The organism is Martelella sp. HB161492 (genome assembly GCF_013184775.1).
Taxonomy (GTDB): domain Bacteria; phylum Pseudomonadota; class Alphaproteobacteria; order Rhizobiales; family Rhizobiaceae; genus Martelella.
Genome location: NZ_JAATVV010000001.1, coordinates 1 through 461,373, shown reverse-complemented (window position 1 = coordinate 461,373; position 461,373 = coordinate 1). Strand labels below are relative to the sequence as shown.

At 60.2% G+C, this 461,373-nt stretch carries 415 protein-coding genes, 1 tRNA gene, 1 other RNA gene, 3 riboswitches and 1 other annotated feature (1 of these 421 only partly in view); of the genes, 226 read left to right on the top strand and 191 right to left on the bottom strand.

Going from position 1 to position 461,373, the window contains the following annotated elements:
• Together HCK86_RS02095 and HCK86_RS02090 are read left to right on the top strand one after the other, a co-directional pair.
• Positions 1–562 carry the 3' portion of an aldehyde dehydrogenase family protein gene (locus tag HCK86_RS02095; protein WP_176082798.1) on the top strand. The gene continues 914 nt to the left of window position 1, outside the view, so 562 of the gene's 1,476 nt are visible here — the last part of the coding sequence; the start codon falls outside the window, past its left edge; it ends in the stop codon at positions 560–562.
• Positions 563–929: 367 nt separating this feature from the next.
• Complete coding sequence (locus tag HCK86_RS02090; RefSeq protein WP_176082797.1) at positions 930–1,811, top strand: alpha/beta hydrolase; 882 nt, start codon at positions 930–932, stop codon at positions 1,809–1,811.
• Between the two features lie 92 nt (positions 1,812–1,903).
• Here HCK86_RS02090 and HCK86_RS02085 read toward each other — a convergent pair whose 3' ends face one another.
• Positions 1,904–2,845: a helix-turn-helix domain-containing protein gene (locus tag HCK86_RS02085; RefSeq protein ID WP_176082796.1), complete on the bottom strand. Its 942-nt coding sequence runs from the start codon at positions 2,843–2,845 to the stop codon at positions 1,904–1,906.
• A gap of 413 nt (positions 2,846–3,258) precedes the next feature.
• Between HCK86_RS02085 and HCK86_RS02080 the strand changes: the two genes are divergently transcribed.
• The 8 genes from HCK86_RS02080 to HCK86_RS02045 all read left to right on the top strand — a co-directional run bounded on the left by HCK86_RS02080 (position 3,259) and on the right by HCK86_RS02045 (position 12,596).
• Entirely contained in the window at positions 3,259–4,182 is a 924-nt protein-coding gene (locus HCK86_RS02080; protein WP_176082795.1) for a 3-keto-5-aminohexanoate cleavage protein, read from the top strand.
• On the top strand, positions 4,179–5,624 hold the full coding sequence (locus HCK86_RS02075) for a carnitine 3-dehydrogenase (RefSeq protein WP_176082794.1): 1,446 nt from the start codon (positions 4,179–4,181) through the stop codon (positions 5,622–5,624). Before HCK86_RS02080 ends, HCK86_RS02075 begins: the two co-directional genes overlap by 4 nt.
• Before the next feature lie 115 nt (positions 5,625–5,739).
• A complete protein-coding gene (locus HCK86_RS02070; protein WP_176082793.1) occupies positions 5,740–7,326 on the top strand; it encodes an ABC transporter substrate-binding protein in 1,587 nt (528 codons plus the stop codon).
• A gap of 9 nt (positions 7,327–7,335) precedes the next feature.
• Entirely contained in the window at positions 7,336–8,295 is a 960-nt protein-coding gene (locus HCK86_RS02065; protein WP_176082792.1) for an ABC transporter permease, read from the top strand.
• Positions 8,296–8,308: 13 nt separating this feature from the next.
• Complete coding sequence (locus HCK86_RS02060; RefSeq protein ID WP_176082791.1) at positions 8,309–9,127, top strand: ABC transporter permease; 819 nt, start codon at positions 8,309–8,311, stop codon at positions 9,125–9,127.
• On the top strand, positions 9,120–10,754 hold the full coding sequence (locus HCK86_RS02055) for an ABC transporter ATP-binding protein (protein ID WP_176082790.1): 1,635 nt from the start codon (positions 9,120–9,122) through the stop codon (positions 10,752–10,754). Before HCK86_RS02060 ends, HCK86_RS02055 begins: the two co-directional genes overlap by 8 nt.
• A gap of 28 nt (positions 10,755–10,782) precedes the next feature.
• On the top strand, positions 10,783–11,580 hold the full coding sequence (locus tag HCK86_RS02050; protein WP_348641032.1) for an SDR family oxidoreductase: 798 nt from the start codon (positions 10,783–10,785) through the stop codon (positions 11,578–11,580).
• A 23-nt stretch (positions 11,581–11,603) separates the two neighbouring features.
• Positions 11,604–12,596, top strand: a complete 993-nt coding sequence (locus HCK86_RS02045) for an NADPH:quinone reductase (protein ID WP_176082789.1) — start codon at positions 11,604–11,606, stop codon at positions 12,594–12,596.
• Positions 12,597–12,641: 45 nt separating this feature from the next.
• Here HCK86_RS02045 and ugpC (HCK86_RS02040) read toward each other — a convergent pair whose 3' ends face one another.
• The 7 genes from ugpC (HCK86_RS02040) to HCK86_RS02010 form a co-directional block, all read right to left on the bottom strand.
• Positions 12,642–13,739, bottom strand: coding sequence for a sn-glycerol-3-phosphate ABC transporter ATP-binding protein UgpC (gene ugpC, locus HCK86_RS02040; RefSeq protein ID WP_176082788.1), 1,098 nt, complete (start codon positions 13,737–13,739; stop codon positions 12,642–12,644).
• 2 nt (positions 13,740–13,741) lie between these two features.
• Positions 13,742–15,676 carry a beta-L-arabinofuranosidase domain-containing protein gene (locus HCK86_RS02035; RefSeq protein ID WP_176082787.1) on the bottom strand — a complete coding sequence of 645 codons (1,935 nt, stop codon included), beginning with the start codon at positions 15,674–15,676 and terminating at the stop codon, positions 13,742–13,744.
• A gap of 26 nt (positions 15,677–15,702) precedes the next feature.
• Positions 15,703–16,533 (bottom strand): carbohydrate ABC transporter permease, encoded by an 831-nt coding sequence (locus HCK86_RS02030; RefSeq protein WP_210259800.1) that lies wholly within the window; start codon positions 16,531–16,533, stop codon positions 15,703–15,705.
• A 62-nt stretch (positions 16,534–16,595) separates the two neighbouring features.
• Positions 16,596–17,516, bottom strand: coding sequence for a sugar ABC transporter permease (locus HCK86_RS02025; RefSeq protein ID WP_176082786.1), 921 nt, complete (start codon positions 17,514–17,516; stop codon positions 16,596–16,598).
• 180 nt (positions 17,517–17,696) lie between these two features.
• Positions 17,697–18,950: a sugar ABC transporter substrate-binding protein gene (locus HCK86_RS02020; protein WP_176082785.1), complete on the bottom strand. Its 1,254-nt coding sequence runs from the start codon at positions 18,948–18,950 to the stop codon at positions 17,697–17,699.
• Between the two features lie 125 nt (positions 18,951–19,075).
• Positions 19,076–20,122, bottom strand: coding sequence for a LacI family DNA-binding transcriptional regulator (locus tag HCK86_RS02015; RefSeq protein WP_176082784.1), 1,047 nt, complete (start codon positions 20,120–20,122; stop codon positions 19,076–19,078).
• A 194-nt stretch (positions 20,123–20,316) separates the two neighbouring features.
• Positions 20,317–21,225 carry a LysR family transcriptional regulator gene (locus HCK86_RS02010; RefSeq protein WP_176082783.1) on the bottom strand — a complete coding sequence of 303 codons (909 nt, stop codon included), beginning with the start codon at positions 21,223–21,225 and terminating at the stop codon, positions 20,317–20,319.
• 185 nt (positions 21,226–21,410) lie between these two features.
• Between HCK86_RS02010 and HCK86_RS02005 the strand changes: the two genes are divergently transcribed.
• From HCK86_RS02005 to HCK86_RS01955, 11 genes are all read left to right on the top strand, one after another.
• Entirely contained in the window at positions 21,411–22,535 is a 1,125-nt protein-coding gene (locus HCK86_RS02005) for a BMP family ABC transporter substrate-binding protein (protein WP_176082782.1), read from the top strand.
• Between the two features lie 44 nt (positions 22,536–22,579).
• A complete protein-coding gene (locus HCK86_RS02000; RefSeq protein WP_176082959.1) occupies positions 22,580–23,674 on the top strand; it encodes an ABC transporter permease in 1,095 nt (364 codons plus the stop codon).
• Entirely contained in the window at positions 23,671–24,591 is a 921-nt protein-coding gene (locus HCK86_RS01995; RefSeq protein WP_176082781.1) for an ABC transporter permease, read from the top strand. The genes HCK86_RS02000 and HCK86_RS01995 overlap by 4 nt, the downstream gene beginning before the upstream one ends.
• Before the next feature lie 16 nt (positions 24,592–24,607).
• Positions 24,608–25,285: an isochorismatase family cysteine hydrolase gene (locus HCK86_RS01990; protein WP_176082780.1), complete on the top strand. Its 678-nt coding sequence runs from the start codon at positions 24,608–24,610 to the stop codon at positions 25,283–25,285.
• Entirely contained in the window at positions 25,282–26,820 is a 1,539-nt protein-coding gene (locus HCK86_RS01985; RefSeq protein ID WP_176082779.1) for an ABC transporter ATP-binding protein, read from the top strand. Before HCK86_RS01990 ends, HCK86_RS01985 begins: the two co-directional genes overlap by 4 nt.
• Positions 26,820–27,482 (top strand): cysteine hydrolase, encoded by a 663-nt coding sequence (locus HCK86_RS01980; protein ID WP_176082778.1) that lies wholly within the window; start codon positions 26,820–26,822, stop codon positions 27,480–27,482. Before HCK86_RS01985 ends, HCK86_RS01980 begins: the two co-directional genes overlap by 1 nt.
• On the top strand, positions 27,479–27,811 hold the full coding sequence (locus HCK86_RS01975; RefSeq protein WP_176082777.1) for a cupin domain-containing protein: 333 nt from the start codon (positions 27,479–27,481) through the stop codon (positions 27,809–27,811). Before HCK86_RS01980 ends, HCK86_RS01975 begins: the two co-directional genes overlap by 4 nt.
• Positions 27,812–28,073: 262 nt before the next feature.
• Positions 28,074–29,015, top strand: a complete 942-nt coding sequence (locus HCK86_RS01970; RefSeq protein WP_176082776.1) for an MYG1 family protein — start codon at positions 28,074–28,076, stop codon at positions 29,013–29,015.
• A 346-nt stretch (positions 29,016–29,361) separates the two neighbouring features.
• Complete coding sequence (locus HCK86_RS01965) at positions 29,362–30,195, top strand: ABC transporter substrate-binding protein (RefSeq protein ID WP_176082775.1); 834 nt, start codon at positions 29,362–29,364, stop codon at positions 30,193–30,195.
• Positions 30,196–30,306: 111 nt separating this feature from the next.
• Positions 30,307–30,999 carry an amino acid ABC transporter permease gene (locus HCK86_RS01960; protein WP_176082774.1) on the top strand — a complete coding sequence of 231 codons (693 nt, stop codon included), beginning with the start codon at positions 30,307–30,309 and terminating at the stop codon, positions 30,997–30,999.
• A 48-nt stretch (positions 31,000–31,047) separates the two neighbouring features.
• Complete coding sequence (locus tag HCK86_RS01955) at positions 31,048–31,776, top strand: amino acid ABC transporter ATP-binding protein (RefSeq protein ID WP_176082773.1); 729 nt, start codon at positions 31,048–31,050, stop codon at positions 31,774–31,776.
• Between the two features lie 22 nt (positions 31,777–31,798).
• Here HCK86_RS01955 and HCK86_RS01950 read toward each other — a convergent pair whose 3' ends face one another.
• The gene (locus HCK86_RS01950; protein ID WP_176082772.1) at positions 31,799–32,470 is read right to left on the bottom strand and encodes a GntR family transcriptional regulator; all 672 of its coding nucleotides are present in this window, start codon (positions 32,468–32,470) and stop codon (positions 31,799–31,801) included.
• Between the two features lie 215 nt (positions 32,471–32,685).
• Here HCK86_RS01950 and HCK86_RS01945 point away from each other — a divergent pair, with 215 nt between their 5' ends.
• The 6 genes from HCK86_RS01945 (at position 32,686) to HCK86_RS01920 (ending at position 40,678) form a co-directional block, all read left to right on the top strand.
• The gene (locus HCK86_RS01945) at positions 32,686–33,327 is read left to right on the top strand and encodes a GntR family transcriptional regulator (protein ID WP_176082771.1); all 642 of its coding nucleotides are present in this window, start codon (positions 32,686–32,688) and stop codon (positions 33,325–33,327) included.
• Positions 33,328–33,598: 271 nt separating this feature from the next.
• Positions 33,599–34,489 (top strand): 4-hydroxy-tetrahydrodipicolinate synthase, encoded by an 891-nt coding sequence (gene dapA / locus HCK86_RS01940; protein ID WP_176082770.1) that lies wholly within the window; start codon positions 33,599–33,601, stop codon positions 34,487–34,489.
• Between the two features lie 27 nt (positions 34,490–34,516).
• Positions 34,517–37,411: an FAD-dependent oxidoreductase gene (locus HCK86_RS01935; protein WP_176082769.1), complete on the top strand. Its 2,895-nt coding sequence runs from the start codon at positions 34,517–34,519 to the stop codon at positions 37,409–37,411.
• A 42-nt stretch (positions 37,412–37,453) separates the two neighbouring features.
• Positions 37,454–38,854, top strand: a complete 1,401-nt coding sequence (gene hydA, locus HCK86_RS01930; protein ID WP_176082768.1) for a dihydropyrimidinase — start codon at positions 37,454–37,456, stop codon at positions 38,852–38,854.
• A 26-nt stretch (positions 38,855–38,880) separates the two neighbouring features.
• Positions 38,881–39,294 (top strand): DUF3830 family protein, encoded by a 414-nt coding sequence (locus HCK86_RS01925; protein WP_176082767.1) that lies wholly within the window; start codon positions 38,881–38,883, stop codon positions 39,292–39,294.
• Positions 39,295–39,844: 550 nt separating this feature from the next.
• The gene (locus HCK86_RS01920) at positions 39,845–40,678 is read left to right on the top strand and encodes an aldo/keto reductase (protein ID WP_176082766.1); all 834 of its coding nucleotides are present in this window, start codon (positions 39,845–39,847) and stop codon (positions 40,676–40,678) included.
• Between the two features lie 13 nt (positions 40,679–40,691).
• On the opposite strand, the gene HCK86_RS01915 is transcribed toward HCK86_RS01920, so the two are convergent.
• The 8 genes from HCK86_RS01915 to HCK86_RS01880 all read right to left on the bottom strand — a co-directional run bounded on the left by HCK86_RS01915 (position 40,692) and on the right by HCK86_RS01880 (position 47,702).
• Positions 40,692–41,189, bottom strand: a complete 498-nt coding sequence (locus HCK86_RS01915; protein WP_176082765.1) for an Lrp/AsnC family transcriptional regulator — start codon at positions 41,187–41,189, stop codon at positions 40,692–40,694.
• A gap of 30 nt (positions 41,190–41,219) precedes the next feature.
• On the bottom strand, positions 41,220–42,341 hold the full coding sequence (locus tag HCK86_RS01910) for a P1 family peptidase (protein WP_176082764.1): 1,122 nt from the start codon (positions 42,339–42,341) through the stop codon (positions 41,220–41,222).
• Entirely contained in the window at positions 42,338–43,246 is a 909-nt protein-coding gene (locus tag HCK86_RS01905; protein ID WP_176082763.1) for a polysaccharide deacetylase, read from the bottom strand. Before HCK86_RS01905 ends, HCK86_RS01910 begins: the two co-directional genes overlap by 4 nt.
• Before the next feature lie 12 nt (positions 43,247–43,258).
• The gene (locus tag HCK86_RS01900; RefSeq protein ID WP_176082762.1) at positions 43,259–43,981 is read right to left on the bottom strand and encodes an ABC transporter ATP-binding protein; all 723 of its coding nucleotides are present in this window, start codon (positions 43,979–43,981) and stop codon (positions 43,259–43,261) included.
• 6 nt (positions 43,982–43,987) lie between these two features.
• The gene (locus HCK86_RS01895; RefSeq protein WP_176082958.1) at positions 43,988–44,752 is read right to left on the bottom strand and encodes an ABC transporter ATP-binding protein; all 765 of its coding nucleotides are present in this window, start codon (positions 44,750–44,752) and stop codon (positions 43,988–43,990) included.
• The gene (locus HCK86_RS01890) at positions 44,736–45,611 is read right to left on the bottom strand and encodes a branched-chain amino acid ABC transporter permease (protein WP_176082761.1); all 876 of its coding nucleotides are present in this window, start codon (positions 45,609–45,611) and stop codon (positions 44,736–44,738) included. Before HCK86_RS01890 ends, HCK86_RS01895 begins: the two co-directional genes overlap by 17 nt.
• Positions 45,612–45,614: 3 nt before the next feature.
• Entirely contained in the window at positions 45,615–46,499 is an 885-nt protein-coding gene (locus HCK86_RS01885) for a branched-chain amino acid ABC transporter permease (RefSeq protein WP_176082760.1), read from the bottom strand.
• An 84-nt stretch (positions 46,500–46,583) separates the two neighbouring features.
• Positions 46,584–47,702, bottom strand: a complete 1,119-nt coding sequence (locus HCK86_RS01880) for an ABC transporter substrate-binding protein (protein WP_176082759.1) — start codon at positions 47,700–47,702, stop codon at positions 46,584–46,586.
• Between the two features lie 348 nt (positions 47,703–48,050).
• On the opposite strand from HCK86_RS01880, the gene HCK86_RS01875 reads away from it, so the two are divergent.
• Positions 48,051–48,995 carry a nucleoside hydrolase gene (locus tag HCK86_RS01875; protein ID WP_176082758.1) on the top strand — a complete coding sequence of 315 codons (945 nt, stop codon included), beginning with the start codon at positions 48,051–48,053 and terminating at the stop codon, positions 48,993–48,995.
• Positions 48,996–49,002: 7 nt separating this feature from the next.
• On the opposite strand, the gene cofD is transcribed toward HCK86_RS01875, so the two are convergent.
• The 8 genes from cofD to HCK86_RS01835 form a co-directional block, all read right to left on the bottom strand.
• Complete coding sequence (cofD, locus tag HCK86_RS01870) at positions 49,003–50,013, bottom strand: 2-phospho-L-lactate transferase (protein ID WP_176082757.1); 1,011 nt, start codon at positions 50,011–50,013, stop codon at positions 49,003–49,005.
• Positions 50,010–51,185 carry a M24 family metallopeptidase gene (locus HCK86_RS01865; RefSeq protein WP_176082756.1) on the bottom strand — a complete coding sequence of 392 codons (1,176 nt, stop codon included), beginning with the start codon at positions 51,183–51,185 and terminating at the stop codon, positions 50,010–50,012. The genes cofD and HCK86_RS01865 overlap by 4 nt, the downstream gene beginning before the upstream one ends.
• Before the next feature lie 4 nt (positions 51,186–51,189).
• The gene (locus HCK86_RS01860) at positions 51,190–52,107 is read right to left on the bottom strand and encodes an LLM class F420-dependent oxidoreductase (protein WP_176082755.1); all 918 of its coding nucleotides are present in this window, start codon (positions 52,105–52,107) and stop codon (positions 51,190–51,192) included.
• A gap of 131 nt (positions 52,108–52,238) precedes the next feature.
• On the bottom strand, positions 52,239–53,003 hold the full coding sequence (gene cofE / locus HCK86_RS01855) for a coenzyme F420-0:L-glutamate ligase (RefSeq protein WP_176082754.1): 765 nt from the start codon (positions 53,001–53,003) through the stop codon (positions 52,239–52,241).
• 30 nt (positions 53,004–53,033) lie between these two features.
• On the bottom strand, positions 53,034–56,156 hold the full coding sequence (gene cofH, locus HCK86_RS01850; RefSeq protein ID WP_176082753.1) for a 5-amino-6-(D-ribitylamino)uracil--L-tyrosine 4-hydroxyphenyl transferase CofH: 3,123 nt from the start codon (positions 56,154–56,156) through the stop codon (positions 53,034–53,036).
• 41 nt (positions 56,157–56,197) lie between these two features.
• A complete protein-coding gene (gene fgd / locus HCK86_RS01845; RefSeq protein ID WP_176082752.1) occupies positions 56,198–57,202 on the bottom strand; it encodes a glucose-6-phosphate dehydrogenase (coenzyme-F420) in 1,005 nt (334 codons plus the stop codon).
• A gap of 129 nt (positions 57,203–57,331) precedes the next feature.
• On the bottom strand, positions 57,332–58,510 hold the full coding sequence (locus HCK86_RS01840; RefSeq protein WP_176082751.1) for a cystathionine gamma-synthase family protein: 1,179 nt from the start codon (positions 58,508–58,510) through the stop codon (positions 57,332–57,334).
• Between the two features lie 230 nt (positions 58,511–58,740).
• A complete protein-coding gene (locus HCK86_RS01835; protein ID WP_176082750.1) occupies positions 58,741–59,823 on the bottom strand; it encodes an ABC transporter substrate-binding protein in 1,083 nt (360 codons plus the stop codon).
• 410 nt (positions 59,824–60,233) lie between these two features.
• Between HCK86_RS01835 and HCK86_RS01830 the strand changes: the two genes are divergently transcribed.
• From HCK86_RS01830 to HCK86_RS01785, 10 genes are read left to right on the top strand one after another with little or no spacing between them, the layout of a single operon-like run.
• Complete coding sequence (locus HCK86_RS01830; protein ID WP_176082749.1) at positions 60,234–61,115, top strand: branched-chain amino acid ABC transporter permease; 882 nt, start codon at positions 60,234–60,236, stop codon at positions 61,113–61,115.
• The gene (locus HCK86_RS01825) at positions 61,112–62,059 is read left to right on the top strand and encodes a branched-chain amino acid ABC transporter permease (RefSeq protein ID WP_176082748.1); all 948 of its coding nucleotides are present in this window, start codon (positions 61,112–61,114) and stop codon (positions 62,057–62,059) included. Before HCK86_RS01830 ends, HCK86_RS01825 begins: the two co-directional genes overlap by 4 nt.
• Positions 62,056–62,838: an ABC transporter ATP-binding protein gene (locus HCK86_RS01820; RefSeq protein ID WP_176082747.1), complete on the top strand. Its 783-nt coding sequence runs from the start codon at positions 62,056–62,058 to the stop codon at positions 62,836–62,838. Before HCK86_RS01825 ends, HCK86_RS01820 begins: the two co-directional genes overlap by 4 nt.
• Complete coding sequence (locus HCK86_RS01815) at positions 62,822–63,556, top strand: ABC transporter ATP-binding protein (RefSeq protein ID WP_210259784.1); 735 nt, start codon at positions 62,822–62,824, stop codon at positions 63,554–63,556. The genes HCK86_RS01820 and HCK86_RS01815 overlap by 17 nt, the downstream gene beginning before the upstream one ends.
• Positions 63,553–65,634 carry a hydantoinase/oxoprolinase family protein gene (locus HCK86_RS01810; RefSeq protein WP_176082746.1) on the top strand — a complete coding sequence of 694 codons (2,082 nt, stop codon included), beginning with the start codon at positions 63,553–63,555 and terminating at the stop codon, positions 65,632–65,634. The genes HCK86_RS01815 and HCK86_RS01810 overlap by 4 nt, the downstream gene beginning before the upstream one ends.
• Positions 65,634–67,421 carry a hydantoinase B/oxoprolinase family protein gene (locus HCK86_RS01805; RefSeq protein ID WP_176082745.1) on the top strand — a complete coding sequence of 596 codons (1,788 nt, stop codon included), beginning with the start codon at positions 65,634–65,636 and terminating at the stop codon, positions 67,419–67,421. Before HCK86_RS01810 ends, HCK86_RS01805 begins: the two co-directional genes overlap by 1 nt.
• A 2-nt stretch (positions 67,422–67,423) precedes the next feature.
• A complete protein-coding gene (locus tag HCK86_RS01800; RefSeq protein WP_210259783.1) occupies positions 67,424–68,431 on the top strand; it encodes an LLM class F420-dependent oxidoreductase in 1,008 nt (335 codons plus the stop codon).
• Complete coding sequence (locus HCK86_RS01795; protein WP_210259782.1) at positions 68,421–69,713, top strand: pyridoxal-phosphate dependent enzyme; 1,293 nt, start codon at positions 68,421–68,423, stop codon at positions 69,711–69,713. The genes HCK86_RS01800 and HCK86_RS01795 overlap by 11 nt, the downstream gene beginning before the upstream one ends.
• A complete protein-coding gene (locus tag HCK86_RS01790) occupies positions 69,703–70,677 on the top strand; it encodes an LLM class flavin-dependent oxidoreductase (protein ID WP_176082744.1) in 975 nt (324 codons plus the stop codon). The genes HCK86_RS01795 and HCK86_RS01790 overlap by 11 nt, the downstream gene beginning before the upstream one ends.
• Positions 70,678–70,735: 58 nt before the next feature.
• Positions 70,736–71,557, top strand: a complete 822-nt coding sequence (locus HCK86_RS01785; protein WP_176082743.1) for an IclR family transcriptional regulator — start codon at positions 70,736–70,738, stop codon at positions 71,555–71,557.
• Positions 71,558–71,617: 60 nt separating this feature from the next.
• On the opposite strand, the gene HCK86_RS01780 is transcribed toward HCK86_RS01785, so the two are convergent.
• A complete protein-coding gene (locus HCK86_RS01780; protein WP_176082742.1) occupies positions 71,618–73,273 on the bottom strand; it encodes a U32 family peptidase in 1,656 nt (551 codons plus the stop codon).
• A gap of 308 nt (positions 73,274–73,581) precedes the next feature.
• On the opposite strand from HCK86_RS01780, the gene HCK86_RS01775 reads away from it, so the two are divergent.
• The 10 genes from HCK86_RS01775 to HCK86_RS01730 all read left to right on the top strand — a co-directional run bounded on the left by HCK86_RS01775 (position 73,582) and on the right by HCK86_RS01730 (position 86,883).
• Positions 73,582–74,568: a GAF domain-containing protein gene (locus HCK86_RS01775; RefSeq protein ID WP_176082741.1), complete on the top strand. Its 987-nt coding sequence runs from the start codon at positions 73,582–73,584 to the stop codon at positions 74,566–74,568.
• A 170-nt stretch (positions 74,569–74,738) separates the two neighbouring features.
• Positions 74,739–76,247: an aldehyde dehydrogenase gene (adh, locus tag HCK86_RS01770; RefSeq protein WP_281409578.1), complete on the top strand. Its 1,509-nt coding sequence runs from the start codon at positions 74,739–74,741 to the stop codon at positions 76,245–76,247.
• Between the two features lie 134 nt (positions 76,248–76,381).
• Positions 76,382–76,759 (top strand): DUF779 domain-containing protein, encoded by a 378-nt coding sequence (locus tag HCK86_RS01765; RefSeq protein ID WP_176082954.1) that lies wholly within the window; start codon positions 76,382–76,384, stop codon positions 76,757–76,759.
• Between the two features lie 475 nt (positions 76,760–77,234).
• Positions 77,235–78,383: a lactaldehyde reductase gene (gene fucO / locus HCK86_RS01760; protein ID WP_176082739.1), complete on the top strand. Its 1,149-nt coding sequence runs from the start codon at positions 77,235–77,237 to the stop codon at positions 78,381–78,383.
• 249 nt (positions 78,384–78,632) lie between these two features.
• Positions 78,633–79,745: an ABC transporter ATP-binding protein gene (locus tag HCK86_RS01755; protein WP_176082738.1), complete on the top strand. Its 1,113-nt coding sequence runs from the start codon at positions 78,633–78,635 to the stop codon at positions 79,743–79,745.
• Between the two features lie 43 nt (positions 79,746–79,788).
• Positions 79,789–80,745, top strand: a complete 957-nt coding sequence (locus HCK86_RS01750; RefSeq protein ID WP_176082737.1) for an ABC transporter substrate-binding protein — start codon at positions 79,789–79,791, stop codon at positions 80,743–80,745.
• Positions 80,746–80,778: 33 nt separating this feature from the next.
• Positions 80,779–82,452 carry an iron ABC transporter permease gene (locus tag HCK86_RS01745; RefSeq protein ID WP_176082736.1) on the top strand — a complete coding sequence of 558 codons (1,674 nt, stop codon included), beginning with the start codon at positions 80,779–80,781 and terminating at the stop codon, positions 82,450–82,452.
• Positions 82,453–82,679: 227 nt separating this feature from the next.
• Complete coding sequence (locus HCK86_RS01740) at positions 82,680–84,503, top strand: SLC13 family permease (protein ID WP_176082735.1); 1,824 nt, start codon at positions 82,680–82,682, stop codon at positions 84,501–84,503.
• A gap of 135 nt (positions 84,504–84,638) precedes the next feature.
• Complete coding sequence (locus tag HCK86_RS01735; RefSeq protein ID WP_176082734.1) at positions 84,639–85,142, top strand: GAF domain-containing protein; 504 nt, start codon at positions 84,639–84,641, stop codon at positions 85,140–85,142.
• A 328-nt stretch (positions 85,143–85,470) separates the two neighbouring features.
• The gene (locus HCK86_RS01730) at positions 85,471–86,883 is read left to right on the top strand and encodes a DUF1254 domain-containing protein (protein ID WP_246739411.1); all 1,413 of its coding nucleotides are present in this window, start codon (positions 85,471–85,473) and stop codon (positions 86,881–86,883) included.
• Between the two features lie 80 nt (positions 86,884–86,963).
• Here HCK86_RS01730 and HCK86_RS01725 read toward each other — a convergent pair whose 3' ends face one another.
• From HCK86_RS01725 to HCK86_RS01710, 4 genes are all read right to left on the bottom strand, one after another.
• Entirely contained in the window at positions 86,964–88,250 is a 1,287-nt protein-coding gene (locus tag HCK86_RS01725) for a TRAP transporter large permease (RefSeq protein ID WP_141147736.1), read from the bottom strand.
• A 3-nt stretch (positions 88,251–88,253) separates the two neighbouring features.
• Complete coding sequence (locus tag HCK86_RS01720; protein ID WP_176082733.1) at positions 88,254–88,781, bottom strand: TRAP transporter small permease; 528 nt, start codon at positions 88,779–88,781, stop codon at positions 88,254–88,256.
• A gap of 90 nt (positions 88,782–88,871) precedes the next feature.
• Positions 88,872–89,858 carry a C4-dicarboxylate TRAP transporter substrate-binding protein gene (locus HCK86_RS01715; protein ID WP_176082732.1) on the bottom strand — a complete coding sequence of 329 codons (987 nt, stop codon included), beginning with the start codon at positions 89,856–89,858 and terminating at the stop codon, positions 88,872–88,874.
• A 36-nt stretch (positions 89,859–89,894) separates the two neighbouring features.
• Entirely contained in the window at positions 89,895–90,596 is a 702-nt protein-coding gene (locus tag HCK86_RS01710; protein ID WP_176082731.1) for a GntR family transcriptional regulator, read from the bottom strand.
• A 154-nt stretch (positions 90,597–90,750) separates the two neighbouring features.
• On the opposite strand from HCK86_RS01710, the gene uxuA reads away from it, so the two are divergent.
• The 11 genes from uxuA to ribH all read left to right on the top strand — a co-directional run bounded on the left by uxuA (position 90,751) and on the right by ribH (position 103,369).
• The gene (uxuA, locus tag HCK86_RS01705; RefSeq protein WP_176082730.1) at positions 90,751–91,947 is read left to right on the top strand and encodes a mannonate dehydratase; all 1,197 of its coding nucleotides are present in this window, start codon (positions 90,751–90,753) and stop codon (positions 91,945–91,947) included.
• A gap of 360 nt (positions 91,948–92,307) precedes the next feature.
• Positions 92,308–93,660, top strand: a complete 1,353-nt coding sequence (locus tag HCK86_RS01700) for an extracellular solute-binding protein (RefSeq protein WP_176082729.1) — start codon at positions 92,308–92,310, stop codon at positions 93,658–93,660.
• Between the two features lie 85 nt (positions 93,661–93,745).
• Positions 93,746–95,038, top strand: coding sequence for a sugar ABC transporter permease (locus HCK86_RS01695; protein WP_246739410.1), 1,293 nt, complete (start codon positions 93,746–93,748; stop codon positions 95,036–95,038).
• Positions 95,039–95,048: 10 nt separating this feature from the next.
• A complete protein-coding gene (locus HCK86_RS01690; protein WP_176082727.1) occupies positions 95,049–95,873 on the top strand; it encodes a carbohydrate ABC transporter permease in 825 nt (274 codons plus the stop codon).
• Positions 95,873–96,931, top strand: coding sequence for an ABC transporter ATP-binding protein (locus HCK86_RS01685; protein WP_176082726.1), 1,059 nt, complete (start codon positions 95,873–95,875; stop codon positions 96,929–96,931). The genes HCK86_RS01690 and HCK86_RS01685 overlap by 1 nt, the downstream gene beginning before the upstream one ends.
• Positions 96,932–98,383 (top strand): glycerophosphodiester phosphodiesterase family protein, encoded by a 1,452-nt coding sequence (locus HCK86_RS01680; protein ID WP_176082725.1) that lies wholly within the window; start codon positions 96,932–96,934, stop codon positions 98,381–98,383.
• A complete protein-coding gene (locus HCK86_RS01675; RefSeq protein WP_176082724.1) occupies positions 98,383–99,402 on the top strand; it encodes a LacI family DNA-binding transcriptional regulator in 1,020 nt (339 codons plus the stop codon). The genes HCK86_RS01680 and HCK86_RS01675 overlap by 1 nt, the downstream gene beginning before the upstream one ends.
• 41 nt (positions 99,403–99,443) lie before the next feature.
• On the top strand, positions 99,444–100,250 hold the full coding sequence (locus HCK86_RS01670) for an inositol monophosphatase (RefSeq protein ID WP_176082723.1): 807 nt from the start codon (positions 99,444–99,446) through the stop codon (positions 100,248–100,250).
• A 106-nt stretch (positions 100,251–100,356) separates the two neighbouring features.
• Positions 100,357–100,502, top strand: a riboswitch (FMN riboswitch).
• A 114-nt stretch (positions 100,503–100,616) separates the two neighbouring features.
• The gene (ribD, locus tag HCK86_RS01665; protein WP_246739409.1) at positions 100,617–101,657 is read left to right on the top strand and encodes a bifunctional diaminohydroxyphosphoribosylaminopyrimidine deaminase/5-amino-6-(5-phosphoribosylamino)uracil reductase RibD; all 1,041 of its coding nucleotides are present in this window, start codon (positions 100,617–100,619) and stop codon (positions 101,655–101,657) included.
• 30 nt (positions 101,658–101,687) lie between these two features.
• Positions 101,688–102,887 carry a 3,4-dihydroxy-2-butanone-4-phosphate synthase gene (gene ribB, locus HCK86_RS01660; RefSeq protein WP_176082722.1) on the top strand — a complete coding sequence of 400 codons (1,200 nt, stop codon included), beginning with the start codon at positions 101,688–101,690 and terminating at the stop codon, positions 102,885–102,887.
• Between the two features lie 41 nt (positions 102,888–102,928).
• The gene (ribH, locus tag HCK86_RS01655; RefSeq protein ID WP_176082721.1) at positions 102,929–103,369 is read left to right on the top strand and encodes a 6,7-dimethyl-8-ribityllumazine synthase; all 441 of its coding nucleotides are present in this window, start codon (positions 102,929–102,931) and stop codon (positions 103,367–103,369) included.
• Positions 103,370–103,376: 7 nt separating this feature from the next.
• Here ribH and HCK86_RS01650 read toward each other — a convergent pair whose 3' ends face one another.
• From HCK86_RS01650 to HCK86_RS01605, 10 genes are all read right to left on the bottom strand, one after another.
• Positions 103,377–104,495 (bottom strand): trifunctional transcriptional activator/DNA repair protein Ada/methylated-DNA--[protein]-cysteine S-methyltransferase, encoded by a 1,119-nt coding sequence (locus HCK86_RS01650; RefSeq protein WP_176082720.1) that lies wholly within the window; start codon positions 104,493–104,495, stop codon positions 103,377–103,379.
• Between the two features lie 73 nt (positions 104,496–104,568).
• Positions 104,569–107,889, bottom strand: coding sequence for an error-prone DNA polymerase (locus HCK86_RS01645; protein WP_176082719.1), 3,321 nt, complete (start codon positions 107,887–107,889; stop codon positions 104,569–104,571).
• A gap of 9 nt (positions 107,890–107,898) precedes the next feature.
• Positions 107,899–109,377: a DNA polymerase Y family protein gene (locus HCK86_RS01640; RefSeq protein ID WP_176082718.1), complete on the bottom strand. Its 1,479-nt coding sequence runs from the start codon at positions 109,375–109,377 to the stop codon at positions 107,899–107,901.
• Positions 109,277–109,882 carry a hypothetical protein gene (locus HCK86_RS01635; RefSeq protein WP_176082717.1) on the bottom strand — a complete coding sequence of 202 codons (606 nt, stop codon included), beginning with the start codon at positions 109,880–109,882 and terminating at the stop codon, positions 109,277–109,279. Before HCK86_RS01635 ends, HCK86_RS01640 begins: the two co-directional genes overlap by 101 nt.
• Positions 109,883–109,966: 84 nt before the next feature.
• Entirely contained in the window at positions 109,967–110,962 is a 996-nt protein-coding gene (locus HCK86_RS01630; protein WP_246739408.1) for a helix-turn-helix domain-containing protein, read from the bottom strand.
• A gap of 135 nt (positions 110,963–111,097) precedes the next feature.
• Positions 111,098–112,963, bottom strand: coding sequence for a hypothetical protein (locus HCK86_RS01625; protein WP_176082716.1), 1,866 nt, complete (start codon positions 112,961–112,963; stop codon positions 111,098–111,100).
• A 302-nt stretch (positions 112,964–113,265) separates the two neighbouring features.
• Complete coding sequence (locus HCK86_RS01620) at positions 113,266–114,021, bottom strand: ABC transporter permease subunit (RefSeq protein WP_246739434.1); 756 nt, start codon at positions 114,019–114,021, stop codon at positions 113,266–113,268.
• Positions 114,022–114,098: 77 nt separating this feature from the next.
• A complete protein-coding gene (locus HCK86_RS01615) occupies positions 114,099–114,812 on the bottom strand; it encodes an ABC transporter permease (protein WP_176082714.1) in 714 nt (237 codons plus the stop codon).
• 188 nt (positions 114,813–115,000) lie between these two features.
• Positions 115,001–115,780: a transporter substrate-binding domain-containing protein gene (locus HCK86_RS01610; RefSeq protein WP_176082713.1), complete on the bottom strand. Its 780-nt coding sequence runs from the start codon at positions 115,778–115,780 to the stop codon at positions 115,001–115,003.
• 42 nt (positions 115,781–115,822) lie between these two features.
• Positions 115,823–116,620 (bottom strand): ATP-binding cassette domain-containing protein, encoded by a 798-nt coding sequence (locus HCK86_RS01605; protein ID WP_210259781.1) that lies wholly within the window; start codon positions 116,618–116,620, stop codon positions 115,823–115,825.
• A 175-nt stretch (positions 116,621–116,795) separates the two neighbouring features.
• On the opposite strand from HCK86_RS01605, the gene HCK86_RS01600 reads away from it, so the two are divergent.
• From HCK86_RS01600 to HCK86_RS01585, 4 genes are read left to right on the top strand one after another with little or no spacing between them, the layout of a single operon-like run.
• Positions 116,796–117,665, top strand: a complete 870-nt coding sequence (locus HCK86_RS01600; RefSeq protein ID WP_246739407.1) for an arginine deiminase family protein — start codon at positions 116,796–116,798, stop codon at positions 117,663–117,665.
• A 3-nt stretch (positions 117,666–117,668) separates the two neighbouring features.
• Positions 117,669–118,307: a TetR family transcriptional regulator C-terminal domain-containing protein gene (locus HCK86_RS01595; protein WP_176082712.1), complete on the top strand. Its 639-nt coding sequence runs from the start codon at positions 117,669–117,671 to the stop codon at positions 118,305–118,307.
• Between the two features lie 3 nt (positions 118,308–118,310).
• The gene (locus HCK86_RS01590; protein WP_176082711.1) at positions 118,311–119,504 is read left to right on the top strand and encodes a pyridoxal phosphate-dependent aminotransferase; all 1,194 of its coding nucleotides are present in this window, start codon (positions 118,311–118,313) and stop codon (positions 119,502–119,504) included.
• A 2-nt stretch (positions 119,505–119,506) separates the two neighbouring features.
• Positions 119,507–121,087, top strand: a complete 1,581-nt coding sequence (locus HCK86_RS01585; RefSeq protein ID WP_176082710.1) for a 5-guanidino-2-oxopentanoate decarboxylase — start codon at positions 119,507–119,509, stop codon at positions 121,085–121,087.
• Here the strand turns inward: HCK86_RS01585 and HCK86_RS01580 are convergent.
• The 7 genes from HCK86_RS01580 to fabA form a co-directional block, all read right to left on the bottom strand.
• A complete protein-coding gene (locus HCK86_RS01580; RefSeq protein ID WP_176082709.1) occupies positions 121,075–121,482 on the bottom strand; it encodes a carboxymuconolactone decarboxylase family protein in 408 nt (135 codons plus the stop codon). The genes HCK86_RS01585 and HCK86_RS01580 overlap by 13 nt on opposite strands.
• The gene (locus HCK86_RS01575) at positions 121,479–121,844 is read right to left on the bottom strand and encodes a MerR family transcriptional regulator (protein ID WP_176082708.1); all 366 of its coding nucleotides are present in this window, start codon (positions 121,842–121,844) and stop codon (positions 121,479–121,481) included. The genes HCK86_RS01580 and HCK86_RS01575 overlap by 4 nt, the downstream gene beginning before the upstream one ends.
• Before the next feature lie 352 nt (positions 121,845–122,196).
• On the bottom strand, positions 122,197–123,261 hold the full coding sequence (locus HCK86_RS01570; protein WP_176082707.1) for a porin: 1,065 nt from the start codon (positions 123,259–123,261) through the stop codon (positions 122,197–122,199).
• Positions 123,262–123,800: 539 nt separating this feature from the next.
• The gene (gene kdgT, locus HCK86_RS01565; RefSeq protein ID WP_176082706.1) at positions 123,801–124,811 is read right to left on the bottom strand and encodes a 2-keto-3-deoxygluconate transporter; all 1,011 of its coding nucleotides are present in this window, start codon (positions 124,809–124,811) and stop codon (positions 123,801–123,803) included.
• 257 nt (positions 124,812–125,068) lie between these two features.
• Positions 125,069–125,878 carry an enoyl-ACP reductase FabI gene (gene fabI / locus HCK86_RS01560; protein ID WP_176082705.1) on the bottom strand — a complete coding sequence of 270 codons (810 nt, stop codon included), beginning with the start codon at positions 125,876–125,878 and terminating at the stop codon, positions 125,069–125,071.
• Positions 125,879–125,882: 4 nt separating this feature from the next.
• Positions 125,883–127,106 carry a beta-ketoacyl-ACP synthase I gene (gene fabB / locus HCK86_RS01555; protein WP_176082704.1) on the bottom strand — a complete coding sequence of 408 codons (1,224 nt, stop codon included), beginning with the start codon at positions 127,104–127,106 and terminating at the stop codon, positions 125,883–125,885.
• Between the two features lie 42 nt (positions 127,107–127,148).
• Positions 127,149–127,664: a 3-hydroxyacyl-[acyl-carrier-protein] dehydratase FabA gene (gene fabA, locus HCK86_RS01550; protein ID WP_141147707.1), complete on the bottom strand. Its 516-nt coding sequence runs from the start codon at positions 127,662–127,664 to the stop codon at positions 127,149–127,151.
• A 307-nt stretch (positions 127,665–127,971) separates the two neighbouring features.
• On the opposite strand from fabA, the gene irrA reads away from it, so the two are divergent.
• Positions 127,972–128,394: an iron response transcriptional regulator IrrA gene (gene irrA, locus HCK86_RS01545; RefSeq protein ID WP_176082948.1), complete on the top strand. Its 423-nt coding sequence runs from the start codon at positions 127,972–127,974 to the stop codon at positions 128,392–128,394.
• A gap of 9 nt (positions 128,395–128,403) precedes the next feature.
• Here irrA and HCK86_RS01540 read toward each other — a convergent pair whose 3' ends face one another.
• The 5 genes from HCK86_RS01540 to HCK86_RS01520 form a co-directional block, all read right to left on the bottom strand.
• A complete protein-coding gene (locus HCK86_RS01540; protein ID WP_176082703.1) occupies positions 128,404–129,201 on the bottom strand; it encodes a YdcF family protein in 798 nt (265 codons plus the stop codon).
• Positions 129,202–129,246: 45 nt separating this feature from the next.
• Complete coding sequence (locus HCK86_RS01535; RefSeq protein ID WP_176082702.1) at positions 129,247–130,269, bottom strand: aldose epimerase family protein; 1,023 nt, start codon at positions 130,267–130,269, stop codon at positions 129,247–129,249.
• A 65-nt stretch (positions 130,270–130,334) separates the two neighbouring features.
• On the bottom strand, positions 130,335–131,276 hold the full coding sequence (gene metA, locus HCK86_RS01530; protein ID WP_176082701.1) for a homoserine O-succinyltransferase: 942 nt from the start codon (positions 131,274–131,276) through the stop codon (positions 130,335–130,337).
• A 66-nt stretch (positions 131,277–131,342) separates the two neighbouring features.
• A riboswitch (SAM riboswitch) is annotated at positions 131,343–131,420 on the bottom strand.
• Positions 131,421–131,497: 77 nt separating this feature from the next.
• A complete protein-coding gene (locus HCK86_RS01525; protein ID WP_176082700.1) occupies positions 131,498–131,935 on the bottom strand; it encodes an NUDIX domain-containing protein in 438 nt (145 codons plus the stop codon).
• Complete coding sequence (locus tag HCK86_RS01520) at positions 131,935–132,564, bottom strand: LysE family translocator (RefSeq protein ID WP_176082699.1); 630 nt, start codon at positions 132,562–132,564, stop codon at positions 131,935–131,937. Before HCK86_RS01520 ends, HCK86_RS01525 begins: the two co-directional genes overlap by 1 nt.
• Positions 132,565–132,727: 163 nt before the next feature.
• Between HCK86_RS01520 and HCK86_RS01515 the strand changes: the two genes are divergently transcribed.
• From HCK86_RS01515 to adhE, 3 genes are all read left to right on the top strand, one after another.
• A complete protein-coding gene (locus HCK86_RS01515) occupies positions 132,728–132,937 on the top strand; it encodes a heavy metal-associated domain-containing protein (RefSeq protein ID WP_176082698.1) in 210 nt (69 codons plus the stop codon).
• Between the two features lie 43 nt (positions 132,938–132,980).
• Positions 132,981–135,458, top strand: coding sequence for a heavy metal translocating P-type ATPase (locus HCK86_RS01510; RefSeq protein ID WP_176082697.1), 2,478 nt, complete (start codon positions 132,981–132,983; stop codon positions 135,456–135,458).
• 444 nt (positions 135,459–135,902) lie between these two features.
• Positions 135,903–138,572, top strand: coding sequence for a bifunctional acetaldehyde-CoA/alcohol dehydrogenase (adhE, locus tag HCK86_RS01505; protein ID WP_176082696.1), 2,670 nt, complete (start codon positions 135,903–135,905; stop codon positions 138,570–138,572).
• A gap of 107 nt (positions 138,573–138,679) precedes the next feature.
• On the opposite strand, the gene HCK86_RS01500 is transcribed toward adhE, so the two are convergent.
• Complete coding sequence (locus tag HCK86_RS01500) at positions 138,680–139,540, bottom strand: C40 family peptidase (RefSeq protein WP_176082695.1); 861 nt, start codon at positions 139,538–139,540, stop codon at positions 138,680–138,682.
• A gap of 258 nt (positions 139,541–139,798) precedes the next feature.
• On the opposite strand from HCK86_RS01500, the gene HCK86_RS01495 reads away from it, so the two are divergent.
• A complete protein-coding gene (locus HCK86_RS01495; protein ID WP_176082694.1) occupies positions 139,799–140,596 on the top strand; it encodes a tetratricopeptide repeat protein in 798 nt (265 codons plus the stop codon).
• Between the two features lie 190 nt (positions 140,597–140,786).
• Here HCK86_RS01495 and HCK86_RS01490 read toward each other — a convergent pair whose 3' ends face one another.
• The 9 genes from HCK86_RS01490 to HCK86_RS01450 all read right to left on the bottom strand — a co-directional run bounded on the left by HCK86_RS01490 (position 140,787) and on the right by HCK86_RS01450 (position 147,180).
• A complete protein-coding gene (locus HCK86_RS01490) occupies positions 140,787–141,365 on the bottom strand; it encodes a hypothetical protein (protein ID WP_176082693.1) in 579 nt (192 codons plus the stop codon).
• Positions 141,366–141,763: 398 nt separating this feature from the next.
• Entirely contained in the window at positions 141,764–141,961 is a 198-nt protein-coding gene (gene yacG, locus HCK86_RS01485) for a DNA gyrase inhibitor YacG (protein ID WP_176082692.1), read from the bottom strand.
• On the bottom strand, positions 141,958–142,584 hold the full coding sequence (locus tag HCK86_RS01480) for a Maf family nucleotide pyrophosphatase (protein WP_176082691.1): 627 nt from the start codon (positions 142,582–142,584) through the stop codon (positions 141,958–141,960). Before HCK86_RS01480 ends, yacG begins: the two co-directional genes overlap by 4 nt.
• A 59-nt stretch (positions 142,585–142,643) precedes the next feature.
• Positions 142,644–142,862, bottom strand: a complete 219-nt coding sequence (gene infA / locus HCK86_RS01475) for a translation initiation factor IF-1 (RefSeq protein ID WP_018067566.1) — start codon at positions 142,860–142,862, stop codon at positions 142,644–142,646.
• A 234-nt stretch (positions 142,863–143,096) separates the two neighbouring features.
• Positions 143,097–143,567: a UPF0262 family protein gene (locus tag HCK86_RS01470; protein WP_141147693.1), complete on the bottom strand. Its 471-nt coding sequence runs from the start codon at positions 143,565–143,567 to the stop codon at positions 143,097–143,099.
• A 4-nt stretch (positions 143,568–143,571) separates the two neighbouring features.
• Positions 143,572–144,870, bottom strand: a complete 1,299-nt coding sequence (gene hisD, locus HCK86_RS01465) for a histidinol dehydrogenase (protein WP_176082690.1) — start codon at positions 144,868–144,870, stop codon at positions 143,572–143,574.
• Positions 144,871–144,912: 42 nt separating this feature from the next.
• Positions 144,913–145,353 carry a DUF2948 family protein gene (locus HCK86_RS01460; protein WP_176082689.1) on the bottom strand — a complete coding sequence of 147 codons (441 nt, stop codon included), beginning with the start codon at positions 145,351–145,353 and terminating at the stop codon, positions 144,913–144,915.
• A gap of 108 nt (positions 145,354–145,461) precedes the next feature.
• Positions 145,462–146,754 carry a UDP-N-acetylglucosamine 1-carboxyvinyltransferase gene (gene murA, locus HCK86_RS01455; protein ID WP_176082688.1) on the bottom strand — a complete coding sequence of 431 codons (1,293 nt, stop codon included), beginning with the start codon at positions 146,752–146,754 and terminating at the stop codon, positions 145,462–145,464.
• A 243-nt stretch (positions 146,755–146,997) separates the two neighbouring features.
• On the bottom strand, positions 146,998–147,180 hold the full coding sequence (locus HCK86_RS01450; RefSeq protein WP_176082687.1) for a hypothetical protein: 183 nt from the start codon (positions 147,178–147,180) through the stop codon (positions 146,998–147,000).
• Between the two features lie 161 nt (positions 147,181–147,341).
• On the opposite strand from HCK86_RS01450, the gene HCK86_RS01445 reads away from it, so the two are divergent.
• A tRNA-Thr gene (locus tag HCK86_RS01445) sits at positions 147,342–147,416 on the top strand.
• A gap of 368 nt (positions 147,417–147,784) precedes the next feature.
• Here HCK86_RS01445 and HCK86_RS01440 read toward each other — a convergent pair.
• Complete coding sequence (locus HCK86_RS01440) at positions 147,785–149,074, bottom strand: MFS transporter (RefSeq protein WP_176082686.1); 1,290 nt, start codon at positions 149,072–149,074, stop codon at positions 147,785–147,787.
• A 98-nt stretch (positions 149,075–149,172) separates the two neighbouring features.
• Between HCK86_RS01440 and HCK86_RS01435 the strand changes: the two genes are divergently transcribed.
• Positions 149,173–150,078, top strand: a complete 906-nt coding sequence (locus tag HCK86_RS01435; protein ID WP_176082685.1) for a LysR family transcriptional regulator — start codon at positions 149,173–149,175, stop codon at positions 150,076–150,078.
• Between the two features lie 16 nt (positions 150,079–150,094).
• Here HCK86_RS01435 and HCK86_RS01430 read toward each other — a convergent pair whose 3' ends face one another.
• Together HCK86_RS01430 and HCK86_RS01425 are read right to left on the bottom strand one after the other, a co-directional pair.
• A complete protein-coding gene (locus HCK86_RS01430; protein WP_176082684.1) occupies positions 150,095–150,949 on the bottom strand; it encodes a universal stress protein in 855 nt (284 codons plus the stop codon).
• A 96-nt stretch (positions 150,950–151,045) separates the two neighbouring features.
• Entirely contained in the window at positions 151,046–152,548 is a 1,503-nt protein-coding gene (locus HCK86_RS01425) for a SulP family inorganic anion transporter (RefSeq protein WP_176082683.1), read from the bottom strand.
• 72 nt (positions 152,549–152,620) lie between these two features.
• Positions 152,621–152,676: a sequence feature (sul1 is cis-regulatory element that is thought to sense ions involved in sulfur or methionine metabolism; They are found in Alphaproteobacteria), on the bottom strand.
• A 201-nt stretch (positions 152,677–152,877) separates the two neighbouring features.
• Here HCK86_RS01425 and HCK86_RS01420 point away from each other — a divergent pair.
• The 3 genes from HCK86_RS01420 (at position 152,878) to HCK86_RS01410 (ending at position 157,229) form a co-directional block, all read left to right on the top strand.
• Entirely contained in the window at positions 152,878–155,067 is a 2,190-nt protein-coding gene (locus HCK86_RS01420; RefSeq protein ID WP_176082682.1) for an EAL domain-containing protein, read from the top strand.
• A 158-nt stretch (positions 155,068–155,225) separates the two neighbouring features.
• A complete protein-coding gene (locus tag HCK86_RS01415) occupies positions 155,226–155,699 on the top strand; it encodes an NUDIX hydrolase (RefSeq protein WP_176082681.1) in 474 nt (157 codons plus the stop codon).
• A gap of 54 nt (positions 155,700–155,753) precedes the next feature.
• Positions 155,754–157,229: an inorganic phosphate transporter gene (locus tag HCK86_RS01410; RefSeq protein WP_176082680.1), complete on the top strand. Its 1,476-nt coding sequence runs from the start codon at positions 155,754–155,756 to the stop codon at positions 157,227–157,229.
• A 41-nt stretch (positions 157,230–157,270) separates the two neighbouring features.
• Here HCK86_RS01410 and HCK86_RS01405 read toward each other — a convergent pair whose 3' ends face one another.
• The gene (locus HCK86_RS01405; protein WP_176082679.1) at positions 157,271–157,930 is read right to left on the bottom strand and encodes a TlpA disulfide reductase family protein; all 660 of its coding nucleotides are present in this window, start codon (positions 157,928–157,930) and stop codon (positions 157,271–157,273) included.
• A gap of 23 nt (positions 157,931–157,953) precedes the next feature.
• Between HCK86_RS01405 and argH the strand changes: the two genes are divergently transcribed.
• The 4 genes from argH (at position 157,954) to HCK86_RS01385 (ending at position 163,802) form a co-directional block, all read left to right on the top strand.
• A complete protein-coding gene (gene argH / locus HCK86_RS01400; protein ID WP_176082678.1) occupies positions 157,954–159,360 on the top strand; it encodes an argininosuccinate lyase in 1,407 nt (468 codons plus the stop codon).
• A gap of 97 nt (positions 159,361–159,457) precedes the next feature.
• Positions 159,458–159,733, top strand: coding sequence for a lipoprotein (locus HCK86_RS01395; RefSeq protein WP_176082677.1), 276 nt, complete (start codon positions 159,458–159,460; stop codon positions 159,731–159,733).
• Between the two features lie 114 nt (positions 159,734–159,847).
• Positions 159,848–161,110 (top strand): diaminopimelate decarboxylase, encoded by a 1,263-nt coding sequence (lysA, locus tag HCK86_RS01390; RefSeq protein WP_176082676.1) that lies wholly within the window; start codon positions 159,848–159,850, stop codon positions 161,108–161,110.
• Between the two features lie 133 nt (positions 161,111–161,243).
• On the top strand, positions 161,244–163,802 hold the full coding sequence (locus HCK86_RS01385) for a TIGR02302 family protein (RefSeq protein WP_176082675.1): 2,559 nt from the start codon (positions 161,244–161,246) through the stop codon (positions 163,800–163,802).
• A 67-nt stretch (positions 163,803–163,869) separates the two neighbouring features.
• Here the strand turns inward: HCK86_RS01385 and HCK86_RS01380 are convergent, their stop codons facing one another.
• Together HCK86_RS01380 and hpt are read right to left on the bottom strand one after the other, a co-directional pair.
• Positions 163,870–164,229 (bottom strand): response regulator, encoded by a 360-nt coding sequence (locus HCK86_RS01380; protein WP_141147669.1) that lies wholly within the window; start codon positions 164,227–164,229, stop codon positions 163,870–163,872.
• Between the two features lie 165 nt (positions 164,230–164,394).
• A complete protein-coding gene (hpt, locus tag HCK86_RS01375; protein ID WP_141147668.1) occupies positions 164,395–164,937 on the bottom strand; it encodes a hypoxanthine phosphoribosyltransferase in 543 nt (180 codons plus the stop codon).
• 241 nt (positions 164,938–165,178) lie between these two features.
• Here hpt and ftsE point away from each other — a divergent pair, with 241 nt between their 5' ends.
• The 4 genes from ftsE to HCK86_RS01355 all read left to right on the top strand — a co-directional run bounded on the left by ftsE (position 165,179) and on the right by HCK86_RS01355 (position 168,775).
• Positions 165,179–165,838: a cell division ATP-binding protein FtsE gene (ftsE, locus tag HCK86_RS01370; protein WP_176082947.1), complete on the top strand. Its 660-nt coding sequence runs from the start codon at positions 165,179–165,181 to the stop codon at positions 165,836–165,838.
• Positions 165,831–166,868 (top strand): ABC transporter permease, encoded by a 1,038-nt coding sequence (locus tag HCK86_RS01365; RefSeq protein WP_176082674.1) that lies wholly within the window; start codon positions 165,831–165,833, stop codon positions 166,866–166,868. The genes ftsE and HCK86_RS01365 overlap by 8 nt, the downstream gene beginning before the upstream one ends.
• 304 nt (positions 166,869–167,172) lie before the next feature.
• Complete coding sequence (locus tag HCK86_RS01360; protein ID WP_176082673.1) at positions 167,173–167,850, top strand: YdcF family protein; 678 nt, start codon at positions 167,173–167,175, stop codon at positions 167,848–167,850.
• Positions 167,851–167,980: 130 nt separating this feature from the next.
• Complete coding sequence (locus HCK86_RS01355; protein ID WP_176082672.1) at positions 167,981–168,775, top strand: lysophospholipid acyltransferase family protein; 795 nt, start codon at positions 167,981–167,983, stop codon at positions 168,773–168,775.
• Positions 168,776–168,922: 147 nt separating this feature from the next.
• Here HCK86_RS01355 and HCK86_RS01350 read toward each other — a convergent pair whose 3' ends face one another.
• From HCK86_RS01350 to HCK86_RS01340, 3 genes are all read right to left on the bottom strand, one after another.
• Positions 168,923–169,348, bottom strand: coding sequence for a tellurite resistance TerB family protein (locus HCK86_RS01350; protein WP_176082671.1), 426 nt, complete (start codon positions 169,346–169,348; stop codon positions 168,923–168,925).
• A gap of 20 nt (positions 169,349–169,368) precedes the next feature.
• Positions 169,369–170,025 carry a helix-turn-helix transcriptional regulator gene (locus tag HCK86_RS01345; protein ID WP_176082670.1) on the bottom strand — a complete coding sequence of 219 codons (657 nt, stop codon included), beginning with the start codon at positions 170,023–170,025 and terminating at the stop codon, positions 169,369–169,371.
• A gap of 118 nt (positions 170,026–170,143) precedes the next feature.
• Entirely contained in the window at positions 170,144–170,791 is a 648-nt protein-coding gene (locus HCK86_RS01340; RefSeq protein WP_176082669.1) for a response regulator transcription factor, read from the bottom strand.
• A gap of 252 nt (positions 170,792–171,043) precedes the next feature.
• Between HCK86_RS01340 and HCK86_RS01335 the strand changes: the two genes are divergently transcribed.
• Both HCK86_RS01335 and HCK86_RS01330 read left to right on the top strand, forming a co-directional pair.
• Positions 171,044–171,391, top strand: a complete 348-nt coding sequence (locus tag HCK86_RS01335) for a DUF952 domain-containing protein (protein ID WP_176082668.1) — start codon at positions 171,044–171,046, stop codon at positions 171,389–171,391.
• The gene (locus tag HCK86_RS01330; protein ID WP_176082667.1) at positions 171,388–172,464 is read left to right on the top strand and encodes a quinone-dependent dihydroorotate dehydrogenase; all 1,077 of its coding nucleotides are present in this window, start codon (positions 171,388–171,390) and stop codon (positions 172,462–172,464) included. The genes HCK86_RS01335 and HCK86_RS01330 overlap by 4 nt, the downstream gene beginning before the upstream one ends.
• A gap of 24 nt (positions 172,465–172,488) precedes the next feature.
• On the opposite strand, the gene HCK86_RS01325 is transcribed toward HCK86_RS01330, so the two are convergent.
• Positions 172,489–172,998, bottom strand: coding sequence for a CAP domain-containing protein (locus HCK86_RS01325; RefSeq protein ID WP_176082666.1), 510 nt, complete (start codon positions 172,996–172,998; stop codon positions 172,489–172,491).
• A complete protein-coding gene (locus HCK86_RS01320) occupies positions 172,995–173,261 on the bottom strand; it encodes a DUF6460 domain-containing protein (protein ID WP_176082946.1) in 267 nt (88 codons plus the stop codon). The genes HCK86_RS01325 and HCK86_RS01320 overlap by 4 nt, the downstream gene beginning before the upstream one ends.
• 135 nt (positions 173,262–173,396) lie before the next feature.
• Here HCK86_RS01320 and HCK86_RS01315 point away from each other — a divergent pair, with 135 nt between their 5' ends.
• From HCK86_RS01315 to pdeM, 5 genes are all read left to right on the top strand, one after another.
• The gene (locus HCK86_RS01315) at positions 173,397–174,350 is read left to right on the top strand and encodes a methyltransferase domain-containing protein (RefSeq protein WP_176082665.1); all 954 of its coding nucleotides are present in this window, start codon (positions 173,397–173,399) and stop codon (positions 174,348–174,350) included.
• A 219-nt stretch (positions 174,351–174,569) separates the two neighbouring features.
• Positions 174,570–175,202, top strand: a complete 633-nt coding sequence (locus HCK86_RS01310) for a YitT family protein (RefSeq protein WP_176082664.1) — start codon at positions 174,570–174,572, stop codon at positions 175,200–175,202.
• Between the two features lie 109 nt (positions 175,203–175,311).
• Positions 175,312–175,947: a YitT family protein gene (locus HCK86_RS01305; protein WP_176082663.1), complete on the top strand. Its 636-nt coding sequence runs from the start codon at positions 175,312–175,314 to the stop codon at positions 175,945–175,947.
• Positions 175,948–175,994: 47 nt separating this feature from the next.
• Positions 175,995–178,529, top strand: coding sequence for a ligase-associated DNA damage response DEXH box helicase (locus HCK86_RS01300; RefSeq protein WP_176082662.1), 2,535 nt, complete (start codon positions 175,995–175,997; stop codon positions 178,527–178,529).
• Between the two features lie 2 nt (positions 178,530–178,531).
• Positions 178,532–179,239, top strand: a complete 708-nt coding sequence (gene pdeM, locus HCK86_RS01295; RefSeq protein WP_246739432.1) for a ligase-associated DNA damage response endonuclease PdeM — start codon at positions 178,532–178,534, stop codon at positions 179,237–179,239.
• Positions 179,240–179,246: 7 nt separating this feature from the next.
• On the opposite strand, the gene HCK86_RS01290 is transcribed toward pdeM, so the two are convergent.
• From HCK86_RS01290 to HCK86_RS01275, 4 genes are all read right to left on the bottom strand, one after another.
• Positions 179,247–180,056, bottom strand: a complete 810-nt coding sequence (locus HCK86_RS01290; RefSeq protein ID WP_176082660.1) for a TIGR02186 family protein — start codon at positions 180,054–180,056, stop codon at positions 179,247–179,249.
• Positions 180,053–180,979 carry a sulfite exporter TauE/SafE family protein gene (locus HCK86_RS01285; RefSeq protein WP_176082659.1) on the bottom strand — a complete coding sequence of 309 codons (927 nt, stop codon included), beginning with the start codon at positions 180,977–180,979 and terminating at the stop codon, positions 180,053–180,055. The genes HCK86_RS01290 and HCK86_RS01285 overlap by 4 nt, the downstream gene beginning before the upstream one ends.
• Positions 180,980–181,133: 154 nt before the next feature.
• The gene (locus HCK86_RS01280; protein WP_176082658.1) at positions 181,134–184,883 is read right to left on the bottom strand and encodes a peptidoglycan-binding protein; all 3,750 of its coding nucleotides are present in this window, start codon (positions 184,881–184,883) and stop codon (positions 181,134–181,136) included.
• 217 nt (positions 184,884–185,100) lie between these two features.
• Positions 185,101–185,838, bottom strand: coding sequence for a DUF1223 domain-containing protein (locus HCK86_RS01275; protein WP_176082657.1), 738 nt, complete (start codon positions 185,836–185,838; stop codon positions 185,101–185,103).
• Between the two features lie 150 nt (positions 185,839–185,988).
• On the opposite strand from HCK86_RS01275, the gene HCK86_RS01270 reads away from it, so the two are divergent.
• Positions 185,989–186,396: a metalloregulator ArsR/SmtB family transcription factor gene (locus HCK86_RS01270; RefSeq protein WP_176082656.1), complete on the top strand. Its 408-nt coding sequence runs from the start codon at positions 185,989–185,991 to the stop codon at positions 186,394–186,396.
• A complete protein-coding gene (locus HCK86_RS01265; protein WP_176082655.1) occupies positions 186,393–186,926 on the top strand; it encodes an SRPBCC family protein in 534 nt (177 codons plus the stop codon). Before HCK86_RS01270 ends, HCK86_RS01265 begins: the two co-directional genes overlap by 4 nt.
• 48 nt (positions 186,927–186,974) lie before the next feature.
• On the opposite strand, the gene HCK86_RS01260 is transcribed toward HCK86_RS01265, so the two are convergent.
• On the bottom strand, positions 186,975–188,051 hold the full coding sequence (locus HCK86_RS01260; protein WP_176082654.1) for a Gfo/Idh/MocA family oxidoreductase: 1,077 nt from the start codon (positions 188,049–188,051) through the stop codon (positions 186,975–186,977).
• 130 nt (positions 188,052–188,181) lie between these two features.
• Positions 188,182–190,878, bottom strand: a complete 2,697-nt coding sequence (acnA, locus tag HCK86_RS01255; RefSeq protein ID WP_176082653.1) for an aconitate hydratase AcnA — start codon at positions 190,876–190,878, stop codon at positions 188,182–188,184.
• Between the two features lie 270 nt (positions 190,879–191,148).
• Between acnA and ccmA the strand changes: the two genes are divergently transcribed.
• From ccmA to HCK86_RS01230, 5 genes are read left to right on the top strand one after another with little or no spacing between them, the layout of a single operon-like run.
• Complete coding sequence (gene ccmA / locus HCK86_RS01250; protein WP_176082652.1) at positions 191,149–191,832, top strand: heme ABC exporter ATP-binding protein CcmA; 684 nt, start codon at positions 191,149–191,151, stop codon at positions 191,830–191,832.
• Positions 191,833–191,836: 4 nt separating this feature from the next.
• Complete coding sequence (gene ccmB / locus HCK86_RS01245) at positions 191,837–192,496, top strand: heme exporter protein CcmB (RefSeq protein ID WP_176082651.1); 660 nt, start codon at positions 191,837–191,839, stop codon at positions 192,494–192,496.
• Positions 192,497–192,534: 38 nt separating this feature from the next.
• A complete protein-coding gene (locus HCK86_RS01240) occupies positions 192,535–193,290 on the top strand; it encodes a heme ABC transporter permease (protein WP_176082650.1) in 756 nt (251 codons plus the stop codon).
• 4 nt (positions 193,291–193,294) lie between these two features.
• On the top strand, positions 193,295–193,459 hold the full coding sequence (ccmD, locus tag HCK86_RS01235; protein WP_176082649.1) for a heme exporter protein CcmD: 165 nt from the start codon (positions 193,295–193,297) through the stop codon (positions 193,457–193,459).
• Positions 193,452–194,051: a DsbE family thiol:disulfide interchange protein gene (locus HCK86_RS01230; RefSeq protein ID WP_176082648.1), complete on the top strand. Its 600-nt coding sequence runs from the start codon at positions 193,452–193,454 to the stop codon at positions 194,049–194,051. Before ccmD ends, HCK86_RS01230 begins: the two co-directional genes overlap by 8 nt.
• 5 nt (positions 194,052–194,056) lie before the next feature.
• On the opposite strand, the gene HCK86_RS01225 is transcribed toward HCK86_RS01230, so the two are convergent.
• The 6 genes from HCK86_RS01225 to dapF all read right to left on the bottom strand — a co-directional run bounded on the left by HCK86_RS01225 (position 194,057) and on the right by dapF (position 200,010).
• Entirely contained in the window at positions 194,057–194,722 is a 666-nt protein-coding gene (locus HCK86_RS01225; protein WP_176082647.1) for a septation protein A, read from the bottom strand.
• Between the two features lie 188 nt (positions 194,723–194,910).
• Positions 194,911–196,323 carry a signal recognition particle-docking protein FtsY gene (ftsY, locus tag HCK86_RS01220; RefSeq protein WP_176082646.1) on the bottom strand — a complete coding sequence of 471 codons (1,413 nt, stop codon included), beginning with the start codon at positions 196,321–196,323 and terminating at the stop codon, positions 194,911–194,913.
• A 252-nt stretch (positions 196,324–196,575) separates the two neighbouring features.
• On the bottom strand, positions 196,576–197,835 hold the full coding sequence (gene mtaB / locus HCK86_RS01215) for a tRNA (N(6)-L-threonylcarbamoyladenosine(37)-C(2))-methylthiotransferase MtaB (RefSeq protein ID WP_176082645.1): 1,260 nt from the start codon (positions 197,833–197,835) through the stop codon (positions 196,576–196,578).
• Positions 197,836–197,990: 155 nt separating this feature from the next.
• The gene (locus tag HCK86_RS01210; RefSeq protein ID WP_176082644.1) at positions 197,991–198,398 is read right to left on the bottom strand and encodes a hypothetical protein; all 408 of its coding nucleotides are present in this window, start codon (positions 198,396–198,398) and stop codon (positions 197,991–197,993) included.
• 117 nt (positions 198,399–198,515) lie between these two features.
• The gene (locus HCK86_RS01205) at positions 198,516–199,037 is read right to left on the bottom strand and encodes a hypothetical protein (RefSeq protein WP_176082643.1); all 522 of its coding nucleotides are present in this window, start codon (positions 199,035–199,037) and stop codon (positions 198,516–198,518) included.
• Between the two features lie 94 nt (positions 199,038–199,131).
• Entirely contained in the window at positions 199,132–200,010 is an 879-nt protein-coding gene (dapF, locus tag HCK86_RS01200) for a diaminopimelate epimerase (protein ID WP_176082642.1), read from the bottom strand.
• A gap of 400 nt (positions 200,011–200,410) precedes the next feature.
• Here dapF and HCK86_RS01195 point away from each other — a divergent pair, with 400 nt between their 5' ends.
• Positions 200,411–201,289: a DMT family transporter gene (locus tag HCK86_RS01195; protein ID WP_176082641.1), complete on the top strand. Its 879-nt coding sequence runs from the start codon at positions 200,411–200,413 to the stop codon at positions 201,287–201,289.
• Positions 201,290–201,324: 35 nt separating this feature from the next.
• Positions 201,325–202,026: a DNA alkylation repair protein gene (locus HCK86_RS01190; protein ID WP_176082640.1), complete on the top strand. Its 702-nt coding sequence runs from the start codon at positions 201,325–201,327 to the stop codon at positions 202,024–202,026.
• Positions 202,027–202,127: 101 nt separating this feature from the next.
• Here the strand turns inward: HCK86_RS01190 and HCK86_RS01185 are convergent, their stop codons facing one another.
• The gene (locus tag HCK86_RS01185) at positions 202,128–203,147 is read right to left on the bottom strand and encodes an MBL fold metallo-hydrolase (protein WP_176082639.1); all 1,020 of its coding nucleotides are present in this window, start codon (positions 203,145–203,147) and stop codon (positions 202,128–202,130) included.
• 396 nt (positions 203,148–203,543) lie between these two features.
• Here HCK86_RS01185 and ffh point away from each other — a divergent pair, with 396 nt between their 5' ends.
• The 11 genes from ffh (at position 203,544) to HCK86_RS01130 (ending at position 211,662) form a co-directional block, all read left to right on the top strand.
• The gene (ffh, locus tag HCK86_RS01180; RefSeq protein ID WP_176082638.1) at positions 203,544–205,112 is read left to right on the top strand and encodes a signal recognition particle protein; all 1,569 of its coding nucleotides are present in this window, start codon (positions 203,544–203,546) and stop codon (positions 205,110–205,112) included.
• A complete protein-coding gene (locus HCK86_RS01175; RefSeq protein WP_176082637.1) occupies positions 205,109–205,411 on the top strand; it encodes a chorismate mutase in 303 nt (100 codons plus the stop codon). The genes ffh and HCK86_RS01175 overlap by 4 nt, the downstream gene beginning before the upstream one ends.
• Positions 205,412–205,517: 106 nt before the next feature.
• A complete protein-coding gene (gene rpsP, locus HCK86_RS01170) occupies positions 205,518–205,901 on the top strand; it encodes a 30S ribosomal protein S16 (protein ID WP_176082636.1) in 384 nt (127 codons plus the stop codon).
• A gap of 170 nt (positions 205,902–206,071) precedes the next feature.
• A complete protein-coding gene (rimM, locus tag HCK86_RS01165; RefSeq protein WP_176082635.1) occupies positions 206,072–206,638 on the top strand; it encodes a ribosome maturation factor RimM in 567 nt (188 codons plus the stop codon).
• A 3-nt stretch (positions 206,639–206,641) separates the two neighbouring features.
• Entirely contained in the window at positions 206,642–207,337 is a 696-nt protein-coding gene (trmD, locus tag HCK86_RS01160) for a tRNA (guanosine(37)-N1)-methyltransferase TrmD (RefSeq protein ID WP_176082634.1), read from the top strand.
• Positions 207,330–207,860, top strand: coding sequence for a GNAT family protein (locus HCK86_RS01155; RefSeq protein WP_176082633.1), 531 nt, complete (start codon positions 207,330–207,332; stop codon positions 207,858–207,860). The genes trmD and HCK86_RS01155 overlap by 8 nt, the downstream gene beginning before the upstream one ends.
• 70 nt (positions 207,861–207,930) lie before the next feature.
• Complete coding sequence (locus HCK86_RS01150) at positions 207,931–208,209, top strand: metal/formaldehyde-sensitive transcriptional repressor (protein WP_176082632.1); 279 nt, start codon at positions 207,931–207,933, stop codon at positions 208,207–208,209.
• Positions 208,206–209,255 carry a CDF family Co(II)/Ni(II) efflux transporter DmeF gene (dmeF, locus tag HCK86_RS01145; RefSeq protein WP_176082631.1) on the top strand — a complete coding sequence of 350 codons (1,050 nt, stop codon included), beginning with the start codon at positions 208,206–208,208 and terminating at the stop codon, positions 209,253–209,255. The genes HCK86_RS01150 and dmeF overlap by 4 nt, the downstream gene beginning before the upstream one ends.
• Positions 209,256–209,458: 203 nt before the next feature.
• A complete protein-coding gene (gene rplS, locus HCK86_RS01140; protein ID WP_210259780.1) occupies positions 209,459–209,920 on the top strand; it encodes a 50S ribosomal protein L19 in 462 nt (153 codons plus the stop codon).
• Between the two features lie 138 nt (positions 209,921–210,058).
• Positions 210,059–210,865, top strand: coding sequence for a transporter substrate-binding domain-containing protein (locus HCK86_RS01135; protein ID WP_176082630.1), 807 nt, complete (start codon positions 210,059–210,061; stop codon positions 210,863–210,865).
• On the top strand, positions 210,865–211,662 hold the full coding sequence (locus HCK86_RS01130) for an amino acid ABC transporter permease (RefSeq protein ID WP_176082629.1): 798 nt from the start codon (positions 210,865–210,867) through the stop codon (positions 211,660–211,662). The genes HCK86_RS01135 and HCK86_RS01130 overlap by 1 nt, the downstream gene beginning before the upstream one ends.
• Positions 211,663–211,668: 6 nt before the next feature.
• Here the strand turns inward: HCK86_RS01130 and HCK86_RS01125 are convergent, their stop codons facing one another.
• Together HCK86_RS01125 and HCK86_RS01120 are read right to left on the bottom strand one after the other, a co-directional pair.
• Positions 211,669–213,036, bottom strand: a complete 1,368-nt coding sequence (locus HCK86_RS01125; RefSeq protein WP_176082628.1) for a cytochrome c peroxidase — start codon at positions 213,034–213,036, stop codon at positions 211,669–211,671.
• A gap of 17 nt (positions 213,037–213,053) precedes the next feature.
• Entirely contained in the window at positions 213,054–214,685 is a 1,632-nt protein-coding gene (locus HCK86_RS01120) for an alkaline phosphatase family protein (RefSeq protein ID WP_176082627.1), read from the bottom strand.
• Positions 214,686–215,341: 656 nt separating this feature from the next.
• Between HCK86_RS01120 and leuC the strand changes: the two genes are divergently transcribed.
• The 5 genes from leuC to fdhD all read left to right on the top strand — a co-directional run bounded on the left by leuC (position 215,342) and on the right by fdhD (position 221,246).
• On the top strand, positions 215,342–216,751 hold the full coding sequence (leuC, locus tag HCK86_RS01115) for a 3-isopropylmalate dehydratase large subunit (protein ID WP_176082626.1): 1,410 nt from the start codon (positions 215,342–215,344) through the stop codon (positions 216,749–216,751).
• A 124-nt stretch (positions 216,752–216,875) separates the two neighbouring features.
• The gene (pcaD, locus tag HCK86_RS01110) at positions 216,876–217,676 is read left to right on the top strand and encodes a 3-oxoadipate enol-lactonase (protein ID WP_176082625.1); all 801 of its coding nucleotides are present in this window, start codon (positions 216,876–216,878) and stop codon (positions 217,674–217,676) included.
• A 200-nt stretch (positions 217,677–217,876) separates the two neighbouring features.
• Entirely contained in the window at positions 217,877–218,935 is a 1,059-nt protein-coding gene (locus HCK86_RS01105) for a 3-carboxy-cis,cis-muconate cycloisomerase (protein ID WP_176082624.1), read from the top strand.
• A gap of 107 nt (positions 218,936–219,042) precedes the next feature.
• Positions 219,043–220,431, top strand: coding sequence for a PLP-dependent aminotransferase family protein (locus HCK86_RS01100; RefSeq protein ID WP_176082623.1), 1,389 nt, complete (start codon positions 219,043–219,045; stop codon positions 220,429–220,431).
• Positions 220,428–221,246 carry a formate dehydrogenase accessory sulfurtransferase FdhD gene (gene fdhD, locus HCK86_RS01095; protein ID WP_246739404.1) on the top strand — a complete coding sequence of 273 codons (819 nt, stop codon included), beginning with the start codon at positions 220,428–220,430 and terminating at the stop codon, positions 221,244–221,246. Before HCK86_RS01100 ends, fdhD begins: the two co-directional genes overlap by 4 nt.
• Positions 221,247–221,291: 45 nt before the next feature.
• Here the strand turns inward: fdhD and HCK86_RS01090 are convergent, their stop codons facing one another.
• Positions 221,292–222,392: a glycerol dehydrogenase gene (locus HCK86_RS01090; RefSeq protein WP_176082622.1), complete on the bottom strand. Its 1,101-nt coding sequence runs from the start codon at positions 222,390–222,392 to the stop codon at positions 221,292–221,294.
• A gap of 357 nt (positions 222,393–222,749) precedes the next feature.
• On the opposite strand from HCK86_RS01090, the gene HCK86_RS01085 reads away from it, so the two are divergent.
• On the top strand, positions 222,750–223,328 hold the full coding sequence (locus HCK86_RS01085; protein WP_176082621.1) for a nucleotidyltransferase family protein: 579 nt from the start codon (positions 222,750–222,752) through the stop codon (positions 223,326–223,328).
• Here HCK86_RS01085 and HCK86_RS01080 read toward each other — a convergent pair.
• Positions 223,309–223,689, bottom strand: a complete 381-nt coding sequence (locus tag HCK86_RS01080; protein ID WP_176082620.1) for a helix-turn-helix domain-containing protein — start codon at positions 223,687–223,689, stop codon at positions 223,309–223,311. The genes HCK86_RS01085 and HCK86_RS01080 overlap by 20 nt on opposite strands.
• Positions 223,690–223,794: 105 nt before the next feature.
• On the opposite strand from HCK86_RS01080, the gene HCK86_RS01075 reads away from it, so the two are divergent.
• Complete coding sequence (locus HCK86_RS01075) at positions 223,795–224,541, top strand: SDR family oxidoreductase (RefSeq protein WP_176082619.1); 747 nt, start codon at positions 223,795–223,797, stop codon at positions 224,539–224,541.
• Positions 224,542–224,600: 59 nt separating this feature from the next.
• Here the strand turns inward: HCK86_RS01075 and typA are convergent, their stop codons facing one another.
• The 10 genes from typA to uxaC all read right to left on the bottom strand — a co-directional run bounded on the left by typA (position 224,601) and on the right by uxaC (position 237,776).
• Positions 224,601–226,427, bottom strand: a complete 1,827-nt coding sequence (gene typA, locus HCK86_RS01070) for a translational GTPase TypA (RefSeq protein ID WP_176082618.1) — start codon at positions 226,425–226,427, stop codon at positions 224,601–224,603.
• Positions 226,428–226,584: 157 nt separating this feature from the next.
• On the bottom strand, positions 226,585–228,423 hold the full coding sequence (feoB, locus tag HCK86_RS01065) for a ferrous iron transport protein B (protein ID WP_176082617.1): 1,839 nt from the start codon (positions 228,421–228,423) through the stop codon (positions 226,585–226,587).
• A 142-nt stretch (positions 228,424–228,565) separates the two neighbouring features.
• Positions 228,566–228,853, bottom strand: coding sequence for a FeoA family protein (locus tag HCK86_RS01060; protein WP_210259779.1), 288 nt, complete (start codon positions 228,851–228,853; stop codon positions 228,566–228,568).
• Positions 228,854–229,177: 324 nt separating this feature from the next.
• Positions 229,178–230,710, bottom strand: a complete 1,533-nt coding sequence (locus HCK86_RS01055) for an altronate dehydratase family protein (RefSeq protein ID WP_176082616.1) — start codon at positions 230,708–230,710, stop codon at positions 229,178–229,180.
• Between the two features lie 172 nt (positions 230,711–230,882).
• Positions 230,883–232,340, bottom strand: a complete 1,458-nt coding sequence (locus HCK86_RS01050) for a mannitol dehydrogenase family protein (RefSeq protein ID WP_246739403.1) — start codon at positions 232,338–232,340, stop codon at positions 230,883–230,885.
• A gap of 207 nt (positions 232,341–232,547) precedes the next feature.
• Positions 232,548–233,369 (bottom strand): 5-dehydro-4-deoxy-D-glucuronate isomerase, encoded by an 822-nt coding sequence (gene kduI, locus HCK86_RS01045; protein ID WP_176082614.1) that lies wholly within the window; start codon positions 233,367–233,369, stop codon positions 232,548–232,550.
• A gap of 110 nt (positions 233,370–233,479) precedes the next feature.
• Entirely contained in the window at positions 233,480–234,760 is a 1,281-nt protein-coding gene (locus HCK86_RS01040) for a TRAP transporter large permease (RefSeq protein ID WP_176082613.1), read from the bottom strand.
• A 4-nt stretch (positions 234,761–234,764) separates the two neighbouring features.
• Positions 234,765–235,289 (bottom strand): TRAP transporter small permease, encoded by a 525-nt coding sequence (locus tag HCK86_RS01035; RefSeq protein ID WP_348641031.1) that lies wholly within the window; start codon positions 235,287–235,289, stop codon positions 234,765–234,767.
• A 61-nt stretch (positions 235,290–235,350) separates the two neighbouring features.
• The gene (locus HCK86_RS01030) at positions 235,351–236,343 is read right to left on the bottom strand and encodes a TRAP transporter substrate-binding protein (RefSeq protein WP_176082612.1); all 993 of its coding nucleotides are present in this window, start codon (positions 236,341–236,343) and stop codon (positions 235,351–235,353) included.
• A gap of 29 nt (positions 236,344–236,372) precedes the next feature.
• Positions 236,373–237,776, bottom strand: a complete 1,404-nt coding sequence (uxaC, locus tag HCK86_RS01025; RefSeq protein WP_176082611.1) for a glucuronate isomerase — start codon at positions 237,774–237,776, stop codon at positions 236,373–236,375.
• 105 nt (positions 237,777–237,881) lie between these two features.
• On the opposite strand from uxaC, the gene HCK86_RS01020 reads away from it, so the two are divergent.
• Positions 237,882–238,583: a GntR family transcriptional regulator gene (locus tag HCK86_RS01020; protein WP_176082610.1), complete on the top strand. Its 702-nt coding sequence runs from the start codon at positions 237,882–237,884 to the stop codon at positions 238,581–238,583.
• The gene (locus HCK86_RS01015) at positions 238,580–239,497 is read left to right on the top strand and encodes a sugar kinase (protein ID WP_176082609.1); all 918 of its coding nucleotides are present in this window, start codon (positions 238,580–238,582) and stop codon (positions 239,495–239,497) included. Before HCK86_RS01020 ends, HCK86_RS01015 begins: the two co-directional genes overlap by 4 nt.
• Positions 239,498–239,558: 61 nt before the next feature.
• On the opposite strand, the gene HCK86_RS01010 is transcribed toward HCK86_RS01015, so the two are convergent.
• Entirely contained in the window at positions 239,559–240,476 is a 918-nt protein-coding gene (locus HCK86_RS01010; RefSeq protein WP_176082608.1) for an AraC family transcriptional regulator, read from the bottom strand.
• Between the two features lie 168 nt (positions 240,477–240,644).
• Here HCK86_RS01010 and HCK86_RS01005 point away from each other — a divergent pair, with 168 nt between their 5' ends.
• The 6 genes from HCK86_RS01005 to HCK86_RS24270 all read left to right on the top strand — a co-directional run bounded on the left by HCK86_RS01005 (position 240,645) and on the right by HCK86_RS24270 (position 248,292).
• Positions 240,645–241,391 (top strand): hypothetical protein, encoded by a 747-nt coding sequence (locus HCK86_RS01005; RefSeq protein WP_176082607.1) that lies wholly within the window; start codon positions 240,645–240,647, stop codon positions 241,389–241,391.
• Positions 241,388–242,284, top strand: coding sequence for a sugar ABC transporter permease (locus tag HCK86_RS01000; RefSeq protein WP_176082606.1), 897 nt, complete (start codon positions 241,388–241,390; stop codon positions 242,282–242,284). The genes HCK86_RS01005 and HCK86_RS01000 overlap by 4 nt, the downstream gene beginning before the upstream one ends.
• Positions 242,285–242,313: 29 nt before the next feature.
• Positions 242,314–243,198, top strand: coding sequence for a carbohydrate ABC transporter permease (locus tag HCK86_RS00995; protein WP_246739429.1), 885 nt, complete (start codon positions 242,314–242,316; stop codon positions 243,196–243,198).
• A 5-nt stretch (positions 243,199–243,203) separates the two neighbouring features.
• Positions 243,204–244,316: an ABC transporter ATP-binding protein gene (locus tag HCK86_RS00990; RefSeq protein ID WP_176082604.1), complete on the top strand. Its 1,113-nt coding sequence runs from the start codon at positions 243,204–243,206 to the stop codon at positions 244,314–244,316.
• Positions 244,317–244,350: 34 nt separating this feature from the next.
• Positions 244,351–245,625 (top strand): ABC transporter substrate-binding protein, encoded by a 1,275-nt coding sequence (locus HCK86_RS00985; RefSeq protein WP_176082603.1) that lies wholly within the window; start codon positions 244,351–244,353, stop codon positions 245,623–245,625.
• A 66-nt stretch (positions 245,626–245,691) separates the two neighbouring features.
• Positions 245,692–248,292, top strand: coding sequence for a glycoside hydrolase family 88 protein (locus HCK86_RS24270; RefSeq protein ID WP_348641030.1), 2,601 nt, complete (start codon positions 245,692–245,694; stop codon positions 248,290–248,292).
• A 371-nt stretch (positions 248,293–248,663) separates the two neighbouring features.
• On the opposite strand, the gene HCK86_RS00970 is transcribed toward HCK86_RS24270, so the two are convergent.
• Genes HCK86_RS00970 through HCK86_RS00960 form a run of 3 tightly spaced genes read right to left on the bottom strand, consistent with a single transcriptional unit; the run spans position 248,664 to position 251,375 of the window.
• Positions 248,664–249,461 carry an ABC transporter ATP-binding protein gene (locus HCK86_RS00970; protein ID WP_176082602.1) on the bottom strand — a complete coding sequence of 266 codons (798 nt, stop codon included), beginning with the start codon at positions 249,459–249,461 and terminating at the stop codon, positions 248,664–248,666.
• The gene (locus HCK86_RS00965) at positions 249,461–250,402 is read right to left on the bottom strand and encodes an ABC transporter permease (protein ID WP_176082601.1); all 942 of its coding nucleotides are present in this window, start codon (positions 250,400–250,402) and stop codon (positions 249,461–249,463) included. Before HCK86_RS00965 ends, HCK86_RS00970 begins: the two co-directional genes overlap by 1 nt.
• A gap of 1 nt (position 250,403) precedes the next feature.
• Complete coding sequence (locus HCK86_RS00960) at positions 250,404–251,375, bottom strand: ABC transporter substrate-binding protein (RefSeq protein ID WP_176082940.1); 972 nt, start codon at positions 251,373–251,375, stop codon at positions 250,404–250,406.
• A 271-nt stretch (positions 251,376–251,646) separates the two neighbouring features.
• Here HCK86_RS00960 and HCK86_RS00955 point away from each other — a divergent pair, with 271 nt between their 5' ends.
• The 4 genes from HCK86_RS00955 to HCK86_RS00940 all read left to right on the top strand — a co-directional run bounded on the left by HCK86_RS00955 (position 251,647) and on the right by HCK86_RS00940 (position 254,961).
• Complete coding sequence (locus tag HCK86_RS00955) at positions 251,647–251,931, top strand: hypothetical protein (RefSeq protein ID WP_176082600.1); 285 nt, start codon at positions 251,647–251,649, stop codon at positions 251,929–251,931.
• Positions 251,932–252,196: 265 nt separating this feature from the next.
• Positions 252,197–252,892, top strand: coding sequence for a uracil-DNA glycosylase (ung, locus tag HCK86_RS00950; protein ID WP_176082599.1), 696 nt, complete (start codon positions 252,197–252,199; stop codon positions 252,890–252,892).
• Between the two features lie 64 nt (positions 252,893–252,956).
• Positions 252,957–254,384 (top strand): aldehyde dehydrogenase family protein, encoded by a 1,428-nt coding sequence (locus HCK86_RS00945; RefSeq protein WP_176082598.1) that lies wholly within the window; start codon positions 252,957–252,959, stop codon positions 254,382–254,384.
• 187 nt (positions 254,385–254,571) lie between these two features.
• Positions 254,572–254,961: a RidA family protein gene (locus tag HCK86_RS00940; protein WP_176082597.1), complete on the top strand. Its 390-nt coding sequence runs from the start codon at positions 254,572–254,574 to the stop codon at positions 254,959–254,961.
• A gap of 263 nt (positions 254,962–255,224) precedes the next feature.
• Here HCK86_RS00940 and HCK86_RS00935 read toward each other — a convergent pair whose 3' ends face one another.
• Positions 255,225–256,928, bottom strand: a complete 1,704-nt coding sequence (locus HCK86_RS00935; protein ID WP_176082596.1) for a glycoside hydrolase family 32 protein — start codon at positions 256,926–256,928, stop codon at positions 255,225–255,227.
• A gap of 559 nt (positions 256,929–257,487) precedes the next feature.
• Here HCK86_RS00935 and HCK86_RS00930 point away from each other — a divergent pair.
• A complete protein-coding gene (locus HCK86_RS00930; protein ID WP_176082595.1) occupies positions 257,488–259,227 on the top strand; it encodes a PhoPQ-activated protein PqaA family protein in 1,740 nt (579 codons plus the stop codon).
• Between the two features lie 326 nt (positions 259,228–259,553).
• On the opposite strand, the gene HCK86_RS00925 is transcribed toward HCK86_RS00930, so the two are convergent.
• The 7 genes from HCK86_RS00925 to HCK86_RS00895 form a co-directional block, all read right to left on the bottom strand.
• Positions 259,554–260,135, bottom strand: coding sequence for an NAD(P)H-dependent oxidoreductase (locus tag HCK86_RS00925; RefSeq protein WP_176082594.1), 582 nt, complete (start codon positions 260,133–260,135; stop codon positions 259,554–259,556).
• Position 260,136: 1 nt separating this feature from the next.
• Positions 260,137–261,546: an FAD-binding oxidoreductase gene (locus HCK86_RS00920; RefSeq protein WP_176082593.1), complete on the bottom strand. Its 1,410-nt coding sequence runs from the start codon at positions 261,544–261,546 to the stop codon at positions 260,137–260,139.
• A 2-nt stretch (positions 261,547–261,548) separates the two neighbouring features.
• A complete protein-coding gene (locus HCK86_RS00915; protein ID WP_176082592.1) occupies positions 261,549–262,862 on the bottom strand; it encodes a cytosine deaminase in 1,314 nt (437 codons plus the stop codon).
• A complete protein-coding gene (locus tag HCK86_RS00910; protein ID WP_176082591.1) occupies positions 262,862–263,707 on the bottom strand; it encodes an ABC transporter permease in 846 nt (281 codons plus the stop codon). Before HCK86_RS00910 ends, HCK86_RS00915 begins: the two co-directional genes overlap by 1 nt.
• A complete protein-coding gene (locus tag HCK86_RS00905) occupies positions 263,707–264,537 on the bottom strand; it encodes an ABC transporter ATP-binding protein (RefSeq protein WP_176082590.1) in 831 nt (276 codons plus the stop codon). Before HCK86_RS00905 ends, HCK86_RS00910 begins: the two co-directional genes overlap by 1 nt.
• Positions 264,538–264,617: 80 nt before the next feature.
• A complete protein-coding gene (locus tag HCK86_RS00900; RefSeq protein ID WP_246739427.1) occupies positions 264,618–265,580 on the bottom strand; it encodes an ABC transporter substrate-binding protein in 963 nt (320 codons plus the stop codon).
• Between the two features lie 521 nt (positions 265,581–266,101).
• Positions 266,102–267,040, bottom strand: a complete 939-nt coding sequence (locus HCK86_RS00895; RefSeq protein WP_246739426.1) for an ABC transporter substrate-binding protein — start codon at positions 267,038–267,040, stop codon at positions 266,102–266,104.
• Between the two features lie 247 nt (positions 267,041–267,287).
• Here HCK86_RS00895 and HCK86_RS00890 point away from each other — a divergent pair, with 247 nt between their 5' ends.
• Entirely contained in the window at positions 267,288–268,229 is a 942-nt protein-coding gene (locus tag HCK86_RS00890; RefSeq protein WP_176082587.1) for a LysR family transcriptional regulator, read from the top strand.
• A 16-nt stretch (positions 268,230–268,245) separates the two neighbouring features.
• On the opposite strand, the gene HCK86_RS00885 is transcribed toward HCK86_RS00890, so the two are convergent.
• The 3 genes from HCK86_RS00885 to HCK86_RS00875 all read right to left on the bottom strand — a co-directional run bounded on the left by HCK86_RS00885 (position 268,246) and on the right by HCK86_RS00875 (position 272,593).
• Positions 268,246–269,046, bottom strand: coding sequence for a creatininase family protein (locus HCK86_RS00885; RefSeq protein WP_176082586.1), 801 nt, complete (start codon positions 269,044–269,046; stop codon positions 268,246–268,248).
• Positions 269,047–269,311: 265 nt separating this feature from the next.
• The gene (locus HCK86_RS00880; protein WP_176082585.1) at positions 269,312–271,096 is read right to left on the bottom strand and encodes a hypothetical protein; all 1,785 of its coding nucleotides are present in this window, start codon (positions 271,094–271,096) and stop codon (positions 269,312–269,314) included.
• Positions 271,097–271,294: 198 nt separating this feature from the next.
• On the bottom strand, positions 271,295–272,593 hold the full coding sequence (locus tag HCK86_RS00875) for an adenylosuccinate synthase (protein ID WP_176082584.1): 1,299 nt from the start codon (positions 272,591–272,593) through the stop codon (positions 271,295–271,297).
• Positions 272,594–272,806: 213 nt separating this feature from the next.
• On the opposite strand from HCK86_RS00875, the gene HCK86_RS00870 reads away from it, so the two are divergent.
• The 5 genes from HCK86_RS00870 to HCK86_RS00850 all read left to right on the top strand — a co-directional run bounded on the left by HCK86_RS00870 (position 272,807) and on the right by HCK86_RS00850 (position 279,180).
• Positions 272,807–273,697, top strand: coding sequence for a DMT family transporter (locus HCK86_RS00870; RefSeq protein WP_176082583.1), 891 nt, complete (start codon positions 272,807–272,809; stop codon positions 273,695–273,697).
• Positions 273,698–273,942: 245 nt separating this feature from the next.
• Entirely contained in the window at positions 273,943–274,626 is a 684-nt protein-coding gene (locus tag HCK86_RS00865; RefSeq protein ID WP_176082582.1) for a hypothetical protein, read from the top strand.
• A 51-nt stretch (positions 274,627–274,677) separates the two neighbouring features.
• Complete coding sequence (locus HCK86_RS00860) at positions 274,678–276,102, top strand: O-antigen ligase family protein (protein WP_176082581.1); 1,425 nt, start codon at positions 274,678–274,680, stop codon at positions 276,100–276,102.
• Positions 276,103–276,104: 2 nt separating this feature from the next.
• Complete coding sequence (locus tag HCK86_RS00855) at positions 276,105–276,893, top strand: metallophosphoesterase (protein ID WP_176082580.1); 789 nt, start codon at positions 276,105–276,107, stop codon at positions 276,891–276,893.
• A 439-nt stretch (positions 276,894–277,332) separates the two neighbouring features.
• Positions 277,333–279,180, top strand: coding sequence for a GNVR domain-containing protein (locus HCK86_RS00850; RefSeq protein ID WP_246739402.1), 1,848 nt, complete (start codon positions 277,333–277,335; stop codon positions 279,178–279,180).
• 85 nt (positions 279,181–279,265) lie between these two features.
• Here the strand turns inward: HCK86_RS00850 and rpoH are convergent, their stop codons facing one another.
• Complete coding sequence (gene rpoH, locus HCK86_RS00845; RefSeq protein WP_176082578.1) at positions 279,266–280,177, bottom strand: RNA polymerase sigma factor RpoH; 912 nt, start codon at positions 280,175–280,177, stop codon at positions 279,266–279,268.
• A 152-nt stretch (positions 280,178–280,329) separates the two neighbouring features.
• Positions 280,330–281,364, bottom strand: a complete 1,035-nt coding sequence (locus HCK86_RS00840; protein ID WP_176082577.1) for an RluA family pseudouridine synthase — start codon at positions 281,362–281,364, stop codon at positions 280,330–280,332.
• A 68-nt stretch (positions 281,365–281,432) separates the two neighbouring features.
• On the opposite strand from HCK86_RS00840, the gene HCK86_RS00835 reads away from it, so the two are divergent.
• Positions 281,433–281,810 carry a hypothetical protein gene (locus HCK86_RS00835; RefSeq protein WP_176082576.1) on the top strand — a complete coding sequence of 126 codons (378 nt, stop codon included), beginning with the start codon at positions 281,433–281,435 and terminating at the stop codon, positions 281,808–281,810.
• A gap of 7 nt (positions 281,811–281,817) precedes the next feature.
• Positions 281,818–282,642 (top strand): RNA methyltransferase, encoded by an 825-nt coding sequence (locus HCK86_RS00830; protein WP_176082575.1) that lies wholly within the window; start codon positions 281,818–281,820, stop codon positions 282,640–282,642.
• A gap of 18 nt (positions 282,643–282,660) precedes the next feature.
• On the opposite strand, the gene HCK86_RS00825 is transcribed toward HCK86_RS00830, so the two are convergent.
• Together HCK86_RS00825 and HCK86_RS00820 are read right to left on the bottom strand one after the other, a co-directional pair.
• Positions 282,661–282,939 carry a hypothetical protein gene (locus HCK86_RS00825; RefSeq protein ID WP_176082574.1) on the bottom strand — a complete coding sequence of 93 codons (279 nt, stop codon included), beginning with the start codon at positions 282,937–282,939 and terminating at the stop codon, positions 282,661–282,663.
• 12 nt (positions 282,940–282,951) lie between these two features.
• A complete protein-coding gene (locus tag HCK86_RS00820) occupies positions 282,952–283,551 on the bottom strand; it encodes a DUF1134 domain-containing protein (protein ID WP_246739401.1) in 600 nt (199 codons plus the stop codon).
• A gap of 205 nt (positions 283,552–283,756) precedes the next feature.
• Here HCK86_RS00820 and HCK86_RS00815 point away from each other — a divergent pair, with 205 nt between their 5' ends.
• The 3 genes from HCK86_RS00815 (at position 283,757) to HCK86_RS00805 (ending at position 287,404) form a co-directional block, all read left to right on the top strand.
• Positions 283,757–284,401 (top strand): histidine phosphotransferase family protein, encoded by a 645-nt coding sequence (locus HCK86_RS00815; RefSeq protein ID WP_176082572.1) that lies wholly within the window; start codon positions 283,757–283,759, stop codon positions 284,399–284,401.
• Between the two features lie 263 nt (positions 284,402–284,664).
• Entirely contained in the window at positions 284,665–285,969 is a 1,305-nt protein-coding gene (locus HCK86_RS00810) for an HlyD family efflux transporter periplasmic adaptor subunit (RefSeq protein WP_176082571.1), read from the top strand.
• Positions 285,970–286,048: 79 nt separating this feature from the next.
• Entirely contained in the window at positions 286,049–287,404 is a 1,356-nt protein-coding gene (locus HCK86_RS00805) for a hypothetical protein (protein ID WP_176082570.1), read from the top strand.
• A gap of 107 nt (positions 287,405–287,511) precedes the next feature.
• Here the strand turns inward: HCK86_RS00805 and HCK86_RS00800 are convergent, their stop codons facing one another.
• Positions 287,512–288,213 (bottom strand): response regulator transcription factor CtrA, encoded by a 702-nt coding sequence (locus HCK86_RS00800; RefSeq protein WP_176082569.1) that lies wholly within the window; start codon positions 288,211–288,213, stop codon positions 287,512–287,514.
• A 428-nt stretch (positions 288,214–288,641) separates the two neighbouring features.
• Here HCK86_RS00800 and HCK86_RS00795 point away from each other — a divergent pair, with 428 nt between their 5' ends.
• Positions 288,642–288,992, top strand: coding sequence for a flagellar export protein FliJ (locus HCK86_RS00795; RefSeq protein ID WP_176082939.1), 351 nt, complete (start codon positions 288,642–288,644; stop codon positions 288,990–288,992).
• A 320-nt stretch (positions 288,993–289,312) separates the two neighbouring features.
• On the opposite strand, the gene HCK86_RS00790 is transcribed toward HCK86_RS00795, so the two are convergent.
• The 11 genes from HCK86_RS00790 to rsmI all read right to left on the bottom strand — a co-directional run bounded on the left by HCK86_RS00790 (position 289,313) and on the right by rsmI (position 301,046).
• Positions 289,313–289,588, bottom strand: coding sequence for a DUF1153 domain-containing protein (locus tag HCK86_RS00790; RefSeq protein WP_141148765.1), 276 nt, complete (start codon positions 289,586–289,588; stop codon positions 289,313–289,315).
• A gap of 259 nt (positions 289,589–289,847) precedes the next feature.
• On the bottom strand, positions 289,848–290,441 hold the full coding sequence (locus tag HCK86_RS00785) for a sugar transferase (RefSeq protein ID WP_176082568.1): 594 nt from the start codon (positions 290,439–290,441) through the stop codon (positions 289,848–289,850).
• Positions 290,442–291,197: 756 nt separating this feature from the next.
• Positions 291,198–292,235 (bottom strand): DUF2793 domain-containing protein, encoded by a 1,038-nt coding sequence (locus HCK86_RS00780; protein ID WP_176082567.1) that lies wholly within the window; start codon positions 292,233–292,235, stop codon positions 291,198–291,200.
• Positions 292,236–292,529: 294 nt separating this feature from the next.
• Positions 292,530–294,071 (bottom strand): YifB family Mg chelatase-like AAA ATPase, encoded by a 1,542-nt coding sequence (locus HCK86_RS00775; protein WP_176082566.1) that lies wholly within the window; start codon positions 294,069–294,071, stop codon positions 292,530–292,532.
• A 332-nt stretch (positions 294,072–294,403) separates the two neighbouring features.
• Entirely contained in the window at positions 294,404–295,351 is a 948-nt protein-coding gene (gene gshB, locus HCK86_RS00770; protein ID WP_176082565.1) for a glutathione synthase, read from the bottom strand.
• Positions 295,352–295,465: 114 nt separating this feature from the next.
• Positions 295,466–296,545, bottom strand: a complete 1,080-nt coding sequence (gene ugpC / locus HCK86_RS00765; protein WP_176082564.1) for a sn-glycerol-3-phosphate ABC transporter ATP-binding protein UgpC — start codon at positions 296,543–296,545, stop codon at positions 295,466–295,468.
• Between the two features lie 10 nt (positions 296,546–296,555).
• A complete protein-coding gene (gene ugpE, locus HCK86_RS00760) occupies positions 296,556–297,398 on the bottom strand; it encodes a sn-glycerol-3-phosphate ABC transporter permease UgpE (protein WP_176082563.1) in 843 nt (280 codons plus the stop codon).
• A gap of 11 nt (positions 297,399–297,409) precedes the next feature.
• Positions 297,410–298,291, bottom strand: coding sequence for an ABC transporter permease subunit (locus tag HCK86_RS00755; protein ID WP_176082562.1), 882 nt, complete (start codon positions 298,289–298,291; stop codon positions 297,410–297,412).
• A 69-nt stretch (positions 298,292–298,360) separates the two neighbouring features.
• Entirely contained in the window at positions 298,361–299,662 is a 1,302-nt protein-coding gene (locus HCK86_RS00750) for an extracellular solute-binding protein (protein ID WP_176082561.1), read from the bottom strand.
• Between the two features lie 126 nt (positions 299,663–299,788).
• Positions 299,789–300,154 carry a YraN family protein gene (locus HCK86_RS00745; RefSeq protein ID WP_176082560.1) on the bottom strand — a complete coding sequence of 122 codons (366 nt, stop codon included), beginning with the start codon at positions 300,152–300,154 and terminating at the stop codon, positions 299,789–299,791.
• Positions 300,144–301,046, bottom strand: coding sequence for a 16S rRNA (cytidine(1402)-2'-O)-methyltransferase (gene rsmI / locus HCK86_RS00740; protein WP_176082559.1), 903 nt, complete (start codon positions 301,044–301,046; stop codon positions 300,144–300,146). The genes HCK86_RS00745 and rsmI overlap by 11 nt, the downstream gene beginning before the upstream one ends.
• A gap of 221 nt (positions 301,047–301,267) precedes the next feature.
• Between rsmI and dnaN the strand changes: the two genes are divergently transcribed.
• From dnaN to bfr, 7 genes are all read left to right on the top strand, one after another.
• Positions 301,268–302,386 (top strand): DNA polymerase III subunit beta, encoded by a 1,119-nt coding sequence (gene dnaN, locus HCK86_RS00735; RefSeq protein WP_141148755.1) that lies wholly within the window; start codon positions 301,268–301,270, stop codon positions 302,384–302,386.
• A gap of 22 nt (positions 302,387–302,408) precedes the next feature.
• Entirely contained in the window at positions 302,409–302,999 is a 591-nt protein-coding gene (locus tag HCK86_RS00730; protein ID WP_176082938.1) for a histidine phosphatase family protein, read from the top strand.
• On the top strand, positions 302,996–303,703 hold the full coding sequence (pyrF, locus tag HCK86_RS00725) for an orotidine-5'-phosphate decarboxylase (protein WP_176082558.1): 708 nt from the start codon (positions 302,996–302,998) through the stop codon (positions 303,701–303,703). Before HCK86_RS00730 ends, pyrF begins: the two co-directional genes overlap by 4 nt.
• 152 nt (positions 303,704–303,855) lie before the next feature.
• Complete coding sequence (locus HCK86_RS00720) at positions 303,856–304,827, top strand: complex I NDUFA9 subunit family protein (RefSeq protein WP_176082557.1); 972 nt, start codon at positions 303,856–303,858, stop codon at positions 304,825–304,827.
• Positions 304,828–304,987: 160 nt separating this feature from the next.
• Positions 304,988–305,137 carry a hypothetical protein gene (locus HCK86_RS00715; RefSeq protein WP_176082556.1) on the top strand — a complete coding sequence of 50 codons (150 nt, stop codon included), beginning with the start codon at positions 304,988–304,990 and terminating at the stop codon, positions 305,135–305,137.
• A gap of 300 nt (positions 305,138–305,437) precedes the next feature.
• Positions 305,438–305,767, top strand: a complete 330-nt coding sequence (locus tag HCK86_RS00710) for a (2Fe-2S)-binding protein (RefSeq protein WP_141148752.1) — start codon at positions 305,438–305,440, stop codon at positions 305,765–305,767.
• A complete protein-coding gene (bfr, locus tag HCK86_RS00705) occupies positions 305,715–306,203 on the top strand; it encodes a bacterioferritin (RefSeq protein ID WP_176082555.1) in 489 nt (162 codons plus the stop codon). Before HCK86_RS00710 ends, bfr begins: the two co-directional genes overlap by 53 nt.
• A gap of 72 nt (positions 306,204–306,275) precedes the next feature.
• On the opposite strand, the gene HCK86_RS00700 is transcribed toward bfr, so the two are convergent.
• Together HCK86_RS00700 and HCK86_RS00695 are read right to left on the bottom strand one after the other, a co-directional pair.
• A complete protein-coding gene (locus HCK86_RS00700; RefSeq protein WP_348641034.1) occupies positions 306,276–306,788 on the bottom strand; it encodes an RNA pyrophosphohydrolase in 513 nt (170 codons plus the stop codon).
• Between the two features lie 121 nt (positions 306,789–306,909).
• The gene (locus tag HCK86_RS00695) at positions 306,910–308,256 is read right to left on the bottom strand and encodes a formimidoylglutamate deiminase (RefSeq protein WP_176082553.1); all 1,347 of its coding nucleotides are present in this window, start codon (positions 308,254–308,256) and stop codon (positions 306,910–306,912) included.
• Positions 308,257–308,462: 206 nt separating this feature from the next.
• Here HCK86_RS00695 and HCK86_RS00690 point away from each other — a divergent pair, with 206 nt between their 5' ends.
• The 4 genes from HCK86_RS00690 (at position 308,463) to hutC (ending at position 311,808) form a co-directional block, all read left to right on the top strand.
• Complete coding sequence (locus tag HCK86_RS00690; protein WP_176082937.1) at positions 308,463–309,407, top strand: ABC transporter substrate-binding protein; 945 nt, start codon at positions 308,463–308,465, stop codon at positions 309,405–309,407.
• 68 nt (positions 309,408–309,475) lie between these two features.
• Positions 309,476–310,249 carry an ABC transporter permease gene (locus HCK86_RS00685; protein WP_176082552.1) on the top strand — a complete coding sequence of 258 codons (774 nt, stop codon included), beginning with the start codon at positions 309,476–309,478 and terminating at the stop codon, positions 310,247–310,249.
• Positions 310,246–311,037: an ABC transporter ATP-binding protein gene (locus HCK86_RS00680; protein WP_176082551.1), complete on the top strand. Its 792-nt coding sequence runs from the start codon at positions 310,246–310,248 to the stop codon at positions 311,035–311,037. Before HCK86_RS00685 ends, HCK86_RS00680 begins: the two co-directional genes overlap by 4 nt.
• 21 nt (positions 311,038–311,058) lie before the next feature.
• Positions 311,059–311,808, top strand: a complete 750-nt coding sequence (gene hutC, locus HCK86_RS00675) for a histidine utilization repressor (protein WP_176082550.1) — start codon at positions 311,059–311,061, stop codon at positions 311,806–311,808.
• A gap of 74 nt (positions 311,809–311,882) precedes the next feature.
• On the opposite strand, the gene HCK86_RS00670 is transcribed toward hutC, so the two are convergent.
• The 3 genes from HCK86_RS00670 to HCK86_RS00660 all read right to left on the bottom strand — a co-directional run bounded on the left by HCK86_RS00670 (position 311,883) and on the right by HCK86_RS00660 (position 317,429).
• Positions 311,883–314,561, bottom strand: coding sequence for an EAL domain-containing protein (locus tag HCK86_RS00670; protein WP_176082549.1), 2,679 nt, complete (start codon positions 314,559–314,561; stop codon positions 311,883–311,885).
• Positions 314,562–314,742: 181 nt separating this feature from the next.
• Positions 314,743–316,056 carry an NAD-dependent dihydropyrimidine dehydrogenase subunit PreA gene (gene preA / locus HCK86_RS00665; RefSeq protein ID WP_176082548.1) on the bottom strand — a complete coding sequence of 438 codons (1,314 nt, stop codon included), beginning with the start codon at positions 316,054–316,056 and terminating at the stop codon, positions 314,743–314,745.
• Between the two features lie 14 nt (positions 316,057–316,070).
• Positions 316,071–317,429 carry an NAD(P)-dependent oxidoreductase gene (locus tag HCK86_RS00660; protein ID WP_176082547.1) on the bottom strand — a complete coding sequence of 453 codons (1,359 nt, stop codon included), beginning with the start codon at positions 317,427–317,429 and terminating at the stop codon, positions 316,071–316,073.
• A gap of 232 nt (positions 317,430–317,661) precedes the next feature.
• On the opposite strand from HCK86_RS00660, the gene HCK86_RS24170 reads away from it, so the two are divergent.
• Positions 317,662–318,804, top strand: a complete 1,143-nt coding sequence (locus HCK86_RS24170; RefSeq protein WP_281409572.1) for a diguanylate cyclase — start codon at positions 317,662–317,664, stop codon at positions 318,802–318,804.
• A gap of 91 nt (positions 318,805–318,895) precedes the next feature.
• Positions 318,896–320,170 carry an APC family permease gene (locus tag HCK86_RS00645; RefSeq protein WP_176082546.1) on the top strand — a complete coding sequence of 425 codons (1,275 nt, stop codon included), beginning with the start codon at positions 318,896–318,898 and terminating at the stop codon, positions 320,168–320,170.
• A 119-nt stretch (positions 320,171–320,289) separates the two neighbouring features.
• Here HCK86_RS00645 and HCK86_RS00640 read toward each other — a convergent pair whose 3' ends face one another.
• Positions 320,290–322,098 carry a monovalent cation:proton antiporter-2 (CPA2) family protein gene (locus HCK86_RS00640; RefSeq protein ID WP_176082545.1) on the bottom strand — a complete coding sequence of 603 codons (1,809 nt, stop codon included), beginning with the start codon at positions 322,096–322,098 and terminating at the stop codon, positions 320,290–320,292.
• Between the two features lie 106 nt (positions 322,099–322,204).
• On the opposite strand from HCK86_RS00640, the gene HCK86_RS00635 reads away from it, so the two are divergent.
• The 7 genes from HCK86_RS00635 (at position 322,205) to ppa (ending at position 328,657) form a co-directional block, all read left to right on the top strand.
• Entirely contained in the window at positions 322,205–323,551 is a 1,347-nt protein-coding gene (locus HCK86_RS00635) for a metallopeptidase TldD-related protein (protein WP_176082544.1), read from the top strand.
• Position 323,552: 1 nt separating this feature from the next.
• Positions 323,553–324,380 carry a 3'(2'),5'-bisphosphate nucleotidase CysQ gene (locus HCK86_RS00630; RefSeq protein ID WP_246739400.1) on the top strand — a complete coding sequence of 276 codons (828 nt, stop codon included), beginning with the start codon at positions 323,553–323,555 and terminating at the stop codon, positions 324,378–324,380.
• Positions 324,381–324,446: 66 nt separating this feature from the next.
• On the top strand, positions 324,447–324,680 hold the full coding sequence (locus HCK86_RS00625; RefSeq protein WP_176082543.1) for a DUF4170 domain-containing protein: 234 nt from the start codon (positions 324,447–324,449) through the stop codon (positions 324,678–324,680).
• A 234-nt stretch (positions 324,681–324,914) separates the two neighbouring features.
• Complete coding sequence (gene waaA / locus HCK86_RS00620; RefSeq protein ID WP_176082934.1) at positions 324,915–326,306, top strand: lipid IV(A) 3-deoxy-D-manno-octulosonic acid transferase; 1,392 nt, start codon at positions 324,915–324,917, stop codon at positions 326,304–326,306.
• Positions 326,307–326,342: 36 nt separating this feature from the next.
• The gene (lpxK, locus tag HCK86_RS00615; RefSeq protein WP_176082542.1) at positions 326,343–327,401 is read left to right on the top strand and encodes a tetraacyldisaccharide 4'-kinase; all 1,059 of its coding nucleotides are present in this window, start codon (positions 326,343–326,345) and stop codon (positions 327,399–327,401) included.
• 66 nt (positions 327,402–327,467) lie between these two features.
• Positions 327,468–327,974: a GNAT family N-acetyltransferase gene (locus tag HCK86_RS00610; protein WP_176082541.1), complete on the top strand. Its 507-nt coding sequence runs from the start codon at positions 327,468–327,470 to the stop codon at positions 327,972–327,974.
• A gap of 149 nt (positions 327,975–328,123) precedes the next feature.
• Positions 328,124–328,657, top strand: coding sequence for an inorganic diphosphatase (gene ppa, locus HCK86_RS00605; protein ID WP_176082540.1), 534 nt, complete (start codon positions 328,124–328,126; stop codon positions 328,655–328,657).
• A 13-nt stretch (positions 328,658–328,670) separates the two neighbouring features.
• Here the strand turns inward: ppa and HCK86_RS00600 are convergent, their stop codons facing one another.
• Both HCK86_RS00600 and HCK86_RS00595 read right to left on the bottom strand, forming a co-directional pair.
• Positions 328,671–329,015 carry a DUF167 family protein gene (locus tag HCK86_RS00600; protein WP_348641029.1) on the bottom strand — a complete coding sequence of 115 codons (345 nt, stop codon included), beginning with the start codon at positions 329,013–329,015 and terminating at the stop codon, positions 328,671–328,673.
• Complete coding sequence (locus tag HCK86_RS00595; RefSeq protein ID WP_141148734.1) at positions 328,976–329,275, bottom strand: YggT family protein; 300 nt, start codon at positions 329,273–329,275, stop codon at positions 328,976–328,978. Before HCK86_RS00595 ends, HCK86_RS00600 begins: the two co-directional genes overlap by 40 nt.
• Positions 329,276–329,433: 158 nt before the next feature.
• Between HCK86_RS00595 and HCK86_RS00590 the strand changes: the two genes are divergently transcribed.
• Entirely contained in the window at positions 329,434–330,681 is a 1,248-nt protein-coding gene (locus HCK86_RS00590) for an MFS transporter (protein ID WP_176082539.1), read from the top strand.
• Positions 330,682–330,691: 10 nt separating this feature from the next.
• Here the strand turns inward: HCK86_RS00590 and HCK86_RS00585 are convergent, their stop codons facing one another.
• From HCK86_RS00585 to hemC, 6 genes are all read right to left on the bottom strand, one after another.
• Positions 330,692–331,450, bottom strand: coding sequence for a glutamine amidotransferase (locus HCK86_RS00585; RefSeq protein ID WP_176082538.1), 759 nt, complete (start codon positions 331,448–331,450; stop codon positions 330,692–330,694).
• Positions 331,425–331,892, bottom strand: coding sequence for a TerB family tellurite resistance protein (locus tag HCK86_RS00580; RefSeq protein ID WP_246739421.1), 468 nt, complete (start codon positions 331,890–331,892; stop codon positions 331,425–331,427). Before HCK86_RS00580 ends, HCK86_RS00585 begins: the two co-directional genes overlap by 26 nt.
• A gap of 134 nt (positions 331,893–332,026) precedes the next feature.
• Entirely contained in the window at positions 332,027–333,760 is a 1,734-nt protein-coding gene (locus HCK86_RS00575; protein ID WP_176082536.1) for a heme biosynthesis protein HemY, read from the bottom strand.
• Positions 333,757–335,097 (bottom strand): mitofilin family membrane protein, encoded by a 1,341-nt coding sequence (locus HCK86_RS00570; protein WP_176082535.1) that lies wholly within the window; start codon positions 335,095–335,097, stop codon positions 333,757–333,759. Before HCK86_RS00570 ends, HCK86_RS00575 begins: the two co-directional genes overlap by 4 nt.
• A 103-nt stretch (positions 335,098–335,200) precedes the next feature.
• On the bottom strand, positions 335,201–335,932 hold the full coding sequence (locus tag HCK86_RS00565; RefSeq protein ID WP_176082534.1) for a uroporphyrinogen-III synthase: 732 nt from the start codon (positions 335,930–335,932) through the stop codon (positions 335,201–335,203).
• A gap of 5 nt (positions 335,933–335,937) precedes the next feature.
• A complete protein-coding gene (gene hemC / locus HCK86_RS00560) occupies positions 335,938–336,867 on the bottom strand; it encodes a hydroxymethylbilane synthase (RefSeq protein WP_176082533.1) in 930 nt (309 codons plus the stop codon).
• Positions 336,868–336,939: 72 nt separating this feature from the next.
• Between hemC and tsaD the strand changes: the two genes are divergently transcribed.
• The 25 genes from tsaD to HCK86_RS00435 all read left to right on the top strand — a co-directional run bounded on the left by tsaD (position 336,940) and on the right by HCK86_RS00435 (position 361,807).
• Positions 336,940–338,037, top strand: coding sequence for a tRNA (adenosine(37)-N6)-threonylcarbamoyltransferase complex transferase subunit TsaD (tsaD, locus tag HCK86_RS00555; RefSeq protein WP_176082532.1), 1,098 nt, complete (start codon positions 336,940–336,942; stop codon positions 338,035–338,037).
• Entirely contained in the window at positions 338,034–339,017 is a 984-nt protein-coding gene (locus tag HCK86_RS00550) for an NAD(P)H-dependent glycerol-3-phosphate dehydrogenase (protein ID WP_176082531.1), read from the top strand. The genes tsaD and HCK86_RS00550 overlap by 4 nt, the downstream gene beginning before the upstream one ends.
• 18 nt (positions 339,018–339,035) lie before the next feature.
• Positions 339,036–339,332: a YciI family protein gene (locus tag HCK86_RS00545; protein WP_176082530.1), complete on the top strand. Its 297-nt coding sequence runs from the start codon at positions 339,036–339,038 to the stop codon at positions 339,330–339,332.
• Positions 339,333–339,336: 4 nt separating this feature from the next.
• Positions 339,337–339,771 (top strand): EVE domain-containing protein, encoded by a 435-nt coding sequence (locus tag HCK86_RS00540; RefSeq protein WP_176082529.1) that lies wholly within the window; start codon positions 339,337–339,339, stop codon positions 339,769–339,771.
• A 209-nt stretch (positions 339,772–339,980) separates the two neighbouring features.
• Positions 339,981–340,214 carry a hypothetical protein gene (locus HCK86_RS00535; protein ID WP_210259803.1) on the top strand — a complete coding sequence of 78 codons (234 nt, stop codon included), beginning with the start codon at positions 339,981–339,983 and terminating at the stop codon, positions 340,212–340,214.
• Positions 340,215–340,228: 14 nt separating this feature from the next.
• Positions 340,229–340,879, top strand: a complete 651-nt coding sequence (locus HCK86_RS00530; protein WP_176082528.1) for a methyltransferase — start codon at positions 340,229–340,231, stop codon at positions 340,877–340,879.
• Between the two features lie 103 nt (positions 340,880–340,982).
• Positions 340,983–341,372, top strand: coding sequence for a DUF1761 domain-containing protein (locus tag HCK86_RS00525; protein WP_176082527.1), 390 nt, complete (start codon positions 340,983–340,985; stop codon positions 341,370–341,372).
• Between the two features lie 476 nt (positions 341,373–341,848).
• Complete coding sequence (sdhC, locus tag HCK86_RS00520) at positions 341,849–342,238, top strand: succinate dehydrogenase, cytochrome b556 subunit (protein ID WP_141148721.1); 390 nt, start codon at positions 341,849–341,851, stop codon at positions 342,236–342,238.
• 16 nt (positions 342,239–342,254) lie between these two features.
• Positions 342,255–342,635, top strand: a complete 381-nt coding sequence (gene sdhD, locus HCK86_RS00515; RefSeq protein ID WP_141148720.1) for a succinate dehydrogenase, hydrophobic membrane anchor protein — start codon at positions 342,255–342,257, stop codon at positions 342,633–342,635.
• Positions 342,636–342,641: 6 nt separating this feature from the next.
• Positions 342,642–344,483, top strand: coding sequence for a succinate dehydrogenase flavoprotein subunit (gene sdhA / locus HCK86_RS00510; RefSeq protein WP_176082526.1), 1,842 nt, complete (start codon positions 342,642–342,644; stop codon positions 344,481–344,483).
• Positions 344,484–344,499: 16 nt separating this feature from the next.
• Positions 344,500–345,279 carry a succinate dehydrogenase iron-sulfur subunit gene (locus HCK86_RS00505; protein ID WP_176082525.1) on the top strand — a complete coding sequence of 260 codons (780 nt, stop codon included), beginning with the start codon at positions 344,500–344,502 and terminating at the stop codon, positions 345,277–345,279.
• Positions 345,280–345,317: 38 nt separating this feature from the next.
• Entirely contained in the window at positions 345,318–347,405 is a 2,088-nt protein-coding gene (locus tag HCK86_RS00500) for a hypothetical protein (protein WP_176082524.1), read from the top strand.
• A gap of 344 nt (positions 347,406–347,749) precedes the next feature.
• Positions 347,750–348,346 carry a protease inhibitor Inh/omp19 family protein gene (locus tag HCK86_RS00495; protein WP_176082523.1) on the top strand — a complete coding sequence of 199 codons (597 nt, stop codon included), beginning with the start codon at positions 347,750–347,752 and terminating at the stop codon, positions 348,344–348,346.
• Positions 348,347–348,519: 173 nt separating this feature from the next.
• The gene (gene zapE, locus HCK86_RS00490) at positions 348,520–349,683 is read left to right on the top strand and encodes a cell division protein ZapE (RefSeq protein WP_176082522.1); all 1,164 of its coding nucleotides are present in this window, start codon (positions 348,520–348,522) and stop codon (positions 349,681–349,683) included.
• Between the two features lie 169 nt (positions 349,684–349,852).
• Positions 349,853–350,815, top strand: coding sequence for a malate dehydrogenase (gene mdh, locus HCK86_RS00485; RefSeq protein ID WP_176082521.1), 963 nt, complete (start codon positions 349,853–349,855; stop codon positions 350,813–350,815).
• A 58-nt stretch (positions 350,816–350,873) separates the two neighbouring features.
• On the top strand, positions 350,874–352,067 hold the full coding sequence (gene sucC, locus HCK86_RS00480) for an ADP-forming succinate--CoA ligase subunit beta (RefSeq protein ID WP_176082520.1): 1,194 nt from the start codon (positions 350,874–350,876) through the stop codon (positions 352,065–352,067).
• Positions 352,068–352,085: 18 nt separating this feature from the next.
• Positions 352,086–352,991 (top strand): succinate--CoA ligase subunit alpha, encoded by a 906-nt coding sequence (gene sucD / locus HCK86_RS00475; RefSeq protein ID WP_176082519.1) that lies wholly within the window; start codon positions 352,086–352,088, stop codon positions 352,989–352,991.
• A gap of 179 nt (positions 352,992–353,170) precedes the next feature.
• Complete coding sequence (locus tag HCK86_RS00470) at positions 353,171–356,155, top strand: 2-oxoglutarate dehydrogenase E1 component (protein ID WP_176082518.1); 2,985 nt, start codon at positions 353,171–353,173, stop codon at positions 356,153–356,155.
• Positions 356,156–356,267: 112 nt separating this feature from the next.
• Positions 356,268–357,479 (top strand): 2-oxoglutarate dehydrogenase complex dihydrolipoyllysine-residue succinyltransferase, encoded by a 1,212-nt coding sequence (gene odhB, locus HCK86_RS00465; RefSeq protein ID WP_176082517.1) that lies wholly within the window; start codon positions 356,268–356,270, stop codon positions 357,477–357,479.
• A gap of 26 nt (positions 357,480–357,505) precedes the next feature.
• The gene (locus HCK86_RS00460) at positions 357,506–358,120 is read left to right on the top strand and encodes a LysE family translocator (RefSeq protein ID WP_176082516.1); all 615 of its coding nucleotides are present in this window, start codon (positions 357,506–357,508) and stop codon (positions 358,118–358,120) included.
• Positions 358,121–358,148: 28 nt separating this feature from the next.
• The gene (locus HCK86_RS00455; RefSeq protein WP_176082931.1) at positions 358,149–358,784 is read left to right on the top strand and encodes a LysE family transporter; all 636 of its coding nucleotides are present in this window, start codon (positions 358,149–358,151) and stop codon (positions 358,782–358,784) included.
• Between the two features lie 111 nt (positions 358,785–358,895).
• Positions 358,896–360,302, top strand: coding sequence for a dihydrolipoyl dehydrogenase (gene lpdA / locus HCK86_RS00450; RefSeq protein ID WP_176082515.1), 1,407 nt, complete (start codon positions 358,896–358,898; stop codon positions 360,300–360,302).
• 100 nt (positions 360,303–360,402) lie between these two features.
• Entirely contained in the window at positions 360,403–360,903 is a 501-nt protein-coding gene (locus HCK86_RS00445) for a cytochrome b/b6 domain-containing protein (RefSeq protein WP_176082930.1), read from the top strand.
• 199 nt (positions 360,904–361,102) lie between these two features.
• A complete protein-coding gene (locus tag HCK86_RS00440; RefSeq protein ID WP_176082514.1) occupies positions 361,103–361,351 on the top strand; it encodes a hypothetical protein in 249 nt (82 codons plus the stop codon).
• Between the two features lie 216 nt (positions 361,352–361,567).
• The gene (locus HCK86_RS00435) at positions 361,568–361,807 is read left to right on the top strand and encodes a hypothetical protein (protein WP_176082513.1); all 240 of its coding nucleotides are present in this window, start codon (positions 361,568–361,570) and stop codon (positions 361,805–361,807) included.
• A 93-nt stretch (positions 361,808–361,900) separates the two neighbouring features.
• Here the strand turns inward: HCK86_RS00435 and HCK86_RS00430 are convergent, their stop codons facing one another.
• On the bottom strand, positions 361,901–362,836 hold the full coding sequence (locus HCK86_RS00430; protein ID WP_176082512.1) for a tyrosine recombinase XerC: 936 nt from the start codon (positions 362,834–362,836) through the stop codon (positions 361,901–361,903).
• Positions 362,837–362,980: 144 nt separating this feature from the next.
• On the opposite strand from HCK86_RS00430, the gene HCK86_RS00425 reads away from it, so the two are divergent.
• From HCK86_RS00425 to HCK86_RS00385, 9 genes are all read left to right on the top strand, one after another.
• Positions 362,981–363,892: a 1-acyl-sn-glycerol-3-phosphate acyltransferase gene (locus tag HCK86_RS00425; RefSeq protein WP_176082511.1), complete on the top strand. Its 912-nt coding sequence runs from the start codon at positions 362,981–362,983 to the stop codon at positions 363,890–363,892.
• A 70-nt stretch (positions 363,893–363,962) separates the two neighbouring features.
• Positions 363,963–366,173, top strand: a complete 2,211-nt coding sequence (locus HCK86_RS00420; protein WP_176082510.1) for a primosomal protein N' — start codon at positions 363,963–363,965, stop codon at positions 366,171–366,173.
• A gap of 65 nt (positions 366,174–366,238) precedes the next feature.
• Positions 366,239–366,628 carry a hypothetical protein gene (locus HCK86_RS00415; protein ID WP_176082509.1) on the top strand — a complete coding sequence of 130 codons (390 nt, stop codon included), beginning with the start codon at positions 366,239–366,241 and terminating at the stop codon, positions 366,626–366,628.
• Between the two features lie 241 nt (positions 366,629–366,869).
• The gene (locus HCK86_RS00410; protein ID WP_176082508.1) at positions 366,870–367,436 is read left to right on the top strand and encodes a F0F1 ATP synthase subunit delta; all 567 of its coding nucleotides are present in this window, start codon (positions 366,870–366,872) and stop codon (positions 367,434–367,436) included.
• The gene (gene atpA, locus HCK86_RS00405; protein ID WP_176082507.1) at positions 367,436–368,965 is read left to right on the top strand and encodes a F0F1 ATP synthase subunit alpha; all 1,530 of its coding nucleotides are present in this window, start codon (positions 367,436–367,438) and stop codon (positions 368,963–368,965) included. The genes HCK86_RS00410 and atpA overlap by 1 nt, the downstream gene beginning before the upstream one ends.
• 31 nt (positions 368,966–368,996) lie before the next feature.
• The gene (locus HCK86_RS00400) at positions 368,997–369,881 is read left to right on the top strand and encodes a F0F1 ATP synthase subunit gamma (RefSeq protein ID WP_176082506.1); all 885 of its coding nucleotides are present in this window, start codon (positions 368,997–368,999) and stop codon (positions 369,879–369,881) included.
• A 21-nt stretch (positions 369,882–369,902) separates the two neighbouring features.
• Entirely contained in the window at positions 369,903–371,339 is a 1,437-nt protein-coding gene (gene atpD / locus HCK86_RS00395) for a F0F1 ATP synthase subunit beta (protein WP_176082505.1), read from the top strand.
• A 138-nt stretch (positions 371,340–371,477) separates the two neighbouring features.
• Positions 371,478–371,879 carry a F0F1 ATP synthase subunit epsilon gene (locus HCK86_RS00390; RefSeq protein ID WP_176082504.1) on the top strand — a complete coding sequence of 134 codons (402 nt, stop codon included), beginning with the start codon at positions 371,478–371,480 and terminating at the stop codon, positions 371,877–371,879.
• 314 nt (positions 371,880–372,193) lie between these two features.
• Entirely contained in the window at positions 372,194–373,672 is a 1,479-nt protein-coding gene (locus HCK86_RS00385; RefSeq protein WP_176082503.1) for an EAL domain-containing protein, read from the top strand.
• A gap of 4 nt (positions 373,673–373,676) precedes the next feature.
• On the opposite strand, the gene HCK86_RS00380 is transcribed toward HCK86_RS00385, so the two are convergent.
• Complete coding sequence (locus HCK86_RS00380) at positions 373,677–374,663, bottom strand: WD40 repeat domain-containing protein (protein ID WP_176082502.1); 987 nt, start codon at positions 374,661–374,663, stop codon at positions 373,677–373,679.
• On the bottom strand, positions 374,663–375,763 hold the full coding sequence (locus HCK86_RS00375; protein WP_176082501.1) for a GTP-binding protein: 1,101 nt from the start codon (positions 375,761–375,763) through the stop codon (positions 374,663–374,665). The genes HCK86_RS00380 and HCK86_RS00375 overlap by 1 nt, the downstream gene beginning before the upstream one ends.
• Positions 375,764–376,102: 339 nt before the next feature.
• On the opposite strand from HCK86_RS00375, the gene HCK86_RS00370 reads away from it, so the two are divergent.
• Together HCK86_RS00370 and HCK86_RS00365 are read left to right on the top strand one after the other, a co-directional pair.
• Positions 376,103–377,143, top strand: coding sequence for a LacI family DNA-binding transcriptional regulator (locus HCK86_RS00370; RefSeq protein WP_176082500.1), 1,041 nt, complete (start codon positions 376,103–376,105; stop codon positions 377,141–377,143).
• A gap of 123 nt (positions 377,144–377,266) precedes the next feature.
• Positions 377,267–378,229: a 2-hydroxyacid dehydrogenase gene (locus HCK86_RS00365; protein WP_176082499.1), complete on the top strand. Its 963-nt coding sequence runs from the start codon at positions 377,267–377,269 to the stop codon at positions 378,227–378,229.
• Positions 378,230–378,297: 68 nt separating this feature from the next.
• Here HCK86_RS00365 and HCK86_RS00360 read toward each other — a convergent pair whose 3' ends face one another.
• On the bottom strand, positions 378,298–379,395 hold the full coding sequence (locus HCK86_RS00360; protein WP_176082498.1) for a 2'-deoxycytidine 5'-triphosphate deaminase: 1,098 nt from the start codon (positions 379,393–379,395) through the stop codon (positions 378,298–378,300).
• 70 nt (positions 379,396–379,465) lie between these two features.
• Positions 379,466–379,543: riboswitch (SAM riboswitch) on the top strand.
• A gap of 34 nt (positions 379,544–379,577) precedes the next feature.
• Between HCK86_RS00360 and HCK86_RS00355 the strand changes: the two genes are divergently transcribed.
• Entirely contained in the window at positions 379,578–380,762 is a 1,185-nt protein-coding gene (locus HCK86_RS00355) for an O-succinylhomoserine sulfhydrylase (RefSeq protein WP_176082497.1), read from the top strand.
• A 149-nt stretch (positions 380,763–380,911) separates the two neighbouring features.
• Positions 380,912–381,307 (top strand): ApaG domain, encoded by a 396-nt coding sequence (locus HCK86_RS00350; protein ID WP_176082496.1) that lies wholly within the window; start codon positions 380,912–380,914, stop codon positions 381,305–381,307.
• A gap of 122 nt (positions 381,308–381,429) precedes the next feature.
• Here HCK86_RS00350 and HCK86_RS00345 read toward each other — a convergent pair whose 3' ends face one another.
• The 4 genes from HCK86_RS00345 to HCK86_RS00330 form a co-directional block, all read right to left on the bottom strand.
• A complete protein-coding gene (locus tag HCK86_RS00345; protein WP_176082495.1) occupies positions 381,430–382,827 on the bottom strand; it encodes an NAD(P)(+) transhydrogenase (Re/Si-specific) subunit beta in 1,398 nt (465 codons plus the stop codon).
• A 12-nt stretch (positions 382,828–382,839) separates the two neighbouring features.
• A complete protein-coding gene (locus HCK86_RS00340; RefSeq protein ID WP_176082494.1) occupies positions 382,840–383,253 on the bottom strand; it encodes a proton-translocating transhydrogenase family protein in 414 nt (137 codons plus the stop codon).
• The gene (locus HCK86_RS00335; RefSeq protein WP_176082493.1) at positions 383,253–384,404 is read right to left on the bottom strand and encodes a Re/Si-specific NAD(P)(+) transhydrogenase subunit alpha; all 1,152 of its coding nucleotides are present in this window, start codon (positions 384,402–384,404) and stop codon (positions 383,253–383,255) included. The genes HCK86_RS00340 and HCK86_RS00335 overlap by 1 nt, the downstream gene beginning before the upstream one ends.
• Positions 384,405–384,507: 103 nt before the next feature.
• On the bottom strand, positions 384,508–384,732 hold the full coding sequence (locus HCK86_RS00330; RefSeq protein ID WP_176082492.1) for an aa3-type cytochrome c oxidase subunit IV: 225 nt from the start codon (positions 384,730–384,732) through the stop codon (positions 384,508–384,510).
• A 415-nt stretch (positions 384,733–385,147) separates the two neighbouring features.
• Between HCK86_RS00330 and HCK86_RS00325 the strand changes: the two genes are divergently transcribed.
• The 3 genes from HCK86_RS00325 (at position 385,148) to HCK86_RS00315 (ending at position 388,099) form a co-directional block, all read left to right on the top strand.
• Positions 385,148–385,723: a TRAP transporter small permease subunit gene (locus tag HCK86_RS00325; protein ID WP_141148687.1), complete on the top strand. Its 576-nt coding sequence runs from the start codon at positions 385,148–385,150 to the stop codon at positions 385,721–385,723.
• Positions 385,720–387,498, top strand: coding sequence for a TRAP transporter large permease subunit (locus tag HCK86_RS00320; protein ID WP_176082491.1), 1,779 nt, complete (start codon positions 385,720–385,722; stop codon positions 387,496–387,498). The genes HCK86_RS00325 and HCK86_RS00320 overlap by 4 nt, the downstream gene beginning before the upstream one ends.
• 235 nt (positions 387,499–387,733) lie before the next feature.
• Positions 387,734–388,099 carry a hypothetical protein gene (locus tag HCK86_RS00315; protein ID WP_176082490.1) on the top strand — a complete coding sequence of 122 codons (366 nt, stop codon included), beginning with the start codon at positions 387,734–387,736 and terminating at the stop codon, positions 388,097–388,099.
• Positions 388,100–388,175: 76 nt separating this feature from the next.
• Here HCK86_RS00315 and HCK86_RS00310 read toward each other — a convergent pair whose 3' ends face one another.
• Positions 388,176–389,294: a TRAP transporter substrate-binding protein gene (locus HCK86_RS00310; RefSeq protein ID WP_176082489.1), complete on the bottom strand. Its 1,119-nt coding sequence runs from the start codon at positions 389,292–389,294 to the stop codon at positions 388,176–388,178.
• A 286-nt stretch (positions 389,295–389,580) separates the two neighbouring features.
• On the opposite strand from HCK86_RS00310, the gene HCK86_RS00305 reads away from it, so the two are divergent.
• Positions 389,581–390,339: a gamma-glutamyl-gamma-aminobutyrate hydrolase family protein gene (locus HCK86_RS00305; protein ID WP_176082488.1), complete on the top strand. Its 759-nt coding sequence runs from the start codon at positions 389,581–389,583 to the stop codon at positions 390,337–390,339.
• 145 nt (positions 390,340–390,484) lie between these two features.
• Here HCK86_RS00305 and HCK86_RS00300 read toward each other — a convergent pair whose 3' ends face one another.
• Positions 390,485–391,930: a homospermidine synthase gene (locus tag HCK86_RS00300; RefSeq protein WP_176082487.1), complete on the bottom strand. Its 1,446-nt coding sequence runs from the start codon at positions 391,928–391,930 to the stop codon at positions 390,485–390,487.
• A gap of 309 nt (positions 391,931–392,239) precedes the next feature.
• Between HCK86_RS00300 and HCK86_RS00295 the strand changes: the two genes are divergently transcribed.
• Positions 392,240–393,220: a hypothetical protein gene (locus HCK86_RS00295; protein WP_176082486.1), complete on the top strand. Its 981-nt coding sequence runs from the start codon at positions 392,240–392,242 to the stop codon at positions 393,218–393,220.
• A 74-nt stretch (positions 393,221–393,294) separates the two neighbouring features.
• On the opposite strand, the gene HCK86_RS00290 is transcribed toward HCK86_RS00295, so the two are convergent.
• Positions 393,295–394,203 (bottom strand): DUF3445 domain-containing protein, encoded by a 909-nt coding sequence (locus HCK86_RS00290; RefSeq protein ID WP_176082485.1) that lies wholly within the window; start codon positions 394,201–394,203, stop codon positions 393,295–393,297.
• A gap of 148 nt (positions 394,204–394,351) precedes the next feature.
• Positions 394,352–396,196, bottom strand: coding sequence for a M3 family oligoendopeptidase (locus tag HCK86_RS00285; protein WP_176082929.1), 1,845 nt, complete (start codon positions 396,194–396,196; stop codon positions 394,352–394,354).
• A gap of 338 nt (positions 396,197–396,534) precedes the next feature.
• Here HCK86_RS00285 and HCK86_RS00280 point away from each other — a divergent pair, with 338 nt between their 5' ends.
• On the top strand, positions 396,535–398,127 hold the full coding sequence (locus tag HCK86_RS00280) for a DUF882 domain-containing protein (RefSeq protein ID WP_246739399.1): 1,593 nt from the start codon (positions 396,535–396,537) through the stop codon (positions 398,125–398,127).
• Between the two features lie 60 nt (positions 398,128–398,187).
• Entirely contained in the window at positions 398,188–398,442 is a 255-nt protein-coding gene (locus HCK86_RS00275; RefSeq protein ID WP_141148674.1) for a metalloregulator ArsR/SmtB family transcription factor, read from the top strand.
• 144 nt (positions 398,443–398,586) lie between these two features.
• Here HCK86_RS00275 and HCK86_RS00270 read toward each other — a convergent pair whose 3' ends face one another.
• Complete coding sequence (locus HCK86_RS00270) at positions 398,587–399,609, bottom strand: substrate-binding domain-containing protein (RefSeq protein ID WP_176082484.1); 1,023 nt, start codon at positions 399,607–399,609, stop codon at positions 398,587–398,589.
• Between the two features lie 292 nt (positions 399,610–399,901).
• Here HCK86_RS00270 and HCK86_RS00265 point away from each other — a divergent pair, with 292 nt between their 5' ends.
• From HCK86_RS00265 to ugpC (HCK86_RS00245), 5 genes are all read left to right on the top strand, one after another.
• Positions 399,902–401,263 carry an ABC transporter substrate-binding protein gene (locus tag HCK86_RS00265; protein ID WP_176082483.1) on the top strand — a complete coding sequence of 454 codons (1,362 nt, stop codon included), beginning with the start codon at positions 399,902–399,904 and terminating at the stop codon, positions 401,261–401,263.
• A 138-nt stretch (positions 401,264–401,401) separates the two neighbouring features.
• Complete coding sequence (locus tag HCK86_RS00260) at positions 401,402–402,412, top strand: sugar ABC transporter permease (RefSeq protein ID WP_176082482.1); 1,011 nt, start codon at positions 401,402–401,404, stop codon at positions 402,410–402,412.
• Between the two features lies 1 nt (position 402,413).
• Positions 402,414–403,562 carry a carbohydrate ABC transporter permease gene (locus HCK86_RS00255; protein WP_176082481.1) on the top strand — a complete coding sequence of 383 codons (1,149 nt, stop codon included), beginning with the start codon at positions 402,414–402,416 and terminating at the stop codon, positions 403,560–403,562.
• 43 nt (positions 403,563–403,605) lie between these two features.
• A complete protein-coding gene (locus HCK86_RS00250) occupies positions 403,606–405,276 on the top strand; it encodes an alpha-glucosidase family protein (protein ID WP_176082480.1) in 1,671 nt (556 codons plus the stop codon).
• Positions 405,277–405,292: 16 nt separating this feature from the next.
• Complete coding sequence (gene ugpC / locus HCK86_RS00245) at positions 405,293–406,396, top strand: sn-glycerol-3-phosphate ABC transporter ATP-binding protein UgpC (RefSeq protein WP_176082479.1); 1,104 nt, start codon at positions 405,293–405,295, stop codon at positions 406,394–406,396.
• A gap of 252 nt (positions 406,397–406,648) precedes the next feature.
• Here the strand turns inward: ugpC (HCK86_RS00245) and HCK86_RS00240 are convergent, their stop codons facing one another.
• The 6 genes from HCK86_RS00240 to HCK86_RS00215 all read right to left on the bottom strand — a co-directional run bounded on the left by HCK86_RS00240 (position 406,649) and on the right by HCK86_RS00215 (position 414,746).
• A complete protein-coding gene (locus HCK86_RS00240; RefSeq protein WP_176082478.1) occupies positions 406,649–407,368 on the bottom strand; it encodes an outer membrane protein in 720 nt (239 codons plus the stop codon).
• Between the two features lie 363 nt (positions 407,369–407,731).
• The gene (gene edd / locus HCK86_RS00235) at positions 407,732–409,552 is read right to left on the bottom strand and encodes a phosphogluconate dehydratase (protein ID WP_176082477.1); all 1,821 of its coding nucleotides are present in this window, start codon (positions 409,550–409,552) and stop codon (positions 407,732–407,734) included.
• 55 nt (positions 409,553–409,607) lie between these two features.
• Positions 409,608–410,303: a 6-phosphogluconolactonase gene (pgl, locus tag HCK86_RS00230; RefSeq protein ID WP_176082476.1), complete on the bottom strand. Its 696-nt coding sequence runs from the start codon at positions 410,301–410,303 to the stop codon at positions 409,608–409,610.
• Positions 410,304–410,333: 30 nt separating this feature from the next.
• Positions 410,334–411,812 carry a glucose-6-phosphate dehydrogenase gene (zwf, locus tag HCK86_RS00225; RefSeq protein ID WP_176082475.1) on the bottom strand — a complete coding sequence of 493 codons (1,479 nt, stop codon included), beginning with the start codon at positions 411,810–411,812 and terminating at the stop codon, positions 410,334–410,336.
• A gap of 80 nt (positions 411,813–411,892) precedes the next feature.
• Positions 411,893–413,182, bottom strand: coding sequence for an FAD-binding oxidoreductase (locus HCK86_RS00220; protein ID WP_176082474.1), 1,290 nt, complete (start codon positions 413,180–413,182; stop codon positions 411,893–411,895).
• Positions 413,183–413,309: 127 nt separating this feature from the next.
• Complete coding sequence (locus HCK86_RS00215) at positions 413,310–414,746, bottom strand: glutamine synthetase family protein (protein ID WP_176082473.1); 1,437 nt, start codon at positions 414,744–414,746, stop codon at positions 413,310–413,312.
• Between the two features lie 130 nt (positions 414,747–414,876).
• Here HCK86_RS00215 and HCK86_RS00210 point away from each other — a divergent pair, with 130 nt between their 5' ends.
• On the top strand, positions 414,877–416,079 hold the full coding sequence (locus tag HCK86_RS00210) for an NAD(P)/FAD-dependent oxidoreductase (protein ID WP_176082472.1): 1,203 nt from the start codon (positions 414,877–414,879) through the stop codon (positions 416,077–416,079).
• A gap of 6 nt (positions 416,080–416,085) precedes the next feature.
• Here HCK86_RS00210 and HCK86_RS00205 read toward each other — a convergent pair whose 3' ends face one another.
• The 3 genes from HCK86_RS00205 to aceA form a co-directional block, all read right to left on the bottom strand.
• Positions 416,086–416,496: a DUF805 domain-containing protein gene (locus HCK86_RS00205; RefSeq protein WP_176082471.1), complete on the bottom strand. Its 411-nt coding sequence runs from the start codon at positions 416,494–416,496 to the stop codon at positions 416,086–416,088.
• Between the two features lie 139 nt (positions 416,497–416,635).
• Positions 416,636–416,899, bottom strand: coding sequence for a hypothetical protein (locus HCK86_RS00200; RefSeq protein WP_176082470.1), 264 nt, complete (start codon positions 416,897–416,899; stop codon positions 416,636–416,638).
• Between the two features lie 59 nt (positions 416,900–416,958).
• Positions 416,959–418,248, bottom strand: a complete 1,290-nt coding sequence (gene aceA / locus HCK86_RS00195; protein ID WP_176082469.1) for an isocitrate lyase — start codon at positions 418,246–418,248, stop codon at positions 416,959–416,961.
• Positions 418,249–418,497: 249 nt separating this feature from the next.
• Between aceA and HCK86_RS00190 the strand changes: the two genes are divergently transcribed.
• A complete protein-coding gene (locus HCK86_RS00190) occupies positions 418,498–419,913 on the top strand; it encodes an XRE family transcriptional regulator (RefSeq protein WP_176082468.1) in 1,416 nt (471 codons plus the stop codon).
• Between the two features lie 46 nt (positions 419,914–419,959).
• Here HCK86_RS00190 and HCK86_RS00185 read toward each other — a convergent pair whose 3' ends face one another.
• Complete coding sequence (locus HCK86_RS00185; protein WP_176082467.1) at positions 419,960–421,777, bottom strand: AsmA-like C-terminal region-containing protein; 1,818 nt, start codon at positions 421,775–421,777, stop codon at positions 419,960–419,962.
• 427 nt (positions 421,778–422,204) lie between these two features.
• On the opposite strand from HCK86_RS00185, the gene HCK86_RS00180 reads away from it, so the two are divergent.
• From HCK86_RS00180 to HCK86_RS00165, 4 genes are all read left to right on the top strand, one after another.
• On the top strand, positions 422,205–423,224 hold the full coding sequence (locus HCK86_RS00180; protein ID WP_176082466.1) for an LLM class flavin-dependent oxidoreductase: 1,020 nt from the start codon (positions 422,205–422,207) through the stop codon (positions 423,222–423,224).
• Positions 423,225–423,393: 169 nt separating this feature from the next.
• Positions 423,394–424,314: a patatin-like phospholipase family protein gene (locus tag HCK86_RS00175; protein WP_176082465.1), complete on the top strand. Its 921-nt coding sequence runs from the start codon at positions 423,394–423,396 to the stop codon at positions 424,312–424,314.
• Between the two features lie 39 nt (positions 424,315–424,353).
• Positions 424,354–426,057, top strand: coding sequence for an alpha/beta-hydrolase family protein (locus tag HCK86_RS00170; RefSeq protein WP_348641028.1), 1,704 nt, complete (start codon positions 424,354–424,356; stop codon positions 426,055–426,057).
• Positions 426,058–426,221: 164 nt separating this feature from the next.
• Positions 426,222–427,643: an alanine/glycine:cation symporter family protein gene (locus HCK86_RS00165; protein ID WP_176082463.1), complete on the top strand. Its 1,422-nt coding sequence runs from the start codon at positions 426,222–426,224 to the stop codon at positions 427,641–427,643.
• A 54-nt stretch (positions 427,644–427,697) separates the two neighbouring features.
• On the opposite strand, the gene HCK86_RS00160 is transcribed toward HCK86_RS00165, so the two are convergent.
• From HCK86_RS00160 to HCK86_RS00150, 3 genes are all read right to left on the bottom strand, one after another.
• A complete protein-coding gene (locus HCK86_RS00160) occupies positions 427,698–429,620 on the bottom strand; it encodes a mechanosensitive ion channel family protein (RefSeq protein ID WP_176082462.1) in 1,923 nt (640 codons plus the stop codon).
• Between the two features lie 177 nt (positions 429,621–429,797).
• Positions 429,798–430,403, bottom strand: coding sequence for a recombination mediator RecR (recR, locus tag HCK86_RS00155; RefSeq protein ID WP_176082461.1), 606 nt, complete (start codon positions 430,401–430,403; stop codon positions 429,798–429,800).
• A gap of 48 nt (positions 430,404–430,451) precedes the next feature.
• Positions 430,452–431,399 carry a zinc-binding alcohol dehydrogenase family protein gene (locus HCK86_RS00150; RefSeq protein WP_176082460.1) on the bottom strand — a complete coding sequence of 316 codons (948 nt, stop codon included), beginning with the start codon at positions 431,397–431,399 and terminating at the stop codon, positions 430,452–430,454.
• A 103-nt stretch (positions 431,400–431,502) separates the two neighbouring features.
• Between HCK86_RS00150 and HCK86_RS00145 the strand changes: the two genes are divergently transcribed.
• Entirely contained in the window at positions 431,503–431,973 is a 471-nt protein-coding gene (locus HCK86_RS00145) for a MarR family transcriptional regulator (RefSeq protein ID WP_348641027.1), read from the top strand.
• A gap of 6 nt (positions 431,974–431,979) precedes the next feature.
• On the opposite strand, the gene HCK86_RS00140 is transcribed toward HCK86_RS00145, so the two are convergent.
• From HCK86_RS00140 to ffs, 4 genes are all read right to left on the bottom strand, one after another.
• Positions 431,980–432,591 carry a LysE family translocator gene (locus HCK86_RS00140; RefSeq protein ID WP_176082459.1) on the bottom strand — a complete coding sequence of 204 codons (612 nt, stop codon included), beginning with the start codon at positions 432,589–432,591 and terminating at the stop codon, positions 431,980–431,982.
• 10 nt (positions 432,592–432,601) lie between these two features.
• A complete protein-coding gene (locus HCK86_RS00135) occupies positions 432,602–432,925 on the bottom strand; it encodes a YbaB/EbfC family nucleoid-associated protein (protein ID WP_176082458.1) in 324 nt (107 codons plus the stop codon).
• A gap of 30 nt (positions 432,926–432,955) precedes the next feature.
• Positions 432,956–434,845, bottom strand: coding sequence for a DNA polymerase III subunit gamma/tau (locus tag HCK86_RS00130; protein WP_176082457.1), 1,890 nt, complete (start codon positions 434,843–434,845; stop codon positions 432,956–432,958).
• 167 nt (positions 434,846–435,012) lie between these two features.
• Positions 435,013–435,109, bottom strand: an RNA gene (gene ffs, locus HCK86_RS00125) — signal recognition particle sRNA small type.
• 259 nt (positions 435,110–435,368) lie between these two features.
• Between ffs and HCK86_RS00120 the strand changes: the two genes are divergently transcribed.
• Genes HCK86_RS00120 through HCK86_RS00105 form a run of 4 tightly spaced genes read left to right on the top strand, consistent with a single transcriptional unit; the run spans position 435,369 to position 437,874 of the window.
• Entirely contained in the window at positions 435,369–435,782 is a 414-nt protein-coding gene (locus tag HCK86_RS00120) for an HIT family protein (protein ID WP_176082456.1), read from the top strand.
• The gene (nudC, locus tag HCK86_RS00115) at positions 435,779–436,735 is read left to right on the top strand and encodes an NAD(+) diphosphatase (RefSeq protein ID WP_176082455.1); all 957 of its coding nucleotides are present in this window, start codon (positions 435,779–435,781) and stop codon (positions 436,733–436,735) included. The genes HCK86_RS00120 and nudC overlap by 4 nt, the downstream gene beginning before the upstream one ends.
• 3 nt (positions 436,736–436,738) lie before the next feature.
• On the top strand, positions 436,739–437,455 hold the full coding sequence (locus HCK86_RS00110) for a YafY family protein (protein WP_176082454.1): 717 nt from the start codon (positions 436,739–436,741) through the stop codon (positions 437,453–437,455).
• 47 nt (positions 437,456–437,502) lie between these two features.
• Complete coding sequence (locus tag HCK86_RS00105) at positions 437,503–437,874, top strand: VOC family protein (RefSeq protein ID WP_176082453.1); 372 nt, start codon at positions 437,503–437,505, stop codon at positions 437,872–437,874.
• A 209-nt stretch (positions 437,875–438,083) separates the two neighbouring features.
• Here HCK86_RS00105 and HCK86_RS00100 read toward each other — a convergent pair whose 3' ends face one another.
• Together HCK86_RS00100 and HCK86_RS00095 are read right to left on the bottom strand one after the other, a co-directional pair.
• A complete protein-coding gene (locus HCK86_RS00100; protein WP_176082452.1) occupies positions 438,084–438,953 on the bottom strand; it encodes a prephenate dehydratase in 870 nt (289 codons plus the stop codon).
• Positions 438,950–439,711 carry a 3-deoxy-manno-octulosonate cytidylyltransferase gene (locus HCK86_RS00095; protein ID WP_348641026.1) on the bottom strand — a complete coding sequence of 254 codons (762 nt, stop codon included), beginning with the start codon at positions 439,709–439,711 and terminating at the stop codon, positions 438,950–438,952. The genes HCK86_RS00100 and HCK86_RS00095 overlap by 4 nt, the downstream gene beginning before the upstream one ends.
• A gap of 148 nt (positions 439,712–439,859) precedes the next feature.
• Between HCK86_RS00095 and HCK86_RS00090 the strand changes: the two genes are divergently transcribed.
• On the top strand, positions 439,860–440,471 hold the full coding sequence (locus HCK86_RS00090; RefSeq protein WP_176082450.1) for a cytochrome c family protein: 612 nt from the start codon (positions 439,860–439,862) through the stop codon (positions 440,469–440,471).
• 6 nt (positions 440,472–440,477) lie between these two features.
• Here HCK86_RS00090 and HCK86_RS00085 read toward each other — a convergent pair whose 3' ends face one another.
• The 9 genes from HCK86_RS00085 to HCK86_RS00045 all read right to left on the bottom strand — a co-directional run bounded on the left by HCK86_RS00085 (position 440,478) and on the right by HCK86_RS00045 (position 449,802).
• Positions 440,478–441,422 carry an AEC family transporter gene (locus tag HCK86_RS00085; RefSeq protein WP_176082449.1) on the bottom strand — a complete coding sequence of 315 codons (945 nt, stop codon included), beginning with the start codon at positions 441,420–441,422 and terminating at the stop codon, positions 440,478–440,480.
• Between the two features lie 154 nt (positions 441,423–441,576).
• Positions 441,577–442,821 carry an FtsX-like permease family protein gene (locus HCK86_RS00080; RefSeq protein WP_176082448.1) on the bottom strand — a complete coding sequence of 415 codons (1,245 nt, stop codon included), beginning with the start codon at positions 442,819–442,821 and terminating at the stop codon, positions 441,577–441,579.
• 2 nt (positions 442,822–442,823) lie between these two features.
• Complete coding sequence (locus tag HCK86_RS00075; RefSeq protein ID WP_176082447.1) at positions 442,824–443,501, bottom strand: ATP-binding cassette domain-containing protein; 678 nt, start codon at positions 443,499–443,501, stop codon at positions 442,824–442,826.
• A 26-nt stretch (positions 443,502–443,527) separates the two neighbouring features.
• Positions 443,528–444,004, bottom strand: a complete 477-nt coding sequence (locus HCK86_RS00070; RefSeq protein WP_246739397.1) for a hypothetical protein — start codon at positions 444,002–444,004, stop codon at positions 443,528–443,530.
• Positions 444,005–444,067: 63 nt separating this feature from the next.
• Complete coding sequence (locus HCK86_RS00065) at positions 444,068–445,831, bottom strand: alkaline phosphatase (protein ID WP_176082446.1); 1,764 nt, start codon at positions 445,829–445,831, stop codon at positions 444,068–444,070.
• Positions 445,832–446,226: 395 nt separating this feature from the next.
• A complete protein-coding gene (locus HCK86_RS00060; protein ID WP_176082445.1) occupies positions 446,227–447,693 on the bottom strand; it encodes a protein kinase in 1,467 nt (488 codons plus the stop codon).
• Between the two features lie 473 nt (positions 447,694–448,166).
• Positions 448,167–448,805 carry a DedA family protein gene (locus HCK86_RS00055; protein WP_176082444.1) on the bottom strand — a complete coding sequence of 213 codons (639 nt, stop codon included), beginning with the start codon at positions 448,803–448,805 and terminating at the stop codon, positions 448,167–448,169.
• Positions 448,798–449,160, bottom strand: a complete 363-nt coding sequence (locus tag HCK86_RS00050; RefSeq protein WP_176082443.1) for a hypothetical protein — start codon at positions 449,158–449,160, stop codon at positions 448,798–448,800. The genes HCK86_RS00055 and HCK86_RS00050 overlap by 8 nt, the downstream gene beginning before the upstream one ends.
• 63 nt (positions 449,161–449,223) lie before the next feature.
• Positions 449,224–449,802 (bottom strand): nucleoside 2-deoxyribosyltransferase, encoded by a 579-nt coding sequence (locus HCK86_RS00045; RefSeq protein ID WP_176082442.1) that lies wholly within the window; start codon positions 449,800–449,802, stop codon positions 449,224–449,226.
• A 148-nt stretch (positions 449,803–449,950) separates the two neighbouring features.
• Here HCK86_RS00045 and HCK86_RS00040 point away from each other — a divergent pair, with 148 nt between their 5' ends.
• Positions 449,951–450,577, top strand: coding sequence for a ribonuclease D (locus HCK86_RS00040; protein ID WP_176082441.1), 627 nt, complete (start codon positions 449,951–449,953; stop codon positions 450,575–450,577).
• A 198-nt stretch (positions 450,578–450,775) separates the two neighbouring features.
• Complete coding sequence (gene clpB / locus HCK86_RS00035) at positions 450,776–453,382, top strand: ATP-dependent chaperone ClpB (protein WP_176082440.1); 2,607 nt, start codon at positions 450,776–450,778, stop codon at positions 453,380–453,382.
• 58 nt (positions 453,383–453,440) lie between these two features.
• Here clpB and HCK86_RS00030 read toward each other — a convergent pair whose 3' ends face one another.
• The gene (locus tag HCK86_RS00030; RefSeq protein ID WP_176082439.1) at positions 453,441–454,331 is read right to left on the bottom strand and encodes an AraC family transcriptional regulator; all 891 of its coding nucleotides are present in this window, start codon (positions 454,329–454,331) and stop codon (positions 453,441–453,443) included.
• Positions 454,332–454,479: 148 nt separating this feature from the next.
• On the opposite strand from HCK86_RS00030, the gene HCK86_RS00025 reads away from it, so the two are divergent.
• Entirely contained in the window at positions 454,480–455,244 is a 765-nt protein-coding gene (locus HCK86_RS00025; protein ID WP_176082438.1) for an SDR family oxidoreductase, read from the top strand.
• Positions 455,245–455,317: 73 nt separating this feature from the next.
• Here HCK86_RS00025 and HCK86_RS00020 read toward each other — a convergent pair whose 3' ends face one another.
• The 4 genes from HCK86_RS00020 to HCK86_RS00005 all read right to left on the bottom strand — a co-directional run bounded on the left by HCK86_RS00020 (position 455,318) and on the right by HCK86_RS00005 (position 460,739).
• Positions 455,318–456,331 carry an ABC transporter permease subunit gene (locus HCK86_RS00020; protein ID WP_176082437.1) on the bottom strand — a complete coding sequence of 338 codons (1,014 nt, stop codon included), beginning with the start codon at positions 456,329–456,331 and terminating at the stop codon, positions 455,318–455,320.
• The gene (locus tag HCK86_RS00015) at positions 456,321–457,259 is read right to left on the bottom strand and encodes an ABC transporter ATP-binding protein (RefSeq protein WP_176082436.1); all 939 of its coding nucleotides are present in this window, start codon (positions 457,257–457,259) and stop codon (positions 456,321–456,323) included. The genes HCK86_RS00020 and HCK86_RS00015 overlap by 11 nt, the downstream gene beginning before the upstream one ends.
• Positions 457,256–458,425, bottom strand: coding sequence for an NEW3 domain-containing protein (locus HCK86_RS00010; RefSeq protein WP_176082435.1), 1,170 nt, complete (start codon positions 458,423–458,425; stop codon positions 457,256–457,258). The genes HCK86_RS00015 and HCK86_RS00010 overlap by 4 nt, the downstream gene beginning before the upstream one ends.
• Before the next feature lie 370 nt (positions 458,426–458,795).
• The gene (locus tag HCK86_RS00005) at positions 458,796–460,739 is read right to left on the bottom strand and encodes a M23 family metallopeptidase (RefSeq protein ID WP_176082434.1); all 1,944 of its coding nucleotides are present in this window, start codon (positions 460,737–460,739) and stop codon (positions 458,796–458,798) included.
• Positions 460,740–461,373 lie beyond the last annotated feature (634 nt).

Here is a 461,373-nt window from a genome sequence, read left to right as displayed (position 1 = left end):
TTCGATCCATGACGAATTCGTCGCCGAGCTCGTTCGCCGGGCTGAAGCATACCGCCTTGGCCACGGCCTGCGCGATCCGGATTTCGGTCCGCTCAATTCCGCAGCCCATCTGGCAAAAGTCGCCGGCATCATCGATCAGGCAAAGGCCCGTGGCGCCGAAATTCTCACCGGCGGCGAGATCGCAGCCGATCCTGAAACCGGCAAGGGCTGGTTCTACAGGCCGACGATCATTGCCGACACGCCCTCCAGCGATGATCTGGTGCAGGAAGAGATCTTCGGTCCGGTGCTGACGGTGCAGATCGCCGACAATGCCGAACACGCGCTCAAGCTTGCCAATGACTGCCAGTATGGCCTCGTCGGTGGAATCTACACGCAGGACATTTCCAAGGCGCTGACGCTTGCCCGCGACATCGACGCCGGCCAGATCTTCGTCAACGAATATTTCGCTGGCGGCGTCGAACTCCCTTTCGGCGGCAACAAGATGTCAGGCTTTGGTCGCGAGAAGGGGCTTGAAGGCATGCTCTCCTACTGCAAGACGAAGAGCATCGCGATCAAGATCTAGCGGTTCGGCTCGAAAGTCGTAATCGATTTTCGAAAAGAACGATGCGTCGATTCAATAAGATAGCGCGTCCTGGTGGGTTCAAAGGGAGGCATGGCGCTCTAGGCCATGCCGTTCGAGGATCCCGTCCATGATCGGCCCGGCCTTTGCGGGTTTTATCCTTCGGGCGGGGCTGCTGGCGCTGGCCGCCAGCCATTTCCTACCGGCTTTTCCACATATTTTGCCCGCTTGTCTCTGGAGGGTCTATGGCATTCTGCCTATGCCCGGAGGAGCAGATCTTCTGCCGCATGCCGATTGCGAAACAGGGGCGAGCGTCAAGGGCGGGCGCGAACGGGAAAGACGTCCGACACGAGCAATGAGGATATGAAAATTGGATTACCGCGCCATACTGGATCAGGATGTCGTCGCATTCATCGACAAGACGCTCTCATTCTATAGCGCAGACCTCGCCGCAGATGACTGGCAGGGACAGCGTGCGGCCTATGATCGGATGGCGGCCCATTTTCACGCGGGGCGTCCCGCCGGGCTTGCCGTTTCCGATGGCCGGATCGCCGATGTTCCGGTCCGGATCTATGGTGAGGAAACGGCAACGGTGATCGTCTATGTTCACGGCGGGGGCTTCGTGCTCGGCGGCCTCGACAGTCATGATGACGTTTGCGCCGAGATCGCCGCTGCAACACAGCGCCGCGTCGTATCCGTCGATTATCGCCTGTCCCCGGAACATCGTCACCCGGCCGCCTATGATGACCTGCTGGCCGTTGTCAAATCACTGGTCGAAACCTGCGACGTGGTGCTGTGCGGTGACAGCGCCGGTGCATCGCTATGCGCCTGTCTTTGTGGTTGCTGGCACGACGCCCGCATTATCGGCCAGTTCCTGATCTACCCGGCGCTCGGCTTTGCGCCAGAAGGCGGCAGTTTTGAGCGCCATGCCCATGCTCCGCTGTTGAGCCGCGATGAGGTGGAAGCCTATGGCGCCGTGCGCGGCGGCGAGCGCGATGACCCGCGTGCGACCGCAAGCGCCGGCGATCTGGCCCGCTTGCCGCCGACCTTCATTTTTCCCGCCGAATGTGATCCGCTGCATGATGACGCGCTTCGCTATGCCGAGGCAGCGGCAAAATGTGGAACCGATATCACCGTCGAGACATCGGCAGGACTGGTTCATGGCTGGCTGCGGGCGCGGCATGAAAGCACGCGTGCGGCGCGGACCTTTGCCGGGATAGCCGGCAAGATCGCAGCCTTCTGCGCTGGCTGAGGCGATCCGTCCGCCAGGCGGCGAAGGTCACTGTGATGCGGAGATTCAATAAGATAGAGCGTCGTGCTGCCTCCAAAAGGGCGCACGGCGCTCTAGCCACTGCCCTGTGATATCTTCTTCTCAACCCTGCGCACCGGGTGTCCATAGGTCTTCTGGAACGCCTTGCTGAGCGCTGATGCGTCCGAGTAGCCGGAGCGGATGGCGATTTCGCGCAGGCCGAGCGTGGTATTTTCGGCCATCTCGCGCGCATGCACAAGCCGCAGGTTCTGGTAATACTGGCCGGGGGCCATGCCAAGCTCTGCCTTGAACAGCCGGTTCAGTGTCCGGGTGGACATGTGAGCCCGTTCGGCCAGGGCGGAAAGAGACAGCGGGTGCTCGATCGTTTCGACCATGATGTTGATGATCTGGTCCATGCGGTTGCGACCGGGGATGGACAGTGCCGTTGTCATGCGCACGCCGTCCTTATGCGGGCTTGCATCATGCATGAACATCGAAGAGGTCATGAAGGCGCGGGCCGCACCGAACTGTTCACTGATAAAGGCGAGGATCAGTTCGAGCGCCGTTGATGCGCCGCCGCAGCTCCAGATCCGCCCGTCCATGACATAGGTGCTCTGGCTGACCCGGACCTGCGGAAAAGTCTCGGCAAATTCGCTGATCACGGACCAGTGCAGTGTCGCTGTCAGGTCGTCGAGAAGGCCAGTGGCGGCAAGGATCCAGGCACCGGCATCCGCGCCGATAACCGTACGGCTCTGACGCGCAAGCGACATGACGAGACGCTGATTTTCCGGTGTCGGGTGCTGGCGATAGCCATTGCTTGAAATGATCACGAGAAGATCCGAGACCTCCACATCTTCAATGCCGGCATTCGGCGTCAGAAGAAGGTGCGACGAACTCTCGACAGGCGCGTTATCGACGCTGACGACATTCCAGCTGATGTCTTCCTGATAGAGCTCGTGAACCATTCTCAATGGCTCGAGAAGACAGGAAAAAACCAGGTTCGAGAACCCGTCGAAAAGCAGAAATGTGACATTCATGCGGCACTTTTGGCATTATTGGATAATATTTTGGCACTATAGGATAAAACTTGTCGGGCTGGCTACCGTATTCTCCGGCCCATCGAAACCGTCATGTTCTCGCAGTCGCTGCCTTCCGGTCCGCTGCAGGGACAATCGGACGATCCGGTGATGAAGTTTTCCCTGACGGGGGACGCGCTTGAGATAGGCGCGCTTGACTGTTTTTCCACTGGATCACGCCCATTGCGATCGCGTTGTGGGCTCAGGACGTCTCGCGTCTCATGTCCGATTTTTGTGATTAGCACGTTTGAACGCCGCGCGGAGACTGGTCTCGCGTGGAGACAATTTGAGTTTGCCTGAACGCCGTCGATAGAGCGGCTGTGAATAGGATTGCAATCTGTTGCGGGCCCGCCCGCACCGATCAAGGAGCATGCATGCCACTGACAATGAACAGGGATGTCTTTATCACATGTGCCATTACCGGTTCCGGCGGCACGCAGGACCGCTCTCCCCATGTTCCGCGCTCGCCGGAAGCGATCGCAACGAGCGCGATCGAGGCGGCCAAGGCTGGTGCAGCCATTGTTCACTGTCATGTCCGCGACCCTGAAACCGGCGTTCCTTCGCGTCTTCCCTCGCTTTACCGTGAGGTCACCGAGCGTATTCGCGATGCCGAAATTGATGTGGTGCTCAATCTGACCGCTGGCATGGGCGGCGATATTACTTTCGGTTCGGTCGAAAGCCCGCTGCCAGTCAATGCGGCTGGAACGGATCTGGTTGGCGCCAGCGAGCGGATGGTGCCGATTGCCGAATGCCTGCCGGAAATCTGCACGCTGGATTGCGGCACGATGAATTTTGCCGAAGCCGATTATGTGATGGCCAATACACCCGGCATGCTGCGCGCCATGGGCGGGATGATGACCGCGCTTGGGGTGAAGCCCGAAATCGAGGCGTTTGACACCGGCCATCTCTGGTTCGCCAAGCAATTGGTGAAAGAAGGCGTTCTGGGGTCTCCGGCTCTGGTTCAGCTCTGCATGGGCGTGCCGTGGGGCGCACCGAATGATCTCAATACATTCATGGCCATGGTCAACAATGTGCCCGACGACTGGAACTGGTCGGCCTTCTCGCTCGGGCGCGATCAGATGCCCTTCGCCGCCGCCGCTGTGCTGGCCGGGGGCAATATCCGCGTTGGACTGGAAGATAATCTCTACCTGAAGAAGGGGGTTCTGGCGACCAATGCGCAACTGGTCGAAAAGGCGGTCGCCATTGCCGAGAACATGGGGGCCTCAGTGCTCGGCCCGGCTGCCGTGCGCGACAAACTGGGTCTGGTCAAACGCGCACCGAAGGGAGCCTCGTCATGACGCCGGATGGCGGCAGAAAAGCCGCCATCATCGGGGGCGGGGTCATCGGCGGTGGCTGGGTGGCCCGGTTTCTGCTGAATGGATATAACGTTTCGGTCTTTGATCCGGATCCGCAAGCTGAGCGCAAGATTGGCGCGGTGCTCGCCAATGCCCGTCATGCGCTGCCCGGCCTTTACGATCATGCCTTGCCGGAAGAGGGGCGTCTCACCTTCTGTGACCGGCTGGAAGATGCCGTTTCAGGCGCTTTATGGGTGCAGGAAAGCGTACCGGAACGTCTGGCGGTCAAGCATGAGATCCATGCAGCGATTTCTGCAGCCGCGCCGCGCGATGCTGTCATCGGCTCGTCGACATCCGGCTTCAAACCATCAGAACTGACAAGCGGGGGCGCGCGGGTGATTGTCGCGCATCCTTTCAATCCGGTCTATCTCCTGCCGCTGGTGGAGCTCGTCGGCGATACCGATCATTGCGCCCGCGCGGCTGAGCTATTGCGCGCAATCGGCATGTATCCGCTGGTGCTGAAGCGGGAGATTGACGCTCATATCGCCGATCGACTTCTGGAGGCGGTCTGGCGCGAAAGCCTGTGGCTGGTCAAGGATGGCGTCGCCACCACCGAAGATATCGACGAAGCCATCCGCATGGGATTCGGCATTCGCTTTGCGCAGATGGGGCTGTTCGAGACCTACCGGATCGCCGGCGGTGAAGCGGGGATGAAGCATTTCATGGCCCAGTTCGGTCCGGCCCTGTCTTGGCCCTGGACGAAGCTGATGGATGTTCCTGCCTTCAACGATGAACTGGTTTCGCTGATCGCCGGCCAGTCCGATGCCCAGTCCGGCGACAAAACGATCCGCAGGCTCGAACGTGAGCGGGATGACAATCTTGTCGGCATTTTGCGGGCGCTGAAAGTCAGCGGCAATGCTGCCGGCAAGGTGATCGCGGCGCATGAGGTCGGGCTTGCCGTGTCGGGCATGCATGAGGGGCTGCCGGTGACGCAGAAGCGTCAGGTCCCTGCGTCCTGGACCGATTACAATGGTCATATGAACGAAACCTTTTATCTGGAAGCCGGCTCCAAGGCGACCGACGGTTTCATGGCCCTGATCGGAGCTGGCCCGGACTATATCGCGCAAGGGCTGAGCTATTTCACGGTTGAGAGCCACGTGCGCTATCTCGATGAGGTCCACGCCGGTGACACGCTGACCGTGACAACGCAGCTGCTGAATGGCGAAGGCAAGAAGATGCATCTGTTCCATCGGATCTATCGCGGGGACGGAACGCTTTCTGCGACGGTGGAGACGCTGTTGCTGCACACCGATCTGAAAGCGCGGCGCAGCACGATGCCGACAGCCGATGTCGCCGAAAAGCTGGCGGAATTCACGCGCCTGCATGCCGATATACCTGCCGACGGCGCCGGGCGCTTTGTCGGCGAACGCCCCGGTAGCCGTTAGCGGCGCCAGCGGGAAAAATCATGGGCTCGTTTCGATACGAATTTCATTCCGCCCTATCTGCGAGGCATACGAGCCGCCTCCTTTGCGGACAAACCCAAAGCAAGACGGAAGCAAAATGAATAATTATCTGAGATTTCTGGCAACACGCACTTTGACCGGCGGCATGTCGCGCCGTGAATTCATGGGACGCACCTCGGCGCTCGGCATCGGGGCGGTGGCCGCCAGTTCGATGCTTGGGCGGGTGGCCCAGGCGCAGGAGCCCGTCAAGGGCGGCACGCTGCGCATGGGGCTTGGCGGCGGTTCGTCGACCTCCTCGCTGGATCCGGCGCTTGCTGCCAGCCAGGTACCGTTTCATGTGATCCGCACCTATGGCGAACAGCTCCTCGAGGTCAATGCCGACGGTTCGCTCAATCCGCGCCTGGCGGAAAGCTTCGAAGCCTCCGATGACGCCAAGACCTGGGCCTTCAAGATCCGCAAGGGGGTCGAGTTCCACAATGGCAAGACCCTGACCCCGGAAGATGTGCGCCAGACGCTGCTGCGCCATTCGGACGAGAACTCGAAATCAGGTGCACTCGGCATCATGCGCGGCATTTCCGACATTCGCGTTGACGGCGACAATCTGATTGTCGAAGTGGACACGCCGACGGCAGATCTGCCTTACCTGCTTTCGGATTTCCACCTGCTGATCCAGCCAGACGGCGGCCGCGAAGACCCGACCGCCGGTATCGGTACCGGCGCCTACAAGATTGTCGAGGTCGAGCCGGGCGTGCGCTATGCCTTCGAAAAATTCGGCAATTACTGGGATGACAGCCGTGGTCACTTCTCGACGGTCGAGATGACCGTCATCAACGATGCGACGGCGCGCAATGCGGCGCTGCAGTCGGGGCAGGTCGATATCGTCAACCAGGTCGCCCCCAAGGTCGCCGGTCTGCTCGATCGCGCCCCCGGCGTACGCGTCGACCATGTTGCCGGGCGCGGTCACTATGTCTTCATCATGGAATGCGATCAGCCGCCTTTCGATACCAAGGAAATGCGCAATGCGCTGAAATATGCCATCAACAGGCAGGAAATGGTCGACAAGATCCTGCGGGGTTATGGTTCCGTCGGCAATGATTTCCCGATCAATGCCAGCTATCCGCTATTCGACGACACGATCCCGCAGCGTGAATATGATCCGGAAAAGGCGGCAGCGCTCTACAAGGCTTCCGGCCATGATGGCAGCCCGATCGTGCTGCGCGTTGCCGAAACCGCTTTTCCCGGCGCTGTCGACGCGGCGCAGCTATTCCAGCAGAGCGCCCAGGCTGCCGGCATTCCGCTGGAGATCAAGCGCGAGCCCGATGATGGCTACTGGTCTGATGTCTGGAACAATACGCCATTCTGCGCATCCTACTGGGATGGCCGTCCGGTGCAGGATCAGATGTACACCACCGCCTATCTTTCGAGTGCGGACTGGAACGACACGCATTTCGACAATGCCAAGTTCGATTCCCTGCTGCTTGAAGCCAAGGGCGAGCTGGATCAGGACAAGCGCAAGAAGCTCTACAGCGAAATGGCCTATATTCTCAGGGACGAGGGCGGTCTGATCTGCCCGATGTTCAACGAATTCGTGCAGGCCGTGCGCGATGATGTTCAGGGCTGGGAAGAAAATGGCGTCTTCGAGCTGATGAACGGTCTGGCCCCGGTCAAGTGCTGGAAGAACTGAGGCGCGCGCATGAACGCCTCCCTTTTCAAGCTTGTGGCCCAGCGGATCGCGCTGGGCCTCATGCTGATCTTTCTCGTATCGATCCTGATCTTTGCCGGCACGCAGATGCTGCCGGGGGATGTTGCCCAGGCCATTCTCGGCCAGTCCGCCACACCGGAAGCGCTTGCAAATCTGCGCGCTGATCTCGGTCTCAACATCCCGGTCTATCAGCGCTATATTTCCTGGCTGGTCGGCCTGCTTCACGGTGATCTCGGCACCTCGCTGACCAATGGTCAGGATATCGCCAAAGCCATCGGGACGCGGTTGTCCAACACGCTGTTTCTGGCCGGATGCGCCGCCATTATTTCGGTTCCGCTTGCCATTATCCTGGGCCTGGTTTCGGTTCTCTACCGCAATCGCTGGCCGGACAAGCTCATCTCCATGATCTCGCTGGCGTCGATTTCGGTGCCTGAATTCATGCTGAGCTATATTCTGATTTTCTACATCGGTGTGCAGCTTGGCTGGGCGCCCTCGGTCGCCATGCTCAATCCGGGCATGTCATTCTTCGCCAAGCTGCATGCGATCGCGCTGCCGGTGGCGGTGCTGGTCATGGTGGTGCTCGCGCATATGATGCGCATGACCCGGGCCGCGCTTCTGAATGTCATGCAGTCCGCCTATATCGAAACGGCGGAACTGAATGGTCTTGGCCGGTTCAAAGTGATCTGGCGGCACGCCTTTCCCAATGCGATTGCGCCGATCGTCAACGTCGTCATGCTCAACATGGCCTATCTCGTGGTCGGCGTTGTCGTTGTCGAGGTCGTGTTTGTATATCCCGGCATGGGCCAGTATCTGGTCGATCATGTCGCCAAGCGCGACGTGCCTGTCGTACAGGCCTGCGGCATCATCTTTGCTGCCGTCTATATCACGCTGAACATGCTGGCGGATATCTGTTCCATTCTGGCCAATCCGCGCCTCCGGCACCCGAAATGAGGAGGCTCAGGACATGAAAAGAATTCCACTGCCCGCCCTTCTCGGGCTGATCATCACCATCGGCTTTTTCGCCACCGCCCTGCTTGCCCCCTGGATTGCACCCTATGGCGTGAGTGAAGTGGTTGGCGATGTCTGGGAACCGGCATCGGCCGCCCACTGGCTCGGCACCGACAATATCGGCCGGGACCTGCTGTCACGGCTGATCTATGGCGGCCGCACGACGATTTTCGTTGCCATTGCCGCCACCTTTGTCGCCTTTGTCGTCGGCACGTCCCTTGGCCTGTTTGCCGCAACCATCGGCGGCTGGGTCGATCAGCTTCTGTCGCGTCTGGTGGATCTCATCATGGCGGTTCCGGCACTGATCTTCGCATTGGTGGTGCTTTCGGTCATGCCGGTGACCGTTCCGATCCTGATTGTCGTGATCGGGCTTCTGGAAGCCACGCGCATGTATCGCCTGTCGCGCGCCGTTGCCGTCGATCTTGCGGTGATGGATTTCGTCGAGGCGGCACGCCTGCGCGGCGAAGGCCGCCTATGGGTCATCTTCCGCGAGATCCTGCCCAACGCGATCTCACCGCTGATTGCCGAACTCGGCATGCGCTTCATCTTTGTCGTGCTGTTCATTTCAACGCTGTCCTTCCTTGGTCTCGGCATCCAGCCGCCGAATGCAGACTGGGGCGGTATCGTGAAGGAAAACAAGGATGGCATTGTCTATGGCATTCCCGCAGCGTTGCTGCCCGCCGTTGCCATTGCCGCACTGGCCATCTCCGTCAATCTGGTTGCGGACTGGATCCTTGAGCGCACGACCTCACTGAAAGGAGGCCGCAATGGCTGAGCCCCTTCTGACAATCGAAAATCTGAAGATCGAGGCGACCAGCTATCCCCCGGGCGAAAAGCCGCAGAAGGTCACCATCGTCAACGGCGTGTCACTGCAGCTGGAAGCCGGAAAAGTGCTGGGGCTGATCGGTGAATCCGGTGCCGGCAAGTCGACGATCGGCCTGTCGGCCATGGGCTATGGCCGCGGCGGCGTTCGGCTCACCGGCGGCTCGGTCCGCCTCAATGGTCGCGAAATGCGCGGCGCGCCGGGCAAGGTCCTGCGCGCGGCACGCGGGGCGGATGTCACCTATGTGGCGCAATCGGCCGCCGCTGCCTTCAATCCGGCGCGCAAGCTGATCGATCAGGTGATCGAAGCCACGGTCAAACACAAGCGCATGAGCCGGGCCGAGGCCCGGGAGCGGGCGGTGGATCTCTTCACCCGTCTCGGACTGCCGGACCCGGAAAGCTTCGGCGAACGCTATCCGCATCAGGTCTCCGGCGGTCAGCTGCAGCGCGCGATGACCGCCATGGCGCTGTGTCCCAAACCGGATCTCGTTGTCTTCGACGAACCGACCACGGCACTGGATGTCACCACCCAGCTCGGCGTCCTGGCCGCGATCAAGAAGGCGATCCGTGATTTCGGTGTCGCCGCGCTCTATATCAGCCACGATCTGGCGGTTGTCGCCCAGATTGCCGATGACATCATGGTTCTGCGCGGCGGCGAGACCGTGGAATATGGAAGCTGCGATCAGATCATCAATGATCCGCAGGAGGATTATACCCGCGATCTGGTCTCCGCCGTCAATGTCGAACGCCGGGAGCGCGATCCGGATGAAAAGCCGGTGCTGCGGCTCAACGGCATCTCCGCACGGTATCGCGGGCTGGATTTCGATGTGCTGAAGAACATCACTATGGAGGTCCAGCCAGGCACAACGCTAGCGATTGTCGGTGAAAGCGGTTCAGGAAAATCAACGCTTGCCCGGGTCCTGACCGGCCTGCTGCCGCCGCATACGGGTGATGTCGAATTTGACGGGGCGACGCTTTCGCCCGCCCTCAAGGGGCGCTCCAAGCAGGATCTGCAGCAGCTGCAGATGATCTATCAGATGGCCGATGTGGCAATGAATCCGCGCCAGACCGTCGGCACGATCATCGGGCGGCCGCTCGAATTCTATTTCGGCATGAAGGGGCAGGAGAGGCGTGATCGAGTGATCCAGCTTCTCGAACGGATCGAGCTGGGTGAAGCCTTCATCGATCGCTATCCTGCCGAGCTTTCCGGCGGCCAGAAACAGCGTGTCTGCATTGCCCGTGCACTTGCCGCGAAACCGAAGCTGATCATCTGCGATGAAGTCACCAGCGCGCTGGATCCGCTTGTGGCCAAGGGGATCCTGAAGCTTCTGCGCGATCTGCAGATCCGCGACGGCGTCACCTATATCTTCATCACCCACGATATTGCCGCCGTGCGTGAAGTCGCCGACACGATCGCGGTCATGTATGAGGGCAAGGTGGTGCGCTATGGCGGCAAGCACGAAGTGCTGACGCCGCCCTTTGATGACTATACCGAGCTGCTGATGCGCTCGGTTCCGGAAATGCGGATCGGCTGGCTGGAAGACACGCTTGAAGCCCTTGATGCTCACTGGCCCGCCTGAAAACAGACATGCCCACAAGGATCTGACAGTGTCCGAAATCATGACAGACGAAGACCGCCCTGCAGCACTTGTGACCGGTGCGGGTGCGGGAATTGGCAAGGCAATCGCTCTGGCGCTTGCTGCAGACGGTTGGCGGGTATTCATCTGCGATGCCGATCAGCAGGCGGTGGTGGCCATCGGCGCAAGGGACGATGGCATCGACGCCATGCTGTGTGATGTGTCCGATGAGGCACAGGTCAGGCAATGCGTCGCACATGTGCTTGACGCGACCGGCGGCAGGCTCGATCTTCTGGTCAACAATGCCGGGATTTCCGGCATGAATGCACCGGTGGAAGACACAGATGCCGAAGACTTCCGACGCACCATGGATGTCAATGTCAACGGTCCTTTCTACTTCCTCAGGCAGGCTGTTCCTGCGATGAAGGCGAAAGGGCGCGGCTCCATCATCAATATCGCCTCGACGGCGGCGCTTTTCGGCTATCCGAACCGGACCTCCTATGCTGCCTCCAAATGGGCCATTATCGGGCTTACAAAGACACTGGCGATGGAGCTTGGACCCTTCAATATCCGCGCCAATGCCATTTGCCCCGGTTCGGTCGAAGGACCGCGCATCGACGGCGTGATCAGGCGGGATGCAGCCAATCGCGGCATGGACGAAAGCGCGGTACGGCGAATTTATGAAAGCCAGGTCTCGATGCGGAAATTCGTCAACGCCGAGGATATTGCCCGCATGTGCGTGTTTCTCGCATCCGATGCGGCTGCCATGGTCTCCGGGCAGGTGATCGCCGTTGATGGCCACACCGAAAGCCTCTCGGTTCCCCTTTAAACGCTCTCCTCAGGAGGAATGACATGAAAGCTGTCTGCTACGAAGAGTTTGGCCTGGCAGCCGATGTGCTGCATTATCGTGACATCGACACACCGGTCGCAGCGGCCGGCGAGGTGCTGGTGAAACTTCGCACCAGCGCCGTCAATCCATCCGATACGAAGAAGCGCATGGCGTCCTTTCCGAACCTGCTCGATGAGGGCTATGTCATTCCCCACAGCGATGGCGCCGGGGTGATCGAAGCCGTCGGCAAGGGCGTGCCCGAAAGCCGGATCGGCGAGCGGGTGTTCACATTCAACGCGCAATATGGTCGTCGCTTCGGCACCGCGGCCGAATATGTTGCCCTGCCATCCGCCCATGCGCCCTGCCTTCCCGAGCAGGCCAGCTTCGAGGTGGGGGCCTGTCTCGGCATTCCGGCGATGACCGCGCATCGCTGCGTCTTTGCCGATGGGGCGGTTTCGGGAAAAACGGTGCTGGTCACCGGCGGCGCGGGTCGGGTTGGCTTCTATGCCATCCAGTGGGCGGCGCTGTCCGGCGCACGGGTCATTGCCACGGCGAGCAATGATGCTGACGCGGATGCCTGCCGCAATGCCGGCGCTTCGATCATCGTCAATCACCGCGATCCCGACTGGCCCGAGGCACTTCTGGCGGCAACCGGCGGAGAAAAGGTGGATCGGGTTGTCGATGTCGAATTCGGTGCCAATCTGGACCAGGTGCTGCGCCTGATCCGCACCGGCGGGGTGATCGCCACCTATTCCTCGACCACCGAGCGTGAGCCGAAGCTGCCCTTTTTCAGGATGATGTATCTTGATCTCACGATCCGTATGGTCATCGTCTATGCCATGCCGGACGAAGCCAAGGCGCATGCGATTTCCGACATTCAGGATGCGCTGGAAATGGGGCGGCTGCAGCACCGCATCGCCCGCCTCATGCCGCTTGCCGAATGTGCTGCCGCCCATCGCGCCATCGAAGCGGGCGATCTTCGCGGATCCGTGGTGCTTTCAATCGCCGCCGACTGACGATGGCGCGCCAGGAATGACCGGGCGCAATCTGCAGGGCAGGCGCTATCGGATCCGCTTTTCGGCGCTGTCGAAGAGGCACATGGTTTCGGCGGCGGCGGTCAGTTTCAATGTGGTTCCGGGTCTGGAAATGGCCGTGCGCGCGACGGCCACGGTGCAGGCGGTTTGCCCGATCGTGCCGTAGAGATAGGACGTGCCGCCGAGAAATTCGGAGAAATCGACCCTGAAGGAAATGGCCGGCTCGCCATTTTCGGCAATCCGCCAGTGCTCGGGACGAATGCCAACCATGACCGATGTTCCGTCGCGTGGTTTCGCCTTCAGAACCGGCGCGCGAACGGAAACGTCAGCGATTTCCACGGCGCCGCCGCGATAGCTTGCCGGCAGGAAATTCATTTTCGGCGAACCGATGAAGCCGCCGACAAACATGTTGTCGGGATCGTCATAGAGGGCTGCGGGCGAGCCGACCTGTTCGATCCGCCCGCCGCGCAGAACGACGATCTTGTCGGCCAGCGTCATCGCTTCGGTCTGATCATGGGTCACATAGATCATCGTGTTGCCGAGTTCCTGATGCAGGCGGGCGATTTCGATGCGCATGCCGACCCGAAGTTCGGCATCGAGATTGGACAGGGGCTCGTCGAACAGAAAGATTTCCGGATCGCGCACGATCGCCCGGCCAATGGCGACGCGCTGGCGCTGGCCACCGGACAGCTGGCCCGGCCGGCGGTCGAGATAGTCCGTCAGTTTGAGAATGTCCGCAGCCTGCCGCACTTTCTCCCGCACCTCGTCCCTGGGGCGTCCGGCAACCTTGAGGCCGAACCCCATATTCTGTTCGACACTCATATGCGGATAGAGCGCATAGGTCTGAAACACCATGGCAATGCCCCTGTCGGAGGGGTCCTCATCGGTCACATCGCGTCCGGCAATCAGGACATCGCCGCTGGTCACGTCCTCCAGCCCGGCGATCAGCCGGAGCAGCGTCGACTTGCCGCAGCCGGAGGGGCCGACAAAGACAACGAATTCGCCGCCGTCGATCTTCAGATCGACATCATGGATAACCTTGATTGCGCCGAAGGATTTCGACACCTTGTTGAGGCTGAGGCCGGCTGGCGCCTTGACCTTGTTCAACGTCGCGAGACTGTCCATGATCATGCCTCCCTGCGCAGCCAGACCAGCATTTCGCCCGGCGCCCGGTTGTCCCAGAGATAATAGGGAACGGCCGTCAATCGGGCCGCCTGCCGGCCGGGCGGAACCGTATTGTAAAGGCTCTCATCCGGCTGGCTTTCCCGCTCGGCCTCGATCAGCAGGCCGACGGCATCGGCAAGGCCATCGACCGGAACGGTCTCGATCGCAGCGCCATCCTTCACCACATAGGCATTCAGCGGCGCCTTGTTGTCGGTTTCCTCGACGCAATAGACCATCGGCCCGCGCTGGATCGCGATGCGCCCCTGATCGGCAGCGACTTTCGCATTGGCGTAGAGCATTTCAGGCTCCATGGTGAGATCGAGCGTGACTTGGTCGCCGGGCTGCCAGAGACGATGAATGCGCAGATAGCCCTTCTCGGCAGCGGTTTCGATGCTCTCGCCGTTGATGGCCATATGGTGCCCTCTGGCCCAGCCCGGTACGCGCAGCGACAGCGTGAAGGCAATGGCAGTTTCAGGATCGACCGAAACGGAAATCCGCCCATCCGCCGGATAGCGGGTCTTCTGCGTGAGGGTAAGGCTGGTGCCGGAAATCTCCAGTGCGGCGACATTTTCACAATAGAGATGAATGGCCACCTCGTCATCGGCGACGCCATACATATAGGTTCCCACCGAGGCGACGAGGCGGGATATGTTGGGCGGGCAGCAGGGGCAGTTATGCCAGATCCAGCGATGGTGACGCCCATGGCTTTCCAGCGGGTTATCGTAGAAGAAGCGCGTCCCGTCCAGTGACAGCCCGGCCAGCGCATTGTTGTAGAGCGCGCGCTCCATGACGTCGGCAAAGCGGGCATCAGGCTGGCGTCCAAGCATGCGGCTGGCCCAGAACACCAGAGCGACAGCGGCACAGGTCTCGGCATAGGCCGTGTCGTTGGGCAGGTCATAGTCGAAGGTCAGCCCTTCATTTTCCTTCGACGGTCCAAATCCACCCGTAACATAGAGATTCCGGTCGGTCAGATGCGACCAGAGCGCCTCAAGCGCCGGCTCCAGGCTGTCATCAGAAAATTCCGTGGCGACATCGGCCATGCCCGAATAGAGATAGGCCGCCCGCACGGCGTGACCCACCACTTCGCGCTGGTCGCGCACGGGTTTGTGGGCCTGGCAATATTCGTAACTGTCGAAATAATAGTCGTTCGGGCTTTCGCCGCGGGCAATCGCTTCCTGATCGTAATAATGCGGCGCTTCGCCACGTGCATCGACCAGATATCTGGCAAGATCGAGATAGCGCCGTTCGCCGGTTGTCCGTCCCAGTCGCACGAGCGCCAGTTCGAGTTCGGGATGGCCGGGATAGCCATGTTTCTGATCCGCTTGCGGACCGAAGACGCTGTCGATGAGATCGGCGTAGCGGCACATGATATCGAGCAGCTTGCGCTTGCCGGTTGCCTGATAGTAGGCGACGGCGGCCTCGATCAGATGGCCGGCATTATACATCTCGTGCTGGTCGCGCAGATTGACCCAGCGCTTTCCGGGCTCGATGCGCAGGAAGAAGGAGTTGAGATAGCCGTCATCAGCCTGAAGCCGGCCATAGCTGTCGATGACCGCATCGATGCGCGCCTCCAGGGCGCTGTCGCGATGGCGGTTGAGTGCATAGGCTGCCGTCTCGATGCTCTTGGCGAGATCGGAATCCCAGAACATCTGTGTTGTCACGGTATTTCCCGGACCGTAGGGGATTTTCAGACCTGGGTTCGGCCTGTCGGGATCAATCTGATCCAGCATGCCGGCTTCGACGCATCGGTCAAACAGGATCCTGGCCGTCTGTGAGGCAATGACATCGATGCGCGGCCCGAAAAAGCCTTCAACCTGAACCTGATTGACGGCCGGCGGGCGGAACTTCGACTTTGGCTGAAGCGCATTGGCGACTGAGATGGCGGAGTTCTTGTTCATGGATCTATCCTTTCGCTGGGCGCGGTCTATTTGACCGCTCCGGCCGTCAGGCCGCGGATGTAGGAGCGTTGCAGAATGAGAAAGAGAAACAGGCAGGGGATCATCATCAGCGTGACGCCGGCCTGAACGGCACCCCAGTCGACGGAGCCGTAGCGCCCCGACTGAACGGCGGTCATCATCACCGGCAGGGTAAACTTGCTCTGGTCCGTCAGAAGCACCAGCGCTGCCAGAAACTCGTTCCATGCATTGAGAAAGGCAAACAGGCCAACAGTGACGACGCCGGGCAGTACCAGCGGCCCCATGACCTGCACCAGCATGCGCACGCCCTTGACGCCATCCATGCGGCCGGCTTCCTCGATCTCCTTTGGCACGGCGTCGAAGGCGTTGCGCATCATGAAGACCGAAAAGGGCAGTTGCAGCGTGGTGTAAAGGAAGACGAGGCCGATCAGCTTGTTCTGCAGGCCCATCTTCACCAGAAGCAGAAACAGTGGCGTCAGGATCGACTGGAACGGCACCATGATGGTGGAGAGGATCAGCACAAAGGCGAGGCCCTTGAGGGGGAAGCGGTAGCGCGAGAACCCGTAGCCGGCCAGAAGCGAGACGACAATGGTGAGCAGGGCGGTGAAAATGGCGACAAAGAGCGAATTTCCGGCATAGTGCAGCACTGACTGGCCGAAATTTTCCAGCCGCTCATAGCTGGCGATGCTGAACCCTTCGACCGGCCAGGGCGGAAGCGGCGGCTTTGCGGCTTCTGCGGCCGGGCGAAAGCTTGCCAGCACCAGCCAGAGCAGCGGCGCGAAGAAGATGAAGGCGACCAGCAGGGCGGTCAGATGGAAGACAAGGCGGTGATAGCGCATCCGGCCGCGCCGGCGCGGTGCCGCCGTATCAAGCTGGTCCATGAGTGCGGTGGAGGCGGACATTACCTCTCCTTCCTGTCGCTGAGCAGCGTGAGCTGGATCAGGCTCAGCGCCATGAGAATGACGAGCAGCACAACCGAGAGCGCCGCGCCATAACCAAGGCGGAACGAGACGAAGCTTTCGTTGAAGATCTTGTAGACGGCCGTGATGGTCTGGTTCTGCGGACCGCCGCCGAGAATGATGTAGAACTGGTCGAAGGCGAGCATCGAGCCGGAGACGCACAGGATCAAAGCCAGCGCAAAGGGCTTGCGGATCAGCGGCATGGTGATGTAGCGGAACCGCTGGAGCCGTCTGGCGCCGTCAATGCGGGCCGCCTCCTGGTAATCCGTCGGGATTGCCTGCAGTCCGCTCATCAGGATGACCATGTAGAAGCCGGCCATTTTCCAGACAACCATGACGATGACCGACCAGAAGGCCGGTGAGAAGGAGGCCAGGATATTGGACTGTTCCTTCGAAAAGCCGAGCCCGCGCAGGAGCGGCGGAAACAGACCGGAATCGACATTCGACAGCCAGACCCAGAGCAGCGCTGCCGAGGCAAAGCCCGTCACCACGGGCATGAAGTAAACGGTTCTGTAAAATCCGACCGCCGGGCCCTGATGCTGCACCATCAAGGCAAGCAGCAGCGCGACACCAAGAAGGCCGATCGTGACGACAACGGTATATTCGACGGTGAACCAGAGCGACGTCCAGAAGCTGGCATCGGAAAACAATCGGCTGTAATTGGCAAAGCCGACCCAGCGCGGCAGTCCGAGCAACGGCCAGTTATGCAGTGACATCCATACCGTCATGCCCAGCGGCACAAGAAAGAAGATCACGACAAGCGCCAGGGCTGGCAGAACATAGAGAAGGCCTGCCAGCTGCGGCCGTCGCCGCCGCCTTTTGCGGCTCGGCGCATGATGGTCTGCGATCGTGGTGACAGACATGACATTTCCTTTCACGGGGCCGTCAGGGCGCCGCGAAAGCCGGCACCTTAACGCAACCATTTGTTGTCAGGTCATTGCGGGCGGCAGGCGGTACCGCCGCCTGGAAACGGCCGGTCACCGCCGGCAGCACCCTCAGAAAGAGCCAGGCTGCCGGCAGCCGGCCGGAATAGCGGGAGAGGGCTAGCCAGCCGAATTGATGATCGACGTCATCTGCTTCTGCCCGTTTTCGATCGCCTTCTGCGCTGCCGCATCGCTATCGGCGAAGAAGGCATCATTCAGCATCGTCGCCCAGGGGCCGTTCTGCGAATTGATCAGATCGTTGAACAGTGGCGTGAACGGCGTTTTCCCGCCGGCCATGGCCTTTTCGGCAATCTGATAACGCGGATCGAGATCGGCAAGCGACTGGCTGGCGATATCGCCGCGCACCGGAAGCGCACCGTTTTTCGCCATCAGCTGCTGGCCCTCGGGCGAATAGGCAAATTCGACAAAGGCTTCGATTGCCGGAAGCTTGGAATCATCCGTCCCGGCAGAGACGACGAAATTGTCACCGCCGGCAAAGGAGGACCAGCCGCCGGTTTTGCCGGGCAGCATGGTGACGCCATAATCCAGATCGGGATACTGGTTGTTGAGCGCACCGATGGCAAAGGAGCCGGAGGTGGAAATGCCGATATTGCCGCCGGCAAAGGCGGCGAAGAAGTTCGAGCCGGTATCGGTTTGCGAACCGGCCGGCACCAGGCCGTCCTTGACCATTCCGCGATAGAAATTGACGGCATCCGCCATTTCCGGCGTATCGACCGTTACCGTCTGACCGTTGTCTTCAAACAGATGGCCACCAGAGGCCCAGACCAGCGGCATGAAGGTGAAAATCTGGCAACCCGGGCAATTGCCGGAGAAATAATAGCCATAGGTATCGTCGCCGATGGCGCCGACGGCCTTGGCGTCCGCCAGAACCTCATCCCAGTTCTCGGGCGCCTTGTCCGGATCCAGACCGGCCTTCTTGAACAGATTCTTGTTCCAGACCAGAACGGAGGCATCGCCGGACATGGGCAGGCCGTAGACCTTGCCGTCATAGGTGCCGACAGAAAGATGGGCCGGTGAAAGACTGTCAAAATAGGGCAGGGACTTGGCGAAGTCGGTGATATCCTTCAGCTGGCCCGCCTTGGCAAAGGCCGGCGTGTAGATCAGGTCCAGCGACAGGGCGTCGGGCGCCGAACCGCCAACCGCGGCAATGGCATATTTCTGCACCAGCTGGCCGGTGGGAACCAGCTGCAGTTCGGCCTGATCACCGCCCTTGGCGTTGAAGGCGTCGACCAGTTTCGGCATGAATTCTGAATCGTCAGTGCGCGCCCAGAGCGTGAAAGTCTCGGCCTGGGCAAGGCCCGGCACTATCGTTGCAGCAAGGGCAATGCCGCTCAGCAAAAGTTTGACATTCATTTCCATTACCTCCCAGGTTTCGTCAGACGTCAGCACATCTCCAGTGAGCTAACGTTTGCGCAAAATGCGCATCCTCCTCCTTCATGTCTGTCCTCACAGATTGAAGGATCGTGCCGGCGCGGGCCTCACACCCCTGTCGCGCCGCAGGATTGCCGGACAACAAGCGCGCAGGGCGTTTCCCGCACACCCGGCGCAACGGGCTTGCCGTCGATCAGATCAAGAAGCGCCAGGCCGGCGCTGCGTCCGAGGCCCGGAAGCCCCATGTCAATCGTTGTCAGCGGCGGCCGTGTTGCTGCTGCAAACACTTCCCAGTTATCAAAGCCGACAATGGCCACATCATCCGGCACCCGAACACCGTTCAGGGCGAAGGCGTCGATCACCCCGCGGGCAATCTGGTCATTGCCGCAGAAAATCGCATCCGGTCTCAGGCCGTCTGCAATCAGCTGCTTGGCGGTCTCGAAACCGTGGGTTTCAGACCAGGCACCGAAAATGGCATCCGTCAGCGGCGTCTGGCCGGCTTCGTTCAGCGCCTGGCGCCACCCTTCAGCGCGCAGATGCGCCGCCTTGAAGTCCGATGGCCCGGTGATGTGGGCGATCCTGCGGCGTCCAAGACCGATCAGGTGCCGTACGGCGATCTTGGCTGCATTCACATCGTCGGGCACAAAACCGACAGCGCCTTCAGGCGTCGATGCGTAGACATAGACCACCGGCATGCCGAGATCCGGCAAGGTGATCGGCAGGCCGCGATCAATCCGCTTTCCGGTGATCACCAGGCCGTCAACGCGTTTATCCTCCATCGCCCTCAGGGTCAGCCGCAGCTGGTCAGCCTCGTAATCTCCGGCATTCAGAAACACGGATACGCCGCGATCCGCCATGGCCGCAGAAAGACCAGCGGCGACGGGCAGGGTGAAGCGCCCATATGTATCATTGGTCAGAAGACCAAGCGTGAAGGATCGCTGCTGCACAAGCCCGCGGGCGATAAAATTCGGTCTGTAGTCAAGCGCCGCAGCGGCGAGCCGCACCCGCTCGCGCGTTTCTTCAGCCATGCGGCCTGTGCCATTGAGCGCGCGCGAAGCTGTTGTGACGCTGACATTGGCTTTGGCAGCGACATCGCGAATCGTGCTGCGCTGATAGGTCGTGATCTCCGGCTCTGTCTCAACGCTGTCTGCCATTGTTCACTCACCTAAATGCCTTGAGCAAACGTAAAACCAACATTGAGCTATCGTTTGCGCAAATCACATTATACCTTTGTCTGTCCCTGTCAATCCCACATCATTCGGAAGAAGGGTGATGACGGCGAACGGCAGGCCGAGGCTGCTTTCCGGCAGGCCGTGATCGGCTGGACGCTCTCTTTCAGAGGACGGGCTCAGCAGACCTCATAGGTGCTGGCGAGGCTGGTCGTGATCTGATCGGCGAAACGGGCGGCGGCGACGGGAAGGGTCCGCCCCTTCAGCTGTCCCATATAGAGAACACCGGAGGGGATATCGCGCCTGTCGAGCGGGCGCGAGACCAGATCCCCGTTTGCCGTTGCATTGCCGAGGCTGAGCGGGATCTGGAAGGTGACAATATTCTCGGCAACGGCATGATTGCGCAAAAATTCGAAACTGTCTGACTCGATGACCGGATCCAGCCTGAGCAAGGCGGATTGCACCGCGATATCAAGTAGGTGGCGCACACCATAGGAGGCGGTCGGCAGTGCCACCGGATAAGCCAGGCAGTCAGCAAGGCGTAGCGGTGTCTTCTGCGCAAGCGGGTGCTTGCGTCCCATCACGGCATGGACCGGCTGGCGCACCCGCATCATCGTCATGATATCGGCCAGCCGTACCGGCTCGAAGACAAGGGCTATGTCTGCAGTGTGATCGAGCAAAGCCTGTTCGGCAGCGGCGCGATCGCGCAGATGCACGCCAAAGGTCACCTTGGGATGATCCTTGCGATAGAGCGCGATTTCGTGGGGCAGGAACTGCGGCAAGAGCGCCTGGCTGCAGGCGATCGCCACATGGCCGCGCCTGACGCCCTCGAGATCTGCAATCTGCGATTTCACCCGCTCCATGTCGGAAATCTGGTTACGGATGTGATGGATCAGGATCTCGCCAGCACTTGAAAGCCGCACACCATGGGCCAGCCGTTCGAAGATCGGCACGCCCAGCTCTTCCTCCATGGCAAGGATGCGACGGTTGAGGGCGGTGGACGTGATCGCCAGCGTTTCGGCGGCACCGCGGATGGAGCCGGCCTTTACCACGGCGTCGATATAGCGAAACGAAGTCAGATGGCGCATCAGGTTCCTTTCCCGAGTGCTGCTGCAAATTTTGCACCAGCTTGGCGAAAAACTAGCACAAGACAGACGCAGCGGCATCTGAATTACTGGCAAACGGAATGGGCACGGTGATGGTCGAGATGAGGACGGCCGGGCCTAAAGCATCACAGTTTGTTTCATTTCGACCTTTTGGGGGACGATTTCCGATGACCAATTTTCTGACACCGAACCGCCGTCAGTTTCTGCGCAATTCCGCAGGCCTCGCCGGTCTCGCAGCCGCCAGCAGCGCGCTGCCCTTCAATATCGCCCGCGCAGCGGGCCTGACCGTCGGCTTCATCTATGTCGGCCCGAAGGATGATTATGGCTACAACCAGTCCCACGCCGAAGGAGCCGCCGCCGTCAAGGCCATCGAAGGCGTGACCGTGGTGGAGGAAGAGCGCGTTCCCGAGACGGTCGATGTTCAAAAGACCATGGAATCCATGATCAACTTTGACGGCGCCAGCCTGTTGTTTCCGACCTCATTCGGCTATTTCGATCCCCATATCCTGGCGGTCGCGCCGAAATATCCCGATGTCCGCTTTGAGCATTGCGGCGGTCTGTGGACGCCGGACAAGCCGCAGAATGTCGGTTCCTATTTCGGTTATATTGGCATGGGGCAATATCTGAACGGCGTCGTCGCCGGCCACATGACGCAGTCGAAGAAGATCGGCTTTGTCGCCGCCAAGCCCATTCCCCAGGTGCTGCTCAACATCAATTCCTTCCTGCTCGGTGCCCGCGCCGTCGATCCGGCGATCACCTGCCAGGTGATCTTCACCGGTGAGTGGTCGCTGGCCGTCAAGGAGGCGGAGGCCACCAATGCGCTTGCCGATCAGGGCGTCGATGTCATCACCTGCCATGTCGACGGTCCGAAGGTCGTCATGGAAACCGGTGCCGGCCGCGGCATGTATCTGTGCGGCTACCATGCCAATCAGAGCCGGCTCGCGCCCGAAAAATACCTGACCGGTGCCGAATGGAACTGGGCCAAGGTCTATACCGACATGGTCAACACCACGCTCGATGGCGGCACGATCGACAATTTCGTCCGTGGCGGCCTTGCCGAAGGCTTCGTCAAGATGAGCCCGCTCGGCCCGGCGGTGACGGAGGCTGCCCGAAAGCAGTTCGATGCAACGCTGGATGAGATCATGCTGGGTGGTTTTGCCGTCATCAAGGGGCCGCTGAAGGACAATAAGGGCAATGTCGTTGCGACGGCGGGACAGGCCTTCGTCGAGACCGATGTCGCGCTGGAAAGCATGGACTATCTGGTCGAAGGCGTTGTCGGTTCGACCTCCTGACAATGCGAAGCGAGAGGGGGCCTGCCATGACCACGCACAGTGAAATGGCGGCGGATGCCGCATTGAAGCGCGGTTTTTTCGCCGAGGGTGTCAGCCGGAAGCTTGAACCCGTGCTGCTGCCGCTTGCAGCACTTCTGGCAGGAATGATCGTCTTTTCGGTCTTTCTGTTTTTTCTCGGCAAGTCGCCTCTCGAATTCTATGCCCTGGTCTACAAGGCCGGTTTTGGTACGGCCTTTTCCTGGACCAATACATTGGCGCGCGCCGCGCCGCTGCTTCTTGCAGCCCTGTGCGTCGCGCTTCCTGCCCGTCTCGGCCTCGTCATCATCGGCGGCGAGGGGGCAATTGTGCTTGGCGGCGTCGCCGCCGGTGCGGTTGCAAGTGTTGCGCCCGGTCTTCCCGGTCCGCTCGGCATTGCCGCCATGGCGCTGGCCGGTGCGGTTGCCGGCGGCGTGTGGATCGGCGCCATCGGTGCGCTCCGGCATTATCGCGGCGTCAACGAAACCATATCGAGCCTTTTGATGGCCTATATCGCCATCGCGCTGATGAACCAGCTTGTCGAAGGCGTGCTGCGCGATCCGGCAAGCCTCAACAAGCCATCCACCGCGCCTTTGCCTGCGGCCTGGCGGATCGGCGAGATCCCCGGCGTCGGGGTTCATTGGGGGCTGGCGGTCGGCATTCTCGCCTGTATTTTATGCTGGGTCCTGATCGAGCGCACCACATGGGGCTTTGCCGCCCGCATTGTCGGCGGCAATGTTCGCGCCGCTGCCGTGCAGGGGCTCCCGGCCGGGCTGCTGATGATCGGTTTCACGGCGCTTGGCGGTGTGTTCGCCGGACTTGCCGGCATGTTCGAGGTGGCGGCCGTTCACGGTTCGGCCAACGCCTCGCTTGCGGCCGGCTACGGCTATACCGGTATCCTGATTGCCTTTCTCGCCCGCCATAACGGGCTTGCGATCATCCCCGCTTCGATCCTGTTTGCTGGCTTCGAAGCCTCAAGCGGTCTGGTACAGCGCCGGCTCGATCTGCCGGATGCCACCATTGTCGTCTTCGAGGGCATGATCTTCCTTTCCATTCTGCTTTCCGATGCGCTGCAGGACCGCATCGATTTCAGCAAACTCTTTGCGTGGAGGCGCGTGCCATGACAGATATCGGCCTCTGGGGCGTGCCCCTCGCGATCCTCGGCGGAGCAATCCGCGTCTCCACGCCTTTCATTTTCGTCAGCGTCGGCGAATGCCTGACGGAACGCTCCGGGCGCATCAATCTCGGCCTTGAAGGCACGCTGGTCTTCGGCGCCATGAGTGGCTACGCCGTCGCCTATCACACCGGCTCTGCCTGGATCGGCACCTTTGCAGCCGGATGTTTCGGCCTGTTGTTCGGCCTTTTCCACGGCTGGATCTGCAAGCTGCCCAAAGTCAATGACATCGCCATCGGTATCGCGCTGATGATTTTCGGTTCGGGCCTCGCCTTCTTCTTCGGCAAGCCCTATGTCCAGCCGGTCGCCCCTGATCTGCCAGCCATTCCGTTCGGCTGGTGGTCGGATGTTGCGCAGATCCGGGCCGCGCTGAACGTCAATGTGCTGTTTCTGGCCGGTATCGTGCTGGCAATTGCCGCGTCCTGGATGCTGAAGAATACCCGTATCGGTCTTACCATCCGTGTTGCCGGCGACAGCGCCGACGCGGCGCGGGCGCTCGGCATCAATGTCAATCATGTGCGGCTCTGGTCAACGGCGGCGGGCGGGGCGCTGGCCGGTGTCGGCGGTGCCTATCTCTCGCTTTACTATCCCGGCAGCTGGACCGAGGGAATTTCCTCCGGACAGGGCCTGATGGCCGTGGCGCTGGTGATTTTCGCCCGCTGGAGCCCGGTCAACTGCCTCTATGCCTCGCTGCTGTTCGGCGGGGCGGGCGCGCTTGGTCCGGCGCTGCAATCCGTTGGCGTTACCCAGGGCTACTATCTCTTCTATGCCGCACCCTATGTGCTCACCCTTGGCCTTCTGATCGCCACCAGCTCGACCACACGGCAGATGACGGCAGCACCCGGCGAACTGAGCATCACCAAATAGCAAGGAGCAAGGAACCATGACCACCATAACGGCCGATCCCTATCTCTGGCCCTATAATGGCGATCTTCGCCCGGACAATACGGCACTGATCATTATCGACATGCAGACGGATTTCTGTGGGGTTGGCGGCTATGTCGACAAGATGGGTTATGATCTGAGCCTGACGCGCGCGCCGATCGGACCGATAAAGGCGGTTCTCGCGGCGATGCGTGAAAAAGGCTATCACATCATTCACACCCGCGAAGGCCATCGGCCGGATCTTTCCGATCTGCCGCCCAACAAGCGCTGGCGTTCGCAGCAGATCGGCGCAGGTATCGGCGATGCAGGTCCCTGCGGGCGGATACTGGTGCGCGGCGAGCCGGGCTGGGAGATCATTGACGAACTGGCACCGCTGCCGGGCGAAGTGATCATCGACAAGCCCGGCAAGGGATCTTTCTGTGCGACCGATCTGGAGCTGATCCTGCGCATGCGCGGTATCGAGAACATCATCCTGACCGGCATCACCACCGATGTCTGCGTCCATACCACCATGCGCGAGGCCAATGACCGCGGCTTTGAGTGCGTCATTCTGGAGGATTGCTGCGGGGCAACAGATCCGGGCAATCATGCCGCAGCCATCAACATGGTCAAGATGCAGGGCGGCGTGTTCGGTTCGGTCTCCGATAGCGAGAAACTCGTGAGCGCGCTGCCATGATCACAGCGCTGAAGGCCCCGAAAGTCCCAGACCGCGCCATTGGCGTTTCAACCCATGGCATGACCATGCGTTTCGGCAGTTTCACGGCGCTGAACGATGTCTCGATCACGGTTCAGCCAGGATCCTTCCATGTTCTGCTCGGCGAGAATGGCGCTGGCAAGTCGACACTGGTGAAATGCATGATGGGATTCTACCGCCCGACATCCGGCCAGATGATGGTGGATGGCCGGGAGGTTGATATTGCCGATCCGCGTTCCGCCCACGATCTTGGCCTTGGCATGGTCTACCAGCATTTCACGCTGGTTCCGTCGCTGACGGCGGCGGAAAATCTCGTGATCAGCCGGGCCGACGCCCCGGCGCGGATCAACTGGAGAGAAGAGAAGCAGGCGCTGGCCGGCTTCATGGAACGCATGCCGTTCAAGGTGCCGCTCGATATTCCGGTCGGGCGGCTTGCGGCCGGCGAGAAACAGAAGCTGGAACTGTTGAAACAGCTCTATCTCGGCCGCCGGTTCCTGATCCTTGATGAGCCGACTTCGGTGCTGACGCCGTCCGAGGCCGATGAGCTGCTCGGCATGGTGCGCGGGCTGACGACGGCGGGCGCTCTCACCTGCCTGATGATTTCCCACAAATTCCGTGAGGTGACCGCCTTTGCCGATGCGGTATCGGTGCTCCGGCGCGGCGTCCATGTCGGCGGCGGAAAGGTTGTTGTGCTCTCGACCGCCGACATGGCGGCGATGATGATCGGTGAGAAGGAACTGGTTCGCCCCGCTGCCCGGGTCGCGATTGATGGCACGCCGGTGCTGAGCGTCGAAGGCGCAAGAGCGCCTGACCGCTCGGGCTTCAAGACCATCGACATCGCCGATCTGAAGGTGAAATCCGGCGAGATTGTCGGCATAGCCGGCGTGTCCGGCAATGGCCAGATGGAGCTGATGGAGATCCTGACCGGTCAGCGGCCGCTGGAAGCGGGCGCGATCAAGGTCAAGGATACGCCATTTCACGCCAGCCGGAGGGAGGCCCGTCGGTTCAATGTGCGCTACCTGCCGGAGGAGCCGCTGAAAAATGCCTGCGCGCCGAAGATGACGGTGGCGGAGAATATGTTCCTGCGCGATTTCGATTTTTCCGCCGGCAAGCCGCAGTTCTGGCTCGATGGGCGGCGGATGATGCGAGAGGCAGACCGGCTGGTCGGCGCCTACAAGGTCAAGACGGCGTCCCTGTCTGCGCCAATTGCCGCGCTTTCGGGCGGCAATGTCCAGCGCGCAGTGCTGGCGCGCGAGCTGTCGGGTCAGGTTGATCTGCTGATCATCGCCAATCCCTGCTTCGGCCTCGACTTTTCCGCCGTTGCCGAAATCAGGGCGCGCATCATGGCCGCGCGCAATCAGGGCGCAGCCGTCCTGCTGATTTCCGAGGATCTGGATGAAATCCTCGAACTCTCCGACCGCATTCTGGTGATGTCGGAAGGGCATATCACCTATGAGACACAAGGTTCCGGTGCCGATATCGGTGAGATAGGCCGGCACATGGCAGGACATCACTGATGGCAATCATCAAGGCAAGACCCTTCGATTTCGATCTCAAGTCGGAAAATGCGGCGCTGATTGTCATCGATATGCAGCGCGATTTCATCGAGCCCGGCGGTTTCGGCGAGACGCTTGGCAATGAGGTGGCATTGCTGCAGGCCATCATTCCGGCGACGGCGCGGCTGATTGCGGGATTTCGCGCCGCAGGTCTCACCGTCATCCATACACGTGAATGCCACCGACCGGATCTTTCCGACTGTCCGCCGGCCAAGCGCGCGCGCGGCAACCCCAAGCTCAGGATCGGCGATCCGGGGGCGATGGGGCGTATCCTGATTGCCGGTGAGCCGGGCGCCGATATCATTGCCGAGCTCTATCCGGTCGCGGGCGAGATCGTGCTCGACAAACCGGGCAAGGGTGCCTTCTATGCGACACCGCTTGCCGACATTTTGCAGGAGCGCGGCATCACCCATCTCGTCTTTGCCGGTGTTACCACCGAGGTCTGTGTACAGACGACCATGCGCGAGGCCAATGACCGGGGCTATGAATGCCTGCTGGCGGTCGACGCGACGGAAAGCTATTTTCCGGCGTTCAAGGCGGCTGCGATCGAGATGATCACCGCCCAGGGCGCGATCGTCGGCTGGGCAGCCGAGACCGATCAGATCGTGGAGGCGCTTGCATGAGTGAGATTGCGGTTTTTTCCGATTTCCTCAGCGGCGGCTGGCGGTACTATGATTTCGAATTTTTCCGTGAGGGGGTGGAGATCTGCCGCCTGAAGGCCGGTGAGCCGGAAGTGGCACTTCTGCGCTATGCGCCCGGCGCCTGCGTGCCGCGCCATCTGCATCAGGGGCTCGAGACCATTCTCGTCCTGGAGGGATCGCAGCGTGATGAATGCGGCCATTATCCGATGGGCTCGCTGGTCTTGAACCCGGAGGGCACGATCCATTCTGTCCAGTCCGAAGACGGGTGTGTCGTGCTGATCCAATGGGAAAAACCGGTGAAGATCCTTTGATGTTTTGCGCTTGCATGGTCGCCAAAACGGCGCAGCCGCTGGCTTCAGCAGAGCGGTTCGCCCGGCCGGGCATTTCCCGCCGGAAACGGGAGCGGCAAGACATCAGGATAGGCATTGTCGGTGTTTGACCGCGACAACCGTTTGCGAGATGGTAAGAGGCGTGCTTCATCAGAAGAATCGTGCATATAGGGAATTGCGCTAATATGCGCTGCCTGATTAAACAGCCTGATACCTGAAACCATTGCCGAAAGACGCCAGAACGATGACCACTGACTTCCTCGTCACGCATTCCGGAGGATTTCATGCGGACGAGTTGCTCTCTTCTGTCATTCTGACCCGATTGTTTCCCGAGGCCAGAATCATTCGGAGCAGAGACAAGGACTGGATCACGCCTGCGCCCGACCGCGTCGTCTATGATGTCGGACGCGCCTATGATGCAGGATTGCGGATCTTCGATCATCATCAGCGTGAAGCACCGCTGCGCGATGACGGTCAGCCCTTGAGCTCCTTCGGCCTGATCTGGCGGCATTTCGGCCGGGACTATCTGCGTGCACTCGATGTTCCCGAAATTGATCTGGAGGCGATCCACCAGCGGTTTGACAGCGGTTTCGTGCTGCCGATCGATCTGATGGACAATGGCGTTTTCTCGCCGGCTGCCATCGATCCTCTGCTCGCCGAGATGACGCTTCCGGGGCTGCTCGAATCGCTGAAACCAGCCTTTGACGAGACGGATCCGGATGCGGAGACAAGCGCGTTCGAGACCGCACTGCAGATTGCCCGCACCATTGTCGAAGCCGTCATTGCCGGGCGGGCGGCAAAATTCCGGGCTGAAAAGATCGTCATGGATGCCATTGCCGCTGCCGGGGCGTCGCGGGTGCTTGAATTGCCGCGCGGCATGCCGTTCCAGTCGGCGGTGAAGAAGGCTGGCGCCGATCATCTGCTGTTCGTCATCAACCCGCGTGACAAGGATTGGACGATCACCGGCATCCGCAAATTTGACGAGGGCTTCGAGCAGCGTGCAGATCTGCCGGCGGCCTGGGCTGGGCTGACCGATGCCGATCTCGAAGCCGCCTCAGGCGTCAAGGGCGCGCGCTTCTGCCACAATGCCCGTTTCATTGCCGTGGCGGCCACGCGCGAGGCGATTTTGCAGATGGCGGCCCTTGCCGTCGCAGAGGCTGAGCGTCTCGCCGAGACCGGTCCGTGAATTTCTGGCCGTGACGCTGCGGTCCGTCGGGCAAGCATCGGGCTGGTCCTCGCGAACAGGATCTGCGCGCCGGATCTCGGTGTCAGGCCGGCGTGCGAATCCGGCCTTTATTCCCGGTCGGCGTGACGGCGAAACGCGTGAGTGATCGCGACACCAAATTCTCACCTTTATCGATCATACTGTTTTTAATACGGAAATCAGGCAAAACCGGTCTGTTTTCCAGCATGGCAATTGACGCTTGCATATTGAAGGACGGTTTGTGTATTATAGTGGGATACCAATTGCGCGCAAATAGGATTTGCCGATGCGGTATCACGATCGAAAACCAAATGCTCCAGAGGATCACATGCGCCTTTCCAACAGTCTTGCCGCCTGCGCGGCCATCGTCCTGACCGGTTTTGGCACTGCCGCCCTTGCCCAGGATTGCACCCCCAAAGTAGCTGATTCCGAGTTGATCAAGCCCGGTACGCTCGTCATGTCCACCAACCCGACCCTGCCGCCGCTGCAGTTCGTCGATTCGTCGGGTGAGCTTCAGGGCATGCGCATCGAGCTCGGCAAGGATATTGCCAAGCGCCTTTGCCTGACGCCGGAATATGTCCGCATCGAATTTTCGGCGATGATCCCGGGCCTCGAATCCGGCCGCTGGGACATGATCAATACCGGCATCTTCTTCACGCCGGAGCGTGCCGCGATGATGCAGATGATCCCTTATGAAAACCAGGCGATCAGCATTTCCGTCGGCAATGATTTCGACAAGACGGTTGCCACCGAGGATGATCTCGCCGGCATGACGATCGGCGTCGAAATCGGCGGATTCGAGGAAAACCAGGCCCGTGCACTCGACAAGGAACTGCGTGCCAAGGGCGAAGATGGCCTTGATATCCGCACGTTCGACAATTTCGCGCTGGCCTATCAGGCGCTGCGGGCCGGTCAGGTTCAGGGCGTGGTTTCGCTCGATGCCGTTGCCGAGGAATATGATGCGCGCGGCGACTTCAAGCGTGCGATTTCCGGCCTGTTCCCGACCCCCGTCGCGCTCGCCTTCAAGAGCCCGGCGCTGGCGGACGCCGTTTCCGGTGTATTGAAGGACATGAAGGCGGACGGTTCGCTTGAAGCCCTGTTCTCGTCTTATGGTCTGGCCATGGTTGACGGTGACTATGCCGTTGCCGGTCCGAACCGCTAAGATCTGATGTCCGGGCCGGCGCCATGATCGGGCGCCGGCCTGTATTCACTGTTCCCGGCGCGCCGCTTCGCAGGCAAGCTGGCCCCGGTACAGCGTCCAGAAAGGTCTCAAATGTCACTGTGGAACTGGTCCGGCTTTTTCGGTTATCTGGTCAATCCCTTCATCCTTGGCGGCGTCGTCACGACGATCTGGCTGACGGTTGTCTCGCTGATCTGCGGGCTGGCGCTCGGCTTTGTGCTGGCGATGATGCGGCGCTCGAAGGTCAAGGGCGTCAGGGGACTTGCCCAGTTCTATATCTGGCTCTTCCGCGGCACGCCGCTTCTGGTGCAGCTGATCATCATCTACACGGCCCTGCCGCAGCTTGGGATCCGCTTTTCCGTGGTGCAGGCGGCCCTTCTTGGCCTCGCGCTCAATGAGGCGGCCTATCTTGCCGAGATCATCCGTGCGGGTATCGAAGCGGTGCCGGACGGCCAGTCGCGCGCGGCCCGCGCCCTGGGCATGACCGAGCGTCAGATCATGCGCTATATCGTCATGCCGCAGGCCTTCAAGGTCATCATTCCGCCGCTCGGCAACTCGGTCAACGGTCTTTTGAAGACCACCTCGGTCACCTCGGTCATTTCGATGGAGGAGTTGCTGCGCCGCACGCAGATGCTGATCCAGGAAAAGTTCATGGTGCTGGAACTCTTTGCCGTGGCGGCGATCTATTATCTGCTGATGACAACGCTTTGGGATCTGGTGCAGCGGCGTATCGAGAAACATTTCGGTCAGTCGACCGGTCCGCTGAATCTGGCGGACAAGCGCTGAGGCCCTTGGCCTCATCCTGTTTCCCTAAATTTTCAAGGCAGAGCGACCATGATCGAAATCTCCAATGTTTCCAAGCGCTACGGCGATTTTCAGGTTCTGAAGAACTGTTCGACCCGGGTTGAGAAGGGCGAAGTCGTCGTCATCTGCGGACCGTCGGGCTCGGGCAAGTCCACCCTGATCAAATGCGTCAACGCACTCGAACCCTTTCAGGAGGGCTCGATCAAGATCGACGGGATCGAGGTCAATGATCCGGCAACCGATCTTCCCAATCTGCGCGCCATGGTCGGCATGGTGTTTCAGAATTTCGAGCTGTTTCCGCATCTGACGATCGAGAAGAATGTCATGCTGGCGCAGCAGATCGTGCTCGGACGCCGCGAGGAAGCCGCGCGCAAGAATGCCATGGACCTGCTGGACCGTGTCGGCCTTGCCGCCCATGCGGGCAAATATCCCGGCCAGATGTCGGGCGGGCAACAGCAGCGCGTCGCCATTGCCCGGGCGCTGGCGATGAACCCGATGGCGATGCTGTTTGACGAGCCGACCTCGGCGCTCGATCCGGAGATGATTTCCGAAGTGCTGGATGTGATGACATCGCTCGCCCGCGACGGCATGACGATGATGATTGTTACCCATGAAATGGGCTTTGCCCGCAATGTCGCGACCCGCATGGTCTTCATCGATCAGGGCGAGATCCTCGAAGATCGCCCGACGGGCGAATTTTTCAGCGAGCAGCATAATGCCAGAACCGAAGCCTTTCTCGGCAAGATCCTGTCGCATTGAACGCTGGTTCGCCCGGCGGCGGTCAGAGGTTCTTGCGGGCAAAGGCGATCAGGCTCTCCACATGGGCGGCCACCGTCTGCCGCGTCGCTGCGGCATCGCCGGCCTCCATGGCGGCAAGGATCGCCAGATGTTCGGTGGAATCGGGCTGCAGCCTGTCCTTCAGCCGGTCGATCTCGAACAGCCTTGTGGTGACGCGCAGTTCGGTGAGCACCTTGCCCATCACGGCATTGCCGCAAAAATCGATGATCATGTTGTGCAGTCGGTCATCGGAAAACCAGTGCGCGTCGGTGTGGTAGGCGGTTGCGCCCATCAGCGCGTCAATCTCGGCACGGATACTGTCAAGCAGCCGGCGCGGCACCAGCGGAATGGCAAGCGCCGCGGCTTCCGGTTCGATCAGCAGCCTGAGCCGCAGGCTTTGCAGATATTCGCCGATATCGACCTTGCGGACGACATAGTTTCGTCCCTGACCCTTGCGCACCATGCCTTCGCCCTCAAGCCGCTGCAGCGCCTCGCGCAGCGGCGTGCGCGAAATGCCCAGAAGCTCGGCCAGCCGCGCCTCGACAATGACGTGGCCGCCCTTCAGCCGGCGGTCGCGGATCATGTCGGAAATGGCGTTATAGGTCAGCGTCGTCAGATTATGCCCGGTTTTGTCCTTGCCATCTGGCGGAAGCTGGCCCTCGTGCTGAAATTGCATGCTGCTCACTTGACTGGTTCTGGTCTATCGGTTGAGGAAGGAAATGCCGGAGGTTGTCCATTGCAACGATCGGGCCCGTTTCGCAAGACCTTGCCTCCGGCCAGCATACTGAATGCCTTTGCAAAATCCTATGGTCCGTTTCAATGGGACCTTATTTCTGTCTTTTCTCAGGTCCTGAGGCCTGTTCTTTCAATGCAAGCCTTCCGGGAGCGGATATGAGTGAACCATCCGAGAGCGACGTCAATCTGGGCGAAGAGGTCTATAAGGCCATGCTGGCGGATATTCTGGCGGCGCGCTTGCCGGGCGGGCGCCCGGTTCAGCAGCGGCGTCTGGCCGAGCAGTACAAGGTTTCCCGCTCGCCGATGCGCCATGCCATCAGCCGTCTGGAGGGCGAGGGGCTGTTGATCCGCGACGGCAGTGTCGGCCTCGTCATCCGCACGGTGACGCTGAAAGACTATCTCGACAGCCTTTCCATGCGTGAGCTGCTGGAGCCGGAAGCCGCCGCCAGGGCGGCGGAGAATGCCGAGACGGAGATGCTGCAGGCGATTGCCGCCGAATGTGACCGCCTTGCCGGTGATACCGCGCCCGACCCCGAAGCCGTCTGGGCCTTCGACAATGCGCTGCACGGCTATGTCGCGGCCAGAAGCGGCAATCCCTTCATGGCGGCGGTCATCAACGACATGCGCCGCTACACGACGATTTTCGAACGCCAGCTTCCGGTGGTGCGGGCCAAACCCGGCATGCATGAGCATGAGGAAATTCTCGGCGCACTGCGCCGTGGCGATGGTGAAGCGGCCCGGCAGGCGATGAGCCGGCATCTGGTGGTCGTGCGGGAAGGTGTGCTGCAGAATTATTGAGCGCAGCGTATCGAAGCGTTCACCCTCCCTGCTGCGTCTGCGGGGCATGCCGCTGCGCCCGGCGATTACGCTAAGGCGCTTGAACGAAAGGAAAAAATCCGACTTGCACGGAGTGGATTTCAAGCGTATTAAAGTGGGATACCAATAGAATGCAATTGCAGCCTCTGTGGGTAGGGTCAGCCGGTGCGGTTTCAGGATCGTGCCGGCCGAGACGGCGCATCCGCCGCGACCGAACCTGGTATCGAGGCTGGCGACTTCAGGAAGAACCAAGATGACCAAGAAATTCCGCGGCGTTTTTACGGTGATGATCACGCCCTATGACGAAAGCGGTGCTGTTGACCTCAAGGCGCTTTCCGCTTTCACCGACTGGCAGATCACCGAGGGCGTTCACGGCCTTATTCCGCTCGGCTCTACCGGGGAATTCCTTTCGCTGAGCGAGGCCGAGCGTGACGATGTCATCCGCACGGTCATTTCGACCGCTGCCGGCCGCGTTCCGGTGCTGATCGGCACGGGTGCTGAAGATACAAGGGAGGCTGTTCGGCTCAGCCGCAAAGCCGAGGCCATGGGTGCCGATGGCGTTCTGGTGATCCCGCCCTTCTATTCGACGCCGACGGAAGATGAACTGTTCGTGCATTATTCGAAGATTGCCGAGGCGATCTCGATTCCGATCATGGTCTACAACAATCCGGCGACTTCCAATGTCGATCTGAAGCCGGAGCTTCTGGCCCGTCTCGCCACCATTAAGGGCTGCGACTATGTCAAGGAATCGACGCTGGAAGCGACCCGTGTGCGCGACATCATCCGTCTCGCCGGCGATGACATGACCGTGTTTGGCGGTATTCTCGGCTATGAATCCTTCACGCTCGGCGCTGAAGGCTGGGTGGCGGTTGCCTCCAACGTGGCGCCGGGACCGATGGCACGGATTTTCGAGCTTGTTGCCGATGAGAAGGACTATGACGCTGCACGCGAACTCTATTTCAAATGGGTTCCCGTCATTCAGGCGGTCGGTGGTCAGGCCTATGTGGCTGGTTCGAAGTCGCTTCTGACCCATATGGGATTTCAGGCGGGTGCACCGCGGCCGCCGCGTCTGCCGCTGCCGGAGGCGCAGGACCAGGCAATGAAGGCGCTGGTTGCCGAATTCGGGCTGAAATTCCCGGGCTGAACAGCGTGTCGATCTGAGGAAAATGTCATGTCCGTAGACGGGTCCGATATCGCCTTCACCTTCGAGGGGGCAACGATTGCCGCCGAAAGCGGCGCCTCCATCGCTGCCGCCCTTGCAAGCGCCGATATAGCGGGCTTCGCGCACGGAAAATCCGGCGAGGCGCGCGGGCTCTATTGCGGCATGGGCGCCTGTCAGGACTGTCTTGTGACGGTTGACGGCAAAACGGGCCAACGCGCCTGCATGACCACGGTTGAACCCGGCATGGCGGTGACCCGGGTCGCGCCCCGGCCTGACATTGCCTCTCCGGCACTTGCCGATCTTGCCGTCCCGCCGGCAAAGCTGGAAACCCGCTTTGCCGATCTGCTGGTCATTGGCGGTGGTCCCGGCGGGCTGAAGGCCGCCAGAACCGCAGCGCTGGCGGGCCTGCAGGTTGTGCTGCTTGATGAACGGGCGCTCCCGGGCGGGCAGTTTTACAAGCAGCCAGCGACGGATGATGCGGCGCGCCGGCTGAAGGGCGATCAGCAGGCCGAAGGCGGCCGGGCGCTGATTGCCGATGCCATTGCTGCCGGTGTCGCGATCTCCGACAAGACATTGGTCTTTGGTGCGGAACGTGAAGAAGACGGCACCCATCGCATCGCCGCCTTTCGTGCAGACAGCGCCTTCTATATCCTTCCGAAAATGATCGTCATCGCCACCGGCGCATTTGAGCGGGCACCGGCCGTCAGCGGCTGGACGCTTCCGGGCGCCATGACTGCGGGCGCGGCGCAGACCCTGCTGCGCGCCTATGGCACGCTGCCCGGAAAGCGCATCCTGATTGCCGGAAACGGCCCGCTGAATATCCAGATTGCGCGGGAACTGAAAAAGGCCGGTGCCGAGATCGTCGGTCTCGTCGAGGCTGCCGATGCACCCTGGCTCCATCCGGCTTCGGGCATGAAGCTGATGGCGGCCGATCCGGTGCTGGCGATTGCCGGTACGAAGCAGATTGCCGCGCTGATGGCGGGCGGTGTGAAGATCCACTGGAAATCACGGCTGGCCGCCATCACCGGTACGGCCCGGGTCGAGGGCGCCGTGATCAGCACGCCTGCGGGCGAGACCCGCATTGCTGCCGATGCCGTGCTGATCGGCGGCTATTTCACGCCGGCCAATGAACTGTCCCGGCTTTTGGGCTGCGCGCATGATGTGATTGACGGCGCGCTTGTTGCCCGCCGCGCGGCGGATGGTGCGACCTCGCTGGATCACGTCCATATTGTCGGTGAGGCCGGCCGCTTCGGCGGGGCACTGATTGCCCTTGCCGAGGGCGAACTTGCCGGCCGGGCGATCGCCGCCAAGCTGAAATCGCCGGTCGCTGGCGATGCCGCTGCCCTGTTGAAACGGCGCCAGCGCCACCGCGCCTTTCAGGATGCGCTGTGGGCCGTGTTCCGCGATCCCGATCCCGCCCATGCGCTCGCTGACGACACGGTCATCTGTCGCTGCGAAGGCGTGACCTATGGCCAGATGAAGGCGCTTTCCGGCGACATCGCCCCCGACCTTGCCACGCTGAAGCGGCTGACGCGGGCCGGCATGGGCCGCTGTCAGGGTCGGTTCTGTTCGCACACGCTTGCCCGTCTGTCCGGCCAGGGGCCGCAGACGGACGAGACACGCGGCATTGCAGCACCGCAAATGCCGCTGAGACCCGTACCGCTTTCCGTCCTGGCGGTGGAAAAGCCGGAATGGGGCGGCCACAAGCGCGCGCTTCTGCCGGACGCACTGCCACTGGAAAATGCCGAACCCCTGCCGGTCAAAAAGGCCGATGTCGTGGTCATCGGCGCGGGCATTGCCGGTGTCTCGACGGCGCTGTTTCTGGCGCGTGCCGGTGTCGACGTCGTCGTCATTGAACGCGCCTTTGCCAACAATCTTGCCTCCGGCGGCAATGCCGGCAGTCTCCACGCCCAGCTTCTGTCCTTCGATCATGGTGCGAAAGCGGAGGCCGGTGGCGGACCTGCGGCGCGCACGCTGCCGCTGCAGCGTGATTCCATCGCGCTGTGGAAGCAGCTTCAGGACGAGACCGGCAAGGACTTCGAAATGAAGATCACCGGCGGACTGATGGTCGCCGAAACCGAAGCGCATCTGCGATTTCTGGAGGAAAAGACGGCCGTTGAACGTGCCAATGGCATCGACTGCCAGGTGATCGACCGCGATATGCTGCGCAAGATGGAGCCGGCGCTGAACGAGATCTTCGTCGGTGCGGCCTGGTGCCCGCAGGAAGGCAAGATCAATCCTCTGGTCGCGACCCAGCATGTGCTGGATGCCGCGCGTGCCGCCGGTGCGCGCCTGATCGACCGCACCGCGGTGACGGCGATCTCGGCCGAGAAGGACGTCTACCTGGTCAAAACATCGCGCGGCACCATCCGCGCCGGGCGGGTGGTCAATGCGGCCGGCGCCTTCTCGTCCCGTGTCGGCGCCATGGTCGGGCTCGACGTGCCGGTCTTCGGGGCACCGCTGCAGATGATCGTGACCGAAGCGGCCGCACCGGCCGTTTCGACGCTGATCGCCCATGCCGACCGGCATCTGACGCTGAAACAGGCCGCCAATGGCAACTTCCTCATCGGCGGCGGCTGGACGGCCGGGCTCGATCCCGTTCACCAGCATCCGCGCCCGCTGATGAAGAGCCTGGAGGGCAATGCCTGGGTGGCACAGCACGTCATCCCCGGACTGCGCAAGCTGCATGTTATCCGCAGCTGGGCGGCGATGAACATCAATATTGATGGTGCGCCGATCCTCGGAGAAGCGCCGGGCCGGCAAGGATTTTTCAACGCCGTCACGTCAAACGGCTATACGCTCGGACCGATGGTCGGCAAGATCACCGCCGACCTCATTACGGGGCAGGATAGCGGCCGGGCCGTTGCGGCCTTTTCACTTGGCCGCTTCGCCGGGATGTCGTAAGCGCCACGTGACACGCCAAAAGCATGAAAGTCAGGAACAGCGATGAACAGCTTTGATCTCATTATCGAAAACGGAACGGTTGTCACGGCTTCGGACCGCTTCACCGCCTCGATCGGCATCCGCGATGGCAAGATCGTCCAGATCGGCGAAAAGCTCGAAGGCGCGGCGCGCGTCATCGATGCCGCTGGGCGCTATGTTCTGCCGGGCGGGATTGACAGCCATGTCCATATCTCGCAGCCGCAGGGGCCCGGTATCGAGATGGCCGACGATTTCGAAACCGGCACGCTGTCCGCGCTTTACGGGGGCAACACGACCGTTCTGCCGTTCTGCCTGCAGGAAAAGGGCCAGCCGCTTCGTGAAACGCTGAAAGCCTATCATGCGCTGGCCGAAGGCAATTGCTACACCGATGTCAGTTTCCATCTGATCATCAATGATCCGAGCGATTCCCTGCTCGGACAGGATCTGCCGGCGCTGGTCGCCGATGGTTATCAGTCGCTGAAGGTGTTCATGACCTATGAGGATCTGCGGCTTTCCGATGGCGAGATCCTGAAGACGCTGGATGTTGCCCGCAAGACCGGCGCGACGGTGATGATCCATTGCGAAAACGAGGATGCGATCCGCTTCCTGATTGAAAAACATGAGCTGGAAGGCGATGTGAAGCCGCGCGCCCATGCCTCGACCCGTCCGGTCGCGGTCGAGCGCGAAGCCACCCACCGCGCCATCACGCTCGCCGAGATCGCTGAAGTGCCGATCGTCATCGTTCATGTCTCCAACGGCCAGGCCCGCGACGAGATCACCCGTGCGCGCCAGCGCGGCCTGAAGATCACCGGCGAGACCTGCCCGCAATATCTGACGCTGACGGCCGATGACCTCGACGGCATGGATTGGGAAGGCGCGAAATTCGTCTGCTCACCGCCGCCGCGCGATGAAAAGGAACAGGAAGAATGCTGGATCGGCATTGAAAACGGCACATTCGACCTGTTTTCCTCCGATCACTGCCCCTTCCGTTACAATGACGAGCGCGGCAAGCTTTCGCCCAAGGGCAAGACCAGCTTCCGCCATATCCCGAACGGTATTCCCGGCGTTGAAACCCGCATGCCGATCCTGTTTTCCAAGGGCGTGCTCACGGGGCGGATCTCGATGGAGCGCTTCGTCGAACTGACAGCGACCAACCATGCCAGGACCTACGGGCTCTACCCGCAGAAGGGCACGATCGCGATTGGCGCCGACGCCGATATCGCCATCTGGGATCCCGAGGTTTCCCGCACCATCCGCCACGCCGATCTGCATGATGCCTCCGACTATTCGCCCTATGAAGGCATGGAGATTAATGGCTGGCCCACCACCGTCATTCTCGGCGGCGACGTTGTCATCGACAATGGCACACTGACCGGCAAAAAGGGGCAGGGCAAATACCGCTCCGCCACCCCCCGCAAGATCTGACCCTGCGCCCACTGAAAGGAAATGAAATGAAGCTGAAAATCACCGCCGGGCCGCTCGTTTTCGACGCCGTTCTGGAAACTGAAAAGGCGCCGAAAACCGCTGCCGCCTTCGCGCCGCACCTGCCCTACAAGAGCCAGGTCGTGCATGTGCGCTGGTCGGGTGAAGGTGTCTGGGTGCCGCTCGGCGAAACCGATTTCGGCGTCGGCTATGAAAACCACACCAGCCATCCGGCCCCCGGCCAGTTCATTCTCTATCCGGGCGGCATTTCCGAGACTGAAATCCTGCTCGCCTATGGTGGCGTCGATTTCTCCTCCAAGATGGGCCAGCTTGCCGGCAACCATTTCATCACCATCACCTCCAATCTCGACAAACTGCCCGAGATCGGCCGTCTTTGCCTTTGGGAAGGTGCACAGGATCTGTTGATCGAAAAGGCCGAATAGGCCTTCAGACAGCTGACAAAGTCGTTCAGATTGCCTGTTCGGGGTGGAATGGCCGCCCCCTCCGTCGTCATCCCCGTGCTCGTCACGGGGATCCATATTCATAAGACATTGAATAGAAAAGTTCTTTCGCCGCGCAGACGCGCGTCGACTGGATGCCTGTGACAAGCACAGGCATGACGTCAAAAAATAGGGGCGAGGTTTGTCAGCAGCCAGAAGGCCGAATAGGCTTCCAGACCGTCGACAGAGCTTTCCAATCCCAATTGGCATCATCTCTGGACCTGACACAACTATGACGCCGCCGTGAGTCTGCACGGCCAGAACCCCTTTTGGTCCAATACCCTGAAGAGCCTCGCCCCCCGTGACAAGCACGGGGATGACGTCGGAGGGGGTGGTTATTTTACCCCAAGCAGGTCATCTGAATGATGTTGTCAACAGTCTGAGGACCGGGCGCTGGCGCCGGCTCTTTTTGTTGTTTGCGACCGATAACCGGCATAGCATGGACACATGCAATGAAGCGGGCACGGCTCGCGAAAACGGCAAGGGGTAGGCGATGAAGACGGTCACGCTTCCGGGTGGAGAAAAGGTTTCGGCGATGGGGCAGGGCACCTGGTATGTCGGCGATGATCCGGCCCTGCGCAACCAGGAAATCGCAGCGATCAATCGCGGCATCGATCTTGGCATGACGCTGATCGATACGGCGGAAATGTATGGCGACGGGCGGTCCGAACGCCGGGTCGGCGAGGCGATTGCCACACGGCGAGACGAGGTTTTCCTCGTCTCCAAGGTACTGCCCTATCATGCGTCGCTGAAGGGAACGGTGTCTGCCTGCGAGGCCTCGCTGAAACGTCTCGGTACGGACTGTCTCGATCTTTATCTTTTGCACTGGCCGGGCAGCGTGCCGCTGGAAGAGACGGTCGAGGCTTTCGAGCGGTTGCAGCAGGCGGGCAAGATCCGTCACTGGGGCGTGTCCAATTTCGATGTCGAGGATATGGAGACGCTGGTTGCGACCGGGGGCGGCGATGCCGTTGCCGTCAACCAGGTGCTCTACAATCTCACGCGGCGCGGTATCGAGTGGGACCTTCTCGACTGGTGTCAGGAGGAAGGCGTTCCGGTCATGGCCTATTCACCGGTCGAGCAGGCAAGGCTGTTGCGTGAGGCCGGGCTGTTCCGGCTTGCCGGCGATCTCGATCTGACACCGGCCCAGCTGGCGCTGGCATGGGTGATGCGTCGCAGCCATGTGATCGCCATCCCCAAGGCGGCGCGGCCGGATCATGTGGAAGAAAATGCCAAAGCTGCCGAAATCAGCCTCAGCGAGGAAACTCTGGCCATGCTCGACCGGATTTTCGCGCCGCCGAACGGACCTGAAGCGCTGGAAATGCTGTAGCCCGGCGCGGGCCTTAACCCGCCGTATCGACTTCCAGCAGGTGGGCGAGCGGATAGCCGTCATAGGGCTTGACGGCCTTGGTCACAACATAGGTGAAATAGACGGAAATGCCGAGTTCGCGGGCCAGCAGCCCGTCAATGATATCCTGATAATGGCTGATGCTGAGCACGGCCATATGCAGGATATAGTCGATGCCGCCGCCAACCGCGAAACAGGAGATGATTTCGGGCGTCTGGCGTACCACCTGCTCGAAACGGGCAAAATGCGCCCGTGTGTGATTCTGCAGCGACAGCGTGGTGAAGATGAACTCGCAGCGGACAATGCGGGAGAGATCGATCTCGGCGTGGTAGCCTTTCACAAGGCCGGCCTGTTCCAGCTTCTGCAGCCGGTCCCAGCAGGAGGAAAGCGAAAGGCCGACGGCCTCGGCGAGTTCCACTTTCTTGGCGCGGCCATTCTTCTGCAGGAGCGACAGGATCCTGACATCCACCGCATCCAGTTTTTCACCGATCATTCAATTCTCCATTCGTCCCCCTTCCTGCTATTAAGTTATGACTTTATATCGCTTGTCCAGCCAGGTTTTTGGCAGACAGGGTACGAAATTTCCGTCCCGGCCGGTCATGTCCGAATTGGCGATCATGGCGTTGAGGATGGCTTCCTCAACGGACTGGACGACGGCATCGAAGAACGGATCGATATCCGCGTCGGGGATATAGCGTGCTTCCAGCAACGTGCCGGATGTTCCGGCCGCCGCCGGACCGTTGGCCGTGGAAAAGGCGAGAAAGATATCGCCTGAGGAATGGTAGCCGAGGCCACCGGTCCAGGCGATGCCGAGCGGAATGCGCCGCGCCAGCCGCTTCAGCTGATGCGGCATGAAGGGTGCGTCGGTCGCGATCACGGCGATGATCGACCCCTTTTCCTTGCGCGGCGTGTTTTCCACCATGGCAGGCTCCGCGAGCGCCTCGCCCACGCGCGCGCCACGGATCATCAGATTGCGCCGCTTGCCGAAATTGGCCTGCACGAAGGCACCGACCGTATAGCGACCGCCCTGCCACGGCACCATCCGCGATGCCGTGCCGGAACCGGCCTTGAACTGAAAGGCAATCATGCCGGTTCCACCGCCGACACTGCCTTCCTCGATGGCGCCGTCCGTCGCATTGTCGATCGCCGCGGCGACATCGGCGGATGTGAGATGATGACCATCGATATCGTTGAGAAAACCGTCATAGGTTTCCGCTGCCACCGGCAGGCCCCAGGCATCGTCGAGCGCGCCGGGCAGCGTGTCCGTCACCCAGCGGATCGTCGCGTCGCGGGCAATTCCGCAGGAATGGGTATTGGTGATGGTGATCGGGAAGGTGAAACTGCCAACCTCCTCGATCATGTGCGAACCGGTCATCTCGCCATTGCCATTGGCGGAGAACAGCCCGGCAAAGACGGGCTCTGTGATCTGCGCCCGCGGGCGCGGCAGGATCGCGGTGACGCCGGTGCGCACCGGGCCCTTGCCGACGGCAAGCGGGCCATCGCCTGAAATCAGTGTTCTGTAACCAACGGAAACCCCGGCGACATCGGTGATGGCATTGTTCCTGCCGGTCTCGCCATCAAAGGCGATCGCGTAATTGCGGGCGCGTGGCAGGCCGGAGGGCGTGTGTTTCAGCGGATCTGTCATGGTGTTTCTTGATCTCGGCCGCCGAGAACCGGCGACGAATAGAAGGGAATGGTTTCAACGCGGGGCGACCATGTGCCAGCGGCGATCAGGCCGTTCACATGATCGGTGATTTCGCCGATCGTGGCAAACCAGACGTCGCCCTTTTCCTGCATGTAATCGATCAGCTCACGGATCGCGATGGCCTGGGCGGGCCGGCCGCTGACGCCCGGATGCCAGCAGGAGACCCATAACCCGCCGAATTCATACATGGCGTCAAAATCGGCGCGATAGACCTCAAGCGCCTGTTTCGGCGATGACACTTTCATCAGATAGTCAAAGGCGCGGCTGGAGACATAGTGATTGTAATCGTCGATCGTCGCCGGTACCGGGATTTCCACCAGTCTGCCCTTGCCATTGTCCAGAAGAATCGGGATGTCATCGGCAAAGAGCGAACTGTCATAGGCAAAGCCCAGTTCGATCAGCAGGTCATAGGTCGTCTGCGACAGGCCGTAATAGGGCGCGCGATAGCCGCGCGGGCGTTTTCCCGAAAGCCGCGTCAGCACCTCGATACCGCGTTCCAGCGTTTCGCGCTCGGCCGCGGCCGTCTGCCGGCTCGGCCATTCGTGGAAATGCCCGTGATGGCCAAGCTCATTGCCATTGTCGAGGATCGCCTCCACCACGCCTGGATAGGTTTCCGCCACCCAGCCCGGCACGAAACAGGTGATCGGCACATTGCGCGCGGCGAACAGTTTGCAAAGCCGTGGCGTGCCGACAAAGGGGTCGTAGCGCATATGGGCCAGCGCATGCGGCATGTGGATCGCCTCGGCGCCATGGCTTGCATGGACGACGCTGTCGGCATCGACATCAAAGGAAAAGGCAACCGCCATGCGTGCGCCATCTGGCCAAGGGGGCGGGTTGTCGATCATTTGTGGCCTTTCTCAGCTGGTCTTGACACTGCCATCCATGAACAGCGCGTGCAGCTGTTGGGTGTCGACGTCATCTTTCGGCGCGATCAGCGCTTCGTGCCCGCGCGCCAGAACACAGACCCGGTCGGCGATTTCCAGCGCCTTGTTGACATTCTGCTCGACGAGCAGGATCGGAATATTCATCTCGTTATGGATATCCTGAATGGAACGGAAAACAAGATCCACGGTCGAAGGCGCCAGATCACTGCTCGGTTCATCCAGCAGGAGGATTTTCGGTTTCAGCAGCAGCGTCAGGCCGAGCGAGAGCATGCGCCGCTCGCCGCCGGAAAGATTGCCTGCCCGGTCATTGCGCTTCTCCCGGATGCGCGGAAACAGCGCGTAGACCTGCTCGACATCGCGTGAAAGCTCACCCGGATAGAGATAGGCCCCCATGCGCAGATTGTCGGAAACGCTCATGTCGGCAAAGATATTCTTGTTCTGCGGCACATAGCCGAGCCCGGCCCTGGCGCGCTCATGCGCCGGCATGGCAGTGATATCCGTTCCCGCCAGCATCAATGTTCCGGCCGACGTCTGTGTCAGGCCCATGGCGGTCTTCAGAACTGTCGACTTGCCGCAGCCATTGGCGCCAAGGACGGTCAGGATTTCGGCCTTCCTGAGGGAAAGCGAGAGGTCGTTCAGGACAGTGATCAGGCCATAGCCGGCCGTCACCTTGTGGAAGGAGAGGATTTCGCTCATGCGCCTTTACTCCTGTTCGGCCGGCTGGCCGAGATAGGACCGGATCACCTGCTCATTGGCGCGGATCTCAGCCGGCGTGCCAAAGGCAATCACTTCGCCGGCATCCAGCACATAGGCGCGGTCGCAGACATTGGCGATCATTTCCATATTATGCTCGATCAGGATCACGGTACGGCCTTCCGCCTTCAGGGATTTCAGAAATTCCACCTGCTGGGCGATCAGCACCGGATTGACGCCGGCCGCCGGTTCATCGAGCAGAAGCACGGCGGGATCGGCCATCAGCAGCATGCCCATGGTCAGCAGCTTCTGTTGGCCACCGGAAAGGCTGCCGGCCGGATCATTGGCCTTCAGATCCATGCCGAGCCGCTTCAGGATCGCCCATGCCCGTTTCGTGGCGGTTCTTTCCTGTGCCGCCACCCGGCCCGGTCGCAGGAACAGATCGAAGATGTTCTCACCCGCATGGTTGGGCTCACCGGCCAGCATGTTCTGGAACACGCTCAGCCTGCGGGCAAGACGCGGCACCTGAAAGGTGCGGCCGATACCACGGGCGGCGACTTCCTCTGGCTTTCCGAGCGGCAGCGGATTGCGATCGAGCGTCACGGTGCCATGGTCGGGCACATAGACACCGCTGATGACGTTCAGCAGCGTCGACTTTCCCGAGCCGTTGGGTCCGATCAGCCCGGTAATGCTGCCGGGAGCCGCTTCGATGCTGACGTCGTTCAGTGCCTTGAAGCCACCGAAGGCCAGGCTGATATCAGTCGCCTTCAGCATGGTGGACCTCCTTCTTTTCCGGGATCAGGCCCTGCGGCCGGTAGATGAACATCACCACCAGGATCAGGCCAAAGGCGGCAAGCCGCAGATTGGCGATCAGATCCGGCGGCAGATCGACCCAGCCGGCGACGAAACGCGAGGAAACGCCGATCAGCTGGACGATGACAGCGCCGATGATGACGCCGATATTGCGGCCCGGCCCGCCGAGGATGACGGTTGTCCAGATGATGAAGGTCTCCGTGACGGTAAAGCTTGTCGGTGCCACATAGCCGGCAAAATGGCCATAGACGACACCGGCCGCGGCCGCCATCATCCAGGACAGCATCGAGACCAGCGCATGATAGCGCGCCGGATCACGCCCGAGCGTGGAGGCCAGCATTTCGTCCTCACGCAGCACGCGCAGCATGCGGCCAAGCGGCGAACCGCTCAGGCGCTGGGCGAAGAGATAGGAAAAGACGAGCAGACCAAGGGCGACGCCAAGGGCGATCTTCGGATCGGAAAAGCGCGGCACGTTGATGCCGTCCGCACCACCGGCAAAAGACGGCGTGTTCTGCATGGTCAGCCGGAAAAGTTCGGCTGCCCCCAGTGTGATCAGTGCCCAGTAATCCTGCGACAGGCGTTTCGCCGGCAGGATGACAAGCAGCGAGATGATGGGTGCGATGATAAGTGCGGCGATCGTGCCGGCCCACCAAGCATACCCCATCGAGGCGGCGATGCCTGCTGAATAGCAACCGAGCGCGAAGGGCAGGATCTGGCCGAAATTGACCAGGCCGGTCATGCCGAACTGGATGTTGAGGCTGATGGCGAGCACCGCCCATATGGCAATGACGGTGGTGCAGTAGATCGTGAAATCAAGCATTTATCACCTCGTCGCCGTTGATTTCGAGCCGGAGCGGAACAACAGCACGATCACCAGCGCCAAAACGGCGACATAGTCGCGGAACTGCGTCGGGATATGCCAGGGTGATCCGCCAAACAGGCTGCCGAAATCGAACCAGATCAGGAAATTCTGTGCGAAAGAGAGCACGATTGCGCCCAGCACAGCGCCGAAGACATTGGACATGCCGCCAATGGTGACTGCGGCGAAGACCGGCAGCAGGATCAGAAGATCAAGGCTCGGCTGCAGCCGTGTCTGCATCGCCATCAGCGAACCGCCGACGGCCGCCAGCGCACCGGCGAGAAACCACATCAGCCGGATCAGCTTTTCACCGGGAATGCCGCGGGTGACCGCCAGTTCCCAGTTGCTGGCAAGTGCGCGGAGCGCCGATCCGATCCGGGTGCGGTAGAGATAGGCATGCAGCGCCACCATCAGCACGATCGTCGCCGCGACAATGGTGAAATCAAGCGAGGTGAACACCGTCTTGTGCCAGACGATCACCTTGGAATCGACATTGAAGGTCTGGGCGGAGCCGCCCCAGATCGCCGCTACCATGGAGCGGATGAACAGCGCCACGCCCCAGGAAACGATCATCTTGCCTTCCGGCGAGATGTCGCGGATGCGCGAAAAGACCAGCATATCGATGAGAATGGCGATGAAACCGGTGGCAATGGCCGAGGCGAAGATCGCCAGTGGCAGCGGAAAATGCGCCAGCGTTGAAAAGGCGTGGCAGAGATAGCCGCCAACGACCGCCAGCTGGATATGGGCGAAATTGGCAAAGCGAAGGATCGAATAGCACAGCGATACGCCAACGGCGATCACGGCGATCTCACTCGCATAAACGATGGAATTGACGAGAACCTGAAGCACAGCAAACCCTTGATCCGCCGGAGCGGCGCAGGTGAAAGGAAGCGCTGGCAGCCCGTTGCGGCAGCCAGCGCGTCTTTTTTAAGATCAGTTACGATGACCGGTGGTCACGAACTTTCCGTCTTCATAGGTGATGACGTCGATCGGCGGGTCGATGCGCTGGCCGCGATCATCCCAGACGATGGTGCCGGTCGCGCCCTGATAGTCCTTGACCACTTCCGGCAGCGCCTTGGCAATATCGGCCGGCTCGGTGCCGGACTTTTCCATGGCCTTGGCGAGCACCATCAGCGCGTCATAGCCGTAATAGATGTGGGCGAGCACGTCTTCATCGCCGTATTTCGCCTTGTATTCGGCCAGCACCTTCTCGCCGACACCCTGGCCGTAGCCGCCATTGTCGACACCGGTCAGCTTGCCGTTCATCCATTCCGGGTTTTCAACGTCGAGGATCGAGGGATAGGCGGCATACCAGGGAGCGTCGATGCCAAGTTCGCGCATGTTGCGGAATACCGTGCGGCTGTCATCGCCGTAACCGGTGGCAATGATGGCGCCGACATCGTCGCCGACCAGAACCTGCACATCGGCGCGGTAATCGGGCTGGCCTTCGGTATAGGCGATCTTTTCGACAACCTTGCCGCCTCTGGCTTCGAATTCGGCGGTCGCGGCATCGGCAACGCCGAGACCGAAAGCATTGTTGGGAACAACGACGGCGGCGGTCTTGATGCCGGCATCGGCAATCATGTCACCAAGATCCTTGGAGACGATGTCGTCGAGCGGCAGGATGGAAAACAGCGTGCCGGGATATTCACCGAGCTTGGGCGAGGACGAAGAGGTGTTGATCAGGATCTTGCCCTGCTCCTTGGCCATCTGCGCAACCGGGATCATCAGGCTGGAACCGCCGAACATGATGGCGGCGGGAACCTTGTCGACGGTGTAGAGCTTGGTCGCGGCATTCAGCGCTTCCTGAGCACGATATTCGGAATCCTCCACGATCAGCTTGACCGGATGGCCGTTAATGCCGCCGGCGGCGTTGATGTCATCGGCTGCAAGCTCGACACCACGGCTCATCTGCAGGCTGGTCTTGACGTCGGGGCCGGTCAGGTTGGCGATCACGCCGATTTCGATCGGCGCGTCTTCGGCCCGCGCAGAGGTCTGGAGGCCAGCGGCGGTTACAACGGCCGCAAGCGTCAGGGGGATCCATTTTCTCATATTGCTTGTTCTCTCTCTGGAATTTGAATTTATGGTTGTTTTTATTGTTGTTTTTGCGCGAGGACAGGCGCTGTCCCGGCTGATTGAAACCCTAGAAGCGGGTTTGCGGAAAAACAATCACCGAGGCAAAGCGGTTTCCGAATAAGTTTCGGGATCCGGCCGAAGTTTCGGAGATGATCCCGCCAGACTGTGTTTTATAAGGCTTCATGAGGGCCTTTCCCGCTGCAGAGGCCAGTATTTTCCCGCAGGCCATCCGATTTCCCCCAAAGGAATTTCGGTCGTTCCAGATTTTTGCCTCCGGCGGGGCGACGGAATGGCCGGGACAAACGATTTTTGAGAGAGCATGTCATGACCCCGCGCAAAATCATCATTGATACCGATCCCGGCCAGGACGACGCCTTTGCCATATTGCTGGCGCTCGGATCGCCTGAGGAACTGGAGGTTGTCGGCGTCACCTCCGTTGCGGGCAACGTGCCTCTGTCGCGCACCACCCGCAATGCCCAGCAGGTGCTGGCCCTTGCCGGCCGCTCTGATATTCCCGTCTATCCCGGTTGCCAGCGGCCGATGGTGAAAAAGCTGTTCACCGCCGAATATGTCCATGGCGACAGCGGCCTTGATGGCTGCGAACTGCCGGAGCCGACCGCACCGCTGGGAGACCGGCATGGCGTCGATTTCATCATCGACACGCTGATGGCGTCAGAGGACGGCGAGATCACGCTGTGTCCGCTGGGGCCCATGACCAATATCGCCATGGCCATGGTCAAGGAACCGGCCATCGTGCCGAAGATCCGCGAGATCGTTTTCATGGGCGGCGGCTTCTTCGAGGGCGGCAATACGACACCGGCGGCTGAATTCAACATTTTCGTCGATCCCCATGCTGCCCATGTCGTGTTCACCTCCGGCGTTCCGCTGACCATGGTGCCGATCGACTGCACCTACAAGGCGGTGATGACGCCCGCCTGGCTGGAAACACTGCGCGCCGTCGGCACCAATACGGCGATCCAGGCCGCCGGCATGGCCGCGTTTTACCAGGAATGGGGCAATCAGAAATTCGGCACGGATGAATATCCGCTGCATGACCCCTGCGTGATCGGCTATCTGCTGCGGCCCGATCTGTTTGGCGGCAAGAACTGCTATGTGACGATCGAGATCTCATCGCCGATGACCATCGGCATGACGGTTGTCGACTGGTGGAATGTCACCAAGCAGGCACCCAATTGCATGGTGCTGCGCGAACTGGACAACCCGCCCTTTTACGATCTGATGCTGGAGCGCCTCGGCCGCCTGCCGTAAGGCGGCTTCAGCGCGCGCTTGCGGCCTGTTCCAGCTTCAGCGATCGGGCGAAGTCGATTACCGTGCGGGCCAGCCGCTCGCGGTCCTTGAGACTGTCCATCACCGTGCCGGTCACGGCCACGCGCACGGTCAGTGACAGGATATCGGCGGCATCGGCATTGTCGACGATCAGGCCGTCGATCAGGCTGGTATAGTGCTGGGCAATAGAGGAGACCGTCGTCGGCACTCTCAGTTCCTGCATGATCTTTGCCGTCGGTCCCTTGATCGCCCGGCCGCCGACAATGGGGGCAACGGCAATCACCGGGGCTGGTGCCATCGACAGCGCGTCGCGCAGGCCGGGCAGCGCCAGGATCGGATCAATGCTCAGATAAGGGTTGGACGGGCAGATGACGATGGCCGTAAGCTCCGGGTCGGCGAGCGCCTTGATGAAGGCGGGATGCGGTCTTGCGGCATTGATGCCGGAAAAGCGGATGCTGCGGATTTCCGGTTCGCATTGGCGGCCGACGAAATAGCGCTGAAACGGCAATTCGCCTTCGGAGGTGTCGACCATGGTGCGCACGGGATCATCGCTCATCGGCAGGAGCTTTGCCCGGATGTCCAGCGCGCGGGCGAAATCGGCGGTAATGGTGGAAAGCTTTTCGCCAGCCTTCATCTTCGCCGTCCGCAGCACATGGGTGGCCATGTCCTGGTCGCCGAGATTGAACCACGTCTCCCCGCCAAGCCGGCCAAGACCGGTCATGAAATTCCAGCTCTCATCTTTCAGCCCCCAGCCGCGCTGGGTGTCGTTGAGGCCGGAAAGCGTGTAGGTCACGGTGTCGATATCCGGTGAGACATGCAGGCCCAGATGCTCGAAATCATCGCCGGTATTGATGGCGACAGTGAGCTGGTCCTGTTTCAGGATCCGATAGAAGCCGAGCGCCAGCTTGGCGCCGCCAACGCCGCCGCAGATCGCCAGAACTTTGGCGTTGAGAGGTGCCGGTATGTCTTCGGTCAGGGCTTTGTCTGCAGCATCGCTCATGGCTTGATCGTCAGTTCCCGTGGAAAGGAGGTCAGGATTTCGGGTGCTCCGGTCTTCCGGATACACAAGGTTTCGCTCAGTTCATAGCCCCAGTCATCCATCCACATGCCAAGGATCATGTGGAAGCACATATTGGGTTCCAGCACCGTCATGTCGCCCTCGCGCAGGCTCGCGGTGCGCTCGCCCCAGTCAGGGGGGTAGTTGAGGCCGATCGAATAGCCGATGCGTGAGGCCTTCTCATAGCCGGCCTTGGCAATCACCCCGCGCCAGGCCGCTTCGACAGCATGACAGGTGACCCCGGCACGCGCGGCATCCAGCGCGGTCTCAAGCCCCTCGGCCACCACACCGGCCATGCGATGAAGGGCCTCGGGCGGATCGCCCATATAGAGGGTGCGGGCGAGTGCGGCATGATAGCGCGCATGGCAGCCGCCAAGCTCGAGATAGGCGATGCTGTCGGCCTGATAAGGGTCGCCCGACCAGGTGAGATGCGGGGCGGCTGTCTTGGCACCGCTTGGCACTGCGGCAAGGGCGGCCGGATAGTCTCCCCAGAAATCGTCCGTGCCGCGGAACTGGGCCGCGGTGATCTCGGCTACGGCATCGCATTCGCGCACACCGGGACGGATCGCCTGAATGCCGGCTTCCATCGCCTTCGAGACGATCTGGCCAGCGCCGCGCATGAGTGCCACTTCAGCATCCGATTTCACCAGCCTGACCCAGCTGACGAGCCCCTCGGCATCGCCGATCGTTGCGGCGGGAAGGGCGGATGACAGGGTCAGATAATCCTTGGCGGTGAAGTAGAAGGCATCGAGATCGATCCCGATCCGGGCGCGTGCAAGTCCTTGTCCGGCGATCACTTCAGCGAGAAAGGAGGCGGGATGGCGCGCGGTGGTATCAACATAGTGTTCCGGATAGGGGCGGATTGCATCCGCAGACAGAAAGCTTGTCAGCCGGGCTCCAGGCGCATCCATGGCCCGTCCGACCCATAGGGGTTCGGCGCTGTCGAGATCGAGCAGCACATATTGGTGGACGTAGAAGGACCAGCCATCATAGCCGGTCAGATAGTTGATGCTGGCCGGATCGGCAGCAATCAGCGCATCGAACCCCCTGGCCCGCATAAGGTCTCGAATGCGGGCGATCCGGGCCTGATATTCGGATGAGGAAAAGACCGGCATCGGCTCAGAAATAATCCTTCATCGCGGCATGGAAGCGGCGGATTGCATCAATATGCTCTTCCGGGTGGGCAAGTCCGTCCATCTCGGCCTTGTTCCAGCGCTTCTCTTCCTCAACCCAGCGTTCCGGCATGGTGTTGACGGTGATGTGGGTGGCGCCGATGGCGCGCCATTCCTCGATCTCCTCGCGCAGTTCGGCATAGGAACGGTCGATGATCGTCAGCGTCGCCTCGATGCCGATCGCCTCCGGGTCGCGGCCTGCGGCTTTGGCGATCTCCTTCATCTGGGCAATGCCGCGTTTGCCGGTGTCGTCGGCCTGGAAATTCGGCAGCCAGCCGTCGCCGATCGTGGCGACGCGCTTGATCGCGGCATCGGAGACGCCGCCGATCCAGATCGGGATCGGCCGCTGGACCGGCAACGGATTGATGCCGCCATCCTCGATACGGTGATATTTGCCCTCATAGGTGATGAGGTCGGCGCACCAGAGCTTGCGCAACACGTCGATCTGCTCGTCCATGCGTTTGCCGCGGCCACGAAATTCGCGCTCGCAGGCTTCGAATTCCTCGGGCTTGACGCCGACGCCGACGCCGAGACGCAGGCGGCCACCGCTGAGGAGATCAACTTCGGCGGCCTGCTTGGCAACGAGCGCCGTGCCCCGCATCGGCAGCACCAGCACGCCGGTGACAAGCTCGATCTGCCTGGTCACCGCAGCAAGATAGCCGTAAAGCACGAACAGCTCATGAAACATGTCTTCGGCATCATGAACATAGGTCCAGCCCGGCCGGCTGTGCTGGTTCAGGCCGATGATCTGGTCAAAGGCGGTCAGATGGGTATAGCCGAGTTCATCGGCGATCACGGCAAAGTCGCGAATATCCTTCGGATTGGTTCCGATTTCGAACTGGGGAAACAGGGCGCCGATTTTCATGCTTGCGTTCCACTTCTGACAGGCTTTTTCTGATTGTGCCGTCAGATTAGCCGAAGCAGAAGGGCATTGTTATCGCCGCAGGCGGGGCTTGCCGGAATTTTGTTCCGGCAGCATTGCACCCTGCCGGATTTTTATCGGAACAGGTCCTGCCCGGCGGGGCGCTGCAGGGCCGAGGCCGGATTGGCGTCTGCCTGCCAGGAAAGCCCGCTGATCAAGATCGCTGGCCGTCCTTCCGAGGCCTGCCCCATCAGCAGCGAGGCGGCAGCCGCGATCTCGTCGCCAAAGGCAATTTCGGTATGCTGCAATGGTGTGCCGAACAGGTCGGGCTTGCCGCGCATATCGATGAGCGCCGGCAGGCCTGCGACACCGATCGCTGTGCCCGCCGTGCCGCGCCGCCATGGCCTGCCGAAGGAATCGTTGATCAGTACGGCAATCGCCATGCCGAAATGGTCCGACAGCGCCGTGCGCAGCCGCGCGGCGCTTGCATCCGGATCGAGCGGCAGCAAAAGCGCGATTTCCTCGGCATCATCGGCAACATTCGAACGATCGATCCCGGCATTGGCCATGATCAGCCCATTGCGGTTTTCAACGATCAGCAGGTTGGGGCCGGTGCGCACCACACGGCGGCTTTCGCCGAGGATGAGTTCGACCATGCGCGCATCCTTGCCGATCGCAGCGGCAAGTTCCTGCGCCTGCGGGCCTGGGGTCACATCGCACAGCCTGACAGCGCGGCCTTCCGCCTTGGAGACGATTTTCTGTGCCAGAACCAGCACGTCGCCGGCTTTGGGCGCGAGCTTGTCTTCTGCCATGGCGGCAATCAGCAGCGCGGCGAGGTCATCGCCCTGCTTGATCAACGGAAGACCATCGACCGGAGAAAGGGTGAGGGGCGTGCTCATGCGGAATGCCGATCAAACGGTTGCGGAAGGTCAGCGGTCATATTTCGATGCCAGTGTGTTGATGGATGGCTCCAGCGGCGGCGCCTGGAAAGCGCGTTGCATGCGGCTTTCGGGCGCCGTTTCATAAAGCGTGTTGCGCAGCCGCGGTGTGCGGCCGAGCGCGCGGATCATCTCGACAAATTCGTGCGGCGCCATTTCCTGGCCGTGAACGGCACCGGCCGCCCGGGTGATGGTTTCCTCCATCAGCGTGCCGCCGGCATCGTTGGCGCCCGCCGTCAGACAATCGGACAGCCCTTCCGCGCCGAGCTTGACCCAGGAGGCCTGGATATTGGTGAGAACCGGGTTGAGCGCCAGGCGGGCAATCGCATGCATCAGCATCGCCTCGCGATAGGTCGGGCCCAGGCGCGACCGGTTCTTCAGATAGATCGGCGTTTCCATCGGTACGAAGGGCAGTCCGACAAATTCGGTGAAGCCGCCGGTTCTCTCCTGGATATCGCGCACGCGCAGAATATGCCGCGCCCAGTGCTCCGGCCGGTCGATATGGCCGAACATGATGGTGGCGGTGGTGCGGATGCCGGCGCGATGGGCGGCTTCCACCACTTCCATCCACTGGGCGGTGTTGATCTTGTCGGGGCAGAGATCGCGCCGCACCTCGTCGTCAAGAATTTCCGCGGCCGTTCCGGGCATGGAGCTTAGGCCTGCTTCCTTCAGTGCGACAAGGAAATCCGGCACGGAAAGGCCGAGTGTTTCGGCGCCCTGCCACACTTCCAGCGGCGAGAAGGCGTGAATATGCATGGCGGGCTCGGCCTTGCGGATGGTCTCGCAGATGTCGAGATAGGTCTGGCCGGTATATTCGGGATGAATGCCACCCTGCAGGCAAACCTCGGTGCCGCCGCGATGCCAGGCTTCGACGACCCGGCGGCGGATCTCCTCCAGAGGCAGATTATAGGGGCGGCCACGCAGGTTCTCGCTCATCTTGCCCTTGGAGAAAGCGCAGAACTGGCATTTGAAGTAGCAGATATTGGTGTAGTTGATGTTGCGGGTGACGACATAGGAAACATCATCGCCGCAGACGGCGTGGCGCAATTCGTCAGCCTTTGCGCGGACAAATTCATATTCTCCGCCGCGTGCGGCAAACAGCCGGACGATTTCGTCTTCCGACAGCCTCTTTCCGGCAAAGGCGCGGTCGACGATGGCGTGAAGCGTGTCATTGGCGCGCATGGCCGGGGGCTTTGCAAAAAGCGTTGGCGGCTGCGTGCCCGATCCTGCAATCCAGTTATCCGGCCGGGCGTAACCCTCGCTGTCCTGATGGCGCAAAAGCGCGCCGTGAAGGCCGGCATCGACCCAGTGCGCGGCGTCGCGTGCATAAGGCGGATAGGCGGCAAGCCGTTCGGCGAGGATCTTGCCGGCTTTTTCGGTTTCCCGCTCCAGCGCCACGATCTGCGGCCAGGGGGCTTCCGGGTTCACATGGTCGGGCGTCACCGGGGAAATGCCGCCCCAGTCATTGATCCCGGCATTGATGAGTGCTGCCAGTTCTTCGGGGCGCAGGTTCGGCGGTGACTGGATATTCATCCTTGCGCCGAAGATCAGCCGCGCCATGGCAATCGTCCAGACCTGCTCGTCAAGATCCGGCTCTGGCGCATTGGCCATCTTGGTGTCGGCCTTGGCGCGGAAATTCTGGATGATGATTTCCTGAATGTGGCCGCCGTGATTTTCGTGGATATCGCGCAAAGCCAGCAGAGATTCGATCCGCTCCTGACGGGTTTCACCGATTCCGATCAGAATGCCGGAGGTGAAGGGAATGGCGGCGGCGCCTGCTTCGCGCATCATCTGCAGGCGCGGTGCGGGCAGCTTGTCGGGTGAGCCGAAATGCGGGCCGCCCCGTTCCGAAAGCCGTGTCGAGACCGTTTCCAGCATGATGCCCTGCGATACCGAGACCTTGCGCAGTCGGGCGATCTCACCTGCCGTCATCACACCGCCATTGACATGCGGCAGCAGTCCCGTTTCCTTCAGCACCATTGCCGCCATGGCCTCGATGTAGGAAACCGTATCGGCATAGCCGAGTTCTGCAAGCTGCTCGCGCGCGGCGCGGTAGCGAAGCTCCGGCTTGTCGCCGAGCGTGAACAGGGCTTCCTTGCAGCCCGCGCGCTTGCCGGCTTCCGCGACCGCCAGAACCTCGGCAGGCGTCATGAAGGCGCTTTCGCCCTTTTTCGGCGGATGGGCAAAGGTGCAGTAATGGCAGACATCGCGACACAGATGCGTCAGCGGAATAAAGACCTTGCGCGAAAAGGTGATGATATCGCCGTGGCCTTCATCGCGCAGCGTCCTGCTGGCGTCTGTCAAGGCATCGGTTGCATCGAGGTCAAGCAGTGCCAGCGCTTCATCATCGCTGATGCGGATGCCTCCGGCGGCCTTGCTGACAATGTCTTCTAGCGTTGTGGTCATGATTGTTTCCCTTCGGGAGGTGGCATCCGTCTCAAGCCCGAGGGGACGGCGGATGTTCTTGTTGTTTATCGTTGGTTCAGCGGTCTTCAGCGCCGCGAAGGCGCTGCGGCTCAGCGGCCCCAGCGGCAGCACGCACAGCGCTGCCAGATCTTCGGGATGGTCGAGATCGAAGCCGATGGTTTCAAGTTCGAGGCCCTGAACGGCAAGGCCGGCCTCACGGGCGGCCTCTTGATGCCGTTCAAAACTTGCCGGACCGAAGCAGAAGGTCAGTCCATCGGCCGGTGTCACCATCAGCGCATTGGTGCCGTCTCTTATCCGGTCGGGCACAAGCGTCAGTCCGGGCCCCGCGCCATGGGTTGCGATCAGCCGGCGGATGTCGCCGGCAGCAAGGGCGGGCAGGTCGCCCGGCACAAGCAGCATGGTCTTGTCTGCACCGATGAAGTCTGCAGCGGCGCGGGCGGCGCTGTTATAGCCATTGAGGCTGGGCTCGAGCAGCACGTCTGCGCCCGCGGCGCGCGCAAGCCGGGCCACCGAAGGATCTTCGGTGACCACCAGAACCGCGTCGATTTCCGCAATCTCAGCAAGGACGGCAAGAACATCACCCGCCATGGCTCTGGCAAGCTGAGCGCGCAGGTCCGGCGGCAATACGTCTGCAAGCCGTGACTTCGCCTTGCTGAACGATTTGAGCGGTACCACTGCTGTGATCATGCCTTGCTTCACCCTCATCATCTGTGCGCCGGCGTTTCCGTTCAGCAAAATTCCCTGCGCAGGCGCGGCAGCACGTCCCTGGCATAGAGCGTGAGGAAGCGTTCCTGATCGAAACCCGGTGCGTGAAAGACCAGATGCCTGAAGCCCATCTCGACATAGGGGCGGATGCGCTCGACATGGACGTCCGGATCGTTCGAGACAATCCAGCGGCTGGCAACACGCTCGATCGGCAGCCGGTCAGCGAGTTCTTCCATGGCCTGCGGGTTCTCGACAGACATCTTCTCTTCCGGGGAAAGCGCAAGAGCGGCCCAGAAGCGTGTGTCTTCCAGTGCCTGCTCCAGACTTTCGTCAAAGGATACCTTCATCTCGATCATCTTGTCGAGCGCGCCGGGGTTGCGCTTTTCCATCGCCATGCCCTCCTCGACCTTGGGCAGAAGCGTGTCGAGATAGAGCGAGGGTGCCTTGCCTGAAGTGCAGATGAAACCATCGGCAAAGCGGCCGGCATAGCGGCTGATCATCGGCCCGGCGCCGGCGACATAGATCGGAACCATCTTTTCCGGGCGGTCGTAAATGGTGGCATTTTCGGTGCGGTAATAGTCGCCTTCAAAGGAGACGCGCTCCTCGCGCCACAATTGCCGCATCAGCCGGACCGATTCGCGCAGCCGGGCAAAACGTTCCTTGCCGTCCGGCCATTCGACGCAGGTCGCCGGGACTTCGTTTAGGGATTCGCCGGTGCCAATGCCGAGAATGATGCGTTCGGGAAACATGGAGCCGAGCGTGGCAAAAGCCTGGGCAACAACGGAAGGGTGGTAGCGGAAGGTCGGCGTCAGCACGCTGGTGCCCATCTTGATGCGCGACGTCGATGCACCAAGGGCGCCAAGAAAGGCCATGGAGAACGGCGCGTGACCGCCCGTGTGCCGCCAGGGCTGGAAATGGTCGCTGATGAAAACGGAATCAAAGCCTGCCTTTTCGGCAGCAGCGCCGAAGCGCAGAAGATCGGAAGGGGAAAACTGCTCGGCCGAGGCCTTGTAGCCAAATGTAAGCATCAATCATGGTCCTTGCTGAGGGCGGATTGCCGCCCTTAGTGATCATCGGCCATCCGGTGGCAAGCGCCATCCGGACGGCAGTCTGTTGTCGTTTCCCCTGGAATGGACGCGCTTGTCACGCGTCCCGCGTCACAAGAGGGAAAGCGCGTGTTGAAGATCCGCGATCAGATCATCGGCATCTTCGATGCCGACCGAATAGCGGATCAGACCTTCGGGAATGCCGGCTGCGGCGCGTTCTTCGGCCGTCAGCTCGACATGGCTTGTGGTTTTTGGCGGGCCGGCCAGCGTGCCGACGGAGCCGAGGCTGGCCGCCTTGTGGGCGTAGCGCAGATTTTCCAGCACCGTGACCACCGGCTCAAAGCCGCCCTTCAGCGAAAAGCTCATCATCCCGCCAAAGCCGCCGGTCATCTGCTTCTTGGCCGTTTCATGGCCCGGATGGTCCGGCAGGCCGGGATAGAAGACCTGATCGACCTTGGGGTGGGCGGCAAGAAAGGCGGCAACCTTCATGGCATTTTCATTGTGCCGCTTGATGCGCAGATCAAGCGTCTTCATGCCGCGCAGGATCATGTAGGCCGATTGCGCGTGCAGTGTCGCGCCGGTGATTTCGCGATAGTGATAAATGGCATCGATCAGATCCTGCCGTCCGGTCACCAGCCCGCCCATCACATCGGAATGGCCGTTCAGATATTTGGTGGCGCTGTAGACGACGAGATCGGCGCCGAGCGACAGCGGCCTCTGGTTGACCGGTGTGGCAAAGGTGTTGTCGACGATCACGACGGCGCCCACGGCATGGGCAGCCTTCGCCAGCCGTTCGATATCGACCACCTTCAGCGTCGGATTGGTCGGGCTTTCGAGATAAAGGACTTTGCAGCCCTTGGCGACTTCGGCCTCGATCTGATCGAAATCGGAGGTATCGCAGAGGCTGACCTCGACATTCATGCGCGGCAGGAATTCGATGAACACCTTGTTGGCACCGCCATAGGTGTCCTTGATCGCGACCACGCGGTCGCCGGCGGCAAGAAGCGCAAACAGCGTGTTGCTGATCGCCGCCATGCCGGTGGAGAAGCTCGTGGCATCATCGCCGCCATCGAGAAGACGGATCTTGTTTTCCAGCACGCGTACGGTGGGATTGGTGTTGCGCGAGTAAATATGGCCCGGCTTCTTGCCAAGCGCCACGTCAAACCATTCGTTCATGTCCTCATAGCCGAAGGCTACGGAATTGAAGACCGGTGTGCAGATGGCGCCCTCGGCGAAGAGATCTTCCTCGCCGGCCCAGACGGACGCCGTTCCCATGCTGGAATTTTGCATTGCAGTTCTATCCTTTCAATGACGTTCCACCCCAAACGTCGAAAGACCGGGTGGCACTCACTGCAATCTAGGACCAATCGGCGCGCTGTTTTTTTCCGTTGCACCGTGAGATGAGGATATTTTTCCGGTTTCTTCGCGAAAAGCCGATGTTTCACCGAAGGGCTCAGCCAGCATGGTTTACGCGTAATTCGGGGAAGGGGCGGGCGATACCCGCCCCCTTAATCTCGGATTTACTTGACGTCGGCGAGGTCGAGGATATCGACGGCGCGGTCCTTGACGCCCTGAATGACGACAACCTTGCCGGCCTGATTGTGGTCGTCGAAGGTGACTTCCTTGCCGAGAACATTGGTGAACTTGATGTTCTGCAGTGCATCACGAATGGCGGCGGGGTCGGCGCTGCCGGCCTCTTCGATCGCCTGGGCGATGATGCGCACGGAATCATAGCCGGCCCAGGTCTGCAGCACCGGCTTCATGTCGTGATCTGCCTCGATGTTCTTGACGAAGGCATCATTGAGATCGCTGTGGATTTCGGCCGAATAGGACCAGGCTGAAACCGAGCCTTCCATGCCGCCTGCCTCGATGATCTGCATGTTTTCACCGCCCAGTTCCGCACGGCCCGTATAGGGGATGGTGAGGCCGAGCTGCATGGCGTTGCGCAGCATGTTCAGCTGGTCGCCGCCAAGCTGGAACAGTGCGATCGCGTCGGGCTTTTCACGGGCAACGCGGGTCAGAACCGGGGTAAAGTCCGGGGTCTGCTGCGGCACGAAATCGGTCGACAGGATCTCGATTCCGGCATCCTTTGCCAGCGGTTCGAAGGACGTGGCGCCACCGCGGCCGAAATCTGAGTCTTCGGCAATGATCGCAACCTTCTTGAAATCGCTCTTTTCGCCGAGGTAACGCACCAGCGTTTCCATCATCGCCTGGTCGGAGGGGTTGATGCGGAAGGCCCACTTATTGCCGCCGACGCCGGAAAGCTCGGTGATCTTGGGGCTGGAGGCAACGCCGGAAACCATCGGGATGCCGGCCTCTTCGATGATCGGCATGGTGGCGAGGCCAGCGGTCGAGCAATGGGCGCCGATAATGGCGACAACCTTGGCCTCGACCAGACGGTTGGCGACGTTGACGGCGTCCGACGGGTTGCAGCGATTATCCATCGGCAGCACTTCGATCTGCTTGCCAAGGACGCCGCCCTTTTCGTTGATTTCCTTCACCGCCAGATCGATGCCCCATTTTTCACGCTCGGCCGCCATGGCAGCCGGGCCGGTATAGGGATTTGAGATGCCGATGACGATATTTTCGGCATTTGCAACCATAGGCGTGCCTAAAATTGCGGCTGCAAACAGGGTAGCTGATAGTATTTTCATCTGTTCCTCTTATCGGGACAAGTACAAATTGCGTATATCGGGCCATCAAATGCAATTTGTGAGGTCCGTTCTGATTTTTATATTGACATGATGTCAACGAGCACACAATGTATGCATACAAACGGATACGCAAGTGATTTTTTCATTCTTTTTGGGTTTAAGTAATCCGGTTAATATTGCAGTGATTGTCTGTAATATTTGGAATGAACATGGCAGTTTTGTTTTGGGTTTTCCGTGCAGGACCCAAGTTCAAAATCACCAATCCACTCGCGAAAACAAAAAATGCCGGCCGGAACTGACCTTCGTCAGGCCCTGACCAGGCAGGGAGGTGTGGGAATGGCTGCAGCGACGGAGAGAAAATGGACTATCACTACTTGTTTCAGATAACGGCCAACGGGCTGGTGATGGGGCTGATCTATGCACTCATCGCTGTCGGTCTGGCGCTGCTGTTCGGCGTACTTGGCATTGTCAATTTCGCCCATGGCGAATTTCTTCTGGTTGGCGCCTATGGCATGGTGTTTGCGCTGCCGCTATTCGGCCTCTCCTATGTTCCGGGCCTCGCTGTTGCTGTGGTCGGGGCGCTGATCTTCGGCCTCATTCTTTATGAAGCCTTTCTGTCGAAGATCGGTCCCGGCGAATTCGAGCGTTCGATCCTGATCACCATGGCGCTGTCGATCATCATCCTGAACGGCTTTCAGTATTTCTTCACCGCAACGCCGCGGATGGTCGAAACCCAGTTCGGCTTTGCCGGTATCGATATTGGCGGGATCCGCATCGCCTGGACCCGCATTGCCGCCGGCATTGTTGCGATCCTCTCCTTTGCCGGGCTGATCACGGTGCTGAATTTCACCCAGTTCGGCCGTGCCATGCGGGCGGTCGCGCAAAACCGTGAGGCGGCGCTGATGGTCGGCATCCGGCCGCGCCGTGTCGGGCGCAATTCGGTGCTGCTGGCGGCGGCCCTTTGCGGGCTTGCCGGTGCAGCGATCGCGCCGATCCAGCTGGTGCAGCCCTATCTCGGGCAGACATTGGTCTTCAAGGCGCTTGCCATCATCATCATCGGCGGCATGGGCTCCATTCCGGGGGCTGCCGTCGCGGCGATCTGCCTTGGGGTTCTGGAAAGCTGGGTTGGTGGCTTCTTTGATGTCATCTGGCAGGAAGCGGCCGGCTTCATCGTCATGATCGTCGTCTTGATGCTGCGTCCCAATGGTCTGTTTTCGCGTGGTGGGGTGCGGGTCGGATGAAGAAATCTCTTCCCATTCTTGCCGTTGGCGTGGTTGTGGCGCTGGCGCCGGTGCTGGGTGCGTCCAGCTATATTCTCGGTGTCGGCGTCCTGGTCTTCGCCTATCTCGTTTCGGCCATGTCGCTCAACATCATCTATGGTCTGCTCGGTCTGCTGTCGCTCGCCCATGTCGCCTTCTGGGGCATTGGCGGTTATGTCGCGGTCATTGCCGTGGTTGATCACGGCGTCAGCTTCTGGCTGGCCGTGCCGCTTGCAGGTCTTGCGGCCGGCATTCTTTCCATTCTGGTCGGCTATCCGGCACTGCGGCTCAATCGCCATTCCTTCGTTGTCGTGACGCTGAGCCTGACCCTTCTTGCAACGCTCGTGTCGCGGGACTGGATGGGGGTCACCCGCGGTCCGATGGGCATTCCGGGGCTTCCGGCGCCGAATTTCTTCGGCATCAGTCTCGATGGCCCGCTCGGCTTCTATTATCTGTCCTTCGCCTTTGCCGCGGTATCGCTGGGGCTGATGTATATCTTCTTCACCTCGCGGCTGGCCGGGACCATGCGTGCCATCTGCCAGAGCGAGGAGCTGGCCCGCTCGCAGGGCATCAATCCGACGCCCTACAAATTGCTGGGCTTCTTTCTGTCAGCCTTCTTCACCGCCATGGCGGGCGGCATCTATGCCTTCCATATGCGTGTCATCGATCCGCTGATCTTCGATTTCTACTTCATGCAGGCCTTCCTCATCATCGTGATCGTCGGCGGACGCGGCAGCTTTACCGGCGTGCTGATCTCCGGTGCCATCATGGCGATCCTGCCGGAAGTGCTGCGCTTTTCAGTCGATCTCAGAATGATCCTCTATGGCGTCATCCTGCTTGTCTTCGTGCTGAAACTGCCGGAAGGGCTCGCGGGCTTCGTGAGACGGCGCCGTGAAGAGAAAATGCGACTGGAGCTGCGCCAATGACCACCGCAAACAAGGCGGCCGGACTGCTGACGGTTCGCGCCCTTCACAAGAGCTTTGCCGGTGTGCATGCGGTTGAAGACATGTCCTTCGATGTGCCGCATAACACGATCACCGGCATTATCGGGCCGAATGGCTCGGGCAAGAGCACGACGATCGATTGCCTGTCGGGCTTTCAGAAACCCGATTCCGGTTCGGTCATTCTCGACGGCACGGATATTACCGGGCTTCCGGCGGAAGCCATTGCCAAGGCCGGGCTGATCCGCACCTTCCAGACCGTGCGCATCTACGAGCAGATGACGCTGAAGGAAAACCTGCTTCAGGCCATGCGCCCTTTTCAGAAGGTCAATTGGCTTGATGATTTTCTGCGCACGCCGGCCATGCGCCGGGCGGTCGAGGAAGCCATGGTCCGTGCCAATGAGCTGACCGACATGATCGGCCTCAGGCGCTATTTCGACGCGCCGACCGGAATCCTGTCCTATGGACAGAAAAAGCTTGTGGCGCTGGCCGCCGGTCTGATGGTGCGGCCCAAGCTTTTGATCCTTGACGAGCCGGTGGCGGGCGTCAATCCAAGCCGCATCCGCGAGATCGAGGAGGTTATCCTCAACCTTCACGCCGCCGGCGAAAGCTTCGTCATTGTCGAGCACAATGTCGAATTCGTCATGCGGCTCAGCGAACGCGTCGTCGTCTTCGTCAACGGGACGAAGATGACCGAGGGCGATCCGGCAACGGTTCAAAACGACCAGCGCGTATTGGAGGCCTATCTTGGAAACGCTTCTTGAACTGAAAGACCTTTCGGCCGGTTATGGCGGCAAGGCAATTGTCCACGGCGTTTCCTTCGCGCTTCAAAAGGGTTCCATCACCACGCTGGTCGGCGGCAATGGTGCCGGAAAATCGACGCTGATGCGGGCAATCTACGGCTCCTGCGATCACCTGGGCGGCTCGGTCGTCTTCAGGGGGCAGGCAATCGAAAAGGCTGACCCGTTCGACCGCCATCGCATGGGCATCGGCTTCGTGCCGCAGGGCCGCTGCAATTTCGCCGAGATGACGGTGTCGGAAAATCTGAAGATGGGCTGCTACACGCTGCCCGCCCGCGAACATGCAAAGCGCATCGAGCACATGCTGGAAGCCTTTCCGGTGCTCAAGCGCAAATATCGCCTGAAGGCCGGCAATATGTCGGGTGGCGAACAGCAGATCCTTGAAACGGCGATGGTGCTGCTGGCCGAACCCTCGATGCTGCTGCTGGACGAACCCTCGCTCGGCCTGTCGCCGAAAACACAGGGCGAGGTCTTTGACATGGTGCGCGAAATTGCCGCGCGCGGCGTTACCGTGCTGATCGTCGAGCAGAATGTCCACGGCGCATTGCTGATTTCCGATACGGCGATCGTGCTCGAAATGGGACGCAAATTTCTCGAAGGGCCGGCGAACGACGTGCGCAACGACCCGAATATTCGCCACGCCTATCTGGGTGGCAACATCACGAAGGACATAAGCGAATGACTGCAAAGGCGCGGCTGGCCGTCGATATCGGCGGCACATTCACCGACCTTGCCCTGGAGGCAGGCGGCGAGCGGGTCACGACCAAGGTACTGACCACGCCACGCGCCCCTGAAGAGGGCGTGCTGACGGGGATCGGCCAGATTCTGACAAAAGCGGGGATTCCGGCCTCCGATCTTTCAATCATCATCCATGGCACAACGCTTGCCACCAATGCCATCATCGAGCGCAAGGGCGCCAAGACGGCAATGCTGGTGACCGAAGGGTTCCGTGATTCCATCGAAATGGCCTATGAGAACCGTTTCGAGCAATATGACATCATGATGGATCGCCCGCCCTCGCTGGTGCCGCGCCATCTGCGCTACGGCATTCGCGGGCGGATTGCGGCCGGGGGCCGCGAAATCGAAGCGCTGGATGAGGCGGCAATCCGCACCGTCTGCGCGTCGCTTCGCGAAGAAGAGGTTGGCGCTGTCGCCATCTGCTTCCTCCACTCCTACGCCAATTCGGGCCATGAAGAGCGTGCCCGCGACATCATCGCCGAAGAGCTTCCGGATATTTCAATCACGCTTTCTTCCGAGGTTTGCCCGGAAATCCGTGAATATGAGCGTTGGTCGACCGCCACTGCCAATGCCTATATCCAGCCGGTCATGGCAAGCTATCTCAGCCGTCTGGTGATCGCGCTTTCGCAGATGGGCGCCGATTGCCCCTTCTTCATGATCACCTCGGCTGGCGGGCTGACCGATGTCGATCTGGCGCGCCGTTTCCCGATCCGCCTTGTCGAAAGCGGTCCGGCCGGTGGCGCCATTCTGGCCGCCCATGTGGCCTCTGAATGTGCCTTTGACGATATCGTTTCCTTCGATATGGGCGGCACCACCGCCAAGATCTGCCTGATCGAGGACAGCCAGCCGCATTATTCCCGCTCCTTCGAGGTGGCGCGGCAATACCGTTTCCTGAAAGGATCCGGCCTGCCGATCCGCATTCCGGTGATCGATATGGTCGAGATCGGTGCTGGCGGCGGTTCGGTTGCCCGTGTGGACGAGATGGCGCGCATCCAGATCGGCCCGGACAGCATGGGTTCCGAACCGGGACCGGCAAGCTATGACCGCGGCGGTGACATGGCGACCGTGACGGATGGCAATGTCGTGCTTGGCCGCATCGACCCGGATCACTTTGCCGGCGGCACCATCCCGATGAACAAGGCCAAGGCGGAAGCGGCGATCATGGCCCATGTCGGCGATCCGCTTGATCTCGAACTCTTCGATGCCGCACTCGGCATTTCCGAGGTCGTGGAAGAAAACATGGCCAATGCCTCGCGCGTTCATGCCGTCGAGCTAGGCCGCGATCTGAAGGGGCGCACCATGATCGCCTTTGGCGGCGCAGCTCCCCTTCATGCCGCCCGGCTTGCCGAGAAGCTCGGCATTTCCCGCGTCGTCATTCCGGCCAGCGCCGGTGTGGGCTCGGCGGTCGGTTTCCTGCTGGCACCGATTGCCTTCGAGATCGCCCAGAGCCGCTATACCAGCCTTGATACGCGCTTCGATGTCGCCGCGATCAATGCACTGCGCGAAACGCTTTATGAAAAGGCGCATGCAATCGTCGCCCCCGGTGCCGGTGATCAGCCGCTGGTCGCCACCTGGACGGCGGATATGCGCTATGCAGGCCAAGGTCACGAGATCACCGTCGATATTCCCGAGACGCCGTTCGACGATGCAGCGGCTGAAACGCTCGAGGCATTGTTCATCAAGGCCTATGTGGAAAAGTTCGGCCGCTCCATTCCGGGGTTGAGTGTCGAGGTCAGTGGCTGGTCGCTGCGGCTGGCGACGGCGATGAAACCGGCAGAAAAGGCCGCGTTTTCAACCAATCCTGTGCTGCTTGCCCCGCAAAAGACCCGGCAGGTCGCCGACCCCTTGAGCAATTCCATGGTTGAAGCCGGGGTTTATGAACGGGCTGCACTGACCCCCGATGTCGTCGTCGATGGTCCGGCGATCATCGTCGAGGACGAGACCACCACGGTCGTGACGGCACGCTATCGCGCCCAGGTTAATTCGCTCGGCCACATCATTCTTGAACGGAAAGACGTCTAATGTCAGAGCATAATACTTTCTCGGTCATTCAGTTCCAGATCATGTGGGACCGGCTGATCTCGGTTGTCGAGGAACAGGCCCAGGCATTGATCCGGACCGGCTTTTCCACCTCCACCCGCGAAGCCGGCGATGTTTCGGCCGGTGTCTTCAATACGAAGGGGGAAATGCTGGCCCAGGCGGTGACCGGCACCCCCGGTCACGTCAATTCCATGGCGCGCGCCGTCGTTCACTTCCTCCATGACTTTCCCGTCGAGACGATGAAGCCGGGTGACAGCTTCATCACCAATGATCCATGGAAGGGCACCGGCCATCTGCATGACTTCACCGTGGTGACGCCGACCTTTTTCGGCGGCCAGGTGGTGGGCCTGTTCGCCTGCACCTGCCATGTGGTCGATGTCGGTGGGCGCGGCATGGGCCCCGATGCCCGGCAGGTCTATGAGGAAGGCATTCATGTGCCGCTGATGTATCTCGCGCGCGAGGGCACAGTGGATGCGACGCTGACCGCGCTGATCCGCACCAATGTGCGCGAGCCGGTTCAGGTCGTCGGCGATATCTATTCGCTGGCAGCCTGCAACGACATTGGCGGCAACCGCCTGATCGAGATGATGGAAGAGTTCGGCATCGACACGCTCGATGTCCTGGGCGAACATATCCTCGAAAAGACGAAAGTGGCGATGCTCGAGGCAATCGCCGCCGTCGAGCCCGGCACCTATTCGAACACGATGCGGGTTGACGGCTATGACCGGCCGATCGATCTCGTCGCGACACTGACGATTGCCGATGATCACATCGTCGTCGATTTCGACGGCACCTCGCCGCCGTCCTCCTTCGGCATCAATGTGCCGTTCTGCTATACGGAGGCCTATACGAGCTTCGGGGTGAAGTGCATTGTCGCGCCCAAGGTGCCGAACAATGCCGCCTCGCTGGCGCCGATCATCATCCGCACGCCGGAAAACTGCATCCTCAACGCCAAACACCCGCTGCCGGTGGCGACCCGCCACATCACCGGGCAATTGCTGCCGGACGTCACCTTCGGCTGCCTGGCGCAGGCCAGAACCAAGACCGGCGAAAATCTGCCGGTTCCGGCCGAGGGCACATCATGTCTGTGGAACCTGTTCGCCATGGGCGGTCCGGGCCGGGTTGAAGCCAGTCCCGAAACACTGGCGAAGGCCAAGACCTTCACTGTGATGAGTTTCCATTCCGGCGGGGCAGGTGCGCGCCCTGGAAAAGACGGTCTGTCAGCGACTGCATTTCCCTCGGGGGTTCGCAACGTTCCCGTTGAAATCACCGAGGCCGGTTCTCCCATCATCTTCCTGCGCAAGGAATATCGCGTCGATTCCGGCGGCGCCGGTTTCTACCGCGGCGGCCTTGGCCAGGTGATGGAGGTCAACACGCTGGACGAAGCCCCCTTCGCCATCAGCGCCAATTATGACCGTGTCGAGTTCCCTCCGCGCGGCCGCGATGGCGGGCTGGATGGCGCGGCGGGTATTCTCAGCGTTTCGTCGGGCAAGAAAATGCGCGGCAAGGGTCAGCAGACTGTCCCCTACGGAGACCGTCTCCTGATCGAGATGCCCGGCGGCGGCGGTATCGGCCACCCCTTCCTGCGCCCCGTGGAGAAGGTGCAGGACGATGTTGCCGAGGGGCGGGTCTCGCTTGCAGCGGCACGGCGCGATTACGGCGTCGTGCTGGATGAGGCTTTTGCCATCAACCATGAACAAACGGCGTTGCTGCGGCAGGCCATGATTGAAAAAGCAGGTGTTGCAGACACCGCCAACGAGGGAGCATAAGCATGCTGGTCAGCGCAGGATTGCCCACGGGGATGGAAGGTTTGACCTATCCGATCCCGTTCTCATCACCCGAAACCCTTCTCCAGATTGCCCAGCATGCCGAAAAACACGGCTATCACTCGGTCTGGGGCAATGATCACATGACCACCCAGCATTATGTGCGTGAGGAATTTCCAACACCGCCGCGTTTCTGGGAACCGCTGATCACCTATGCCTATCTGGCCGCCCATACCAAGACGCTGCGCTTCGGCACCGGCGTTCTGGTGCTGCCGATGCGCCGCGATATCGTGGTGACCGCCAAGCAGATCGCAACGCTTGATCATCTTTCCGGCGGCCGCGTCGAGATCGGCGTCGGCGTCGGCGCCTATCGCGAGGAATTTGATGCGCTTTGGCCGGATTCCGGCGCCCATCGCGGCGATATGGTCGAAGAGGGCGTTGATGCGCTCAACGTCTTGTTCAGTGAGCGTGCGGCAAGTTTCGACGGCAAATACTACCAGTTCCGCGATGTCGAATTGTGGCCGAAGCCGATGCAGAAGAAGCTGCCGATCTATTTCGGCGGCAACAGCCCGAAACATCTCGCCCGTGTCGCCCGTGCGGCCGATGGCTGGATCCCGGCCGGCATGGATGTCACCAAGCTTGGCGGTCTGGTCGACCAGCTGAAGGCCATGGCAACCGAGGCCGGACGTGACCCCGAGACGATCGAGATCGCGCCGCAATATGTCTGCCATATCGGCAAGACCCGCGAGGAAGCCTATGCCCGTTTCCGCCAGAGCCAGATGTGCAAGCATCTGATCTCGCTGAAGAAATCGACGATGAAGAATGAGGGCGCGCAGAACCTTGAGGAAATCAATCTGATCGGCACGCCGGAAGAGGTGGTTGAAAAGGCGCTGAAGGCAAAGGCTGCCGGTGTGACCCATCTGCTCGGCCTCTATTTCGCCGCCAATGACGTTCCGGAACTGCTTGATCAGATGCAGGTCTTTGCAGAGGAAGTCATGCCGCATGTCGTCTGAGACGAAGCTGAATGACGCTGGCCCGGCGCTGGAAATCGCGCCGGGCTCGCTGGCCATCGGTCAGCGCTCGCTCGGTGATCCGAGCCGTCTCTTTCCGTTGACACCGGTGATCGTTGACGGCTGCCCGGAATCATCGGATGAGGCGATGCAATATCCGCTCGAAATCGATTACGACTATGATGCGGTGGATCGCCGTCTGTTTGAGCAGGCCCCCGGCCCCGGACTGGATCGCTGGGCGCCGCTTTTGCCGCCTCTGGCCAAAGGGCTGTCGATGGGCGAGGGCGGAACGCCGCTGATTGCTGCCGAAGCCTTCGGCCGCTCGATCGGCATTACCGGCGATCTCTATCTGAAAGATGAAAGCCGCAATCCGACCTGGAGCCATAAGGACAGGCTCAATCTCTGTGTCGTCAGCGCCGCGATTGCCTCAGGCGCCCGCGGCATTGCCGTTGCCTCGTCCGGCAATCACGGGGCGGCGGCTGCAGCCTATGCGGCGCGCGCCGGATTGCCGTGCGTGGTGGTCACCAGCGGTGGCATGCCGCCCGCGTTCCGCGATTTTCTGATGTCGCTTGGCGCCCGTGTCGTCGTCACGCCCGAGAATCGCCGCTGGCCGGTGCTGCGCCGCATTGTCAACGAGACCGGCTTCATGCCGGCCAGCAATCTGACGCGCTTTCACACCGGCAATCCCTATGGCCCCGAAGGATACAAGACCATAGCCTATGAGCTGTTTCTCCAGCTTGATCATACGGTGCCGGACCATATCCTGGCGCCGACCGGCTATGGCGAAATGCTGTTTGGCGTGTGGAAGGGTTTTCAGGAGCTGAAGCGGCTCGGTCTGGTTGACCGGCTGCCGAAAATCTATGCCTGCGAACCGGCGATACGCGGTCCGTTGCGGCGTGCCGTCTCCTCCAATGCAGCGGCAGCCGAGGTTTCCGGCCCCGCCTCGATTGCGGTTGGCATTGCCTGCGCGGTGAGCAGCTATCGCGGCGCCATGGCGATCGACAACCGGGCTGACCGGGCGTTGCCGGCCTCCGAGGCTGGCATTGCCACCATGCGCCGGCGTCTTGCCGGACGCGGCCTCTTCCAGGAATATTCCGGGGTTGCCGGTCTTGCTGCCGCTTCAGAAGCTGCCGAAAACGGGCTGGTTCTGGATGGCAAGGTGGTGGCCATCATGACCTCGTCAGGCCTGAAGGACGTGACGCCGACGGGGGCCGAAATCTACGGCGAGGATACGCTTGACGGGCTGATCGAGACATTGCGGGAAGGAACAGTCGATGGCGCATGAAATCGGGTTCTCGCTTGAAGGCGGGGAAAGCTGGGCGGAAACGCTGGCCATGGCGACGATGATGGATGAGGGCGGGGTGGATACGCTCTGGCTGGCCTGCCATCTGTTCCAGCGCGAGCCGATTGCCCGGGCAACGGCCATTCTCGGGGCGACGAAACGGCTCAAGGTCGCGCTGATGGCGATGAGCCCTTTCAGCATGCATCCGGTCTATATCGCCATGGCGGCGGCAACACTGGACGAGATGTTTCCCGGCCGCGTCACGCTGTGCCTCGGCGTCGGCGCGCCGCGTGACCTTGATGCCGCCGGCATTGCTGCGGAAAAACCATTGCCGGTGATGCGCGAGACGGTCGATCTGGTGCGCGCGCTGCTGTCTGGCGAGACGGTGGCCTTTGCGGGACGTCATTTCAATGTTAGCGGCCGGGCGCTGGAAACCGGGCAGCGTGCCGTCCCCATCATCCTTGCCGCTTCACGCGAGAAGATGCTCCATCTTGCGGGTTCCCACGCCGACGGCTTGCTGATCAGCGCGGCAACGTCGGTGCCATTCATCGAAAGCTGCTTCAGGCATGTGGCCGATGGCGAGGCCGAGGCGGGCCAGCGTGGCAAGCGGATCGGTCTCGTCTACTGTGCCATCGAGGATGAGGCGGAAAAGGCCTATGACGGTCTGCGGCGCAAGATGGCCTTCATTCTGCGCGGCATGCACCACAGACAGAATATCGTGCTGGGCGGTGCCACGCTCGATCAGCAGGCTCTGGCGAAAGCCTATGCGGATAGCGACTGGGCGGCGGTCGACCGGCTCGTCACGGATGAAGTCGTGCGCCGTCACGCCATCGCCGGAACGCCGGAAGAGGCGGCGCAGCGCATCGGCGACTATGAAGCGGTCGGGCTTGACCAGCTGGTGATTTCCGGCGTCAAGACGGCCGCCGAGCTCCGGCATCTGCTTGATCATATGAACATTGGACGATGAGGTGGGGCGGTCCCGCCACGTCAACTCATTTTGACGATTGGAAAGTGCTTTGCTAGAATTGGGCGAACAAGGAATAACCGACCTGCCGAAGTCCACGACCGATCTCGACGCCAACCAGTCGCTTTCCAAGGCGCTTCAGATCATCAAGATGCTGAGCGCCACCGAGGGCGATATCGGCGTGCGCGAACTTGGCCGCAGGCTGTCGATTCCGCCAAGCGTGGTGCATCGGCTTCTGGCAACGCTGAAGAACCATGATTTCGTCGAGCAGGACCCGCGCACCATGCGTTACCGCGTCGGTTTCGGCCTTTACGGCGCCGGGCAGTCCTATCTGATGCAGCGCACGCTGGCCGATGCGGCGCTCGAGGAATTGCAGCAGCTTTCGATCAAGTTCCAGATGAGTGCCTATCTCGGCGTTCTCCATGATACCGAGATCGTCTATTTCCTGTCGCTGCCCGGTGCGCCGATGTCGGTCAATCCGCAGCCCGGCCGCACCGTGCCGATCCACACCACGGCACTTGGCAAGGTTATTCTTGCCGGAATGGACAGCGACGAGCTCGAAGCCTGCGTGCGCCGGCTGGATTTCCGCCGGCATACCGACAAGACGGTTACGGATATTGGCCATTTCCTGAAGGAAGTCGAGAACTGCCGCATCGCCGGCTATGCGACCTGCCTGGAAGAAAATCTCGACGGGATCTTTGCGGTCGGCGTGCCGGTGCATGACGAGCGCGGTGATGTGGTCGCCGCCATCAGTCTCGGCAATTCCGATGGTCCGGAATTTCACCGCCTGCTCGAACCGATCATTGCCGAACTGCACAAGGCGGCCGGACGGATCAGCGAGAAACTTGGCCGTCCGGTCAGGGTCAGAGCCGGCAAGGGCTAGCGCATCGGCTCGAAAATCGGAATCGATTTTCGAAAAGAACGCACAGCGCTCGAGAACGGATCAGCCCATCCGTTCGCGCATATTGCGCTCCAGCATTTCGCCCGGCTTCTTCTTTTCCAGAAGGGCGCGGGCCCTTGCATAGTCCGGATCGTTCCAGAAGATCAGACAGCCATTGCAGCCGCGGCCGCAGCAGCCTTCGACGCCGCGGCGTGAGGTGCGGGCGCGCTTGTCCATGGTTTCGGCACTGATGGCATCCTGAAGCTTTTTCGCCTGGTTGCGCCACGCGCCCTCGCGTGCGGTATCGCCCAGCTCGATCTTCTGGGCGAGGCGGTCGAGCTTCAGCCGCCGCCATTCTTCCTCGCTCAGAAGGCTTTCCTTGCGGATGATTGTGAAAGGCGGGAATTTTGTCCGCATATCCTCAGCGGCTTCATGGTCGAAGGCGGTGAAGGGCACGAAAATGCGGTGCTTGCGGGCGCCTTCCACGGTTGCAAGCGTCTCGTCCGGCGCACCATCCAGCTGAAAGCCGTAAAGGCGCAGCAGAACCGGCTGGGCATCGGCGTCGGGTGGCAGGAATTCCAACACATCACCGGCATCGAGCCGGTTCTTCAGTTCCACCACAAGTCCGTCTTCGCGGGCTTCGCGCACGATCCCGGCATATTCCCAAGGGGCAGTGGTGCGGGTGTTTTCGTAATTATGCGCATAGTTCTGCAGCCGGCCCTCGTGAAAGGCGATGGTATAGCCACGGTTTCCAGCGCCTTCCAGTGCCTCCATATAGGGTTCGGGCGACCAGTTTTCCGGGTCCCGGTACCAGGCATCAATGGCCCGGCGATAGGCGCGGGCGACGCTCGCCACATAATAGGCGCTCTTGTTGCGCCCCTCGACCTTGAGACTGTCGACGCCGATCGACAGCAGGTCGTCAAGCTTTGGCAGCAGACACATATCCTTGGAATTGAGGATATAGGAGCCGCGCTGATCCTCCTCGATCGGCATCAGCTCACCCGGCCGGCAGCCTTCCTCGAGCACGAATTCGAACAATTCGAGATTTTCTTCCGAAAGCGGCAGCTCCTTGATGGTGCCGTCCTTGAGCCGCATGTGGACCTTGTATTGCCAGCGGCAGGAATTGGCGCAATTGCCCTGATTGGCGCCACGCTCGGCCATGAAATTCGACAGAAGACAGCGCCCGGAATAGGTCATGCACATGGCGCCGTGGATGAAGCTTTCCAGCCGGACATCAGGGCAGTGGGCCCGGATCTCGCGCATTTCGGCAAAGGTCACCTCGCGGGCCAGCACCACCAGATCGGCGCCCTGATCCTTCCAGAAATCGACCGTCAGCGAGGAGCAGACATTGGCCTGGGTGGAGATGTGAAGCGGGATGCCGGGCGCGTGTTTGCGCACATAATGGAACACGCCCGGATCGGCGATGATGACGCCATCGGGCCGGATCTCTTTCAGCGTTTCGACATAGAGGCCAAGCTTTTCGATATCCTTGTTATGGGTGAAAAGATTCAGCGTCAGATAGACCCGCACCTGATGGGCATGGGCAAAGGCAATGCCTTCCTTCACGTCTTCAAGCGAGAATTGCGACTTGGTCCTGAGCGACATGTCCGGCGTGCCGAGATAGACGGCATCCGCGCCGTATAGGACGGCGACCTTCAGCCGTTCCAGCGAGCCGGCAGGCATCAGAAGTTCGGATCGGCGATCTGGCAGTTCGGTCATGGCAAGGTGCTCCCGCCGGGGTGGCTGTCCCGGCATTTCGTGCCGGTTCTATAGGGCGGCGGGCGAGGGCATGCGAGCGCCTCTGTCAGTCGTTCTGGCGAAAATCAGGCCTTGAGCGCGTTTTTGCCGGATTTGTGGCATTTGCGCCCCGCTTGCATTTGTCTTTCGTCAAGGCTGACGGGCGCCGATCTTTCCTGTATCATCATGCGATCAGTCACCGGAATGAGGAGCCGGCGGCTGATCCAAGCGGCCCGGCGTCCTGACATGAGCGATGAAAGAGGCCGCATCGATATCGGGAGGAGATATCCATGGCCGTGACGAGACAGACGGCGATTGGTGGCATGCATGCCGACAGGGTGCTGGCAACGGCGCTTTCGGCACGCGGACCGGCTGCATCGCCCATTGCCGCCTCGTGGTGGCGTTCCATTGTTCAGCATAATCTCGATCCGTCGGGTGTCGCAGGCATGCGGCCTGAACGGCTGGATGCTAAGGCGCTGAAGGAGCGCCGCCAGCGCAGCGATCTCATGCTTTCGGCTGCGGCCGGCCGGCTTGATTTCCTGTTCCGCTGTGTCGGGCAATCGGCCTGCGGCGTGTTTCTGAGTGACCGCGACGGTGTTGTGCTGGACAAGCGCTGGCGGGACGGTGATCAGGAAAGTTTCGAATTATGGGGGCTGCGCCCGGGGCGCGTCTGGGCGGAAGCGGTGGAAGGCACCAATGGCATCGGCACCTGCCTTGCCGAACTTCGTCCGGTGATCATCCATCGGGACGAACATTTCTTCGATCGCAACATCGCCATGAGCTGCATTGATGCACCGATCTTCGGGCCCGACGGCACGCTGATCGGCGCGCTCGACATCTCGTCGGCCCGCAGCGATCAGACTGCGTCCGCCAATCAGATGATTGCCGCTCTGGTTCAGCAGACGGCCCGGCTGATCGAGGCGGATTGCTTTCGCCGCGCCCATGACGGTCATCGCATCACCCTTGTCGACGGGCATGAGGAGAACGGCGAGGCGACGGCGCTTCTGGCGCTCAGCGCCGATGATCTGGTGGTCGGCGCCACGCGGGCGGCCCGCCAGGCACTGGGGCTGCAGCTTTCAGGCAGCTTTGCCCCCATGCCCGCCGGGGATCTTCTGGGGCATGGTGATGAGCGGCGCGGCTTCGATCCGGCCGAGCGGGCCGTTCTGGTGCAGGCGCTGGCGCGGCACAGCGGCAATGCCAGCCGGGCGGCACGCGATCTCGGGATCGGCCGGGCAACGCTTTACCGCCGGATGAAGCGGCTCGGCATGGCACCCTGATCTGCGGCGCCATGATCTGGCGCCTGGCATTTCGCTTTTGTCGCAAAACTGTCTCGCCGCTGAGACAGCTTGACGCAATTTATGACATCGCCGCGGTGACAGCGAAGAACAGGCGGCCCACACTTCCTGTCAGTTCTGAAAGATCTGGGAGGAGAATCATGAACGAAATGCTGAAACCCGAAGGGCTTCTGAAGTCCCCCTTCAAGGCGCGCTATGACAACTTCATCGGCGGCAAGTTTGTTCCGCCGAAGAACGGGCGCTATTTCACCAATACAACACCGATCACCGGTGCGCCGATCAATGAGATCGCGCGATCCGATGCCGATGATATCAATCTCGCCCTTGATGCCGCCCATGCCGCCAAGGGCAAATGGGGCTCGACCGCGCCGACCGAGCGCGCCCGTGCACTGCTGAAGATCGCCGATACGATCGAGGCCAATCTGGCGCTGCTGGCAACAGCGGAAACCTGGGACAATGGCAAGCCGATCCGCGAGACGATGAATGCCGATATTCCGCTCGCCGCCGATCACTTCCGCTATTTCGCCTCGGTGCTGCGCGCCCAGGAAGGCTCGATGAGCGAGATCGACGATGATACGATCGCCTATCATTTCCATGAGCCGCTCGGCGTTGTCGGTCAGATCATCCCCTGGAACTTCCCAATCCTGATGGCCGCCTGGAAACTGGCACCGGCCATTGCCGCAGGCAATTGCGTGGTCATCAAACCGGCGGAACAGACACCGGCCTCGATCATGGTGCTCGCTGAACTGATCGCCGATATCCTGCCGCCCGGTGTGCTCAATATCGTCAATGGCTTCGGTCTTGAGGCCGGCAAGCCGCTGGCGCAGAGCCCGCGCATCGCCAAGATCGCCTTTACCGGCGAGACGACGACCGGCCGTCTGATCATGCAATATGCCACCGAAAACCTGATCCCCGTGACGCTGGAACTCGGCGGCAAATCGCCCAACATCTTCTTCAAGGATGTGATGCGCGAGGATGACGGCTTCCTCGACAAGGCGATTGAAGGCTTCGTGTTCTTCGCGCTCAATCAGGGTGAGGTCTGCACCTGCCCCAGCCGTGCGCTGATCCAGGAAGATATCTATGATGCCTTCATGGAAAAGGCGATTGCACGGACAGAGGCGATCATCCAGGGCGATCCGCGTGCTGATAACACCATGATCGGCGCCCAGGCGTCCAGCGAGCAGAAGGAAAAGATCCTCAGCTACTTCGATATCGGCCGTCAGGAAGGTGCCGAAGTGCTGATCGGCGGTGCTGCTGCCGATCTCGGCGGTGATCTCTCCGGCGGCTATTACATCCAGCCGACGATTCTCAAGGGCCACAACAAGATGCGGGTGTTCCAGGAGGAGATCTTCGGCCCGGTCGTGTCCGTCACCACCTTCAAGGACGAGGCGGAAGCGCTCGAGATCGCCAATGACACGCTTTACGGCCTCGGGGCCGGCGTGTGGTCGCGCGATGCCAATACCTGCTATCGCTTCGGCCGTCACATTCAGGCGGGCCGCGTCTGGGTCAACAATTACCATGCCTATCCGGCTCATGCTGCCTTCGGTGGCTACAAGCAGTCCGGTATCGGCCGCGAGACCCACAAGATGATGCTCGATCACTATCAGCAGACCAAGAACCTGCTGGTGAGCTACTCGACGGACAAGGTCGGCTTTTTCTAAGCCGTCACCTTCAGTGGCGATGCGGATATTTCCGGTTCGCAACGGGCGGAATGGTTTTCGCCCGTTGCCTCGCAAAGCGAACGCGGGAGGCTTTCATGGACGAGCAAGCGATCAGCTGTGTGACCGATCAGGATCTGCCGGATGGCGCGACGCGCCACTGTCGCGTTACGGCGACGGATGCGGCGCGGACGCTGATCCGTGAGATCCGGGCCGACCATGGAGACATCATGTTTCATCAGTCGGGTGGCTGCTGCGATGGTTCGTCGCCCATGTGCTACCCGAAATCAGAATTCCACCTTGGCACAAGCGATGTGCGCCTTGGTGAAGTCGAAGGGGCGGAGGTCTATATTTCCGGCCCGCAATTTGCAGCCTGGAAACATACCCAGCTGATCCTCGATGTCGTTCCCGGGCGCGGCGGCATGTTCAGTCTCGACAATGGACGTGAGAAACGTTTCCTCACCCGTTCACGTCTGTTTTCTGAAGAAGAGCTTGCCGCGCTCGATCCTCCCTGACCGGTGCGGACGAAAAACGCCCCCTTTACGGGGGCAGGACCGGTGACAGGCCGAGCGTTCCCGCCGGGCGGCGACTTTTCCAATCAATGCATTGCAGAACCGGGTTCCCGTGAGAAGCACAGCGATGGCCATGGCGGCATTTGGCGGGACGTTTCGGTAACCGCTCCACAGCCCTTTCTGTCCGGTTCTTGCCAGAACCGGTGATCCGGTGTGCCGGATTGGTCATTTTTGCCTGCCGGAGGCCACATCAATTGCGCAAAGGCAATGCGCACCCGCTGTTGGCGCTGCTAATCTTGAGGCGCGGCCGGGGTCTTGATGCCTCGAATGTTCCGGTCCGGTGGCGGGGGACGAAAATGCCTTCTCCTGTCCGCTTTCTCTTCAACGTCAAGACCGCTCGGGGCACGGCCTGGCAGACCAGGTTTCAAGGCGAAACGCCGCGCGTGCTCGACGGCGATGCCGCAGGGAAGGAAACAAAATGTATCGGATGATCCTGAATGAGACGTCATATTTCGGTGCCGGTGCCCGGTCCGAGCTTGTGGGCGAGGTTCAGCGGCGTGGCTATACCAAGGCGCTGATCGTGACTGATGATGTGCTGACCAAAGCAGGCGTCGTTGCCAAGGTGACGGCATTGCTGGATGATGCGGGACTGCCCTATGCCATCTATGACAAGGTCATGCCGAACCCGACGATTGCCTGTGTCACCGCCGGTATCGATGCCTATAAGGCGGCCGGTGCCGACTATCTGATCGCGATCGGTGGCGGTTCGCCGCAGGATACCTGCAAGGCGATCGGCATTGTCATCAACAATCCCGAATATGCTGACATCCGTTCGCTTGAGGGTGTCGCGCCGACCAAAAGGCCTTCCGTGCCGATTATTGCCCTTGCCACGACGGCTGGCACGGCGGCGGAAGTCACCATCAATTATGTGATCACGGATGAGGAAAAGAAGCGCAAATTCGTCTGTGTCGATCCGCATGACATTCCGCAGGTTGCCATCATCGATAGCGAGCTGATGGCATCGATGCCGGTTTCACTGAAGGCGGCGACCGGCATGGATGCGCTGACTCACGCGATCGAGGGCTATATCACAAAGGGGGCCTGGGAACTGACGGATGCGCTGCATATCAAGGCGATCGAGATCATCGCCCGCTCGCTGCGCGCCTCCTGCGCCGGTGATCCTGAAGGCGTGGCGGAAATGGCGCTTGGCCAGTATGTCGCCGGCATGGGCTTTTCCAATGTCGGGCTCGGGCTTGTCCACGGCATGGCGCATCCGCTGGGCGCCTTCTATGACACGCCGCATGGTGTCGCCAACGCCATCCTGCTGCCGACCATCATGGCTTATAATGCGGATTTCACCGCCGAGAAATACCGCGATATCGCCGTCGCCATGGGTGTTGAGGGCGCCGGAGCCATGAGCCTCGCCGAGGTTCGCAAGGCCGCTGTCGATGCCGTGCGCCAGCTTTCGGTCGACGTCAAAATTCCAACCAAGCTCAGCGATGTCGGGGTGAAGGCGGAGGATGTCGATGCCTTGTCCGAAGCTGCCATGGCCGATGTCTGCACGGGCGGCAACCCGCGCGAGGCAAAGATCGAGGAGGTCCGTGCGCTTTACCGCACGCTTCTCTGACGCCGGCATCACGATCTGAGGCAAGGGCATCAGGCCGGTGCGGAAACGCACCGGCCATTTTCGTTCGCTCACCAGCGGGCTGCCATGAGTCGGAGCGGGCGGGACAGGGGGGACGATGGAAAATTGCGAGCGCTGGCATTCGCCGGTCATAAAACTGTTATGTGAATTGCCTATGACACAGGCGGCATTTTGTGATCGGCGCCTGTCCTCCATTGGTCTAAGGCGGCACGATGAGGGGAATGAAATTCGATGTCGCCTGCTAGCGCAGCACCGGTTGACTTGGTGCGGGAACGGTCACATTCGGCCGGAGCCCGTGTTGACGTGTCGGGTGTTGCCAAGCATTTTGGCGACAATGCCGTTCTGAAATCCATCAATCTTTCGGTTGCACCTGGCGAGGTCGTGGCCCTGCTTGGTCCATCCGGCTCCGGCAAGACCACCCTGCTGCGTCTGCTGGCAGGGCTGATGGCGCCGAGCGACGGGCGCATAGCCATTGGCGATATGGTTGTGGCCGATGGCGCGACGGGAAAGCTCGTGCCGCCGGAAAAGCGGTCCATTGGCATGGTATTTCAGGATTATGCGCTCTGGCCGCATATGAGCGTTGCCGGCAATGTTGCCTTTCCGCTGGAGGTTCAGCATGTGAACCGTGCCGAACGCAAGGCGCGTGTGGCCGAAGCGCTGGATCTGGTGGCGCTCGGCCCCTTTGCCGGCCGCAGCCCGGCCACCCTGTCCGGCGGGCAGCAGCAGCGTGTGGCGCTGGCGCGTGCGGTGGTTTCACAGCCGTCGCTCATTCTGTTCGATGAGCCGCTTTCCAATCTCGATCGTGAACTGCGTGAACAGCTGGTGGTCGATATCGCCGCGCTGGTGCGGTCCCTCGGGATGACAGGCGTTTATGTCACCCATGATCATGCCGAGGCCTTTGCCATTGCCGATCGCGTTGCTGTCATGGCCGATGGCTATATTCTGCAGATCGCCGCACCGGAGATGCTGGTTCGTCAACCGGCCTCGGCCGAGGTCGCATCCTTCCTGAAGCTCGGTCTCCTGATCCCGGCGCGCAAGGGCGCGGCCGGCATTGTCGTCGAGCGTGAAGGGACCGTGCTTCAGCCGCCTGCAGGCTTTGGCGGCGCGGATGGCAAGGGGCACCTGTTCGTGCCGCGTGCGGCTCTTGAAATGCGCGGTGCCGGGCAGGCAAGCCTTTCTGGCCGCGTTGTGCATTCGATGTTTCGCGGCGATGGCTATGCGCTGCGCCTGAAGCTTGATTGCGGCATCGATGCCGATCTTGCCAGTGCGGAACCGCTCGCCGACGGCGCGGCGGTCAGTCTTTCATTTGCCTGGGAAACCGCGCGCTGGTTTGGCGATAACTGAACTGATTTTGCATTCAACCCATTGCTGGATAGGGGACGACAGTATGAATAAGACATTGGGCATTTTCGCAGCCGCGACCTTGGGACTGCTGATGGCCGGAACCGCATCGGCTGAAACACTGACGGTCTACAGCGCCGGTCCCGGTGCGCTGATCGAAAAGCTTGCTGCTGGCTTCAAGGCCAAGACCGGCGATGATGTCGAGGTCTTCCAGGCCACCACCGGCAAGGTGATGGCGCGCCTTGCTGCCGAACAGTCCAATCCGGTTGCCGATGTGGTGATTTCGGCCTCCTGGGACACGGCCACCGATTTCGACGCCCAGGGCCTGCTGCTCGATTATCAGAGCCCGAACGCCGAAATGGTGCCTGATTTTCTGAAGTCCTCCGATTACGTCGCTCAGGGCATTTCCGCTCTGGCACTGGCCTGGAACACAACGAGCGACGTTCCCGAGCCGAAGGACTGGGCCGATCTCGCCGACCCGGCTTACAAGGACATGGTCACCATGCCCGATCCGGCCAGCTCCGGCTCTGCCTATGAGCTGGTTTCGGCACTGGTTTCCGATCCGGCGATCGGCTGGGATCTGTTCGAGAAGCTGCATGATAACGGCATGATCGTCCCGGGTGCCAACGCCCAGGCGCTGAACCCGGTTCTGCAGGGCTCGCGCGCCGTTGTCTTCGGTGCGGTCGATTATCAGACCATGGGCATGATCGAAAAGGGCGAGACCATGAAGGTGATCTTCCCGACCACCGGTACCGTGATTGCGCCGCGCCCGATGATGATCCTGAAGTCCTCGGCCCATCAGGATGCAGCCAAGGCTTTCATCGACTATGTTCTGTCTGATGAGGGGCAGGCCGCCGTTGCCAGTGCCTTCCTGATGCCGGCACGGACCGATGTTTCCGCCGACCGCCCGCTGATTTCCGACCTGAAGCTGCTGACGGTTGATGCCGGCGGCGATCGCGAGGCCACGCTCACCAAATTCGCGGATATCTTCGCTTCCAACTGAGCATAAGCCTTGAAACTGACGCGCAGTCACAAGATGGACGATACGATCGGGGGCGGCTCCATAGCCGCCTTCGTCATACCCGTGCTTCTGATTCTGATCGCCTTTCCGCTGGTCTTCATCCTGCTGCAGGCAATCTTCCCGAACATCGGTGCCGGTTCGCTGGCCGGGCCGTTTTCAGCCTTTGCCGAAACCCTTGACGATCCCAAGATCGCGCTTTGGACGCTGAACACGCTGAAGCTCGGCGCCGGTGTCGTGTTCGGGGCGGCCATCATCGGTGTGCCGCTCGGCATGCTGCGCGGGCTGTTCAAAGTGCCGGGCGCCCAGCTGTTCGATCTGATCTTTCTCGTGCCGTTCACCATTCCACCTTACATCGCTGCCATGGGGTGGATCTTCACGCTCCAGTCCCACGGCTATCTCGATCAGGTGACCGGCATCAATCTCGGACGCTTCCTGTTTTCCTACTGGGGCGTCGTCTTCGTGATGACGATGAATGTGTTTCCGGTGGTCTATTTCGCCGTTTCGCGCAGCGTTGCGGCGATTTCCGGGCGCTATCTCGAGGCGGCCCGGGTTCATGGTGCCTCCGCCTGGACAAGTTTCCTGCGCATTCTTCTGCCGATGGCGGTTCCGGCAATCGCCGCGGGCCTGCTTCTGGTCTTCTCGATGTCGATCGAAGAGTTCGGCACGCCGGCCGTGCTTGCCGCGCGCTCCGGCTTTCTGGTGCTGGTTACCGGCGTCGAACAGCGGCTGTCCGATTACCCGATCGACCTGCCGGGTGCCTCGATCCTGTCGATCATTCTCGTCTGCCTCGCCTTTACCGCCTTCATGACCCAGAATTACATCGTCAACAAGCGTGATTACGGTACCATGTCGGGCAAGCCGTCGCGGGCCGAACCGATGGCGCTGAAGCGCTTCCGGCTGCCGGTCCTGGTCTTTTTCGGTGCCGTCGCCTTCATCGGCACGGCCATGCCGATTGCCGGTGTTCTGCTGACCGCCTCGACGCGGACGATCTCCGGCGGTCTCAAGCTGTCCAACCTCTCCTTCGACAATTTCCGCGCGCTTGCCGATAATACGTCCGGGGCGATCGAAGCGCTGACGACAAGTTTCATTCTCGGCGCTTCCACCGCGCTGATCACCGGAATCATCGGTGTTCTGACCGCGCTTGTGACTGTGCGCCAGAAGACCAGGACCGCACGTTTTCTCGATTTTCTGAGCCTGACACCCAACACGATCCCCGGCATTGTCCTGGCTGTCGGCATGATTCTCGCCTGGAACCAGCCTTGGCTGCCCCTGACCGTCTACAACACGCCGCTGGTGCTGATCTTCGCCTATTGCTGCCTGCTTTTGCCCTATACGGTGCGCTATGCGACGACGGCGGTCCGGCAGATGGGCACGGGGCTTGAAAATGCCGGACGCGTCAGCGGTGCCGGGACACTGACGGTGATTTTCCGCATCATCATTCCGCTGATCATTCCCAATATGATTGCCGCCATGCTGCTGGTGTTTGCCATTGCCTCGCGTGAACTGGTGGCGACCATTTTGCTGGCGCCGCTCGGCACGTCGACAATTGCGACTTTCATCTGGAAACAGTTCGAGCAGGGCTCCGTCGGCCTTGGCATGGCCATGAGCGCGGCGGCGATCCTGATCACGCTTTCAGTGCCCGCGCTTGCCGGTCTGATCACGAGGCGATTCGGCCGCCAGCACGGCTGAGACTGGCTGACAGGGCAACAGGACGAGAAAATCCTCGCCATTGCAGTCCCGGCACCTGCCGTGACAATGTTCCGTAATTGGGGGCTTTGCCGGTTGCCCGCCGCCATTCTTCGGACTTTCGCCCATGCGGCATATTACTGCCAAATTGACAGGCGCGCGCAGACAGCGTTTAGTCTGTGGCTTTCATTGCTTGATTAGTTTTTTTGTTCAGAGGATCGTTTGCAGGAATGGAATATTTCCATCTCACCGCGACATTTGCCATCGTCCTCTTCACGATCGTGCTGTTTGCGATTGATCGCTTCTCGATAGAAACCATATCACTTGGGGTGCTGGTCACACTGCTGTTGCTGTTCGGGGTTTTTCCCTACACCGGGACCAGCGGCCACGTGGTTTCGATTGAAGATCTGCTGTCCGGCTTTTCCTCGCCGGCATTGGTCACGGTGCTGGCGCTGCTGATTGTCGGCAAGGGATTGTTTGCCACCGACGCGCTGGAAGGGATCACCAACCGGATCGGCAAGCTCTACAGCCGCAAGCCGCGCATTTCGGTGGCGGTGATCCTGATCGTTGCCGGTACGACCTCGGCCTTCTTGAACAACACGCCGGTCGTGGTGATCTTCATTCCTGTTCTGGCGTCACTGGCCGCGAGTTTTCGCCTGCGCGCCTACCAGATCTTCATGCCGCTGTCCTTCATCACCATTCTTGGCGGCATGACGACGACGATCGGCTCGTCGACCAACATGATCGCCGTCGGCATGGCAGCCAAGAGCGGGATCGATATCGGTCTGTTCGACATTTCAGGCCTCGGCGTCATTCTGGCATTGATCGGCTATGCCTATGTGCTGTTCGTGCTGCCGCGCATCCTGCGCAGCCGCCAGTCCGAGCTGATTGCCAATCCGAAGCAGAAGGGCGCGCTGTTTCTGGGCGAGATCGCACTCAATCCGCAAAGCCGCTTTCTCGGGCTCAAGCCGACATCCGGCTTCTTTCCCGAACTGGCGCCCTTCACGCTGCATTCGCTGGTGCGCGACGGACGGCTGATGCTGCCACCCTATGACGACACGCTGGAACTGGCGGCGGGCGACAAGCTGCAGCTGACCGGTACGCGCAAGGCCTTCATGAAGCTGGCCGCGCAGGGCGAGGCTGCCGGCATTGCCCAGACCGGCAAGGCCGAGACGGCCGGCGCCCGAAGGGTCGGTGCGGACTATCATCTGGCAGAAGCGGTGGTGGCGCCCGGCTCGCGTTTTGAGGGGCGGACAATCCGTTTTTGCGGCATTCAGGCCGCTTTTGGCGTCGCCATTTACGGCGTGCTGCGGAAAAACCGCATGGGCCGCGGCGCGCTTGACTATCTGAGACTAGAGGCCGGCGACACGCTTCTCGTCGGTGGCGGCCACGAAGCGATCGGCTCGATGCGCGGCAATCACGATATCCTGCTGCTCGAGCATTCCGCCGAAAGCGTGCCCCCGCGTGACAAGGCGCTGATCGCGAGCCTGATCTTCGGCGCCATCGTCCTGCTGTCGGCCACCGGCATATCGCCGATTGTGGTCAATGCCGTGGTCGGTGCGCTGTTGATGATCCTCACCGGCTGCCTGACGCTGGAACAGGCCGCCCGGGCCTTCGAGCGGCAGCTTTTCCTGCTCATCGGCGCATCGATTGCCATGGCAACGGCATTGCAGGCGACAGGCGGGGCTGCGCTGATCGCCAGGGGCGCGGTGTCGCTGGCTGGCGATACATCCGCTGTCGGGGTGATCACCATTCTGTTTGTCACGGTGGCTCTGCTGACCAATATCCTGTCCAACAATGCCTCGGCGGCGCTGTTCATGCCGATCGCACTCGATATGGCTGAAAGGGTCGGTGCGCCACCCATGGCTTTCGTCGCAGCGGTCATCTACGCTGCCAACTGCTCCTTCGTCACCCCGATCGCCTATCAGACCAACATGCTGGTCATGGGGCCGGGGCACTACAGTTTCGGTGATTTCGTGCGGGCCGGAACGCCGCTTCTGATCCTGATGACGATCTCTTTCGCGCTTTTGGCGCCCTGGTATTACAATCTTTGACCCCCATCTGTCCGCCGCCGCTCCGTTGGCCGTACCGGTGCCGCATGCGTGCGAGGAGATGTCTGGTCATTGCCCGGACAGCCGCCGTGCATCCGGGGCAAGAAAACGCGCCACCGGCGCATAACGGAGACGAGAATGAGTAATCCTGACTACCTGGCCTTCACCCGCGCAATGGCATCCGACACGGCGCAGCCGGAAACCGCTTTCAAGGCGCTGGAAGCGCTGGCAAAGGACGTTGTCGGCGTCAAGCTGTTCACTGTGATGATCGCGGATACGGATGCGCGCGTCTCCGAACGGGTCTATTCCAACATGCCCGATGTCTATCCGGTATCGGGCACCAAGCCTTACAATGAAACCTACTGGTCGGATGTGACGCTGAAGCGCCGGGAAACCTTTGTCGCCAACACGATTGAAGCGATTGCGGAGGTCTTTTTCGATCACAAGCTGATCAACGAACTTGGCTGCCAGTCGGTCATCAATGTCCCCGTCACGGTGGATGGTCAGGTCATCGGCACGATCAACTGCCTGCATGAGGAAGGTTTCTATACGCCGGAGCGTGTTGCCGCGGCCGAGGCGCTGAAACTGCCCGGTGCTGTCTGCGTGCTGTTGCGCGAAAAGCTGAAACAGGCTGCAGCCTGATCTTCCGAGCGCTATTGCTGACATGAAATGGGCCGCTCCGGTTATCCGGTGCGGCCTTGTGCGAAGCATTGCCGGTATTGCGCAATTTCGCCCGGTCGGCGAGGGCAGGGCAGTGCGACCCGGGACGCGTCGGTGAGACGGATCGTCGCAGGTGGGCTCCCGGCAGTTCCGACGCGTCCGGCAGATCCGGGGTTCTTGCCTGCGCGCGCACAGCCTCCGGATGTGCCGGTTGTATTCTGTATATACTTCGACCATAGGTGAAATTATAGTCCGCTCCCGGCGGGATCGCCCGCCGCGCCGACACGGCGTTCAGGGGAGAGGAGCGTTCATGAGCACAAGGTTTATCAGGTGGGGTTCTGCGGTCGTGCTGGCCGTCTCAGCCGTTTTTCCGTCATTCGCCGCGTATGCCGCTGGCAATCTGACCGAAGCTGATGCCAAGGAGATTGCGGTCGGCGCATATTTCTATGCCTATCCGCTCGTGACGATGGATGTCAGCGAGAAGGTAACGACCAACTGCGGCGTCGAGACCGGCAGCCTTGGTGCGGCGATCAACCAGTTCTCCAACATGAGGGAATTTCCGGACGCTACCTTCACGGAGGTCGTGCGGCCCAATTCGGACACGCTCTATTCGTCGTTGATGTATGACGTGACCAGCGAACCCCTGATCATCTCGGTTCCGGCTTCGGGCGGCCGCTACTGGCTGATGCAGATCATGGATGAATGGTCCGACGTTTTCGCGACACCCGGTTCGCGCGCGACCGGCAACGAGGCGCAGTCCTTCGCGCTGGTGCCTGCCGGCTGGCAGGGAACGCTGCCGGACGGCGTGGAGCGCTATGAAAGCCCAACCGGTCATGGCTGGCTTCTGGGGCGCACCCAGACCAATGGCGCCGCCGATTACGAGAATGTCCATGCGTTTCAGGATCAGCTGAAGGCCGTGCCGCTCAGCGCCTGGGGGACCGACTACAAGGCACCGGCCTGCAAGCCCGATCCGTCGATCGACATGAGCGCGCCGATGAATCAGGTCAACGGCATGGACGGGCGGACCTTCTTCACGCGCTTTGCCGAAGTGCTCAAGGCCAACCCGCCGCATGCCAACGACTATCCGACGCTCGACCGGATGAAGCGGATCGGTCTCGTTCCCGGCGAAAGCTTCGATTTCGACGCGCTGCCGGCGATGGTCCAGCAGGCAATGGAGGCTGCACCGTCGATCGCGCTGCCGATCATCAAGGAGGCGGCCGAACATTCCGGTGTCAAGATCAACAACTGGCACGTCAATATCAACAGCATCGGCACCTATGGCGCCGATTATATCGCCCGGGCCTCCGTGGCCTATTTTGGGCTCGGCGCCAACAAGCCGGTCGACGCCATCTATCCGACCACGGATCATGACGTGAACGGCGACCCGCTCGACAGCGGCAAGGCTTATGTGCTGCATTTCGACAAGGATCAGGTTCCCCAGGCGCGCGCCTTCTGGTCGATCACCATGTACAACGACGCGCAGTCCTTCGCCGCCGATCCGATCGACCGTTATACGCTCGGTGACCGCAACCCGCTGAAATACAATGACGACGGCTCGCTCGACATTTACATCCAGCGCGAGAGCCCCGGCGCCGACAAGGAGCCGAACTGGCTGCCAACGCCCGCAAGCGGTGGCTTCTCGATGACCTTGCGCATCTACTGGCCCGATCCGCATATGATCGCCGGTGGCTGGACGATCCCGGGCGTCACGCCGAAGTCGTGATCGCGCCTCGGCGCGCTTGTGAGACACAAAAAGGCCGCGCCGGAATTCCGGCGCGGCCTTTCCATTGCGTCGGCCCGGCGTCAGCCGCCGCCATAGGCAAGATTTGGCAGGAACAGCACGACACCCGGTGCAAACAGCAGCAATGCCACCAGCAGAATGATCGCCGCCATGAAGGGCAGGGCCTCGCGGACAAATTCCTCGAGTGGCGTGTCGAGCAGGCTGCAGACGGTGAACATGGCGACGCCGACCGGCGGCGTCATCGAGCCGAAGGTGACGATGGTCATCATCAAAATGCCGAAGTGAACCGGGTCGACCCCGGCCTTGACCACAACCGGCACCAGGATCGGTGTCAGCAGCAGCACAAGGATCGTGCTCTCGAAGAACAGGCCGGCGATGAACAGGCCGATCAGGATGACGGCGACAATCAGGATCGGATTCGACAGGCTTTCCAGCATGAAATGCGCCACGCTCTGCGGCACCTGCAGGAAGATGATGGCAAATCCGATCATGCCGGACATCAGGATAATCAGCATGATCAGGCCGATATCGGACATGGCGTGACCGAAGGCGCGCTTGATCGCCTCAAAGCTCATCACGCCATGGGCAAAACGTCCGACGGCGATGGCGTAGACCACCGCAAAGGCGCCGACTTCGGACGGGGTAAACAGTCCGCCACGGATCGAGCCGATCAGAAGAACCGGGAACAAAAGGGCCCATTTTGCATCCCAGGCGGCCTTGCCGAAGGCGCGGGCCGTCGGCTTTTCCATGTCCTGCATCACATAGCCGCGTTTGCGGGCCACGAGCCAGGCGGTCACCATGAGGAAGACCATCATCAACAGGCCGGGAATGATGCCGGCCATGAACAGCCGTCCGATCGAGACCTGCCCGACATAGCCGTAAAGGATCAGGCCGATCGAGGGCGGAATGGTCGCGGTGATCAGCGAGGACAATGCGATGACGGCCGACGAATAGCCCTTGGAATAGCCATTTTCGATCATCTGCGGCCCGAGCACGCGGGCTTCCATGGCCGCATCCGCCACGGCCGAGCCGGAGACGCCGCCCATCAGCGTTGACAGGATGATGGCCACCTGCGCCAGGCCACCGGCCATCCAGCCGACGGCGACCTTGGAGAATTTGAACAGCCGGTCGGTGATGTCGCTTTCATTCATCAGATGCCCGGCCAGCACGAAGAAGGGCACTGCCAGCAGCGGAAAGCTCTGCGACACGGTGGCAATCTTCTGCACGCCGATCGAGACCGGCATGACATCGGAGGTGAGAAAGAAAACAAAACCGGAAATGCCGATCGCAAAGGCGATCGGAGCGCCCAGAACCATGAGGGCGAAAAAGACGATGCCGATCAGACCCATGGCTTAGACCTCACTCTGAGCCGCCGCTTCAAGCGTGTCGGCCGTGCTGGTACGTGAGAAGACGAGATAACGCTTTTCCTTCAGATGCTTCCATGACTGGTAGAGATTGCCGAGCATGGACAGTGACAGCATGGCACAGCCGACGGGAACCGCTATCGTCACATAGGCATAGGAAAGGCCGCTATCGCCGAACTGGCGCTCGCGATTGAGCATGGTGAGCTTGTAGCCTTCCACCGCCAGAAGCATCAAGAAGCCGATGAACAGTGCCGTCAGCAGTGTTTCCAGGATCAGCCGGTTACGGTGGGAAAGCTTGCGGGCGAGATAATCAACGCCGAGATGGGCGCGCTCGCGCATGGCGCGGGCGGCGCCCAAAAAGCAGAGCCAGATGAAGAGCAGCTGCGCCAGGTCGACCGACCAGATCAGCGGATGGCCGAAAAAGCGCATCAAGGCGGCGACAAACACCAGTATGGTGATGACACCCAGCAGAATTGCGCCGACGGCAAATTCGATACGTGCGAGAAATCCAGGCATGAAAGCCCCCATGACGTGACAGGGAAAAGGCCGCGCGCGCTGAAAGGCTCAGGGCGCGGCCTTCTGTTTCAGGGCATTCCGTCGGCGTGCTTACTGGCCTGCGGCAATCGCCTGCAGCTGGCCGCGCAGTTCGCCATAGCCGAGCTTGTCATAAACGCCGGCAGTGGCCTCCTTGAACGGTGTCACATCGATCTCGTTGACTTCAACGCCTTCGGAAATCAGCTGTTTCTCGATGCCGGCCAGCGCATCCTGGGTGCCGTAAGAGGCAATATCGCCCGCCTTGACGGCCTCATCGGTCAGCACGGTCTGGAGATCCGGCGGCAGACTGTCGAACCATCCGGCCGAGGTGATCAGGCCGGTGATCAGGTTGATATGACCTGTCTTGGTGACGACCTTGATGACCTCATCCAGCTTGGCGCCAACCACGGCGGGAAGCTGGGCTTCGGCACCATCGATGACATTCGATGACAGGGCTGAATAGACTTCGCCCCAGGGCAGCGGCGTCGGGGTTGCCCCCATGGCAGCGATGGTCTCGGTCCAGACCGGCGCGCCCGGCGTGCGCATGCGGATGCCCTTCAGATCTGCGGGAACGGTGACTTCCTTTTCCGTCAGCAGATGGCGTTCACCCTGCCACCAGTTGAAGGAGAGCACCTGCAGGCCCGAATTGTCATGCAGTTTCTTGGCCCAGCCATTGAACTGGTCGGACATGACCACTTTGCGGATACCGTCATAGCCCGATGCCAGGAACGGCGCGCCGAGCACGCCGAATTCATTTTCGAAGACGGCAAGGCGTCCGCCATCGACAACCACAGCGACCGGCGCGCCGGCGCGGGCCTGTTCCAGCACGTCCTCATCGGGGCCGAGCTGCGAATTCGGGAACAGGCGTACTTCGAGCTTGCCGTCCGATGCCTTGGCGACATTGTCCTGGAAGGCCTCAAGCCCCTTGTAGAGCGGGTCCGAGGTGGCAAGCGCCGTGTTGACGTTCAGTGTATAGTCTGCAGCAAGCGCGCTTGAAGCCATAAGCCCTGCGGCAATGCCTGCGGCGGCGAGTGCGGTCAGTTTGAAATAAGCGGTCATCCAAGTCCTCCCTTTGATGATAACGCATGAAAAGGATCAGTCCCTCTGGTCCTCGAAGAATTCCGGCTTATCGCCGAAAATGGCTGGCAGATCGCTGAGGATCTCGCGCAGATGCCCGCGGATCGCGGTTTCCGCCGATGTCTGGTCGGAGGCCTCGATGGCATCGACCACGGCTTCGTGCTGGGCGGTGAGCTTGAGCATGGGAAAGCGCAACAGCGACAGATAGCGTACCCGGTCCATCTGCACCTTCAGCCCTTCAAGCAATTCCCAGGCGCGCTTCTTGCCGGCGGCTTCGGCAAGCGTGCGGTGAAACAATTCATCGAGCTTGATGAAAGCGTTGGCATCATTGCGCGCAGCGTCCTTCTGCCGCACCAGCTGGGCGCGCAGATCGGCAACCACGGCGGAATCCGGCTTGCGGGCGAGAAGGCGGACGATGTCGGCTTCAATCGCCTCGCGCACGAAGCGCGCATCCATGACGGCGGCCTGCGAGATCCGGCGGACAAAGGAGCCGCGCTGCGGGCGGATCTCCAGCAGGCCTTCCTCCGAAAGCTTGATGAATGCCTCACGCACCGGCTGGCGGCTGACCGAAAAACGGGCTGCAATCTCCGATTCTGAAAGCCGCGTGCCAGGCGGCAGCTCATTTCTGAGAATGAGGTCGCGCAGGATGACATGCAGCTGAGCGGCGACGGGGCCGCTGGGCTCGATCGATGCCGGAAAGGGCAGAATGGTCTCTGTCATCGCGTCTTCCTCCTGATAAGGATGTTGCACCATACTTCCATACTAGTCAACAGGCATTGAGAGTGGTAAGAAACAGATGTGGAGGCGGTCAGTGCGTTGCCTATGATGCGGACGGGCTGTCAGACATAATGAGAAACGAAGCAGGGAGAGTAGGATGAGGCAGACCTGGCGTTGGTTCGGCCCGGTTGACCGGGTATCGGTCGATGACATGTTGCAGGCAGGCGTCGAAGGTGTGGTCACGGCACTGCATCATGTGCCGACGGGCGCGGTCTGGACGCCGGCGGAAATCGCCAAACGCCAGGATGAACTGGGAAAAATGCGCGACGGCGCCGCCTCTGGTCTGAAATGGGAGGTTGTCGAAAGCCTGCCGGTTTCAGAAGACATCAAGAAGCAGAAGGGCGACTGGCGCAGCCATATCGAGAACTACAAGGTCTCGATGGAAAATCTCGCAAGCGCCGGAATCAAGATCATCTGCTATAATTTCATGCCGGTTCTGGACTGGACCCGCACGGATCTGGCCTATCGCCTGTCATCGGGCGCCACCTGCATGCGCTTCGACTATGCCGATTTTGCTGCTTTCGATATCCATATTCTCAAACGTGCTGGCGCGGTGGAGGATTTCCCCGACGACATTCAGGCGCTGGCCGCGACGCGCTTTGCCGCCATGAGCGATGCGCGAAAGGCCGAGCTTTCGAAGAATGTCGTCTTCGGCCTGCCGGGTTCGGCTGAAAGCTTTTCGCTGGATGATGTGCGTCTGCACCTCGGCGAATATGCGAAAATGTCGCCGGACGGTCTTCGGGCAAATTTCATTGCCTTTCTGGAAGAGGTCGCGCCGGTGGCCGAGGGACTTGGCATCCGGCTCTGCTGCCATCCCGACGATCCGCCGTTCGGTCTGCTTGGCCTGCCGCGGGTGATGTCGACGGAAGCCGACTACAAGGCGTTGATGGAGGCCGTCGATATCCCGGCCAATGGCATCACGCTCTGCTCCGGTTCGCTCGGCGCCAGGCCCGACAATGATCTGCCCGGCATGATGGAGCGGCTGGGCGACCGGGTCCATTTCCTGCATCTGCGCAATGTGAAGCGCGAGACCGGCAATATTCGCGGTTCCTTCTATGAATCGGAACATCTCGGCGGAGATACCGACATGGTGGCGCTGGTGGCGGCCGCTCTTGCCGAGGAAAACAAGAGAAAGGCAGCCGGAAGGTCGGACTGGAACATTCCTTTCCGCCCTGATCACGGTCTCGATATTCTCGATGATCAGGCGCGCCAGGCCCAGCCCGGCTATCCGGCCATCGGCCGGCTCAAGGGGCTTGCCGAACTGCGTGGCATTGTCGCGGCCCTGGACCGCTGAGCCCGCCATCGTCATCCCCGTGCTTGGTCCACGGGGATCCAGGCTCTTCAGGACATTGGACTGAAAGGCGCTTTCGCCGTGCAGACGCATGGCTGATGGATAGCTGTGTCAGGCACAGCCATGACGCCAGTGGGTATTGCAAAGCTTCGTCAACAGTCTGACGGGTGGTGCGCTGCGCTGCCCGTTTTGCCATTTCACTGCAACATTTGCGGGTGAGGCGGAATAGTCTCCCGCCTGTCGGAAAAGTTTCAAAAAGCTGAAATCTTTCTGTCGCGTACCGGGTTCATAAGGGCATTGCAAACGCGTGCAATATTGTTTGCACGCGCGTGCAAAACCGGACACCAAATGGGCAGGACCGTTATGACCATCACGAATTTCACCAAGCGATTTGCCATTGCCGCGGCGCTTCTCGCCGGCACCGCGCTTTCCGCAGCAGCCGAAGACCACACCATCACCGTATGGGCCGGTGGCACTGGCGACAGCGCCAACTACCGCGTCGACAACATTGAAATCGCCGCCGACATATTTAACCGCGAAGCTGCCATCCGTGGCGACGACACGACGGTCACCGTCGAAAAGCAGGTCTGGTCGGGCTGGGATGACTTCCGTCAGGCCGTGACGCTGGCTGGTGAAGCGGGCAACGGCCCCAACATCATCGTCGCCGGCCATGACGACATCGCGCCTTGGGCCCAGGCCGGCCTGCTGCGTCCGATCGAGGATTATGTCTATCTCGACACCTATCCGCTGAGCCAGATCTACCAGAACCTCTGGGACGTCGCGACCGTCAACGGTCAGGTCTGGGCGGTTCCGCAAGACGCTGAAGCCCGCATCATGTTCTGGAATATCCCGGCACTGAAGGCGATCGGCTGGAGCGACGACCAGATCGCGGCGCTGCCGGAAAAGGTCAAGAGCGGCGAATTCACCATGTATGACATGGTCGATGTGCTGAAGAAGGAGCAGGACGCCGGTGCCGTCGAGGCCGGCAATGGCTTTGGCCCGCGTCCGACCAACGGTCTCGACCAGTGGCAGTTCTACCAGTCCTTCGGTGGTGTGATTGCCGATCCCGAAACAGGCAAGCTGGTGCTCGACGCCGCCGCCATGACCAAGGCCTATCAGTTCATCGCCGATGCGGTGAAGGATGGTGTCGTTTCCTCGACCTATCTCGGCCTGCCCTGGGACACCTGGCACGCTTCCGTTGCCGCCTACAAGTATGGTGCCTGGATGGGCGGTTCCTGGCACTATGCCCAGTGGACGGGTACCAACAACATGGAGAACTTCTTTGACAACGTGCAGGCGACGCTGATCCCGGCCGGCGACAAGGATGGCCGCGCCAATTCGATCACCCATCCGCTCGTCTACATGGTGTCATCGCTCGGCAGCGAGGATGACGCGGAAATCGCCGCCCAGCTGATCGAGATCGCCTCGAACCCGGAACTGAACGCGCTTCACGCCGTCAAGTCCGGCCATCTGGCGATCGGCGAGGACGAGGTCAAGGTTCCGCTTTACGCCAATGACAAGTGGCTTTCCGAGGCGAGTGCCTTCCTGCCTGACGTCAACTCGGTTCCCAACAACGTCAATGTCGGTCTCTATCAGAACGATTATTTCGCCGACCTGCAGTCCGTCTGGACCGGTTCGCTGACGCCGGAACAGGCTGTCGACGAGCTGAAGACCAAGGTTCAGGCCGATTTCGGCGACGGCATCATCATCCGCTGATGGCTGGTTGATCCGGAACCGGCGGCACCCGCCGGTTCCTTTCCTTTTCTCTGCGGGCAAAGCAATGCGACACAGAACGAGCCTGATGGGATTGGCGTTTCTCGCTCCGACCCTGATCCTCCTGGCGGCCTTTTTCATTCTTCCGGTGATTTTCACCGGCTATTTCTCCTTCACCAACATGTCGACCTCGACCGGGATCGGCAAAGGCGACTATGTGCTGACGCCGAACCTCATCCGCGACCTGAAGGCCGAAGGTGTTGATCAGGCTGTGCTTGATGCGGTTTCGCGCGAGACCTATCGCGTCGATGCCGACAGCGTTGCGGCCGCGAAGGCTGCGGGCATCGACAGCAGGTTTGCCGACGACATCGGCACCACGCTTTCGGGGCAAAGCTTCACCAGCGCCCGCGATTTCGAAAAGGCCCTGCGCGGACTGAAATCGGCGCCGCGTTCGCCGCGCGCCCTCAAGGATGCGCAGAAGGCCTTCACCGAGACAGCTGTCAATATCCGTTACGCTTCTGCCGATCAGCTTTCGGCGATGCTGACGGCCGTTGCGCCGGAGGTGAAGCAGGAGACGCGCGACATGATCGTCAAGCGATCCTATACCGGCCCGGTGATGACCACCGACAATTTCCGCAAGCTCGCCAGCCAGCCGGAAACCTTGCGGCTGGTGCTCAATACCGTGCTTTATGTCGGGTTCACGCTTGCTTTCTTCAACGTGACCCTCGGCCTCGTGCTCGCGCTTTTGATGTTCTATCTGCCGAAGCAGGTGACGGGGCTTTTCTCCGCTCTCTGGCTTCTGCCGCGAATCACGCCGGTCGTCATCTATGCGGTGCTGTGGAAGTGGTTCACCTGGGATTCGGGCTTCCTGCCGACGCTCGCCCATGTCATCGGCCTGCCGAGCTTCAACTATATGACAGGTTCGATCGGCTCCGCCTGGGTGATCATGATCTGCGCCAACGGCTTTATCGGCGCCTCCTTCGGCATGATCCTGTTTTCCGGCGCGCTGCGCGCCATTCCGGTGCAGCAGCTCTGGGCGTCCGAAGTGGACGGGGCAAACCGCTTGCAGCAGGTTCGCCGCATCATCCTGCCGCAGCTTCGCTGGCCGATCCTGTTCGTCACCTCCTATCAGACGCTGTCGCTGCTCTCGTCCTATGACCTGATCTGGCTGACGACCAATGGCGGTCCGGGCAAATCGACCATGGTCTGGGCGCTTGAAACCTTCCAGACCGCGCTTTTCAACTATACCGGCAACCTGCAATACGGGCTCGGCGCGGCGATGGCGCTGGTGCTGGTTGTCATCGGGCTTTTGCTGTCGATCGTCTATCTGAGGCTCTTCAAGTTCAACGAGCTGGTCTCACGACCGAAGATCGAATTCTGAGGAGACCGCCATGACCCGCAATTTCAAGATGCTGCCGGTGATCCTCGTTCTCCTGATCCTAAGCGCGCCGATCATCATCATGTATGCCTTCCTGGTGATCGACACCTTTTCGATCACCCCGCCCGGGGCGCTGTTTCCGAACGAATTCACACTGAAACACTGGCGCTTTCTTTTCGATCCGACCGTTGCCGGCAATGTCTGGCTGGCGACGCGCAACTCCTTCATTCTGGGCGCCACCATGGTGGTGTTCGTTCTGGCGATTTCGTCAACCGGTGGATATGCGCTGTCGCGTCTCAACCTGCCATTCCGTTCCTTCTTTCTGGGCGGCCTTCTGGTGCTGCATGCATTTCCGGCGGTCACGCTGCTGATCGGCATCTTTCTGGTGCTGAATTTCACCGGTCTCTACAACACCATGACCGGGGTCATTCTGGTCAAGGGCGCACTGATGCTGCCCTTTGGCGTCTGGATCATGAAGGGCTTTTACGACGCTGTTCCTTGGGAAATCGAGATGGCCGGCGTTCAGGATGGCGCCAGCCGCTTTACCGTCTGGCGGCGTCTGGTCCTGCCCCAGGTCAAACCCGGCTTCGTTGCGCTCGGTGTCTTTGCCTTTCTCGACGGCTGGAGCGAGTTCCTGCTGCCACGGATCCTGGCGCCGAGTGCCAATTTCCAGGTCCTGTCAGTGCTGCTGTCAAAACTCGGCTCCACGGACAGTATCGGCTATGACTTCTCGCTGTTCCAGTCCGTCGGCCTTTTCTACACCCTGCCGGTGCTCATTCTCTTCGTCCTTTTCCAGAACCGGCTCATGAACATCTTCAACGGAGGCACGAAGGGCTAATGCGTCTCGTACTCGACAATTTCACCAAGACCTTCGACGACGTCAAAGTCATCGAGAACATGAACCTGACCGTCGAGGACGGCGAGATGCTGGCGCTGCTCGGCCCCTCCGGCTGCGGCAAGTCGACAACGCTCTTCGCCATCTGCGGCATCCACCGGGTCAATGGCGGGCGCATCCTCTTTGGTGATCAGGATGTTTCCAACCTTCCCTCGCAGAAGCGCAATGTCGGCGTGGTGTTCCAGAACTACGCGCTCTATCCGCATATGACCGTCCATGAGAACATCGCCTTTCCGCTGGAAGTGCAGAAGAAGGAGAAGGCGGAGATCGACCGTGCCGTGCGCGAGATCGCCGAGCTGATCCATATCGAGGAACTGCTGCAGCGCCGGCCCGCCCAGCTTTCCGGCGGTCAGCAGCAGCGCGTGGCGCTGGCCCGCGCCATCGTCCGCCGTCCGGATGTGCTGCTGCTCGATGAGCCGCTCGCCAATCTCGATGCCAAGCTTCGTCTCGAGATGCGCTCGGAAATCCGCCGCATCCAGCTTGAGACCGGCATCACCGCCATCCTCGTCACCCATGATCAGGTCGAAGCCATGTCGATGTGTGACCGCGTCGCCATCATGAACAAGGGTGAGATCCTGCAGATCGCACGGCCCACGGACATGTATCGCGAGCCGGAAAACCGTTTCGTCGCAGGCTTTCTCGGCAATCCGCCGATCGTCTTTCTCGATGGCAGGACCGATGGCGACGGCGTCTTCGCGATGGAACAAGGCATCTCGATGCCGCTTCCCGAACGGCTTCGCGGCATCGAAACGGGCAAGACGATCGCGCTCGGCATCCGCCCGGAATTCTTTGGCCTGGATGGCAATGCGACGCTTGACGGGCGGGTGCGCTTCATCGAGCCGCAGGGCCGTGAAATGCTGTTCGATGTCGAGGTCGGCCCCGGCGTGATGCTTCGGTCGATCCAGCCGGTACGGTCCGATGTCGGCATGGGCGATTCCGTCTCTTGGAAGGTCAACACAGATCACGTCCTCGTTTTCGACGAGTCCGGTGCGAGGCTCTGAATGACCGCGATCGATCAGTTGTGGCCGGCGAGGCGTTTCGCCGGACGCCCGTCCGTCATCGCCCATCGCGGCGCCTCGGCGCATGCGACCGAGAATACGCTTCACGCCTATGCGGCGGCGGCTGATCTCGGCGCCGACATGTGGGAAATCGATGTGCATCTGACCGCCGATGGCGTGCCGGTCATCTCGCATGATGCCTCGACCGAGGCCGTGTTCGGCATCGCGCATGTGATTGCGGACACGGATTTTCAGACCTTGCGGCGGGATGTGCCGGGCGTTCCGACATTGCGTGACGTGGTGGATCTGGCACGGCAGCGCGATCAGGCGCTCTATATCGAGATCAAGGGCAAGGGGTCGGGCGTCGTGGCGCTCGCAGCGCTTGAGAAATGGGGTTTTGACGCCGCCGTCTTCGGCAGTTTCAACCATGATGAGGTTCGTGCCATGGCGGCGGTCGGAAGCCGCTATCAGATCTCGGTGCTGGTGCGCAAAGGCGAAGACCCTTTTGAGGCCCAACGCGATACCGGCGCCGGGATCATCCATCTGTGCTGGGAAAAGGCAAGCGAGCGGCCCCAGGATCTGGTGACGCCGGAACTGATCGCAAGAGCCGCTGGCGAAGGGATCGGCATCGTGCTCTGGCATGAGGAAAGGCCGGCGGTGCTTGAAGATCTTGTGACCCTGCCGGTGCTTGGCATCTGTTCCAACCAGCCGGAACTGATCGGCGGCTTCTCGGCCCTGCCATCGCGAAGGACGGTGGTTGTCTGCCATCGCGGGGTCAATCATCTGGCGCCGGAAAATACGAAGGCCGCCGCTGTTCTCGCCTATGATCTCGGCGCTGACATACTGGAGCTTGATGTCCGCGAGACCGCCGATGGCGTCATTGTGGTCCTGCATGACAAAACGCTGGACCGGACCACGGATGCGACGGGTTTTGTGGTTGAAACCGCGCTTTCAGCACTCGAAGGGGTTGACGCGGGGCGCTGGTTCTCGCCCTTCTATGCCGGTGAGAGTGTTCTAACCCTGCAGGCGGCAATCGCGCTCTGCAAGGCGCGGGGGCGGCAGATGTATATCGAGAACAAGGCGGTCCGGCCGGAAAAGCTTGTCGCGCTTGTCAGGCAGATGGACTTTCTCGATCAGTGCTTCTTCTGGTCTGCCGATATGGCATTGATGGACGGCATGCGTGCGGTCTCGCCGGATGTGCGGCTGAAATCCAATATTGCCCATCATGGTTCGATCGATGCGATGATTGACCGGCTACAGCCGGTGATCGCGGAGATAATGCTGGAAGACTGGGAGGAAGAGGCCCCTCTGTGCCGGGCGCGCGGTATCACGCCGATGCTGCATTATTTCGGCGATGACCCGGCCGTCTTTGCGCGGATCGCTAAGCTCGCCCCGGAGATGATCAATCTCAACCGTGCCGACATGCTGCTCGATTGTCTGAAAAGGCTTTCCTGATGGGCGATGACAGCCAGCAGCGCTGCCGCCAGCCGACGGCGGATGACGTCGCCCGGCTCGCCGGTGTGTCGCGATCCGCGGTGTCGCGCACCTTCACGCCGGGTGCAAGTGTCGCGCCGGCCACGCGGGAAAAGGTCCGCGAAGCCGCCGAAAAGCTCGGTTATCGGGTCAATTTCCTTGCGCGCAGCCTTTCCACCCAGCGCACCAATCTCGTTGCCATGGTTGTTTCGGATCTGGAGCATTCGCTGCGGTCCATTCTGGTCGACAAGCTGGCGCGCGGCCTGGTGGCACGGGATTTCCGTCCCTTCCTGCTGCCGTGGAGCGCTGGCGACAATATCAGCCGGCTGATCGACATGATGCTACATTATAACGTCTCCGGCGCCATCGTTACCTCCGACACGCCGCCGCGTGCGATTGCTGAGGAATGTATCCGCCATGGCGTGCCCCTGGTTCTGGTGGAAAAGGCGCCCGTCGGCGGCAATGTCGCCAGTGTCCGCCATGATCACGCCGAGGCCGGCAGGCTGGCCGCCGACGAGCTTTACCGCTCCGGCTGCCGAAGGCTGGCCTATGCCGGCCAGCGACGCCTTTCCTACTCGATCGGCCAGCGCCGTGATGCATTCGCTCTGCGCGCGGCAGAGCTTGGCATCACGCTCACCGATCCGTTTTTCGGCGAACGGCAGAACCATGAGGGCGGCGAAGAGGCGGCGCGGGCCTTCCTTGCCGCCATGCCATCGGTTGACGGTGTCTATTGCGCCAATGATTTCTTTGCGCTCGGCTTTCTCGATGGATTGAGGCGCGAAGGCGGTCTTCGCCTGCCGGACGATCTTGCACTGGTCGCCTGCGACGACATACCCGAGGCTGCATGGGCAAGCTATAACCTGACCACGGTGCGCCAGGACCCGGCCGCAGTCGCCAGCGAGGCCCTCACGTCACTCGGTCGCGCCATGGCCGAGGAAGAAACGGGCGAGACCATTCTGCCAGTCAAACTGATCCGGCGCGCAACGACGCGTGCCCTGTAATTTCTGCAAGCCAAGAGACAAGCCAAGAGACAAGCATCCGTATGAATGACATTTCAGATCCGCAGGCAGCACGCATCGCCGTCGCCAAGTCCATCATCGTCAAGGCAGGAGCAACCGCGCTTGGCTATTTCGAGCGGTTTCACACGCTCAGTGTTGAGCGAAAGACCTCAGGGCAGGATACGGTGAGCGAAGCTGACCGCAATGTCGAAACCGAAATTCGCACGGCACTTTCGACCGCTTTTCCCGAAGACGGGCTCTGGGGCGAGGAGCATGGCCGGCGCGATGGCGCCTCAGCCTATAGCTGGGTCATCGATCCGATTGATGGCACGGCGGCCTTTCTGCATGGCATGCCAAGCTGGACCGTCGTCATTGCACTGCTGAAGGATGACGAGACGGTGGCGGGCCTGATCTTTGCACCGGCGGAAGGCAAGCTGTTTTTCGCCGAAACCGGCAAGGGCGCATTTTGCAATGATAGCCCGATCCGCATTGATCACGCGACGCCGCTCGATGGCGGGCTGGTGGTGATTGGTCCCGGTGCCCCGCATTTTGCCGCGCATGTCGGTGGTGTCATCACCCGGCTGATGGCGGCAGGCGGCATGTATATGCGTTTCGGCTCGGCGGCGCGGTCTCTCTCCATGGTTGCGTCCGGTAATCTGCTCGGCTTTTATGAGCCCGCGCTCAGTCCGTGGGACTGCCTCGCAGGCCTGTTGCTTGTGCGTGAGGCGGGTGGGGAAACGGAAGGTTTTTCAACGCATGGCGACTGGAGTAAGCGTCAGCCTGTGCTGGCGGTGACACCGGCTGCCGCATCAGCACTGAAAGCGGTGATCGGGCCGCGCGGGGCAGTCTGAACTGACGTTGAAACACAGTGTTCAATCTTCGGTTACGGCTGCGATGCCGCGCGATCTTGCGCCGGCGATGATTTGTGCCTATCTTCCTGCTACCGGTGATGACCGGTGATGTTCTCAGGGCGGGGTGAAATTCCCCACCGGCGGTATTTGCCTTCTGGCATCAGCCCGCGAGCGCCTGCCGTTTCGGCAGGGTCAGCAGATCCGGTGTGAACCCGGAGCCGACGGTTAAAGTCCGGATGGAAGAGAACGACATGACGGAAAACTGCGCCTTGCTGAAATCAGGCGCGGAGGCTGCTCCTTGGAGAAACAGGAGCGGTCGAAACGTCTGTTGATGCCCTGATTGCGTCTTTTGCAAAGGACGAGTTGATGATGGGCAGTGAGAAAGCTTTTCGCCAGGAATCCGGCAGTCTGCCGCAGCAGGTGCTGCTTGACGCTTTTCGTCAGGCGCTTGACCTTGCGTCCGCCTATGCTGGCGCAACCGCGCCCAACCCGCCGGTCGGCTGTGTCCTGCTGGATGATACGGGACGGGTTCTTTCAACCGGCGCCCATGAACGGGCCGGCACCGGCCATGCCGAGGCGCGGGCGCTGGCTGCGGCGCGCGCCAATGGCACATTGTCCGCGGTTCACACCGTCGTCGTCACGCTTGAGCCCTGCAATCATGTCGGGCGCACCCCGGCCTGCAGCATGGCTATTCTTGCGTCCCCCGCGCGTCATGTGCTGGTGGGTGCCGCCGATCCCAATCCGCATGTCGAAGGCGGCGGCATGGCCAGGCTTCGTGCCGAAGGGCTGGAGGTCGGTCTGATTGCCAGCCTTGGCGGTGCTGCGGCAGAGGCTCTGGCAAACGAGGCGGCGCGTCTGATCGCCCCCTTTGCCAAGCACAGCGTGACCGGGCGTCCCTTTGTCACCGTCAAGCAGGCCCTGACGGCTGATGGCAGCATGATCCCGCCTGAAGGGCAGAAGACCTTTACCAGTGCGGCGTCGCTCGATCTTGCCCATCGGCTGCGCCGGCGGGCCGATGCAATCCTCACCGGTTCAGGCACTGTGCTTGCCGATGATCCGGCCTTTACCGTGCGCCGTGTTGCCGATTTCCCTGAAAAGACACGATTTCTGACCATTCTCGATCGCCGTGGCCGCGTTTCGCAGTCCTATCTGGCGGCGGCCCGCGATCGCGGTTTCCAGCTGTTGCCTGCGGCCACGATTGACGAGGCGCTTTTCAGGCTGGGGGCTGCCGGGGTGCTGGAAGTGCTGGTGGAAGCCGGGCCGACATTGACAGAGGCTGTGCTTTCGGCGGGTCTGTGGGATGAGCATGTGGTGATCACCCGGAACGCAGGGACTGGCGCCGATGATGTGCGCATTCAGCGGCGGTCCTCGAATGAATTTTCGGCTGTGACCGAAAGTGCGGCCTGATCGCTGCACCTGATGAAAAGGAAGACGACCATGAACACTGTTGAAACCGCGCTTGCCGCGCTGAAGGCTGGCCGCATGGTGGTGCTTGTCGACGACGAGAACCGTGAGAACGAGGGCGATCTGGTGGTTGCGGCCGAATTTGCCACCACCGAGGCAGTCAATTTCATGGCAACGCACGGACGTGGGCTGATCTGCCTGGCGCTGACGGCGGAAAAGATCGATCAGCTCGGTCTGAAGCCGATGGTGGAAAAGAATGATGCGCCGCATGAAACGGCTTTCACCGTGTCAATCGAGGCACGTCATGGCGTCACCACCGGCATTTCGGCGCGTGAGCGAGCCCTGACAGCCCGCATTGCCGCCGATCCGGCGTCCGGGCCGCAGGAGATCGTCTCACCCGGCCATATGTTTCCGCTGAAAGCAAAGGATGGCGGGGTTCTGGCCCGCAATGGCCATACGGAAGGGGCCGTCGATCTCGCCCGCCTTGCCGGACTGACGCCGGCCGGCGTGATCTGCGAGATCATGCGCGATGATGGCGAGATGGCCCGCCGGCCGGATCTGGTCGCCTTTGCCGAAAAGCATGGCCTGCCCTTGCTGACAATTGCCGAACTTGCCGAATATCGCCAGATCCACGAGATGCTGGTGGAGGAAGTCGCCGATGCAGCGCTGCCGGCCGGGCTTTCGAATACGGAATTCGTCGCCCATGCCTTCCGCGAGACCCTGAGCGGGCAGGAGCATCTGGTGCTGGTCAAGGGGCCGCTTGAGGATGCACCTTTGGTGCGGGTTCATTCGGAATGCCTGACGGGGGATGTGTTCGGGTCACGCCGCTGCGATTGCGGTGAGCAGCTTTCCGCCAGCATGGACCTGATTGGCCAGAATGGCGGAGTACTGATCTATCTGCGCGGGCAGGAAGGGCGCGGCATCGGCCTTGCCAACAAGATCCGCGCCTATCATCTGCAGGAACAGGGGCTTGATACCCATGCCGCCAATCTGGCGCTTGGCCTGCCGGCCGATCAGCGCAGCTACTGGCCGGCCGCCCATATCCTGCGCCATCTCGGCATCAGCCGGGTCAAGCTTTTGACCAATAATCCCGACAAGGCCGACAGCCTCGCCGCTTTCGGCATCGCTGTGGAACGGCGGATGCCGCTGATCATCGCGGCCAATCCGTTCAATGAAGATTACCTTGCCGCCAAGCGGCTGAAATTCGGGCATTTCCTGCCCGCTGCCGAATAAGCCCCATCGCCAGACAATCTGGATAACAAGGAAGAAAAACCATGTCGCACCGTCTTGCCATTGTCATCAGTCACTTCAATGAGCGCGTCACCTCCGGCCTTCTGACCGGGGCTCTGGCCGAGCTTGAAGCGCGCGGCCATGCCGTTTCGAAGGACGATATCTTCAATGCACCCGGCGCATTTGAAATTCCGCTGGTGGCTAAGACGCTCGCGCGCAGCGGCAAATTTGCCGGCGTTGTCTGCATCGGCGCCGTCATCAAGGGCGAAACAGCCCATTTCGAATATATTTCCGATGCCGCGGCCCATGGGCTGATGCAGGCATCGCTGGAAACCGGCGTGCCGCTCTCCTTCGGCATTCTGACGACCTATACCGCTGATCAGGCCTTCCGCCGTTCGGCCGACGATGCCCATAACAAGGGCCGCGAGGCCGCAGCCGCCGTTGTCGAGGCGCTGGATGTTCTGGACAAGGTTGCCGCTGCCTGATTGCGGCTCAGCGGGCGGGCGGGGGCAAAGGCCCGCCGCTCAGCGCCTCTGATGGCTGATGCGATGCTGGAGGCGGCCTGCGATAGTCGCGTTCGATCTCCAGCAGGCGCTGCTTGCGCCACAGCCCGCCACCATAACCGGTCAGCGACCCGTCGGCACCGATGACCCGGTGGCAGGGCACCATGAGGGCGATCTGGTTTGCGCCATTGGCACGGGCGACAGCCCGTGTCGCCGCCGGATTGCCGATCAGCCGGGCAATCTCGGCATAGGAGCGGGTCTCGCCGGCCGGGATCTCGCATAGCGCATCCCAGACCGCGCGGCTGAAGGCGCTGCCCGCCTGGTGAAGCGGCGTCTGAAACCGGGCCATGCGGCCGGCGAAGAAGGCGGCCAGTTCGGTTTCCGCCTGTTCTGTGATGGCGGTGCGGCCAATGCCGAGGCAGCCCCGGCTCGCCTGGCGCAGTTTTTTCAGTTCCGCCGGAAGTGCCTTTCGCTCGGTGAATTCAAGCAGATGCAGATGGGTTTCGCTGGCGACGGCAATCATGTCGCCAAGCGGGGTGGCAATCCAGCTTGCCTTCAGCACGGCCGGGCCGCGCAGCTCTGACGGCAAACAGCCGAGAAGACGGGCAAAAGCCGCCCGGAATGCGCTTGGCGAGCCAAAACCGGCCTCATGCTGGGCGGTGATCATCTTGCCGCCACCGGCCAGCGTCTCGAAACCTTCCCTTAAGCGTCGCTGGCGCGCCATTTCCAGGAATGTCATGCCGTAATGGCGCTTGAACGCCCGGCGGACGGTGGAAAGATCATGGCCGAGCGCTGCGATGCGTGCTTCGCTCCAGCGGATATCCGGACGGGCATCAAGGGCTTCGAGCAGGGCCGCAATTGTCGGGTCCTGACTGGCCGCTGCCTGCAGCGGATGGCACCGCTTGCAGGGGCGGAACCCGGCTTCGATACAGGCGCCGATGGTGGCCTGAAAGCTGCAGTTCTCCCGGCGCGGCTTGCGCGCCGGACAGGTGAGCCGGCAGAAAATGCCGGTGGTTGCGACACAGACATAGGCCTGCCCGTCATAATGCGGGTCGCGGGCCAGAAGCGCCTGATAAAGTGTCTCGTGGTCGGGTAGATCAAACAGCATGCATTGTTGATAGCATTGCGCGATAAGCCGGTCTGTCGGAAATCGGGCGTTGATTTTAAATTCAGGCCTTGCCTCAATGGAAATCCCGGCTTGGAAACAGCTTCTTGGCCTGCTCGCGCGGATGGTGGGCGCGGGGGCCGAGCTTTGGCCGGCGTGGCGCGTCATCACTCTTGGGATCGGTGATGCCGATCGCATCATCCATCGGGTGACCGAGTTCGCTCAAGAGATGCGAACAGTCCTCGATCACCTCGGCAATCACATGCACCACGCTGCCTTCGCGCTGCAGCGGGCCGGTCACTTTCAGCAGCCTGCCGCCCATCACAATGCGGCGGTAGCGTTCATAAACCTTCTTCCAGACAACGATATTGGAAACGCCGGTTTCGTCCTCAAGCGTTAAAAACACCACGCCGGAGGCGGTGCCGGGGCGTTGCCGGGTGATCACCAGACCGGTAACGCTGACCCGGCGTTCAGGCGTTGTTGCAAGGGCGGAATGCAGTGTCAGCCCGTCAATCCGGGGGCGCAGCAGCTCCATTGGATGCGCCTTGAGGCTGAGCCGCAGCGCCACATAATCCTCCACCACCTGCTCGCCGAGGTTCATCGCCGGCAGGATGACATCCGGCTCGCGGATATGTTCGCCGTCAATCGGATCGGCAAACAGCGGCAGCGGCTTCGGCGCACGGATTGCCTTGACCCGCCACAGCGCATCGCGCCGGGAGAGCCCGGCATCGGCAAAGGCATCCGCCTCGGCCAGGCGTTCCAGCACGGCGGGCGCGAGGCCGGCGCGCAGCCACACATCCTCCGGGGTCTGGTAGCCGTTGCCGCGCGCCTGTTCCAGCCATTCGGCATCTTCCTTGCGGAAGCCGCGGATCTGGCGCAGCCCGAGCCGCAGGGCATGGTCGCGGTCACTGCGCCGTTCCAGCGTGCAGTCCCAGGCACTGTGATTGACCGAGACCGGACGCACCTCGACCTGATGCTCGCGGGCATCGCGGATGATCTGGGCCGGAGCGTAGAAACCCATCGGCTGGGCATTGAGCAGCGCACAGGCAAAGGCTGCCGGGTAATGGCATTTGAGCCAGGCCGAGACATAGGTCAGCATGGCGAAGGCGGCGGCATGGCTTTCGGGAAAGCCGTAATCGGCAAAGCCCTCGATCTGGGCAAAGCAGCGGGCGGAAAAATCAGCGTCATAACCGTTGTTGAGCATGCCGGTAATGAACTGTTCCTTGAACCCGCCAATCGTGCCCATGCGGCGGAAGCTGGCAAGCGAGCGGCGCAGCCGGTCGGCATCCTCGGCGGAAAAACCGGCGGCCACCACGGCAATCATCATGGCCTGTTCCTGAAACAGCGGCACGCCGAGGGTTTTCTCCAGCACCGAACGCAAGGCGGTATCCGGATAGCTGACCTTTTCCAGCTTCTGCCGGCGCCTGATATAGGGCTGGACCATGCCGCCCTGGATCGGTCCGGGACGCACGATCGCCACTTCGATCACCAGATCGTAAAAGCTGCGCGGCTTCATGCGCGGCAGAAAATTCATCTGCGCCCGGCTTTCCACCTGAAACACGCCGATGGCATCGGCGGCACAGAGCATGTCATAGGTCGCCTCGTCACCCTGCGGCACCATGTCGATGGTCAGTTCCCGCCCGTAGTGCTGTTCAACAAGATCGAAAGACTTCTTCAGGCAGGTCAGCATGCCAAGGCTCAGCACATCGACCTTCAGGATGCCGAGCGCGTCGATGTCATCCTTGTCCCATTCGATGATGGTCCGGTCTTCCATGGCGGCATTCTCGATCGGACAGAGCTCGTCGAGCCGGCCTCTGGTGATAACGAAGCCACCGACATGCTGCGACAGGTGCCGGGGGAAATCGATGATCTCGCCGATCAGCCTGATGGTCTGGGAAAGCCGGCGGTCGGAAAGATCGAGCCCGATCTCGCGCAGCCGTTCCGGATCTGCCCCCTGATTGGAAATGCCCCAGATCTGGCCGGACAGGCTTGCCGTCACATCATCGCTGAGGCCCATCACCTTGCCGACCTCACGAATGGCCGAGCGTGAGCGGAAATGGATCACCGTGGCACAGAGCCCGGCGCGGTGCCGTCCATATTTCTTGTAGATGTGCTGAATGACCTCCTCACGCCGTTCATGCTCGAAATCGACATCGATATCCGGCGGTTCGCCGCGATGTTTGGAGACAAAGCGCTCGAACACCATGGCGATCATGTCCGGACTGACATCGGTAATGCCGAGCGCATAGCACAGGATCGAATTGGCGGCCGAGCCGCGCCCCTGGCACAAGATGCCGAGCGAGCGGGCATGATCGACAATATCGCGCACGGTCAGGAAATAGGCCGGGAATTTCAGCTCCTCGACCAGCGCCAGCTCCTTTTCTGCCAGGGTCCTGTAGCGTTCGGGAATGCCGCCGGGCGCGCGCCGCTGAAGGCCTTCCCAGCAAAGCCGCGTCAGCCTTTGCATCGGGCTTTCGCCATCGGCAATCTCGTCTGGATATTCATAGGAGAGCTCCGATAATTCGAAGCTCACACGGGCGGCAATTTCCACTGTGCGGCGAATGGCAGCGGGATAGTCGCCGTAAAGGCGGGCCATGTCGGCCGCTCCCTTCAGCCGGCGCTCGGCATTTTGCAGCGCCAGCCGGCCGATTTCGTCGATGGTGATATGGTGGCGCATGCAGGTCAGGACATCGGCGAGCTGCCTGCGGCTGGCGTGGTGCATCAGCACATCGCCGACCGCAACCATCGGCGCTCCTGTCCGGTGAGACAGGGCGGCCAAGCGGGCAAACCAGGCCTGGTCGGAACCATCATAGCGCGGCGCCGCGCCAACAAAGACATGGCCGGGAAAGCGGTTCAGGAGCCGCGCAATGATATCGGTCGTCTGCGGGCCGGTATCGGGCGGCAATGCGATCAGGATCGCGCCTTCTGCCCATGTCATCAGATCCTTGAGAAAAAGTGTGCACTCGCCCTTTTCCGCCCGCTGCTTGCCAAGGCTCAAGAGCCGCGACAGCCGCGCATAGGCCGGGCGGTCCGTCGCCAGCGCCACGAATTCGATCGCGCAATCGGAAAGCACCAGCCGGCAGCCGGTGATCAGCCGTGGCAGGCGCTGGACCGTGACGGGCAGGCCCGGTTGCTTGGAAAGCGGCTGGCGCGAGGAAGGATCCGTGCGATGGGCTGCGCGCAGGGCGATTGTCTGTTCCTGCTGCTTTTCGTCATGCTTGCGGCGGATCTCCTTCAGGGCGGAAAAGGCTCGGACCACACCGGCAAAGGAATTGCGGTCGGTGATCGCAATCGCCTCCAGCCCGAGAGCCGCCGCGCGTGCGATTAATTCTTCCGGATGCGATGCACCGGTCAGAAAGGTGAAATTGGAGGTGACGCAAAGCTCGGCGTAATTCATGGGGCAACCTCACGCAAACTGGCCCTGCACGAACCAGTTGGGCGCCTGGGGCGTGTGAAACATGAAGAGCCGGAACCCCTCTCTGGTTTCCACCCGCCAGTAATCCCTGAGGCCCGAACGCCAGTCGGGATCATCGAACCACCATTCCGGGGCAATGCGTTCCGGTCCTTCGGCGCGGGCCGTGTGAAGGCCGATGCGCCGCCAGGTGAAGCGGGCTGGCGGGTTGCGGCTTTGTGCGGCCTGATCGGAGAGCAGCGGCTCCGGCGTAAAAAGTGTCAGCGGGCGCGGACGCGGGGCGGTCCAGTGGCCCTCCGGTTTCGACCAGGCGGCTGGCGCCATGAAGAAGCTGCGCTCTGGAATATGGCTTTCAGCCGGCTGGAAGCGCCGGATATTGTCAAGTCCGATCCGGGTGCCGAGCCGGGTGACAAGATCGTCCAGCGCTTCGCCTTTGACGGCGCCGCCGGCGCCGATCTGTTCGGCCGGCAGGTCTTCGACGTCAATCGCCTCCAGCCGGGCACGCTCGATCCCGAAACCGGCATCGATCTTGTCCAGCGAACGCTCGAACAACCGGGCAATCCGTGTCGCATCGCGCATTGGCCGGGCAAGGCGCAATTCGGCAATGGCGTCCGACTGGTCAACACGGGAAAGGGTGAGCACCAGCCCGCGCGCGCCGGCCTCGCGGGCCTTCAGCCTGTCGCAAAGCCGCGCCAGCAGCCGCGCCAGCACAGCCGTTACATCCGCCTTGAGGCCAATCGGCTCGGGCAGGTTCATCCTGACACCGTAATGCGGCGGTTCGGCAAGCGGGGAAATGGCCTCGCCGCGTGCCCCGGTCGCCTGATCAAGCCGCTCCAGCAGTTCCATACCAAAGCGGCGGGCAAGGCTGGCACGCGGCAGGGCGGTCAGATCGGCAATGGTGTCGAGACCAAGCCGCTTCAGCGTCGTGACCGTGGCGGGGGCAACCCTGAGTGCGGCAACGGAAAGCCTGCTCAGTGCTGCAGCCGTTTCACCTTCGGCGGCAATGCCGGGGGCAAAGCGGGCAAGCGCTGCCGCCGCCCCTCTGGTATCGGCAAGGCCCAGCCTTGCGCTCAAGCCAGCCCGGGCAAGACGCGCCTTGAGATCACCGAGCATGGCCTCCTCTCCTCCGAAAAGATGGAGCGCACCGGTCATGTCGAGGATCAGTCCGTCATCCCCGTCGAGCCCGGCAAAGGGCGTATAGCGTGTCGCCCAGCGCGCCAGCAGCGCCAGAAAACGGGCGTCGCCATGGCGGTCGGCCGGGTGGGTGACGAGATCGGGGACATAGGCGCGGGCATCGGCGAGCCCCATGCCGCGCTCCAGTCCGAGGGCTGCTGCAGCCTGGTTGAGGCAATGGAGCCGGTCATGATTGCCTTCATGAAGCGTGACCGCGAAGGGACCTTCGATCGGACGTCTTCTGAGGACCCGCTCGCTCGGCAGTCTCGGAAACCATATGGATACGATGCGTCTCTTCATCGAAACGGACAGTCCAGCTTTTATTTGTTCCTGTTTTGTTCTTTATAATGGACCAAAGCTGCAGAGTCGAGTCAGTGGGAGAAAAGAGCGGACGGCAGAGCCAGCGGGTTTCTGCGGCCGGGTTGCCCATGGCTTCGGGAAACAGGCAAAGGCCCGTTGCATGGCCGGCTTCGGCGGCAAGCTGCAACCGGCGGCCGGGGGTGAGCTCAAGCGGTCTGTCGAGTTCCAGCACGACGAGGGCAAGCGCGCCGGAGCGCAGACCTTCCTCGGCAGCGGCCAGGGTCTCCGTCTGGTCTTTCGTACGGGCCAGCAGCAGTTTCTTCGGATCGGCGAAGGCTGAAAGTGCCACGGGGTTGATCATGCCGGGCAGAAATTCGGCTCTGACCCACAGGCAATCGCCACCGCACGCCCCCATCAGGGCGGCGGCGAAAAAGCGGGCGCCCGGCCCGCTCACATCATGGGTGCGGCCGGCGCGGAGCGGAAAAATGGCATCAAGCGCGTTCATGACGACCATTATATCGCAGCATGAATGAGAATGAAAAGGGAACAAAAGCGTGAGCGCACTGCTTCTGTGTGATCCGGCAGGATCTTATTGCTGCGCCAGCCAGACGGTCGGGCTGAGACCGGTGACGCGGGAGAACTCACGGTTGAAATTTGACTTTGTATTGAAGCCGCTGGCCAGCATGGCCGACGTCACGGTCTCTCCGGCCTTCAGGATGGCGCAGGCATGGGTGATGCGGAAGTGGTTGATGTGACGGGAAATATTGTCCCCGGTGACCTTGTTGACCGCTGCGGAAAGCTGTTTGGCCGGAATGCCGAGCCGGCGGGCGAGACGGGAGAGTGTCAGCTCCGGATTGAGAAAGAGCTGTTCCTCTTCGAGCAGCATGTCGAGCCGGGCGACAAGATCGCGGTCGCCATCTTCAGCGACAGGCGCCGGCGCCGCGGGCTCTTTTTCCGTGTCACTGCCAAAGGCATTGGGCGAGAGCGCAAACAGGCCCGCTGCCAGCAGGGCGCCTGAGGTGAAAATGCTGACGATCAGCGGACGGAATGCAGGATCGCCATGGGCAAGGGCAACGGCAATCAGCGTGTCGCTGACCGCCGACAAAATCAGGCTTGCGGCAATGCCGGTCCACAGCCATTGCGGCTGGCGGCCAGCCTCCAGACGCGCAAGCGGAAGGGCATCGCCGCCGGTCTTCAAGGCGACAAGAATCAGCCCGCCATAAAGCAGGAACAGGCCGGGAATGATGGCATCGACCGTTGCGGGGGCAAACAGCACGGCAAACAGGGTGAAAAGGGGGGCGAGCAGGTGCAGGCTGTCACGGGCCGGGTGCAGCGGGGCGATGAAGGAGCGTGTGAAGGCGAGGAAGGCCACGGCCGGGATCAGGCTTGCCGTGACCGGCTGAACCGGCCGGAGAAAAGCGAGACCGTAATATTGGACCAGCGCGACGATCAGGCTCTGCGCTGCAAAGGCAAACAGCATCACCGTGATTGCTGGCGGGCGTTCCCGGCTGATCGCCAGTCTGAGGGCCATAAACCCCACCACCAGCGCTGTCACCAGCGGGATCGGCAGAACCAGCATCGTCATCTCCTGTTGTTTCCCCTCCCGATAATGCAAAAACCGGTTCCGGGCGACCTGAAACCGGATCAAGGACAGAATAAACGGGCAGGCAGGAGCAGGCTGGACCGGTGCCGGTATTCCGGCACCGATTTGCCCTGTCGATCAGAAGCGGCTTGTCGCCGTTGCGTCGTTTTCAGTCATCGGGATCTGCTGCCGCGCGGTCGGTCGTTGTGTGCCCAGACGTTGCGCCGTGTCGGTGAAATGGTTCACCCGTATCAGCCTGGCCGAAGAACCTTCGTCCGTTGCAAAATCGTCCTCCAGAGTGACGTCAACGAGATCAGGACGGCGTGGATTGATCTCGGCAATGGTGACGATGGGCGTCGGCTCCGCGTTCCGGGGGGGTGGCATTTCTCGTTCGCGATTGTTGCGCGGCGGTGCCAAGTCCATCATTTCAATCAGTTCCTCCATGTTGATCGATTCCGTCGATTCTGCGTGCTCCGGCTGTATCGTTATGGGGGCAGGCTGGTCCTGTCTGGGGTTTTCTGGCCGATCCTGCGCCTTGCCAAACGGCTGTGTGTTCACACGTGGGAAAAGCGCTGCAAACCCGCTCGTTTTGCCGGCTCCTCCATTGGCTTGCACGCTTATATCCATTGGCCCGAGGGCCGGATGGTTTTTCCAGACAATTCGCCGCGCCGGGGCGTAGGATAAAAAGCTTGGCATGTTATATCCCTTGTATTGCAGGTACGGAGGGAGAAAAACAAGGCAGCGCGCTGCCGATGCCAAGACGAAGCGCATAGGACCTGCCGCGTTGACCACCGCGCCGCCGCCGGAGATCGCCGTACCGGCCACTTGCCCTGAAATACCTCCTGCCAGGGTCGCGCCCATCCAGAGCCCCAATGCCTTATAGGCATCGTGATTCGTTGAGCCATCCTCGTTCATCAGCGGCCATTCGGAGACAGAACCCCTTTCCGCCCCGCAGCTCGGAACCACAGACGCCAAAACAGAACAGACGTCGGTTAAGACGGAGGACGACGATGTCATGTTGCTTGCGGAAATATATGGGATCGATGCATCAATGCGTCCAAGCCATTCGCGCCGAAAATGCGGATTTTCAACATGATCCTTGAAATTCTCCCAATCCCCTAATTTCAGCCCCTTGGTTCGCAGCTCCATGCCAAAACCGAACTGGTCGACGCCAAGCATAGAGACTTGTACGGGACCGCCCCATTGGACTTTGTCATCGGGGCCATTGCCGCCCAGCGGGCTGCAACATTTAGCGCCGATGCCGGCTTCGTCATGCAAATAGACGACGAGATGAATCCGTCGTCCGTCATCGTCTTCTGTTACGGCGTGATGCTTGGTCACCATCACTTGCATCTGAATGGCGTATTTCGCCCACATGTTCGCTTCGAACTTATCGTTGAGAAACTTCGGTGCAACGCCGGTTGGGAAAATATTCGGCAAGGCGCCCAGCTGGACAATAACGATATTGTGTCCGTTCTCTATGTAGCGCATGGCGTCCCCGAGTTTTTCATACATGCATGCGAGCAGTGGCGTGATAAGTGACTTCAGCTTTTCAACGTCACCTGCCGCAGCCGGTTCAGTGTGCGGATTGTCAGACTGTGCTGGCTGAACGGCCGTCGCCGATTCAATGGTGTCGGCTTGTTGCCGCTGAGATGACGTGATCGTCGTTGCATCGAGTGGTTGCTGAGGGCGCTGTCGGCTCCGATGAACGCTGGCAAATGTGGTCATCTCTGGTGCCCGTGCTCCAAAGCTTGTGCCTCGGCCGTAAGGGCTGATTTCGCTGGCTGTCCGGATACTGTCGGAATGGGCTGGCCGAACGATAGGCGCCGGTTCAATGGCATCGGCTTGTTGCCGGTGCAAGGAGGCGAGCGTCACCAAATTGAGTGGTTGCTGAGGACGGCGCTCGCTCTGATGAACGTCGGCAAATGTGGTCATCTCCTGCGCAAATGTTCCGTAGCTGGAACTGCGATTGCTTGTACTGGCTGTATTCTGGGTAATGGTCATGCAAAGCTTCCCCTTGTCCGGCGCGCCTGATCAGCGGCAGGTTTTCTCAAAACGCAGTCACTCGCATTGAGTGTCTGCCGTTCATCTTTGTTAAGATATTGAAAATAAAGTTATTTTTTGAGTGGGCGGACCCGCTCCAGTCTTGTGGCATAATGTGTTCGCAGCACCACACGATCGGCTGGCATCGGCCAATGTGTCAGGCTTCGGGGCATTACAAGGGGTATTACATTGTGCCTGTGGAATAGCAGATTTGCTTTTTCCTATAGCTGACGGAATTGGCGGCGATGGCATCGCCGGGCTTTTCAGCGTCGGACCGGTATTTTTTTCTCAAAATGGCGGAAAATTGCCACGAGAATGCCGGTGAGGCAGAAGTACAGAAAGGCAAGGAACAGAAGCGGCTCATAGGTGAGATAAGTCGATTGCCGGATCTGCCCGACCACCGAATAGAGATCGATGACGGTAATGGTCGCAACAAGCGGGGTTGATTTCAGCTGCACCACGGTTTCCCCGGCAAGGGTCGGCAAGGCGCGCTGGATTGCGCGCGGCAGCCAGATCCGCCAGAGCATGGTAAACCGGCTCATGCCGTAGGCGCGGGCGGCTTCCAGCTCGCCATGCGGTACGCCTTTCAGGGCGCCGCGCATCACCTCGCCCTCATAGCCGGCGTAAGAAAGCGTCAGCGCCAGCAGCCCGTAGGGCCATGCCTCGCGCAGATAGGGCCAGAGGAAAGAGTGGCGGATGCCGGGAATACCGGGAAACAGCGAGCCAAGACCGTAATAGAGCAGCCATAGCTGCAAGAGCAGCGGCGTGCCGCGGATCAGCGTGCAGAAGATCTGCGCCGGCCAGGCCAGGAAGCGCGGTCCCGTGACCTGAACGAGGCCGAGGGGAACGGCCAGAATAAAGCCGAAAATGGTGGAGAAGATCAGCAGCAGCACCGTCACCCACAGGCCTTTCAGCAGCAGGCCGGCATATTGCGGCAGCCAGTCCCAGCGCATTTCAACCGCCATCAGCACCAGAAGAGCGAGCGCGATCAGCATCAGGACAATGCGGTGCGGGCGCATCAGCGCGGCTAGCCGCGGAAAGGGCGGTGGCGTTTCGATCTCGGCGAGATCGGCTGTGATATCGTCGTTCTCGCCGCTCATGACTGGCTCCGTGTGAGCCCGCGCCGGGCGCGCTTTTCAAGCATCTGCAGAAGAATTGTGGAGACGAGCGTCACAGCGAGATAGAGCACGCCGGCCGCCGAGAAGAACAGGAAATATTCATGAGTCACGCCAGCGGCCTGACGGGTCGCCAGTGTCAGCTCGGTAAAGCCGACCACAGCCAGAAGTGCGGTATCCTTGGTGGTCACGAGCCAGAGATTGGCAAGTCCCGGAATGGCATGCGGCAGCATGGCCGGCAGCGTGATGCGGCGCAGGATCATGCCGGGCGGCATGCCATAGGCGCGGGCGGCCTCGATCTGCCCCTGCGGTACGGCGAGGATCGCGCCACGCAGGACCTCGGTGGAATATGCCCCCTGCACCAGGCCGATGACGAGAATACCGGCGAGCATGCCGGATATGTCAACGGAGGAAAAACCGAGGATCTCCATGAGATTGTTGAGGCTTGCCGTGCCGGCATAATAGAGCAGCACGATCAGCACCAGTTCCGGCACGGCGCGCACGACGGTGGTGTAGATTTCCAGCAGGTCACGGATGATCGGGCCGCCGTACAGCTTGCCGGACGAACCGGCAACGCCGATCACCTGCCCCAGCAGATAGCCGCCGGCGGCAACCTCCAGCGATGTCAGAAGTCCGCGCAGAAGTGCGCCGCCCCAGCCCGGCGGCGACAAGGCAAGATTTTCCAGTCCCGTCATCTCGTCCGTTTCGTCATGTCAGCCATCCCCGCAGGATTTCGCCTCTGTTCAGCCTTCTGGTGTTCCGGGCGATGTGCGTTATCGCGTGTTTGTCTGCCCGGCCCGGCGCAATCCTGATTGTGTCTTTGCAACCATACGCCGGTTTTAGACGTCCGGGCGATCTCTTTTGAAGATCGCCCGGAGCTTGATCAATCGCCGTAAATATCGAAGCTGAAATATTTCTTCGAAATGGCATCATAGGTGCCGTCGGCACGCACGGCGGCGATGGCCGCGTTGAACTTGTCCTTCAGTTCGGTATCGCTCTGCCGCAGTCCGATACCGATGCCGGGGCCGTAGATTTCCACATCGGCGGGCACATTGCCGACGAGCTCGCAGCAATCCTTGCCGTTATCGCTGTCGAGGAAGGGCTGCAGTGTCACCAGATCGGCGATTTCGGCATCGATACGGCCGGAATAGAGATCCTGATTGACCTCGTCCTGGGTCTGATAGGTCTTCAGCGTCGCATCGGGGAAATGCTTCTTGGCATAGGCCTCATTGGTGGTGGAAACCTGAACGCCAAGGACCATGCCCTTCAGGGCCTCATCCGTGGGCTTGATGCCCATGCCCTTGGCGGCAACGATGGCACCGGGCGTGTTGTAATATTTGTCCGAAAACGCGATTTCCTTCTCGCGTTCGGGGGTGATCGACATGGAGGACATGATCGCGTCGATCTTGCCGGAGGTCAGCGCCGGGATCAGACCGTCCCAGGAGATCGGCGAGACGACGCAATCCAGCTCAGCCGAGGCGCAGACGGCATCCATGAAGTCGATTTCCCAGCCGGTCCACTGACCGGAAGCATCGGGAACGGTAAAGGGTGGATAAGGTTCTGCGGCAACGCCGACCTTGACGGTATCGGCAGCGGCGGCAAGGCCGGCCGAAATCGTGATTGCGGCGGCCGTGCCGGCCAGCAATGCGATGATTTTCTTCATGATGATCCCTCTTTTTTTCAAAATGTCGCCCGTCATGGGCGTTTACTGAACCGAACTGATGAATTTCTGCAGGCGTTCCGATTTCGGCCGGTCGAACAGTTCTTCCGGCGGTCCCTGTTCCTCGATCAGGCCGCCATGGACGAAGACAATCTCGCTGGCCACTTCGCGGGCGAATTTCATCTCATGCGTGACGAGCAGCATGGTGCGGCCTTCGTCAGCCAGATCACGGATGACGGTCAGCACTTCACCGACAAGTTCCGGGTCAAGCGCGGAGGTCGGTTCATCAAACAGCATCGCTTCGGGCTGGATCGCCAAAGCCCGTGCAATCGCGGCGCGCTGCTGCTGTCCGCCGGACAGAAAGGCGGGATAGGCATCGCGCTTTTCATAAAGGCCGACCCGCCGCAGCAGCACCTCCGCCTCGGCAATCGCTTCGTCGCGCTTGCGGCCAAGAACATGGACCGGCACTTCGATGACATTCTGCATCAGCGTCATGTGCTGCCACAGATTGAAGCTCTGGAACACCATGGCAAGCCGGGTGCGGATGCGCTGGATCTGTCTGCGGTCGGCCGGCATCAGGCCGCCATGGCCATCCGCCTTGAGGGCGATCTCCTCGCCATGGACATGAACCGCGCCCTTGGTCGGCCATTCCAGCATGTTGATGCAGCGCAGAAGCGTTGACTTGCCGGATCCGGATCCGCCGATAATGGCGACCACCGATCCTTGCGCAGCAGAAAGCGATATACCCTTGAGTACCTCCAGCTGGCCAAAGGACTTGTGCAGGCCCTCGACTCGCACCGCTTCAGCGGAGGCCTGCTTTGCCTCCGTGGTCATGATCGTCATCTAAAGTCTCTCCAGCCACGGCCGGTATTTGCCGGCCTTGTCATGGTTACCCTTCGTTCTTGTCTTGGCGCAGTTGCAAAATCATTGCGCGGGATCAATTGATACACTTGCGAAGTTGTTATGCAAGTGTATAACTACCACCACGTCACGCCTTACATTCAGGAGAATTCTGAACATGCAGTTCGGAGCGCAAACCATGGCGCTGCCCGTCAAGCGGGTTATCATGCGCAAGCCAGGCAAGAGCCTTCTTTCCGCCGATCCGGCGGTCTGGCATTACGGAGCGAGTTTCGATGCCGCCCGCGCGATCACGCAATATGAGCGCTTTGCCGGTCTGGTCGCCGCTTCCGGTGCGGAAATCCTCTGGTATGAGGATGAGGGCGACGGCCTCGCTGACGCCATGTTCACCCATGATCCGTCGCTGGTTTCCGATCATGGTGCGATCCTGCTCAACATGGGCAAGGCATTGCGCCGCGATGAAGTGGCGGGCCATGCGAGGCTTTATGAAAAGGCCGGCATTCCCGTTCTTGGCCGCCTGAGCGGCACGGCCACGGTGGAAGGCGGCGATTGCGTCTGGGTTGATGAGAAGACGCTTGCCATCGGCCGTGGCGTGCGCAGCAATGAAGAGGGAATCGCGCAGATCCGGGCGATGCTGGCGCCTTTCGGCATTTCGGTCCTCGGTTTCGATCTGCCGCTCTGGCAGGGCGAAGAAGCCTGTCTTCATCTGATGAGCGTGATCTCGCCGCTTGCCGACCGGCTGGCTCTGGTCTATGCGCCGCTTCTGCCGGCAGCCTTTTACTTCCTGCTGAAGGAAAAGGGGTACACGCTGGTTGAAGCGCCGACCGATGAATTCATGGCGAGCAACGGGCTGAACCTCAATGTTCTGCCGACGCGCCCCGGCCAGGTCATCGCCGTTGCCGGTTTCGACAAGACCAAAGCGGCCATGGAAGCCGCCGGCTGCACGGTTGAAACCTTCGAGGCCGATGCGCTCTGCATTGCCTGCGAAGGCGGGCCGACCTGCCTGACGCGCCCGATTCTCCGGGGCTGAGCGATGAACCGCAAACCCTTTCGACGGGCAACGGATGCCGAGCGTCGTGACGATCTGATCGTCGCGACGCTGGACTGCATCGCCGAAGGGGGACTGGCCAGCGCCACGGTGCGCCAGGTTGCCGAGCGCGCCGGGGTCAGCGGTGGATTGATCCGGCATTATTTCGCCAGCAAGGATCTGCTGCTGCAGGCCGCCTATCGCCGCATCATGGGGCGGATGACGGCGATTGCCTGTGATGCTGCAGACGTTGGCGAGACGCCGGCAGACAGGTTACGCGCCTTCATCGTCGCCTCGCTGTCGCCGCCCATGATCGATGCCCGCATGCTGGGGCTGTGGGCCGCCTTCATCGCCCAGGTCCGGGTTGACCCGGCCATGGAGGCGATCCATCGCGAGGCCTATGTCGAATTCCGCAGCGCGATCGAGATCATTCTGGCCGATGCCTTTGCCGCAGCGGGCCGCCCTGTCGGTGCGGCGGAATGCCGGCGTCTGGCCACCCGGATCAACGCCGTTCTGGATGGCTTGTGGCTTGAGGGCTGTCTCGCCCACAGCCTTTTCAACGACGAAGAATTGAAAGAGGCCGGGATCGAATCGGTCGAGGCGATCACCGGTATCGGGCTCAAACAGGATCATGTCAGGGAGTAGATCATGCGCTATGCCGCTATTTCCGAACGCGTTGGCGGGCTGGGCTCGACCAAATGGGCCGTTCATCACAAGGCGCGCGCGCTTGCCCGCGCCGGTGAAGCCGTGATTGAACTCACCGTTGGAGAGCCGGATCTGCCGCCTGATCCCGTGCTTTACACCGCCATGGACAAGGCGCTCGCCGCCGGGCGCACCGGCTATTCCAACGGACGTGGCGAGCAGCCCTTGCTGGATGCGCTTGCGAGGCGTTACAGCCGACGCTCCGGCCGCCCGGTCACGGCGGACAATATCTGCTGTTTTCCGGGGACGCAGACGGCTCTTTTCGCCGTCATGCTGACCCTCGTTCAAAGTGGTGATGCCGTTCTGGTCGGCGATCCGCTTTACGCGACCTATGAAGGCATTATCCGTGCGACAGGCGCCCGCATGCAGCCGGTGTGCCTCGCCGCGGAAGACGGGTTTCACATGAAGGCCGCCGCGCTGGAGGCAGCGATTACGCCCGATTGCCGGGTCGTGCTTCTCAACACGCCGCATAATCCGACCGGTGCCGTTCTTTCGGCCGAGGAAATCGTCGCGATCGGTGCCGTTGCCAAAAGGCATGACCTCTGGATCATTGCCGATGAGGTTTATGAGGAGCTGATCTTTGCCGGTCAGTTCGCCTCGCCGCTGGACTTTGCCGATCTGGCCGAGCGGACCATTGTCACCTCCTCGATTTCCAAGTCCCACGCGGCGCCGGGCTTTCGCAGCGGCTGGTGTGTCGGCCCGGCTGAATTCTGCGACAGGCTGCTGCCGGTCGCCGAAACCATGCTGTTCGGCAACCAGCCTTTCATTGCCGATGCAACGGCAGAAGCGCTTGAGCATCCGAGCGGTGTTTCCGCCAGGCTCCGGGCCGCCTTTTCACGCCGTGCCGCCCTTCTTGGTCAGCGCCTTTCGGGCGTTGCGGAGCTTTCCTGCTTCATGCCCGAGGCGGGTATGTTCATGGTGATTGATGTCGCGGCGACCGGGCTTTCCGGTGAGAGCTTTGCCCATCAGCTGCTTGACTGCGAACGTGTGGCAGTCATGCCCGGCTCGTCTTTCGGGCTCGAGGCAGATGGTTTCATCCGCGTGAGCCTGACGGTGCCGGATGAAATGTTGGAAGAAGCAGCAGGCCGGATCGCCCGTTTTGCCGGACGTCTGGTGCCGAAACAGCGGGCGGCAGGCTGACCATGGTGGCAATGACGGTTGGCGAGGCGCTGGTACGCCTGCTGGAAAAGCGCGGCGTCGAAGTCGTCTTCGGCATTCCGGGTGTCCACACGGCAGAACTTTATCGCGGGCTCGCCGCCTCATCGATCCGCCATGTGACACCGCGTCACGAACAGGGGGCCGGTTTCATGGCCGATGGCTATGCGCGGGTAACCGGCAGGCCAGGCGTCGCCTTCGTTATCACCGGTCCGGGGCTTTTGAACACGGTGACCGCCATGGCGCAGGCGCGGGCCGATTCCATTCCGATGCTGGTGATTTCCGGTGTCAATCATCGCGCGACGCTGGGCCAGAATATGGGCTGCCTGCATGAATTGCCGGACCAGCGGGCCCTGATTGCAAGCTTCGCCCTTCATTCCGAGAGACTGGAAGAAGCGGGCCTGCTGCCTGACGTTCTCGATCGTGCCTTTGCCGTTCTGGGCTCTGGCCGGCCCGGCCCGGTGCATATCGAAATCCCGCTTGATGTGATGGTCGAGCCGGTCTTGTCGCAGTCCGAACCGGCGGCACCTCTGCCCCTGGCGGCAACCGGTGCGGCGGCGCTGGAGCAGGCCGTAGCGTTGATGAAAACCGCGCGGACGCCGGTTGTTCTGGCGGGCGGCGGCGCCGTCTTTGCCGATGAAGCCCTGTCGGCGCTGGCGACAAAACTGGACGCCCCCGTGATCACCACCGTCAACGGACGGGGTCTTGCGGCGGCGACCGGACTTGCTGTGCCGGCAAGCCCGTCGCTGCCTGCCGTGCGGGAGGCGCTTGCTGCAAGCGATCTCGTCATTGCCGTGGGCACTGAATTTGGTCAGACGGATTACGACATGTATGTCGATGGCGGCTTTCCTGTCTTGCCGGCGCTTATCCGCATCGATCGCAGTCAGAGCCAGCTTGCATGCGGTCCGAAGCCGTCTGTGGCGCTTGAGGGCGATGCGGCCGATCTGCTGGCGCAGCTGGCAGCCCGTTTCACGCCGGAACAGACCGGAGCAGGGCGCGCCCGGGCGGAGAGCCTGCGCAGGGCGGCGCGCCAGGCAGTGCCGGCCGCGCTTGATGGTGAGGTCAGCCTTCTTTCAGCCCTTGGCGATGTCGCCGCCAGGGCCCGCTTCGTTGGTGATTCGACCCAGCTCGTCTATGCCGGCAATCTCTTTTTTGACGCGGCCGCGCCGCGTCGCTGGTTCAATGCGGCGACCGGATTTGGCGCACTCGGCTACGGACCGGCCGCGGCCATCGGTGCGGCTCTCGGCGAGCCCGAGACGCCGGTGATTGCCCTTGTCGGCGATGGCGGACTTCAGTTTTCGCTTGCTGAGCTCGGCACGGCGGTGGATGAGAAGGTCGATGTGGTCTTTCTCGTGCACAATAATTTCGGCTATCGCGAGATCGAGACCTATATGCGCGAGGCCGGGATCGCCCCGGTCGGCGTGATGCCGACGCCACCGGATATGGAACATGTCGCCAGGGCTTACGGGCTTGGTTTTGCCCGTGTCAGCACGGCCGATGCGCTTATAAAGGCTGTTGGCGAACGCATCGGCCGCGGGGTTCATCTGGTCGAATATCAGACGGGCTGAGCGTTCAGCCTCTCATGGGCTGAGAAGGCGTCACGGGCGACATTGAGGCCGTTGAGCGCTGCGGGAAAACCGGCATAGACGGCCATCTGCATCAGGATCTCGATGATTTCCTCACGGCTGACGCCGACGTTGAGGGCCGCCTGAATGTGGACTTTCAGCTGCGGCGCCGCCGTTCCCATGGCGGCAAGGGCTGAAACCGTTGCAATTTCGCGATCACGCAGGCAAAGGCCCGGCCGGCTGTAGATGTCGCCGAAGGGGAATTCGAGCAGGTAAGTGGCAAAATCGGGGGCGATATCGGCAAGGCCGTTCACGACCGCTTCACCGGCGCTGCCATCGATTGCAGCCAATGCCCTGCGGCCGCGTTCCAGCCTGCTTTCCTCATCCATGGATGTCATTTTGTCGTCCTTTCGCGCATGGTGGCATAGGTCCTGATTTTGTCGTCAAGCGCTTCAAGGGATTGCTGCAGGGCACGGATCTTGTCTGCGACGCTGTCACGGTGCGCTTCAAGCAGTTCCATCCGTTCGCCAATCGTGACGTCGCCTTGCGCGCGCCATTCGGCATAACGCACCATCTCGCTGATGGGCATGCCGGTTTCCTTCAGCCTGTGGAGAAAGGCGATCCAGGTCAGCACCATGTCGTCATAGTCACGATGGCCCGAGCGGTCGCGGGTGGCCGGCGGAAGCAGGCCGATCTGCTCGTAGTAACGGATCGTATGTACGGAAAGCCCGGAGCGGCGGGCAAGGGCTCCAATTTTCATAGCCATCACATCCCTGTCACTTGACGCAGGGGAAGCTACGCCTTCGAGTGCACTCGAGGTCAAGCGCCGATGGCGGGAAAATCGAATTATCTGAAAAAGGGCCAGCAGACGGGCACAAGGCGACAGAGGGAAGAATACTGTTTACGAAAGCAGGAAGGAGGTCGGTTCTGCTTTCGTTACGCTGCAACCATGTGCCCGACATACATGCCGGAACAAACCGTCTGACCGCTTGCAGCCAAAAATGCCGGAAGCACCGCAGGGACAGGTGCCGGGCATTTCTGCCAGGGCGGCGCGAGACGGGGATGCGTGGAAATGCCGGTCTCCCGGCATCTCCTGTGTCTTGAACCTGCGATCAGAAATCGCGCTCGAGACGGAAATAACCGTCCCAGTTGTTCTTGCCGTCGTTCTTCAGCGTGCTGTTGTAGTCCGTGTACTGGACATTCAGCTTGGCCCAAAGATTGTCGACGACCTGATATTCGAAGTAGACGCCGCCGCTCCACAGATCCGGGTCGCTGTCGAGGCCGGAAAGGGCATTGTCGGTCTTCAGCTTGCTGTACTGGACCTGCGGGGTGATCGTCAGCTTGTCAGTGACGTTCATGCGGTAGCCGCCTGCAACAGCCCATTCAGTGTAGCCGTAATAGTCGTTGCCGTCGTTGAGGTCCCAGGTTTCGCTGTAAGCGTTTGCGCCGGTGTTGTAGAGAGCGGCAAGCTCAAGCGAGCCGGGGCCCATGGCGAAGTCGCTCATGGCACGCAGGCCGGCTTCTTCGTTAAAGGTGTCGTAGCCGACATCCAACTTGGCGTTGATGCCGCCCATGGCCATGCCGATGCGGCCAGCAACGCCGATCTTTGCCGTGTCCGGATCTGCCGTCTTGATGCCGACCATGTCAGGCGTCAGGGCGTCAACAGCCAGGCCGCCGAAGAAGCCCGAGCCGATGAAGCCGTAGCGGATTTCGGTCATCTTGGTGTTGCCGGACAGACGATCGACTTCACCCGTCAGATCTTCATCCCAATAGGTCTTGAAGTAACCGGCCTGGAAACCGCCGAGGCCCAAATAGGCCTGCGAGATCTCAACATTGTCGCTGGTGCCGTCGCTATAGGCATAGGCGTTGAGCGCGATCCGGCTGGTCAGGGCGCCAAGCTCGGTGTCGGTCTTTGCCTGGATGTCCAACTGGCCCTTGGAATAGACGTCCCAGCCGTTGTTGTCCTGCGTTTCAACCTGGAAACGGACATAGCCGCCGATATCAAGGCAGGTCTCGGTGCCAGGGATGTAGAAATATCCCTTGCCGAAAGCATCGCAGGCTTCGACGTAGTTGTTGGTGGTCTGGGGCTCGACAGCCACGATGGCGTCGGCCGCGCGGGCGCCGGAAGCAGCCGCAAGAAGGGCGGCCGAAGCGAGCAGTGCGCTTTGCAGTTTCATATATGTCTCCAATTAGCTCAGGCGGAGGAGGGGGCTCCTGTCCGTCGCAAGTAAGTGGGCTGGCGAGAATCTGATGACGCCGCCTGCCGCGCCACATAAAGCGCTTCATTTGCCGAGAGATGCAATATTGCATGGACGATTATGCTGGTTCGAAATGCTCATATTTTCCCGGTGTGACATCAAAGAGACACTAATCTATTGAAAAAATTAATAAAAATATACTTTAGGGCGATCTTATTTGTGTCTCAACCTATAAGTTCAATCGATTGACTAAATTTTAAGATCGATAATCGAGTTATATCTGCACTATAGCTATGCATATTATGCATATCTAAGATGCCTATCTCGCACGCACAAACATGTTTCGGACATGATTGCCAGGTCCTGAGCGGCCTGCGTCCTCCTTCGCCGGTCATTAGGGCAGAAAGAGGACGATGCCGACCCGGACGGGAAAACAAATGGCCCGCCTTGGGGGCGGGCCATTTCATGCATTGCCGGAAAGCGGGATCCGGCAGTAAGGCGCGAGGATCGACCGGCGGCTAGACCGGCTTGGCCGGTGTCGGGCCTGCGGTGAGGGCAACCTCCTCTGCAGGGACGCCGGTCCTCTTCTTCATGTGATTGGCCCAAATGCCGGTCAGGATTGGCACCAGGATGGCGGTGATCAGGCACGAGGTCGCGACCAGAGCCGTGGCCGAGGCTGCCGCGGGGGCGAGTTCCGGCACCATGGCGGCGATGATCATCGGGTTGGCGACCGCGGCGCCAGCCGTCGACGAGGCCGCAAGGCCAGCCGTACCATTGCCGCCACCGATAAACTTGTCGGCCAGCATCAGCGGAACACCGGTGATGATGATGACGATGACGCCGAGCAGAATGCCGCCGAGGCCGGTTTGCAGGATGACGTGCAGGTCGATGCCGTTGCCGAGCGCGAAGCCGAAGAAGGGAATCAGTGTCTGCACACCCTTGCCGAAGAATTCCTTCAGGTCGGGGTCGATATTGCCGAGTGCGAAGCCGATCAGGAAGGGCAGGACGGCGCCGACAAAGACATGCGGTTCAAAGCTTGCAACGCCGGCCGAGCCCAGGATGAACATCGAGACCAGCGGGCCTGATTCGATCGACATCAGCACGAAGGCGCCAGCCTCTTCCTTGCTGCCATATTGCTGCATGACAGCGGCGTAGAGGCCGCCATTGGTCATATCCATCGCCGAGCAGATGGCGAGTGCCGAAAAGCCGGCGAAAAGCCCGGCCTCAACGCCGCCGATCGGCAGGAAGGTTGCCGCCACAAAGGTTGCGCCCCAGGCAACGAGCGCCTTGACGATGACGAGGTTGCCCGACTTGCGCAGCACGGTACCGGTGGCGCGCAGGCTGATGGTTGCCCCCATGCAGAAGAACCAGACGGACAGGATCGGCACGGTTCCCGAGATGAGACCATTGGTGAAGGAGCCGAAATAGGCGCCGGCTCCGGGCGCAAACGTCTTGCACAGGGCGCCAAGCAGAAGCGGGACAAGCATGAGCCCGCCAGGGATTCTTTCAATTGTTTTCTTGATCTGCATTTTTCCGCTCCCGGAAGTGGACCGTCGCGGTCCTGTTTAATTCTGTCTCGCGTTACATTCCTGTTTGGGTTGCTGTTCCATGATTGAGATCAACTGATGATCGTCGGGGCCGAAAACGTTTCAGATTTTCGCTTTGTTTGTTCGCAAGTGCAGCATTTTTGTCGCGAGCCAGGGTGCGTCCACGACAATGCGCATACAAAAAACCGCCGGAAACGGGTTCCGGCGGTTGAAATACGTCAATTTCTGTCTTGGCTGGTTCAGCGTTCGGGTTCGCCGCGCCGCATCATTTCCGGAATCGGCATCGACATGACATTGTAGCCATTGTCGACGAAGTGGATCTCGCCGGTCACGCCTGCGGAAAGGTCGGAAAGAAGATAGAGCGCCGAGCCGCCGACGTCTTCGATCGTGGTGGAGCGGCGCAGCGGCGTGTTGCGTTGCTGCCAGGCATAGACGAGGCGGGCATCGCCAACGCCGGAACCGGCCAGCGTGCGCACCGGACCGGCCGAAATTGCGTTGACGCGAATACCCTGCGGGCCATAATCGGCCGCGAGATAGCGCATCGAAGCTTCAAGCCCCGCCTTGGCAACACCCATGACATTGTAGTTCGGCACAACGCGGGTGGAGCCGCCATAGGTCAGCGTCAGCATCGAGCCGCCATCCTTCATCAGGACCGCTGCGCGCTTGGCAATTTCGGTGAAGGAAAAGCAGGAGATCACCATCGTGCGGACGAAGTTCTCGCGCGTCGTGTTGGCGTAAAGTCCCTTCAGTTCGCTCTTGTCTGAAAAGCCGATGGCGTGAACGAGGAAATCGATCGAACCCCAGCGGGTCTTGAGCGCATCGAAGGTTTCATCGACGCTGTCAAGATTCTCCACATCGCAGGGGAGAATGAGATCGGAGCCTGCCTGAGCTGCCAGCGGCGTGACGCGCCGGCCGAGGGCTTCGCCCTGATAGGTGAAGGCAAGTTCGGCGCCCTGTTCGTAGAGTGCTTTGGAAATGCCCCAGGCGATAGAATGGTCGTTGGCAACGCCCATGATCAGGCCGCGCTTGCCCTGCATAAGTCCGGTCATATGCTTATCCGTTGTAGCGCTGGAAAACCAGCGTGGCGTTGGTGCCGCCGAAGCCGAAAGAATTGGAGAGAACCGTATCGATCTTTGCATCATCGATTCGGCTTCTGACGATCGGAACGCCTTCGAATTCAGGGTCGAGCGTTTCGATATGCGCGCTTTCGCCGATGAAGCGTTCCTTCATCATGAGCAGCGCATATATGCTTTCCTGCGCGCCGGCAGCACCGAGCGAATGGCCGGTCAGCGACTTGGTCGACTGGATATGGGGGATTTTGTCGCCGAAGACTTCGCGGATCGCGCCAATCTCCTTGCTGTCGCCCACTTCGGTGGCGGTGCCATGGGTATTGATATAGTCAATTTCGCCGTGAACCGTCGCCAGCGCCTGCCGCATGCAGCGGATTGCGCCTTCGCCGGAAGGGGCAACCATGTCATAGCCGTCAGAGGTCGCGCCATAGCCGACGAGTTCGCCATAGATCGTTGCGCCGCGGGCCTTTGCGTGTTCCAGCTCTTCCAGCACGACAACGCCTGCGCCGCCGGCGATAACGAAGCCGTCGCGATCCTTGTCATAGGCCCGCGAAGCCGTGGCGGGGCTTTCATTGAAATGCGTCGACATGGCGCCCATGGCATCGAAGAGGTTCGACATGGTCCAGTCGAGATCTTCGTGACCGCCGGCAAACATCATGTCCTGCTTGCCCCACTGGATCATCTCCGCGGCATTGCCGATGCAATGCGCCGAGGTCGAGCAGGCCGAGGAAATCGAATAGTTCACACCATGGATCTTGAACCAGGTGGCCAGCGTTGCCGAGGCCGTCGACGACATGGATTTTGGAACCGCGAAGGGGCCGATCCGCTTCGGGCTGGTATTCTTGCGGGTAATGTCGGCAGCATCCACCAGGGTGCGTGTCGACGGACCGCCCGAGCCCATGATGATGCCGCAGCGCTCATTGGCCTCGTAATCGGCCGGCTCAAGGCCGGCATCGGCGATTGCCTGCTTCATCGCAACATGGTTCCAGGCGCCGCCCTGCGACAGAAAGCGCATGGCGCGGCGGTCGACCATATCCGATGTGTCGATATCGGGCCGGCCCCAGACCTGGCACCGAAAACCGTGCTCGGCAAAGTCAGGTGAAAATGAAATTCCGGATTTTGCCTCGCGCAGCGAAGCTGTGACTTGGGTCGCATCATTGCCGATAGACGACACGATGCCCAAACCTGTGACGACGACACGTCTCATTTTGATAGACCTCTCCTCATATCTCGCGTCAGGCGGGCTGCCTCAGGCAGTCTTGTCCTTGGACAGGCCGACGCGCAGGTCACTTGCCTGATAGATCGTTTCGCCATCGGCCTTGAGCCAGCCATCGGCTGTGCCAAGGACCAGGCGGCCACGCATGACGCGTTTGAAGTCGATACCATATTCCAGAAGTTTGACCGTAGGGCGAACCATGCCCTTGAATTTGACTTCGCCGGTGGAAAGCGCCATGCCGCGGCCTTCCTCACCCAGCCATCCCAGGAAAAAGCCGGTCAGCTGCCACATGCCGTCCAGCCCGAGGCAGCCCGGCATGATCGGGTTGCCCTGAAAGTGACAGGGAAAATACCAGTCATCGGGGCTTACATCGTACTGGGCGCGGATAAATCCCTTGTCATGGGCACCGCCGGTTTCCGAAATCTCCGTAATCCGATGGACCATCAACATGGGCGGCAGCGGCAATTGCGCGTTGCCGGGACCGAAAAGCTCGCCCCGGGCACATTTGAGAAGATCCTCATAATCGAAACGCGACTGTCTTTTTTCCATAAAAACTCTGCTTCCCTTCGTTCGGCGAAGGTTTCTCGTTCGCTTGTTCAAGATAAGGGGAAAACACGTTGCGACACTCCACGCAAGCGCTTCCTGACCAAAATCTCAGAAACCGTCACCAGATCGGTCCACCCGACCGCATACAGGAAGCGATTGCCTGCCGCCAGAGCGAATCCGTATTCGCACCGTATTTGGCCTCTAATTTCCGCCATCGCAAGGGTGTGACTATTGAAAGCGATTCTCAATCCGGTTATATGCTGATGGTAATTGGCTTTTGTTAGCGTATAGGTTTTCTGAATTGACGAAAGTGTCGGTTGCAATCGAAAATCACCTGTCTGAAGACAGGCTCCGGGCGTGCGGCCTCAGGCCGACACGTCAACGTGTAGCGCTGGCCGATCTGCTTTTCGCCAAGGGCGACCGGCATGTGACGGTTGAGGAACTGCATGGCGAGGCGCTGACCGCCGGCTTCCCGATCTCGCTGGCGACGGTCTACAATACGCTGCATCAGTTCACCGATGCGGGCATGATTCGCGTGCTCGCCGTCGAAGGGGCGAAAACCTATTTCGACACCAATACCTCCGATCACCATCATTTCTTCATCGAGGGTGACAATGAGGTGATCGACATTCCCAATAGCGGTCTGTCGCTGGAACAATTGCCCAAGCCGCCTGAAGGCATGGAAATCGCCCATGTCGATATTGTTGTCCGGCTGCGCCCGAAGCGCGGCTGACGCGCCGGCTCACGTTTTTTCTGACGGCAGAAATTCCCCCGTACGCCCCATCATCCGATAGGTCACGAGGCCGAACCATTCGCGGATTGCCGAGCTGGTGATGTCCGCATTGGAAGATGGCCGGTCAAGGCTGAAACCAAAGCGCTCGTCGCCGCGGGTGCGAAAATCGGTCGGCCATGGCCGGACCGCGACCCCTTGCGCGGCAAATAGCGCCATGGCCCGCGGCATGTGATAGGCGGAGGTGATCAGCAGCACTGCGCCGCTGAAATCCGCCTGCTGCAGCAATTCAGCGGTGAAGGCGGCATTTTCCGCCGTATTGCGTGATGCGGGCTCCAGAAGCAGGCTCTTCTCCTCGACCCCGAGGGCGGCAAAAAGCCGGAGCGCCGGGGCTGTCTCGCCTTCCGTGGCGCGGCCGATGGCGTTATCGCCGCCTGACACGACGATTTTCATCGCCGGATAGAGCCGTGACAGCCGCACGGCCTCGATATAGCGCTCGCCCGCACGGGTCAGCGCATAGCCGCCGCGTGCGGCCGAAAGGCTGGTATTGATGCCACCGCCGAGCACGATTGCTGCCGCCGGAGGCTGCTCGAGCAGGGGGCGGCTGAAGCGCTTTTCCAGCACCAGCATGGCCATGGTGCCGGCATTGGTAAATAATGTCACTGTAAGGATGAGTGCCGCGAGCCCGCCGAAAAGGCCGGACAGCACGCTGCTCCCCGCTGCAAGAGCGAGGAGCGAAAAAAAGATAAGAATCAGGCTCATCACCAGCGGCTGAATGGCAATCCAGAACAGTTTGGAAAAGACAAACATCGCCGCCTTCATTCGATAACGCATCTAAAGCTGACGCGTTCAGGGTTACGCCTTTTCGAAGATGTAATCCGTGTCCTGCACCAGTGTCTCGCCGGGGCGCAGAACCGCATTGGGAAAACCCGGATGGTTGATGGCATCGGGCCAGACCTGGGTTTCAAGGCAGAAGCCGGCATAGGGGCCATAGGGCTTGTCGGCAAGGCCGGGGGCAGGATCGCCGACATGGACGCCGGCATAAAACTGCACGCCTGCCTCCGTTGTGGCAACGCTGAGACGGATGCCGGAGACCGGTGAGAACGCCTCAACCACCTTGCGCTTGGCGCCGCGCTCCGACGACAGGCAGAAATTGCTGTCATAGGGCACCTGCAGCCCGTCCGTGCCAAGCTGACCAATCGGTTTTGCCACGCGGAAATCGAATTCGGTTCCGTCTACCGGGCGCAGTTCACCGGTGGGGATCAGCTTGTCATCGGTCGGCAGGTAATGTTCGGCGGCGATCATCAGCTCATGGCCGAAAATCGTCTCCTCGCCGGAAAGATTGAAATAGGAGTGATTGCAGAGATTGGCGAGCGTCGCCTTGTCCGTTTCTGCCTCGTAGATCACCGAAAGCGTGCCATTGCCGGACAGCGCATAGCGGGCGCGGATCACCGTATTGCCGGGATAGCCGCCGCGGCCTTCCTGGTCGGTGATGACGAGGGTGACATGGTCCTCGGCGATTTCCTCGAATTCCCACAGGCTGACGGCGGTATTGTTGAAACCGCCATGCAGATGGCTGACGCCATTCTCGTTCAGGTCGAGCTGGTAACCGACCCCATCAAGGGTGAAGACGCCGTTGCCGATACGGTTGGAGCATCGTCCGGGCGTCGCGCCGAAAAAGGGAGAATGGGCCGGATAGGGTTCAAAGGTCGGATAACCGAGCACCAGCGGCGCATCATGGCCGTCCATTCTCAGATCCTGGATGACCGCGCCCCAGTTGATGATCTTGGCGGTCAGTCCGCCGCCTGTGATCGTGACGCGGTAAACCGTTTCCCCCGTCTCCGTCGTCCCGAAGACTTCCCGTTCCGGCTGAGCCATGGTGCTCACTCCTCCAATGCGAATTCAAATCGATTTGTGTGGCGCGGATTGTGCGCCGGAAGCTGTCAGCCCGCAAGCGGGGCCTGACGTTCCTGACCGATTTCTTCGAGCAGATAGGGGGTGGTCTGGTAGATCTCGTTGATCCAGTTGCCAAACAGCAAATGTGCGTGCGAACGCCAGCGATTGAGGGGCGCGCGGGTCTCGTCATTGCCGGGGAAATAATTGAATGGCAGGTCAATCGGCACCTCGGCGGCGACGTCGCGGAAATACTCATCCGCCAGCGAGGAGGAATCATATTCCACATGATTGAACATGTAGAGGCGATTGGCGAATTCCTCATGGGCAAGACACACGCCGACCTCATCGGATTCCATCAGGATCTCGATGCCGTCGGCTCTTTCGATGTCATTGCGACGCACTTCGGTCCAGCGCGAGACCGGGATCTGGAAATCATCGGAGAAGCCGTTGAGATAGATCGAGGCCGGCTTCAGGTTGCGGTGGCGGAAGACACCGAAGGCCTTCTTGTCGAGAAGATGTTTCGGCACGCCATGGAAATGGTAGATGGCGGCCATCGCGCCCCAGCAGATATTCATCGTTGAATGGACGTTGGTGGTGGTCCAGTCGAGGATCTGCTTCAGTTCGTCCCAATAGGTGACCTCTTCGAAATCGAGGGTTTCCACCGGGGCACCAGTGATGATGAAGCCATCGAACTTGCGGTCGCTGATCTCCTCCCAGGTGTTGTAGAAGTTCAGCAGATGCTCGATCGGCGTATTCTTGGCCTGGTGGCCGCCGATGCGCACCAGCGTCAGTTCCACCTGCAGCGGCGAAGCGCCGAGCAGCCGGGCGATCTGCAGCTCGGTCTTGATCTTGTTCGGCATGAGATTGAGTAGCGCGATCTGCAGCGGGCGGATATCCTGCCGCGCGGCAACGGTTTCCGTCTTGACCCGCACACCTTCGGCAACAAGCGTCTCATAGGCGGGCAGCGCATCGGGAATCTTGATAGGCATCGTCTTCACCATCCCAAACAAAAACCGGCCGCAGGCAAATCGCAAGGCCGGTCGCAAGGGGCAATAAAAAGACACCCGGCGGCCCTTTAGCGACTTGTTTAACGTGGCTGCAAGCCGGCCGGCCAAATCACCACAGGAGAGCGCTATTTAGCGCTGGAACTGCCGGACGTCAATCTTGTTGTCCTTGGCTGCGCAAGGCAAAGGCTTTCATATGTTCCGCTTTAGGCGAAAACCGATTGCAGTGACGGCCAGAAAAGCGGGGCATCCATGGCAAGACCGATCTGTGCCCGGGCTTCCTTCCACGGCAGGAAGAACAGGCGAAAGCGGATCGGCGGACCTCCGTCGAAAGCATGATTTTCGAAGTGGATCCATTCATGCTGCGGCGTGCCGGCAAGCGTAACGGAGAAAACATGACGGCGGTAGCGGTGCTTTTGACCGTCTCTGTCCCAGCGAACGGACAGATAGGATCCGTGACTTTGCCACACCGCCGCTCCGCTGAGCCCCGTTTCCTCGTAGAATTCGCGTTGGGCACCCGTCAGTGCATCTTCGCCGGGCTCCAGCGTCCCACCGGGCACCTGCATGGGCACGAACGGAAAGTCGGGTTCGTCGAAGACCAGAAGCCTGTCGCCGGCAGCGCCATAGATCAGCACTTTCTCCATCAGCGTGTCCGCACGGAGATCGCGGTGGCAAGGCCCATCGCCGTCAGCGCCCCACCGCCGAGCCGCGGAACCAGCGCCGCGAAAGCCGGGGACAGGAGCCGGCTTCGCAGCCGGTCTGCCAGAAGCGCATAGATCAGGGCGTTGGCAGCACCGAGGCCGACAAAGGTGGAGATCAGAATGGCGAATTGCGGCATGAGCGCCTGGCCCGGATCGACAAACTGCGGAACGAAGGCAATGAAGAAGACGATGGATTTCGGATTGAGTGCGGTCACCATCGCGGCGTGAAGGAAAATGCGTTTCGACGGCAGAGTTGCCGCAGTCGCGGCTGGGTCGGGCGAGAACTGACCGGCGCTGCGATAGAGGCGGATGCCGAGATAGACGAGATAGGCAGCGCCAATCCATTTGAGCACGGAGAACAGCTCTGCCGATGCGAGAACCAGTGCGCCAAGGCCGGCAAGGGACGCTGTCATGGCGATCAGGTCGCCGACGGCGACGCCAGCCGCCGTTGCCAGCGCCACCCGGCGGCCCTGGCTCAGCGCATAGCTCAGCACCATCAGCACGGTCGGCCCCGGTATGAAGACAAGCGCGGTGGAAGCGGCGGCAAAGGCGATCCAGAGATTGAGGTCCATGTCATTCCTCCTGCAGGCTGGTCCTGTCTGCAGCAAAGACAGCGCGTTTGCCTCAGGGCAAGGGGCAATTTGCCCTGCTGCACGAAAAGTCGAGAAAGCCTCTTGACCTTCCAGTCACTGGAAGCCCCATCTTCAGATCATCCTCAAGACGGGAGTATCAAACATGACTGAGAAAATGACATTATCCATCGATGGCATGGGCTGCAGCAAATGTGTCGAGAAGGTCGAGAAGGCGCTCAATGCCATCGACGGCATTTCCGGCGTCAGCGTCAATCTCGAAGGTAAATCGGCAAGCTTCGAGCTTGCAAGCCCCGCCAGCCGTGATCAGGCGGTCGAGGCGGTGGAAGATTCGGGCTACGACGTGGTCGGCTGAGCCGTCCGCGCCGCCCGCAGAGAACCAGCCAAGGAGCGTTTTCATGGAACAGGCAGTTCAAAAGCCTGCCAGCCACAGCAGGCTCACACTTCACCTCCCCGTATCGGGCATGACCTGCGCATCCTGTGTCCGGAGCGTGGAACGTGTGGTCGGCAAGGTCGAGGGCGTGGAAACGGTCTCCGTCAATCTGGCGACCGAGGCCGCCGATGTCGCGCTTTCAGATCCTTCGGCGCGTGCGCGCGTCGTTGCCGCGATCGAGAAGGCCGGCTACGGCGTGCCGCGTCGCGAATTCGAGATCGGCGTTTCCGGCATGCATTGCGCATCCTGTGTCAAAAGCACCGAACGGGCGCTGATGAAAGTGCCGGGCGTGATGGCTGCCAATGTCAATCTGGCGACCGAGCGGGCACAGGTCTCAGCCGTTGCCACGGTGGCACTCGATGATATCGAGGCCGCGATTGAAAAAGCCGGTTTCGAGCCGCATCGGATCGGCAATGTTCAGGATGCCGCCGCCGCACAGGATGAGGCCCGCGAGGCCGAGCGCAAGGCGCTGAAGCGCGATCTTGGCATTGCTGCCATCTTCACCCTGCCGCTTTTCGTTCTGGAAATGGGGTCGCATCTCATTCCCGGTCTTGGCCACCAGCTGATGACCTCGGTCGGGACCTTTCCGCTGCATCTCTTCTACTTCGTGCTGGCAACCATCGTTCAGTTCGGCCCCGGCCGGCGTTTCTATGTCCATGGGATCGCCTCCTTCCGCAGGCTGTCGCCGGACATGAACGCGCTGGTGATGCTGGGCTCCAGTGCGGCATGGCTCTATTCCACCGTCGCGACCTTTGCGCCGCAGATCTTTCCCGAAGGCTCGGCCCAGGTCTATTTCGAATCCTCCGCCGTCATCGTGACGCTGATTCTGGCCGGCAGGTTCATGGAGGCCAAGGCCAAGGGGCGAACCTCGGCGGCAATCCGTCATCTGATGGGACTGCAGCCGAAAACCGCGCGGGTCAGACGGGACGATGGCGAGGTCGATCTGCCGATCGGTGAACTGAAGAAGGGTGATGTCGTCATCGTCCGTCCCGGCGAGCGGATCGCCGTTGATGGTGTCGTGACCTCGGGTTCATCCTATGTTGACGAGGCGATGATTTCCGGCGAGCCGGTCCCCGTCGAAAAGAAGGACGGCGATGCCGTGACCGGCGGCACGATCAACAAGACCGGCAGCTTTTCATTCCGCGCCACCGCTGTCGGTTCCGACACGGTTCTGGCACGGATCGTCAAGATGGTTGAAACCGCGCAAGGGGCAAAGCTGCCGATCCAGGCCATGGTTGACCGGGTGACCGCCGTCTTCGTGCCCGCCGTGCTGACGGCCGCCTTCATCACCTTCCTGATCTGGCTTCTTGTCGGTCCGTCGCCGGCACTCACCTTTGCCGTGATCAATGCGGTGGCCGTTCTGATCATCGCCTGCCCTTGTGCCATGGGGCTTGCCACGCCAACCTCGATCATGGTCGGAACCGGCCGGGCAGCCGAGATCGGGGTGCTGTTCCGCAATGGCGCAGCGCTCCAGCAATTGCGCGACACTGCGCTGGTTGCCTTCGACAAGACCGGGACACTGACCGAGGGCCGCCCCGAAGTGACCGATATTCTGCTGCGCGAAGGCGGTGACAACGATGCGTTGCTGAGGCTCGCAGCCGCCGCCGAAGCCGGGTCGGAGCACCCGCTTGCTGAAGCGATTATCGCCGCCGCCAGACAGAAGGGGCTGGCGGTTCCGGCCGCCAGCGCATTCGAAGCCCTGCCGGGGCTGGGGCTGACGGCGACCATTGATGGCACCAGGGTCGCAATCGGCGCCAGGCGTTTGATGGGCTCGCTCGCAGTCGATACGGCCGCGCTTGATGCCGGGGCTGAAAAGCTTTCGGAACAGGCCCGCTCGTTGATCTTCGTCGCGGTCGACGGAAGGCTTGAGGGCGTGATCGGCGTTGCCGACCCGGTCAAGCCTTCAGCCCGCGACGCCATTGCCGCCCTGCATCATGCAGGGCTGAAAACGGCGATGATCTCCGGCGACAATGAAAAGACGGCGCGCGCGATCGCGGCTGAAGTCGGTATCGACACGGTTATTGCCGACGTCATGCCCGACGGCAAGGTCTCGGCGCTTAAGGCGTTGCGGACCCGGTTCGGCCCCGTCGCCTTTGCCGGGGACGGCATCAATGATGCCCCGGCACTGGCCTCGGCCGATATCGGCATTGCCGTCGGTACCGGAACGGACATTGCCATTGAAACGGCCGATGTGGTGCTGATGGCGGGCGATCTCGGCGGCGTCGTTTCGGCGGTCCGCCTGTCGCGGGCGGTCATGCGCAATATCGCGCAAAACCTGTTCTGGGCCTTCGCCTATAATGTCGTGCTCATTCCTGTTGCCGCCGGCATTCTCTATCCGGTCAACGGCACGCTGCTGTCGCCAATGCTGGCCGCCGCCGCCATGGGGCTTTCCAGCGTGTTCGTCCTGACCAATGCGCTGCGGCTGAAGCGTTTCCAGAGTTGAGATAATTCGAAAGCAGTATTACCAGGCCCGGCTGACAGTTCAGCCGGGCTTTTTTTGATTTGTCTGACTTGGGGCTTGAAGTCTCTTTTCTTTTCGATAACCATGTCGCATGCGGTGGCGGGGGTGTTCCGCGATGGCGGAAAACCGCCTTTCACAAAATTGACAAAAGAAAATTCCGAAAATGGAAAGAAAAGCGCCGTTCGGTTGATCCCGATCAAAAGAACGCCGTTTAAAACGATTTATATCTGCCCCCGGTGAGACGGAAGGTCTTCATCGGTCCGGATAGAACGGGCAAGGCGTCTGTCGTACAGGTGCCAAAAAGACCCTGTATCGGAAGTGAAGATTTGAACGTGATGAGGTCGGGTTCCCAAGACCGGCTTCAGACATCCGCCACATGATCAGGAAGCCATTGTCGTAATGGCGTTGAAGCGCAGGAGAGAACCCATGCCGGCCATCAGCACGACCGAACTTGACCAGCTTGTTGCCCGGACCAAGGCGGCGCAACAGAAGTTTGCCAATTACACTCAGGAGCAGGTTGATTACATCTTCCGCTGCGCGGCGCTTGCCGCCGCTGACGCCCGCATTCCGCTCGCCCGCATGGCGGTCGAGGAAACGGGAATGGGTGTGATGGAGGACAAGGTTGTCAAGAACCACTTTGCCTCGGAATATATCTACAACAAGTACAAGGACGAGAAGACCTGCGGCGTGCTCTCGGAAGAGCCCGAATATGGCATTCTCACGCTTGCAGAACCCGTCGGGCTGATCTGCGCGATCGTGCCGACCACCAACCCGACCTCGACGGCAATCTTCAAGGCGCTGATTTCGCTGAAGACCCGCAATGGCGTGATCTTCTCGCCGCATCCGCGTGCCCGTCACTCGACCTGCCAGGCCGCCCGCGTCGTGCTTGAAGCCGCCGTCAAGGCCGGTGCGCCGAAGGACATCATCAGCTGGATCGATGAGCCGACCGTTGAGCTGTCGAACGCCCTGATGCATCACCCAGACATCAACCTGATCCTGGCCACTGGTGGTCCCGGCATGGTCAAGGCGGCCTATTCGTCGGGCAAGCCGGCGATCGGCGTTGGTGCTGGCAACACGCCGGCCGTGATCGACGAATTCGCCGATATCAAGCGCGCCGTTGCCTCGATCCTGATGTCGAAGACCTTCGACAATGGCGTGATCTGCGCCTCGGAACAGTCGGTTGTCGTCGTCGACAAGGTCTATGATGCCGTGCGTGAGCGCTTCATCAGCCATGGCGGCTACATCCTGTCGGGCAATGAAGCCGGTGCCGTCCGCGACATCATCATGAAGAAGAACGGTGCACTCAACGCCGATATCGTCGGTCAGTCGGCCGTCAAGATCGCCAAGATGGCCGGTATTGATGTTCCGCCGCGCACCAAGGTGCTGATCGCCGAAGTGGAAGATGTGAGCGACGAGGAAGTCTTTGCGCATGAAAAGCTCTCGCCGACGCTTGCCATGTACCGCGCCAAGAATTTCGAGAAGGCCTGCCAGACGGCAGCCGATCTGGTCGCCCTTGGCGGTATCGGCCACACCTCGGTGCTCTACACCGATCAGGATCTGCAGCAGGGTCGCGTCGCCAGCTTCGGCGAGAAGATGAAGACCGCCCGTGTCCTGATCAACTCGCCCGCCTCGCAGGGTGGCATCGGTGACCTCTACAACTTCCGCCTGGCGCCGTCGCTGACGCTCGGCTGCGGTTCGTGGGGCGGCAACTCGATCTCGGAAAATGTCGGCCCGCAGCACCTGATCAACAAGAAAACGGTCGCCAAGAGGGCTGAAAACATGCTGTGGCACAAGCTTCCGCCGGAAATCTACTTCCGTCGTGGTGCGCTTCCCTTTGCTCTGGAAGAGCTCAAGGGCAAGAAGCGTTGCCTGATCGTTACCGACCGCTTCCTGTTCGAAAACGGCTATATCAATGAAACCGTGACCGTGCTGAAGGGCCTTGGCATCGAAGTCGAAACCTTCTTCGACGTTCAGGCCGATCCGACGCTGGCGGTTGTCCGCAAGGGCTGGGAACTGGCCCGCTCGTTCGAGCCGGACATCATCCTTGCCCAGGGCGGCGGTTCGCCGATGGATGCCGCCAAGATCATGTGGGTGATGTATGAGCATCCCGAAGTCGAGTTTGCCGATCTGGCGCTGCGCTTCATGGATATCCGCAAGCGCATCTACAAGTTCCCCAAGCTCGGCGTGAAGGCCAAGTTCGTTGCCATCCCGACGACCTCGGGCACCGGTTCGGAAGTGACGCCATTTGCCGTTGTCACCGATGAACAGACCGGCGTGAAGTATCCGATCGCTGATTACGAACTGACCCCGAACATGGCGATCATCGATGCCGATCTCGTCATGCATATGCCGAAGTCGCTCACCGCTTTCGGTGGTATCGATGCCGTGACCCACGCTCTTGAAGCCTATGTCTCGGTAATGGCGAACGAATATTCGGATGGTCAGGCACTGCAGGCGCTGAAGCTCCTGAAGGAATATCTGCCTTCGGCCTACAAGAATGGTGCCAGTGATCCCAAGGCCCGTGAACAGGTCCACAATGGCGCAACCCTTGCCGGTATCGCCTTTGCCAATGCCTTCCTCGGTGTCTCGCACTCGATGGCCCACAAGATCGGCGCGGAATTCCACCTCGCTCACGGTCTGGCCAATGGCCTGCTGATTGCCAATGTCATTCGCTACAATGCGGTTGACAATCCGACCAAGCAGACGGCCTTCAGCCAGTATGACCGTCCGAAGGCGCTGTGCCGCTATGCCGAAGTCGCCCGCCATCTGGGTCTCGGCGGCAAGACGGACGAACAGTCGGTCGAGAACCTGATCAACTGGGTTGAGGAATTGAAGAAGGAAATCGAAATTCCGGCTTCGATCCAGGCTGCCGGTGTGCCGGAAGCCGATTTCCTCGACAAGGTCGATCATGTTTCGGATCAGGCTTTTGACGATCAGTGCACGGGCAGCAATCCGCGCTACCCGCTGATCTCGGAAATCCGTCAGGTCCTGCTGGACAGCTATTATGGCCGAGCCTACCAGGAAGGCGTTGCCTATGAGGAGCCCAAGGGGGCGGAAGAAAACGGGGCTGTTGTGTCGCTGAAGGCGCGCAAGTAAAGCCGACCGCTACCTTCTAGAGGCCATGCGCCGCGCATCAGGGATGATGCGCGGCGCATTTTCATTTGAATTGTCCCGAACGCGCGGTCTGGGCCACTGAGGCCGGATCAGACAAAAGCGGCCGGCCGCAGACAGCTGGTCGGGCGGCCGTAATGGCGGGCAATGCGGCTGATGGCGTGGTCAAGCGGCTCACGGTTGACGCGCATGGTCGCACCATTGGCGTGGATCATGATATTTTCATCTTCCATCATGCCGACATGGCCCTTCCAGAAAACGAGATCGCCGCGTTTCAGCGCCTTGCGGGTCAAGGGCTCGCCATCCATGAGCTCCTGCATGTCGCTGTCGCGCGGCACGGTGTAGCCGGCCAGCATCATCGCCATCTGCACGAGGCCGGAACAGTCGATGCCAAGCCCGGAGCGTCCGCCCCAAAGATAGGGTGTTTCGATCAGCCGGATCGCGGTTTTCACCGGGTCGGGCTCGATCACCGTGTCGACAGGGTGGCAATGATCGGCGAAGACGGCAGTGCCATCCGAGCAGGTCAGATAGCGGGCGCCGCGTGTTTCCGCCTCTCCGGTGAAGACGAGCCGGCAGCCCATCGACAGTGCGCTGACCGGGCCTGTGCGCAGATCGGCTTCCGGGTAGAGAAAGCTGCGCGGGGCGCTGACAATATGGGTCACGGCCGGTTCGCGCAGCGACAGCATGGTGGCGGGCAGATAGCCGACGTAGGAATCGAAACGGGCCTGGACCCAGGCCCAGCCATCATTCTGCTCGAAGACATCCACCGTTTCGCCGAGCAGAAGCTGGGTGTCGATCCCGGCATTGGCTCTGGGTTCGGGCCGCAATGGCGCGACAGGCACGATCACCTGTGCCTTTTCCGGCGAGACGAAGCGTTCAGACCTGATCAGCCCGGACAATCTGCTGTCGGCGAGGTCGCTACGAAAGGCATGCAGGCGCCGGTCAAGTTCCATGAATTAGCACTCCGGGATCCGTTTATGGTCCGCAACACATATGTCTGCGGCAGGCGAGAGGGGAAAGGCGGGCGCTGACATGTTTGTCTTGTGATTTAGGCGCCGTCTCGGTTGCATCAAAATCCGTCCATCATTCCGCGTCGATGACACTGATGAATCTGTTCTGCCGGGAATGATTCTGCAACACTGCAGCAAGGTCGAACAGACGTGATTCTCATGCTTATCACGAGATAAACTTGCTTTGGGGGAGAAAAGGCTTTGGTTCTATCTGGATATGGTTCTGGAATTGCCGCACTGGCTCTGGGCGCGGCGATGGTGCTTGTCTCGGCTTGCGCCAGTTATCGGGGAGACGGGCTTTCCTCGCCCGTGGCGGGTCCTGTCGACGGGATAGCGACAATGACGCCGGCGGAGCTGGCGGCGATCAGTCCGCGACTTGAGAGGGGGTATCAGATGGCGCCGGGCGATCCGGCAAGCGGCATCGCTTATGCTGAATATCTGAAGGCGACAGGCCAGTATCAGCAGGCTGAGACCGTCATGCAGGCGGTGGTGGAGCGCAATCCGAGGTCCATGGCTGGCCAGCTTTATCTTTCGAAGGCCCAGTCTGCGCTCGGCCACTATCCCGATGCCCTGCGCAGCGCCCGTGGCGCCACCGCGCTTGATCCGCGTGACTGGCGCGGATTCGATCAGCAAGGTCAGGTCCTTGATCAGCTTGGCCAGCAGCTTGATGCGCGGATGGCCTATCGTCACGCGCTGGATCTGTCGCCCGGCAATCCGGCGGTTTTAACGGACATGGCCACGTCCTATGTGCTGACACATGATCTTGGTGCGGCGGAAAAGGCTCTGCGCCAGGCCCTTGCCCAACCAGATGCTCCGCCGGATACACGGCTCAATCTGGCCATTGTCGTCGCACTGAATGGCGACCTTACCGAGGCCGAGCGGATAGCGACATCAGGTGTCTCGGCAGAGCAGGCGCGCGCCAATCTTGCCGCCCTGTCCGCCGCGATGGCTCCGGGCGGCGCCTGGCAGCAATATGCTGTGGACATGACGGCGGGTTAAGGCAAAGGGCCAGAGAGCGGCGGCGGGATCTTCACAGGGCGAATGCACGGGCGTGCCATTCGGGCGCGGCGCTGGCGTGCACTTCGTTGCCACGTGTTTGCGGCTGCAGAGCCTCTCGCCGCTTTTCCGGCCGATGCGTAGATTCAATAAGATAGAGAGTCCCGGTGCGTCCAAAAGGACGCACGGCGCTCTAGCGAAGACTGTAGACGAGTTCCGTCAGTCCGCAGGCCGCGAGCGTGAAGGACAGGAGCACGGCAGACATGCACATCAGGCGCCAGCGGCGGGGCTGAGCGTCGGCAATGCCGTTTTCCTCGACGGTGCATAAAGCTGCCGGCAGAGGCCGGTCGACAAGCGCTTTCAGCGTCTGATCCGGCGAGAGCGAGCCCATGATCCGCGTGAGGTCGTTGCCGTCGGCATGTTCTAGCGCGGCAAACATGACTGCATCACGCAGGCGGCGATCCCGCTGCAGCCAATGATCGGCGGCCAGAGCCTTCAGCAGCGCCGATCTGTCTGCCGCTGGCGTTGCGGCAATGGTTTTGGCAAGCAGGGCTTTGCGCCGCCAGAACGACGCTGCTTTCAGCTGTGCGGCAACAGCCACGGGATCCTCTGTCGGCGGCCGCAGCCGGAGCATTTCCGCGGTGCCGATGCGGTTAGGCCGGACGTGGTGCCACTTGCGTGCGCCGGATTTCAGCTCGAGGCACTCTGAACCAATCTTTCCGGTGAGTGTCTGGCTCACATCTTTTTCCACGGTCGTGCGGCTGTTGGTCATGGGATCATCACTGGGTGGTGGAACGACTTGCGCGAACGGTGTTCATCATCATTGATAGCCCGAAGGCTTGATTATCTGGTAACAACCTAAACATGATTTAATCATTCGTATATATCATCCTAAGCGCGAAATCTGTCAAAAATAGGTTGAGTAAATCCGGTCCGACCTTATAAGTGAATTATATCGACTTTCGCGGAATGGAACCGGAAACCGCATGTGGAGCGCGCCAGGTGATGTTCTGGCGCGTCAGGACAGTCGCAAAATGTCAGGCCGGTTTACGAGAGCGCTTTGTCGTTTGCAGATGCGCGAAAAGGCGCCATCGGGGCGCCTTCACGTTGAAAAGATCTCAAAAATGATCGGATATCGATCGCAATAGGCCGTTTCCCGGCGGAATGGCCCTATTCGCCGTCAAAGCCGTCGGGCTTCGACTCGTCTTCGGCGACGGGAATGCTGTAGGAGCCCTTGAGCCAGCGCGACAGGTCGAGGTCGCGGCAGCGATCGGAACAGAAGGGGTAGTTTTCACGGTTCGAGGGCCGCCCGCATTCCGGGCAGGGATGCGGCTTGCGAAGTGGTTCTATCGAGGCTTTCTGAGTCATTTATTCTCTTCTGTCCATCCCGCTGCGACATCCAGACCACGGCCGGAAAGCAGGTTTGCGGTCTCGTAGAGCGGCAGGCCGACCACGGCGGAATAGGAGCCGAGGATGCGGGTCACGAAGGTTGCCGCCAGACCCTGAATGGCATAGGCACCAGCCTTGCCTTTCCAGTCGCCGCTTCTGATATAGGCATCGCATTCATGCGGTGAAAGAGGTTTGAAGCTCACGCGGCTTTCGACGATCCTGAGTGAGGGGGCATCGCCGCCGATCACAGCCACAGCAAGGCCGGTATAGACTCGGTGCGTGCGGCCGGAAAGCAGGGACAGGCAATGGCGCGCTTCCGCTTCCGTTTCCGCCTTCGGCAATATCCGCCGACCAACGGCAACCACCGTATCGGCCGAAAGAACAAGCGTCCCCGCTTCATCCCCGGCCGGCTTCATCATGGCCATGACAGCTTCTGCCTTGCCGCGGGCCAGCCGGCCGGCCAGCGCACGCGGCGTTTCGCCGGCAAGCGGTGTTTCGTCTATATCGGCGGGAATGATCCGGTCCGGCGAAATGCCAGCCTGTCTGAGCAGGTCAACGCGGCGCGGAGAGGCGGAGGCCAGTATCAATCGGTGCGCGGCCACGGATAAACCTGTCTTTCTGCCTGCGGGGTCTTGAGGGTCGCGATGGCTCGCGGCGCCACTTACTTGAAGCGATAGGTGATCCGGCCCTTGGTCAGGTCGTAAGGGGTCATTTCCACCAGGACCTTGTCGCCGGCGAGAACGCGGATACGGTTCTTGCGCATGCGGCCCGCCGTATGGGCGATGATTTCATGTTCGTTTTCCAGCTTCACCCGGAATGTCGCGTTCGGCAGCAGCTCGACGACGACGCCGGGGAATTCCAGGACTTCTTCTTTTGCCATCTAGTCTTTGTCTTTCCTTGTCGGGATCAAGGCGCTTTTGCCGATCCCTCTTCGATTTGCGGCGGAAACTACACGTTCCCGTCAGATTTGTGAACCTTGTTTCATGGCGATCAGGCCGCTTTTGCGCGCAGTTTGCGGGGCTATGCGCGAAATGCGGGCAAAAAACGATGAAGCGGCCGGTCGTGAACGTTAGCGCCTATTTAGTGGAATGCGCGCCGCGCGGCAAGAGGGCGCTCAACCGCGCCAGTAAAGCACGCAAACCAGGGTGAAAAGCCGCCTTGCCGTGTTGAAATCGATCTCGATTTTGCCCTTCAGCCGGTCCTGCAATGTCTGCGAGCCTTCATTGTGGACACCGCGCCGTCCCATATCGATGGCCTCGATCTTCGCGGTCGAGGCGGTTTTGATCGCCTCGTAATAGCTTTCACAGATCATGAAATAGTCCTTCACGATCCGGCGGAACGGCGTCAGCGACAGGATATGGGTGGCGACGGGATCGCCGTTTTCAAGCCTGATATCGAAGACAAGCTTGTTCTCGGCGAGCGAGAGGGTCAGCTTGTAGGGACCGCCATCATGGCCGAGCGGATGGAAGCTGTTTTCCTCCAGCAGGTCGAAAATGGCGACCGCCCGTTCGTGTTCGACATCGGGCGAGGCGCGGCCGATGCTCTCATCGAGCACAACATCGCTCAGCCTGAAGTCGCCTGCCATGGCCTCATTCTCCGCGGTTAAGCCTGATGGCGACCGATCGTGCATGGGCGCCAAGACCTTCGCATTCTGCAAGCTTTATGGCCGGAGGCGCAAGCTCTGCAAGCTGATCGGGTCCCAGACGCAGGATTGAGGTGCGCTTGACGAAGTCGAGCACGGAAAGGCCGGAGGAAAAACGCGCCGAACGGGCGGTCGGCAGAACATGGTTCGAGCCGCCGACATAATCGCCGATCGCTTCCGGGGTGAAATGGCCGGCAAAGATGGCGCCGGCATTGCGCACCTTCGGGATCAGGCTTTCGGGATCGTCAACGGCAAGCTCCAGATGCTCCGGGGCGATGCGGTTGGCAAGCGGCATGGCGGCATCAAGATCCGATACGGTGATGATCGCGCCGTAATCATGCCAGCTGGCACCGGCGATCGCGCCGCGCGGCAGGGTCTTGAGCTGGCGTTCAACGGCGGCTGCGACTGCCTCGCCAAGGCTGCGCTCGGTGGTGATCAGGATCGACTGGGCGGCGGTATCGTGCTCGGCCTGGGCCAGAAGGTCGGCCGCGATCCAGTCGGGATTGTTGTCGCCGTCGGCGATGATCAGCACTTCCGAAGGGCCGGCGATCATATCGATACCCACCGTGCCGAACACGGCACGCTTTGCCGCTGCCACATAGGCATTGCCGGGGCCGACAATCTTGGAAACAGGTTTGATGGTTTCGGTGCCATAGGCGAGTGCGCCGACGGCCTGGGCGCCGCCAATGCGATAGATTTCGCTGATGCCGGCAATGCGGGCGGCGGCAAGAACGGCGGGGTTGACCTCGCCCTTCATCGCCGGAACGACCATGACGATGCGCTCGACACCGGCAACCTTTGCCGGCACGGCGTTCATCAGCACCGAGCTTGGATAGCTGGCCGTGCCGCCCGGTACATAAAGCCCGACGGCTTCGACGGCGGTCCAGCGGCTGCCGAGCTGAACGCCGATCGCATCTTCGTAGAGATCGTCCTGCGGCATCTGGCGGGCGTGATGGCTGCGGATCCGGGTTTCGGCGATGGTGAGCGCCTCGATCACCTTCGGGTCGACCATTGCGATGGCGGCGTCGACCTCTTCTGCGGAAATCGCCATCGGCGTGGCGGCAAAATCAACGCTGTCGAAGCGCGCGGAATAGGCAGCAAGCGCTGCATCGCCATTCTCGCGCACATCCTTCAGGATGGCATCAACGGTGTCGCTGACATCCTTTGATACTTCGCGCTTCATTGAAAGCAGCGTTTTGAAATCGTCTTCGAAACCGGCTTCCGCCGCGTCGAGCCACTTTACCACGTCAGTCCCCTTGCCTTGAATGATCCGTTACCGGTGGGCGGTTCAGCCCCTGTGACGGGGCGTTGCGCGTGCCTCCCAGCTGCCGGAAATATCGCTCAGCGCGACTTCGATCACCTCGACATCGAGCATGATCTCGCCGCCGCCGGAAAGCGACAGAATAATTGATCCGTCCGGACCCTCGCCGTTCTTCTCAAACTGGATGGCAAGCAGGTTGGACACTTCGTCCGTGGCGCCGCGCGTGATGCCGACGGAGCGCACGGCCTGAACCCGCTTGAAGATGAGGCTGGTGCGCCGCCGTTCGGGCTTGCGGAAGAAAGAGCGCTTCTTCTCCCAGACGAAACGATTGGCGCGCAGTTCAAACAGCCCTGTTTCCTGCGAGAAGCGTGCATCTTTCGTCAGGAAGACGGCATCCTGCATGTAGGCCGACAGGATGGCGAGGTCTTCTTCATCCAGCGCCATCAGTTTCAGGAGATCGGCAGACATGGTTGGGCTCCGGCGGGTTGGTTCGGTTCACTCCCGAGATAAGCCGCCTTGGCTGCTTTCGCAACCACTTGAAGCCGGCCTTTGCCCGCCTTTCACCCGAAATCGGCCTCAGTCGCTGATGCGTTCGACGATTGCGCCGCACTGGGTCAGCTTTTCTTCCAGCCGTTCGAAGCCGCGATCGAGGTGGTAGACCCGGCCGACCGTGGTTTCGCCCTTGGCGGCAAGCCCGGCAATCACCAGAGAGACGGAGGCGCGCAGATCGGTCGCCATGACCGGTGCGCCATGCAGTTCGGGCGTGCCGGTAATCGTGGCCGTCTGGCCGGACAGGGCGATCCTGGAGCCCAGGCGCGCCAGTTCCTGCACATGCATGAAGCGGTTTTCAAAGATCGTTTCGGTGATGTGGGAAACGCCATTGGCGCGGGTCATCAGCGCCATGAACTGGGCCTGAAGGTCGGTCGGGAAATCGGGATAGGGTTTGGTGACGATGTCAACGGGGTGGATATCCGTGCCGGATGCAAGGATCCGGATGCCGTCATCGAGCGCCGTCACCTTTGCACCGGAGGCCGCGATGGCTTCAATGGCCGTCGGCAGCAGCGCCGTGCTGGTGTTCTTCAGCACCACATCGCCGCCGGCCATGGCGACGGCGATTGCGTAGGTGCCGGTTTCGATACGATCGGGAAGCACGCTGTGGCGGGCGCCCGACAGTTCCTTGACGCCTTCAATGGTGATGGTTCCGGTGCCGGCGCCTTCGATTTTCGCGCCCATGGCCTTCAGGCAATTGGCAAGATCGACCACTTCCGGCTCGCGGGCTGCATTTTCCAGGACCGTCGTGCCATTGGCAAGCGTTGCCGCCATCATCAGCGTATGGGTTGCGCCAACGGAAACCTTGGGGAAAGCATAGCGGGCGCCGATCAGGCCGCCCTTCGGCGCCTTGGCCTCGACATAACCGGATTCGATTTCAATGTCGGCGCCGAGCGCACGCAGGCCATCAATGAAAAGATCGACCGGACGCGTGCCGATGGCGCAGCCGCCCGGCAGCGAAACGCGGGCAACGCCTTCACGTGCCAGAAGCGGTCCGATGACCCAGAAGGATGCGCGCATCTTGCGCACGAGGTCATAGGAGGCGGTGGTGTCGACAATGGTGCGGCAGGTGAAATGGATGGTGCGCGAATAGCCTTCTTCCTGGCGCTCGCGGCGGCCGTTGACGGAAATGTCGACGCCGTGATTACCGAGAATGCGCATCAGCAGCTCGACATCGGCCAGATGCGGAACATTTTCGAGCGTCAGCGTGTCGCTGGTCAGGAGCGATGCGATCATCAAGGGCAGGGCTGCGTTTTTTGCACCGGAAATCGGAATGATGCCGTTGAGCTGGTTGCCGCCGATGATTCTAATCTTGTCCATTGGGTAATCCCGGGTCGCCCCGCCTCTAGAATGCTTGCGACGCTAAGCGCCAGTTGTCCGCCTGATATGATCGATCACGCCGCTTGACAAGCGATAGCGTGGACGACGTCAGAACAGGCCAGTGTGGCCATCCCATGGCCGGCAGGACAAAATGCCACGCCAGAGTTGATAAAGTGTTTGCAAACCATGAAAAGTGCTACCGGCTGTGCTGAAGAGGCCTGAATGGCGAAGCTCTGTCCGGCTTCACTTCATTTCTGGGTCGCGGGCAGCCGGGATGCCGCTTTCCGATTCGGCGTCTCCTGCGCGGCGGGCTCGGGCCTGCTGCTTGCGGCGTTTCAGATTTTCCTTCAGCTTTGCAGCCTCGCGCGCCTTGCGCTGCTCTGTCGGCGAAAGCGCCTTGTCTGCCTTGTCTTTGCTGGTGGCCATCCGTTCCGTTTCCGTCTGTGTCGCGGCAGCGTTCTTCACAAAAACTGCTGCATGCGTCAAAAAGAATTCGAAATAGCGTCTTGCACTTGTGCGCCAGCTATGGCAATAGGCCGCTTGCCTGCAGCGACGACATGTTGTCTGCGGCTTCCGGCGACGGAAGGGCTGCTATAGCTCAGGGGTAGAGCACTCCCTTGGTAAGGGAGAGGCCGAGAGTTCAAATCTCTCTAGCAGCACCAGTTTTCTTTCCCGAACAAGGAATTGAGACGAGGCAGACCGCAAGGTTCCATGGCTTTTGCCGATGGGGCTTGTAATTCAGCGATGCTCTTCCCATATGAGGATCAACGCCGAGCGGCGCACTTAACCTTCGCCTGCGTAGCAACTGTCACGAAGCTGTGACGGAAATATGCGTAAAACGAGGTGGCGAGGTTCTTCCGCTTCGAGGGTGTGACCACGGATGTACTGGCACACGAGCTCTTGAAGCGGATCATGAGAGGTCGGGGTTTCCCCGGCCTTTTTTGTTTTCGAAAGGGCGCATCGCTGCGCCCTTCAGATCTTCCACCGCTCCTTGGACTGGCCGGGTGAGGCGAAAGCCGCCCGGTCCTTTTTATGCCCTCCTGCTCAGCAGCGCGACGCCGCCAAGGACCAGTCCGAAAATCGCAAAGCTTGCCGTCAGGCTGACAACGGCGCCCCAGCCGCCATGCTGGTAGAAAAAGCCGCCGACCGAACCGGACAGGCTCGACCCCATGTAATAGAACAGGAGATAGAGCGATGAGGCGTGGCCCTTCGCGCCCTTTGCGGCGCGGCCAACGGAGCCGCTGGCGACTGAATGGCCGATGAAAAAGCCGGTCGCCACCAGGGCAATGCCGAAGAAAATCGCAACGAGGCCGGACATCAGCGTCAGCACTACCCCGGCCAGCATGACGAGAAAGCCGGAGATGATCAGCGGTGCGCGGCCGAAGCGGTCAGCAAGGGCGCCGGCAACCGACGAGGAGACGATGCCGAAACCGAAGGCCAGGAATATCATGCTGACGGCGGTACCGCTCAGATCATAGGGATCGGCCGAAAGGCGGAAGGTCGAATAGTTGAACAGCGTTACGAAAATGCTGGTCAAAAGAAAGCCGATGGCAAACAGCCGGATCATTTCACCACGCTTGAGGTGTCCGCCCCAGGCGCGCAGATGAAAGAAGGGATCAAAGCCCTTCTGCGCTTCGAAATGGCGTGAGCGCGGCAGGAGCAGGAAAAAGCCGATTGCCGAGAAGAGGCAAAGCAGTCCGAGCGCTTCCATGGCGATCTGCCAGGTGGTGAACTCCGTCATCAGCCCCATGCCGACGCGGCCCATCATGGCGCCGAATCCGTTGCCGGCAATGTAAAGCCCCATGGCGCGGCCGAGATGGGCGGGGTCGATTTCCTCCGCCAGCCAGGCCATGGCGACGGCGGGAACGCCGCCGAGTACCAGACCTTCCATGGCCCGGGCAAAGAGCAGGCCGTGCCAGCTTGGCAACACAGCGGCGGCAATGTTGAAGACGGCAGCCAGCAGCATGGAAATGAACATCAGCCCGCGCCGGCCAAGCGCCTGCGAGAAGGCGCTGGCGAGAAAGATCGAGAGGGCGAGCAGGCCGGTGGTCAGCGACAGCGCCAGTGAGCTTGCCGCCGGGGAAATGGCGAAGCTCGCCGCGAAAGAGGGCAGCAGCGGCTGCACACAGTAGATCAGCGAGAAACTGGCAAAGCCGCCGAGAAACAGGGCGATACCGGCATTGCGAAATTCCTTTGTACCGTAGCGGATCCATTGGTCAGCGACGGGGGCGGCTATGGGAGGCGCGATCGCCTCGACTGGCTGTCTTCCGGGGTCTGAAATGGAAAAACCGGCAACGGCGGATGGTGCATGGGAGGACATGACAAAACCTTTCCGTTCGTTGCCCGGAAAATATGACTGCCTCTTCCATATGTCCAATATCTTGCATTGGCATTTATGATATGTTTTTTAAATGACGCATGGAGCTCCGTCATATCCGCTATTTCCTGGCCGTTGCCGAGGAAGAGAACTTCACCCGTGCGGCTGCCCGGCTTGGCATCGGCCAGCCGCCGCTCAGCCTGCAGATCCGCGATCTGGAGCGGGAGGTCGGCGTGCAGCTGTTCCACCGCGTGCCGCATGGTGCGGAGCTGACGGAGGCAGGGCGAAGCTTCCTGGCTGCCGTGAAGGGGCTTCCGGGGGCTGCGGAACAGGCAAAACAGGCAGCCCGCCGTGCGGCTGGAGGCATGACCGGTCAGCTTTCGCTCGGCTATTCGGGATCTGTTGCGCTGAACCCGCTTTTCCCGGCCGCGATCCGCGCTTTCAGACGCGATTATCCGGAGGTCGAGCTGACATTTTTCGAGATCAATTCGGTCGGGCTGATTGCCCGCCTCGTTGATGGCAGTCTTGATGTTGGTCTTGTGCGTCCGTCATCGGCCGATCCTGACAGTCTGGACATCCGGCCTTTGATGACTGAGCGGCTGGTGGCCGCCGTGCCGTCCAGCCATGCCGCAGCATCGGCGAAGCAGCCGGTAAAGCTGATGGCGCTGAAGGATGATGCATTCATTCTGACGCCGCGTGCCATCGGTGTCAGCCTGCATGACACAACGCTTGCGGCCTGTCGGGCGGCCGGATTTGAGCCGGTTCTCGGTCAGCCCGCACCGCAGATTGCCACGATATTGTCGCTGATCGCGGCGGAGACCGGTGTTGCGCTGGTGCCGGAGACCATGCGCCAGTTCAATATTCGCGGCGTTGCCTTTCTTGATGTCATCGCGCCGGCGCCGGCGCAGCTGCTGGCCGTTGCCCACCGCCGGGCGCAGCCATCTGCAACCGCGCAGAATTTCGCCCGGCTGATCCGCAAGATCGCAGCCGGGCGAAAGGCAGAGTAAACGGATCTGACAGGCTTCAGCGCAGGAGCAGAACCGGAATGTGGCAGGCGCGCAGCACTGCCGTCGTCGTCGAGCCGATCATCAGCGAGCGGATCCGCGAATGGCCATAGGCGCCCATCACCAGAAGATCGGTCTTTTCCTCAGCAGCGATATCCTCGATCACCTTCTCGGCGTGGCCGGAGCGGATGATGAGGCTGGCCTCGACCTTGGAATGTTCGAGACGGTGAATGGCTTGCTTTGCCTTTTTCGCCAGCGCATCGCCGTCTTCGCAGACCGAGACCAGCGTGCAGGTGCAGCCTTCGAGAATATCGCTTGTCGCAACGCGTTCGATTGCCTTTTCGGCGCTCGGGCCGCCATCATAGGCGATCAGCACTTTGTGGATCGGTTTGAAGGAGCGGGCGGCAACGAAGACCGGGCATTTGGCTGAGCGCACGGCGCGCTCAAGATTGGATCCGAGATGGCCGGAGGCAAAATCGGCGCCTTCACCGCGCTTGCCGATGACGATCACCCGCGAATCCGTGCAGGTCTCCTCAACGGCTTCAACGAAGTCGCCGTTTCTGAGCTTGGTGGTTACGTCGGCGACGCCACCGAGCGCCAGCCGTTCGGTGGCCGATTCCAGCAGCAACCGGCCGCGTTTCTGGGCGGTGCGGGCATTGCGGGCATCCAGATCGGCAAGTTCTTCAAGAAGGGCGGTGCGAGCACCAAGTCCGATCGTGCCGGCAAGATTGACCGGCGCCTGGTTTGCCACCGGCTTTTCGAGAATGTGGACGAGTTCGATCGGCGCTCCGATGCGGCCTGCCATCCAGGCAGCATGGTCGCACACGCTTTCGGCATAGATCGAACCATCAATAAAGGCTGTCAGCTTGTCCATGGGGTTCCCCCTCTGGCCGGCCTTGGGTGCCGGACCTTGTAAACAGTGTTGAAACTGGCCGGGGCGCGCGGGAGATATCCCCCACGCGCGGGCACCTCAGTGGCCCTGGTCGAGCGAGCGCTCAAGCGCATCCGGCTTGTCGTGCACGGCCAGCTTGTCGACGATCGTGGCGCTCGCTTCGTTGAGGCCGATGACCTCCACGTCGGCGCCTTCACGCCTGAATTTCAACACTACCATGTCCAGTGCGGAGACACTTGATATATCCCAAATATGTGCGCGGGAGACATCGATGACGACCTTTTCCAGCGCCTCCTTGAAATCGAAGGCCTGGTTGAAGCGTTCGACCGAAGCAAAGAACAATTGTCCATGGACATTGTAGGTCCGCACCGTCTGATCATCCGACAGTGTCGAGGAGACGGAAAACAGCCGGGCGATCTTTGCGGCGAAGAAAATGCCGGACAGAAGCACGCCGGTCAGAACGCCGAGCGCCAGATTGTGGGTGGCAACGACAACGGCAACCACTGCCAGCATGACAATCGAGGACGAGCGCGGATGGTGCTTCAGGTTCTTGATCGACGACCAGGAGAAGGTGCCGATCGAAACCATGATCATTACCGCCACCAGTGCCGGCATCGGGATCTGGCTCACCCATTTGTCGAGCACGACGACGAGGATCAGCAGCACAAGGCCGGCAATGAACGTGGACAGCCGCCCGCGGCCACCCGATTTCACATTGATCATCGACTGGCCGATCATGGCACAGCCGGCCATGGCGCCGATAAAGCCGGTGGCGAAATTGGCAACGCCCTGGCCAACGCATTCGCGGTTCTTGTTGGAGCGCGTATCGGTCAGATCATCGATCAGCTGGGCCGTCATCAGGCTTTCCATCAGGCCGACAAGTGCGACCGCCAGCGAATAGGGCAGGATGATCTTCAGCGTCTCAAGCGTGAAGGGCACGGCCGGCATGTGGAAGGACGGGAAGCTTTCAGGCAGTGCCCCCATGTCTCCGACATGGTTGACATTGAAGCCGAAGATCATCGACAGCGCAGTGATGACGATGATGGCAATCAGCGGCGAGGGCACGGCGCGGGTGACATAGGGCAGAAGATAGATGATTGCCAGCGCAGCCGCGATCAGCGGATAGGTCAGCCACGGCACATTGATCAGCTGCGGCAGCTGCGCCATGAAAATCAGGATCGCCAGCGCGTTGACGAAGCCGGTCATCACCGATTTCGACACGAAACGCATCAGCGAACCCAGGCGAAGAATGCCGAAGATCACCTGCAGCACACCGGCAAGCACGGTGGCAGCCAGCAGATATTCCAGTCCGTGATCGGCAACCAGCGGCGTCATCAGCACGGCAGTGGCGGCGGTTGCGGCCGAAATCATGCCCGGCCTGCCGCCGACAAAGGCGATGATCACGGCAATCGAGAAGGAGGCGAACAGTCCGACCTTGGGGTCGACGCCGGCGATGATCGAAAAGGCGATTGCCTCGGGAATGAGCGCCATCGCCACGACGAGGCCTGAGAGGATGTCGGCGCGCGGATTGCCGAACCATTCCTGGCGATAACGGGTAAGCGAAAAGGTGTTTGTAGCCATCTTGTCTCAAAATCTTTGACGTCCGGGCACGATAGGGGCGTGTTCGGGGTCGCGAATTTTCAAAATTAAAGAGGTTGTCCGGCGGATCGGCGGCCGGAAGAGCCACCCGGATTTTCACCGGGTCCGTGGTTCATTGATAAAAGTTAATAGATGTGAAGCCGCCGCTAGGCAAGCCGCAGGGACAGGGAATGTGGCGAAAGCGGTGATTTTGCCGATGACACGGGGGTGTCACGATGAGGTCCTGCTACCTTACAGGTAACCCAGTATTTACTTGCCTCATGTGCAGATTTGCTCATATTCGGCCGTATATTAGCATCTCGGACCCATGGATGAGCAAGCACACACAGACTTCCCGCCCGTCACATTTTCTGCTGACGCGCGCGCTTCCTGCCTTGATTGTGACCATTATGATCGGGGTTGGTGTTCTCGCGCTTCTGGCCTGGTCCAGTCACGAAACCGATCGGATCTCCCTTGACCGCCAGGCGCGGCTGGTTGAGCTGGTGGTGTCCCAGCTGCAGACCGCGGTTGCGCATGACCAGGAGAGCGCGACGGTCTGGGATGATTCCGTGACAATGGCCCGCGCCGGTGACCAGAACTGGCTCAACAACAATCTCGGCCAATGGATGCATGACTATTTCGGCATTGACGGCGCCTATGTGCTTGATCCGGCTGACAGGCCGGTGTTTGCCTTCACAAGCGGCGCGATGGCGGATCCGTCGGTCTATTCTGATATCGCTGACAAGGTCGCTCCACTGGTGAAGGCCCTGCGCGAGAAGATGCGCGATGGCGATGACAGCCAGGTCAGCGACACGGTGCTGAGCCCTGGCGTTTCCGATCTGGTCGTGGTGCGAAAACATCCGGCCATCGTCAGCGTCAAACCGATCGTGTCTGATACCGGCGCGCTCAGCCAGGCGCCGGGCCATGAGTATTTCCATGTCGCCATCCGCTTTCTCGACGGTTCCCTGATCGATGAATTGCAGAACGACTATCTGTTCGCCGATCTTCACTTTTCCTGGACCCCGGGCAGCGAGCCGGCTGTTTCCAGCCAGCCGCTGAAATCGGCCAAGGGAGAGATCATCGGCTATCTGGTCTGGCATCCCTACAGGCCCGGTTCCGCGGTGATGGCGAACGTCGTTCCGGTGCTCGTGGCCGTGTTCCTGCTGGTGCTGATCGTGATCGCTGTTTTCCTCATTCTCCACCATCGCCGCTCGGAAGAACTCAAGGACAGCGAGGAGCAGATACGTTATCTGGCGCTGCATGATCCCTTGACGGGCCTTCCCAACCGCCTGAATTTCAACAATGAGGTCGATCAGGCGCTTGCGTTGCGGCGCCATGAGCCGATTGCGCTGGTCTATCTGGATCTCGACCGGTTCAAGCAGGTCAACGACACGCTCGGCCATCCGATGGGTGATGCGCTGATCCGCGAGTTCAGCCAGAGGCTGCAGGCGACCGTGAGGCCGGGCGACATCATCGCGCGGATTGGCGGAGATGAATTCACGATCCTGCTCAGAGGCGAGATCGAGGAGATCAACCGGCTGTGCGAACAGATGGTCGATGTGGCGCGCCGGCCGTTCGAGATCGATGGCAATACGGTTTTTGTCGGCGTCAGCATTGGCGCCGCGCTTGCCCCTGTTGATGGCGTCGATCGTGTCAGCCTGCTCAGAAAGGCGGATGTCGCGCTCTATTATTCGAAGACGACCGGGCGCGCGCGCTATTCCTTCTTCACGCAGGAAATGGACCAAACGATCGAGCAACGCCGCCAGACCGAGGCGGATCTCCGTCTGGCCCTGCGTGCCGATGACCAGCTGCAGGTCCACTATCAGCCGATCCGGTCGGCCCGGACGCGGCGCACAGTCGGCTATGAGGCGCTTCTGCGCTGGAAACATCCCGAGCGTGGCATGATCTCGCCTGAACTCTTCATCCCCGTGGCCGAGGAAACCGGCCTGATCGAAGCGCTTGGCGCGCGTGTGCTGAAGGATGCCTGCAGCGCGGCGGTGAACTGGCAGGCGATGACCATCGCCGTCAATGTATCGGGTGTTGAACTGGATAATCCGGAATATGCGGCCAAGGTGCAGGCGGTCCTTGCGGAAACGGGGCTTTTGCCGAAGCGGCTCGAACTGGAGATCACCGAAACGACGGCCACCGGCGAAACCGACGCAGCCGTCGAGAACCTTCGGGTCCTGCGCGAAATCGGGGTTCAGATCGCCATTGATGACTTCGGAACCGGCTTTTCCTCGCTTGGCCGCCTGCAAAGCCTCAATGTCGACCGTATCAAGATCGACCGAAGCTTCGTCCGCGGGCTGGGGCAGAACATCAATGATGCGGCCATTGTCCGCGCCATCGTCGATCTTGCCCATGCAAAGGGTCTGAAGACAACGGCGGAAGGGGTCGAAACGCCGCTGCAGGATGAGGGGCTGACGAGGATCGGCTGTGATGACCTGCAGGGATTCCTCTATTCCCGCCCATTGCCGCGCCTCGAGGTGGACCGCCTGCCACCGGAACCTGACCCGGTCCCCTGAAGCCCAGTCTCTTGAGCCGGCAGCATGGGCGGGCCGGCGGCCGACGGCAGCCGGGTCGGTCGGCCTGGGTTTCTGGCCTGTTTTGCTTTGTGCGCTTGAGGTTCTGGCTGCTTTTGATTAGACAGCAAGAGATTAACCCGCTCCTGAACGGTTTGCCGATGTTTTCTCTGATCTGGAATAACTACCTTGCCCCGCTTCTGGGCCGGCCTGCCCGTGTGCAGATCGCCGCACTGTGTTTCCGCCTGGAAAAGGCCGGGCCGGAGGTTCTGCTGATCACATCGCGCACGACGAGACGCTGGATCATCCCGAAAGGCTGGCCCCTTTATGGCACCGATGGCGGCGGGACGGCATTGCAGGAGGCCTGGGAAGAAGCTGGGGTGAAACCGCGCGGCGGTGCGCCGGTCCGTATCGGCAGTTATCGTTACAAGAAGATCGTTGATGGCGGGCTGCCTGTTCCGACCATCGTCGATGTCTACGCCATCGAGGTCGAGAAGTTGCTTGACAACTTTCCGGAAATGGATCAGCGGAAGCGGCAATGGATGAAACCCGAAGCTGCGGCGAAGGCTGTGGACGAGGAACAGCTCAAGGCGATCCTGATGGATCTTTCCGGACTGCTTGAAAAGGCGCGGTAATATCGAAGCTGGCGCAGCGGCAAGGTTGGCTGCAGGACTTCAAGGAAACTCACATTGACTGATGACTCCACCCGGCAGTGGAAGACGCTCGACAAGGACCTCAATCGCTTGTCGCGTCTCGAGCAAGCCTCCATGCACACATCCCGCCCTCTGGTCGGTGTTGGCATCAGCCTGGTTTTCGTTTCGCTCGCCGCGGTTGCTGCAGCGCTGTTTGCCGGTGGTTCACCGCAGGGGCTGGCGGTGATTGTTGCATCCGCTTTCGGTGCCTATATGGCGCTGAATATCGGTGCCAATGACGTTGCCAACAATATGGGGCCGGCTGTCGGGGCAAAGGCGCTCTCCATGCTCGGTGCCATCGCCATTGCCGCTGTGTGCGAAAGTGCTGGCGCCCTGCTTGCCGGTGGCGATGTGGTCTCAACCATTTCGACCGGCATTGTCGATCCGCAGGCGCTTTCGAGTTCGACGATCTTCGTGCGGGCGATGATGGCCGCACTGCTTGCCGCATCCATCTGGGTCAATATCGCCACCTGGATCGGAGCGCCGGTATCGACGACCCATGCCGTTGTCGGCGGCGTCATGGGAGCCGGCATCGTTGCCGCCGGGTTTGGAACGGTCAACTGGCCGACCATGGGCAGTATTGCTGCCAGCTGGGTGATCTCGCCGCTGCTCGGCGGTATTTTCGCCGCCGGCATGCTTGCCTTCATCAAGTGGCGGATCATGTATGTCGATGACAAGCTTGCCGCCGCGCGCACCTGGGTGCCCGTGCTGATCGGCATCATGAGCGCCGCCTTCGCCACCTATCTGGCCCTGAAGGGCCTGAAAAAGGTGATCGCGATCGATCTTTCCCATGCCGTTCTGATCGGCATCGTCGCGGGTATTATCCTCGGTCTCGTCTCTGTGCCCTTCATCAGGCGTCAGTCACGCGGGCTGGAAAACCGCAAGGCGTCGCTGAAAGTCCTGTTCCGTCTGCCGCTGGTGATCTCGGCCGGGCTGCTGTCCTTTGCCCATGGCGCCAATGATGTCGCCAATGCGGTCGGACCGCTGGCGGCAATTGCCTCCGTGCATGAAACGTCTGAAGTGGCCGGTCAGGTGGCGATCCCGCTCTGGGTGATGCTGATCGGAGCGCTCGGAATCTCGTTCGGTCTGGTTCTGTTCGGCCCGAAGCTGATCGGCATGGTCGGCAACCAGATCACCAAACTCAACCCCATGCGTGCCTATTGCGTTGCGCTTTCCGCCGCTGTCACGGTGATTGCCGCGTCGTGGCTCGGCCTGCCGGTCAGCTCGACGCATATTGCCGTTGGCGGTGTGTTCGGCGTCGGTTTCTTTCGGGAGTGGTACATGGAGCGGCGCGCCCAGCAGATCGAGCGCGACCGCCCGGTCTCTGACATGCCGCATCAGGAGCGTACACGCCGCAAGCTGGTGCGCCGCTCGCATTTCATGACCATCATTGCCGCATGGGTGATCACCGTGCCGGCAGCAGCGCTGATGTCCGCCGGCTGTTTCCTGCTCTTGAGAGCGATTGGCTTTTAAGGCGCATCCGGGATAAGCCTTCCCGAAACGGCACGCCGGGGTCAGGATCCGATCGCGGCCTTGATCAGCGCCTTTGCATCATCGCTTGCCCATTCCGCCGGTCCGCTCATCGAGCCCATCAGGCAGCCGTTCGGGTCGATCAGCACCGTTGATGGCAGGCCGAAGGCAAGGCCGTCCTTTTTCAGCGTGTTGAAGGTGGCAAGCGTCGGGTCGTGGTAAAAGGCCAGTGACTGAATGCCGATTTCGTCCATGAAACGGACGGGCTTTTCGTCGCCGCCGGTATCGATGTTGACGGCAACGACCTGGAAGTCATCGCCGCCAAGCTCTTTTTCCAGCGTATCAAGTGCCGGCATTTCCTCGCGGCAGGGAATGCACCATGTGGCCCAGAGATTGAGCAGCACCGTCTTGCCCCTGAAGGCGGAGAGCGTGGTATCGCCGCCTTCCTTATTGAAGGCGAGGTCGGTGACGGGTTTCGGCGTATCGGCAACGACGAAGGCCGCCACCTCGCCGGCGGCCAGCGGCCGCAGTTTTTCGGCCGTGTCCTTCGCGCTCTGGCACTGTCCGGCGCTTGCCGTTTGGTCCGAACCATTGCCAGTGAAGGCATTTTTCACGTATACCGCGACAGCGCCGGCCAAAAGTCCGGCAACAAGTGCGATCATCACCAGTCTGGCGGAGATGAGTTTTTGTCTTTTCTTCGTCATTTCATTCTCCAGATAGGCTCATCATGGCTGACGGCAATTCCTCCAACAAGACCTCCAACCAGATGTGGGGCGGGCGTTTCGCCTCAGGTCCCGATGCGATCATGGAGGAGATAAATGCCTCCATCGGTTTCGACAAGGCACTCTACAATGAGGACATTGACGGTTCTATCGCGCATGCCACCATGCTTGCCGCAAAAGGCATCATTTCGGAAGATGACAGATCCGCGATTGTTGATGGTCTCCAGACAATTCGTCGTGAGATCGAAGCCGGCAGCTTCACCTTCTCCCGTGCGCTTGAAGATATTCACATGAATATCGAAAACCGGCTGCGCGAGATGATCGGACCGGCCGCTGGCCGCCTGCACACGGCGCGCTCGCGCAATGACCAGGTGGCGCTGGACTTCCGCCTCTGGGTCAAGAAGGAGCTGGTGAAGACCGAAGCGGCGCTGACAGGGCTGATCGCCGTCTTTCTCCGTCGCGCCGAAGAACACGCCGAAACGGTGATGCCGGGCTTCACCCATCTGCAGACGGCCCAGCCGGTCACCTTCGGTCATCACTGCATGGCCTATGTGGAAATGTTCGGCCGCGACCGTTCCCGCGTGCGTCACGCCATCGAGCATCTCGATGAAAGCCCGATCGGGGCTGCCGCACTTGCCGGCACCGGTTTTCCGATCGACCGTCACATGACGGCGAAGGCGCTCGGCTTTGCCGGCGGGCCGACCCGCAATTCCATCGATACGGTGTCCGACCGCGATTTCGCGCTGGAATTCCTGTCGCTGGCTTCGATCTGCGGCACGCATCTGTCGCGGCTTGCCGAGGAAATCGTCATCTGGTCGACGCCGCAGTTCAATTTCGTCCGCCTGTCCGACAGTTTTTCCACCGGCTCCTCGATCATGCCGCAGAAGAAAAACCCGGATGCCGCCGAGCTGGTGCGCGCCAAGACCGGCCGCATCAATGGCTCGCTGGTGGCGCTGCTGACGGTGATGAAAGGCCTGCCGCTCGCCTATTCCAAGGACATGCAGGAAGACAAGGAACAGGTCTTCGATGCCGCTGCGAGCCTTGAACTGGCGATTGCCGCGATGACCGGCATGATCGGTGACCTTGCCGTCAATGTCGCGGCGATGAAAAAAGCCGCCGGTTCCGGCTTTTCCACGGCCACGGATCTGGCCGACTGGCTGGTGCGCGAGGCAGGCCTTCCCTTCCGCGATGCCCACCACGCCACCGGCCATGCCGTCGCTCTTGCCGAACAGAAGGGCTGTGACCTCGCCGATCTGTCGCTGGAAGAGCTGCAGGCGATCAATCCGGCGATCACCGCAGGCATTTTCGACGTGCTGACGGTGGAGGCCTCGGTCGCCTCGCGTAAGAGCTTCGGCGGCACGGCGCCCGAAGAGGTGAAGAAGCAGATCGCCTGGTGGAAAGCGCGTAACTGATAAAGCTCCGGTGCGGCGCGATTGAGGGTGCACAAGCGGCCCTCAATCGGCTATCACCAAGTCTAGATCAGAAGGCATAGTCTGCTATAGGGCGATCATGAAGACTTCCACCACCGCCATTCTGGCCATGTTGCTGGCCGCCATCGCACTGACCGCCTGCGGGCGAAAGGGCCCTCTTGAGGTGCCACAGCCGAAAACGCAAGCCCAGGCCGCGCGGGATGCCGAGCGTCAGGCCGCCGACAGCGATCAGCCACAGGTTCAGGTGACGCCGGGCAACAAGCCGATCATTCTTGATGGTTCCGGTGACAATGTCACGCCGGAAAATCTGAACCGCGCGAGCAACAATTCTTTCTTCCTCGATTCGCTCCTCTAGAGCGCCGGAATGACAGGATAAGAACAGCGCTTCATTCATGTGTTTAGCCGCATAACCTTATCGGCCCTTGTTTCGCTCCGGTCGGATTATGCCCCAGAAATTCAGGGTCTCAAGGTGAACCATTTTCACTATTCTGATGGTATTCTCTATGCTGAGGACGTTCCTGTCCCGGCGATCGCTGATGCCGTCGGCACGCCTTTCTATGTCTATTCCACAGCGACGCTGACACGGCACTATCAGGTCTTTGCCAAGGCCTTCGAGGGCACGGATGCGCTGGTCTGTTATGCGATGAAGGCCAATTCCAATCAGGCCGTGCTGAAGACACTGGCAGCGCTTGGCGCCGGCATGGACGTCGTTTCCGAGGGCGAACTGCGCCGCGCGCTTGCTGCCGGCGTGCCGCCGCACAAGATCATGTTCTCCGGCGTTGGCAAGACGGTGCGCGAGATCGATCTGGCGCTGAAGACCGGCATTGCCTGTTTCAACGTCGAAAGCGAACCGGAGCTTGAAGTGCTGAATGCGCGCGCCGAGGCGCTCGGCAAGCGCGCGCCGGTCTCCTTCCGCATCAATCCCGATGTCGACGCCAAGACCCATGCGAAGATCTCGACCGGCAAGAAGGGCGACAAGTTCGGTATTCCCTTCGCCCGGGCCGAGGAGGTCTATGCCAATGCCGCGAAGATGGAAGGCATCCGCATTTCCGGTATCGACATGCATATCGGCAGCCAGATCACCGATCTTTCCCCCTTCAAGGCCGCCTTCCAGCGCCTGGCATCGCTGGTTGAGACGCTGCGTGCCAATGGCCATGAGATCGATCATGTGGATGTCGGCGGTGGGCTCGGTATTCCCTACAAGGGCGACAATGCACCGCCGCCGGATCCGGTCGCCTATGCCGGCGTCGTGCGCGAGGCGCTGGAGGGGCTCAATTGCACCATCGTCACCGAGCCGGGGCGCATGATCGTCGGAAATGCCGGCATCTTCGTCACCGAGGTGATCTATGTGAAGGAGACGGAAGGCAAGAATTTCATCATCACCGATGGCGCGATGAATGATCTGATTCGCCCGACCCTTTACGAAGCCTGGCATGATATCCGCCCGGTAACGCTGAGACCCAAGGCCGATCGCATTGTCGCAGATGTCGTCGGCCCGGTCTGCGAAACCGGCGATTTCCTGGGGCAGGAGCGTGATCTGGAGCGCCCGGAGCCCGGTGATCTTCTGGCCGTCGGCACGGCGGGTGCCTATGGTGCCGTGCAGGCGGGCACGTATAATTCCCGTCTTCTGGTTCCCGAAGTGCTCGTCAATGGCGACCGTTTCCATATCATCCGGCCGCGTGCGACCTATGAAGAGCTGATTGCGCTCGATTCCGTTCCGGACTGGCTCTGACCACACGGTCTTTTGATGCGGAAATGTACCGAAAAGGATGAGCGGGGGTTTACCTCGCTCTCGACACATTGCGCATTATTCTTGATGATGAAATAGGCGCAGCACGTGACATGCGTCGGGGCGAAAGGACGCCATGGCGGAACAGCCGAACGAGACCAGCGCGAAACGTGATGACCTGCCGGAAGATCTGTTGCGGCGGGTGGCGGTCAAGCGCAATCGCGCCAGGCTGTCGCTCTTCATCGATCAGCTGGTGCCGCGCCTTGTCTGGCCGGTCTCGCTGCTTTTCCTGTTTCTCGCCTTGTCCTGGCTTGGCCTTTTCGCCGCGCTGCCTTTTGCAATCAGGCTCGTGCTTCTTGCTGGTCTTGCGGCTGCGTTCGTCGCCAGCCTGTTTCCGCTCCGGCGATTGAAATTCCCGGATCATGCTGCTGGCAATCGCAGGCTGGAGGAAAAGAGCGGACTGGCGCATCAGGCGATCACGCTTCTTGATGACCGTCCGGCCACTGCGTCATCCGAGGCACTTGCGCTCTGGCATGCCCACCGCCGGCGGGTTGCGGCGAAGATCCGCCATCTCGACAGCGGCGTTCCTGCGCCGGATCTGACGCTTTATGATCCTCATGGGCTGCGCGCCATACCGGTCTTTCTGCTGTTCATCGGCTTTTTCTATGCGTCGTCCAGTGACAGTGGACGGATCGCCGACGCATTCGCGCCGCCGGCCCCCGGCCGCGAGACCCTGCTGGCGCTGCGGGTCGATGCCTGGATTTCACCGCCGGCCTATACCGGTGAGGCACCGGTCTATCTGGCGCCTGACGGGGCCGGCGATGCCGTCAGCGTGCCGGCAGGTTCGGTGCTGACCGTGCGGCTTTCCGGCCAGGGCGCCAGTTCGCCGATCCGTTTCGTCGGCAAGGATGGCACGGCGGCTGATCCTGATGACGGTTCGGCGAAGCGCGAAAAGCTGGCCTCCAGTGCGGCTTTCAGTCTGACGGAAGACGGCACGCTGGAGGCGGCAGGCCGGTCCTGGCCGGTGCAGGTGGTGGCCGACCAGCCGCCAGTGATTGCCTTTGCCGGCCGTCCGCGCCGCGCCGCCAATGGCGCGCTGGAGCTTGAATACACGGTCAGCGACGACTATGGCGTGACCAAGGCCTATGCTGACATCAAGCCAGCGGATGCAGACACGAGCGGCGCGATCCCGCTTTATCCTCCGCCGGATTTTCCGCTGAACCTGCCGCGCCGCAACAGCGATGACAACAAGGCTGTCACCAGTCGCGATATCACCGAAAACCCGATGTCCGGCGCGCCGGTGACGATCACGCTCGTCGCCGAGGATGCGCATGGCAATATCGGCCGCTCCCAGCCGGTCAGCACCATTCTGCCGGAGCGCAATTTCCATGAAATGCTGGCGGCCGCCGTTGCCGAACAGCGGCGGATTTTCAGCCTTGATATGCGCGCCATGCCGAAGGCGATCTCCTACAGCGAGGCGATGACGCTGCGGCCTGAGGAAACCATTCCCAACATTACCCATTTTCTGCTGATCAAGTCTGCCCAGACGCGCATGAAGCTTGCCCATGACAAGGCCAGCTATCGTGACGTGGCCGATTATATGTGGCAGATCGCCACGGGAATCGAGGATGGCAGCCTTTCCGATGCCGAGCGGCGCCTGCGCGATGCGCAGGATGCGCTGAGCGAGGCGCTGAAGAACAATGCGTCGGATGCGGAGATCGCCAAGCTGATGGAAGAACTGCGTCAGGCGATGACCGACTATCTTTCGGAAATGGCCAGCCGGATGAAGGATATGCCGCAGGACCAGGCAATTGATCCGGGGCTTCAGGAAATGCTGCGTCAGAACGATCTCTCGAACCTGCTGAACCAGCTGGAGAACCTTGCCCGTTCGGGAGACCGGCAGGCGGCGCAGGATCTTCTGTCGCAATTGCAGCGGATGATGAACAATATCCAGCCGCCCTCATCGGCGGACGCGCGCAACAGTCAGCAGAACTCGAAGATGCGCCAGCAGGTCGACAAGCTTGGCGATCTGATCCAGAAGCAGCAGCAGCTGATGGGCGAGACCCACACGCTCGAACAGCAATTGCAGGATCGCCTCGAATGGGGTGATTTCCAGAGTGATGATGGGCAGGAGGGCAAAAGCGCTGACGGCAGCCAGAAGGCACCGCAGGATATGAGTGCGGACGAATTGCGGGAGGCGCTGAAGCAGCTGCGCGAGCGGCAGGATCAGCTGGGTGAACAGCTCCAGTCGCTCCAGAAGGGGTTGAAGGATCTTGGCGTTCCCGAACAGGACGGCTTCGGCAAGGCCGGCGAGGCGATGAAGGGAGCCTCCGAGGCGCTGGGCGATGGCGAAGGCAGCCAGGCGCTTGATGGCCAGGGCAAGGCATTGCAGGCGCTGCGCGATGGCGCGCAGCAGATGATGATGAGCCTCATGGCCAATGGCCGCGAGGGCGGGCAGGGCGGTTCCATGCCGTTCGGTTTCGGCAATCAGCAGGGCCGTGATCCGCTCGGCCGCAATCCAGGGCAGAACGGCATGGATTTCGGTTCCTCGTCGGTCAAGGTGCCAGATGAAATCACCGTGCAGCGGGCACGCGAAATCCTTGATGCAATCCGCCGCAAGCTCGGCGGTGATGCGGTTCTGCCGAGTGAGCAGCCCTATCTGGAGCGGCTGCTGCAGCCCGATGACACCCAATAAAAAACTGCCCGCACCATGTCTGGTGCCGGGCAGGTTTTGAGGTCTTCTGTCTTGCAGTCGGGAAAGATCAGGCGGCGAGCGCCCGGGCGACGGCGCGGCGGATATCGGGCAGCGCGAAGGGCTTCTGCACCACGTCGATGATCTTTTCCATCAGGTCGTCGGCGCGTTCGCGCTGCTCGGCAAAGCCGGTCATCAGCAGGATCTTCATGCCAGGATGGTTCGAATGGGCGGCATGGGCAAGCGCAATGCCATCCATGATCGGCATGCGCACGTCCGACAGCAGCAGGTCGTAATCGCCTTCCGCCAGAAGCTCCAGTCCTTCCGCACCGTCGCCGGCTTCCACCGTTTCGTGGCCATCAAGGCGCAATGCCCTTGCCACAAAGGCGCGCAGCGATACTTCATCTTCGGTGATCAGGATCCTGGCCATGTCGGTTTCCCGCTTTCTCTGTCTTTCATAAACCTATTTGCTCGCCTGTTGTTCCACAGGCTTTGTTGACAGAGAGATCACCAGAACTTTCTTTGCGAGAAGTAAACATCGCAAAGTCCCGTTCTGCTGTAGTTAACAAGCTGTATTGCAGCTCTTCAGCATCTATTAAGCATCACCCGTAACGACGCCGACAAAGGGCAGTTCGCGGAAGGCGTGAGCCACATCCATGCCATAGCCGACGACGAACTTGTCAGGGCAGCGGAAACCGTAATGATCGGCCTCAAGCGCCTCTTCGCGCTTCTCGTGCTTGTCGAGCAGAACCGCGATCGAAACATTGGCAGCGCCGCGTTCGAACAGCATGTTCTTGGCAAATTGCAGCGTCCGGCCGGATTCGAGAATGTCGTCGATCAGCAGAATATCGCGGCCCTTGACATCGCTGTCTATGTCCTTGACCAGACGCACGCCCTGGCTCACAGTTCCTGTGCCGTAGCTTGAAAGCGTCATGAATTCCACTTCCGGGGCCAGGCCGGATTTGTGCAGGGCGCGGATGAGATCGGCCGCGAAAACGAAAGAGCCCTTGAGGATGGCGATCACCAGCAGATCTCTCACCGGGCCCGAGGCGATCTCGACCGCCAGCTCCTCATTGCGAGCCGCAATGGTTTCGGCGCTGTAGAGTTCCTCGATCTTTTTTCCGCGTACAACGTGCATCAACATGCTCCCTGGGTAAGCCTAGATCAGGGTTATTAGTGTTTTTATCTGCCGGTAGCAATCTTGCCGGTCGCAATCGCCGGACTTGCAGGGCAAAGAGCGGTGGAAAGTTGTATTTTGGCGCCATGCGACAGGAAGGTCGGGAATAGGGCGTCTGTCGCATCATGTTTACCGGCTGTTAATCATGATCGTTAACATGGAGGTCCAGATGCAAAAGCGACACGGTCGGGAAGCGATGGCTTTGATCCATTTCGAAAATGTTGGACTGCGCTATGGGATGGGCCCGGAAATTCTCCGCGACCTGACCTTCGATATACCAAAGAATTCCTTTCAGTTCCTGACCGGCCCCTCCGGTGCCGGCAAGACCACGCTCTTGCGGCTGATGCTGATGGCGTTGCAGCCGACCCGTGGGCTGATCCGGCTGTTCGGGCGTGATGTCGCCGTCATCCCGCGCAAGGAATTTCCCATGCTGCGCCGCCGGGTCGGTATCGTGTTCCAGGATTTTCGCCTGCTTGACCATCTGACGACCTATGAAAATGTCGCGCTGCCGCTCAGGGTGCGCGGCAAGGACGAGATGGCCTATCGCTCTGATGTGATCGAGCTTTTGCGCTGGGTCGGACTTGGCGACCGGCTGCATGTCAGACCGCCGGTTCTGTCCGGCGGTGAAAAGCAGCGTGTGGCGATCGCACGCGCGCTGATTGATCAGCCGGAAGTGCTGCTGGCCGACGAGCCGACCGGCAATGTCGATCCGCCCATGGCGCGGCGGATCTTGAGCCTGTTCGTCGAGCTCAACCGGCTCGGCACGGCGGTGGTGATCGCCACCCATGATATCGCGCTGATGGACCGTTATGATGCCCGCCGAATGATCCTTTCGGAAGGAAGACTTGAGATCTATGAGTAGCCCGCCCCGCAAACAGAAAAGCCGCGCAACCGGCCGTGATGACAGGGTTCGGCAGGGCACGCCCCGGGCTGCTCCGGCGCCGGTGGCGCCGGCACCCGAGCGGCCTTCGCCAATCGTGCCGCCGGGCAATGTCCAGTCGCGGGCGCTGATGGCGGTGATTGCGATCATGTCCTTTCTGGCCTGCCTCACCCTCGGCGGGGTTTCCATGGTGCGCGCGACGGCCTCAGCCTGGCAGGGCGGCATTTCCCGCGAGATCACGATCCAGATCAAGCCGTCCGAAGGCCGCGACATGAATGCTGATCTTCTCAAGGCGCGCGATATTGCCCTGCAATTCGTCGGCACGCTGGACGGGCGGATTGTCGATGAGGCGGCAACGGAGCGCTTGCTGGAGCCCTGGCTCGGAACCGGGCTGGATTTTGATGAGCTGCCGGTGCCGCGCCTGGTCATCGTCACCATTGACGAGTCGAACCCGCCCGATTTTGCCGCCATGGGCAAGGCGCTCACCGATGCGCTTCCCAATGCCTATCTCGACGATCACCGCGCCTGGGTCGACCGGCTTTCCGCCATGGCGGATGCGACGACCAGTATTGGCGTGGCAATCATGGCGCTGGTCTTCTTCGCCATGATCCTGACGGTGATCTTTGCCACGCGCGGCGCACTGGCCGGCAGCCGCAATATTGTCGAGGTGCTGCATTTCGTCGGCGCGGAAAGCGCGTTCGTCGCCAACCAGTTTCAGCGGCATTTCTTCCGCATCGCGCTGAAGGGCGCGATCACCGGCGGAGTGCTGGTCTGCCTGTTCTTCTTTGCGGTCGGTTTCTGGCAGGGCCATTATCTGGCAACACCGGGGGCCGATCAGACAACGGCGCTCTTCGGTGCCATTTCGGTCGGATCCGGCGCCTATTTCGGTATCGCGCTGACGATCCTGATGATCTCGGTTCTGTCGACGCTGACAGCCCGGATCACGGTCATCAGAACAATCCGCGAAATCGACCTTGTCCGCTCAGATCCCGAGCGTCTCGACGGGCTTTGAGCAAGCGGCCTTTCAATGGGGGATGATCAGGAAGACGGCGCGGCCCCGAAAGGGGGAGCGCCGCCTGCGGATATGCCGGGGAAAACCGGGAAATGGCGATGTCGCCGTTTGTTGCCCCGAATGCGCCATAGTAAGCGTGTCTGTCCCTTGACTTGTGCTCGGTTCTGACGCTGTTTCATCGGCCTTGAGATCAGGAGCAACAGCCGCTTCGAAACAGGAGCAGAGGCGGTGAACCGGTGTGCGATTGCCGGTCAATTAAAATGAAATGCAGATCCGTAAGGATCTGAACCGAAAGGAGTGCTGCGTGCAGCATCGGCAGAACGAAACAGGCGAAAACGCAGCGGCGTCAGCGAAGACGGCAAAGCCGCTGCGGCGGCTTCTTGGCCGGGTTTTCGGGGTGGCCATTGTTGTGCTGATCCTGGTTGCGGCAGGTTTCGTCTGGTTTTCCGCGAATGTTCTGAGTGCGCGCAAGCCAGATCTTGCCAATATCGATGCGATCATCGTTCTGACGGGCGGTTCACACCGGATCGAGGCGGGACTTGAGCTGCTGGACAAAGGTGTGGGCGACCGTCTGCTGATTTCCGGCGTCAATCCGTCGACAAGCCGTGAGAGCATTCGCCGGGTGACCGGTTCGGATGGCAGCCTGTTCGACTGCTGCGTCGATGTCGGCTATGAAGCTCTGAACACGCGCGGCAATGCCAGCGAAGCTGCCCGATGGATCCGGGCGCATGACTACCGGCGCATCCTGATTGTCACGAGCAGCTATCACCTGCCGCGCAGCCTGTTCGAGATGCGCACGCTTGATCCCGAAACCGTTTACGTCGGCTATCCCGTCGATCTCGATCTTGAAGGCTCTGCCTGGTACGCAAATCCGCGCCTGCTGCGGCTTCTGGCCACCGAATATCTGAAATATATCGGCGCGCATATTCGCGTCTATGCCGGGGTCGATCGGGCCATGGCAATGCTGGCGAACGGACGCTGAGCGCTGTCGTCACCTCGTGTTTCCTCGCCGCGCGCAAACCGTGTCAGCAACAGGCGGAGAAAACCGGTTTCCACTTTCTGCGGATTTGCTCTAGAGAGTGTCCTGTCCCAACTGAAGCATAGGCTCTGGCATGACGGCGTTGCGATCGATCGCGTTCAATATTGCATTTTATCTGGGAACGGCTGTGCGCATGATCGTGCTGTCGCCATTCTACTTCGCGGTTTCGCGCAAGCGCGCCTATCGCACCGTGGTGCAGGGCTGGGCGGCGTCGATCAATCGGCAGATGCAGTTTTATGCCGGTGCCGGCTTTACCATCGAGGGGCTGGAGAACCTGCCCAAGGGCGCCTGCATTATCGCGCCGAAGCATCAGTCTGCCTGGGACACGGTGCTGCTTCTGCCCTGGATTGACGATGCGGTTTTCATGCTGAAGCGCGAATTGCTGCAATTGCCGCTTTTCGGCTGGTATCTGAAGAAACAGCGCCAGATCGGGGTTGACCGTGCTGCCAAGGGGGCTGCCATGGCTGAGGTCATGGCCCGCACCAAGGCCGAGCTTGAGACCGGACGCCAGCTGATCATCTTCCCGGAAGGAACACGCCGTCCGCCCGGCGCCGAACCTGATTACAAGCGCGGTATTGTCCGCCTCTACAAGGATCTCGGCATTCCCGTCGTGCCGGTGGTCATGCATCCCGGCCTGTTCTGGCCGCGCGGCAACTGGCGCCGGCAGGGCGGGCATTTCACCGTCCGCATTCTTCCGGCGATCGCGCCGGGCCTTGATGGCAAGGTCTTCTTCAAGGAACTGGTTGAGACCATGGAGCGCGAAAGCGACCGCCTGCTGGTGGAAACGGTTGCCGAAAATCCGCAGCTGAAGCTGCCGCCGGAAACGGTGGCCCGTCTGGAGGCGCTCAAACAGGGTGTGTCCATCTGACCGGTTCTGGCGCAACTGTGCGAAAACCGGGCAGCTGCCGCCAAGCGAAAGCGCCGTGCGTCCTTTTGGACGCACCGTGATGTTCTATCTTATTGAATCTACATATCGTTCTTTTCGAAAATCGATTCCGATCTTCGGGCCGATGCGCTAGATATGGCGGTAGCGCGCGATTGCCCCGCGTTCAAGTGCTGCGCAGGTCAGCTTATCCAGCCCGAAGCGGTCACGGAAAAGCTGCAGCAGGCGGATTTCCTCCGGCCGCACCTTGTGATCGACGGCCATGATTTCCACGGCCAGGGCATAGGCGGTGTCGTAAAGTCGCGCCGGCAGAACATCCTTGATGATTTCGAGCGCGATCTCCATGCCTTCGGGACCGGAGAGAATATCGGCGCAGGCATGGGCAACATCGGTGATCCGCTCTTCGTCAAAGCCTTCGAAAATCGGCAGTGAACGGGTCACAAGACCGATCCGCCGCAGTTCCGTGTCACTCATGCCGTTGTCGACGGCAGAGGCCATCACCATGACATAGATGAGGGCATCGTAGTGGTTGAGCGGTGTCCTTGTGGTGTTTTGCATGGTGTCTCGTCCCTGAAATGCTATTGGCTGGCCCAGATGATGCGGGCAATCCATTCGACGTCTGAAAGGTCGAATGTTCTGTTGGGGTGTTCCGGATTGAGCGACATGACCTCGACCTGAACGCTTGAACGCCGTGCCAGCACCTTGGCCATGACCTCGCCCTCGCAGGTCTTCAGCACGATGCGGTCGCCCTTGCGGGTCTGGCTGTTGGGGTCAACAATCAGCACGTCGCCGTCGCGGTAGAGTGGCATCATGCTGTCGCCCTGAACTTCCAGGGCATAGACGCCCGGTCCCGGTCCGATCGACGTCGGGAAATCGACCATGTCCCAGCCCTGGCCGGCCGGAAAGCCGCCATCGTCGAAGAACCCGCCGGAGCCTGCCTGGGCAAAACCCAGGAGCGGAATGGTGCTCTGCTGGGGCGGGAAGCTGCCGGAAGGGGTGGCACTGCCGTGCCGGGCGAGGGCGAAGAACACTTCCGGATCCGTCTGGGTGGCTTCAAGCACCTTGGACAGTGATTCCGTCGACGGCCAGCGCAGCCTGCCATCGGGGCCAAGGCGTTTCGAACGGTTGAATGAGGTTGGGTCCAGCCCGGCGCGGCGCGCGAGCCCGGAAGCCGTCAGCTTGTGTTGGGCGGCCAGCGTGTCGATCGCGGACCAGATCATCTCATGCGAAAGCATTGGCGCCGCCTTCGGTCACACCGTCTTCAAAACAATATTTGTTCGTCGAAATCTAGACAAGACCGATGGATTCGTAAAGATGCCGTCAGGATTTTATTCCTGACGGCCTGTTTTGCCGTCAGGCGACCATTGCCATGTTGACCTTGCCAAGCTGGATGACCGCCTGGGTGCGGCTGTCGACATTGAGTTTCAGCAGAATGGCGGAGACATGCGCCTTGATCGTCGCTTCCGAGACGCCGAGCTCATAGGCGATCTGCTTGTTGAGCAGGCCTTCGCAGAGCATGCGCAGCACCCGCGACTGCTGCGGCGTGAGGCTTTTCAGCCGTTCGAGCATATCGGCGACGTCAGGATCGGTTTCGGCCGAGCCGTCATAGGATTCCGGCAGGTAGGTGCCGCCGCTCAGAACCGTGCGGATGCCCGTGCGCAATTCGTCAAGTCCGGCGGATTTCGAGATGAAGCCCGAGGCGCCAAGTGCCAGCGCCCGCCTGATCGTGGCGCTGTCGTCACTGGCAGAGACAACGACAATCGGCAGGGACGGATATTCGGCGCGCAACGTCATCAGGCCGGAAAAGCCGCTGACGCCGGGCATGGAGAGGTCGAGCAGCATGAGATCGGCATCGGCATTTTCGGCGGCGGCGGCACGTGCGCCCTCAAAATCACCGGCTTCCACGACAGCGTAGTAAGCTGCCATGCCGCCAATGGCCTGTTTCAGCGCACCGCGAAAAAGAGGATGGTCATCAGCGATCAGGATCGTTTGTGCGGTCATCTCATGCCCCCTCCCAAAGGCAGTTGTACAACCAAGGTCTTAAGACCATTCCTTAGCTCTAAAATGGCTAGATTTCAACAAAAGGGCCGGCAGTGACGGCAAATTCTCAGCTAATGTCATATTTATCCCCGTAAATGCGTCGATCAGTCGCGGGTTCCGCCTGTCCCTGCACTGTTTTTCTGCGCTGCCGCATGGACTTTCAAGGCGCAATGCGGCACATGCTGGCACGAAGATGGAAAGGGAGCCGGATCCATGGATCGTGTGATCTACAAGATCGTTTCGGCCGCTGAGTGGCGGGCGGCAAAAGCCGCCGGACGTTTCGATGGCGCAGCCATCGATCTTTCCGACGGCTTTATTCATTTCTCAACCGAAAGTCAGGTGGTCGAGACGGCGCACCGGCATTTTGCCGGCAAGACGGATCTCCTGCTTGTCGGTGTCGATGCAGCCCTTCTCGGTGCGGCACTGAAATACGAGATTTCCCGCGGCGGCAAGCCCTTTCCCCATCTCTATGCGCCGCTGGATTTCGGCGCTGTTGTACTGGAGCGCGCCTTGCCGATCGGCGCCGACGGGCTTCATGATTTTACGGGACTTCTGCCATGATCAATCCGTTCAAGCTTGGTGCGCGCCAGGCTGTTTTTCTGCTCGATCCAGAACGCGCCCATGCGCTGACGCTGACGGGGATTGGAACCGGTCTTCTGCCGCGTGCCTGTCACGCATCAGATCCGCGCCTGGCCGTGACCTTGGCAGGTCTGTCCTTTGCCAATCCGCTTGGCGTTGCCGCTGGTCTCGACAAGAATGGTGAGGCGATTGACGGGCTGTTCGGCCTTGGTTTCGGGCATGTCGAGGTTGGCACGGTAACGCCCAAGCCGCAGCCGGGCAATCCGAAGCCGCGTCTGTTCCGGCTGGTCGCGGACGAGGCGGTCATCAACCGCATGGGCTTCAACAATGAGGGCCACGAGGCGCTGGCGGCAAACGTCGCCCGCGCCAAGCGTCGCGGGGTGCTGGGCATCAATATCGGCGCCAACAAGACCAGCGAGGACCGTATTGCCGACTATGTCGCCGGTACGACGCGGTTTGCCGCCATGGCCGATTACCTGACGGTCAATATTTCGTCACCCAATACGCCGGGCCTGCGCAATCTTCAGGCGCGCAGCGAACTTGCGACCCTGCTGTCACGCGTGCTTGAAGCCCGCGCCGCCGCAACGGCGCAGCCGCCGGTCTTTCTGAAGATCGCGCCCGATCTGGATCAGGCCGAGCTTGACGACGTTGCCGCAGAGGTTCTGGCACAGAAGCTTGATGGCATCATCGTGTCGAATACCACACTTGCACGCGACGGGCTGAGATCGGCAAAGCTCGCCGGTGAGGCTGGCGGACTCTCCGGTGCGCCACTGTTCGAGCGCTCGACGGCGGTTCTGGCGGGGATGCGGCAGCGGCTGGGGCCTGACATGGCGATCATCGGTGTCGGTGGCGTTTCCACCGGTGCGCGGGCGCTGGAGAAGATCCGTGCGGGTGCCGATCTGGTGCAGATCTATTCCGGCATGGTCTATGAAGGACCGAAGCTGATCTCCGACGGCCTTTCGGCCATGGTTGCGGCACTGGAAAAGGCCGGCGCCGGCAATCTTCGCGCCCTTCGTGACGAAAGCGTTGCCGAATGGGCGGCAAAACGCTTCTAGAGCCACGCTTATCACAACGGACGGCTACTGGCTGAGGCACATGGACCAGAAGTTCTGGTTGCCCGAATTGGGGCTGTCAGCCCGGGCAACGCCAACATGGCGGTAATCGCCCAGCATGTTTTCCAGATGTTTGGGCGAGTTGACCCAGGCCTGAAAGGCGCGTTCCGGCGTTGCCTGATGCATGGCAATGTTTTCCGATGCCGGCAGCGGCACGCCCATGCGCTTGAAGCGCTGCAGCGGGTTTTCACTGCGGCTGGTCACGTGGTTCATCTTGTCGGCGAGCGCCATGCGCTTGGCCTGATCGATCGCGGTGGCGGCGCAGACGCGTGAGGCGCTGAGCGGCGGCAATCCGTGGCGCTGGCGCAGCGCGTTGACCATCGGCAGGAAGGTTGCCGTCATATCCTCGGCACGCACGCTGCCGGACGGCATCGGGGCGTTGCCGGAGCCTGAAAACAGGCTGCAGCCGGACAGAAGCAGGGCGAGGCTGCCGACCAGAACGGTGCGGCGGCCGGTGAGGGATGATGAGATGGTCAACGGCGATAACTCAGGATACGGATGATGATGAAGACGGGCAGCACGACGCTCAGCCCGATCAGGAGATAGCGGCCGATCTCGCCAAGCGCGCTGAAGCCGCGATACCAGAGGCTTCGGAAGAAGTCGATGATGCCATGGAAAAGATCGGCCGGGTGAATGCCGAGCGCGGAGAGCACGAAGCCGACGATCAGCGACAGGACAAGCAGCTTCACGATCGTTCCCGCCACCGTGCCGCCGAGGAATCTGTTCACGTCATTGCCCATCATCAGGTCTCCGTTTCCTGCCACAGATAAAGCGCCTTTGCGGCCCATTCAAGATGGCAGCGCCGATGTGCGAAAAGCACTTGCCTTTTGATGCGGCATCGGCGAATGGCTTTCAGCTTCCATCGGTTTTCTGACATGAATGCATCCTTCCTTTCCTCTGGTGATCTGATTGCAGATCGCCGCGCTGATTATGCCCGCATGCTTGACGAGGCGGGCGATTTTTCCGCTGCAGCAGATCTGATGCTGCAGGCGCTTGAGCTTGTGCCCGACTGGCCGGCCGGACTGGCGCTTCTGGCTGCCTATCAGGAACATGCCGGAGACATTGCCGGCGCAATCGTCAGCTGGACGCGGCTCGATCAACTTGATCGCGACGACATTTTTGCAGCAAGGCTGAAGCTTGCGGTTCTGGGGGCCGCAAGCGCGCCGCGGCATCCGCCCGGCCGCTATGTCGAGGCGCTGTTTGACAGCTATGCCGACCGGTTTGATGAAGCGCTTGTCGAACGGCTCGATTATTCATCGCCGGAGCGGCTCGCGCGGCTGCTGAATGCTGCGATCGGGACCGGGCGCCGTTTTTCATGTGCAGTCGATCTTGGCTGTGGAACCGGCCTGTCCGGCGAGGTGCTGCGTGCGCGTGTTGTGCGGCTGGAAGGTTTCGACCTGTCGCAGAACATGCTGGCCAAGGCGGAGGAGAAGGGGCTCTATGACCACCTCGCACAGGCCGATCTGCTGGCGCCGCCGCTGACCAGCGGGCTGTTTTCCGACGAGGGCGGCGAAGGGCGCGCCGATCTGGTCATGGCTGCTGACGTGCTGATGTATCTTGGTGCATTGGAGACCTGTTTCCAGAATATCATGCGGCTGATGACGCCGGACGGCCTGTTGCTGTTTTCGGTCGAAGATGGCGGCACTGCGGCCAGTTTCGCCCTGCAGCCCTCGCTGCGCTATGCCCATGCGCATCACTATGTCGAGACCACGCTGGCCGATTATGGCTTTGTTCTTCTGGCCGAAGAGCGTGCTGCACTGCGCAAGGATGGCGGTGAGCCGGTGCATGGCATCCTGTTTCTTGCGGCCAGAACGGACCGGACGCAGTAAAATTGCCAATTGCATTATAGGTCAGCTTTGCTGACTTATTTCGCTTGCAATCCCTGCATTCCTTGCGCATCATCAAGCCATAGAGACACCGAAACAGGTGATCCGGTCTCCGGGACGGGACCTTGGGCCGCAGGGGCGGCGGGACGGGTATAAAGACAATTCACGCGAAGAATGTGGGCATCGCCATTTGGCGAGCGGGCCCAGCGACGGAGTTTATCCATGGCGAATATCAGCGCCGGTTTCTGGAATGACAATCCCGCGCGTCACACCCTGGCTGAAGATATTCAGGGCATACTGACCGGCTCGATGGTGGCCGCACTCGGGCTCTATATCCTCGGCAAGGCCGGGCTTTTGACCGGCGGTACGGCGGGTCTTGCCTTTCTTGCCCATTATGGCTGGGGGCTCAATTTCGGCCTGATGTTCTTCCTGTTCAATCTGCCCTTCTACTGGCTCTCCTTCCGGCGCATGGGGCTGGATTTCACCCTGAAGACCTTCATCGCCATTGCCATCACCTCCGTCCTCACGGACCTTCAGTCCCGGTTCTTCGAAATCGGTGCCATCCAGCCGCTCTGGGGCGCCGTGCTCGGTGGGCTTCTTGTTGGCTATGGCCTGCTTGCGCTTTATCGTCACCGCGCCAGCCTTGGCGGTATGGGCATATTGGCGATCTATGTCCAGGAGCGTTTCGGCATTCGCGCCGGTCTGGTCCAGCTGGCGTTTGATGCCTGTGTCATGGTTGCCGCTTTCGGTGTTGCCGATGTGAAGCTGGTGGCACTTTCCGTCATCTCGGCGGCGATCATGAATATCTTCATCGCCTTCAATCACCGGGCCGACCGTTACATCGCCTTGCGCTGATATCTGCACGAGGCGGGGCGCGCGAAGCCGTTTGACCTCGGGCGCATTTCGCGCCAATAAGGGGCCGGGAAACCGGCCGCCAGGCGGCCCTCATCGGAGCCAGAAAACCTTGTCCGAGAACAGATTCTTGTCCGGCATCACCATCTCCACGCCGGAAAACCATTCCTTTCTTGAGGATCTGCAGGGGCTTGTCACAGGCTCCATGCTGAATTGCATGGGCATTCTGGTGCTCAAAGCCGGCGGGCTTCTGACCGGCGGCACGGCGGGCCTTGCCTTTCTCGCCTTTTATGCAACGGGGATCAGCTTCGGCCTCGCTTTCTTTGTCGTCAATCTGCCGTTTTACTATTTTGCCTGGCGCCGGCTTGGGCTGTTCTTCACCTTCAAGACCTTTGCGGCCGTCGGCCTGACCTCGCTGCTGACGGCGATCGTGCCGCGGTTTCTGGTGCTCGGCGATACCCATCCGCTGGCCGGAGCGCTGTTTGGCGGCATTCTTGTCGGGGCGGGGCTGCTGGTGCTGTTCCGTCATGGCGCCAGCCTCGGCGGTTTCGGCATACTGGCGCTCTATATTCAGGACCGCTTCGGCATCAAGGCGGGCTATATCCAGTTCTGCCTCGATGGCATGGTGCTGATTGCCTCCTTCTTCGTCGCCAGCCCCCTGATCATCATTTGCTCGGTTGTCGGTGCCGTGGTGATCAATGTCGTCCTGGCCATCAACCATCGGCGCGACCGCTATATTGCCATGTAAGGCGATTTGGCGCTGGCATTTGCCGCGGCTTCTGTCATGGTGACGCCATGAACGAAACGGAAACAATCCCGCTTTCCGCGGCGGCGGTCTTGCCGGAGCGCTTCGCCGTCTGGTTCAAGGCAAAGGGCTGGCAGCCGCGCCCGCATCAGCTGTCATTGCTGGATCGCGCCGGCGCCGGCGAGGATATGCTGCTGATCGCGCCGACAGGAGCGGGCAAGACGCTGGCCGGCTTTCTGCCAAGCCTTGTCGATCTTGCCGCCCGGGGAAAGGCGAAGCCCGGCACCCGGCCCCCCGGTATTCACACGCTCTATATCTCACCGCTGAAGGCGCTGGCCGTCGATATTGCCCGCAATCTCGAAACCCCGGTCACTGACATGGGATTGCCTGTCGCGATCGAAACCCGCACGGGTGATACGCCGCAGGCCAAGCGGCAGCGCCAGAAGCTGAGACCGCCGGACATCCTGCTGACCACGCCCGAGCAGCTCGCTCTGCTGATTGCCGGAACCGATGCGGATCGTTTCTTTGCCGATCTCCGCTATGTGATTTTCGACGAGCTGCATTCGCTGGTGACCTCCAAGCGCGGGCATCTTCTGGCGCTCGGCCTTGCCCGGCTGCGCCGGCTGGCGCCGAAGATGACGGCGATCGGTCTGTCGGCAACCGTGTCTGATCCGATGGAGCTGCAGCGCTGGCTGAAACCGCAGGATGGCGATGAGGATGATCCGCCCCATGCCGGGCTGATCACGGTTGCCGGCGGCGCCAGGCCCGAGATCACTATTCTGAGCGCCTCCGAGCGGATTCCCTGGTCAGGCCATTCCGCCCGCTATGCGGTGGCGGATGTCTATGGCGAACTCAAGCGGCGGACGATGACGCTGATCTTCGTCAACACCCGTTCGCAGGCCGAGCTGCTGTTTCAGGAATTATGGACGATCAACGAGGATAATCTGCCGATTGCCCTGCATCATGGCTCGCTGGATGCCGGCCAGCGCCGCAAGGTCGAGGCGGCGATGGCGGCCGGGCGTCTGCGCGCCGTCGTCGCCACATCGACGCTGGATCTCGGTATTGACTGGGGCGATGTCGATCTCGTCATCCATGTCGGCGCGCCGAAGGGAGCGAGCCGGCTGGCCCAGCGTATCGGCCGCGCCAATCACCGCATGGATGAACCGAGCCGTGCCATTCTCGTTCCCGCCAACCGTTTCGAGGTGATGGAGTGCCAGGCGGCGCTCGATGCCAATTATGTCGGCGCGCAGGATACCAGCCCCATTGGCGCGGGTGCGCTCGATGTCCTGGCGCAGCATGTGCTTGGCATGGCCTGTGCGGCACCCTTTGCGGCCGAGGCGCTGTTTGCCGAGGTGATTTCCGCCATGCCCTACCGGCATCTGACCCGGACCACGTTTGAGCGCGTGGTGGATTTTGTTGCCACCGGCGGCTATGCGCTGCGCGCCTATGAGCGCTATGCCAAGATCCGCCGCCAAAAGGACGGGCTGTGGCGGATCGCCAATCCTGAGATCGCCCGGCAATACCGTCTGAACATCGGTACCATCATCGAGATGCCGATGCTGAATATCCGCATGGTGAAGCCCGGCAAGCGCAGCGCTGCCGCGCGCGGCGGTCCGGTTCTGGGGCAGCTGGAGGAATATTTCGTCGAAGGGCTGACGCCGGGCGATACGTTTCTCTTCGCCGGCAAGGTCCTGCGTTTTGAGGGCTTGCGGGAGAACGAGTGTCTGGCCTCTGCCGCCTATGCAGCCGATCCGAAGATCCCGGCCTATGCCGGGGGCAAGTTTCCGCTGTCGACCTATCTGGCAGACGGCGTGCGCGCCATGCTGGATGATCCCGCGCGCCGTGCGGTTCTGCCGCCTGCCGTGCGGGAATGGCTGCGCCTGCAAAGCGAGCATTCGCATCTGCCGAAGCGGGATGAGCTGCTGATCGAGACCTTTCCGCTGGCAAGCCGCTTCTATCTGGTCGCCTATCCCTTCGAGGGGCGGCTGGCGCATCAGACGCTCGGCATGCTTTTGACCAGGCGGCTTGAGCGCCTCGGTGCCCAGCCGCTCGGCTTTGTCTCGACCGATTACTCGATCGCGGTCTGGGGCCTTGAGGATCTGGGTGCGATGATTGCGGCGCGGTCGCTGAGACTTGCCGATCTTTTTGACGAGGACATGCTGGGCGATGATCTGGAAGCCTGGCTTGATGAAAGCTTCATGCTGAAACGGTCCTTCCGCAACTGCGCGGTGATTGCCGGCCTGATCGAAAGGCGGCATCCGGGCAAAGAAAAGAGCGGACGGCAGGTGACGGTCTCGACCGATCTCGTCTATGACGTGCTCAGAAGCCATGAGCCGGACCATATCCTGCTCGAGGCCACGCGCGCCGATGCCGCCGCCGGGCTGCTCGATATCGCCCGGCTCGGTGCCATGCTGAAGCGGATAAAGGGGCATCTGAGCCATTATCGGCTGGCACGGGTGTCGCCACTTGCGATACCGGTTCTTCTGGAGATCGGCCGCGAGAGTGTGAATGGCGGTGCAGGCGATCAACTGCTAAATGAGGCGGTTGAGGATATTCTGGCCGCAATCGGTGAGACGGACGCATGAAAATGAATGCGAGGCAGGACGAGGCGCGCATTGGGACCATGACTGCGACGGGCGCGTTCTGCGGTCATGCCCTCGTTTGCGATCCTTCGGGCGCGGCGTTCTTTCCTGAACTGTCGCTGCTGGTGGTCTCCGATCTGCATCTGGAGCGCGGTGCGGCGCACGCCCGGCGCGGTTCGCTTCTGCCGCCCTATGATACGCGCCTTTCGCTGTCGCGACTGGCGTCCGTCATTGACCGCTATCAGCCGCAGCGCGTTGTTTCGCTTGGCGACAGCTTTCACGATCGACGCGGATCCGCCGAAATGCAGGATCATTCCCGCCAGCTCCTGTCCGGGCTGGTGGAAGGGCGTGACTGGGTCTGGATCAATGGCAATCATGATCCCGATGGCGTGGCAGATCTTCCCGGCCGGGCTCTGGATCAATGGGATTTTGCCGGGCTTTGCTTTCGCCATGAGCCAGGGCCCGGTCTCGCCGAGATCTGCGGCCATCTTCACCCGTCGGCGACGCTGCGCCGCCGCGACAAAAACGTGCGCCGCCCATGCTTTGCCATGGACGACAAACGGCTGATGCTGCCTGCCTTTGCCACGCTTGCTGGCGGGTTGGACCTGAAGCACCGCGCCTTTGCCGGCCTGTTTGCGAAAGACCGGCTGACTGTCCATCTGCTTGGCGCGGACCGGGTTTATTCCCTGCCGTTCAACCGGTTGTCCGGCTGATATCCATTCACGGCTTGCGGAATATGACGCTGGCGATCCAGCCTGACAGCAGCGCCAGCGCCACGGTTGCCAGCCCGTAGGGCAGGGGGTGGTTGTGGGCTGCCTCGGTGAGCTGCTGTTCCAGTCCTGTCTTGACCACGCGCAGCGGCAGGCCCGCCGTCGCGATCAGCTCGCCGTTGCGATAGAGGAAGGCCTCAACACTGTGAGGGCCTTCGGGAATGTTGACCGAAATCATCAGGCTGGCGCGGAACAGGCTGTTGGAGACGAATTTCACGCCATGCTCATCGGCATTGTAGAGCCCATGGCCACTATTCAGCCGGAGCAGGGCATCACGAAATTGCGGGATGTCGGAGGCCGAGCCGACATAGTTGATTGCGGGAAGCCTGAGATTGTTGATGCCGATGCCCTGATTGATCATCGCTGCATCGCTGGAAATCTCGTTCAGCGGTTTTGTGCTGGAGATGGAATAAAATCGCGGGACCTGACCGAAGGTTACTGCCTTGCGGTTGATCCAGATGCCGAAGAAGCGGTCTTTCTCGCGGACATCGGCCTGGGCCTTCGGGCCTTCCAGCACCACGACGATGTCATAATCGCCGTCTTTCAGAAGCTTGGGCCTGGCATTGTTAACGGCGCCGAAAACGGTCAGCGTTGCCCCGGAGAAATCCGATGTGATGGCGATCTCGCTGGTTGACGTGCCAAGTTCCAGCGATTCTGCCGGCAGGGCCGTGGTATCGGCAGGCGGCGCGGTCGGGACCTGCGCAGATGCGATCCCGGCAAGCGGCAGCAGGAGAACGGCGGCGGCAAGCAAGGCTCTCATTCCGGCGCCCCCGCAAAGACAACCGAATAGAAATCGCCGGGCGTGATGACGAGGTTGAAGGCGAGGCGGATGCCGACAGCCAGAATCAGCAGCGCCAGCAGCGCGCGCAGCTGTTCGCCTTTCAGCTTCTGGCCGACGCGCACGCCATATTGCGCACCGACCACGCTCGAAATCATCAGGGTCGCGGCGAGAACGATATCGACCGAATAGTTGGTGGTGGCCTGCACGACGGTGGTGTAGGCGGAGACAAAAATGATCTGGAACAGCGAGGTGCCGACGACGATGTTGGTCGGGATGCGCAGCAGATAGATCATCGCCGGCACCATGATGAAGCCGCCGCCAATGCCGAGGGCGGAGGTCATGACACCGATCGTCGCGCCCAGAAGCAGCACCGGAATGACGCTGAGATAAAGCTTCGATTTTTTGAAGCGCATCTTGAAGGGCAGGCGGTGGATCCAGTTATGCTGTCCCGGGCGGCGCAGCTGCACGGGCTGCTTCATCGCCGCGCGGCGGATCGCGCGCACGCTCTCAACCATCATCAGCGACCCGATGGAGGTCAGCAGCACGACATAGAGGATCGACACGACGAGATCGAGCTGGCCGAGCCGGCGCAGCAGCGAAAACAGCCAGATGCCGATTGTGGCACCGACGATACCGCCGGTCAGCAGCACGGAGCCGAGCTTCAGGTCCAGAGAACCGCGGCGGAAATGGGTGATGGTGCCGGAGACCGAAGACGCAACCACCTGGCTTGTGCCGGTTGCAACGGCGACCACGGGCGGGATGTGATAGAAAATCAGCAGCGGCGTGATCAGAAAACCGCCCCCCACACCGAACATGCCCGAGAGGAACCCGACAGCTGCTCCCATGCCGAGGATGATAAAAATGTTGACCGACAGTTCGGCGATCGGAAGATAGATCGTCACGGACTTTCCTCGAATGCACGGTTTTACCCGATCTCGCGCGCGCGACGCTGACGCTTTTCTGTCCCTGGCGAGTGGACGGGTTCGTTCTTAATGCGCCTGATAGGCAGTCAAGTCAATCAACCCGTAAGCGCGTCGGCCGCGCGCTTTTCTGCCGTCAGGCGCTTTGGCCGGATTTCAGCCGATTGAGGAGTTCGGGCGTCACATCACCATCGACAGGCAGCGCCAGCGAGCGCTGATAGGCCATCACGGCTGCGGCCGTTTTCGCCCCCATCAGCCCGTCCACCGGACCGGCGTCGAAGCCGGCCTGATTGAGCAGGTTCTGCACCTGGCTGACCACCTTCTTGCGCTCTTCCGCACTCAAGGGGCGGGGCTGCTGCCAGTCCGAAGGAATATCGACCGTATTGGCACTGGTGTCGATCGGATCAGCATGAAAGTCCTGGACAGCCTTGCGGGCTTCCGCAAGCTCGCTCTTCGACAGCGCGGCTGCCACTTCATCGCGGCGGGAGGCTGCATCCTTGTCCCCACCTTCAGCGGCGATGGCGAACCATTTGTAGGATTGCACCAGATCCTGGGCCATGCCGGCGCCGCGGGCATAGAGGATGGCGAGGTTGAACTGGCTGTCGGAGACGCCGTGATTGGCAGCTTCCTCGAACCAGCGGTCTGCCTCGGCAAAGTTCTGCGTACCCGATGCGCCATTGGCCAGCATCACGGCAAGATTGTGCATGGCGCTGACGTTGCCGGCTTCGGCGGCCTTGCGATAATAGTCGACGGCGCGTGCCGGATCGGCTGCTGTGCCGATGCCTTTTTCATAAATGCTGCCAAGCTGGAAATCCGCCGGGATCAGACCGCCTGCAGCGGCCTGTTCGAACCAGTTGCGCGCCGCATCCGGATCTTTCGGCAATGCCGTTCCGGCCTGGTAGAGACCGGCGATCTCGTAGAAGGCACGCGGATCTCCCGCCTTGGCCGCAGTGACGAGCGGCGCAGGGCTGAGCCCGTCCGGAACCGCAAGAGCAGGCACACTGTCTTCAGACGGCTCCGGGGCGGTTGCCGCAAGCGTGTCCAGCACTGTCTTGCTGTTGATTTCGCTGTCACTCTGCGCCGTGGTCGTGGCGATCGTCTGCCCGGCGGCTGCGGCATCGTCCTGGGCGCGGGGTGTCTTTGCGGCAACGGCTGGCGCGGATTTGGCGCCAAGTGCTGCGGCCGTCTGGTCGATCAGCGCCTGGTCCGGCTTGATGCTGCCGGTGACGACGCTTTTGTCGGGACCGGTCATGTCAAAACTGGCCGAATCGGCTGCGCGCATGTCGGTGCTGAAACCCGGCTGGAGGCTGTCGGTGGTTGCCGGCGCTGTGATGGCAGGTGCGCGGGTGACTTCGGTTCTGGCAGGCTGTGCGGCCGGGGTCGCGTCTGACGTGGTGTTCGAAGGCGCTTCGGGCGATGCTTTCAGAACGCGTGAGACAAGCTCTCCACCGGTCGGCAGCGCCAGGATGGCAAGCAGGACTGCGCCGACGGCGAGGAAGACCGGGCGGCGGAAACGGGCTCGTTCTGCCTTTCCGGCAGGGGCACTGTCGTCGTCGCTGTCTTTCTTTTCTTTCCGGCCCGAAGAGCCGTTCATGGCCTCGGCGCTGTGGCTGGTCGCCGAGCGCGCGGCGCGGCGTGCGGCGGCGATCAGGTCCTGACGCGGAACCGTGTTCGATTCGGCATGTTTCAGGCCGGCGGGGCGGCCGGGTTCACGTTTGCGGGTATCGCTGATGTCGGCGCGGGCAGGTGGCTCATTGCTGCGCTGCCTGGCAAGCTGCTGGGCACGGACCCGTGAGATGATGCTGAGCACATCCGCCGTTTCGGCCTCCTGCGCTCCATCTTCCGGGGTCGCCCTTGCAGCACTTTGTGCTTCCGTGGTCGCGGGCTGCTTGCCGTCATCCTTGTTGCCGGCGAAGATGGCGTCCAGCGTCGGCAGGCTGGCGCGCTTTTTCTCGGGCGCCGTTGCCACGGGGGCCTTGGCGGCAGCCGCAGTGCCATCCGTTGTGCGCTGTACTGGCGGATCGCGCGTCTCGTCGTCTTCGCCATTGGCGGCGAAAATGGCGTCGAGCACGGCAAAGCTGGAGCGCGGCCGGTCCTGCTGCGCTGTCGGCTCGGGACTGTCCTGATCTCCTTCCAGCGTGTCGAGCCGGCCGGCAATCCTGTTCAGCGTGGCGTGAATGTCGGAAATCGCGACGTCGCCGGACCCTGAACGGCTGATGGTCTCAAGCTGTTTCAGGTCGTTGACCAGCGCACTCAGCACCGACAACTGATCATTGACGGCCGGGTCCGTTCCGGCTGCGTGGTTGCGCAGCGCCTCTTCTGCGGCATGGCGGGCGGCTTCGATGATATAGTCATCATTGCTGGCCATCAGCCCGTCAATGCGCTCGCCGATCCGGCGTTCCATATCGTCAAGCGGCAGGGTCGGAGCCGGACGGCTGACCATTGTGGTCAGTTCAGCAACCTGCTGCTGAAGCCGTTCGAGAGCCTTTTCCTCACCGGCTGAGCTTTTATTTTCCAGCCGTTTGGCGACGGCGCTGAGCTGATCGGAAATGCGGCCTTCGAGCCCGTCGAGATCGATCGCGTCAAAGCGGGCGGCAAGGCGTGTTTCCGTCGCACCGAGATCGATCGCATCAAGCTTCTCGCTGATCCGTCTTTCGGTTTCAGACAGGTCGATCGTGACCGGCTTGCCTGAGATATCGAGCGCCGAAAGCTGCTTGATGATGCCCTCGCTGGTCCGCTCGGGATCAAACCGGTCGATCTTCCCATTCAGGGCCTCGATGGCTCTGCTCAGTTCCGCCGGATAGACAGGCTGGCGCAGCTGCCTTTCCAGAAGTCCGGTCAACTGTTCGACCCGGCTTTCGAGGCGGCTGTAGTCGCCGCCCTTGCCGAGCTGTTCAAGACGATAGGCATGCGCTTCGAGACGCTCGATCACGGCGCGTTCGGCGGCGCGATTATTGCCGGCCGATCGCTCGATCGTGGAGACCTGGTCCGACAGGGTCGAAAGCTTCTGCTCGATCCGGGTGAGATCGTTGTCACGCTTGTAGCTGTTGCCGTTCTGGAGCCTGCTCAGGGTCTGGCCAATCTCCTCGATGCGGCGGCCAAGGTCATAGAACTGTTCATCGAAACGGCGTTCCGAAAGCGGATAGTGGGCGCAAAGCTTTTCCATCGCGCTGGCAAGCGCTGTCAGGCGGCCTTCGATCTCGGTGAGCGAGCGGCGACTGGTATCGCGATCCAGACGGTCACCGATTTCAGTCAGGCCGTCGCTGAGAGCGGCAATATTGGCGTCGATCTTCTGCGGGGAGAAGTCGCGCAGCTGATCCTGCAGGTCAGAGACACGCATTTCGACGCGCTCGACCGCGCGGCTGCTGGCAAGACCGGTCAGCAATTCCTTCAGATGATCGAATTCTGCCATCAGCCGCGGATCATCATCCGGGGTCTGATGCGTGATCAGCCAGTCAATGCCGCCGGCAATGCGGGCAAGCTCGGTGCGGGTCTCATCGTCAAGTCGACGCGATCCGGCGCGTTCGCTGATGTCGCTCAATGCCTCATGCAGGGCCGAAAGCTCCGATTTGAGGCTGAGCGTGAAATCCTGACGGACCAGGACGCGCATGTCGCGAAGGGCGCGGCCGATTTCCTGCATTTCCACGCGCGCGCTTTGGCTCTGCATGGGCTCGTCGCGGCGCTGATAGCTGCGGGGCGGATCGCTGCGGGAAAATTCCTCTTCCAGCTGGGAACGGCTGCGACGAACTTCATTGCGATATTCCGGGCGCTGTTCCGGCGTGTTCTCATCGGCCGTCATCAGCGCGCTCAGTCGCGATTCCAGTCCCTCAATCGTGCGGCTGAGGCTATCAAGAGAGGAGCGTTCGCCTGTTCGTTCGGTTCTCATGCTTTTTTCCGTCATCCTGGCCGCTTTCGGGACACGGGACCTGAAAGCGGCGGGGCCCGCGGCGGCAGGGCTTGAAAAGCCCGTCGCGGCAGACCCTTCCGGTCCCGTGATCGTTCCAGATAGCTTTCGGATAACATGGTAAAAAAGACGTTAATTTTGGCCATTTGCCAGATAGGATTGTGGCAGGCGCGCTCGTCACTGCGGCAAAATCAGGGTGTCAGCTTTGCGGCGATGTCAAAAGGGCGGCGCCGAGAATGGCGGCTGGGTTGCCGTCCGCATCGGTCTTCTGCAGCAATATGGCACAGCCATCGCTCTTGCGCGGCTCCAGAACACGGGCGGGCAGGGTGATGGTTTTGGCGCTGCCGTTCCACATGGCGACCGTTTCAATGTCATTGACGATGTTGCGGTAGTCGACAATCTTGCCCTTGTTCTCACCGGCTTCAATCTTGACCGCTTCATGGCTGGCGAAATAGACGACGACGACATCAGCCTTGCCTGTGCCGGCGCCGATATGGATATCAAGCTCATCGCCGTTCATGCGCGCACTGATGGGCACATCCGGACCGCTGCCCGCTGCCTTCATCGTGGTGAGGGTCGAGAAAATACGGTCGGAATCGGTGCCCTTCATCTGCTGGCGACCGTTGAGGACCACCTGCGGCGTGTAGACACCGGAGCGGCCCATGGTGTGGCCGTAACCATATTGGCGCTGGGTATTCTGCGCCGTGCTCATCGTGTCCGACCAGCCGAGATAGTTCCAGTAGTCGACATGATAGGTGAGGACGATGAGATCCGGCTCATCGGCAAGCGTCGCCATTGCCCGGTCAGCCGGCGGGCAGGACGAGCAGCCCTGCGAGGTGAAGAGCTCGACCACGCCCAGCGGATGGCTGATGTCTTCTGCCCTTGCCGGGGCAAAGGCGAAAACCGCCAGAAGCAAAAGGGTCGCGAGTTTCAGCACGTTCTGAGAGGCCTTCCTGACGGGGCAGCGCGTTTTGCGGATATCCGGCCCATTGCCGGACGATTGAAACTAGCCTGTTCCGCTTTCAACAGAAAGTCACGATGGGGTGAAATTGGTCCTCCAGCGGCAGGAAAGTAAATATTCAACGATATGGTTGACAATGAAAGCCAGTCGTCTATATTCAACAATATGGTTGAATATGATGCACAAAAACTCGATCTGGTCTTTCATGCGCTGGGAGATGCCACGCGCCGGCAGATGCTTGCCCGGCTTGCCGGTGGCGGACAGACCGTCAGCGAGCTGGCGGCACCCTTTGCCATGTCGCTGGCGGCGGCCTCGAAACACATCATCGCGCTCGAACGGGCCGGGCTTATCCGCCGCGAGGTGAAGGGCCGGGTGCATCACTGCCGGCTGGAGCCGGGACCGCTCGCCAGTGCTGCCGAGTGGCTCAGTCATTACGAGGCGTTCTGGATGCATCGGCTGGACAGACTTGAAGATCTGCTGCGTGCGGAGAACAGCGCACGGGAAACCGACAATGAAGGAGGCAAGACGACATGACCGGAGTGACCATTCCCGATCCCTATGCCGCGCTCATCGAACCGGCAACCCTGCGCTTCGAGCGGCTGCTGCCCGGCCCGGTCGAGCGGGTCTGGGCCTATCTCGTCGAGAGCGACAAGCGGGCGAAATGGCTGGCGTCGGGCGACATGATCCCGGTGGCCGGCTCGGCCTTCACGCTGACCTGGCGCAATGACGCGCTGAGCGATGTGCCCGAGACCCGGCCCGAGGGCTTCCCCGAGGAGAATTCCATGGATAGCCGGGTCATCGAGGCGCATCCGCCCTTTCGCCTCGTCTTCAGCTGGGGCGAACATTCTGCCGTTGAGATCGATCTCGAAGAGAAGGGAAACGAAGTGCTGCTGACCCTCGTTCATCGACGTGCGGATGATCGCACCGCCGCCGTGATGCTCGGCTCCGGCTGGCATCGCCATCTCGACCTCCTCTTGGCGCTCATCGAAGGGCGCAGGACGGGCCCGTTCTGGAGCTGCTGGCTCGACCTCAAGGAGGAATATGAAGCGCGTCTGCCGCGATAGGGCACATTCCAGTTCGGGCCGGCAGGATGTGCCGACTATGCGCGGATCTCAGAAGCGCCAGGGCTGATCCGTCGTCGTCACGGGCCGTCCGCTCTCCGCAGCTTGCGCCATGGCGTTGGCGAGATGGCAGTCCTGCGCCGCCTCGGCAAAGCTGTAGGACGATATGCCGTCTTCGACATAGCGGCGCATGTTCAGCAGGCAGGTTGCAACGGCGATCTCGTCATCGGCCATCGAGACATCGGCAAACGGGTTCTGGTAGACCCAGCGGTCGCCGGCCGTAATCCCGGCATGACGGTAACCCTCGAAATTGACGAAATGGCCGGTATCCCTGCGGATCAGCGGCAATGAGAGCGGTGTTCGTTCGTCCAGCAGGTGATCCAGCCGCTCCGGCGTGATTTCGCCACGCTCCCCGCGCACCGTGATCCGTGGTGCCCGGATCCTGCTTCTATGCTGGCTGTCGGCGAAATCATAAAGGCCGATCCGGTTGCCGAAATCGAAGGTGGCGATGGTCTGATCTGCTGGTATCACCTCGTATTGCGCTGGCTGCTCGTAGCGGCCCGGCCCCTTGACCACCGGCAGCGACACCCGCGTCGCGGTGACTGTCGCATTCTCGAAACCGATGCCGAGCAGCTTCCGCATCATCGAGATGCCGTGATAGGTCTGCATGATCGAAACATGGGCGTAGCTCGGCGTCCCGATCATGCCTTCGCCGATGAGGGTGCGCATGGCGGTTAGAACCGGGTGGAGAAAATATTGCTCGGCGACTTCGATCTTTGCGCCGGCCTGAACCAGATCATGAACCCGTTTCAGACCGTCAAGATCGGCTGCTGGCGGTGTTTCGGCGAGAATTGGCATATTGGCCCAGGCAAGCTCGGCCATCCGTGCAAAGATCGCCTCCCGCTTGACCGACAGGACCGCGAAGGCGGGCTTCGTGGCGGTCAGCAGGTCGTCGATCGTGGCAAAGACCGGGGTCTGCCACGTGTCGGAAAGTGCCTTCCGATCAGCAGCATCCCTGCCGGTGACGATGCCTGCGACGGAAAAATGCGCCGGCAGGGCTTTCGCCGCCCGCAGAAAGAATTCCGCCCGCCAGCCCGAGCCGACAACACCAAATTGTATCGGGGCCATGGCCTTTTCCTCCCGCTTGCCGTGAAACCTTTTCCTTCTGGCTAGACCTTATTTGTTCGTGCCGCAACGAAAACCGGGCGGCTTTTGGCCGCCCGGTCTTGCAATTTCAGCGCTGAGCGCGGTCTGAGCTTTACGCAGCCAGCTGGCGCAGGACGGTCTGCAGGATACCGCCATTGTTGACGTAGGTGACCTCGTCAAGCGTATCGATGCGGCAGATCAGCGGAACGTCCTTCACGGTGCCGTCGCCATAGGTGATCTTGGCGATCTTCTTCTCGCGCGGCTTGATTTCGCCGTCGAGACCTTCGATCGTCACCACTTCGTCGCCCTTCAGACCGAGCGATGCCCAGGTCGTGCCTTCTTCGAAGACGAAGGGAACGATGCCCATGCCGACCAGGTTCGAACGGTGAATACGCTCGAAGGACTGGGCGATCACGGCGCGGACGCCAAGCAGGTTGGTGCCCTTGGCAGCCCAGTCACGCGACGAACCGTTGCCGTATTCGACACCAGCGAAGATGACGAGCGGAACGCCCTCGGCCTTGTACTGCATGGCCGCATCATAGATCGACATCTCTTCCTTGGACGGATAGTGGATGGTGTAGCCACCTTCCTTGCCGTTCGGGCCGAGCATGTGATTGCGGATGCGGATATTGGCGAAGGTGCCGCGCATCATGACTTCGTGATTGCCGCGACGCGTGCCGTACTGGTTGAAGTCGGCAACGCCGACGCCATGATCCATGAGATAGGCACCGGCAGGCGAAGCTGCCTTGATCGAGCCGGCCGGGGAAATGTGGTCGGTGGTGATCTTGTCGCCGAACAGGCCGAGAACGCGGGCGTTTTCGATGTTCGAAACACCGCCGGCCGACTTGCCCATGCCAACGAAGTAGGGCGGGTTCTGCACATAGGTCGACTGATCGTCCCAGGTGTAGGTCTGACCGGCGGGAACCTGAACGGCCTGCCAGTTTTCATCGCCCTTGAAGACATCCGCATATTTGGATTCGTAAAGTTCGCGGGTGACGTATTTCTCGATCGTGTCCTGAACTTCCTTGGCCGACGGCCAGATGTCCTTCAGGAAGACCGGGTTGCCGTTCTGGTCTTCACCGATCGGCTCCTTGGTCAGGTCCTTGGTGACCGTGCCGGCAAGCGCGTGGGCAACGACCAGCGGCGGCGACGCCAGGTAGTTGGCCTGAACGTCCGGCGAGATACGACCTTCGAAGTTACGGTTGCCCGACAGGACACCGGCAGCAATCAGGCCCTTGTCATTGATGGTCTTGGAGACCGGGCCCGGCAGCGGACCGGAATTGCCGATGCAGGTGGTGCAGCCGAAACCGACCAGGTTGAAGCCCAGCGCATCGAGATCCTTCTGCAGACCGGCCTTTTCAAGATATTCGGCAACGACCTGGGATCCAGGTGCGAGCGAGGTCTTGACCCAGGGCTTGGTCTTCAGGCCCTTGGCAACGGCGTTGCGGGCCAGAAGGCCGGCAGCGATCAGCACGCTCGGGTTCGAGGTGTTGGTGCAGGAGGTGATCGCAGCAATGGCAACGTCACCATGACCGAGATCGAAGTCGGTGCCTTCAACGGCATAGCGCTTCGGCAGGTCGGCTTCGGTCTTGCCATACATGCTGACCATCGCATCGGCGAAACCGGAAGCGATGTTTTCCAGCGCGATGCGGCCTTCCGGACGCTTCGGGCCGGCCATCGACGGAACAACGTCGCCGAGGTCCAGTTCCAGCGTGTCGGTGAAGACCAGATCGGAGCCATCGCCTTCGCGGAACATGCCCTGAGCCTTGGAATAGGCTTCAACGAGGGCGATGCGGTCCTTGGTACGGCCCGACATGTCGAGGTAGCGCAGCGTTTCGCCATCGACGGGGAAGAAGCCGCAGGTCGCGCCATATTCCGGACCCATATTGCCGATGGTGGCACGGTCGGCGAGCGTCATGTTGTTCAGGCCTTCGCCGAAGAATTCGACGAATTTCGAGACAACGCCCTTCTTGCGCAGCATCTGCACGACGGTCAGAACCAGGTCGGTCGCGGTGACGCCTTCCTTCAGTTCGCCGGTCAGCTTGAAGCCGATGACTTCCGGCAGCAGCATGGAGACCGGCTGGCCGAGCATGGCGGCTTCAGCCTCGATACCGCCAACGCCCCAGCCGAGAACGCCAAGACCGTTGATCATGGTGGTGTGGCTGTCGGTGCCGACGCAGGTATCGGGATAGGCTGTGGTTTCGCCGTCCTCATCCTTGGTCCAGACCGTCTGGCCGAGATATTCGAGGTTCACCTGGTGACAGATGCCGGTGCCCGGAGGAACAACGCGGAAATTCTTGAATGCCTGCTGGCCCCACTTGAGGAAGCGGTAGCGTTCGCCATTGCGCTGATATTCAAGCTCGACATTGCGGGCAAATGCCTGCGGTGTGCCGAATTCGTCAACGATGACCGAGTGGTCGATCACGAGGTCGACCGGAACCAGCGGGTTGATCTTTTCAGGGTCGCCGCCGAGATTGACAATGCCGTCGCGCATGGCAGCAAGGTCGACAACGGCGGGAACGCCGGTGAAGTCCTGCATCAGCACGCGTGCCGGGCGATAGGCGATTTCGGCACCAGCCGAACCCTTGTCGGAAAGCCATGCGGCAACGGCTTCAATGTCGGCCTTGGTGACCGAGCGGCCGTCTTCGTTGCGCAACAGGTTTTCGAGCAGAACCTTCATCGAGAAGGGCAGCTTGGAAACGCCGGCAAGACCGTTTTCCTCGGCCTTCGGCAGGCTGTAATAAACATATTCCTTGCCGTCCACGGTAAGGGTGGAGCGACAGTTGAAGCTATCGATGGATTTGGCCACGGATAAAACCCCGCTTCTTCTGATTAGCCAACATAAGTCGTGCGAACGCCTATGTACTTAAGACATCAGGATGCGGGTGCGATCATTTCCGCTGTCCGCACGTGACACCGTTCCCTCGGCATCATGTTCGGCGCTAGGATGAATTTCACGCCGACCGCTGGCGTGATTGGGCGTTTTATAGATAATTTCTCCGCAAGGTACCAGATCAACAAAGGGCCAAAATTGATTTTTTTTATGGAACTGCCAAGTGGTCGCAGCTAAGGGGACCAAGTGAGCCAAAAACTTCAACTTTGCGGGCTTTCTGCGCGCCGTGGCGGGGTTTCCGTCATCAATGACCTGTCGGCAACCGTCGAGGAAGGTCATGCGCTTCTCATCCGCGGCGCGAATGGCGCAGGGAAATCAACCCTTTTGCGTGTAATGGCCGGTCTTCTTCCGGCCATTACGGGGACCTGTTTTCTTCACGATTCGCAAACCGGCGAATCGCTGCCGCTGTCGCTTGTCAGTCATTATCTCGGTCATCTGGACGGCATGAACCGGACACTTACGGTTCGCGACAACCTTTCCTTCTGGCGTGATTTTTTGAAGAGCGAGGATCGCGATATCCGCGGGGTGGAGCCTGGAATGGCGATCGAGGCCGCAGCAGAGGCGGTCGGTCTTGGCATGGTTCTCGATCTGCCCTTCGGCTATCTGTCGCAGGGACAGAAACGCAGGATCGCCTTTGCCCGCCTTCTGGTGGTGAGACGGCCTGTCTGGCTGCTTGATGAGCCGACCACGGCGCTCGATTCTGCGGCGCGCGGCATGCTGACGGGGCTGATGGCTGTTCATCTTGGCTGTGGTGGCATGATCGTCGCGGCAACGCACGAACCGCTGGCACTCGCGCCGGCCGCCATGCTGGAGCTTGTCCGGCCGGCGGCCGACGAAGATGACCCCTTCCTTGCCGGTCTGGAGATCTAGGCCGATGCTGGCGCTTTATCTGCGTGATGTGAAGATTGCCATGCGCGCCGGCGGCAGCGCGCTGACCGGGCTTGTTTTCTACCTGGCCGTGGTCGCGGTGATCCCCTTCGGTATCGGGCCGGATCTGGCGCTGCTGGCCCGCATTGGTCCGGCCATTATCTGGATCGGGGCGCTGCTTTCGACACTGATCGGGCTGGAACGGCTGTTCAAGGGGGATTTCGAGGATGGTTCGCTTGATCTGCTGTTGATGTCGGATCGCCCGCTTGTCGCGGTTGTTCTCTCCAAGTGCATGGCGCACTGGAGCGTGAACGTGCTGCCGCTGGTGGTGCTGTCGCCGGCGATGGGGCTGATGCTCAACATGACGCCGCTGGCCATCGGTGCGGCGGTGCTGACGCTGCTCGCCGGTTCGCCGGCGATGACCTTCATCGGTGCGACCGGAGCGGCCATTGCCGTGTCGCTGCCGCGCGGTGGGCTTCTGGTGCCGGTTCTGGTTCTGCCGCTGTCGATTCCGGTGCTGATTTTCGGCGTCGGGGCGACCTATGCGGCGGTTACCGAACCGCAGCCCTTTTTGCCGCCCTTTCTTATTCTTGTCGCGATCACGATGATTTTAGCGGTGGTCGGCACGGCAGCATCTGCGCTGGCCTTGCGCCAGGGCGGTGAATGAGCCAAACCGGAAGGGAACATAATCGGGGTGGAAACAGGATGAGCGAGACCAGCGCACGCACTGGCGGTTTGACCGCCCTTGCCAATCCGTCGCGCTTTCTTCAGCTGAGTGGCCGGGTCGTTCCGGTTCTGGCCGTCCTCAGCCTGATCGGCTTTGCCGTCGGGCTCTATCTGAGCTTTTCGACCGAGGGGGACTATCAGCAGGGCAATACGGTGCGCATCATGTATGTGCATGTCCCGGCGGCCTGGCTGGCAATGTTCTGCTATATGCTCATGGCGGCAGCGGCGCTTGGCACGCTGGTCTGGCGTCATCCGCTGGCCGATGTCGCCCACAAGGCGGCGGCGCCCATCGGTGCAGCCTTCACCTTTCTGGCTCTCTTGACCGGTTCGCTCTGGGGCAAGCCGATGTGGGGAACCTGGTGGGTCTGGGATGCGCGGCTGACCTCGTTCTTCGTGCTCTTTCTGATGTATCTCGGCATTATCGCGCTTCATCGCGCGGTCGAGGATCCGGGCCGGGCTGCGCGGCTGGCGGCGATCCTCATTCTGGTCGGGGTGATCAATATCCCGATCATCAAGTTCTCCGTCGACTGGTGGAACACGCTGCATCAGCCGGAGAGCATCTTTCGCAAGGGCGGCCCGGCGATCGATATCGAATTCCTGCGCCCGCTCTTCGTCATGACCATTGCCTTCACGCTGTCCTTCATTGCCATGCATCTCGTCGCCATGCGCAACGAGATCTTCAGGCGGCGCGTTGCAGCGATGCGCCGGCTGGCCGCGCGGCGAGCGGAGGGGTGAGGCCATGGACCATTTCTTTTTCGTTTTCAGTGCCTATGGGGCCAGTTTCGTGGTGATGGCCTGCCTGATCGCATGGCTTTTTCTCGACGGGCGGGCTCGCAAGCGTGAACTGGCGGCGCTCGAGGAAAAGGGGCTCGGCCGACGCTCGGCGAGGGCAAGGCATGCGTGACGATCCGCAGGCGCCGTCACCGCGATCGAAATGGCGTTTTGCACTGGCAGCCATTCCGCTTCTTGTCTTTGGCGGCCTTGCAGTTGCCTTTGCCGCGCAGATCCTGTCATCCGACGATCCGTCCGAAATCCCGTCGGTGCTGATCGGCAAGCCCGCGCCAGCCATGGATCTGCCAGCGCTTCAGGGCAGTGACCGCCCGGCGCTCACCTCGGCGCAGATCTCGGGAAAGCTCACGATCGTCAATGTCTTCGCCTCCTGGTGCGTGCCATGCCGGCAGGAGCATCCCTTCATCATGGCCCTGTCGAAAGATCCCGACATCAATGTTGTCGGCATCAATTACAAGGACAATCCGGATAACGCACTGCGCTTTCTCGGGGAACTGGGCAATCCCTACGCCGCCATCGGGATCGACAAAAATGGTGCGAAGGCGATCGACTGGGGTGTCTATGGCATCCCCGAGAGTTTCATCGTCGGGCCGGATGGCACGATCATCTTCAAGAAGATCGGGCCGATCGACATGCAGTCTTACAATGACGAGATCCTGCCCGTCATCAACCGGACCATCGGCCCGGCATCACGGCTGATGAACTGACGGACTCAGGCTTCGTTTTCAGGTTCAGGCTTTTTCTCGCCGACAAGCGGTTCAAGAGAATGGCGCATAATCAGCGGCATCTGCGACAGGGTGAAGATGATGGTCAGGGGCATCGTCGCCCAGACCTTGAAGGCAATCCAGGTGTCCGCGGAGAAATTGCGCCAGACCACTTCGTTCAGGATCGCGAGAAAGACGAAGAACAGGCCCCAGCGCAGGGTGAGCTTGCGCCAGCCTTCCTGATCAAGCTTGAAGGCGCTGTCGAACACATAGCCCAGCAGCGACTTGCCGAAGAACAGCCCACCGAGCAGCACAAGCGCAAACAGGCCGTTGACGATGGTCGGCTTCATCTTGATGAAGGTTTCGTCCTGCAGCCAGATCGACAAAGCGCCGAAAATCAGGACCACTGCGCCCGAGACCAGCGGCATGATCGGCAGATGGCCAAGCAGAATGCGCGACACGATCAGCGATATGACGGTGGCGATCATGAACAGTGCGGTCGCGATCAGAAGCGGTGAACCGATGGCGGTGAGCGCGGGAAAGAGATGGGCAAGCCAGGCACCGCGCAGATTGGCGAAGAAGAAAACCATCAGCGGGCCGAGCTCGAGCACCAGTTTCAGGACCGGGTCTTCCTTGCGCTTTGCAGTCTTTATCTGCTCTCTTTCGGCTGTCATCGCTTTATCAAATTCCTTGTTGCGCGGCTTTATCGGCCACGTCCTGCGGTGGCGGCCGTTCGGTCATGCTCCGCCATCCTGTTTCCAGCGCTGTTGGTGACGCATGATATAATAGCTGTCTTCAATTGGAAAAGTGGCGGTTTTTCGAATGTGACCGTAAGTATTGAATATCTTTTTGCCTCTTCGGATTATTCCGGCGCCTCGCTCCCGGCAATGGCGGCGGCAAATTCCTCGGCCTCGAAGGGTTCGAGATCGTCAATGCCCTCACCGACCCCGATGAAATAGACCGGCAGTTTATGCTTCGCGGCGATCGCCACCAGAATGCCGCCGCGCGCCGTGCCGTCGAGCTTCGTCATGATCAGGCCGGAGACGCCGGCGACATTGCGGAAGATCTCGACCTGGTTCATGGCATTCTGCCCGGTGGTGGCATCCAGCGTCTGCAGCACGGTGTGCGGTGCTTCGGGATCAAGCTTGGCGAGCACGCGGACGATCTTTTCAAGCTCAGCCATCAGTTCGGTCTTGTTCTGAAGCCGTCCGGCCGTGTCGATGATCAGCACGTCCGAGCCGTTGGCCTGGGCCTGCTCGAATGCATCATAGGCAAGGCCTGCAGCATCCGCGCCAAGCTTGGTGCCGACGAATTCGGCGCCGGTGCGATCGGCCCAGATCTTCAGCTGTTCGATCGCGGCAGCACGGAACGTGTCGCCAGCGCCCAGGGTCACTTTCAGGCCGGACTGGGTAAGCTTCGCCGCCAGCTTGCCGATCGTGGTGGTTTTGCCGGTGCCGTTGACGCCGACAACAAGGATCACGTGCGGCTTGTGTTTCAGATCAAGCGCCAGCGGCCTTGCCACCGGCTTCAGCACCTTGATGATCTCGCCGGACATGATGCGCGCGACATCGCTGCCGCTGACATCCTTGCCGTAACGTTCAGACGACAGCGTATCCGTGATCCGCATCGCCGTTTCGACACCGAGATCAGCCTGGATCAGCAGATCCTCCAGCTCCTCAAGCGTTGCCTCATCCAGCTTGCGCTTGGTGAAGAGCGAGGCAATCTGGCCTGCAAGCTGATGCGATGTGCGCGAAAGCCCGGCGCGCAGGCGTTCAAACCAGGAGAGCCGGACAAGCGGGGCGGCCGGGAGGGCTTCCGGTTCGCTCTGTTCTTCGAAAGAAAAACCTTCCGCCACCGGACGCGGCGCGGGCGTAACGCCCATATCTCCGTCTGCAGCGGGCGCGTCGTCGTGAAGCTGTTCCGCCGCGATCGTGTCGGGAATATCTGTATCGATGCTGTCAGCGTCAAGATCGGGTGCTGCCGCATGGTCCGGCGCCGGTTCGGTCACGGGCTCCGCATCATCGGGGATCGTGGGGGCCGGCGCTTCATCCTGTGCCTGTGCGGCCGGCACGAAGACATCATCCTCGGGCAAGGCCCGCTCTTTTTTTGCCGAACCGTCATCAAGGAGATCGCGCTCAAACGCGCTTGCGGCATCATATTGCGCTTTGCGCTTGGCTTCTGCGGCATTCTCCGCAACGGATGTCTCGTCATCAGAGCCCTGCGGCTTGTTCTCCTTGCCGAAGGTGAAGACGTTTTTGAGGAAGCCCAGAGCCATCGATATCCTTCCATGCAACCGAACAGGATTCGGTCGACTTTTTCTCTAGCGCATCGGCTCGAAAATCGGAATCGATTTTCAAAAAGAACGATGCGCCGATTCAATAAGTTAGAGCGTCCTTGTGCGTCCAAGAGGACGCACGGCGCTCTAGTGGGTCGGGCACCCGATGCTGCCGGAAATTCTTGTTGTCTGGAATTATTATAGCGTATCGGATGAATTTGGAACGGTCGTTTTCAGCTTTTCTGTTGCGGATCAGTCACCAAATTCCGCAACAAGCATGCCGTCGCGCTTCGATGTAATAAGGGCCGGGATCAAGCGGCCATGTTCGATCGGCGGCAGCCGCACCGGGGTGAAATTCTCGGTGTGGCCGATCGCACCGCGTTCCGTCAGCAGAAGCTGATGCGTTCCGATCATCGATGTCAGGTGGCGCTCGCTCAGCGCCTGTCCGGTTTCGCGCAGGCGGCGGGCCCGTTCCTTGACCAATGCCCTGTCAAGCTGCGGCATGCGGGCGGCGGGTGTGCCGGGGCGGGGCGAAAAGGGGAAGACATGAAGCTGGGCGAGGCCGGCCTGTTGCGCCAGAGCCTGCGTATTCTCGAAATGGGCTTCTGTCTCGGTCGGGAACCCGGCGATGAAATCGGCACTGAAGGCCATGCCGGGGCGCAGCGCTCGCGCCTTTTCGATGAAGGCCAGCGCATCCTCGCGGGCATGGCGGCGTTTCATCCGCTTCAGGATCAGGTTGTCGCCATGCTGCAAGGACAGGTGCAGATGCGGCATGAAGCGCGGCTCATCGGCGATCAGATCCATGAGGTGGCGATCCACCTCGATACTGTCGATCGAGGACAGTCTCAGCCTGGCGATCTCCGGCACCTGTTTCAATAGCGTCCTGGCCAGAAGGCCGAGCGTTGGCGTGCCCGGCAGATCAGCGCCATAGGAGGTCGCGTCAACGCCGGTCAGGACGACTTCACGGTAGCCGTTCAAAACAAGGCTTCGTGCCTGATCGATCACGGCGCCCATCGGCACGGAGCGTGAATTGCCGCGGCCATAGGGAATGATACAGAAGGTGCAGCGATGATCGCAGCCATTCTGCACCTGCAGGAAAGCGCGCACGTGGCCATCGATGGACTGGACCAGTTGCGGTGCCGTTTCCGTGACGCTCATAATATCGTTGACGATCAGCTTTTGCTCGGCAGAAACGCCGAAGTCCGGCAATTCCCGATAGGCCTCGGCGCGCAGCTTGTCGTCATTGCCAAGCACGGCATCCACTTCAGGCATGTCGGCAAAGCGTTCGCTTTCCGTTTGTGCCGCGCAGCCGGTCACGACAATCCGGGCGTCCGGATTTTCCCGCCGCGCCCGGCGGATCGCCTGGCGCGCCTGACGCACTGCCTCTCCTGTCACGGCGCAGGTGTTGACGAGAATCGCATCCGAAAGGCCGGCATCTTCTGCCGCCTTGCGCATGACCTCGCTTTCATAGGTATTCAGCCTGCAGCCGAATGTCAGGGTTGTGATCGTCATTTCAGCACTTCATCGCGTCGCAGACGCGAAAGGCGCCGCGCAATCGGTCAGATCTTGTCCAGCGGTGTCGGCCGGCATTGGCTGCTCACCCTGTTCAGCGCCTATATGGCAAAGCCCGCCGGGAAAGAAAAGGGTGTGCCGCTTCAGCCTGCCGTTCAGAACATGATCCGGGCGATGCTGAAGAGGGTAAAGGGCAGGCTGGTCGCCACGGCGGTAAAACTGATCTGGCCGAACGGCAGCGCCAGCAGGTTCAAGCCCGTCGTCAGGCAGAAGAGGCAGCGGTAGCGGCTGAAACGCATGCTGCAGACCAGATTCAGTGCCTGAAGAATGAGGAACGAACCGAGCAGGACCGTCAGCGGCAGCAGAACCGGTACCAGCATATTTTCCGGCCGGTCGAGCAAGTCTGCCTCTGATGTCAGTCCGCTCAGCAGCTGCCTGTTATAGTGCAGCATGATGTAAGATTGCGGATAGCGGCTGAGGGGCACGACATAAAAGGTGTAAAAGGCCGGAAGCAGGATATTGATGGCGAGAAAGGCCCTGAGCGCCGGCTGTATCATCCCCAACCGCATGCTCAGGCGGACCAACCAGTTGGTGCGGGCTATGGTCTGCCATCCCCGCTTTGGCAGGAGCGTGGCAGCGTGTGGGATAACTGTCAGTCGGGGAACATGCATGCGTTCAGCTCATCGATAGAGGATTGCGGTTAGCAGTGTGAGCAGAAACTGCCCCTGAGACTGATGCGTGCCCGGCGCGAGGCTGTCACCAAGCGCGAAGGGCGCATGCTGCAGGATTTCCGGCAGGGCCGGGACAAAACCGATCATCGCCACAGGCAGCGCGAGAAAATTCAGGGCAAACAGTGTCAGAAAGGCCAGCCTGCCCTTGCTGAACTGACACGCGGCGCAAAGGTTGAGGCACTGAACGCCAATGAAGGCCGAAAGCCGGATCAGGTCGGCGGTTTCGGAGATGCCGCCGGGCGCATTGCGAATTTCCGCTCGCATGGCCGCAAGCATGAAGTCAATTTCGCTGAGCGGCGCTTCGATGATGAAGCCATAGAGAATTGGTGCTGCGATATTGATCAGGCACAGCACGCTGAGATCGGTTTTGTGAATATGGCCGACAGCGCGCAGTGAAGTGCCAAGTGTGGCGGTGTGTCCCGCTTTGGGCCATCTCTTCGCTCTGCTTCGGTCATCAGTTTGTCTGCTCATGCCCCAGCAATAGCAGAGGAATTCAATATTTCAATTTATAAGGGTATTATAATCTAATAGTGGCGAAAATCACGCAAAAACAAGCCAAAATTGCTCAGTCGCGCTGCCACTGGCCGGTGACGGGATTGACGGTTCCCGACCACTCGTGCTCGGCCGGACCCGTCATGATCACGTGGTCGTCTGCTTCGCGCCAGTCGATTTCGAGATTGCCGGCCGGCAGATAGACCGTCACCTTGCGCCCGGTGCGCCCGGTCCTGGCGGCCAGCACTGCGGCAGAGCAGGCGGCGGAACCACAGGCAAGGGTCAGTCCGGCGCCACGCTCGAAGGTCTTCAATGACAAGGAGGAGGGCGAGGTGACCTGCGCGAGCGAAATATTGGCGCGTTCAGGAAACAGCGGATGGTGTTCGTAGCGCGGTCCGAAATCCGTTATCGGGTAGCTGTCGACGTCGCGGCCGACCCAGAAAACCGCATGCGGATTGCCCATGGAGGCAGCGGAAAAATGTCTGAGCGCCGGATCGGCTTCGCGCGGTTCGGGAAGCATGATGTCGCGCGTATCCGCCGGCGTCCCGGCAAGCGGGATCCGTTGCCAGTCAAAAATCGGCGGCCCCATATCGACGGATATCAGGCCATCCGCCAGCAGATTGGCTTCCAGCGCGCCGGCAATGGTGCGGAAATCGAAATGCTGCTGACCGTTCTGGCCGTTGAGATAGTGAACCACGCAGCGTGTGCCGTTGCCGCAGGCCTGCGCCATCGAGCCATCGGAATTGAGGATATCAATCCAGCCGTCCGGCGCGTCGGGTTGCGGGTCATAGATCGCCATGATCTGGTCAAAAGCCGTTTCAGGATCGGCATTGAGACGAATGGCGGCTGCGGGCGTGACCTTGTCGGAGCGTCCGCGCATGTCGATAATCAGGATCTTGTTGCCAAGCCCGTTCATACGTAGCAGTGGTGCGGGTGCCGTCTGAGATGCCATGGTCACGTCCGTTTCTTTTTCGCCTATATGGCGTAAAAGCGCTGCCATTACCAGAGCTACAGCCAAGCGGGGGCGGTGTTGCAGCAAAATAACGCTGGCAAAAAAGCGGTACGTACCACTTTGCCGCCCGGCCATTTCATGCTTAATGGTCGTATGCGTCGTTTTGACCGAACCTACGCTGCTGCCCCATGGCCCGCCTGCAGGCTCTCCGCATCGAAAACCGATCTTTGTGACAAACGGTGTTCCGTTTTGCTCCGCTGATGCGTTCTGCTCTAGGCTTGCCCAGATCGAAAGAAAATTGCATGACTGCCCTCGTCGCCCGTCGTCCCGCACCCAGTCCCCGCCTGGCTGGGCCGTCCCGCATCCGCCTTTCCAGCCGGTTTGCGAAGGCAGTCGCGAAATGAAGGCCTCCGGAATCCTCTATGCTTTCGGAGCGGTGACGATCTTCTCGATCCAGGATGCCATCAGCCGCCATCTCGGCCCGCTCTATTCGCCCTTCTTCATTTCGATGATCCGCTATTGGGCCTTTGGTCTCTTCGCATTCTACATCGTCTCTCGCTCGAAGATCGGCATTCTCGGTGCAATCCGCACTGAACATCTCGGCCTGCAGATCTGGCGCAGCCTGCTGCTGGTGGCGCAGATCCTGATCTCGATCCTGTCTTTCGCCTATGTCGGGCTCGCCAAGAGCCAGGCAGTTTTCGCTGCGGCCCCGCTCGTGGTGGCGCTGCTGTCGGTGCCGCTTCTGGGCGAAAAGGTCGGCTGGCGGCGCTGGCTTGCCATTGCTGTCGGGCTTTGCGGCGTGCTTGTGATCATCAATCCGCTCGGCGCGGATTTCACCTCGACAACGCTGATTGCCGTTGTCTGCTGCATCACCTTCTCGCTCTATTCGATCTACACCCGCATGGCCGGGCGCTACGACAGCGCCGAAGTCAGCTTCTTCTATACCGGGCTTGTCGGCCTGATCGTCACCAGCATCATCGGCCCTTTCTTCTGGGAAAGTGTCAGGCCGATTGACTGGTTCTGGCTGATTGCGCTCTGCTTCACCGGCATTTCCAGCCATTATCTGATGATCAAGGCCCTGGCGCTGACCGAGGCGGTGACGGTGCAGACCGTGACCTATCTGCAGCTTGTCTATGCCTCGATCTATGGTGTGCTGATCTTCTCGGAAAAGCTTACCGTGCATATGATGGCCGGATCGGTGATCGTCGTGATCGCCGGCGGCTTCACGATCTGGCGCGAGCACCAGGTCAAGAGACGGGAACGTCTGGCTGCTGGCTGACAGCGGCCGCTTTCCCGGGCTGAGGGAGGTCAGTCATGGGCGTGGAGAAAACATCGGCCGCACTGGATGCAGGCCAGATCGAAGACAGGCTGCGGGCCATGGCCGATCCGGCGATCATCGCCGGCATGGTGCGGGTCGGCATTGCCACTGATGACGCCATCGGCATTTCCAACCCGGATCTGAGGACGCTGGCAAAGACGGTCGGCCGCGATCATGCGCGTGCCTTCACGCTCTGGAAAAGTCCGCTGCGGGAGGCAAAGCTTCTGGCACTGATGACACTGGAGACGGACAGGCTCACGCAGGACGAGGCATTTGCGCTGGCCGGTGATTTTGCCTCCTGGGAAATTGTCGACGAGGCTGCAGATCGCTTTGTCGCGGCCGGTCTTTTTCCGGAACTGGTCGCACGTCTTGCCGAAGATGATCGCGAATTCGTTCGCAGGGCGGGTTTTGCCATGATTGCCGGCGCCGCCGTGCATCTCAAGACGTGCCCCGATCAGGCCTTCATCGCTGTATTGCCGCTGATCGTCGCCCATGCCGGTGACGGTCGGAACTTCGTCAAGAAGGCGGTGAACTGGGCCTTGCGCAATATCGGCAAACGCAACAGGGCCTGCCATGGCGAAGCACTGACAGTGGCTGAGGCGCTCGCCGCCAGTTCTGATCCGACGGCGCGCTGGATCGGCCGCGATGCGGTCAGATTTCTCACATCAGACAGGCTGATCGCGCGTCTGAAGCTTTAGTGAATCGGCTCGAAAATCGGAATCGACTTTCGAGCCGATGCGCCAATACAATACGCTAGAGCGTCCTTGTGTGTCCAAGAGGACGCACGGCGCTCTTGCGATCAACCGTGCGGCGGCACATCGAAGCTCTGCCCCGGCAAAAGCGGGCGAAAGCGCCCGGTTTCGATGCCTTCAGCAAGCAGCGCCTCTTCCAGAGCCCTCAACGGCGCATCAATCGCCTCATCGGTCAGCTGGAAGGTGCCGAAATGGTGACCGACTGCATAGGCGGCATTGGCAAGCTTCATGCCTTTGACGGCCTCTCGCGGGTTCTGATGCGCACTTTCCATGAAGAAGCGTGGCTCATAGGCGCCAATCGGCAGATTGGCGAGGCGGAAGCCGCCATATTTTGCCGCCGCGGCGCGATAGTTCCGGCCCGAGAAGAAAGCGGTATCGCCGATGTGGTAGATTACACCGGCGGGCGTCTCGATGACGAAGGCGGCCCAGAGCGCCATGCGCCGGTCGCGGATGCCGCGTGCCGACCAGTGATGGCAGGGCTCCGCCGTGACCTTCAGCCCACCGGTCAGCACCGCATGGTCGTCCCAGTCAAGGATCGAGATTTCGGCATCAGGGATCTTCGGGTGAATGATCCTGTCATTGCCAAGTGGTGTGACGAATTGCGGCCGGTGGCGGAACTGCAGGCGCTTCAGGGAGGCAATATCGAGGTGGTCATAATGATTATGCGTCACCAATACGGCATCGATGGGCGGCAGATCGTCGAAACGCACGCCCGGTTCGGTGACCCGGCGCGGCCCGGCAAAGGTGAAGGGGCTGGCCCGGTCGGCAAAGACGGGATCGGTAAGAATATTGACGCCTGCCACCTGAATCAGAATGCTGGCATGGCCGATCATGGTGATCCTCATCTCATTCCGGCCAACTCTCTGGCTCGGCAGGGACGGGGAAAACGGGCTGTCAAAGCGGGCAGGCCAGCGCGCGCGCTTCGACTGGAACCGCCATTTCAGCATATCGCGAAAACCGGGCAGAGCGCTGCCGCCGGGATTAAAGAACAGGCGCCCGTCGAAATGATCGCTTTTGGGACCGCGGTAATAGCGGTTGGGACGGTTTTTGGTTCCTGAAAAAATCATGTTTTTGTCTGACGCTCTTTCGTCATCGGCTGCAAGGCCCGAATGCCGGAAAACTGTCTACGGTTTCTCTGACCGACAGGGAACGGAAAACAGCGTTAATAAAGCATGAACAGCCTATGTTGAAATACTACTTTTAAAAGAATTGTAACAATTCCGCCACCAATGGGTGCCGGTCTTGACTTTTCCCGGTCTTTCCTGTTTAACCCCGGCCATCAAGCTGGCATTGAAGACGTTCAGCAGCCGACCGGGGCCCGCAAAGGTATAAAGAGAGCCCGGAGGTCAACATCCGACAGCGCGTTGCGCCCTCGGATGCAATTTTGCTTTGCGTCTTGCATTTGGCGGCAGGGATGCCAACGTTTCGTCTGGGATCAGCCGAAACGACAAGGGAAGACAGGTATGTTTGAAAACCTCCAGGACCGCCTTGGTTCCGTCCTCAAGGGACTGACCGGCCGCGGCTCGCTTTCGGAAGCCGATGTTGCGGCTGCACTGCGTGAAGTGCGCCGTGCGCTGCTGGAAGCCGACGTTGCGCTGGAGGTCGTGCGTGCCTTCACCGAGCGTGTGCGCGAAAAGGCTGTCGGCGCGGATGTTCTGAAGTCGATCAAGCCTGGCCAGATGGTCGTCAAGATCGTCCATGACGAGCTGGTCGACATGCTGGGCGCCGAAGGCGTCACCATTGATCTGAATGCCCCGGCCCCGGTCGTGATCATGATGGTTGGTCTCCAGGGATCTGGTAAAACGACCACAACGGGCAAGATTGCCAGCCGGCTTTCCAAGCGTGATCGCAAGAAAGTGCTGATGGCCTCGCTCGATACGCGTCGCCCCGCGGCCCAGGAGCAGCTCAAGCAGCTTGGCGTCCAGACCGGTATCGATACGCTGCCGGTGATTGCCGGACAGGATCCCGTGGCGATTGCCAAGCGCGCCGTGCAGGCCGCAAAGCTTGGCGGCCATGATGTCGTGATCCTCGACACCGCCGGGCGGACCCATATCGACGAGCCGCTGATGGTCGAGATGGCCGACATTCGCAAGCAGTCGAACCCGCATGAAATCCTGCTGGTGGCCGACAGCCTGACCGGTCAGGACGCCGTCAATCTGGCCCGCAACTTCGATGAGCGTGTCGGCATTACCGGTCTGGTTCTGACCCGTATGGATGGCGACGGACGTGGCGGTGCAGCGCTCTCGATGCGCGCCGTGACGGGCAAGCCGATCAAGCTGATCGGTACCGGCGAAAAGATGGATGCGCTGGAGGAGTTTCATCCCAAGCGCATTGCTGACCGCATTCTCGGCATGGGCGACATTGTCAGCCTGGTCGAAAGGGCGGCCGAGACGATCGACGCCGAAAAGGCGCAGGCCATGGCCCAGAAGATGGCCAAGGGCAAGTTCGACATGAACGATCTCGCCGAGCAGCTGAAGCAGATGCAGAAGATGGGCGGCATGGGCGGCATCATGGGGCTGATGCCCGGCATGTCCGGGATGAAGGACAAGATGGCGGCCGCCGGTCTTGATGATTCCGTGTTCAAGCGCCAGCTCGCCATCATCTCGTCGATGACCCGGCAGGAACGCTCCAATCCGGATGTGCTGAAGCATTCGCGCAAGCAGCGTATCGCGGCCGGTTCCGGCACGTCGGCTGCCGATATCAACAAGCTTCTGAAGATGCATCGCCAGATGGCCGACATGATGAAGGCCATGGGCGGCAAGGGCAAGGGCGCCGGTGCCATGCAGAAGATGATGGGTGCACTGGGCGGCAAGATGGGCCTTGGCGGCATGGGCGGCGGTATGCCGGATCTGTCCAAGCTCGACGCGCGCCAGCTTGCCGAACTGCAGAAACAGGCAGAAGGCTCCGGCCTTGGCGGTGGCATGGCCGGGCTTCCCGGCGGTGGTCTGCCGGGCGGGCTTCCGGGGCTTGGCGGGCCGAAACTGCCCGGTCTTGGCGGCATGCCGGGTCTCGGCAAGGGGAAGAAGAAATGATTGATCCCAAGGTCAAGGAACAACTGACCCAGTATCGCCAGTCGATCGACAATCTCGATGCCGCACTGGTGCATGTTCTGGCCGAACGGTTCCGCTGCACCAAGGCAGTCGGACATCTCAAAGCCATGCATGATCTTCCGCCGGCTGATCCGGCGCGCGAGGAAGCGCAGATTGCAAGGCTCAGGGCGCTGGCCAAAAGCGCCGACCTTGATCCCGATTTCGCCGAAACCTTCCTGAATTTCATCATCAAGGAAGTGATCCGGCATCATGAGCAGATAGCTGCCGAACACGGTGGCTGAACTGAAACTGGCGGAAGGCGCCGACATGTCCTTTCGCCCTGAAATGCAACGAACATAAGAACAGAACCGCCCACGAAGCGGTGAAATGCCTTGAAGGAGAATTACAATGGCACTGAAAATTCGTCTCGCCCGTGGCGGTTCCAAGAAGCGTCCTTACTACCATATCGTCGTTGCTGACGAGCGCGCACCGCGTGACGGCCGCTTCCTCGAAAAGCTCGGCCACTGGAACCCGATGCTGCCGAAGGATTCGGCCGAGCGTGTTGTCTTCGACGCCGAGCGCGCCAAGTACTGGCTGTCGACCGGCGCGCAGCCGACCGATCGCGTTCTGCGCTTCCTGGCCGAGGCTGGCCTGACCGAGCGTGCCGAGCGTTCGAACCCGAACAAGGCAAAGCCGGGCAAGAAGGCCATCGAGCGCGAAGCCGAGAAGAAGCAGAAGGCTGAAGAAGCTGCCGCCGCCGCCGCCGAGGCCGCTGCTGAAGCTTCCGAATAAGTCTGATCGCCGGCATGGCCGGTGTGCGACTTGAGCTTTCGACGGATCGCGCGCTTGCCGTGCGGTCCGTTTCGTTTTGATGAGAGGCCACCAATCGTGGCAAAAAACGTTTACTCTGCCATTCTGGCGTTCTAGAAGCAGGCGGATGAAAAGACGTGGCGGACAAGGATATGACCAAGCTTAAGGATCCGGTTCTCATGGCGACCATCGGCGCAGCGCAGGGGTTGCGTGGCGATGTGCGTGTGCGCTGTTTTACCGGTAACCCGCTTTCCGTTGGTGATTACGGCAATCTTCACGCTGAGGATGGTCGCGTCTTCGAAGTGCTCGAGATCCGTCCCGGCAAGAACAACATGGTGGTGATCCGCTTTCGCGGCGTGAATGATCGCAACGCGGCAGAAACGCTTCGCGGGCTGTCGCTCTATCTTGAGCGCGACAACCTGCCCGACGATGAGCTGGACGATGACGAGTATTTCTACGCCGATCTGGAAGGGCTCGAAGTCTTCGATGCCGACGGGAACGGCTATGGCTCTGTCAGCGCGATTTTCGATTTCGGTGCCGGCGATCTGCTGGAGCTGAAGGGGCCTGGCCGCCGGCCGGTGCTGATCCCCTTCAATGAGCAGGCCGTGCTGGAGGTTGATTTCGAAGCAAAGCGGATCCTCGTCGATCCGACGGCTGCGGGTCTGATCGACCATAATGATGATAGTGATGACGGGTTTTCCGGCGGCAACGGCGCCTGATCGATGACCTTCAAGGCCACGATCCTCACGCTTTACCCTGAAATGTTTCCGGGGCATCTCGGACTGTCGCTGGCGGGGCGGGCGCTTGAGCGTGGCCAATGGTCGCTCGATGCCGTCAATATCCGTGATTTTGCCACTGACAGGCACAGAAGCGTTGACGACACGCCGTCTGGCGGCGGCGCTGGCATGGTGCTGCGTGCCGATATTCTCGGGGCTGCCATCGATGCGGTTTCGGGCGAAGACGGCAGGCCGCGCCTGTTGATGAGCCCGCGCGGGCGACCGCTGACCCAGGCGCGTGTGCGTGCGCTGGCCGAGGGGCCGGGTGCTGTTATCATCTGCGGGCGCTTCGAAGGTGTCGACCAGCGGGTGATCGATGCGCGCGCGCTCGAAGAGGTTTCGATCGGCGATTACATCCTGTCGGGCGGGGAGCCGGCGGCGCTGACGCTGCTGGATGCCGTCGTGCGGGTATTGCCGGGCGTGATGGGCAATTCCGAATCCGGCACCCATGAAAGCTTCGAGAACGGGCTGCTCGAACATCCGCATTATACAAGGCCGGCCGAATGGGAAGGGCGGACGATCCCGGATGTGCTGACATCCGGCAATCATGCTGCGATTGACAGATGGCGGCATGAAGAAGCGCTGAAACTGACGGCGGAACGGCGTCCGGATCTCCTGTCGCAGGATGATGACAATGGCTGAGGAGCTGCGCCTGATCCCCTTCAGCGCAGATCATTTCGCCGTGCTGTGCGGCTGGTTTCCCGATGCACGGGCGCTGGCACAATGGGGCGGTACGCGTCTTTCCTTCCCGCTCGATGATGCTCAGCTGTCCGAGATGCGCGCGCTTGGTGATGGTGAAGTGCCAGGCTGGATGCTTTACTCGGCGATCAGGGGGGCAGCTGTAGTCGGGCACGGCCAGATCGTATTCGACCGCGAGGATGGTGTGGCGCGGCTGTGCCGGATTGCGATTGCGCCGCAAGAGCGTGGCAGGGGGCTTTCGCGTCCCATGCTTGCTGCACTTCTGGACAGGGCTTTCGGCGACCGGGCGATCATGCGTGTCGAGCTCAATGTCTATGATTTCAATGCATCGGCGATCCATGCCTATCAGGCAGCTGGCTTTCAGCTGGAAGGCGTGCGCCGCTCATCTGCACGCTTCGGCGTGGAGCGCTGGAACACGGGCATGATGGCGATGCTCCGCCAGGAATGGGACAGCCGGAACCGCTGATGCCTGTTGGCCGGCAGTGGTGATCATGTGCCATTGCAACCTTCATCGATATAGGGTACCCTCCTATCCTATGTCACATACACAGCACAACAAGGCAAAGCTTCTGGCCCGGGTCAGGCGGCTCAAAGGGCAGATCGAGGCGGTCGAACGGCAGCTCGAGGCCGGCGCCCCTTGCGTCGATATCCTGAACCTCGTCGCTTCGGTGCGCGGGGCGGCCAACGGGCTGACACTGGAACTGATCGAGGATCATATGCGTGAGCATGTGGTCACCCCCATGTCACCCGGCAATGAGCAGAGTGCTGCCGGCGCTGATGAACTCATGGACGTCATAAGGCGCTACTTGAAATGAGCCACGATCACCCGCACCCTCACGACCACGACCACGACCACGACCACGACCACGACCACGACCACGACCACGACCATCACCATGACCATGAGCACGACCATGAGCACGGTGCCTGTGAGAATGTTGCGCTGCTGACTGGCCGCGCCGATCACGTCTTTCTTGGCGACAACCATAGCCGTAACGAGAAACGGACATGGGCAGTCATCGCGATTACGGCAACCATGATGGTGGTGGAGATCGTCTGTGGATCGCTGTTTGGCTCCATGGCGCTGACGGCGGATGGCTGGCACATGTCGACCCATGCTGCGGCGATGCTGATTGCAGCCCTCGCTTATCTCTACGCCCGCCGTAACGCCAACAATCCGCGCTTCACCTTCGGGACGGGCAAGATCGGAGATCTCGCGGCCTTCGGCAGTGCCATCGTTCTGGCGCTCATCGCACTTCTGATCGGCTGGGAAAGCCTCATGCGCCTCAATAATCCGGTTCGGATCAATTTCGGCGATGCCATTCTCGTCGCGATCATTGGACTGGTTGTCAATCTTGTCTGTGCGGTTCTCCTTCATGAGGGACACGATCATCATCACGGGCACCACCATGGCCATGATCACCATCATCATGCCGGGGCGAAGGATCACAATCTGCGCGCTGCCTACCTCCATGTGATGGCCGATGCACTGACCTCGGTTCTTGCGATTGTCGCTCTCTCCTTCGGCCGGCTCTGGGGGTGGGCTTTTCTCGATCCGCTCATGGGCATTGTCGGTGCGCTGGTGATTGCGCGCTGGTCCTGGGGGCTGATCCGGGATACGGGCGCTGTGCTGGTCGACTATCAGAGGCCGGATGATGATCTCGCGCCGGCGATCCGCAAGGCGGTTGAGGAAGAGGGCGGGCGTATTGTGGATCTTCATCTGTGGTATCTGGGTCCGGGGCACCGCGCTGCGGTCATCACGCTTTCGTCCGATCCTATCAAGCCCGCTGCTGTCTATCGCGCCAGGCTCAAGGGGCTGCATGGGCTGTCGCATTTGACAATCGAGGTGAATTCGCTGTGATTGCCGGATAAATCGGCCGCAAGGGGGTGACAGCGGCGGAGAATTACGTTATGGACCCGCGCTGACCGGAGATACCGGTCGCCTGAATGAAGAACCGCGAATTCGCTCCAGTCACTGAAAATGTGACACATCCGGCGGCTTTGACCAAGGGATGCCAGCAGAGCGCTCTGGCTGTTGAAGCAAGAAATGAAAAGGTTGAACCGATGAACATCATCGAACAGCTCGAAGCTGAAGAAGTCGCTCGCATCCAGGAACTGCGCAAGATTCCTGAATTTTCCGCTGGTGACACCGTTCGCGTCAATGTCCGCGTTACGGAAGGTAACCGCACCCGCGTGCAGGCCTATGAAGGCGTCTGCATCGCCCGTTCGGGCGGCGGCCTGAACGAAAGCTTCACCGTTCGCAAGATCTCCTATGGCGAAGGTGTTGAGCGTGTATTCCCGATCTGCTCGCCCCAGGTTGAGAGCGTAGAAGTCGTTCGCCGCGGTAAGGTCCGTCGCGCGAAGCTCTATTACCTGCGTGGCCGTCGCGGCAAGTCTGCCCGTATCGCCGAAGACAGCAGCGTTCGCGCCCGTCGCCTGAACGACGAAGCCCGCGACATCGCAGCTGCCGAGCGCGAAGCCGCCAAGGCTGCCAAGGAAGCCGCCAAGGCTGAAAACGCAGAATAAGATCTGCAAGACTGCCAATTTGCTTGTGAAAGGCGCTTCTTTGGAAGCGCCTTTTGTCGTATGAGCCAAAGGGTGCCTTGCCCTGCCATGGCTGGTGCCATTTCAGGGGCAGAACGAAAAACAATCCTGGAGGGGCTCATGATCTCCCGTCGCGCCTTTTTTACCGGCGCTCTTGCTCTCATGTCACTCGGTGCCGTTGCTGCGCCGGTCAATGCAGGTACCCTGCCGGATCTGCAGGGTCGCACGATCACGGTCGTGACGGAAAACACCTATCCGCCGCTGCAATTCATTGATCCGAAGACGGGCAAGGCCATTGGCTGGGAATATGATGCGGTGGCCGAGATTGCCAAACGCCTCAACCTCAATGTCGAGATCGAAAATGCCAGCTGGGACACGATGATTCAGGCGGTCCATGACGGGCAGTATGATATGGCGATGAATGGCATCACCATTCGCGAGGATCGCGCAGAAATGGTCGATTTCTCTGTGCCCTACATGCATTCGGAAATGCTGATGCTGGTGCGTTCCGACGAGGACCGGTTTGACAATGCGGCGAGCTTTGCCGAATTGTCTGATGGTCTGATCGGCACCCAGGCCGGGACCACGCCGTTCTACACGGCCGTCTATGATGTTCTCGATGGCGATGAGGCCAATCCGCGTATCAAGCTCTATGAAACCATCGGTGCCGCCGTTCAGGCGTTGCGCATCGGTGATGTCGATCTGGTGCTGACCGACAGCACGGCAGCGCATGGCTATGTCAATGCCTCTTCAGGCGCGCTGAAGCTGACCGGTGATCCGCTGGGTGCCGAAGATTTCGGTTTCATCTTCCCGATCGGCTCCGATCTTGAAGAGCCGGTCAATCAGGCGATCGAGGCGATGAAGGCGGACGGTACGCTGGATGCCCTGAACCAGAAATGGTTTGTCGACTACAAGATGGGGCAGTAATGCCGGGACCGGCCGGCGAAGACCGTCCCTGGTGGCTCTATGCCTTCGCGCTCCTGATGGCCGCGGGCGCCGTGCTGATTGCCGTAAACGGCCTTTACCGTGAGGTTTTCAGCATTGTCGCCAAGGGGATCGGCATTACCGTTTTCGTGACGCTGGTCGGCTTCGCGCTGGCGACGGCTCTGGGGCTTGGCATCGCCCTTCTTGGCCTTTCCGGCAGTCTCGTCGCCCGGCAGATCGCGCGGTTCTATGTCGAGATCATTCGCGGCATCCCGATTCTGGTGCTGTTGTTCTATGTCGCATTTGTCGGGGCGCCGGCGATCATTGCGCTTGTCAACACGCTCTGCACACCGCTGATTGATGCCGGGGTGATGACGAAATTCGTCATCCGCGATTTCTCGCTGATGTGGCGGGCGATTCTGGCCCTGATGATCGGCTATGCAGCCTTCATCGCGGAAATCTTCCGGGCCGGGTTCCAGTCGGTTGAGATCGGCCAGATCGAAGCCGCCAAGGCACTTGGCCTCAGCCGGTTCCACCGTTTCCGCTTCATCATTTTTCCGCAGGCGATCCGCACCATATTGCCGCCTCTGTCGAATGACTTCGTCTCGATGGTGAAGGATTCCTCGCTCGTCTCCGTGCTGGGCGTTGCTGATATCACCCAGATGGGCAAGGTCTATGCCGCCTCGTCATTTCGCTTCTTCGAGACCTATTCGATCGTCACCTATGTCTATCTGCTGCTGACCATCGGATTGTCGCTCATTTTACGCCGGCTGGAGGCAAGGATGCGTTCAGCGCGCTGAACCGTGTCACCGCGCCGGCTGATATCCGTCTGTCAGCGTGTTGAGGAAGGCTGTTATGTCCCTGATCTCCTGCTCATCCAGGGCGGGCTGGTCGCCGGGTTTGCGGTCAAAGGGTGCGTCGATAACATCGACATTGCCGTGATATTGTGCTGGCAGGTCGTCATATTTGTCGACCGTGCCATCGGCCTTTGTCGGATAGAATGCCGCTGGATCGGTGTCGCGTTCGACATAGAAATGCAGCACGTCCTCAAGTGTGTGATAGCGGCCGTTGTGAAAGAAGGCGTGGCGGGTGGCGACATTGCGCAGCGTCGGAGTTTTGAACAGTCCGCAATTTTCCGGCGCTCTGGCAAAGGCATCATCGCGCATCGGCCCGCAAATGCCGAGGTCATGCCAGTCCGGATCGGCATTGGCCGGGATTTCCGGATTGCGCGGTACGCCAAGCGCCTCATATTCATAATCGGTGAACATAGGCGGGCGGCCATCGCGCGAGGGCGTGTCGATATGGCAGGAGGCGCAATTGCCCTTTGCCGGATCGTCGAAAAGTTTCAGGCCGCGCGCCTCAGCGGGTGAGAGCACTGCTCTGCCGCGCAGGTAGAAATCATATTTGCTGTCGAAAGCATGAAAGCCCGGCGCTTCCATCTGGTAGCGCGCGAGCGCAAAGGCTGCTTCGGCAATGGTCATGCTCTCGTCATCAAGAACGGACTTGCCGAAAAGGGCCGCGATCGGCGCGCCATAATGCGCCCGGATCCGCTGATAGAGCGCATGGTCGCTGTCATTGGCCATTTCAAACGGGGTGCGCAGCACCGCATGTGCCTGTTCCTCCAGCGTATCGACACGTCCGTCACGAAACAGCCCGCCTTCCGGTACCAGCGCCGCTGCGGCCAAAGCCGGATCGGCTGCCTTGGGCTGTGTCGAGCCGGTGGCGGCAAGCGGCGCACTGGCAGAGGATTGCTGCCCACCGGCGGCAACGGCCATCGGAGCGGCCTCGTTGATCTCTTCAGCCGCACTCAGCGGCCCGATGGAAAAGGGATGGGTCTCATAGGCATAGGTCAGCGTCGGAACGGTGCGGTAGCCGGGCTGATCCAGCTTCGCACCGCCCCGCTGAACGGCAAGATCGTTGGCGGGCGCATAGTGGTTCTTCGGATCGTGGCAGGTGGCGCAGGACATCTCGCCTGAGCCCGACAGGCTGGTGTCGAAGAACATGTCTTCGCCGAGGTGCGCCACGGCGGAGAGCGGCGGCTGGTCGGTGCCAGCCGGTATTGTTTTGGCCGGGGGCAGGTCACTGTCTGCGAGCGCGGCCACGGCACCCGCAAGCGCAAGGCCTGCGAGTGCGATGGCGGGCAGGACCTGCACCCGTTTGAACAGGTGCAGCATGTTTGCCTCTTTCAGGATTACATTGCCTGGCCGGTCTTGGTGTCCAGCTTCAGTGCAGCCGTGTCGCCGCTGGTCCAGTCGAACATGGTGTCGAGCGAGCCAGCGATGGCATCGAAGGAGCCCTGGCCGAGACGCTGACCGCCCATCCAGTTGTCTTCGATGAAGCGCATCACCGAGGTCTGGTCGGTCAGCGTGTGATCGACAAAATTGACCTTGGCATAGGGCGAGATCACGAGCAGCGGCTGGCGTGTGCCATAGCCGCAACGGCCCTGAACCGGCTGGCCGGAGACGCCCGGAAGCGGGGTGCCGCTGCCACATTTGTCACCGTTGAGGACATCATAGCCGGCGACCGGAATGCTGGACGGATTGACCAGCGCCTGGGCATGGTCGTACCAGCCATCGGAATCGTCATACATGATGACGATGGCGGTATCCTTCCAGAACGGACTGTCTTCGATCGTGTTGACCGCATTGGTCACGAATGTCTGTTCGTCGAGCGGATCGGAATAGCCGGCATGACCATCCTGAAAGCCCGGTGCCTTGAGGAAGCTCACCGTCGGCATGTTGCCGGCTTTGAGGGCATCATAGAAATCGTGGATGTCATACTGGTGATTGGCGCCGCCATCATCAGCGGTGCCGACGACCGCAGGCGAGGCCGGGCGGACATGCCCGGGATTGGCGGTGGAGGGGTAATACTGGAACGGCTGGTGATGCGGGATGTAGTCAACTTCGGCCGATTTGGTGACATCCGACATGGTGGTGCGTGCACAGCCGGTCGTACCATTGGCATTGGTCAGCGTCAGATCGAAGCCGCCTTCGAAAAAGCCCCAGCTGATGTCACGCTCATTCATCATGTCGCCGATATTCCGGCCGGTCATCAGGGCGGTTGGATATTTCGGGTTGGAGCAGACGTCGCCGGTCGGGTCGAGGTCGGAGATCATCGTCCAGTTGCCGTTGCCGTCAGGAACAACGCGGCCGCCATCATAGGTGCCGTCCTTTTCCAGACGATAGCCCGGTGGCAGCGCCATACCGTTGGTCTGCCCGGAAATCAGGTTGATGGCACCGGGGGTCGAGGGGCCGAACTGGGTGGAAAAGGCATTGTCGCTCATGGCGAAATGCTGGGCATAGTTCCACAGCGCCGTGACGGTATTGCCGTCATAATAGCCCATGACCTGGCCCTTGCTGCCGAAGGAGCCGGCGCCGCCCTTGCTGCCGCGACCGGTATATTTCGGGAACAGATCCATCTTGCCGTTGTTATAGGCGGCCTGCTCTGTGGTGTAGCCGTGGTTCTGGTCAGCGCTGGCAGCCTGGGTACGGTCAAGGCGGAAGGGAGCGGCTGCATCATCGCCATTATCCGTATTGGTCTTGTTGGGGTTGTTGTCGAGAAGACCGGCATGGGCGAGCGTGTCGATATCGTTCGGTGTATCGGCGGCGGCGGTGAAGACCGGTTCGCCATCCGGATTGGCGGCCTTCGGATAGGTCGCGAAATAGTGGTCGAAGGAGACGTTTTCCTGGAAGATCACCACCAGATGCTTGATCGGCGTTGCCGTGTTGCGCATGACGGTATCGGCGGCATGGGCGCTGAGCGGACAGGCGATAGCGAGCGCGCTGCAGGCCGCTAGGGCTGCGCGGCGAGAAACGAAAGACATTCGGATTTCCTTGTTTCTGGTTGGAACAGATCGCCCGGCGCATGACCGTTCGATAATGCCGCTCGCTCCCTGCTGTTGTCAGCATTGGCGGCAGCCCATCTGAAACGTCGCCTTTCGTCGGACGTCGCGGAAACTAGGGCCGGTTCATGACAGCTGCGTGTGATTAGCAAGGCAGATCTCGCCACATTTCATTGCATTATACAGATTTCCGCGACCATGAATTGCACAGAAGCACGCGTAAGTGGTGTTAAAAGTGGATATTGCTAATCTAAGTTTTAACAAGTCATGTTTTTCGATTATCGAGCGGGAACAGTTGCTTAATGTCAATTCACGCAAGAGCGCCGGGCTTTACCCGGTTCGGCGGGCAGCCAGCGGCGATGATGGCGAAAATGTGGCGCAAAAAGTGCGGAAATCTTTGAATTGCCGCATGTCATGAAAGCTGGTATGAGCAGCCCATGATCAGGATGACAGACCGCAAAGACGCCCGTTTCGTGAGGGCCTTCGTTCTGCAGGACCGTAAGCGCCTGCCGAGCCGATTCTTTGCGATGATCTCCGGCGCCTTGAACGCCCGACTTAGCTGATCGCGCTGGTTTTCCAGCGGCGACGGTTCCGTCGCGCACGCCTGCTATACCAATCAGAACAGGGTTCAAACGATCATGAGCAAAGCCCGCACGCTGTACGACAAAATCTGGGACGATCATCTGGTGGATGCACAGGATGATGGTACCTGTCTTCTCTACATCGACCGTCATCTCGTGCATGAGGTGACGTCGCCGCAGGCCTTCGAAGGTCTGCGGATTGCCGGCCGCAAGGTGCATGCACCGCAAAAGACGCTGGCTGTCGTCGACCACAATGTTCCGACCACGCCCGACCGCGTCAATGGCATCAAGAATGAGGAGAGCCGCATCCAGGTGGCCGCTCTTGCCAGCAATGCCGCAGAATTCGGCGTCGAATATTATTCCGAGAAGGACAAGCGCCAGGGCATCGTCCATATCGTCGGGCCGGAACAGGGCTTCACCCTGCCGGGCATGACGATCGTCTGCGGTGACAGCCACACCTCGACCCATGGTGCGTTCGGCGCGCTTGCCCATGGCATCGGCACCTCCGAAGTGGAACATGTTCTGGCCACCCAGACGCTGATCCAGAAAAAGGCCAAGAACATGCTGGTGCGTGTTGATGGTCAGCTGCCGGAAGGCGTGACAGCCAAGGATATCATCCTCGCCATCATCGGTGAGATCGGTACCGCTGGCGGTACGGGCCATGTGATCGAATTTGCCGGTGAAGCGATCCGCTCGCTGTCGATGGAAGGCCGCATGACGGTCTGCAACATGACCATCGAGGGCGGCGCCCGCGCCGGTCTGATTGCCCCGGATGAGAAGACATTCGAATATATCAAGTCGCGGCCGCGCGCGCCTGAAGGCGAAGCGCTGGAGCGTGCGATTGCCTACTGGTCGTCGCTTGTATCCGACGAGGGCGCTGAATATGACCGTGTCGTCGTTCTCGATGCCGCCAATCTGCCCCCGATCGTCACCTGGGGGTCGTCGCCGGAGGATGTCGTTTCCGTGACCGGGACCGTGCCGAACCCGGATGAAATCGCTGATGAGACCAAGCGTGCCTCGAAGTGGCGGGCGCTGAAATATATGGGGCTCGAGCCGGGCACCAAGATGACGGACGTTGCCGTGGACCGCGTTTTCATCGGCTCCTGCACCAATGGCCGTATCGAGGATCTGCGTGCGGCCGCGGCTGTTGCCAAGGGCAAGAAGGTTGCCGCGACCGTGAACGCCATGATCGTTCCGGGCTCCGGCCTGGTCAAGGAGCAGGCGGAAGCCGAGGGACTCGACAAGATTTTCCTCGAGGCCGGTTTCGAATGGCGCGAGCCGGGCTGTTCCATGTGTCTGGCCATGAATGATGACCGGTTGAAGCCCGAAGAGCGCTGCGCCTCGACATCGAACCGCAATTTCGAAGGTCGTCAGGGCTATAAGGGCCGTACCCATCTGGTCTCGCCGGCCATGGCGGCGGCGGCGGCGATTGCCGGGCATTTCGTCGATATTCGCGACTGGGCCTGATGGCGCGGCCCTGTTGTTTCGGCCTTGTCCGAAATGACTTAACGAACACGGCGGTTGCGCTATAGTCGCAGCCGCCGTTTCCATGCGGCATGCTGGCTTTCGCAGGTCTTGAGGAGGATATCTGATGCAGTTCGTTCGGCTTAATTCTGTCACGCTCCATTATCGCCTTCATGGTGATCCGGCGCAAAAGCCGCTGATCGTGCTCATCAACTCGCTCGGAACCGACCTCAGGATCTGGGACTATATGATCCCGCATCTCGTCGACCGGTTCTCGTTTCTGACCTATGACAAGCGCGGCCACGGGCTTTCCGATCTTGGCGAAATGCCGCCGTCGATCGATGATCATGCCGATGATCTGATCGCGCTGATGCAGCATCTGAAGCTTGGCCCCGCCATCATCTGCGGCCTGTCGGTCGGCGGGCTGATCGCCCATGCAATGTGGGCGAAGCGGCCGGAGCTTGTCTCGGCGATCATTCTATCCAACACCGCATCGAAGATCGGCACCCAGGAAAGCTGGAGCGAGCGTATTTCACTGCTGAACCGTGAGGGCATTGCCGGTCTGGTCGATGTCACCATGGAGCGCTGGTTTACTGCGGCCTTCCGCAGACCTGACAATGCGGTGATTGCCGGGCTGTCGACCATGCTGGTGCGCCAGTCGCTGAAAGGCTATGTCGCCACCTGCATGGCGATCCGTGATGCAGATTACCGGGATGTGGCACCGACCATCTCTGTTCCGGTGCTCTGCCTTGTCGGGGACGAAGACAGCTCGACCCCGCCGGATGTGGTCAAGGCAACCGCAGCAGCGATTCCGGGCGCGGGTTTTGTCGTGATCGACGGCGCCGGGCATATTCCCTGCATCGAAAGGCCTGAATTCTATGCCGGGCTTGTTGCCGATTTTGCTGGGCAGCACGGTCTTTCGCGGTGAGGTGCTGGCCTTCGCCGTCGCAACAAGACGCTGCATCCTACTTGCGTAAATCGCCTCATTGGCGCAAGTTACGCGTTAACAAGACTGCGCCATGGAAAGCGGCGCAAGGGTCCAACGCAATGCCCCAGTGGCATTTGCGGCGTGATGGCGGGTTTCAGGCCGGTCATTTATGCCGAATTTCATGATTGATCGTATTTTCCATGAGCTATTCTGCTTTTGACCATCCTGTTCTGTCCGGTCTCGTCGGTGACGATGAAGTTGCCGCCTGCTTCAGCTTCGACGCCGAGGTCAAGGCAATGCTGGCATTTGAGGCGGCGCTCGCCGAGGCTGAGGCGCGTGTTGGTGTGATCCCCGAGGACGCGGCAGAGCGGATTGCCGCCGTCTGTGCCACTTTCGCGCCTGATATCGGCTCACTCAGGCAGGCGACAAGCCGCGATGGCATTGTCGTTCCGGATCTGGTGCGCCAGCTCAGGCTCGCCGTTGGCGGCGATGCGGCGGCCTATGTTCATTTCGGTGCCACCAGTCAGGATGTGATCGACACCTCGTTGATGATGCGGCTTTCAACGGTCTCGTCCCTGTTCCTTGACCGGCTCGATCATCTGTTCCAGCGCATTGATACGCTGGATGCCCGCTTCGGTTCCAATCCGCTGATGGGGCGCACCCGCATGCAGCCCGCTCTGCAGATCACCGTATCGGACCGGCTGCGCTCCTGGCGCGAACCGGTCCTTTATCTTCGCCAGTTCCTGCTTCGTCTTGATGGCCAGCTTTTTGCAGTGCAGTTCGGCGGTGCCGCAGGCACGCTCGACAAGCTGCCGGAACAAGGCGTCGAAGTCCGTGCCGCGCTGGCCGATCTTCTCGGTCTCATCGACGCGCCGCAATGGCAGAACCAGCGCAACGTGCTGGCGGAATTCGCTTCCTGCATGTCGCAGATTACCGGTAATCTCGGCAAGTTCGGTCTGGATGTCGCTCTTCTGGCCGAGATGGGGGATGAAATCGAGCTCATCGAGGGCGGTGAATCGTCCGATATCGAAGGCAAGCGCAACCCGGTGGCAGCCGAGGTGCTGGTGTCGCTGGCCCGTTTCAATGCCGCCAATCTTTCGGCCATGCATACCGCGCTGGTGCACGAGCAGGAACGCTCAGGTGCTGCCTGGACGCTGGAATGGCTGGCGCTGCCGCAAATGGTCGCAGCCGCTGCCGGTTCGCTGATGCTTGCCGATAAGCTCTGCACGCGCATCAAGCATCTGGGCAAGGTGTCATAATTCAGCCGGCATGGCTCTGTGACAGCCTGCGGGCGGCTGGAGCCAGCCACAACCTGTTGAATTAATTCTTCTTGTCAAGTCAGGTCAATTCGATCAACAATCGTACTATGACAAGTTGGAAGCCCAATCCCCGCCTGATCCACCGTCCCGCCTATCTTTCGCTCGCAGAGCAGATTTCCGGCGCGATCCGTGACGGCCTGCTGATCAACGGCATGCGGCTTCCGCCGCAACGGCAGATGGCGGCGGATCTGAAGATTTCGGTGCAGACGGTCAGCCGCGCTTATGAAGAGCTGACCCGACGCGGGCTGCTCACCGGCGAGGTCGGACGCGGTTCTTATGTGCGGGCGCAATCGCGCGAGCCCGAACAGCTTCATATGTATGAACGCAATGGCGATCTGGTCGACCTGTCAATCCTGAAGCCCGTCTGTGAGAGCCGCAGTCTGGCGAAGTTCTCGGCCGCCTTTTCCGCGCTCGGCGCGGATATGCCGCCGGAGCTGGCCTTCTCGATGATGCCGAATGCGCTGTTCAATCGCTATCGTCTTGTCGGCGCCAACTGGCTGGCGGCCTGCGGACTGAAGGCGCCGCCGCAATGTATCACGGTTACCAATGGTGCCAGCGAGGGCATCACGGCAGCGCTGATGGGCGTGGCCCCACCCGGTTCCGTTGTCGCCGCGGAAGAATTGACCCATCCGATGCTGAAGCCGCTTTCGAGTTATCTCGGCTTCGATCTTGAGCCGCTGCCGATGGATGAGGAAGGGTTGATCCCCGAGGCGCTTGATCAGGCGGCCGGACGGAAACGGTTGCGGGCGGTCTTTGTCCAGCCCTCGGTTGCCGGTCCCTATGCGGCGTTGATGAGCGCGCCGCGCCGCCGGGCCATCACCGCCATTGCCCGCCGGCGCGATTTCGCCATCATCGAAAATGATGTTCTCGGTCCGTTGATCGAGAACCGCCAGCCGCCGCTGGCAGCCTTTGCGCCGGAGCGCACGCTCTATATCACCGATTTCTCCAAGAACACGATTCCAGGGCTGAGAGCCGGGTTTCTGGCAGCGCCGCCACGTTATGCGGCTGCGGTTGCCAACCGGCATCTGGCCACCAGCTGGATTGCAACGCCGGCCATGGCCGAGATCGCCAGCCGCTGGATTGTCGATGGCACGGCAATGGAGCTGATCAACTGGCAGCGCATGGCGCTGAAGCGCCGTCATGGCATTGCCGCCGCCGCTTTGCGTGGCGTTGATTACCGCACCAGCCCCGGGGCGCTGCACCTGTGGCTGCCGCTGCCATCCGGCATGCGTGAAGAGGCCTTTGTCCAGGCCGCGCGCGCCCGTGGCGTCATCGTGGCGCCCGGTTCCACCTTCCATATCGGGCGTCAAGCGATGGAGCATGCCGCCGTCAGGATTTCGCTTTCGGCAACGACCGAACTTGATCTGACAGCGAGCCTCGGCATGATCGCCAGCATGTTGCGGGAACGGACCAGTGCTCGCAAAGTGATGGCATGAACCTGGTGGGCAAAGATGCGCTCCCGGTGTCCGTGGCGATGCCATCCGTCGCGCAGAAAGCAAATGGCGCTGTCCGTGCTGAGCGTGTCATTGCCGCAGAAACGGCCATTGCGATGTCCTATCGCGGTTCGAGCCATGCCGTCATGATGGCCACGCCCGCGGATTTTGAGGATTTCGCCGTCGGCTTCAGCCTGACGGAAGGGATCATTGCCAGCGCCGGCGAGATCACCGGGATCGAGGTGCTGACCTTCGAAGCCGGGATCGAGTTGCAGATTTCGCTTACCGATGAGCCCGGCGATGCCTTTGTCCGGCGCAGGCGGTCCATGGCCGGGCCGGTTGGCTGCGGGCTGTGCGGGCTGGAATCGCTGGATGCGGCGATGCGGAGCGTACCTGCCGTCGCCGAAACGGATTTTCGCATCCCGGCGGTCGATGTCCATCGGGCCGTCGAAGGTCTTGCCGCACATCAGCCGCTCTTCGCCGAAACGCGCGCGGTGCATGGTGCGGGCTTTTTCGATCCTGCGCGTGGTGTTGTCATGGTGCGGGAGGATGTCGGGCGGCACAATGCGCTCGACAAGCTCATCGGTGCGATGGCGCGCAAAGGCGAAACGGCCGGTAATGGCGCGGTTGTCGTGACATCGCGTCTCTCGGTCGAGATGGTTCAGAAGGCTGCCATCTTTGGCGCGCCTGTGCTGATCGCCATTTCCGCGCCCACGGCGCTTGCGATCGAGACGGCAGAAAAAGCGGGCATGACCCTCGTTGCCATCGCCAGACATGACGGCTTTTCCGTCTTCACCCGTCCCGAACGGATTGGGTGAGGACCGGCTGACGTCTGGCCAGCCGGCCGGCTTCTATGCCTCTGATTACGCCACGAGCTTCATCGCCTTGCGGCGTGTGCCTTCGGCATTGGCAGCCTGCAGCGCGGCGACCACACGTTCCGGCGTCACATCGCCATCGATATTGTGGATCGTCTCGCCCTCGGCGCAGGCCAGCTTTGCGACGGCCATCAGATCAGCATCACGCGCGTCGCCAATACCAATATCGGCGAGCGTCGTCGGCAGGCCGATCGCCTCGCAGAAGCCAAAGACCTCGTTGATCACGCTTTGAGGCCGTCCGGTGAGGAAGAGCAGGGCTTCTGTGCCGATTGCAACCTTTTCACCGTGCCAGAAGCTGTGCGTGCCGTGAAGGGCCGTCAGCCCGTTATGGATCGCATGGGCACCGGAAAGCCCGCCACTTTCAAAGCCGAGGCCTGAGAGCAGCGTGTTGGCTTCGACGATCCGTTCGAATTCCGGCGTGACGATCTTCTGCGAGGCGGCAGCCTTGGCGGCCGGGCCGTCGGCGAGAAGCGTGTCATAGCACATGCGCGCCAGGCCGAGAGCGGTGGCCGAACCCGGCCGTCCGGTCATGTTGGCAGCGCCGGAGACCCGGCAGTCTTCGGCTTCGAAATAGGTCGACAAGGCATCACCCATGCCGGCGACGAGCAGCCGCACCGGCGCACCGATGATGATCTTGGTGTCGACCAGAACCACATCAGGATTATGCGGCAGCAGCAGATAGCGCTTGAAGGCCCCTTCCTGGGTATAGATCACCGACAGCGCGCTGCAGGGCGCATCGGTGGAGGCGAGCGTCGGGGCGATCACCACAGGCAATTTAGCCTGATGGGCCACGGCCTTGGCGGTATCAAGCGCCTTGCCGCCGCCAATGCCGACGATGACATTGGCGCCGCTGGCGCCTGCCAGCTTGCCGATCCGCTCGATCTCTTCATCTGAGCATTCGCCCTTGAACATTTCCGTGGTGATGGCGGCCCTGTCATCGCTTTTGACATAGGCACTGACGAAGGTGGCAACACCCTGATCGACAATAGCCAGCGCTTTGCTGCCCAGTCGGGCAATTTCTTCCGTCAGATGCTCAAGCGCGCCGGCGCCCTGAACATAGCGGCTGGGAAATATGGTGGTGGAAATCATCTTACGCCTTCCTTTCTGCCCCCGTTTCGAGTGGCAAGCGGGATGGGCGGTGGCGTTGCTCGTCGGCCGCATCCCTCCCTTAAGAAAAGCCTTTGTCGTGGCGATTTCAAGGGCGACAAAAGATGAAGTTTTTCAATGAATGCGTCGACGGATCTGCAGGGGGGAGACCGAAAACTGATGCCTGTCAGAAAATATCACAAGCCTGCCTGAAAGATTCCGCTTTCGCCTGTTTTGTTTTCTTTCAGACGTCAAACCGCTGGACCATCCTTTCGATCCGGCTAAACTTTGGTCAAAGGGGTTGCCTTGCTATCGTTCGAACCTGCCATCAATCGGAGACGGTCTGACCGCCGTGATCATATGACGGATGAATTGTCGCTGCTGACCGACGCCGCGCGTCAAAGTCCGCTGCTTGCGCCGATTCTGGAAAACTGGGCGCTTCTGGATCTGCCGCAGTGCTGGCTGGTGGCTGGCGCGCTGGCGCAGACCCTGTGGAACCGCAGTTTCGGCTTTGATGCGGGGCATGGCATTGCCGATATCGACATTGTCTATTTTGACTCTGACGACCTGTCGGAGCGGGGTGAGGCGCGGCATGCGGCCCGTATTCGCGAAGCCTTCGCCGGCATTCCTGCCTGGATCGACGTCAAGAATGAGGCGCGGGTGCATTTATGGTATGCGGGCCGCTTCGGCTATGAGATCGCGCCCTATCCGTCGATGAGCGATGCAATCGCCACCTTTCCGACGACGGCAACATCGGTTGCCCTGCGGCCTGCTGAAGGCGGCGGCTTCGCATATGAAGCCCCCTTCGGTCTTGGCGATCTGGTTTCAGGCATTGTCCGGCCAAACAAGACCCAGGTTTCGCGAACGGTCTATGAGGACAAGTCCGAACGCTGGCAGGTCTTGTGGCCGGACCTCACCATCATGCCATGGGATGATTGACCGGGATGCGCCGGGTCCTGCTCGCGACCTTTGAAGCCTCGATCTCAGTCCGGTTTTCCTCACCCCAGCTGCAGAGCGGCTTCAGTGCCGCGACCAGGCTTTCGCCGAAAGGCGTCAGCGCGTATTCGACGCGCGGCGGCACCTCGCCAAAATCGGTTCTCACGATAAGCCCGTCGGCTTCCAGCTCCTTCAGATGCTGAATCAGCACCTTGTCGCTTGCGTCGCGCACCGAGCGTTTCAGTTCGCCATAGCGCCGGCTTTTCTGGCCAAGAAAGGTCAGGATCAGCGGTTTCCACTTGGATCCGATCAGCGCCAGCGTGGCATGCAGGCCGCAGGTAAAGATGCTCTGTTGATCGCTCATTTCGGCTTTCCGGAAAAAAACATTGATACTTACCAAATGGTGCATACTGGAGGAAAAGCAAGTGCCTGCCTAGATGTCTCCTATCAGAAACTGGAGACACTGAAAATGAGACTGAAAAACAAGATTGCCGTGATCACCGGCGGTGCGTCGGGCATTGGCCTTGCGAGTGCGAAGCGCTTTGCTGCAGAAGGTGCACAGGTCTTCATCACGGGCCGCCGTCAGTCGGCGCTTGATGCGGCAGTCGCTGAAATCGGCCATGAGGCCCGGGGCCTTCAGGGCGACGTCACCAAGCTTGAGGATCTTGACCGCATCTTTGATGCTGTCCGGCAGCAGGCAGGGCGGATCGATATTCTGTTTGCCAATGCCGGCATCGGTGCGTTTGCCCCGCTCGGGGCCATCACGCCGGAGCATTTCGACCAGATCTTCGACACCAATGTCCGTGGCCTGGTCTTCACCGTACAGAAGGGGCTGCCGCTGATAGGGCCGGGCAGTTCCATTATTCTCACCGGATCGACCACCGGGGTGATGGGTACGCCTGCCTTCAGCATCTACAGTGCCACCAAGGCGGCGATCCGTAACCTGGCCCGGTCCTGGGCCCTTGATCTCAAGGGGACCGGCATCCGGGTCAATGTGATTTCCCCTGGCGCGACGGAAACGCCGGCCTTGAGTGAAGTGGCCGCCTCGACCGGGGACAAGGCGGCAGTCTATGCAGGGTTCCAGGCGATGACGCCGCTTGGCCGCATCGCCGATGCTGCGGAGATCGCCGCTGCGGCACTGCTGCTAGCCTCTGATGACAGCAGCTTCATGACCGGCAGTGAAATCTTCGCGGATGGCGGTGCTGCGCAGGTCTGAGCAAAAAAAGAACCCGGCCAAAAGGCCGGGTTCATCAATCTCTCGCTTCGCCTTGAAGATCAGCCGGCGGCGCGGGTCTTCTCGAAGCGCTTGCGCTCGTTGCTGTCGAGGTAGAGCTTGCGCAGACGGATCGACTTCGGTGTCACTTCCATCAGCTCGTCGTCCTGGATCCAGGAGAGTGCGCGGTCGAGTGTCATGCGGATCGGCGGCGTCAGCTTCACCGCTTCGTCCTTGCCGGCCGAGCGGATATTGGTGAGCTGCTTGCCCTTCAATACGTTGACCTCAAGGTCGTTGTCGCGCGAGTGGATGCCGACGATCATGCCGGTGTAAACCTTGTCGCCGGGCTCGATGATCATCGGGCCGCGATCTTCCAGGTTGAACATGGCATAAGCCACGGCTTCACCAGCCTGGTTCGACAGGAGAACGCCGTTGACGCGGCCGCCGATCTCACCCTTGTAGGGCTGGTAGTCGTGGAACAGGCGGTTCATGATCGCCGTGCCGCGCGTATCGGTCAGAAGCTCGGACTGGTAGCCGATCAGGCCACGGGTCGGTGCGAAGAACACCATGCGGACGCGGTTGCCGCCCGACGGGCGCAGTTCGACCATCTCGGCCTTGCGCTCGGACATCTTCTGCACGACGATACCGGAATGTTCTTCATCGACGTCGATGACGACTTCTTCCATCGGCTCCATCAGCGTGCCGTTTTCATCGCGGTGCATGACAACGCGGGGACGCGACACGGCAAGCTCGAAACCTTCGCGGCGCATGGTTTCGATCAGAACAGCAAGCTGCAGTTCGCCACGGCCGGAAACGTAGAAACTATCCTTGCCTTCGGCTTCTTCGATCTTCAGCGCGACATTGCCTTCGGCTTCCTTCAGCAGACGGTCGCGGATAACGCGGCTCGTCACCTTGTCGCCTTCGGTGCCAGCCAGCGGGCTGTCATTGACGAGGAACGACATGGTCACCGTCGGCGGATCGATCGGCTGGGCATGCAGCGGCTCGGTGACCGAGGGGTCGCAGAACGTATCGGCAACCGTGCCCTTGGACAGGCCGGCAATGGCGACGATATCACCCGCATGGGCTTCTTCAATCGGCTGGCGCTCGATGCCGCGGAAGGCGAGGATCTTGGAAATACGGCCGGTTTCGACCGTCTTGCCATCGGCATTGAGAACCTTGATCGCCTGGTTCGGCTTGATCGAGCCGGAATGGATGCGGCCGGTGATGATGCGGCCGAGGAAGTTGTTGGCTTCCAGAAGCGTTCCGATCATACGGAAGGCGCCGTCTTCCTCGCCGACGCTCGGGGCGGGAACGTGATCGACAACAAGGTCGAGAAGCGGGCCGAGGCCCTGATCCGTCGGACCTTCCGGCGAGGTGTTCATCCAGCCTGCACGGCCGGAGCCGTAGAGAATTTTGAAGTCAAGCTGTTCGTCGGTTGCGTCAAGATTGGCAAACAGGTCGAAGACCTCGTTGACCACTTCTTCCGCGCGGGCATCCGGGCGGTCGATCTTGTTGATGGCGACGATCGGCTTCAGGCCGACCTTCAGCGCCTTGCCGACGACGAATTTCGTCTGCGGCATCGGGCCTTCGGCAGCGTCCACCAGAACGATGGCGCCGTCCACCATCGACAGGATGCGCTCGACCTCACCGCCGAAATCGGCGTGGCCGGGGGTGTCGACGATATTGATGCGTGTGCCTTTCCAGACAACCGACGTTGCCTTGGCAAGGATCGTGATGCCACGTTCCTTTTCCAGATCGTTGGAATCCATGACACGCTCGTCGACGCGCTGGTTCTCGCGGAAGGAACCGGACTGTTTCAGAAGTTCATCGACAAGGGTCGTCTTGCCATGGTCAACATGCGCGATGATCGCGATATTGCGGATAGCCATAAATGTATCTCTGGGGCTGGGGCGCAGTCACATTGGGAGGAGGCGCCAGTTGCTCTTGGGCCTGCTCATACACACATTTTGATAAAAACAAAAGAGCGAGTTTGCCATGGGCAGACATGCTTGACGTGCACGGCAGCGCAAATGCGACCGAAATGTCTCAGTTGAAGCCGAGAAGACGGGCGCCCTGATAGAAAATAAACGCGACCAGCCAGGCATAGATCAGCGAGGTTATCAGCGTGAATGCCGTGAAGCGCCAGGACCGGCTTTCGGATTTCACCGTTGCGACCGTGGTGAGGCACGGCGTGTAGAGAAGACAGAACAGGCAGAAGGAATAGGCCGCGACCGGCGACACCGTGAGGGCGATCTGATGTGCCACCAGCCCGGCCGACATGGCGTAGATGGTCGACAGCGAGCCGATCACCACTTCCTTGGCAATGAAGCCGAAGATCAGCGCCAGCGTCAGATAGGGGTTGATACCGATCGGCGCCATGACCGGCTGCAGCAGTTCGCCCAGCTTGCCGCCCCAGGTCTCAAGCCCTGTTGCATCCGTCGGGAAATTGGTGAGAAACCAGACCGCTATGGTGCCGACAATGATGAACCGGGTGGCGCGGCGCAGGAACTCGCGCAATTCGCCAAAGCCCCGCAGCCAGACCTGACGCAGTGTCGGCACACGATAGGGCGGCAGTTCCAGCACGAAGGGTTCGGTGTTCCTGAACTGCTTCGAGCGCGAGAAGATCGCGGCGGCGAGAAAGGCCGAGAGAAAGCTGATGACATAGAAGGAAAACAGCACCACCGGGCCATGAGCGGGCGGGAAAACAGCGGCAATGATGAAAACGAACACCGCCAGCCGCGCCGAACAGAGCGAGAAGGGAATGATCAGCATCGACAATAGCCGGAGTGGCTGCGAGCGCATCACCCGTGTGCCCATCAATGCCGGCACATTGCAGCCAAAACCCATCATCTGCATGACGAAGGCGCGGCCATCGAGCCCGATCCGCCCCATCCAGGCGTCCATCAGATAGGCCGCACGGGAGAGATAGCCACTGTCTTCCACGGCCGCCATGCAGAAGAAGAACAGCATGATCAGCGGCACGAAGGAGGCGACGGTGGCAACGCCGAGCCAGATGCCGTTGACAACGAAATTCTCAAGCCAGGCAGGACCCAGATGGAGCACCGGCTCCAGCATATGCGCCTGGATCCAGTCGGTGAGGGTGCCGACCACCCCTTGCGAGGGCAGGCCAATCGCCCAGATGAGGTAAAAAATGCCGAGCATGACGGCGAAGAACAGCGGCAGGCCCAAAATAGGGTTCAAAAGCACGCGGTCGAGTTTTTCCGTCAGGGTTTTCGGCGGGATGTCCGGATAGGTGACAACGCCATCAAGCGTTTCCCGCAACGTCTCCTCGGTGATCAGCGTTGTCCGCAGCGTTGCATAATCGGCCAGAACCGGCGGCAGCCCGGCGCGCTCCGCCAGCACCGATCCGACGCTTGCCATCGCCGCAGGACAGCCTTCACCATATTTTGCGCTGATCAGATGGACCGGCATGCCAAGACGCCGGGACAGGCCATCCGAATCAATGGTGATGGCGTTCTTGCGCGCTTCATCGGCCATGTTGAGCATGACGACGGCGGGCAGTCCCAGCCGCGCGATCTGCAGCGGCATCAGCACCTGCCGGTCAATCTGGCTGGCATTGACGACCACGATCACCATGTCGACGGGATAGGTCTTGAGAAAATCCGCAACGATGGTCTCATCTTCGGAATAGCCTTCGAGGTCATAAATGCCTGGCAGATCGACGATTTCAACGGTCTGACCGCCAAGCTTCACCCGCGCATTGGACAGGCTGACCGTGATACCCGGCCAGTTGCCGACATAGGCATTGGCGCCGGTGATGCGGTTATAGAGCATCGACTTGCCGGTATTGGGCTGGCCCAGAACGGCAATGCGCGGCACATCATTGGCTGAGAGATTGGCTTCGGCGGGCGAACAATGGGACATGGCTATTCCGGTGATGCATCTGTCGGACAATAGCCTATCGCAATCGTGCCGTCAGCGGCTTGGCTTGCCTCAAAGGCCTGCCGCCCTGATGTTTGTCGAAGCATGGTGTCGAAAGGTCCGCTCGGCATCGGGCGTCGCGTGACTATTTTTCGCTTCTGCGTACCCGCACAAGGGCGGCTTCGGAACGGCGGATGGCAATTTCCGTCGTGCGGCCGGCGCGCACGACCAGCGGGCCGCCAAACCAGCCACGGCGGAGCATGGAAACTTCATGCGTTGCGGAAAGGCCCAGCGCCTTCAAACGGTTGGAAAGGCCGATTTCGCAGGCGCCACTATCGACAATCTCTACAATGCCACTTTCGCCCGGTTCGAGCATATCAAGGGAAATGATGCGTCCCTCAAGGGCGGTAGCCATGGCAGGATTGTTAAGCATGGGCAGTTCCAGTCCTGGAAATCTGCTGGCACCGTCATCTGAAAGGCCTTCCGGACTTCAGACCGGTGCCAGATCCACCTGTCTAAATCAACTTCTGATCTATGACATTTTTGTCTGAGAAGCGCAACAGACTTAACTATTTGCCGAAGCTTTTTATAACCGTATGATATTTTAGAATTATTCCATTTTTATAGTTGAGCGGCCGGTTCTCGTTGTCCTGCCGAAGCTGGCGATGAATGAAGTGTGGCCGATGCGCCAGACAGCAAGGCCGCCGGATCCCGCCGGCGGCCTTGCACTGTTTTTGTCGCATGTCCCGCGCAGTGATCACATCACGGCGCCAACCTGCCATGGCACGAATTCATTATCGCCGAGCCCCATGCTTTCGGACTTGGTCTTCTGCCCCGAGGCCGATTTCAGGATCAGGTCGAGGATCTCCTGCCCCTTCGCCTGAATATCGGCACCATCGGAGAGGATGTCGCCGCAATTCAGGTCCATATCGTCCGGCATGGCGGCGAAGAGGGCGGAATTGGTGGCGATCTTGATCGTCGGCGTCGGCTTGGAGCCAAAGGCGGAGCCGCGACCTGTGGTGAAGCACAGCATCTGCGCGCCGCCGGCGATCTGGCCCGTGGCGGAGACCGGGTCATAGCCGGGGGTGTCCATGAAGAGCAGTCCCTTTTCGCGGATCTGCTCGGCATATTCGAGCACATCGGCAAGCGGTGTGCTGCCAGCCTTGGCAACGGCGCCGAGTGACTTCTCAAGAATCGTGGTCAGGCCGCCCTGCTTGTTGCCGGGGCTCGGATTGTTGTCCATCGAGCCATGGGCTGCGGCGGTGTAATCCTCCCACCACTTGATCCGGGTGAGAAGTTTCTCTGCGACATCGGCACTGACGGCGCGACGCAGCAACAGCTGTTCCGCACCATAGATTTCCGGCGTTTCCGACAGGATCACGGTGCCGCCCATACCGACCAGCAGATCGGAAGCGATGCCGAGTGCAGGATTGGCGGTGATGCCGGAAAAGCCGTCGGAACCGCCGCATTGCAAAGCAAGCTTCAGTTCGGAAGCGGGAATTTCAACGCGGGTGACGTCGTTGACCGTCGGCAGCAGTGCCTTGATGTGATCGACGATCATGTTGATCGACTTCATCGTGCCGCCATTTTCCTGAATGGTCATCTGGAAGAAGCGGCTTTCATCCATTTCGCCATGGATTTCGCGCATCCGGGCCAGCTGCATCTGCTCGCAGCCAAGCCCGACAAACAGCGCTGCCCCGACATTGGGGTGCGTCGCATAGCCCCACAGAACGCGCTGCAGATTGTCAAAGCCCGGACCGGAATTGGCCATGCCGCAGCCAGTGCCATGGGCAAAGGCGGCAATACCGTCAATATTGGGATACTGATCGAGAATGCCGGAATGATTGATGATGTCGGCGGCGCGGCGGATGACCGTTGCCGAGCAGTTCACCGTGCCGCAGATGGCGATGTAGTTGCGGGTTCCGGCAGCGCCATTGGCGCGGCGGTAGCCCATGAAAGACGCCGGCTTGACGGCGGGAATGGCGGCTTTGGCGGCTTCAAGATCGGCGCCGATCTGATAGTCGCGGCCATGATCACCGAAGGTGCAGTTATGCACATGCACATGCTCGCCGGCCTTGATGTCCCGTGCGGCATAGCCGATCAGCTGGCCGAACTTGTAGATTTCGCCACCTTCAGGGATATCGACATTGGCGATCTTGTGACCGCGGGTCACGGGTTTTTCAAGTGGTACACCGTAGCCGAGCGGGGTTGCGCCGGCATCGGCGCGCACCGTCAGGATCGAGACCGTATCCTTGGGGTGCAGTTTCAGACAGTCGGAATGTTCAGCCACAATAGACCTCCAGGCGGGCGTTTTGAGGGGGATTGCCCGGCGATTGAATTCGGAAGCGAATGTCTTCCTCTCCGGCTTTTGATGCGCCTGGGAGGGGCGCCACGGAACCGGTTGTTTTCATGTTCATATAGGAAGCCGCCAATGCCTTCGCAGGCGGCTTCCTGCATCAATTTTACTTGACGACCTCTTCTGCCATGGCGCGGGCGCCCTTGGTGACGAGGCCCTCATAGGCAGCAACCAGACCTTCGACAAAGGCCTTGTTGTCCTGCAGCGCCTTGGGGAACACGTCGGAGACGCCAACCAGGGCCTCGACTTTCTCGCGCGGCGTGGCGCCTGCATCCGACAGAGCCTTGAACTTCTCGGCCAGCGGATCGCGAACGTCGATCGGGTTGCCCTTTTCATCAACGCCGCCGACATAGCGCATCCATGCCGCAACCGCGAGCGTCAGGCCCGGGATCGGCCGGCCGGCGGCGATATCTTCGGCAACGGTTTCGAGAATGCGCTGTGGCAGCTTCTGCGAGCCGTCCATGGCGATCTGCCAGGTCAGGTGCCGGATGGAGGGGTTGGAATAGCGTTCGAACAGGGCGGCCGTGTACTCTTCCAGGCTGACGCCGGGAGGGGCATCAACGGCCGGAATGATTTCCTTTTCCCACAGGAACTTGCAATAGGCGGCCAGGACCGGATCGGAAACCGTGTCGAAGATGGTTTCCTTGCCGGCGAGATAGCCAAGATAGGAAATCGAGGAATGCGTGCCGTTCAGGCAGCGCAGTTTCATATGTTCAAACGGCGTGACGTCGTCGACCAACTGAGCGCCGACGGCGCCGATATCCGGGCGCTGGCCGTCAACGAACTTATCTTCGACAACCCACTGGCGGAAGGGCTCATGCATGACCGGAACCGGATCATAGACGCCGGTCAGTTCGGCAACGCGGACGATATCTTCCGGCTTGGTGGCCGGAACGATGCGGTCGATCATGGTGCAGGGGAAGGTGACTTCCTTCTCGATCCAGGCCTGCAGTTCGGGATCGATCATCCCGGCCAGCTCGACGACGACGGCGTGAACGACGTGGCCGTTGTTCGGTAGATTGTCGGAACTCATCATGGTGAAGGGGCGGATGCCCGCCTTGCGGCGGCGGTCCAGCGCGCGGACGATGTAGCCGATCGCCGATTTCGGCTTGTTCGGGTCCTTCAGGTCTTCAATGATGAAGGGATGTTCGCGGTTCAGCTTGCCGGTCGAGGGGAAATGGCAATAGCCCTTTTCGGTGACCGTCGAGGTGACGATCTTGATCTTCGGATCGGCCATCAGCGACAGCACGACTTCCGGATCATCAGGCGCATCGATGACGTCGTTCAAAACCGGAATGATCTGCGGCTCGATGCCATCGGGTGCCAGCGACACGGCCGTATAGGCAAAGCCCTGCGGCTCGAAGATCTCGCGCTGCTTCGGCGGGGTCATCAGGTTGACGCCGACAATGCCCCAGTCGCCGCCGGACTTCTGCATTGCTTCATAGAAATAGATGGCGCCATGCGAGCGGTAGAACGCTCCCAGGCCCAGGTGAACGATCCCGGAGCCCGGACGCTTCACGTCGGGGCGCTTCAGACGGGGGAGATCCTGAATATTATCGGCCAAGCCAGCCTCCATAGAGATTGGGAATTTCAGTTATTGTTGTTGATGCGGCAGATCGTCATTTCGCAAATGGCGCGTCGCGTTTATCGACGGGCAGCAGGCAGAAAGGGTACCTTAAGCCGTCCGGGGATGGCGCCGGCGGGGGCCGCCGGTGTCGGTTGCTTCGCGGTCCGCAGGCAGGCTTTCAGCGCCTGGGGACCGCGACAGAAATCACTTCAGCGTTTCCATCGAGACCATTTCAACGTCCTTGTAGTCGACATTGTCGCCGGCCATGGCCCAGATGAAGGTGTAGGACGCCGTGCCCGCACCGGCATGGATCGACCAGGGCGGCGAGATCGCGCCCTCTTCGTTCTTCAGCACCAGATGGCGGGTTTCGTCGGGCTCACCCATCATGTGGAAGACCCGCTGGCCGTCCGGCACATCGACATAGAGATAGGCCTCCATGCGGCGGTCATGGACATGGGCGGGCATGGTGTTCCAGATCGAGCCCGCGGCAAGCTTGGTCATGCCGACCACAAGCTGGCACGATTTCATCACGTCGGGATGGACGAACTGGTAGATGGTGCGCTCGTTGCAGGTCTCTTTCGAACCAAGCGTGACATTGGCGGCCTCGGCGATCTTGATCAGCCGCGAGGGATAGGTCTGATGGGCCGGGGCGGAGAGAATGTAGAAACGGCCTTCACCGGAAAAGGTGATCTTGCCGGCGCCCATGCCGAGATAGAGCATGTCGCCCTTGACCATGTCATATTCGGCATCGGCAACGACCTTGCCCGGTCCGCCGACATTGACAATGGTGATTTCGCGGCGATCGAGGATCGAGGCCGTGCCGCAGGGGGCGACATGGTCGAGCTCGAGTTCGGCGTCACCGGGGACAGCGCCACCGACGATCATGCGGTCATAATGGGTGTAGATCAGGTTGATTTCGCCATCGACGAATATGTCGCTGACCCGGAAGTGATCGCGGAGTTCCTCCGTGCCGAAGGTGCTGGCCGTGACGGGGTCAATGGCATGGCGAATTTCGATGTTCAGCATCACTTTCTCCTTGGTAACGGGTCTTTGTTCCGGGTGGGATGCCCCGGTTCTTGTTTTCTCCCCCCGCCCAGAGGCGAGGGGATATTTCAGCTGGCGGCCGTTCCCGTTTCCTAGTGGAACAGGGCCGGAAGCCAGAGCGTCAGCGCCGGAATGTATGTCACCAGCATCAGGGTCACGATGGCCGCCAGATAGAAGGGCCAGATCGTCCTGATGGCTTGCGAGACCGGGATCTTGCCGACGGCGCAGCCGACAAACAGCACGGAACCAACCGGCGGTGTGCACAGGCCGATGCCGAGGTTGAGGATCATGATCACGCCGAACTGAACCGGATCGACACCAAAGGCAGAGGCGACCGGCAGGAAGATCGGGGTGGTGATGACGATCAGCGGTGACATGTCCATGAATGTACCGAGGATCAGCAGCGCCACATTGATCAGGAGCATGATGATGATCGGATTGTCGGATACCGTCTGCATGAAGTGGACGATATTGGCCGGTACCCTAAGATAGGCCATCAGCCAGCCGAAGCAGGCTGCGCAGCCGATCACCAGCAGCACCATGGCCGTGGTCTTGACCGCGCCCACCGTCACCTCGACAAAGGCCTTGAAATCCATGGTCTTGTAGAGGAACAGCGTACAGGCCAGCGCATAGACAACGGCAATATCGGAGCTTTCCGACGCCGTGAAAATGCCTGAGCGGACGCCGCCGAAGATGATCGCGATCAGGATCAGGCCCGGAATGGCATCGATGAAGAGCGCACCGGCGATCTTCATGCCGGGAAACTTTTCGGTCGGATAGCCGCGTTTGGTGGCCACGAACCAGGCCGCCACCATCAGCGACAATGCCAGGACGATGCCGGGAATGATGCCGGCGGTGAACAGATCGGCAATCGAGATGCGGCCGCCACCGGCGATCGAATAGATGATCAGATTATGCGACGGCGGCAGCATCAGGGCGATCATTGCCGCGGTGACCGTGATGTTGACCGCATAGTCCGGGTCATAACCGCGTTCCTTCATCTGCGGCACCATTAGACCGCCAATGGCCGAGGCATCGGCCGCAGCCGAACCGGAAATACCGCCAAACAGCACCGAGGCGGCGATGTTGACCTGGCCAAGGCCGCCGCGGAAATGGCCGACCACGGCGCCGGCCAGTGCCACCAGCCTGCGGGCAATGCCGCCGCGCACCATGATTTCGCCGGCATAGATGAAGAAGGGGATGGCCATCAGCGCGAAGACCGAGACACCGGAATTGAGGCGCTGGAAGACCACGAGCGGCGGCAGGCCAAGATAGATGATCGTCGCAAAGGACGAGATCCCGAGGCAGAATGCCACCGGCGTGCCGATCAAAAGTAGGATGGCGAAAGTTCCAAACAGGACGAGGAGTTCCATGGGCTTAATCCTCGAACAGATCGGTTTCGCCGAAGCGGGCCGTCGGCAGGCCGCAGGCACGCCTTGCGACGCGTTCCAGCGAGAACAGCACGGTTAAGGCGCCACCGGCAACGATGGAAAGATAGCCGACCCCGTCGGGAATGCCGAGCGAGGGCATGGTGGCCCCCCATGTGCCGGCGACAAGCTCGGAACCATAGATGACCATGCCAAGGCCGAAGGCGATGACGAAAAGGTCGGAAATGGTGTAGAAAATCAGCTTCACCCGGCGCGGAATGACATGGAGCAGGATGTCAAAGCTCAGGTGATAGCCCTGACGAATGCCCACGGCGGCGCCGAGGAAGATGAACCAGCCCATCAGCAGGACAGAGGTCTGCTCGGTCCAGATCGGCGTATTGTTGAGGACGTAGCGTCCGAATACCTGCCAGGCAATGAAGGCGGTCATCAGCGCCAGACCGATCGCAGCGCCCCACAGCGCGATCGTCGACAAGACGCCCAATCCCTTGGCAATCGATTTCATAGTCTCTTGCACGATGCTTACTCCCCTCTCAAAAGGAGCGGACGCGGCAGATAGACTGCCGCGTCCGTCGGGATTACTGGGTAGCCTGAATACGAGCGACCATGTCCTTCAGCTTGTCGCTGGTGACATATTTTTCGTAGATCGGCTGCATCGCCTCGATGAACGGGGTCTTGTCGATGTCGGTGACGACCTTGACGCCGGCGGCTTCCACGACCTTTTCGGATTCGGCCTCACGGGCCTTCCACTGCTCGCGCTGATAGGCGACCGACTGCTTGGCGGTTTCCTTCACGCAGGCCTGGTCCTCAGGCGTCAGCTTGTCCCAGGTGGTCTTCGACATGACGAGGACTTCCGGAACGATCAGGTGTTCGTCGAGCGTGTAGTAAGGTGCAACATCGTAATGGCTGGACGACTCGTAGGACGGCCAGTTGTTCTCGGCCCCATCGATAACGCCGGTCTGGATCGAGGAATAGACCTCGCCATAGGGCATTGGTGTGGCGTTTGCGCCCAGCGCATCGACCATATCGACGAAGATATCCGACTGCATGACGCGGAATTTCATGCCCTTCAGATCGTCGATCGACGTGATCGGCTTTTCGCGATTGTAGAAGGAGCGCGAACCGCCGTCGTAAAAGGCCAGGCCAACAAGGCCATAGGGCTGGAAAGCGTCGAGGATTTCCTGGCCGATTTCACCGTCCATGACCTTGTGCATGTGGTCCGTGGAACGGAAGATATAGGGCAGGGACGGGATCTGCGTTTCCTCGATCAGGCCGTTGAACGGCCCGAGGCTCACGCGCAGCATGTCGATGACGCCGAACCGCGTCTGTTCGATTGTGTCCTTTTCCTCGCCAAGCTGGGCCGAGTCATAGACTTCGATCCCGATCTTGCCATTCGTGCATTGTTCGAGCAGTTCCCCCATATGCTGAACTGCAACGACGGTCGGATAACCGGCCGGATGCGTGTCTGATGAGCGCAGCATCATCTCCGCTGCGCCCGCCGAAACTGCAGTCGTCGCGATGGCGACGGCTGCGATTGATATTCCCACTCCCAGTTCTTTCAAGCGTCTCATTTTGTCCTCCAGCTTGAAAATGGCTGTTGTTACAGCCGGTAAGCGCGCTTCACCAAATTATAGGTCAAGTCGCGCGCGACTTCCGGGGCCTCGTCCTCAGCGAGACGCCCCGTGGCAACCAGGGTTGCCAGGAAAGCGCAGTCGACACGGCGGGCGACATCATGACGTGCGGGGATCGAGCAGAATGCCCGCGTATCGTCGTTGAAGCCGACCGTGTTGTAGAAGCCGGCCGTTTCCGTGACCATTTCACGGTAGCGGCGCATGCCCTCGGGGCTGTCATGGAACCACCATGCGGGACCGAGCCTCAGCGCCGGGTAAGCGCCGGCCAGAGGTGCAAGTTCGCGCGAATAGGCGGTTTCATCCAGGGTAAACAGGATCACGGTGAGGTCGGGGTTCATGCCAACAGCGTTCAGCAGCGGACGCAGTGCCGTGACATAATTGGTCTGGCTCGGAATATCGAAGCCCTTGTCGCGGCCGTGACGAGCCATGACCTCATCGGAATGGTTGCGGGTAGAGCCCGGATGGATCTGCAGCACGAGGCCGTCCTCGATGCTCATGCGGGCCATTTCCGTCAGCATGTGGCCACGGAAGGCATCGGCTTCTTCCGGCGTGCATTTTCCCGCCAGCGCCTTGTCAAACAATGCTGCGGCCTCGGCCTTCGGCAGGTCTTCGGTGCGCGCCGTCGGATGGCCGTGGTCGGTCGAGGTGGCGCCATACTGCTTGAAGAAGGCACGGCGGATGCGGTGGGCTTCGAGATAATTGTCGAAGCTGGTGGCATCGATGCCGGCCATCTCGCCGAACTTCTCGATATTCTCGGCAAAACCCTCGAAATCCGGGTCAACAACCGGGTCAGGACGGTATGCGGTGACGACCTTGCCGCCGGTCCAGCCTGAATCACGGATCATCTGGTGCCACTTCAGATCATCGAGCGGGCTTTCGGTCGTGGCAATCACTTCGATGTTGAAACGTTCAAACAATGCGCGCGGAAGGAATTCCGGACGTTGCAAGCAGTCGCTGATATGGTCATAAAACTCATCGGCCGTATCCGGGCCGAAGCGCTTTGTGAGGCCAAACACATGTTCGAAGGAATGTTCCAGCCAGCCGCGGCTCGGTGTGCCGCGCAGCAGATAGAAGTTTTCGGCAAACAGGCGCCAGATCTTGCGGCTGTCGGTTTCCGTCTGTCCGCCATCGATGCGCGGAACGCCGAGGTCCGTCAGGGCAACGCCCTGCGAGCAGAGCATGCGGAAGACATAGTGGTCGGGTACGACAAAGAGCTTGGCCGGATCCGGAAAGGGAAGATTTTCGGCATACCAGCGCGGATCGGTGTGGCCGTGGGGCGACACGATTGGCAGGTCTGCGATTTCATTGTAGAGGGCGCGGGCGATGTTTCGCGCGCCGGGTTCGATCGGAAAAAGCCGGTCTTTATCGAGCATTTTTTGGCCTCCCCTAAAGGGCTTTTGTCTCGCGCGGAAAAAGCGCGATTGCAATTTACCAGAAAACTAATATGTTAGTATGCATTGAGTGTCAATGGAGGTCGCATGGCCGAGAAACTTAAAATTGGCTCGCTTGAACCTCAGCGTCTGCCTTCGGTCACGGATCTGGTCTACGAGCATCTCTATAACCAGGTCGTCGGTCTTGAACTGCCGCCGGGGGCGAAGCTGTCCGAAGTCGAGGTCGCCCGTCAGCTCGGCGTCTCGCGCCAGCCGGTGCGTGACGCCTTCTATCGCCTGTCGCAGCAGGGCTTTCTTCTGATCAGGCCACAGCGTGCCACGCTGGTGACCCATATTTCGGAAGAAGCGGTCATGCAGGCGCACTTTATCAGAACCGCACTGGAAATGGCTACGGTTCAGGCGGCGGCAGATGCGATTTCCGTCGATGACGGCAAGGCGCTTGATCACCTGCTCGAAGAGCAGAAACAGGCACTCGCTGCCGGTGACAAGCTGCGCTTTCATGAGCTTGATGACAATTTTCACAAACTCATCAGCGAAATTTCCGGCCACGGTTATGCCTGGTCATTGATCCGCGACCATAAGGCGCATATGGACCGGGTGCGTTATCTCAGTCTTTCCTTCGGTGCACAGGCAGCAATTGACGAACACGCATTCATCGTGAGCGCGATCAAGGCGGGGAACGGAACTGCAGCTGTAGAAGCGATGCGAGACCACCTGTCCAGGATCGGCACGATCGTCGAGCGGATCCATCTCAGTCATCCCGCCTTTTTCGAAATGGACGAAAAATGAAAAAACTGCCCGAGAACATTCTTTGCATCGGCGAATGCATGGTCGAAATGGCGCCGCGCGAAGATGGCGCCTACAATCGCGGCTTTGCCGGCGATACGTTCAATTCCGCCTGGTACCTCTCCAAGGTTTTGCCGGGTCACTTCACGGTCGATTACTTCAGCGGCGCCGGCAACGACGCGGTTTCCGGCGAGATGCTTTCCTTCATGGAGAATGCCGGGGTCGGCACGGCGTCGATTCGGCGCATCGCCGATCGTACGGTTGGCCTTTACATGATCGCGCTGAAAAATGGCGAGCGGTCCTTCTCCTACTGGCGCGATGTTTCCGCTGCCAAGCTTCTGGCCGAAGATAAGGATGCGCTGCGTGCCGCGGTGAAGGGCAGGGGAATGATCCTGTTTTCCGGCATCACCATGGCCGTGATCTATGCCGAACATCGGCAGAACCTGCTTGATGTCCTGTCGGAAGCGCGCGCTGAAGGCACGATTGTCGCCTTTGATCCGAACATGCGCGCCCGGCTGTGGCCGAGCAAGGACATCATGGCCGAGACGATCATGCGCTCGGCGGCTGTCAGCGATATCGTTCTGCCATCCTTTGATGAGGATGGCGTGGTTTTCGGAGATGCCGATCCCAAGGCGACCATCGCCCGCTACCGGAGCATCGGTGTCAATACCGTCATCGTCAAGAACGGGCCGGAGACGATCTATGCCGAGGACAGCGAGGAAGGCCCGGTAACCTTCTCGCCAACGCCGTCGAAAAATGTCGTCGACACAACGGCTGCCGGTGACAGTTTCAATGCGGGGATGATTTCGGCGCTGATGACCGGCCACGCGCTGGTTGACGCGCTGGCCAAGGGGTCGGCCCTGTCGGCACGGGTCATCGGTGCGCGTGGTGCGCTTGTCGAAGACGCCATCGCCTGAGGTTCAGGCGTTTCACGGGTTTCAGGCTGGCCGGGGCATCATTCCTGGCCGGTTTTTCGTGTCAGAGCTTCGGCCTCAACAGCGGGAATGGCGTCATGCCGTCTTCCTCGCCGCGCGGGAAGCCCCCTTCCTGGTGGCGTTTCTGCAGCATTTTATAGCCGGCCGGGCTGACACCGATATAGCGCTTGAACATGCGCGAGAAATAATAGGAATCGCCATAGCCGACAAAGGCGGAGGCCTGCTTGACCGACTGGCCGCTGGCCAAAAGGGCCATGGCGCGCTCCATGCGCTTGAATTCGTGATATTTCTGCGGGGTGAGCCCCACCTGTTTGCGGAACTCGCGGCGAAAATAGTCCTCATTATAGGGAACGCCGTCGAGCACACGCTCAACCGTGTCGTCGCTGATCGGATCGGAGGCGATCTGGCTGGCGGCCACCATGACGGCAAGCGAGAGGCTGTCGGGGTTGTTGACCGACACATCCTGTTGCGGATGCCAGCGGATGAAAGCGGCCTCGATGAATTCGATCAGCAGCACCATGAACAGATGGTGCTGGGTGAAGGTGGTGGAGGAGAGCGGCGACGATTCGCGGTAATGGCGTACCAGCGGCGCGATCATGGCCCAGCGCGGAAGATCGACCCACATGCGGCATTCCATCTGGTCGAAAAGATCCATCCGGCCGAAAACTTCCGCCGTGAAGTGCTGGGCGACGCCGGTGTAAAGCTCTTCCGACAGGGATTTGCCGACAAAGCGGGTGCCTGCAGGAATCAGTAGTGCCCGGCCGGGCTGCATGATAAAAGTCTCGTCTGCAACCTTATATTCCGCGCGACCGGTCAGGCAAATGGCGAGATCGTGAACCTGGTTGATCTTGTCGGTTTTCCAGGTCTGCGTATGGAGCATCTTGATGGCCGAACGCGTAAGCGTGAGGTTTAGCGCATTGACTGCGATGCCATCAAGAACGCCGCCTTCGATTTTATCCATCCTTTTGTCCCAAACCCTCTATTCACATTCCAGTAATAGACTAGGATATTAGCTCTCGGAACGTCGGAAAACCGGCGTAGGAGTGAAAATTTCATCGGGAGGAAGAGGTCAGCGTGGCAGAGGTTAACCTTAAATCGGTTTAGAATGTCCTGTTGACCTGATTGTGTCATGCACAATTCAGACCATATCGAAACAGTCAAATTCGCCGTATTCGGCAGCGCCGCTTTGCAGCTGGCGACCGGCCGTCCGGACGATCTGGCACGTGACGGGCATCTTCCTGCCCTCACCCGTCGTTATGGCATAGACTTCGCTTCCGCACAAAGAGTTACGCGTAACCGCGATCGTTTCGGCGCTGATGCTGCCGGGCATGATGAGGGTTTCCCGCCCGCTGCCTGCACCATCGCTGCACACACTATTTCCAGAGCGCTGCCGCGCGTCCAGAAGGATGCCCGGTGCTCTGCAGTCCCGACCCGCGCTGGCTATGCCGCCGCGGCCATCCTCCCAGGTGTTGATCGTGTCAAGGCGAAGCATGTCGCCGACACGGCGCGCACCGTACTGACGGCTGGCAGGACCGTTGACGCGGTCGGACTGAGTAACCGGCGCGATCCGGGGGCTTTTGCCCCCGGCGCTGCCGGGACCAACACCCGACATTCGGGTTTGAGCGGTGGGAATGCTGATGCCGGCTTCCGCGCTGCCTTTCTTCCCGCGTCAAAGCATCTGCCGGAAGAACCCTTTCATCAGGTTCTCGACGCCGTATTGACGCACGCCTGCAACCGGTCATCAAGGCTGATTGCATCCGATCCACTCACTGCCCTCATCGGTCCTGACACGGCCATCACGATGCCGGGCGAACTGGTCGCGACCACAGATAAAAATCAAGGCGGCGCGACCGCAGAAATGGGAACTAAGTCATGAGCGGCGAAAATCGTTTCATGGGCTTGGCTTATCTGTCTCCGTACATCATAGGCCTTCTGCTTTTCACGGCAGTGCCCTTTATCGCTTCCTTCGTGCTGTCGTTCACCGACTACAGTCTGATGAGTGCGCCCCACTGGGTGGGATTGAAGAACTATATCAAGCTCTTCACCCATGACCGTACCTTCACCAAGTCGTTGAACGTCACGCTGATCTACGTGTTCAGTACCGTTCCTTTGAAGCTGGCCTTCGCCCTCTTCATCGCGGTGATCCTGAACTACAAGCTGAAGTTCATCAACTTCTTCCGCACGGCCTTCTACGTTCCGTCCATTCTCGGCGGCTCGGTCGCGATTGCGGTTCTGTGGCGTTATCTGTTCCAGTCGGGCGCGGGCCATGAAGGCCTCGTCAACATGGCGTTGATGGGCATGGGCCTTGATCCGATCAACTGGTTCGGCGATCCCACCAATGCCCTTTTCACCATCACGCTCCTGCGCCTGTGGCAGTTCGGCTCGGCAATGGTCATCTTCCTGGCCGCTTTGCAGAGTGTCGACAACTCGCTCTATGAAGCTGCGGCAATCGATGGTGCCGGCAAATGGCGGACCTTCTTCTTCATCACCCTGCCGCTGATCACGCCTGTCATTTTCTTCAATCTGATCATGCAGACGGTTCAGGCGTTCCAGGAATTCAACGGTCCTTACATCATCACCCAGGGCGGGCCGCTCAAGGCTACCTATCTGCTGCCGCTCTACATTTATGACGAGGCCTTCAAGCACTTCAAGATGGGCTACGCCTCGGCCATTGCATGGGTGATGTTCGCCATCATCATGGTCCTGACGCTGGTCGCCTTCTGGTCGTCGCGTCACTGGGTCTACTATGCCGGCGACAAGAGGAGCTGATCATGACCGAGCAAACCTTGTCATCAACCATGAGCGCCCGCGATCTTGAAGCCATTGAGGCCCGCAAGCGGGAACAGCGTAAAATGCTGATCTCGTCGATCATTCGCTATATCGTTCTGTTCGCAGTCGGTCTCATCATGCTCTACCCGCTGATCTGGCTGGTGGGCGCATCGTTCAAGACCAATGCCGAGATCTTCTCCAGTGCCGGCTTCTGGCCCAGGAATCCGACGCTTTCGGGCTATATCGAAGGCTGGAAGACCTCGACACCTTATACGTTCGGCCGCTTCTTCCTCAACACCTTCTGGATCCTGATCCCGAAGATGATCGGAACCGCGATTTCGGCAACGGCTGTCGCCTATGGCTTCGCCCGTTTCGAATTCCCCGGCAAGCGCCCGCTGTTTGCATCGCTGATTGCGATCCTGCTGCTGCCCAACGTCGTCACCCGCATTCCGCAATATCTGCTGTTCCGCGAATTCGGCTGGCTGGACACCTTCCTGCCGCTGTGGGTTCCCTCGGCACTGGCCGGTGATGCGTTCTTCGTCTTCATGCTGGTTCAGTTCCTGCGCGCCATTCCGCGCGATATGGAAGAGGCGGCCCGTGTGGATGGTGCTTCGAGCTGGCAGACGCTGGTCTATATCGTCGTACCGCTTCTGACCCCGGCGCTGATCTCGGTCTGCCTGTTCCAGTTCATGTGGACCATGAACGACTTCCTCGGCCCGTTGATCTACCTGTCATCGGTCGACAAATACCCGGTCTCGCTGGCGCTGAAACTGTCAATCGATACGACGGAAGCATTTGACTGGAACAAGATCCTGTCCATGTCCGTGCTCGCGATCGCACCCGCCCTCATCGTGTTCTTCATGGCACAGAAGTATTTCATCGAAGGTATCTCCGCTGGCGGAGTCAAAGGATAACAACCATGGCCAGAGTTGAGCTTAAGAATCTCGAAAAAGTCTACGGCAAGTTCAAGGCCGTGCATGGCATCAACCTTGAAATCCAGGACGGTGAATTCATGGTGCTGGTCGGCCCGTCGGGCTGCGCCAAGTCGACCACCCTGCGTATGATCGCAGGCCTGGAGCGGATCTCCGGCGGTGAAATCCGCATCGGTGAGGATCTCGTCAACGACAAGGCACCCGGCCAGCGCGGTATCGCGATGGTGTTCCAGAACTACGCGCTCTATCCGCATATGAAGGTGAAGAACAATCTCTCCTTCGGCCTGCGTCTGAAGCATGCGCCCAAGGATCAGATCGCGGCTGCGACTGAAGATGTCTCGCATATTCTCGAGATCGAGGAATATCTGGAACGTCTGCCCAAGCAGCTTTCCGGTGGTCAGGCCCAGCGCGTTGCCGTTGGCCGCGCGCTGATCAAGAAGCCGCAGGTCTTCCTGTTTGACGAACCGCTGTCAAACCTGGATGCCAAGCTTCGTGCCTCGATGCGTGTGCGCATTACCGATCTGCACAAGCAGCTTCTTTCGGAAGGCATGCATTCCACCGTCTGCTACGTCACCCATGACCAGACGGAAGCCATGACCATGGGCAACCGCATCTGCGTGATGAAGGAAGGCCGTATCATGCAGGTGGCCGACCCCTATACGCTGTATCAGAAGCCCGCCAACGCCTTTGTCGCCGGCTTCATCGGTTCGCCAGAAATGAATATCGGCGATGCTACGCTTGGCAATGACGGCACGATCAAGATCGGCACCCAGACGCTGAAGCTTGATGACAAGACGCTTGCCCGTCTCGACAAGGATGCTCCGACCGAGGTCACCTATGGCCTTCGCCCGCAGCATTTCGAAGTTGTCGAGCCCGGTGCCGGAAATTGCCTCAACGGCCGCGTTTCCCATGTCGAATTCATGGGGCATGAAATCTTCCTCTATCTGACGATCGAGGATCAGAGCTTCACGGTCGTGGTGCCTGCCACGGGGTTCCGCCAGCAATATCTGCGTGATCAGCAGATCAGCATCGCACCGCGTGAGGATGCCATGCACATTTTCCACCGCCGTTCGGGCGAGAATATCTCGCTGTCGGCCTGACTATCGCAATGTTCATCTTTTCAGGGAGGATTTTATGAAACTGAAGATGACTGTACTGGCCACTTTGATGGCCGCAACCAGCCTTTCCGCAGCCCATGCCGCAGATCTGCGCATGTCATGGTGGGGTGGCGACAGCCGCCACGTCGCGACGCAGGAAGCGCTGAAATATTGTGGTGAAAAACTTGGCGACACGATCGCTCCGGAATTCACCGGCTGGTCGGGCCATCAGGAAAAGATCACCACGCAGCTTGCTGGCGGCACGGAAGCCGACATCATGCAGATCAACTGGCCGTGGCTGCCGCTGTTCACGCCGACCGGCGAAGGCTTTGCCGATCTGAACGACTTTGCCGACATCATCGATCTGTCGCAGTATTCCGATGCTGATCTGGCCTCGTCCACCGTCAACGGTCACCTGCAGGGCATTCCACTGTCGACCACCGGTCGTCTGCCCTGGTTCAACCAGACCACTTTCGACAAGGCCGGTGTGGCTCTGCCGGAAAGCTGGAGCGATCTGGAAACCGCAGCCGCGGCCTTCAGGGAAAAGCTTGGCGACAGCTATTTCCCTTATGAAGCAACCGGTCAGGATGGTCTCGATGCCCGCCTTCTGATGATGGCCTACCTCACGCAGAAGACCGGCAAGACCATGATCGATGCCGATACGGGTGAGCTTCTTTATACCGAGGCAGACTTCAAGGATGCGCTCGACCTCTACAAGAAGTTCGAGGACGAAGGCGTCATCATTCCGTGGCCGGACGTCGCTGCTGCCGGTAACCTGGCCCTGAACGAAAACCCGAACTGGGCTGACGGTCACATCGCCGGCACCTTCCAGTGGGATACGGTCTATTTCAAGATCTCCGATCCGCTGCAGGAAGGCCAGAAGCTGGTGCCGCACAAGATCCTGCTGGCTGACGGTGCCACCAATGACGGTGTCTATCGCAAGCCTTCTATGCTGTTCGCGATCTCGAAGAATTCGAAGAACCCGAAGGACGCTGCTGCTGTGGTGAACTGCCTGCTCAACGACGAAAAGGCCGTTGAAATTCTGGGCACCACACGCGGTATTCCGGCCTCCAAGAAGGCTTACGAGCAGCTGAGCGCAGCTGGCGAAATCGAGCCGGAACAGATCGAAGCACATCAGATCATCATGGATGCCACCGGCCCGACCATCTCGCCGCTCAACGAGCATCCGCAGGTCGTTCAGGCCTTTGGCGATGTGATGGAAGAATTCGCCTACGGTCAGATCGACTCCGATACGGCTGCCGAGGAAATCGTCTATAACCTCAAGGACGTCCTCGACAGCATCAATAACTGATAGCGTCAACGAAGGGGCGGCGGCCTTTGCTGCTGCCGCCCCGGTTTTCCAAGTTGGATCAAGGACATGACTGCCATAGAGCTGCTCGCCGCTTCGGCGAGGACGGCGACTTTTGCTGCTTTTTCGTCGCAAAATCACTATTTTCTCAAGCAGCCGCTTGACTGGCACCTCGTCAGCGAAACGCTGGACGAAGCCCGGCAAACGGGCAGGACCGGGAAAACAATCTTCACCGTAACCGGCCTGCAGCCGGACACGAAATACCGCCTGGCGATTGCCGGCGAGACATTCGAATTCTCAACTTCCGTGGAAACGGGCTTTGCCGATATCGCCGATCATGGCGCGACCACGGTTTCTGAAAATAATGCGAGCGCCATTCAGGCGGCTATCGATGATCTGCCTGCGGGTGGAACGCTGCGGATCGGCGCGGGTGTCTGGAAGTCCGGCCCGCTGTTTTTGAAGAGCGGCCTTACGGTTCTGCTGGATGAGGGCGCGGTGCTCTGGGGCATTGCCGACCGCGATCAGTACAAGATCCTGCCGGCCCGTCACGACGATGGCCGGGTGCTCGGCACCTGGGAGGGGGTGGCGGAAGCCTGCTATGCCTCGCTGATCACCGCGATTGATCAGAACAACATCACCATTACCGGCACGGGGCGTATCGATGCCGGCGGCGACCGGGGCGATTGGTGGACATGGGCGAAGGAAAGCCGCAATGGTGCGCGCCGCGCCCGTTCGCTGTTCCTTTCGGGCTGCGAAAATCTGACGCTCACGGGCTTCACCGTCTGCAATTCGCCGTCCTGGATGGTGCATCCGGTCTATTGCCGCAACATCATCGCGGCCGACATCAAGATCGAAAGCGATGCCCATTCGCCCAATACCGACGGGTTTGATCCGGAATGCTGCACCGATGTCGCCATGCGCGGTATCCGCTTTTCCGTTGGGGACGACTGCATTGCCATCAAGGCAGGCAAGCGTGATCCCAAGGGTGGCCTTGAGGGCGCGACCCGCAATGTTACGATCGAGAACTGTTTCATGGAACGCGGCCATGGCGGCATTGTCATCGGTTCGGAAATGAGCGGCTCGGTGTCCGGCGTCGCGGTTCGACGCTGCGAAATGCGCGACACCGATCGCGGCCTGCGCGTCAAGACCCGGCGCGGCCGGGGCGGCTTCGTCTCTCGCATTCTCGTTGAGGATTGCGTCATGGACAATGTCGCCAGTCCCTTTGTCATGAACGGCTTCTATTTCTGCGATGCCGATGGCAAGTCGGACTATGTCCAGTCCCGCGATCCGCTGCCAGTCGATGAGCGCACGCCGCTGATGGCCGACATCACCTTCCGCCGCATCGTCGCCCGCAATGTTCACACCGCCGCGGCCGCCTTTTACGGCCTGCCGGAAATGCCGATCGAGAACGTCACGATCGAGGATTACACCGTGACCTACGCAGCCAAGGCGAAAGCCCAGCCGCCGGTCATGGCCTGCAATATCGATCCTGTGCGTCATGGCGGCATCATCGCCGAGAATGCCTTCGTCTCGGCCAGCAATGTCGTGTTCGAGCGTGAGGGGGCGATGACGCCCTTCTACAAGCAGGCACTGCTGCGCTATTGCGATGACTATGCCCGCGATTACAGCCCCTATAAGGGTGGCTCCTGGTGCTATGAGGATGGCTGCCTCTATCGCGGGCTGATCTCGCTTTACGAGGTGACGGGCGAGGAGCGCTGGCTTTCGCATCTGCTCCGGCTGGTCAACGGCCAGATCAGCGAGGATGGCGAGATCGCCGGCTATACGCTGGAAGATTTCAACATCGACAATGTGCTGTCCGGCCGGGCCCTTGTCTGGCTTGAGGAAAAGACCGGCGACCAGCGCTACCGCAAGGCCGCCGATACGCTGGCGCTGCAATTGTCGCGCCATCCGCGCACGGCGGAAGGGCCGTACTGGCACAAGTTCCGCTATCCCGAACAGGTCTGGCTCGACGGGCTCTATATGGGCCTGCCGTTCAAGCTGGAATATGGCAAGGCCTATGGCAATCAGGCACTTGTCGAAGAGGCGGCGGACGAGCTTCTGACCGGGCTCGAACTGACCTATGATCCTGAAAGCCGGCTCTATCGCCACGCCTATGATTCCAAGAAGGTCCAGCCCTGGGCCGACAAGGAAAGCGGTCAGGCGCCGGCCCATTGGTCCCGTGCCATCGGCTGGCTGGCCATGGCGCTGGTCGATGAGATCGAAGCTTTGCCCGCCGGCACAAAACGCGACCAGCTGATCGCCCGCTGGACGGCGCTTGCCGCTCGGCTTGCCGAATTGCGCACAGCCGATGGCCGCTGGCTTCAGGTGACCGATATGCCGCAGCTCGGCGGCAACTATGCCGAAAGCTCGGCCTCGGTCATGTTCGCCTATGCCTTTATGAAGAGCGGCAGGCTCGGTCTTTCCGATGTCGATCCGGCGGTCGGCCGCGAGGCTTTCGACGCGCTTTATGCGCATGCCTTCGAGACCAATGCTGAGGGACGGCGCGTGCTGGGCAGGATTGTCTGCGTTGCCGGCCTTGGCGGCTTCGGTGGTGTGTTCCGTGATGGCACGCCGGGCTATTATCTGACGGAAATGATCAATCCGGACGACATCAAGGGTGTCGGGCCATTCATGATGGCCTTTGCCGAAGTGCTGCGCGCGGCGGACTGAACGCCCGCGCGCATCGAAATGCTTTCCTGCGAAGGGGTGGCTGGCTTGGGACCGGCCGCCCCTTTTTTTGCGCTAAAGAAAAATGCCGTCCGGAGGTGGTGCTCAGATTGCTGGCGCTCAGATTTCTGACAAACCCTAGCCCCTTCTCTAGCGTCATGCCTGTGCTTGTCACAGGCATCCAGCCGCCGTGCGTCCGCGCGGCGAAAGACTGAGCTTATTCAAATCCTTAAGAATATGGATCCCCGCGACAAGCACGGGGATGACGACGGAGGCGATGGCTATTCCACCCCAAGCAGACAAGCTGAATGACTTTGTCAGCAATCTGAACGCCGCCCGGAGGCGGCGTCTTCACGGCATCGCCAAGGAGGCGATCATGCCAGCATCAGCTGGTCGTCGTCGATCACGGTGCCTGCCGCCTTGCCGAAGCGCTCCAGCAGGTCGGTGACGGTGAGCTTCGACCGTTCCTCGCCCTTGATGTCGAGCACGATCCGGCCCGCATTCATCATCAGCGTGCGACTGCCATAGGCAAGGGCATCGCGCATGGAATGGGTGACCATCAGCGTGGTGAGCTTGCGGGTTTCGGCGATCTCGGCGGAAAGCGTCAGCACCTTGTCCGCCGCAGACGGGTCGAGCGCTGCCGTATGCTCGTCAAGCACGAGGATCTTCATTGGCAGAAGCGTTGCCATCAGCAGGCTGACGGCCTGGCGCTGGCCACCCGAGAGGGAGCCGATCGGCGTGCCCATGCGGTTTTCAAGGCCGAGGCCGAGCTTTTCCAGCTGTTCGGCAAAAAGCGTCTTCTGTCCGCGACCACCCAGTGCAAGCTTCAGCGAACGGTGTTTGCCGCGCGCAGCCGCAAGCGCCAGATTTTCCTCGATCGTCAGCGATGAGCATGTGCCGAGGCGGGGCTCCTGAAAGACGCGTCCGACATGACGGGCGCGCTTGGCAGCGGGCCAGTCGGTGACATCATCGGTGTCGAGCCAGATCGATCCCGTATCGGGTTTCACCGTTCCGACGACCGCCGACAGAAGCGTCGACTTGCCGGCGCCGTTGGAGCCGATCACGGTCACGAATTCGCCTTCGGGAATATCGAGATTGACGCCGCGCAGTGCCCGTACTTCGGTTGCCGTGCCCGGGTTGAAGGTGATGTGAATATCGGTGAGCCTCAGCATCAGTCCACCTTCTCCTCAGCCTGTTCCGGCGCCTTGACAAGGCGGAAATTGAACAGCGGTTTGATCCGGCCCTTCCGGCCGCGTCGCTGCGACAGGATAACGGCGACGGCAACGACAATGGCCGTGATCAGATTGAGATCCTGCGGCTGGATGCCGATGAAGCCGGCGGAAAGCGCCAGAGCGATGAAAACGCGATAGACGACAGCGCCGATGATGCAGCCGAGTGTCGCCAGGAAAACCGTGCGCCGGCCGAGAATCGCTTCACCGATGATCAGCGCGGCAAGGCCGGTGACGATGGTGCCGACACCCATGGTGACATCGGCAACGCCCTGCATCTGGGCAAAGAGCGAACCGGCAAGGGCGCAAAGCGCGTTGGCGATCGCCATGCCCAAAAGCGTCATCGTCCCGTTTCTGATGCCCTGTGCCTCTGCCATGGCCGGGTTTTCTCCCGATGCTCTAAGGCCAAGCCCGAGCTCGGTCTTCAAGAACCAGTCGATGATCAGCTTGGCGGCAACGGCAATGATCAGCAGCACGATCGAATTGCTCCACAGCCCCGCATTGAACAGGTGATCGGCGCGGGTGAAGACCGTGTCATGCCCGTAAACGGGCAGGTTCGGCCGTCCCATGATGCGCAGATTGATGGAAAACAGCGCCACCATCACCAGAATGCCTGCCAGCAGGTTCATGATGTTGAACCGCACATTGAGCAATGCGGTGACAAAGCCTGCAAGCGCCCCTGCCAGAGCGCCGAAAAGCGTCGCGATGAACGGGTCAATGCCGTGAATAAGGGAAGCGGCCGAAACGGCCGCCCCCAGTGGAAAACTGCCGTCCACCGTCAGATCGGGAAAATCGAGAACCCGAAATGACATGTAGATGCTGAGCGCGACGAGGGCATAGAGCAGCCCCGTCTCCAGCGCACCGGCAAGAGCGAAAAGCGTCATATTATTCGATGACCTTCTTGGCCGATGCCTTGACGTCGTCAGGGATCGTGACGCCCATGCCTGCTGCGGCTTTCATGTTGAGATAAAGGTCCTGATTGCCGGGAACGACGACAGGGATATCGGCAATCGGCGTGCCGTTGAGAATGTCGGCGACCATCTTGCCGGTCACCTTGCCCATTTCGCCATAGTTGAAGCCAAGGGCGGCAACGGCGCCGCGTTCAACTGATTCCGTGTCGGAGGTGAAGACCGGCAGCTTGGCGCGCTCACCGACGGTGATGATGGCTTCAAGCACTGAAATGACCGAATTGTCGGTCGGCAGCAGGATGGCATCAGCCTTGCCGACAAGATTGCGGGCGGCATCGGGTACCATGGTCGACTGGGCGGCGGGGCTGTCGACAATGGTGAAGCCCATGGTTTCGCCAACGGCCTTCATCCCGTCAACCTGGGCGACCGAATTGGCTTCGCCCGGATTATAGATGACGCCGATCTTCTTTGCCTCGGGCAGGAGCGTCTTGATCAGCGAAAGCATCGGCGCATAGTCCTGCTGGTCCGAGGTTCCGGTGATGTTGGCTTCCGGTTTTTCCTTGTCGGTCACGAGACCGGCGGCGACCGGATCGGTCACGGCAGCGAAGACAACAGGGCTGTCGCCCATGGATGCCTTGAGCGCCTGTGCCGACGGTGTGGAAATGCCGACCGCGACATCGGGCTTCAGGCCGGCAAATTCATCGGCGATCTGCGTCTGAGTCGTCATATTACCCTGGGCCGAGCGCGCAACAACCTTGAGGTTCTTGCCTTCGGTGAAGCCGGCATCGGCCAGCCCCGCGACAATGCCTTCACGGACAGCATCGAGAGCCGGGTGCTCGACGATATAGGTGATGGCCACGGTCTTTTCGGTTGCATCCTGTGCTGCGAGCGGGCCGGCAAGGCCAAACAGCGTCGCGCTGGCAGCGGCAGCCAGCATCATCTTCTTCATCATGCGCATCATTTCAAATCCTTCAGTCAGGATTGTCTGTAATAGGGATTGATCACGCGCGGCAGTTTGGCGCGCGGCGCTGTCGTGGTCAATCACTCAAGACAAGACTTTGCATGTTTCCTGAGATCAGCGGAGTGCCGCTACAATTTGACGGGGAAAGGATATACTGCCGGAATTTATGTATTTTTATGTTTACATAAAAATGATCGAATATGTCTTCGCGCTGTTTCGGTCAATTGTTCACGCGTCAAGAAAACATGGAGTTTCAGATATGCCGATTGAAAATTCATCCGGAGCACAAATGAGCCAATCTCAGGGGCTGCGAAATCTTGTTCATGAAAGGAGGGAGGAGCGGAACATAAGAAATCTTGTAAATTCAACCACTGCGGTCACGAAAGCCATCATCGACAATGCGAATGAACTTCTCTCGAACATTTATCAGAATCAACAGCAGCAAATGGGTCGCAATGATCGGGGCGGGCTGAATAACAATCAGCAGCCCAATGCAGGTTCTTCGAACAACGGAGAAACCCGGCCGAATCAGCCTCGGAGTTGACGCGCATAGCAACGGCATTTTCACTCCGCCCCGCCGCTATGCGGCAGGGCGACACTGTTCGTCTCAAGCCGTTTTTTCCCAAGGGGAATGACTGTCTCCGTCATCAGGACGCTCGATTTTGCGCGCAATGCCGCCAGGAAAAGTCGAGCGCAAAAGATTGCAAACACACGAAAAACGCGCATTGATTCTATTCCGCTGACGCGGTTTGCAAAATCGCCACCGATTGGCTAACCAGAAGGGGTCGAAATGGCTGCAGGAGGGCTGGATGGTGAGCGAGATCAGGCTTGAGGATAGCTGGAAGCAGAGGCTTTCGGGCGAGTTTTCCGCTTCCTATATGCAGTCGCTGCGCGCATTTCTGATGGCGGAAAAAGAGGCTGGGAAGCATATCTATCCCAAGGGCTCGGAATATTTTCGCGCGCTGGATCTGACGCCGCTCGACAAGGTCCGCGTCGTCATTCTTGGACAGGACCCCTATCACGGTCCGGGGCGGGCCCACGGGCTCTGCTTCTCCGTCAAGCCCGGCGTGCGCACGCCGCCGTCACTGGTCAATATCTACAAGGAACTGGCAACCGATGTCGGCTTCAAGCCGGTGCGGCATGGTTTTCTCGAACACTGGGCGCGGCAGGGTGTGCTGATGCTCAACAGCGTTCTGACGGTCGAGCAGGCACAGGCCGCCTCGCATCGCGGACGGGGCTGGGAACAGTTCACCGATCAGGTGATCCGCATAGTCAACGAGGAATGCCCGCATGTGGTTTTCATCCTGTGGGGCGCCTATGCGCAGAAAAAGGCGGCCTTTGTCGATCGTAATCGCCATCTGGTGCTGACGGCGCCCCATCCTTCGCCGCTTTCGGCGCATAATGGCTTCTTCGGCTGCCGGCACTTTTCCAGAGCCAATGCGTTTCTGGAGAAGAATGGCATGACGCCGATCGATTGGCAGCTCCCGGAAAATCCGGAAAGTTGAGATCTTCTGCCGGCCTATGAGAACCGGGCATACGCCCCGTATCGCGCGATTGAGGGAGCAGTTCATGAGCAATAATCTGAAATTCTACATTGATGGCGTCTGGGTTTCGCCGCTCAGGGAAAAGATCATTCCGGTGATCAATCCCGCGACCGAGGAGCCGTTCATGGAGATTGCCGGCGGTTCGGCAGAAGATGCCGATCTGGCCGTAAGGGCGGCAAAGCGCGCCTTTGCCGGTTTTTCCCGGACCAGCCGCGATCAGCGCATGGCGCTGCTGGAGCGGATTCTCGATTGCTACATGGCACGCTTTGATGATCTCAGCGAGGCCGTGCGGCTGGAAATGGGTGCCCCGGTCAACCTTGCGAAAGGCTCGCAGGTGCCGGTTGGCGCGTCCCACATCAAATCGACGCTTGAAGCGCTGGCGGAGTTTTCCTTCTCAGATCCTTGCGGCGAGGCAATGATCCTCAGGGAACCGATCGGTGTCTGTGCCCTGATCACGCCGTGGAACTGGCCGCTGAACCAGATTGCCGCCAAGGTGGCCCCTGCCATCGCCACCGGCTGCACCATGGTGCTGAAACCCTCGGAAGTAGCGCCGCTGAGCGGGCTGATCTTTGCCGAGATCATGGAAGAAGCCGGTGTGCCCAAGGGCGTGTTCAACCTTGTCAACGGGACCGGCCCTGATGTCGGGCAGGTCATGGCCGGTCATGAGGATGTCGATATGGTGTCCTTCACCGGCTCGACCCGGGCGGGCATCATCGTTGCCAAGACGGCGGCTGATACGGTCAAGCGCGTCTGCCAGGAACTGGGCGGCAAATCGCCGAACATCATCCTTGCCGATGCCGATCTGGAAAGAGCCGTGCGCTACAGCGTCACCGAATGCTTCGAGAATTCCGGCCAGTCCTGCAATGCGCCGACGCGTCTGCTCGTGCCGGAAAGCCGGCATGATCTGGCGCTGTCGATCGCCAAGGCGACGGCGGAAAGTCTGGTGACCGGTGATCCGGCCAGCGAACAGACCGATCTTGGTCCGGTCGTCTCCGAGGTACAGTTCAACAAGATCGAGGGGCTGATTGAGAAGGGCATCGCCGAAGGCGCCGAACTGGTGACCGGCGGCCCCGGCCGCCCGGATGGGCTCAACCGCGGCTATTATGTCCGCCCGACGATTTTCGGAAATGTCACCAATGACATGACGATTGCCCGCGAGGAGATCTTCGGCCCAGTCCTGTCGGTCCTGCCTTACGAAACCGAAGAACAGGCGATCGAGATTGCCAATGATACGGTTTATGGGCTGGCCGCCTATGTCCAGTCCGGTGATCTTGGGCATGCGCGCGATGTGGCTGCGAAGCTGCGTGCCGGCAATGTCTCGATCAATGGTCCGGCCTGGAGCACCAAGGTGCCCTTCGGTGGCTACAAGCAGTCCGGCAACGGAAGGGAATTTGCCGATTGGGGCATGCATGATTTTCTCGAGATCAAGGGCGTGCGCGGCTATGGCGCGTGAGGCCTCGCATATTGCGGTAAAGTCTTGACAGCGCGGACCATCCCGGCCATGCGTGACTGACATAAAGCGCCCCTCATGGCCTGAAATGACACATGCGGGGCGCAACAACATCGTGAGATTGCACATTGTTTTCCGTTTGCCGCCTTGTGGCTGCATCGGCGATGTGCTGGCTTCGGAGGCAATCCTGATGAAAAAGAGCATCAACCCGCCCGGCGTGCGCCAACCATTCGGCAATTACAGCCATGGCCTTTACGTGCCGCCCGGCGCATCACTGCTGGTCACCTCCGGACAGCTCGGCATCGGACCGGATGACGTGATCCCGCGCACTGTCAAGGGACAGGCCGAACTGTGCTTCGAGGCGATCCGCAAGATCCTGGAAGAGGGCGGCATGAGCTTCGCCGATGTCATCCGCATCAACGGCTATGTCACCATGCGCGAGGATTTCCCTGCTTACATGGAAGTGCGCGACCGCTACACCTGTGATCCGCTGCCGGTTTCGACGCTGCTGGTTGTCGGCGGCTTCACCCGCGCTGAATTCCTCGTCGAGGTGGAAGTGACGGCGGCGAAGGTGCTTTGAACGGAACTGATGAGGCGCCCCTTCGGGCGTCTCAGCCTGCTGACACAGTCGTTCAGATTGCCTGTTCGGGGTGAAATGGCCGCCCCTCCGTCGTCATCCCCGTGCTCGTCACGGGGATCCAGATTTGCAAGACATTGAATAGAAAAGTTCTTTCGCCGCGCGGACGCGCAGCGGCTTAATGCCTGTGACCAGCACAGGCATGACGTCAGAAAAGGTGGCGAGGTTTGTCAGCAGGCTGAGGCGCCTCTTCGGGCGCCCTTTCATCATAGCGCCAGCGCCCAGATCTTTGCCGAGGCAATATTGCCCTCACGGATCCTCAGCGAATGGACGGGGTCGAAGCCGGCAATGCGCTTGGTGCCGGTCCAGCGGCCGTTGTCGGCAAAGACCTCTATCGAGCCGATATCAAGGAAGATGCGCAATTCCTTCGGTTTCGCGTGGGGAGAGACGTAGTCAGGCTTTGGCTGATGCGTGTCGTCGTGATAGGTGAGGCGCAGGCCATCACCATCAAGCCGGAGAATGATTTCCAGATTGTGGTGGTAGAGATCAAGCTCGAAGGGCGCGTCATCGTCATTGAGCGTGATGATGATCTCTGCCTGTCCATGTTCCAGCTCCACCGTTTCGCCGCCGGCCAGGGCGCTGTCGTCGACCAGCGCGGCGCGCAAGGCTTCGACGCCGGCGATCGGCGGCGTTTTCAGGACTCCATCCTCGTAGACGATATTGCGCGGCAGCGTCATGGCGGTCGGGAAGTCGATTTCCGGGCGGGCATCGGCCCAGTTGGCAAGCCAGCCGATTCCGACCGGCGTTCCGTGGTCGAGAAAGGCCTGAAAGGCATAATTGTCGGCGATGAAATCCAGTTCCTGCTCGAAGTCCGGCGTGAATTGCTTGCCGTCGAAATGGCCGACAGTGGCAGAGGTCAGGTTTTTGCGCCCCGTCACCTCGTCATGGCTGTGCATCAGGCCGGCAATCAGCACCCAGTGGGTTGCCGGATCACCCGCAGGTCCGTCAAGCGGCAGCAGGCAGGGACATTCGATCACCTGGGTGTTGAAGCGGCTCTCGGAATGCAGAATTGAGACAAATTCCCAGCCTGACGCCGCAGTGACATCGGCGGTTTCGTAAAGCAGCACGACACCGGCCTCGCCGCTGCGGCTGCCGAGCAGCATCTTCCAGTAGCCATCGGGTCCGCGGAACACATAAGGATCGCGGAAATCCTGGGTCAGATTCTGGTCTGCCGGACGCTCGCCGATCAGAAGTTTTGCCGCGCCGGCGAAAATCAGCGATTGCGATGTCGCCATCATCTGGATTTCGCGTTCGGGCGCCCGCTCGATGACGTGCTCGGTGAAGAAGACGCGAATTCCGGCGCTGTCGTCGAGCGGAATGGCCGAGCCGGAAAAGGCGCCACCGCGCCGGTCCGGCCGGTGGGTCAGATCTTCTGACGGAAACAGGAAGATCGGCAGATGCCGCCAGTGGAGGAAGTCCTCCGAAATGGCGTGACCCCAATGCATGGTGTTCCAGGTCAGCCCATGGGAGTAATGCTGATAGAACAGGTGAGCCGAGCCGTTGAAGCGGCCAAATCCATTCGGATCATTCATCCAGCCGAAAGGCGGGCGGAAGTGATAGCTGCCGGGGGCCGGGGCTGGGGCATTGGCGGCATGGGTGCGCAAAACCGTGATGCCTTCCTCAAGCACAGAGGCATCCGTGAACCAGTAGGCAACCGAAATCGTCGTGGTTTCGGGATCATAGGCGCATTCGAGTTCACCGCCATGGGGCATGAAGAACATGCGGAACTCATATTCCTCGGCATTTTCGACGAAGACATTGCCAAAAATCCGGTCGTTGAGGGCCAGACGAAGCTCTGCTGCCGCATGGGGCTGTGTCGCCTTGAGCCAGACGTGAAGCACGGCGTTGACGGGGACATGGCCGCGGAGTTTCCGCAACCGGCTTTCGTCGACGATGAACTGATCGGCCATTCTCTTCCTTTCCGTCTCCCCTCCCGCAAAACGATCAAGAGGCCCTGCCGTGGTTTGCTGACGGCAGGGCCTCTTCTAGACCTAGTCAGATGACCCGTTTTGTAAAGGGCGGGTGCAAGAAAAGTATCGGAAGGCTTGGATTTCCCGCTTTCGGTCTCCCCTCCGTCTCGACCGGGAAAATTGCCGCAGACTGTTGTCCCGGCACCATCCGGTGCGTCCGGCGCGGATGGCTCTTGCGAGGATCCAGAAGGCAGGCGTGAACGAAATTTCCGCGCGGTTGAACGGGAATATTGACTGCAATCATAAATAGCAATAAATTAAATAAATCGCTAAAGTAGTATACAGGTCTATTTCCTCTTACGCATGGCTGGAGCGTGAAGCGATCAGGCTCGGCGATGAAAGTCCATATGCATGGCCGCAGATACAGCGCGGCACGAAATCAGATGTTCTTCAAACGTAAAGCCTGGAGGCGAAAATGCACGTATTGACTGCATTGGCGGCGAGAAAGCTCGTCGCCATTGGGATAGTTTTTGCAGCTTCCTTTGTGGCGGAAAGCCCCGTGCTCGCTGAGCAACCGAAGCCACTTGCGCAATTGTTCGACTTTATCGACAACACGGTCGGAGCCGCGGGCACCTATAGCAATTGCGAATCGGTCAACACCTTGGCGACAGCCCTTTCGGAAACTTACCTCTGCGACTTTGTTGCACAGACGAGCTGGTACAACACTGCTTCTGACTTTATTTCGGCAGACAGCGGCGGCGGCGCCTGGACCCAGAAGGTGATTGTGACCAAGCCTTCGAATTTCGGCGGAGGCTCCAGCGAATATCTTTATCTTGGCGCGGGCGGTACCGAGGATGCGGAATTCTACTATGCCCTGTTCCACGATCTTCTGGCTGAGATCATAACCTTGCCATCCTACGGCATGCAGCCGCAGGATATCGATGCCGTTCTGACAAGTGGCTGCAGGATTACTTCGACCGATGTCAACTGCGTTACCGCCAATCTCGCTTCGCTGATTTCGGCGTCGACGAATGTTCCGATCATCGTGCAGCTCGATATTCCGGTTGAACCGGTCGAGATCAAAAGTCCGATTGACGGCAATTATTATCTCCGGAGCGAAGATGATCTCATCGCCGAAAGTATCATGTATCCCGGAAAGCACCTGGACCAGATAAACGAGTATATGGACTATGTGACGCTGTTTCCGATGGCCTCGTCGCTGGTCCATGGAATGGAGGCGGGGATGGCTTCGGTCGGACAGATATCGGATCTGGCGCATTTCCCGCGGGCCACGAATTATGTGCTGGCGGGTGCATCGAAGCGCGGCTGGGCGCTTTACCTGGCGCTGATGTATGATCTGACGCATGATCAGATGTCGAAGGCCGCAATTCCGATGGTCATGCCCTTCGATCTGCAGCCCGTGCTGTCGTCCATCAGTGCCAATTTCTATTTCCCGTCTGAATACCACGGGTGGTCTCACGACCTGCAACCCTATGAACGCGACAAGAAATACAACACAAGCGATCGCAACCTTCTCGACGTTATTTCCAGCGGAAGCTTTGCCGCCTGGGAGGCTCAGGTGGATATTGCTCCCTATCTCCGGCAGAGTTCCGGGATATTGAATGGATTCCCGATCCTTGAAGTCGCGGCGACGCATGATGACTATTTCACGCCCATCGCTCCTGCCTATGTCATGGAAGATTTCTGGATTGGCGGTTTCGATCCCTATGCTTCCCTCGTTCAGATGCCGAATGTCGGCCACGGGCGCATCGACCCGAAGGATTATCCGAGCCTCATCGAGCCGGCCTTTGCAATCCTCGGATTCGTCATTGATGCAACGGGAATCTCAGGCAACATCTTCAACTATACCCCCGAATCGCAATACGCCAACAATTTCATGTCACAGCTTATGTGGCAGTCCGCCGGGCAGTCGTTCCTGATCAAGACCACGCAATTGCCACTGATCCAGGATGATGGAGCTGCAGTCTACTATCGCTGCGCCTATGCAAACAACAAGACGGACCTTCTAATATATCCCTATCAGAGCGGCGATCCGATAAGATATTCAGACAAGGCCTATTTCAGTGACGTCGAGTTTGTGCCTGACGGCTTTTTCTTCTGGCGCTGGAATCCGAGCTTTTCCTGGATCGTGGAGCGGATGCAGGGATGCAATGGCGATCCCTCGTCGGCCTATCTCGGTTTTTTCCTTGGCGTTATCTATCCCGGTGAGCACCCACCTGCGCTCGTCAGCAAGCACTATCGGGAAAGCCCGGTCTATATCATCAACAACCCGAACTAGCGCATCGGCTCGAAAATCGGAATCGATTTTCGAAAAGAACGATGCGTAGATTCAATAAGTTAGAGCGTCCTTTGTGCATCCGAATGGATGCACGGCGCTCTAGGAGGCGTCTCGATCCGCTGACCAAATAAGTTGGAGCGCCGTGCGCCCAGAAGGACGCACGGCGCTCCAAGTCTTTGTTTCCTCGCGTTTCCGGACGGAAAACCGGTATCCGCTCTTCCTGGAAACGCTCTGCGCGTCGTCGGTCCCTTCGGCGGCATCAAATTCAAAAAAGCACCGGGCGTCTCGCCCGGTGCTGTCGTGTTCCGCCGACAGGCAAGCGCAGTTCAGAACGCTTCCATTTCCCGCTTTACCTTGGCAAGGAACTTCGCCCTTGTTTCCGGTGTGCAGTTGTTCATGTCGTAATGGGCGAGGAATTTCGCCGGCGCGCCGAGCTTCACCTGCACGCGGATGGCCCGCATGAACAGCTTTCTCGGCGGATCACCCGCAAGGAAGGCCCGCTTGCGGTCGCCACCATAGGTGAAGACAGCGGCGATCTTGCGGATATGGCGCAGCGACGGCTGCACCTTGCCGTTTTCGATCGAGAAGTTGACACCCGGCAGCCAGACGCGGTCGAAATAACCCTTCAGGATGGCCGGGAAACCGAAATTCCAGATCGGCGTGCAGATGACCAGCGCTTGCGCCGCCTTCAGCCGCTCGACATAGGATTTCACCGGTTCGGTGTTTTCCGGATAGGTGTGGTAGCCCATCCGCTCCTCACGGGTCAGGACCGGGGAGAAATTCTCGGCATAAAGATCGCAATCATCCACCTCATGGCCGGCCGCCGTCAGGCTTTCGACCACCTGGCGGTGGAGTGCTGCGCCGTAGCTCGTCTCCACCGGATGCGAAAAGAGGACCAGGACGCGCATGCTATTCTCCGGTAACGGCGGTGATACCCTTGAACAGGTAGTTCTTGCCGGCCTTGAAATCGAATTCCGGGTCGTCCCAGGCAATCATCTTGCCGGGGTTCAGCAGCCCCTTCGGATCGGTTTCCTTCTTGAATTCCAGCTGTCGCTCGTCCGTCTGCTTCATGCCGCCTTCTTCCAGCGTATAGCGGTGCGGATTGAACACCGGGCAGCCGTTTTCTTCGTGAATACGGATGATCTCTTCCAGGCGCTCCGGCGTGGTGTAACGCACCAGTGGCAGGCCCGAGCACTGGATTGCGCCGTCAAAACGCAGAAATTCCAGATGGCCGATCACTTCGTCGCCGAAGATCGCGCACATTTCCTGAACCTTGGCGACATGGCCGGGGCTCGGATACTGAACCTGAAGATAGGTGAAATTGTCAGGCTCCATCTTCATCGCGCGCAGCGTCGTGTGGTTCCAGCCGAGCTCATAGGCGCGCGGCACGCCCTTGGTGTTCTCCGCCGTGTCCGAGCGATAACGGATCGTGCCGCCATGCACCTCGACCAGCGCCTTGAACGGCTCGATCGAGTGCGGCGCCACCATGACGACGGAGATCGACTCGCCTTCTTCGAGGAAAGGCTTCAGCCGGGTGAAATAGTTATAGGGAACCGGTGCCGCAATCGGGGCGATTTCCTTGGTGAGAATGCCGGTGGAGCTTGCCAGATGATCGGAGAAACGCACCGCATCCATGAAGCTGTCATGGCCGACGATCACATCCACCCATTCATAGGCAGGTGCCAGCGGCATTTCCACTTCGGTGATGATGCCGTTGGTGCCATAGGCATGGGAGACCTTGAGCAGATCGAGCGAGGTCAGCTCCATCACCCGCGGTTCGGCCTCCAGCGTGACGATCCTGAGACGCAGCACATTGCCGAGATCGCGCAGGCCGCCCCAGTGGACCGAACCGACACCGCCGGAGCCACCGGCGATGAAGCCGCCGAGGGTTGCCTGACCGGTGGTGGAAGGGTGGAACCGCAGTTCCTGGCCGGAATGGGCCTTGGTCTGGCGATCAAGCTCGGCGCAGATGATGCCTGGCTCTGCAATGACGCGGCCAGGCTCGATCAGCTTGATCCGGTTCATTTTGGTCATGTCGAGCACGATACCGCCGGACAGCGGCATGGACTGGCCGTAATTGCCGGTGCCGCCGCCACGCGCGGTCACGGGCGCGTCATGCTTGAAGGCAACCTTCAGCACCTTGATCAGTTCGTCTTCATTTTCCGGGGAGACGATCAGGTCGCCGGTGACATGTTCAAGCTGCGCCTTGAGAATTGGCGAGTACCAGTAGAAGTCCCGGCTCTTGCGCAGAACCATTGCGGGATTGTCTTCGATGGCAATGCCTTCAAGTTCGGCCTTGATCTGCTGATAGTCAGTCATGTTCACTTATCCATGAGCGGGTCAAGTTCGCGATAATCCGGCAGGCTGCGGTCGATGCCCATGCCATTCCGCATCACGATGCGGTCAGCCTGCGGACGGGACAGAAACTCGCTCCAGCGCCGGGCGCTGAACAAGACGAGATCGGCGGGGCCGCCTTCGGCAATCACGCCGCGGTCGGCAACCCCCATAATTTCGGCCGGCGTGCGGGTCATGATGCGCGCGGCTTCATCGAGAGGATGGTCGAGCTGAAGAATACGGACTGCCTCGCGGACGACTTCGACACCATCAAGATCGCCATAGGCATAGAAGGGGTCGCGGGTATTGTCGGAGGAGACGCAGGTCTGAACACCGGCGGCGGTCAGTTCCTTGAACAGGGTGACACCGCGCCAGCGTGGCGTGCGGCCCGTGTGCCGGTCCTGCAGATACATGTTGCACATCGGTAGCGAGACGACCGAAAGACCGGCTTTGGCGACCACATCAATGGTGCGTTTCGCGGTTTCCTCATCCTGGCGCGCCAGCGAGCAGCAATGGCCAACCGTGACCTTGCCTTCATAGCCGTTGCGGATCTTGGCCTCGGCGATTTTCTTCAGCGTCAGCACTTCGCGCTCTTCGGTCTCGTCGACATGCAGGTCGATATCGAAGCCGTTATCACTTGCGGTGCGGAACATCTTGTCGAGCTGGGCGTCGAGATCGGGCAGCATCATGGTGACACCGCCAAGAAGACCGCCATGGTCGCGGATCACCTGAACGAGATCGTCGAAGAATGGCTCGAAGATCATCTCGGTGGAGAATAGCGCGACGGCCTGCAGGTCAATTCGGCCCTTCCATTTCTCGCGCATCGCGGAGAAGACCTCGAACGAGATGCGATGCTGCGGTGGCAGGCTGTCGAGATGGGTGCGCAGAAGGGCGGTGCCGTGGGCATAGGCTGTCTTCAGCGAGAATTCCATGCGCGCGGCCACATCGTCCGCCGACCAGTTGGCCTCGCGGTCGAGCTTCACATTTTCCAGTGCGCCCATGAAGGTGCCGTCGGGATTGCGCCGCCGCTCCCAGATATGGCCCTTGTCGATATGGGTGTGGAGTTCGGCAAAGCAGGGCCAGACCATGCCGTCACGCAGATCGGCCGCGGGAAGCGTGGCATCGGCTGAACCATAGGGCAGGATCTGATCGACCTTGCCATCGGCGATGATGAGATCGGCCTTGATCAGACCTTCGCGGGCCGCGAAATCATCGGCGCCATTGACGCTGATTTTGGGCAATGTGCAGTGCTTCAGCGCGAAATGACGCGCTGAAGGAAGTTCAACGAAATTCGTGGACATCAGTTTTCCCGCTTGATGCTGCTCTCATGCCAGCGATGCAGGCTGAGCCAGGCAATGAAGGAGGTGAGCGCGAAGATTGCGACACCCAGCATGCCAAGCATGATCAGCGCTGCAAAGAGACGCGGAATGTTAAGGCGGAACTGTGCCTCCAGCAAGCGGAATGCAAGGCCTGAGCCAGCGCCTGCAGAGCCTGCGGCAAATTCGGCAACGACAGCGGCAATCAGGGCAAGGCCGCCGCCGATCCTGAGGCCGGTCATGAAATAGGGCAGCGAGGCCGGCAGTTTCAGATGAATGAGCGTCTGCCAGCGCGAGGCGCCGTAGAGCTCGAACATGTTGATGAGGTTGTGATCGACGCTCTTCAGGCCCTGGGCCATGTTGGACAGGATCGGGAAGAAGGCGACGAGGAAGGCGCAGATCAGAAGCGCGACCTGGGTGGTCGGCGTATAGATCAGGATCAGCGGTGCGATGGCAACGATCGGCGTGACCTGCAGGATGACGGTGATCGGGTAGAGCGCCAGTTCAAGCCAGCGTGACTGGACCATGATCACCGCAAGGCCGACACCGCCGACAAGGGCGAGAAACAGCGAGATGAAGGTGATCTTGGTGGTGACCCAGAGTGCCGGTGCCAGAATGCCCCAGTCCCGCACGAAGGCTTCGGCAACCAGCGTCGGGCCGGGCAGGATATAGGGCGGCGTCTTGTAGATGATGACGATCATCTGCCAGACGAAGACGAGAAACAGGATGACCAGCACCGGAATGCCGATCTGCAGGATCAGATCCTTGTTCTTGGTGAAGAAAGTCTGCTGTGGCCGCAGTGTTGCGGCATCAATGGCCTGATCGCTCATCAGTGGTGTCCTCCGGCTGCCTGGATGGCGCCCTGCAGAGAGTGTGAGACCTTCTCGCAGGCGGCGCGATATTCTTCCGAGGTGCGATAGTCTTCGTCGCGCTCGGCGCTGGTGACGAGCGGGAAGTCGTCGAAAACCTGGCCAGGACGGGCGCGCATGACAACGATGCGGCTGGAAAGATAAGCGGATTCGAAAACGGAATGGGTGACGAAGATGACCGTGATACCGGTCTCGCGCCACAGCTTCAGCACGTCGTCATTGAGGCGCTGACGGGTGATTTCATCAAGGGCCGCGAAGGGCTCATCCATCAACAGCAGCTTTGGCTTGGTCACAAGCGCGCGGGCAATGGAAACGCGCATCTTCATGCCGCCGGACAATTCGCGCGGATAGGCATTGGCAAAGTCCTGCAGGCCGACGGTCTTCAGAACCTTCTCGATCTCCGGTGCTGCAGCTGCCTTGGTGACGCCGCGCAGTTTCAACGGCAGATAGACATTGCCGAACACCGTCTTCCAGGGCATCAGGGTCGGCTCCTGGAAGACAAAGCTGATATCGCCTTCCGGACGGCCCTTGGAGGAAATGCGCGAACTCGGCCAGTCGATCGTGCCCGTCGTGATATCGCCGAGCGCCGACATGATGCGCAGGGCCGTTGATTTGCCACAGCCCGACGGACCGAGAAGGCTGATGAACTGACCGCGTTCCACGGTAAGCGACATATCGTTGAGAGCGAGCGTTCCATTGGAGAAAATCTTGCTCACATGCTCCATCTTGACCAGCGGTTTGGCGAGCGATGGAGGAGTAGTATCCGCAAGTGCGGCGCCTGTTTGCGACATTCGCTTCGATCCGGTTTCTTGGGCGTTGCTGGAGCCGGCCCGCGTAAAGCGGCGGGCCGGCGGCGTTCAGATGGGAAGAATTACTTCTTCAGCTCCATGCCGACCTTCTTGCAGACGAATTCGGGATCGTAGGCGGCGGTGTAATCCGGGCCTTCCTTGATGACGCCGGCCTTGACCATGTCGGCGATGAAGCCGTCATAATGGGCCTTGGTCAGGCAGCCGATACCGCCTTCATCGGCGTCACCGGATTCAACGATGCCATATTCCTTCATCTTGGCGATGGAATATTCGATCTGACCATCCGTCATATCCGGATTGTCCTTCTTGATCAGGTCGTTGGCTGCAGTGTTGTCGCCATAGAGATAGTTGTACCAGCCGATGAGCGTTGCATCGACGAAACGCTGAACCAGATCAGGGTTTTCCTTGACCAGCTTGGTCTGGGCGGTGATCGTTTCGGCGTAGGGCGAATAGCCCTGGTCGGCGAGAAGGAATACCTTGGGCTCCCAGCCGGTCTGCTTCTGGATCTCGTAGGGTTCGGAGGTCAGGTAGCCCTGCTGAGCAGACTTCGGATCGGCGATAAAGGGGGCCGGGTTGAAGGTGTAGGGCTTGTACTGGCTGTCGCTGAAGCCTTCGAAATTGGCCTTCATCCATTCGAAATAGGACAGAAAGCCGTCCTTGCCCATCAGGATGGTCGGCAGCGTTGCCAGATCCTCGAACTTGTCGATGCCCTGATCGGGGTGTGCCATCAGGATTTCGGGGCTCTTCTGGAAGATGCCGGCGATATCGACAATCGGAATACCTTCAGCAACGGCATTCAGATTGGTCAGTGGCGTGCCCATGAAGAAATCGATCTTGCCGGCGATCAGCAGCGCATTATTGGCAGCCTGCGGGCCGCCCTGAACGATCTCGACATCGAGGCCGTATTTTTCATAGGTGCCGTCGGCAACCGCCTGATAGTAGCCGCCATGCTCGGCTTCTGCGAGCCAGTTGGTGCCGAACTTGACCTTGTCGAGCGCCATTGCCGGGCTGGATACCGCTGCCATTACGGCAACGGTTGCTGCTGCGCCAAGCAAACTGGTTTTCGAAAAAATGGACATTTAGCTATTCCCCTTCGCTGTAACGGTGTCACGAAATTGACGATCCGAAATTCTATTTGAGCGGCTGGACTGCGCCTTGAGAAGCACCAAAATTCGTCCACATCGCTCTCTTTTTTGCACCAATTGGTAAATTGAAGCTTTTGTGTTCGTTATGCGTAAAAATTGAACAGCGCCTGCTTAATTGCTGTGTTCCTGAGGGGTTTATCCGCCGGATTTCCCTTTGAAAACTATGCCGATCGCCGCATTTACGTGCTGAGATGTCGCAGTGGAAACACAGTGCGCCGGACGTTGTATCGTTGAAATACAACCCTGGAAACTTACATGTATTACGACACTTCCCTATGCGTGTATATTTTCGCCGCCGAAATGCTCCGGCGGGGTCTGGACCGCCGGAGGTGAGGCATGGCAGCGATGTTGACGCATATCGTCACGCGCTCCGGTAGCGCACGCAAAATGAGTGCGATCTGTTACGGTTTCAGATCGGCACCGACATTCTTGCAGACGAAATCGGTGGTGTAGGCCTTGTCGAAAGCAACGCCGGTCTCAAACAGTCCGACGGCGGCCATCTCGTCGTAGAATTTCTTGTAATGCGCATCCGTCATGCAGCCGATGCCTCCGTCATCGGCATCACCGGATTCGACCAGGCCATATTCCTTCATCTTCGCGATCGAATAGGCCAGCTGCTCATCCGTCATGTCGGGATTGTCTTTTTTGATCAGGGCGTTCGCGGCGCTGTTGTCGTGGTAGAGATAATTGTACCAGCCGATGATCGTGGCATCGACGAAGCGCTGAACCAGATCCGGATTCTCTTCCACCAGCTTTTTCTGAACGGTGATGGTTTCCGAATAGGGCGAATAGCCTTGATCGGCCAGAAGAAAGACCTTCGGCGTCCAGCCGGCCTGCTGCTCAACCGCGAAGGGTTCGGAGGTCAGGTAACCCTGCTGGGCCGATTTCGGATCGGCGATGAAGGGCGCAGGGTTGAAGGTATAAGGCTTATACTGGCTGTCGGAAAAGCCTGTAAAATTGGCCTTCATCCATTCGAAATAGGACAGGAAGCCGTCCTTGCCCATCAGGATGGTCGGCAGCTTTGCCAGATCCGCAAATGTCTCGATGCCCTGATCCGGATGCGCCATCAGGATCTGCGGATCCTTCTGGAAGATGGCCGCAACATCCATGATCGGGATCTGCTGGATAATGGCGTTGATCGAGCCCTGGGGCGAACCCATGTAGAAATCGATTTTGCCGGCAATCAGCAGTGCACTATTGGCCGCCTGCGGGCCGCCCTGCACGATCTCGACATCAAGTCCGTATTTCTCATAGGTGCCGTCGGCCACGGCCTGATAGTAGCCGCCATGTTCGGCCTCGGCGAGCCAGTTCGTGCCGAACTTGACCTTGTCGAGCGCCATTGCCGGCGCGTTCGCGCCCAATAGCGTAAAGATGGCAGCGGCCGAAAGGGCCGTTGCCTTTGCGTGTTTCACCATGTCGCTGTTCCCCGTTTTTCCGTTGGAATTGAATATCAGCAAATTTATATGAATGCTTTTCGCGTATCTTGAAAAGGGTCTAAAAACGATCAGGACGATGCTTTTTTTGCAGCTGTCGCGAAATTGCGCTAAGCATGCCCGACACGTGCCAAAAAGGGTCGCGGGTGCTGACATGCTGCATTCCAGAAAACTGCAATATATCGATGAAATCGCCCGCTGTGGCTCAATCAGAAAGGCGGCAGCGCGGTTGAATGTGGCCTCGTCTGCGGTCAATCGACAGATCCTCGCGCTGGAGGAAGAGCTGGGGGCACCCCTGTTCGAGCGTCTGCCGCGCGGATTGCGGCTGACGGCGGCCGGCGAGATGTGCGTCGAGCATATCCGCGAAGTGCTGAAAAGCTACGAGAAGCTGGAAAGCCGCATACGCGCGCTGAAAATGCCGCAGGCCGGCAAGGTGACGCTGGTGACGACGGTGGGGCTGGCCGCCGGGCCGCTGCCGGAGGTCATCGCGCGTTTCATCCGCAATAATCCGCGCGTGCGCATCAATCTGCGCTCCGATGGCGGGACGACCACGATTGCCATGGTGCTGACAGGCGATGTCGATATCGGCCTTGGCTTCAATATTCCGGCGACGCCCGGCATCCGCGCACTCGCCTCCTTTGATGTGCCGATCGGCGTCGTCATGCCGCCGGATCACCCGCTGGCATCGGCTAAAAAGGTCAATCTGTCGGATGTGGTGCAGGAGCCGCTGGTGCTGGCGCAATCGGGCACCAGCCTGCGCAATGTCATCAATCTGGCGCTGTCGCCGCTGTCTCTGCCGATCGAGCCGGTGCTTGAGACCAATGCCTCGGAAATGCTGAAGCTTCTGGTCAAGGCCGGAACGGGGCTGACTTTCCTCAATCCGCTGGATGTCTATTCCGAATGCAAGCGGGGCGAGCTCGCTTTCCGGCCGCTCGCCGATGCCCATGTGCGCCATCAGCCGATGAAGCTGTTTTCCAGGTCGCGGGCACCGCTCGATGCCGCAACCAGCCTTTTCGTCGATTACCTTCTGAAAGAGCTGGTTGCGATGATCGATGAATTGCAGGAGCAGCAATATCTGCCGCCGTCGGCGCAATAATGCGCGTCGCCTGGCTTCAGGCCGGGCTGTAGAGCTTGTCGAGCGGGTAGGATTTCAGGTCGTAAAGCAGTTCGATCACGCCGGTGATCTGGTGAGCGCAGATGGCTTCGCCCTTTTCCACGGTGGCGATGGAGGCATTGCCGAGGGCGCCATCAGGGTTCAGATCATGGGCGATCCAGGCCAGTGTATGCGGCGGCGTCGGCTGCAGGTGCTTGGTGTTTTCCTTCTGCCATTTGGCCAGGGAAATGAAATCCTTGGCGTGTTCCATGCTGACCAGTTCCGGGCGGAACTTGAGCATCAGTGATGTCTCGACCTCGCCGCCATGGATGCCGAAGCTGCGCTCATCTTCGCTGATGAGACCTTCCGGATGGCCAAAACGGCCCCATTGTGTGGCGACCACGGCCATCTGGTAGCGCACGCGCAATTCGCGGGCGACAATGTTCATCACGTCGAGATTGCCGCCATGGCTGTTGATGATCACCATCTTGCGCAGACCTGCAGCGGCAACCTTCTCACCAATGGTGGTCCAGGCCTGGATCAGCAATTCCGCCGGCAGCGACAGGGTGCCGGGGCCGTAAATATGCTCGTTGGCCTTGCCGACTTCCTGAACGGGCAGAACCAGCACGTCGAGATCATCCGGCAGGCGCTCCTGAAGCGCATCCAGCATGCCGCGGGCGATCGCCACATCGGTCGCGACGGGAAGATGCGGGCCATGCTGCTCGGTCGAGGCGACCGGAAGAACGGCAATCGTCGTGTTCGGGTCGAGTGCTGCAAATTCGCGGCTGATCAGTTCATTCCAGTAAAATCGTTTCGCCATTGTTCCCTACCGCATTGAGGTTTTGTCCCGCCCGGCAGGCTTGCCGGAGCAGGTGAAATCGGAGCGCCTGTTGCGTCTTATCAAGGCTTAGGGAAAATATGGGGCGGGCAAAAGCATCGTTTTGCGCTCCGCATGATGCCTAATAGAGAGCGGAGTGCTGAACGCGGTCGCGGCGGGTTCTGCGTTAACGACAAAACCCGCCGGCGTGGCCGGCGGGTTTGTGTGAGAGGCGGAGCCCCAGGCGATGATGCCGAGGTATTGCCGATCAGTTGCTGCCGCTGGTGATATCGCCAAGCGCCTGCCATTCCTGGATGGCCCGGTCGAAGATCGCTTCGCCGGTCGTGCCCTTTTCAAGCGTCAGCAGCGCCCGCCGGCCATTTCTGTAGGTCACCGGAATGTCGATCCAGTTGCGGTCGCGCAGCAGGCTCAGGTTCTGGCTGCGGGCCTGATCGAAATCATTGAGTGCGACCATGTAGAGATTGTCGGTGATCTTGGCCGAGACCGCGACCAGCGGATCGCCGCGTGCCGCCTCGGTTTCCTTCAGCGAGATCCGCTGCAGGTTGTCGATGGCGCCGCCGTCAAATCCATCTCCGAGATCGAACGAAATATCGATCAGATGGCTGGCGGGAAGCGACGGATCGTCATTGCGGCGAATGGTGATCGTGCCGGAAAGCTTGGCGTCGGGAACGCTCATCTTGCCTTCGATCACCGGCTCCGGCACCGAGGTATTGTTGTTCTGCTGCTTCAGGTTCCACTCGACCGTGCCCTGATAGGCCGACGGTACGGACTGCCCGAGCTGCTCTTCATAAAGATACATCTTCTGTGCAGAGCCAACCGGCGGGGCGGGGGTCGTGGAGGTATCGGTTCCCTCGGGCACGGCGGAAGCGCTCGGTGTCGTCTGGGCGGCAACGCTCTGGGTCGTGCCATTGCCGGACCCTTCCGCAGGAAGCCCCTCATCAACCTCATTGCCATCCGGCAGCAGCCGCTGGGTATAGGGCTTGTCGACAGTGCCGCTTTGGCCAGCCGCGACAACGGGCGTATTTTCGGCATCGGCGGGCGCCGTGGCCGAGTCTGCAGGCGTGGCCGTTTCGGCCGCAGGTGAACTTTCGCCGCCGGCAACAAGGCTTTGCAGCTGGTCGCGGTGCATCCAGCTGAAATAACCGCCAATGCCAAGCGCTATCACGACGACGAGGGCAATGACCGGCACCAGCAGCCGGCGCAGCAAGGACTTGCCCTTGCCGGTTTCATCGTCATCGTCGCGCCACTGCGTGTCGTCCTCATCGTCATCGAGATCGTCAAAATCGGCATGGGCGCCGCCGGGCGCGAGACCAAGGATGGTATCAACATGGTCCCATTCGGCATTCGAGGCCGGGCGGCTTGGCGGCGGCGGTGCCAAGGGTATCGTTCCACCCGAATAGGCGGGATCGAAGGCCTCGTGCTCAGGCTCCTGGCGATTTGTCTGCTTTTGCTGCGCCGCAGGCTGCCAGACGTCATCCTCCGGCATGTCGCTTTCGTCGGGGCTGCCCCAGCCTTCATCATGGCTCGGTGTCAGCGGCGCGCGGGTCAGCGGCTCATCTATGCTGCGCGCATCATGCGCGTGAGCGAAAATGTCTTCTTCCTCAACCGGCTCCTGTGCAGGGCCCCGGCCTGGCGATGCCGCTGAACAGCGATCGTCAAAATCATGGGTGTCGTCATATTCCGGCGCGTTATCGGCAGGCTCTGCCGCTGCGGCGGGCTCTTCCCAGACGTCGCGATGCTGCTTCGACCAGGATGTTTCCTGCACCCTGGAGGGAGCGGGGTCCTGCCGCCGTTCAACCGGCTCGGGCGCTGCTTGCGGAGCGGGCGCTTCTTCCGGTTCGAGCCGCCGCGGTTGCGGTGCATATTGTTCCGGCGCGGGCTTTTGCGGCGTCTGTCTGGGGGCGGGCGGCTCTGTCACAGGCGGTGGCGCGTCTTCGAAGGCGTCCATCGCCCCGTCTTCGCCAATCGCCTCGGCAAATTCACTTTCGACCTCGGCAATGGCCGTGTCGATCTTGTCGATCTGCCGTTTCATCAAGGATTCGGGTGGCTTTGGAGACATGTTCTCCAATTGCCGGATCACTGCGGCCCGCGCCTTTTCATAAACGCGTGCACGCAGTTCGGGCGTGTTGTCCGGTAGTCCTTCTACCGCCCGCCGAATGACTGAAGCGAAATCCGCCATGCATAAACCCCAATTGCCCGGTCACGGGCCGGAACAATAATGTGACTATGTCTAGTCTTCAAATGGATCGGTGACGAGAATCGTATCGTCCCGTTCCGGACTGGTGGAAAGCAGGGCCACCGGTGCGCCGATCAGTTCTTCGATCTGGCGCACATATTTGATCGCCTGTGCCGGCAGATCAGCCCATTTGCGGGCGCCGACGGTCGATTCCTTCCAGCCTTCCAGGCTGATATAGACCGGCTTGACACGCGCCTGATCGCCCTGACTTGCCGGAAGACTTTCCAGAGCCTTGCCATCGAGCTCATAGCCGACGCAGATCTTGATCTCGTCAAGGCCGTCGAGAACATCCAGTTTGGTCAGTGCAATGCCAGTAATGCCATTGGTGGCGACGGCCTGCCGGACCAGCACCGAATCGAACCAGCCGCAGCGGCGCTTGCGCCCGGTCACGGTTCCGAATTCACGACCGCGTTCCCCTAGGAACTGGCCGACCTCATCGGTGAGTTCCGTCGGGAAGGGGCCTTCGCCGACGCGGGTGGTATAGGCCTTGGTAATGCCGAGGATATAGCCGAGTGCGCCCGGGCCCATGCCGGAACCGGCGGCGGCCTGACCGGCGACCGTATTGGACGATGTCACGAAGGGATAGGTGCCGTGGTCGATGTCGAGCAGGCTGCCCTGTGCGCCCTCGAACAGAATGCGTGCGCCACGCCTGCGTTCCTTGTCGAGCAGCAGCCAGACCGTTTCGCGGAAGGACAGAACGTGCTCGGCCACCGATGTCAGCTCTTCCATGATGGTCTCATGGCTGACTTCAGCTGCACCGAAACCGCGACGCAGCGCGTTGTGGTGCGTCAGCAGGCGGTCAACCTTGGCCGGCAGCGTGTCCAGATTGGCCAGATCCATCAGCCTGATTGCGCGGCGTCCGACCTTGTCCTCATAGGCCGGGCCGATGCCGCGGCGCGTTGTACCGATCTTCGTGCCGCTATTGGAGGCAGCGTCCTCGCGCATTCCGTCAAGCTCGCGATGGAGCGACAGGATCAGTGTCGCATTATCGGCAATCCGCAGGTTCTCAGGCGAAACCTTGACGTTCTGGGCTTCAAGGCGGCCGATCTCGGCAATCAGTGCATGGGGGTCAACGACAACGCCATTGCCGATAACCGCAAGCTTTCCGGGCCGTACAACGCCTGAAGGCAGCAGCGAGAGCTTGTAGCTCACGCCATCAATCACCAGCGTATGACCGGCATTGTGGCCGCCCTGATAGCGCACGACGATATCAGCGCGCTCCGAAAGCCAATCCACAATCTTACCCTTGCCCTCGTCGCCCCATTGCGAGCCGACCACCACAACATTCGTCATTTTACCTACCTATAAGGACCGTCTGTCCCGGATACTGAAAACGTGCGCATGTATAAAGACCTGTGTCCAAGAATGCGACTCTTTCAAGATGACCGGGCTATGTTTTCGCGTGACAATGGCACAAGCCGCAGTTTATTCGAAGGCCGGAAACGAATAAAAACACACCTTTGGCAGCAATTTACCGCGGCCAAAGCGGGAGGGAGCGAATCATCCATGCAGATCAAGGCCTATAGCCTGCTGACGATAACCACGCTTTTATGGGCGGGCAATCTGGTCGCGGGCAAGCTCGCTGTCGGCCATGTGTCTCCGATGATGCTCAATGTATCGCGCTGGGCCATTGCAGCCTTTGCCGTGACGATTTTCTCTCTGCCGCAGATCCGCCGTGACTGGCCGGTCATCCGTGCCAACTGGCTGCTGCTGCTGGCCTATGGCGCGGTCGGCTTCTCGGCCTTCAATGCATTCCTGTATTCAGCCCTCAAACATACCGGCGCGATCAATGGAGCCGTTGATCAGGCGGGTATTCCGCTGATGATCTTCCTGCTCAATTTCGCGCTTTTCCGGATCAGGGCCAGCCTTGCCCAGCTCTTCGGTTTCTTTTTGACCTTTGTCGGTGTCATCATCGCCGTCACCCATGGCCATCCGGCCGACCTTGCCCGCTTCACCATCAATTTCGGCGACGCCCTGATGGTGATGGCCGTGCTCTGCTATTCTCTCTATACCGTCTCGCTGCGCTGGAAGCCTCAGCTCGACTGGCGTTCGATGATGATGGCCTGCTGTTCAGGCGCCTTTCTCGCCGCCCTGCCCATGGTCTTCATGGAGGCGAAGAGCGGCGATCTGCAGGTCCCGACCGATACGGTCGGCATTCTCGCTGTCATCTATACGGGGCTTCTGCCGTCTCTGGTGTCGCAGGCACTGTTCATCCGGGGCGTGGAACTGATCGGTCCCAACCGTGCCGGGCTCTTTATTAACCTGATTCCGGTCTTCGGCATTTTGCTGGCGGTCTTTCTCCTGGGTGAAGACCTGCAACCTTTTCATATTGTTGCTCTGATTCTCGCAATTACAGGTATTGCGATCGCGGAAAAGGGTAAGCCGAAAGAAACGTGATGAGCATTTTTTTCGGATTGATAACGCTGTCTGCCATCGACGGCGGAATTTTGGGTACTAATTTAAATACTCACCGTATATGAGCAATGAGTGAACAAGGGGTCAGTTGTGGATCCTGGTTTCGGTATTGAGCGGATCGAAAGCCGCTGACATCTGCCCACGCTGCAGGAATACAGGAGAAATAGCTTGAGCCGGACACGTTGGTTTGAGATCATATCTGAGGACATCGCGTGGGGAGGCCAGAGGTGAAGGTGAGGGTTCAAGTCTGGCGCTGGGCTGCTCTTTCCGGCTTTGCCTTCGCGACATTGCTTTCTGCCGCGACTTTCTGGCGTGAGTTTGACAGCATTATGGCCCCGGATCCTGCCGAACCGGAATATGGTGTGGCGCTTCTGTCCGGGCCGCTCGCCTTTGCCCCTTCGTCTTATTCGAAGAAGGCAGCGCTGAAGCGCTGTTATGAAGTCTTGCAGGCGCGTTACAGCTATGCGACGGCTGAAGATCAGACGCACAAGCTCGTCGACAATTGCCTTCAGACCGCCGCTGCCATCGGTGACGTCATGCCTTCGATGAGTTTTGCCCGCTTTGTCGGCTCCTATGCCGCGATGATCGAAGGTAATACGGAACTTTCCAACACGTTGCTGGGTGAAGCCTTCGCGCTGGGGCCCAATGAGGGATGGCTGGCAGGTTCGCGATTCTGGTTCATCGAATCCTATCGTGCGCAGATTTCCGCGGAAAACCGTGCGCTGGAGGATGATGACATCGCGCTTCTGGCAAGCGCCTATAATGGCAGGAATATGCTGGCGAACCGTTATGTGACCAATGAAGCATTTCGATCGCGCGCCGTGAATGTTATCGAAACGCTTCCGCAGGAAGAGCAGAAGCGCTTTCTCTACCGCGTCAGGAAGTTTGCAAATGCGCAGTCCGGTCAATGACCGCTTGTGGTTGGCTTCGAGATCTGAGGCAGGAAAAGTCGATAGTCGAATATGAGTAAAAGAAGATCCAAACCAAGCCGTCAGGCGCGGTCCGTTCTGAACAACCGGACGCTTTTCGTTCTGGCTCTGCTGCTGCTGGTCACGCCGCTCATGCTCGGCGGCAACCGGCCTGCCGTGTGGGCGCTGGATGCTATGTTCGTCTTCGCCTGGATGGTGCTCTATGTATGGCGTGTGATGCGATATGACATCACGCCGCGGGTTCTTCCTTCGCAATTCCCGGTGATTGCCGGTCTTTTTTTCGCCTTTGCCGCCTATAATCTGGTTCAGATCCTGCCTGTATTCTCGTTCCTGTCGAACAATATTCTGGCCTTTCCCTCCGGTCATGGCGGCGGCGACACGATCTCGGTCGCGCGCGGCGATACGTTTCTGGCGCTGCTGCGCTGGCTGACCTACGGCTCTGTCTTCTATCTGGCGCTGCAGATCGCTGCCAATCCGGGCCGGTCGGCCTTCTTTACCAGGGTTTTGTTTGCAATCATCGTCGCTCACGCGGTCTATGGGCTGCTCTTGCGTTTTCAGTTCGGCGACAAGATCCTGTTTGTACATAAATGGGCCTATCTTGGTTCGGTGACGGGCGGTTTCGTCAACCGGAATTCTTTCGCCACGTTCCTGGCATTCGGTGTTTCGCTCGGTGCCGCTCTGATCGGCACGCGGGTCGCCAAATATCGTCAGAATAACCGCGGGAAGCTGATCGACCTGCTGACGGCGCGCGACGGGATCATTCTCTATGTCGCGGGCCTGCTTCTGATCGTCATGGCACTTGTTGCCACGGATTCCCGCATGGGCAATATCTCTGCGCTGGCCGGGCTGACCGTGACCTGTGCGATCGTGATTGCCAGTTCCAGCTCCGGCGCTTCGGCGCGGAGCATTCTTGGTTTTCTCGCTCTGCTGTTGGTCGGCTTCGGGGTGGTTGTCATGTTCTACGGTCCCGTGCTGGTCGACCGCTTCAACTATGACACGGCTTCGGTTTCGGTCGCCGTCCGCACGACGCTTTACGAGCAGACATGGAATATGATCATGCACCGTCCGTTGATTGGCTTCGGCGGCAACGGCTTTGAGTTTGCATTTCCGCTGTTCCATCAGGGGGCACTCTCAGCCGACTATCTCTGGGATCTTGCCCATTCCACCTATATGGCGCTGTGGAGCGAATATGGGCTGGTCTTTGGATCCATGCCGCTGGTGATCGTCGCACTGATCTTCTGGCGGATTCTCCGATCCGACTTCTCTCTGGCCGACGATGCTGCCGGCAGTATCGCTGCGATCGGTGTCATCGTCACGGCGGCGGTGCATTCGACCGTTGATTTCAGCCTTGAGATGGAAGGCGTAACCTTGCTGTTCGTGGCAATTATTGCCAATGGTATAGGCGAAACACGATTGCCGCGTGAGCGCAGCGAGACGGCGGAGGCTAAAGAATCCTGAATATGCAGTTTCTGGGCAAGCTCTTCAAAAAGAAGCCGGAGCCGGTCGCAGGCCGGCGTCATCTGGTCTTCGACACGGTGCCGGCTGCGATATTCGCCATTGGCGATGTCCACGGCTGCATCGATCTTGCCCGTCGGATGGAAGATGAGATCGCGCATGTCGCCGCAAATATAGCTGGAGAAAGCTGGATCATCTATCTTGGGGACTATGTTGATCGCGGTCCCGCAAGTGCGCAAATGATCGATTTTCTCATGGCACGGCAAGGGGCGGGGCTGCGCCGATTGTGTCTGGCCGGCAATCACGAAGAGCAGATGCTGTCATTTATGCTGAAGCCGGCGGGAGACCACCACTGGCTCAATTTCGGTGGGGAAGAGACACTGAAGTCCTATGGCGTGCAGGATCTGCAGCGCTTGCGCAAGCAGCTTCCGACCGTCGTTGCCAGCCATATCCCGGAGGAGCATATCGAATTCCTCGATGGGCTGCCGTCGATGATCCGGTTCCCCGGCCTCTGTTTCGTTCATGCCGGGCTGAAACACGGGGTCGCCCTCGAAGATCAGGTTGACGCCGATCTTTTGTGGATCCGGCCTGATCGTGAGGAGGCTGAGCATGGCGGACCCGTCATGGACGGGCCTCTTGTCGTCCATGGGCATACACCTGTGAAGCAGGTCGAACGGATTGGTAACCGCATCAATCTCGACACCGGCGCCTATTTCACAGGCCGTCTTTCCTGCCTGAAACTTGCTGGAAACAAACCTGATTCCGTGTTGGAGGTCGGCGGCGGCAATTCTTGATAAGAGTTTACTCCGCACTGGATTCTGGTATTGAATGTTGCTTATGTAAAATCATTCCAGAGATATCCTGTCATTTCCTTTTTGAAACGTTGAGTGCATTATGGATAATGAAATTGATATTCGCAGCTTGATAGCCATGATTAGGCGGCAGATTTGGCTTATCCTATCCGTGGTCATCGGCATAACCGCCATCACATCAGCCGCAGTTTATTCAATTACACCGAAATATTCCGCCACTGCACTCGTTTTTGTCGATACGAGTTCCAAGAACCTGCTTGATCCGCAGACCTCGTACAGTGCCGCTTCAAGCGACAATGCGAGGGTCGATTCAGAGGTCAGGATTCTCACATCGAACAGCGTTCTTCTGGACGTTATCAACGATCAGAACCTCGTTCAGGATCCTGAATTTGGCGTTCAGACCTCGCTAACGAAGCGGATTTTGAGTAAATTGCACCTCTCCGAGACGGGGGGCGAGCAAGGTGCCGATGCCCTGTCGAAGGTGCTCAACCGTTTCAAGGCGTCCATTTCCGTCAGCCGCAGTGGCCTGACCTATCTGATCTCGGTGACGGTCACATCACAGGATCCGAAGAAGGCCGCAGTGTTGGCCGATGCCCTGGTCGATGCCTATATCAAGCAGCAGGTACAGGCGAAGATTTCGTCTATCGTCGCCGCGCGTGACGTCATTCAGGCGCGCGTTTCGACCGCCAGCCAGGCGGTCGTCGAGGCTGAGAAGAAGCTTGATAGCTACATTCTCGACAATATTGACAGCCTTCAGAATGAAACCGGGGCTTCCAATCTCGCGGCCCTGCGCGATCAGCTCGATACCTTGTCAAAGGAAAGCAGCGACGATCAGTCGCGGCTGGAAATCATCAACCGCAGCATGGGAAGCAGTGATTTCGCGACGCTTGTTTCCTCGCTTCAGACCGAAGCCGCTGCGGCGTTGCAGGGGCAGTGGCAGCAGGTCAATGCGGAACTTGGCGATGTTGCGCAAAACAGTTCCCGCGCTGTCGATCTGCGGGCTGAACTTGCGAAGATCGAGAACTCCCTGAAGGAACAGGCACAGAGCACCGCGAACGACCTGCGCAGTCAGATCAACGCTCAGGAAAAGCAGTCGGAAGACCTGCGGTCGCAGTTGCGCAGTTCCGTGTTGCAGAGTGATCTGCCGCCTGAGGTCCTGACGGAGATCTATGGTTTGCGCCAGTCTGCTGATATCGCACGAACGCAATATCAGAACCTTCTGTCGCGGCAGCAGGAACTCGATAACCTGTCATCATTGCAGATTGCCGATAGCCGCATCGTCTCGCGCGCCATGGTCCCGGCCAGCCCGTCTTATCCCAACAAGCAGCTGATCTTTGCCGCTGCGCTGTTGCTGTCGTTTGGCCTTGGCCTGGGGCTCGCCTTCATCCGTGAGCACTATGTCGGCGGCTTTACCACGGAAGAGCAGGTGGAATCGGTGCTGCATCTGCCGCTGGCGACCCTGACGCCGCGCGAAAGCTCTTCTTCGGGCAATGAAGAGGTCAAGGATGGCACGGGCGGGCGAACGTCGCTTGCCAATCTCGTGGTTGAATCGCCATTGTCGACCTTCGCCGAGTCGATCCGGCGCGTTCGCGTCGCGATCGAACAGGCGCAATATAACAAGCGCAAGGCGGCGCTCGCCGCGGGCCAGTCCATGGACCATGAAGACGGTCTTGGAACCATTGTCATGATGACCTCTGCGGTTCCCGGTGAAGGCAAATCGACGATGTCGCTTTCGCTTGCCCGCACCTATGCGATCTCCGGGAAGAAGACGCTTCTGATTGACTGCGATCTGCGCAAGCCGAGCGTCCACCGCTATCTCGGCATGGAGCCGAGTTCGGGTCTGGTCGACTTCCTGCGCGGTTCATCGGGCGGTTCGTCGCTCGCCAATCTGACGGTCAACGACCCTCTGACGGGCCTGACCGTGCTGCTCGGCAGCCGCCGGACGGATTTTGCGACCGACGAGCTCTTCATGGGCGAACGGATTGCCAAATTGCTTGAGAGTGCACGCCGCCATTTCGACTTCATCATCCTCGACACGCCGCCGATTGAACCGGTTGTTGATGGGCTCTATCTTGCCCGCTTTGCCGATGTCGTCGGTTATGTGATCAAGTGGGCCAGCACGTCGCAGCAGAGCGCACGCCGTTCCACCAATGCGTTGCGGGCCAATATGAAGGATGACGGTTCGCTTTTGGCGATCATGAACCAGCTCGAGCGGACCAATCTGTTCGGCAACTACTACTACTACTATTCAGGCTATTATTCCGATTGATCGGAATGGGAGCGAACGGACACGAAAGAGCCGCGGCGTGAAAACGTCGCGGCTCTTTTTTGTCATGTCAGAAGCAATGGTTGGTTCAGGCATCTTCCTCGCGCACGGCGCGCAGCGCGCGTGCATTGGCAAGGACCTGTTTCTGAACGGCTTCCTGAACTTTCTCAAAGGCGCGGACTTCGATCTGGCGAACGCGTTCACGGCTGATCGAAAACTCGGCAGAAAGCTCTTCGAGCGTTTCCGGGTTCTCACTCAAGCGGCGGGCGGTAAAGATCCGCTTTTCGCGATCGTTCAGCACATTCATCGCCTGGACCAGCAGCTGCCGGCGGGTATCATGCTCGTCCTGATCGATCAGCATCTGTTCCTGGCTGTCGCTGTCGTCAACGAGCCAGTCCTGCCACTGGCCGGCATCGCCTTCGGATGCACGGATCGGTGCGTTGAGCGAGGCGTCGCCCGAGAGGCGGCGGTTCATGGAAACCACTTCCTCCTCGCTCACATTGAGCTTGGTGGCGATCTCGGTGACCTGTTCCGGCTTCAGATCGCCATCTTCAATCGCCTGAATCTTGCCCTTGAGGCGACGCAGGTTGAAGAACAGACGTTTCTGATTGGCGGTCGTGCCCATCTTCACCAGTGACCAGGAGCGCAGGATATATTCCTGGATCGACGCCTTGATCCACCACATGGCGTAGGTCGCCAGACGGAAACCGCGCTCGGGGTCGAATTTCTTCACCGCCTGCATCAGCCCGACATTGCCCTCGGAAACGACCTCGCCGATCGGCAGGCCGTAACCGCGATAGCCCATGGCGATCTTGGCAACGAGCCTCAGATGGCTGGTGACGAGCTTGTGGGCGGCCTTGCGGTCGTCATGCTCCTGAAACCGCTTGGCGAGCATGTACTCTTCCTGCGGCTCGAGCATCGGGAATTTACGGATTTCTTCGAGATAACGGTTAAGGCCATTCTCGCCGGCACGAATGCTGGGGATGATATTGTTAGCCATGCAGAGACCCCTGTAAGTTGAACCCCTATTTTCAAACGGTAAGATTGAAGTTTCAGCAGGTTCCAAGGTTGGGCGCGTTCATGCGAACCGCGCAAAGGGAAATTCAGATATGGGGTCGCTGCTCCGGTCTTTCAAGAGGGGGAGCTGAGGGCTCAGCGCTCGTGGCGGAATGCGCTGCAAAGCGTTTCCATGTCTTCCGGCAGCGGCGCCTCGAAATGGATGGTTTCCCCCGTTGCCGGGTGTTCGAAGGCCAGCAGATAGGCGTGGAGCGCCTGGCGCGGAAATGCCGTCACCGTCATGCGGGCGTCATCGTCCAGTTTGTTCGCCTTGGTCTTGAAGCCGGCGCCATAGGTCTGATCGCCGATCAGCGGGTGGCCGATATGGGCCATGTGAACGCGGATCTGGTGGGTGCGTCCGGTCTCCAGCCGGCATTCGACCAGGCTTGCCGTTGCGGTTCCATCCGGCTTTTCGCCAAAGCGCTCGACCACCGAGTAATGGGTGATGGCGAAATCGGCGTCCGCGCTTTCTGCGGACTTGACGGCACGGCGCACGCGGTCGCCGCTGCGCCCGAGCGGCGCGTCAATGGTTCCGGTCAGCGTTTTCGGGCGGCCCCAGACAAGGGCGAGATAGGCCCGCTCCAAGGGACCGGTGCGGCCATGATCGGCAAACTGCGCTGACAGCGACTGGTGGGCGCGATCATTTTTGGCGACGACCATGACGCCCGTCGTGTCCTTGTCGAGCCGGTGTACGATGCCCGGACGTCGGACGCCGCCAATGCCGGAGAGCGTGTCGCCGCAGTGATAGAGCAGGGCATTGACCAGCGTTCCCGTCCAGTTGCCGGCACCCGGATGCACGACCAGCCCGGCCTGCTTGTTGAGCACGATCAGGTCGTCATCCTCATAGAGGATGTCGAGCGGAATGTTTTCCGGCAACGGCGTCGGATCTTCCGGTTCCGGCACATCCAGCGACACGGTCTCGCCCGGCTTCAGCTTGCGGGAGGGATCGCTGCAGATCGTACCGTTGATCGTGACCGCATCCTTGACGATCATCGCCTTGATGCGGCTGCGCGATGTGGCATCGCCCATCTGCCGGGAAAGAAATGCGTCAAGCCGCTCTTTCCCGCCTTCTTCAACGAGAAAGTCTTTTCTATTGGGCTCGGCTTGTTTAAAGGGGGCTTTATCCGTCATTTCTTTTCTGAACCTGACATTGAGGAACTGGCGCTTTTAAGGCAAACAAGGCTCAAGGGCAATTGACTATGGCACATGATCGCAACGACGCCGAGGATGAAAAGCCGCTCGACCCGGCGCTTGATATCGTTCGTCGCAAGATGCTGCGACTGCAGATCATCTCTGCGGTGATCATGATTGTCAGCCTGTTTGCTGTCTTCGGAGCCATCATATACAAGATTTCGTCGCGGGATGAGGCGAAGGCACCGAGCGCCCATGCGCTCGCCGTCCCATCCGGCGCGCCGCTGGAATTTGTCGCACCGCTGCCGGACGGCTTCAAGGTGCTGCAGGTGTCCTATGGCGACGGTTCTGTCACCTTTTTCGGCACTCGCGCCGATGGCAGGCAGGCTGTCTACATCTTCGATCTTGCGACCGGCCGCATGGCGGCAACGGTGACCATACCCTGATACAGCCATGACTGTCGAAACCATCACCGATCCGGACGATGAAAGGGTTGCGCCGTTCCGCGCGATCCGGGAGCGGGATCTGGTCGGGCGTCGCGGCCAGTTCATTGTTGAAGGAACAGTGGTTCTTCGCGTCCTGTCGCAGGTTCATGGCCGCGTTTTCAGGGCCGAGCGCATCCTCGTGCTGGAGAACCGACTTTCCGGGATCGGCGACATTCTGGCGGATTTTCCAGCTGATGTGCCCGTCTATGCCTGCAATACGCAGGTGATGAATGCCATTGCCGGTTTTGATATGCATCGCGGTGTTCTGGCCCTTGGAACACGCCTGGCCTCTGTTTCGCCAAGCCCTGCTGAGCTTCTTGAGGCATTGCCTGACGATGCGCTGGTGGCGGCGGCAATCGGCCTTTCCAATCACGACAATGCTGGCAGCCTGTTTCGCAATGCAACGGCCTTTGGTGCTGATGCCGTGCTGCTGGATGAGACTTCATGCGATCCGCTCTATCGCAAGAGCCTCAGAGTTTCGGTCGGCTCGGTGCTGAGAATGCCGTGGATACGGGCCAGTGACGGTGAGGGGTTGCTGACCGGTCTGGCGGCGGCCGGTTTTCAGATCGTCACCCTGTCGCCGGCCGGTGCAACCACAATCGACCGTTTGCAGCCGTCACGGCGGACGGCGCTGATCCTCGGCACGGAGGGGGAGGGGCTGCCGGCATCGATCATGCAGCGCTTCAGTCCTGTCCGTATCGCCCAGTCGCCGGACCTCGACAGCCTCAATGTTTCCATGGCGGCTGGGATCGCGCTTTATGAACTGGCGTTGAAAAAGGGACGTATCGGCTGAAGCGCGGGTCTTTCGGCCTCAGCGCTCGCTTTGAAGCGATGCGAGCAGGTCTGCCGCCCGCGCGGCAAGGCTTTTCCGGCTGCCGTGAGCGGCGGCCAGTTTCAGTTTTTCGGCAAGGGCGGGATCAGCGCCCTCGATCAGCCATGTATGGGCGATCATCAGCGCGCCGAGTTCGGCCAGGCCCTGCCGCATGGCGTCATCGTCCTGGCTGTCCTGCGCCTTGGCGATGGCAAGGCGAAGGGCGCGGCTGCGCCCTTCTATATCCCGTTTCAATGCATCGTCTTTGGTTTCACGCATGAGTGCTCGCGATCAGAAAGGATTCCAGGTCGGCTTCTGGGTCAGCTTCAGATAGCCGACATTGACGCCAAGCCGGGCACCGACGCCGGAGCGGACCGGAACGAGAATGATGTTGCCGAATTTGTAGACCTGCATTGAAAAGCCCGCGACGACATAGGCCGATCCGGAAACGCCGCCGAAACGATGGTAGATCTCGCTGACTGCAGGCAGATTATAGACCAGCATCATGACGCGCGAACCATCCCCGCCATAATCGAAGCCGAAGGAGGGACCCTGCCAGAAGACCGGGTGCTGGCCGACATTCTTGGTGTTGAGGGTGCCTTCGCCATAGGTCAGACCGGCGATGAATGCGCCGGAGCCTTCCTTGCCGAGAACATAGCCATTCGGCAGGCCATATTTGGAAAAGGCATTCTGCAGCGCGGTGGCGAGGCCAGCACTTGCCTCGCCGAAGAAGTTGCTGCCAGCGGCGACGATTTCATCGGCCGAGTAGCTGTTATTCTGTTGCTGCTGGGTCTGTTGGGCGAGGGCCGCTCCGGACGGCGCAACGCAAAGGGCAAGAAAAAGCGCGGTCATCAGGACCGGCTTCAGGATCAGGGGTGCTATTGCGCGCATGGCAGTTCCATTCTTTTCATGATCGGGCATTGCGATTTCTCGCGAATCTGACAAGCGTGTGCTCGAGCATCATTGTGACCGCCACCTATTAACAATGGATTTACCAAATGTGGTGTTTTTCAGGGGGCGGCGCTGAAAAGGGCTCGACAATGGCCGAAGGGTCCCGGCAGCTGGGCCGCAGGTGAGCAACCGAAAGGAAGATGTTATGGCAAGGAACCCCAATCTGACGCTGAGCGGGCCTGATCTGGCGGCACTGCTGGCGAGCCGTATCTGCCATGATGTCGTCAACCCGATCGGTGCGGCCGGAAACGGTCTCGAACTTCTTGATGAAGGGGGCATGGATGAAGAAGCGCTGAGCCTCATCCGTCAGAGTACCCACAGCGCCGCCACACATCTGAAATTCGCGCGTCTTGCCTTTGGCGCATCGGGCACGATTGCTGCGCCGCTCGATACCGGTGAAGCTGAACGGGCCGCACGTGATCTGGTTGCCCTCAACAAGCGGCTGGTCATCGAATGGACAGGGCCTCATGCCAATGCCGACAAGGATCGGGTGAAACTCATTCTCAACCTGCTGCTGGTCGCCATGGCGACGATCCCGCGTGGCGGCACCATCGAAGTGATGATCGCATCCGTCGACGCGCCATTCAGCTTTTCCATCCGCACGCGCGGCGGTCATATTCAGCCGCCGTCGGAATTTGCCCGCATCCATTCCGGCGTGATGGAGCAACCCGTGACGTCGCATAATGTGCAGCCCTACTACACGGCGCTGCTAGCGGAATTGACCGCTACGGATATCCGGTTCACCCTGAATGAGGGTGAGGTGCTGTTTGAAGGGCAAAGCGTCGCTTAAGGCCGTTTGCGGCCAGCGGCGGGCCAAACAGAGCATCAGATGACGTTTCGCGACTGCGAACAAGTTTAAAAGCCAGCGCTTTGCCGCTGGCTTTTTGGCTTTTGTCGCCCATGTTGGCGGAATTCCCAATTTTCGTCACGCTTTCGCGTTCCTATCAGGCGATCCATGATTTTTACGTTGCCAGTCCGTCGAAACTTTTCGGCCATGGCGGCGTTTGTCTCCAGAAGCCGCGTTGCAGCAAAACGCAGACAAGGGAGCAGAGCATGCGATATCGCATCCCGAAGGCCGGTGCCCCTCTGGCGTCACACTATGGGCGGTGGCGAGATGATCCGGGCTGGCGTCTGAAATGGCGGCGGGCCCCGATCCTCAGACGTGCCGGTCTGGCCGGTTCTGTGGCGATCGGCCTCTTCCCGGTCGCAGGCCTTGCCCAGACAGCGTCGGATCTGCCGGAAATTGCCGCAAGCCGCAGCGATGATGGTCTTGCTCCGGTCAAGGTCGAGCTGAGACCCTTTGAGGAGCGGATCACACGTGATTGCGAAATTGGTTATGGCACACTGGTGGCGGTTGTCGCCCCGATGGATGGGCGTTTGACCATCATGCCCCCCGGAGACAGTGTTGAAACCGGCACGCTCATCGCCCGCTACGACACGACAGCATTCGAGCATCAGCGGGATGCCCTGGAGCGCGACATTGCCTATCTGAATGCCGAACGTGATTACAAATCGGGTGTCTATCGCAATAATATGAGCGCGATCCGTCATCTCGATATCGATGCGCGGCAGCAGGCACGTGACCAGATGGCCGCTCAGGTCGCCGAAATGAAGCGGCTTTTCAATGACGGGCGGCTGGCGCTGTCACGCTTTCAGGAGGCGCAGCGCAAACTGGATACGGCATCAGCGGAACTGAAGCGCGCCCAATGGCAGGACGAGTTGGCAGATCGTGAGACCGTGCTCGAGGTCCAGCGGCTCGCCAATGCGGTTCTGGCGAAGCAGAGCGCGCTCAGCGAGGTCCAGGCAAGGATCGCGCAGGCCAGCATCCGCGCCCCCGTTGCCGGCCATCTGGTTGATGTCGAAACCGTTGATGCCGGCAGGCGCAGCCTGAATGTCCATGCCGGCGAGCGGATCGCGCTTCTGGCTGATCCGGCGCGGCTGGGAACCCGGCTGAGCTTTCGTCCTGAAGAGATGCGCAGCGTTCGCGGCGCGGAGATCGTGGTCACGGCTGATCGCGATCACCTTCCGCGCCCGGCAAAAATCGCCGCCATCCGCTCGGTGGAAACGGGAACTGACAGTCTCGACGGGCGATTCGAGACGCAAGTCTCGATCGTCTTTCCGGCGGATGACGCGGCAGGGCTTCTGAACAGCGCCGCAACCTGCAGCTTTTCGCGGCCCTTGCCGCAGAAGGAACCGGGCGTGCCCGTCTCGGCCGTCTTCATCCAGAATGATCATTCCTATGTTCGCAAGCTCGACAAAGGCGATCCGACCCTGACGGAGGTCGAGCTGGGCGAAATTTCGGACAATTATGTTCGCGTTCTGTCAGGGCTGAGGCCTGGTGACCTTGTTCTCAAGTAAGATCAGAAATGACGCCAGCCTGCTCGTGGGCAGGCTAGCGCATCGGCTCGAAAATCGGAATCGATTTTCGAAAGGAACAATGCGTCGATTCAATGAGATAGAGCGTGCTGGTGCGCCCAAAAGGACGCACGGCGCTCTCTCGTGGCCGGGTCTGTTTGCCATCGGCATCATGCTGTCGGGCTGCACGTCACCAGAACTGCGTGACACTGTCCGCCAGATTGATCAGATGGAAAGGGAGATCAACGCGCCGCCGGCACCGCCGCCCCCCGATGAGGCCGTGCTTGATCCCGACCGGCTGATGACGACAGCGAAGGATCGCGGAAAGGATTTTTTGCGCGCGCGGATCAGCAAGGCCAGAGCCGTTGTGGAGCTTGATGCGGCCAAGTCCGGGCGCTATCCGCGCGTCAGCGTCACGGCCCGGCGGATCTCCTACTATACCGGTGATGTCGATGACATCACATCCTACTCCAACATCGTTCTTGGCGTGAACTGGGACGTGATGCGCGCGCTCTTGCGTCTCGACCGGAATGCCGTTGCCATTGCCGGCCGCCTGATCCCGGTTCAGTATCAGGTGGCGGAGCACAAGGCGATGACCAGATTGCTCTCTGCCTATGTCGACTATTCGGCGCTCGATTTCAAACGCGAGGACGTGCTGAATGATCAGGCGGCGCTTGCCTGCAAGGTCGATGACCTCGAAGTGGAGGTTGCGCTTGGCAATGCCAGCCCATCGGAGCTTGACGCACTGCGCGGTCAGATCAAGGCTGCGGATGCCGAGCTTGAGGCGGTGAAGCAGTCTATGGCATCGGGCCGGGACCAGCTGCTGGCACTGGCCGGCCTTGCTGAGGGCGGCTATGATGTGGCGCCCGGCCAGTCGATGCTGCCGGCGCTCAAAGCGCTGCCAAACGTGGTGACGGATGATGGCGCCGCCTGTTTTGAACATTCAGGCAATCGCCAGCTTGAAGATCTGCTGGTGGCGGCGGCCGGAGCACAGCTGCAGCTGGCAAAGCAGTCACGCTTCACCAAGCTCACCACATCCGTCCCGAATTTCATGACCCAGACCGGCGGCTTCAATCTGCAGTTCCTGATCTCCTATGTCCTGCCATTGATCGATCAGGGCGATTCGCTGCGGCTGACCCAGAAAGCCCGCCTTTCGCTGATGGAAACCATCCTGACGGCCCGCGACAACCGCCGCGATTTCATGGGCGATTTCGATTCGCTCGGGCTCAAGCTGGCCGAGGCGGAGAGCAGTCTCGCAACGGCCCGCTCTGCCCTTGTCCACGCTGAAAATGCGGTAAAGACAGAAGAGCCGCTGACGGCCTGTAATGACCGGGTCGCTCTGGCCAAGGCACAAAAGTCGGTGCGGCAGGCGCTGTTCAGGATTGATGGCATCAAGGCCGAGCTGCGACTCCTATGTGCTCCGATCGTCGAGGGGTGAGACGCGCGGCAGGGGCAGGGACGCGCCGCGCTTGCCGACACGCAAAGAGCGCCGGAAGCCTTCTGGCTTGCGACGCTCTTTGAGAAATTGTTCCGGGATTGGCCCGATCAGGCGCGTTTTTGCATTTCCTGCTGATCGGGATCGCGCAGGACATAACCCCGTCCCCAGACTGTTTCGATGAAATTGGTGCCGCCGGCGGCATTGGCCAGCTTCTTGCGCAGCTTGCAGATGAAGACGTCGATGATCTTCAGTTCCGGTTCGTCCATGCCGCCATAAAGGTGGTTAAGGAACATTTCCTTGGTCAGCGTGGTGCCCTTGCGCAGTGAGAGCAGTTCCAGCATCTGATATTCCTTGCCGGTCAGATGCACGCGCTGGCCGCCGACCTCGACGGTCTTGGCATCGACGTTGACCGTCAGATCACCGGTCGAGATCACCGACTGGGCATGGCCCTTGGAACGGCGGACGATGGCGTGAATGCGGGCAACCAGTTCTTCCTTGTGGAACGGCTTGGTCAGATAGTCGTCTGCGCCGGAGCCGAAGCCGCGCACCTTGTCATCCGTGCCGGACATGCCGGAGAGGATCAGGATCGGCGTCGCAATTTTGGCCACGCGCAGGGCCTTCAGCACCTCATAGCCGGACATATCCGGCAGATTGAGGTCGAGAAGGATGATGTCGTAATCATAGATCTTGCCGAGGTCGACACCTTCCTCGCCGAGATCCGTCGTATAGACGTTGAAATTTTCGCTCTTGAGCATCAGCTCAATGCTTTGAGCCGTAGCGCTGTCGTCTTCGATTAAAAGAACCCGCATGTCTTTCCCCTTAAACCGCCGCTATTAAAAGGTCTGATCTCGCCCCGACGCGATACGGACTCAGTGATGACCTGACGTGAAGCTGACACCTAATGGTTAACAAATTCTGATTCTCTCTGGCAAGATGGTCAGATTTTATTAATTTTATTGGTCAGCCTTATGATTTTGCTCATGTTTCAGGCGCCTGAGAGCCGAGAAAACAGGTGAGAAAATTTCGCTAAGTGATTCATAAGACTCGCTAGTTTTCGTCTGTTTCCGTGCTTCGGGTTTACCGACCCTTAAGTCATGTCGCCTATGATCTGCCATGGCTGTAAACGAAAGGTTACCAGCATTCGTTTTTCGTTAAGCATATCCGGCTGACGCAGGAGCGAATCAAATGTTGGGGGGGCCTTTCGGATATGCGTTCGTTAGCCGGGGAGTATTTGCGTATGAAGGCACGAAACAGTCTGTTGCGCCTAAAGGCGTTTCAGGTGAAGGAAAAAAGGCGGCAGCTGCAGCAGCTGCAGCTGATGATCGACGAGTTCGAGCGTATGTCCGATGAACTGAAGCGACAGATTGACGCGGAAGAACAGAAGACCGGGATCACGGATCCTGCGCATTTCGCCTATTCCACCTTTGCCAAGTCGGCGCGGCAGCGGGCAGATAATCTGAACGTTTCTGTTCGTGACCTTCTTGAGCAGAGAGCCGTTGGTGAAAGCGAGCTTCTTGAACTCGACACGGAGTATCAGCGCCTGGCGGCGCTTGAAGATCGTGATGGGGTGAGCCGGAAACGCGCCTGAAGCGTCCGGCAGCCAGCTTAGCAAAAAGGGACCGCATCACCGTGATGCGGTCCCTTTTTCATTGGCCGAAGCGGAAATCTCTGATGGAGCATGTGTTTCGCCGCTTTTAAGCGCAGGGCCTTTGCGTCGGCCGCCGCCCGTGCGCCGTTGATCTGCAAGAGAAGCCGAAGGAACGGAAAAGGTGAGTCGAGAGCGGGGATCTGGCAGTGCTGCTCGCACATCGATGTCTTGTGGACGTCTTTATGGCCGGCGCCATCCTGCTGCGTGATCCTCGACTGATCAGCGCGCCGGCAGGTCCTGCGGCGGAAAATTGCCCGCGGTCAGTTCCGGTATTGCTGGATCCGCGTTGTCCGCAATCCAGCCAGGCCGTGATCGTCGATCGAGGTCTGCCAGGACAGGAACTCTTCCACCGTCAGCCGGTAGCGTTCGCAGGCCTCTTCGAGACTGAGCAGACCACCGCGCACGGCGGCAACGACTTCAGCCTTGCGGCGAATGACCCAGCGGCGGGTATTGGCCGGTGGAAGATCGGCTACGGTCAGCGGACTTCCGTCGGGGCCTATTACATACTTCGCGCGGGAGCGGACTAGTTCGGTCATCGTACTCTCTACATAAACTCACAACCAACATGAGAGACGCTAACGCCACATTTTTAAGATTTACCTAAAGGGGAGGTAACCTTCCGGTAACCAGACACCGCGTTGCCGGGGACTGACCTGGGGCGCTGCAGAATACGGTATCTGTTGTGCTGGACTTACGTGAGCTGTACCGGCCGGGCACGATCGGACCAGGCATCGTCCCAAAAGAACAAAACGGCCCGGGTTTCGGGCCGTCTGCAGCATCCGGAAGGATGGAGCGTCAGAACCCGGTCCCGCGACCAACTTCAGAGCGAATTGTGGCGATAAAGATCTTGACGTCGAGCAGTAGATTGAAGTTTGCGACATAATAGAGATCGCACATCACGCGGGCGCGTGCTTCACCCCTGCGGGTCGTCGGTCCGCGCCAACCGCGAATCTGCGCCAGGCCGCTGAGGCCCGGTTTCATCAGATGGCGCATGTGATATTCCGGAACCAGTTCTTCATAGAGCATGCCGCCGGCAAGCATCCCGACTGCATGGCAGCGCGGCCCGATCAGCGACATGTCACCCTTCACCACATTGATGAGCTGCGGCAGCTCGTCAATATTCGTGCGCCGCATGAAGGCGCCGATCTTGGTGATCCGCGGATCATTGGCGACCGTCTGCTGAACACCGCTTTCGTCACCCAGATCGGTTCGCATCGATCTGAATTTGAAGATCTTGATCTTCTTCCCGCCCTGACCCCATCGCGTCTGCGTGAAGAATATGGGGCCGGGACTGTCAATCCTGATCAATGTCGCGACGATCAGAAACAGCGGGAATAAAGCGATGATTGCGGCGAATGAGACGACAAGATCGAACAAACGTTTGACCATCAACTGGACGGTTCGCCTCTTCGAAGATGTTGCAACACAAACCTCATGTCCAAAGGCGCGAGTCGGCAATGTATTTATATCTGAAAAATAGATCGAATTCGAATTTTGAAAATCTGTCACGGTCAAGGAAATACCCTCAATAAAAATTGTATTAGAATTTCCTGATGTGGGATTGTTTTAATATCTTCCGGTCTCTTTGTCACCAAGAAAAAGCCTCAAATCAAGGGGTGCAGCAGGGAGAAGCAGAAAATGATTAACGTCATTCACCGGAGCAGAGCGGTTGGCATCGCCCGGCGTCCGCGCATCGAACAACTAACATGTTGTATTTATAATGATAAACCCCAATAGTTGTATTTTTCGGAATGTGCGTCCCATATACGAATGGTAGCCATGCGCTGTATGCATAGCTATCGCTGTGTCTTACTGGTCACATTTTCAAGTTTCTGCGGCTGTGCTCACCGTGCGAGAGCGGCAACGGATCGCCGTTTCGGCCGGGACAGAGCCTGCAGCAGGCACTGCAGGCGACCAGCGCCGCATGATCGCAAGGTCGTCCGGCGCCGTGCAGAAGGGAAGGAAGCGGCTTGCCATCCTTCGCCACGCGCCGGAGACACCAGTTGAACGCCCACAAGAAGGTCTGCCTGATACCGTAGCGTCGCGTTTGGTGGCAAGCTGCGAAAAGGGTGAAGGCGACACCCGGGCCGATCGCGGAACCAGGCGTCTTGCGCCTGACCGCGACAGCCCCGTAAGGCTGCACGGCTAGAGCCGAAAGGCCGATATTTCCGTTTTCCCGTAGCCGAGTTCATAGGTGGCACCGCCATGATGGAGCAAGGTCAATGTATCGCCGGCGCTCAGATAGGCGATGGCACTGCCCGCCCTGCTTGCCGATATTCCGCCGCTGGAAGCGCCCATCAGGGTGAAAATGGTCTCTGAACTGTTTCTACGCAGTTCAACGGAATGGGCGGCACTGGCCGACGCGGTAACAAGAAGCGAGAGATGATAATAGCCGGTTACTGCGACATGCAGCGCATAGCCGCCGCCGGCGCAGGCGCTGGCAAGTGCGAAACCCGCCTGATGCAGGTGGAGCGTGTCAACGCCGGTTTCGCTGCCCTCCGGGATCACGCCGGCTGAAGATGATGGTGCCGCGCGAACGACAGGGCGTTGCGGCATGGAAATCGTGCCATTATCCGAAACCAGAAGGGCTTCGTACCAGCTGCTGCCATCGGCGCTGGACTTGATGGCGAAGTTGTCGCTGCCGGCAAGGCCCATTTCTGCCCGACCCGACCAGCTGGTTTGAAACAGCAGCGATGCCGTGTCTGTGCTTGCTGCCTTGTTGATCTTCAGCTGGTGGCCATTGCCGGCATTGTTCAGGAGTGTGGCCGCGCCTGCCACGGTGAGGCGATTGGTGCTGTCGGCGCTGGCGTTAACGCCGAGCATGTCGCAAACGGCTGATGCGGGCAGTGGCGGCTGTCTCCATGCGGTGCCGTCATAGCAAAGCAAACTTTCGTCATCTTCGAACCATGCCAGCCAGCCCGGAGCGGGCGCGATGAAGGTCCAGCTGCCATCCTGATAGACTGCAATTTTGTTGTCTGAGCCGCTGAAGGCGTCGCTTGCGCCAGTGCCGACGCAATAGCGTTCACCCTCGGCCGGCGCCGGCGGCGGTACTGTCCGTGTGGATACAATGGAAAGTTGTGTGACCGCATCAAGCCGCTGCAGTGCTTCATTGTGGGTGACGTGCTTTTGTGCCTGTGCGGGCATGATGAAGGGAAGTCCGAGATTGGCAGTATTTTCCGACATGGCCGTCTCCATTGAGAAAGAGTTTCATGGCCAAGATTAAGCGGATGGCAGAAGCCGGGGATAAAGGTTGGCGAGATTCTGTCAGCTTTCAGCCTGAAACGGACCCTCGATCCCTATTCGCAGGTCGCCACTGCGGGTTTGGCCGCTTGGCGCAGCCGATCATATGATCGCGACACGGTCGCCACCATTCACGCATGCGCGGCAAACGGCATATGTCCGTGCGCTGGCGCAAATCGCGGAAATGCCTGCGCGTCCAGCCGACAGACGGTGGCCGCACAGGGCTGTGCCCTGATTTCAGGCGCTTTTCGCCGTCTGCAGGCCTGATGGTTGCCGCGTCGCGACCCGATAGGCAATCGCTTCCCCGACATGGGATCTGCCGACATGATCCTTGCCATCAAGGTCGGCGATCGTGCGCGCCACTTTCAGAATACGATGATAGGCGCGGGCGGAAAACTGAAGCTTTTCGGCTGCTTCCTGAAGCAGTGCCAGGCCGGCAGGATCAGGCATGGCGATGTCCTCGATCTGTCCGGCACTGCAGCGGGCATTGGTCCCCGTGGCATCTGTCTTCCTGAAGCGTTCTGTCTGCACCGACCTGGCGCGGGTCACGCGGCGGGCGATATCGCTGCTCGGTTCGCTGCTGCGCGGTCCCATCAGATCGAGAGCGGAGACAGCAGGGACATTGATGGTGATATCGATGCGGTCCAGCAATGGTCCGGAAATGCGGGCCTGATAGTCGCTGGCGCAGCGCTCGCCGCGCGCACAACTATGGCCGAGTTCGCCTGCCATGCCGCAGCGGCAGGGATTCATGGCGGCAATCAGCTGGAAACGGGCCGGATAGGAGACGCGGTGGTTGGCCCGTGCTATCACGCACTCGCCGGTTTCGAGCGGCTGGCGCAATGCATCGAGCACCTGGGGCGAGAATTCTGGCAGTTCATCGAGAAAGAGAACACCATGATGGGCAAGCGAGGCTTCTCCCGGCCTCGCTTTCAGTCCTCCACCTACAAGTGATGCCATGCTGGCGGAATGATGCGGTGCGCGAAAGGGGCGGCGGTCCGAAAGCTTGCCCCCGGCAATCTGGCCGGCAATTGAATGAATCATGGAGACTTCAAGCAACTCCGCAGGGGCGAGCGGCGGCAGAATGGATGACAGGCGGGCAGCCAGCATCGACTTGCCAGCGCCGGGCGGCCCGACCATCAGCAGGTTATGACCGCCGGCGGCGGCGATCTCCAGCGCGCGCTTGGCGCTTTCCTGGCCTCTGATCTCGGAAAAATCGCCCCCGGAACCGCCGGGATGGCGGATCGCCGGCTGTGGTCTTGAGAGCACCTGTGTGCCCTTGAAATGATTGGCGACGGCAATGAGGCTCCGTGGCGCCAGAATGTCGAGATCGCCTCCCGCCCAGGCCGCTTCAGGGCCACAATCGGCCGGGCAGATCAGACCTTTGTCCAGCGCATTGGCGGTCATGGCGGCGGGCAGAGCGCCTGCGACGGCGGCAATGGTACCATCGAGATTGAGTTCGCCAATGACGAGAAAATTGCCGAGCACATCTGCCGGGATTGCACCAAGCGCCGCCATCAGTCCGAGTGCGATTGCCAGATCGAAATGCGAGCCTTCTTTGGGCAGGTCTGCCGGCGCCAGATTGATGGTGATGCGCTTGGCGGGAAGGGCAAGGCCGGAGGCATGCAGTGCCGCCTGGACACGCTCGCGGCTTTCCGCCACCGCTTTGTCCGGCAGCCCGACAATCTGCATGCCGATCTTGCCGGGTGCAACCATCACCTGAACATCAACAGGGACGCCCTCTATCCCCTGAAATGCGACCGTATTCACCCTGGAAACCATAATCTCGCCGTCCCCCGAAATCTGCGCGAACCAAAGTCTTGATGCAACCCTCGCATGAATATCGCGATCAAGCAAGAACAAAAATAGAACTTGCGCAGCTTATGGGTTGTGTTATGGTTGTCTCGGGTTGTATTTGGGGGAACAAATGATGCACTCACTGAGAAGGCCACAAGGCTGTGCGTCAGCCTGGTGCTGGCGGAACGATCTGTTCCGGTTGTGTCAGGATGCAATGAAAATATACACGTTCTGGTGGTCTGAATGCGTGTCGCAAGAAAAAGGCCTCCCCATGATCCAGGAAGGCCTTTGCTAATCAGGTCGCCGCGCGTGAAGGCTCAGCCGCGCTTCTTTTCGACGGCATCCCAGAAGAGCGCGGCGATATCGGCGCCGCCGAATTTCTGGACCTCGCGGATACCGGTCGGGGAGGTGACGTTGATTTCCGTCATATAGTCGCCGATCACGTCGATGCCGACCAGTATGAAGCCGCGCGCCTTCAGGGCGGGGCCGATGCGGCGACATATCTCCGCCTCACGTGCGGTCAGTTCGGTCGGCTCGGCCCGGCCGCCGACATGCATGTTGGAGCGGCTGTCGGTCTCCGCCGGGACACGGTTGATTGCGCCGGCAAATTCGCCATCGATGAGGATGATGCGCTTGTCACCCTTGCGGACGGCCGGCAGATATTGCTGGGCGATATAGGGTTCCCGGAACATCTGGCCGAACATTTCCAGCAGCGATGTGAAGTTGCGGTCGTCGCGGGTTGAGTGGAACACACCGGCGCCGCCATTGCCGTAAAGCGGCTTCAGGATGATGTCGCCCATTTCGTTGCGGAACCGTGCCAGTTCGCCAGGGTCCTTGGTGATCAGCGTCTTCGGCATCAGATCGGCAAATTCTGTGACGAAGATCTTCTCCGGTGAATTGCGTACCCAGGCCGGGTCATTGACCACCAGTGTCTTCGGGTGAATGCGCTCCAGCATGTGGGTGGTGGTGATATAGGCCATGTCAAAGGGAGGATCCTGACGCAGAAGCACGACATCCATGGTCGAAAGATCGACCCGTTCGCGCGGCCCGAGATCATAGTGATCCCCCTCGACATCCCGCAGCGTCATCGCCTCGACCTCTGCAAACACTTTGCCATCGCGCATGGAAAGCCGGTCGGGCGTGTAGTGGAACAGCTTGTAGCCCCGGGCCTGCGCCTCCAGCGACATGGCGAAAGTGGAATCGCCTGCGATCTTCACCGTGGAGATATGGTCCATCTGGACCGCGACATTCCTGATATTGGCCATGAGAGCACTGTTTCCGCGTTAATGTCATCCAAAACGGAAAGATATGTAATGATGGCGCCGCCGCTTGGCAACGGGTCAGCCGCGGCCGGGCAGAAAACCCGGCCGGGGATCGCCTCAGGCCGCAAGGCAAGCGCCGCAGGATGACAGGCGCTGGCCGCTTGCAGCGTCAAAGAAATGCATCTTTTCGGGCAAAATGGTGAGCATCATGGTGCCAGTGAGGGGGATATCCGGGGACAGGGCTGCAGTCACTGTCCTGCCGGCAAGTGTGAAATGGGCAAGCCGCAGGGCGCCGAGTTCTTCCGCATAGTCAAATTCGAGACGAAGTGCTGCGCCGGAACCTGTTTCGATTTTCAGGTCTTCGGCCCGGATGCCGATGGTGACATTGCCGGAGAGCCCTTCCGCCACGCCACCAAGATCGATCGTCTGATCACCGATCCTGAGGTTGCCGCCCTCGATATGCCCGTCCATGAGGTTCATGGCTGGTGCACCGATGAAGCTGGCGACAAAGGTCGAGGCCGGCTCATGATAGACCTTGAGCGGCGTGCCGATCTGCTCGATCCGCCCGGCATTGAGCACGACAAGGCGATCGGCCAGTGTCATGGCCTCCAGCTGGTCGTGGGTGACGTAGAGCGATGTCGTTCCAAGCCGCTTCTGCAGCCGCTTGATCTCGCCGCGCATGGTCACGCGCAGCTTGGCGTCAAGATTGGACAAGGGTTCATCGAACAGGAAGGCTGCCGGCTTGCGCACGATGGCGCGGCCCATGGCGACACGCTGGCGCTGGCCGCCGGAAAGGGCACGCGGCTTGCGCTCGAGATATTGCTCGATCTCCAGCATCCGCGCTGCCTCCTGCACGCGCGCGGTGATTTCCGCTTTGGGGGTTCCCCGGTTCTTGAGGCCATAGGCAAGATTGTTATAGACCGTCATATGCGGGTAGAGCGCGTAATTCTGGAACACCATGGCAATGTCCCGGTCGGCCGGGTCGATGGTGTTGACCACCCGGCCGTTGATGGAGATGGTGCCCTCCGAGATGTCTTCCAGGCCTGCCACCATGCGCAAAAGGGTGGACTTGCCGCAGCCAGACGGTCCGACAAGAACGATGAATTCGCCATCCCGGATGGAAATGTCGACATCGCTCACCGCCCGTGTCTGGCCGGTATACGTCTTGGAGACCCTGGAGATTTCGATCGATGCCATTGGCTGTTCCTTACTTGTCGCTTTCCGTCAGACCCTTGATGAACCAGCTCTGAAAGATCACGACGATCAGAACCGGGGGCAGCATGGCGAGAATGGCCAGCGCAAAGGCCTTGTTATATTCGGGGATCTGGCTGCCGACCCAGACGAGCAGGATCTGCTTGATGCCGCGCACCAGTGTGTAGAAGCTCTCGTCATTGGTCATCAGCACCGGCCAGAGATACTGATTCCAGCCATAGACAAACATGATGATGAAGATGGCCGCGATCATGGTCCGTGACAGCGGCACAAGAATATCAAAGAAGAATTTCACCGGCCCGGCGCCGTCGATGCGCGCGGCTTCAAGCAGCTCGTCAGGAACGGATTTGAAGAACTGGCGAAAGAAGAAGGTCCCGGTGGCAGAGGCCAGCAGCGGCAGGATGAGACCGGTATAGCTGTTGACGAGATGCAGCTTGGTCATGACGTCATAGGTGGGCAGGATGCGGACTTCGAGCGGCAGCAGCAGTGTCGTGAAGATCATCCAGAAAAACAATGTGCCAAGCCGGAAACGGAAATAGACGATGGCATAGGCCGCCATCATCGACAGCACGATCTTGCCGACGGCAAAGCCGATCCCGAGAATGAAGGAGTTCATCACCATGCGGGCACCGGTCACCTCGCCGGTGAACCCGCCCTTCTGTGTCAGGACGGCGCCATAGGTGGAGGAAAAATCGTCGCCCCAGCTGATCTGCAGGCCGTTAAGATGAACATCCACCGCCTCGTGGGTCGAGGTCATGAAGGCGACGAAGACCGGAGCGATCATGACAAAGGCGCCAATCAGCAGGATGATGTGATCGAAAAATCTGGTTCTGTGCATGGGCGCTTTCCTCAATTGTAGTGGACGCGCCGCTCGATGAAGCGGAACTGGAAGATGGTCAGCACGAAGACGACGAGCATGAGGATGACGGACTGTGCGGCCGATCCGCCGATATCATTGCCGCGGAAGCCGTCCATGTAGACCTTGTAGACAAGGGTGATCGGATTGTTCGCCGCCTTGTCCTTCACGATCACATCGATGATGCCGAACGTGTCGAAGAGCGAATAGGTCATGTTGATGATCAGCAGGAAAAAGGCCGTCGGCGCCAGCATCGGCAGGGTCACCGTCCAGAAACGGCGCAACGGTGCGCGGCAGTCGATGGCCGCTGCTTCTCTGACCGAAACGGGAATGGATTGCAGGCCCGACAGGAAGAAGATGAAATTATAGGGGATCTGCTTCCAGACGGCGACAACGATCATCGCAAAGGCGGTGTCGTAATAATTCATGCCGACCTTCATGTCCCAGCCGAAATAGCGGGCAAATGCGACAAAGGGGCCGACATGCTGGTCGAAGAACATCATGCCGATCAGTCCCGCCACCGGGGGGGCAATGGCATAGACGGAGATGAGCAGGGTTTTGTAGGTGCTTGAGCCACGGATCACAGCGTCCGCCTTGGTCGCGAGCAGCAGGCCGAAAGCGAGTGAAAAAAACGTCACGAGCAGCGTGAAGACCACGGTAAAGGCCGAGATGCGCAGATACTGGCTGTTGGTGACTGCATCGCGGTAATTCGAAAAGCCGACAAAGGTGGAACCGAAGCCGAAGGGATCCTCGAGGTAGAACGACGACTGGACCGCCTGCACCGAGGGCCAGTAGAAGAAGATGAACACCACGGCCATCTGCGGCAGAAGGAATAGGTAGGGCAGCAGGGGCCTGGAGAATTGGACGCGCTTCATGAGCTGATTTCCGATACGGCAAATCCGGGGGTCTGAAGACCCCCGGATGTCAGGTGCGTGGAGATGCGATCAGCCGGCCGTCTTGGCAAAGCGGGCCAGAAGGGCATTGCCCTCGTCCTGGATCGTCTGCATGGCGTCTTCAACGGTCGTTTCACCAGCGAAGATACGGTTATATTCGCGTTCCATGATTTCGCGGATCTGCGGGTAGAAACCCATGCGATAGCCACGGGCCCACTCGCCGTCGGGCAGGGACAGCTGCTGAATGCCGACTTCGGCAACCGGGTGCTCCTTGTACCAGCCGTCCGTCTTGGCCAGTTCATAGGCGGCCTTGGTGATCGGAACATAGCCGGTCGACTTGTGCCAGAAATACTGGATTTCCGGGGAGGTCAGGAATTCGAAGAAGGCGGCGGTGCATTTGTTCTCGGCATCTGACTTGCCCGACAGGGCGAAGAGGGCGGCGCCACCGATGAAGGAATGCGTGCCAGCACCTTCGATCGAGCCCCAATAGGGCAGGAAGGTTGCCGAAAACGGCATCTGGGCTGACGTCTGCAGGCCGCCAAACGAACCGGACGAACCGACCCAGAACGCAACCTTGCCTTCTTCGAAGGGCTTCTGATTGTCGGACCAGCCGGCGCCGTAATAGCCGAAATAGCCCTCGTCATACCATTCCTTGAGCTTCTTATACATCATGACATGCTCGGGATTGGTCACCATGATCTCGGTGCCGTCGATGCTGTCATAACCGTTGTTGTTCGAGGCGAACTGGATATTGTTGCGCGAGAAGAAGTTCTCGGTCATTTCCCAGGTCAGCTGCGACTGGACCAGCGGGGTGTAGCCGGCTGCTTTCAGCTTCGGGGCCATGGCCTCGAACTCTTCCCAGGTCTTCGGCGGCTCGGTGATGCCGGCCTTTTCCATGGCTTCGGTGTTGATATACATGATCGGCGCCGAAGAATTGAACGGCATGCCGACGAATTTGCCGGTGCTGTCGGCGTAGAAATAGCGCACGCCTTCAATGAAGTCTTCGCGGTTGAAGTCGTAACCGGCGTTCTTGATCAGATCTTCAGCCGGGACGGCGGCGCCCTTGGCGTTGATGATGGTGGCGGCACCAGCGTCGAAGACCTGCAGGATATTGGGCTGCTCGCCCGAGCGGAACGCGGCAATGCCAGCGGCGAGCGCCTCTTCATAGGTGCCCTTGGAGATGGGTGTCAGCTGGCAGGCATCCTGCGATGCATTGAACTTTTCGGAAATCTGATTGATGATTTCCTGGTTCTTTCCCCCCATGCCGTGCCACCAGGTGATGTCGGTGGCGGCCAGCGTGGTTGATGCGGAAAGACCGACCGCAAAGGCGGCGAGCGCAAATTTCTTGATCATGAATGTCCCCGTTCGAAGTGTAGGAAAACTGCAAATTCGAATGCAGGACGGGTAGCGGCTCTTCATGACGGTGCCGCTAAGGATTTGTTGCAGAATTGTAAAATGGCCAATTTGGCCTGACGCTTGTCAGAATGCGTCAGGGATATGCCGTGGCAGCCTGCCGGGCGTGACGGCGATGATGTCGAAGCGCGAAGAGAGTGCCTGCCAGTTCCTCTGGCGCGCGAGCCAAAGGTCAGATGCCGCCCGGATGCGCCGCATCGCCTCAAAGGATACCGCATCAATGGCGCTTTCGCGGCTTTTGCGCGCCTTGACCTCGATGAAGATCGCGAGGTCGCCTTTGCGGGCTATCAGGTCGATCTCTCCCGATGGCGTCTTGTAGCGCATGGCGACAACACGATAGCCCTTACATGTTAAGTAAAGCGCAGCGATCCATTCCGCCCGCCGGCCACGGCGTTCTGCCTTGACGCGGGACGAGGCCGGCTCACGCGTCATCGCTGTCCTTCAGGGTCAGTAGCCGTTGATAGAGGTCGCGGCGGGCGAGCCCGGTCATCTGGGCGGCCTCGCTTGCGGCCTTGCCTGCGGGCATTTCGGCGACCAGGCGCTTCAGAAGCGCATCGACATCTTCTTCTGCCGGGGCTTGCCTGGGCAGCGGCGGGCCGATGACCAGCACGATTTCCCCCTTCACATCGCGTGTCGCGAAGGCGTCGGCCAAAAGGCCGAGCGTGTCGCGGGAAAATTCCTCATGGGTCTTGGTCAGTTCCCGGCAGACGGTGGCGGGGCGTTCGCCGCCCAGGACATCGGCGGCCGCAGCAAGCGTGGCGGCGATCCGATGCGGTGATTCGAAAAAGATCAGCGTGGCCGGGATGGCGCCGAGTTCTGCAAGCCGGTCGCGCCGCGCCTTGTCCTTGGACGGCAGAAAGCCGGCGAAGAAAAAGGCATCATTGGGAAGGCCGGCGCCGACGAGGGCTGCCAGCGGTGCCGAGGCGCCGGGGATCGGAAAGACCGGCAGGTCTTCGGCGATGGCACGTATGGCAAGACGATAGCCGGGATCGGAGACCAGCGGCGTTCCTGCATCGGAAACCAGCGCCACCGATCTGCCCTCGCGCAGTGCTGCCAGAAGCTTTTCGCCGGCTTCCTCGGCATTGTGCTCGTGATAGGCAAAGGGGCGGGCGCGGATGACATAGCGGTCGATGAGCTTGCGGGTCACGCGGGTATCCTCGCAGGCGAGGATATCGGCGGCGGCGATCGTCTCCAGCGCACGCAGGGTGATATCACCGAGATTGCCGATCGGCGTTGCCACCAGATAAAGGCCGGGCGCAAGCGGCCGGGCATCGAGTTTGCGCCCGGAAATCTCGAAAGTTGGCGCCCCGGCGTTATCCTGCATGGTTGTTGTCCCTGTTCATGTCTTCTTATGATCACGGCTTTGCACTGGCGACAAGGATATTGAAGCCGTCCTCATGTGAATTATGGGTATGGCGTGAAAACCGGCCCTTGCCTTTCACCCGGCTTTCCTGTCAATTTGAGCCCCCAAACCTGCGGCGGCACCTGATCGTGGCCGCTGGTTCCAAACGCCCGTGCGGCGGAGATTGAGTGGAAGCGAAAGTCATGCGTATCACCCTGGAGCGGTCCAACCTGTTGAAGTCCCTGAACCATGTTCATCGCGTGGTCGAAAGGCGCAACACGATCCCGATTCTCTCCAATGTGCTGCTGAAGGCCGAAGGCAACAGCCTGACCATGAAGGCAACCGACCTGGATCTTGAAATCACCGAGGCAACGGCTGCCATGGTGGAAAAGGCCGGTGCGACCACCGTGCCCGCCTATCTGCTTTATGAAATCGTCCGCAAGCTTTCGGACGGTTCGGAGGTGATGCTGGCGACCGATCCCGATGGGGCGTCGATCTCGGTTGCCTCGGGCCGGTCGAAGTTTTCGCTGCAATGCCTGCCCGAAGCCGATTTTCCGGATCTGACCGCCGGCACCTTCAGCCATGCCTTCACCATCAAGGCCTCCGAGCTGAAGATGCTGATCGACCGGACCCAGTTCGCGATTTCCACCGAGGAAACCCGCTATTATCTGAACGGCATCTTCTTCCACGCCATGAGCGAGGGGTCGTCTTTGAAGCTGCGTGCTGTCGCCACCGATGGTCACCGTCTGGCGCGCGCCGAGATCGAGGCGCCTGCGGGTTGCGAAAACATGCCGGGCGTCATCATTCCGCGCAAGACGGTGGGCGAGATCCAGAAGCTGGTTGACGACCCGGAGGCAAGCGTCAAGGTCGAGGTTTCCGATGCGAAGATCCGCTTTACCATTGGCGAGATCGTCATGACGTCGAAGCTGATCGACGGCACTTTCCCGGATTATCAGCGTGTTATTCCGGCCAATAATGATCGCGAGATGCGCATTGATTGCCAGGGCTTCGCCAAGGCCGTTGACCGCGTTTCGACGGTGTCATCTGAGCGCGGCCGCGCCGTCAAGCTGTCGCTTTCCGAAGGCCAGCTGACGCTGACCGTCAACAATCCCGATTCGGGCAGCGCCACCGATGAACTCGCCGTCTCCTATGACAGCGAGCCGATGGATATCGGCTTCAACGCCAAATATCTGCTCGACATTACCTCGCAGCTGACCGGCGAGGATGCCGTTTTCCTGTTTGCCGATGCCGGATCGCCGACGCTGATCCGTGATACGGCCAGCGCCGAAGCGCTCTATGTCCTGATGCCGATGCGCGTTTAGGCCGACCAACGGGGAGGGGACGATTTACGCACTCTACGTCACGCATCCCCAGGTGGACCAGGATCCTGCCGTGCCGGTGCCTGAATGGCGGCTTTCCGCTCTCGGGCGAAAGCGCATGGCGGCCTTTGCCGCGCGGCCAGTCGTGCAGGACCTCGGCCATATCATCGCGAGTGCTGAAACCAAGGCGGTTGAGGCCGCAGGCATTCTGGCGGCAGCGGCGGGACGTGGTTTCGAGATTGTGGCAGAGACTCATGAAAATGACCGCTCGGCCACCGGCTATCTGGCTGGTGCGGATTTCGAGGCTGCACGGCTCGCCTTTCTCGGGCAGCCGGATGTCTCCTATCGCGGCTGGGAGCGGGCTGAGGATGCGCAGGCGCGCATTGTCAAAGCTGTTCAGTCCGTGCTTGCGCTTCGGCGGTGGAAACGCCCCATCGCCTTTGTCGGCCATGGCGCGGTTGGAACGCTGCTGAAGTGCCATCTGAAAGGTGTGGCGATCGGTGCCGATGAGGATCAGCCGGCCGGTGGCGGAAATATTTTCTGCTTCAGCCTTTCCGATGGCGGGCTTTTATGCGACTGGACGCCGATGGAACGATGGGAAGGATGGCCGAAATGAGTGCGAAGGATCGATTGATTGTCGGGCTGGATATCCCGACGGTGGCCGAGGCGGAAGCCATGGTCACGCTGCTGGGCGATGCGGTGGATTTCTACAAGATCGGCTATCAGCTGGCTTTTGCAGGCGGACTGGATTTCGCCCGCGAGCTGGCTGCCGACGGCAAGAAGATCTTCCTTGATATGAAGCTGCTCGATATCGACAACACGGTTGCCAAGGGTGTCGAGAATATCGCCAAGATGGGCATGTCGATGCTGACATTGCACGCTTATCCCAAGGCCATGCGGGCTGCCGTGGCTGCCGCCGAGGGCTCCGGCCTCTGCCTGCTCGGCGTTACCGTCCTCACCTCCATGGATGACGAGGATCTGCTTGAGGCCGGGTATGCAATCGATGCGAAGAGCCTGGTGGAAAAGCGCGCGGCGCAGGCGGCTGAAGCGGGGATGGGCGGGATCGTCTGTTCAGCTGCAGAAGCTGACATCGTGCGCCAGATCGTCGGGCCGGACATGGCGGTCGTGACGCCTGGTATCCGCCCGCTCGGCGCGGACCAGGGGGATCAGAAGCGGGTTGTCACCCCGCATGATGCCGTCAAGGCCGGGGCCTCCCATCTTGTCGTCGCACGCCCTGTGGTCAAGGCAGACGACCCGCAGGCAGCCGTGCGCGCCATTCTCGGAGAAGTTGAAACGGCCATCTGGCCGGCCAACCGGTAAGTCGGGCATTAATTACCTGTGACGGCAAAGCCACGAGGCGGAAAAAACACTGCCTTTTGGGCCGCAGCGGCGTTAGGCACTTCACCTTGCTGTCGGATTGGGCTAAGGGAATTGCAATCTATCATGAACATGTGTGCAGTCAGGAGCGAGCTATGACGCTTTCGAATATTCCCCCGTTGGTGACGGTATTCGGTGGGTCGGGTTTTCTCGGGCGCTATGTCGTGCGTGCGCTTGCCAAGCGTGGCTATCGCATTCGTGTTGCGGTCCGTCGGCCGGATCTTGCCGGTTTCCTGCAGCCGCTCGGCAATGTCGGGCAGATCACGTTCGTTCAGGCCAATCTGCGTTATCCCGATTCGGTCAAAAATGCCGTTTCCGGCGCATCCCATGTCGTCAATTGTGTCGGTCTGCTGTTCGAGAGCGGCAAGAACAAGTTCGATTCCGTGCAGGCCAAGGGCGCCGCGCTCGTTGCCGAAGCCGCGCGGGCTGAAGGTGCTGCGCTCACCCATGTTTCTGCCATCGGTGCCAGTGCCAGCGCAGCGTCTTCCTACGCGCGCACGAAGGCTGCCGGCGAAAGGGCGGTGCAGGATACGCTCGGCGATGCCGTGATCCTGAGACCGTCACTGGTCTTCGGTACGGAAGACCAGTTTTTCAACAAATTTGCAGCCATGACATTGTCATCGCCCTTCCTGCCGCTGATCGGCGGAGGCAGGACGAAATTCCAGCCGGTCTATGTCGGTGATGTTGCTGAGGCTGTCGCGCTGTCTGTCGAAGGTAAGCTCGTCAACGGAGCAATCTACGAACTTGGCGGTCGCGACGTTGTCGATTTCCGTCAGTGTCTCGAGATGATTTTGAAGATCACCGGGCGCAAGCGCCGGCTGGTGTCTGTTCCTTTCGGGCTGGCCTCGCTGTTTGCCGGCATCGCCTCCGCGGTGCCGCTGGTCAGGCCGCCGGTAACGCCGGATCAGATTCGGCTGCTGAAGCATGACAATGTCGTCTCTGCCGAGGCGATTGCGGAAGGACGCACACTCGAGGCGGCGGGCATTACGCCGGTCGTGCTCGGTTCAGTCCTGCCGTCATATCTGGTGCAGTACCGCGAACACGGGCAGTTCGGGCGTGTCGCCTGAGGGCAAAATGCGCTTCATGGCATCATAATTGGAACAAAATTTTCACCTCTGCGTCATAGACGTAGTGATACTGCTGTCACAAGGGTAACGTTGTTTACGCTTTGTTGACATGTTGGGCGTGATCATGATTGAGCGATCAGATACTGAAAGGTCTTTCGCGATGGGTAAATCGATTGCCTTCCTCTTTGTTGGTGCTGCGCTGGTTATCATCGCCGCCTCGCTTGCTGCGCCGGGTACGGTCGCTGCCGGCAAGGATGGCTGTGCACCGGCCTATGGCATCGATCCTTGTGCGACTGCGGCAATTCACTGACCGGTTCTGATCTGGGGGCGGATCGGACCAGAGCATTTCCTCCCTTCTCCTTTCTCTACATGTAAAATCCGCTGCCGTGTGGCATGCGGTATTTTGTCGCGTGTCTGAGAGGTGGGAGGCCCGGCGCACAGTATGTCGCCCGGTCGCTGAAAAGCCGCTTAAGCGTCATCGGCCGCGTCCACATGAACACTGCGTCGCCTAAATGTGAACTTTCATACTCCAGAAAAATCTTGACAGTGGTCACCTTCTTTCGGCAAAGTCGCCTCGAAAAGGAAGGTTTAACAGCCATCGGTTAAGGTCATGCTCGTCTGCAGCTGCAATTTCATCACTGAAAAAGAGATCGAGGACACGGTTAACGAGCTCCTCGCAGAAGATTGCTGGCAGCTTATCGTACCGGCGAAAGTCTACCACCGTATGGCAAAGCGCGGCCGTTGCTGCGGTTGCTTCCCGAACGTCGTCGACATTATCATCCGCACGACAGAGGCGTATCATCTGAAACGTGACTCGACCGAGGCGGAGATTTTTGATTTTATGAGCCGCCTCAAACAGTTCCATGAACAAAACAGGAGAGCGGACATTGAAAGGCGACAAAAAAGTCATCGAGCGGCTGAACGAAGCACTGTTTCTTGAGCTTGGTGCGGTCAATCAGTATTGGCTGCATTACCGTCTTCTTGAGGATTGGGGCTTAACCAAGCTCGCCGCCAAGGAGCGCGCCGAATCGATCGAGGAAATGCACCACGCCGACAAGCTGGTGGATCGCATTATCTTCCTCGAAGGTCATCCCAATCTGCAGACACTTGCACCACTGCGCATCGGCCAGAATGTCAAGGAAGTGCTGGAAGCCGATCTTGCCGGTGAATATGAGGCCCGCAATTCCTACAAGGCCTCGCGTGATATCTGTCACGAAGCTGGTGATTATGTGAGCATGAAGCTCTTCGAGGAGCTGATGATTGATGAGGAGGGCCATATCGACTTCCTCGAGACCCAGCTTGAGCTGCTTGAAACACTTGGCGACAAGAAATACGCCATGCTCAACGCTGCCGCCACCAATGAGGCGGAAGACTGATCATCTATGCTGCAGTGCAGTCTGATCATTGATGAAGAAGAGCCCCGGCCCGCATGAGGCCGGGGTTTTTCGTCAGGCCACAAGGTGGCGGAATTCGGCGACGATCTCCTGGTAGACGGCACGTTTGAAGTCCACGATCAGGTCGGGAAGGGCCTCCATGTCGACCCATTGCCAGGCATCGAATTCGCGCATGTGGCCCTGAGGCGGCGGGTCAATGGCGATCTCGCGCTCGTCACCTTCGAAGCGGAAGGCGAACCAGCGCTGGGTCTGGCCGCGATATCTGCCGCGCAGGCCGATGCCGATCAGCGCTTCCGGCAGATCATAATTGATCCAGCGTGAGGCCTCGGCCAGAAGCGTTACGGTCTTCATGCCCGTTTCTTCATAGAGTTCGCGCATAGCTGCGGGCAGCGGAGCCTCACCGGCATCTATGCCGCCCTGGGGCATCTGCCACAGCTGCGGGCGGCCATCGCTTTCGCTGTTGTTTTCCGACAGGCGGCGGCCAACCCAGACCTTGCCGTCACGATTGAGCACCATGACACCGACATTGGGGCGATAGGGGAGTTCATCGGCGCGTGGCCGGCGGATGTCCTCAGACAAGGCAAACCTCCTGAAAATAAGCCGCCCGGACAGGAGCTGAAGGCGGCAGGGCTGAAATTGCCGCCTTGTTATCATGCCGGGCCATCAGGCAGGAAGGGGGCGCATGGCCTCAGGCCGCCATCAGTGTCGCCATGGCCTTGTGGAAGCGGGCCGTGATGGCATCGCGGTCGCGGTGACGGCCGTTTTCGACCAGCTTCCGTCCGGCGATCCAGACGCTGTCAACCTTCACCGCATTGGCAAAGATAAAGCCATCAAGGGCTGCATCCCCCTGAAGCCACGGGGCCGTTGCAGTATCGAGAGAGACGAAATCGGCAGCACCGCCTTCCGTGATCGCCGCGGAAGCACCAAGGGCGCGCGCGCCACCATCGACGGCGAGATCGATGAGGTGACGCCCGGTGGAGCCGCCGGCCGGGGCGATCACATTGCGGGCATGTTCGGCAAGGCGTGCCGAATATTCCAGCTGGCGCAATTCATCGGCAAGACCGATCAGCACATTGGAATCAGAGCCGACGCCAAGCCGCCCGCCCGCCGCCAGGAAGGCGGCGGCAGGAAAGGTTCCGTCACCCAGATTGGCCTCCGTGACCGGGCAGAGACCGGCGACCGCGCCCGAGCGGGCAAAGCGGGCGGTTTCTTCCGCGCTCATATGGGTGGCGTGGATCAGGCACCAGCGCCCGTCGACGGCGGCATTGTCAAACAGTAGCGAGACCGGGCGCGTACCGCTCCAGGCGATACAGTCTTCGACCTCTTTCAGCTGTTCGGCGACATGAATGTGGATCGGTCCATCGCCGGCGAGCGCGGCGACCCTTCCCAGATCCTCAAGCGTGACGGCGCGCAGCGAGTGGGGCGCAACGCCCAGGCGTGATGTGGGAAGCGGAGAAAGCGCCTGCCGGGCCGCCGCCATCAGCCGCGCGAAGCTTTCCGTGTCATGGATGAAGCGGCGCTGGCCCTCATGTGGGGCAAGGCCGCCAAAGCCGGACTGGGCGTAGAAAACCGGCAGCAGCGTCAGGCCGATACCGGTTTTTGTCGCTGCAGCGGCAATCCGCTCCGCCATCTCGGCAATGTTGTCGTAGTGGCCGCCATCCTCGCCATTGTGGAGATAATGGAACTCTCCGACCCGGCCGAAGCCTGCTTCCAGCATTTCCATGTAGAGCTGTGCCGCAATGGCTTCGACCTCATCCGGCCGGATCTTCCACGCAAAGCGATACATCAGCTCGCGCCAGCTCCAGAAGCTGTCGGCCGTCATGCCGCGCCGCTCGGTCATGCCGGCCATGGCGCGCTGGAAGGCGTGGCTGTGAAGGTTGGGTATGGCGGGAATGATCAGCCCGTGCCGCTCATCGCCTGGCTCGGCCGCTACGTCCGTTGCGATCGCGTCAATCAGCCCCTCGCGAACCGTCAGCCGGGCATTGCTCACCAGGCCGTTTCGCGTCAATATCGTCTCGGCAAAGATCCGTGTCATCGGCCTCATCCCCATTGTCTTATTTTGTATATACATAAAATGACTTTGGACCGCAAATGACAACGCATGATGTGATGGCATCGCAGCGCACAAACTTCCTGTAATTTGTCTAGACAAAATATATGGGCCATGGCTAGTATGCCCATGGAAGGGGCAGAATGCCCGCCTGCATAAAATTTCACAGAATGAGGGGTTCGAATATGAACATGAAGTGGATTGCCGCAGCCTCGCTTTGCGGTTTCATGGCGGCCACCGCCGCCCATGCCGCCGATACCAAGGTTGCCATCGGCTTTTCCGGCTGGACCGGTTTTGCACCGCTGACGCTGGCCAAGGAAGCCGGCATCTTCGAGAAGAACGGTCTTGATGTCACGCTGGTCAAGATCCCGCAGGCAAGCCGCCATCTGGCGCTGGCATCCGGCGACATCCAGTGCGCGGCCACCACCACCGAGACCTTTATCGTCTGGGCTGCTGCCGGTGTTCCGACGACGCAGATCTTCCAGCTCGATCAGTCGCACGGCGCCGATGGCATTGTTGTCCGCAACGACATTTCCTCCTTTGCTGATCTGAAAGGCAAGACCATTGCGGCCTCCGCACCCGGCACGTCGCCTTACTTCCTGCTCGCTTACATGCTGAAGCAGAACGGCATGACCATGGATGACGTCAAGGTCGTCAATCTGGAGCCCGGTCCGGCGGCCCAGGCGTTCCTGGCTGGCCAGAACGACGCTGCCATGACCTATGAGCCCTATCTCTCTTCGGTTCGTGATGCGGGCGATGCCGGCAAGATCATGGCGACAACTGTTGATTATCCGGCTGTTATCGACACCTTCGGCTGCACGCCGGCCTTCCTGGCTGACAATCCGGATGCTGCCAAGGCGCTGGCCAACTCCTATTATCAGGCGCTGGACATGATCGCTGCCGAGCCGGACAAGTCCTATGAGATCATGGGTGCCGACGTGAACCAGACAGCAGACGAATTCAAGGCTTCGGCTGAATATCTGGAATGGCAGGACCGCGATGCGGCGATCGCCTTCTTCGACGGTCCTTACAAGCAGTTCTCCGAAGATGCTGCCCAGCTTCTGCTTGATGCCGGCGTCATCAGGGAAATTCCGGATCTGACGGTTCTGGCCGATCCGAGCTATATCCAGCAGTAATTTTGACCATGCCGGCGGGGGCTGATTGCTGTCAGCCCCCGCCCTTTGCCGTTTGAAACGGAAGCGCGATGAAACCCCTCGAACCTATCGATCCCAAGCTGAGGATTTCCCTCGGTATCCTGTTCTTCGTCATCTTTTTTGCCGGATGGGGCGTCGCCACTTTCGGCGGTTTTGTGTCGAAGACCTTTCTGGCCGATCCGCTGACCATGCTCAGCGATGGCTGGTGGCTTTTGACCAAGCGTCATTTCCTCGGCGATATCGGCATGACGGTCTGGCGCGTTGTCGGCGGCTTTGTGCTGGCCACGATCGTGGCCGTTCCGGTCGGTATTGCCATGGGGGCCTATAAGCCGATCGAGGCCTTTCTCGAGCCTTTCGTGTCTTTCGCGCGCTATCTCCCGGCGTCTGCCTTCGTGCCGCTGCTGATCCTGTGGGCTGGCATTGGCGAGATGCAGAAGCTGCTCGTCATCTTCATCGGCTCGGTGTTCCAGATCATTTTGATGATCGCCGTCTATGTCGCCAATACCAGGCGCGATCTGGTCGAGGCGGCCTATACGCTCGGCTCATCGCATTCCAGTGTGGTACGGCGGGTGCTGTTGCCGGCGAGCGCGCCGGATATCGCTGAAACGCTGCGTCTGGTGCTCGGCTGGGCCTGGACCTATGTCATTGTTGCCGAGCTGATCGGCGCATCTTCCGGTATCGGCTACATGATCATCAATTCGCAGTCGCTGATGGCGACCGGCCAGATCATTTTCGGCATTATCGTCATTGGCGTGATCGGCCTGATCTCCGATGTTGCCTTCAAGATGATCAACCGCAGGCTTTTCGCATGGAGGTTCGCATGAGCGCGCCCGAACTCGTCATCGAAGGTGTGTCGCGCGTTTTTGCCGGCAATCGCGGCGGTGAGCCGGTGCAGGCGCTGGCGCCCACTGATCTGACGCTGGAAAAGAATGATTTCGTCACGATCCTCGGTCCGTCCGGCTGTGGAAAATCAACACTCCTGCGCATTGTCGCTGGCCTCGACAAACCCACCACCGGGCGCGTCTTGCTGGATGGCAACGTCGTCAAGGGACCTGGCGCCGACCGCGGCATGGTGTTCCAGTCCTACACGCTGTTTCCCTGGCTGACGATCCGTCAGAATGTCGGTTTCGGCCTGCGCGAAAAGGGGATGAAGGACAGGGAGATCCGGACGATCGTCGATCATTATCTCGATCGCGTCGGCCTGTCTGGCTTTGCCGATCACTGGCCGAAGCAACTTTCCGGCGGCATGCAGCAGCGCACCGCCATCGCCCGCGCACTGGCCAATGATCCGAAAATCCTGCTGCTCGACGAACCTTTCGGCGCGCTGGACAACCAGACCCGCGGCCTGATGCAGGAGCTTCTGCTCGGCATCTGGGAGCGGGAGAAGAAAACGGTCATCTTCGTGACCCACGACATCGAGGAAGCGGTCTTCATGGCCTCGCGCGTTGTCACAATGTCGGCCCGGCCGGGGCGTATTTCCTCGGTCACACCGGTCAATTTTGGCCATCCGCGCGACTATACGCTGAAGGCGGACCCGGAATTTGCCCGGCTCAGACTGAAGCTGACCGAAGAGATCCGCGCCGAGGTCATCGCTGCTGTTGCGCGCGGCTGATCTGGCGGGAGAGGGGAGCATATGGCGGCCGCAGGGCAGAATGGCAGAAAAGCGGAGGCATTGCCGCTGCATGCGCGGATCCAGCACGATGTCGAGAGCAAGATCATGTCGGGCGAATGGCCGCCGGGATTTCGCATTCCCTTCGAACATGAACTGACGGACACCTATCAATGTTCGCGCATGACGGTGAACAAGGCGCTCAGCGAGCTTTCGAAAAAGGGGCTTATCGAGCGACGGCGCAAATCCGGCTCCTTTGTCTGTCAGCCGGAAGTGCTGTCTGCAGTCATGGAAATCCATCAGCTTGACCGGGAGGTGACCGCGCTCGGGCTGCATTATTCCTTTCGCCGTCTCGCGCAGTCAGAAAGCCTTTCCAGCGACGAGGATCAGAGGCGCCTGTCCATCGACGCTCCGACACCGGTTCTGTCCGTCACCAGCCTGCACAAGGCCGGGGAGCGGTTGTTCTGCTATGAGGAGCGGCTGATCAATCTTGGCGTCGTACCGGCGGCGCGCGAGGCTGATTTTGCCAGCACGCCGCCAGGTACCTGGCTTCTGGAACAGGTGCCCTGGAGTGCTGCCGAACATCGGATCCGTGCGATCGGTGCCCAGGGCAGGGCGGCTTCGGCACTTGAGCTTGCAAACGGTACGCCATGCCTTGTCATCAGCCGCCGCACATGGAATGCCGCCGGCGCCATTACCCATGTCCGGCTGACCTATCCCGGCGACATGCACACGCTGGTGGCCGAATTCTCGCCATCACAGCGGGCGCGCTGAAGCGCTGCCTTGAAAGGCGGAGACGGGGTGCCGATGCCAAAATGGCAGAAACCGGGAGATTGATTGCCGGCGCATCAGGTCCCGGCCAAAGTTTCGCGCAGGGCCAGCCAGTTCCGGCTCGTTACCCAGTGCTCGAAATCGGCCGGTGAGAGCGGTTCGGCGAACAGATAGCCCTGCAAAATGTCGCAGCCGAGCCCACAGAGAATGCGGGCATGGTCGACGGTTTCGACGCCTTCGGCGATGATCTCGATCCCGAGTGCCCGGCCGATCTCGACGATAGAGCTGATCAGCTGACGCTGGCTTTGGGCGTGGACAATCGGGGTGACGAGCTGCCGGTCGATCTTGAGGCGTTTCGGCGCCAGCGCCAGCAGCGAAATGATCGAGGCATAACCGGTGCCGAAATCGTCGATCTCGATATCGATGCCAAAATGCTTCAGCCGCTGGACGACCTGCTCGAACGTGCCGTCGCTGGAATCAAACGAAATCGATTCCACCAGCTCGAAGGAAAGCGCGCCACGCGGCAGATCAAGCGTGTCGAGGCCGTCGAAAATGCTGCCGTCACCCAGTCTCTGGGCCGAAATGTTGACTGCGATATGGGGGACAATGATGCCGTTGCTGTTCCAGCTGTGATATTGCCGGGCTGCCTGCACCATCACCGCCCGGTCGATCTGCGATATGGCGCCGACGGTTTCGGCTGCGGCGAGGAAATGCTGCGGCGTCAGCAGGCCGCGGCTCGGGTGATGCCAGCGCACCAGCGCCTCGACACCCTCCAGTGTGAAGGTTCGTGCATTGACCTGTGGCTGGTAATGCACCACGAATTCATTGCGGTCGAGGCCCGCCAGAATTTCGTCGGCGATGCGCCGGCTCTCCACGGCGGCATTGCGCAGCGAGGCATTAAAGAGAGCGTAGCGGTCGCGCCCGGCTTTCTTGGCCTCGTAAAGGGCGATATCCGCATTGGCCAGAACATCGCTGCTTCCAGGATCGCTCCAGGCAATGCCGACACAGGCGCCGGTGCGGCAGCTATGGACACCAAGGTCGACGGGACGGCGCAGCGCTGCGAGAATGGAGCGCGCGCGCCGCTCAGCAGCCTCGGCATCGCCATCCCAGTGCGACAGGATGGCGAATTCATCGCCACCGATCCGGGCGACGAATTCGCCATCGCGGGCAAGCGATTTCAGCGTGCGGGCGGTGTGCCGGAGGATGCGGTCGCCTGCTTCATGGCCGAGCGTATCATTGACCTCCTTGAACCTGTCGAGATCGATATGGAGCAGCAGAAACGGTGCGCTCAGTGCAGCCTCGCTCCGCGTAGCCGATATCAGGTCTTCGAGATATCTCCGGTTTGCCAGATCGGTGAGCCCGTCATGGAGCGCGCGATATTCCAGACCGCGGCTGGCGCGTTCCAGTGCCGCATTCTTCTCCTTGGTCTCACGGTTGGCGGCACGCAGAGCCTGTTGGCGGTGAATGTCTTCGGTGACATCCCAATTGGCGCCGATCATCCTGCGGGTGCCATCCTTCAGCGTGTTTGAGATGCCGAAGGCGCGGATATGGTGCAGCGAGCCGTCCCGATGGACGACGCGGAACGTGGAGTGATATTCACTGCTCTTGCCTTCGACGACACGGTCGAAGGCACGCTGCTCCCGCTCGACATCGTCCGGATAGACGCTGTCACTCCAGAGCGAGATATCTTTCAGCGTTTCGTCAGGGCTGATGTCGTAGAGTGCATACATGCGCTCGTCCCAGACGACCGCGCCGCTGTCGAGGTCATATTCCCAGACGCCGATGCGGGAGGCATCGAGGGCGAGTTGCATCCGGTTTGACAATTGTTCCAGCTGCCGTTCGCGACGCCACAGCGTGCGGAAATGGGTCAGCCGCTCGCGCATCAGCAGGGCGATGCCAAACACCGCGCCGACCAGAATGACCGCGATGGAGCCGATCAGGATTCGGCGCGCAAGCGAATGGCCCAAAGGTTCCTGCCAGCCAAGGGCGGGCACCGCACCCAGCGTCCATTTGCGCTGGGCGAATTCGATCGGCTGCGTCACCGGACTTTCCGTCATGACCTCCGGCCTGCCGAAGATGAGCTCCTGGTCCTGGGTGACAGGGTTTGTCCGGACGATACTGACCCGCAGGGGTGTCTTGAGCGGAAAAGCGAGGTTGTCATTGCGGATGCGTTCAAAGTCGATGATCGTCGACATCACGCCCCAGGCCTTGCTGTTCTGTCCATCGAAGAGAGGGTAATAGGCGACAAGCTGTGAGCCGCCCTGAACGAGCGCCAGCGGGCCCTCGACGACCGGTGTGCCCGCATCGATGGCATGGGCCACGGCAGCGGCCTGCTGCGGCTGGTCATTGTAGTTCAGGCCGATGGCTGCTTCGTTGCCGGTCCGCGGATAGACCATTTCGATCCGGTTATTGCGCGCCAGCGCGACAGCCAGAACAGCCGAGGGGCTGGAGAGCATGCTTTCGGCAAGGTGCGAGAACTTTGCCTCGTCAATGGCAGGGTTGGTCGCAATCGCTGATGCCAGTCCCTGGCCGAGCGCGACATTGGCGATGATCTGGCCGGCAAGCCGGGTGCTGACAAGGGCTGACGTTTCCGCAACATCGACGCGGAGATTGTTGCGATATTCATGCGACGACAGGCGATCGAAATAGACGACAGTAATCGCGACGAGCAGGACAACCGCCAGAGCCAGAAGGTCTCCCGATGTCGGCTGCCATCGTTTGTACTTTTTCGGCTCTTCGTCGATGGCAGGCTCCATGCATAGGCTTCCGTTCATCTGATGTGGGGTATTCACAAAGATGCTGAATTTTCAATCAATAGGGTATGTTTTGAATTGTTGCAACTCTTGATGCTGGGCGCGCGCGTGGGGATCCGTTGCCAAAAAAAACCCCGGTCGGAACCGGGGCAAGTCTACCAGAGAAAAGGAACAGAATGCGGTGCTACTCGGCGGCCTTCGGGGCCATCGGGTTGTTCGGATGGGTCGTCCAGTTGGCGTAATCGGCGGAAACGGCCTTGCCGGTGCGCTTGTCGATCTCGCCGGGTTCAAGCGGCACCATGGTGATGCAGTCGGCGACGGGACAGACATTGACGCACAGATTGCAGCCGACGCAGTCTTCTTCCTTCACCTCGAAACGGCGCGCGCCGTCGACAATCGCCGTGATTGCCTGATGCGAGGTGTCCTCGCAGGCAATGTGGCAGCGGCCGCATTTGATGCAGGCATCCTGGTCGATGCGGGCCTTGGCGATGGCATTGAGATTGAGATACTGCCAGTCGGTGACATTCTTCACCGCGCGACCGGAAATATCATCCAGTGTGCGGTAGCCTTTGGTGTCCATCCAGTTCGACAGGCCGGTGATCATCTCCTCGACGATCTTGAAGCCATAGGTCATGGCGGCGGTGCAGACCTGCACATTGCCGGCGCCCAGCACCAGAAACTCCGCCGCATCGCGCCAGGTGGTGATACCGCCGATCCCGGAGATCGGCAGGTTCGGCGTTTCCGTATCGCGGGCGATTTCGGCAACCATGTTGAGCGCGATCGGCTTGACGGCCGGGCCGCAATAGCCGCCATGCGTGCCCTTGCCGCCAACGGTCGGCACTGGGGCCATGGCATCGAGATCGACGGAAACGATCGAGTTGATGGTGTTGATCAGCGACACCGCATCGGTGCCACCGCGGAAGGCGGCGCGGGCTGAATGGCGGATGTCGGTGATGTTGGGCGTCAGCTTGGTGATCACCGGCATGCGGGTATATTGCTTGCACCAGCGCACCACCATCTCGACATATTCCGGCACCTGGCCGACGGCGGCGCCCATGCCGCGTTCCGACATGCCGTGGGGACAGCCGAAATTGAGCTCGATGCCGTCGGCGCCGGTTTCTTCCACCAGCGGCAGGATCGCCTTCCAGGCCTCTTCCTCGCAGGGCACCATGATCGAGACGACGATCGCCCGGTCCGGCCAGCGTTGCTTGACCTCCTTGATCTCGCGCAGATTGGTGTAGAGATCGCGGTCGGTGATCAGCTCGATATTGTTGAGGCCGAGAAGACGGCGGTCGGCGCCCCAGATCGCGCCATAACGCGGACCGTTGACATTGACGACCGGCGGGCCTTCCTCGCCGAGCGTCTTCCAGACGACACCGCCCCAGCCGGCGCGAAAGGCACGCTCGACATTATAGGCCTTGTCGGTTGGCGGCGCGGAGGCGAGCCAGAAGGGGTTGGGCGATTTGATGCCGACGAAATTATTGGAAAGATCAGCCATGTTTCATCCCTCCTTCAGGCGACGGCGCTTGCGTGTGCTTCGCTGGCAAGCATCTTGTTGATGGCAATGGCCGCGTCACGGCCCTGGGCAACGGAGGTGACAGTCAGGTCCTCGCCGCGCTTGATGCAGTCACCGCCGGCATAGACGCCGGCAAGCGATGTCAGGCCATCCTCGTCAACGGCAATGCGGCCGCCTTCAAGTTTCACCCCGTCGAGGTGATCGGCAACAAAGGTCTGGCCGATCGCCTTCAGCACATGGTCAGCAGCGATAATGCCTGTGTCGCCGGTGACGATCAGCTTGCCATTCTCGATGGCGGTGTTGTCGAACAGGACACCGGAAACGGCGCCGTTCTCACCGAGGATTTCCTTCGGCGCCAGATAATGGCGGATGAAGACGCCCTTCGCGGCGGCAAGTTCCTGCTCGAAGGCCGAGGCGCCCATGGCCTCTGCGCCGCGGCGATAGCACAGCGTTACCTCGGCCGCGCCAAGCAGCTTGGCCTGAACGGCAGCATCGATGGCGGTCATGCCGCCGCCGAGGACAACCACATGGCTGCCGACCTTGACGGCGGCCTTGTCATCGGCCTGGCGCAGCGTTTCGATGAAGTCGACGGCATTCTCGCAGCCATCCAGATCTTCGCCGGGAATACCGAGCGCGTTGACCCCGCCAAGACCGATGCCGATGAAGACGGCGTCATAATCGCGGCTGAGGTCACCGAGGGCAAAATCGCGGCCAAGTGCCATGTTGTTGCGGATTTCGATGCCGCCGATCTCCAGCAGATATTCAATCTCGCGCTGGGCGAAGTCGCCGGTGGTCTTGTAGGCGGCAAGGCCATATTCGTTGAGGCCGCCAGCCTTGGCCTTGGCCTCGAAGATCACGACATCATGACCGGCCATGGAAAGCTTGTGGGCGCAGGCAAGGCCTGCCGGGCCGGCGCCGATCACGGCGACCTTTTTGCCGGTCGCGGCTGCGCGGGCATAAAACTGTGTGCCTTCGGCCATCACCGTGTCGGTCGCGTAGCGCTGCAGCAGGCCGATCTCGACCGGCTTTTCCTCCGCGGTATTGCGCACGCAGGCCTCCTGGCACAGCGTTTCGGTGGGACAGACGCGGGCGCACATGCCGCCGAGAATGTTCTGGTCAAGGATCGTCTTCGCCGCGCCGGTGGCATTGCCGGTCGAAATCTGGCGGATGAACAGCGGAATGTCGATCGCCGTCGGACAGGCTGTCATGCACGGCGCATCATAGCAGAAGTAGCAGCGGTCAGCCTCAACGGCTGCCTCATGCTTCTGCAACGGCGGATGCAGATCAGAGAAATTGCGCTCGTAATCGGCAGGCGTCAGACGCCCGCCCGCGCGTGCGGGTTCGGTGTCTTGCATATGGTTCCCCTTTTTTTGTTTCTGAGAAAAGACTAACCCGGTTTGAAAATTTTATCAAACGGTAAAATTTTGATCCTGGTCATAAAAAGCCCGCAAAATGGGCTTGTTTCGCAGCTGTTGTGGTTGCATCGGTGAACGGTTCGCGCCAATAGACTTGATCAAAACGTAAAATCGAAGCACCCTTCCTTGCTCATACCGTCGTCGGCGGTTCTGGAGGAAAGAAAACCGGACGATGTCGCAATACCTGATTCTGATCGTTAATTTTGCGGGGATGATGGCGCTGACAGCCATAGCCTTCGCACTTGTCATGCGTTCGGTGACGGTTGCCTCTGCAAGACAGGTTCTCCTCGGTTTCAGCCTGGGGCTGGGGGCTGCGCTGGCATCATTTCAGCCGGTCATGCACATTAACGGGCTGCAGATCGATCCGCGCAACCTGTTTGTCGGCTGTGCCGGTGCCTTTGCCGGGCCGATCGGCGGCCTGATCAGCTTCGCCATGGCGGCAGCGACGCGCTATCTTGAAGAGGGGCCATCCGCGAATGTCTGCGTGCTCTCGCTCTTGGTCGCCACCTGCCTTGGTCTTGTCTGGCGCAAGGTGGTCAGCCGCGCCGGTGAGATCACCAGGACACATCTTCTGCTGCTTGGCCCGACGATCAGCCTTTCCTTTGTCTGCGGCTTTTTGCTGCCGCGTTCGGACTGGGCTCCGGTGTTTTCCAATGCCATTCCTTTCCTTGTCATCACCAATATTATCGGCGCTTTTGTGCTTGGCGGCTTTCTCGAACGTGAGCGCCGGCGCAACCTGCGTGAAAAGGCGCTTCATGTTCTGGCGTCGGTCGATCCGTTGACCGGGCTTTCCAACCGTCGCGCCTTTGAGGAGGCCTATCGCGTTGCGGCCTTGCGTCAGACACCGCGCGGCGCGGCGCTTCTGCTGATCGATCTTGATCATTTCAAGAAGGTCAACGACACCTGCGGCCATGCCGCCGGCGATCAGGTGCTCGTTGCTGTGGCGGCACTGTTGCGCGAAAGCCTGCGGGGCACTGACCTGGCTGCGCGGCTCGGCGGCGAGGAATTCGCTGTCTTCCTGCCCAATACCGGGCGCGAGAAGGCGCGTGAAATCGCCGAGCGGGCGCGCAGCGCCATCGCGGAAATCGCCGTCTCGGACAATACCGATACGCTCGCCATCACGACGAGTATCGGGGTATGCTGGAGCCACGCCTGCCTGCCGATGGAGACGGCGCTGGAACTATCCGACCGTGCCCTCTATCAGGCCAAGACGCACGGTCGCGACCAGATTGTCCTTGTGGAGCGCAATGCGGCTGCCACGCCATCGGAATTGCCTGCTTTCCCGAAAAGACGACGGATGATCGCCGAACATTGACTGGCATTGGCCGCTCGCTTTCCACTTGAGGCTTGAAAAGGCGGCGGGCTGACCGGTATCTCTGCTTGATGCATTGAAAGAGGTTTGCAGCGTGCAGAAAAAACTCAGCCTGGCCGAGGTGACGGCCATCGGGATCGGCGGGATGATCGGCGGCGGCATTTTCGCCGTGCTTGGTCTTGCCATCGCCGTTGCCGGCCATGCCGTGGCGTTCGCCCTTCTGGCCGGTGGCGTGATCGCGCTTCTGACCGGTATCTCCTATGCCCATCTCGGGCTTGAGTTCAGAAATGACGGCGGCAGTTTCACCTATATTGAAAAGGCCTTCACAGCCCCCGGCATTGCCGGTTTCGCCGGATGGCTGCTGGTTGCGGGCTATGTCGGCACGCTGGCGCTTTACGCCTCGGCTTTCGGCGCCTATGGCGCGACGTTCCTGCCTGAAAGTGCCGCCGGTGCCGGCGTACTGGCGGCCGTGGTGCTCACCGGCTTTCTGGTGATCAATCTTGTCGGCGCCAAGCTGTCGGGCGGCGTCGAGCTTGGCGTGGTCGCGATCAAGCTTGCCATTCTGGCGCTTTTTGCAGTGATTGCCGCGACGGGCATCAAGGCGTCGCATTTCACGCCGGTTTTCGATCACGGTTTTCCGGCGGCGCTTTCGGCCGTGGCCCTTATCTTCGTCGCCTATGAGGGATTTGAGCTCATCCCGAATGCCATTGACGAGATGGCCGCACCCGAGCGGAACCTGAAACGGGCGATCGTGATTGCCATCTGCCTCACGACACTGATCTATGTGGCTGTGGCGGTCGTTGCGCTAGGCAATCTTACACCGGCGGAAATCGCGAAGGATCAGGAATATGTACTTGCTGTTGCCGCGCGGCCGATGCTCGGTCAGTTCGGTTTCACGTTGATCGCTGCTGCCGCGCTTCTGTCGACGGCTTCGGCAATCAATGCAACGCTTTTCGGCGCCGCCCGGCTCGCCATGGTCATGGCGCGCGAAAGAGCCCTGCCGGCGATTTTCTCGATGCGCGAACGCAACCGGCCGATCCCTTACGTGGCACTGATTCTGCTGACGGTTCTGTCACTGGCCTTTGCCCTTTTCGCGCCGCTTGAGGAGATCTCTCTCTTTGCGAGCGCCACATTTCTGTTGATCTTTTTCGCGGTCAATCTGGCGGCCTTCAGGCTGTCGCGGCGGATCGCCATCAAGCCGGTTGTGCCGCTGGCAGGTTGCCTGCTCTGTTTCGCGAGCTTTCTCGTCCTTGTCTGGCACACCTTTCAGACAGACCCGGTCGGCCTGCTGTTCCTGGCGGGGGCCTATGGCGTCGCTGCGGTGCTTGAATGCGCTCTGGTGCTGCGTCACGGCCGCCGCCCGGCCTGATCGGAGCGAGAGCGCCGTGCGCCCTTTTGGACGCACCAGGACGCTCGATCTTATTGAATCTACCCATCGTTCCTTTCGAAAATCGATTCCGATTTTCGCGCCGATGCGCTGGCGACCGTTCACGCCATGTCGCGGCCGGTCACATCGATATCATTGGCGGCGAGCCGCCGCTTGGGGCGCATCAGCGGTTCGGGGCGCACAGGTTCGGTATGCAGCATGTCCGCCCCGGCCAGAATGCCCTCGACCGCCTGAATTTCCAGCCGCTTGGCGTCCCGCTTGCGAATGTCGTCGGTAATCGCCTGGGCGTCCTCCTCGCTGGTTCCGAGCGCAATCAGGGTCTCGCGGCCGAAGGTGAGGCCGGATTCGAGGGTTTCGCGCAGCTCGTATTCAACGCCGCGGGCTCTGAGAGCCAGTGTGTGGCCCCGGTCATAGGAGCGGGCATAGATATGCGCGCGGGGGAAGTTTTCCTGGATCATGGCTATCACCTGATCGGTGATCTCGCGCTTCTGGGTGCAGACGGCAACGATCTTGGCCTTTTCGATGCCGGCTGAAATCAGCACATCCTTGCGGGTCCCGTCGCCGAAATAGATGTGAAAGCCAAAGGCCGATGCCTGACGGATGCGTTCCGCAGAATAGTCGATGATGGTGACATCGCGGCCGCTTGCCAGAAGGATCTGCGCGGCGATCTGGCCGAAGCGGGAAAAACCGACCATGAGCACATCGGCGCCGGCGCCGGCAAAATCCTCCTCCATCTCCTCATGATGGGTCTCCGTCCGGTAAAGTCTTGCGGCAAGCCGCACGCAAAGCGGCGTGACAACCATGGAAAGCGTCACAATGGTGATCAGCAGGGAGGCGGTGGCATTGGAAAACAGCCCGCCCGCCGCTGCCGTCGAGAACATGACAAAGCCGAATTCTCCGCCCTGTGGCAAAAGGGCGGCGATACGGATCGCATCGGCATGCGAGGAGCCGCTGAGGCGACAGAGCAGGTAGATCACTGCCGACTTGACCGCCACCAGCACCGGTACAGCCAGGATGATGAGGAGGATGTTTTCCCACAGAACCTCAAGTTCCAGAGACAGGCCGACGGCGATGAAGAAAATGGCCAGCATGACGCCGCGAAAGGGCTCGATGTCGGCCTCAAGCTCGTGGCGGTATGACGATTCGGCCAGCATGACACCGGCGAGAAACGCCCCCATGGCCATGGAAAGGCCGACGAGATGCATGGCGGTCGCCGCGCCGATGACAATGAACAGGGCGGCAACAATCATCACCTCGCGCGCGCCGGTCGCGGCGATGATCTGGAAGACCGGTGTCAGAACATAGCGGCCGGCGGCGATCATCAGCGCGATGACCATCAGCGCGAGCGCAGCATTGGCCAGCATGTCACTTCCTGATGTGCCATCCGCACCGCCGGACAGGATGGCCAGCAGCGCCAGCAATGGCACGATGGCGATGTCCTGAAACAGCAGCATGGAAAAGGCGCGCTGGCCGTAGCGGGTATTGACGTCGCCGGCATCGTCAAGGATCTGCATGGCAAAGGCGGTGGAGGAGAGCGCCAGACCGTAGCCGGCAATGATGGCGGCGCTCCAGTCGAACTTGCCGGTCAGCATCACCAGCGGTGCCAGGATCGCACCCGTCAGCAGCACCTGTGCCAGGCCGAGGCCGAAAATATCCTTTCGCATGGTCCATAGTCGCGCTGGCTTCAGTTCCAGTCCGATCATGAACAAGAGAAAGACAACGCCGAGTTCGGCGACGCTCAGGACTTCTTCGCCATTGGTGATCTGCTGGAGCATGGGACCGATGATGACCCCGGCGGCCAGATAGCCCAGGACCGTGCCGAGACCGAGACGCTTGAATATCGGGGCGGCGATGGCAGCGCCCCCCAGCATCCAGAGCAATTCGGAAAACATGCTCGCCTCGCTCGCCATAATGCGCATAGCCCCCTATAGGTTAATAAAAATCGAGCGTCTTCAAAACGGCACTTGATGGAATACAAAGCGAACAATAAATGGAAGCGCAAGGAAAGGCCATGCCATGTCTGTGAATGACGCTAGCAGCGATTTGATCAAAAACGCTTCCAGGATTGTTGATGCCGCCAGAGCGGCGGGTGCCGATGCCGCCGATGTGGTGGTGTCAGAAGGCGTCTCCAACGCGATTTCCGTGCGCGACGGCAAACGCGAAAATGCGCAGGCTTCTGAAAATCAGGGCCTGTCGCTGCGGGTCTTCATCGGTCAGCGCATTGCCAGCGTGTCGACCAATTCCGCCGATGATGTTTCCGCGCTCGTCGAACGGGCCATTGCCATGGCCAAGGTTTCGCCGGAAGACCCCTATGCCTGTCTGGCCGAACCCGATCGGCTGGCCCATGCAAGCGCCGATCTGGAGCTCTATGATACGACTGCCGTGCCACCGGAAAAGCTGGCCGAGCGGGCACTGGCGGCGGAGAGTGCTGCCCTTGCCGTGACGGGCGTCAGCAAGAGTTCCGGGGCGAGTGCCGCAAGCGGTGAAATCGTCTTCGCGCTGGTGACCAGTGGCGGTTTTGCCGGCGGCTATCGGCGATCCTATTTTTCCGTTTCCGCTTCGGCTGTCGCCGGTGACGGCACGGCGATGCAGCGCGATCACGATTCTGATACCCGTGCCTTTGATGCCGATCTGACGGCGCCGGAGGAGATCGGCCGCAATGCTGGCCGGCGCGCCGTCGAACGCCTCAATCCGCGTCAGCTCGAAACGCAGCGCGGCATCGGCATCATTTTCGATCAGCGTGTTGCCACCAGCCTTGTCGGTCATCTGGCCGGAGCCATTTCCGGCGGTGCGATCGCGCGCAAGACCTCCTTCCTCAAGGACAGTCTGGGCAAGAAGGTCATGAAGGCCGGGGTCAGCCTGATCGATGATCCGACGATCCTGCGCGGGGCCGGTTCCCAGCCTTTCGATGGCGAGGGCGTGGCAAGCCTGCCGCTCACCATGGTGGGGGACGGCGTTCTTGAACAGTGGTTCCTGTCGACGGCGCTCGGCCGTGAGCTTGGACTTGTGACCAATGGTCGCGGTGCGCGCTCCGGCAACTCGCTGTCTGCCACGGGCACCAATCTGATTCTGGAACCGGGCACGGAGACGCCGGAAGCCATGATGAAGGCACTCGGATCCGGTTTCCTGGTAACCGAGCTGATCGGTCACGGCGTCAACATGGTCACGGGTGAATATTCGCGCGGGGCATCGGGTTTCTGGTTCGAGAATGGCGAGATTGCCTATCCCGTCTCGCAGATGACGCTCGCCGGAAACCTGAAGGACATGTATCTCAACATGACGCCGGCCAGCGATATTGACCGCCGCTATTCGATCGCCGCACCCAGCCTCCTGGTCGAGGGACTGACCCTGGCAGGGCGCTGACATGGTGCCTGACAGCATGAGGGACGCGACCGGCAATGATGACTGGTCAGACGATCTCGCACTGATTGATGCGGCGGCGCGCGAAGCCGGTGATGTTGCGCTCGGCTATTTCGGCCATGACCCGCAGACCTGGTGGAAGAATAATGGCGCTTCGCCCGTCAGCGAGGCGGATTTTGCCGCCAATCGCCGGCTCGAAGCGGTGTTGCGCCAAGCAAGGCCTGATTATGGCTGGCTTTCGGAGGAAAGCGAGGACGATCCGGCGCGGCTTGACTGTGAGCGCGCTTTCGTTGTCGATCCGATCGACGGAACCCGTGGCTTCCTGGCCGGAGACGAACGCTGGGTCGTTTCCGTCGCTGTGGTCAGTCGCGGTGAGCCCGTGGCTGCGGTCCTTTTTGCACCGGCGCTGGATGAGGTCTTTACCGCCTGCCGGGGCGGTCCTGCCGTCAAGAACGGCACTGAGATTGCCTGCCGGGTTGCCGGCGCTCACGACAGTCTGGACGTTGCTGCGCCGGGCAATCTGGTGGAGCGGATCGCGCCGGAGTTTCGCAGGCGTATCCGCCGTGCCGGTCACGTCCCCTCATTGGCCTACCGGCTGGCGATGGTCGCGGACGGGCGGCTCGATGGAACGCTGGTCAGGACGGATTCACATGACTGGGATATTGCGGCTGCCGATCTGATTCTGCGCTCGGCCGGCGGCAAGCTTGTTGACGGCGACGGCTTGGCGCCGCGATACAATCTGGCGGATGTCTCGAAGGATACGCTGTTTGCCGGAGCGCCGGATATGGTGGATGCGCTTGTGCGGACGTTCGATCGCAAACCCTTTGCTTGACATCCGCATCAATTACCGCGACACGAGTGGTCGCATCTGCAACGATTTTTGCAAGCGAGGTTTCTCATGATCGATACGGTTGAAAACAAACAGCTTCTGCACCTGGTGTTCGGCGGCGAACTCGAGCATCTGGATGGTGTCAAGTTCTCTGACCTTGACCAGCTGGACATTGTCGGCATCTATCCCAACTATGCCGCAGCGCATACGGCATGGAAGTCCAAGGCCCAGCAGACCGTCGACAATGCGCATATGCGCTATTTCATCGTCCACCTGCATCGCCTGCTCGATCCCGAGAACTGATTCGGCCGGTCGAAGGTCCTAATTCGGCCCCGGTTTACGGTTACGATCCCGGCGAAGACGCTGCCGTTTGCAGGACAAGTGCGTAAAATGTTGATTTTACGTCTCTTCTTTTGTGGTGCCGGGCTTCAGTTGTCGCTGCCATCAATGCGTGTGCATTCGGCTGATGAAATGGTACCCTGACGGAACGATTCGGCCCCGGCAGATGGATTTTCTGGAGTGCTTCTGGCTTTGACGATGAAGGCGCGCATTTCGATATGGCTGGCGACGCAGGGATACAGGTTTGCCGGAGTGGTGGCCTATCCCGCGCTGCCCTTTGTCTACCGCGTCCGCGCACGCAAGGGCAAGGAAGAGCGTGACCGCCGGGCCGAGCGCTTTGGCCGCGCCAGTGTTGCGCGGCCTGCAGGTCCTCTGGTCTGGGTTCATTCCGCCAGCGTCGGCGAAACGCTGGCCGTCGCTCCGATGATGGAGAAGATCGCCGCACTTGGCATTCACGTGCTCCTGACCACCGGAACGGTCACATCGGCAAAGCTTGCCGCAGAGCGTTTTGGCGATCAGGTGATCCATCAATATGTCCCCTTCGATGTGCCGCGCGCGGTGGCCCGCTTTCTCGATTACTGGCGACCGGACGTCGCCATCAATGTCGAAAGCGAGATCTGGCCAACCACCATGGCGCAGCTTTCGAAGCGGAATATTCCGCAGATCTTCGTCAATGGACGGATTTCCGACAGATCCTATGCCCGCTGGCTGAAGCGGCGCGATCTTGCCCGCAGCCTGTTCTCCCAGATTACCAGCGTCCTGGCGCAGAGCGATCTGGATGGCGAACGGTTTCGCGATCTCGGTGCCATGCGTGTCTCGGTCACCGGCAATCTGAAGGTCGACCGGGACCCGCCCTCTGCCGATGAAGCCGTGCTGGCGCGATTGCGCGCTGAAATCGGTGACCGGCCGGTCTGGGCCGGAATCTCCACCTTCGAGGGGGAGGAAAAGGCCGTTGCCAACGTTCATCGTGTGCTGAAAAGCCGCGTGCCGGGATTGCTGACGGTGATCGTGCCGCGTCATCCGGAGCGGTGCGATCAGCTGGCGGCGCTGTTCGAGGCCAAGGGGCTCAACGTCATTCGCCGATCCGAAGGCAAGGCAATCACGCCTGAGACGGACATTCTGCTTGGTGACACGATGGGTGAGATGGGGCTTTACCTTCGTCTCGCCCGGATTGCCTTTGTCGGGCGCTCGCTGACGGCGACGGGTGGACAGAATCCGCTTGAGCCAGCCATGCTGGGCATCGCCATTATCAGCGGTCCGAATGTTCAGAATTTTCAGGAAGCTTACCAGAGACTGCGTGCGGCAGGTGCAGCCCGGACCGCCGATACGGTCGAACAGCTGGCGCGGAATGTCTATCAGCTGTTCACGGCCGAAAAGGCCCGCGACGACATGGTGGTCGCGGGTTATCGTACGGTGGAGGTCATGCGCGGTGCGCTTGCCGAAACGATGAAGCATCTCGACCGGCATCTTTCCCCGCTTGTGCTGGAGGCGCGGCTGAGCGCGCGGCGTGCGTTGCAGGGGGGCGGCGTAGCTTCGGCTGATGCCGATCGGGACTCTTCCGTGCATGGCCGCATGCGCGCGTCACGCTAGCTTGCGGCTGATGGCGGTCATGACAGGAGAGCGGACGTGACATCGCTGCTCAGAGCGCCTGATTTCTGGCAGAAGCGCCGCCATCCAATCACCTATGTTCTGAGGCCGCTGTCCTGGCTATACGCCACGGTTGCAGACCGGCGCATGCGCCGGGCAAGCGGCGCCATCATGCCCGTGCCGGTTATCTGTGTCGGCAATTTCACGGCCGGAGGTGCGGGGAAATCGCCCGCCGTTGAAGCACTCGCGCATGCCGCCCGGTCTCTCGGGCGCAAGCCCGGCATCGTCATGCGCGGTTTCGCAGGACGCGGCGGCGCGGCGCGGATCGTCGACAAAGGTCGCGACACCGGAGCTGACGTCGGCGATGAGGCCCTGATGCTGAGCGCCGTCGCGCCGGTGGCTGTTTCACCGCAGCGACATGATGCGGCAGAGCTGCTGGTTGAAGCGGGCATCGATATCATCATCATGGATGACGGCTTGCAAAGCGGCCGGTTGAAGCCCGATCTGGCGCTCGCCGTGATTGACCGGAAGCGCGGTCTCGGCAATGGCCTGGTTCTGCCTGCCGGCCCGCTCAGGGCTTCGCTCGCTGTTCAGCTTGAAAAGACAGACAGGCTTGTCCTTGTCGGAGCAGACGGCGAAGGTGAGGCGGTGGCCGCACTTGCCGGGCGTACGGGCCTTGCCTGTCTCGATGCCGATATCCGTCCGCGCGATGCCGGGCGTTTTGCAGGCAGGCGAGTCCTTGCCTTTGCCGGTATCGGCTATCCGCAGAAATTCTTCGACACGCTCAGCGCCGCAGGCGCCACGATCGTCAGGGCGGTGCCGCTTGCCGACCATCAGGCGATTGCAGCTGAGACCGCCCGGGCGCTCTGCGCCGAGGCAGAGGCCAGCGGGCTTGCCGTGGTGACAACGGCGAAGGACATGGCACGCCTTTTTGGCGCATCCGATCCGGCGCTGAAGGCTCTGGCGGCGGCGGCCGATGTGCTTGAGATCGATATGATCTTTGCCGATAAGGGGGCGGCCGAAGCCCTTGTTCTGGCGGCGATTGACGGGTTTTCCCGGCGTGTCGAACCATCAGGCGCGGCGTTCAATCCGAATTGAATGGCATTTGCGGCCAATTGCCGTATGATCAGAGCGCAGAAACGGTATCAGCTCCGGTGGGAAACGATGACGATCATTTCAAGTGACGTCCGTCGTGCAGAAAAGGCGGACGCCAAAGCCATAGCCAATGTTCACTGGCAGGCCTGGCAGCATGGTTATGCCGGTCTCATTCCTCATATTGCGCTGCAGCATATGCTGACCCGCCGCAACAGCCAGTGGTGGCTGAAAGCGGTTGACGGGCCTGCGACGCTGCTGGTGCTGGAAGTGGATGCGCGGGTGGTCGGCTATGCAACCGTCGGGCTCAGCCGGGCGCGGTCGCTGCTCCAGGAAGGTGAGATCTACGAGATCTATCTGCTGCCGACCTATCAGGGGCTGGGCTTCGGACGGCGGCTGTTTCGCGAGGCCCAGCGTCTTCTGGCTTCACTCGGTTGTAAGGGCGTGATCGCCTGGTGCCTGGAAGATCTCGATCAGGCGACCGGCTTTTTCACCGCTCTTGGCGGGCGCCGTCAGGCGCTCAGCATCGAGCGGTTTGGCGACAAATGTCTCGACAAGGTTGCTTTTGCCTGGGATTGATCGCTGCTAATCGTTTGAAACGGATTTATGATCTTTTGCGGAAAATGGCAGCCCCGTCAAATTTGCCGAAGTCAGTTCGGCTGGTTGCTTTATAGGGCGATTTTGATTATCCAAGTGGCAAAATTTCCAATTCCCAATGGAGAAGCTTAATGCGTATTGATGCCATCAAGATCGGTGAGAATCCCCCGGAAGATATCAACGTCATCGTCGAGGTTCCGCTTGGCGGCCAGCCGATCAAGTATGAGATGGACAAGGATGCCGGCGTTCTGGTCGTCGACCGTTTTCTCTACACGCCGATGATGTATCCCGGCAATTATGGCTTCGTCCCGCACACGCTTTCCGATGATGGCGATCCGATCGACGTGCTGATCTGTAACCTGCGCCCGCTGGTTCCCGGCTGCGTCATCAATGTCCGCCCGATCGGCGTGATGATGATGGAAGACAATTCCGGCAAGGACGAGAAGATTATTGCAGTGCCGTCGGAAAACGTCAGCGCCCGCTTCACCAAGATCCGCGACTATCAGGATATGCCTGAAATCCAGCTGAAGCAGATCGAGCACTTTTTCGAGCACTACAAGGATCTGGAACCCGGCAAATGGGTCAAGATCTTTGGCTGGCACGGTGCCGAAGAAGCCAAGAAGCTGATCGTCGAGGCGATCGAGCGCGCCAAGACCAAGGGCTGAGCCCTTCAGCCGATTACGGCAATGCGCGTTTCAGCGCTTCCACAAGCAACTCCGGATCGCCCGCGATCCGGAGTTTTTTCATGCGCGAAGTCTCGCCGCTGACAATGCTGACCAGAGATTTGGCAATTCCCAGCCGCTTGGCGGCAAGCGCGATCAGCGCCTTGTTGGCCTTGCCTTTTTCGGCAACGGCGCTGACGCGCGCCGCCAGATAGGCATTTCCGGCGGCATCCTCGCGGATACCGTCGAGACTGTCCCGGCCGCCATTCGGCGTCAGCCTGATGGCGATCTCGATATGGTCCTTGGCAAGGGTGAGGGCGCTCAGCCCATGCGGGCGAAGATCGGCCAGATCGAGCTCCACATCAGGACGCGGATGAAATAGATGGCGATCAGCACGATGACCGGCGAGATATCGATGCCGCCGAGATTGGGCAGGATATTGCGGATCGGGCGATAGACCGGTTCCGTAAGATTGTAGAGCATGCGACCGACGGTGTTGATGAAACCGTTGGAGGCGTTGACGATGTTGAAGGCGTAAAGCCAGGACAATATCGCGCTGGCGATAATGATCCAGGTGTAGAGATTCAGCACAAGATCAATCGTCTTGAATAGCGCAAACATATATCGGTCTCCGGTTCCAGCTTGACAGTCATTTAGACATTAGCGACTTAACGGACAAGGGTTGCTGGTTCCTTTCGCTGGAATTCCGTTGCAATTGGCATTTTGCGCGCCCGGCAACGCCGCCCGCTGGCTTCGGCCTGACAGTGATGGAAACCGTGATGCATTCTTCCGAACCCGGCGCTCGTTTCGCCGCCTTCAAGCATAAATCCTACGCCCGTTTTTTCTTTGCACGCTTTCTCGGGACCTTCGCGATCCAGATCGTGTCGGTATCGGTCGGCTGGCAGATGTATGACCAGACCGGCAGCGCGCTCTATCTCGGTCTGATCGGCCTGTTCCAGTTCCTGCCGGCGCTGGTGCTGACGCTTGTCACCGGCACGGTTGCCGACCGCTATAACCGGCGCGCCATCGCCGCACTCTGCTTTGCCGTCTCGAGCGCCTGCGCGGCGACGCTGCTCGCGATCACACTGACGGGAAGCTTCTCGCCTTTTCTGGTTTTCGCCGTGCTGCTGGTGTTCGGCATCGAACGCGCCTTCATGAACCCGGCCATACAGTCGCTGGCGCCAAATCTTGTACCGGCAAAGGATCTGGCCAACGCAATTGCCTGGAATTCCTCGTCCTGGCAGACCGCATCCATTGTCGGTCCGGTGGCGGGCGGCCTGCTTTATGGCGCTGGTGCCTCGCTTGCCTATGGCGTGGCGCTTGCCTTCTTTGGTGGTGCCGCGCTTTTGATGCTGTTGGTTGCCAAGCCGGCCCAGCATTCAGCCGCCGGTGCGGTAACCAAGGAAACCATTCTGGCTGGCTTCCGCTTCATCTGGGGCGAGAAGGTCGTGCTCGGGGCGATCTCGCTTGATCTGTTCGTCGTGCTGCTTGGCGGCGCCGTGGCGCTGATGCCGATCTTCGCCCGCGATATTCTCGATCTCGGTCCCTGGGGGCTCGGCCTGCTGCGTGCTGCACCCGGTATCGGCGCGATTGTCGTGGCGCTCATGCTGGCGTCGTTTCCGATCCGCCATCACGCAGGTCATTTCATGTTTTTCGGTGTCGCCCTGTTCGGCGCTTCGACGGTGGTGTTCGGCCTGTCGCACGTGGTCTGGCTGTCAATCGCGGCTCTGGTGGTCATGGGGGGCGCCGATATGGTGTCGGTCTATGTCCGCGAAACGCTGATCGCGCTGTGGACGCCCGATGAGGTGCGCGGCCGCGTCAACGCCGTCAATTCTGTCTTCGTCGGCGCGTCGAACGAGCTTGGCGAGTTCCGCGCCGGTTCGATGGCATCGCTGATCGGTGCCGTTCCGGCCGTTGTCTTCGGCGGCATCGGCTCGCTGGTCGTGGCGGGGCTGTGGGCCGCGCATTTCACCAGGCTCAGAACCATTGACAGCCTTGATGCGCCGGATCACATCCACCAGCAGTGAGGCCGGCCGGCTATGAGGATGCGGCACGCGGAGCCCGCTGAAGGCTCGCCGCTTCGTCCCGGTTGAAAACCACATCGAGGAAATCGCACAGCCAGGCTTTCAGCGCGCGGTCATGCAGCATGCGGCCTTCCAGATGCTGAATGCCGGGTTGCGCCCTGGGCAGGGTGAAACGCGAGGAGCCGCGCACGACCCAGCTATGCATCATCATCCGGGTCAGCTCGGCATGGAACTGCACGCCGTACGCATTCTCGCCGTAGCGGAAGGCCTGATTGGGGTAAATGTCACCCTCGGCCAGAAGATCGGCGCTGCGGGGAAGCTCAAAGCCTTCACGATGGAACTGATAGACCATCTTCGGCCATTTCATCATCAGCCGGCCCTTTTCGGTCGGGCGGACCGGATACCAGCCGATTTCCACCGAACCATCGCCATTGCCGCCAACGCTGCCGCCGATGTGGCGGGCAAGCATCTGCGCTCCGAGGCAGATGCCGAGAAAGGGGCGGTTTTCCCTGAGCGGGACTGACAGCCAGTCGATCTCGGACCGGACGAAATCATCACCGTCATTGGCGCTCATCGGTCCGCCGAAAATCACTGCGCCGCTATGGCGTTCCAGCGTGTCGGGCAGGCTCTGGCCAAGGGCCGGGCGGCGAATATCGAGGGCATAGCCCTTCTGCATGAGGATCTGGCCAACGCGGCCAGGCGTCGAACGTTCCTGGTGGAGGACGATCAGGATCGGTCGGCGATGCTCACTTGTCTCCGGGATCCCCGGCATGCATGTCTCCTTTGGTCTCAAGTCCGGCGCGCTGCTTTGCGGCCTGGCGTTCCAGCACACGGTCGCGGTCGGAAACGCCCATCAGTTCGGCAATCCGCCAGACCACATTATCTTCGATTTCACTGCGTGTCCCGTCGGCATAGGCGATGTCCCACAAGAGGCTGATCAGTCCGATGCGCTGTTCCTCGTCGAGATGGCGTTTCACATCGGATGTGAAGCGGTAGAAATCGACGGCCTCGCTGCCCGCCGCCTCGCCGGCCTCGATCAGATCGTCGAGGCTCTCGCCGTCAATGCCGTATTTGTCCGAAAGAAGATCGCGGAGCCGCTTCTGTTCGCTGTCGCTGATCCGGCCATCGGCTTCCATGACCTGAAAGCACAGCGCAACCACGGCGATGCGGGCATCATCAGGTTGCTGCTGCCTGCCGCCTTCATCGCCTGCCATTTCCTGAAGAAAGCGACTGATCTTTTCAAACATTCCGGTCATGTCCTGCGTTTTTCATCAACTAGAGCGCGATTGGGCCAAAAAAGAGGCTCTTTCCCTGCCACCATCTCATATAATTCTTGATTTTCGTCAAACTAGAATAGCCCCAGTTTCTTCTTTGGCGCCACTTCAGATGGCTTTCCGGCCTTCACCCCCGGATCATCCGGCGCCCGGCCACCAAAGGGGGTTGTCGGCGGATCGTCGGCAACCTGCTTTTCGCCAGCAATATCGGGTGCGGACGGTTCTGACGTCCCGGTCGCATCGGCGTCGTCGGGCATATCGTCAATGACCACCGGGGGCTTCTGCGCGATGATTCCTTCGTCCGCCGTTTCTGCGGTTTCCGCGTGCTCGACAATCACGAGCGGTTCTGCTGCCGCAGGCGCGACGGCGGCCGTCTCTTCGCTGGCGTCGTCTGCCACGGTCGCACCGGTGTCAGCCTCACCGGTCTTCTCGGTCTCGGCCCGGCGGCCGCCGACCGGCGGCAGGGTCTTCAGTGCGGCATCGAGGCGCGACGCCTCGGCCTCTTCGACCGGGCCGTCAATCTCGCCATAGGGGACTTTCCACTGGAAGGCGTCGAGCTTGCCGCTGGTGGGGGAGAACGGACGCCAGGTTTCCGATACGAGCCCGTCAGCAACCCAGGTCGGGTCGCGCGATGCTTTCAGCGCCTGGGCCATCCAGTGGCGGATCCGGCCCTGATCCGCCGTTTCTGCCTCTTCAATGTCGGCGAGCAGCAGGAAGGCGCTTTCCTGCGGCAACATGCGCGCGGCCGCTTCGGCCTTTTCGCGGGCTTTGGAAAATTCGCGCGCATCAAGGGCTGCGCGGGCGACGGCCATCATCGCGATGGCATTATTGGGCTTCAGCGTTTCCAGCTTTTCCGCCCGCTTCAGCCGGTCGGTGGCCGTATCGCCGCCGCGGGCGCGGACATAAAGGGCGGCGACCTGCGGATGCGCTTCCTTTTTCCATACCGCCTCAAGCACGCCCGCCGATTTGCGCAGATTGTCCTGGGCAAGATAGGCCTTGGCGGCGACGATGGCGGCGGGGTGGAAGTCGTCGCGAAGCTTCAGCGCCTGCAGGGCGTCGGCAAGGGCGGCCTTCGGGTCGTCATTCAGCTTCGTTTCGGCGCGGGCTGTCAGGATGACAGATTTCAGCCGGGCGGTTTCATCCTTTTCCATCACCTTGGCGACGCGCTGCTGGTCGATCAGCCGCAAGGCATCGTCCCAGCGGCCCTGGCGCGAGCGGGTTTCAAGCGTCGCCTTGGCGGCCCAGGTCAGATAGGGCGCCTTGTCGGCGGCGCGTTCGGCATATTGGCGTGCGGCCTCATCGGCGCCGGCGCGGCGGGCCTCGAGATAGAGGCCGCGCAGGCCGAGTTCCTCCGTTTCGGGATCGTCGACCATCGCCTCAAACAGGCTGCGGGCCTTGTTGTGATCACCCTCGATCAGGGCCACCTGGGCATCGAGAACATGGATCAGCGGCTCCTGATCGGCACTCAGCAGGGCATGGGCGCGCGCGCTCATCTTGCGTGCCATGACGAGATTGCCGGAGCCTGCCGCGATCAGGCCGGTGGAGATTGCCTGATAGCCGCGATCCCGCTTGCGGGCGCGGAAATAGCGGCGCGCGGAATGCGGCGAGGTCCAGATGGCGCGGATCAGCCACCAGATCAGCATGATGATGAAGATCAGCGCCACCAGCATGGCGAGTGCCGTGGTCAGCGGGGTCTGGAACAGCTGACCCTGCCAGTTCAGGGACAATTCGCCGGGCCGGTCGGCAAACCAGGAGAAACCGAGGCCGAAGCCCAGAACGACAAGCGCAAAAACAAGCAGTCTGGTCATGGGTTTGCTCCTGTACCGGTTTCGGCGGCGTTTGCCGCGTCGGCGTCGGCGCCTGCGGTGACAGGTTTTCCGGCGCTCGCGGCATCACTCAGCATCTGGCCAAGCAGACCCTCCGCCTTGATGCGGGCGTCAAGCGCGGTCTTGAAATCCCGGGAGGCGTCCTGACCGGCTGCCGGCAGAGCTGACCATTCCTTGGCGGCGGCCTGAAGCTTGCCGGTTTCAAGATCATTTTCGATCCGTGCGACGATAGCCCCGGTCGAGCTGCCCTCGACATCGCCGACGGGGCGAATGCTGATGAGGTGGCGGGCCGAGTTCCAGAGCCGCGTCGTCACGCTTTCATCGGCAGGCGGGGCATCGGCGGCATTGATGATCGGCGTTGCCAGCGTTTCGAACTGAGCGAGAAGTGCATCACGGGTGGGAATACCACTGGCGGCAAGGCTTTTCAGCGCGCTGAGCGCGGGGTCGTCCGGCGCGACGCTGGCATAGGTCTGCAACTCGCTGGCAAAGCTGCCGCCCCGGTCAATCGCGGCCTTCAGACCCGCTGCGGCAATCGCGCGGGCAATCATCAGCTCCTTGCCGGGATCATTGACTTTCTTGTCAAGCGCGGCGACCTGGCTCTCAAGCTTGCTCAGCACATCGCCCTGTGCCTGCTCGGCCTGAGACTGATTGGCAAGGCTGGTTGCATTGGCCTGGACCGTGGTTGACAGCGTGGCAAGATCGGCTTTCAGCGCTTCGACGGTCTGACCCGGGACACCGCTGCCGCCGGTTGGACGCGATGACAGATCAGCGATTTTCGCGTCCATCGTGTCAAGGCGGCCGCCAAGGGTTGAAAGGGCGGTCTGTGCCTCGGCAGGTGCTGCAGCAAGCGAGGCCTTCACTTGGGCCAGATCGCTTTGCAGCGCCGCAATGCTGGCGGCGGTTTGTGAATTTGCCTGTCTGTTGCCGGGCGTGCCGAGGAAACCTGCATATTGCAGGGCGCCGGCGCAGGCGAGCGCGACGATGCCGCCGGCGATGCCTGCGGCCAGATAGGCTGCAGCTCCGGGGGCTTTGGCTGGCGCGGCTGGCGCCGGGGCGACCGTTTCAGGCTTTTCCGGTTCGGATGCGGTTGTTTCTGCCTTGGCCGCATCAGCTTCGCTGGGCATGTCCGTCTCCTCCGTTTCAGGTTTTGTCGGCGAAGGGCCAGCGTCACCATTGCCGTGGCGATGGATCGCGGCGGCAATATCGGCCATGGCGGCCTTCACATCCTCCTCGTTTTCGCGCGGCTTCACCGGGGCAGGCTCGGCACCCGTCTCTGCTTTTTCATCCTGTTCGGGTCGCGATGATTTGTCCGAAACCATGATAACCTCTCTCGCGCTGGTCGGTTGTAAGTTAGTGGCCGACTGGCGTTAAAGAAAGGTTTTTGTTTGCAATCTTTCCAGACTTCGTTTCCCGCTGAAGCGCTTATCCGCCTTCGGCGAGAAGCGCAAAAAGCGCCGTTTCCTGCTTTGTTTCAGCAACCAGCACCCGGTTTGGAAGATCTTTCGGGATTGCGGCGGCGATCTGGGCGCTGAGGCAGGCGAAGATCATGCTCTGCCTGTCCGGCTGCGCGATTTCGCTGCCGAAGACCGAGAAAAAGCGTTCGGCGGTGGCCTGAGAGTAAAAGGCGATCGCATCGGGGGCAAAGCCATCAAGCAGGGCCGCGCGGTCTTGCCCGCCAAAATCGACCGGCATCATGCGATAGGCGATCACGGTTGTCGTCTGCAGCCCGGCCTGCGCCAGAGCTGCTTCGAAGGTTTTCGCGTGCGGCTCACCCGCAAGATAAAGCAGCGCCGGTCCGTCTCGCGCGACAAGGCCGCTGGCAATGACCGTTTCGGCCAGTCCCAGGCCATCGCCTGGCCCGGAGATGATCCGGTGAAAGCCTGCCTGTCCGGCGGCCGCTGCCGTCGTGTCGCCAACGGCAAAGAGGGGTCGCGACAGGATGTCGCGGTTCACCTCTGCCAGCACCAGCGCCTGAACGGCCTCGCTGCTGGTGACAGCCAGCGCCGTAAAGTCCGTGTCAAGCGCGGCACAAACGGCTGCGGGATCATGCTGGGGATATGTGAGCGCGATGTTTTCGGCCGCATGGCCGGCCGCCTCAAGCCGGGCGAGCGATGGCTGTGCGCGTCGTTCCGGTCTTGTCAGCAGCACGCGCATGGCGCTCAGCTCCAGCCGTCAAGAAATCCGGGCCCGGCCCGGCGGCGCAGCTCAGTGCCGGCCTCACGGCCGATGCGCGCGGCATCGCGGCGCGGACCCTCAGTGGCGACCTCGTGGCAGATGGTGCCATCTGGCGTCAGGATCATGCCGGAAAAGCGAAGATGATCCCCCGAGATTGTGGCATGACCGGCGATCGGCGTGCGGCAGGACCCGTCAAGCACGGCGAGATAGGCTCGCTCGCAGGTGACGGCATCAAATGTGTCGGGATCGTTGATCCTGGCCAGGAGCGATGCGATGCGCTCATCGTCCTCACGCTGCTCAATGCAGATTGCACCTTGCGCTGGTGCTGGCGGAAAGTCATTGACATCAAGGACTTGCGTTGCCCTGTCGGCGAGTCCGAGGCGGGCGAGGCCAGCAAAGGCCAGAAAGGTGCCGTCCACGTCGCCGGCGTTCAGCTTGTCGAGCCTTGTCTGCACGGAGCCGCGGAAAATGATGACTTCGATATCGGGGCGGAGCTTGCGGATCAGTGCCTGGCGGCGCAGCGACGCCGAGCCGACAACGGCGCCATGCGGCAGGTCGATCAGGCGTCCGGCGGTCTTGCCGATAAAGGCGTCGCGCGGATCGGCGCGCGGCAGGAAGGTCGAAAGGGTAAGGCCGTCGGGCAGGGTGGTTGGCATATCCTTGGAAGAATGCACGGCGAAATCGAGTTCGCCGGATGCAAGCTGGGCTTCCAGCTCCTCGGTGAAAAGCCCCTTTCCGCCGATCTCTGCCAGCGCGCGGTCCGTGATCCGGTCGCCCTTGGTCGAAAGCACGACGATCTCGAACATGTCGGCCCCAAGGCCATGCGCTTGCATCAGCCTGTCACGGGCTTCATAAGCCTGCGCCAGTGCCAGCGGGCTGCCGCGTGTACCGATCCGGAAAGGTTTCATTTGCATCCTGCACTCACCGTTGTTACCGGAGGGTTTCTAAAACGGAATGCGACGGACCGCAAACCATCGCTTGGAACCATGGAAAAAAACGTATTCTTTCTCGGGATCGAATCGAGCTGCGATGAAACCGCAGCGGCCATTGTCATGCGCCGGCCGGATGGCGGCGGTGAGGTGCTGGCCGATGTGGTGCTCAGTCAGCTGGATGAACATGCAGCCTTTGGCGGCGTGGTGCCGGAAATCGCCGCGCGTGCCCATGTCGAGGCGATGGACCGGCTGATCGCTGAAGCGCTGGAGCGTTCCGGCGTGGCGCTTGCCGATCTCGACGGCGTTGCTGCAACGGTGGGGCCGGGGCTGATCGGCGGGCTGATTGTCGGCGCGATGAGCGGAAAGGCAATTGCCTATGCGGCTGACAAGCCCTTTTACGGCATCAATCATCTGGAAGGCCATGCGCTCACGGCGAGGCTGACCAATGGCGTCTCTTTCCCCTATCTGATGCTGCTGGTTTCCGGCGGCCACAGCCAGATCGTGCTGGTCAGGGGTGTTGGCGAATACGAGCGCTGGGGCACCACGATCGATGATGCGCTGGGCGAGGCTTTCGACAAGACGGCGAAGCTTCTGGGTCTGCCCTATCCGGGTGGCCCGGCGGTGGAAAAGGCGGCTGAAACGGGCGATCCCGACCGCTTTCGCCTGCCGCGGCCGATGAAGGGCGAGGAGCGGCTCGATTTCTCCTTTTCCGGCCTGAAAACAGCGGTGCGCCAGGCGGCGGAGGCCGCTGCCCCGATGCGCGATCAGGATGTGGCGGATCTCTGCGCCTCGTTCCAGAAGGCCGTTGCCGATACGCTTTCCGACCGGATCTCGCGCTCGCTCAGGCGGTTTTCCGCGGAATATGGCGACAGCCAGCCCGAGCCGGCGCTGGTGGTCGCTGGCGGGGTTGCAGCAAATCGGGCGCTGCGCCAGACATTGACCGAATTATGCGGCAAACATGGCTTCCGATTCGTGGCGCCGCCCTTAAGGCTCTGCACCGACAATGCGGTGATGATTGCCTGGGCGGGGCTGGAACGGGAAGCGGCGGGCCAGCCCGCCGATGGGCTGAAGATTGCGCCGCGTCCACGCTGGCCGCTGGATCAAAATGCGGTCGCGCTGATCGGCAGCGGCCGGAAAGGTGCCAAGGCATGAATGAGACAAAAAAGACTGTGGTGATCGGTTCCGGCTCGTTCGGAACAGCGCTGGCGGCGGTTTTCGCGCGTGAGGGCGAAGATCAGGTGACATTGCTCGGCCGGGATGCGGCGCTGATCGAAACGCTGAAGAAAACCCGCATTCACGAACGCTCCCTGCCGGGTGTGCCGCTGCCGGACGCGCTGATCTTCACCAATGATGCCGAGGTTCTGCGCACCGCCGATACGGTGGTGGTTGCTGTTCCTGCCCAGGCGCAGCGCGCCGCCGCACGCTATTACGGGCCTTATTACAGCGAGGATGCGGTCATCATTTCTGCATCCAAGGGGATCGAACGGTCGACCGGACGACTGATCACCGATGTCTTGAACGAGGAATTGCCGCATCACAGTGCCGGTGCGCTGTCCGGGCCGGGCTTTGCCCGTGATCTTGCCACCGGCAAGCCGATCGCCATGGCCCTTGCCTTCCGCTCGCGCCAGATCGCGCGTGATACGGCTGAAATCCTCTCGGGCAAGACCTTCCGCATTTATGGTTCCGGCGATCCCGTTGGTGTGCAGATCGGCGGAGCACTGAAGAATGTGCTGGCCATCGCCTGCGGCATTGTCGAAGGGGCGGGGCTTGGGGAATCAGCACGGGCTGCGCTGATTTCGCGCGGACTTGCGGAAATGTCGCGGCTTGCCGTTGCCATGGGCGGCGAGGCGGAGACCGTGCGCGGCCTTTCCGGCCTTGGTGATCTGGTGCTGACCGGTTCGTCGCGCCAGTCGCGCAATTTCCGTTACGGCGTCCAGCTGGCAGAGGGGCGGACGGATGAAAATTCGGCACTGGTTGAAGGCGTCTTTTCTGCCTCGGTTGCCGCCGAACTTGCCGCCAGCCATTCCGTGCAGATGCCGATCAGCAATGCGGTCGCCCGTATTCTCGACGGCAAGCTTTCCATTCCGGCAGCGCTTGAGGAACTGATGGCGCGCCCGATCACCACCGAATGACGCATCAGGGAGAAAATCATGATCTATGCCGTGCTCTGCACCGACAAGCCTGACCATCTTTCCGTCCGTATGGAAACACGTCCGGCCCATCTCGCCTGGGTCGACAGGCTCAATGCCGACGGCATCTTGAAGATCGCCGGGCCGTTCCTGGATGACGAGGGCAAATCCTGTGGTTCGATGCTTCTGATCGAAGCCGGCAGTCAGGCCGATGCCGAAGCGCTTGCCGCTGAAGATCCCTATGCCAAGGCGGGGCTTTTCGCAAAGACGGAAGTGCGTCCCTTCAAGTGGCTCTACAACAATCCCGAGGAGGCGTGATCCTTTGGCCTACTGGCTTTTCAAATCCGAACCGTTCAAGTTTTCCTGGGAAATGCTGAAGGCCAAGGGAGCCGACGGCGAGGAATGGGATGGGGTGCGCAACTATCTCGCACGCAACAATATGCGGGCGATGAAGATCGGCGACAAGGGCTTCTTCTATCACTCCAATGAGGGGCTGGAAGTTGTCGGTATCTGCGAAGTCTGCGCGCTTGCGCACCACGATTCGACGACGGATGACCCGCGCTGGGAATGTGTCGATATCCGCGCCGTGACCGGGGTCCCAAAGCCGGTGACGCTGAAGGATGTGAAGGCCAATCCGAAGCTTGCCGAGATGTCGCTGGTCACCTCGATGCGGCTTTCCGTGCAGCCGGTGACCAGGGACGAATGGCTGGAAGTCTGCCGCATGGGCGGTCTCGACAATCCGCCGCTGGCGGATTAGCGCCGTTTCTCGAAAAGCGGATGCCGTTTTCAGCCGGGAAACGTGTAAAAATGGCGAGATAGAGCGCTTTCGCGATTCGCATAGAAGCGGAAACGCTCCGGCGCAGCGGCATGGAAAACGGTTTTGCTTTCCGCAAGGCACGATGCGCAGTTTCAACACGTCAGAGCGTCAGACCTGCATGCAGGTTCAGCCGACAAGGAGATAAGACCGTGAACGGGCATGGATATTCCGACAGTTACTGGATGCTGGCGCATTTCGGCGTCTGGCAGCTGGCCATTTTCTTTGTCTTCTGGTGGCTGATCTTTGGCTGGCCGGTGGCAAAGATCCTGCGGCGCATGGGCTTTTCCGGCTTCTGGGTGCTGCTCTGCTTTGTCCCGCTCGGCAATATCATCGGGCTTTGGGTCATGGCGACGACCCGCTGGCCGCGCGTTGACCGTGACTGAGGCCGGGTGCTCCGGTGCGAGACGCTGACCGCTTCATTCTCGACAATACCGATATTCTCGCCCCGCCGCATGTGCCTGAGATCCGGCTGCGGCTGGCCAGTGAGGTGCATGATCTCTGGCTGAAAACCGAAGAGGAACTGCAGGAGATCGGCCTGCCGCCGCCATTCTGGGCCTTTGCCTGGGCCGGTGGGCAGGGGCTTTCGCGCTATGTTCTTGATCATCCGACTGTCGTTGCGGGCAAGCGGGTCGTCGATTTTGCCTCCGGCTCCGGGCTGGTGGCGATCGCCGCAGCCAAGGCCGGTGCTGCCTCGGTTCTGGCTGTCGATATCGATCGCTGGTCAGCGTCGGCCCTGGCGCTGAACGCCGCGCTGAATGACGTCACGCTGGATATCGGCACGGACGATCTGATCGGCACGCGTCCCGACGCCGACGTGCTGCTCGCCGGCGATGTCTTTTATGACCGGGAATTTGCCGCAAGGCTTCTGCCCTGGTTCCGCGATCTGGCGGCGGACGGCGTGATGGTGCTGATCGGTGATCCGGGGCGGGCCTATCTGCCGAAGGCGGGGCTGGTCGCGCTCGCCAGCTATCAGGTGCCTGTCACGCGGATGCTGGAGGATAGCGAGATCAAGAATACCACTGTCTGGACTATTCAGTCGCAGAGCTGAGACTGACAGTGACAATTTCACTTGTAGTACATGTAGGGATTGCAGTTCGTTCCGGATTCACGTAATCCTATGGTTGTTTTTCTCGGGGGCGGCTCTGCTTTTAATGATCGCTATCGGCATCGTTGCGGCCACGTCAGCGACGCTCCTTTTCGGTGGCCTTTATCATCTCGTCTTTGGGCGGCTGCGGGTGCAGCTGGACGGCGCGGGGTTGACTGAAAGGCCGTCCGGTTGCCGCGCCCTCATACGGGACGCCGCCGCCAAACTGGTCATGGCCATCTTTCTCTCGGTTCTGCTCTACCGGCTCGGCCCTTCGGCGCTGACCTTTGCCGGTGGCATTGGCTGGTCGGTCTTTGCCGGTCTGGGGTTTGGGATCACCGCCATGGCTGCCCATCCAGGTCGTCACGAACGGCCTGTTCTCCTTTTTCTGCTTGATGCAGCGCAGTGGATCGGTTCGGCTGCGATCATGGGGGTCATGATCGGCTTCTTCCACTGATGCCGTTTTGACCGATGCTGTGGCGTTGCCGAACTGACGAACGCCAGACTGCGGTGCAGGACACTGGCAGCCAGATACCGCTTTCAGGCTGTCTTGGCACTGAGTCGCGGCCAGCCCCGTTTGATGACTAAAGAAATGGCAATGCCGGCTGCGATGTTCCAACTCCCTGATTTATCTTGATTTTAAAAGACAACTTAAATCATTGAAACTTAACGATGCGCATGGATCTCGGCGTTTTTTTGTGCAACTTTGGTCGTAACTCGCGTCTCCGTACCAACCTTCAAGCTGAAACTGGCATCCGTCAAACCGATTAAATCGCCAGAGGGGGGCAATTGGGCTTGTCGCAGGCGCTTGTGATGAGTAAACCACCACAGAGCATTGGCACCGCGCGCCACGACACCCGGTTCTGTCCGGTTCGGCTGATCTGGCTAGCGAATGCCCGGAAATGCGCCTTTTAAAAACGCCGCGAGGTTTTGATGGCCAGTCCAACCAGCAATCGGCCTTTGTCGCCGCATCTTCAAGTTTACAAATTCATCCCGACGATGATCATGTCGACCTTGCACCGCATTACCGGTGCGGCGATGTATTTCGGCACCATTCTGCTTGCTGCCTGGCTGATTGCCGCGGCATCGGGCGAGGGGGCTTTCGACATCGTCAACTGGTTCTTCGGTTCCTGGCTCGGGCTGCTGATCCTGTTTGGCTACACCTGGGCTCTGGTTCACCATCTTCTCGGTGGCCTCCGCCATTTCGGCTGGGATATGGGCTACGGGCTTGAAAAGCATTTTTCCACCAAGGTCGCGGTCGCGCTTCCGGTTGCTTCGGTCTGTCTGACCCTGGTGATCTGGATCGTTGGCCTGGCCATCTGAGTGAGGGGATCGATCCATGGATATGCGCACACCGCTCAAGAAGGTTCGCGGTCTGGGGACCTCGCGCAAGGGGACTGACCATTTCTGGGTTCAGCGTATGACTGCGCTTGCCCTCGTGCCGCTGACGGTCTTTTTCTTCATTTTCCTGATCCGCTATGCCGGGGCACCCTATGCCGAGGTTATCGCGGGTCTTTCCAATCCGTTTGTCGCGACCCTGATGGGTCTGATGGTTATTGCCGGACTGTTTCACGTTCACATCGGCATGCAGGAAATCATCGTCGACTACGTTCACAACGATCTCATCAAGTTTCTTCTCTTGATGGCAAACACTTGCTTCATGGTTCTGATCGGCGCGCTCTGTCTGCTGTCCATCGTGAAGATTGCATTTATGGGGTGATCACAAATGGCTACACCTAAATCTGACGAAAAGGGCGGCAAGGCCTACACATATGTCGATCACTCCTATGATGTGATTGTTGTCGGCGCCGGCGGATCCGGTCTGCGCGCTACACTTGGCATGGCTGAGCAGGGCTTCAAAACGGCCTGCATCACCAAGGTTTTCCCGACCCGCTCGCATACGGTTGCCGCCCAGGGCGGCATCGCCGCATCGCTCACGAATATGACGCCGGACTGCTGGCAGTGGCACCTTTACGATACCGTCAAGGGCTCCGACTGGCTCGGCGATGTCGATGCCATGCAGTATATGGTCATGGAAGCGCCAAAGGCCGTTTACGAGCTGGAACATTATGGCGTGCCCTTCTCGCGTAACGAGGAAGGCAAGATCTATCAGCGCCCCTTCGGCGGCCATATGCAGAATTATGGCGATGGCCCGCCGGTCCAGCGCACCTGCGCCGCCGCCGACCGTACCGGGCATGCCATTCTGCACACGCTTTACGGCCAGTCGCTGAAAAACAACGCCGAATTCTTCATCGAATATTTCGCGCTCGATCTGATCATGAGCGATGATGGCGTCTGCACCGGCGTTGTTGCCTGGAACCTTGATGACGGCACGATCCATCGTTTCTCCGCCAAGATGGTGGTCCTCGCCACCGGCGGTTATGGCCGTGCCTTCTTCTCGGCAACCTCTGCCCACACCTGCACGGGTGATGGCGCCGGCATGATCGCCCGCGCCGGCCTGCCGCTGCAGGATATGGAGTTCGTTCAGTTCCACCCGACCGGCATTTACGGCGCGGGCTGCCTGATTACCGAGGGTGCGCGCGGTGAAGGCGGATACCTGACCAATTCCGAGGGTGAGCGCTTCATGGAGCGCTACGCACCGTCGGCCAAGGATCTGGCGTCGCGTGACGTTGTCTCGCGTTGCATGACGATGGAAATCCGTGAGGGCCGCGGCGTCGGCAAGAACAAGGATCACATCTTCCTGCATCTCGATCACCTTGATCCGGCAATCCTGGCGGAACGCCTTCCCGGCATTTCCGAAAGCGCCAAGATTTTCGCCGGTGTTGATGTGACCCGCGAGCCGATCCCGGTTCTGCCGACCGTTCACTACAATATGGGCGGTATTCCGACCAATTACTGGGGTGAAGTGCTGAACGCCGATCCGGAGAACCCCGAACGCGTTGCTCCCGGCCTGATGGCTGTTGGCGAAGCTGGCTGCGCATCGGTTCACGGTGCCAACCGTCTGGGCTCCAACTCGCTGATCGACCTCGTTGTCTTCGGCCGTGCCGCCGCCATCCGCGCCGGTCAGGTGATCGACAAAGACGCGCCCATTCCGGCGCTCAATGTTGACGCCTGCGACAAGATCATGGAACGCTTTGATCGCATTCGCTTCGCCGCCGGCTCGCAGCCGACTGCGGTGCTGCGTGACAAGATGCAGCGCGCCATGCAGGAAGACGCAGCCGTGTTCCGTACCCAGGAATCGCTTGAGGCCGGTTGCCGCCGGATCAGCGAGATCTGGAAGGAGCTGCCGGACGTCAAGGTTACCGACCGTTCGATGATCTGGAATTCCGACCTGGTGGAAACGCTGGAGCTGGAAAACCTGATGGCCTGCGCCATCACCACGGTCTTCGGCGCGGAAGCCCGCAAGGAAAGCCGCGGCGCACATGCGCGTGAAGATTATGTCGACGGTCCTTTCGCCGGACGTGACGATGAAAACTGGCGCAAGCACACGCTGTCCTGGGTCAGCCCGCAAGGCGATGTGACGCTCAAATATCGTCCGGTCCACACGGACCTCATCGCCGACGGCATCGACATCAAGAAGATTGCCCCCAAGGCACGCGTCTACTGATCGAGAGGAACAGGAAATGGTAGAATTCACACTTCCGAAGAACTCGAAGGTCAAAGAAGGCAAGACCTGGCCGAAGCCGGATGGTGCCAAGAATCTTCGCGAGTTCAGGATTTACCGCTGGAGCCCGGATACGGGCGAAAATCCCAGCATCGACACCTATTATATCGATGTTGATGATTGCGGGCCGATGATTCTTGATGCGCTTTTGTACATCAAGAACAAGATCGATCCGACGCTGACACTCCGGCGGTCCTGCCGTGAAGGTATTTGCGGCTCCTGCGCCATGAATATCGATGGCACCAACACGCTTGCCTGCACCAAGGGCATGGATGAGGTCAAGGGCACCGTCAAGGTCTATCCGCTGCCGCATATGCCGGTGGTGAAGGATCTGGTTCCCGACCTCAACAATTTCTACGCCCAGCATCGCTCGATCGAGCCGTGGCTGCAGACGGTGTCGCCGGCACCGGCGAAGGAATGGAAGCAGAGCCATGATGACCGGTCGAAGCTCGACGGGCTTTATGAGTGCATTCTCTGCGCCTGCTGCTCGACCTCCTGTCCTTCCTATTGGTGGAACGGTGACCGCTACCTCGGTCCGGCCGTTCTGCTGCAGGCCTATCGCTGGCTGATGGACAGCCGCGACGAGGCAACCGGCGAGCGTCTCGATAATCTGGAAGATCCCTTCCGACTCTATCGCTGCCACACGATCATGAACTGCACCCAGGCCTGCCCGAAGGGGCTGAATCCGGCCAAGGCGATTGCCGGCATCAAGAAGATGTTGGTCGAACGCGCGGTTTGACAGTATCGGCACGGTCGCGCCATGAGCGCGACTGCCTTATGAAAGATGAAAACGCGGCCTGTGGCCGCGTTTTTTTTATGCCAACATTAAGACTATCAGTTTTTTCAAAATTACTATTGGCCGGCGGCGAACTAGAAGGAGATTGTAAGGAAAATTATAAATATAAAAGGGGAAGTTCAATGCCTAGGATTGGTAATAGCCATTCGCGCTATGATCTTGGAACTGTCTCGCTTGTTGACGAAAGCGGCGGCAGTGGGGCTGGAAAGGGGCGTGCGCAATGCATCGGCCTTTCGCGCAGAGGAAGTGCGAGATCAAACGGGGGGAATGCAGCGCGCCATCCAGCCTCGGAGGGAGAGCCCGGTCCGAGCGGGTTCCGGCAAGGCAATGGTGATCGGACCGGCCCCCGTCTTCTGGATCCCGCCGCACTGAACGCGGCGGGGAGAACGCGGCAGGATCAGCAACTCTTCAGGCCGCTGCCTCTCACTGTCAGGCATGGTTCCCGTGGTTCAACCAATCCGGCTGAGGCTGCCCGTCAGCGGATGGCGAGCAATGCTGAGCCAGATGGTCGTATCGCACTGCTGCCTGAATTGGACGATCTTGTCAGGCTGGAGCCTCGTACCGAAGAAATGGCACAGGCGGCCCAGGCATCGGAAGCGGCGCGGAAGGCACGCGCGCATCTGGAAGTGCTCGTCGATGATCTCTTTAAGGGGCAGCTTATCTCCGAAAGGTTGTCGTGTTTTCAGGCGCAGCGCGGGGCGGAGCTGCTGTCGAAATTCAACACTATTCAGGCGAAACTGCGCCCTGACAGTCCTGTCAGTAGGGCGCTGTCTCAATACAAGGCTGATTTTGACAAGAATATTGAAAAGCTGAAAGCTGACAAGATAGCCGTCAAGCAGATGCTGCTTGATCGCGGGTTCGGCGATCTTGAGGGGCTGAAGGGGTCGCTGAGTTCAACGTGGCGACATACATTCACCGGTTACCTCGGGCGCGGCGCTTGTGCGGCCGGAGCGACGATCTGCCTCGGTCTGCTTGTGCAGTGCGGTTATGCCGCGCTTGCTTCTTGGGTCTGTGCGAATGTTTTGAAAGCCATGCTTTCCGAAAGCACGACCACAGGTCCGACGGAATGCGCAACCACAAGTGCCGTGACCCAGGGTGTGGATGTCGGAAGTGGCGGGGAGAGCTGTGACTTCAGCACCTTCATGACCAGCGCTTATCTGCCGCCCGGAACGTCGTTGCTGGGTGTCCTCCTTGGCGACGGCCTTATCAATCTGATCCCCGGTCTGGTGGCCAGCATTTTGTCGCCCTGGCTTGAAAAAAGCCTTCTGGATGAAGGCGGTGCCGCAGAAGGTCAGGCAAGCTTCCGTGATAGCGTCAGGGGCAAAAGTATCCTGGTGCATATGGCAACCGCACTGACGGGGGCTTCGGTCGACTTGATAGCCAATGTTCTATCAGGAATGCCGGCGGAGCTCGCACTGGCACGCGCCTGTGCCATCCATCTTCCCGGCGCTCTGGTGGAATGCGGGATCGATTTTGGTCGCAGCAAATGGATGTCCGATATGTCCGCGCAATCGCGGTTCTGGGCGAAAAAAACCATGCAGGTGGGCGTCGCCGGACCGCTGCAGCAGACCATCAGATCCGCGTTTGATGGTGACGGCTATCTCAAGAATATATTGTGTTATGGCCTCATCCAGAAAACATTGCAGCAGATACCGGAATGCGTCTTCTTCTGGAAACGTGAATCCGTTGCACCCGCTGATGAGAAGATGCAGCGCCACGCCGTTGAAGCCAGGACCGCGCTGCAGAAGATGATCAGGCAGCTCGACGAGCCGGAACTGCGTCTGGAAATGTGCCGGCATGATGACATGGCCGGGCAATCCCGGCAGTTACGTCAGGAAATTCACGATGCCAATGCGATATTGAAGGAATTGATGGCAGAACTTGATGCCGTTGCCAGCCTGCCGGCCCACAGCGACGAGATTGCCGAGGAGGCGCGCAATATTCTCGACGACCTGAGGGGCGTGGCGCCTGATGATCTGGAGGCGGGAGGTCAGCGTCAAGAGGTGGCAAATTTCCCCGTGAACCAAGGGCGCCAGCCGCACTGGGAGGCGCTGGCCCTCGCGCGCTGATGGAAGCTGCAGACCGCTTGGCCCTTCACCCGACCTGATGTGTCGGCAAAGAGGTGCTCGCCGGCTTTCGCTCAGCGGACGCAGCGAAAACAAGACCTTGGAACATCGGGCGATGCCAGTTCATCGCCCGATGTTCGAACACAGCGCCGCGTCGCCGGTCATGATCATCCGTGTTCATTTGCGGGCGATTGATGGTTCTGGAGATCGTCTCCGGCCTTGCTCTTGGCGCAAAAGGCCGCTTTTGTGCGGCAAGCCCCCTTGTCGCCAGCTTTTGTTGCGGGATATGAATGGGGCACGCAAATGGATAGCCGCCAAGCCGTCAGGGCGATCAGGAGTGAGTATCGATGAATCACAAGATTTTGGGCGCCGCTGCCGTGGGGCTGGTTCTGGCCGCCAGTGGTTGCCAGAGGACGTCCTATCAGAACAATGCCGCCTATGTGCCGCCGCCGCTGGCAGCCCAGCCTGTGGGGCAGGTTCAGAGCGGCTCCCTGCCGCCGCCCGGCGCATCTTCGGGAACCTATGGAAACGGCACCTACGACAATACGACAGGGGCTGCACCGTCAGTCGATCCCAATACCCAGTTCCCGTCAGCGCCATCGGCGCCGACAGAAGTTGCCGCAGCCGGCGACATGGATAATATCACGCCGCCGCCCGGTGCCATGCCGGTATCGGCCTCGGCACTTGTCGGCAGCTGGAAAGTCAATAATGGCGGTGGGACCTGTGACATGTTCCTGACGCTCACCAATCTGGGTGACGGCCAGCGTGGTGGGACGCGCGGCTGTTCCGGTCCGCTGACGTCGATGAAGTCCTGGGGCATCAATGGCGACCAGGTCATTCTCAAGGATGCCAATGGCTATGTGATCGGCCGGCTCTACATGACCGCAGCCAATGCCGTCGGCGGCCTTTCAAGCACCGGCCAGCAGCTGACGCTGTCGCGCTGAAGCGAGTATCGGCCCCGTCATGACGATGGGGCTTTCCTTTATGAAAACAACAGGCTGCGGCCGGGTGAAGATCCGGATCTGGATGGCGGGTGGGAGGCGCCCCGCCAGTCGCGGCCTTTGCGCGGCGCGGATGACAATGGTCTTGAACGCCGGGAGACGTGAACGGATTTCGCATGACTGAAGCCTCATTGACCCGTGATACGGTTCTGATGCGCCTTGCAGCGCTGACGCAAGAGGGTGCCCTGAAAGCCGATCCGGCACAGCTTGACGTTGCCGCACAGCTGGATTCGGTCCTCACAGGGCTTCTGGCTGCGCCCAAAAAGACCGGCGGCGCGCTGAAACGGCTGTTTCGGGCCGGGCGCAAGTCCGAACGGCCGGTGACGCCGGGACTCTACGTCTATGGCAGTGTCGGGCGCGGCAAGACCATGCTGATGGACATGTTTTTCGAGCTGGCGCCGGTTGCCGACAAGCGACGGGCGCATTTTCACGAGTTCATGGCCGATGTGCATGAGCGCATCAATGCCCATCGCCAGAAGCTGAAACGCGGCGAGACGAAGGAAAATGATCCTGTTCCGCCGGTTGCGGACCAGATCATCGCCGAATCGCGTCTGCTGTGCTTCGACGAATTCACCGTGACCGATATTGCGGATGCGATGATCCTTTCGCGGCTGTTTTCAGCCCTGTTCGAGCGGGGCTGTGTGCTGGTGGCGACCTCCAATGTCGCGCCGGACGATCTCTACAAGGATGGTCTCAATCGCGGTCTGTTTCTGCCCTTCATCGCTGTGCTGAAGCAGAACGTCACCGTGACGACGCTCGATTCCGATACGGATTATCGCATGGAGAAGTTCGAGGGGCGTCCGGTCTATCTGACGCCGCTGGGGCCTGATACCGATCGGCAGATCGAGGCCGGATGGCATTTTCTCACCGGCGGGCGCGAAGGCGGCGCCGTGGAGATACCGATGAAAGGGCGAAAAGTCCATGTGCCCCATGCAGTTGGCCGGATCGCGCGGTTTACCTTTGCCGATCTTTGCGAAAAGCCGCTCGGCGCCTCGGATTACATGGCGATCACCGAGCGGTTCACGACAATCTTCATTGAACATGTGCCGGTTTTCTCTGCCGACCGGCGCAATGAGGTCAAGCGCTTCATCATTCTGGTCGATACGCTTTATGATCGAACCATCCGTACGGTTATTTCGGCCGATGTCATGCCGGAGGACCTCCTGACAGAACGCAAAGGCAGAGAAGGGTTTGAATTCGACCGCACGGTTTCCCGTCTTTTCGAAATGAGAAGTTCTGATTATCTTGCACTGCACAACGAAAAATACGCAGGAGTATGACCGATAATTCATCTTGATTGACGTGTACGTAAACTAAAATGCATCTAACCGTTTGAATTTATTAATGTCAGAAAAACCGGTTGAATTTCCTGACAAGAGCATGTATCCCCCTTTGCGAAACTGGCGGACATTGACGTTCGTCTAGGATGACTTTTCAGAGGATACATTCATGGCGCGCAATAAAATCGCACTTATCGGGTCCGGAATGATTGGGGGTACGCTCGCGCATCTCGCCGGGCTGAAGGAGCTGGGAGACGTCGTTCTTTTCGACATCGCTGATGGCCTGCCGCAGGGCAAGGCGCTCGACATCGCCGAGTCGTCTCCGGTTGACGGCTTCGATGCCAAGCTTTCCGGCGCTTCCGACTATTCCGCCATCGAAGGCGCTGATGTCTGCATCGTCACCGCCGGCGTGCCGCGCAAGCCGGGCATGAGCCGCGACGATCTTCTCGGCATCAACCTGAAGGTCATGGAAGCGGTTGGCGCCGGCATCAAGCAGTATGCCCCCAACGCTTTCGTTATCTGCATCACCAACCCGCTCGATGCGATGGTCTGGGCACTGCAGAAGTTCTCCGGTCTTCCGGCCAACAAGGTCGTCGGCATGGCTGGCGTGCTCGACTCGGCCCGTTTCCGCTACTTCCTGTCGGAAGAGTTCAAGGTTTCGGTTGAAGACGTTACCGCCTTCGTTCTCGGTGGCCATGGCGACTCGATGGTGCCGGTTGCCCAGTACTCGACCGTTGCCGGCATTCCGCTTCCCGATCTGGTCAAGATGGGCTGGACCACGAACGAAAAGCTCGAAGCGATCTATGACCGCACCCGCAATGGCGGTGGAGAAATCGTTGCTCTGCTGAAGAACGGCTCGGCCTACTACGCGCCGGCAGCCTCGGCCATTGCCATGGCTGAAAGCTATCTGAAGGACAAGAAGCGCGTTCTTCCCTGCGCAGCCTACCTCTCCGGCGAATTCGGCGTTTCCGACATGTATGTCGGCGTTCCGGTTGTCATCGGTGAAGGCGGCGTTGAGCGGATCGTGGAAATTCCGCTGGATGGCGAAGACAAGGCTGGGTTCGACAAGTCTGTCGCAGCGGTCAAGGGCCTGTGCGACGCCTGCAAGGAAATCGCGCCTGCTTTGAAGTAAGTGCCGCTCCAAAAACCAAGTGATTGCCGAAATCCCTTTCTAAGAGGACGGATATCGTATGAATATTCATGAATACCAGGCCAAGGCCCTGCTCAAGGGTTACGGTGCACCGGTCGCTGACGGTGTTGCCATCCTGACCAAGGATGAGGTCGAGGCTGCCGTTGGCAAGCTTCCGGGGCCGCTTTACGTGGTCAAGAGCCAGATCCACGCCGGTGGCCGTGGCAAGGGCAAGTTCAAGGAACTTGGTCCCGATGCCAAGGGTGGCGTTCGCCTGGCCAAGTCGGTCGACGAGGTCAAGACCTTTGTTGACGAAATGCTCGGCAACACGCTGGTCACCAAGCAGACCGGCCCGGCCGGCAAGCAGGTCAACCGCCTGTACCTCGAAGATGGCGCCGATATCGATCGCGAGCTCTACTGCTCGCTGCTGGTCGATCGTTCGGTTGGCCAGGTAGCCTTTGTCGTTTCGACCGAAGGCGGCATGGATATCGAAGCCGTTGCCGAAGAAACCCCGGAAAAGATCGTCACCGTTGCGATCGACCCGGAAACCGGCGTCACCGCTTCGAATGTCAAGACGCTCTGCGAAGCGCTGAAGCTTGAAGGTGAAGCCGTGAACGACGCCGAGCGTCTGTTCCCGATCCTCTACAAGGCCTTCACCGAGAAGGACATGAGCCTGCTCGAGATCAACCCGCTGATCGTCATGGAAAATGGCCGTCTGCGCGTTCTCGACGCCAAGGTTTCCTTCGATGGCAATGCGCTGTTCCGTCACGATGACGTCCGGGCGCTGCGCGACGAAACGGAAGAAGATTCCAAGGAAATCGAAGCTTCGAAGTGGGATCTCGCTTACGTTGCTCTCGATGGCAATATCGGCTGCATGGTCAACGGCGCCGGTCTCGCCATGGCGACGATGGACATCATCAAGCTCTACGGCAAGGAGCCGGCAAACTTCTGCGATGTCGGCGGTGGCGCTGGCAAGGAGAAGGTGGCTGCTGCCTTCAAGATCATCACCGCTGACCCGAAGGTCGAGGGCATCCTCGTCAACATCTTCGGCGGCATCATGCGTTGCGATGTTATCGCCGAAGGCGTGATCGCGGCTGTGAAGGAAGTCGGCCTGAAGGTTCCGCTCGTCGTTCGCCTCGAGGGCACCAATGTCGAACTCGGCAAGAAGCTCCTGAACGAATCCGGCCTTGCGATTACGGCTGCTGACGATCTCGACGACGCAGCCAAGAAGATCGTTTCGGCGATCAACGGCTAATCTGGAAGGAACCGAAAAATGTCTATTCTCGTAAACAAAGACACCAAGGTTCTGGTTCAGGGCCTCACCGGCAAGACCGGTACCTTCCACACCGAACAGGCGCTTGCCTATTACGGCACGAAGATGGTCGGCGGCATTCATCCCAAGAAGGGTGGCGAGACCTGGAGCTCGGGCGTTGACGGCACCGAACTGCCGATCTTCGCCTCCGTTGCCGAAGCCAGGGACAAGACCGGCGCCGATGCGTCCGTGATCTATGTTCCCCCGGCAGGCGCTGCGGCTGCCATCATCGAGGCGATCGAAGCCGAGATCCCCTTCATCACCTGCATCACCGAGGGTATCCCGGTCATGGACATGGTGAAGGTCAAGGCCAAGCTTGAAAAGTCCAAGTCGCGCCTTCTCGGCCCCAACTGCCCGGGCATCCTGACGCCGGAAGAATGCAAGATCGGCATCATGCCGGGCTCGATCTTCCGCAAGGGTTCGGTTGGTATCGTCTCGCGTTCGGGCACGCTGACCTATGAAGCCGTGTTCCAGACCACCAATGAAGGCCTCGGCCAGACCACGGCTGTCGGTATCGGCGGCGACCCGGTCAAGGGCACGGAATTCATCGACGTACTGGAAATGTTCCTTGCAGACGATGCCACCGAATCGATCATCATGATCGGTGAAATCGGCGGCTCGGCTGAAGAAGATGCAGCCCAGTTCCTGATCGACGAAGCCAAGAAGGGCCGCAAGAAGCCGATGGCTGGCTTTATCGCCGGCCGGACTGCCCCGAAGGGCCGCACCATGGGTCATGCCGGTGCTGTCGTTTCCGGCGGCAAGGGCGATGCCGAATCCAAGATTGCCGCCATGGAAGCGGCCGGCATCAAGGTTTCGCCTTCCCCGGCACGTCTCGGCAAGACACTGGTTGAAGTTCTCAAGGGCTGAACCATTTTGTGATGAATAGGCATGGCGGGATGATTTCCGCCATGCATTTACCGTTTTTTCCGGGATTTGAAGCACGGTCCGGAAAACGGGTTTTTTCAACCCACGCCGTTTTGCCTGGCAATAAGGCCGGCAAAGCGAATTGAAGCGGGAGGCGGACGGTTTGGTCCGCGAAGGTGCACATGGCAAGACAGGAAGCCAACGAACAATTTCTCCTCACGTCCTTTCTCGATGGCGCCAACGCGACCTATATCGAGCAGCTCTATGCGGCCTATGAGGACAATCCCAACTCCGTTTCCGAGGAATGGCGCGATTTCTTCAAGTCGCTCGGTGACGATCCGGCTTCGGTCAAGAAGTCTGCCGCCGGTGCTTCCTGGAAAAAGGCCAACTGGCCCGTCACGCCGAAGGGCGAGCTGATCTCGGCGCTGGACGGTGACTGGGGCACGGTTGAGAAAGCCGTCGAAAAGAAGATCAAGGACAAGGCTGCCGCCGCAGGGGCTTCGCTCTCGAACGAAGACCTGCTGCGCTCCACACGCGATTCGGTGCGTGCGATCATGATGATCCGCGCCTTCCGCATGCGCGGCCACCTGCATGCCAATCTCGACCCGCTCGGCCTCGCCGGCATGGCCGATGATGATTATAACGAACTGTCGCCCCAGGCCTACGGCTTCACCGAGGCTGACTTCGACCGTCCGATCTTCATCGACAATGTCCTGGGTCTCGAATACGCCACCATCCGCGAGATGGTCGACATTCTGACCCGCACCTATTGCTCGACGCTCGGCGTCGAGTTCATGCATATTTCCAATCCGGAGCAGAAGGCCTGGATCCAGGAACGCATCGAGGGCCCGGAAAAGGGTATCTTCTTCACCGAGAACGGCAAGAAGGCGATCCTGCAGAAGCTTATCGAAGCGGAAGGCTTCGAGAAGTTCCTTGACGTCAAGTACAAGGGCACCAAGCGCTTTGGCCTTGACGGCGGTGAAGCGCTGATCCCGGCAATGGAGCAGATCATCAAGCGCGGCGGTTCGCTCGGCCTGCAGGAAATCGTTCTCGGCATGCCGCATCGCGGCCGTCTGAACGTTCTGTCTCAGGTGATGGCCAAGCCGCATCGCGCCATCTTCCACGAATTCAAGGGCGGTTCCTTCAAGCCTGATGAAGTTGAAGGCTCGGGCGACGTCAAGTATCACCTCGGCGCCTCCTCGGATCGCGAGTTCGACGGCAACAAGGTGCACCTGTCACTGACGGCAAACCCGTCGCATCTGGAAATCGTTGACCCGGTTGTCATGGGCAAGGCCCGCGCCAAGCAGGATATCATCGCCACCCGCCGTGAAGGCGAGATCGTGCCGCTGGACGAGCGCGCCAAGGTCATGCCGCTGCTGCTGCATGGTGATGCGGCCTTTGCCGGCCAGGGCGTCGTTGCCGAAATCCTCGGCCTGTCCGGTCTGCGCGGCCATCGCGTCGCCGGCACGGTTCATTTCATCGTCAACAACCAGATCGGCTTCACCACCAATCCGGCCTTCTCGCGCTCCTCGCCTTATCCCTCGGATGTGGCGAAGATGATCGAGGCGCCGATCTTCCACGTGAACGGTGATGATCCGGAAGCGGTGACCTACGCCGCCAAGGTAGCAACCGAATTCCGTCAGAAGTTCCACAAGCCCGTCGTCATCGACATGTTCTGCTATCGCCGCTTCGGTCATAACGAAGGTGATGAGCCGGCCTTCACGCAGCCGAAGATGTACAAGGTCATCCGTGGCCACAAGACGGTAACCGAGCTTTATGCTGAGCGGCTGATTGCCGAGGGGCTGATCAAGAGCGACGAGTTTGACAAGATGCAGGCCGACTGGCGTGCCTATCTCGATCAGGAGTTCGACGCTGGCCAGTCCTACAAGCCGAACAAGGCTGACTGGCTCGATGGCGAATGGTCGGGTCTCCGGACCGCCGACAATGCCGACGAGCAGCGCCGCGGCAAGACGGCTGTGCCGATGAAGACACTGAAGGAACTGGGCAAGAAGCTGTCCGATGTTCCCGAAGGTTTCCACGCCCACAAGACCATCAAGCGCTTCATGGATAACCGTGCGCACATGGTTGAGACGGGTGAGGGCATTGACTGGGCCATGGCCGAAGCTCTGGCTTTCGGATCGCTGGTCTATGAAGGCTTCAAGGTGCGGCTGTCGGGTCAGGATTGCGAGCGCGGTACCTTCTCGCAGCGCCACACGGTCCTTTATGATCAGGAAAGCGAAGACCGCTATATTCCGCTGCAGAATATCCGTCCCGGTCAGGGCCGCTACGAGGTCATCAATTCGATGCTCTCGGAAGAGGCTGTGCTCGGTTTCGAATACGGCTATTCGCTGGCCCGACCCAATGCGCTGACGCTGTGGGAAGCGCAGTTCGGCGACTTCGCCAATGGCGCTCAGGTTGTCTTCGACCAGTTCATCTCTTCGGGTGAGCGCAAGTGGCTGCGCATGTCCGGCCTCGTCTGCCTGCTTCCGCATGGCTACGAAGGCCAGGGGCCGGAGCACTCTTCCGCCCGCCTGGAGCGCTGGCTGCAGATGTGCGCCGAAGACAACATGCAGGTCGCCAACTGCACGACGCCGGCGAACTACTTCCACATCCTGCGCCGTCAGCTGAAGCGCGACTTCCGCAAGCCGCTGATCCTGATGACGCCGAAATCGCTGCTGCGTCACAAGCGCGCGCAGTCAACCCTGGCCGACATGGCAGGCGAAACCGCCTTCCATCGCCTGCTCTGGGATGATGCGGTCGAGCAGGACGGCCCGATCAAGCTGCAGAAGGACGCCAAGATCCGTCGCGTCGTGCTGTGCACGGGCAAGGTCTATTACGATCTGTTCGAAGAGCGGGAAAAGCGCGGTATCGACGACGTCTATCTGCTGCGCGTCGAACAGCTCTATCCGTTCCCGGCCAAGGCGCTGATCAACATGCTGTCGCGCTTCAAGAATGCCGAGATGGTCTGGTGCCAGGAAGAGCCCAAGAACATGGGTGCATGGTCCTTCATCGAGCCCTATCTGGAATGGGTGCTGAACCATATCGATGCCAAGCATACCCGCGTTCGCTACACCGGACGCCCGGCTTCGGCTTCGCCGGCAACCGGCCTGATGTCGCGGCATCTGGCGCAGCTCGCCGCCTTCCTCGACGACGCGCTCGGCGATTGATATATAACGGTCCCGGTCAATCATGCCGGGACCGACTTTTACAGGCTTTCGGTCTTTCTGCAGCGGCGGGAAGACGCTGCTAAAACAGAACAGTCAATTCAGGATTGAAACAATGGCTACTGAAATCCGTGTTCCCACTCTGGGCGAATCCGTTACTGAAGCGACGGTCGGCACCTGGTACAAGAAGGTCGGCGACGCGATCGCTGTCGACGAACCGATCCTGGAACTGGAAACCGACAAGGTGACCATCGAAGTTCCGGCGCCGGCAGCCGGCACGCTGAGCGAAATCGTTGCCAATGAAGGCGACACGGTTGAACTGAACGCGCTTCTGGGTCAGATCGCCGAGGGCGCTGGTGCCGCTGCTGCTGCTCCGGCTGCCGCGGCTGCGCCTGCTGCTGCCCCGGCACCTGCCGCTGCGCCTGCTGCCACGGGCGAAATGCCGGCAGCACCGGCTGCCGCCAAGCTGATGGCGGAAAAGAATGTTGCCGCAGCGGATGTGGACGGTTCGGGCAAGCGTGGCCAGATCCTGAAGGGTGACGTGATCGCCGCTGTTGCCAAGGGCACGGCTGCACCGGCCGCTCCGGCTTCTGCCGCGCCGCGCGCGCCGTCTTCGGTCGAAGATGCGGCCCGCGAAGAACGCGTCAAGATGACCCGCCTGCGCCAGACGATTGCCAAGCGCCTGAAGGATGCCCAGAACACCGCAGCCATGCTGACCACCTATAATGAGGTGGACATGACGGCCGTGATGGAAATGCGCAACAAGTACAAGGACCTGTTCCTGAAGAAGCACAATGTGAAGCTTGGCTTCATGGGCTTTTTCACCAAGGCCGTCACCCATGCGCTGAAGGAACTGCCCGCGGTCAACGCCGAGATCGACGGCACGGACATCATCTACAAGAACTTCTGCAACATTGGTGTTGCCGTTGGTACCGACAAGGGCCTGGTCGTTCCGGTTGTGCGCGATGCCGACCAGATGTCGATTGCCGAGATCGAAGCCGATATCGCCCGCCTCGCCAAGGCTGCGCGCGACGGTCAGCTTTCCATGGCAGACATGCAGGGCGGTACCTTCACCATCACCAATGGCGGTATCTACGGCTCGCTGATGTCCTCGCCGATCCTGAACGCACCGCAGTCCGGTATTCTCGGCATGCACAAGATCCAGGAGCGCCCGATGGTCGTCAACGGCCAGATCGTCATCCGCCCGATGATGTATATCGCGCTGTCCTATGATCACCGCATGGTTGACGGCAAGGAAGCCGTGACCTTCCTGGTCCGCGTCAAGGAGAGCCTCGAAGATCCGGAACGCCTGGTTCTCGATCTCTGAAACCTGATTGCATTGGGGGCAGGACCATGAGCGTCGAATTTCTCATCACTGCGCTGGTCGTGGTCCTTATCCCCGGCACGGGTGTCGTCTACACCCTTGCTATCGGTCTCTCGCAGGGGCGGCGCGCTTCCATCGCCGCCGCCCTTGGCTGCACGATCGGCATTGTTCCGGCAATCGCCGCGTCGATCTTGGGGCTCGCCGCCCTGTTTCACACCAGTGCGATTGCCTTTCAGGCGGTCAAGATCGCCGGTGTCGCCTATCTCGTCTATCTGGCATGGATGACGCTGAAAGAGCGTGGCGCCATGGCGGTCTCATCCGCCGGCATGAAGACGCGCAGCATGGCTGGTGTCGTGCGCGACGGATTTCTGCTCAATATTCTGAACCCGAAGCTGTCGGTGTTTTTTCTCGCCTTTCTGCCGCAGTTCATCGATGCAGGGCGCGGCAGCGCGCTGTTGCAGATGCTGGAATTGTCTGCGACCTTCATGGTGATGACATTCATCGTCTTCGTCATTTATGGTCAGCTGTCGGCGCTGATGCGCGACCGCGTTCTTTCCAGCGAGCGGGTCATGGTCTGGATGCGGCGTTCGGTGGCGCTCGCCTTTGCCGGTTTCGGTTTGAAGCTGGCGCTCGCGCGGCAGTGACAGGTTCCAGTCGGAGGTTTAGAGCGTGCTGCATCAGTATCTGATCGAATTGGCATCATTGATGGCGGTGTTTTCATTCGCCATTGTCGCGCCGGGTGCCGATACGGCAATGGTGATCCGTCAGGCGGTGCTGCACGGGCGCAAGGCGGCTGTCCTGACCAGTTTCGGCATCGGCACCTCGCTGATGTTTCATGTCAGCTACACGATCCTTGGTCTTGGCCTGATCATTTCGAAATCGATTCTGCTGTTCAATATCGTCAAATGGCTGGGCGTTGCCTATCTCGTCTTTCTTGGCATCCAGTCACTGCGTGCCGGAAAGGTGTCGCTGCAGCAGGATGTTGCCGCAGTGCCGGCCGCCCGCCAAAGCGCCGGTCGCGCCTTTCTGCTCGGCTTTCTGGCCAATGCGCTGAACCCGAAACCGGTGATCTTCTTCCTGTCGATTTTCTCCGCCGTCGTCAGCCTGTCGACGCCCTCGGCGGTGAAATTCGGCTATGGGCTGGTGATGGCGAGCTGCCTGATCGCCTGGTTTGTCGGCGTTTCGCTGTTTTTGACGATGCCGCAGATGCGGGCGGGATTTGAACGGGCCAGCACATGGATCAACCGCGCCAGTGGCGCTGTGTTCATCGCCTTCGGGCTGAAGCTTGCCACAGAGAAGGCGGGCTGATGCGCAAGGCGGATTCGGTTTAACTGTTTTTCAAACGGGTGGACCATGGTATCGGGCGAAGCAGAAAGCATCGGTCCGGTCCGGTTCACCGGGATAAGAAGAGGAAGTTCCATGGCATATGATGTTGTAGTAATCGGATCCGGCCCTGGCGGCTATGTCTGCGCGGTCAAGGCCTCCCAGCTCGGGCTGAAGGTTGCCGTTGTCGAAAAGCGCGCCACCTATGGCGGAACCTGCCTCAATGTCGGCTGCATCCCCTCAAAGGCGCTGCTGCATGCCTCGGAAACCTACGCCCATGCGGCGCATGGCATGGAAAGCCTCGGCGTCAAGCTCGCCGGCGTCGAACTCGATCATGACAAGCTGATGGCCCACAAGGATAGCGTCGTGAAGTCGAATGTCGACGGCGTGGCCTTCCTGTTCAAGAAGAACAAGATCGATGCTTTCCAGGGCACCGGCAAGATCGTTTCTGCCGGCAAGGTTTCCGTGACGGCGGAAGATGGCGCGGTTCAGGAGATCGAAGCCAAGAATATTGTGATTGCCACCGGCTCGGACGTTGCCGGTATCCCCGGTGTGGCCGTTGATATCGACGAAGAAACCATCGTTTCCTCCACCGGCGCGATCGCTCTGAAGTCCGTACCGGAAAAGCTCGTCGTCGTCGGCGGTGGCGTGATCGGTCTGGAACTCGGCTCGGTCTGGTCGCGGCTCGGTGCCAAGGTCACGGTTGTCGAATATCTCGACAAGATACTCGGCCCGATGGACGGCGAAGTTTCCAAGCAGTTCCAGAAGATGCTGGCCAAGCAGGGGCTGGACTTCAAGCTGTCTGCCAAGGTGACCGCCGTCGAAAAGGCCGAGAAGGGCGCCAAGGTGACCTTTGAGCCGGTCAAGGGCGGGGATGCGGAAACGCTGGAAGCCGATATCGTTCTGGTCTCGACCGGCCGCAAGCCCTATACGGCTGGCCTTGGCCTCGAAGAGGCTGGTGTGAAGCTTGATGAACGCGGCCGGGTTGAGATCGACCATCACTTCAAGACCAATGTCGACGGGATCTATGCCATCGGTGACGTCGTCAAGGGCCCGATGCTGGCGCACAAGGCCGAAGACGAAGGTGTCGCTCTGGCCGAAATCCTGACCGGTCAGGCAGGTCATGTGAATTACGACGTGATTCCGAGTGTTGTCTACACCCAGCCCGAAGTGGCTGCCGTCGGCAAGACCGAGGAAGAGCTGAAAGCTGCGGGGATCGCCTACAATTCGGGCAAGTTCCCCTTCATGGCCAATGGTCGCGCCCGCGCCATGGAAGCGACGGACGGTTTCGTCAAGGTTCTGGCTGACAAGGCTACGGATCGCGTCCTCGGTGTTCACATCGTTGGCTTCGGCGCCGGTGAAATGATCCACGAAGCGGCTGTGCTGATGGAATTTGGCGGCTCGTCGGAAGATCTGGGGCGCACCTGCCACGCGCATCCGACCATGTCGGAGGCCGTCAAGGAAGCCGCCATGGCCACCTTCTTCAAGCCGATCCATCTGTAATCAGACGGCTAAATTAGTGAAGACGAAAATGCGGCTTGCCTTGCAGGCCGCATTTTTATTAACTGGCGACGCATCTATCTCTTTGAAAAATCGGAGAAAAATAGTGTCTGCCACTCCACTTTCCTTCTCACTGTCGCAACGCATCCTTCACTGGGCGATGATGCTGTTGATTTTCTTCAATCTAATCTTCTCGGACGGAATGGAACATTGGTCCCGGCTGGTCTCGAGCGGCCAGACGGCGACGGCAGACGAGATATCGTCGGCCAATATCCATGCTTATGTCGGCATTGCGATTCTCGTTCTGGCACTGCTGCGGCTGGCACTCCGGCTTAGCCGCGGCGTTCCGGCCGAGCCCGAGCAGGAGCCGCCGGTTCTGCAGCTTGCCGCCCGGATTGCCCACTGGACCTTCTACATCCTGTTCATCCTGATGCCGGTCAGCGGCATGCTGGCCTATTATGGCGGTGTCGATATTGCGGGTGAAGTCCATGGCGGGCCGCTGAAGGTCCTGCTCTGGGCGCTGATCGTGGCGCATGTTGCGGCGGTGGTCGTGCATCAATATTGGTGGAAGTCGGATGTGTTGCGGCGAATGACGCGCGGCTGATCGCGCCTGTTTGTCGTGGGACGGCGTGATGCGAATGTAACGAATTGTTGCTAAACTTTGATGTTGTTTCGTTAAAAAGAATTAATATTCATTTTTTCTTTTTTCGACTCTTTTACTCTTGAAGAAAAACTATGTCAGCTCCAAATTAAACTCAGACGGTCGGTAAGGCCGCATTGAGCGAAAACCCAAGGAGACTGAAATGAAAAAGATTATTGCCGCATCTGCTATTGCCCTGATCGCTGGCGCCAGTGCAGCCTTTGCTGCCCAGCCGATGGTCGAACAGTCCCCGGCACAGGTCGCCGCCGAGCGTCAGGCTCCGGTGGGATCATTGATTTCCGTTCAGAGTCAGGACCTTGTCGGGAAGCCGATGGTGAAGACCTATCGTGTCGGCCCGAATAGCACATTCAAGCTCGTTGATACGCAGCAGCATCTCGATTCTGCCCATTAAGGCAAAACCGACTGACAGTCAGGAAGAAGGCCCCGCAGGGAAACTTTGCGGGGCCTTCTTCATTTCTCGTGCCAAATAGGGTGATCAATCAGTATTGATTATGATTTTATTGCGTAATTTTTTTCTGAATATTGGTATATATATAATAGGTTCGAAATATATCTGGATATGGTTCATGAGCATCTTACCAAAAGATAATTGATACAGGAGATGATCATGAAGAAATTGGTTGTGATGTCGGTTCTCGCTTTCACGGTTAGTGCTGGTGCGTGTTTTGCTGCCGCGGACGCTTCGGAAAAGAGTGTGGCCGAGGTTGCGCTTGCAAAGCTGGCAAAGGTTGGCGATCTGGTGTCGGTTGAGGCAAAGGACTTGATGGACGAGGACGTTGTGAAGACCTATCGCGTCGGTGACAACGGCACGTTCAAGCTGGTTGACATGCACGCTCAGCGGCACTGATCGCTGTCATTGACGGTGACCAAAGCCCCGCAGTCCGGCTGCGGGGCTTTTTGTTATCCGGCTGTCTGGGGCGCTGCGACTTTCAGTGCCGTTTCAGCCACGTGGATGGGCGCGGTCATAGATCTCGAGCAGCCGGCCCGTATCCACGCCGGTATAGATCTGCGTGGTTGACAGGCTGGCATGGCCGAGCAGCTCCTGGATGGTTCTGAGGTCGCCGCCTGCGGCCAGAAGATGTGTGGCGAAGGAATGGCGCAGTGCATGCGGCGTGGCTGTATCCGGCAGTCCGAGCGCCCCGCGCATGGCCTGCATCTCACGCTGGATGATCGCGGGTTGAAGCGGCTTGCCTTTTTCGCCGCGAAACAGTGCTTCCTCGGGTCCGGGCGTATAGGGGCAGAGGTGCATATAGTCCTCGACGCTTTTCCGGACGATTTCGAGCAGGGGAACCAGCCGTGTCTTGTTGCCCTTGCCATGGATGCGCAGTGCGGTCGGCTGACCGGCAAATGCACCGGGCGTCAGGCCGAGCGCTTCGGAGATGCGCAGGCCCGCACCATAGAGCAGGCAGAAGACGGCGGCGTTGCGGGCGGCAATCCAGGGTTCTTCGGCGCGCTGAGTGGCCGCCTGGGTCACAAGAATCGCCTCATCGCGCGCCAGAGGCTTTGGCAACGACTTCGGCTGACGCGGTGAACGCATGGCGCGCGCGCCGGCCGCATTGGCAAGGCCCTTTTTTTCCAGCCAGCGCAGGAAGGAGCGCAGGCCCGCCAGCTCGCGGCCCAGCGTTCGTGCCTCCACGCCGCTCTTGCGGCGAAAAGCCAGATAGGCACGAAGATCGGAAGGTCTGAGCGTGGCAATGTCGTCAAGATGGACAGGGTGGGCCAGATGGCCGCAGAGGAACTGCAGAAACTGCCGTGTATCACGCTCATAGGCGATCAGGGTGTTGTCGGACAGTCGGCGTTCGTCCGTCAGCGATGACAGCCAGTCTTGACGAAGCGCATTCAATGCCGCATCAGCGGGAACGAGAAATGTTTCCATGCGTTGACGGTCCAAGGATTTTCTTGCTGGTTGACGATTTTGCAGTAAAGTGTGTTAGCAAAAAGCTAACGGATCAGAGGGAGGTGTCATTGTTCTTTCATATTGAAATAACATATAATTCCTCCGAGGGATGCGGGAATTACAATGGCGCGTCGTGAGTCATCATCAGCCCTGGCGCAGTTCGCCGAGGCGATTGCCCTGGTGTCCCAGGGGCGACCCGGTCATATCGTCGATACCCTGATTGCCGAGCGTGGTCAGAAGATTGTCCACAGCCCTTTCTGGCCGGTCATGCGACCCTTTCTCTATGCCATGCTCGGTTACGGGCGGGCGATAGAATTTGCCAATGACACCCAGTCCATGGGTGGCTATCAGGTGATGGAATATCTCAGCAACAAGCTGAAGCTCGATATCAATTGCCAGCAGCGTGACCGGATTCCGGCAAGCGGTGGTTTTCTGATGGTCTCCAATCACCCGACCGGCATTGCCGATGGTGTGGCGGTGTTCGATCTGCTGAAGGATCGCCGGCCGGACATGATGTTCTTCGCCAACAGGGATGCCGTCCGGGTCAATCCGCGCCTTGTCGAGATGGTGATTCCGGTGGAATGGCGCGAGGAGTTCAAGAGCAAGCTCAAGGCGCGTGAGACGCTGCAGGTCACCAACCGGGCCATCAAGGAGGAGAAGGCGACCGTGCTGTTCCCCTCCGGACGGATTGCCTACTGGGCCAATGGCAAGCTCAATGAGCGCCCCTGGAAGACCTCCGCCGTCGGATTTGCGCGCAAATACAATCTGCCGGTGCTGCCGGTGAATCTGAAGGCACGCAATTCCGGCCTGTTCTACTGGTTCGCCAAATGGTCGACCGAGCTTCGCGACATGACCGTGTTTCATGAACTGCTCAACAAGAAGGGCGACCGGTTCGACTTCACCATCGGCAACATGATCATGCCTGATCAGCTGGATGGTGATCCGCAGGCGGCCACGGCGGCGCTGGAATATCACACTGTTCATGCGCTGGCTGACAATCCGGACGCCGTCTTCTCTTTCAAGTCCGCCGCTTGAGGTGGTGTTGCCTGTTTTGTGATGTCTGCTGCTTCACTTTCGGGCCCATGACCGGCAATCTCAAAGGCCAATGACAAAAGAACTGCTCGATCTTTTTGGTGAAGCACCGGTGTTGAAGCGAACGGTGCCCGTCCTCGTGCCTTTGCCTGTTCAGGGGCCCTATTCCTATGCCGTGCCCGAAGGCATGGCGGTGCAGCCGGGCAGTATCGTTCAGGTGCCGGTGGGGCCGCGCCAGCTGATCGGCGTTGTCTGGGATGAGGGCGATGGCGGCGGCGTCGATCCCAAAAAGCTGCGCCCGATCAGCCATGTGTTCGACTGCCCGCCGGTTTCGGATGACATGCGCCGTTTCATCGACTGGGTGGCGGCCTATACATTGTCGCCTCCGGGTCTGATTGCCCGCATGGCGATGCGCGCACCGGCAGCGCTTGAGCCGGAGCCGATGGTCGAGGGGCTGGTGCTGACGGACGCACGTCCGGAACGGCTGACGCCGGCGCGCGCCCGCGTTCTGGAGCTGGCTGAGAATGGCACGGGCTGGACACGGCTCGGTCTGGCCCGGGCGGCGGGCGTGACGCCCAGCGTCGTCGACGGGCTGATGAAGGCAGGGGTCTTCGATACGGAATTTCTGCCGCCGCCGCCGGTTGTTGCCGCGCCCGATGCCGATCATGCGCCAGCCGATCTGATCGGTGATCAGCGTGAGGCGGGAGAGGCGCTGCGCAATGCTGCGGCACAACATGTCTTTTCGGTTTCGCTGATTGATGGCGTTACCGGTTCCGGCAAGACCGAAGTCTATTTCGAGGCGATCGCCGAAACGCTGAAACGGGGCAAGCAGGTGCTGATCTTGCTGCCGGAGATCGCGCTGACGGCGGCCTTTCTCGAGCGTTTCGAGGATCGCTTTGGCGCAAAGCCCGGTGAATGGCATTCCGATCTTCCGCCGCGCATGCGCGAAAAGGTCTGGCGTCAGACCGCGGAGGGGGAGATCCGGGTTGTGGCGGGTGCGCGCTCGGCTCTGTTCCTGCCTTTTTCCGATCTCGGGCTGATCATCGTCGATGAAGAACATGACCCCGCCTACAAGCAGGAGGACCGGGTCTTCTACAATGCCCGCGACATGGCGGTTGTCAGGGCGCGGATCGGCGGCTTTCCGGTGGTTCTGGTGTCTGCAACGCCGTCGGTTGAAAGTCAGGTCAATGCACTGGCTGGCCGCTATGAACGGATCCATCTGCCCGGCCGTTATCGCGAAGCCGCGCTGCCGGATCTCAGAACGGTCGATCTCAGGCGCCATCCGCCGGCACGCGGCGGTTTTCTGTCGCCGGTTCTTCTGGAGGAAATGGGCAAGACAGTCGGGCGCGGGGAGCAGGCGCTGCTGTTCCTCAACCGGCGTGGCTATGCGCCGCTGACGCTGTGCCGGGTCTGCGGCCATCGCTTCCAGTGCCCGAACTGCGCCAGCTGGCTGGTGGAGCACCGCTTTCGCGGTCAGCTGATGTGCCATCACTGCGGCTATGCCGAGCGTGTGCCGGAAGCCTGCCCGGAATGCGGTACGCTCGATCATCTGGCGGCCTGCGGGCCGGGGGTCGAGCGAATCGCCGAGGAGGCGGAGAAGCATTTCCCGGAAAAGCGGATCATCGTCCTGTCGTCCGATCTTGCCGGTGGCGTCAAGCGGCTGAGACTGGAGCTTGAGGCTGTTGCCAGGGGCGAGGCGGATATCGTCATCGGCACGCAGCTGGTGGCCAAGGGGCATAACTTCCCGCTGATCACGCTGGTGGGGGTTGTCGATGCTGATATCGGCCTGTCCAATGGCGATCCGCGGGCGGCGGAGCGGACCTTCCAGCTTCTGTCGCAGGTGACGGGCCGGGCCGGGCGGACCGGGCGCAAAAGCCTGGGCCTCATTCAGACCTACCAGCCGATGCATCCGGTGATGCAGGCCATCGTCTCCGGCGACGCGGAGGCCTTTTACGAGCGCGAGATCAACGAGCGCGAAAAGGGCGGATTGCCCCCCTTTGGCCGGCTTGCCGCGGTGATCATCTCGGCCGATACCCGGCAGGATGCCGAGCAGCATGCGCGGGGCTTGCGCGCGGCGGCGCCCTTTGTGCCGACAATTGCTATTCTCGGGCCGGCAGAAGCGCCGCTTGCGCTGGTCAGGGGACGCCATCGTTTCCGGCTGCTGGTGCATGGTCGGCGCGGCGACGATATCCAGTCCTATCTGGCGACAATGATCGCGAATGGTCCAAAAGAGCGGGGTTCTGTTCATGTTCAGCTTGACATTGATCCCCAAAGCTTCCTCTAACTAATAAACATAAAAGCTGGTTGCCTGGTGGCGACGGGCGGGTGGTATGCAAGGATGTGGAGGAGATGATGAGTCTTTACTGGCCTGACAGTTTTGTCGGACAGGTTGCGCTTTTCATGGCAATCGTGATTTTCGTTTGGGGACTGATTGTCGCGCTCGCGCCTCTGCGCCTGCTGGCCATGGCCGGCTTTTCCGGCCTGCGCGAAGAGAATATGCAGAGCATTCAGGTGCGCTCCTTTATCGGCGGCGCCTATGCTGGCCTTTCGCTGATGGCGCTGCTTTTCAATCAACAGATGGTTTACCGCACGATCGGGCTGGCGCTGATTTTCGGCTTTCTGACCCGGCTGTTGTGGATGGCGACGCTCAAGGATCGGTCGGTGCGCGGTGGCATCTTTCTGGTCCTTCAGATCGTAGGGGGCGTATTCATGCTGCTTTACGGTCTGGGATGGTTCTGACAGGCGCTCTTTTAGAGCTCTGTTTTTGATCATATTCTACTTATGTCCCAGAAAGCTCACAGAGGCCTTGAAAGCGGGTAAACCTGTGTTGCGAGGGAGGGTTTCCTGTGCTAGACGGAGGCCGACTATTGAAAGAGCAAGGCCGTTTTTTTGCTGTTTCTCGGGGATATACTGATCGTTTTCAGGTCACTTGTCCGCATGGGGAGCGGGGTAAGGGTGGCCTTAGGTTTGAGGGGATTAAGTGCCTGTGACAGACGCATCGCAACCCGTTTCCGACGTGGCGCGGCGTTACGCCGTTTCGCTATTCGAGCTCGCTGAAGAAGCCGGCAGCATCGATGAGACCGGCGCTGCGCTTCAGATCATCGAATCGCTTGACCAGAAAAGTGCGGATTTCCGCCGTCTTATCGCAAGCCCCGTATTCAGCGCCGACGAACAGTCCCGCGCGATCGTGGCTGTGCTTGATAAGGCTGGCGTTTCAGGCCTGGCTGCCAATTTCGTCAAGCTGGTCGCCAGAAACCGCAGGCTTTTTGCCCTTCCGGGCATGATTGCCGCCTATAAGTCGCTTGTGGCTGAAAAGCGCGGCGAACTCACGGCGGACGTGACGGTCGCGCATGCGCTGACCAAGGAACAACAGGAAGAATTGAAGACGGCGCTGAAAGGTGTCACGGGCAAGAATGTAAGTCTTTCCCTGACCGAGGATGCTTCGCTTCTCGGCGGCATGATCGTTAAGGTCGGTGCACGCCAGATCGATACATCCCTGCGTACGAAACTCTCCAAACTTAAGCTTTCACTGAAAGAGGTTGGCTGATGGATATCCGGGCCGCGGAAATTTCCGCAATTCTGAAAGAGCAGATCAAAAATTTCGGCGAGGAGGCAGAAGTCTCGGAAGTCGGCCAGGTCCTTTCGGTTGGTGACGGTATTGCTCGTGTTTACGGTCTGGACAATGTGCAGGCTGGTGAAATGGTTGAATTCGCCTCCGGCGTGCAGGGCATGGCTCTGAACCTGGAAGCGGATAATGTCGGTGTTGTTGTTTTCGGTTCTGACCGGGATATCGGCGAAGGCGACGTCGTCAAGCGGACCGGCGCCATCGTTGACGTTCCTGTCGGTCCGGGTCTGCTCGGCCGCGTTGTTGATGCGCTGGGTAACCCGATTGACGGCAAGGGCCCGATCGTTGCCGATCAGCGTTCGCGCGTCGACGTCAAGGCACCGGGCATCATTCCGCGCAAGTCGGTGCATGAGCCGATGTCGACCGGTCTTAAGGCCGTCGATGCTCTGATCCCGATCGGCCGCGGCCAGCGCGAGCTCGTCATCGGCGACCGCCAGACCGGCAAGACCGCGATCATTCTCGACACCTTCCTGAACCAGAAGCCGATCCACGCTTCCGGTCCGGATTCGGAAAAGCTCTATTGCATCTATGTCGCCGTCGGCCAGAAGCGTTCGACCGTCGCCCAGTTCGTGAAGGTGCTCGAAGAGCGCGGCGCGCTGGAATATTCGGTCGTGATCGCGGCGACCGCCTCCGATCCGGCTCCGATGCAGTATATCGCGCCCTTCGCCGGCTGCGCGATCGGCGAATATTTCCGCGATAACGGCATGCATGCCCTGATCGCTTATGATGACCTTTCCAAGCAGGCTGTGGCCTATCGCCAGATGTCGCTGCTGCTGCGCCGCCCGCCGGGCCGTGAAGCCTATCCAGGTGACGTTTTCTACCTGCATTCGCGTCTTCTGGAACGTGCTGCCAAGCTCTCCGAAGATCGTGGCGCAGGTTCGCTGACGGCGCTGCCGGTCATCGAAACCCAGGGCAACGACGTTTCGGCCTTCATTCCGACCAATGTGATCTCGATCACGGATGGTCAGATCTTCCTTGAAACCGATCTGTTCTATCAGGGTATCCGTCCGGCCGTTAACGTTGGTCTGTCGGTGTCGCGCGTTGGTTCGTCGGCCCAGATCAAGGCGATGAAGCAGGTTGCCGGCTCGATCAAGGGTGAGCTTGCTCAGTATCGCGAAATGGCGGCCTTCGCCCAGTTCGGCTCCGACCTTGATGCCGCGACCCAGCGCCTGCTGAACCGCGGTGCGCGTCTGACCGAGCTTTTGAAGCAGCCGCAGTTCTCGCCGCTGAAGACCGAAGAACAGGTTGCTGTCATTTACGCCGGCGTGAACGGCTATCTTGACAAGCTGCCGGTCAATCAGGTCGGCAAGTTCGAGCAGGGGCTTCTGGGCTATCTGCGCGGTGAAGCCAGCGACGTTCTGGAGGGTATTCGGACCCAGAAGGCGCTGAATGATGAACTGAAGGGCAAGCTCAAGGCGGCTATTGAAGCATTCGCCAAGAACTTCTCCTGAAACCGGGTGCTAGAGCGAGGATCGTGAATCCATGGCTTCATTGAAGGATCTGAAGCTTCGCATTGCCTCGGTGAAGGCGACGCAGAAGATCACCAAGGCGATGCAAATGGTCGCCGCGGCGAAGCTGCGTCGTGCTCAGGAGGCTGCGGAGCATGCGCGGCCCTATTCGGAGCGCATGAGCAAGGTGATGGCTGACCTTTCGGTCGCCGTCGGCAATGGCGAGGATGTGCCGGCCCTGATGAAGGGTAATGGCAAGGACAATGTCCATCTCCTCGTTGTCTGCACCGCTGAACGCGGTCTTTGCGGCGGCTTTAACTCGTCGATCGCGCGTTTTGCCCGCGATCACGCCCGCAAGCTGATTGCCGAGGGCAAGACGGTCAAGCTATTCTGCGTCGGTCGCAAGGGCTTTGACGCGCTGCGCCGGGAGTTTGGCGAGCTGGTGGTGGAACGCGCGGATCTGCGCGAAGTCCGCAAGATCGGCTTTTCGAATGCCGAGGACATCGGCAATCGCATCATGAAAATGTTTGCGGATGGCGCGTTTGACGTCTGCACGCTGTTTTATGCTGAATTCAAGTCGGTCATCTCGCAGGTGCCGACCGGTCTGCAGCTGATCCCGGCGGCAGCACCGGAGACCGCCGACGTGGCGGGCGCGGAAGCGACAACGCCTTATGAATATGAGCCGGATGCGGAAAGCATTCTGACCCGGCTTGTGCCGCTCAACATCCGGGTGCAGATTTTCCGGGCGCTGCTCGAAAATGTGGCCGGTGAGATGGGCGCCAAGATGTCGGCGATGGATAATGCGACGCGCAATGCCGGTGAGATGATCGACAAGCTGACGCTGTCCTACAACCGTCAGCGTCAGGCACAGATCACCACGGAACTGATTGAGATTATTGCGGGCGCCGAGGCGCTCTGACACTAAAAAGAGGGTTTTGACATGGCTGAGGCCTCTGTCGGTAAAGTAACGCAGATCATCGGCGCCGTCGTGGACGTAGCTTTCGACGGTGAGCTGCCGAAGATCTTGAATGCGCTTGAAACCGAAAATAACGGTCATCGTCTCGTGCTTGAGGTTGCCCAGCACCTCGGCGAGAATGAAGTCCGTACCATCGCCATGGATGCGACCGAAGGTCTCGTTCGCGGTCAGAAGGTAACCAATACTGGCGTTCCGATTTCGGTTCCGGTCGGTGAAGCAACGCTTGGCCGAATCCTGAACGTGATCGGCGAGCCGGTTGATGAACTCGGCGCGGTGGAAACAACCGAGCGCCGCGGCATCCATCAGGAAGCTCCGCCCTATATCGAACAGTCGACCGAAGCCGAGATCCTGGTTACGGGCATCAAGGTCGTCGACCTCTTGGCACCTTACGCCAAGGGCGGCAAGATCGGCCTGTTCGGCGGCGCCGGCGTTGGCAAGACGGTTCTGATTCAGGAACTGATCAACAACATCGCCAAGGCGCATGGTGGTTATTCGGTGTTTGCCGGCGTTGGTGAGCGTACCCGCGAAGGCAACGACCTCTATCACGAAATGATCGAGTCGAATGTTAACGTCGATCCGCACAAGAACAACGGCTCTGCAGCCGGTTCCAAGTGCGCACTGGTCTATGGTCAGATGAATGAGCCTCCGGGTGCCCGTGCCCGCGTCGCGCTGTCCGGTCTGACGATTGCTGAATCGTTCCGCGATCAGGGTCAGGACGTTCTGTTCTTCGTCGACAACATCTTCCGCTTCACCCAGGCCGGTTCAGAAGTTTCGGCTCTGCTTGGCCGTATTCCTTCGGCCGTTGGCTATCAGCCGACCCTGGCAACCGACATGGGCGCCCTGCAGGAGCGTATTACCTCGACCACCAAGGGTTCGATCACCTCGGTGCAGGCCATTTACGTGCCCGCCGACGACTTGACCGACCCGGCGCCGGCGACCTCCTTTGCCCACCTTGACGCAACGACGACGCTGAACCGTTCGATCGCTGAAAAGGGCATTTACCCGGCTGTTGACCCGCTCGATTCGACCTCGCGCATGCTGGACCCGCTGATTGTCGGTGAAGAGCATTATGGGGTTGCCCGTGCCGTTCAGTCGACGCTGCAGCGCTACAAGTCGCTGCAGGACATCATCGCTATCCTCGGCATGGATGAGCTTTCGGAAGAAGACAAGCTGACGGTTGCCCGCGCCCGCAAGATCGAGCGCTTCCTGTCGCAGCCTTTCCACGTCGCCGAAGTCTTCACCGGTTCGCCGGGTGTTCTGGTGTCGCTGGAAGACACGATCCGCTCGTTCAAGGGGCTGGTCGAGGGTGAGTATGACCACCTTCCGGAAGCTGCGTTCTATATGGTCGGCACGATCGAGGATGCGGTCGAGAAGGCCAAGAAGCTTGCGGCTGCCGCCTGATCCGAACAGGGTTTTGCGCTGACCGGACAGGATCTGGTGGGCGCGGACCAAACGCCCGGACGATAATGATTGCGCTTGGACCGGCTGTCACGTCTGAAGCCATGGTCGCCGGGAAAACAGACAAGAGACGAGAGCACAATGGCTGACACGCTGATTTTCGAACTTGTTTCCCCGGAACGCCTTCTTGCTTCGGCGGAAGTCAGCTCTGTGGTCATTCCGGCAAGCGAAGGCGAAGTAACCGTGATGGCGCATCATGCGCCGATGATGACGACGCTGAAGGCCGGCATGGTCAAGTTCCGCAAACCGGAAGGTGATGTGGTGCAGTTCCTGGTGTTTGGCGGGTTTGCCGACATCCAGGGCGAAAATTGCACGGTGCTGGCTGAATCGGCGGTTCCGGTCGGTGAGGCAAGCAACGCGATTGAACGGCGCATCAAGCAGCTGCGCGCCGATTTGGAACATGCCCAGCACGAAAAGAAGAGTGCTATCGAGCAGCTGCTGGGTGAACTGACCCAGCTGAACAAGACGGTTCTGCCAGCCTGATCAAGGCTTTTTGCAGAATACAGGAACCGCTGCTGTCCGGCAGCGGTTTTTTTGTTGAGCGGGTACAGGCGTGCGGCGCCCATGAAGACGGGGCGGGCCGGTGATACGGTGTGTTCTGCGCTTGGAAATTCGCAGTTCTGATCTAGATTGTAGCCTAGACGATGTTTTTGCAGGTCTTGGAGATCAGACGTCTGTCTCCTGAATAAAAAGTGAGACCAGTGTTGCCACACAATCGGAAGAACAGGTTACGCCTTCGGCAGCTCAGGCGTGGTGGCTGGCCATATCTGTTTATTAGTCTTGGCGCGGTCTGCATCTTGGCTCTTCTCATAAGGGTCAATTCGTTTGAGCATCTCTACCGGTTCTCCCGGGCGCATGAAAGCTGGCAGCTCGATGAGTTTTTCACCGCTCTGATGGTCGCGTCCATTGCGCTGGCTGTCCAACTGATCATCCGTGCGGGCAAGTTGCGCCGTGAGGTGCAGCGGCGGCGGCTCGCCGAGAGCAAGGCGGCGATGATGGCGCGGCATGATCCGCTGACTGGGCTTGCCAATCGGCGGCTGTTTGAGGAGGAATGCGGCCGCCGGATGGTCAGGGCGCGACGGCGCAATCACGTTCTGGCGCTGATCTTTCTCGATCTCGATCGCTTCAAGCAGGTGAATGACAATCTTGGCCATAGCGTTGGCGACCAGCTGCTGCAGGCGCTGGCTGAGCGGTTGAGCGGCGCGTTGCGGCCCTATGATTTCGTCGCCCGTCTCGGTGGCGACGAGTTCGCGATCATTCTGGATGAGGAAGTTGACGACGAGCTTGTCGCTGGTCTGTCGCAGAGGATCCTGACCGCCGTGGCCCGCCCGGTCCGGGCCGGCGGGCGGGTGATCGATACCACGGTAAGCCTGGGTGTTGCCATGTATCCGCAGGACGCTTCAGACTGGCAGACGCTGATCCAGCGCGCCGATATTGCGATGTATCAGGCGAAAGCCGCCGGTCGCAATCGCTGCGCCTATTTTGATGCCTTGCTCGACAAGCGGATCCGCGAGCGTCTGACGCTTGAGGAGGAACTGCGCAAGGGGCTGGCGCGCGGTGAGGTCGTGCCATTCTACCAGCCGATCATCAATCTCGATGATGAAAGCGTGAACGCGGTGGAAGTGCTGGCGCGATGGCAAAATCCACGACTCGGCTTTCTTGAGGCGGGGCAGTTCATACCGGTCGCCGAAGATGCCGGGTTGATAGACGAGCTCTATCTGCATCTGCTGCGCACGGCCTGCCGCGATGCCCAGTCATGGGCCTCTGAGACCCCGATTGCCGTCAATGTCGCGCCCGGCCAGCTACGGCATCTGACATTCTGCGAGAAAACCATCGCCGTTCTTCATGAAACCGGCTTGCCGGCCTCGCGGCTCGAACTGGAGATCACGGAGACCGCGCTGGTGGAGAATATCGAGACGGCGCATGCCAATATTTCGCGGCTGACATCCGTTGGCGTCCGCATCGTTCTGGATGATTTCGGTACCGGCTATTCAAGCCTCAGGCATTTGCGCGAGTTTCCGTTCGATCGGGTCAAGATCGACCGTTCCTTCGTGATGGGGCTTGGGCAGAACGAGGAGAGCGAGAAGATCTTCCGCTCCATGCTCGGTCTTTGCGCCACCCTCGGTCTGCCGACCGTGGCGGAGGGTATCGAAGCTGAAGATCAGGCAGAGTGGATCCGGCATCAAGGCGGTGTGTCCGGGCAGGGTTATCTCTATTCCCGCCCGGTTCCGGCGCAATCCATTGCCGCGATCCTTGACAGACCGAAAGGTCGCTGAGCGATCAGGCGGACAGGTCGATAATGCCGCAATCGCCAGCGTCCGAGGCGAAGGCAAGGCGCTTGCCGCTCGGGTCCCAGGACATGCCCGTAATCGCACCCTTGCCGGGGCGCCGCATCAGCGCTTCCTTTTCGTCGGCAAGCCGGACCGCAAGCACCATGCCGTCAATGAAGCCGATCGCCAGAACTTCGTCGCTCGGGTGGAATGCGACGCTGGTGACCATGATATCGGCACGTGTCCCAAGCTCCAGCGGAGCCTTGCCCATCGGGCCGTCCTTGCCGGCAAACGGCCAGACAATGGCGGCGGGTGCGCCGGACGTGGCGAGCCATTTGCCGCGTGGCGACCACGACCAGGATTTCACCTTGGCCGGATAGCCGGACATGCGCATATGGCGGGCCTCCGTGCCCGGCTTGACGTCGAGCTTCCAGCCATGCAGCGCGTTTTCCTGCATCGATGTCACGAGAAAACGGCCATCCGGCGAGAAGCAGGCCATGATATGCGCCCCCTTCCAGTCAAGATCGACCGGCGGCGCGCTTGTGGTGACCCAGTGCAGGGAGGCACCGTTGTAGCGCGCTGCCGCGATCCGCAGACCCTTCGGCGCGAAAGCGATGGCTTCGACGCTGCGCGCCTCGGTGAAGACCTGTTCCGTACCGTTGAGCACGACATGGCTTTCCTTGCCGAGCCCATAGGCGACGGCGCCCTGCGGGCCGGCAGCCACCACGGAAATCCACTTGCGCGGCTGGGAAGCGATCTCCGTAACGGTCCCATCGGCGTTGATGCGCAGGACGCGGCCATCTTCACCGCCGGTAACCAGGCTCGGGCTGAAAGGGTCACGAATGCAGGTCAGAAGCCCGTCATGGGCCTCTGTCGCCTTGGCGCCGTCATCAAGGCGATGAATGACGCCGCTGGCGCTGGCGAAGAACGGAACGTCGCCGACATAATGCGCGGCGACGATGTGATCTTCGAGATCAAAAGGCGCGACACTGGCCATCAGTGCGCTGCCTCGCAGGCGTGGAAGGTCTTCTCAAGTTTTTCGGCGTCAAGCTCGCGACCAATGAAGACCAGCCGGCTTTCGTGGCGCTCGCCGTCCTTCCAGGCGCGCTGGTGGTCGCCCTCGATGATCATATGTACGCCCTGAACGACATAGCGCTCCGGATCGTTCTTGAAGGCCAGAATGCCCTTCAGGCGGAGAATATTCGGTCCCTGATTCTGGGTGACCGACTGGATCCACGGGAAGAAGCGGTTCGGATCGAGTTCACCGGCGCGAAGCGATACCGAGGTCACGGTGATGTCGTGGTGGTCCGACATGCCATGATGATGGTGGTCGTGATCATGATCATGATCATGATGATCGTGGTGGTGGTGGTCATGATCATGATGGTCGTGATGATGATGGTCGCAATCGGGTCCGCAGACGTGATCCGGATCATCGTGGTCGAGAAAATGCGGATCGTTCTCCAGAACATGCTTCAGGTCGAAGGCGCTCTGGTTGAGAACCTTGGAGAGGTCGATGCTCGAACGCTCGGTCCTGTGGATGCGCGCCGAAGGGTTGATGGCGCGGATCAGGCTTTCAACATTGGCAAGCTCTTCGGGCGTCACGAGATCGGTCTTGTTCAGAAGCACGATGTCGGCAAAGGCGATCTGGTCCTCGGCCTCGCGGCTGTCCTTCAGTCGCAGCGGCAGATGCTTGGCATCGACCAGCGTGACAACGGCGTCGAGCGCGGTCTTGGTGCGCACGTCATCGTCCATGAAGAAGGTCTGCGCTACCGGAACCGGATCGGCAAGGCCGGTGGTTTCGATGATGATCCCGTCGAAGCGGCGCGGACGGCGCATCAGGCCTTCGACAACGCGGATCAGGTCACCGCGAACCGTGCAGCAGACACAGCCATTGTTCATTTCGTAGATTTCTTCGTCGGATTCGACAATCAGGTCGTTATCAATGCCGATCTCGCCGAATTCGTTGACGATGACGGCATATTGCTTGCCGTGATTTTCGGAAAGGATGCGGTTGAGAAGCGTGGTCTTTCCAGAGCCCAGATAACCGGTCAGAACGGTAACCGGAATGGGCGACGTCGTTTGCGTGTCTGTCATGGCAAATTCCTTGAGATTTTGAAGACCTATATAAGATTTGGTGAACCTGGGGGCAAGGCGGCTCTCGGGATTGATCGGCTGAACCTGTCACCTATTGCCGTCTGCAGCCTCCCGGCGGATTGCATTCGCAGCCATGGCGGAAAAAGCATGGGGCCGACTGTAGGTATTCGTGCTGTGAACTGGCATATCGGTGGAAAAGCCTGCGAAATGACGTTCTTTTCATGCGAAGAGGACTTTTATGTTGAAAATTTGATCAAAACTGATTTAAAAATTTTAATTGGGTGCCGGCGCACAGTTCCGCCACCGGATAAGAGTTCAGGTCTCTGAGGAGCGGAATGCATGGCGCAAAAGGTAAAACTCTCGACGATCGCTGAATCGCTTGGAATTTCCACGGCAACGGTATCGCTGGCCCTCAGGGACAGTCCGCTTGTCGCGGCAGCGACACGGGAGCGGATCAAGGAGCAGGCCCGCGCGCTCGGCTATATCTACAACCGCCGCGCCGCGTCGCTCAGAACATCGCGTTCGGGCATTATCGGCGTTGTCGTTCACGACATCATGAACCCGTTTTACGGTGAGATCCTGAAGGCGATCGAGAGTGAGCTCGACCGCAACCAGCATACATTCATTCTCTCAAACCATTATGATTCGGTCGAAAAACAGCGCAATTTCATCGAAACCCTGCTGCAGCTTGGTGGCGATGGCGTCATCATGTCGCCCGCGATCGGAACACCGCCGGAAGATGTGATGCTGGCCGAGGACAATGGCATGCCGGCCATTTTTGTCGCCCGTTCCATGGAAGAACTCGATATCCCAACCTATCGCGGTGATGACAGCTATGGCATTGCGCTTGCGACCAACCACCTGATCGGTCTCGGCCATCGCTGCATCGCCATGATCGGCGGCACGGACCAGACCTCGACCGGTCGTGATCGCTATTCGGGCTATGTCAATGCGCTGCGCAAGGCGGGGATCGAGATTGATCCGGCATTGCGCATTCCCGGTCCCCGCACCAAGCAGGGCGGTTTCGAGGCGGCCGTGCATTTCCTGTCACTGCCGCAAAAGCCGACCGCGGCGGTATGCTGGAACGATCTTGTTGCCATCGGCCTGATGAACGGCATTTCGCGGGCGGGGCTGGTGCCCGGTCACGACATTTCCGTCACCGGCTATGACGATCTGGAAGAAGCATCGATTGCAACGCCGTCCCTGACCACGGTGTGGAACGGGCAGGCTGAAGTGGGGCGGCTGGCGGCGCGCGCGCTGCTCGACAAGCTCGCTGGTTCCGATGCGCCGAACGGCATGCATCTGATCAAGCCCGAGATGCGGATCCGCCAGTCCACCGGACCGCACCGTGAAATGGCAGAAAGCCGTTACGCGATCTGACCGGTCAGATCGGCGCAGCGATGGCCAGGCAGGCCAATTTGCACGCGATTGATGGTTTTCAAGTGCCGTATTCTCTTCTAAACCGATTGGACCCGCGTTTCTTTAGCCTTCTCAGGAGACCTTATGTCCAGGATTGCCGTTCTGCTGTCGCAGAATTTGAACAAATTCGTCCAAGACGCACTGCGTGACGATTTCGACCTGATCGCCATGCCGGAAGAAGGGCCTGCAGGCCTGTCTTCAGAAACGGTTGCGCGCATCCGGGCCGTTGTTGCCTTTGGCGGGTTTTCCGGCGCGATGATGGATGCATTCCCGAATGTCGAGATCATCGCCTGTCCGGGGGTTGGCTATGATGGTATTGATACGGCGCATGCCGCCAAGAAGGGCATCATCGTCACCCACACCCCGAATGTGCTGAATGATGAGGTCGCCGACACGACGATTGCGCTGCTGCTGAATACGCTTCGCAAGTTCTACAGCGCCGAGAAATGGGTGCGCGAAGGCCGCTGGGCGCGAGAAGGCAATTTCGACCTGTCGCGGCTGTCGATGAAGGGGCGTAAAGTGGGGCTTTATGGTCTCGGTCGTATCGGACTTGAGATCGCCAGCCGGCTCGAGCCCTTCAAGGTCGAGATCTCCTATCATACCCGTTCGAAAAAGGACGGCGTCGACTACACCTATTACGCCTCGCTGGCTGAAATGGCCGAGGCTGTCGACACGCTGATCGCCATTGTGCCGAAGACGCCTGAGACCCACAAAACCATTGATGCCGGGATCCTGAAGGCGCTCGGTCCGACCGGCGTCATCATCAATGTCGGCCGCGGCTGGACCGTGAATGAGAATGATCTGATCGCCGCGCTGGAAAAGGGCGAGATCGGCGGGGCAGGGCTCGATGTCTTTTATGATGAGCCGAATGTCCCTGAAGCGCTGATGGCTTTCGATAATGTCAGCCTGCTGCCGCATGTCGCCTCCGCCTCGGTGCCGACGCGCACGGCTATGGGCAATCTGGTCGGCGACAATATCCGCAGCTGGTTCAATGATGGTGCGCCGCTGACGCCAGTGCCGGAGACGCCCTTCAAGCCCAAGGGCTGAGCGGGCAGGGCAGACACCAGGGGTGGCTCCGGCCGCCCTTGGGATCATGCCGGCGCGGACACTGGGCCTCAGTCCGGACGGAAATGTTTCGACAGTTTCAGCCCCTGGGCCTGATAGTTGGAGCCGAGGCCTGCGCCATAGAGGTTTTCCGGCTTGTCCATCATGTGTTCATAGACCAGCCTGCCGACGATCTGGCCGTGCTCGAGAATGAACGGCACTTCATGGCTGCGCACTTCCAGCACGGCGCGCGCGCCGCTGCCGCCCGCCTCCGCATGGCCGAAGCCGGGATCGAAGAAGCCGGCATAATGGACGCGGAACTCGCCGACCAGCGGATCGAACGGTGTCATCTCGGCGGCATATAGCGGCGGCACATGAACCGCTTCACGCGAAACCAGAATGTAGAACTCGTCCGGGTCGAGGATCAGCTCGCCCTTGCCGCGGCCATAGATCGGCTCCCAGAAATCGAGAATGTCATAGCCAGCCTTGCGGTCGACATCGATCACGCCGGTATGATGCTTGCCGCGGTAGCCGATCAGATCGTCACCCTCCCGGCCCTCGAGATCAATCGACAGGGCGATACCGCCGCCGGTGATGTTCGGTGCATCGCTGGCCACCAGCATCTCCGCCTCATGCAGCGCCAGCAGTGAAACCTCGCTCAAGAGCGCATGGCCGGCGCGGAAACGGATCTGCGACAGGCGCGAGCCCCGGCGGACAATCACCGGAAAGGTGCGCGGCGAGATTTCCAGATAGAGCGGGCCTTCATAGCCCGGCGGAATGACATCGAATTCCTGACCGTAATCGCCCATCACCCGGGTGAAGATATCGAGCCGGCCGGTTGAGCTTTTCGGATTGGTGGAAGCGGACATGTCATGGCCGAGCTTCAGGCCTTCCATCAGCTCGACGATGTAGACACAGCCGGTCTCCAGCACAGCGCCATCGGTGAGATCGACCGTATGCAGCGAAAAGCGCGCCAGCTTGTCGGCGACCTTATGGGTCGGGCCGGGCAGAAAGCTTGCGCGCACGCGATAGGCCTTGGCGCCAAGGCGTAGGTCTAGGCTGGCAGGCTGGATCTGATCAGCATCCAGTTCCGCCTCGGCGTGAAGCGCGCCAGTGGCAAAAAGCGCAGCAATGGCGCTATCGGCGAGAATTCCGGGTCTCTGGGACATAATTTTGCACCTCTTGGCCGACAAAACCAATCTTTGAGAATTGACGCAAGCACCTGAACCGACTATGCCCGATTTATCCCGTGGTGATTTGGCCGGTCGGCTTGCAGCCACGTAAAACAACTTGCTAAAAGACCGGGTGAAGCCGGTCCGTCAAGACCGGCTTTTTTTGTTTGGAGAATGATATGAAGAATTCCTGGCGTCCTCAGACCAAGCTCGTACACGGCGGCAGCCTTCGCTCGCAGTTCGGCGAGATGTCCGAAGGCATCTTCCTGACCCAGGGCTTCCTCTACGACAATTCTGCCGCAGCGGAAGCACGCTTCAAGGGCGAAGATGATGGTTTCATCTACGCCCGCTATGGCAGCCCCACCAATGATATGTTCGAAAAGCGCATGTGCGCCGTCGAAGGCGCTGAAGAAGCGCGCGCCACCGCCTCCGGCATGGCCGCCGTTTCGGCTGCACTTCTCTGCCAGCTTCAGGCCGGTGACCACATCGTTGCCGGTCGGGCGCTGTTCGGTTCCTGCCGCTGGGTCATCGAAACACTGGCGCCGAAATACGGCATCGAATTCACCCTGGTCGATGGCCGCGATCTGAAGAACTGGGAAGCGGCAATCCGGCCCAATACCAAGGTCTTTTTCCTTGAAAGCCCGACCAATCCGACGCTGGAGGTTGTCGATGTCGCCGGTGTCGCAGCGCTTGCCCACTCCGTCGGAGCCCGTCTTGTGATCGATAATGTCTTTGCGACGCCGCTTTTCCAGAAACCGCTGGAGCTCGGTGCCGATGTTGTCGTCTATTCGGCCACCAAGCATATCGATGGCCAGGGTCGCTGCCTTGGCGGCGTCGTCCTGTCGTCAAAGGACTGGATAGAAAATGTCTTCCAGGACTATTTCCGCCACACGGGTCCGGCGCTTTCGCCCTTCAATGCCTGGCTGCTGCTGAAGGGGCTTGAAACCTTCGCACTGCGCGTGCGCCAGCAGACCGCGAGTGCGGCGAAAATCGCCGATTTCCTGGCGACAAGCGACAAGGTTGCCCGGGTGGTCTATCCCGGCCGCGCCGACCATCCGCAGGCCGATATCATTGCAAAGCAGATGTCCGGTGGCTCGACCCTGATCGCCTTTGAGCTGAAAGGCGGCAAGGAGGCAGCCTTCGCACTGCAGGATGCGCTGGACGTCGTGTCGATCTCCAACAATCTCGGCGATGCCAAGAGCCTGATCACCCATCCGGCCACCACGACGCACAAGAACCTCTCCGAAGAGGCCCGCGCCGAACTTGGCATTTCTGGCGGAACGATCCGGTTCTCGGCCGGCATCGAAGACACGGATGACCTGGTTGAGGACTTCGCAGCGGCACTTTCGAAGGTCAAAGGCTGAAAATACCTCCCGCATTCTGCTTTTTAGGTCTTCCCGCATATTGCATTTGATGGATTGCCGGTTATTCTCGGTAACACCGTTAGATAGACGCAATATAAAAAACACAACCAACGGGTAAGCGCTAACCATCAGAATGCGGGGGCTTCTGAATGATTTTTTGTGCGCGAACACGCGATATAGAAGTTAAGGTCGAGCCGTTTTTCCAGACGGACCTCTCACGGCCGAACGACAATTGTTATGTCTGGTCCTGCTCGGTCGAAGTCATCAATCACAGCGATCACCACATCTGCATTGTTGCACGCTACTGGCATGCCGCCGATGAGTTTGGTCTGGTTCGTGATTTCGGTGACAGCGCTACCGTGCTTGGCCAGCCGGTGCTGGGGCCGGGGCAGCATTTTCTCTATAGCTCGGCCGGTCCGCTGAAAACGCCAAGCGGCGTCATGTTCGGCCACTGCCTGATGCAGATGGAGGACGGCGAACTGCTGGAGATCGCCCTGCCTGGCTGCTCGCTGAACTCGCCTTATGCGGGGCACAGCCTGAACTAAGCTGTGGCTGATGCGAGCATTTGCGTGGCAATCGTGATGTCTGCAAAGAAAGGGGCGGTTTCGCGACCGCCCCGATGTTCTTCTTTATCTACCGGTTGTGAGCCGGTGGAGGGGGCCGGTACTCAGCCCATGGCCTTGACGATATCTTCCGTCATCTTCTTGGCATCGCCGAGCAGCATCATCGTGCCGTCCTTGTAGAACAGTTCATTATCGATGCCGGCATAGCCGGAGCCGAGTGAACGCTTGACGAACAGGCAGGTCTTGGCCTTGTCGACGTCAAGGATCGGCATGCCGTAGATCGGCGAGGTCTTGTCATCGCGGGCGGCCGGATTGGTGACATCATTGGCGCCAATCACATAGGCGACATCAGCCTGGGCAAATTCAGAGTTGATGTCCTCAAGCTCGAACACCTCGTCATAGGGCACATTGGCCTCGGCCAGCAGCACATTCATATGGCCCGGCATGCGGCCGGCGACCGGATGAATGGCATATTTGACCTCGACGCCCTTTCCCTTCAGCAGATCCGCCAGTTCACGCAGCGCGTGCTGGGCCTGGGCAACGGCCATGCCATAGCCGGGCACGATGATGACCTTGGATGCGTTTTCCATCAGGAAGGCAGCATCATCGGCAGAACCGAGCTTGACGTTGCGGTCGCCCTTGTCGGCGGCACCCGCCGCTGCGGCATCGCCGCCAAAACCACCAAGAATAACGGAGATGAAGGAACGGTTCATGCCCTTGCACATGATATAGGACAGGATTGCACCGGACGAGCCGACAAGCGCACCCGTGACGATCAGCGCCATATTGCCGAGCGTGAAGCCGATACCGGCGGCCGCCCAGCCCGAATAGGAGTTGAGCATCGAGACCACGACCGGCATGTCGGCGCCGCCGATCGGCACGATCAGCAGCACACCGAGCACCAGCGCCAGGATAACGACCAGCCAGAAGAAGACCGGCGCGGCGGTCGCCGTCAGTGCGATGATGAAGATCACCAGCAGCGCCAGCAGCACGATATTGATGGCATGGCGCATCGGCAGCATGATCGGCTTGCCGGACATGCGCCCGTCAAGCTTGGCAAAGGCGATGATCGAGCCGGTAAAGGTGATCGCGCCGATCGCGGCTCCAAGCGCCATTTCGATCAGTGCCCGCAGGTGAATATCTCCGGCAACGCCGATACCGAAGCTTTCCGGTGCGTAAAGGGCGGCAGCGGCCACAAGCACGGCGGCAAGACCGACCAGCGAGTGGAAACCGGCGACAAGCTGCGGCATCGCCGTCATGGCGATGGTGCGGGCGATATAGGCACCGATGGAGCCACCGATCACAAGCGCCAGCAGGATGAAGATCAGTGCGGTGAAGGAAGGCTGCGCCAGCCACAGCGTTGTGCCGATGGCAATGGCCATGCCGACCATGCCGTAGACATTGCCCTTGCGGCTGGTCGATGGGTGGGACAATCCCCGAAGCGCCATGATGAACAGGACGGCGGAGACGAGAAACAGCAAAGCTGCAAGATTAACGGACATCGCTCAAACGCCTCACTTGTCCTTCTTCTTGTACATGGCCAGCATGCGCTGGGTGACAAGAAAACCGCCGAAAATGTTGATCGAAACGAGGATCAGCGCGACAAAGCCGAAGCCGGTCGCAAGGCCGCTCGCCGACAGGCCGACCGCCAGAAGCGCGCCGACAACGATGACGGAGGAAATGGCATTGGTGACGGCCATCAGCGGGGTGTGCAGTGCCGGCGTGACCGACCATACGACATAATAGCCGACGAAGATCGCCAGAATGAAGATCGCGAACTGGAAGACGAACGGATCGATTGCGCCGCCGCTTGCGCCATGGGCGAGATTGGCCACGGTGCCGGCGTCGAGATTGCCAAGTGCCTGGCGCGCCTGTTCAAGCGAACCCATTGCACTGTCGATGGCCGAATTGGCATCAGATATGGACATTATGCATCTCCTTCAGCAGGGACCGCACCAAATTTCGGATGAACGACCGCGCCGCCATGGGTCAGAAGCGTGGCTGCGACCAGTTCATCATCCTGATTGATGGTCACTGCGCCGGTCTCCTTGTCGACCAGCGTCTGGAAAAAGGTGAGAAGGTTCTTGGCGTAGAGCAGCGTCGCGCTGGCGGCGATCCGGCCCGGCAGATTGACATAACCGACGACTGAAACGCCTTCGACAGTGGCAATGCCACCGGCTTCAGCGCCTTCGACATTGCCGCCACGTTCGACCGCAAGGTCAACGGCGACGGAGCCAAGGCGCATGGAGGCAAGCATGGCGCGCGAGACCAGCCGGGGCGCCGGGCGTCCCGGGATCAGCGCCGTGGTGATGACGATGTCCTGCTTGGCGATATGGGCGGCAACCAGCTCTGCCTGCTTGGCCTGATAGGCAGCAGACATTTCCTTGGCGTAGCCGCCGGCGGTTTCCGCTGCCTTGAACTCATCATCCTCGACAGCAATGAATTTTGCGCCGAGCGAGGCAACCTGCTCCTTTGCAGCCGGACGCACATCGGTTGCCGAGACGACGGCACCGAGGCGGCGTGCGGTTGCGATTGCCTGCAGGCCGGCAACGCCGGCGCCCATGACAAAGACGCGGGCGGCCGGAACCGTTCCCGCCGCCGTCATCATCATCGGCATGGCCCGGTCATAGACCGCGGCTGCCTCAATCACCGCCTGATAGCCGGCAAGGTTTGCCTGTGAGGACAGGACGTCCATGGACTGGGCGCGGGTGATGCGCGGCATCAATTCCATGGCAAAGCTGGAAAGTCCCTGGGCGGCCATGGCGGAAAGCGCCTCCTCCTGACCATAGGGATCCATCATCGCAAAGACTGCCGCACCGGATGGGTAGACCGCGATTTCGCCCGCCTCCGGCCGGCGAACACGGAAGATCACATCGGCAGAGGATGCAGCCTCCGGCCCGGCAATTGTCGCACCGGCAGCTTCAAAATCAGCATCGCTGATCTGCGACGCAAGCCCCGCCCCGGTTTCGATCACGACAGAAAAGCCGAGACCACTCAGTTTCTTGACTGTGTCGGGCGATGCGGCGACGCGGGTTTCCGCAAGCGCGCTCTCCTTCGGCACAAAAATTGTTTTGCTCACCATCTACTCCCAAAACCAGGGTGAAACGCTTGTCGCCGGGACGGCAACGCCCCAACGCTGTCCATCCGGCAAACCCGGCGGAACAGACCGGCAGAAGGACCGGTTAGCGGAAACTATAAAGGCCGATTGCACTGGCGAATATGAAAAGGATCAAACCGCCAAGAAATCCGAACGGTCCGATCAGGCCTGCGGTCATGCCGAGAAGCAGTGCAATCACAAGCACGGTCAGAATCCGGGTTCCGCGCAGGAACATCCGGTAGGTGTGCTCATGTTCGTGAAAATCGTCCTGTCGTGCCGTTGCGGCATCATTCATGTCAGCATGCTGCATCAAGTCCTCCACCCATGCATTGCCTTCACCCTGGCAGACCGGCTCTCCCTCCGATCATCGGCAAAGCTAGCACATTCGCGCGGGTCCCACCAACATTGGTATCGCGTCGCAATTCCGGCGTCATTCATCCAGACGGGCGCGATAAAAATGTAAAAAAGCCGGAAATACCGTTTCTACGGGCGCTTCGAACCGTATCTGTTGCGTTTTTGCCCTTGCCGAGCGCCTGCCGATGGCGCTATCAGCAGCTCCGACAATTTGATTAAGTGAAGGTCGACGCAATAAATGGTCGTCCTCCGGCCTGTTCGCTTGCCGAAAACTTCACGAGAATCGTATTTTTCCGGCCGTATAGTACCAAAGGCATGTTGCGCGGCCTTGACAACTTCCGTTAAGGAGGTCGAACGGTTTGGAGGACCCCATGGAATTACTGTTGAAGCTCAGCCGGTTGATCGACCGGGTCAATGAGTTCATTGGCAAATCGGTCTCCTGGCTGCTGCTGGCCGCCATTTTGATCAGCGCAGGCAATGCGATCAGCCGAAAGCTGTTCAGCCTGTCGTCAAATGCCTGGCTTGAGGTGCAATGGTATCTTTATGGTGCCGTCTTCATGCTGGCGGCGGCCTATGCGCTGCTGAAGAACGAGCATATCCGTATCGACATTCTGTCGAGCAACTGGTCGAAGCGCACCCGTGACTGGATCGACCTGATCCTGCACATCTTCTTCCTCGTGCCTTTCGCCGCGATGATGGTCTATCTCTCCTGGCCCTGGTTCCTGCGCTCGTTTCTGACGGGCGAGATGTCGACCAATGCCGGCGGACTGCATCTGTGGCCGGCAAAATTCTTCATCCTGTTCGGGTTCTTCCTGCTGCTGTTGCAGGCCTTTTCGGAAATCATCAAGCGTATTGCCGTGATTTCGGGCCGTCTGCAGGAGCGCGATACGCTCTATTCCGATAACAGCCACGCCATGCCCCTGAAGACAGCGGACGACGAAGCATGATCGATCTCATCGCCCATAATCTCGCACCCATCATGTTCGTTTCCGTGATGGGGATGTTGCTTCTCGGCTATCCGGTTGCCTTTACGCTTGCCGCCGGAGGGCTGATCTTCTTCGTCTTCGGCGTCGAGCTTTCATCCTATTCGCCGCAGATCCACCTGTTCTGGCCGCTTCTGCAGTCGCATCCGGACCGCTTCTTCGGCGGGATCATGTCGAATGAAACGCTGCTGGCGGTGCCGTTCTTCACCTTCATGGGCATCATTCTCGAACGCTCGCGCATGGCCGAGGATCTGCTGGACACGATCGGCCAGCTGTTCGGACCGGTGCGCGGCGGTATCGCCTATGCTGTCGTGCTGGTCGGTGCGCTGCTGGGGGCGACCACCGGCGTCGTTGCCGCATCCGTCATGGCCATGGGGCTGATCTCCCTGCCGGTGATGCTGCGCTATAACTATAGCCGTCCCTTCGCCACGGGTACCATTGCCGCGTCCGGCACGCTGGCGCAGATCGTGCCGCCGTCACTTGTCCTGATCGTCATGGCCGACCAGCTCGGCCGCTCCGTCGGGGACATGTATGTGGGCGCGCTCTATCCGTCGCTGATGATTATTGCGGCCTACTGTCTTTATGTCTTCATCGTTTCGATGGTGAGCCCGAAGTCAGCGCCCGCCATGCCCGCCGAGGCCCGCACGCTCGGCAATGGTATCACCTCGCTCTTCGTGATGATCGCACTGGCCGTTGCCCTCTATTTCCTCGGCTATCACGTGCTGTTTACGGCGGCGAATGACGCCTGGCGCCTGGTGGCGGCATTGTGCTTTGCGGTGGTCGTGGTCTATCTGATCGCCATTGCCAATGAGCGCATGAAGCTCAACATTCTGTCGAAGCTGTCGCAGCAGGTGATCATTGTCCTGGTTCCGCCGCTGGCGCTGATCTTCCTCGTGCTCGGTACCATTTTCCTGGGCATCGCCACCCCGACCGAAGGCGGCGCGATGGGCGCTTCGGGTGCGCTGATCCTGGCGCTGGCGAAGCGCCGGCTGGATCTGAAATCGCTGAAGCAGGCGCTTGATTCCACCACCAAGCTTTCTGCCTTCGTCATGATGATCCTGATGGGCGCGCGCGTCTTCAGCCTGACCTTCTACGGCATCAACGGCAACGTCTGGATTGAGGATCTGCTGACCGGCCTGCCGGGTGGCGAATATGGCTTCCTGATCGTGGTGACGATCATTGTCTTCATATTGGGATGCTTCCTGGATTTCTTCGAAATCGCCTTCATCATGGTGCCGCTGCTGGTTCAGCCGGCGCAGGCTCTGGGCATCGATCTGATCTGGTTCGGCATCATTCTCGGTATCAACCTGCAGACCTCCTTCCTGACACCACCCTTCGGCTTCTCGCTTTTCTATCTGCGATCAGTCACGCCGGCCGGTGAATGGGTCGACAAGGCGACAGGCGCCAAGATGAAGGGCGTGCCGACCATGTCGATCTACAAGGGTATCATCCCCTTCATCGTCATCCAGGCTCTGGCAATTGTTGCGGTCATTTCCTTCCCGCAGCTTGTCACACACTACAAGGATGAAGCGCCGAGCGTGGATCCGGCCTCCGTCACCATTACTGTTCCCGGCTTCGGCTTTGGTGACAGCGGCGGCCTTGCACCGCTTGATGGTGACAATGGCGGCGACGATCCGTTCGGCCTGCCGCCACTTGGTGGTGATCTGGGAGCGCCATCGACCCCGGCACCAGCGCCGGCGCCAGGCGAGGACCTGTCGCAGCCGCCTGCCTTCAACTGATCATAAGCTCCCGACAATGGCCGCGTTCACCACGCGGCCATTTTTCTTGCATGATAGGTGCTGATCGTCCGATGATGGTCCAGAAGTGCTTCTGGGAAAAGCGGAGACCGGTTTTCCCTCAGGGCGCGCGAAAAACAATGCGATGGAGCGCTTCCGCGATGCGCAGAAATGCGGCAGCGCTTCAGTCGTCTGACAGGGGGGAGACCGGTCGGCGGCGGATGATGAGGAGGATTTTATGCGATTTCTGGCGATCATGGCCGCAGCGGTGCCGCTTCTGGCGACAGCCGCGCTATCCGGTGATTTTTCCTGTCCCTCCAACACAAGCGGGTTTTGTGCCGCGACAGGATCGCGTGTCTGCGGGCCGGACACCAAATGCGTGGACACGGATGCCCAGTGTTTCGCGGCCGATACCTGCGATATTCGCGGCTTTGTCTGCAGATCGGACATGGTCGAGGTGATCGACGCCTATAATGCGCTTCAGGATGACCATGATGCATTGACGGCGCGCTATAATCTGCTCGCCCGCAAGGACAATGACCTGCGCGACTGCGTCAGCCGTGCAGGTTCGGCGCTTGAAGCAAAGGCATGCCTCAGCTTCTGAGGCGATATGAAAAGGCTCCGCAGGCCTGAGCATGCGGAGCCGTCTTCATGTTTCAACCAGGGAAGTTGAATAGTCTTTATGCCAGTGGTTTAAGATTGCCGGCACGCTGCAGGCGCATCATGAAGGTGTCATAGCTGTATTCGGCAATCTGCAGCCACAGATAACCCTCGTTCGAGAAGGCAATCTGATCATTGTAGATCTTCTTGAAGTCGGCATTCGAGGCGCCGATATCGGTGTAGACCTTGGTGGCTGCATCAAAGGCAGCCTGCATGATCTCGGGGCTGTAGGGCTTGAGCACCGCACCATCCGCAACAAGCTGGCGGATCGCGACCGGATTTTTCATGTCATACTTCGCCATCATATTGGTGTTGGCGAAGGCACAGGCATCCTTGAGTGCCGCCTGATAGCCCTTTGGCAGGGCTTCCAGCTTCTCCTTGTTGAAGAAGGCATGGATGACCGGGCCACCTTCCCACCAGCCGGGATAGTAGTAGTACTTCGCCACCTTGTAGAAGCCGAGCTTCTGGTCATCATAAGGGCCGACGAATTCGGCGGCGTCGATGGTGCCCTTTTCAAGCGCCGGGTAGATGTCGCCGCCGGCGATCTGCTGCGGCACAACGCCAAGCTGCTCGACCACCTTGCCGGCCAGGCCGGCAATACGCATCTTCAGCCCCTTCAGATCTTCCAGCGTGTTGACTTCCTTGCGGAACCAGCCGCCCATCTGCACCCCGGTATTGCCGGCGAGTTCACCAACGACACCATATTTGGCGAAGAAGTCATTCATCAGCTGCGAGCCATTGCCCTGATAATACCAGGCATTGGTCAGACGCGCATCGAGGCCGAAGGGGATCGCCGTGCCAATGGCAAAGGTCGGGTCCTTGCCCCAGAAATAATAAGAGCAGGTGTGGCAGGATTCGACCGTGCCGTTCTGCACCGCATCCAGTGCCTGCAGGCCGGGCACGATTTCGCCGGCAGCATAGGTCTGAATGGTGAAATTGCCGTCGGTGGCCGCGGCGACATGATTGGCGATATCTTCCGCACCGCCATAAATCGTATCAAGCGACTTGGGGAACGACGACGTCATGCGCCAGGTGATTTTCGGATTTTCCTGCGCGATGGCAGGGGCGGCGAGTGCGGTGGCAGCGACAGCGCCAACGCTGCCCGTGCCGACCTTCCTGATGAAAGAACGACGGTCCATATTTTCCTCCCAATGTGCCTGCCCGCTATTCCTCCTGAACGGACGGCAGGGCGAGGAAAGCATGTTGCGACCGGCGTTTCAAGCACGCGCCATCGTCGAACAGCCTGTTTTGCGTCGCAAAATGGCTATGCTTAAACCAAGGTATAATGAGCAATCGTCATTTTATCTCTGCACCGGGCCTTACGAAGCGCAATTTGAAGCCGCAACAAGGCCGATTGACAGCAGCGTTGCTTCGCGCCAGTTTCGCCGGCGCAAATCCTTGATCCAAGCCTCGAGTCCAGCAAACATGTCCAGACCCATCATTGCCGTCCCCGCCGATACCTGTGAATTTCAGGAAGCCATCTGGCACGCCGCCCAGCAGCAATATGTCGGTGCAGCGCTCGACGTTGCCGGCGCCATGAGCTTCATCATCCCTGCTTTCAGGAACGGCAATGACATCGATGCCATTCTCGACCGGGTTGACGGCGTCCTGATCACCGGCGCCCGCTCCAATGTCCACCCGTCGCTTTATGGCCGGGAAGCGGAAGAAAAGGACGGTCCCTTCGATCCGGGCCGTGACGCCACAACGCTGCCGCTGATCCGCCGAGCGGTTGAGCGTGGCATTCCGCTGTTCTGCATCTGCCGCGGCATTCAGGAGCTGAATGTTGCCCTTGGCGGCACGCTCCTGAGTGAGGTGCAGGACCTGGAAGGCCGCATGGACCATCGCAAGCCGGAAACGGATGATCGCGATGCGGCTTTCGCCATACGCCAGACAGTGACGATTGCCGAGAATTCATGCCTTGCAGCCGTTCTCGGTGCGGGCGATATCACCGTCAATTCGCTGCATCGCCAGGCGATCAACGCGCTGGCGCCCAGCCTGCAGGTCGAAGCTGTCGCACCGGATGGAACAGTTGAGGCGGTCTCGGTGATCGGGGCCAAGGCCATGGCTGTTGGCGTTCAGTGGCATCCGGAATACTGGGCCACGACCGATACGCCGTCGCGCAAGCTTCTCGAAGCCTTCGGCGAGGCCATCCGTGCCTATCAGGCCTCCGCCGGCCGCGCCTGAAAAGGCAGCAGCCAGTCCTGTCGCGGACGAAGGGAAAAGCTTTTGACGCTCTCTCTTCAGCGGAACTTCATCCCGCCGTCACAAGTCCCCCGCCTGAAGCGGGGGATTTTTTTCGACTGGGGTCAGCCACGCGCTCGATTTGTGCTCAGAACTGAACCAGAATGTTCCTGAACTGCCACGGGTCCTTTTCATCGCGCTTCTCGGCGAAAAGGGTCTGTCGATCGGTGAGCGGGGTCCAGTCGGTATAGTGACCTTCGACCGGGCCGAGATAGGGCATCTGCACCTCAAGGCAGCGGCGGTAATCCATCTCATCGGCTTCTACGATGCCGGCCTCGGGATTTTCCAGTGCCCAGACCATGCCGGCGAGCACAGCTGAGGTGACCTGCAGCGCCGTGGCATTCTGGTAGGGAACGAGATTGCGGGTTTCTTCGATCGAGAGCCGCGAGCCGTACCAGTAGGCATTCTTTTCATGGCCATAGAGCAGCACACCGAGCTCATCGATGCCGGTCAGCAGGTCAGGCTCTTCCAGAACCTTCAGCTCAGGCTGCGGATTGCCGCCATTGCCGAACATCTCGTCGAGCGAGAGCACCGCGACATCGGCCGGGTGATAGGCATAATGGCAGGTCGGGCGATAGACCACCTTGTCCTTGTCATTGCGGACGGTGAAATAATCGGCAATCGAGATCGATTCATTGTGGGTGACGAGAAAGCCATATTGTGCACCCGGCGTCGGGCACCAGCTTCTCACCCGGGTATTGGCGCCGGGCTGCTCCAGATAGATGGCAGCCTTGCAGCCCTTCTTGTGGGTCTTGCCATTCTTCGGCATCCATTCCTCATGGGTGCCCCAGCCAAGCTCGGCCGGCTGCATGCCTTCGGAGATGAAGCCTTCCACAGACCAGGTGTTCCAGAAAACCCCGGTCGGCCGGAAAAATTTCGATTGCTGGGTGTCGCGCTCGGCGATGTGAATGCCCTTGACGCCAACGTCCTTCATCAGCGCCGCCCAGCCCTGGCGATCATCGGCGGCGGGTTCAATGAAATCGCGGCCGGTTTCGCGGGCGAGATCCACCAGTGCCTGCTTGACGAACCAGGAGACCATGCCCGGATTGGCGCCGCAGCAGGAAACGGCCGTCGTGCCGCTGGGGTTCTTGCGCTTTTCCTTGCGCACTGTTTCGCGCAATGCGTAATTGGTGCGGGCGGCATTGCCGGCCTCGGTATCGAAATAGAAGCCAAGCCAGGGCTCCACGACCGTGTCGATATAGAGCGCGCCGACAGAGCGGCAGAGCTTCATGATGTCGAGCGAGGAGGTGTCGACCGACAGATTGACGCAGAAGGCCTGGCCGCCGCCCTCGGTCAGGAGGGGCTCCAGAAGTTCCTCGTAATTGTCCTTGGTGACGCCTGCGTGAATGAAGCGCACGCCGTGCGCCGTTGCCAGGCTTGCGGCATCCTCATTCGGGTCGATGATCACCATACGGGATTTGTCGAAGCGGAAATGGCGTTCGATCAACGGCAGCGTGCCGCGGCCGATGGAACCGAGACCGATCATCACGATGGGGCCGGTGATTTCGGCGTAGATCGGGTAGTCTGTTTGCATTTCCCTGTCCTTCTGCTCTTCCCGGTACTGCACCGGTGAATATGAACATGCTGCGAAATCAATGACAAGGCTAAGCAGCCTGCCGTCTGTTCCGGTTTAGCCGAACCACAATAGAGAGCGATAGTAAAGCATATTTGACAAAGCGGGGCGTGCTTTTGCCGACTGTGACAATCCGGCTCGCGTGGAGTTGTTTCAAGCGATGTTTCGGGTAAAATTCCGTTTACGCCTGATTCATTCTTCCGTCATTGTTGAACAAAAATCGAAAATTATAGTACAATATAAATTAATGTTGTAAATCGGGGGTGATTTGTGGGGATTTACATTGGTATCGCCATTTCACTGATTGCTGTGTTTCTTGTCCTGAGCCTTGTTGTAACGTCATCCAGTTCTGTTCTGTCTTCGATGCTGCGGGACAGGGAAGAAATGCTGAAAGACGCGATCCATGCCATGGTCGATGATGTTGCCATACGCGAAAAGACCATGCGCTGTGGCCTTGTGCCAGGTTGTCTGCCGGCAAATCAAAACGGGGCTGGCCGTGCCGCCGGTTATCCTGCCTTTATCGATACCACCCTGTTCGCGCGGGCGCTGCTGTCTTCGCTTCTGGAGACTGTGAAGGACGAGGCGCAGGTCAGCGGCTCTGAGGTCGATCAGCTTCGCCAGGCGGTTGGCAAAGTCTCAGCGGACACGCATCTCGGCAGTGCCCTGCGCAGCCTCATTGCCACGGGAGAGGGGTCGCTGAAGGCATTCGAGGCCGATCTCGGTCATTGGTATGATGCGACGATGCAGCGTCTGTCCGACATCTATCGCCGACGGCAGCGTCTCATCTGCTTTCTGCTGGGGCTGGGACTTGCCACAGTGCTCAATGCCGATACGCTGAACATGGTGGACCATCTGTCGATCGATTCCGGTGCGCGTGATGCCATGGTGGCCGCCGCTCTGAACCTTGCGGGAAATGGCGATATGATCGTCGATCACTGTACGCCTTCGGCCGCACAGCCGGCGGACGTGGCCAAACCGGATCAGTTGCAATGCCTGAAGGAGCAGGCGGCGACGTTGCTCACCGCTGTCTCACCGGTGTCTCTCGGCTGGAAGGGTGATCCACTCCTGGCAATGGAAGGCTGGAAGTCGCCGCTCACCTGGCTGCGCAAAATATTCGGTCTCCTGATCACGGCGGTCGCCATCTCGCTTGGCGCTCCGTTCTGGTTCGATCTCCTGCGCCGGATTGTCGGCGTGGCAGATATGACGGTGTCAAAGCGGCCGGCGGGCAATCAGGGCGATCAGAACCCATAAGGTGCGGCGCTCTATCTTATTGAATTTACGCATCGTTCTTTTCGAAAATCGATTCAGATTCTCGAGCCGATGCGCTAGAGCAAGCCCTGAAGATAGGCGATCAGCGCTGCGATATTGCTGTCGGACATGTCCTTGTAGCTGCGCTCTTCGGGCTTGAGATTTTCAAGCTTGACGATCATCGACGCGGCAATCCGGCTTTTGTCGGGGTGCCGGGCAATGGCCGTCAGCGGATCGGCGTAGATGCGGATGGTGAAGAGAACCGCGCCCGTCTCCGGCAGGCGGCGCAATGTCTGACGCTCGACCCGCAGGAAATTGCTTTCGATCGGTGAGACCGGCTTGAAGGGATCATCCCGCAGGTGTTTGGAAACCGGCATGGCAAGGCTGTCTGAGCCCTTGAACGACCAGTTGAGGCGGCTCGCCGGCAGGTCAGGCTGGAGGTTGTCGAAAATGCGGTTGACCAGCGTCGCATTGCGGGTGCCACTCTGAAAGCCAGGTACATTGGCATGAACCTCTTCCATTGGCCGTCCGGCCTTTTCCGCCAGCGACCATGACGAGGGAAAGGCAACGAACCCGGCTGCAAGGCGCCAGCTCTCCTTGTTGCGGATGAGGATGGCCAGATCGTCCTGGATCATCAATCCGGCACGCAGGAGCGGGGGCAGGGCCGCATCGGAAAGATCGACGGTCTGACCTGCCATGGTCATGCGGGCGCCATCGCGCCGATAGATCGCGGGATGGTCGGTGGCAAGATGATCCGCCAGCATGGCAAGGGCCTCGGCCTGCGCGGCAAGGCTGTCCTCTGTGGCACGGAAAACGCCGGAAAAATCGCTTTGCAGAAGCTGCCGCTTCTCGTCGAGATAGCGCTTGAGCGCGTCATCCGGCTCGATCCACTGATCTGCTGCCAGAGCCGAAAGGCCGATGGAGAAGGGTTTTTGCGCGCCACCATAGGGCATGTGGCGCGGCAGGTTTGCTTCGGCGACGGGCATTTTCAAAACTTCCCTTCTTTGCAGCCTGTGTTCGGCCGCCAGTCATGTAAAGGGAGTTTTGCGCAGGTTTGTGCCGCCGTGCAATATGGCGGAGGGGGCCAGCGGCCGGATTTTGAAGGTCCAGCCGCCGGCGATGAGGTTCTTGCGGTCAGGCGCGGTCGAGCGCTTCGATCTCGTCGATCAGGCCTTCGATCATCGACAGGCCCTTGCCCCAGAATGCGGGATCGGAGGCATCAAGGCCGAAGGGCTTCAGAAGCTCCGTATGGTGCTTGGTACCGCCGGCACGCAGCAGATCGAAATATTTATCCTGGAAGCCGGTTTCGGCGTTCTGATAGACCGCGTAGAGCGAGTTCACCAGGCAATCACCAAAGGCATAGGCATAGACATAGAACGGCGAGTGGATGAAGTGCGGGATGTAGGCCCAGTAGGTCTCATAACCGGCGCTGAGCCTGATCGCCGGACCGAGGCTGTCGCCCTGAACCGACATCCACATGTCGCAGATCTGGTCTTCGGTCAGTTCGCCCTCGCGGCGGGCGGTGTGGACCTTGCGCTCAAACAGGTAGAAGGCGATCTGGCGGACAACGGTGTTGATCATGTCCTCCACCTTCTGCGCCAGCATCGCCTTGCGGGTGGCCTTGTCCGTCGTCTGGTTCAGCAGTGCCCGGAAGGTCAGCATCTCGCCGAACACCGAAGCGGTTTCAGCCAGTGTCAGCGGCGTGGAGCACATCAGCGCACCCTGTTCTGCGGCGAGAACCTGATGGACGCCATGGCCGAGTTCGTGAGCGAGCGTCATGACGTCGCGCGGTTTGCCGAGGTAGTTCAGCATCACATAGGGATGCGCCGAAGGGACGGTCGGGTGCGCAAAGGCACCGGTACGCTTGCCGGGGCGCACGGGCGCGTCGATCCACTGCTCGTCGAAGAAACGTTTCGCAATCGCGGCCATGTCGGGCGAGAAGGCGCCGTAGGCAGAAAGCACGGTGTCGCGGGCTTCATCCCAGCCAATCAGCCGCTCATTGCTTTCCGGCAGCGGCGCATTGCGGTCCCAGAAATTCATCTGCTCCATGCCGAGCCATTTTGCCTTCATGGCATAATAGCGGTGCGACAGGCGCGGATAGGCTTCCTGCACGGCGGTCGCCAGCGCATCGACAACCTGGCGTTCGACGCGGTTGGACAGATGGCGGCTGTCGGCGATATCCTCGAAGCCATGCCAGCGGCTGTTGATCTCGGTGTCCTTGGCCAGCGTGTTGGTGATCAGCGCGAAGGTGGGCAGGTTGGCCCGCAATGTCTTCGAGACCGCGTCGGCGGCCTTGTGGCGCACCGGCTCCTTGGTATCGGTCAGAAGGTTCAGCGTCTTTTCCAGCGGCATTTCGGTGCCGTCGACGTCAAAGCGCAGGCTGTCCATGGTCTGGTCGAAAAGCCGGTTGAAGGCCTGGGCGCCGGTCATGGATTTCTCCATGAACAGCTGTTCGGTCTTGTCATCCAGCTGATGCGGCTTCTCCAGACGCAGATCGCTCACCCAGGGGCGGTAATGGCCGAAGGCGGGATCGGTTGTCAGGGCGTTTTCGACGACCTCTTCATCCAGCCGGTTCAGTTCCAGTTCGAAGAACAGCAGGTCGCTGTAGATTTCGGTGATGCGGGCGGAGGTGTCGCCGAAAAACTTGCGCAATGCCGGATCGGCCGCATTGGCGTAATAGGCCAGTCCGGCAAAGGAGCCGATCCGTCCGAGCGTGTCGCCGATTGCTTCATAGGCGGCAACGGCCGCGCCAAGCCCGTCCGGACCCGTTGCCGCTGCGGCATCTGCGAGCTTTCCGCGAAACCGGGCGGAAAAATCTCGCGCCTGAGTGGCGACATTGTCGAAGGCCTGCTTGAATTCGGCGGAATCTGGTGCAGGATAGAGGTGGCTGAGATCCCAGACGGGAAGCTGACCCAGAGCCTCTTCCGTTTCTGCCCCGGCAGAGGTTTCAGTCGCGGCGAAGGGGGGATGTGGGTGCATCATCGGATCTGCCTTTCATCTGTTTCGGACGTGTTATTGCGTTCGTCAGGCAGATTTATGGTCTCGGCGTTTCCCTCGCAAGAGATGTTTCGAAGCATTGACGTGTGTCATCGTGTTTAACGGTTGCTAAAGGATAAGATTGTAGAAATCCTCCGATGCCGTTAAACCAATGTTGACCATAACGACTTGGGACAAGTGATGGGGGGCTGTGTTGCCGCGTTTGCGCCTCATTGGAACGGCAATCAATGAGTATGTATTGCGTATTCGTGGCTGCAGACTGACTGTACCGGTGTGGGGAGCCGAAGATGGTCTGGTGCGCCCGAGAGGGAGTTTGGGTTTTGCTCATCCGTAATTTCTTTGCAACGCACGCAAGGCTTCTCGCGATCGTTATGATCGCGCTCGCCTGCCTGTGCAGTTTCGGAACGGCCGGCGCGCGGGCGGAGACGCGCACGCTCAAACTCTATTATATTCACACCGGCGAGAAGGCTGAGATCACCTTCAAGCGCAATGGGCGCTATGACAAGAAAGGTCTCGAGCAGCTCAACTGGTTCCTGCGTGACTGGCGCCATAACGAGCCGACAAAAATGGACCCGCGCCTGTTTGACCTGGTCTGGGAAGTTTATCAGAAGGTCGGCGCCAAGGATTATATCAACGTCGTTTCCGCCTACCGTTCTCCCGCCACCAATTCGATGCTGCGCAAGACCACGGTGGGCGTCGCCAAAAACAGCCAGCATATGCAGGGCAAGGCGATGGATTTCTTCATTCCCGGCATTCCGCTGAAAACCTTGCGTGCGACGGCGATGAAGATGCAGGATGGTGGCGTCGGCTATTATCCGACCTCGGGCTCGCCTTTCGTCCATCTTGATGTGGCAAGCGTCCGGGCCTGGCCGCGGATGAGCCGGTCGGAACTGGTTCAGCTCTTTCCCAACGGTCACACGCTGCACCTGCCGGCCGACGGCAAGCCGCTGCCAGGTTATGCCGAAGCGCTGGCCGAATATAAGGCCAAGGGCTCTGTCAGCACGCCCGGCGCCGTTCTTGTTGCAAGCGCCGATGATGGTGACGAAGATGAATCCCCGAGCCTGATTGCCCGGCTGTTCAGCCGGGGCAGCAAGAATGAGCCTGCAGCACCGCAGAGCCGGCCTCAGCCGGCTGCGGCAGTCGCAGCGCAGCCTGCACCGGCCGCACCGGCACCGGATCCGGTCGAGGTGCTGACAGCATCCGTTTCCTTTGATGGCATTGATGTGCCGGTGCCTCAGGCGCGGCCGGGATCGGTCGAGGCCGCAACCGGTTCGGCACTGGCGCTTGTCGATCCGTCGCCCTCCGAGACTGCGCCGGCTGTTGCCGCGCTTGCCGCTGTGCCGCTGCCAGCGGGACGTCCCGCCGGGCTTGAGGCCGATTCCGGAACGCCGATTGATGCGGCGGCAACGGTTGAGGTCGCGTCGCTGGATGAGGGGGAGGCCGCAGCCGATGCTGCAATCATCAGCGGCGGTGATGCGGTGCCGCTGCCAAGCCCGCGTGCAGGTGACGCGGCAGGCACGGCGATCAACCCGACTGCGACAGCCGTTTTCGCTGAAGCTGAAAACGTACCAATGCCGGTTCGCGATCCGCGGGTCGCCGTCCGCACGGCCCTGGCGAAACAGCTGGAATCAGTCGACACGATTGCCGTTGCAAATGCCGAGCCTGATGACTTCCGCAGCGTTTTCCAGCCCGATGTCGCGCTTGCTGCGCTGCAGAGGGGAAAAGTAAGTGTCGACCGCGGCGGACGCGTCAGCGACGTGGACTATGCCGTCGTCACCGTCGAAAAACCTGTTGCACCGGCGAAGAGACAGCTGTTTGGACCGGCGCGCGCCCAGGCCGCTGTGGTGCTCGAATCTGGCCATGTGCCCCACCGCTCACCTTCGGTGACGAACTTCGACAGCGGTCGTTTCTAAGGTTGCATCCCGATCAAATTTTAGTTGTGGGTTGTATCTTTTTTACGTAAATTGCGCCCCATGACCCGATTCGATCCATTTGTTGCTATTTCCGATCCAAACCGCCGCCATCTGCTGATGGCGTTGCGGCGCGAACCGAAAACCGTCACGGAGCTCTCTGATGGGTTGCCGATCAGCAGGCCTGCTGTCTCACAGCATCTCAAGGCCCTGCTCGACAGCAATCTTGTCAGCGTAACGCCGGTCGGCACGAAGCGGTTCTATTCGATAAATCCCGAAGGCTTTGCCAAGCTGAGTGTGTGGATACACCAGTTCTGATCGGGCTGCCCCCGGGCCCGTGCCGGCCCGTGGGTGGACTAGCGCATCGTTCTTTTCGAAAATCGGAATTGATTTTCGAAAAGAACGATGCGTCGATTCAATAAGATAGAGTGTCCTGGTGCGTCCAAAAGGACGCACGGCGCTCTAGCGCGGTGCCGGGCCGGTGGAGGCCCGCACAATCAGTTCAGGGCGCCAAAGCTCCTGAGAATTGTCCTTTTCAATGCAATTGATCCGCAGGATCAGCCTTTCGGCAATGCGCTTGCCGGCGGCCTTGAGCGATGAGCGCGTGGTCGTCAGCGGAACGATGAAATTTTCCGGACGCAGCAGCGGCAGGACGTCGTCGTAGGATATCAGCGAGACGTCTCGGCCGAGCGCAAGGCCGGCCTGGGAAACGGCGCGAACCGCGCCGAGCGCCTGCACCATGCTGGAGCACAGCATGGCCGTGGGGGCGTCCGGAAGCGAGAGGAACGTCATGGCCGCCTGCTGGCCGGCCGCTTCCGTCATCTTCACCGGCATGTGCAGTTCACGCTTCAGGCTCAGTCCCATTTCAGCTAGGGCGCGGATCATGCCGTCGCGGCGGCGGATGGCAAAGCCAAACTGCTCATCGCCATTGATCAGTCCGATGCGCCTGTGGCCAAGCTGCAGCAGCAGGCGTGTCGCATCGTAGAAGGCACTTTCATTGTCGACGTCGAGCGAGGGGTAGGGCAGGTTGGTATCGAAGAACCGGCCATGCACGATGAAGGGCAGGCCGAAGGAATGCATCATATCGACGCGTGAGTCATTTTCGCGGATATAGGCGAGGCACAGGCCGTCAACATTGCCGCTGGTGGCAAGACTGCGCAGCGCGCTGACTTCGTCCGCGGGATCGGACGGCATGATGACAAGGTGAAAATCCTCCTGGCGCGCCGTCTCGCCGACGCCACTCAGAAATTCACCGAAATGCAGGTCTGACATGACATCCGCGCCGACGGGCATCAGCAGGCCGATCGATCCTGCCTTGCCGGTGGCAAGGCGCTGCGCCGTGCGGTTCGGGCGGTAGCCGGTTTCGCGCGCAGCCTTCAGCACGCGCTCGCGTGTTGCCGTATTGACCTCTGGATATCCGTTCAGCGCGCGTGACACTGTTGTCGGCGAAAGTCCGAGCAGCGACGACAGTTGCTTAAGGTTCACTCCCACATCCTCCGTGACGCCTTCAAAGGTGCTCCATTCTTCCCGCATCCTTCAAAGCGTTTTGAGTTTTTTAACAAGCGAATGGGGCTGGGGAAAAGGGAAAATATCATAAAGAAACGAAAATTTCCGCAATTTGAAACTGTATTTGGCAAAAAAGTGGTCATTTTACGGGAAAGGGGTTGACTCGGAGGCCGCAGACGAGAATTCTCAGCTATTGTCAAAGCGCTTTGGAGAAAGCGTTTATTGACAAGATTTGGCCTCTTGGGCCTGAATGTGATGGGAGGTAAATCACATGAAAAAAGTCCTTCTGACCGGCGCTGCCACGCTGGCACTCTTTGTTGGTGCCGCGCATTCCGCCGATCTCAAATTTGCACCTGGTGAGGATTCCCGTTTCAACTGGGACAGCTTCACGCAGTTTTCCGAGGCCCATCAGGATCTGAAGGGCCAGACCCTTTCGATCTTCGGCCCCTGGCTCGGTCCTGACAAGGACCTGTTCACGAGCGTTCTGGCCTATTTCGAGGAAGCAACGGGCGTTACCGTCAACTACGCCGGTTCCGATTCCTTTGAGCAGCAGATCGTGATCGACACCCAGGCGGGCAGCCCGGCCAATATCGCCGTGTTTCCGCAGCCTGGCCTTGCTGCCGATCTGGCGGCCAAGGGCCTCTTGACACCGCTTCCGGCCGATACGGCGAAGTTCCTCGAGGACAATTATGCCGCCGGCGAAAGCTGGGTCAGCCTTTCGACCTATCCCGGCCCTGACGGGAAGAAGAATCTCTATGTCTTCCCCTACAAGGCCGACCTGAAGTCGCTGGTCTGGTATGTTCCCGACAACTTTGCCGATGCCGGCTATGAAGTACCGAAGACGATGGAAGAGCTGAAGGCTCTGACCCAGCAGATCGTTGACGACGGCGGTACGCCGTGGTGCATCGGGCTTGGTTCGGGCGCTGCGACCGGCTGGCCGGCAACCGACTGGGTTGAAGACCTGATGCTGCGCAATCAGCCGCCGGAAGTCTACGACCAGTGGGTCACCAACGAAATCCCCTTCAATGATCCGCGTGTCGTTGACACGATCAAGGATTTCGGCTGGTTTGCCAAGAATGACAAGTTCGTAGACGGTGGCACAGCTGCCGTTGCCGCAACCGACTTCCGCGACAGCCCGAAGGGTCTCTTCACCTCGCCGCCGAAGTGCTACATGCACCACATGGCATCCTTCATCCCGTCCTTCTTCCCGGATGATGTTGAACTTGGCACGGATGCCGATTTCTTCTACTTCCCGCCTTATGAAAGCAAGGATCTTGGTTCGCCTGTGGAAGGTGCTGGCACGCTGTTCGGCATCACCAAGGACAGCCCGGCTGCCGAAGCTTTCATCCAGTTCCTGGAAACGCCGATCGCCCACGAGATCTGGATGGCACAGTCGGGCTTCCTGACGCCGTTCAAGGGTGTCAATCCTGATGCCTATGCCAATGACACGCTGCGCGGCGAAGGCGAGATCCTGACCCAGGCCACGACCTTCCGCTTCGATGGTTCCGACATGATGCCGGGCAAGATCGGTGCGGGCGCTTTCTGGACAGGTATGGTAGACTATGTCGGCGGCCAGAGTGCCGAAGATGTTGCTGACCAGATCCAGAAGTCCTGGGACGCCATCAAGCAGTAAACTGCTAGTTCTGTCAGGACGCTGAAATTCCCCGGGCCGGTTTCGACTGGCCCGGTTGGCTTCAGGCCTGGCGAGGTTTTCAAATGGGTATCGTTTCCCGCTCGAAGAAAGCAGGCGAACCTAGGGAGTTGAAGACTCGTGCAACAAGTTCTCTTTGCCTTAACGACGATGGTGGTGGGCGTCCTTGCGGCGGTGCTCTATTTTTATGTCACCAACAAGGTTCTGGACCTGATCTTTCCGTCGAACACGCTCGATCCGGCCACCGGCGCACGCAACTTGCGTGTATCCGGCTATATCCGCCCCTGGCTGTTTCTCGGCCCGGCGCTTCTCTCGCTCGGTGTCTATCTCGTCTATCCCGTCGTCGCCTCGGTCGGATATTCGCTGAGCGATGCTTCGGGCAACAACTGGGTCGGCCTCGCCAATTACAAATGGATGTTCGGTGATACCGAATTCCGTGAATCCGTACTCAACAACCTGATGTGGCTGGTCTTCGTGCCGGCCATGTCGACCTTTTTCGGGCTCGTCATCGCCTGGCTTACCGACCGTATCTGGTGGGGCAATATCGCCAAGATGATGATCTTCATGCCGATGGCGATTTCCTTTGTCGGCGCGGCAGTGATCTGGAAATTCGTCTATGACTATCGCGGTGCCGGCAGCGATCAGATCGGCCTGTTGAACGCGATTGTTGTCGGGCTTGGCGGTGATCCGCAGGTCTGGATCGCGACACCGTTCTGGAACAACTTCTTCCTGATGATCATCCTGCTGTGGATCCAGACCGGCTTCGCCATGGTGCTTTTGTCAGCAGCGCTGCGCGGTATTCCTGAAGAGACGATCGAAGCTGCTGTCATCGATGGTGCCAACGGCTTTCAGATCTTCTTCAAGATCATGATCCCGCAGATCTATCCGACGATTGCCGTTGTCTGGACCACGATCACCATCACCGTGCTGAAGGTCTTCGATATCGTCCTCACCATGACCAACGGCCAGTGGAATACCCAGGTGCTTGCCAATCTCATGTTCGACTGGATGTTCCGCGGCGGCGGTGACTTTGGCCGTGGCGCGGCAATTGCCGTCGTCATCATGGTCCTCGTCGTTCCGATCATGGTCTGGAACATCCGCAATGCGAACAAACAGATGGAGGGGCGCTGACATGTATGCCCATAAAAAATCGCCCCTGGTCTGGTTTTCGCATATCACCGTGCTTCTGCTGGTGATCTTGTGGACAGTACCGACATTCGGTCTGCTCGTGACGTCGCTGCGTGACAAGGACCAGATCGTTGCGTCCGGCTGGTGGACGGCGCTTGCGTCCTCAACGCAGAACCTCGTCTACCGTGCGCCGGCCGCCGATGCCCAGATTGAGCAGGCGGATGGCACCTTCACCATCACCGGCAATGCGCTGGAAGGCGGAAAGGGCCATGTGTCGCATTTCGGCACGTCGTCGCTGAAGCCGGATGAATATAAGGTTGGCGACACGGCCGATCTGAAGGACGGACAGACGCTCACGGTGGCAAAGAATGGCGATTTCACCATCGCCTCGCCGACAGCGTTTGAAGGCTCGCGCGGCCAGCGCATCTTCATCACCGCAACGACGCCGCCGGTTTTCACGCTGGACAATTACCGCAATGTTCTTGGCTCTGAGGGCATCGGCCAGTCCTTCCTGAACTCGCTCACGGTGGCGTTGCCATCGACGGTGATCCCGATTCTGGTCGCCGCCTATGCTGCCTATGCGCTGGCATGGATGAAATTCCCGATGCGCAACCTGTTGCTGGCCATTGTCGTCGGCCTTCTGGTTGTTCCGCTGCAGATGTCGCTGATTCCGCTGCTGCGGATGTATAATGGCATTGGCAATTTCTTTGGCGTGCCCTCAAAGACCTATGTCGGCATATGGCTGGCGCATATGGGTTTCGGTCTGCCGCTGGCGATCTATCTGCTGCGCAACTATATCGCCGGCCTGCCGCGCGAGATCATGGAATCGGCCCGTGTCGATGGTGCGAATGATTTCACCATTTTCAACAAGATCATCCTGCCGCTGTCCTATCCGGCGCTCGCCTCTTTCGCGATTTTCCAGTTCCTGTGGACGTGGAACGACCTTCTGGTTGCAACCGTCTTCCTGGATAACTCCGAAAAGACCCTGGTGCTGACGGCCCGCCTGCGCGAGTTGCTCGGTTCGCGTGGCGGTAACTGGGAAATCCTGACGGCCTCGGCCTTCGTCTCGATGATCGTGCCGCTCTGTGTCTTCTTCGCGCTGAACCGCTTCCTGGTCCGCGGTCTCCTGTCCGGCTCGGTCAAGGGCGGCTGAACGCCCCTGGCCTCAAAGCTTCAACCTTTTCGAGAACAAGAAAATGTCAATCAACGAACAAGCAACCAAGGGTGTCGACAAGGACTGGTGGCGCGGTGCGGTGATCTATCAGATCTATCCGCGTTCCTTTCAGGACACCAATGGCGATGGGATCGGCGACGTCAAGGGTATCACCAACCGGCTCGATTATATCGCCGGTCTTGGCGCCGATGCGATCTGGATTTCGCCCTTCTTCACCTCGCCGATGAAGGATTTCGGCTACGATGTCTCCAATTACTGCGACATCGATCCGATGTTCGGCACGCTCGCCGATTTCGACGAAATGATTGCCAAGGCCCATGGCCTGGGCCTCAAGATCATGATCGATCTGGTGCTGTCGCACACATCCGAGCAGCATCCATGGTTCGTCGAAAGCCGTTCCAGCCGCGATAATGCCAAGGCCGACTGGTATGTCTGGGCCGATGCAAAGCCCGACGGTTCGGCCCCGAACAACTGGCTGTCGATCTTCGGCGGCTCTGCCTGGCAGTGGGACTCCCGTCGGCTGCAGTACTACATGCATAACTTCCTGGTGTCGCAGCCGGATCTGAACTTCCATAATCCGGACGTGCAGAATGCTCTGCTGGATGTTGCGCGCTTCTGGCTGGAGCGTGGTGTTGATGGCTTCCGCCTCGACACGATCAACTTCTACTTCTGTGACAAGGAATTGCGTGACAACCCGCCTTTGGCGCCGGAACTGCGCAATGACAGCACGGCACCTGCGGTCAATCCCTATAACTACCAGCTTCATGTCTATGACAAGAGCCGGCCGGAAAATCTGGAATTCCTGAAGCGCCTGAGAGCGGTGATGGAAGAATATCCGGCGATTGCGGCGGTTGGCGAGGTCGGCGATTCGCAGCGCGGGCTGGAGATTGTCGGCGAATATACATCCGGCAACGACAAGATGCAGATGTGTTATGCCTTCGAGTTCCTGGCCCCGCAGAAGGTGACGCCGCAGCGCGTGATTGAATCGATCAATGCCTTTGATGCCGCAGCCCCTGAAGGCTGGGCCTGCTGGGCATTTTCCAATCACGATGTTGTCCGTCATCTGACGCGCTGGGGCGAAGGGGTTCAAGACGAAGTCGCCTATGCCAAGATGCTCGGCGCCCTGTTGATGACACTGCGTGGCTCGGTCTGCATCTATGAGGGCGAGGAGCTTGGCCTGACGGAGGCCGATATCGCCTTTGACGATCTGCAGGATCCCTATGGCATCGAGTTCTGGCCGGAATTCAAGGGGCGTGACGGTTGCCGCACGCCGATGGTCTGGCAGGCCGGTGCAAACAATGCAGGCTTTTCGACAGCGGAAACGACCTGGCTGCCCGTGGCACCCGAACATGTGATGAAATCGGTGGATGTGCAGCAGGGCAATGCCGCTTCGGTGCTGGAACAGTATCGCCGCTTCATCGCTTTCCGCCGGCAGCACCCGGCCTTTGCCAAGGGCGAGATCACCTTCCTGCCGACCGGCAGCGAGACATTACTGGCGTTTACGCGCAGTCTAGACGGTGAGACTGTCTTTGTACTCTTCAATATGGCAGAAAAAGCCCAGACGGCGAGCCTGCCCGATGAAAACCTTGTCGCCCTCGCAGCGGAGGAGCACGGCTTTGCCAGCAGCGCGGCCGATGGCGGCACCATTGAACTCCCGGCCTGGGGCGCTTACTTCGCCCGCCTTGGAAACTGAAGGAAAGGGGCGAAAAATGACTGGCGTTACGCTGAAACAAGTCAAGAAGAGCTATGGCAAGGTCGAGGTTCTGCACGGTGTGGACCTGGATATCACGCCCGGTGAATTTGTCGTCTTTGTTGGACCTTCGGGCTGCGGCAAGTCGACCCTGCTGCGCATGATCGCTGGACTGGAGGATATATCCGGCGGTGAGATCTTCATCGACGGACAGGTGGTCAATGACATTCCGCCATCCAAGCGCGGCATTGCCATGGTGTTCCAGTCCTATGCGCTCTATCCGCACATGTCTGTCTATGACAACATGGCTTTTGGCATGCGGATCGCCAAGGAAAGCAAGCAGGAGATCGATCAGCGGGTGCGCAAAGCGGCGGACATGCTGCAGATCACCCCTTATCTTGACCGTCTGCCAAAGGCGCTTTCGGGCGGTCAGCGTCAGCGCGTGGCCATCGGCCGCGCCATCTGCCGCGATCCGAAGGTATTCCTGTTCGATGAACCGCTATCGAACCTCGATGCCGCGCTGCGCGTTGCAACGCGTATCGAGATCGCCAAGCTTAACGATTCCATGCCCGATACGACGATGATCTATGTGACACATGACCAGGTCGAGGCCATGACGCTCGCGGATCGGATTGTTGTTCTGTCCGGCGGCTTTATCGAGCAGGTCGGTCCGCCGCTGGAGCTCTATGAGCGTCCGGCCAACCTCTTCGTTGCCCAGTTCATCGGCTCACCTGCCATGAACATCATGCCGGCGGTGATCACGCGGGCGGGGGAGACGACGGAGATCGAGCTCAGGGACGGCAAGCGGGTCAACGTGCCGGTCAAGACGCCGGATGGCGATGTCGGCAAGCCTGTTTCCTTCGGCGTCCGTCCCGAAGATGTGCGCGAGGCCGCAGAAGATGAGGATTTTCTGTTTGAAGGGACCGTTTCGATCCTTGAAGCGCTCGGCGAAGTGACGCTGATCTATATCGAGGGCAAGCTGGTCGATGATGATCCGATCATCGTCAAGCTTCCGGGCATTCACGAAGGCAAGCCGGGCGATGCGATGCGTTTTGTCGCAGAACCGGACAAGCTGCATCTTTTTGACGAAAGCGGCCGCAGCTATCTCTACCCGAAGGGCTGAGCTGGCGCTGCCTTTTGAGGAAAGGCGGCAGCAACGCTTCAGGCGTTTCGTGAGCCGCAGGGCGATGTGAGCCAGATGGGCGTCACAGACAGGAAAGGCCCGATGCATGGCATCGGGCCTTTCCTTCACATCGGCACTTCGGTGCCGAGTCCCCCCTCGGAACCTCTCGCGACAAACTCGAGAACAGATCAGGCGGCCGGGAGGTCGGCCGCCTGAAGGTGGCGCGACTGCGAAGGGCAGTCGCTGCCGAAATCAGAACTTCACACCAACACCGGCCATGACGCGGTTCGAGGTCAGGTCCTTGCCCTGAACATCGCTAAAGCCGCCGTGGTTGCTGCTGTTGCCGTTGCCATAGTCGGTGTAACGATATTCAACGCGGGCGAAGATGTTGTTGTTGAAGGCGTAGTCGACACCGGCGCCGAGCGTCCAACCGTTATAGGTGTCGTTCTTCTTGTCGCCGTTCACGGTGTTGTAGCCGTTGGCAATGGCCCAGCCGCCCGTGGTGTAGAGCAAGGTGTTGTCAAAGGCGTAACCGAGGCGGCCGCGTACAGAGCCTTCCCAGTCATAACCCATCTTGCCTGAACCTTTTTGAGTGACTTCGGCGTCGTTCTCATCGGTTGTGCTATAGGAGTAGCCGAACTTCGAATTGTTGTCGGGGTTGTAGGTGATGTCACCTTCGAGACCGAGAACGACATTGTTTCCGAACTGATAGTCATAGCCGCCGAACGCGCCGATCGTGCCACCATTGCTTTCGTGCTTGGAACTGTTAACGCCATTGGCGCTGAACTTCTGCTCGTTCCAGTTCCAGCCGCCGGTCGCACCGACCTTGAAGCCCGTCCAGTTGAAGTTCTGAGCAGCAGGCGTGGATACCGCTGGAGGCGTGTAAACCGGAGCCGGCGTTACGATGTCTGCAGCAAAAGCGGAGCCAGTCATGGTGGCCAGTGCGGCGGATGCAAGAAGAATCTTTTTCATTGAGTGAACTCCCTGTTGTCGTTCATTTCGATAACGATCAAATAGGAGTGTTGTTTCATACAAGCAATTATATTTGGCTGGGTTTGCCGCGTGTATTCAGTATGTGTTGCTTAACTGATACAGTTAAAATACTTTAAACTTCTGCTTATAGTCCTGTAGTATGCATGAAACATGGCTTATATATGGTGTGAATTAAGATATTTTCTGGTTGTAAACTTGGCTGATTTTTGTCCCCTGCCTTGAGGGCGGGCATCGTCGGGGTGTGTGCCGGCCAGAAAGCGGCATTGGCCGAACCCAAACGGCGTTGCAAAAAAAAGCGCCCAGGATGGGCGCCTTTTCGAAATCAGTGCGAAATCTGTGCTGTCAGGCGAAGATCACGCTGGCGCCTTCATCGGCGGTTCCGACATGCTGACGGAACGGGGCGAACAGTTCGCGGCCCATGCCGAATTCGTTCTGCGACAGGTCGGCGGTAACAGCCGGCCTTGCATCAAATTCGTCAGCGGCAATCAGCACTTCCAGCGTACCGTTTTCGGCATCGAGGCGAATCATGTCGCCTTCGCGGATCTTGGCGATCGCTCCACCATCCTTGGCTTCCGGGGTCACATGGATCGCGGCGGGCACCTTGCCGGATGCGCCCGACATGCGGCCATCGGTGACGAGCGCAACTTTGTAGCCACGATCCTGAAGCACGCCCAGCGGCGGGGTGAGGCGGTGAAGTTCCGGCATGCCGCAGGCCTTGGGGCCCTGGAACCGGACAACGGCGATGAAATCGCGGTCGAGCTTGCCGGCCTTGAAGGCATCCTGAAGTTCCTGCTGGTCGTGGAAGATCAGGGCAGGTGCCTCAATGACACGGCGTTCCGGTTTGACGGCGGAGATCTTGATCACACCCTTGCCGACATTGCCCGAGAGCATCTTCAGTCCGCCATTGGCCTGGAAAGGCTTGTCGAAGGTGGTGAGAACCTTCGGATCAGCACTGGTTTCGCCGATCGGCTCGCGCTTGACCGTGCCATTTTCACCGAGTTTGACGTCGATTGCATAGGCCGCCATGCCTTCGCCGAAGACGGTGCGGACATCGTCATGCAGCAGGCCGGCCTTGAGCAGCTGGCTGATCAGGAAGCCCATGCCGCCGGCGGCGTGGAAATGGTTCACATCGGCAAGACCATTGGGATAGACGCGTGCCAGCAATGGCACCACATCGGAGAGTTCCGAGATATCCTGCCAGGTCAGCCTGATCCCGGCTGCGCGTGCCATGGCGACAAGATGCATGGTGTGGTTGGTCGAGCCGCCGGTGGCATGCAGGCCGACAACGCCGTTGACGAAGGAGCGCTCGTCGAGCATTTCACCGACCGGCGTGAATTCATTGCCACTCGCCGTCATCGCAAGTGCACGCTTGGTGGCTTCCTTGGTCAATGCATCCCGCAATGGCGTATTCGGGTTGATGAAGGAGGAGCCCGGCATATGCAGACCCATGATCTCCATCAGCATCTGGTTGGAATTTGCGGTGCCATAAAAGGTGCAGGTGCCGGGACCGTGATAGGACTTTGATTCCGATTCCAGAAGCTCGGCGCGGCCGATCTTGCCCTCGGCATAGAGCTGGCGAACGTGGGACTTCTCATCGTTCGAAATGCCGGAAGTCATAGGTCCGGCCGGCACGAAGATCGTTGGCAGATGGCCGAAGGTCAGTGCCGCCATGACGAGGCCGGGAACGATCTTGTCGCAGACGCCAAGGAACAGGGCGGCGTCGAACATGTTGTGCGAGAGGCCGACGGCGGCAGCCATGGCGATCAGATCGCGGGAGAAAAGCGAGAGCTCCATGCCGGGCTGGCCCTGGGTCACGCCATCGCACATGGCGGGAACGCCGCCTGCCACCTGGGCAACGCCGCCGGCCTCGCTGGCTGCTTCACGGATCAGCGCCGGAAAGGTCTCGAAGGGCTGGTGCGCCGAAAGCATGTCATTATAGGCAGTGATAATGCCGATATTGGGCACGGTATCACCCGACAATGCCTGCTTATCGGCGGGGGAACAGACGGCAAAGCCATGGGCGAGATTACCGCAGGACAGAACAGAACGGTGAACGCCCTTGGAAGCGGCCTGATTGACACGGTCAAGATAGGCTTCTCGGGTCGGTTTTGACCGCTCGATGATACGAGCGGTGATCTTTGCTATACGAGGGTCGGCGGACATGGGCTTTCCTGTGTCGGTTAGATGAAGGACGCGCCCGGCTGAATGAATGCTTCGCTCAGGGCGCCCAGTAGATTTCCACGGGAGACGAGGCCCGCATCAGTACCGCGCGGATCGGCATTTCGGTCTCGTCCTGGCCACCAAGGGCCTTGTTCAGAACATCCATCTTCTCCTGGCCTTCGATATGCAGAACCAGAAGGCCCGCATTCTCGAGTGAAGAGAAGGTGAAGGTCATTCGCGCTTCACCTGCACCATCGGCATGCAGCGCCATGACGCCCGGCGGTGTGTTCTTGTCCAGTGCGCGTGAAAGCGTGTCGCCTCCGGGGAAGAACGATGCTGTGTGGCCATCGGTTCCCATGCCGAGGATCACGACATCGAAAGGCGCAAGCTCAGCGGCCTTGCCGGTCACAATTTCGGCAGCGTGTTCTGCGGTCTCAACGGGCTGGTAAAGCGGCAGGATCCTGGCTCTTGCAGCGGCGCCTGTCAGCAGATTGTCCGTCAGAAGCTTATGGTTGGAGCGCGGATTGTCTTCCGGCACGAACCGCTCGTCGACAAGCGTGATCGTCACCTTTGACCAGTCAAGCGGTGCGGTTGCCAGCGTCTGGAAAAACAGCTTCGGCGTGGAGCCGCCGGAAACCGCGATAAACGCGGTTCCCTTTGCAGCAATTGCCAGTTCGAGCTTTGCGGCGACAGCATTGGCCAGAGCAGTGGCCAATTCCGACCGGTCGCTAAAACTGTGCATTGTCTTGGTCATCTCGAATCCTGACTGTCTTTGCTCTTGTGCTCAGTTGGGCTCGTGCCAGGTCCTGCCGTCACGCTCGATGAGAGCGATGGACTTGCTCGGGCCCCAGGTTCCGGCCGTGTAACCCTGTACGGGCTGGCTCGTTTCTTCCCAGGCTTTCAGGATCGGGTCGACCCAGTTCCAGGCAACCTCGACCTCGTCCCGGCGCATGAACAGCGTCTGGTTGGAGCGGATAACGTCGAGCAGAAGCCGTTCATAGGCATCCGGGTTACGCACGTCAAACGCCTGGGCGAACGCCATGTCGAGCGAAACGTGACGCAGACGCATGCCGCCCGGTCCCGGCGACTTGATCATCAGCCACTGCTTCACGCCCTCATCCGGCTGCAGGCGCAGCACCAGCTGGTTGGCGACGATGCGGCCGGCGGCCGGTTCGAAAATCGAATGCGGGATCGGCTTGAAGGTGATGACGATCTCCGAAACCCGGCTGGCAAGACGCTTGCCGGTGCGCAGATAGAAGGGCACGCCGGCCCAGCGCCAGTTGTCGATCTCGGCCTTGATGGCGACGAAGGTCTCGGTATTGCTCTCGCCGTCAAGCTCTTCGAGATAGCCCTTGACCGGACCGCCCTTGGAGGCGCCGGCGCGATACTGGCCGCGCACGGTCAGATAACCGGCATTGTCGGCATTGATCGGCTTCAGCGAGCGCAGGACCTTCAGCTTCTCATCGCGGACGGCTTCAGAATCCATGGAGTATGGGGTTTCCATGGCGACCATGCAGAGCACGTTGAGAATATGGTTCTGCACCATGTCGCGCAGCGCGCCGGATTTGTCATAATAACCCGCGCGTCCCTCAAGGCCGACTTCTTCGGCGACCGTGATCTGCACATGATCGATATGGTTGGCATTCCACAGCGGCTCGTAAAGGGCATTGGCGAAGCGCAGCGCCATCAGGTTCTGCACCGTCTCCTTGCCGAGATAGTGGTCGATGCGGAAGACCTGCTCTTCGTGGAAAACCTTGCCGATCATGTTGTTGAGTGCCAGCGCCGATTCCAGGTCGCGGCCGAGCGGCTTTTCAACGACGATACGGGTCTGCTTGGTGATCAGCTTGTGGTCACGAATGCCGTCACAGATCGGCCCGAAAATGCTGGGGGCAACGGCCATGTAGAAAGCGCGGACGCGCTCCTTGCCCTCGTCGAGCAGCTTTTTCAGCGCATCCCAGCCCTTGCTGCTGGTGGCGTCAACCGGCACATATTCGATTCGGGCGAGAAATTTTTTGACTTCCCCATCATCATATTCGCCATGCATGAGGTGCTCTTTCAGCGCCTTCTGTGCATGCTTGCGGAAATCTTCCGACGTCAGCTCGGAGCGCGATGCGCCGATGATGCGGGTCGGTTCCGTGAACTGGCCGGCGATCTGTCGGTGATAGAGCGCAGGCAGAAGCTTGCGCTCGGTGAGATCTCCGGTGGCACCGAAAACCACATAGTCAAAGGGTTCGACGGGTATGATTTGACTGCTGGTGGCCATATGTTCTCTCAATCGTCAACGGTTGATCACTTATTATCAAATCGATTTAAAAAAGCCAGCCCCTTTTCGAAAAGGCTGCTTTAGAAACGATCACGGAGCGCAAACCAGCTGAGTGCGAGCAACAGCAGCGGTCGGCGCAAAGCCCTGCCCCCGGGGAAGGCGGGGATATCCAGTTCGCGGTAAAGCTCGAGATCCATGCTGCGTCCGCTGATTTCATCAGCATAGAGTTTACCACAGTAGTTTGACAGCATCACGCCATGGCCGGAGAAGCCGCCAATCGCCGTGGCGCCAGGCATTATGTCGTGGACCAGCGGCTTGCGCGGCATGGTGATGCCGATCGTGCCGCCCCAGGCGTGGGTGATGTCTGTCTCACTCAGCTGCGGGAAAATCTCGGCGATCTGCTTGCGCAGATGTTTGGAAATATCGCTCGGCGCATCCTTGGTGTAGGCCTCGCGGCCGCCGAAAAGCAGCTCTCCGGTGATGGTCTTGCGGAAATAACGCACGACGAAGCGGCTGTCATCGACCGACTCACCGCCCGGCAATATCGATTTATGCGCCTTCAGTGGCGGCGTGGCGGCAATGAAGGAGCGGATGGGCATGACCCGAGCCGCAGTCTTGGCGTCGAAATGCTGCTCGATATAGCCATTGCCGGCGATCAGCACGCGATCGGCGGTGATCTCGCCTGAGCCGGTTTTGACCACCAGCTTGCCATCGCGCTGTTCGATATCATCCGCCGTGGTCATTTCATGAAGGCGTGCGCCGGCTGCTGCTGCGACCTTGGCAATGCCGACGAGTAGCTTCAGCGGGTGTATATGGCCGGTGCCGCTGTCGCGCATGCCGCAGAAATAGCGTGTCGAGCCGATCTTCTGCGCCGTTTCGGCACGGCTCAGGAAAGCCAGATGCGGATAGTCATAGCGCTCGGCCATGGCATCGACATGGTGGTGAAAGCCGTAATCCATGTTGCGCTTATGGGCGACGGAAATCTGACCGGGCCTGAAATCAACGGCAATGTCATTCTGCTTGGCAAAGTCGAGCACGAAGCTCTTGGCATCTTCGGCCATGCGGAACAGGGCGCGGGACCGTTCGAAACCGATCTTCTTTTCAATCTCCTCCGGCCACCAGTTCTGGCCGGTTCCGAGCTGGCCGCCATTGCGCCCCGACGCGCCATCGCCGAAGCGGGCCGCGTCGATCAGGACGACGTCAGTGCCATCGCGGGCGAGCTGGCAGGCGGCCTGAAGGCCGGTGAAACCACCGCCGACAATGGCGACATCCGCTCGGGTCGAGCCATCCAGGGCCGGATAGGTCGGTCGTTCCGGCACGGTCACCTGATACCATGAAAGTCCAGGGGCAATCGGACTTTGCCATTTCATCGCTCGGTTACTCCACACATCCGGCCGTCCCCTGTCCGGGGAGCGGTCCTTTCACAACATCCGGCCTCACCCCAGACATGTCGCCATTTCTAACCAAACGCAAGTGTTGCGCCAGAATACAACCGGTTCAAACACTTTGCAGCAGAAATTCGCGCTCCCAGGGGCTGATGACCTGCATGAAGGTCTCGAACTCACCGCGCTTGATGCCGGCATAAAGATCGATGAATTCCTGTGACAGGATCGAGGCCAGCGCCGGCTCGTCTTCCATCAGCGCCACGGCCTCCAGCAGACCGCGCGGCAGATCGATCGCGCCCTCATTCGCCGTATCGGCCGAAGGGGCCGAGGGGTCGACCGCGTTCATGATGCCGAGCAGACCGCAGGCAAGCGAAGCGGCCAGCGCCAGATAGGGATTGGCGTCCGAACTTGGCAGGCGGTTTTCGATCCGCCGGGCCGAGGGTTCCGAGACCGGAATGCGGAAGGCTGTGGTGCGGTTGTCATAGCCCCAGGCGGTGTTGACCGGGCAGGCCATGTCGGGTGTCAGGCGGCGGTAGGAATTCACATAGGGTGCCATCATCACCAGCGCCGAGGGCACATATTTCTGCATGCCGCCGATGAAATGGAAGAATTCCGGCGATGGATCGCCATTGTCCAGGGTGAAGATGTTCTGGCCGGTCTCGATGTCGACGACCGATTGGTGAATATGCATGGCGGAGCCGGGCTGGCCCTGCATCGGCTTTGCCATGAAGGTGGCGAAGGTCTCGTGTTTCAGCGCCGCCTCGCGGATCGTGCGCTTGAAGAAGAAGACCTGATCGGCGAGCTGCAGCGGATCGCCGTGGCGCAGGTTGATTTCCAGCTGCGCCGGGCCTTCTTCATGGATCAGCGTGTCGATCTCAAGCCCCTGGCCTTCGCAGAAGTGGTAGATATCATCAATCAGTTCATCGAATTCGTTGATGCCGGCGATCGAATAGGCCTGCCCGGCAAGGATCGGCCGCCCGGAGCGTCCGATCGGCGGGGCAAGCGGCAGGTCCGGATCGTCGTTGCGGGCAACGAGGTAAAACTCGATTTCTGGCGCAACCACCGCTTTCCAGCCGCGCTCGGCATAAAGGTCAATCACCCGCTTCAGCACGCTGCGGGGCGTGTAGGCCACTTCGCGGCCATCGGCGCCAACGACATCGCAGATCACCTGGGCGGTCGGATCGCTCTCCCACGGTACAGCGGACAGTGTTGAAAGGTCGGGCACCAGTTTCAGGTCACTGTCGCGTGGCTCATAGCGGAAATTGCCGCTTTCGTCCGGGTAATCGCCGGAGATCGTATGGCGGTAAAGAGCCGAGGGCAAAGCGAGCGAGGTGTTGGAGGTGAATTTCGAGGTCGGCATCATCTTGCCGCGCGGAACGCCGGCGAGATCGGGGGTGATGCATTCGATGTCCTCGATGCCGCGATAGCCGAGCCATTTGGCGGCATCCTTGAAGCTCTCAACCCCGCGGAGATTTCTGATGAAGGGCGGCGTGGCCGCTGATTTGCTGATTTTGCCTGCTGTTTTCAGTGTCATTTTTTTGCTGGGCATGATTCTCGCCGGTCGCGGTTTGCTATCTTAATCTATCATAGCGGCGCTTCGCGACTTGGCGAGGGGAAACGTTGACTTTCTTTGCGTCCCGACGGACAAGCCCGATAGCGTAAATAAGGCGGGGCAGGCCATGGAACATTTCGATGTCGCGATCATTGGCGCAGGCGCTGCGGGCCTGATGTGCGCCCTAACGGCGGGCAAGGCGGGCCGGCGCGTCGTGCTGATCGACCATGCGCGCGCGCCGGGGGAGAAAATCCGCATTTCCGGCGGCGGGCGCTGCAACTTTACCAATATTCATGCCGGACCCAAAAACTATCTGTCCGAGAACCCGCATTTCGCCAAGTCGGCTTTGTCACGCTACCAGCCGGCCGACTTCATCGCCATGGTCGAACGCCACGGCATTGCCTATCACGAAAAGACGCTTGGCCAGCTGTTCTGCGATGGTTCGGCGAAGGAAATCGTCGATATGCTGACAGGCGAATGTCGTCGTGCCAGGGTCGATCTCAGGCTTGCGACCGGGGTGGGGGCGCTGGCGCATGAGGATGGCCGGTTTCGCTTCATGGCGGGGGCAGGCGAGATCGTCGCGGATGCTCTCGTCATGGCCTCTGGCGGCAAGTCGATCCCGAAAATGGGGGCGACCGGGCTTTCCTATCAGGTCGCCGAGCAGTTTGGTCTTTCCCTCGTCGAAACGCGGGCCGGTCTGGTGCCGTTCACACTGGAGCCGGGGCTGCAGGCGCTTCTTGCCCCGCTCGCCGGTATCAGCGTTCAAGCCGAGCTTTGCTGCGGCAAGACACGCTTCCGCGAGGCACTGCTTTTCACCCATCGTGGTCTTTCCGGACCAGCCGTCCTGCAGATCTCATCCTTTTGGCAGCCCGGTGCGGAAATCGTGATCCGCATCCTGCCGGATATCGATCTGGCAGGCGCGTTGATCGCAGCCAAGCGCGACAATGGCCGCCAGACCCCGGTAACGGCGCTTGCCGTGCATCTGCCGAAGCGGCTGGCGCAGTTCTTTGCCGAAAGAGCGGCGATTTCCGGTGCGCTCGCCGATCTGCCGGACAAAGCCCTGCGCGGACTTGCGACCGCCGTTCAGGACTGGCGGATCAAGCCCGCCGGAACGGAAGGCTATCGTACCGCCGAGGTCACCCTTGGCGGCGTTGATACGCGTGGCCTTTCCTCCCAGACCATGGAGGCGAAGACGGTGCCGGGACTCTATTTCATCGGCGAATGTGTCGATGTTACCGGCTGGCTCGGCGGTTATAATTTCCAGTGGGCCTGGGCCTCGGGCTTTGCTGCCGGAACGGCACTTGGTGCGTCTGGCAGTTCCGCGCCATAGACCGCCTCAGCCGCGTCCGGCTTCCCGGTCGGGGCCGAAGCGGTTGGTCTCGGCCTCTCCCGGCTGGCACCACCAGTAGATCAGCACCACCACGCCAATGATCGATATCGACAGAAGCTGCCACCAGCCGGTGCGGTTGATGTCATGCAGGCGGCGGGCGCCGATGGCGATAGCGGGGAACAGGGTGGCAAGGCCCCAGATGCCCTCCAGAATGCCGACATTGTCGGCGCCGCCGAACAGGACGTAATCGATCACGGAAAGGACAACACTGACAATCCAGCTTGCCAGCACCCAGTACCAGAACGCGCCGCGCGACGACCGGTCGCGAAAATTGGCATAGTTTGAAAATGCAAGTTTGAAGGCCTCCTGAAATCCCACCACGCGGTGGGCACGGCCTGACGGTGCGGTGTCGCTCATGTTTCCCCTCTCCTGACAACAGCAAATGAAGATCAAGTATAGCGCCGATCACGCTGCTTTAATACGGTTGAATAGTGTCAGGTTGCTGCAGACCCGGCCGCCCTTGGTGGTGGCCGGGTCTGAAGGCAGGGGTGGCGGATCAGATCTTCTCGAGGTCGTCCGGTTCTGCCGTGTCGTCGGCAAAGATGACCGGTACCATCAGGTCGCCCCAGTTGCCCTTGCCGCCATGATGGCGGGCCGAGCGGATGAGTTCGACCGAAAGGCCTGCCTCCACCGCACGCATGACCGACTGGTTGAGGCGGTGCAGATCATTGGCAATCATGCGGATTGCAGCTTGGCGTTCGGCGCTCATCGCCGCGCCCTGGGTTTCTGTTCTTTCCTTGACGTTGATCTTCGGGTTCATGGCTTTCTCCTCCTTGCCATAATGTTTCGCGGCCCCGCTCCCGCCGGGGCTTTGCGGGTTTACTCTGCTGCTGGCTGAAACTGGGCAGCCTCGGTGGAATCATGCATTGCGGTCGTGGATGACAGGCCGCCGGTGATTGCCATTGAAACGGCGTCGAAATAGCCGGTGCCGACCTCGCGCTGGTGTTTCGTGGCGGTATAGCCATTGGCTTCGGCGGCAAATTCGGCCTGTTGCAGCTCCGAATAGGCGGCCATCTGCCGCTCCTTGTAGCCGCGGGCCAGCTCATACATGCCGAAATTCAGCTGATGGAAACCGGCAAGGGTGATGAACTGGAACTTGTAGCCCATGGCCCCCAGTTCACGCTGGAACCTGGCAATGGTCGCATCATCCAGATTTTTCTTCCAGTTGAACGAGGGCGAGCAATTATAGGCGAGACGCTTGCCCGGATGGACCTTGTGGACCCCTTCGGCAAATTTGCGTGCCTGGTCCAGATCCGGCTTCGACGTCTCACACCAGATCAGATCGCAATAGGGCGCATAGGAAACGGCGCGGGCGATACAGGCCTCGAGCCCATTCTTCACATGGTAGAAACCTTCCGGCGTGCGCGCCTTGTCGTAATCGACGAATGGCCGGTCGCGTTCATCAATGTCGGAAGTCAGGAGCTTGGCGGCCTCGGCATCAGTGCGGGCGATGACAAGGGTTGGAACGCCCATGACGTCGGCTGCAAGCCGGGCTGCCGTCAGGTTGCGGATATGGGCCGCCGTCGGGATCAGCACCTTGCCGCCGAGGTGGCCGCATTTCTTCTCGGAGGCCAGCTGGTCCTCGAAGTGGACCCCGGCAGCCCCCGCCTCGATATAGGCCTTCATGATCTCGAAGGCGTTGAGCGGGCCGCCGAAGCCTGCTTCCGCATCGGCAACGATCGGCGCGAACCATGTGTCGACCGAAAGGCCGCCGCCTTCCGATGTCTCGATCTGGTCGGCACGCTGCAGCGTCTTGTTGATCCGCCGGGCCAGTTCCGGGCCGGCATTGGCCGGGTAGAGCGACTGGTCAGGATACATGGCGGAAGCGGTATTGGCATCGGCGGCAACCTGCCAGCCAGAGAGATAGATCGCTTTCAGTCCGGCCCGGACCATCTGCATGGCCTGATTGCCCGAAAGTGCGCCGAGTGCGTTGACGAAGTCTTCCGAATGGATGAGCTGCCAGAGCCGGTTGGCACCCTGTTCGGCCAGCGTGTAGCGGATCGGAACCGAGCCGCGCAGCCGTCGGACATCGTCCATTCCATAGGGGCGGGCGATGCCGTCAAAGCGACCGGCAGGGGCTGTTTCAACAAGTTTGTAAAAATCGGTCATGATGTTTCTCCTCCTCAAATCCGTCCCTCCGGTTGCTGTATCCGGCGGGTCCTGAAACTGCGTATCGTCAGTTTTCGGTGTGACAATATTTACAGTATGAGGCTGGCTACAGCGAGAGAAACGCGAATATCGGTGCGACAAAACGGGTTATGTTGTCACAGGCTTTGCAATTGTGTTTTGTTAATTTGTAAAATATGTAAATATTCTCCGAAACATGTTTTGTCTCATTCTGTGACTGGGAGGTGCAGGGTGGCTGAAAACAAGATCTTTGCCGGGCCGCGTTTACGGCGGGTTCGCAACAGTCTCGAACTGACACAGACGGCGATGGCGGAAGCGCTGGCGATTTCGCCGTCCTATCTCAATCTCATCGAGCGCAACCAGCGCCCCCTGACGGTGCAGCTGCTGATGAAGCTTGCGGCTGTCTATGATGTTGATATCACCGCACTCAAGGGTGAGAGCGGCGGCGCCATGGCGGAGCTGAAGGCCGTCTTCTCCGATCCGCTGCTGGTCGGGGAACTGCCGGGAGACCAGGAGCTGCTGGAAGTGGCGGAGGCAGCCCCCAATGCGGCGGTGGGCATTGTCAAGCTCTATCGTGCTTATCGCGAACAGGCTGAGCGGCTCTCGGATCTTGCGGCGCTTCTGGCCCGGGAGGGACATGAGACACAGCTGGCGGCAGCGCGGTTGCCCTATGACGCCGTTCGCGAAACGCTGGCGCGCCGCCCCTTCTTCTTCGATGCTCTTGACCGGGAGGCCGAGGCTCTGCATCAGGCGCTTGGGCCGGGCGATGATATCGCCGCGGCGCTGAAGGCCTGGTTGCGGCAAACGCATGGCATTGCTGTCAGGCTCCTGCCTGCTGATGTGATGAGCGGCCACAGCCGGCGCTTTGATCGTCACACCATGCGGCTGTTCATTTCCGGACGTCTGCCGCCAGCCGATCAGATGCGCGAACTCGCCATCGAGGCTGTGTTCCTGGCCATGCCGGCTGCGCTTGAAGCCGCCATTCAGTCGCTTTCACCCTCAGGTGATGAGGAGCGCCGGCTGCTGCGTTACGAACTTGCCCGTTATGCAGCGCTGGCGCTGCTCATGCCCTATGGTGCCTTTGTCGAAGCCGCGCGCCGCGTCCGTTTTGACATCGATCTGCTGCGCAGCCGCTTTGCCGTCTCCTTCGAACAGGCCGCGACGCGGCTTGTCAGCCTGCAGCGGCCGGAAAATGCCGGACTGCCTTTCTTTCTGATGGAGGTCGATCAGGCCGGACATGTGCTGCGCCGGCTGGGCGCGAAGGGCTTTCCGCAGGAAAAATTCGGCGGCGAATGTCCCAAGCTCGGCGTTCACGACGCTTTCTCGTCACCTGGCAGGATCGATGTTGCCCGCACGGTCATGGCAGACGGAACGGCTTACCTGACCTTGTCGCGAACGCTGGACGGGCCGCAGGCGGGTTTCGCCGAGCCGGTGCGCCGCACCGCAATTCTCATCGGTCTTTCTGCCGCACGCCTTGATGATGTGGTTTATGCCGAGGCGCTGCCAGGCGGGGAGCGGGCGACGGAAATCGGCCCGGCCTGTCGCCTGTGCGAGCGTTCTGGCTGTCTTGCTCGGGCGGAGCCGCCGCTCACGCGGCCGCTGGCGCTCGATGATATGACGGGCGGTCTGTCGCGCTTCGACTTCTAGGGCGCCGCGCGTCCTTTTGGATGCGTCAGGGCCTGTCCAGAGGACGTCAGGGTTGCTTCGGTGACTGGCTGATGGCAAGGGCCGCGATTGCATTGCCGCTCACCCGGACGACAACCGGTTCGGCGTCGGTGTCATCGGCAGGAGCACGGCTGAGCGTAATGTCAAAGGCACCATTCAGGGTGTTGAGGGTACCCTCCAGCGTGATGGCTCCGATATCCGACTGCAGTTTGATCCCTGAGAGCGTAACCATAACACCATCAATCTTGGCCGTTCCCGAAAGCTTGCTGAAGGGAAGGCTCAGGCTGCTGTCGAAGCCGAGCGAAAAGGCGCGCTGCGTTTCCGCGCGCTTGAACAGCGCCGCCAGGTCCAGCCCGGAGATCTTTCCGTCTGTCGCGGAAAATTTGACCGCGCCGCTGATCTTCTTGCGATCAAGGTCGGAAAAGGGGACGTCCGCCTGCAATGCCGCGTCGAGATTGAGATGTGGCGCGCTGATCGGCAGGCTGATGCCAAGCTGACGGAGGAAGGTGGCGGAATCCACATTCTCGGCCGTGAACTGAATGGCACCCTGCTTGCCGGCGGTAATGCCGACATGGGCCGAGAGTGTGCCCTCGCCGAGTTGGCTGTCAGCGATATCAAAGCTGGTCTGGGTGGTAGAGCGGAAAATGCTGGCCGCCACATTCTTGAGCGTGATGTCACCGAGCGCGACGCTCGGGGCAGAAAGCCGCAGATCAAGTGCCGGAAGGGCCGGTGTATTTCGCCCACCGCGGCCGGCAAAGGCTGTCACATCATCAATCCAGCCCGGCAGGGTGGTGCGGATGTTGGGTAGCTTCACGTCGCCAAAGGCGAGCGTCGCCATCCCGCGCAGGGTGCCATTGTCGCTGTCGCGGGCGATGTCCAGAATGCCGTTCCCCGAGGTGCCATCGATTACGACGGTCACCGGCGAGAAACGCAGCGAATTGTCGCTGCGGCCGAGCGTGCCGGATACCGACATGTTGTCGACATTCTTCAGCATCGGCATCGGTATCTGCAGCAGATCCTCGAGTCGCTTCACATTATTCGTTTTGACGGAGACGGTTCCGTCGAGAAAATAAGGTTTGGTCCGCGTGGCATGGCCGCTGAAACTGGTCGTGATCTGATTGTCGAACACCTTGAGCGACATCGAACTGTCTTCGCCACGAAGAAGCGAGAACGGCGTGTCGGCCTTGAACTCGAAATTGGTCGCGGCGCCGTCGATCAGCGCACTGCCCGTCGCTGAGATCGGGCCTGACAAGCGGTCCCATTTGATCTCGCCGTTGATGCCGTTGACGACTTCTGTGGTGCCGTGACGATCCAGAGCAAGCTTGGAATCGATGAATTTGACAGAGCCGGGAGCGTTGCCCGCGCCGGATGGCATGGGCGTGGCGAACATCTTTGCCAGCATGCCCTGCGGCGCTCCGGCAGAAGCCGGCGTGTCCTCGATAACCAGAACGCCGCCATCGATCGTCAGATCGGACAGCACCGTCTTGCCGCGCAGGGCCGAAAAGATGCCGAAATGCGCGGTCAGGCTTTTGGCATTGCCGTAAAGGAGCGGACCGGCGCCATCCGGACGCGCTGCCGCAATGCTGGTTACGGTTACCTTGGGCCGCGGCAGGAAGGAAATCTCAGCATCGCCGCCGACACGCACCTTGGCGCCGACCCAGTCGCTCAGGGCGGCTTCGACCTGCTTCTTCATGACGCCCTGTGGCAGGATGTCCGGCGCAAAGTGATAGATCATCACGACAGCAAGCACGACGGCAATCAGGACGCCCTTGACGCCGCGCCGGCGTGCCAGAGCGGCCAGCCGACCCGTCTTTTCGCTTTTCTCTGCCGTGTTCTTCGTCGTCATGGGTTCTTTCGCAGAATCGGACCGTGACCTCGGAGGAGGTCGTAAACACGCGGATATAGGAAATTCATGTATGGCGCAAACATGGCTGCGGTGGACGACGCTTGAAAATAGCTGTCAATAAGGCGGTAAATGCCTCTCAGGCGATGCGAAAACTTCGTTTCTCCGACGGTTCGGGCGAGGTGCCATAGCACGCATTCGTTTCGTCCTGGCGTTCGATCCGGGCATCTTGCGGACCTGCCGGTGCGACACCGCCGGTGACGCCAGTTCCTGTTTTGCCGAAAACTGTGCCATGACGTCGCACCGGGCTCGTCTGTGCGGATGATGATGGTGACGCTGTGTTCACCATCGGTCGCAGGCTTGGACATTGCAGCGGGCGGACCAGACATGCGAAGACGTGTGCATTATTGATCAGCGCGGGTCCCTTGCTATGAAGAAAATCGGTTTCCTCTCCTTCGGCCACTGGCAGAATGCCCCGCAATCGGGCACGCGTTCGGCGCAGGACGCCCTGCTGCAATCCATTGACCTTGCTGTCGCGGCTGAAGAGCTCGGTCTCGACGGTGCTTATTTCCGCGTTCATCATTTTGCCCGTCAGCTCGGCTCACCCTTTCCGCTGCTGGCTGCCGTCGGGGCGAGAACCAGCAAGATCGAGATCGGAACGGGTGTCATCGACATGCGTTATGAAAACCCGCTCTATATGGCTGAGGATGCGGGGGCTGCCGATCTGATTGCCAATGGCCGGCTTCAGCTCGGTATCTCACGCGGCTCACCGGAGCAGGTCATCGATGGCTGGCGCTATTTCGGCTACGTGCCTGAGGAAGGCAAGGATGCCTCCGACATGGCGCGCCGCCACGCCGAAGTGTTTCTCGATGTCATTCAGGGCAAGGGTTTTGCCCAGCCCAATCCGCGGCCGATGTTTCCCAATCCGCCCGGCCTGTTGCGCCTGGAGCCCTATTCGGAAGGCCTCCGGGAGCGGATCTGGTGGGGTGCCGGTTCCAATGCCACCGCCGTCTGGGCGGCCAAGCTTGGCATGAATCTGCAAAGTTCAACGCTGAAGGACGATGAGACCGGAGAACCGTTCCACAAGCAGCAGGCCGATCAGATCCGGGCCTACCGCGCCGCCTGGAAGGAAGCCGGACATAGCCGTACGCCGCGGGTCTCCGTCTCGCGCTCGATCTTTGCGCTGGTGTCGGACATGGACCGCGCCTATTTCGGGCGCGGCGACAGCCAGGATTCCATCGGCTATCTCGATGAGAACACGCGGGCGATTTTCGGACGATCCTACGCGGCCGAGCCGGACCGGCTGATTGAGGAATTGAAGGGCGATGAAGCCGTGGCCGAGGCCGACACGCTGCTTCTGACCGTGCCGAACCAGCTTGGAGTCGCCTATAACGCCCATGTCATCGAAGCGATACTCAAATATGTCGCGCCGGGGCTTGGCTGGCGTTGAGATTCGCCAAGCAGAACGAGCTGCCAGAAATAGTCTGACGCTTCGTTATTACCAGGAGATCAATGGGAAAGATGTGTTTCAGCTATAGTTTCAGCTGGCTGAGCGCTTGCTTCGGTTGTCGCTGCTTACTATAGTGGTAAGACATTTCTTTCATTGGTTTCAAGGCAATATGTTCGAGCGACGCGATTTCCTGATGGCTGCCGGAGCCGCTGTTTTGGCCAGTGGTGCGCGCTCGCGGCCGCGGGCGGAGGAAGCGGCTCTGCCTGACAACAAGAATGGGATTGCGCTGGCGCTCGGCGGCGGTGCCGCCAAGGGCTTTGCCCATATCCCCTATCTCGAATGCCTGGATGAGATGGGCGTGCGCCCGGCACAGCTTGCGGGCACGTCCATGGGCGCCATCATGGCAGCACTTTACGCTGCGGGCATGAGTGGCAAGGAAATCCGTGAAAGCACGCTTGAACTGTTTTCCGAAAAAGAGCCGCTGCTGCGCAAGCTCCTGCTCAACAACACCAATACATGGGCGTCGCTGTTCAATCTGATGCGGCCTGCGGTGATCGATCCGGAGGTTCTGTTCAAGGCTGTGCTGCCACCGGTTCTGCCGGACGATTTTGCGGGCCTGTCCATTCCCTTGTCTGTGGTTGCGACCGATTTTTACCGTCAGAGCCAGGCGGTTCTGGATCATGGTGCGCTGCTGCCAGCCATTTCCGCATCGGCGGCCCTGCCTGTACTGCTGACGCCGGTCGTTATCGGCGACAAGGTTCTGATCGATGGCGGCTTCGTCAATCCGACGCCCTTTGATGTGCTGGACAACGGGCGTTATTTCACCGTCGGCATCGATGTGACGGGCTCGCTGCCGCGCGACGGGACTGATCTCCCCGGTTCGCTGGAAACCTGGGCCGGGTCATTCAGCATCACCCAGCGGTCTATCGTGCTGGAAAAACTGAAATGCGGTGGGCCGGATCTTTATGTCGCCCCGCCTGTCGGCCAGTTCGCGACGATGGATTTCTTCGATGTGGAGGCGATCCTGTCGGCAGCTGACACGGGCCGTGATGCTTTCAAGCACAAGATTGCAGCGCTGCTGGAACGATAGAGGTCCGGATAGACTGACCGGGCAATGAGAGGGAAAACAGTGACGGACGACGATAATCGGGCCAGGTTCCTGTCAATAAGCCTGTTTTCGCTGGCGCTGGGGCTGGTCTTCTGCGCCTTCTCCTTCACGCCGTCGCTGATCCCGCGCAGCTATCTGATTCAGGGAGCGCTGGCCGGGCTTGTCACAGCGATCGGCTACATGATCGCTCGTCTGGTGGTCTCCGTCTGGCGCGGCATGGAGCTTTGGGAGCCTCAAGGTCGGCTGCGGCTCTATCTGCGCTTCGGCATTCTGGCACTGGCGCTTGTGCTGCTGATCGTCTTCATGGCGATGGCGCCGGAATGGCAGGATTCAGTCCGCCTTCGCGTCGGCATGGCGCCGGTTGAAAGCACCGCCTATCTCGGCATCCTCGCGCTTGCCATTGTCGTTTTCGCCGTTCTGTTTGCGATCGGCGCGCTGGCGCAGCGCATTTTCGATGTGTTGCGCTTCAGGCTTTACCGGATCATGCGGCCGCGCGCGGCGAGCCTGCTTGGGCTGGTTGTCGTGCTTTTCGTCAGCTTCACGGCGTCGCGTGACTGGGTGCTGCCCGCGGTGATCGACTTTCTCGACAACAGTTATGAGGCTGCGCAGGATCTGTTCGAGACGGCACCACCGCAGCCGGACGATCCGATGATTGCCGGCAGCAACGCATCGCTGGTGAGCTGGGCGGCGATGGGCCAGCCGGGGCGGAATTATGTGACCGGCGCACCCAAGGCCGCCGATATTGCCGCCTTTTCCGGCACGCCGGCGAAACAGCCGATCCGGGTCTATGTCGGGCGTTCGCAGGATGATGATCCGATGGCGCGGGCCGAACTGGCGCTGAAGGAGCTGATCCGGCTGAAGGCCTTTGACCGCAAGGCGCTGCTGGTGATGAGCCCGACTGGCACAGGTTGGCTGGATCCGGGCGCAGTCGATACATTCGAATATATCGAAAACGGTGATGTTGCATCGGTTGCCGTGCAATATTCCTATCTGCAGTCGCCGCTGGCTTTGATCTTTGAAACCCGTACCGGGCTTGATCAGGCGTCGGCGACCATGCGGGTGGTTTATGATTACTGGCGCAGCCTGCCGGCCGATCATCGCCCCAAGCTCTACATGCACGGGATTAGTCTCGGTGCCTGGTCATCCATGTATTCCTTTGACATGTTCGACATGATCAATGAGCCGGTGGATGGTGCGTTGTGGGCTGGCCCGCCCTTCCCATCCGACCTCTGGAACCGCACAGTGGCCAGCCGCGACGCCGGCTCCCCCTATGTCTTGCCGAAAATCGGCAGCGGAGAAGTGGTTCGCTTTGCCTCGCAATATGCCGCGGCCGGGCGTGAAGGTCCCGACTGGGGCAGAACGCGAATCATCTTCCTGCAATATGCGTCTGATCCGATCGTTTTTTTCGAGCCGGATTCGTTTTTCCATAAACCGCGCTGGATGCGCGAGCCGCCAGCGCCCGATGTATCTAAAAAACTCAGATATTTCCCGATCGTTACCGAATTTCAGCTGGCGGTTGATATGGCGCTTTCCAAAGCGTTGCCCGAAGGTTACGGTCACAACTACGTGGCCCGCGACTATATCGATGCTTGGCTGGAAATCCTGAATCCTTCGCATTGGTCTGACGAAAAGACTGACGAACTTAAGGACATATGCCGGTGGGGCGAAGTCTATGGCTGCAAGGCGCCGGATGCCGCGACACAGGCGGCAATGGGGTTGAATTGAGATTGGTAAAGCTTGCTCTATTGAATAGAGCACGCTAGCGTTTGTCTGCTACGCTCTAAATCAGGCCAATAAACGAGCTTTCTGGCGAGGAAATACTCTTTGATGAAAGTGATTTCGCATCCGAATGCCTGTTGGTCGTTCGTGCGTTACAAGGGGACAATCGCATGAATTTTTTTAATACAATATTCGACGCCATTAATAATTTGACATGGGGCTGGGCTCTTGTCCCATTTCTGGTTATATTTGGTGTATTCTTCACGATTTCGACTGGATTTGTTCAGTTCCGTTTCTTCAAGCGGATGTTCGGAGTCCTGTTCGGCGATGAGGACGGTGATCCGTCCAAGATCAGTGCGCGTGAGGCTCTGTTCGTCTCGATCGGCGGTCGTGTCGGCGGCGGCAATATTGCCGGCGTTGCCGTTGCTATCACGGCCGGCGGGCCGGGTGCCGTGTTCTGGATGTGGGTCATTGCTCTGATCGGCATGTGTTCAGGTCTGATCGAGGCGACTCTGGCCCAGGCTTTCAAGCGCACGATGCCAGGTGGTGATTATCGTGGCGGCCCTGCCTTTGCGATCATTCACGGGCTTGGCAGGAATTACCGATGGCTGGCCGTGATTTATGCGATCTGCCTGATTGCGTCTTTTGCGATCGGCTTCAATGCGTTTCAGGGCAATACGGTTGCAGGCGCTGCCGCCGACAGCCTTGGCGTTCCGCGGTTTGCGACAGGCATTTTCCTCGCCATCATCACTGGGGCCATCATCTATGGCGGCATTCACCGCATCGCCAAGGCTTCTGACATCATCGTTCCGGTTATGGCTCTTGGTTACATCGCCATGGCGGTGCTGATCATTCTGCTCAATATCACCTCGCTGCCGGCGGTGATCTGGGAGATTGTTGCCAATGCGGTCGGCATTCGCGAGGCTGTGGCCGGCGGTGTCGGGGCGGCGGTTGCCAATGGTCTTCGCCGCGGCCTGTTTTCCAACGAAGCCGGTCTTGGCTCAGCGCCGAATGTTGCCGCCACCGCCTATGTCCGCCATCCGGTCAGCCAGGGCATCACCCAGAGCTTTTCGGTCTTCATCGATACGATGGTGGTCTGCTCCTGCACGGCCTTCATTATTCTGCTCGGCGATGTCTACCAGCCGGGCGCGGAAAACATCGATGGCGTCGCCCTGACCCAGCAGTCCATGGTCAGCCATGTCGGCAACTGGGCACAGTATTATCTGACGGGGGCGATCTTCCTGTTCTCCTTCTCATCGATCATCTACAATTATTATCTCGGTGAGAATGCCCTGACATTTATGACGGGAAAGAAGGTTGCGACCCATGTGCTGCGTCTTGCGGTCATCGTGATTGTCTTTATCGGTGCCGTGGCGCCGGGCGCGACGGCGGTGTTCAATTTCTCCGATCCGATGATGGGCGTGCTCGCCATCGTCAACCTTCTGGCGATGATGATGCTGTTCCCGATCGCATTGCGGCTGATCAATGATTTCCGCGCGCAGCTTGCCGCTGGCAATCATCGCCCGATCTTCGATCCGAAGAAGTTCCCGGATCTCGATACTGACCCGTCCGCCTGGCCGGACGCAAAGTAAGCTGTTTCAGATGTGAGCAATCGCGGAAGGCCGGCGGGAAACCGCCGGCTTTTCTCATGAGGTTTCCTTGGGCGGGGCCTCGGCGTCGGTTTCCGTCGCGACGTCCTTTGTGAAGTCAGGTTCTTCGCCAACGCCATCGTCACGGGTGAGATAGAGCGTGGAGGAGGGGAACGCAAATCCGCTGCCGTTTTCCTCGGCGATGGTGCGGATCGACAGCAGCAGCTCTTCCTGAATAGCCAGGAAAGCGTTCATATCTGAGGCCAGTACGGTGGTGAAAACATCGATATTGATCGAGAAATCGCCATAGCCGACGACGCGCACGCGCAAGGGGTCCGGGCGCACATCCTTGTGTTCCTCCAGCATCGCCTTGATTTTTTCGCAGATCGCAGTCAGCGCCGCGTTACTGGTTTCATACCGCAGGCCGATGGCGTGGCGGAACAGGAAGACGTCGCGCTGGCTGTAATTGATGATCTTGGTCTTGGCCAGATCGGAATTGGCGATGGTGATCAGCGTGCGATCGAGTGCGCGGATTCGCGTCGAGCGGATGCCGATCTCCTCGATCGTGCCGGAGACATCGGCAAAGGAGACGAATTCGCCGACCCGGACCAGACGGTCGGTATAGAGGATCACGCCACCGATCAGGTTTTCGATCGTCGGCTGGGCGGCGAGCGCGATAGCGAGACCACCGACACCGAGACCGGCGACAACACCATAGATCGGAATGCCGATCCGGGTTGCGCCATAACCGGCAATCAGGATGGCGACGGCGAAGGAAAGCACCCGAAAGCCGGTGCGCACCAGGCTGGCATCAAGGCTGGTACGGGTCATTGCCTGGCTGCGCACGGCCCAGAGATAGAAGAGCTGCAGCAGCTGATAGGTGAGCCAGGCAAAGGATGCCCAGATAATGGCGGAGGTGGCCGTGGTCGTGAATTGCAGCAGGGGGCCCGTGATGTTGATCTGTTCCTCGCACAGATAGCGGAACAGATTGGCGGCAATGATGACCAGAGCCGGCTGCACGACATGGCGGAGCTGCCTCAGCGACTGGTTCAGCGGAATGGCACGCATCCGCCGCCAGCGGGTATAGATCACGATGGTCATGACATAGAGGCCGCACAATGCCGCAAGGCCGATCCATTGCCAGACGGCCTGACCGTGACGTTTGGCCTGAAGCCATTTCGGGCCCTTGAGGATATAATCATACCATTTCGGTGCGACCAGATTGCCCGGCGTATAGACGTAATAGTCATAAAGATCTTCGCCGTGGTCGGCCTGGACCGGCAATTCGCGCACGACATTATAGTCATCGCCGATCCGTGCGACCGTATCGGGCGTGAAGAGATATTTGCCCACATTTTCGCCCTCGGTCTGCTTGGCGATGACGATATCGGTTCCCGGGATCTTCCAGCGCAAAGGCAGGCTGGCGGTGTCGCTTTCCGATGCATTCGCCTCGGCGTCGGGACCTTCGCCGGGCACATCCTCGAGCGCGGGCAGGTAGATGCGATCGAGAATTTCCTGGAGCTGGAGCACGGTTTCAACGCCGGCGCGATCACGCGCCGTGGCGGGGATCTGCGACAGATCGAAGGTCTCGCTGGCCTTGTCAAGCAGCGCACGCACCTGGGTCAGCTTGGCGCGCTCGGCTTGCGAGAGAAAGAATTCCTTGCTGTCAAAGAAGTGATCACGCACGCTGATCCAGTCCTTGCTCGCCTCGCGCATGATCAGCATGAAACTCTCAAGCGTTGCCCGCGGCGAGCTGGTGTCTGGTGGCGAGATCGGATTGCCGATCATCTGGCGATAAAGCGGACTGTGATCGTTGATGTTGAGTGCTGCCTCGGTCTTGGCATCGGTCTCAGCCGTGGCGGCCTGGGCGAGGAGAAGGTCTTCGGCATGGACCGGTGGGCAGGGCAGCAGCCAGATCATGAATGCAAGGATTGTAAGCAGCAGGTTACCCGGCCAAATGGATGCAGTGGTTGCTGGCAAGAGCCTCTCTCCCGGAAATCCGTTCACGTCTTCTTGTCTGCAAAGGCCCTGGTGCGGGTCCGCGCATTTTTACAGGTAAGAGTGTAACGGAAAAATCACAGGTGAAAATGCCAAAGACAGCGTTTTCAGTGATTTACCAAAGAAGAGTCAGAAATGGTCCCGATCCGGGCGACGGGCTCACAGTGAGGTGCGGGCGCGAAGCGCTGCCACCAGCGTTCCCTCATCGAGATAATCCAGTTCGCCGCCGACCGGTACGCCATGGGCAAGCCGGGTGATCTTCACGTCGATCCCGTCGAGCTGATCGGTGATGTAATGGGCGGTCGCCTGACCTTCGACCGTGGCATTGACGGCGATGATGAGTTCGCGGACCGCGCCATCCTTCACACGATTGATGAGGGCGGCGATGGTCAGGTCTTCAGGGCCAATGCCATCCAGCGGCGAAAGCGTGCCGCCAAGCACGTGATAGGCGGCATTCATGGCGCCGGCGCGTTCGAGCGCCCAGAGATCACCGACATCCTCGACGACGATCACCAGACCGTGGTCGCGGGTCGGATCGGTACAGATGGTGCAGGGATCGGACGTGTCGACATTGCCGCAGGTGGAGCAGATCTTGACCTTGTCATAGGCATCCTGCATCGCACCTGATAGCGGACCCATCAGCTGATCGCGTTTCTTGATCAGATGCAGCGCCGCGCGCCGTGCCGAACGGGGTCCAAGCCCCGGAACCTTGGCCAGGAGCTGGATCAGTTTTTCGATTTCAGGGCCGGTGACTCGTTTTGCCATGGCCTTCAAATAGAGCGGTTCTGCAACGAATGAAAGGGGGAGCTTTGGTCAGCCGACGGTTATCACCGTTCGGCTTGTCGGATTGTCGCGCGCCCATGCCTGTTCGATCTGTGCAAGCGGGAATGTTGTTGTGGCAATCTTCAGGCCGGCTGGCTTGAAGGACGCGAACACGCCGACGATTGCGGCGCGCAGCCGTTCCGGTGCGACGCTGCCGAAGCCGCTGCCCATCATCGTGATGGCGGATGCGCGCAGTGCTGCCCCCGGCAGGGTGATTTCGGCACCGCCGATCGCACCGATTTCGACGTAGCGGAGCGGATGAGCAAATTTCGATGCCACCGCGAGAATGGTCTCGGCGCTGGGGCCGAAGAGATAATCGAGAACGATATCGATGCCGGCTGAAAACGCATCCCGGAGATCGGCTGCAAGTGCCTGAGGGTCCTGGGCAAGGCTGACAGTTCGGTCCGCGCCCAGCGCCTTGAGTTCCTGCAGCGCGCTGGCATTTCGGCCCGTGGCGATGATGTGTGAGGCGCCGAGATGGCGTGCGATCTGGACCGCAAGACGGCCTGATGTGCCGGTGGCGCCATTGATCAACACGGTTTCGCCGGGCTGGATCCGTGCACGTTCAATCAGTGCCGCATAGGAGGACATGGCGGGGTTGGCGATCGCAGCGGCGCTCACATCGTCAATGCTGTCAGGCAGGGCGATGAGATTGTCCGGCGTGACCAGTGACATCTCGGCGAGGCTGCCATGCGGCGCTTGGGGGAGGAGGAAATAGACGCGTGCGCCAGTCTCTGTGCGACCGACGCCGTCGATCCCGGGGACAAAGGGATATGGGGCGGAGGCGCTGTAATGGCGACCTGCGGCGCGACTGCGGGTGACCTGGCTGATCGCTGAAGCGCTGACATGAATGCGAACGAGGCCTTCAGACGGATCTGGATGCGGGGTTTCTGAAAGAATGGGAGGGCTGTCGGGCCCGGTGACGATCGCTGCCTTCATGGTTTTTCCTTGCACTTCGGTTTTGAGGACTGCTGCTTGGCTAAGGTTATTAAATGTGCGAAATACACATAGTTTCGAATCCGCAATTCTACAAGGAGAAAATGTGCAAAATACACATAATGTCGCGCGAATGCGTGCCATTCATGGTGCCATTCTCGATATCATGGGCGTGATGAACAGGCCGGACCGCGACGATCGGATGGTTGAGGCGGCCGGCATTGATCTTGATCGGGCGTTGTTCCCGCTTCTGGTTCTGACCGGGCGATACGGGCCAATCGGCGTAGTCGAACTCGCCGATCGTGTCGGCCGCGATTATACCACGGTCAGTCGCCAAATCGGAAAGCTTGCGGCGCTCGGCCTGGCCGAGCGGCGGGCGGGCAGGCAGGACCGCCGGGTGCGCGAGGCGTTTCTGAGTGAAGAAGGGCGCGCGATGCTTGCGAGGATCGATACGGCACGCGACCGTTTCATGGCCGTGCTGTTTTCGGGCTGGAGCGACGCAGATGTTGCGGATTTCGAGCGGATGCTGCGCCTTTTTGCCGATGCAATGCGAGACGGCGCGCCAGAAGCGACATGACAGCCGTCAGCGGCTGGCAATCGCCACCGCCGCACCGGCGATGGCGCCGGCGCTGGCGCGATTGGCGATCTTCATGGCGCGCCGGCTTTTCAACAGGCGCCGTGCCCGCGACGCCATGAAGACCCAGGTCAGGTCGACACTGGCGAGCACCAGCAGCAGGGTCAGCGTCAGCTCCGCCCAGCCCAGCACACTGACGCGGTTGAGATCGATGATGGTCGGCAGCAGCGCGACATAGAACATCATGATCTTCGGATTGCCGAGCGTCACGCTCATCCCGGTCAGGAACATCTTGACCGGTGAGGTTGCCTGCGGCAGATCCTCGCCGTGGGGCTGAGGGTCGCTCACCCACATCTTCCATGCCAGATAGGCCAGATAAGCGACGCCGGCCCATTTGATCACGACGAAGATATCATGGAAACGCTCGGCAATGGCCACCAGGCCGAAGACGGCCAGTGTCAGCCACAGTGCTTCGCCCAGCCACATGGCGGCCAGAAAAGGCAGCACGTCTCTCGCACCACGGGTGAGAACCCGGGCAACAAGCGCCGCGACGCTCGGCCCCGGCGAACCGGCGGCAACCATGAGGGTGATGGCGAAAAGGGCGAGCGCTGCGAGTGTCATCGCTTCAGCCTCAGAAAGGAAGCTTCATGCCGGGAGGGATCGGCAGACCGGCGGTCAGTTCCTTGGTCATCTCCTGTGCGGCTTCCTCGGCACGATCCTTGGCGTCGCGGTGGGCGGCAACGATCAGGTCCTCGAGGATTTCGCCTTCGCTTTCGGAAAGAAGCGAGGGGTCGATCTTGATGGAGATGAGTTCGCCCTTGGCGGTCATCTTGACGTTGACAAGGCCACCGCCGGAAACGCCGTCAACCTCAAGCGCCGCGATGTCGCTTTGCAGCTGCTCCATCTTGGCCTGCATTTCCTTCATCTTGCCCATCATGCCCATGAGATCGCGCATGAAAATCTCCTGCTTCGTTTCGCTCTGTTGTCAGTTGTCGTCGTCAAGATCGTCGCCGGGCAGCACGTCACCGTCTTCGTTGACAGCGGCATCCGGGGCGCCCTCTTCAAGTTCAGCACTTTCCTCGCCGGGACGGATGCGCACATCGCGGATCACCGCGCCGGGATAAGTCTTGAGAATGGCGATCACATCGGGATCAGCCCGGGCATCGCGGAACAGCGCCTCACGGGCAGCAGCTTCAGCGGCCACGAGTGTCGGTTGGCCTTCCTCATTGCTGATGGAAACGAACCAGCTTTCCTCTGTCCATTCCTTCAGCTTCGAGCCCAGCTCCTGGGTCAGCGCGCGCGGAGCACCATCTTCGAGATTGACCTCGATCCGGCCCGGTTCCATGCGCACCAGATGAACAAAATTGCGGATTTCCGCGCGAAGCTTGATCGAGCGGTGCTTGCTGCACAGGTCGCAGACATCCTCAAGATTGCGCAGGTTGAATTTCCGCGCCGGCTCGGCCGGCGGCGGCGGGGCGACCGGTTCCGGCTCCGGCCTGACCGCTATTTCCGGCACGACAACGGTATTGCGATCCGGGCGCAGCATGGTCACGGTTGCCGAGGGCCGGGCTGGCGCATCCGTTCTGGCCGATGAAACGGCACTGGACGTGGCGCCGCTGCCTGCAGAAGCAGCGGCCGCGCTGCCACCCGGGCGCGCCGGCGCGCCGGCCTCACCATTTTCAAGCGCCAGCAGGCGCCGTGCGGCATCTTCCGGTGCAGGCAGGTGGGCGGCATGAGCAAGCCGGATCAGCACCATTTCCGCTGCACCATAGGGGCGGGCGGAGTTTTCCGTTTCGGGAATGCCTTTCAGCAGCATCTGCCAGATGCGCGACAGTGCCGATACCGGCACTTTGGCGGAAAATTCAAGGCCGCGTTCACGCTCGACCTCGCTCAGCGAAACATCCGAGCCGGCATCGGGCACATAACGCAGCCGCGTCACCAGATGGGTGAAGTCGGCGAGATCCGTCAGCACGATGACCGGATTGGCGCCGGCCTCATACTGTGCTTCGAATTCCGCCAGCGCTGCCGTGACATCGCCCGAGACGATATGGCCGAACAGATCGACGATCCGCGCGCGGTCGGCAAGGCCGAGCATGCTGCTGACCTGCGTTGCGGCCACATGTCCGCCACCATGGGAAATGGCCTGGTCGAGCAGCGACAGGCCGTCGCGCGCCGAACCTTCCGCCGCGCGGGCAATCATGGCGACGGCGTCATCCTCGATGGTCACGCCTTCCTTGGCGCAGATCGTGGTGTAAAGCCGCACCAGATCGGCGGCCGGGATCCGGCGCAGGTCGAAACGCTGGCAGCGCGACAGGACGGTAATCGGAACCTTGCGGATTTCCGTGGTGGCAAAGATGAATTTCACATGTTCCGGCGGCTCTTCGAGCGTCTTCAAAAGACCGTTGAAGGCCTGGGTCGAGAGCATGTGCACTTCGTCGATGATATAGACCTTGTAGCGCGCAATGCTGGGCCGGTAGCGCACCTGATCAATGATCTCGCGGATGTCATCGATGCCGGTATGGGAGGCGGCGTCCATCTCGATCACATCGACATGGCGGCCGTCCATGATCGCCTGGCAATGTTCGCCAAGCTCGGAAAGCTCGATTGTCGGACGGTCGATGGTGGCGGTCTTGTAGTTCAGGCCACGGGCGAGAATGCGGGCTGTCGTGGTCTTGCCCACACCGCGCACGCCGGTCAGCATATAGGCCTGAGCAATGCGGCCGGTCTCGAAAGCGTTGGTCAGGGTTCTGACCATCGGTTCCTGGCCAACCATCAGGTCGGAGAAATCCTTCGGGCGGTATTTACGCGCAAGAACGCGATATCCGCCGGCGGAAGAATTCGTGCTGGTCGTGTCTGTGGTGTTGTCTTCGCCCATTCTCAACCGTCGCCAGATTCCTGTTGTTCCCAGGCCAGAAGGCCGGTTGCCGGCCTGTCTAGCGGCCCGAGGCGCGTGTCAGCATCGGCCGGCCCGACATGCAGTCTGGCAGAGCTGAGCGTGAATTGCGACAGGGAAATGCATGTTTCAACGCCCGGCTTGAAAAGGTGGGAGGCTGGCACGGTGACCCGTGCCGGGCTCGTTAGGGCTGCTTCCTTCCGGACCTGACCCGGTTGGCGAGTGGCTCGTCCACCACCAACCTCCCGCGGCACATATCGGCAATTTGCCAGGCGAATGCAAGCGTTCAGTGGAAAAATCTTTGGGATTGGCTGGCTGTTGCCGGAGCTTTCGCAAATTGCTGGCCGTTCGGTGCCGCTTTCTCGCTATTTGCTTGATCGGGTGCCGTCGCGGTGGTTCAATCAGTCCCAAAGCCTTGGCAAGGCGGAAAGGGTTCCTGCCGGCCAGCCGTTTTCGGGGGGGCGGCCAACGAAAATAAAAACGGGTGTGAAGGAGCACAAGGGGCATGGAGCGGTTCACGATCAATGAGCGCCTCGCTGAAGACAGCGTTCTTGTTGCCTGTCTCGGGCTCTGTCAGATCCGGCTGTCGCGTGATGCGCGCTGGCCCTGGCTGATTGCCGTGCCACAGCGCCAGGGTATGGAGGAGGTTTTTGACCTGACGCCGCTTGATCAGACCATGCTGACCTTTGAGGTCAACGAGGCGGCGGTGGCGCTCAAGCAGATCACCGGTGCGGAAAAAATCAATGTTGCCGCCATTGGCAATGTCGTCCGCCAGCTACATGTTCATATCGTTGCCCGGTTCGAGGGCGACACAAACTGGCCGGGTCCGATCTGGGGCCATGGCGAGGCCAAGGCGCGCACGCCGGAAGACCTGGAGGCGCTGTCGCGACAATTTCTGGAGGCTCTGTCGAGCAAATGACCTCACTTTTCGAAAATTATGGGCCGCACCGTGATGCGAGTGCGCTGACAGCCTTTGCCGGCTGCCGGATCATTCGCGATTCCGAGCATCGTGGGGAAGACGCCCTTCAAAAGGCCGCCGCCGATCCTGAAGCGCGCTTCTTTGCCTTTGCCGGCGGCAAGGTCGTGATCAAGCATGAACGCCAGGTGCTCGATCCCTATTTCGCCCGCTACGAACTGGTTGACCTGTCGCCGGATCGTTCAAGCGCTGTTCTGATTGGCCACGAGCCTTCCGGCGCGCCGCTGATTTCCATCGATCTCGAACTCGATCCGGAGGCGCTACCGGCGCATCTGAAGGCCACGAGCGCGCGGTCGATGTATTCCGAGGGTCTGTTTGATGAGCCGACGCTTGGTGCATTTGCGCTTGCCTGCAGCCTGTCTGCCTGGACCCGCAATCATCGCTTCTGCGGCGTTTGCGGTGCGCCGAGCGAAGGGGCAGCGGGTGGTTTCAGGCGGCAATGCACGGCCTGTGGCCACATGATGTTTCCGCGGACCGATCCGGTGGCGATCATGCTGGTGGTGGATGAGGCGCGCGACCGGGTGCTGCTCGGCCGCTCGCCGCGCTTTGAACCGGGGCGTTATTCCTGTCTTGCCGGTTTCCTGGAACCCGGCGAAACGCTGGAGGATGCCGTTCGACGCGAAACCTTCGAGGAATCGGCTATCCGTGTCGGGCCGGTACGCTATCACGCCTCCCAGCCCTGGCCGATGCCGCATATGCTGATGCTGGGATGTTTCGGCAAGGCGGAAAGCTTCGATATCACCCGCGATGAATCCGAGCTTGAAGATTGCCGCTGGTTTTCGCGTGCCGAGCTGAAGGCCATTCTCGACGGGACCCATCCCGATGGCATCAATGCGCCGCCGGAAGGCGCGATTGCCTATCGGCTGATGCGTGATTTCATCGACTGGCCGGCCTGATCCTTGGCCGGCTCTCGTTCGGAACGTCTCCTGTCCCTGCTGCAGGCGCTCAGGCGTCATCGCTTTCCCGTCTCAGGTGGCGATCTCGCGGCCGAGACCGGCGTCAGCCTGCGCACGCTTTATCGCGACATCGCCAGTCTCAGGGCGCAGGGCGCCGCCATTGAGGGCGAGGCCGGGATCGGCTATGTCCTGCGTCCCGGTTTTCTGCTGCCGCCGATCATGCTGACGGCGGAGGAGATCGAGGCGCTGGTTCTGGGGTCCCGCTGGGTCGAGAAGGTTTCGGACGTGAAGCTGGCCGCAGCTGCCAGTCAGGCGCTGGCCAAGATCGCAGCCGTCCTTCCCGATGAAATGGGCGATATGCTCGATCAGACCGCGCTGATCGTCGGCCCGCGCGACATCCCGGCCGAAACGGCCGATATTCCCTTGCTGCGCGCGGCAATCCGTCAGGAAAGAAAGCTCAAGATCACCTATCGCGACGACAGCGGCAGAACCAGCCAGCGCATCATATGGCCCTTTGGTCTTGCCTATTTCGAGCGTGTGCGTGTGGTGGTTGCCTGGTGCGAACTGCGGCAGGACTTCCGCCATTTCAGGACCGACCGCATCGACACGCTCGAGGAAACAGGCCAGCGTTGCGGCAAGCGGCGCGCCGTGCTTCTGGCGCAGTGGCGGGCGAATATGGCCGCCAGCGGCGTCCGGCCGGAGACTGCTGACAGAAACTGACAGTGCAGCGCGCTAGTCATCGGGCATTCCAGAAAAGGAGAACCCCAATGACGACAATGCCCCTCAATCTGATCGTGCTCTATGTCGATGATCCGCAGGTCAGCGCGAAATTCTACGCCCACTTTCTCGGCGTCGCGCCGAATGCGCTCTCGCCGGGTTTCGTTGCCATCAACGCTCCCGGCATGCCGATGCTCGGTCTCTGGTCCAGGGCGGGTGTGAAGCCTTCCCCGGAAGGCGGACCGGGCATGATGGAAATCGGCGTCATGCTGGGTGGCGATGGCGTTTCTGTCGCCTATGATCGGGCCGTTGCCGACGGGCTCGACATTATCCAGCCTTTGTACACGGGCGATTTCGGTCCGACATTTGTCGTTGCCGATCCGGACGGTCATCGTATTCGTGTATGCCAGCCGGATGACTGAAATCCGTGATTTTGAAGTAACTTTCTGAAAATAAAAGACAAATGTCCCGAAACGATCAAGGTTCGGGACATTTTTCGTCATGATTTACTGCAATCTTTGCGTCAGATCCGGGCGGGGTTGGCGAACATGGAGAAGCCGGTTTGCGGAGCGTGACCGTACCCACCATCACTTCAGACCGCTCCCGCGATTAAGAGCGGTCTGCGCCAGCTTCAGGCTGCCCCCGTTGCCTGGAGCTGGCGTCGCATCGGATGGCCTTCATAGACGCCCAGAATGCGTACCTTTTCGGAGAAGAAACGCAATTCCTCCAGCGCACGCGCGACAGCCGGCTCATCGGGATGGCCTTCGATATCGGCATAGAACTGCGTGGCGATGAAGCGGCCGCCGATCTGATAGCTTTCCAGCTTCGTCATGTTGATGCCATTGGTGGCAAAGCCGCCGAGCGCCTTGTAGAGCGCGGCCGGAATGTTGCGGACATTGAAGATGAAGGTGGTGACGATCTTCTTGTCCGGGCCGGCGGCAGCCCATTTTTCCTTGTCGGACAGGACGACGAAGCGGGTGATGTTGTTTTCCGAATCCTCGACATTTTCCGCGAGGATATCCAGACCGTAGAGCGCGGATGCCAGCCGGGGCGCAAGGGCAGCCATGCTGCGATCGCCCCGTTCCTTCACCAGCATGGCCGCACCGGCGGTGTCTCCGGCAACAACTGGGTTCCATTTGTTGCGGCGGATGATCTTGCGGCACTGGCCAAGCGCATGGATGTGGCTGTGGACGGTGCGGATCTCATCGAGCTGGACACCGGGCAGCGCCATCAGCTGAAAGCGGATCGGCATGAAATATTCGCCGACGATGAACAGCCGGGAATCGGGCAGCTGGTAGTGGATATCGGCGACCCGGCCAGCCAGCGTGTTCTCGATCGGAATCATGGCCAGATCGGCATCGCCGTTTTCAACAGCGAGGAAGGCATCCTCGAAGGTCTTGCAGGGCAAGGGTTCCATATCGGGATAGACATCACGGCAGGCCATGTCCGAATTGGCGCCATGTTCACCCTGAAATGAGATGCGATTGGTTCTGGTGATCATTCCGATGGTTTCCGGTTCTCGAGAATGGCGCGCGCCTTTTCCAGATCCTCGGGCGTGTCGACGCCGAGAGGGACGGTGTTGACGATCTCGACATCGATGCGCATGCCATGTTCCAGCGCCCGCAGCTGTTCCAGCTTCTCACGTTCTTCAAGGAAGGAGCGCGGCAGGGAAACGTAGCGTTCAAGAGCAGCACGGCGGAAGGCGTAAAGGCCGATGTGATGATAGAGCGGGCCGTCACCCCAGGGCGCCGTGGCGCGGGTAAAGTAGAGTGCACGCAGGCGGTAGGCGCCGATTGGTGCACCGACAACCTTGACCACCTGCGAGGCGGTCTTTTCGTATTCATCGGTAATTTCAACCGTCAGCGTGGCGATATCGACGGCCGGATTTTCCAACGGACGCAGGACGGCACGGATCGTGTTCGGATCGATGGTCGGCAGATCGCCCTGAACATTGATCACGGTCTTGGCCCGGCCCTCCGGATCGACTTTCTTCAGCGCCTCGTAGATGCGATCTGATCCGGACTGATGGTGCTTGCCGGTCATGATGACTTCGAAGCCGGCTTCGGCAATGACATTGTAGAGGCGCTCATCGTCAACGGCCACAACCACGCGGGCCATGCCGGCCTCGCGGGCGCGTTCTGCCACCTGCACGATCATCGGCTTGCCGGCAATATCTGCCAGGGGCTTGTTCGGTAGCCGGGTCGAGGCCATGCGGGCCGGGATGAGAATGATGGTTTCGTCGGAAAGGTTACTGCTCACGGAATGTCTCTTGTTTCTGTGGTCTGAGCCAGGGTGCTTCACGCACTCCTTGTCCATGGCCGTTGCATCGCTGCATCAAAAGACATAGGTTCTATAAGATTGCAAGGGACACCGGTTGAGGGGCCGGGGGCAAGGGAGCGGGACAGCGATGAATTTTAACCTGAACATGGTGCTGGCGGCGCTACTGGGCACGTTATTCGTGCTCATGTCGGTTTCTTTCGTTTCCGAGGCGATTTTCGACCCGCGCCTGCCGGAAAAAGAAGGCTTTGCAATCGCCGTTCCGGAAGGCATGCAAACGCCGAAGGCCCAGAGCCCGGCGGCAACGCCGCTGGCTGAGCTGCTGGCCAATGCCAGTGCGGATCAGGGCCAGCAGATCTTCAAGCGATGCCAGGCCTGCCATTCGATCGAAAGCGGCGGACCAAACAAGGTCGGACCCAATCTTTACGGCGTCGTCGACCGGCCGGTCGCCAGTCATCAGGGTTTTGCCTATTCGGCGGCGATGAAGGAATTCGCCGAGGGCGGGCAGAAACACTGGACCTATGAGAATCTGAACGCCTTCATTGCCGCGCCGCGCAAGGACGTGCCAGGCACGGCGATGGGCTTTGCCGGGCTTTCCAGTGACAAGGATCGCGCGGATCTTCTGGCCTATCTGCAGACAGCCTCGGATACGCCAGTGCCGTTCCCCGAGGTTCAGGCGCCTGCCGATACCGCAGCAGGGCCGGCTCCGGCTGCGGCCGAGGCGCCGGCAAAGAGCGAGTAGCGCGCTTCAGAGCCCCAGGATCAGCACCCAGAAGCTGACGGTGAAGACACCGAGCGCGGTGGTCAGTGTGATGGTTGAGGCCGCGACATTCTTGCCGGTGCCGAACTGGTTGGCGAGCACGAAGGAGTTGACGCCCGCAGGTGTGGCGCCCGTCAGCACGAGTGCGGCCTTTGCCGCTGGCGGCAGCCCGAGAAGCACGGCAAAGAGATAGACCAGCGCCGGAACCAGCATCAGCTTGATGAAGGTAACGGCCGAGAACAGCCCGACATTGCCGGAAACCTTGTACTGCGTGAGCGTCATGCCGATGGCGATCAGCGCCACGGGCGCGGCCATGCTGGCGATCATGTCGATCACGGTCAGCACCGGGCCGCCCAGGTGAATATTGAACAGATGGATCAGGGCGCCAAAGAACAGCCCGACCACGATCGGGCTCGTCACCAGATTATGGGCGACGGTATAGGCGATCTGCCGCGGGGCACTGACGGCACCGCCTTCACGGCTCTTGGCGTGTTCGACCAGCACGGTCGCCGTCACCATCATCACCGGCATGTGGATGGCGAGCACCAGCGACAGGACGATCAGCCCTTCATTGCCGACAACATGGCTGACCAGCGGAATGCCGATGAAGGCGGCATTGGCAAAGGTGCCGGACAGGCCGATAATGACGCCCGAGGCCCGGTCGCGGCCAAAGAAGCGGCGCGCGATGATTGCCGCAGTCGTCCAGGATACGGCGATCGCCGCGAAATAACAGAGCCAGATCTTCAGCGGCTTGGCATCGCTGAAATTGGCCTCCGCCACGGTGCGCATCAGAAGCATGGGCAGGGCGATCTTGAAGACGAAACTCGTCAGCATGCCCGCATGATCGGCTTTGAAATAATTGATCCGGACGATGGCCCAGCCAATCAGAATGAGGATGAAGAGAGGCAGGACGCTATTGACGATGTCTTGCATAGGGAAACTTTCGGGCTCGGGCCTGCCTGGGGAGGGGTCACGACCGGGAGGCAGTGGTTGGATCAGGCGCAGAGCGAAAATGTTCCCCCGTTAAAGGGGAGTCAAGCCTTGCCGATTAACTCGCATTCGCGAAATCGATATTGCGATGCAATATTCAGGCCCGGAGCGCCGTGGCCGGCGCTTGCCGGTAGGCCATCAGTGCCGGAAATGCGCAGAGCATGCCGGCGATTGCAAGCACGGCGGCGACGCCGGCGAGATCCGCCCGTTCAAAGCTGACGGGCAGGGCGAAGCCACGTTCGGAGGCGATATTGTCGGCAATGAATGTTGCAGCGCAAAAGCCAAGCCCGTAACCGAGCAGGATGCCGGTTCCGACCAGCGCGAACAGCTCGCTCCAGACAATGGTGAAAACCGCAGCGCGGGGCGCCCCGAAGGCACGGAGCGCGCCGATCTGGCGGCGGCGCTGGCCGACATGGATGACGGTCACCATCAACAGGGCGGCGGCGACCAGCAATTGCGCACCAATGGCAATGGCCGAGAGCACGCGGCGTGCATCGCCCATGGTGGCATAGAGCTTCGTCAGCACCTCTGCCGGAAACACCGCCACGGTGTCGTGATCCTCGCGATAGGCCTGGCGCAGCTTGTAGGCATCGGCAATGGTCTTCGGCTTGACCAGAATGGCAGGCAGGCCCGGCGGTTCGGCCTGGCTGAAATCTTCATCGAGCGGGGCGGCCGGATCGATGCCGTGATGCTCGTCATCATGTTCGGCGGCGTCATGATCTGCGTCATCGTCATGGTCCTCGAGGCCGTGAATGTCCCACACGGCGCGGATCGGCACCATGATGGCGCGGTCCCAGGCCGTGCCGGTAAAGCCCGCCTTGCCGGTTACGTGATAGGCAAGTTCCGAATGGGTATGGCCGCCATGCTCGATATCGCCATGCATCGGCTTGATTTCAGCGCCGATCGACAGGTCGACGGCGGCACCAATCACGGCCTCGCCCTCATGGGCAAACATGCTGCCGGCGCTGAAGCCCGGTGTGGTGGCAGCGATCAAGGCACTGGTCGTGCCGACGATCGGATAACCCTGATAGCTATCGCCGAAGCCGATCGGAGCGGCCCAGACGACCTGATCATTCTGCGCGAGATCGGTGAGAACATGGCCGGGCATCAGTGGCAGATCGGCGGCCTGCAGAAAGACGGATGACAGCACCAGCTGGGTCTCGCTGCCCGGCGCACCGATAATCAGATCGAATTTCTCCGAGGCCCGCGCGCTGCCGAGCCGCAAGGCGCGCTCGGAAAGCGTGACGGTGATGCCAAGTGCCGTTGCAAGCGTGATCAGAAGAATGATCACCAGTGAACCTGCCCAGAGGCGTTTCAGGTCGGCAGCAATGAAACGCAGCATGATCAGGGCCTCCAGTCATCGGCGACGATGCGCCCGGCATGAAATCTCAGCCGGCGCTGCATGGGCTCAAGCAGGCGCTCGTCATGAGAAACGACAATCAGCGTTGTCTCGCGGCGGGCCGCGAGCTTCAGCAGCAGGCCGGCAACGGTCGCGCCAGCCTCGGCATCAAGGCTTGCAGTCGGCTCGTCAGCGACGAGAATTGCGGGTTCGCGGAGCAGCGCCCGGGCAATGGCAACCCGCTGCATCTCGCCGCGCGACATGGTCTCGATCCTTTGTGTCGGCCGCGTCAGCCCGACATCGGCGAGAAGCGCTGCCGCACGGTCCTGCAGCGCGGACGACAGGCGGTGTGAAAGCCTTGCAGGCAACAGCACGTTTTCGAGGGCCGATAGCCCGGCAAAGAGATGGAAATCCTGCATGACCAGGCCGACATTGTCGCCGCGCCAGCGGTCACGCCGGCTTTCTGAAAGGGCGCTGAGATCCGTATCGCCCCAGATCGCCCGGCCGGCCCTGAGCCTTTCAAGGCCAGTGACGATGTTGACGAAGGTCGATTTGCCCGACCCGGACGGGCCGGAAATGGCGACATGCTCCCCGGCGGCAATCTCCAGCCTGTCAATGGCAAGCACTGGCGTTGCAAGGCCTTCGAAAGAAACGGCGATGTCGCGAAGTTCAAGGGCGGGCATGGGGCAGATCCGGTTGATGACGCGTTTCAGACTTTTGAATAGCGCGCCTCACGCAGGCGCAGCTGGCTGACAAAACCTGTTTCGGGATCGGTCCAGGAGCCGCGTTCCAGAAGCCCCTTTGCCTCGATCATCTGGTTGGGCTGAACAAATGTCTGCCGGCGATCCAGATAGACGACGATGATATTGTCGGGCCAGTCGCTGTCGGTGGAACAGAAGGGGCAGATCGACATCGGGATTTCCGTCAGCACGAAAAACTGCGCCTCGGCCTTCAGCGGTGGCGCCATGAAGCCGCGAATGCGGATTTCTTGACCCGTCAGCGCCATGGTCTTGTCGGAATAGCTCATGCCGAGCGGTGAATAGGCGCCATAGATCTCGTCAAAGGCCAGAAGCGGTGCAGCCGCAAGGGCAGGGCGGGTGGCCGCGACGAGTATCGCGGCACCGCTCAGGACAAGTGCCTGCCGACGCGAACAGAGCGCTGGGGAGGTGGTCTTCGTCTTCATCATGATGTTCCGCCGGAAAATCGGGAACCGGGCAGATCGGCCTGTCCGGTTCCCAGTCACACAAACCTACTGCGCCTGCTTCTGGCTCGTGCCAAGCGCGAAGGCATCCGCCATCACGCCATAGACATCGGACTCTTCCATATAGCCCTTGAAGCCTTCCGAGCCGGGACCGGTCGACTGCAGGACGACGTCATCGACCGCATGAACGGCATCGGAGGCATTCTTCGGAATGTTGCCGATGCGCAGCGTTGCGCCGGGAACATCCTTATAGGCGTCATTGGCGACGTAATTGCCGTTTTCATCCTTGACGGTCGGCTCGAACGGGCCGTCCATTTTCGGTCCCCAGGTCTCGTAATAATCCGGGAAGTCGGCAGCGAAGATGGCCAGCCGGCGTGAAACATCGACGCTGTCGGGATAACCGTCCTTGTCGGCATCGACATAGTTCGGGAATCCGGCGCTGTCATAGGTCATGACCTTCTCGCGCATGTCATCGCCCGGCACGCTGTCGTCAATCGTGCCGATCAGCGAGACGCCATGGGTATGGTCGCCGGTCACAACGATCATCGTATCGGGATGGCTCCGGGCAAATTCCATCGCCGTTCCGATCGCCTTGTCGAATTCGATAACGTCGACGATCGAGCGCTCCCAATCCATCGGATGGCTCATCTTGTCGATCGAGGCGCCTTCGACCATCAGGAAGAAGCCGTTGTCATTCTTCGACAGATTATCAAGCGCGACCTTGGTCATTTCCGGCAGGCCGGGCTGGTCAGGATATTGCTCGACGGTGCCCTTCTTGAGGAAGGAGCGGTCGAGTTTCACATCCATATTGCCGGGATGGAACAGGCCGAGCAGCTTGGCAGCACCGTCCTGATCGGCGGTGTTCATTTCGGTGGCGGTCGAGACGACGGTATAGCCGGCGTCCTTGAACATGGCGATATAGTCCTTGTCGTCCTTGCGCTTGGAGCCGGGCACGTCGGACTTCAGGAAATAGGCGGATCCGCCGCCGAGCATGACATCCGGCTGGACTGCGTAGAACATGCCGACGATATCGGCCTTGTCGCCGCGCAGACGCGTGTGCGAGACGGTTGCGGCGGGCGTTGCATCTTCAAGTTCGGCGGTGGAGACGACGCCGATCGACTTGTCGGTCTGGCGGCGCAGCGCCTCGGCAATGGTCTCGACCTTGGGATCATCCTGGCTCGGGGGGGTGCGGTCGGCATAGACGCCAAGCGCGTTTACCCGGCTCTTGTGGCCGGTCATGTAGGCCGACATGGTGTTGGCGCTGTCGGTGGCGATCGAATGGGTCGATGAGGTGCCGATGAAGGCCATGTGGTCGAGATCATCCATGTTGAGGCGGCCATCGGCCTTGCCCTCGGTCATGCCTTTGGACATGATGCGGGCGGCGGTGCGATGCGCGACTGAAAGACCGTCCCCGAGGAAGAAGATGATGTTCTTGGCGACCGGTTTTTCCGGCGTGCCATAGACCGTCCATGTCACCGTCTTGTCCTCGTCACCGGCCTTGACGGCAACGGTGTAATCGCCGGGTTCGGCGAGGCTCAGATCGCGCAGGATCAGCGCCGAGCCGAGGCTCGCATCGTCCTTGCCTTTTTCATCGGCGACGAATTCGGCATCAGAGCCGAAGATTTCGGCATAGGGCTTGCCGTTGACCGTGACGGCGATCTGGTCAGGCGTATAGGTCTTGTCGAGTTCGACCTTGAAGTCGAAGGGCGATCCGACCAGAACGGTTGCCCGGTCCAGCGGGTAGATGGTGGCTGCGTTGGCGGCGCCGGCGAGAAATGTCGCGGCGGCAAGAAGGGCGAGACGAGCGCGCATGATGACCTCTTCCGAGATGCGTTGAAGTTTTGGCTGCGCAACTTGGTTAGCGCCGTGCAATGACAGAGGGATGACAGGGCGTCACAGCGCGGCATTGTGTCCTCAACCGACCGTCAGCGCCGCGCGTGCCCGCGTGCCGGTCAGGTTGTTTGTGATGAGCGAAGAGGCCGGCAGTCTGTCGCCTTAGAGCGCCGTGCATCCGTTCGGATGCACAAAGGACGCTCTAACTTATTGAATCTACGCATCGTTCTTTTCGAAAATCGATTCCGATTTTCGAGCCGATGCGCTAGGCCGCGAAAGAACGCCGTGCGCCCGTTCGGGCGCACGGCGTGGAAGGCTTATAAATCGGTCTATCGTGCTTGTCGAAAGGTCATTCCGGCTCTCGCAACGATGCGCTAGACCGTCGTCTCTTTCCATATGCGGGGTGGCGTTTGCGGGCTGTCGCTGCGGGCAGGCGTCTGGGGTGAGCCGTTGCGGGAAGGTTCGCCTCTTTGTGCGTTTCTGATGCGGGCAAGGTTGGCTGCTTCGCGTGCGATCGAGGCCAGCTGCTGTCTTTTTCGGCCCGAGATCATTTGCTCGAAAATTGCCGGTTCAGCGGATTTCGGGCGGGCGCCGATTGGCTTGGCGAGCGGCTTCACTTCGGTGTTTGCAAAGGTCACGATGCGTTCTATCACGTCCTTGACCTTGTCGTCGCTGAGTAGCGGATCTTTCAGAAAATCCATGCCTTGCAACTCTTGCGGGCTCATTCGTTGATCCGCTTTGTAGGCCGACGCATTGTTCACAAACTCCGTATATGCGGTGTTGGCAGCATTTATGCCAGCTGGAATAGGTTCTTCTTTTGCTTTGTTGGCAGCATTTATGTCATCTGGATTAGGTTTGACTTTTGCTTTCCGGGCTTTGCGATCAATCAGGATGGAGGGTAGGTGCGAAGCAGGGCCGTGTTGGTCGCGCTCCTTAATTTTATACAGGACTTGGGTCATGAAGCTGCGGAAATCCCGGTCGTCTTTGATGCCGAAATATCTCTCGCTCCCTTCTCCTGCGACAAAGGTCATCTGTCCAACGGCGAAGGAATCGACCTTGCGGTTTTCATCCGGCTTCATGGAGTGACCAAAATTCCAGTGTTTCCATTGCTCAGGCGAGGCGTACATCGCTGTATAGCAATGGTGATCTTTCTGATCTGTCTGTACGGCACTGCCGAGATCAATCAGTTTGACGGTATTGCTATGGCGGTCATAAATCGCGTTCTGCCCTTTCACATCAGCGTGGACAAAATTCCTTTCAGCCATGTCGGACAGGCCCTTGGTGACGCCGCGCAGGAGGAACTGGGTTGTGCTCCAGTATTCTGCGTGCGAGATGATTGCTTTTTTGTACAAATACTTGGCACGGTCCTGCAAGTCACTGAGTGTCGGACCATCAACATGTTCCATCACCAACGCTTCGATAGCGCCGGATGCCGGCTCTTGTCCGGGCAGGACAACTTTGGTTCTGCCGAAGATCCTGACGATGTTGTCGCTGTGATCGAGCGATCGTCCGACCGCTGCCTCCCTATCCATCTCAACGACAGTTTTTGCGTCGTTGCGATGCAGAACTTTGATCGCGACTGGATTGCCGTTGTTATAGGGCGTGCCCACCACCCTGAAGACCTGGCCAAAGCCGCCTTCAGCGATTTCCTTGCAGTTATCGCTTGTTAGCCTCAGGACATTATCCGTCTTGCCCGTGCGGGCGGGGACATTTCCTCTGTTTCGCGCGCGTCCGGCAAGCTCGACGAGAACTTCTGTTGCTCTGGCCGCAGCATGATCATTGGGAGCAGCAGGTGTGTTCTGCTTTTGTATTTCTATATCTTGAAAGCGGTTTAGGATCATCGTAGGTATTCCTTGTCGTGCTTATTTGCCTACGTGAATATATGTAGTGAAATTAAATATCAAATTGTATTGTATTTTTATGTTTTCGATTTTATTGAATAGTAATATTTATTATTGTTGTTATTGATTATTTAAAACATTGCGTATTTATTTTTGATCTATAGTTAAAATATAGAATTAATATTATTGATGTAGATCTGTTTGTTGTCACTGGTTTGAGCGGAGGAGATCGTGCGTCCCAGCAGATGCTGAGAAGGCGCTAAGCAGCAAGGCTAAGGTCGGTGTCCCAGGGGAAGCGCAATGCAATCGGGCGGGGCTGGCGGCAATTTACGCCGACTGAAACTGTCCGGCAGCCTGTCCCTTTACGGGAGGCTGCAGGATCTCGGGCAATCCTGGTTCTGCTTCGAAAAGAACGATGCGTCGATTCAATAAGATAGAGCGTCCTGGTGCGTCCAAAAAGGACGCACGGCGCCCTAGCGCCGGCCGCGCGGCTTGAGGAAACGGCGCTTGCCGTTTTTCAGAGACATATGCAGCACGCGGGTGATGCGCCAGCCGAGGAACAGCGTCGCCAGACCTGCGGCGATGAAGCCGCTGGCATTGCCGGCTATCTGGGCGACGGCGACGATATTGTGCGAGAATGTGTAGCCGAGACCGATATAGATGCCGACCCAGAGGATCTCGCCGGCAAAGGCGGCGATGGAGAATATCCGCCAGCGCATGCCGGAGGCGCCAGCCACCGGATTGACATAGGGGCCGATCATGGCCAGCAGCCAGCGGGTCAGGAAAATTGCCAAGGCGCCGCGCTTCTCGGTGAAGTCATGGGCGCGCTGGACCATGGCGACGCGTTTCGGGCGATCGCGGGTAAATTTCTCGATCATTGGCCGGCCGCCGAGCCGGCCGACCCAGAAGCCGATCTGATCCCCGGCCGTGGCGGCCAGCAGCGAAGCGATATAGGAGGGGCCGGGGCTCATTTCCCCGGTGGCCACCATCGAACCGCCGATCAGCATGACAAGGGCAGCCGGGATCGGAATGCCGATACAGGACAGCATCACCGCAAGTGCCATAACCGGCACTCCATAGAGTGGCACCAGCGCCAGAATCTGGTCACTCATGCGAGAGGTCCTTGTCTTCATCAAGCGCTGGAAGGATCATGATGATCTGCTCCTCAAGCGCACCGGTGGTAATGCCCTTGTCGCGGGCAAGCTGATCCAGCGTCTGGCGATGGAAGCTGCCCGGCGCCAGATTGAGTTCGGCGGCCAGCGCCTCCGGGCTGACATGGTTCATCATCGCCACGTGACCGAGTGTCATCCAGCCCCTGATCTGCATCGCCTGATGTTCGGGATTGTGCCAGTAATAGACGGAAAGGATGAATTTCAGACCGAAGACCAGTGTGAGCAGGCCGGTGATGACGAATGCGACCGAAAGCCCGCGATAGCGCACCCACAACGTTCGATACGGAAATGTCATCGCCTGCCTCCTTTTGCGCTGCGCCCGAATGGCCCAGGCATAAGTGTGCCCCGCTTTGCGGCCTCAGGCGAGCGCTTTCAGACGCGCGGCCGCCTTCGTCAGGCATTTACGGAATTCTGTGAGGTCGTCAAGTGCGGCTGTCGTGGCGGTTTCCGCCGCATCGATCCTGCCATTGCGTCGCAGAATGCCGCCATCGACCATGAGGTTTTCGATCATGTCGCAATCCTCAACCATCATCCTGTCCGGACCGCGCAGAAAGCCGTCGCTGGCCCGTGTCACCGCGCCGCCATAATAGGTCTTCAGCCGGGCGGTATGCCCGTCAGCAACATTCGAATAGGCAAAGACAGGCTTGTTGAGCGCGCACATGAAGCCGACCTCGTAGACGGTGCCGGGATCGGCAGAGATGCCGCGAAACGGGGTGAGGTTGGCGATGATGGCATCTGCTTCCAGCATCATTGCCTCGTCCGAGGCGCTGATCGCCATGCCGATGTCGAAGGGCGTTTCACAGGGCGGCAGCGGGTGGTCTCCGGGCGAGAGCGGTTCGAGGCCGGCCGCGCGGGCCATATCCGCCTTGATCTTGATGATTTCGAGCCCGTTTTCGAGAAAGATTTCCGGACCCGCCATGTAGACTTTCACTGTCATGCTGCCGCCCTTTGGGGTTGAATGGCGGAACGGTTGTTGCCGCGCCGCGTTGCAAAGCGCAAGCCGACACGGAGGGTCAGCTTTCGCGCGGGGGCTCAATAGGGTATGACCCGATCAGCAATATGGCAGATAGAAACGGAGAAGACGGATGGCAGCACAAATCCGCGTCCATAAACACGACATCACGGCGGAAGATGCCGCCCGTTACACCGGCGCCATCGCCATCGACACCGAAACACTCGGCCTTATTCCACGCCGCGACCGGCTTTGTGTTGTGCAGTTGTCGCCCGGCGACGGCACTGCCGATGTGGTTCAGATTGCCGCCGGGCAAACCGTGGCACCCAATCTGGCTGCCATGCTGGCCGATCCCGGTCGCCAGAAGATTTTTCATTATGGCCGCTTTGATATTGCTGTCCTGTTTCATACATTCGGCGTGACGACGGAAAATGTTTTCTGCACCAAGATCGCCTCGAAACTGACGCGGACCTATACCGATCGCCATGGTCTGAAGGACAATCTTCGGGAAATGCTGGAGGTCGACATTTCCAAGGCCCAGCAGTCCTCCGACTGGGCAGCCGAGACACTGAGCGATGCTCAGCTGCAATATGCCGCATCGGACGTGCTCTATCTGCATGCCCTGCGCGACAAGCTGATGGAGCGGCTGATCCGTGACGGGCGGATGGAGTTTGCCGGCGCCTGCTTCGAATTCCTGCCGACGCGGGCCAAGCTGGACCTTGCCGGCTGGGATCAGAACGACATTTTCGCGCACACATAAGCGATGCGCCGGGGCTGTTGCATATCGGCAACAAAATCCGCCAAGCCCCTCTTTAAACGCCAGAAACGCGCCACCATATCTGATCCGAACAGCGGGTAATCGCCCGTCGGCTTGAAACGGCCCGCCGCTTGATTTGGGGGTCAAACTCATGGATCGCACCGTTGCTTGATGAAGGGCGGAGCGGGAATGGAGGCAGACATGAATGTCGAAAAATATTCCGAGCGCGTTCGCGGTTTCCTGCAATCCGCGCAGACCTATGCGCTGGGTGAGGGGCATCAGCAATTTACCCCGGAACATCTTCTGAAAGTCCTGCTTGATGACGAGCAGGGCATGGCCGCATCGCTGATCACGCGGGCCGGCGGCGACCCCGCCAAGGCGCGTTTCGGCAATGATGCAGCGCTTGCCAAGCTGCCCAAGGTTGCCGGCGGCAATGGTCAGGTCTATCTGGCGCAGCCGCTCGCCAAGGTTTTCAACACCGCTGAAGAGGCAGCCAAGAAGGCCGGTGACAGCTTCGTCACTGTCGAACGCCTGCTGCTGGCGCTTGCTGTTGAAAAGAGCGCCTCGACGGCAACGACGCTCGCCAATGCCGGTGTCACGCCGAACGGCCTCAACACCGCGATCAACGAGATCCGCAAGGGCCGGACGGCTGACAGCGCCAGTGCTGAACAGTCCTACGACGCTCTGAAGAAATATGCCCGCGATCTGACCGAAGAGGCGCGCGATGGCAAGCTTGACCCGGTGATCGGCCGCGACGATGAAATTCGCCGCACGATCCAGGTTCTGTCGCGCCGGACCAAGAACAATCCGGTCCTGATCGGTGAACCCGGCGTCGGCAAGACGGCGATCGCCGAAGGTCTTGCACTGCGCATTGTCAACGGCGATGTGCCCGAGAGCCTGAAGGACAAGAAGCTGATGGCGCTCGATATGGGCGCTCTGATTGCCGGTGCGAAATATCGCGGCGAGTTCGAGGAGCGGCTGAAAGCGGTGCTGAACGAGGTTCAGTCCGAAAACGGCAACATCATCCTGTTCATCGACGAGATGCACACGCTGGTCGGTGCCGGCAAGGCCGATGGCGCCATGGACGCGTCGAACCTTCTGAAACCGGCGCTTGCCCGCGGCGAGCTGCACTGCGTTGGTGCAACGACCCTCGATGAATATCGCCAGCATGTCGAAAAGGATCCGGCGCTTGCCCGTCGTTTCCAGCCCGTCATGGTGGACGAGCCGACGGTGGAGGACACGATCTCGATCCTGCGCGGTCTGAAGGAGAAATATGAGCAGCACCATCAGGTGCGCATTTCCGACAGCGCGCTGGTGGCTGCCGCCACGCTTTCGAACCGCTACATCACCGACCGGTTTCTGCCGGACAAGGCGATTGACCTGATGGACGAGGCCGCAAGCCGCGTGCGTATGCAGGTCGACAGCAAGCCGGAAGCGCTTGATGAGCTTGACCGGCGCATCATCCAGCTCAAGATCGAGCGGGAAGCGTTGAAGAAGGAGACCGATCAGGCGTCGAAGGACCGGCTGGAAAGGCTCGAAGGCGAGCTTGCTTCGCTGACCGAACAGGCCGACGCGCTGACGGCGCGCTGGCAGTCGGAAAAGAGCAAGCTCAACCGGGCGGCCGATCTGAAGAAGCAGCTTGATGCAGCCCGCAACGAACTGGCGATTGCCCAGCGCAACGGTGAATACCAGAAGGCCGGCGAACTGGCCTATGGTTCGATCCCGAAGCTGGAGAAGGAGCTGGCGGAAGCGGAGCAGGAAGATCATTCCGCCGCTAAAGAAGCCATGTTGCAGGAGGTCGTCACCCCCGACAACATTGCGCAGATCGTGTCGCGCTGGACCGGCATACCGGTCGACAAGATGCTGGAAGGCGAACGTGAAAAGCTGCTGCGGATGGAAGACGAGCTGGCCCAATGGGTTGTCGGTCAGGGCGATGCCGTTCAGGCGGTCTCGCGTGCCGTGCGCCGTGCGCGAGCAGGGCTTCAGGATCCGAACCGGCCGATCGGCTCGTTCATCTTCCTCGGACCGACTGGCGTCGGCAAGACGGAGCTGACCAAGTCGCTGGCCCGCTTCCTCTTCGATGACGAGACGGCCATGGTGCGCATGGATATGTCGGAATATATGGAGAAGCACTCCGTATCCCGGCTGATCGGTGCGCCTCCGGGCTATGTCGGCTATGACGAGGGTGGCGCGCTCACCGAAGCGGTTCGCCGTCGTCCCTATCAGGTTGTGCTCTTCGATGAGATCGAGAAGGCGCATCCGGATGTGTTCAACGTGCTGCTGCAGGTGCTCGATGACGGGCGTCTGACCGACGGCCAGGGCCGCACGGTCGACTTCCGCAACACGATCATCATCATGACGTCGAACCTCGGTGCCGAATATCTGACCCAGCTCGGCGAGAACGAGGATTCGGAAGCGGCGCGCGAGCAGGTCATGGGCGTTGTCCGCGCGGCATTCAGGCCGGAATTCCTGAACCGCGTTGACGATATCATCCTGTTCCACAGGCTGCATCGTCAGGATATGGGCGCGATCGTCGATATCCAGCTCAAGCGTCTGGAAGCGCTGCTGGCCGATCGCAAGATCACGCTTGATCTCGGGTCTGACGCCCGCGACTGGCTGGCGGACAAGGGCTATGATCCGGCCTATGGTGCCCGCCCGCTGAAGCGCGTGATCCAGCAGACCGTCCAGGATCCGCTGGCTGAAAAGATCCTCGGTGGTGAGATCGAGGATGGCGCGCATGTGAAGGTCAGCGCCGGTTCGGACCGTCTGATCTTCTATGTCAGCGGCAGCATGAAAAACGTCGCTTAAGCGAACCCAGATGGATTGGGAGGCCGCACCGGGAAACCGGTGCGGCCTTTCGAGTCTGTCACGCCTCCGAAAGCCGCTCTGCCGCCGGCGCCCCCTTGTCGGCGCGCGGTGGCACGCCGAACATCCGCGAATAGTCGCGGCTGAACTGCGAGGCGCTCTCATAGCCGACGCGGAAGGCGGCGTTTTCGACATTCACCGCTTCGCCGATGATCAGCCGGCGCCCTTCGATGAGGCGCAGGCGCTTCTGGTACTGCACCGGCGTCATCGCCGTCAGCGCCTTGAACCTGCGGTGAAAGACAGACGCACTCATCCGGGCGCTCTCCGCCAGTTCCTCGACGCGGACCGTCTCGCGAAACCGATCGCGCAGCAGATGGAGCGCCGTCAGCACGCTCGGTATCCGTTCGGAGCCAAACATCATTGCGGCGAGGTCCGCGCCGCCGGGGCCTGACAGCAACCAGTAGCTCAGCTCCCGCATGATCGCCGGATAGAGGACGGGGATCGCCTTCGGACGGTCGAGAAGGGCGACAAGTCTTTCCACGCAAGCTTCGACCGGGCCGTCGAAACGGCTGACGAAGGCGTTGCGCGGCCGGGCGGGGCTGGTGAGCGGCTCGTCCATCTCCGTCAGAGCCGCGTGCATGATCCCGGCATCGAACATGATCGCGATGCCGAGATAGGGCTCGGAGGGGCTCGCCGCGATGATGGTGCCGATGGCCGGCATCTCCATGCTGACGACCAGCGCATCACCTGCGCCGTAGAAATGGGTCGTGTCGCCGATGAGGCTCGTCTTCGCGCCCTGCAGCGTGACGCAGAGCGCCGGACGCATGATCAGATGGTTCGGCTGGCGCTGATGGTCATAGCGCATCAGCACCAGACCGGGCACGTCGGTCATGACCGGAGGCGTGCCGGTTCGGGTGAGGCGGTCGACGCGGCGGAGAAGGTCTTGTTCCATGTGAACGAGCTTGCACTGCCGGATGGCCCCGCGCCAGCAGAAAATGCGGACGGTGACAGGATCAGGCATGAAATCGCGGCAATCGGGCAGGGAAAGGCGGGGTGTCCACCACTATCTGTCAGGTCGAACGGCAGAAAAGGAGTTCACCATGCCAATCGAGACACAGAAGATCGCAGTCGTTACCGGCGGCAGCCGGGGCCTTGGCCGCAGCACCGTTCTGGCACTCGCAAGCCGCGGCGTCAGTTCCGTCTTCACCTATCACGCCCGCAAGGACGCGGCCGATGCGGTGATTGCCGAGGTGGAGGCCCGTGGCGCCCGCGCCATCGCCCTGCCACTCGATACCGGCGATGTCACCGGTTTGTCGGCCTTTGCCGATAAGCTTCGCGCGGCACTTTCCACTTTCGGTGCCGAACGTTTCGACATCCTCGTCAACAATGCCGGCACGTCGAACCATACGCCGATCGCCGAGACGACGGTTGCGGAGTTCGATGCCCTCTACAACGTTCATGTGAAGGGTGTTTTCTTCCTCACCCAGACGCTGCTGCCGCTGATCAGCGACGGCGGGCGGATCGTCAATATCTCCACCGGGCTGACGCGCTTCGCCGCACCGGGAAGCGGTTCCTATGCGGCGATGAAAGGCGCTGTCGAGGTGCTCACCCGCTATATGGCAAAGGAATTCGGGCCGCGCGGGATCGCGGTCAACGCCGTGGCGCCGGGGGCGATCCAGACGGATTTCTCTGGCGGTACCGTGCGCGATAACCCGGCGGTCAACAAGATGATCGCCGACAACACCGCGCTTGGCCGCGCCGGTCTGCCCGACGATATCGGCCCGCTGATTGCGGCCCTGACCTCCGAGGATGGTCGCTGGGTCAACGGCCAGCGCATCGAGGCCTCGGGGGGAATGTTGCTCTGAGTGACTGTCTCTGACACAAAACACCCCGCCGGACCGCGATCCGACGGGGCTCTATCGCACAACGCTTACGGTATCAGGCCCTGATTTCCTGCCGCTGGAAGGCGATATAGGCGATGGCATAAACGATCACCATGGCGGCAATCAGGCCGGCAAGCTCCGGCCATGCCAGCAGCAGGCTCTGGTCCAGCGGCAGGGGGGCACCGGGAATGGCACCCTGCATCTGGCTCATGAAGACCAGACCAAGTGATCGTGTTGCGGGATTGAGAAGCCCGGTTGCCGCCTCACCGAACAGGGTCGATGGCGAGAAGCGGGAAATCACCTGGGTGATCTCGGCCTGATGAATGGCCGTCATCGGATTGTAGGGATCGATGGGAGCAATCAGGCTGGCGACACCCGGTGCAATCATGCTCCAGAACAATGTGAAGATCAGCCAGAGCGTGAGTGCGGCAAGTGCCGAGGTGGCAGGCGTGCGGAAGACGGTTGAAAACAGCATCGCCACCGCCAGCCAGACACCGGAATAGGCAAGGCAGGTGATCAGGAAGGCGAGACCGCGCAATGCCTCCTCGCCTGACGGCGGCAGGCCGAGCATCAGGATACCCATGCCGGTCACCAGCAGGAACAGCGCGATCAGATTGATGGCGACAACCAGCAATGCTCCGAGGAATTTGCCGGCGAGCAGCCCGTCGCGATAGATTGGTTGCGACAGGATGCGGCTCATGGTGCGGCGATTATATTCGCCGTTCACCGCGTCGAAGCCCAGCGTGATGCCGACCAGCGACAGGAGGAAGCTGAGCAGGGCGACAAAGGAAGGGAAGGGCTGTTTGGCGAGTGTGAACAGGTTGAGGAACAGGAAGGGATCCTCGCTGACCGTGTTCTTGATCTGCCCGATCGCCGCATAGATCGCGCCGATCGCTGTCAGCACCATCAGCAGCATGACCAGATGCATGCGCGGCGAGGTCATGTGGTCGGCCGCTTCCTTCAGTGCGACGGTGGCAAGCCCCTGAAAGGGCGATCCTTTCGAAGGCTTGTGGCCGGTGCCGGAGAGCACGGCCGGGCTTTGATCGGCTGTGGTGGCGTCAGGCGGCATGAGACACCTCCTCGAAATAGCGGGCATAGACATCGTCAAGGTCGGAGCGGCTGATCGACAGGCTTTTCAGCGTGCCTCCCGCCTCTACGACCCGTCTGGCAACGGCGCTGCGCACATCGCCGGTGGCATCGATGCGCGTCAGGCCCGACTGCATCGGCGATACGCGGGTGACACCCTCGAGGCCGGAAAGCGTTGCTTCCGCATCGAGATCGTCGATATCGGCCTCGATGACATAGGCGCCGCCAAGAACCTGGCTCGCCAGATCCGGAACCCGGCCGAGAAGACCGACCTTGCCCTTGTTGAACAGCGCCACACGCGTGCAGATTGCCTGCACCATGGACAGCAGATGCGAGGAGAGAACGATGGTCATGCCTTCGCGTGACAGGGTGACAATCAGTTCGAGCAGCTCCTGGGTCGATTGCGGGTCTAGACCCGCAGTCGGTTCATCGAGAATGGCGACTTCGCTGCCCTTGACCAGAAGTTCCGCAATTCCGAGCCGCTGGCGCATGCCGCGGGAAAAGGACGAGACCCGTCGGTCTGTCACCTCGGTGAGGCGCACCCGTGCCATTGCCTGCTCGATCCTGGCACTCGCATCCTCGGCGCCGATTCCGCCGAGCCTTGCCGTGAAAGCCAGATTCTCGCGGGCCGAAAGCTGGTCGTAAAACCCGACGGCATCCGGCAGATAGCCGACACGGCGCTTGACCTCGAGCGGTTCGCGCAGCGGGTCATGGCCGAGAATGCGCACTGAGCCGAATGTCGGTTCCGTGAGGCCGAGCAACATCAGGATCGTTGTTGTCTTGCCTGCGCCGTTGGGGCCGAGCAGGCCGAATATCTCGCCCCGCCCGATGGTCAGATTGATACCGTCGACGGCGACGGCATTTTTGTAGCGTTTCGTGAGGTTTTCAACCTCGATGACGGGGTTGCTCATCTGCGGCCATACCGGGTGACTGCAGCACCAAGCACAACCACGGCTGCAGCAATCAGCCCGAGACCGGCAATGCCCCATTCGGTGGATGTGGCGACAGTGACGCGGAATTTCTGGCTGTCATTGACGCCCTGGCCCGATGCCCGGATATTGACGACATAGTCACCGGCAATCGCCTTGTCGGCCGGGGTCATGGCGACGGTGAAGTCCTGCGACTGGCCGGGGTCGATTTCAGGGGCTGATGCCGGCGTTGTGGTGATCTTCCAGCCATTCGGAGCAGAGGCTGCGACCTTGACATCCTGGGCAGGGGCGGAGCCGGAATTGGCGACGGTGAAGTTGAAAGTCTGTTCCTTTCCGGCCTCGGCGCGGCCAGACAGCAGGCCATCCTTAGCCGAAAGTGCGATTTCGGGCTGACCGCTGACGTCAAGTTCCAGTTGTGTCTTGCCTTCCGTCTTCGAGCTCGCGGCGCTGATCACCACCGGATATTGTCCGGCGGACGCCCCGCGCGGCGGCTTTACCGACACCTTGATGGTCTTCGATTCGCCCGCCTTGAAGGGCAGGCTGGTCAGTTCCTGGCTGCCATATTGTTCCTTGAAGGTGGTGGTGAAGCCGGGCGGTGCATCGGCGACGAGGTTCAGGGTCGCCGCTTCCGCGCTGTTGTTGTCGATGGTGACATCATAATCGAAATTGGAGGTTGGGGTGCCCTTGAGAGCCGGAAGCTTGGCTGACAGATCGATATGATCGGGTTCGCCCGCTGCAAGCGTCATGGCGATCGGCAGTTTCAGGATTTCGCCGCCGTCGGTCTTGCCCTCGACCGTGAAATTATAGGTCCCGGCCTTGGCATTGCCTGCCGGCGTGACCTTGAGCGTGACATTTTCGCTCTTCCCCTCGGACACCATGGCGGCATCGACCGGCTTGCCCGAACCGTCAAATTCGGCGCTCCAGCCGGAGGGAAGCCCCGAAACATCGAAATTGACCCGGGCTGGCGGGAGGTTGGAATTCGTGAGCGAAAGCTCCATCGAAGCGTCTTTGCCGAGACTTTCCGTGATCGCGGGAAAATCAGTGGTCAGCCAAAGGCCGGTCGGCTGCATGTTGTCGGCCATCGCTGTGGACGCAAGCATGAGTGTACCGACGGCTGAGGCCGCCAGCATCGGGCAAAAATTTTTCATCGCTTCTTCCCCTTCTTCTGGTGAAAGCGTTTGGATCTGATGCCATGGCGTTTCTGACTGCGACGTCGCCCGGAATTTACGTGTTCAGATTTTGGCAAAAGTCCGGCCACAATATTAACAAGTGTTCATCTTGATTGTGGCGGAGAGGCGCGTTCAGCCTCTGAAATCAATCGTTTCAGGGGCTGTCGGGCAAAAAGTCCCGCAGGTTGCGATTATTAAATTATGGCAATCTTTGGTCATAATCGGGAAACAAAAAGATAAAAATAGCTATAGTGCGCCGAAAACCCGCGCGACAATGCGACGGCTGCAGCCTGTAGCTGCACGCTGAATCACTTCAATTTCACAGATGATGCTGCCGGCGCTGATGGGATCAGCGGCTGGCGACCTTGTTGTCGCTCTGATTGCCGAGCAGGGCATCGATGCGGTCGCGCTCGGCATCGAAGCGGACCAGGGCATCGCCGGTCAGCGGATCGGCATTTGGGAAGCGTACCTTCATCGGATCCACCTTGGTGCCGTTGACGATCACTTCATAATGAAGATGTGCACCGGTGACGAGGCCGGTGGCGCCGACACGGCCGATCACCTGGCCCTGCTTGACCTTCACGCCGGGCTTGACCCAGGACTCGATCTTGCTCTGGTGATTATAGGAGGTCTCATAGCCATTGGCGTGACGGATGATGGTCTGGTTGCCGTAGCCGCCGCCGTCCCAGCCAGCCTTTTCCACGACACCGTCGCCGGCAGCGATGATGGGGGTGCCGACCGGCGCTGCCCAGTCGACGCCCGGATGCATGCGGGCATATTTGAGCACCGGATGGCGGCGCATGCCGAAGCCTGATGTGAAGACGCCATTGGGGACGGTCTTTCGCAGCAGGAACTGTTTGATGCTCTCGCCATTCTGGTCGAAATAGTCGACCTCGCCGGTTTTCGGGTCGCGGTAGCGGTAAAGCCTTATGTCATTGTCGGCGATGCGCGCATCGATATAGAAAAGCTCTGACGTGGCGCTGGCCCGGCCTTCGGGGTCGGCATCGGAGAAAAAGAGTTCCATATGATCGTCCGGGCCGGCGGTCGCCTGAAGATCAATCTTGCTGGCAAGCAGGCTGATCAGCTCCGCAACCATATCATCGGTCAGACCATAGGAAAGCGCGGCACGGTAGATGCCGTCATAGACCTTGACCGGCTTTTGCGACGTGCCGATGATGAAGTCATTGGGGCTGTTTGCGGCATTGGCAACCGCATCGGAAAGCGGCGGCTCGGTGCCGGGAACAAACTGGTTCTGGTCGTTGAGCGCCATGGTCAGAAGGTGGCGGCTCTTGCGGTAGAGACTGACCCGGGCGATGCGGACATTCTTGCCGAAGCGGATCAGCCCGATCCGTACAACATCACCTTCATCAAGCTGCGATGAATTGAGGCGCGTTTTGAACATTCCGGCGATGTCATCCGCCTGTTGCGGCGGATAGCCCGCCGCTTTCAGGAAGGTGCTGGCATCGATCGCCTGGCGCACGGCCAGAATGTCATCGCTGAAATCCTGGGTTATGACGGTCTGCAGCGGACTGACCGAGACATTTTCATCAACAACATGCGCGGCAAGGCCGGGCGCGATGGCGGTCATGCTTGCGGGCACCGCGTCGAAACGATCCGGATCCACATAACCGAGCATGGACACGTCGTCGGCGGCATCGTTGATGGCGTTCTCATTCTGGGTGATGACCGAGGCGATCGCATCCTCGCTCATCGATCCGGCGAAGGGCATGTCGCTGCCCGAAAGCGGGAAATCGACGGTCTTCAGCTCGACCTCGCCCTCGACGTCGGCATCGTAGATCACGTCGCCGGTTGACGGTGAGGGGCTCTTGTTGCCCGTGGCAAAGACCGCGAAGGGATCAAAGGCCGGATAATCTGGCGTGTCGCCGTAATTGGCGGCGAGGGCCATCTTCACTTCTGAAAAGGGCTCGTAATGAATGACGTCGCGATCACCCTGTTTGACGACGGTCGGCACATTGATGATGCGCTTGTTGGAGGGTTTGGCGTAGACGGGAATGGCGACCAGCCGGTTTCCGCGGGTCTCACCATCGCCATCCGTGCTCGTGCTCGGAAGGCGCGCCTTGGCAAAGGCGGCAGCCGGTGCAGCAAGACGTTGCCGTCCATCGACCGCAGCAGAAAGCGCGACAGCCATCAGCACTGTGCTGGTCACACCCGTCAGGCAGGCGCCCGCGAGCCAGCGCAGCGAAATTTCACGCCGGTCAGGAACACGGCGCCCGTCAGCGAGGATGGGCCGCTTCGTGCCGAAGGTACGGGCGGGATTTTTCTTCTTCTTCATTCAGCTGCCGTCTCGTGGCCACTCACTCGAATAGGATCGATTGATGCCCCATTTGCCTAAGTTAACCTTTAAAGTCAAACCGCGCGGCTCGCCAGAGCCGCCCGCTCATGCCAGGTCCCCATTACTTCCATATGCCGGGCGGTCATGCGCGCGCAATATCTAGCCCGATCTAAAGATGATGCCAAAAAGGCGGATTGAAGGCGAGCTTCTTTTTTGTGCCGGCAATCCACAAGCGCGATGGTGATCGTCGTCGGGTCGCGAGCCGGCCGGGCGTTCCGCCACAGGGCGGCAAAGATGCTCGCCGGCGATGAATTTGAAAAATGATCAAAAGAACCAGTGTGTTATGAGATTTTTGGGAAAAAGGGGAGAAATAGCGTTGACGGTATTGGTTAGGTAGGTCTATAAGCCGCCTCACCGAACGACGGGGCGCCACGGAGCTGGAGCTTACGGTTCAACGCGAAATCACCGACAGGCTGGATGCTTGGACAGGCTTAGACTTTTAAGGATGAGCCGGCGGGATGATTTTGTGACGGTTTTAGGATCGTCGGTTATTTGGACAATTGAATAAAGAAGAAAGAGAAACGTGGCGAGCGGCTTTGTTGGTAGGCTTTTGGCTTACCGGAAAGAGACGAAG

Coding starts and splice junctions, on each gene's coding strand:
- HCK86_RS01875 (WP_176082758.1), top strand. CDS start 48,051: ATGACCCCGCGCAAAATCATCATTGATACCGATCCCGGCCAGGACGAC.
- tsaD (WP_176082532.1), top strand. CDS start 336,940: ATGGAAAAAAACGTATTCTTTCTCGGGATCGAATCGAGCTGCGATGAA.
- HCK86_RS00060 (WP_176082445.1), bottom strand. CDS start 447,693: ATGATCCTAAACCGCTTTCAAGATATAGAAATACAAAAGCAGAACACA.
- HCK86_RS00870 (WP_176082583.1), top strand. CDS start 272,807: ATGCAGATCAAGGCCTATAGCCTGCTGACGATAACCACGCTTTTATGG.
- ribB (WP_176082722.1), top strand. CDS start 101,688: ATGAACACTGTTGAAACCGCGCTTGCCGCGCTGAAGGCTGGCCGCATG.
- HCK86_RS01925 (WP_176082767.1), top strand. CDS start 38,881: ATGAAGCTGAAAATCACCGCCGGGCCGCTCGTTTTCGACGCCGTTCTG.
- HCK86_RS00140 (WP_176082459.1), bottom strand. CDS start 432,591: ATGACACTCGCAGCGCTCGCCCTTTTCGCCATCACCCTCATGGTTGCC.
- HCK86_RS00365 (WP_176082499.1), top strand. CDS start 377,267: ATGTCCAGGATTGCCGTTCTGCTGTCGCAGAATTTGAACAAATTCGTC.
- HCK86_RS01155 (WP_176082633.1), top strand. CDS start 207,330: ATGGCTGAGGAGCTGCGCCTGATCCCCTTCAGCGCAGATCATTTCGCC.
- HCK86_RS01810 (WP_176082746.1), top strand. CDS start 63,553: ATGACTGCAAAGGCGCGGCTGGCCGTCGATATCGGCGGCACATTCACC.
- HCK86_RS01600 (WP_246739407.1), top strand. CDS start 116,796: ATGCAGTTCGGAGCGCAAACCATGGCGCTGCCCGTCAAGCGGGTTATC.
- HCK86_RS02055 (WP_176082790.1), top strand. CDS start 9,120: ATGGCTGAGCCCCTTCTGACAATCGAAAATCTGAAGATCGAGGCGACC.
- HCK86_RS00595 (WP_141148734.1), bottom strand. CDS start 329,275: ATGTTTGCGCTATTCAAGACGATTGATCTTGTGCTGAATCTCTACACC.
- hemC (WP_176082533.1), bottom strand. CDS start 336,867: ATGCAAATGAAACCTTTCCGGATCGGTACACGCGGCAGCCCGCTGGCA.
- HCK86_RS00550 (WP_176082531.1), top strand. CDS start 338,034: ATGAATGAGACAAAAAAGACTGTGGTGATCGGTTCCGGCTCGTTCGGA.
- HCK86_RS00585 (WP_176082538.1), bottom strand. CDS start 331,450: ATGCCGGGGATCCCGGAGACAAGTGAGCATCGCCGACCGATCCTGATC.
- HCK86_RS00045 (WP_176082442.1), bottom strand. CDS start 449,802: ATGACAGTGAAAGTCTACATGGCGGGTCCGGAAATCTTTCTCGAAAAC.
- HCK86_RS00670 (WP_176082549.1), bottom strand. CDS start 314,561: ATGGAGCCTGCCATCGACGAAGAGCCGAAAAAGTACAAACGATGGCAG.
- HCK86_RS00835 (WP_176082576.1), top strand. CDS start 281,433: ATGGCACATGATCGCAACGACGCCGAGGATGAAAAGCCGCTCGACCCG.
- HCK86_RS01615 (WP_176082714.1), bottom strand. CDS start 114,812: ATGACGGGACTGGAAAATCTTGCCTTGTCGCCGCCGGGCTGGGGCGGC.
- preA (WP_176082548.1), bottom strand. CDS start 316,056: ATGGCTGATCTTTCCAATAATTTCGTCGGCATCAAATCGCCCAACCCC.
- hpt (WP_141147668.1), bottom strand. CDS start 164,937: ATGCACGTTGTACGCGGAAAAAAGATCGAGGAACTCTACAGCGCCGAA.
- fdhD (WP_246739404.1), top strand. CDS start 220,428: ATGAACCTGGTGGGCAAAGATGCGCTCCCGGTGTCCGTGGCGATGCCA.
- HCK86_RS00875 (WP_176082584.1), bottom strand. CDS start 272,593: ATGACGAATGTTGTGGTGGTCGGCTCGCAATGGGGCGACGAGGGCAAG.
- HCK86_RS00940 (WP_176082597.1), top strand. CDS start 254,572: ATGAAAAAGAGCATCAACCCGCCCGGCGTGCGCCAACCATTCGGCAAT.
- HCK86_RS00180 (WP_176082466.1), top strand. CDS start 422,205: ATGAAGAAAATCGGTTTCCTCTCCTTCGGCCACTGGCAGAATGCCCCG.
- HCK86_RS01980 (WP_176082778.1), top strand. CDS start 26,820: ATGGCAATCATCAAGGCAAGACCCTTCGATTTCGATCTCAAGTCGGAA.
- HCK86_RS01335 (WP_176082668.1), top strand. CDS start 171,044: ATGGATCGTGTGATCTACAAGATCGTTTCGGCCGCTGAGTGGCGGGCG.
- HCK86_RS01905 (WP_176082763.1), bottom strand. CDS start 43,246: ATGATCGACAACCCGCCCCCTTGGCCAGATGGCGCACGCATGGCGGTT.
- HCK86_RS00085 (WP_176082449.1), bottom strand. CDS start 441,422: ATGCAAGACATCGTCAATAGCGTCCTGCCTCTCTTCATCCTCATTCTG.
- dapF (WP_176082642.1), bottom strand. CDS start 200,010: ATGGCATCTCAGACGGCACCCGCACCACTGCTACGTATGAACGGGCTT.
- cofD (WP_176082757.1), bottom strand. CDS start 50,013: ATGAGCGATGCTGCAGACAAAGCCCTGACCGAAGACATACCGGCACCT.
- HCK86_RS01345 (WP_176082670.1), bottom strand. CDS start 170,025: ATGCTTTCGCATGAGATGATCTGGTCCGCGATCGACACGCTGGCCGCC.
- HCK86_RS02005 (WP_176082782.1), top strand. CDS start 21,411: ATGACCAATTTTCTGACACCGAACCGCCGTCAGTTTCTGCGCAATTCC.
- HCK86_RS00435 (WP_176082513.1), top strand. CDS start 361,568: ATGAAGAAATTGGTTGTGATGTCGGTTCTCGCTTTCACGGTTAGTGCT.
- HCK86_RS00925 (WP_176082594.1), bottom strand. CDS start 260,135: ATGCGCGTCCTGGTCCTCTTTTCGCATCCGGTGGAGACGAGCTACGGC.
- HCK86_RS00710 (WP_141148752.1), top strand. CDS start 305,438: ATGCTCGTCTGCAGCTGCAATTTCATCACTGAAAAAGAGATCGAGGAC.
- HCK86_RS00790 (WP_141148765.1), bottom strand. CDS start 289,588: ATGACCGAACTAGTCCGCTCCCGCGCGAAGTATGTAATAGGCCCCGAC.
- HCK86_RS01000 (WP_176082606.1), top strand. CDS start 241,388: ATGAGCGGCGAAAATCGTTTCATGGGCTTGGCTTATCTGTCTCCGTAC.
- zwf (WP_176082475.1), bottom strand. CDS start 411,812: ATGGCCACCAGCAGTCAAATCATACCCGTCGAACCCTTTGACTATGTG.
- HCK86_RS00545 (WP_176082530.1), top strand. CDS start 339,036: ATGATCTATGCCGTGCTCTGCACCGACAAGCCTGACCATCTTTCCGTC.
- ribH (WP_176082721.1), top strand. CDS start 102,929: ATGTCGCACCGTCTTGCCATTGTCATCAGTCACTTCAATGAGCGCGTC.
- HCK86_RS01960 (WP_176082774.1), top strand. CDS start 30,307: ATGTCACTGTGGAACTGGTCCGGCTTTTTCGGTTATCTGGTCAATCCC.
- HCK86_RS00565 (WP_176082534.1), bottom strand. CDS start 335,932: ATGCGCGTGCTGCTGACAAGACCGGAACGACGCGCACAGCCATCGCTC.
- HCK86_RS01535 (WP_176082702.1), bottom strand. CDS start 130,269: ATGGCTCAGCCGGAACGGGAAGTCTTCGGGACGACGGAGACGGGGGAA.
- mtaB (WP_176082645.1), bottom strand. CDS start 197,835: ATGACGATCACAACCCTGACATTCGGCTGCAGGCTGAATACCTATGAA.
- HCK86_RS00250 (WP_176082480.1), top strand. CDS start 403,606: ATGTCAATCAACGAACAAGCAACCAAGGGTGTCGACAAGGACTGGTGG.
- HCK86_RS01005 (WP_176082607.1), top strand. CDS start 240,645: ATGCACAATTCAGACCATATCGAAACAGTCAAATTCGCCGTATTCGGC.
- HCK86_RS01865 (WP_176082756.1), bottom strand. CDS start 51,185: ATGCCGGTCTTTTCCTCATCCGAATATCAGGCCCGGATCGCCCGCATT.
- HCK86_RS00080 (WP_176082448.1), bottom strand. CDS start 442,821: ATGCTGCGTTTCATTGCTGCCGACCTGAAACGCCTCTGGGCAGGTTCA.
- HCK86_RS01710 (WP_176082731.1), bottom strand. CDS start 90,596: ATGACAGAGACCATTCTGCCCTTTCCGGCATCGATCGAGCCCAGCGGC.
- HCK86_RS00855 (WP_176082580.1), top strand. CDS start 276,105: ATGCAGTTTCTGGGCAAGCTCTTCAAAAAGAAGCCGGAGCCGGTCGCA.
- HCK86_RS01775 (WP_176082741.1), top strand. CDS start 73,582: ATGGCCGTGACGAGACAGACGGCGATTGGTGGCATGCATGCCGACAGG.
- feoB (WP_176082617.1), bottom strand. CDS start 228,423: ATGTCCCATTGTTCGCCCGCCGAAGCCAATCTCTCAGCCAATGATGTG.
- HCK86_RS01835 (WP_176082750.1), bottom strand. CDS start 59,823: ATGGTTGCAAATGCCGAAAATATCGTCATCGGCATCTCAAATCCCTAT.
- HCK86_RS01125 (WP_176082628.1), bottom strand. CDS start 213,036: ATGCTGCACCTGTTCAAACGGGTGCAGGTCCTGCCCGCCATCGCACTC.
- HCK86_RS00375 (WP_176082501.1), bottom strand. CDS start 375,763: ATGACAGACACGCAAACGACGTCGCCCATTCCGGTTACCGTTCTGACC.
- recR (WP_176082461.1), bottom strand. CDS start 430,403: ATGGCAAAACGAGTCACCGGCCCTGAAATCGAAAAACTGATCCAGCTC.
- HCK86_RS00430 (WP_176082512.1), bottom strand. CDS start 362,836: ATGGAAACATTTCTCGTTCCCGCTGATGCGGCATTGAATGCGCTTCGT.
- HCK86_RS00175 (WP_176082465.1), top strand. CDS start 423,394: ATGTTCGAGCGACGCGATTTCCTGATGGCTGCCGGAGCCGCTGTTTTG.
- atpD (WP_176082505.1), top strand. CDS start 369,903: ATGGCTGAGGCCTCTGTCGGTAAAGTAACGCAGATCATCGGCGCCGTC.
- HCK86_RS01575 (WP_176082708.1), bottom strand. CDS start 121,844: ATGAAAATTGGAGCCCTTGCCCGCCGCTCCGGGCTTTCCGTACATACG.
- HCK86_RS00355 (WP_176082497.1), top strand. CDS start 379,578: ATGAAGAATTCCTGGCGTCCTCAGACCAAGCTCGTACACGGCGGCAGC.
- dmeF (WP_176082631.1), top strand. CDS start 208,206: ATGAGCCACGATCACCCGCACCCTCACGACCACGACCACGACCACGAC.
- HCK86_RS00075 (WP_176082447.1), bottom strand. CDS start 443,501: ATGCCCGCCCTTGAACTTCGCGACATCGCCGTTTCTTTCGAAGGCCTT.
- HCK86_RS00215 (WP_176082473.1), bottom strand. CDS start 414,746: ATGCCCAGCAAAAAAATGACACTGAAAACAGCAGGCAAAATCAGCAAA.
- HCK86_RS00300 (WP_176082487.1), bottom strand. CDS start 391,930: ATGCAAACAGACTACCCGATCTACGCCGAAATCACCGGCCCCATCGTG.
- murA (WP_176082688.1), bottom strand. CDS start 146,754: ATGGACAAGATTAGAATCATCGGCGGCAACCAGCTCAACGGCATCATT.
- HCK86_RS01800 (WP_210259783.1), top strand. CDS start 67,424: ATGCTGGTCAGCGCAGGATTGCCCACGGGGATGGAAGGTTTGACCTAT.
- HCK86_RS00815 (WP_176082572.1), top strand. CDS start 283,757: ATGGCAAGGAACCCCAATCTGACGCTGAGCGGGCCTGATCTGGCGGCA.
- HCK86_RS00120 (WP_176082456.1), top strand. CDS start 435,369: ATGGAGCGGTTCACGATCAATGAGCGCCTCGCTGAAGACAGCGTTCTT.
- HCK86_RS00025 (WP_176082438.1), top strand. CDS start 454,480: ATGCCAATCGAGACACAGAAGATCGCAGTCGTTACCGGCGGCAGCCGG.
- HCK86_RS00795 (WP_176082939.1), top strand. CDS start 288,642: ATGAAGGCACGAAACAGTCTGTTGCGCCTAAAGGCGTTTCAGGTGAAG.
- HCK86_RS02000 (WP_176082959.1), top strand. CDS start 22,580: ATGGCGGCGGATGCCGCATTGAAGCGCGGTTTTTTCGCCGAGGGTGTC.
- HCK86_RS01315 (WP_176082665.1), top strand. CDS start 173,397: ATGAATGCATCCTTCCTTTCCTCTGGTGATCTGATTGCAGATCGCCGC.
- ugpE (WP_176082563.1), bottom strand. CDS start 297,398: ATGCACAGAACCAGATTTTTCGATCACATCATCCTGCTGATTGGCGCC.
- HCK86_RS00210 (WP_176082472.1), top strand. CDS start 414,877: ATGGAACATTTCGATGTCGCGATCATTGGCGCAGGCGCTGCGGGCCTG.
- HCK86_RS00105 (WP_176082453.1), top strand. CDS start 437,503: ATGACGACAATGCCCCTCAATCTGATCGTGCTCTATGTCGATGATCCG.
- HCK86_RS01510 (WP_176082697.1), top strand. CDS start 132,981: ATGGAACAGGCAGTTCAAAAGCCTGCCAGCCACAGCAGGCTCACACTT.
- ugpC (WP_176082564.1), bottom strand. CDS start 296,545: ATGGCATCGATCGAAATCTCCAGGGTCTCCAAGACGTATACCGGCCAG.
- HCK86_RS02020 (WP_176082785.1), bottom strand. CDS start 18,950: ATGAATGTCAAACTTTTGCTGAGCGGCATTGCCCTTGCTGCAACGATA.
- pdeM (WP_246739432.1), top strand. CDS start 178,532: ATGAATGCGAGGCAGGACGAGGCGCGCATTGGGACCATGACTGCGACG.
- HCK86_RS01720 (WP_176082733.1), bottom strand. CDS start 88,781: ATGCCTGGATTTCTCGCACGTATCGAATTTGCCGTCGGCGCAATTCTG.
- HCK86_RS01955 (WP_176082773.1), top strand. CDS start 31,048: ATGATCGAAATCTCCAATGTTTCCAAGCGCTACGGCGATTTTCAGGTT.
- HCK86_RS01880 (WP_176082759.1), bottom strand. CDS start 47,702: ATGAGAAAATGGATCCCCCTGACGCTTGCGGCCGTTGTAACCGCCGCT.
- HCK86_RS01060 (WP_210259779.1), bottom strand. CDS start 228,853: ATGCTTAACAATCCTGCCATGGCTACCGCCCTTGAGGGACGCATCATT.
- HCK86_RS01755 (WP_176082738.1), top strand. CDS start 78,633: ATGTCGCCTGCTAGCGCAGCACCGGTTGACTTGGTGCGGGAACGGTCA.
- HCK86_RS00315 (WP_176082490.1), top strand. CDS start 387,734: ATGCGATTTCTGGCGATCATGGCCGCAGCGGTGCCGCTTCTGGCGACA.
- HCK86_RS01970 (WP_176082776.1), top strand. CDS start 28,074: ATGACCACTGACTTCCTCGTCACGCATTCCGGAGGATTTCATGCGGAC.
- HCK86_RS01040 (WP_176082613.1), bottom strand. CDS start 234,760: ATGGAACTCCTCGTCCTGTTTGGAACTTTCGCCATCCTACTTTTGATC.
- HCK86_RS01650 (WP_176082720.1), bottom strand. CDS start 104,495: ATGCTGTTTGATCTACCCGACCACGAGACACTTTATCAGGCGCTTCTG.
- HCK86_RS01350 (WP_176082671.1), bottom strand. CDS start 169,348: ATGCAAAACACCACAAGGACACCGCTCAACCACTACGATGCCCTCATC.
- HCK86_RS01920 (WP_176082766.1), top strand. CDS start 39,845: ATGAAGACGGTCACGCTTCCGGGTGGAGAAAAGGTTTCGGCGATGGGG.
- edd (WP_176082477.1), bottom strand. CDS start 409,552: ATGTCCGCCGACCCTCGTATAGCAAAGATCACCGCTCGTATCATCGAG.
- HCK86_RS00460 (WP_176082516.1), top strand. CDS start 357,506: ATGAGCGTCGAATTTCTCATCACTGCGCTGGTCGTGGTCCTTATCCCC.
- adhE (WP_176082696.1), top strand. CDS start 135,903: ATGCCGGCCATCAGCACGACCGAACTTGACCAGCTTGTTGCCCGGACC.
- HCK86_RS00970 (WP_176082602.1), bottom strand. CDS start 249,461: ATGCTGAGGCTCACCGATATTCACATCACCTTCAACCCGGGCACGGCA.
- HCK86_RS01820 (WP_176082747.1), top strand. CDS start 62,056: ATGACCACCGCAAACAAGGCGGCCGGACTGCTGACGGTTCGCGCCCTT.
- fucO (WP_176082739.1), top strand. CDS start 77,235: ATGTATCGGATGATCCTGAATGAGACGTCATATTTCGGTGCCGGTGCC.
- aceA (WP_176082469.1), bottom strand. CDS start 418,248: ATGACCGATTTTTACAAACTTGTTGAAACAGCCCCTGCCGGTCGCTTT.
- HCK86_RS00425 (WP_176082511.1), top strand. CDS start 362,981: ATGGCGCGTCGTGAGTCATCATCAGCCCTGGCGCAGTTCGCCGAGGCG.
- HCK86_RS01990 (WP_176082780.1), top strand. CDS start 24,608: ATGACCACCATAACGGCCGATCCCTATCTCTGGCCCTATAATGGCGAT.
- HCK86_RS00370 (WP_176082500.1), top strand. CDS start 376,103: ATGGCGCAAAAGGTAAAACTCTCGACGATCGCTGAATCGCTTGGAATT.
- HCK86_RS00285 (WP_176082929.1), bottom strand. CDS start 396,196: ATGCACCCACATCCCCCCTTCGCCGCGACTGAAACCTCTGCCGGGGCA.
- HCK86_RS00920 (WP_176082593.1), bottom strand. CDS start 261,546: ATGACTGACTATCAGCAGATCAAGGCCGAACTTGAAGGCATTGCCATC.
- HCK86_RS00130 (WP_176082457.1), bottom strand. CDS start 434,845: ATGGGCGAAGACAACACCACAGACACGACCAGCACGAATTCTTCCGCC.
- ccmB (WP_176082651.1), top strand. CDS start 191,837: ATGCTGGCGCTTTATCTGCGTGATGTGAAGATTGCCATGCGCGCCGGC.
- ppa (WP_176082540.1), top strand. CDS start 328,124: ATGCGTATTGATGCCATCAAGATCGGTGAGAATCCCCCGGAAGATATC.
- HCK86_RS00800 (WP_176082569.1), bottom strand. CDS start 288,213: ATGCGGGTTCTTTTAATCGAAGACGACAGCGCTACGGCTCAAAGCATT.
- cofE (WP_176082754.1), bottom strand. CDS start 53,003: ATGAGCACGCCCCTCACCCTTTCTCCGGTCGATGGTCTTCCGTTGATC.
- HCK86_RS01150 (WP_176082632.1), top strand. CDS start 207,931: ATGTCACATACACAGCACAACAAGGCAAAGCTTCTGGCCCGGGTCAGG.
- atpA (WP_176082507.1), top strand. CDS start 367,436: ATGGATATCCGGGCCGCGGAAATTTCCGCAATTCTGAAAGAGCAGATC.
- HCK86_RS00070 (WP_246739397.1), bottom strand. CDS start 444,004: ATGATGAAGACGAAGACCACCTCCCCAGCGCTCTGTTCGCGTCGGCAG.
- HCK86_RS01860 (WP_176082755.1), bottom strand. CDS start 52,107: ATGAAAATCGGCGCCCTGTTTCCCCAGTTCGAAATCGGAACCAATCCG.
- HCK86_RS00265 (WP_176082483.1), top strand. CDS start 399,902: ATGAAAAAAGTCCTTCTGACCGGCGCTGCCACGCTGGCACTCTTTGTT.
- HCK86_RS01895 (WP_176082958.1), bottom strand. CDS start 44,752: ATGCTGAAGGCGACTGATATCAGCCTGGCCTTCGGTGGCTTCAAGGCA.
- HCK86_RS00885 (WP_176082586.1), bottom strand. CDS start 269,046: ATGGCGAAACGATTTTACTGGAATGAACTGATCAGCCGCGAATTTGCA.
- HCK86_RS00860 (WP_176082581.1), top strand. CDS start 274,678: ATGAGTAAAAGAAGATCCAAACCAAGCCGTCAGGCGCGGTCCGTTCTG.
- HCK86_RS01780 (WP_176082742.1), bottom strand. CDS start 73,273: ATGACCGAACTGCCAGATCGCCGATCCGAACTTCTGATGCCTGCCGGC.
- HCK86_RS01185 (WP_176082639.1), bottom strand. CDS start 203,147: ATGATTTTTTCAGGAACCAAAAACCGTCCCAACCGCTATTACCGCGGT.
- HCK86_RS01500 (WP_176082695.1), bottom strand. CDS start 139,540: ATGGAACTTGACCGGCGCCTGCATGCCTTTCGTAGCGACCTCGCCGAC.
- HCK86_RS00945 (WP_176082598.1), top strand. CDS start 252,957: ATGAGCAATAATCTGAAATTCTACATTGATGGCGTCTGGGTTTCGCCG.
- HCK86_RS01715 (WP_176082732.1), bottom strand. CDS start 89,858: ATGACCGCTTATTTCAAACTGACCGCACTCGCCGCCGCAGGCATTGCC.
- HCK86_RS00220 (WP_176082474.1), bottom strand. CDS start 413,182: ATGAAATGGCAAAGTCCGATTGCCCCTGGACTTTCATGGTATCAGGTG.
- ung (WP_176082599.1), top strand. CDS start 252,197: ATGGTGAGCGAGATCAGGCTTGAGGATAGCTGGAAGCAGAGGCTTTCG.
- HCK86_RS00320 (WP_176082491.1), top strand. CDS start 385,720: ATGATCGATCTCATCGCCCATAATCTCGCACCCATCATGTTCGTTTCC.
- HCK86_RS01630 (WP_246739408.1), bottom strand. CDS start 110,962: ATGACGATGCTGGTTCTGCCGATCCCGCTGGTGACAGCGCTGGTGGTG.
- HCK86_RS02060 (WP_176082791.1), top strand. CDS start 8,309: ATGAAAAGAATTCCACTGCCCGCCCTTCTCGGGCTGATCATCACCATC.
- HCK86_RS00325 (WP_141148687.1), top strand. CDS start 385,148: ATGGAATTACTGTTGAAGCTCAGCCGGTTGATCGACCGGGTCAATGAG.
- dapA (WP_176082770.1), top strand. CDS start 33,599: ATGACCAAGAAATTCCGCGGCGTTTTTACGGTGATGATCACGCCCTAT.
- pgl (WP_176082476.1), bottom strand. CDS start 410,303: ATGACCAAGACAATGCACAGTTTTAGCGACCGGTCGGAATTGGCCACT.
- HCK86_RS00330 (WP_176082492.1), bottom strand. CDS start 384,732: ATGCAGCATGCTGACATGAATGATGCCGCAACGGCACGACAGGACGAT.
- HCK86_RS00915 (WP_176082592.1), bottom strand. CDS start 262,862: ATGTCCACGAATTTCGTTGAACTTCCTTCAGCGCGTCATTTCGCGCTG.
- ugpC (WP_176082788.1), bottom strand. CDS start 13,739: ATGGACAGTCTCGCGACGTTGAACAAGGTCAAGGCGCCAGCCGGCCTC.
- HCK86_RS00500 (WP_176082524.1), top strand. CDS start 345,318: ATGAAAGATGAAAACGCGGCCTGTGGCCGCGTTTTTTTTATGCCAACA.
- fabA (WP_141147707.1), bottom strand. CDS start 127,664: ATGGAAAAAAGACAGTCGCGTTTCGATTATGAGGATCTTCTCAAATGT.
- HCK86_RS01605 (WP_210259781.1), bottom strand. CDS start 116,620: ATGACGATCATGACCACGGAGGCAAAGCAGGCCTCCGCTGAAGCGGTG.
- HCK86_RS00360 (WP_176082498.1), bottom strand. CDS start 379,395: ATGTCCCAGAGACCCGGAATTCTCGCCGATAGCGCCATTGCTGCGCTT.
- HCK86_RS00415 (WP_176082509.1), top strand. CDS start 366,239: ATGATGAGTCTTTACTGGCCTGACAGTTTTGTCGGACAGGTTGCGCTT.
- HCK86_RS00380 (WP_176082502.1), bottom strand. CDS start 374,663: ATGGCCAGTGTCGCGCCTTTTGATCTCGAAGATCACATCGTCGCCGCG.
- HCK86_RS01130 (WP_176082629.1), top strand. CDS start 210,865: ATGCCGGGACCGGCCGGCGAAGACCGTCCCTGGTGGCTCTATGCCTTC.
- HCK86_RS01310 (WP_176082664.1), top strand. CDS start 174,570: ATGGCGAATATCAGCGCCGGTTTCTGGAATGACAATCCCGCGCGTCAC.
- HCK86_RS02075 (WP_176082794.1), top strand. CDS start 4,179: ATGACGCCGGATGGCGGCAGAAAAGCCGCCATCATCGGGGGCGGGGTC.
- HCK86_RS00185 (WP_176082467.1), bottom strand. CDS start 421,777: ATGACGACGAAGAACACGGCAGAGAAAAGCGAAAAGACGGGTCGGCTG.
- waaA (WP_176082934.1), top strand. CDS start 324,915: ATGAAGGCGCGCATTTCGATATGGCTGGCGACGCAGGGATACAGGTTT.
- hutC (WP_176082550.1), top strand. CDS start 311,059: ATGGCGGCCGCAGGGCAGAATGGCAGAAAAGCGGAGGCATTGCCGCTG.
- HCK86_RS01910 (WP_176082764.1), bottom strand. CDS start 42,341: ATGACAGATCCGCTGAAACACACGCCCTCCGGCCTGCCACGCGCCCGC.
- HCK86_RS00830 (WP_176082575.1), top strand. CDS start 281,818: ATGACTGTCGAAACCATCACCGATCCGGACGATGAAAGGGTTGCGCCG.
- HCK86_RS01725 (WP_141147736.1), bottom strand. CDS start 88,250: ATGGGTCTGATCGGCATCGTCTTTTTCGCCCTCATGGTTCTGGGCGCT.
- HCK86_RS00165 (WP_176082463.1), top strand. CDS start 426,222: ATGAATTTTTTTAATACAATATTCGACGCCATTAATAATTTGACATGG.
- HCK86_RS01405 (WP_176082679.1), bottom strand. CDS start 157,930: ATGACGAAGAAAAGACAAAAACTCATCTCCGCCAGACTGGTGATGATC.
- HCK86_RS00995 (WP_246739429.1), top strand. CDS start 242,314: ATGAGCGCCCGCGATCTTGAAGCCATTGAGGCCCGCAAGCGGGAACAG.
- HCK86_RS00840 (WP_176082577.1), bottom strand. CDS start 281,364: ATGACGGATAAAGCCCCCTTTAAACAAGCCGAGCCCAATAGAAAAGAC.
- HCK86_RS00880 (WP_176082585.1), bottom strand. CDS start 271,096: ATGAAACGGCAGATCGACAAGATCGACACGGCCATTGCCGAGGTCGAA.
- odhB (WP_176082517.1), top strand. CDS start 356,268: ATGGCTACTGAAATCCGTGTTCCCACTCTGGGCGAATCCGTTACTGAA.
- HCK86_RS01805 (WP_176082745.1), top strand. CDS start 65,634: ATGTCAGAGCATAATACTTTCTCGGTCATTCAGTTCCAGATCATGTGG.
- HCK86_RS00900 (WP_246739427.1), bottom strand. CDS start 265,580: ATGGCAGCGGTATCCAGCCCGGCAATGGCGCTCGACAAGGTCAAGTTC.
- ccmD (WP_176082649.1), top strand. CDS start 193,295: ATGGACCATTTCTTTTTCGTTTTCAGTGCCTATGGGGCCAGTTTCGTG.
- HCK86_RS00050 (WP_176082443.1), bottom strand. CDS start 449,160: ATGACATTTCCGTATCGAACGTTGTGGGTGCGCTATCGCGGGCTTTCG.
- HCK86_RS01320 (WP_176082946.1), bottom strand. CDS start 173,261: ATGGGCAATGACGTGAACAGATTCCTCGGCGGCACGGTGGCGGGAACG.
- HCK86_RS01515 (WP_176082698.1), top strand. CDS start 132,728: ATGACTGAGAAAATGACATTATCCATCGATGGCATGGGCTGCAGCAAA.
- HCK86_RS00635 (WP_176082544.1), top strand. CDS start 322,205: ATGTCTGTGAATGACGCTAGCAGCGATTTGATCAAAAACGCTTCCAGG.
- HCK86_RS00905 (WP_176082590.1), bottom strand. CDS start 264,537: ATGTCGCAAACAGGCGCCGCACTTGCGGATACTACTCCTCCATCGCTC.
- HCK86_RS00570 (WP_176082535.1), bottom strand. CDS start 335,097: ATGGTTTCGGACAAATCATCGCGACCCGAACAGGATGAAAAAGCAGAG.
- cofH (WP_176082753.1), bottom strand. CDS start 56,156: ATGATCACAGCAGTGGTACCGCTCAAATCGTTCAGCAAGGCGAAGTCA.
- HCK86_RS01825 (WP_176082748.1), top strand. CDS start 61,112: ATGAAGAAATCTCTTCCCATTCTTGCCGTTGGCGTGGTTGTGGCGCTG.
- sdhD (WP_141148720.1), top strand. CDS start 342,255: ATGGATATGCGCACACCGCTCAAGAAGGTTCGCGGTCTGGGGACCTCG.
- HCK86_RS02085 (WP_176082796.1), bottom strand. CDS start 2,845: ATGAATGTCACATTTCTGCTTTTCGACGGGTTCTCGAACCTGGTTTTT.
- HCK86_RS01460 (WP_176082689.1), bottom strand. CDS start 145,353: ATGTCTGCCGATCTCCTGAAACTGATGGCGCTGGATGAAGAAGACCTC.
- HCK86_RS01105 (WP_176082624.1), top strand. CDS start 217,877: ATGAGCTATTCTGCTTTTGACCATCCTGTTCTGTCCGGTCTCGTCGGT.
- ftsY (WP_176082646.1), bottom strand. CDS start 196,323: ATGGCTCTGGGCTTCCTCAAAAACGTCTTCACCTTCGGCAAGGAGAAC.
- uxaC (WP_176082611.1), bottom strand. CDS start 237,776: ATGCTCGATAAAGACCGGCTTTTTCCGATCGAACCCGGCGCGCGAAAC.
- HCK86_RS01695 (WP_246739410.1), top strand. CDS start 93,746: ATGGGATTGGCGTTTCTCGCTCCGACCCTGATCCTCCTGGCGGCCTTT.
- HCK86_RS01840 (WP_176082751.1), bottom strand. CDS start 58,510: ATGCAAAATTCCAGCATGGGAACGGCGTCCGTCTGGGCCGGCGAGGAA.
- HCK86_RS01440 (WP_176082686.1), bottom strand. CDS start 149,074: ATGTCCTCCCATGCACCATCCGCCGTTGCCGGTTTTTCCATTTCAGAC.
- HCK86_RS01415 (WP_176082681.1), top strand. CDS start 155,226: ATGTTTTCTCTGATCTGGAATAACTACCTTGCCCCGCTTCTGGGCCGG.
- ugpC (WP_176082479.1), top strand. CDS start 405,293: ATGACTGGCGTTACGCTGAAACAAGTCAAGAAGAGCTATGGCAAGGTC.
- HCK86_RS01395 (WP_176082677.1), top strand. CDS start 159,458: ATGAAGACTTCCACCACCGCCATTCTGGCCATGTTGCTGGCCGCCATC.
- HCK86_RS00955 (WP_176082600.1), top strand. CDS start 251,647: ATGCCGATTGAAAATTCATCCGGAGCACAAATGAGCCAATCTCAGGGG.
- HCK86_RS00470 (WP_176082518.1), top strand. CDS start 353,171: ATGGCAAGACAGGAAGCCAACGAACAATTTCTCCTCACGTCCTTTCTC.
- HCK86_RS01435 (WP_176082685.1), top strand. CDS start 149,173: ATGGAGCTCCGTCATATCCGCTATTTCCTGGCCGTTGCCGAGGAAGAG.
- ribD (WP_246739409.1), top strand. CDS start 100,617: ATGATGGGCAGTGAGAAAGCTTTTCGCCAGGAATCCGGCAGTCTGCCG.
- HCK86_RS00935 (WP_176082596.1), bottom strand. CDS start 256,928: ATGGCCGATCAGTTCATCGTCGACGAAAGCCGGTTGCGGAAACTCCGC.
- HCK86_RS01270 (WP_176082656.1), top strand. CDS start 185,989: ATGGTTGACAATGAAAGCCAGTCGTCTATATTCAACAATATGGTTGAA.
- HCK86_RS01380 (WP_141147669.1), bottom strand. CDS start 164,229: ATGGCCAGGATCCTGATCACCGAAGATGAAGTATCGCTGCGCGCCTTT.
- HCK86_RS00150 (WP_176082460.1), bottom strand. CDS start 431,399: ATGAAGGCAGCGATCGTCACCGGGCCCGACAGCCCTCCCATTCTTTCA.
- HCK86_RS01635 (WP_176082717.1), bottom strand. CDS start 109,882: ATGAACGCGCTTGATGCCATTTTTCCGCTCCGCGCCGGCCGCACCCAT.
- argH (WP_176082678.1), top strand. CDS start 157,954: ATGGCTGACGGCAATTCCTCCAACAAGACCTCCAACCAGATGTGGGGC.
- HCK86_RS01010 (WP_176082608.1), bottom strand. CDS start 240,476: ATGGATAAAATCGAAGGCGGCGTTCTTGATGGCATCGCAGTCAATGCG.
- HCK86_RS01740 (WP_176082735.1), top strand. CDS start 82,680: ATGGAATATTTCCATCTCACCGCGACATTTGCCATCGTCCTCTTCACG.
- dnaN (WP_141148755.1), top strand. CDS start 301,268: ATGCGTATCACCCTGGAGCGGTCCAACCTGTTGAAGTCCCTGAACCAT.
- HCK86_RS01640 (WP_176082718.1), bottom strand. CDS start 109,377: ATGAAGAGACGCATCGTATCCATATGGTTTCCGAGACTGCCGAGCGAG.
- HCK86_RS00440 (WP_176082514.1), top strand. CDS start 361,103: ATGAAAAAGATTATTGCCGCATCTGCTATTGCCCTGATCGCTGGCGCC.
- HCK86_RS01745 (WP_176082736.1), top strand. CDS start 80,779: ATGGACGATACGATCGGGGGCGGCTCCATAGCCGCCTTCGTCATACCC.
- HCK86_RS01730 (WP_246739411.1), top strand. CDS start 85,471: ATGAGCACAAGGTTTATCAGGTGGGGTTCTGCGGTCGTGCTGGCCGTC.
- HCK86_RS01700 (WP_176082729.1), top strand. CDS start 92,308: ATGACCATCACGAATTTCACCAAGCGATTTGCCATTGCCGCGGCGCTT.
- sucD (WP_176082519.1), top strand. CDS start 352,086: ATGTCTATTCTCGTAAACAAAGACACCAAGGTTCTGGTTCAGGGCCTC.
- HCK86_RS00090 (WP_176082450.1), top strand. CDS start 439,860: ATGAATTTTAACCTGAACATGGTGCTGGCGGCGCTACTGGGCACGTTA.
- pcaD (WP_176082625.1), top strand. CDS start 216,876: ATGCAGTTCGTTCGGCTTAATTCTGTCACGCTCCATTATCGCCTTCAT.
- mdh (WP_176082521.1), top strand. CDS start 349,853: ATGGCGCGCAATAAAATCGCACTTATCGGGTCCGGAATGATTGGGGGT.
- HCK86_RS01540 (WP_176082703.1), bottom strand. CDS start 129,201: ATGTTTGTCTTTTCCAAACTGTTCTGGATTGCCATTCAGCCGCTGGTG.
- HCK86_RS02045 (WP_176082789.1), top strand. CDS start 11,604: ATGAAAGCTGTCTGCTACGAAGAGTTTGGCCTGGCAGCCGATGTGCTG.
- HCK86_RS01645 (WP_176082719.1), bottom strand. CDS start 107,889: ATGAATTACGCCGAGCTTTGCGTCACCTCCAATTTCACCTTTCTGACC.
- HCK86_RS02035 (WP_176082787.1), bottom strand. CDS start 15,676: ATGAACAAGAACTCCGCCATCTCAGTCGCCAATGCGCTTCAGCCAAAG.
- HCK86_RS00685 (WP_176082552.1), top strand. CDS start 309,476: ATGAAACCCCTCGAACCTATCGATCCCAAGCTGAGGATTTCCCTCGGT.
- HCK86_RS01790 (WP_176082744.1), top strand. CDS start 69,703: ATGGCGCATGAAATCGGGTTCTCGCTTGAAGGCGGGGAAAGCTGGGCG.
- HCK86_RS00590 (WP_176082539.1), top strand. CDS start 329,434: ATGCATTCTTCCGAACCCGGCGCTCGTTTCGCCGCCTTCAAGCATAAA.
- HCK86_RS01965 (WP_176082775.1), top strand. CDS start 29,362: ATGCGCCTTTCCAACAGTCTTGCCGCCTGCGCGGCCATCGTCCTGACC.
- HCK86_RS00580 (WP_246739421.1), bottom strand. CDS start 331,892: ATGGCAGGCGATGAAGGCGGCAGGCAGCAGCAACCTGATGATGCCCGC.
- HCK86_RS01240 (WP_176082650.1), top strand. CDS start 192,535: ATGAGCGAGACCAGCGCACGCACTGGCGGTTTGACCGCCCTTGCCAAT.
- HCK86_RS01900 (WP_176082762.1), bottom strand. CDS start 43,981: ATGAGCGAAATCCTCTCCTTCCACAAGGTGACGGCCGGCTATGGCCTG.
- HCK86_RS01915 (WP_176082765.1), bottom strand. CDS start 41,189: ATGATCGGTGAAAAACTGGATGCGGTGGATGTCAGGATCCTGTCGCTC.
- HCK86_RS01450 (WP_176082687.1), bottom strand. CDS start 147,180: ATGGCCACCAGCAAAGACAAGGCAGACAAGGCGCTTTCGCCGACAGAG.
- HCK86_RS00640 (WP_176082545.1), bottom strand. CDS start 322,098: ATGGCGAGCGAGGCGAGCATGTTTTCCGAATTGCTCTGGATGCTGGGG.
- HCK86_RS01020 (WP_176082610.1), top strand. CDS start 237,882: ATGGCCGAGAAACTTAAAATTGGCTCGCTTGAACCTCAGCGTCTGCCT.
- nudC (WP_176082455.1), top strand. CDS start 435,779: ATGACCTCACTTTTCGAAAATTATGGGCCGCACCGTGATGCGAGTGCG.
- HCK86_RS00575 (WP_176082536.1), bottom strand. CDS start 333,760: ATGACCAGACTGCTTGTTTTTGCGCTTGTCGTTCTGGGCTTCGGCCTC.
- ffh (WP_176082638.1), top strand. CDS start 203,544: ATGTTTGAAAACCTCCAGGACCGCCTTGGTTCCGTCCTCAAGGGACTG.
- infA (WP_018067566.1), bottom strand. CDS start 142,862: ATGGCAAAAGAAGAAGTCCTGGAATTCCCCGGCGTCGTCGTCGAGCTG.
- HCK86_RS01950 (WP_176082772.1), bottom strand. CDS start 32,470: ATGCAATTTCAGCACGAGGGCCAGCTTCCGCCAGATGGCAAGGACAAA.
- HCK86_RS01680 (WP_176082725.1), top strand. CDS start 96,932: ATGACCGCGATCGATCAGTTGTGGCCGGCGAGGCGTTTCGCCGGACGC.
- HCK86_RS00715 (WP_176082556.1), top strand. CDS start 304,988: ATGGGTAAATCGATTGCCTTCCTCTTTGTTGGTGCTGCGCTGGTTATC.
- HCK86_RS01995 (WP_176082781.1), top strand. CDS start 23,671: ATGACAGATATCGGCCTCTGGGGCGTGCCCCTCGCGATCCTCGGCGGA.
- HCK86_RS01015 (WP_176082609.1), top strand. CDS start 238,580: ATGAAAAAACTGCCCGAGAACATTCTTTGCATCGGCGAATGCATGGTC.
- HCK86_RS00990 (WP_176082604.1), top strand. CDS start 243,204: ATGGCCAGAGTTGAGCTTAAGAATCTCGAAAAAGTCTACGGCAAGTTC.
- HCK86_RS00015 (WP_176082436.1), bottom strand. CDS start 457,259: ATGAGCAACCCCGTCATCGAGGTTGAAAACCTCACGAAACGCTACAAA.
- HCK86_RS01280 (WP_176082658.1), bottom strand. CDS start 184,883: ATGAGAACCGAACGAACAGGCGAACGCTCCTCTCTTGATAGCCTCAGC.
- HCK86_RS02080 (WP_176082795.1), top strand. CDS start 3,259: ATGCCACTGACAATGAACAGGGATGTCTTTATCACATGTGCCATTACC.
- HCK86_RS00040 (WP_176082441.1), top strand. CDS start 449,951: ATGGCAGCACAAATCCGCGTCCATAAACACGACATCACGGCGGAAGAT.
- HCK86_RS01750 (WP_176082737.1), top strand. CDS start 79,789: ATGAATAAGACATTGGGCATTTTCGCAGCCGCGACCTTGGGACTGCTG.
- HCK86_RS02070 (WP_176082793.1), top strand. CDS start 5,740: ATGAATAATTATCTGAGATTTCTGGCAACACGCACTTTGACCGGCGGC.
- HCK86_RS01355 (WP_176082672.1), top strand. CDS start 167,981: ATGACGGCGTTGCGATCGATCGCGTTCAATATTGCATTTTATCTGGGA.
- HCK86_RS01205 (WP_176082643.1), bottom strand. CDS start 199,037: ATGAGCAGACAAACTGATGACCGAAGCAGAGCGAAGAGATGGCCCAAA.
- metA (WP_176082701.1), bottom strand. CDS start 131,276: ATGCCTATCAAGATTCCCGATGCGCTGCCCGCCTATGAGACGCTTGTT.
- clpB (WP_176082440.1), top strand. CDS start 450,776: ATGAATGTCGAAAAATATTCCGAGCGCGTTCGCGGTTTCCTGCAATCC.
- rpoH (WP_176082578.1), bottom strand. CDS start 280,177: ATGGCTAACAATATCATCCCCAGCATTCGTGCCGGCGAGAATGGCCTT.
- HCK86_RS01230 (WP_176082648.1), top strand. CDS start 193,452: ATGCGTGACGATCCGCAGGCGCCGTCACCGCGATCGAAATGGCGTTTT.
- pyrF (WP_176082558.1), top strand. CDS start 302,996: ATGAGTGCGAAGGATCGATTGATTGTCGGGCTGGATATCCCGACGGTG.
- HCK86_RS24270 (WP_348641030.1), top strand. CDS start 245,692: ATGACTGCCATAGAGCTGCTCGCCGCTTCGGCGAGGACGGCGACTTTT.
- HCK86_RS00660 (WP_176082547.1), bottom strand. CDS start 317,429: ATGCAAGACACCGAACCCGCACGCGCGGGCGGGCGTCTGACGCCTGCC.
- uxuA (WP_176082730.1), top strand. CDS start 90,751: ATGAGGCAGACCTGGCGTTGGTTCGGCCCGGTTGACCGGGTATCGGTC.
- HCK86_RS00020 (WP_176082437.1), bottom strand. CDS start 456,331: ATGCCGCCTGACGCCACCACAGCCGATCAAAGCCCGGCCGTGCTCTCC.
- HCK86_RS01585 (WP_176082710.1), top strand. CDS start 119,507: ATGGTGGCAATGACGGTTGGCGAGGCGCTGGTACGCCTGCTGGAAAAG.
- rimM (WP_176082635.1), top strand. CDS start 206,072: ATGACCAAGCTTAAGGATCCGGTTCTCATGGCGACCATCGGCGCAGCG.
- typA (WP_176082618.1), bottom strand. CDS start 226,427: ATGGCTATCCGCAATATCGCGATCATCGCGCATGTTGACCATGGCAAG.
- HCK86_RS00750 (WP_176082561.1), bottom strand. CDS start 299,662: ATGATCAAGAAATTTGCGCTCGCCGCCTTTGCGGTCGGTCTTTCCGCA.
- HCK86_RS01195 (WP_176082641.1), top strand. CDS start 200,411: ATGAAGGCCTCCGGAATCCTCTATGCTTTCGGAGCGGTGACGATCTTC.
- HCK86_RS01595 (WP_176082712.1), top strand. CDS start 117,669: ATGAACCGCAAACCCTTTCGACGGGCAACGGATGCCGAGCGTCGTGAC.
- HCK86_RS00780 (WP_176082567.1), bottom strand. CDS start 292,235: ATGTCGGAAAATACTGCCAATCTCGGACTTCCCTTCATCATGCCCGCA.
- HCK86_RS01120 (WP_176082627.1), bottom strand. CDS start 214,685: ATGTCTTTCGTTTCTCGCCGCGCAGCCCTAGCGGCCTGCAGCGCGCTC.
- HCK86_RS01030 (WP_176082612.1), bottom strand. CDS start 236,343: ATGAGACGCTTGAAAGAACTGGGAGTGGGAATATCAATCGCAGCCGTC.
- HCK86_RS00100 (WP_176082452.1), bottom strand. CDS start 438,953: ATGATCACCAGAACCAATCGCATCTCATTTCAGGGTGAACATGGCGCC.
- HCK86_RS00005 (WP_176082434.1), bottom strand. CDS start 460,739: ATGAAGAAGAAGAAAAATCCCGCCCGTACCTTCGGCACGAAGCGGCCC.
- HCK86_RS01690 (WP_176082727.1), top strand. CDS start 95,049: ATGACCCGCAATTTCAAGATGCTGCCGGTGATCCTCGTTCTCCTGATC.
- yacG (WP_176082692.1), bottom strand. CDS start 141,961: ATGACTCAGAAAGCCTCGATAGAACCACTTCGCAAGCCGCATCCCTGC.
- HCK86_RS00255 (WP_176082481.1), top strand. CDS start 402,414: ATGTATGCCCATAAAAAATCGCCCCTGGTCTGGTTTTCGCATATCACC.
- HCK86_RS00890 (WP_176082587.1), top strand. CDS start 267,288: ATGCTGCATTCCAGAAAACTGCAATATATCGATGAAATCGCCCGCTGT.
- HCK86_RS00785 (WP_176082568.1), bottom strand. CDS start 290,441: ATGGTCAAACGTTTGTTCGATCTTGTCGTCTCATTCGCCGCAATCATC.
- HCK86_RS01490 (WP_176082693.1), bottom strand. CDS start 141,365: ATGACCAACAGCCGCACGACCGTGGAAAAAGATGTGAGCCAGACACTC.
- fgd (WP_176082752.1), bottom strand. CDS start 57,202: ATGCTTACATTTGGCTACAAGGCCTCGGCCGAGCAGTTTTCCCCTTCC.
- trmD (WP_176082634.1), top strand. CDS start 206,642: ATGACCTTCAAGGCCACGATCCTCACGCTTTACCCTGAAATGTTTCCG.
- HCK86_RS00290 (WP_176082485.1), bottom strand. CDS start 394,203: ATGCCCGTCGCCGAAGCAAACCTGCCGCGCCACATGCCCTATGGTGGC.
- HCK86_RS00400 (WP_176082506.1), top strand. CDS start 368,997: ATGGCTTCATTGAAGGATCTGAAGCTTCGCATTGCCTCGGTGAAGGCG.
- HCK86_RS00745 (WP_176082560.1), bottom strand. CDS start 300,154: ATGACGCGTGAGCCGGCCTCGTCCCGCGTCAAGGCAGAACGCCGTGGC.
- HCK86_RS00135 (WP_176082458.1), bottom strand. CDS start 432,925: ATGCGCGATCTCATGGGCATGATGGGCAAGATGAAGGAAATGCAGGCC.
- fabB (WP_176082704.1), bottom strand. CDS start 127,106: ATGAGACGTGTCGTCGTCACAGGTTTGGGCATCGTGTCGTCTATCGGC.
- lpdA (WP_176082515.1), top strand. CDS start 358,896: ATGGCATATGATGTTGTAGTAATCGGATCCGGCCCTGGCGGCTATGTC.
- HCK86_RS00055 (WP_176082444.1), bottom strand. CDS start 448,805: ATGAGTGACCAGATTCTGGCGCTGGTGCCACTCTATGGAGTGCCGGTT.
- HCK86_RS00720 (WP_176082557.1), top strand. CDS start 303,856: ATGACGCTTTCGAATATTCCCCCGTTGGTGACGGTATTCGGTGGGTCG.
- HCK86_RS01090 (WP_176082622.1), bottom strand. CDS start 222,392: ATGATTTCCACCACCATATTTCCCAGCCGCTATGTTCAGGGCGCCGGC.
- HCK86_RS01225 (WP_176082647.1), bottom strand. CDS start 194,722: ATGACAGCCGAAAGAGAGCAGATAAAGACTGCAAAGCGCAAGGAAGAC.
- HCK86_RS01685 (WP_176082726.1), top strand. CDS start 95,873: ATGCGTCTCGTACTCGACAATTTCACCAAGACCTTCGACGACGTCAAA.
- HCK86_RS00810 (WP_176082571.1), top strand. CDS start 284,665: ATGCGATATCGCATCCCGAAGGCCGGTGCCCCTCTGGCGTCACACTAT.
- HCK86_RS00820 (WP_246739401.1), bottom strand. CDS start 283,551: ATGCGCGCAATAGCACCCCTGATCCTGAAGCCGGTCCTGATGACCGCG.
- HCK86_RS01735 (WP_176082734.1), top strand. CDS start 84,639: ATGAGTAATCCTGACTACCTGGCCTTCACCCGCGCAATGGCATCCGAC.
- HCK86_RS01365 (WP_176082674.1), top strand. CDS start 165,831: ATGAGTAGCCCGCCCCGCAAACAGAAAAGCCGCGCAACCGGCCGTGAT.
- fabI (WP_176082705.1), bottom strand. CDS start 125,878: ATGACCGGACTTATGCAGGGCAAGCGCGGCCTGATCATGGGCGTTGCC.
- HCK86_RS01300 (WP_176082662.1), top strand. CDS start 175,995: ATGAACGAAACGGAAACAATCCCGCTTTCCGCGGCGGCGGTCTTGCCG.
- HCK86_RS02030 (WP_210259800.1), bottom strand. CDS start 16,533: ATGCGCTATCACCGCCTTGTCTTCCATCTGACCGCCCTGCTGGTCGCC.
- HCK86_RS01340 (WP_176082669.1), bottom strand. CDS start 170,791: ATGACCGCACAAACGATCCTGATCGCTGATGACCATCCTCTTTTTCGC.
- HCK86_RS01830 (WP_176082749.1), top strand. CDS start 60,234: ATGGACTATCACTACTTGTTTCAGATAACGGCCAACGGGCTGGTGATG.
- HCK86_RS00065 (WP_176082446.1), bottom strand. CDS start 445,831: ATGCGCGCTCGTCTCGCCCTTCTTGCCGCCGCGACATTTCTCGCCGGC.
- rpsP (WP_176082636.1), top strand. CDS start 205,518: ATGGCACTGAAAATTCGTCTCGCCCGTGGCGGTTCCAAGAAGCGTCCT.
- HCK86_RS01675 (WP_176082724.1), top strand. CDS start 98,383: ATGGGCGATGACAGCCAGCAGCGCTGCCGCCAGCCGACGGCGGATGAC.
- HCK86_RS00690 (WP_176082937.1), top strand. CDS start 308,463: ATGAAGTGGATTGCCGCAGCCTCGCTTTGCGGTTTCATGGCGGCCACC.
- HCK86_RS02025 (WP_176082786.1), bottom strand. CDS start 17,516: ATGTCTGTCACCACGATCGCAGACCATCATGCGCCGAGCCGCAAAAGG.
- HCK86_RS01420 (WP_176082682.1), top strand. CDS start 152,878: ATGAGCAAGCACACACAGACTTCCCGCCCGTCACATTTTCTGCTGACG.
- HCK86_RS01190 (WP_176082640.1), top strand. CDS start 201,325: ATGGGCGTGGAGAAAACATCGGCCGCACTGGATGCAGGCCAGATCGAA.
- HCK86_RS00390 (WP_176082504.1), top strand. CDS start 371,478: ATGGCTGACACGCTGATTTTCGAACTTGTTTCCCCGGAACGCCTTCTT.
- HCK86_RS00420 (WP_176082510.1), top strand. CDS start 363,963: ATGACAAAAGAACTGCTCGATCTTTTTGGTGAAGCACCGGTGTTGAAG.
- HCK86_RS00010 (WP_176082435.1), bottom strand. CDS start 458,425: ATGAAAAATTTTTGCCCGATGCTGGCGGCCTCAGCCGTCGGTACACTC.
- HCK86_RS00240 (WP_176082478.1), bottom strand. CDS start 407,368: ATGAAAAAGATTCTTCTTGCATCCGCCGCACTGGCCACCATGACTGGC.
- HCK86_RS01935 (WP_176082769.1), top strand. CDS start 34,517: ATGTCCGTAGACGGGTCCGATATCGCCTTCACCTTCGAGGGGGCAACG.
- HCK86_RS01260 (WP_176082654.1), bottom strand. CDS start 188,051: ATGGCCCCGATACAATTTGGTGTTGTCGGCTCGGGCTGGCGGGCGGAA.
- zapE (WP_176082522.1), top strand. CDS start 348,520: ATGACTGAAGCCTCATTGACCCGTGATACGGTTCTGATGCGCCTTGCA.
- HCK86_RS01670 (WP_176082723.1), top strand. CDS start 99,444: ATGAATGACATTTCAGATCCGCAGGCAGCACGCATCGCCGTCGCCAAG.
- HCK86_RS01135 (WP_176082630.1), top strand. CDS start 210,059: ATGATCTCCCGTCGCGCCTTTTTTACCGGCGCTCTTGCTCTCATGTCA.
- HCK86_RS01520 (WP_176082699.1), bottom strand. CDS start 132,564: ATGGACCTCAATCTCTGGATCGCCTTTGCCGCCGCTTCCACCGCGCTT.
- HCK86_RS01085 (WP_176082621.1), top strand. CDS start 222,750: ATGACGGATGAATTGTCGCTGCTGACCGACGCCGCGCGTCAAAGTCCG.
- rsmI (WP_176082559.1), bottom strand. CDS start 301,046: ATGCAGGATAACGCCGGGGCGCCAACTTTCGAGATTTCCGGGCGCAAA.
- HCK86_RS01290 (WP_176082660.1), bottom strand. CDS start 180,056: ATGAGAGCCTTGCTTGCCGCCGCCGTTCTCCTGCTGCCGCTTGCCGGG.
- HCK86_RS01430 (WP_176082684.1), bottom strand. CDS start 150,949: ATGGACAAGCTGACAGCCTTTATTGATGGTTCGATCTATGCCGAAAGC.
- HCK86_RS00340 (WP_176082494.1), bottom strand. CDS start 383,253: ATGTCCATATCTGATGCCAATTCGGCCATCGACAGTGCAATGGGTTCG.
- HCK86_RS01580 (WP_176082709.1), bottom strand. CDS start 121,482: ATGACATCCATGGATGAGGAAAGCAGGCTGGAACGCGGCCGCAGGGCA.
- HCK86_RS01080 (WP_176082620.1), bottom strand. CDS start 223,689: ATGAGCGATCAACAGAGCATCTTTACCTGCGGCCTGCATGCCACGCTG.
- HCK86_RS00895 (WP_246739426.1), bottom strand. CDS start 267,040: ATGGCGCTCGACAAGGTCAAGTTCGGCACGAACTGGCTCGCCGAGGCC.
- HCK86_RS01795 (WP_210259782.1), top strand. CDS start 68,421: ATGTCGTCTGAGACGAAGCTGAATGACGCTGGCCCGGCGCTGGAAATC.
- HCK86_RS00495 (WP_176082523.1), top strand. CDS start 347,750: ATGAATCACAAGATTTTGGGCGCCGCTGCCGTGGGGCTGGTTCTGGCC.
- HCK86_RS01975 (WP_176082777.1), top strand. CDS start 27,479: ATGAGTGAGATTGCGGTTTTTTCCGATTTCCTCAGCGGCGGCTGGCGG.
- HCK86_RS00695 (WP_176082553.1), bottom strand. CDS start 308,256: ATGACACGGATCTTTGCCGAGACGATATTGACGCGAAACGGCCTGGTG.
- HCK86_RS01590 (WP_176082711.1), top strand. CDS start 118,311: ATGCGCTATGCCGCTATTTCCGAACGCGTTGGCGGGCTGGGCTCGACC.
- HCK86_RS01425 (WP_176082683.1), bottom strand. CDS start 152,548: ATGGCTACAAACACCTTTTCGCTTACCCGTTATCGCCAGGAATGGTTC.
- HCK86_RS00310 (WP_176082489.1), bottom strand. CDS start 389,294: ATGGACCGTCGTTCTTTCATCAGGAAGGTCGGCACGGGCAGCGTTGGC.
- HCK86_RS01620 (WP_246739434.1), bottom strand. CDS start 114,021: ATGCGCCCGCACCGCATTGTCCTGATGCTGATCGCGCTCGCTCTTCTG.
- HCK86_RS01100 (WP_176082623.1), top strand. CDS start 219,043: ATGACAAGTTGGAAGCCCAATCCCCGCCTGATCCACCGTCCCGCCTAT.
- HCK86_RS01265 (WP_176082655.1), top strand. CDS start 186,393: ATGACCGGAGTGACCATTCCCGATCCCTATGCCGCGCTCATCGAACCG.
- HCK86_RS00505 (WP_176082525.1), top strand. CDS start 344,500: ATGGTAGAATTCACACTTCCGAAGAACTCGAAGGTCAAAGAAGGCAAG.
- HCK86_RS24170 (WP_281409572.1), top strand. CDS start 317,662: ATGTCGCAATACCTGATTCTGATCGTTAATTTTGCGGGGATGATGGCG.
- HCK86_RS00680 (WP_176082551.1), top strand. CDS start 310,246: ATGAGCGCGCCCGAACTCGTCATCGAAGGTGTGTCGCGCGTTTTTGCC.
- HCK86_RS00345 (WP_176082495.1), bottom strand. CDS start 382,827: ATGTCCGTTAATCTTGCAGCTTTGCTGTTTCTCGTCTCCGCCGTCCTG.
- HCK86_RS00610 (WP_176082541.1), top strand. CDS start 327,468: ATGACGATCATTTCAAGTGACGTCCGTCGTGCAGAAAAGGCGGACGCC.
- HCK86_RS01470 (WP_141147693.1), bottom strand. CDS start 143,567: ATGGCAGGCGACTTCAGGCTGAGCGATGTTGTGCTCGATGAGAGCATC.
- sdhC (WP_141148721.1), top strand. CDS start 341,849: ATGGCCAGTCCAACCAGCAATCGGCCTTTGTCGCCGCATCTTCAAGTT.
- HCK86_RS02065 (WP_176082792.1), top strand. CDS start 7,336: ATGAACGCCTCCCTTTTCAAGCTTGTGGCCCAGCGGATCGCGCTGGGC.
- HCK86_RS01625 (WP_176082716.1), bottom strand. CDS start 112,963: ATGACCATTACCCAGAATACAGCCAGTACAAGCAATCGCAGTTCCAGC.
- HCK86_RS00525 (WP_176082527.1), top strand. CDS start 340,983: ATGATCGCTATCGGCATCGTTGCGGCCACGTCAGCGACGCTCCTTTTC.
- HCK86_RS00985 (WP_176082603.1), top strand. CDS start 244,351: ATGAAACTGAAGATGACTGTACTGGCCACTTTGATGGCCGCAACCAGC.
- HCK86_RS01570 (WP_176082707.1), bottom strand. CDS start 123,261: ATGAAACTGCAAAGCGCACTGCTCGCTTCGGCCGCCCTTCTTGCGGCT.
- HCK86_RS01610 (WP_176082713.1), bottom strand. CDS start 115,780: ATGAAGAAAATCATCGCATTGCTGGCCGGCACGGCCGCCGCAATCACG.
- HCK86_RS00960 (WP_176082940.1), bottom strand. CDS start 251,375: ATGAAGAAGATGATGCTGGCTGCCGCTGCCAGCGCGACGCTGTTTGGC.
- HCK86_RS00630 (WP_246739400.1), top strand. CDS start 323,553: ATGGTGCCTGACAGCATGAGGGACGCGACCGGCAATGATGACTGGTCA.
- HCK86_RS01330 (WP_176082667.1), top strand. CDS start 171,388: ATGATCAATCCGTTCAAGCTTGGTGCGCGCCAGGCTGTTTTTCTGCTC.
- HCK86_RS02010 (WP_176082783.1), bottom strand. CDS start 21,225: ATGCGCCATCTGACTTCGTTTCGCTATATCGACGCCGTGGTAAAGGCC.
- HCK86_RS00965 (WP_176082601.1), bottom strand. CDS start 250,402: ATGACGCTTTTCGCTCTTGCCGGTGCGCTGGAGACGGGGCTGCTCTAT.
- HCK86_RS00205 (WP_176082471.1), bottom strand. CDS start 416,496: ATGAGCGACACCGCACCGTCAGGCCGTGCCCACCGCGTGGTGGGATTT.
- sucC (WP_176082520.1), top strand. CDS start 350,874: ATGAATATTCATGAATACCAGGCCAAGGCCCTGCTCAAGGGTTACGGT.
- HCK86_RS01525 (WP_176082700.1), bottom strand. CDS start 131,935: ATGGAGAAAGTGCTGATCTATGGCGCTGCCGGCGACAGGCTTCTGGTC.
- HCK86_RS01890 (WP_176082761.1), bottom strand. CDS start 45,611: ATGCTTGATTTCACGATCTACTGCACCACCGTCATTGCCATATGGGCG.
- HCK86_RS01075 (WP_176082619.1), top strand. CDS start 223,795: ATGAGACTGAAAAACAAGATTGCCGTGATCACCGGCGGTGCGTCGGGC.
- kdgT (WP_176082706.1), bottom strand. CDS start 124,811: ATGCAGATCAAGAAAACAATTGAAAGAATCCCTGGCGGGCTCATGCTT.
- HCK86_RS00030 (WP_176082439.1), bottom strand. CDS start 454,331: ATGGAACAAGACCTTCTCCGCCGCGTCGACCGCCTCACCCGAACCGGC.
- rplS (WP_210259780.1), top strand. CDS start 209,459: ATGAACATCATCGAACAGCTCGAAGCTGAAGAAGTCGCTCGCATCCAG.
- HCK86_RS00275 (WP_141148674.1), top strand. CDS start 398,188: ATGACCCGATTCGATCCATTTGTTGCTATTTCCGATCCAAACCGCCGC.
- HCK86_RS01175 (WP_176082637.1), top strand. CDS start 205,109: ATGATTGATCCCAAGGTCAAGGAACAACTGACCCAGTATCGCCAGTCG.
- HCK86_RS00200 (WP_176082470.1), bottom strand. CDS start 416,899: ATGAACCCGAAGATCAACGTCAAGGAAAGAACAGAAACCCAGGGCGCG.
- HCK86_RS00775 (WP_176082566.1), bottom strand. CDS start 294,071: ATGGTTTCCAGGGTGAATACGGTCGCATTTCAGGGGATAGAGGGCGTC.
- HCK86_RS00805 (WP_176082570.1), top strand. CDS start 286,049: ATGCGTCGATTCAATGAGATAGAGCGTGCTGGTGCGCCCAAAAGGACG.
- HCK86_RS01945 (WP_176082771.1), top strand. CDS start 32,686: ATGAGTGAACCATCCGAGAGCGACGTCAATCTGGGCGAAGAGGTCTAT.
- sdhA (WP_176082526.1), top strand. CDS start 342,642: ATGGCTACACCTAAATCTGACGAAAAGGGCGGCAAGGCCTACACATAT.
- kduI (WP_176082614.1), bottom strand. CDS start 233,369: ATGCTGAACATCGAAATTCGCCATGCCATTGACCCCGTCACGGCCAGC.
- HCK86_RS00755 (WP_176082562.1), bottom strand. CDS start 298,291: ATGAAGCGCGTCCAATTCTCCAGGCCCCTGCTGCCCTACCTATTCCTT.
- HCK86_RS01985 (WP_176082779.1), top strand. CDS start 25,282: ATGATCACAGCGCTGAAGGCCCCGAAAGTCCCAGACCGCGCCATTGGC.
- HCK86_RS00625 (WP_176082543.1), top strand. CDS start 324,447: ATGATCGATACGGTTGAAAACAAACAGCTTCTGCACCTGGTGTTCGGC.
- leuC (WP_176082626.1), top strand. CDS start 215,342: ATGAGCAAAGCCCGCACGCTGTACGACAAAATCTGGGACGATCATCTG.
- HCK86_RS00825 (WP_176082574.1), bottom strand. CDS start 282,939: ATGCGTGAAACCAAAGACGATGCATTGAAACGGGATATAGAAGGGCGC.
- HCK86_RS02015 (WP_176082784.1), bottom strand. CDS start 20,122: ATGGCAGACAGCGTTGAGACAGAGCCGGAGATCACGACCTATCAGCGC.
- HCK86_RS01385 (WP_176082675.1), top strand. CDS start 161,244: ATGGCGGAACAGCCGAACGAGACCAGCGCGAAACGTGATGACCTGCCG.
- hydA (WP_176082768.1), top strand. CDS start 37,454: ATGAACAGCTTTGATCTCATTATCGAAAACGGAACGGTTGTCACGGCT.
- HCK86_RS00910 (WP_176082591.1), bottom strand. CDS start 263,707: ATGAGCGATCAGGCCATTGATGCCGCAACACTGCGGCCACAGCAGACT.
- HCK86_RS00350 (WP_176082496.1), top strand. CDS start 380,912: ATGATTTTTTGTGCGCGAACACGCGATATAGAAGTTAAGGTCGAGCCG.
- HCK86_RS00305 (WP_176082488.1), top strand. CDS start 389,581: ATGTCCAGACCCATCATTGCCGTCCCCGCCGATACCTGTGAATTTCAG.
- gshB (WP_176082565.1), bottom strand. CDS start 295,351: ATGGCCAATATCAGGAATGTCGCGGTCCAGATGGACCATATCTCCACG.